The organism is Sinobacterium norvegicum (assembly GCF_923077115.1).
GTDB classification, from domain to species: Bacteria; Pseudomonadota; Gammaproteobacteria; order Pseudomonadales; family Sinobacteriaceae; genus Sinobacterium; species Sinobacterium norvegicum.
Window position 1 is genome coordinate 113,731 of the sequence record NZ_CAKLPX010000003.1, and the last position, 433,241, is coordinate 546,971.

Annotated in this window: 410 protein-coding genes, 15 tRNA genes, 1 pseudogene and 1 riboswitch (1 of these 427 running past the window's edge); of the genes and pseudogenes, 307 read left to right on the plus strand and 119 right to left on the minus strand. The window is 50.4% G+C overall.

Annotated elements, in window-relative coordinates:
• From L9P87_RS12420 to L9P87_RS12455, 8 genes are all read left to right on the plus strand, one after another.
• A protein-coding gene (locus L9P87_RS12420; RefSeq protein ID WP_237445072.1) for an efflux RND transporter periplasmic adaptor subunit crosses the window boundary here: on the plus strand, positions 1-740 show its 3' portion. It extends 553 nt beyond the left edge of the window; 740 of the gene's 1,293 nt are visible here — the last part of the coding sequence; its start codon lies off the left edge, out of view; its stop codon occupies positions 738-740.
• Positions 737-3,895: an efflux RND transporter permease subunit gene (locus L9P87_RS12425; protein ID WP_237445073.1), complete on the plus strand. Its 3,159-nt coding sequence runs from the start codon at positions 737-739 to the stop codon at positions 3,893-3,895. Before L9P87_RS12420 ends, L9P87_RS12425 begins: the two co-directional genes overlap by 4 nt.
• Before the next feature lie 157 nt (positions 3,896-4,052).
• Positions 4,053-6,518: a hybrid sensor histidine kinase/response regulator gene (locus L9P87_RS12430; protein WP_237445074.1), complete on the plus strand. Its 2,466-nt coding sequence runs from the start codon at positions 4,053-4,055 to the stop codon at positions 6,516-6,518.
• 35 nt (positions 6,519-6,553) lie between these two features.
• Positions 6,554-6,841, plus strand: coding sequence for a hypothetical protein (locus L9P87_RS12435; protein ID WP_237445075.1), 288 nt, complete (start codon positions 6,554-6,556; stop codon positions 6,839-6,841).
• Between the two features lie 97 nt (positions 6,842-6,938).
• Positions 6,939-8,009, plus strand: coding sequence for a 23S rRNA (cytidine(2498)-2'-O)-methyltransferase RlmM (rlmM, locus tag L9P87_RS12440; RefSeq protein ID WP_237445076.1), 1,071 nt, complete (start codon positions 6,939-6,941; stop codon positions 8,007-8,009).
• Positions 8,010-8,153: 144 nt separating this feature from the next.
• Positions 8,154-8,573, plus strand: a complete 420-nt coding sequence (locus tag L9P87_RS12445) for an HIT family protein (RefSeq protein ID WP_237445077.1) — start codon at positions 8,154-8,156, stop codon at positions 8,571-8,573.
• Between the two features lie 72 nt (positions 8,574-8,645).
• A complete protein-coding gene (locus L9P87_RS12450) occupies positions 8,646-9,002 on the plus strand; it encodes a nuclear transport factor 2 family protein (RefSeq protein ID WP_237445078.1) in 357 nt (118 codons plus the stop codon).
• Between the two features lie 270 nt (positions 9,003-9,272).
• The gene (locus L9P87_RS12455; protein WP_237445079.1) at positions 9,273-9,485 is read left to right on the plus strand and encodes a hypothetical protein; all 213 of its coding nucleotides are present in this window, start codon (positions 9,273-9,275) and stop codon (positions 9,483-9,485) included.
• A 22-nt stretch (positions 9,486-9,507) separates the two neighbouring features.
• Here the strand turns inward: L9P87_RS12455 and tsaA are convergent, their stop codons facing one another.
• From tsaA to L9P87_RS12480, 5 genes are all read right to left on the minus strand, one after another.
• Positions 9,508-10,233: a tRNA (N6-threonylcarbamoyladenosine(37)-N6)-methyltransferase TrmO gene (tsaA, locus tag L9P87_RS12460; protein ID WP_237445080.1), complete on the minus strand. Its 726-nt coding sequence runs from the start codon at positions 10,231-10,233 to the stop codon at positions 9,508-9,510.
• Positions 10,230-11,717 (minus strand): cobyric acid synthase, encoded by a 1,488-nt coding sequence (locus L9P87_RS12465; RefSeq protein ID WP_237445081.1) that lies wholly within the window; start codon positions 11,715-11,717, stop codon positions 10,230-10,232. Before L9P87_RS12465 ends, tsaA begins: the two co-directional genes overlap by 4 nt.
• A 17-nt stretch (positions 11,718-11,734) precedes the next feature.
• The gene (gene bluB / locus L9P87_RS12470) at positions 11,735-12,394 is read right to left on the minus strand and encodes a 5,6-dimethylbenzimidazole synthase (RefSeq protein WP_237445082.1); all 660 of its coding nucleotides are present in this window, start codon (positions 12,392-12,394) and stop codon (positions 11,735-11,737) included.
• Between the two features lie 112 nt (positions 12,395-12,506).
• Positions 12,507-14,435 (minus strand): TonB-dependent receptor domain-containing protein, encoded by a 1,929-nt coding sequence (locus L9P87_RS12475; RefSeq protein WP_237445083.1) that lies wholly within the window; start codon positions 14,433-14,435, stop codon positions 12,507-12,509.
• Positions 14,436-14,548: 113 nt separating this feature from the next.
• Positions 14,549-14,699, minus strand: a riboswitch (cobalamin riboswitch).
• A gap of 38 nt (positions 14,700-14,737) precedes the next feature.
• A complete protein-coding gene (locus L9P87_RS12480) occupies positions 14,738-15,751 on the minus strand; it encodes a ketopantoate reductase family protein (RefSeq protein WP_237445084.1) in 1,014 nt (337 codons plus the stop codon).
• Positions 15,752-15,890: 139 nt separating this feature from the next.
• Between L9P87_RS12480 and L9P87_RS12485 the strand changes: the two genes are divergently transcribed.
• Genes L9P87_RS12485 through L9P87_RS12495 form a run of 3 tightly spaced genes read left to right on the plus strand, consistent with a single transcriptional unit; the run spans position 15,891 to position 18,732 of the window.
• Positions 15,891-16,373 carry a YajQ family cyclic di-GMP-binding protein gene (locus tag L9P87_RS12485; protein ID WP_237445085.1) on the plus strand — a complete coding sequence of 161 codons (483 nt, stop codon included), beginning with the start codon at positions 15,891-15,893 and terminating at the stop codon, positions 16,371-16,373.
• A 4-nt stretch (positions 16,374-16,377) separates the two neighbouring features.
• Positions 16,378-17,694 carry an AmpG family muropeptide MFS transporter gene (locus L9P87_RS12490; protein WP_354001899.1) on the plus strand — a complete coding sequence of 439 codons (1,317 nt, stop codon included), beginning with the start codon at positions 16,378-16,380 and terminating at the stop codon, positions 17,692-17,694.
• On the plus strand, positions 17,695-18,732 hold the full coding sequence (locus tag L9P87_RS12495) for a DUF481 domain-containing protein (RefSeq protein ID WP_237445086.1): 1,038 nt from the start codon (positions 17,695-17,697) through the stop codon (positions 18,730-18,732).
• Positions 18,733-18,802: 70 nt separating this feature from the next.
• Here L9P87_RS12495 and L9P87_RS12500 read toward each other — a convergent pair whose 3' ends face one another.
• On the minus strand, positions 18,803-19,564 hold the full coding sequence (locus L9P87_RS12500) for an SDR family oxidoreductase (RefSeq protein ID WP_237445087.1): 762 nt from the start codon (positions 19,562-19,564) through the stop codon (positions 18,803-18,805).
• A gap of 286 nt (positions 19,565-19,850) precedes the next feature.
• On the opposite strand from L9P87_RS12500, the gene L9P87_RS12505 reads away from it, so the two are divergent.
• The 3 genes from L9P87_RS12505 (at position 19,851) to groL (ending at position 22,543) form a co-directional block, all read left to right on the plus strand.
• Positions 19,851-20,342, plus strand: a complete 492-nt coding sequence (locus L9P87_RS12505; RefSeq protein WP_237445088.1) for an FxsA family protein — start codon at positions 19,851-19,853, stop codon at positions 20,340-20,342.
• A 185-nt stretch (positions 20,343-20,527) separates the two neighbouring features.
• Positions 20,528-20,818 (plus strand): co-chaperone GroES, encoded by a 291-nt coding sequence (locus tag L9P87_RS12510; RefSeq protein WP_237445089.1) that lies wholly within the window; start codon positions 20,528-20,530, stop codon positions 20,816-20,818.
• Positions 20,819-20,893: 75 nt separating this feature from the next.
• The gene (groL, locus tag L9P87_RS12515; RefSeq protein ID WP_237445474.1) at positions 20,894-22,543 is read left to right on the plus strand and encodes a chaperonin GroEL; all 1,650 of its coding nucleotides are present in this window, start codon (positions 20,894-20,896) and stop codon (positions 22,541-22,543) included.
• 121 nt (positions 22,544-22,664) lie between these two features.
• Here groL and L9P87_RS12520 read toward each other — a convergent pair whose 3' ends face one another.
• Both L9P87_RS12520 and L9P87_RS12525 read right to left on the minus strand, forming a co-directional pair.
• Positions 22,665-23,060 carry a GNAT family N-acetyltransferase gene (locus L9P87_RS12520; protein ID WP_237445090.1) on the minus strand — a complete coding sequence of 132 codons (396 nt, stop codon included), beginning with the start codon at positions 23,058-23,060 and terminating at the stop codon, positions 22,665-22,667.
• A gap of 72 nt (positions 23,061-23,132) precedes the next feature.
• Complete coding sequence (locus tag L9P87_RS12525) at positions 23,133-23,672, minus strand: hypothetical protein (protein WP_237445091.1); 540 nt, start codon at positions 23,670-23,672, stop codon at positions 23,133-23,135.
• A 416-nt stretch (positions 23,673-24,088) separates the two neighbouring features.
• Here L9P87_RS12525 and L9P87_RS12530 point away from each other — a divergent pair, with 416 nt between their 5' ends.
• The 4 genes from L9P87_RS12530 to L9P87_RS12545 all read left to right on the plus strand — a co-directional run bounded on the left by L9P87_RS12530 (position 24,089) and on the right by L9P87_RS12545 (position 27,029).
• On the plus strand, positions 24,089-24,682 hold the full coding sequence (locus tag L9P87_RS12530) for a DUF938 domain-containing protein (protein WP_237445092.1): 594 nt from the start codon (positions 24,089-24,091) through the stop codon (positions 24,680-24,682).
• 61 nt (positions 24,683-24,743) lie between these two features.
• Entirely contained in the window at positions 24,744-25,319 is a 576-nt protein-coding gene (locus L9P87_RS12535; protein ID WP_237445093.1) for a TetR/AcrR family transcriptional regulator, read from the plus strand.
• An 81-nt stretch (positions 25,320-25,400) separates the two neighbouring features.
• Positions 25,401-26,510 (plus strand): NADH:flavin oxidoreductase, encoded by a 1,110-nt coding sequence (locus L9P87_RS12540; RefSeq protein ID WP_237445094.1) that lies wholly within the window; start codon positions 25,401-25,403, stop codon positions 26,508-26,510.
• A 96-nt stretch (positions 26,511-26,606) separates the two neighbouring features.
• Complete coding sequence (locus tag L9P87_RS12545; protein WP_237445095.1) at positions 26,607-27,029, plus strand: MAPEG family protein; 423 nt, start codon at positions 26,607-26,609, stop codon at positions 27,027-27,029.
• A 3-nt stretch (positions 27,030-27,032) separates the two neighbouring features.
• Here the strand turns inward: L9P87_RS12545 and L9P87_RS12550 are convergent, their stop codons facing one another.
• Both L9P87_RS12550 and L9P87_RS12555 read right to left on the minus strand, forming a co-directional pair.
• The gene (locus tag L9P87_RS12550) at positions 27,033-27,734 is read right to left on the minus strand and encodes an MBL fold metallo-hydrolase (protein ID WP_237445096.1); all 702 of its coding nucleotides are present in this window, start codon (positions 27,732-27,734) and stop codon (positions 27,033-27,035) included.
• A gap of 17 nt (positions 27,735-27,751) precedes the next feature.
• Positions 27,752-29,434 carry an aminotransferase class V-fold PLP-dependent enzyme gene (locus tag L9P87_RS12555; protein WP_237445097.1) on the minus strand — a complete coding sequence of 561 codons (1,683 nt, stop codon included), beginning with the start codon at positions 29,432-29,434 and terminating at the stop codon, positions 27,752-27,754.
• Positions 29,435-29,596: 162 nt separating this feature from the next.
• Here L9P87_RS12555 and L9P87_RS12560 point away from each other — a divergent pair, with 162 nt between their 5' ends.
• The gene (locus L9P87_RS12560) at positions 29,597-30,049 is read left to right on the plus strand and encodes an Lrp/AsnC family transcriptional regulator (RefSeq protein ID WP_237445098.1); all 453 of its coding nucleotides are present in this window, start codon (positions 29,597-29,599) and stop codon (positions 30,047-30,049) included.
• Between the two features lie 20 nt (positions 30,050-30,069).
• On the opposite strand, the gene L9P87_RS12565 is transcribed toward L9P87_RS12560, so the two are convergent.
• Positions 30,070-31,569, minus strand: a complete 1,500-nt coding sequence (locus tag L9P87_RS12565) for an NAD(P)H-hydrate dehydratase (RefSeq protein WP_237445099.1) — start codon at positions 31,567-31,569, stop codon at positions 30,070-30,072.
• 99 nt (positions 31,570-31,668) lie between these two features.
• Here L9P87_RS12565 and L9P87_RS12570 point away from each other — a divergent pair, with 99 nt between their 5' ends.
• The 10 genes from L9P87_RS12570 to L9P87_RS12615 all read left to right on the plus strand — a co-directional run bounded on the left by L9P87_RS12570 (position 31,669) and on the right by L9P87_RS12615 (position 40,904).
• Positions 31,669-31,833 (plus strand): YqaE/Pmp3 family membrane protein, encoded by a 165-nt coding sequence (locus L9P87_RS12570; protein WP_237445100.1) that lies wholly within the window; start codon positions 31,669-31,671, stop codon positions 31,831-31,833.
• Positions 31,834-32,018: 185 nt separating this feature from the next.
• Complete coding sequence (locus L9P87_RS12575; RefSeq protein WP_237445101.1) at positions 32,019-33,764, plus strand: hypothetical protein; 1,746 nt, start codon at positions 32,019-32,021, stop codon at positions 33,762-33,764.
• A 1-nt stretch (position 33,765) separates the two neighbouring features.
• Positions 33,766-34,077 (plus strand): hypothetical protein, encoded by a 312-nt coding sequence (locus tag L9P87_RS12580; RefSeq protein WP_237445102.1) that lies wholly within the window; start codon positions 33,766-33,768, stop codon positions 34,075-34,077.
• A gap of 332 nt (positions 34,078-34,409) precedes the next feature.
• Positions 34,410-34,616 carry a hypothetical protein gene (locus tag L9P87_RS12585; protein ID WP_237445103.1) on the plus strand — a complete coding sequence of 69 codons (207 nt, stop codon included), beginning with the start codon at positions 34,410-34,412 and terminating at the stop codon, positions 34,614-34,616.
• 22 nt (positions 34,617-34,638) lie between these two features.
• Positions 34,639-34,929, plus strand: coding sequence for a hypothetical protein (locus L9P87_RS12590; protein ID WP_237445104.1), 291 nt, complete (start codon positions 34,639-34,641; stop codon positions 34,927-34,929).
• 425 nt (positions 34,930-35,354) lie between these two features.
• Positions 35,355-36,722 carry a UDP-N-acetylmuramate:L-alanyl-gamma-D-glutamyl-meso-diaminopimelate ligase gene (gene mpl / locus L9P87_RS12595; RefSeq protein ID WP_237445105.1) on the plus strand — a complete coding sequence of 456 codons (1,368 nt, stop codon included), beginning with the start codon at positions 35,355-35,357 and terminating at the stop codon, positions 36,720-36,722.
• Positions 36,719-37,324 carry a UbiX family flavin prenyltransferase gene (locus L9P87_RS12600; protein WP_237445106.1) on the plus strand — a complete coding sequence of 202 codons (606 nt, stop codon included), beginning with the start codon at positions 36,719-36,721 and terminating at the stop codon, positions 37,322-37,324. The genes mpl and L9P87_RS12600 overlap by 4 nt, the downstream gene beginning before the upstream one ends.
• Positions 37,325-37,447: 123 nt before the next feature.
• Positions 37,448-40,045, plus strand: a complete 2,598-nt coding sequence (locus L9P87_RS12605) for an efflux RND transporter permease subunit (RefSeq protein ID WP_237445107.1) — start codon at positions 37,448-37,450, stop codon at positions 40,043-40,045.
• Positions 40,045-40,317, plus strand: a complete 273-nt coding sequence (locus L9P87_RS12610) for a YkgJ family cysteine cluster protein (protein WP_237445108.1) — start codon at positions 40,045-40,047, stop codon at positions 40,315-40,317. The genes L9P87_RS12605 and L9P87_RS12610 overlap by 1 nt, the downstream gene beginning before the upstream one ends.
• Positions 40,314-40,904 carry an LON peptidase substrate-binding domain-containing protein gene (locus L9P87_RS12615; protein ID WP_237445109.1) on the plus strand — a complete coding sequence of 197 codons (591 nt, stop codon included), beginning with the start codon at positions 40,314-40,316 and terminating at the stop codon, positions 40,902-40,904. Before L9P87_RS12610 ends, L9P87_RS12615 begins: the two co-directional genes overlap by 4 nt.
• Before the next feature lie 11 nt (positions 40,905-40,915).
• Here the strand turns inward: L9P87_RS12615 and L9P87_RS12620 are convergent, their stop codons facing one another.
• The gene (locus L9P87_RS12620; RefSeq protein WP_237445110.1) at positions 40,916-42,550 is read right to left on the minus strand and encodes an MFS transporter; all 1,635 of its coding nucleotides are present in this window, start codon (positions 42,548-42,550) and stop codon (positions 40,916-40,918) included.
• A gap of 799 nt (positions 42,551-43,349) precedes the next feature.
• On the opposite strand from L9P87_RS12620, the gene L9P87_RS12625 reads away from it, so the two are divergent.
• Positions 43,350-43,739 carry a Dabb family protein gene (locus L9P87_RS12625; RefSeq protein WP_237445111.1) on the plus strand — a complete coding sequence of 130 codons (390 nt, stop codon included), beginning with the start codon at positions 43,350-43,352 and terminating at the stop codon, positions 43,737-43,739.
• A gap of 61 nt (positions 43,740-43,800) precedes the next feature.
• Here L9P87_RS12625 and L9P87_RS12630 read toward each other — a convergent pair whose 3' ends face one another.
• Positions 43,801-44,166, minus strand: a complete 366-nt coding sequence (locus tag L9P87_RS12630) for a SpoIIAA family protein (RefSeq protein ID WP_237445112.1) — start codon at positions 44,164-44,166, stop codon at positions 43,801-43,803.
• Between the two features lie 162 nt (positions 44,167-44,328).
• On the opposite strand from L9P87_RS12630, the gene L9P87_RS12635 reads away from it, so the two are divergent.
• Entirely contained in the window at positions 44,329-44,589 is a 261-nt protein-coding gene (locus L9P87_RS12635) for a DUF5062 family protein (protein WP_237445113.1), read from the plus strand.
• Between the two features lie 58 nt (positions 44,590-44,647).
• On the opposite strand, the gene L9P87_RS12640 is transcribed toward L9P87_RS12635, so the two are convergent.
• Together L9P87_RS12640 and L9P87_RS12645 are read right to left on the minus strand one after the other, a co-directional pair.
• Complete coding sequence (locus L9P87_RS12640) at positions 44,648-45,619, minus strand: calcium/sodium antiporter (RefSeq protein WP_237445114.1); 972 nt, start codon at positions 45,617-45,619, stop codon at positions 44,648-44,650.
• Between the two features lie 95 nt (positions 45,620-45,714).
• A complete protein-coding gene (locus tag L9P87_RS12645; RefSeq protein ID WP_237445115.1) occupies positions 45,715-47,313 on the minus strand; it encodes a cation:proton antiporter family protein in 1,599 nt (532 codons plus the stop codon).
• Positions 47,314-47,545: 232 nt separating this feature from the next.
• Between L9P87_RS12645 and L9P87_RS12650 the strand changes: the two genes are divergently transcribed.
• The 15 genes from L9P87_RS12650 (at position 47,546) to L9P87_RS12720 (ending at position 62,615) form a co-directional block, all read left to right on the plus strand.
• Positions 47,546-48,802 carry a glutamate-5-semialdehyde dehydrogenase gene (locus tag L9P87_RS12650; RefSeq protein ID WP_237445116.1) on the plus strand — a complete coding sequence of 419 codons (1,257 nt, stop codon included), beginning with the start codon at positions 47,546-47,548 and terminating at the stop codon, positions 48,800-48,802.
• 14 nt (positions 48,803-48,816) lie between these two features.
• Positions 48,817-49,473, plus strand: a complete 657-nt coding sequence (nadD, locus tag L9P87_RS12655) for a nicotinate-nucleotide adenylyltransferase (RefSeq protein ID WP_237445117.1) — start codon at positions 48,817-48,819, stop codon at positions 49,471-49,473.
• Positions 49,474-49,609: 136 nt separating this feature from the next.
• Positions 49,610-49,948 carry a ribosome silencing factor gene (gene rsfS, locus L9P87_RS12660; protein ID WP_237445118.1) on the plus strand — a complete coding sequence of 113 codons (339 nt, stop codon included), beginning with the start codon at positions 49,610-49,612 and terminating at the stop codon, positions 49,946-49,948.
• Positions 49,949-49,954: 6 nt separating this feature from the next.
• Positions 49,955-50,425 carry a 23S rRNA (pseudouridine(1915)-N(3))-methyltransferase RlmH gene (rlmH, locus tag L9P87_RS12665; RefSeq protein WP_237445119.1) on the plus strand — a complete coding sequence of 157 codons (471 nt, stop codon included), beginning with the start codon at positions 49,955-49,957 and terminating at the stop codon, positions 50,423-50,425.
• A 135-nt stretch (positions 50,426-50,560) separates the two neighbouring features.
• On the plus strand, positions 50,561-52,402 hold the full coding sequence (gene mrdA / locus L9P87_RS12670) for a penicillin-binding protein 2 (protein ID WP_237445120.1): 1,842 nt from the start codon (positions 50,561-50,563) through the stop codon (positions 52,400-52,402).
• Positions 52,403-52,428: 26 nt separating this feature from the next.
• Positions 52,429-53,577, plus strand: a complete 1,149-nt coding sequence (gene rodA, locus L9P87_RS12675; RefSeq protein ID WP_237445121.1) for a rod shape-determining protein RodA — start codon at positions 52,429-52,431, stop codon at positions 53,575-53,577.
• A gap of 65 nt (positions 53,578-53,642) precedes the next feature.
• Positions 53,643-54,617 carry a lytic murein transglycosylase B gene (gene mltB, locus L9P87_RS12680; RefSeq protein ID WP_237445475.1) on the plus strand — a complete coding sequence of 325 codons (975 nt, stop codon included), beginning with the start codon at positions 53,643-53,645 and terminating at the stop codon, positions 54,615-54,617.
• A 116-nt stretch (positions 54,618-54,733) separates the two neighbouring features.
• The gene (locus tag L9P87_RS12685) at positions 54,734-55,603 is read left to right on the plus strand and encodes a septal ring lytic transglycosylase RlpA family protein (RefSeq protein WP_237445122.1); all 870 of its coding nucleotides are present in this window, start codon (positions 54,734-54,736) and stop codon (positions 55,601-55,603) included.
• A 182-nt stretch (positions 55,604-55,785) separates the two neighbouring features.
• Positions 55,786-56,964, plus strand: coding sequence for a D-alanyl-D-alanine carboxypeptidase family protein (locus tag L9P87_RS12690; RefSeq protein WP_237445123.1), 1,179 nt, complete (start codon positions 55,786-55,788; stop codon positions 56,962-56,964).
• 25 nt (positions 56,965-56,989) lie between these two features.
• A complete protein-coding gene (locus L9P87_RS12695) occupies positions 56,990-57,259 on the plus strand; it encodes an HP0495 family protein (protein ID WP_237445124.1) in 270 nt (89 codons plus the stop codon).
• 99 nt (positions 57,260-57,358) lie between these two features.
• Positions 57,359-57,979, plus strand: coding sequence for a lipoyl(octanoyl) transferase LipB (gene lipB / locus L9P87_RS12700; protein ID WP_237445476.1), 621 nt, complete (start codon positions 57,359-57,361; stop codon positions 57,977-57,979).
• Positions 57,979-58,389 carry an SMI1/KNR4 family protein gene (locus L9P87_RS12705; RefSeq protein WP_237445125.1) on the plus strand — a complete coding sequence of 137 codons (411 nt, stop codon included), beginning with the start codon at positions 57,979-57,981 and terminating at the stop codon, positions 58,387-58,389. The genes lipB and L9P87_RS12705 overlap by 1 nt, the downstream gene beginning before the upstream one ends.
• Before the next feature lie 54 nt (positions 58,390-58,443).
• Entirely contained in the window at positions 58,444-60,375 is a 1,932-nt protein-coding gene (locus L9P87_RS12710; RefSeq protein ID WP_237445126.1) for an acyltransferase family protein, read from the plus strand.
• 44 nt (positions 60,376-60,419) lie between these two features.
• Positions 60,420-61,361: a DUF808 domain-containing protein gene (locus L9P87_RS12715; RefSeq protein WP_237445127.1), complete on the plus strand. Its 942-nt coding sequence runs from the start codon at positions 60,420-60,422 to the stop codon at positions 61,359-61,361.
• A 54-nt stretch (positions 61,362-61,415) separates the two neighbouring features.
• Positions 61,416-62,615: a carbohydrate porin gene (locus L9P87_RS12720; RefSeq protein ID WP_237445128.1), complete on the plus strand. Its 1,200-nt coding sequence runs from the start codon at positions 61,416-61,418 to the stop codon at positions 62,613-62,615.
• A gap of 27 nt (positions 62,616-62,642) precedes the next feature.
• Here the strand turns inward: L9P87_RS12720 and greB are convergent, their stop codons facing one another.
• Positions 62,643-63,152: a transcription elongation factor GreB gene (gene greB, locus L9P87_RS12725; protein ID WP_237445129.1), complete on the minus strand. Its 510-nt coding sequence runs from the start codon at positions 63,150-63,152 to the stop codon at positions 62,643-62,645.
• 117 nt (positions 63,153-63,269) lie between these two features.
• Between greB and L9P87_RS12730 the strand changes: the two genes are divergently transcribed.
• From L9P87_RS12730 to L9P87_RS12760, 7 genes are all read left to right on the plus strand, one after another.
• The gene (locus L9P87_RS12730; RefSeq protein ID WP_237445130.1) at positions 63,270-64,121 is read left to right on the plus strand and encodes a M23 family metallopeptidase; all 852 of its coding nucleotides are present in this window, start codon (positions 63,270-63,272) and stop codon (positions 64,119-64,121) included.
• A 68-nt stretch (positions 64,122-64,189) separates the two neighbouring features.
• The gene (locus L9P87_RS12735) at positions 64,190-64,378 is read left to right on the plus strand and encodes a Trm112 family protein (RefSeq protein ID WP_237445131.1); all 189 of its coding nucleotides are present in this window, start codon (positions 64,190-64,192) and stop codon (positions 64,376-64,378) included.
• 178 nt (positions 64,379-64,556) lie between these two features.
• Positions 64,557-67,154 (plus strand): alanine--tRNA ligase, encoded by a 2,598-nt coding sequence (alaS, locus tag L9P87_RS12740; RefSeq protein ID WP_237445132.1) that lies wholly within the window; start codon positions 64,557-64,559, stop codon positions 67,152-67,154.
• Between the two features lie 69 nt (positions 67,155-67,223).
• Entirely contained in the window at positions 67,224-68,444 is a 1,221-nt protein-coding gene (locus tag L9P87_RS12745; protein WP_237445133.1) for an aspartate kinase, read from the plus strand.
• Positions 68,445-68,698: 254 nt separating this feature from the next.
• Positions 68,699-68,881, plus strand: a complete 183-nt coding sequence (gene csrA, locus L9P87_RS12750; protein ID WP_237445134.1) for a carbon storage regulator CsrA — start codon at positions 68,699-68,701, stop codon at positions 68,879-68,881.
• Between the two features lie 77 nt (positions 68,882-68,958).
• Positions 68,959-69,048, plus strand: a tRNA-Ser gene (locus tag L9P87_RS12755).
• Between the two features lie 42 nt (positions 69,049-69,090).
• A tRNA-Arg gene (locus L9P87_RS12760) sits at positions 69,091-69,167 on the plus strand.
• 322 nt (positions 69,168-69,489) lie between these two features.
• Here the strand turns inward: L9P87_RS12760 and L9P87_RS12765 are convergent.
• Genes L9P87_RS12765 through L9P87_RS12775 form a run of 3 tightly spaced genes read right to left on the minus strand, consistent with a single transcriptional unit; the run spans position 69,490 to position 72,485 of the window.
• Positions 69,490-70,524: a phosphotransferase gene (locus L9P87_RS12765; protein ID WP_237445135.1), complete on the minus strand. Its 1,035-nt coding sequence runs from the start codon at positions 70,522-70,524 to the stop codon at positions 69,490-69,492.
• A gap of 23 nt (positions 70,525-70,547) precedes the next feature.
• Positions 70,548-71,771: an acyl-CoA dehydrogenase family protein gene (locus tag L9P87_RS12770; RefSeq protein WP_237445136.1), complete on the minus strand. Its 1,224-nt coding sequence runs from the start codon at positions 71,769-71,771 to the stop codon at positions 70,548-70,550.
• A gap of 42 nt (positions 71,772-71,813) precedes the next feature.
• On the minus strand, positions 71,814-72,485 hold the full coding sequence (locus L9P87_RS12775; protein WP_237445137.1) for a histidine phosphatase family protein: 672 nt from the start codon (positions 72,483-72,485) through the stop codon (positions 71,814-71,816).
• Positions 72,486-72,609: 124 nt separating this feature from the next.
• Between L9P87_RS12775 and L9P87_RS12780 the strand changes: the two genes are divergently transcribed.
• The 5 genes from L9P87_RS12780 (at position 72,610) to L9P87_RS12800 (ending at position 75,532) form a co-directional block, all read left to right on the plus strand.
• Positions 72,610-73,515, plus strand: a complete 906-nt coding sequence (locus tag L9P87_RS12780) for a LysR family transcriptional regulator (RefSeq protein ID WP_237445138.1) — start codon at positions 72,610-72,612, stop codon at positions 73,513-73,515.
• Positions 73,516-73,708: 193 nt separating this feature from the next.
• On the plus strand, positions 73,709-74,731 hold the full coding sequence (locus tag L9P87_RS12785; protein ID WP_237445139.1) for a TIGR03617 family F420-dependent LLM class oxidoreductase: 1,023 nt from the start codon (positions 73,709-73,711) through the stop codon (positions 74,729-74,731).
• A gap of 129 nt (positions 74,732-74,860) precedes the next feature.
• Positions 74,861-74,937, plus strand: a tRNA-Arg gene (locus tag L9P87_RS12790).
• Positions 74,938-75,323: 386 nt separating this feature from the next.
• A tRNA-Ser gene (locus tag L9P87_RS12795) sits at positions 75,324-75,413 on the plus strand.
• Positions 75,414-75,455: 42 nt separating this feature from the next.
• Positions 75,456-75,532, plus strand: a tRNA-Arg gene (locus L9P87_RS12800).
• A gap of 237 nt (positions 75,533-75,769) precedes the next feature.
• On the opposite strand, the gene L9P87_RS12805 is transcribed toward L9P87_RS12800, so the two are convergent.
• The 6 genes from L9P87_RS12805 to L9P87_RS12830 all read right to left on the minus strand — a co-directional run bounded on the left by L9P87_RS12805 (position 75,770) and on the right by L9P87_RS12830 (position 83,006).
• The gene (locus L9P87_RS12805) at positions 75,770-77,194 is read right to left on the minus strand and encodes a DUF1254 domain-containing protein (protein WP_237445140.1); all 1,425 of its coding nucleotides are present in this window, start codon (positions 77,192-77,194) and stop codon (positions 75,770-75,772) included.
• Positions 77,195-77,527: 333 nt separating this feature from the next.
• Positions 77,528-78,448, minus strand: coding sequence for a 3-hydroxyisobutyrate dehydrogenase (mmsB, locus tag L9P87_RS12810; RefSeq protein WP_237445141.1), 921 nt, complete (start codon positions 78,446-78,448; stop codon positions 77,528-77,530).
• A gap of 35 nt (positions 78,449-78,483) precedes the next feature.
• A complete protein-coding gene (locus L9P87_RS12815; RefSeq protein WP_237445142.1) occupies positions 78,484-79,587 on the minus strand; it encodes an enoyl-CoA hydratase/isomerase family protein in 1,104 nt (367 codons plus the stop codon).
• Positions 79,587-80,363 carry an enoyl-CoA hydratase gene (locus tag L9P87_RS12820; protein WP_237445143.1) on the minus strand — a complete coding sequence of 259 codons (777 nt, stop codon included), beginning with the start codon at positions 80,361-80,363 and terminating at the stop codon, positions 79,587-79,589. Before L9P87_RS12820 ends, L9P87_RS12815 begins: the two co-directional genes overlap by 1 nt.
• Before the next feature lie 48 nt (positions 80,364-80,411).
• On the minus strand, positions 80,412-81,578 hold the full coding sequence (locus L9P87_RS12825; RefSeq protein WP_237445144.1) for an acyl-CoA dehydrogenase family protein: 1,167 nt from the start codon (positions 81,576-81,578) through the stop codon (positions 80,412-80,414).
• 15 nt (positions 81,579-81,593) lie between these two features.
• The gene (locus L9P87_RS12830; RefSeq protein ID WP_237445145.1) at positions 81,594-83,006 is read right to left on the minus strand and encodes an aldehyde dehydrogenase family protein; all 1,413 of its coding nucleotides are present in this window, start codon (positions 83,004-83,006) and stop codon (positions 81,594-81,596) included.
• A gap of 185 nt (positions 83,007-83,191) precedes the next feature.
• On the opposite strand from L9P87_RS12830, the gene L9P87_RS12835 reads away from it, so the two are divergent.
• From L9P87_RS12835 to L9P87_RS12855, 5 genes are all read left to right on the plus strand, one after another.
• Positions 83,192-84,064, plus strand: coding sequence for an AraC family transcriptional regulator (locus L9P87_RS12835; protein WP_237445146.1), 873 nt, complete (start codon positions 83,192-83,194; stop codon positions 84,062-84,064).
• A gap of 81 nt (positions 84,065-84,145) precedes the next feature.
• Complete coding sequence (locus tag L9P87_RS12840; protein ID WP_237445147.1) at positions 84,146-85,057, plus strand: LysR family transcriptional regulator; 912 nt, start codon at positions 84,146-84,148, stop codon at positions 85,055-85,057.
• 149 nt (positions 85,058-85,206) lie between these two features.
• A complete protein-coding gene (locus tag L9P87_RS12845) occupies positions 85,207-86,580 on the plus strand; it encodes a YdgA family protein (protein WP_237445148.1) in 1,374 nt (457 codons plus the stop codon).
• A gap of 240 nt (positions 86,581-86,820) precedes the next feature.
• Complete coding sequence (locus tag L9P87_RS12850) at positions 86,821-87,312, plus strand: YcxB family protein (protein ID WP_237445149.1); 492 nt, start codon at positions 86,821-86,823, stop codon at positions 87,310-87,312.
• Positions 87,313-87,320: 8 nt separating this feature from the next.
• A complete protein-coding gene (locus tag L9P87_RS12855) occupies positions 87,321-87,914 on the plus strand; it encodes a pentapeptide repeat-containing protein (protein WP_237445150.1) in 594 nt (197 codons plus the stop codon).
• A gap of 27 nt (positions 87,915-87,941) precedes the next feature.
• On the opposite strand, the gene L9P87_RS12860 is transcribed toward L9P87_RS12855, so the two are convergent.
• Positions 87,942-89,540, minus strand: coding sequence for a DUF1254 domain-containing protein (locus L9P87_RS12860; RefSeq protein WP_237445151.1), 1,599 nt, complete (start codon positions 89,538-89,540; stop codon positions 87,942-87,944).
• A 202-nt stretch (positions 89,541-89,742) separates the two neighbouring features.
• Between L9P87_RS12860 and L9P87_RS12865 the strand changes: the two genes are divergently transcribed.
• The 9 genes from L9P87_RS12865 to L9P87_RS12905 all read left to right on the plus strand — a co-directional run bounded on the left by L9P87_RS12865 (position 89,743) and on the right by L9P87_RS12905 (position 98,923).
• Positions 89,743-91,047, plus strand: coding sequence for an efflux RND transporter periplasmic adaptor subunit (locus tag L9P87_RS12865; RefSeq protein ID WP_237445152.1), 1,305 nt, complete (start codon positions 89,743-89,745; stop codon positions 91,045-91,047).
• On the plus strand, positions 91,044-94,199 hold the full coding sequence (locus L9P87_RS12870) for an efflux RND transporter permease subunit (protein ID WP_237445153.1): 3,156 nt from the start codon (positions 91,044-91,046) through the stop codon (positions 94,197-94,199). The genes L9P87_RS12865 and L9P87_RS12870 overlap by 4 nt, the downstream gene beginning before the upstream one ends.
• An 18-nt stretch (positions 94,200-94,217) precedes the next feature.
• Positions 94,218-94,826 (plus strand): TetR family transcriptional regulator, encoded by a 609-nt coding sequence (locus tag L9P87_RS12875; protein WP_237445154.1) that lies wholly within the window; start codon positions 94,218-94,220, stop codon positions 94,824-94,826.
• Entirely contained in the window at positions 94,802-95,512 is a 711-nt protein-coding gene (locus tag L9P87_RS12880; RefSeq protein ID WP_237445155.1) for a DMP19 family protein, read from the plus strand. Before L9P87_RS12875 ends, L9P87_RS12880 begins: the two co-directional genes overlap by 25 nt.
• A 3-nt stretch (positions 95,513-95,515) precedes the next feature.
• The gene (locus L9P87_RS12885) at positions 95,516-96,145 is read left to right on the plus strand and encodes a LysE family translocator (RefSeq protein WP_237445156.1); all 630 of its coding nucleotides are present in this window, start codon (positions 95,516-95,518) and stop codon (positions 96,143-96,145) included.
• A gap of 246 nt (positions 96,146-96,391) precedes the next feature.
• Complete coding sequence (locus L9P87_RS12890) at positions 96,392-96,601, plus strand: cold-shock protein (RefSeq protein WP_237445157.1); 210 nt, start codon at positions 96,392-96,394, stop codon at positions 96,599-96,601.
• 128 nt (positions 96,602-96,729) lie between these two features.
• Complete coding sequence (locus L9P87_RS12895; protein ID WP_237445158.1) at positions 96,730-96,936, plus strand: cold-shock protein; 207 nt, start codon at positions 96,730-96,732, stop codon at positions 96,934-96,936.
• 312 nt (positions 96,937-97,248) lie between these two features.
• Positions 97,249-98,199, plus strand: coding sequence for a TRM11 family SAM-dependent methyltransferase (locus tag L9P87_RS12900; protein WP_237445159.1), 951 nt, complete (start codon positions 97,249-97,251; stop codon positions 98,197-98,199).
• 106 nt (positions 98,200-98,305) lie between these two features.
• Complete coding sequence (locus tag L9P87_RS12905) at positions 98,306-98,923, plus strand: hypothetical protein (RefSeq protein WP_237445160.1); 618 nt, start codon at positions 98,306-98,308, stop codon at positions 98,921-98,923.
• Positions 98,924-99,084: 161 nt separating this feature from the next.
• Here the strand turns inward: L9P87_RS12905 and L9P87_RS12910 are convergent, their stop codons facing one another.
• Both L9P87_RS12910 and L9P87_RS12915 read right to left on the minus strand, forming a co-directional pair.
• Positions 99,085-99,936, minus strand: a complete 852-nt coding sequence (locus L9P87_RS12910; protein ID WP_237445161.1) for a sterol desaturase family protein — start codon at positions 99,934-99,936, stop codon at positions 99,085-99,087.
• Positions 99,937-99,971: 35 nt separating this feature from the next.
• Positions 99,972-100,646: a nitroreductase gene (locus tag L9P87_RS12915; protein ID WP_237445162.1), complete on the minus strand. Its 675-nt coding sequence runs from the start codon at positions 100,644-100,646 to the stop codon at positions 99,972-99,974.
• Positions 100,647-100,775: 129 nt separating this feature from the next.
• Between L9P87_RS12915 and L9P87_RS12920 the strand changes: the two genes are divergently transcribed.
• Positions 100,776-101,666, plus strand: coding sequence for a LysR family transcriptional regulator (locus tag L9P87_RS12920; RefSeq protein ID WP_237445163.1), 891 nt, complete (start codon positions 100,776-100,778; stop codon positions 101,664-101,666).
• 44 nt (positions 101,667-101,710) lie between these two features.
• On the plus strand, positions 101,711-102,733 hold the full coding sequence (locus tag L9P87_RS12925; RefSeq protein WP_237445164.1) for a helix-turn-helix transcriptional regulator: 1,023 nt from the start codon (positions 101,711-101,713) through the stop codon (positions 102,731-102,733).
• Positions 102,734-102,741: 8 nt separating this feature from the next.
• Here the strand turns inward: L9P87_RS12925 and L9P87_RS12930 are convergent, their stop codons facing one another.
• Complete coding sequence (locus L9P87_RS12930; RefSeq protein WP_237445165.1) at positions 102,742-103,281, minus strand: DUF924 family protein; 540 nt, start codon at positions 103,279-103,281, stop codon at positions 102,742-102,744.
• Positions 103,282-103,454: 173 nt separating this feature from the next.
• On the opposite strand from L9P87_RS12930, the gene L9P87_RS12935 reads away from it, so the two are divergent.
• The 4 genes from L9P87_RS12935 (at position 103,455) to minE (ending at position 106,290) form a co-directional block, all read left to right on the plus strand.
• A complete protein-coding gene (locus L9P87_RS12935; protein ID WP_237445166.1) occupies positions 103,455-104,174 on the plus strand; it encodes a YebC/PmpR family DNA-binding transcriptional regulator in 720 nt (239 codons plus the stop codon).
• 295 nt (positions 104,175-104,469) lie between these two features.
• Complete coding sequence (minC, locus tag L9P87_RS12940; protein WP_237445167.1) at positions 104,470-105,186, plus strand: septum site-determining protein MinC; 717 nt, start codon at positions 104,470-104,472, stop codon at positions 105,184-105,186.
• 34 nt (positions 105,187-105,220) lie between these two features.
• A complete protein-coding gene (gene minD / locus L9P87_RS12945) occupies positions 105,221-106,036 on the plus strand; it encodes a septum site-determining protein MinD (protein WP_237445168.1) in 816 nt (271 codons plus the stop codon).
• The gene (minE, locus tag L9P87_RS12950) at positions 106,033-106,290 is read left to right on the plus strand and encodes a cell division topological specificity factor MinE (RefSeq protein ID WP_237445169.1); all 258 of its coding nucleotides are present in this window, start codon (positions 106,033-106,035) and stop codon (positions 106,288-106,290) included. The genes minD and minE overlap by 4 nt, the downstream gene beginning before the upstream one ends.
• A 4-nt stretch (positions 106,291-106,294) precedes the next feature.
• Here the strand turns inward: minE and L9P87_RS12955 are convergent, their stop codons facing one another.
• A complete protein-coding gene (locus L9P87_RS12955) occupies positions 106,295-107,245 on the minus strand; it encodes a tRNA dihydrouridine synthase (protein WP_237445170.1) in 951 nt (316 codons plus the stop codon).
• Positions 107,246-107,513: 268 nt separating this feature from the next.
• Between L9P87_RS12955 and L9P87_RS12960 the strand changes: the two genes are divergently transcribed.
• The 14 genes from L9P87_RS12960 to L9P87_RS13025 all read left to right on the plus strand — a co-directional run bounded on the left by L9P87_RS12960 (position 107,514) and on the right by L9P87_RS13025 (position 122,029).
• Positions 107,514-107,759: an OadG family protein gene (locus L9P87_RS12960; protein WP_237445171.1), complete on the plus strand. Its 246-nt coding sequence runs from the start codon at positions 107,514-107,516 to the stop codon at positions 107,757-107,759.
• Between the two features lie 50 nt (positions 107,760-107,809).
• On the plus strand, positions 107,810-109,591 hold the full coding sequence (oadA, locus tag L9P87_RS12965; RefSeq protein WP_237445172.1) for a sodium-extruding oxaloacetate decarboxylase subunit alpha: 1,782 nt from the start codon (positions 107,810-107,812) through the stop codon (positions 109,589-109,591).
• Positions 109,592-109,604: 13 nt separating this feature from the next.
• Positions 109,605-110,909, plus strand: a complete 1,305-nt coding sequence (locus tag L9P87_RS12970) for a sodium ion-translocating decarboxylase subunit beta (protein ID WP_237445173.1) — start codon at positions 109,605-109,607, stop codon at positions 110,907-110,909.
• Between the two features lie 376 nt (positions 110,910-111,285).
• Positions 111,286-112,203 (plus strand): type II secretion system protein GspC, encoded by a 918-nt coding sequence (gspC, locus tag L9P87_RS12975; RefSeq protein ID WP_237445174.1) that lies wholly within the window; start codon positions 111,286-111,288, stop codon positions 112,201-112,203.
• A 51-nt stretch (positions 112,204-112,254) separates the two neighbouring features.
• Positions 112,255-114,258: a type II secretion system secretin GspD gene (gene gspD / locus L9P87_RS12980; protein ID WP_237445175.1), complete on the plus strand. Its 2,004-nt coding sequence runs from the start codon at positions 112,255-112,257 to the stop codon at positions 114,256-114,258.
• Positions 114,258-115,796: a type II secretion system ATPase GspE gene (gene gspE, locus L9P87_RS12985; protein ID WP_435531798.1), complete on the plus strand. Its 1,539-nt coding sequence runs from the start codon at positions 114,258-114,260 to the stop codon at positions 115,794-115,796. The genes gspD and gspE overlap by 1 nt, the downstream gene beginning before the upstream one ends.
• Before the next feature lie 2 nt (positions 115,797-115,798).
• Positions 115,799-117,037 carry a type II secretion system inner membrane protein GspF gene (gspF, locus tag L9P87_RS12990; protein ID WP_237445176.1) on the plus strand — a complete coding sequence of 413 codons (1,239 nt, stop codon included), beginning with the start codon at positions 115,799-115,801 and terminating at the stop codon, positions 117,035-117,037.
• Complete coding sequence (locus tag L9P87_RS12995; protein ID WP_237445177.1) at positions 117,037-117,609, plus strand: GspH/FimT family protein; 573 nt, start codon at positions 117,037-117,039, stop codon at positions 117,607-117,609. Before gspF ends, L9P87_RS12995 begins: the two co-directional genes overlap by 1 nt.
• Positions 117,593-118,000: a type II secretion system minor pseudopilin GspI gene (gene gspI, locus L9P87_RS13000; RefSeq protein WP_237445178.1), complete on the plus strand. Its 408-nt coding sequence runs from the start codon at positions 117,593-117,595 to the stop codon at positions 117,998-118,000. Before L9P87_RS12995 ends, gspI begins: the two co-directional genes overlap by 17 nt.
• Positions 117,990-118,586 carry a type II secretion system minor pseudopilin GspJ gene (gene gspJ, locus L9P87_RS13005; protein WP_237445179.1) on the plus strand — a complete coding sequence of 199 codons (597 nt, stop codon included), beginning with the start codon at positions 117,990-117,992 and terminating at the stop codon, positions 118,584-118,586. The genes gspI and gspJ overlap by 11 nt, the downstream gene beginning before the upstream one ends.
• The gene (gene gspK / locus L9P87_RS13010) at positions 118,573-119,595 is read left to right on the plus strand and encodes a type II secretion system minor pseudopilin GspK (RefSeq protein WP_237445180.1); all 1,023 of its coding nucleotides are present in this window, start codon (positions 118,573-118,575) and stop codon (positions 119,593-119,595) included. Before gspJ ends, gspK begins: the two co-directional genes overlap by 14 nt.
• A gap of 19 nt (positions 119,596-119,614) precedes the next feature.
• Positions 119,615-120,793 (plus strand): type II secretion system protein GspL, encoded by a 1,179-nt coding sequence (gene gspL / locus L9P87_RS13015; protein ID WP_237445181.1) that lies wholly within the window; start codon positions 119,615-119,617, stop codon positions 120,791-120,793.
• A complete protein-coding gene (locus L9P87_RS13020; RefSeq protein ID WP_237445182.1) occupies positions 120,793-121,269 on the plus strand; it encodes a type II secretion system protein M in 477 nt (158 codons plus the stop codon). Before gspL ends, L9P87_RS13020 begins: the two co-directional genes overlap by 1 nt.
• Before the next feature lie 133 nt (positions 121,270-121,402).
• A complete protein-coding gene (locus L9P87_RS13025; protein ID WP_237445183.1) occupies positions 121,403-122,029 on the plus strand; it encodes a hypothetical protein in 627 nt (208 codons plus the stop codon).
• Here the strand turns inward: L9P87_RS13025 and queD are convergent.
• Together queD and L9P87_RS13035 are read right to left on the minus strand one after the other, a co-directional pair.
• On the minus strand, positions 122,026-122,382 hold the full coding sequence (queD, locus tag L9P87_RS13030) for a 6-carboxytetrahydropterin synthase QueD (protein WP_237445184.1): 357 nt from the start codon (positions 122,380-122,382) through the stop codon (positions 122,026-122,028). The genes L9P87_RS13025 and queD overlap by 4 nt on opposite strands.
• Positions 122,383-122,561: 179 nt before the next feature.
• Positions 122,562-123,950, minus strand: coding sequence for a two-component system sensor histidine kinase NtrB (locus L9P87_RS13035; RefSeq protein ID WP_237445185.1), 1,389 nt, complete (start codon positions 123,948-123,950; stop codon positions 122,562-122,564).
• Between the two features lie 176 nt (positions 123,951-124,126).
• Between L9P87_RS13035 and L9P87_RS13040 the strand changes: the two genes are divergently transcribed.
• The 15 genes from L9P87_RS13040 to pepN all read left to right on the plus strand — a co-directional run bounded on the left by L9P87_RS13040 (position 124,127) and on the right by pepN (position 135,909).
• Positions 124,127-124,202, plus strand: a tRNA-Val gene (locus tag L9P87_RS13040).
• 53 nt (positions 124,203-124,255) lie between these two features.
• Positions 124,256-124,332 (plus strand) — tRNA-Asp (locus L9P87_RS13045).
• Positions 124,333-124,394: 62 nt separating this feature from the next.
• Positions 124,395-124,470: transfer RNA gene (locus tag L9P87_RS13050), tRNA-Val, on the plus strand.
• 217 nt (positions 124,471-124,687) lie between these two features.
• Positions 124,688-124,763, plus strand: a tRNA-Val gene (locus tag L9P87_RS13055).
• 53 nt (positions 124,764-124,816) lie between these two features.
• Positions 124,817-124,893, plus strand: a tRNA-Asp gene (locus L9P87_RS13060).
• Positions 124,894-124,955: 62 nt separating this feature from the next.
• Positions 124,956-125,031 (plus strand) — tRNA-Val (locus L9P87_RS13065).
• Between the two features lie 285 nt (positions 125,032-125,316).
• Positions 125,317-126,726: a hypothetical protein gene (locus tag L9P87_RS13070; protein ID WP_237445186.1), complete on the plus strand. Its 1,410-nt coding sequence runs from the start codon at positions 125,317-125,319 to the stop codon at positions 126,724-126,726.
• A gap of 36 nt (positions 126,727-126,762) precedes the next feature.
• Entirely contained in the window at positions 126,763-127,716 is a 954-nt protein-coding gene (locus L9P87_RS13075; RefSeq protein ID WP_237445187.1) for a 1-aminocyclopropane-1-carboxylate deaminase/D-cysteine desulfhydrase, read from the plus strand.
• The gene (locus L9P87_RS13080) at positions 127,710-128,786 is read left to right on the plus strand and encodes a cyclic nucleotide-binding domain-containing protein (RefSeq protein ID WP_237445188.1); all 1,077 of its coding nucleotides are present in this window, start codon (positions 127,710-127,712) and stop codon (positions 128,784-128,786) included. The genes L9P87_RS13075 and L9P87_RS13080 overlap by 7 nt, the downstream gene beginning before the upstream one ends.
• 68 nt (positions 128,787-128,854) lie before the next feature.
• A complete protein-coding gene (locus tag L9P87_RS13085) occupies positions 128,855-129,727 on the plus strand; it encodes an NAD(+) kinase (RefSeq protein WP_237445189.1) in 873 nt (290 codons plus the stop codon).
• 1 nt (position 129,728) lies between these two features.
• Positions 129,729-130,715 (plus strand): metallophosphoesterase, encoded by a 987-nt coding sequence (locus L9P87_RS13090; protein ID WP_237445190.1) that lies wholly within the window; start codon positions 129,729-129,731, stop codon positions 130,713-130,715.
• A gap of 54 nt (positions 130,716-130,769) precedes the next feature.
• A complete protein-coding gene (locus L9P87_RS13095; protein WP_237445191.1) occupies positions 130,770-131,642 on the plus strand; it encodes a rhomboid family intramembrane serine protease in 873 nt (290 codons plus the stop codon).
• A gap of 110 nt (positions 131,643-131,752) precedes the next feature.
• Positions 131,753-132,010: a YeaC family protein gene (locus tag L9P87_RS13100; protein ID WP_237445192.1), complete on the plus strand. Its 258-nt coding sequence runs from the start codon at positions 131,753-131,755 to the stop codon at positions 132,008-132,010.
• A 32-nt stretch (positions 132,011-132,042) separates the two neighbouring features.
• The gene (locus L9P87_RS13105) at positions 132,043-133,206 is read left to right on the plus strand and encodes a DUF2797 domain-containing protein (RefSeq protein WP_354001900.1); all 1,164 of its coding nucleotides are present in this window, start codon (positions 132,043-132,045) and stop codon (positions 133,204-133,206) included.
• Between the two features lie 54 nt (positions 133,207-133,260).
• Entirely contained in the window at positions 133,261-135,909 is a 2,649-nt protein-coding gene (pepN, locus tag L9P87_RS13110; RefSeq protein WP_237445193.1) for an aminopeptidase N, read from the plus strand.
• A gap of 76 nt (positions 135,910-135,985) precedes the next feature.
• On the opposite strand, the gene L9P87_RS13115 is transcribed toward pepN, so the two are convergent.
• Positions 135,986-136,930: a DegV family protein gene (locus tag L9P87_RS13115; protein WP_237445194.1), complete on the minus strand. Its 945-nt coding sequence runs from the start codon at positions 136,928-136,930 to the stop codon at positions 135,986-135,988.
• Positions 136,931-137,417: 487 nt separating this feature from the next.
• Here L9P87_RS13115 and L9P87_RS13120 point away from each other — a divergent pair, with 487 nt between their 5' ends.
• The gene (locus tag L9P87_RS13120; RefSeq protein WP_237445195.1) at positions 137,418-138,218 is read left to right on the plus strand and encodes an SH3 domain-containing protein; all 801 of its coding nucleotides are present in this window, start codon (positions 137,418-137,420) and stop codon (positions 138,216-138,218) included.
• Positions 138,188-138,799 (plus strand): outer membrane beta-barrel domain-containing protein, encoded by a 612-nt coding sequence (locus L9P87_RS13125; RefSeq protein WP_237445196.1) that lies wholly within the window; start codon positions 138,188-138,190, stop codon positions 138,797-138,799. Before L9P87_RS13120 ends, L9P87_RS13125 begins: the two co-directional genes overlap by 31 nt.
• A gap of 125 nt (positions 138,800-138,924) precedes the next feature.
• On the opposite strand, the gene L9P87_RS13130 is transcribed toward L9P87_RS13125, so the two are convergent.
• The gene (locus tag L9P87_RS13130; RefSeq protein ID WP_237445197.1) at positions 138,925-139,740 is read right to left on the minus strand and encodes a fibro-slime domain-containing protein; all 816 of its coding nucleotides are present in this window, start codon (positions 139,738-139,740) and stop codon (positions 138,925-138,927) included.
• A 23-nt stretch (positions 139,741-139,763) separates the two neighbouring features.
• Entirely contained in the window at positions 139,764-140,390 is a 627-nt protein-coding gene (locus L9P87_RS13135; protein WP_237445198.1) for an outer membrane beta-barrel domain-containing protein, read from the minus strand.
• Positions 140,391-140,686: 296 nt separating this feature from the next.
• Between L9P87_RS13135 and L9P87_RS13140 the strand changes: the two genes are divergently transcribed.
• From L9P87_RS13140 to L9P87_RS13205, 14 genes are all read left to right on the plus strand, one after another.
• Entirely contained in the window at positions 140,687-141,283 is a 597-nt protein-coding gene (locus L9P87_RS13140; RefSeq protein WP_237445199.1) for an AraC family transcriptional regulator, read from the plus strand.
• Positions 141,264-143,015: a tetratricopeptide repeat protein gene (locus L9P87_RS13145; RefSeq protein ID WP_237445200.1), complete on the plus strand. Its 1,752-nt coding sequence runs from the start codon at positions 141,264-141,266 to the stop codon at positions 143,013-143,015. The genes L9P87_RS13140 and L9P87_RS13145 overlap by 20 nt, the downstream gene beginning before the upstream one ends.
• Positions 143,015-145,897, plus strand: a complete 2,883-nt coding sequence (locus tag L9P87_RS13150; RefSeq protein ID WP_237445201.1) for a tetratricopeptide repeat protein — start codon at positions 143,015-143,017, stop codon at positions 145,895-145,897. Before L9P87_RS13145 ends, L9P87_RS13150 begins: the two co-directional genes overlap by 1 nt.
• Complete coding sequence (locus L9P87_RS13155) at positions 145,881-146,693, plus strand: tetratricopeptide repeat protein (protein WP_237445202.1); 813 nt, start codon at positions 145,881-145,883, stop codon at positions 146,691-146,693. Before L9P87_RS13150 ends, L9P87_RS13155 begins: the two co-directional genes overlap by 17 nt.
• A gap of 1 nt (position 146,694) precedes the next feature.
• Positions 146,695-147,069 (plus strand): hypothetical protein, encoded by a 375-nt coding sequence (locus L9P87_RS13160; protein WP_237445203.1) that lies wholly within the window; start codon positions 146,695-146,697, stop codon positions 147,067-147,069.
• Between the two features lie 32 nt (positions 147,070-147,101).
• Positions 147,102-147,791, plus strand: a complete 690-nt coding sequence (locus L9P87_RS13165; protein WP_237445204.1) for a MotA/TolQ/ExbB proton channel family protein — start codon at positions 147,102-147,104, stop codon at positions 147,789-147,791.
• Positions 147,792-147,794: 3 nt separating this feature from the next.
• Entirely contained in the window at positions 147,795-148,295 is a 501-nt protein-coding gene (locus L9P87_RS13170; protein ID WP_237445205.1) for a biopolymer transporter ExbD, read from the plus strand.
• A 14-nt stretch (positions 148,296-148,309) separates the two neighbouring features.
• Positions 148,310-148,855, plus strand: a complete 546-nt coding sequence (locus tag L9P87_RS13175) for an ExbD/TolR family protein (protein ID WP_237445206.1) — start codon at positions 148,310-148,312, stop codon at positions 148,853-148,855.
• A 1-nt stretch (position 148,856) separates the two neighbouring features.
• Positions 148,857-149,762: an AgmX/PglI C-terminal domain-containing protein gene (locus tag L9P87_RS13180; protein WP_237445207.1), complete on the plus strand. Its 906-nt coding sequence runs from the start codon at positions 148,857-148,859 to the stop codon at positions 149,760-149,762.
• Between the two features lie 238 nt (positions 149,763-150,000).
• Positions 150,001-153,213, plus strand: coding sequence for a hypothetical protein (locus tag L9P87_RS13185; protein ID WP_237445208.1), 3,213 nt, complete (start codon positions 150,001-150,003; stop codon positions 153,211-153,213).
• Between the two features lie 178 nt (positions 153,214-153,391).
• Positions 153,392-155,536, plus strand: a complete 2,145-nt coding sequence (locus L9P87_RS13190; RefSeq protein WP_237445209.1) for a glycoside hydrolase family 2 TIM barrel-domain containing protein — start codon at positions 153,392-153,394, stop codon at positions 155,534-155,536.
• Positions 155,537-155,786: 250 nt separating this feature from the next.
• The gene (locus tag L9P87_RS13195) at positions 155,787-156,065 is read left to right on the plus strand and encodes a helix-turn-helix domain-containing protein (RefSeq protein WP_237445210.1); all 279 of its coding nucleotides are present in this window, start codon (positions 155,787-155,789) and stop codon (positions 156,063-156,065) included.
• Between the two features lie 166 nt (positions 156,066-156,231).
• On the plus strand, positions 156,232-157,113 hold the full coding sequence (locus L9P87_RS13200; RefSeq protein WP_237445211.1) for a hypothetical protein: 882 nt from the start codon (positions 156,232-156,234) through the stop codon (positions 157,111-157,113).
• Positions 157,114-157,459: 346 nt separating this feature from the next.
• Positions 157,460-158,464, plus strand: coding sequence for a HEAT repeat domain-containing protein (locus tag L9P87_RS13205; protein WP_237445212.1), 1,005 nt, complete (start codon positions 157,460-157,462; stop codon positions 158,462-158,464).
• A gap of 186 nt (positions 158,465-158,650) precedes the next feature.
• On the opposite strand, the gene L9P87_RS13210 is transcribed toward L9P87_RS13205, so the two are convergent.
• Both L9P87_RS13210 and L9P87_RS13215 read right to left on the minus strand, forming a co-directional pair.
• On the minus strand, positions 158,651-159,073 hold the full coding sequence (locus L9P87_RS13210) for a BLUF domain-containing protein (protein ID WP_237445213.1): 423 nt from the start codon (positions 159,071-159,073) through the stop codon (positions 158,651-158,653).
• 240 nt (positions 159,074-159,313) lie between these two features.
• Complete coding sequence (locus L9P87_RS13215) at positions 159,314-160,918, minus strand: ABC-F family ATPase (protein ID WP_237445214.1); 1,605 nt, start codon at positions 160,916-160,918, stop codon at positions 159,314-159,316.
• Positions 160,919-161,229: 311 nt separating this feature from the next.
• Between L9P87_RS13215 and L9P87_RS13220 the strand changes: the two genes are divergently transcribed.
• A complete protein-coding gene (locus L9P87_RS13220) occupies positions 161,230-162,699 on the plus strand; it encodes an FAD-dependent oxidoreductase (RefSeq protein WP_290368509.1) in 1,470 nt (489 codons plus the stop codon).
• 20 nt (positions 162,700-162,719) lie between these two features.
• On the opposite strand, the gene L9P87_RS13225 is transcribed toward L9P87_RS13220, so the two are convergent.
• Positions 162,720-163,904, minus strand: coding sequence for an acetyltransferase domain-containing protein (locus tag L9P87_RS13225; protein ID WP_237445215.1), 1,185 nt, complete (start codon positions 163,902-163,904; stop codon positions 162,720-162,722).
• Positions 163,905-164,140: 236 nt separating this feature from the next.
• Between L9P87_RS13225 and L9P87_RS13230 the strand changes: the two genes are divergently transcribed.
• Positions 164,141-164,656, plus strand: coding sequence for a hypothetical protein (locus L9P87_RS13230; RefSeq protein WP_237445216.1), 516 nt, complete (start codon positions 164,141-164,143; stop codon positions 164,654-164,656).
• A 21-nt stretch (positions 164,657-164,677) separates the two neighbouring features.
• Here the strand turns inward: L9P87_RS13230 and L9P87_RS13235 are convergent, their stop codons facing one another.
• Positions 164,678-165,304 (minus strand): TetR/AcrR family transcriptional regulator, encoded by a 627-nt coding sequence (locus L9P87_RS13235; protein WP_237445217.1) that lies wholly within the window; start codon positions 165,302-165,304, stop codon positions 164,678-164,680.
• Positions 165,305-165,439: 135 nt separating this feature from the next.
• Here L9P87_RS13235 and L9P87_RS13240 point away from each other — a divergent pair, with 135 nt between their 5' ends.
• The 4 genes from L9P87_RS13240 (at position 165,440) to L9P87_RS13255 (ending at position 170,578) form a co-directional block, all read left to right on the plus strand.
• Positions 165,440-167,974: a PEP/pyruvate-binding domain-containing protein gene (locus tag L9P87_RS13240; protein WP_237445218.1), complete on the plus strand. Its 2,535-nt coding sequence runs from the start codon at positions 165,440-165,442 to the stop codon at positions 167,972-167,974.
• Positions 167,975-168,098: 124 nt separating this feature from the next.
• The gene (locus L9P87_RS13245) at positions 168,099-169,112 is read left to right on the plus strand and encodes a TIGR03617 family F420-dependent LLM class oxidoreductase (protein WP_237445219.1); all 1,014 of its coding nucleotides are present in this window, start codon (positions 168,099-168,101) and stop codon (positions 169,110-169,112) included.
• A gap of 152 nt (positions 169,113-169,264) precedes the next feature.
• Positions 169,265-169,840: an elongation factor P-like protein EfpL gene (efpL, locus tag L9P87_RS13250; RefSeq protein ID WP_237445220.1), complete on the plus strand. Its 576-nt coding sequence runs from the start codon at positions 169,265-169,267 to the stop codon at positions 169,838-169,840.
• A 114-nt stretch (positions 169,841-169,954) separates the two neighbouring features.
• Positions 169,955-170,578, plus strand: coding sequence for a class I SAM-dependent methyltransferase (locus tag L9P87_RS13255; protein ID WP_237445221.1), 624 nt, complete (start codon positions 169,955-169,957; stop codon positions 170,576-170,578).
• Between the two features lie 91 nt (positions 170,579-170,669).
• Here L9P87_RS13255 and L9P87_RS13260 read toward each other — a convergent pair whose 3' ends face one another.
• The 3 genes from L9P87_RS13260 to L9P87_RS13270 all read right to left on the minus strand — a co-directional run bounded on the left by L9P87_RS13260 (position 170,670) and on the right by L9P87_RS13270 (position 173,024).
• Positions 170,670-171,425, minus strand: coding sequence for a choline/ethanolamine kinase family protein (locus L9P87_RS13260; protein WP_237445222.1), 756 nt, complete (start codon positions 171,423-171,425; stop codon positions 170,670-170,672).
• The gene (pnuC, locus tag L9P87_RS13265) at positions 171,418-172,050 is read right to left on the minus strand and encodes a nicotinamide riboside transporter PnuC (RefSeq protein ID WP_237445223.1); all 633 of its coding nucleotides are present in this window, start codon (positions 172,048-172,050) and stop codon (positions 171,418-171,420) included. Before pnuC ends, L9P87_RS13260 begins: the two co-directional genes overlap by 8 nt.
• A 410-nt stretch (positions 172,051-172,460) precedes the next feature.
• Positions 172,461-173,024 (minus strand): dihydrofolate reductase family protein, encoded by a 564-nt coding sequence (locus L9P87_RS13270; RefSeq protein ID WP_237445224.1) that lies wholly within the window; start codon positions 173,022-173,024, stop codon positions 172,461-172,463.
• A gap of 175 nt (positions 173,025-173,199) precedes the next feature.
• Here L9P87_RS13270 and L9P87_RS13275 point away from each other — a divergent pair, with 175 nt between their 5' ends.
• The 3 genes and pseudogenes from L9P87_RS13275 to L9P87_RS13285 form a co-directional block, all read left to right on the plus strand.
• A complete protein-coding gene (locus L9P87_RS13275; protein WP_237445225.1) occupies positions 173,200-173,916 on the plus strand; it encodes a transposase in 717 nt (238 codons plus the stop codon).
• A gap of 277 nt (positions 173,917-174,193) precedes the next feature.
• Positions 174,194-174,910: a transposase gene (locus tag L9P87_RS13280; protein ID WP_237445226.1), complete on the plus strand. Its 717-nt coding sequence runs from the start codon at positions 174,194-174,196 to the stop codon at positions 174,908-174,910.
• 42 nt (positions 174,911-174,952) lie between these two features.
• Positions 174,953-175,564, plus strand: a pseudogene (locus tag L9P87_RS13285) (transposase); the annotation flags it as partial.
• 170 nt (positions 175,565-175,734) lie between these two features.
• Here the strand turns inward: L9P87_RS13285 and L9P87_RS13290 are convergent.
• The 10 genes from L9P87_RS13290 to L9P87_RS13335 form a co-directional block, all read right to left on the minus strand.
• Positions 175,735-176,181, minus strand: a complete 447-nt coding sequence (locus tag L9P87_RS13290; RefSeq protein WP_237445228.1) for a DUF2846 domain-containing protein — start codon at positions 176,179-176,181, stop codon at positions 175,735-175,737.
• Positions 176,182-177,170: 989 nt separating this feature from the next.
• Positions 177,171-177,515: a fumarate reductase subunit FrdD gene (gene frdD, locus L9P87_RS13295; protein ID WP_237445229.1), complete on the minus strand. Its 345-nt coding sequence runs from the start codon at positions 177,513-177,515 to the stop codon at positions 177,171-177,173.
• A gap of 10 nt (positions 177,516-177,525) precedes the next feature.
• Entirely contained in the window at positions 177,526-177,918 is a 393-nt protein-coding gene (locus tag L9P87_RS13300; protein ID WP_237445230.1) for a fumarate reductase subunit C, read from the minus strand.
• Between the two features lie 2 nt (positions 177,919-177,920).
• Positions 177,921-178,736 carry a succinate dehydrogenase/fumarate reductase iron-sulfur subunit gene (locus tag L9P87_RS13305; protein ID WP_237445231.1) on the minus strand — a complete coding sequence of 272 codons (816 nt, stop codon included), beginning with the start codon at positions 178,734-178,736 and terminating at the stop codon, positions 177,921-177,923.
• Entirely contained in the window at positions 178,736-180,523 is a 1,788-nt protein-coding gene (gene frdA, locus L9P87_RS13310) for a fumarate reductase (quinol) flavoprotein subunit (protein WP_237445232.1), read from the minus strand. The genes L9P87_RS13305 and frdA overlap by 1 nt, the downstream gene beginning before the upstream one ends.
• A 119-nt stretch (positions 180,524-180,642) precedes the next feature.
• Positions 180,643-181,950, minus strand: coding sequence for an anaerobic C4-dicarboxylate transporter (locus tag L9P87_RS13315; RefSeq protein ID WP_237445233.1), 1,308 nt, complete (start codon positions 181,948-181,950; stop codon positions 180,643-180,645).
• A 55-nt stretch (positions 181,951-182,005) separates the two neighbouring features.
• On the minus strand, positions 182,006-183,436 hold the full coding sequence (gene aspA, locus L9P87_RS13320; protein ID WP_237445234.1) for an aspartate ammonia-lyase: 1,431 nt from the start codon (positions 183,434-183,436) through the stop codon (positions 182,006-182,008).
• Between the two features lie 241 nt (positions 183,437-183,677).
• Positions 183,678-184,706 (minus strand): tetratricopeptide repeat protein, encoded by a 1,029-nt coding sequence (locus L9P87_RS13325; RefSeq protein WP_237445235.1) that lies wholly within the window; start codon positions 184,704-184,706, stop codon positions 183,678-183,680.
• Positions 184,706-185,299: a response regulator transcription factor gene (locus L9P87_RS13330; protein ID WP_237445236.1), complete on the minus strand. Its 594-nt coding sequence runs from the start codon at positions 185,297-185,299 to the stop codon at positions 184,706-184,708. Before L9P87_RS13330 ends, L9P87_RS13325 begins: the two co-directional genes overlap by 1 nt.
• Complete coding sequence (locus L9P87_RS13335) at positions 185,296-186,498, minus strand: GAF domain-containing sensor histidine kinase (RefSeq protein WP_237445237.1); 1,203 nt, start codon at positions 186,496-186,498, stop codon at positions 185,296-185,298. The genes L9P87_RS13330 and L9P87_RS13335 overlap by 4 nt, the downstream gene beginning before the upstream one ends.
• Positions 186,499-186,684: 186 nt before the next feature.
• On the opposite strand from L9P87_RS13335, the gene L9P87_RS13340 reads away from it, so the two are divergent.
• The 9 genes from L9P87_RS13340 (at position 186,685) to L9P87_RS13380 (ending at position 196,844) form a co-directional block, all read left to right on the plus strand.
• Complete coding sequence (locus L9P87_RS13340; protein WP_237445238.1) at positions 186,685-188,235, plus strand: arylsulfatase; 1,551 nt, start codon at positions 186,685-186,687, stop codon at positions 188,233-188,235.
• A gap of 97 nt (positions 188,236-188,332) precedes the next feature.
• Positions 188,333-189,136 (plus strand): formylglycine-generating enzyme family protein, encoded by an 804-nt coding sequence (locus tag L9P87_RS13345; protein ID WP_237445239.1) that lies wholly within the window; start codon positions 188,333-188,335, stop codon positions 189,134-189,136.
• Positions 189,137-189,159: 23 nt separating this feature from the next.
• On the plus strand, positions 189,160-190,134 hold the full coding sequence (locus L9P87_RS13350) for an AAA family ATPase (RefSeq protein ID WP_237445240.1): 975 nt from the start codon (positions 189,160-189,162) through the stop codon (positions 190,132-190,134).
• Positions 190,135-190,136: 2 nt separating this feature from the next.
• Positions 190,137-191,069 carry a DUF58 domain-containing protein gene (locus L9P87_RS13355; protein ID WP_237445241.1) on the plus strand — a complete coding sequence of 311 codons (933 nt, stop codon included), beginning with the start codon at positions 190,137-190,139 and terminating at the stop codon, positions 191,067-191,069.
• A gap of 30 nt (positions 191,070-191,099) precedes the next feature.
• Positions 191,100-191,609, plus strand: coding sequence for a DUF4381 domain-containing protein (locus L9P87_RS13360; RefSeq protein WP_237445242.1), 510 nt, complete (start codon positions 191,100-191,102; stop codon positions 191,607-191,609).
• Entirely contained in the window at positions 191,602-192,597 is a 996-nt protein-coding gene (locus L9P87_RS13365; protein WP_237445243.1) for a vWA domain-containing protein, read from the plus strand. Before L9P87_RS13360 ends, L9P87_RS13365 begins: the two co-directional genes overlap by 8 nt.
• On the plus strand, positions 192,590-194,254 hold the full coding sequence (locus L9P87_RS13370) for a vWA domain-containing protein (RefSeq protein ID WP_237445244.1): 1,665 nt from the start codon (positions 192,590-192,592) through the stop codon (positions 194,252-194,254). The genes L9P87_RS13365 and L9P87_RS13370 overlap by 8 nt, the downstream gene beginning before the upstream one ends.
• Positions 194,247-195,491, plus strand: coding sequence for a BatD family protein (locus L9P87_RS13375; RefSeq protein WP_237445245.1), 1,245 nt, complete (start codon positions 194,247-194,249; stop codon positions 195,489-195,491). The genes L9P87_RS13370 and L9P87_RS13375 overlap by 8 nt, the downstream gene beginning before the upstream one ends.
• 72 nt (positions 195,492-195,563) lie before the next feature.
• Positions 195,564-196,844 (plus strand): anaerobic sulfatase maturase, encoded by a 1,281-nt coding sequence (locus L9P87_RS13380; protein WP_237445246.1) that lies wholly within the window; start codon positions 195,564-195,566, stop codon positions 196,842-196,844.
• Here the strand turns inward: L9P87_RS13380 and L9P87_RS13385 are convergent.
• Complete coding sequence (locus L9P87_RS13385; protein WP_237445247.1) at positions 196,841-197,284, minus strand: glutaredoxin domain-containing protein; 444 nt, start codon at positions 197,282-197,284, stop codon at positions 196,841-196,843. The two genes, L9P87_RS13380 and L9P87_RS13385, sit on opposite strands and share 4 nt — an antisense overlap.
• Positions 197,285-197,548: 264 nt before the next feature.
• On the opposite strand from L9P87_RS13385, the gene L9P87_RS13390 reads away from it, so the two are divergent.
• Entirely contained in the window at positions 197,549-198,832 is a 1,284-nt protein-coding gene (locus tag L9P87_RS13390) for a cytochrome P450 (protein ID WP_237445248.1), read from the plus strand.
• 71 nt (positions 198,833-198,903) lie between these two features.
• On the opposite strand, the gene L9P87_RS13395 is transcribed toward L9P87_RS13390, so the two are convergent.
• Positions 198,904-200,901, minus strand: coding sequence for a pyrroloquinoline quinone-dependent dehydrogenase (locus L9P87_RS13395; protein WP_237445249.1), 1,998 nt, complete (start codon positions 200,899-200,901; stop codon positions 198,904-198,906).
• A 266-nt stretch (positions 200,902-201,167) separates the two neighbouring features.
• On the opposite strand from L9P87_RS13395, the gene L9P87_RS13400 reads away from it, so the two are divergent.
• From L9P87_RS13400 to L9P87_RS13425, 6 genes are all read left to right on the plus strand, one after another.
• Positions 201,168-202,031 carry an SDR family NAD(P)-dependent oxidoreductase gene (locus tag L9P87_RS13400; protein ID WP_237445250.1) on the plus strand — a complete coding sequence of 288 codons (864 nt, stop codon included), beginning with the start codon at positions 201,168-201,170 and terminating at the stop codon, positions 202,029-202,031.
• Positions 202,032-202,069: 38 nt separating this feature from the next.
• Complete coding sequence (locus L9P87_RS13405; protein ID WP_237445251.1) at positions 202,070-202,903, plus strand: alpha/beta fold hydrolase; 834 nt, start codon at positions 202,070-202,072, stop codon at positions 202,901-202,903.
• Between the two features lie 28 nt (positions 202,904-202,931).
• Complete coding sequence (locus L9P87_RS13410; protein ID WP_237445252.1) at positions 202,932-203,717, plus strand: fumarylacetoacetate hydrolase family protein; 786 nt, start codon at positions 202,932-202,934, stop codon at positions 203,715-203,717.
• A 77-nt stretch (positions 203,718-203,794) separates the two neighbouring features.
• Entirely contained in the window at positions 203,795-204,709 is a 915-nt protein-coding gene (locus L9P87_RS13415) for an acetaldehyde dehydrogenase (acetylating) (protein ID WP_237445253.1), read from the plus strand.
• A 15-nt stretch (positions 204,710-204,724) separates the two neighbouring features.
• Positions 204,725-205,753 (plus strand): 4-hydroxy-2-oxovalerate aldolase, encoded by a 1,029-nt coding sequence (gene dmpG, locus L9P87_RS13420; RefSeq protein ID WP_237445254.1) that lies wholly within the window; start codon positions 204,725-204,727, stop codon positions 205,751-205,753.
• Between the two features lie 155 nt (positions 205,754-205,908).
• Complete coding sequence (locus L9P87_RS13425) at positions 205,909-207,045, plus strand: helix-turn-helix transcriptional regulator (RefSeq protein WP_237445255.1); 1,137 nt, start codon at positions 205,909-205,911, stop codon at positions 207,043-207,045.
• 61 nt (positions 207,046-207,106) lie between these two features.
• Here L9P87_RS13425 and L9P87_RS13430 read toward each other — a convergent pair whose 3' ends face one another.
• A complete protein-coding gene (locus tag L9P87_RS13430) occupies positions 207,107-208,033 on the minus strand; it encodes a hypothetical protein (RefSeq protein ID WP_237445256.1) in 927 nt (308 codons plus the stop codon).
• 342 nt (positions 208,034-208,375) lie between these two features.
• Between L9P87_RS13430 and L9P87_RS13435 the strand changes: the two genes are divergently transcribed.
• Positions 208,376-208,654, plus strand: a complete 279-nt coding sequence (locus tag L9P87_RS13435) for a DUF1244 domain-containing protein (protein WP_237445480.1) — start codon at positions 208,376-208,378, stop codon at positions 208,652-208,654.
• A 70-nt stretch (positions 208,655-208,724) separates the two neighbouring features.
• Here the strand turns inward: L9P87_RS13435 and L9P87_RS13440 are convergent, their stop codons facing one another.
• Positions 208,725-209,138 carry a hypothetical protein gene (locus tag L9P87_RS13440; RefSeq protein WP_237445257.1) on the minus strand — a complete coding sequence of 138 codons (414 nt, stop codon included), beginning with the start codon at positions 209,136-209,138 and terminating at the stop codon, positions 208,725-208,727.
• Between the two features lie 91 nt (positions 209,139-209,229).
• Between L9P87_RS13440 and dinB the strand changes: the two genes are divergently transcribed.
• Positions 209,230-210,306: a DNA polymerase IV gene (gene dinB, locus L9P87_RS13445; protein WP_237445258.1), complete on the plus strand. Its 1,077-nt coding sequence runs from the start codon at positions 209,230-209,232 to the stop codon at positions 210,304-210,306.
• A 43-nt stretch (positions 210,307-210,349) separates the two neighbouring features.
• Here dinB and L9P87_RS13450 read toward each other — a convergent pair whose 3' ends face one another.
• A complete protein-coding gene (locus L9P87_RS13450; RefSeq protein ID WP_237445259.1) occupies positions 210,350-210,709 on the minus strand; it encodes an HPF/RaiA family ribosome-associated protein in 360 nt (119 codons plus the stop codon).
• A gap of 338 nt (positions 210,710-211,047) precedes the next feature.
• On the opposite strand from L9P87_RS13450, the gene htpX reads away from it, so the two are divergent.
• The 3 genes from htpX to L9P87_RS13465 all read left to right on the plus strand — a co-directional run bounded on the left by htpX (position 211,048) and on the right by L9P87_RS13465 (position 213,824).
• Positions 211,048-211,914 carry a protease HtpX gene (gene htpX / locus L9P87_RS13455; protein WP_237445260.1) on the plus strand — a complete coding sequence of 289 codons (867 nt, stop codon included), beginning with the start codon at positions 211,048-211,050 and terminating at the stop codon, positions 211,912-211,914.
• A 163-nt stretch (positions 211,915-212,077) separates the two neighbouring features.
• Positions 212,078-213,049 (plus strand): HupE/UreJ family protein, encoded by a 972-nt coding sequence (locus tag L9P87_RS13460; RefSeq protein WP_237445261.1) that lies wholly within the window; start codon positions 212,078-212,080, stop codon positions 213,047-213,049.
• A 193-nt stretch (positions 213,050-213,242) separates the two neighbouring features.
• Positions 213,243-213,824 (plus strand): hypothetical protein, encoded by a 582-nt coding sequence (locus tag L9P87_RS13465; RefSeq protein WP_237445262.1) that lies wholly within the window; start codon positions 213,243-213,245, stop codon positions 213,822-213,824.
• Positions 213,825-213,844: 20 nt separating this feature from the next.
• On the opposite strand, the gene L9P87_RS13470 is transcribed toward L9P87_RS13465, so the two are convergent.
• Together L9P87_RS13470 and L9P87_RS13475 are read right to left on the minus strand one after the other, a co-directional pair.
• The gene (locus L9P87_RS13470; protein ID WP_237445263.1) at positions 213,845-214,225 is read right to left on the minus strand and encodes a TlpA family protein disulfide reductase; all 381 of its coding nucleotides are present in this window, start codon (positions 214,223-214,225) and stop codon (positions 213,845-213,847) included.
• A gap of 92 nt (positions 214,226-214,317) precedes the next feature.
• The gene (locus tag L9P87_RS13475) at positions 214,318-215,556 is read right to left on the minus strand and encodes a YihY family inner membrane protein (protein WP_237445264.1); all 1,239 of its coding nucleotides are present in this window, start codon (positions 215,554-215,556) and stop codon (positions 214,318-214,320) included.
• A 103-nt stretch (positions 215,557-215,659) separates the two neighbouring features.
• On the opposite strand from L9P87_RS13475, the gene arsC reads away from it, so the two are divergent.
• The 4 genes from arsC to sppA are packed head-to-tail and all read left to right on the plus strand — an operon-like array spanning position 215,660 to position 218,920.
• Positions 215,660-216,013 carry an arsenate reductase (glutaredoxin) gene (arsC, locus tag L9P87_RS13480; RefSeq protein WP_237445265.1) on the plus strand — a complete coding sequence of 118 codons (354 nt, stop codon included), beginning with the start codon at positions 215,660-215,662 and terminating at the stop codon, positions 216,011-216,013.
• A 25-nt stretch (positions 216,014-216,038) separates the two neighbouring features.
• Positions 216,039-216,644 carry an NAD(P)H:quinone oxidoreductase gene (gene wrbA / locus L9P87_RS13485; protein WP_237445266.1) on the plus strand — a complete coding sequence of 202 codons (606 nt, stop codon included), beginning with the start codon at positions 216,039-216,041 and terminating at the stop codon, positions 216,642-216,644.
• A gap of 8 nt (positions 216,645-216,652) precedes the next feature.
• Positions 216,653-217,030, plus strand: coding sequence for a DUF2069 domain-containing protein (locus L9P87_RS13490; protein ID WP_237445267.1), 378 nt, complete (start codon positions 216,653-216,655; stop codon positions 217,028-217,030).
• A 42-nt stretch (positions 217,031-217,072) separates the two neighbouring features.
• Complete coding sequence (sppA, locus tag L9P87_RS13495) at positions 217,073-218,920, plus strand: signal peptide peptidase SppA (protein ID WP_237445268.1); 1,848 nt, start codon at positions 217,073-217,075, stop codon at positions 218,918-218,920.
• A gap of 59 nt (positions 218,921-218,979) precedes the next feature.
• On the opposite strand, the gene glpE is transcribed toward sppA, so the two are convergent.
• Positions 218,980-219,294: a thiosulfate sulfurtransferase GlpE gene (gene glpE / locus L9P87_RS13500; RefSeq protein WP_237445269.1), complete on the minus strand. Its 315-nt coding sequence runs from the start codon at positions 219,292-219,294 to the stop codon at positions 218,980-218,982.
• Positions 219,295-219,425: 131 nt separating this feature from the next.
• Here glpE and L9P87_RS13505 point away from each other — a divergent pair, with 131 nt between their 5' ends.
• The 4 genes from L9P87_RS13505 to L9P87_RS13520 all read left to right on the plus strand — a co-directional run bounded on the left by L9P87_RS13505 (position 219,426) and on the right by L9P87_RS13520 (position 223,316).
• Entirely contained in the window at positions 219,426-220,517 is a 1,092-nt protein-coding gene (locus L9P87_RS13505; RefSeq protein ID WP_237445270.1) for an aminopeptidase, read from the plus strand.
• A 23-nt stretch (positions 220,518-220,540) separates the two neighbouring features.
• Entirely contained in the window at positions 220,541-220,930 is a 390-nt protein-coding gene (locus L9P87_RS13510) for a diacylglycerol kinase (RefSeq protein ID WP_237445271.1), read from the plus strand.
• A gap of 81 nt (positions 220,931-221,011) precedes the next feature.
• A complete protein-coding gene (locus L9P87_RS13515) occupies positions 221,012-222,136 on the plus strand; it encodes a helix-turn-helix transcriptional regulator (RefSeq protein ID WP_237445272.1) in 1,125 nt (374 codons plus the stop codon).
• A 244-nt stretch (positions 222,137-222,380) separates the two neighbouring features.
• Positions 222,381-223,316 carry a VOC family protein gene (locus tag L9P87_RS13520; protein WP_237445273.1) on the plus strand — a complete coding sequence of 312 codons (936 nt, stop codon included), beginning with the start codon at positions 222,381-222,383 and terminating at the stop codon, positions 223,314-223,316.
• Positions 223,317-223,381: 65 nt separating this feature from the next.
• Here the strand turns inward: L9P87_RS13520 and L9P87_RS13525 are convergent, their stop codons facing one another.
• Together L9P87_RS13525 and L9P87_RS13530 are read right to left on the minus strand one after the other, a co-directional pair.
• Entirely contained in the window at positions 223,382-223,849 is a 468-nt protein-coding gene (locus tag L9P87_RS13525; protein WP_237445274.1) for a MarR family winged helix-turn-helix transcriptional regulator, read from the minus strand.
• The gene (locus L9P87_RS13530) at positions 223,849-224,829 is read right to left on the minus strand and encodes a nucleoid-associated protein (protein ID WP_237445275.1); all 981 of its coding nucleotides are present in this window, start codon (positions 224,827-224,829) and stop codon (positions 223,849-223,851) included. Before L9P87_RS13530 ends, L9P87_RS13525 begins: the two co-directional genes overlap by 1 nt.
• Before the next feature lie 140 nt (positions 224,830-224,969).
• On the opposite strand from L9P87_RS13530, the gene L9P87_RS13535 reads away from it, so the two are divergent.
• Positions 224,970-225,290, plus strand: a complete 321-nt coding sequence (locus L9P87_RS13535; protein WP_237445276.1) for a hypothetical protein — start codon at positions 224,970-224,972, stop codon at positions 225,288-225,290.
• Between the two features lie 55 nt (positions 225,291-225,345).
• Here L9P87_RS13535 and L9P87_RS13540 read toward each other — a convergent pair whose 3' ends face one another.
• The 3 genes from L9P87_RS13540 to L9P87_RS13550 all read right to left on the minus strand — a co-directional run bounded on the left by L9P87_RS13540 (position 225,346) and on the right by L9P87_RS13550 (position 227,909).
• A complete protein-coding gene (locus tag L9P87_RS13540; RefSeq protein WP_237445277.1) occupies positions 225,346-226,500 on the minus strand; it encodes a LuxR C-terminal-related transcriptional regulator in 1,155 nt (384 codons plus the stop codon).
• A gap of 140 nt (positions 226,501-226,640) precedes the next feature.
• A complete protein-coding gene (locus L9P87_RS13545; protein WP_237445278.1) occupies positions 226,641-227,063 on the minus strand; it encodes an acyl-CoA thioesterase in 423 nt (140 codons plus the stop codon).
• Positions 227,064-227,132: 69 nt separating this feature from the next.
• Positions 227,133-227,909, minus strand: a complete 777-nt coding sequence (locus tag L9P87_RS13550; protein ID WP_237445279.1) for an SDR family oxidoreductase — start codon at positions 227,907-227,909, stop codon at positions 227,133-227,135.
• Between the two features lie 290 nt (positions 227,910-228,199).
• On the opposite strand from L9P87_RS13550, the gene npdG reads away from it, so the two are divergent.
• The 8 genes from npdG (at position 228,200) to L9P87_RS13590 (ending at position 237,640) form a co-directional block, all read left to right on the plus strand.
• Entirely contained in the window at positions 228,200-228,877 is a 678-nt protein-coding gene (npdG, locus tag L9P87_RS13555; RefSeq protein ID WP_237445280.1) for an NADPH-dependent F420 reductase, read from the plus strand.
• A gap of 33 nt (positions 228,878-228,910) precedes the next feature.
• Positions 228,911-229,681: a coenzyme F420-0:L-glutamate ligase gene (cofE, locus tag L9P87_RS13560; RefSeq protein ID WP_237445281.1), complete on the plus strand. Its 771-nt coding sequence runs from the start codon at positions 228,911-228,913 to the stop codon at positions 229,679-229,681.
• A gap of 69 nt (positions 229,682-229,750) precedes the next feature.
• Positions 229,751-230,764 (plus strand): 2-phospho-L-lactate transferase, encoded by a 1,014-nt coding sequence (cofD, locus tag L9P87_RS13565; protein WP_237445282.1) that lies wholly within the window; start codon positions 229,751-229,753, stop codon positions 230,762-230,764.
• Positions 230,761-231,456: a 2-phospho-L-lactate guanylyltransferase gene (gene cofC / locus L9P87_RS13570; RefSeq protein ID WP_237445283.1), complete on the plus strand. Its 696-nt coding sequence runs from the start codon at positions 230,761-230,763 to the stop codon at positions 231,454-231,456. The genes cofD and cofC overlap by 4 nt, the downstream gene beginning before the upstream one ends.
• A gap of 30 nt (positions 231,457-231,486) precedes the next feature.
• The gene (cofH, locus tag L9P87_RS13575; protein ID WP_237445284.1) at positions 231,487-233,931 is read left to right on the plus strand and encodes a 5-amino-6-(D-ribitylamino)uracil--L-tyrosine 4-hydroxyphenyl transferase CofH; all 2,445 of its coding nucleotides are present in this window, start codon (positions 231,487-231,489) and stop codon (positions 233,929-233,931) included.
• A 105-nt stretch (positions 233,932-234,036) separates the two neighbouring features.
• The gene (locus tag L9P87_RS13580; RefSeq protein WP_237445285.1) at positions 234,037-235,041 is read left to right on the plus strand and encodes a metal-dependent hydrolase; all 1,005 of its coding nucleotides are present in this window, start codon (positions 234,037-234,039) and stop codon (positions 235,039-235,041) included.
• A gap of 10 nt (positions 235,042-235,051) precedes the next feature.
• The gene (gene radD, locus L9P87_RS13585; protein ID WP_237445286.1) at positions 235,052-236,827 is read left to right on the plus strand and encodes a DNA repair helicase RadD; all 1,776 of its coding nucleotides are present in this window, start codon (positions 235,052-235,054) and stop codon (positions 236,825-236,827) included.
• Between the two features lie 216 nt (positions 236,828-237,043).
• Positions 237,044-237,640, plus strand: a complete 597-nt coding sequence (locus tag L9P87_RS13590; RefSeq protein ID WP_237445287.1) for a VPLPA-CTERM sorting domain-containing protein — start codon at positions 237,044-237,046, stop codon at positions 237,638-237,640.
• Positions 237,641-237,684: 44 nt separating this feature from the next.
• On the opposite strand, the gene L9P87_RS13595 is transcribed toward L9P87_RS13590, so the two are convergent.
• A complete protein-coding gene (locus L9P87_RS13595) occupies positions 237,685-238,305 on the minus strand; it encodes a glutathione S-transferase family protein (RefSeq protein ID WP_237445288.1) in 621 nt (206 codons plus the stop codon).
• A gap of 281 nt (positions 238,306-238,586) precedes the next feature.
• Between L9P87_RS13595 and L9P87_RS13600 the strand changes: the two genes are divergently transcribed.
• The 17 genes from L9P87_RS13600 to L9P87_RS13680 all read left to right on the plus strand — a co-directional run bounded on the left by L9P87_RS13600 (position 238,587) and on the right by L9P87_RS13680 (position 254,189).
• The gene (locus L9P87_RS13600) at positions 238,587-239,558 is read left to right on the plus strand and encodes an SDR family NAD(P)-dependent oxidoreductase (RefSeq protein ID WP_237445289.1); all 972 of its coding nucleotides are present in this window, start codon (positions 238,587-238,589) and stop codon (positions 239,556-239,558) included.
• A 185-nt stretch (positions 239,559-239,743) separates the two neighbouring features.
• Positions 239,744-240,295 carry an LPP20 family lipoprotein gene (locus tag L9P87_RS13605; protein WP_237445290.1) on the plus strand — a complete coding sequence of 184 codons (552 nt, stop codon included), beginning with the start codon at positions 239,744-239,746 and terminating at the stop codon, positions 240,293-240,295.
• Entirely contained in the window at positions 240,295-240,894 is a 600-nt protein-coding gene (locus L9P87_RS13610) for a penicillin-binding protein activator LpoB (RefSeq protein ID WP_237445291.1), read from the plus strand. The genes L9P87_RS13605 and L9P87_RS13610 overlap by 1 nt, the downstream gene beginning before the upstream one ends.
• Before the next feature lie 56 nt (positions 240,895-240,950).
• Positions 240,951-242,270, plus strand: coding sequence for a COG3014 family protein (locus tag L9P87_RS13615; protein WP_237445292.1), 1,320 nt, complete (start codon positions 240,951-240,953; stop codon positions 242,268-242,270).
• Positions 242,267-243,262 carry an LPP20 family lipoprotein gene (locus tag L9P87_RS13620; RefSeq protein ID WP_237445293.1) on the plus strand — a complete coding sequence of 332 codons (996 nt, stop codon included), beginning with the start codon at positions 242,267-242,269 and terminating at the stop codon, positions 243,260-243,262. The genes L9P87_RS13615 and L9P87_RS13620 overlap by 4 nt, the downstream gene beginning before the upstream one ends.
• Before the next feature lie 28 nt (positions 243,263-243,290).
• Positions 243,291-243,581, plus strand: a complete 291-nt coding sequence (locus L9P87_RS13625; RefSeq protein ID WP_237445294.1) for a hypothetical protein — start codon at positions 243,291-243,293, stop codon at positions 243,579-243,581.
• Positions 243,582-243,719: 138 nt separating this feature from the next.
• A complete protein-coding gene (locus L9P87_RS13630) occupies positions 243,720-244,088 on the plus strand; it encodes a hypothetical protein (RefSeq protein ID WP_237445295.1) in 369 nt (122 codons plus the stop codon).
• Positions 244,089-244,267: 179 nt separating this feature from the next.
• A complete protein-coding gene (locus tag L9P87_RS13635) occupies positions 244,268-244,822 on the plus strand; it encodes a YehS family protein (protein ID WP_237445296.1) in 555 nt (184 codons plus the stop codon).
• Between the two features lie 120 nt (positions 244,823-244,942).
• Positions 244,943-245,419, plus strand: coding sequence for a CYTH domain-containing protein (locus L9P87_RS13640; RefSeq protein ID WP_237445297.1), 477 nt, complete (start codon positions 244,943-244,945; stop codon positions 245,417-245,419).
• 44 nt (positions 245,420-245,463) lie between these two features.
• Entirely contained in the window at positions 245,464-247,602 is a 2,139-nt protein-coding gene (locus L9P87_RS13645) for an FUSC family protein (protein WP_237445298.1), read from the plus strand.
• A gap of 6 nt (positions 247,603-247,608) precedes the next feature.
• Positions 247,609-249,264 (plus strand): TolC family protein, encoded by a 1,656-nt coding sequence (locus tag L9P87_RS13650; RefSeq protein WP_237445299.1) that lies wholly within the window; start codon positions 247,609-247,611, stop codon positions 249,262-249,264.
• Positions 249,257-249,469: a DUF1656 domain-containing protein gene (locus L9P87_RS13655; RefSeq protein WP_237445300.1), complete on the plus strand. Its 213-nt coding sequence runs from the start codon at positions 249,257-249,259 to the stop codon at positions 249,467-249,469. Before L9P87_RS13650 ends, L9P87_RS13655 begins: the two co-directional genes overlap by 8 nt.
• A gap of 9 nt (positions 249,470-249,478) precedes the next feature.
• The gene (locus L9P87_RS13660) at positions 249,479-250,363 is read left to right on the plus strand and encodes an HlyD family secretion protein (RefSeq protein ID WP_237445301.1); all 885 of its coding nucleotides are present in this window, start codon (positions 249,479-249,481) and stop codon (positions 250,361-250,363) included.
• A gap of 2 nt (positions 250,364-250,365) precedes the next feature.
• Positions 250,366-251,031 (plus strand): potassium channel family protein, encoded by a 666-nt coding sequence (locus L9P87_RS13665; RefSeq protein ID WP_237445302.1) that lies wholly within the window; start codon positions 250,366-250,368, stop codon positions 251,029-251,031.
• Positions 251,032-251,038: 7 nt separating this feature from the next.
• Positions 251,039-252,112 carry an AI-2E family transporter gene (locus tag L9P87_RS13670; protein ID WP_237445303.1) on the plus strand — a complete coding sequence of 358 codons (1,074 nt, stop codon included), beginning with the start codon at positions 251,039-251,041 and terminating at the stop codon, positions 252,110-252,112.
• 65 nt (positions 252,113-252,177) lie between these two features.
• Positions 252,178-252,831 carry a potassium channel family protein gene (locus L9P87_RS13675; protein WP_237445304.1) on the plus strand — a complete coding sequence of 218 codons (654 nt, stop codon included), beginning with the start codon at positions 252,178-252,180 and terminating at the stop codon, positions 252,829-252,831.
• A complete protein-coding gene (locus L9P87_RS13680) occupies positions 252,831-254,189 on the plus strand; it encodes a TrkH family potassium uptake protein (RefSeq protein ID WP_237445305.1) in 1,359 nt (452 codons plus the stop codon). The genes L9P87_RS13675 and L9P87_RS13680 overlap by 1 nt, the downstream gene beginning before the upstream one ends.
• A 41-nt stretch (positions 254,190-254,230) precedes the next feature.
• Here L9P87_RS13680 and L9P87_RS13685 read toward each other — a convergent pair whose 3' ends face one another.
• From L9P87_RS13685 to xseA, 9 genes are all read right to left on the minus strand, one after another.
• Positions 254,231-255,592: a cytochrome P450 gene (locus tag L9P87_RS13685; protein ID WP_237445306.1), complete on the minus strand. Its 1,362-nt coding sequence runs from the start codon at positions 255,590-255,592 to the stop codon at positions 254,231-254,233.
• 278 nt (positions 255,593-255,870) lie between these two features.
• Positions 255,871-256,332 carry a hypothetical protein gene (locus L9P87_RS13690; RefSeq protein WP_237445307.1) on the minus strand — a complete coding sequence of 154 codons (462 nt, stop codon included), beginning with the start codon at positions 256,330-256,332 and terminating at the stop codon, positions 255,871-255,873.
• 105 nt (positions 256,333-256,437) lie between these two features.
• Complete coding sequence (locus L9P87_RS13695; RefSeq protein ID WP_237445308.1) at positions 256,438-257,775, minus strand: tetratricopeptide repeat protein; 1,338 nt, start codon at positions 257,773-257,775, stop codon at positions 256,438-256,440.
• Positions 257,772-259,211 carry a rhomboid family intramembrane serine protease gene (locus L9P87_RS13700; RefSeq protein WP_237445309.1) on the minus strand — a complete coding sequence of 480 codons (1,440 nt, stop codon included), beginning with the start codon at positions 259,209-259,211 and terminating at the stop codon, positions 257,772-257,774. Before L9P87_RS13700 ends, L9P87_RS13695 begins: the two co-directional genes overlap by 4 nt.
• Positions 259,212-259,329: 118 nt before the next feature.
• Positions 259,330-259,869, minus strand: coding sequence for a response regulator transcription factor (locus tag L9P87_RS13705; RefSeq protein WP_237445310.1), 540 nt, complete (start codon positions 259,867-259,869; stop codon positions 259,330-259,332).
• A 1-nt stretch (position 259,870) separates the two neighbouring features.
• A complete protein-coding gene (locus tag L9P87_RS13710; protein ID WP_494337141.1) occupies positions 259,871-261,184 on the minus strand; it encodes a sensor histidine kinase in 1,314 nt (437 codons plus the stop codon).
• Between the two features lie 20 nt (positions 261,185-261,204).
• Positions 261,205-262,101, minus strand: coding sequence for a recombination-associated protein RdgC (rdgC, locus tag L9P87_RS13715; RefSeq protein WP_237445312.1), 897 nt, complete (start codon positions 262,099-262,101; stop codon positions 261,205-261,207).
• A gap of 47 nt (positions 262,102-262,148) precedes the next feature.
• Positions 262,149-262,532, minus strand: coding sequence for a SirB2 family protein (locus L9P87_RS13720; RefSeq protein ID WP_290368511.1), 384 nt, complete (start codon positions 262,530-262,532; stop codon positions 262,149-262,151).
• A gap of 91 nt (positions 262,533-262,623) precedes the next feature.
• Complete coding sequence (gene xseA / locus L9P87_RS13725; protein WP_237445314.1) at positions 262,624-263,997, minus strand: exodeoxyribonuclease VII large subunit; 1,374 nt, start codon at positions 263,995-263,997, stop codon at positions 262,624-262,626.
• A gap of 85 nt (positions 263,998-264,082) precedes the next feature.
• Here xseA and guaB point away from each other — a divergent pair, with 85 nt between their 5' ends.
• The 6 genes from guaB to secF all read left to right on the plus strand — a co-directional run bounded on the left by guaB (position 264,083) and on the right by secF (position 274,822).
• Positions 264,083-265,561: an IMP dehydrogenase gene (gene guaB, locus L9P87_RS13730; RefSeq protein WP_237445315.1), complete on the plus strand. Its 1,479-nt coding sequence runs from the start codon at positions 264,083-264,085 to the stop codon at positions 265,559-265,561.
• Between the two features lie 104 nt (positions 265,562-265,665).
• Complete coding sequence (guaA, locus tag L9P87_RS13735; RefSeq protein WP_237445316.1) at positions 265,666-267,240, plus strand: glutamine-hydrolyzing GMP synthase; 1,575 nt, start codon at positions 265,666-265,668, stop codon at positions 267,238-267,240.
• 12 nt (positions 267,241-267,252) lie between these two features.
• Positions 267,253-267,762, plus strand: coding sequence for a tRNA adenosine(34) deaminase TadA (gene tadA / locus L9P87_RS13740; protein ID WP_290368512.1), 510 nt, complete (start codon positions 267,253-267,255; stop codon positions 267,760-267,762).
• A gap of 63 nt (positions 267,763-267,825) precedes the next feature.
• The gene (purL, locus tag L9P87_RS13745; RefSeq protein ID WP_237445317.1) at positions 267,826-271,728 is read left to right on the plus strand and encodes a phosphoribosylformylglycinamidine synthase; all 3,903 of its coding nucleotides are present in this window, start codon (positions 267,826-267,828) and stop codon (positions 271,726-271,728) included.
• A gap of 233 nt (positions 271,729-271,961) precedes the next feature.
• Positions 271,962-273,818 carry a protein translocase subunit SecD gene (gene secD, locus L9P87_RS13750; protein WP_237445318.1) on the plus strand — a complete coding sequence of 619 codons (1,857 nt, stop codon included), beginning with the start codon at positions 271,962-271,964 and terminating at the stop codon, positions 273,816-273,818.
• Between the two features lie 80 nt (positions 273,819-273,898).
• Positions 273,899-274,822 (plus strand): protein translocase subunit SecF, encoded by a 924-nt coding sequence (gene secF, locus L9P87_RS13755; RefSeq protein ID WP_237445319.1) that lies wholly within the window; start codon positions 273,899-273,901, stop codon positions 274,820-274,822.
• Positions 274,823-274,870: 48 nt separating this feature from the next.
• On the opposite strand, the gene L9P87_RS13760 is transcribed toward secF, so the two are convergent.
• Positions 274,871-276,184: a cation:proton antiporter gene (locus L9P87_RS13760; protein WP_237445320.1), complete on the minus strand. Its 1,314-nt coding sequence runs from the start codon at positions 276,182-276,184 to the stop codon at positions 274,871-274,873.
• 125 nt (positions 276,185-276,309) lie between these two features.
• Positions 276,310-277,110 (minus strand): inositol monophosphatase family protein, encoded by an 801-nt coding sequence (locus tag L9P87_RS13765; protein WP_237445321.1) that lies wholly within the window; start codon positions 277,108-277,110, stop codon positions 276,310-276,312.
• A 203-nt stretch (positions 277,111-277,313) separates the two neighbouring features.
• Between L9P87_RS13765 and L9P87_RS13770 the strand changes: the two genes are divergently transcribed.
• The 21 genes from L9P87_RS13770 to bfr (L9P87_RS13870) all read left to right on the plus strand — a co-directional run bounded on the left by L9P87_RS13770 (position 277,314) and on the right by bfr (L9P87_RS13870) (position 295,980).
• Positions 277,314-278,066 (plus strand): RNA methyltransferase, encoded by a 753-nt coding sequence (locus L9P87_RS13770; RefSeq protein ID WP_237445322.1) that lies wholly within the window; start codon positions 277,314-277,316, stop codon positions 278,064-278,066.
• A 151-nt stretch (positions 278,067-278,217) separates the two neighbouring features.
• Positions 278,218-278,715 (plus strand): Fe-S cluster assembly transcriptional regulator IscR, encoded by a 498-nt coding sequence (gene iscR / locus L9P87_RS13775; protein ID WP_237445323.1) that lies wholly within the window; start codon positions 278,218-278,220, stop codon positions 278,713-278,715.
• Positions 278,716-278,757: 42 nt separating this feature from the next.
• Positions 278,758-279,972: an IscS subfamily cysteine desulfurase gene (locus tag L9P87_RS13780; RefSeq protein WP_237445324.1), complete on the plus strand. Its 1,215-nt coding sequence runs from the start codon at positions 278,758-278,760 to the stop codon at positions 279,970-279,972.
• A 99-nt stretch (positions 279,973-280,071) separates the two neighbouring features.
• Positions 280,072-280,455 carry a Fe-S cluster assembly scaffold IscU gene (iscU, locus tag L9P87_RS13785; RefSeq protein ID WP_237445325.1) on the plus strand — a complete coding sequence of 128 codons (384 nt, stop codon included), beginning with the start codon at positions 280,072-280,074 and terminating at the stop codon, positions 280,453-280,455.
• A 66-nt stretch (positions 280,456-280,521) separates the two neighbouring features.
• Entirely contained in the window at positions 280,522-280,845 is a 324-nt protein-coding gene (gene iscA, locus L9P87_RS13790; protein ID WP_237445326.1) for an iron-sulfur cluster assembly protein IscA, read from the plus strand.
• Between the two features lie 57 nt (positions 280,846-280,902).
• On the plus strand, positions 280,903-281,445 hold the full coding sequence (gene hscB / locus L9P87_RS13795; protein ID WP_237445327.1) for a Fe-S protein assembly co-chaperone HscB: 543 nt from the start codon (positions 280,903-280,905) through the stop codon (positions 281,443-281,445).
• 47 nt (positions 281,446-281,492) lie between these two features.
• Positions 281,493-283,421 carry a Fe-S protein assembly chaperone HscA gene (hscA, locus tag L9P87_RS13800; RefSeq protein ID WP_237445328.1) on the plus strand — a complete coding sequence of 643 codons (1,929 nt, stop codon included), beginning with the start codon at positions 281,493-281,495 and terminating at the stop codon, positions 283,419-283,421.
• A 65-nt stretch (positions 283,422-283,486) separates the two neighbouring features.
• A complete protein-coding gene (gene fdx / locus L9P87_RS13805) occupies positions 283,487-283,825 on the plus strand; it encodes an ISC system 2Fe-2S type ferredoxin (protein ID WP_237445329.1) in 339 nt (112 codons plus the stop codon).
• 18 nt (positions 283,826-283,843) lie between these two features.
• Positions 283,844-284,038, plus strand: coding sequence for a Fe-S cluster assembly protein IscX (gene iscX / locus L9P87_RS13810; protein ID WP_237445330.1), 195 nt, complete (start codon positions 283,844-283,846; stop codon positions 284,036-284,038).
• A 274-nt stretch (positions 284,039-284,312) separates the two neighbouring features.
• A complete protein-coding gene (gene ndk, locus L9P87_RS13815; protein ID WP_237445331.1) occupies positions 284,313-284,738 on the plus strand; it encodes a nucleoside-diphosphate kinase in 426 nt (141 codons plus the stop codon).
• A 172-nt stretch (positions 284,739-284,910) separates the two neighbouring features.
• Positions 284,911-286,092 (plus strand): dual-specificity RNA methyltransferase RlmN, encoded by a 1,182-nt coding sequence (rlmN, locus tag L9P87_RS13820; RefSeq protein WP_237445332.1) that lies wholly within the window; start codon positions 284,911-284,913, stop codon positions 286,090-286,092.
• Positions 286,093-286,155: 63 nt separating this feature from the next.
• A complete protein-coding gene (gene pilW, locus L9P87_RS13825; protein WP_290368513.1) occupies positions 286,156-286,956 on the plus strand; it encodes a type IV pilus biogenesis/stability protein PilW in 801 nt (266 codons plus the stop codon).
• Entirely contained in the window at positions 286,940-287,788 is an 849-nt protein-coding gene (locus tag L9P87_RS13830; protein ID WP_237445334.1) for a RodZ domain-containing protein, read from the plus strand. The genes pilW and L9P87_RS13830 overlap by 17 nt, the downstream gene beginning before the upstream one ends.
• On the plus strand, positions 287,788-288,900 hold the full coding sequence (gene ispG, locus L9P87_RS13835; RefSeq protein WP_237445335.1) for a flavodoxin-dependent (E)-4-hydroxy-3-methylbut-2-enyl-diphosphate synthase: 1,113 nt from the start codon (positions 287,788-287,790) through the stop codon (positions 288,898-288,900). The genes L9P87_RS13830 and ispG overlap by 1 nt, the downstream gene beginning before the upstream one ends.
• 87 nt (positions 288,901-288,987) lie before the next feature.
• Positions 288,988-290,259 (plus strand): histidine--tRNA ligase, encoded by a 1,272-nt coding sequence (hisS, locus tag L9P87_RS13840; RefSeq protein ID WP_237445336.1) that lies wholly within the window; start codon positions 288,988-288,990, stop codon positions 290,257-290,259.
• Between the two features lie 125 nt (positions 290,260-290,384).
• Positions 290,385-291,050, plus strand: coding sequence for a YfgM family protein (locus tag L9P87_RS13845; protein ID WP_237445337.1), 666 nt, complete (start codon positions 290,385-290,387; stop codon positions 291,048-291,050).
• Positions 291,051-291,054: 4 nt separating this feature from the next.
• Complete coding sequence (gene bamB, locus L9P87_RS13850) at positions 291,055-292,224, plus strand: outer membrane protein assembly factor BamB (RefSeq protein ID WP_237445338.1); 1,170 nt, start codon at positions 291,055-291,057, stop codon at positions 292,222-292,224.
• Positions 292,225-292,340: 116 nt separating this feature from the next.
• Entirely contained in the window at positions 292,341-293,768 is a 1,428-nt protein-coding gene (gene der / locus L9P87_RS13855; protein WP_237445339.1) for a ribosome biogenesis GTPase Der, read from the plus strand.
• A gap of 193 nt (positions 293,769-293,961) precedes the next feature.
• Entirely contained in the window at positions 293,962-294,816 is an 855-nt protein-coding gene (locus L9P87_RS13860; protein WP_237445340.1) for a bile acid:sodium symporter family protein, read from the plus strand.
• Positions 294,817-295,023: 207 nt separating this feature from the next.
• The gene (gene bfr / locus L9P87_RS13865) at positions 295,024-295,494 is read left to right on the plus strand and encodes a bacterioferritin (protein WP_237445341.1); all 471 of its coding nucleotides are present in this window, start codon (positions 295,024-295,026) and stop codon (positions 295,492-295,494) included.
• 3 nt (positions 295,495-295,497) lie between these two features.
• Positions 295,498-295,980 (plus strand): bacterioferritin, encoded by a 483-nt coding sequence (gene bfr / locus L9P87_RS13870; protein ID WP_237445342.1) that lies wholly within the window; start codon positions 295,498-295,500, stop codon positions 295,978-295,980.
• A gap of 145 nt (positions 295,981-296,125) precedes the next feature.
• Here bfr (L9P87_RS13870) and L9P87_RS13875 read toward each other — a convergent pair whose 3' ends face one another.
• The 3 genes from L9P87_RS13875 to L9P87_RS13885 form a co-directional block, all read right to left on the minus strand.
• Entirely contained in the window at positions 296,126-298,012 is a 1,887-nt protein-coding gene (locus L9P87_RS13875) for a propionyl-CoA synthetase (RefSeq protein ID WP_237445343.1), read from the minus strand.
• 424 nt (positions 298,013-298,436) lie between these two features.
• Positions 298,437-299,273, minus strand: a complete 837-nt coding sequence (locus L9P87_RS13880) for a CvfB family protein (RefSeq protein ID WP_237445344.1) — start codon at positions 299,271-299,273, stop codon at positions 298,437-298,439.
• Between the two features lie 162 nt (positions 299,274-299,435).
• The gene (locus tag L9P87_RS13885) at positions 299,436-300,614 is read right to left on the minus strand and encodes a thiolase family protein (protein ID WP_237445345.1); all 1,179 of its coding nucleotides are present in this window, start codon (positions 300,612-300,614) and stop codon (positions 299,436-299,438) included.
• 337 nt (positions 300,615-300,951) lie between these two features.
• On the opposite strand from L9P87_RS13885, the gene L9P87_RS17875 reads away from it, so the two are divergent.
• Positions 300,952-301,077 (plus strand): hypothetical protein, encoded by a 126-nt coding sequence (locus L9P87_RS17875; protein ID WP_290368514.1) that lies wholly within the window; start codon positions 300,952-300,954, stop codon positions 301,075-301,077.
• A 35-nt stretch (positions 301,078-301,112) separates the two neighbouring features.
• On the opposite strand, the gene L9P87_RS13890 is transcribed toward L9P87_RS17875, so the two are convergent.
• Entirely contained in the window at positions 301,113-302,141 is a 1,029-nt protein-coding gene (locus tag L9P87_RS13890) for a GlxA family transcriptional regulator (RefSeq protein ID WP_237445346.1), read from the minus strand.
• A 122-nt stretch (positions 302,142-302,263) separates the two neighbouring features.
• On the opposite strand from L9P87_RS13890, the gene L9P87_RS13895 reads away from it, so the two are divergent.
• The 3 genes from L9P87_RS13895 (at position 302,264) to L9P87_RS13905 (ending at position 305,896) form a co-directional block, all read left to right on the plus strand.
• Positions 302,264-304,105: a beta-ketoacyl synthase gene (locus L9P87_RS13895; protein WP_237445347.1), complete on the plus strand. Its 1,842-nt coding sequence runs from the start codon at positions 302,264-302,266 to the stop codon at positions 304,103-304,105.
• 144 nt (positions 304,106-304,249) lie between these two features.
• Positions 304,250-305,050 (plus strand): FkbM family methyltransferase, encoded by an 801-nt coding sequence (locus L9P87_RS13900; RefSeq protein WP_237445348.1) that lies wholly within the window; start codon positions 304,250-304,252, stop codon positions 305,048-305,050.
• Positions 305,051-305,074: 24 nt separating this feature from the next.
• Positions 305,075-305,896, plus strand: coding sequence for an SMP-30/gluconolactonase/LRE family protein (locus tag L9P87_RS13905; protein WP_237445349.1), 822 nt, complete (start codon positions 305,075-305,077; stop codon positions 305,894-305,896).
• A gap of 69 nt (positions 305,897-305,965) precedes the next feature.
• On the opposite strand, the gene L9P87_RS13910 is transcribed toward L9P87_RS13905, so the two are convergent.
• Positions 305,966-306,175: a cold-shock protein gene (locus L9P87_RS13910; RefSeq protein ID WP_237445350.1), complete on the minus strand. Its 210-nt coding sequence runs from the start codon at positions 306,173-306,175 to the stop codon at positions 305,966-305,968.
• Between the two features lie 292 nt (positions 306,176-306,467).
• Between L9P87_RS13910 and L9P87_RS13915 the strand changes: the two genes are divergently transcribed.
• From L9P87_RS13915 to csgH, 8 genes are all read left to right on the plus strand, one after another.
• Entirely contained in the window at positions 306,468-306,863 is a 396-nt protein-coding gene (locus tag L9P87_RS13915) for a VanZ family protein (protein WP_237445351.1), read from the plus strand.
• A 201-nt stretch (positions 306,864-307,064) separates the two neighbouring features.
• Positions 307,065-307,745 carry a LuxR C-terminal-related transcriptional regulator gene (locus tag L9P87_RS13920; RefSeq protein WP_237445352.1) on the plus strand — a complete coding sequence of 227 codons (681 nt, stop codon included), beginning with the start codon at positions 307,065-307,067 and terminating at the stop codon, positions 307,743-307,745.
• Positions 307,732-308,175 (plus strand): curli production assembly/transport protein CsgE, encoded by a 444-nt coding sequence (locus tag L9P87_RS13925; protein ID WP_237445353.1) that lies wholly within the window; start codon positions 307,732-307,734, stop codon positions 308,173-308,175. The genes L9P87_RS13920 and L9P87_RS13925 overlap by 14 nt, the downstream gene beginning before the upstream one ends.
• Positions 308,176-308,190: 15 nt before the next feature.
• A complete protein-coding gene (locus L9P87_RS13930) occupies positions 308,191-308,577 on the plus strand; it encodes a curli assembly protein CsgF (protein ID WP_237445354.1) in 387 nt (128 codons plus the stop codon).
• Positions 308,578-308,630: 53 nt separating this feature from the next.
• Positions 308,631-309,515 (plus strand): CsgG/HfaB family protein, encoded by an 885-nt coding sequence (locus L9P87_RS13935; RefSeq protein ID WP_237445355.1) that lies wholly within the window; start codon positions 308,631-308,633, stop codon positions 309,513-309,515.
• Positions 309,516-309,659: 144 nt separating this feature from the next.
• Positions 309,660-310,283 carry a hypothetical protein gene (locus L9P87_RS13940; protein WP_237445356.1) on the plus strand — a complete coding sequence of 208 codons (624 nt, stop codon included), beginning with the start codon at positions 309,660-309,662 and terminating at the stop codon, positions 310,281-310,283.
• Between the two features lie 134 nt (positions 310,284-310,417).
• Positions 310,418-311,881, plus strand: a complete 1,464-nt coding sequence (locus L9P87_RS13945) for a beta strand repeat-containing protein (RefSeq protein WP_237445357.1) — start codon at positions 310,418-310,420, stop codon at positions 311,879-311,881.
• 130 nt (positions 311,882-312,011) lie between these two features.
• Entirely contained in the window at positions 312,012-312,326 is a 315-nt protein-coding gene (gene csgH, locus L9P87_RS13950) for a curli-like amyloid fiber formation chaperone CsgH (RefSeq protein ID WP_237445358.1), read from the plus strand.
• A 108-nt stretch (positions 312,327-312,434) separates the two neighbouring features.
• Here csgH and L9P87_RS13955 read toward each other — a convergent pair whose 3' ends face one another.
• Positions 312,435-314,027 (minus strand): ABC-F family ATPase, encoded by a 1,593-nt coding sequence (locus L9P87_RS13955; protein ID WP_237445359.1) that lies wholly within the window; start codon positions 314,025-314,027, stop codon positions 312,435-312,437.
• Between the two features lie 187 nt (positions 314,028-314,214).
• On the opposite strand from L9P87_RS13955, the gene L9P87_RS13960 reads away from it, so the two are divergent.
• The 4 genes from L9P87_RS13960 (at position 314,215) to L9P87_RS13975 (ending at position 316,899) form a co-directional block, all read left to right on the plus strand.
• Complete coding sequence (locus L9P87_RS13960) at positions 314,215-314,691, plus strand: DUF2947 domain-containing protein (RefSeq protein ID WP_237445360.1); 477 nt, start codon at positions 314,215-314,217, stop codon at positions 314,689-314,691.
• Between the two features lie 106 nt (positions 314,692-314,797).
• Positions 314,798-315,358: a nitroreductase family protein gene (locus L9P87_RS13965; RefSeq protein ID WP_237445361.1), complete on the plus strand. Its 561-nt coding sequence runs from the start codon at positions 314,798-314,800 to the stop codon at positions 315,356-315,358.
• A gap of 52 nt (positions 315,359-315,410) precedes the next feature.
• Positions 315,411-316,292: a DMT family transporter gene (locus tag L9P87_RS13970; protein ID WP_237445362.1), complete on the plus strand. Its 882-nt coding sequence runs from the start codon at positions 315,411-315,413 to the stop codon at positions 316,290-316,292.
• A complete protein-coding gene (locus L9P87_RS13975) occupies positions 316,285-316,899 on the plus strand; it encodes a YigZ family protein (protein WP_237445363.1) in 615 nt (204 codons plus the stop codon). The genes L9P87_RS13970 and L9P87_RS13975 overlap by 8 nt, the downstream gene beginning before the upstream one ends.
• A gap of 146 nt (positions 316,900-317,045) precedes the next feature.
• Here L9P87_RS13975 and L9P87_RS13980 read toward each other — a convergent pair whose 3' ends face one another.
• Positions 317,046-318,326, minus strand: a complete 1,281-nt coding sequence (locus L9P87_RS13980) for an NAD(P)/FAD-dependent oxidoreductase (RefSeq protein WP_237445364.1) — start codon at positions 318,324-318,326, stop codon at positions 317,046-317,048.
• Positions 318,327-318,560: 234 nt separating this feature from the next.
• On the opposite strand from L9P87_RS13980, the gene L9P87_RS13985 reads away from it, so the two are divergent.
• Positions 318,561-319,223, plus strand: a complete 663-nt coding sequence (locus tag L9P87_RS13985; RefSeq protein WP_237445365.1) for a cupin domain-containing protein — start codon at positions 318,561-318,563, stop codon at positions 319,221-319,223.
• 55 nt (positions 319,224-319,278) lie between these two features.
• Here the strand turns inward: L9P87_RS13985 and L9P87_RS13990 are convergent, their stop codons facing one another.
• From L9P87_RS13990 to L9P87_RS14005, 4 genes are all read right to left on the minus strand, one after another.
• On the minus strand, positions 319,279-320,412 hold the full coding sequence (locus L9P87_RS13990) for a sulfotransferase family protein (protein WP_237445366.1): 1,134 nt from the start codon (positions 320,410-320,412) through the stop codon (positions 319,279-319,281).
• Complete coding sequence (locus tag L9P87_RS13995) at positions 320,412-321,515, minus strand: DUF1214 domain-containing protein (protein WP_237445367.1); 1,104 nt, start codon at positions 321,513-321,515, stop codon at positions 320,412-320,414. The genes L9P87_RS13990 and L9P87_RS13995 overlap by 1 nt, the downstream gene beginning before the upstream one ends.
• Positions 321,516-321,770: 255 nt before the next feature.
• Positions 321,771-322,712 carry a ribosome biogenesis GTPase YlqF gene (gene ylqF / locus L9P87_RS14000; protein WP_237445368.1) on the minus strand — a complete coding sequence of 314 codons (942 nt, stop codon included), beginning with the start codon at positions 322,710-322,712 and terminating at the stop codon, positions 321,771-321,773.
• 62 nt (positions 322,713-322,774) lie between these two features.
• Positions 322,775-324,241 (minus strand): lipopolysaccharide kinase InaA family protein, encoded by a 1,467-nt coding sequence (locus tag L9P87_RS14005; protein ID WP_237445369.1) that lies wholly within the window; start codon positions 324,239-324,241, stop codon positions 322,775-322,777.
• Positions 324,242-324,469: 228 nt separating this feature from the next.
• On the opposite strand from L9P87_RS14005, the gene L9P87_RS14010 reads away from it, so the two are divergent.
• Both L9P87_RS14010 and L9P87_RS14015 read left to right on the plus strand, forming a co-directional pair.
• Positions 324,470-326,092 carry an acyl-CoA ligase (AMP-forming), exosortase A system-associated gene (locus L9P87_RS14010; protein ID WP_237445370.1) on the plus strand — a complete coding sequence of 541 codons (1,623 nt, stop codon included), beginning with the start codon at positions 324,470-324,472 and terminating at the stop codon, positions 326,090-326,092.
• 1 nt (position 326,093) lies between these two features.
• Positions 326,094-327,323, plus strand: coding sequence for a pyridoxal-dependent decarboxylase, exosortase A system-associated (locus L9P87_RS14015; protein ID WP_237445371.1), 1,230 nt, complete (start codon positions 326,094-326,096; stop codon positions 327,321-327,323).
• Positions 327,324-327,370: 47 nt separating this feature from the next.
• On the opposite strand, the gene L9P87_RS14020 is transcribed toward L9P87_RS14015, so the two are convergent.
• The gene (locus L9P87_RS14020; RefSeq protein WP_237445372.1) at positions 327,371-327,640 is read right to left on the minus strand and encodes an acyl carrier protein; all 270 of its coding nucleotides are present in this window, start codon (positions 327,638-327,640) and stop codon (positions 327,371-327,373) included.
• 211 nt (positions 327,641-327,851) lie between these two features.
• Here L9P87_RS14020 and L9P87_RS14025 point away from each other — a divergent pair, with 211 nt between their 5' ends.
• The 9 genes from L9P87_RS14025 to L9P87_RS14060 all read left to right on the plus strand — a co-directional run bounded on the left by L9P87_RS14025 (position 327,852) and on the right by L9P87_RS14060 (position 336,176).
• Complete coding sequence (locus tag L9P87_RS14025; protein ID WP_237445373.1) at positions 327,852-328,340, plus strand: DUF4124 domain-containing protein; 489 nt, start codon at positions 327,852-327,854, stop codon at positions 328,338-328,340.
• A 16-nt stretch (positions 328,341-328,356) separates the two neighbouring features.
• A complete protein-coding gene (locus L9P87_RS14030) occupies positions 328,357-329,658 on the plus strand; it encodes a C13 family peptidase (RefSeq protein WP_237445374.1) in 1,302 nt (433 codons plus the stop codon).
• Between the two features lie 145 nt (positions 329,659-329,803).
• Entirely contained in the window at positions 329,804-329,875 is a 72-nt protein-coding gene (gene pqqA / locus L9P87_RS17925; RefSeq protein WP_354001903.1) for a pyrroloquinoline quinone precursor peptide PqqA, read from the plus strand.
• Between the two features lie 89 nt (positions 329,876-329,964).
• Positions 329,965-330,879 carry a pyrroloquinoline quinone biosynthesis protein PqqB gene (gene pqqB, locus L9P87_RS14035; RefSeq protein ID WP_237445375.1) on the plus strand — a complete coding sequence of 305 codons (915 nt, stop codon included), beginning with the start codon at positions 329,965-329,967 and terminating at the stop codon, positions 330,877-330,879.
• 20 nt (positions 330,880-330,899) lie between these two features.
• Positions 330,900-331,160: a pyrroloquinoline quinone biosynthesis peptide chaperone PqqD gene (gene pqqD, locus L9P87_RS14040; protein ID WP_237445376.1), complete on the plus strand. Its 261-nt coding sequence runs from the start codon at positions 330,900-330,902 to the stop codon at positions 331,158-331,160.
• Positions 331,157-332,299 (plus strand): pyrroloquinoline quinone biosynthesis protein PqqE, encoded by a 1,143-nt coding sequence (pqqE, locus tag L9P87_RS14045; RefSeq protein ID WP_237445377.1) that lies wholly within the window; start codon positions 331,157-331,159, stop codon positions 332,297-332,299. Before pqqD ends, pqqE begins: the two co-directional genes overlap by 4 nt.
• Before the next feature lies 1 nt (position 332,300).
• On the plus strand, positions 332,301-333,020 hold the full coding sequence (gene pqqC, locus L9P87_RS14050; RefSeq protein ID WP_237445378.1) for a pyrroloquinoline-quinone synthase PqqC: 720 nt from the start codon (positions 332,301-332,303) through the stop codon (positions 333,018-333,020).
• A gap of 51 nt (positions 333,021-333,071) precedes the next feature.
• Positions 333,072-335,294 (plus strand): patatin-like phospholipase family protein, encoded by a 2,223-nt coding sequence (locus L9P87_RS14055; RefSeq protein ID WP_237445379.1) that lies wholly within the window; start codon positions 333,072-333,074, stop codon positions 335,292-335,294.
• A 303-nt stretch (positions 335,295-335,597) separates the two neighbouring features.
• Complete coding sequence (locus L9P87_RS14060) at positions 335,598-336,176, plus strand: zinc ribbon domain-containing protein (protein WP_237445380.1); 579 nt, start codon at positions 335,598-335,600, stop codon at positions 336,174-336,176.
• 304 nt (positions 336,177-336,480) lie between these two features.
• On the opposite strand, the gene L9P87_RS14065 is transcribed toward L9P87_RS14060, so the two are convergent.
• Positions 336,481-338,424 carry a VacB/RNase II family 3'-5' exoribonuclease gene (locus L9P87_RS14065; protein ID WP_237445381.1) on the minus strand — a complete coding sequence of 648 codons (1,944 nt, stop codon included), beginning with the start codon at positions 338,422-338,424 and terminating at the stop codon, positions 336,481-336,483.
• A 93-nt stretch (positions 338,425-338,517) separates the two neighbouring features.
• Positions 338,518-339,198 (minus strand): TetR/AcrR family transcriptional regulator, encoded by a 681-nt coding sequence (locus L9P87_RS14070; protein WP_237445382.1) that lies wholly within the window; start codon positions 339,196-339,198, stop codon positions 338,518-338,520.
• A gap of 159 nt (positions 339,199-339,357) precedes the next feature.
• On the opposite strand from L9P87_RS14070, the gene smrA reads away from it, so the two are divergent.
• Both smrA and L9P87_RS14080 read left to right on the plus strand, forming a co-directional pair.
• The gene (gene smrA / locus L9P87_RS14075; protein WP_237445383.1) at positions 339,358-339,939 is read left to right on the plus strand and encodes a DNA endonuclease SmrA; all 582 of its coding nucleotides are present in this window, start codon (positions 339,358-339,360) and stop codon (positions 339,937-339,939) included.
• 55 nt (positions 339,940-339,994) lie between these two features.
• Positions 339,995-340,864, plus strand: coding sequence for a nuclear transport factor 2 family protein (locus L9P87_RS14080; RefSeq protein ID WP_237445384.1), 870 nt, complete (start codon positions 339,995-339,997; stop codon positions 340,862-340,864).
• Positions 340,865-340,870: 6 nt separating this feature from the next.
• On the opposite strand, the gene L9P87_RS14085 is transcribed toward L9P87_RS14080, so the two are convergent.
• On the minus strand, positions 340,871-341,560 hold the full coding sequence (locus tag L9P87_RS14085; protein WP_237445385.1) for a DnaJ domain-containing protein: 690 nt from the start codon (positions 341,558-341,560) through the stop codon (positions 340,871-340,873).
• A 122-nt stretch (positions 341,561-341,682) separates the two neighbouring features.
• A complete protein-coding gene (locus L9P87_RS14090; protein WP_237445386.1) occupies positions 341,683-342,387 on the minus strand; it encodes a hypothetical protein in 705 nt (234 codons plus the stop codon).
• Positions 342,388-342,601: 214 nt separating this feature from the next.
• Between L9P87_RS14090 and L9P87_RS14095 the strand changes: the two genes are divergently transcribed.
• Positions 342,602-343,189: an elongation factor P hydroxylase gene (locus tag L9P87_RS14095; RefSeq protein WP_237445387.1), complete on the plus strand. Its 588-nt coding sequence runs from the start codon at positions 342,602-342,604 to the stop codon at positions 343,187-343,189.
• A gap of 52 nt (positions 343,190-343,241) precedes the next feature.
• Entirely contained in the window at positions 343,242-344,387 is a 1,146-nt protein-coding gene (locus L9P87_RS14100) for a 4-phosphoerythronate dehydrogenase (RefSeq protein ID WP_237445388.1), read from the plus strand.
• 36 nt (positions 344,388-344,423) lie between these two features.
• On the opposite strand, the gene L9P87_RS14105 is transcribed toward L9P87_RS14100, so the two are convergent.
• A complete protein-coding gene (locus L9P87_RS14105) occupies positions 344,424-344,669 on the minus strand; it encodes a PA1571 family protein (protein ID WP_237445389.1) in 246 nt (81 codons plus the stop codon).
• A gap of 454 nt (positions 344,670-345,123) precedes the next feature.
• Here L9P87_RS14105 and L9P87_RS14110 point away from each other — a divergent pair, with 454 nt between their 5' ends.
• The 3 genes from L9P87_RS14110 to L9P87_RS14120 all read left to right on the plus strand — a co-directional run bounded on the left by L9P87_RS14110 (position 345,124) and on the right by L9P87_RS14120 (position 347,911).
• Positions 345,124-345,759: a TetR family transcriptional regulator C-terminal domain-containing protein gene (locus L9P87_RS14110; protein WP_237445390.1), complete on the plus strand. Its 636-nt coding sequence runs from the start codon at positions 345,124-345,126 to the stop codon at positions 345,757-345,759.
• A 6-nt stretch (positions 345,760-345,765) separates the two neighbouring features.
• A complete protein-coding gene (locus L9P87_RS14115) occupies positions 345,766-346,887 on the plus strand; it encodes an ATP-NAD kinase family protein (RefSeq protein WP_237445391.1) in 1,122 nt (373 codons plus the stop codon).
• 70 nt (positions 346,888-346,957) lie between these two features.
• Positions 346,958-347,911: a class I SAM-dependent methyltransferase gene (locus tag L9P87_RS14120; RefSeq protein ID WP_237445392.1), complete on the plus strand. Its 954-nt coding sequence runs from the start codon at positions 346,958-346,960 to the stop codon at positions 347,909-347,911.
• A gap of 5 nt (positions 347,912-347,916) precedes the next feature.
• On the opposite strand, the gene L9P87_RS14125 is transcribed toward L9P87_RS14120, so the two are convergent.
• Complete coding sequence (locus L9P87_RS14125; protein WP_237445393.1) at positions 347,917-348,357, minus strand: hypothetical protein; 441 nt, start codon at positions 348,355-348,357, stop codon at positions 347,917-347,919.
• Between the two features lie 78 nt (positions 348,358-348,435).
• Complete coding sequence (locus L9P87_RS14130; protein WP_237445394.1) at positions 348,436-349,653, minus strand: pyridoxal phosphate-dependent aminotransferase; 1,218 nt, start codon at positions 349,651-349,653, stop codon at positions 348,436-348,438.
• A gap of 177 nt (positions 349,654-349,830) precedes the next feature.
• Here L9P87_RS14130 and msrB point away from each other — a divergent pair, with 177 nt between their 5' ends.
• The 11 genes from msrB (at position 349,831) to L9P87_RS14185 (ending at position 360,000) form a co-directional block, all read left to right on the plus strand.
• Entirely contained in the window at positions 349,831-350,214 is a 384-nt protein-coding gene (msrB, locus tag L9P87_RS14135) for a peptide-methionine (R)-S-oxide reductase MsrB (protein WP_237445395.1), read from the plus strand.
• Positions 350,215-350,430: 216 nt separating this feature from the next.
• A tRNA-Glu gene (locus L9P87_RS14140) sits at positions 350,431-350,506 on the plus strand.
• A gap of 2 nt (positions 350,507-350,508) precedes the next feature.
• Positions 350,509-350,583, plus strand: a tRNA-Gly gene (locus L9P87_RS14145).
• 164 nt (positions 350,584-350,747) lie between these two features.
• Complete coding sequence (locus L9P87_RS14150; RefSeq protein ID WP_237445396.1) at positions 350,748-351,677, plus strand: ABC transporter ATP-binding protein; 930 nt, start codon at positions 350,748-350,750, stop codon at positions 351,675-351,677.
• Complete coding sequence (locus tag L9P87_RS14155; RefSeq protein WP_237445397.1) at positions 351,677-352,450, plus strand: ABC transporter permease; 774 nt, start codon at positions 351,677-351,679, stop codon at positions 352,448-352,450. The genes L9P87_RS14150 and L9P87_RS14155 overlap by 1 nt, the downstream gene beginning before the upstream one ends.
• A 53-nt stretch (positions 352,451-352,503) precedes the next feature.
• The gene (gene queF / locus L9P87_RS14160) at positions 352,504-353,334 is read left to right on the plus strand and encodes an NADPH-dependent 7-cyano-7-deazaguanine reductase QueF (RefSeq protein WP_237445398.1); all 831 of its coding nucleotides are present in this window, start codon (positions 352,504-352,506) and stop codon (positions 353,332-353,334) included.
• A gap of 93 nt (positions 353,335-353,427) precedes the next feature.
• Positions 353,428-353,515: transfer RNA gene (locus L9P87_RS14165), tRNA-Ser, on the plus strand.
• 105 nt (positions 353,516-353,620) lie between these two features.
• Positions 353,621-354,040, plus strand: coding sequence for a hypothetical protein (locus tag L9P87_RS14170; protein ID WP_237445399.1), 420 nt, complete (start codon positions 353,621-353,623; stop codon positions 354,038-354,040).
• A 157-nt stretch (positions 354,041-354,197) separates the two neighbouring features.
• Positions 354,198-355,559, plus strand: a complete 1,362-nt coding sequence (locus L9P87_RS14175) for a TolC family protein (protein WP_237445400.1) — start codon at positions 354,198-354,200, stop codon at positions 355,557-355,559.
• A 32-nt stretch (positions 355,560-355,591) separates the two neighbouring features.
• Positions 355,592-356,899, plus strand: coding sequence for an efflux RND transporter periplasmic adaptor subunit (locus tag L9P87_RS14180; protein ID WP_237445401.1), 1,308 nt, complete (start codon positions 355,592-355,594; stop codon positions 356,897-356,899).
• Entirely contained in the window at positions 356,896-360,000 is a 3,105-nt protein-coding gene (locus tag L9P87_RS14185; protein WP_237445402.1) for an efflux RND transporter permease subunit, read from the plus strand. The genes L9P87_RS14180 and L9P87_RS14185 overlap by 4 nt, the downstream gene beginning before the upstream one ends.
• A 48-nt stretch (positions 360,001-360,048) precedes the next feature.
• Here L9P87_RS14185 and L9P87_RS14190 read toward each other — a convergent pair whose 3' ends face one another.
• On the minus strand, positions 360,049-360,966 hold the full coding sequence (locus L9P87_RS14190) for a hypothetical protein (RefSeq protein ID WP_237445403.1): 918 nt from the start codon (positions 360,964-360,966) through the stop codon (positions 360,049-360,051).
• 235 nt (positions 360,967-361,201) lie between these two features.
• Positions 361,202-361,396, minus strand: coding sequence for a hypothetical protein (locus L9P87_RS14195; protein ID WP_237445404.1), 195 nt, complete (start codon positions 361,394-361,396; stop codon positions 361,202-361,204).
• Positions 361,397-361,641: 245 nt separating this feature from the next.
• On the opposite strand from L9P87_RS14195, the gene L9P87_RS14200 reads away from it, so the two are divergent.
• Positions 361,642-361,947 carry a hypothetical protein gene (locus L9P87_RS14200; RefSeq protein ID WP_237445405.1) on the plus strand — a complete coding sequence of 102 codons (306 nt, stop codon included), beginning with the start codon at positions 361,642-361,644 and terminating at the stop codon, positions 361,945-361,947.
• A gap of 116 nt (positions 361,948-362,063) precedes the next feature.
• Here the strand turns inward: L9P87_RS14200 and L9P87_RS14205 are convergent, their stop codons facing one another.
• Positions 362,064-364,241 carry a TonB-dependent receptor gene (locus L9P87_RS14205; protein WP_237445406.1) on the minus strand — a complete coding sequence of 726 codons (2,178 nt, stop codon included), beginning with the start codon at positions 364,239-364,241 and terminating at the stop codon, positions 362,064-362,066.
• A gap of 363 nt (positions 364,242-364,604) precedes the next feature.
• On the opposite strand from L9P87_RS14205, the gene L9P87_RS14210 reads away from it, so the two are divergent.
• The gene (locus L9P87_RS14210) at positions 364,605-364,880 is read left to right on the plus strand and encodes a hypothetical protein (RefSeq protein ID WP_237445407.1); all 276 of its coding nucleotides are present in this window, start codon (positions 364,605-364,607) and stop codon (positions 364,878-364,880) included.
• Positions 364,881-364,904: 24 nt separating this feature from the next.
• Here L9P87_RS14210 and hisC read toward each other — a convergent pair whose 3' ends face one another.
• The 7 genes from hisC to L9P87_RS14245 form a co-directional block, all read right to left on the minus strand.
• Positions 364,905-365,963 (minus strand): histidinol-phosphate transaminase, encoded by a 1,059-nt coding sequence (gene hisC / locus L9P87_RS14215; protein WP_237445408.1) that lies wholly within the window; start codon positions 365,961-365,963, stop codon positions 364,905-364,907.
• A gap of 71 nt (positions 365,964-366,034) precedes the next feature.
• Entirely contained in the window at positions 366,035-367,729 is a 1,695-nt protein-coding gene (locus tag L9P87_RS14220) for a BatD family protein (protein WP_237445409.1), read from the minus strand.
• Positions 367,730-367,735: 6 nt separating this feature from the next.
• Entirely contained in the window at positions 367,736-369,640 is a 1,905-nt protein-coding gene (locus L9P87_RS14225) for a VWA domain-containing protein (protein ID WP_237445410.1), read from the minus strand.
• On the minus strand, positions 369,633-370,685 hold the full coding sequence (locus L9P87_RS14230) for a vWA domain-containing protein (RefSeq protein WP_237445411.1): 1,053 nt from the start codon (positions 370,683-370,685) through the stop codon (positions 369,633-369,635). Before L9P87_RS14230 ends, L9P87_RS14225 begins: the two co-directional genes overlap by 8 nt.
• Positions 370,682-371,206 carry a DUF4381 domain-containing protein gene (locus L9P87_RS14235; RefSeq protein ID WP_237445412.1) on the minus strand — a complete coding sequence of 175 codons (525 nt, stop codon included), beginning with the start codon at positions 371,204-371,206 and terminating at the stop codon, positions 370,682-370,684. Before L9P87_RS14235 ends, L9P87_RS14230 begins: the two co-directional genes overlap by 4 nt.
• Positions 371,206-372,159: a DUF58 domain-containing protein gene (locus L9P87_RS14240; RefSeq protein ID WP_237445413.1), complete on the minus strand. Its 954-nt coding sequence runs from the start codon at positions 372,157-372,159 to the stop codon at positions 371,206-371,208. Before L9P87_RS14240 ends, L9P87_RS14235 begins: the two co-directional genes overlap by 1 nt.
• Positions 372,160-372,186: 27 nt before the next feature.
• Positions 372,187-373,146, minus strand: coding sequence for an AAA family ATPase (locus L9P87_RS14245; protein WP_237445414.1), 960 nt, complete (start codon positions 373,144-373,146; stop codon positions 372,187-372,189).
• A gap of 324 nt (positions 373,147-373,470) precedes the next feature.
• On the opposite strand from L9P87_RS14245, the gene L9P87_RS14250 reads away from it, so the two are divergent.
• Complete coding sequence (locus L9P87_RS14250) at positions 373,471-378,327, plus strand: NAD-glutamate dehydrogenase (RefSeq protein WP_237445415.1); 4,857 nt, start codon at positions 373,471-373,473, stop codon at positions 378,325-378,327.
• A gap of 204 nt (positions 378,328-378,531) precedes the next feature.
• On the plus strand, positions 378,532-379,554 hold the full coding sequence (locus L9P87_RS14255; RefSeq protein WP_237445416.1) for a quinone-dependent dihydroorotate dehydrogenase: 1,023 nt from the start codon (positions 378,532-378,534) through the stop codon (positions 379,552-379,554).
• Positions 379,555-379,620: 66 nt separating this feature from the next.
• Here the strand turns inward: L9P87_RS14255 and rmf are convergent, their stop codons facing one another.
• Entirely contained in the window at positions 379,621-379,824 is a 204-nt protein-coding gene (gene rmf, locus L9P87_RS14260; RefSeq protein ID WP_237445417.1) for a ribosome modulation factor, read from the minus strand.
• Positions 379,825-380,227: 403 nt separating this feature from the next.
• Between rmf and rlmKL the strand changes: the two genes are divergently transcribed.
• The 5 genes from rlmKL to L9P87_RS14285 all read left to right on the plus strand — a co-directional run bounded on the left by rlmKL (position 380,228) and on the right by L9P87_RS14285 (position 386,184).
• On the plus strand, positions 380,228-382,432 hold the full coding sequence (gene rlmKL, locus L9P87_RS14265) for a bifunctional 23S rRNA (guanine(2069)-N(7))-methyltransferase RlmK/23S rRNA (guanine(2445)-N(2))-methyltransferase RlmL (RefSeq protein WP_237445418.1): 2,205 nt from the start codon (positions 380,228-380,230) through the stop codon (positions 382,430-382,432).
• A gap of 181 nt (positions 382,433-382,613) precedes the next feature.
• Positions 382,614-383,426, plus strand: a complete 813-nt coding sequence (locus tag L9P87_RS14270; protein WP_237445419.1) for a mechanosensitive ion channel domain-containing protein — start codon at positions 382,614-382,616, stop codon at positions 383,424-383,426.
• A gap of 66 nt (positions 383,427-383,492) precedes the next feature.
• Positions 383,493-384,251, plus strand: coding sequence for a DUF481 domain-containing protein (locus L9P87_RS14275; RefSeq protein WP_237445420.1), 759 nt, complete (start codon positions 383,493-383,495; stop codon positions 384,249-384,251).
• 227 nt (positions 384,252-384,478) lie between these two features.
• Entirely contained in the window at positions 384,479-385,522 is a 1,044-nt protein-coding gene (locus L9P87_RS14280; protein ID WP_237445421.1) for a GMP reductase, read from the plus strand.
• 107 nt (positions 385,523-385,629) lie between these two features.
• Entirely contained in the window at positions 385,630-386,184 is a 555-nt protein-coding gene (locus L9P87_RS14285) for a sugar O-acetyltransferase (RefSeq protein ID WP_237445422.1), read from the plus strand.
• Here the strand turns inward: L9P87_RS14285 and L9P87_RS14290 are convergent.
• Both L9P87_RS14290 and L9P87_RS14295 read right to left on the minus strand, forming a co-directional pair.
• Entirely contained in the window at positions 386,181-386,495 is a 315-nt protein-coding gene (locus tag L9P87_RS14290) for a hypothetical protein (protein WP_237445423.1), read from the minus strand. The genes L9P87_RS14285 and L9P87_RS14290 overlap by 4 nt on opposite strands.
• Complete coding sequence (locus L9P87_RS14295) at positions 386,492-386,905, minus strand: DUF3305 domain-containing protein (RefSeq protein WP_237445424.1); 414 nt, start codon at positions 386,903-386,905, stop codon at positions 386,492-386,494. Before L9P87_RS14295 ends, L9P87_RS14290 begins: the two co-directional genes overlap by 4 nt.
• 344 nt (positions 386,906-387,249) lie before the next feature.
• On the opposite strand from L9P87_RS14295, the gene L9P87_RS14300 reads away from it, so the two are divergent.
• A tRNA-Ala gene (locus L9P87_RS14300) sits at positions 387,250-387,325 on the plus strand.
• Between the two features lie 239 nt (positions 387,326-387,564).
• Here the strand turns inward: L9P87_RS14300 and hemG are convergent.
• Complete coding sequence (hemG, locus tag L9P87_RS14305) at positions 387,565-388,113, minus strand: menaquinone-dependent protoporphyrinogen IX dehydrogenase (protein ID WP_237445425.1); 549 nt, start codon at positions 388,111-388,113, stop codon at positions 387,565-387,567.
• A gap of 268 nt (positions 388,114-388,381) precedes the next feature.
• Here hemG and L9P87_RS14310 point away from each other — a divergent pair, with 268 nt between their 5' ends.
• The 5 genes from L9P87_RS14310 to mobA all read left to right on the plus strand — a co-directional run bounded on the left by L9P87_RS14310 (position 388,382) and on the right by mobA (position 392,683).
• Positions 388,382-389,167, plus strand: coding sequence for a 4'-phosphopantetheinyl transferase family protein (locus tag L9P87_RS14310; RefSeq protein WP_237445426.1), 786 nt, complete (start codon positions 388,382-388,384; stop codon positions 389,165-389,167).
• A 144-nt stretch (positions 389,168-389,311) separates the two neighbouring features.
• Positions 389,312-390,166: an ABC transporter substrate-binding protein gene (locus tag L9P87_RS14315; RefSeq protein ID WP_237445427.1), complete on the plus strand. Its 855-nt coding sequence runs from the start codon at positions 389,312-389,314 to the stop codon at positions 390,164-390,166.
• Positions 390,159-390,878, plus strand: coding sequence for an ABC transporter permease (locus L9P87_RS14320; RefSeq protein WP_237445428.1), 720 nt, complete (start codon positions 390,159-390,161; stop codon positions 390,876-390,878). The genes L9P87_RS14315 and L9P87_RS14320 overlap by 8 nt, the downstream gene beginning before the upstream one ends.
• Positions 390,862-391,524, plus strand: a complete 663-nt coding sequence (locus L9P87_RS14325) for an ABC transporter ATP-binding protein (protein WP_237445429.1) — start codon at positions 390,862-390,864, stop codon at positions 391,522-391,524. Before L9P87_RS14320 ends, L9P87_RS14325 begins: the two co-directional genes overlap by 17 nt.
• A complete protein-coding gene (gene mobA / locus L9P87_RS14330; RefSeq protein ID WP_237445430.1) occupies positions 391,517-392,683 on the plus strand; it encodes a molybdenum cofactor guanylyltransferase MobA in 1,167 nt (388 codons plus the stop codon). The genes L9P87_RS14325 and mobA overlap by 8 nt, the downstream gene beginning before the upstream one ends.
• Here mobA and L9P87_RS14335 read toward each other — a convergent pair.
• Complete coding sequence (locus tag L9P87_RS14335) at positions 392,668-393,510, minus strand: formate dehydrogenase accessory sulfurtransferase FdhD (RefSeq protein WP_237445431.1); 843 nt, start codon at positions 393,508-393,510, stop codon at positions 392,668-392,670. The genes mobA and L9P87_RS14335 overlap by 16 nt on opposite strands.
• A 153-nt stretch (positions 393,511-393,663) precedes the next feature.
• On the opposite strand from L9P87_RS14335, the gene L9P87_RS14340 reads away from it, so the two are divergent.
• From L9P87_RS14340 to L9P87_RS14380, 9 genes are all read left to right on the plus strand, one after another.
• Entirely contained in the window at positions 393,664-394,113 is a 450-nt protein-coding gene (locus tag L9P87_RS14340) for a DUF3305 domain-containing protein (RefSeq protein ID WP_237445432.1), read from the plus strand.
• Positions 394,103-394,642, plus strand: a complete 540-nt coding sequence (locus L9P87_RS14345) for a DUF3306 domain-containing protein (protein WP_237445433.1) — start codon at positions 394,103-394,105, stop codon at positions 394,640-394,642. Before L9P87_RS14340 ends, L9P87_RS14345 begins: the two co-directional genes overlap by 11 nt.
• Positions 394,617-396,260, plus strand: a complete 1,644-nt coding sequence (locus L9P87_RS14350; RefSeq protein ID WP_237445434.1) for a 4Fe-4S binding protein — start codon at positions 394,617-394,619, stop codon at positions 396,258-396,260. The genes L9P87_RS14345 and L9P87_RS14350 overlap by 26 nt, the downstream gene beginning before the upstream one ends.
• 25 nt (positions 396,261-396,285) lie before the next feature.
• Positions 396,286-396,864 carry a TorD/DmsD family molecular chaperone gene (locus tag L9P87_RS14355; protein ID WP_237445482.1) on the plus strand — a complete coding sequence of 193 codons (579 nt, stop codon included), beginning with the start codon at positions 396,286-396,288 and terminating at the stop codon, positions 396,862-396,864.
• A gap of 298 nt (positions 396,865-397,162) precedes the next feature.
• On the plus strand, positions 397,163-400,024 hold the full coding sequence (locus L9P87_RS14360; RefSeq protein WP_237445435.1) for a molybdopterin-dependent oxidoreductase: 2,862 nt from the start codon (positions 397,163-397,165) through the stop codon (positions 400,022-400,024).
• Between the two features lie 11 nt (positions 400,025-400,035).
• Entirely contained in the window at positions 400,036-400,659 is a 624-nt protein-coding gene (gene fdh3B, locus L9P87_RS14365) for a formate dehydrogenase FDH3 subunit beta (protein WP_237445436.1), read from the plus strand.
• Positions 400,660-400,674: 15 nt separating this feature from the next.
• Positions 400,675-401,670, plus strand: coding sequence for a formate dehydrogenase subunit gamma (locus L9P87_RS14370; protein ID WP_237445437.1), 996 nt, complete (start codon positions 400,675-400,677; stop codon positions 401,668-401,670).
• Positions 401,671-401,705: 35 nt separating this feature from the next.
• A complete protein-coding gene (locus L9P87_RS14375) occupies positions 401,706-402,977 on the plus strand; it encodes a molybdopterin molybdotransferase MoeA (protein ID WP_237445438.1) in 1,272 nt (423 codons plus the stop codon).
• A gap of 176 nt (positions 402,978-403,153) precedes the next feature.
• A complete protein-coding gene (locus tag L9P87_RS14380) occupies positions 403,154-403,942 on the plus strand; it encodes a hypothetical protein (RefSeq protein WP_237445439.1) in 789 nt (262 codons plus the stop codon).
• Here L9P87_RS14380 and L9P87_RS14385 read toward each other — a convergent pair.
• A complete protein-coding gene (locus tag L9P87_RS14385; RefSeq protein ID WP_237445440.1) occupies positions 403,936-404,223 on the minus strand; it encodes a hypothetical protein in 288 nt (95 codons plus the stop codon). The two genes, L9P87_RS14380 and L9P87_RS14385, sit on opposite strands and share 7 nt — an antisense overlap.
• 514 nt (positions 404,224-404,737) lie before the next feature.
• Positions 404,738-405,652, minus strand: a complete 915-nt coding sequence (locus L9P87_RS14390) for an MBL fold metallo-hydrolase (protein ID WP_237445441.1) — start codon at positions 405,650-405,652, stop codon at positions 404,738-404,740.
• A gap of 336 nt (positions 405,653-405,988) precedes the next feature.
• Between L9P87_RS14390 and L9P87_RS14395 the strand changes: the two genes are divergently transcribed.
• From L9P87_RS14395 to L9P87_RS14435, 9 genes are all read left to right on the plus strand, one after another.
• Complete coding sequence (locus L9P87_RS14395; RefSeq protein ID WP_237445442.1) at positions 405,989-406,438, plus strand: Zn-ribbon domain-containing OB-fold protein; 450 nt, start codon at positions 405,989-405,991, stop codon at positions 406,436-406,438.
• Between the two features lie 11 nt (positions 406,439-406,449).
• Positions 406,450-406,947: a Zn-ribbon domain-containing OB-fold protein gene (locus L9P87_RS14400; RefSeq protein WP_237445443.1), complete on the plus strand. Its 498-nt coding sequence runs from the start codon at positions 406,450-406,452 to the stop codon at positions 406,945-406,947.
• Positions 406,947-408,008 (plus strand): thiolase family protein, encoded by a 1,062-nt coding sequence (locus L9P87_RS14405; RefSeq protein WP_237445444.1) that lies wholly within the window; start codon positions 406,947-406,949, stop codon positions 408,006-408,008. Before L9P87_RS14400 ends, L9P87_RS14405 begins: the two co-directional genes overlap by 1 nt.
• Entirely contained in the window at positions 408,005-409,186 is a 1,182-nt protein-coding gene (locus tag L9P87_RS14410; protein ID WP_237445445.1) for a thiolase family protein, read from the plus strand. The genes L9P87_RS14405 and L9P87_RS14410 overlap by 4 nt, the downstream gene beginning before the upstream one ends.
• Before the next feature lie 154 nt (positions 409,187-409,340).
• A complete protein-coding gene (locus L9P87_RS14415; RefSeq protein ID WP_237445446.1) occupies positions 409,341-410,987 on the plus strand; it encodes an acyl-CoA synthetase in 1,647 nt (548 codons plus the stop codon).
• Between the two features lie 99 nt (positions 410,988-411,086).
• A complete protein-coding gene (locus tag L9P87_RS14420) occupies positions 411,087-411,902 on the plus strand; it encodes a crotonase/enoyl-CoA hydratase family protein (RefSeq protein WP_237445447.1) in 816 nt (271 codons plus the stop codon).
• A gap of 29 nt (positions 411,903-411,931) precedes the next feature.
• Positions 411,932-413,077 carry a CaiB/BaiF CoA transferase family protein gene (locus L9P87_RS14425; RefSeq protein WP_237445448.1) on the plus strand — a complete coding sequence of 382 codons (1,146 nt, stop codon included), beginning with the start codon at positions 411,932-411,934 and terminating at the stop codon, positions 413,075-413,077.
• Positions 413,077-413,766, plus strand: a complete 690-nt coding sequence (locus L9P87_RS14430; RefSeq protein WP_237445449.1) for a nitroreductase — start codon at positions 413,077-413,079, stop codon at positions 413,764-413,766. The genes L9P87_RS14425 and L9P87_RS14430 overlap by 1 nt, the downstream gene beginning before the upstream one ends.
• A gap of 27 nt (positions 413,767-413,793) precedes the next feature.
• Positions 413,794-414,567: an enoyl-CoA hydratase/isomerase family protein gene (locus L9P87_RS14435; RefSeq protein ID WP_237445450.1), complete on the plus strand. Its 774-nt coding sequence runs from the start codon at positions 413,794-413,796 to the stop codon at positions 414,565-414,567.
• Between the two features lie 46 nt (positions 414,568-414,613).
• Here L9P87_RS14435 and L9P87_RS14440 read toward each other — a convergent pair whose 3' ends face one another.
• Both L9P87_RS14440 and ubiU read right to left on the minus strand, forming a co-directional pair.
• The gene (locus L9P87_RS14440) at positions 414,614-415,492 is read right to left on the minus strand and encodes a U32 family peptidase (RefSeq protein ID WP_237445451.1); all 879 of its coding nucleotides are present in this window, start codon (positions 415,490-415,492) and stop codon (positions 414,614-414,616) included.
• Between the two features lie 10 nt (positions 415,493-415,502).
• A complete protein-coding gene (gene ubiU / locus L9P87_RS14445; protein ID WP_237445452.1) occupies positions 415,503-416,498 on the minus strand; it encodes a ubiquinone anaerobic biosynthesis protein UbiU in 996 nt (331 codons plus the stop codon).
• Positions 416,499-416,676: 178 nt separating this feature from the next.
• On the opposite strand from ubiU, the gene ubiT reads away from it, so the two are divergent.
• The 4 genes from ubiT (at position 416,677) to L9P87_RS14465 (ending at position 419,766) form a co-directional block, all read left to right on the plus strand.
• Positions 416,677-417,162 (plus strand): ubiquinone anaerobic biosynthesis accessory factor UbiT, encoded by a 486-nt coding sequence (gene ubiT / locus L9P87_RS14450; RefSeq protein WP_237445453.1) that lies wholly within the window; start codon positions 416,677-416,679, stop codon positions 417,160-417,162.
• 72 nt (positions 417,163-417,234) lie between these two features.
• Complete coding sequence (locus L9P87_RS14455; RefSeq protein ID WP_237445454.1) at positions 417,235-417,702, plus strand: thioesterase family protein; 468 nt, start codon at positions 417,235-417,237, stop codon at positions 417,700-417,702.
• A gap of 1 nt (position 417,703) precedes the next feature.
• On the plus strand, positions 417,704-419,056 hold the full coding sequence (locus L9P87_RS14460; protein ID WP_237445455.1) for a Na+/H+ antiporter NhaC family protein: 1,353 nt from the start codon (positions 417,704-417,706) through the stop codon (positions 419,054-419,056).
• A 50-nt stretch (positions 419,057-419,106) separates the two neighbouring features.
• The gene (locus L9P87_RS14465) at positions 419,107-419,766 is read left to right on the plus strand and encodes a DsbA family protein (protein WP_237445456.1); all 660 of its coding nucleotides are present in this window, start codon (positions 419,107-419,109) and stop codon (positions 419,764-419,766) included.
• 51 nt (positions 419,767-419,817) lie between these two features.
• On the opposite strand, the gene L9P87_RS14470 is transcribed toward L9P87_RS14465, so the two are convergent.
• On the minus strand, positions 419,818-420,054 hold the full coding sequence (locus L9P87_RS14470) for a DUF2789 domain-containing protein (RefSeq protein WP_237445457.1): 237 nt from the start codon (positions 420,052-420,054) through the stop codon (positions 419,818-419,820).
• Between the two features lie 90 nt (positions 420,055-420,144).
• Positions 420,145-421,320, minus strand: coding sequence for a helix-turn-helix transcriptional regulator (locus L9P87_RS14475; protein WP_237445458.1), 1,176 nt, complete (start codon positions 421,318-421,320; stop codon positions 420,145-420,147).
• 281 nt (positions 421,321-421,601) lie between these two features.
• Here L9P87_RS14475 and L9P87_RS14480 point away from each other — a divergent pair, with 281 nt between their 5' ends.
• Both L9P87_RS14480 and L9P87_RS14485 read left to right on the plus strand, forming a co-directional pair.
• Positions 421,602-422,789 carry an acyl-CoA dehydrogenase family protein gene (locus tag L9P87_RS14480; protein ID WP_237445459.1) on the plus strand — a complete coding sequence of 396 codons (1,188 nt, stop codon included), beginning with the start codon at positions 421,602-421,604 and terminating at the stop codon, positions 422,787-422,789.
• Positions 422,790-422,886: 97 nt separating this feature from the next.
• A complete protein-coding gene (locus L9P87_RS14485; protein ID WP_237445460.1) occupies positions 422,887-423,426 on the plus strand; it encodes a glutathione peroxidase in 540 nt (179 codons plus the stop codon).
• A 3-nt stretch (positions 423,427-423,429) separates the two neighbouring features.
• Here the strand turns inward: L9P87_RS14485 and L9P87_RS14490 are convergent, their stop codons facing one another.
• Positions 423,430-423,741 (minus strand): hypothetical protein, encoded by a 312-nt coding sequence (locus tag L9P87_RS14490; RefSeq protein ID WP_237445461.1) that lies wholly within the window; start codon positions 423,739-423,741, stop codon positions 423,430-423,432.
• Between the two features lie 216 nt (positions 423,742-423,957).
• Between L9P87_RS14490 and djlA the strand changes: the two genes are divergently transcribed.
• The 5 genes from djlA to L9P87_RS14515 all read left to right on the plus strand — a co-directional run bounded on the left by djlA (position 423,958) and on the right by L9P87_RS14515 (position 427,083).
• On the plus strand, positions 423,958-424,776 hold the full coding sequence (gene djlA, locus L9P87_RS14495) for a co-chaperone DjlA (RefSeq protein WP_237445462.1): 819 nt from the start codon (positions 423,958-423,960) through the stop codon (positions 424,774-424,776).
• Between the two features lie 143 nt (positions 424,777-424,919).
• Positions 424,920-425,714 carry a DUF3014 domain-containing protein gene (locus L9P87_RS14500; RefSeq protein ID WP_237445463.1) on the plus strand — a complete coding sequence of 265 codons (795 nt, stop codon included), beginning with the start codon at positions 424,920-424,922 and terminating at the stop codon, positions 425,712-425,714.
• 100 nt (positions 425,715-425,814) lie between these two features.
• Complete coding sequence (gene yfbR, locus L9P87_RS14505) at positions 425,815-426,417, plus strand: 5'-deoxynucleotidase (RefSeq protein WP_237445464.1); 603 nt, start codon at positions 425,815-425,817, stop codon at positions 426,415-426,417.
• Positions 426,418-426,465: 48 nt separating this feature from the next.
• The gene (locus tag L9P87_RS14510) at positions 426,466-426,744 is read left to right on the plus strand and encodes a peptidylprolyl isomerase (protein WP_354001902.1); all 279 of its coding nucleotides are present in this window, start codon (positions 426,466-426,468) and stop codon (positions 426,742-426,744) included.
• An 18-nt stretch (positions 426,745-426,762) separates the two neighbouring features.
• Positions 426,763-427,083 (plus strand): DUF3301 domain-containing protein, encoded by a 321-nt coding sequence (locus L9P87_RS14515; RefSeq protein WP_237445465.1) that lies wholly within the window; start codon positions 426,763-426,765, stop codon positions 427,081-427,083.
• Positions 427,084-427,089: 6 nt separating this feature from the next.
• On the opposite strand, the gene L9P87_RS14520 is transcribed toward L9P87_RS14515, so the two are convergent.
• Positions 427,090-427,443, minus strand: a complete 354-nt coding sequence (locus tag L9P87_RS14520) for a hypothetical protein (RefSeq protein ID WP_237445466.1) — start codon at positions 427,441-427,443, stop codon at positions 427,090-427,092.
• A 222-nt stretch (positions 427,444-427,665) separates the two neighbouring features.
• Here L9P87_RS14520 and L9P87_RS14525 point away from each other — a divergent pair, with 222 nt between their 5' ends.
• The 3 genes from L9P87_RS14525 to L9P87_RS14535 all read left to right on the plus strand — a co-directional run bounded on the left by L9P87_RS14525 (position 427,666) and on the right by L9P87_RS14535 (position 432,986).
• Positions 427,666-428,940 carry a DEAD/DEAH box helicase gene (locus L9P87_RS14525; protein WP_237445467.1) on the plus strand — a complete coding sequence of 425 codons (1,275 nt, stop codon included), beginning with the start codon at positions 427,666-427,668 and terminating at the stop codon, positions 428,938-428,940.
• 108 nt (positions 428,941-429,048) lie between these two features.
• Positions 429,049-431,970: an HD domain-containing phosphohydrolase gene (locus tag L9P87_RS14530; protein ID WP_237445468.1), complete on the plus strand. Its 2,922-nt coding sequence runs from the start codon at positions 429,049-429,051 to the stop codon at positions 431,968-431,970.
• A gap of 608 nt (positions 431,971-432,578) precedes the next feature.
• Positions 432,579-432,986 (plus strand): hypothetical protein, encoded by a 408-nt coding sequence (locus L9P87_RS14535; RefSeq protein WP_237445469.1) that lies wholly within the window; start codon positions 432,579-432,581, stop codon positions 432,984-432,986.
• Positions 432,987-433,241: the final 255 nt, after the last annotated feature.

Here is a 433,241-nt window from a genome sequence, read left to right on the forward strand (position 1 = left end):
AGATACATGCCCCCTATAATGGCCGTGTGCGCAGCGAGCATGTCGATGCCGGTCAGTTTGTCTCCCGCGGTGAGGCTGTGGCGACGGTCTATGACAGCAGCGCTGTTGAGATCCGCCTGCCGATAGCCAACCGTCAGTTTGCCTATTTAGATCTTCCCTCCGATGCCCGCGGCCTGCTACAACCGTCGCAGACGCCGATTGTCGATGTTACCGCCAATTACGCTGGCCTACCATTTGCCTGGCAGGGGCGGCTGGTACGCACCGAGGCAGAGATCGATGAGCGCAGCCGGATGTTTTACGGTGTGGTACGGGTAGAAAATACCAGTGTTAATCCGGTGCAGGTTGCCGATAACAGCCCAGCATTACTCGTTGGATTGTTTGTCGATGCTTATATACACGGCCGTACCGTCGATAATGTCATCGAGCTACCCCGCTCGGCGATTCGCAACAAAAATGAAGTGTTAGTCGTTGATGAGCAAAATCGTGTGAGTTTTCGCCGCGTCGATATTCTCCGTATCCAACAGGACAGCGTCATCATCAGCGGCGGCTTAGAGGCCGGTGAGAAGGTGTGTTTAACCGCCATGCAAATCGTGGTGCAAGGAATGCAAATCAATCCGTTGATGGTCGTCGAGGATAATCACAGTGCACAGCCGCTGATTGTTGATGCGGAGTTACCGCAGACGGCTCCGGCCAAGGCTGAGGCGTTGGTTCCCGCGTTGGTTACCGGTGATACCTTATGAGATCGGTCATTACCTGGTTTATCGATAACACGGTTGCCGCCAACCTATTAATGTTCATTCTTATTATCTCGGGGTTGATGGCTCTGCCGATGATACACCAGGAGGAATTTCCCAATATCGATCCGGATATGATTGCGGTCGGTGTTCGTTATAACGGTGCCTCACCGATTGAGATGGAGCAGACCGTCTGTGTCCGAATTGAGGAGTCGATTGTCGGCATCGACGGTATCGATAAAGTCACCTCTACGGTATCGGAGGGTTATTGTCAGGTAATGGTGCAGTTATTTGCCGACACCGATAAGGTGAAAGCGCTGAACGATATTAAGACCAAGGTTGACGCCATCGATAGTTTTCCTGTCGATGCCGACCGCCCGATCACTCAGCAGGTGACGATTTTAACCCATGTTTTACAGATTGCAGTGTTTGGTCATGCCGATGAGCGGACGCTGAAAGAAGTGGGAGAAAACATCCGCAGCGACTTGCTGGCGTTTAACCAAGTGTCGCAGGTTTTTGTCTCCTATGTCCGCCCCTATGAGATTTCGATAGAGGTCTCGGAGCAAAATTTACGGCGCTACGGTCTTACGCTGGATCAAGTGGCGAAGGCGATAGCCAAGGGCTCACTCGACTTGCCCGGTGGCTCGATTAAGACCGAAGTCGGTGAAATCAGTGTCAGAACCATTGGTCAGGCGAATACTGTCGCCGATTTTGAGAAAATCAGTATTCTCACCTTTGCCGATGGCACCAGCCTGCCGCTGGGGGATATCGCCGAGGTGATTGATGGCTTTGAAGACGGCGATTTACGGGCTTATTACGACGGTAAACCGGCAATTGTTGTCGAGGTGAAGCGTATCGGTAACGAGGATATTCTCGAGATTGCCGATGTTGTCAAACAGTATGTCGATGAGGCTGAGACGCATATTCCTGAAGGCTTGGCGCTGAGTATTTGGAAGGATGAGTCCCAGGACTTAGTCGAACGGTTAGATGTGTTAAGTGATAATGCGATCAGCGGTTTGTTACTGGTGTTCTTGGTGTTGGCGCTATTTTTGCGTTTTAGTTTGGCGATCTGGGTGGCCGCCGGTATTCCTATTGCGCTGCTGGGAACGGTGGCGACTTTTGTGCCGCTGGGCATTTCAATCAGCACCCTGACAGTCATGGCCTTCATCTTGGTTTTGGGGGTGTTGGTTGACGATGCCATTGTCATCGGTGAGCGGGTTTATTATCACCAGGAGCAGGGCTTGTCGCCGCGAGATGCGGCGGTAAAGGGCAGTGGTGAGGTCTCCATACCGGTTATCTTTGGTGTGTTGACCACGATGGCAACGTTTATCCCCATTATGTATTTGCCGGGCACCATGGGGTCTTTCTTCGCCGGTATTGGTGCGACAGCGATTATTGCTCTGGCCTTTAGTCTGATCGAGTCGCAATTAATTCTGCCTGCTCACCTCAGCCATCGGGCGAAGAACGAAAAGCCCGCCGGCCGCTGGCAGCGCTTCCAAGATCGCTTTGCCGCGTGGCTGGGACAATTCAGTCGCGAAGTGTACCGGCCATTTCTGTTGAAGGTGCTGTCCTGGCGTTATGCCGCGGTCGCGGTCGCCTTTGCGGTGGTGATTATCATCGTCTCGTTGGTGGCCAGTAGTCGTATCATTTTTTACTTTTTTCCGCCGGTCGATGGCAACCGTTTGTACGCCACGCTGACGATGCCGGAGGGAACGCCGGTAGAGTTGACAGCAAAGGCCGCCGAGCAGATACAGCAGGGTGCTGTTGCGCTGGGTAAAGAACTAGATAGTCAGCGACTGCCGGGTGAGGACAGCATGGTAAAGCATACCATGGTGTCGATCGGCTCTAAGCTTGCCCGCGGTTCGATCGATGGCGGCGGTAATGCTGGCAGTCAGTTTGCAGAGGTGTCTGTGCAGCTCGATATACCGATGGATTATACCGGCACCACACCCAGTGAGATGGTGTCCCGTTGGCGCGAGTTGACCGGGCCTGTTGCCGATGCGGTTGAGTTGGTATATACCGCTGCGGCATTCTCCGCCGGCAAGGCCATCGATATCCAACTGAGCAGCGACAGCCTTGACGAGTTAAAAGAAGCGGCGGCGATGCTGCGCCAGACCCTGGCGGCTTATCCGGCGGTATACGATATATCCGATACCTTTAGAAGTGGCAAACAGGAGGTAGAACTACGGTTGCTGGATAACGCCCGCAACCTCGACCTCACCGTCGAAGACCTGGCCACGCAGGTGCAGTCAGCCTTCTATGGGCGCGAGGTGCAACGTATTCAGCGTGGCCGTGATGATGTCAAAGTCATGGTGCGCTACCCAGAGGCCGAACGTCGCTCACTGGCGGACTTAGAGATGATGCGTATCCGCACCAAGGACGGCATCGAGGTGCCGTTCAGTTCGGTGGCAGAGATCAAGCTGGGCGATGGTTTCTCGTCAATTCAGCGTGAAGAGGGGTTGCGTATTATTCACGTGCAGGCGGAGATCGATCGCACCGTCAGCAGCCCAGAGCAGGTTTTATCGGCGCTGGAAGACGGTGTCTTTGGTGACATTCAGCATAAATTTCCCGATATGAAGGCTGGCCTTGCTGGGGAGGCAGAGGAGCGAGCCGACACCATGGCCGGCTTGATTCGACTGGTCGCTCTGGCGTTGATTGTTGTCTTTACATTATTGGCCATCCCGCTGAAATCCTATCTGCAGCCACTGTTGATTATGGCAATTATTCCCTTCGGCGCGATGGGGGCGGTGTTGGGGCATTATGTTTTTGGCAAGCCGTTGGTGTTCTTCTCAACGCTGGGAATCGTCGCCTTGTCCGGGGTGGTGGTTAATGCCTGTTTGATCCTGGTCGACTGCATTAATCAGAAACGCCGAGACGGTGTCGATCTGATGACGGCGGTGAGCACCGCAGGGGTCGAGCGATTCCGGCCAATTATCCTCACCTCAACCACCACTTTTGTCGGTTTGATCCCGCTGATTTTAACCGACAGTCTGGCCACCGGTTTGTTTGTGCCGATGGCGATTTCACTGTCGTTTGGCATTCTCTTTGCGACGCCGTTAACCCTGTTGTTACTGCCGTGTTTATACGTGTTATTGGAGGATGCAAAGTCACTTGTCGGTAAGCTCCGAGGCGGGCGTGAAAGTGTTGGCTGGAAACATTAACAGCCAGTAAATAGTGCCGTTTTATTCGGCGCTATGGCTTTTTTGTTGCCCAGATATGTAATAGTCTTAGTTGATTAATAAACAATAATAAGATTTGTTACTCTTGTTTGATAGGCCGATGCCACGGCCTTTCTGCATTGAATTAAGGAAAGATTCAATGATAGATTTTCTTGCTGTCGCCATAAAAAAATATTCACTACGTCTGCTATTGTTGGCGCTTATGTTACTTCCGCTGACAGTCTTTAGCGAGTCGGCGGCGGCCAGTACGCCGCTGACCTCGCAGAATGATAACGCCTTGAGTGGTGGCGCATTGACGGTCGATGTCGATGGCAAACCGTTGTCGATGATGCTGCAGCCGCATCTGGAGTATCTTGCCGATGACAGTGAGCAGCTGACGCTTCAGGTGTTAGAAGACGGCAAAACCCCTCATCAGTTTGCGCCATTACCGACGACTTTTGTGCTGAAGAATAATACCGTCTATTGGCTGCGTTTTAAGCTGAAAAATAGCAGTGGTTACAGCCAGCAGTTGGTGCTGGATTTCAATGAGGTGCTGTTCTGGGAACTCGACGTATACAGCGTCGGCTTTAACAATTCCCAGAACCATTACAGCGTTGGCTTGAGCCGTAGCGAGCTGGCGCCGATCCGTGGTCGTTTTTACGCTTTTCCGCTGGAGCTGACCGCCGAGACCGAGCAGGTTATTTATATTCGTGCTCGGACGCCGTATTTTGTCGAGGTAAAACCTTATTTGTTTGACCCGATCAGCTATTCTGGCGAATCGTTTTTAAAGCGTAATATCTCCAATGTCATCCTTGGCATGTTAATGGGCATATTGTTATTTCTCACTGTGTTTGTCGGCTATGTGCGTGATTCATCCGATGCCATTTACTACCTAGCCTTTGTCTCGCTGTCGGCGCTGATCGTCGCCAGCAGCGGTGGTTATCTGACATCTCTCTGGCCCGACAATGTGTGGATGAATACCCATATGTACAGCATTACTGTGGGTGGCATGTTGGTGACATTTATTGGTTTTAGCCGCAGCTATTTTGAAAGCAAGGAGACCATGCCCTGGGTGGATAAATACCTTGCCGTACTGCTGTTTGCCGGGGCGGTACACCTTGTTTCTATCCCCTTTATCAAGGTTGCCGTATCGGTGGATTACTTGATGATACTGGTCGGTCTGACGATGCTTTCGCTGTTGGTTATAGGCCCCTATGTCTGGTGGCAAACCAAGCGTAAACTGTGGATTTTTGCCCTCGGTAATCTCTGTTTTATATTTTTCTGTTCGTTAACCCATCTCAGCAGCCTTGGGGTTATTTTGCCGCACCCATTGATACGTCACGGCTATGAGTTTGGCATGTTGGTACAGTCTATTTTTTTCGCCATCGGGGTTTCTAAGAAGATCCTAGATGACCGTCGTAGCAAGGATAAGCTGACCATGCAGGCGCTGGTGGCAAAGGCTGAAAACAAAACCAAGTCTGCCTTCTTGGCAAGGATGAGTCACGAGATAAGAACGCCGCTTAATGGTCTTGTCGGCATGGCCGAACTGCTGAAAAATACCAAGATCGATGCCGAGCAGCGGCAGTATCTGACGGTGATGGAAAGCAGCGGTAAAAACCTGGAATCACTGCTGAACGATATCCTGGATCTGTCTAAGATGGATGCGGGCAAGCTTCAATTTGACGAGCAAGATGTTGATTTGCATCAGCTGTTTGAACAGGTCACGTTTCCCTATTTTGGTGTGGCCGAAAACAAAGGTGTTAAATTGTTTGTCGAGTGCCACCCCTCGGTGCCTCAGTATGTTCATCTTGACCCCTTCAGACTGCAGCAAATTATCAATAACCTGCTTTCCAATGCCATTAAGTTTACCGCCCGAGGCAAGGTGAGCATCCACTGCCGCATAATGACCGGCGACCAGCAGAATAATCTGGTATTTGAGGTGATTGATAACGGCATGGGGATAAACGAAAAAGAGACGAGTAAAATATTCGAGGCTTTTGAACAGCAGGATAAGACTATTGCTGGCCGTTTCGGCGGCACCGGTCTTGGGCTGTCAATTTGTCGCCAGTTAGTGAGGATGATGGGCGGTGATATCAGTATAGTGAATAACAGCGGCAGCGGTGCCACGGTCAGCTTTTGGCTACCCTTAACACAGGGTGTTGAGAGTCTGCAGCGCGACGGGGCAGCGTCGGCGGCGTTGACGACAATCTATCCTGGCTGTCGGGTCTTGGTGGCCGAGGATAATGTGGTCAATCAACAGGTGATTATCGGCATGCTGAAGCGTTATAAAATCACCGCCGACGTGGTTGCTAATGGCCAGCAGGCGGTCGATAAAGTGTTGTCGACAGGACCGCATTACGATCTGGTGTTAATGGATTGTGAAATGCCCGTCATGGGAGGGATTGCGGCAACCAAGATCATTAGTAGTCTCGACCTCGGCAAACCATTAAAAATTGTCGCCCTGACTGCCCATGTGTCCGAGGATTACCAGCGCCAGTGCTATGAGGCCGGGATGGTGGCATTCCTGGCTAAGCCGCTGCACAGTGAGCGTTTAGCCGAGGTGCTGGCGCAGCAGTTATCGACGAGTTATAACCAGCAGGGCAACAGGGTCAGAGCCTTGAATTAGGTGTATAATCAGCGCCAACGGCAAAGGGGAGTATTGTGTCAAAACAGCCAGTGGAGCAAGCCTGTCAACGCTTGCAGCGTTATGTTGAGCGCTGTGCGAATGGCGATTATCCGTCGCCGGCGGAGCGTTACCGTTTGGAGGGTTATTTATCGGCGCTGTTAGACAGTGAACTGCTGGCAGAGGCGACGTTAAGACAGTGGTGGCAGCAGGCCGCAACTGTGGTTGACGACGAGCAGGTGCTGATTATTGGCCTGCCTGACGGGGTCAGCCTGCCGATGTTGTATCGTCGTGCGCCAGTTTTCCCCAGCGGTAAATCATCCTAGCATTTGCGCTCGACCGATTAACGGCTGGGTCGCGTTGTGCAGCGGTGGTACAATAGCCGAATATCCCCTTGTTGTGTGCCGTTGGCTGGAGTCACCTGTGTCAAAATCTGTTTTTAATCATGTCGTTTTACTGTGCCGTAGCGGCTTCGAAGGCGAGTGCAGTGCCGAAATTATCGACCGCGCCGCGGCCATCGGTGTCGACGGATACTGCAAGACGGACAAGCGCAGCGGTATTGTTGTGTTTACCCCCAACAAGCCAGGCAGTGCGCTCCGCCTGATCGAAAAAATACCTTTCTCGACCATGATTTTCAGTCGTCAATGGTTTGCCGCCATTGAGCAGGTGACTGATTTACCGCCAAAGGATCGCGTTGGCACATTGGCCCAGGCAGCGGGTCGTTTTCCCCGCTGTAAGGATCTCTGGCTGGAAACCGCCGATACTAATGAGGCTAACAGCCTGAGCAAGCTCTGCAAGAGTCTGCAGAAGCCCTTGCAAATTAAATTGAAAGCCTTTGGTGCTCTGCGTGCCAGCGGTGAATATCGGCTGCACATGTTGTTTACCAGCGGCACCAGTGCCTGGGTAGGGATGAGTCTACCGGGTAACGACGCGCCTTGGTTGGGAGGTATACCCCGGCTGCGGTTACCGAAGGCGGCGCCAAGCCGTTCGACGCTGAAGCTGGAAGAGGCCTGGCATTGGTTCTTAACACCGGATACCTGGGGCGAGGAACTCAAGGCCGGCAGCTGGGGGGTCGACCTTGGTGCCGCACCGGGCGGCTGGACGTGGCAATTGGTCCAACGTGGTTTAAAGGTCATGGCAGTCGACAATGGCCCGATGGCCGACGACTTGATGCTCACCCGTCAGGTGGAGCATCACGAGGCCGATGGCTTTCTGTTTGAACCGCCGCGAGCGGTTGCTTGGATGGTCTGCGATATTGCCGATAAGCCAGCGCGAGTAATGCACTTGATGTCGACGTGGTTTGTTAATCGCTGGTGCCGTAAGAGCGTTTTTAACTTAAAGTTGCCGATGAACAAACGCTATCAAGAGGTCTGCAAGCTGTTGGATCAACTGCAGCAAAATTGCGATCAGCATAATATCAAAATTAGCTGGCAGGCCAAGCAGTTATACCATGACCGCGAAGAAATTACCGTCATGGTGCGACTGCTGGATTAAAGCTGGGCCAGTCTTGGATTAACATTGTTTAACACTGACGATAAAGCGCTGTGGCCGATGGCTTCTGGCGCTCGAACTGTATTAGAATATGCAGTATAACAAGGCTCGAACAACAAGCACGTCGAGATAACAAAGGAGCGGACTATGGCCAGCGTATTTACTCAAATTATTAACGGCAACCTGCCCGGACACTTTGTCTGGCGCGACGATAAGGCGGTGGCAATTATGACGATCCAGCCCATTGCCGCCGGCCATGTCTTGGTGGTGCCGATCGAAGAAGTCGATCATTTCGACGACCTCAGCGAAGAGCTTGCCGCCCACTTAATGATTGTTTCACAGCGCATTGCCAAGGCGCTGAAGGTGGCTTTTCCCGCCGAACGTATCGGTTTAACCATTGCCGGTTTAGAGGTGCCTCATACCCATATCCACCTGTTGCCAATCAACAGTCTTGGCGATTTTAATTTTGCCAATGCCAGCATGGGTGAGCCGCAAGCATTAGCCGCGGCGGCCGATAAAATCCGCGCTGCTCTGCGAGCCAACAATGAGACGGCGGTTGCCGAGTAATCGGCTAACTGCTGTTAGATAAAAGTAAATCACTGTTAATAAAATACTTTTTAAAAGTTTAAGAGAGTAACTATGACTGACAAAGCCCTGGCGCCTGCCGCTTATATGGCGGCGCTTAAAGCCCGCGATCTCGATGCCATTGTGGCATTGTATGCAGATGATGCTGTGGTGGAAGATCCTATCGGTACTCCCCCCCATGTGGGTATTGAGGCGATCCGCGAGTTTTATAAGGGCGCTGTGGGTATGCCGATCGAGCCTGAGCTGCAGGGGCCGGTTCGTATTGCCGGTGACGAGGTGGCTTTCGCCTTTCGTATCGGTATGCCTGATGTTGGCATGACGATTGATATTATTGATACGTTTAAGTTTAATGACGCGGGAAAAATTGTTTTGATGCGGGCTTTCTGGGGGCCGGAAAACATCACCAACTAAAATTATTTAATAGTGGTTTTATATAACCAATTAAAACAAAAAAACCGTGGCAATTGCCGCGGTTTTTTTATACGTTATTGTTATAGAGAATGCCTTGTATTTAACAGTATGCAAGCCTGATTAGATCAGCGTTGACACTGTGAATATTAAATTTTAATGTTTTAGGTATTACTCCTAATAGGCGCATTTAACAGGCCTAGATATGATCAGTTTATTCATTGAATTACGTGTGTTTTCTAAGGTGTTAACGTGTAAAAGAGGTGACCATAAATGGATGATTTTGAACTCGACCAAATCGACAACTCGATGCCACATTTTGAAGGTGAGCACGATGGCGATGGTTTCTATCTAGAAGAGTGTCTCGAGGATCAACTCGATACGATGCAGGGCTTTAATAGCCGTCATCAGCGTCTCGATGAAATCGATGCTGAGCTGCAAAAGGAACTTGATACCCAGTACTCAGAAACCAAGCTCAGTCATTAGCAGCATCATTACAAAAGGCTGTTTAGGCTGACAAATCTTGGGCGGTGATGGCGGTGACGTTAATCAACCACTGCCCATCTGTTAGTTGATATTGCCATTGAATATTCTTGTCGAATAAGCGCATGCCATAGACGCGTTCGGCATCGAAAGTCTGATAGGCAGGTTTTGGATCCTGTGATAATATTTGTCCTAACAGTTCTGTTAGGTCTATGCCCTTCTCTCGGTAAAACTCTTCACACTGCTGGCTGGCTGGCGGACTGATATGCACGGCAATTTTCTGTGGTTCTGCCTCGGCGAAGGCGTGAGTCGCCTCAGCAACGCTGTCGACATAGGGAATGTAGGGTTTGATATCAAGCACCGGCGTACCATCGAGCAAGTCACAGCCGCTGATGATCAGCCGTGGCACCGGTGTCTGTTCAACCCGCAATAATTTCACCACCGACAGGCCGAGCGCATTCGGGCGGTGGGTGGCGCGGGTGGCGAAGACGCCTAAGCGTTTGTTGCCGCCGAGCCGGGGTGGCCTGACTGTCGGCTTCCAGCCCTTGTCGATGGTTTGATGGAAGATAAACTGTAGCCAAATATGGCTGGCCTGTGCCAGCCCACTGAGCGCCTCGGGGCGACTAAACGGCGCCACCAATTCAACGCTTGCCTCGACGTCGGGGGCCAGTTGTGGCTGGCGAGGAATACCAAATTTTTCCTTGTAGGGCGAATGCACAACAGCCACGGGCGTTAAGTTAAAAGCCTTCATGACGGCGTGTCCTCATGGCGAAAGCCAATGGCTGTAATAATCCGCTCCATGTCGAGGTGCTCATCGACGCTGGCGGCGATACGGTCGATGTCATGCTCACGTCTGGCGTCATAATCGATGGTTTCAACCTCATTGATGCCAGCCCATTTAAGCAGCGCCTCACAGGCTTCGGGGTGATCAAATAAACCGTGTAGGTAGCAGCCGAAAATCTGTTGGTCGGCGGAGATAACGCCGTCGTCGGTGCCGTTATCGAGCTTGACGGCAGGCTTGTTCAAATCGCTGCCGGTGGTCATACCGGCATGAATTTCATAACCGCTGATCGCAGCGCCGTTAAACAGTGTGCCGGTGACCTGCTTCAGTTGCTTGTGCTGTTCGAGGGTGGTCTCGATATCGAGCAGTGCCAGGCCGCGGCTGCTGCCTGGGGCGCTCTCGATACCCTCCGGATCGTGAATCGCCTGCCCCAGCATTTGATAGCCGCCGCATATGGCCATGAGTTTGCCACCATAACGTAGGTGTTTATCGATGGCCTCGGCCCAGCCCCATTCTCGCAGCATCGCTAAATCGTTACGGACATTCTTGGTGCCCGGCAGAATGATTAAATCCGCCGCTGGAATGCCTTCACCGGCGCGGACAAACTGCAAATCAACCTGCGGGTGTAGACGCAGGGCATCGAAGTCGGTGTGGTTGCTGATACGCGGCAGTAAGGGCACGATGACTTTGATTTCGGCGTGGTCACTGATTTGGCTCTGCTCGATGGCGTCTTCCGCCTCTAGGTGGAAATCCATTAAATAGGGCAGGACACCGAGTACCGGAATACCGGTGCGCTGTTCCAGCCAGTCGTTGCCGGGCTGCAGCAGTGACACATCGCCGCGAAAGCGATTGATGACCATGCCGACGACACGTTTACGCTCGCTGTCACTGAGTAATTCGAGGGTGCCGACCAGGTGGGCGAAGACGCCACCGCGGTCGATATCGGCAACTAAAATGACCGGGCAGTCGACGGCCTCGGCAAAGCCCATATTAGCGATGTCGTGTTCACGCAGATTGATCTCGGCCGGGCTGCCAGCGCCCTCGACGATGACGGCCTGGTATTGCTCGCCGAGGCGGGCGTGGGATTGCAGCACATACTGCATCGCCTCGAGCTTATACTCGTGGTAGCGGCGGGCATTCATGTCGCCAATGGCCTGGCCGTGGATAATGACCTGAGCGCCGATGTCGGTATTGGGCTTGAGTAGAATCGGGTTCATATCGGTGTGCGGTGCCAGTTTACAGGCCTGTGCCTGAACGGCCTGGGCACGACCAATTTCGCCACCATCGACGGTGACAGCACTGTTTAATGCCATGTTTTGGGGTTTGAACGGGGCAATTTTATAGCCGCGATGATAGAGCGCGCGGCAGATGGCCGTGGTCAGTACGCTCTTGCCGGCATCGCTGGTTGTCCCCTGAATCATTAGCGTGGGAATTTGGGTATTACTGATCGTCATATTGCTGCTCGGTGTTGTTACTGCTCAAACTCGTCGTCCTGCCAGACGTTTTCCATCATCACGCTGTCGACATCGAGGCGCTGGCGCCAATTCTGTTGCGCCAGCATTGGCTCGCTATAAAATTCATCGACGTGGCCAATGCAGAGTATGGCAATCGGCGAGGCCCCCTGAGGTATCGATAGCAAGGCCTTCAGTTTGTCGGGGGCAAAGATAGATACCCAGCCGAGACCAAGGCCCTCGGCTCTGGCGGCCAGCCACATGTTTTGAATGGCACAGCTGGCCGAGGCCAGGTCCATTTCCGGCATGGTACGGCGGCCTAACACATAGTTTTCGCGGCGATCCTGCAGGCTGACGACGATGATTTCACCGGCCTCGCGAATGCCCTCTAGCTTCAGTTGTTGGATCTCGGCGCTGCGGGCCGAGACGGCCTCGGCGGTGGCGGCTTTTTCGTCGCTGACCAGTTGATAGAGATCCTGGCGCAGGGTGGTATCGGTAATACGGATAAATCGCCACGGCTGCATAAAGCCGACGCTGGGAGCGTGGTGGGCGGCCAATAGCAAACGCTGCAATACCTCGGGATCGACCGGGTCTGGTTTGAAGTGACGCATATCGCGGCGCTCAAAAATTGCGCGGTAAACAGCGTCTTTGTCGGCGTCGGGGTAGCTGTGTTTACTCATAATTTCGGGTCTTTTCAACGGCAAAAGCTGCCGGCAATTGCTTGCCGACAGCTTTGACAGTGTAATCGATTGGGCGGCGGACGGCGAATGTTGACCGCCCGCCGGGTCGATATTACCAGCTTGGGGTATAGGCAACGCTTAACATAGTGTTAAAGCCGTCGTTGTTGTAGTTGATGTTGTTGTAATCGGCATTGGTAAAATATTCTTTGTCGAATAAGTTGTTCAATGCGGCGGTTACTTGCCATTCGCTGTTAACGGCATAGCCAAGGCGGAGGTGGGTAAGACCATAGCCTGCCAATTCGTTGGTCGCGTACTGGTCGTTCTTGGAGTATGACGACGAGCGGATCTGCTGCATCAGACTGACGCTCCACTGGCCGAAGTCACGGTGAAGATCGAAATCAGCACTGTGTTCTGGGCGCTGAACAAGATCATACCCAGTGGTCTCGTTAGTGGCCGACAGGTGAGTGTAGTTGGCATCGAGTGTCCACTGAGCAATCTCGGTAGAGACAACGACTTCAACACCTTTGAGCGTGGCTTCGCTGACGTTTTCAGGCTGAGAGTAGTAAGTGTTTGGGTTGTAGACCCATTCGATTAAGTCGTCGACTTCATTGTGGAAGAGGTTGACCTGCACATCGACAAGATCGAAGTGGCCGCGGATCGACAGCTCTTTGTTCTTCGATGACTCAGGCTTAATATCGGGGTTACCGACAGCGGAGCCATCATCGGGGTAGTAAAGGTCGTTAAACGATGGTGCACGGAAGGCGGTGCCATAGCTGGCGACGACGTTGATGTTGTCGCTGAGGTCAACACCGAAGTCGACTTGGCCAGTATTGTTGGTGCCGTAGGCGCTGTTGTCATCGCTGCGGCCTGACAGTGCTAAGTGGGTGCGTTCGAAGTCAATCTCATACTGACCATAGACGGCGACGTTGTCACGCTCATCCTCAGAGAAGTCGGCGGTGGAGTCAACGCTGTCTTTCTGGCCATCGATACCGGCGATCAGGCGCTGGTTGTCGGTGATGGTGAATTCATTTAACCAGTTGGCAAAGTAGCGCTGGGTATTGAATTCCGAGGGGTAGAAAGACAGCAGATTGTTGTTGTCGTCGGCGTAGGCGTCTTTTGACGTGGTTTCGTCCTTACTGGCACCGATAACAGCCTCGGTACGCCATACACTGTTGACCGTCCAATCGGCCTTAAGCGATGTGGCTGTGACCTGATAATCGGTATACGGATTAACGGCAATGCTGGGGTCAGCAGGCGACCAATCGGGGTTGCTCGGCTTGTTATTGTCGAACTCGCTCTTACCGAAAGACTGGTAAGCTGTCGCCTTTAGGCTGAAGTCTTCGCTGAAGTGGTGGCCTACAGCAGCAGAAAGAGTGGTATTGCGGAAAGCTTCATTATCGTCGTTACCGTTGTCTTTCTCTGCGGTGCTGTCAAAGCCCTCGGTCTCGTAGTGAGAGGCTGATGCCTGGTAGAAGGTGTTGTTGCTCTGACCTTGAATGCCGGCGGCGGTATTGAGGGTATTGTGTGATCCGTAACCCTGCTTGATATAGGCTTGGTTATAGTCTTGGTTGCGCAGACCTTCATTGGTGAATAATTGGATAACACCGCCAACGGCATCGGCGCCATAGAGGCTGGAGCGTGAACCGCGGACAATTTCAACACGCTCAATACTGTTGGCGTCTAAATATTGGTAGGCGGTACTGCCAGTGGTGGCTGAGCCAACACGAAGGCCATCGAGTAAAACGACAGACTGGGCTGTCGCCGAGCCGCGAATTAACAGACTGGTTTGAGCGCCGGTACCCCCACTTTGAACCATATTAACGCCGGCAGTACTGTCGAGTAGGGCGCCGAGTGAGGGTGGTTGGATACGCTCGATATCGGCCTTGCTGATCACAGTAACAGGGGCTAACACCTGGCTGACCGGTGTCTCAACGCGTGAGGCAACAATGACGGTTTCTTCGATCTTATCGTTGGTGTTTTCGGTGGCAAATACCGGGGCTGCCGCAAGAATGGCGGCGGGCAGTGCGAGTTTCTTAAACATTTTTATATCCCAATCAAGGTAGGTTCAACATCGTGTTGGATTGGGCGGGGGAAATAGCAGACAGCGTGAGTCAGACTCAGTAGTTCTCTGCGATGAGGCCCTCCGCGTCATCGTTTGCATCGCTGTTAAGGGCAGGTTCCGGGCTTGTGTTTTCACACATACCGTTGCGGGGGCAGCCTAGGAGTTCGACCAATGTCGGTACCTAATTCCCTGAGTCCGTCGCAGTATTCTCTGTCAGACGGCACCTTATACAGTGGGCGGAACTATACCTTGGGGTTGTTGGGGGGTCAACGGTTAGCGCATTAAGCTTGGTCGTTGACTGGCCATTGTCGAACCATGTTTAGCAGCGCATCACACAGGGGGGTGGCAATATTATTCTTTTCTGCCAGCCGACAAAAGTAACCGAGAATATAGTCTATTTCGGTGCGGCGTCCGGCCTGACGGTCCTGCAGCATCGAGGAGCGGTTGTTGGCGGTGGCGGTGGCCACTTCACGGGCCAGCTCCAGCGCCGAACCAACGGCGTGATAGTGGCCAGCTGCCCGTGTTACTTGATCGACTTCGGCGGCTAATTGTTGCAGCTGCAGGTAGACATCGGGCAGTGCTAACAGATCGCCGTTGCGGCATTGATGAACCGCTGTCAGTGGATTGATCAGGGTGTTGATCAACACTTTTTTTAACAACAGCGGTTCAATATGATGGCTGGTCTCAAGGCTTAACTGTTGGTTGGGTAAATCATCGAGCAGAGCCGTGAGCTGGCGGTCATTGGACAGCTGTTCGGGAAAGCGGCCAATCACCGTATTGCCGGCACCGGCATGGATAATATTGAACGGCGAGGCGACATAGGCACCGTCGGTGCTAATACCACAGTAAAGCTGGGTGCTGGGGTATTGTTCCACCACCGCCTGTTGCTGGCCCATGCCGTTTTGCAGTAGCAATATTGTGGCGTCATCGGCGAGGTTGTCGGCAATGCTGGCCAGGGCCTCGAGGGTATGCTGCGCCTTGGTGGCGACAATCAGTCGGCTGATAGGTTGGTCGATCTGTGTTGGTGTGACCAGCTCGGCGGCCAGCATCACGGTTTGCTGGTCGCGATTGAGGCTGAGCCCACCGTTGGTGTTGTATAAGTCAATCGACTTCTCATCTCTGACAACAAGTGTTGCTCGGATATTTTGTTGTTGTAAACTTGCCGCCCACAGGCAGCCGATGGCCCCGGCACCGAGAATATACCATGCCGAAGCGGCGAGATTTTGCTTTGCTGAGCGAGACCTTGGCATAATTGACTGCTTGCTGAATATGTCGGCGGCGGTGTTGGGCTTCATCGGACCGTTATACTGACTTGATTAACTGGTTGTTTTGTCCAGATAGACGTTTGCTAGTTGCCCTTAGGCGGTTATAGTAGCGACTGTGGTGATAATACGCTAGCGTCACGCTATTCACATATTTTTAAAGGGTTTGATCATGCCAAGCTTTGACACTATTTCCGAAGTTGATAAACACCAGCTGACTAACGCCGTCGATCAGGCACGCCGAGTGATTACCACCCGTTTCGATTTTAAAGGGGTCGACGCGCAATTTGACCTCGACGGTATGGTGGTTGGTGTGAGTGCCGGTGCCGAGTTTCAGGTTAGCCAAATGGTCGATATTCTGACCGGCACATTGCACAAGTGCAACATCGATCCCGGGGCAATGGATTTGGCCGATATGGTGACCACGGGGATGACGGTGCGCCAGAGTATCACCTTTAAAAATGGCCTCGACAAGGATGCATGCCGAAAGATTATGAAGGCCATTAAAGAAACCAAATTCAAGGTCAAGGCGACGATTCAAGATGAGCAGGTGCGGGTCGAGGGCAAGAAGCGTGATGACCTGCAGCAGATTATGAACCTGTTGCGCGGTGAAGACTACGGTCAGCCACTGCAATTCAAAAACTTCCGCGATTAAGCTGTTGTCGACTATCGAAAGCGATATCGAGAAGCTCAGCTGGGCACAGGCACTAAAGGTTTATAGCCAGCCCAGTGTGGTGATTATGCTGCTGCTGGGCTTCTCTGCCGGGCTGCCATTTTTGCTGGTGTTTTCAACTCTAACGGCTTGGCTGAGTGATTATCAGGTTAGCAAGGCCTTGATAGGTTTTTTTGGCTGGGTGGGGATTACCTATTCCGTCAAGTTCTTCTGGTCGCCGGTCGTCGACCGTATTCAGCTTCCAATGCTGGGGCGGATACTGGGGCAGCGTCGCAGTTGGATTCTATTTGGCCAGTTGATTGTGGTCACCGCCCTGCTGGCGATGAGCGGCGCAGACCCGTCGAGCCAGCTGACTATGATTGCCGTTTACGCAGTCATGGTTGCCTTTGGCTCATCGACACAAGATATTGCCATCGACGCCTACCGTATCGAGATACTCGAGCAGCGCTACCAAGGAGCCATGGCCGCCGCTTATGTGTTTGGTTATCGTCTGGCCCTACTGGTGGCCGGTGCGGGTTCGTTGTATATCGCCGATTGGTACAGTTGGTCTGTGGCCTATCAGGTGATGGCTGGCTGTATGTTAATTGGTGTTGTGACAGTGATGATAGCCCGTCGACCCAGCGGCGAGAAGACACCAGAGCCATTGATTGACCGTGGGAGTTCGTTGAGTAAAACAGCACAACTGAAAAACTGGCTCGACCAGTTTGTGGTGCAGCCTTTTGCCGATTTTTTCAGGCGCTATGGCCGCTTCGCCGTTACCATATTGCTATTTATTGGTATCTACCGTCTCAGCGATATTGCCATGGGCGTGATGGCCAATCCGTTTTATCTCGACCTGGGTTTTAGCAAGAGTGAGATTGCCAGTGTTGCCAAACTTTTTGGCTTTGTGATGACGATTGCTGGGGCAGGTTTTTGCGGCGTGTTGGTGGCTAAATACGGTGTGCACAAACCGCTGCTACTGGGCGCGGTTTTAGTGGCATCGACCAATTTAATCTTCTGTCTGCTGGCCGAGACGGGGTATAACTTGAATCTACTGATTATCGCTATTAGTGCCGATAATCTCAGTGCCGGCATTGCCTCCACGGCTTTTCTCGCCTATTTGGCGGGTTTGACCAATACCTCTTACACGGCGACGCAATATGCCTTGTTCAGCTCTTTAATGACGCTGCCGGGTAAGTTCTTCAGCGGTTTCTCCGGTGTTTTGGTCGACGCCTATGGCTACACCGAATTCTTTTTAATCGCCGCGGCGCTGGGCTTACCGGCTATTATATTGTCTGCCTATTTATTGAAACGCCAACTGTAAATGAACGTCTTTTATCGCCTTTTGCTTACCGCCTCATTTTTTGCCGCCAGTCTGTCGCAGGCCGACACGCTGTGGTTGAAGAACGGCGATAAGATCAGTGGCGCGATGGTGACGGTCAATGAGGAGTCGTTAATATGGCGTCATGACAGCCTCGGTGAGCTATTGGTTAAACTCGAAGATGTCAAAGGGGTGGACAGCGACACCCGCTTTGATGTGGCGGAGAAAAATTCGCCACGGCTCTATGACTGTCGCTTCTTTGTCCTCAACCATGTGCAATTACTCGACTGCAGCCAGTACAAATTATCGCTGGTTGAATTTGCCGATGTTTCCGGTGCGGTTGCCGCCGCGGCCGATGGTCCGCCAGCACCGGTGGCAACCTCGCATAAAGGGTTTATCAGTGTCTCGGTGGAGAAATCCAGCGGTAATACCACCGAACTCGATATTAATGTTAGCTTCGAGGAGCGGCTGCGCTTCATCGACACGCGGCATACCATCGATGGCGAGTACCGGCTCGAGACGATCGATGAGACTGATCAGCAGCAGCGCCGTTCACTGGGTTATAAATACGATCACTTTCTGACGCCACAGTGGTATTTCACCGCCAACGGTAATGTCTCCGACGATGAATTTAAAGACATTCGTTCTCGCTATGCCGGCGGTGCCGGTTTTGGTTATCAGTTTTTAGAAAATGAGTTTGTCGAGCTGTCGATGGAAGGCGGTTTGAACTATGTCAGTGAGGACTATATTGTGGCCATTGACGAGGACCGGAACCGGCCAGCATTTCGTTGGGCGGCGGACTACCGCTGGTATGTCGAGGGGCGGGGCAATGGCTTAGAGTTTTTTTACAATCATGAATACTTGATCTCCCTGCGTCAGGCATCGGACTGGGAATTCAACGCCAACACCGGTATGAGTTACCCGATTACCGGCAAGATCAGCGCCTCGCTCAGCCTCAGTTATGACTACGATGGCGACCCGCCAGAGACCAAGGAGGCACAGGATGCCGTGTGGTTGCTGGGCTTGGATTACAACTGGTAGGGCGGTACACGAACCACAGACAAAAAAGCCACCGATAATTGCTTATCGGTGGCTTTTTTCGCGCGCTTTATTAGATACGAATACCGCCGTCCATCTCAATAACACGACCGGTAAAGTAGTCGTTCTCAAGAATATAGGCGGCGGTCTTACCAATTTCTTCTGGCTCGCCCAGGCGTCCCATCGGAATCATCGCGGCCATTTTCTCCAGTGCTTCCGGCTTCATTGAGGCAACCATTTCGGTGGCGATAAAGCCCGGCGCAATGGCGGCGGCGCGGATGCCGTAGCGAGACAGCTCTTTGGCCCAGGTAACAGCCATGGCAGCCACACCGGCCTTGGCGGCGGAGTAGTTGGTCTGGCCGAGGTTGCCGGCCTTGGAGACACTGGAGATGTTAATAATACAGCCCTTGGTGCCAAGCTCGATCATCTTGGTCGCCGCCTCGCGACCGCAGAGGAAGACGCCGGTCAGATTGACGTCGATAACTGCCTGCCATTCGGCCAGGCTCATACGCTTGGTGACCTCGCCGTCTTTGGCCTTGACCATTAAGCCGTCGCGAAGTATACCAGCGTTGTTGATCAGGCCGTGGAGGTTGCCCATTTCTTTGACGATGTTATCGAAGGCAGAGATTACCTGATCTTCATCGGCAATATTGGCAATATAGGCGCAGGCATCACCACCGGCATCTTTACACAGTTGAATCGACTCATCTAGGCGCTCTTGGTTGAGGTCGATCAGGGCGATTTTAGCACCCCGGCCAGCAAGGCTGACAGCCATTGAGCGGCCGAGACCTTGTCCGCCGCCGGTAATAGCAATCACTTTATCTTGTAAATCCATGGGGTTACCTGTTGTTAGGTTAGGGGGATAACAATTGTCACTGCGCGATAGCGCTGTTATTTTGGCGTGAATTCTGCCGTATTTGACGAAAAAAGGCAAAACGCGACGGAGATAATGCTCTGCCGTGTTTGGATCGCATTGGTGCTGACGGCGACGATTAGCGACAAGCACGGCGACTCAGATAGGGGTTACTGCTCATAGCGGGGCTTGAAACCCTCTGCTAGTGTCATCATATTATTGTTATCGCCAAATTGATTTGGCCGTATCACCACGTTGAGGCTTTTATATGCGCGCTTTATTTCTGATGTTTATCGTCGTTCCCGTGATTGAGATGTTCTTATTGATTAAGGTCGGCGGTATTATCGGCGCCCTACCAACCATCGGTTTGGTCTTGCTGACGGCCGTCATCGGTTCTTGGCTGCTACGTAAAGAGGGTATCTCGACCCTGGCCAGGGCCAACCATAAAATGCAGAGTGGTCAGCTGCCAGCCAAGGAAATGGCCGAGGGCATCGCCATTGCCGTCGGTGGCGCGCTGTTGCTGACACCGGGTTTTGTCACTGATTTTATTGGTTTTAGCTGTTTAATTCCCGGCATTCGTCGCCCTATTATGGCGATGATGATGAAACGAATGGTCGCCGCTGGCGGTACCGTGTATATGCAAGGGCAGAGCCAGAGCTTCAACCATCAAACCGGGCCATTTGACGCCAACGCATCCCCGCTTGACCGCGACGATCATGATCACGATGTTATCGAGGGTGATTTTCGTCGAGAGAAATAATCGCCCCGGCGATCGTGGTGGCAAAAAACACATTTTTTTTGTCGCCAGCCGTTGAAATTGCGGTTTCCCCCCTCCATATACTTATCCATAAATATTGAGCAGCCCTGTGTGGGGCTGCTAGCCCCTAAAATAGTAACAATGATCAGGCAGTAGCCTTCATCAACATATCTTTGGAGATATAATCAATGAAACTTCGTCCATTACACGACCGTATCGTAGTTCGTCGCAAGGAAGAGGAAGCTTTATCTGCAGGCGGTATCGTGCTTCCGGGTTCAGCGAAAGAAAAGCCAAACCAAGGTGAGGTTGTTGCCGTGGGTAGTGGTGCCTTACTCGACAGCGGTGAAGTCCGCGCTGTAGCCTTGAATGTAGGCGATGTGGTTGTTTTCGGTCCTTACACCGGCAATGCCATCACCATCGAAGGCGAAGAGCTAATCATTATGAGCGAAGCTGATATCTTTGCGGTTATCGAAGCTTAATTTATTGACCCACGCTGGGCCGCAACGATGTTGCCTTTTTGCCGAGCGTTTTAATCTACAGTTTTAAGGAATTTGATCATGGCTAAAGAAGTATTATTCGGTGACGACGCTCGTCAGAAGATGCTAGACGGCGTAAACATCCTGGCTAACGCCGTAAAGACAACCTTGGGGCCAAAGGGCCGTAACGTTGTATTAGACAAAGCCTTCGGCGCCCCTACCGTCACTAAAGACGGTGTCTCTGTGGCCAAGGAAATCGAACTGGCTGATAAGTTCGAAAACATGGGTGCACAGATGGTTAAGTCTGTTGCTTCTCAGGCCTCTGATGTTGCCGGTGACGGTACTACCACAGCGACTGTATTGACTCAGGCGATTGTGAACGAAGGCTTGAAGTCAGTTGCTGCCGGCATGAACCCAATGGATCTTAAACGCGGTATCGACAAAGCCGTTGCCGCTGCTGTTGAACAAATCAAAGCCTCTGCAGAGCCCTGTGCTGATACCGGTGCTATTGCTCAGGTTGGTACTATCTCTGCTAACAGCGATACCCACGTCGGTGAAATCATCGCCGAAGCCATGGGTAAGGTAGGTAAAGAAGGTGTTATCACCGTTGAAGAAGGTAACGGCCTAGAGAACGAACTCGACGTTGTTGAAGGTATGCAGTTCGATCGCGGCTACCTATCACCTTACTTCATCAACAACCAAGAGAGCATGAGCGCCGAGGCTGAAAGCCCGTTCATCCTATTGGTTGACAAGAAAATCTCAAACATCCGTGAGTTGCTACCGATTCTTGAGCAGGTTGCCAAGACTTCACGTCCGCTGGTTATTGTTGCTGAAGATGTTGAAGGCGAAGCGCTGGCAACATTGGTGGTTAACAACATGCGCGGCATCGTAAAAGTTGCAGCTTGTAAGGCACCGGGTTTCGGTGACCGTCGCAAGGCCATGTTGCAAGACATCGCCATCCTAACCGGTGGTACTGTGATCTCTGAAGAGATTGGTCTTGACCTTGAGCAGGCTGGCCTGGAAGTACTGGGTCAAGCTAAGCGTGTGACCATGGACAAAGAAAATACTGTCATTGTTGATGGCGCTGGCGATGCTGCTGCCATTACTGCCCGTGTTAACGAAGTCCGCGTACAAATCGAAGCGACCACTTCTGACTACGACCGCGAAAAGCTGCAAGAGCGTGTTGCCAAGCTGGCCGGTGGTGTTGCTGTGATCAAGGTTGGCGCTGCCACCGAAATCGAAATGAAAGAAAAGAAAGCCCGTGTTGAAGATGCACTACACGCAACCCGCGCTGCTGTTGAAGAGGGTGTTGTTGCCGGTGGTGGTGTTGCACTGGTGCGTGCCGCCGCTGCTATTGCTGGCCTGCAAGGTGATAACGAAGATCAGAACCACGGTATTGCCGCTGCTCTTCGCGCCATGGAAGCGCCACTGCGTCAGATCGTTGCCAACGCCGGTGACGAAGCTGCTGTTGTTCTCGACAAGGTGGCTAACGGCGAAGGTAGCTTCGGTTACAACGCTGGCACCGGTGTCTACGGCAACATGCTAGAAATGGGTATCCTCGATCCAGCCAAGGTAACACGTACTGCATTGCAGGCCGCGGGTTCGGTTGCTGGCCTGATGATTACCACCGAGTGCATGGTGGCTGATGAACCATCTGAAGCTGGTGCTGGCGGTATGCCAGACATGGGCGGCATGGGTGGCATGGGTGGCATGCCAGGCATGATGTAATCCCAGCACTGAATTAAGTGTGAAAAAAACCCGCTTTTTAGCGGGTTTTTTTGTGGCTGGTTTTTGCGCTGACTTCGCTCCGCCCCGCTGCCATGATCGGGCTGCGCGGCTTGTTAGCCGTTTATTTGATTATATACATTCCTTCACTTTCAGGCCGACTTAGTTCAAAACCAAATTTCTCGTATAACGCTGGCACATCAGCCATTAACGTTATATATGCTCCCTTGGGTGCATCACGATCTAGGTAATCCATAATACTCTGCATTATCATTCGACCAAGTCCTTTTCCCTGATAGCTAGGCTCTACAGCAACATCCACAACTTCAAAATTCAGTGCACCATCACCAACGACGCGCCCCATACCTACAGTTTGATTATCAATCGTAATATGAACACCAAAAAGGCTGTTTGGCAAAGCTCGTTTTGCCGCATCATAAGGGCGTGGGGTTAACCCTGAAATATCCCTTAACCGAAGGAAATCATCAACAGAAACTACATTTTCGATTACGTTAAACAAACTCGAACTCCAAAAATTGGTAACGCCCGCCTGACCTGCCTGAGGTCATGTGCAGTCGCTTGTTATATGCCTTCACTTCGAAAGAACACTTTCAGTTAAGTATTTAAGTTGTGCAATAACCATAAGAGTCTTTCCCAAAATGTCGCGGAAGTCAAAATATGATAACTCTTTTGAAATTGTACTTTTATTCCATGCTATAAATTTTTTACGATTTTCTGGATTATTTGTATGCGCAAGATCACCATAAAGAAAACCTTGATAAATATCCCAGTTGGACATTATTTCACCATTGTAAATAAGTGATGAGTCAGAATTCCAATACTTTTTAATCCACGCCTGAATCTCTATTAAGTTTTCCAGCTTAGTTTCGTCCGCCCCAAATTTTTTGAAATGAGAATGTAAATTGTTGACTCGGAAGTTCTCGTTTTTTTGAAAGAATAATCTATGCGTCAAAAGAAATGCATCAAGCTCTTCTTCAGTTGGGCCTATGTAGTCTATTATTTCAGAGCCTATTGTGACCTTATGCTCTTTCTGCATTTTTTTCGACAATGAGCTAGCAATAAGCTTTTCTGCTTTGACAACGAATAACTCAAGAACTTCTTTAGAATGCATAGCTAAACTCTAGCGTTCATATAACGCTTATTCCACTGACTAATCGGTATAACCTGCCATTTGTATATATCCGTTTATGCCCTTATCTCACTGTCATTTCAAGGTATTCCGTCTTCTCGGCGTTATACGGAGAACAGGGCCAATATTACTACTTTTACTGTGTCTATATGCAGTGGTTGCCCCCCGACGCTATCCAAGAGACTAATCGAGTATCCAAAATACTGTGCGCAACCCAGGCCGCGCAGTCGATCATTGCTCTCGACTGTAAAAAGCGCAGCGACAGGAGAGCGGTGTGACTGACGGAGTGGCGTTTGGAGTGACACGCGAAGTGATGATTCGGCATCGCTTGGTTGTGGTATCGGCGGGCGCAGCTGAGGTGATATATTAGGGCTTTATTTACCAGCAAGAGATCCCCCATGGTCAACAAACCCGTCGCCGAAGCCTGCCTGCGTAACCAGCAGCCGATTGCCGAGATTTTGCAGCAGTATCTTGGTGATCAGCGCTGCTTATTAGAAATCGGCAGTGGCACCGGGCAGCATGCGGTTTACTGTGCCGAGCGCCTGCCACAGTTGCAGTGGCAGCCGACGGAGCTGGCCGGCAATATTGCCGGTATCGATCTGTGGCGTCGGGATGCCGGGCTCGATAATATACTGCCACCGCTAATCCTCGATCTCGACCAGCCCTGGCCGCAGGTGGCGGCGGACAATATCTTTACCGCCAACACCGTGCACTTTGTGTCGCAGGCCAGTGTCGATAATTTGTTTGCCCAGGCCGGCCAGCGTTTGCCGGTGAAAGGCCTGCTGATGATTTATGGCCCGTTTAACCAGGGGCATCAATACACCAGCGAGGGAAATCGGGGGTTGGATCAGTGGCTGAAAACCTCGGTTAACCCGCAGGCAGGCATCAAGGATATCGGCGATATTACCACGCTGGCGGCGGTGAATAACCTTACTCTGATCGCCCGTCACACCATGCCGGCGAACAACTTGATGCTGGTGTTTCGTCGTTAATTGCGAGTTGACGGTGATTACTTGTTGCTAACCTACCTGCAGGTAAGTTAGGATTCTCTTCATGCAAACCAGACCTCACAACCGCAAACAGCAGATAGTTGAACTCGGCATCGATCTTCTACAGACCCATGGCTTCGAGAATTTCAGCTATCAAGACCTGTCCCGCCAACTGGGTATTACCAAGGCGAGTATTCATCACCACTTCCCCAAGAAATCTGATTTGGGCGTGGCGCTGTGTGAGGCGATTCAACAGTGGCATGAGCACCAATATCGACAGGTACGCAGTATGCAGGGTGGTGCGCTGGATAAGCTGCGTCATTATCTTGCTCGGTTGCAGCAATATGTCGCCGACGAGGGAAAAATCTGCCCATTGAGTAGTTTGCAAAGTGATATCACGGTATTGCCCGACGAGATGGTAACGGCGATCAAACGCCTCGATCACCATGAGACGGCTTTTATCGCCGAGATCTTACAGCAGGGTCGGGACAATGGTGATTTTGGCTTCCAAGGGTCGGTGATGAGTCAGGCGATGATTGTGGTGTTGTCGTGTAAGGGGGCGCTGCAATACGCCCGTATTCACGGTGATAATATTTTTACCGATACCGTAAAGCAGTTAGAGACCATGCTGCAGCGGTAATTTTTTATTTTCGTAACCATCCTACTAGTAGGTTGGTTTTATTTGACAGCCATTTTTGGCGATAGCTAACGAGTGAAAAATATGAGTCAGCAAAACAGTTTATTTGCCCCCGTGCAGTTGAGTAAGCTCTCTCTGCCCAATCGCGTTGTCATGGCGCCGATGACCCGTTCTTTTTCACCGGGTAATGTGCCGAATGATTTGGTGGTGGAATACTATCGTCGCCGCGCCGCCGGTGGTGTCGGTCTGATTATTACCGAGGGCACCTGTGTTGGCCATAAGGCGGCATCGGGCTACCCCAATGTCCCATTTATTGCCGGCGAAGAAGCCCTGGCCGGCTGGAAAAGAGTGGTCGATGCGGTGCACGCCGAGGGCGGAAAAATTGCACCACAGCTATGGCATGTTGGCGGTATTCGCGCCCCCGGTATTGAACCTGGCGGTGATACCCCAGGCTATAGCCCGTCGGGTATGGCGATGCCTAATATGGTGACGGGGCACGCGATGACCAAGCAGGATATTGACGAGGTGATTGCCGCCTACGCTTTGGCCGCCAAACAGGCCAAGGAGATTGGCTTTGATGCCGTCGAAATTCACGCCGCCCATGGCTATCTGATCGACCAATTTTTCTGGGCCGAAACCAACCATCGTACCGATGAGTACGGCGGTGATTTGGCCGCACGTTCACGTTTTGCGTTAGAAATTGTCCGAGCAGTACGCGCCGAAGTTGGTGAGGACTTCCCGATTATGATGCGCTGGTCGCAGTGGAAGCAGCAGCAGTATGAGGCGCGTTTGGTTGAAACGCCGGAGCAATTGGCCGACTTCTTAACGCCCTTTGTCGACGCTGGCGTCGATATTTTCCACTGCTCCACCCGTCGTTTCTGGGATGCGGAATTTGCAGGCAGCAATCTTAACCTGGCCGGCTGGGTCAAAAAGCTAACCGGCAAGGAAACCATTACGGTGGGCAGTGTCGGCTCGAGCAATGACTTCCTGCCTATCGATGGCAGCCATGACTTCCAAGCAGCGGAGCCGGCCAGTTTGGATAAGCTGATTGAGCGCCTGGATAATCAAGAGTTTGACCTGGTCGCCGTCGGCCGCGCCTTGATTGCCAACCCGGATTGGGCCAATAAAACCCGTGATGGTTTGACCGAGTCGTTAGAGTCTTACAGCAAAGAGCGCTTGCAGACCTTGGTGTAACGTCCGTTATCCACAGCGTTAACAATAGTGCAGGCGCTGGCAGCATAGTCGCGTCTGTACTATCTTTTTGATTTTTGATTTTTATAAGGAAATCCTATGCCACTGTTACAGGATTATCATACGGCGTTATTCGGTTTTTTCGTTATTGTTCTGACTCTGATAGTGCAGACCATGGTGGCTGCCTTTAGCAAGGCGTCGATGCCGGGCGCGGTGCCGGGTAAGATCGATGCCAGCCTCAGCCATGAATCGTTTGTTTTCCGCGCCAACCGCACCGTGGCCAACTCACTGGAAAACGTGCCGGCGATATTAGGCAGTTTTATATTGGCGGTTTTAAGCGGCGCCGATGCACAGTGGACGGCAATTTTTGTTTGGCTTTATGCGCTGGCCAGGTTGCTGCACATGGTGCTGTACTATGTTATTGCCACCGAGAAAAACCCCAGCCCGCGCTCTTATTTTTACCTGCTGGGCGTGATTGCCACCTTGGGCTTATTGATCACCGGCTTGCTTGCCCTGCTATAGTGTTCAGTGCCCCAAAGGTTGTCCGCAGCTCTGATTGGCCGGTATGGCAATATCCATCAGTTTGGGATCTGCCAGTTTAAGGTTGTCGAGAATAGCGGCCAACCCCTGCCAATCCCTGACCTGTAAACGTGGGTTGTGTTTTCTCTCTTCGCCGATGGTGGTCTTGGTCCAGCCCTTATAATCGTGTCCGGGATAGACCGTCACCTCGTCGCCCAAGGGCAGTAGCTTGCTGAATAGACTGTGGTATAAATCTTTGCTGCTGCCGTGTTGGAAATCCGTTCTGCCGGTGCCACGAATAAGCAGTGTATCGCCGGTAAACAGATAGCCATCGTGCTCATCCAAATAAAAACAATATGAATCGTTAGTGTGGCCGGGGGTGTAAATAGCCGTCAGTGCTAAGTTGCCGCAGTTGATGAATTCACCATCGTCGATATGACGGTCGGCACAGTGCATGGTGCTGTGAGTGCCGACTATGGTCTGGCAGCCGGTACGATCCCTCAGCGCCCCTAGGGCGGTTACGTGGTCGGCGTGAACATGGGTATCAATAGCGTATTGCAGCATCAGCCCAAGCTCATCAAGCAGCTGTAGGTAATACTCCAAATGCTCCTTAACCGGGTCGATCAACAGCGCCTTGGCACTGTTTTTGTCGGCGAGTAAGTAGCTGTAGGTGGAGCTTTCTCGGTCAAATAATTGTCTGAAAATCATGCGGGTAACCTATATCGTTAGCTGGCCAGTTCGTTGCTGTTAAATGCTGCTGCCACCTGCTGTGGCAGGGCAAACCAGCGCAAGGCTTCTGCACTGGCCGGCAGCTCAAGGCGGTATTGCTGTGCCCCTGGCTGTGGCGTGGTCAGCAGCTGTTTGGCGGTATCGAGACATTGCTGCAAACAGAAGGTCTCATTGCTCAACTCGTCATCGGTGTGCCGCTGGCTGAAATCGAGTTGCTGCAGACAGCTGGCCATTGTCATGGTCTTGTTTTGATAGAGCCAAGTACCACTGGCCTGATCAAAATTATAGTACGGCAGTAAGCGCCAGCCGTGTTGGGCAATCAGCTCGACGGCCTGCACTAAATACTGAAAAGTTGCCTCGTCGATAAAATAGTTAAAATTGAGTCTTACCCAGCCTGGGCGCAACACCATATGGCCGTTGACCAGTTCTGCCTCCAGCGCCTTGCTGACGGACATCGGCATATTGAGCAGGCTGTGGCCATAGGGGCCGGCGCAGGAGCAGCCGCCACGGGCTTGGATGCCGAACAGGTCGTTGAGCAGGGCAACGACAAAGCCGTAGTGCAGGTCTTCATCGCGGTGCTTGATCTGCAGCGATACAATCGATAGTCGTTCCGCGGTAGTGCCACCGAGAATGTCAATGTTGTCGTGCTGCTGCCATTGCTTGAAGGCGCGCTGGATAAAATCAGTTTCGAGCGCCTCGATGGTGTCGGTGCCGACATCCTGTTGCAACTTAAAGGCCAGGCCGGCGCGGATGGATTCGATGATGGCCGGTGTGCCGCCTTCTTCGCGGCGCTCGAAATTATCGCTGTAGCGATGATCTTCCGGAGTGACATAAGTCACGGTGCCGCCACCGGGTAGGGCCGGCACACTGTTGTTAAGCAGTTGTTTTTTGACCACCAGCACGCCGGGCGTGCCGGGGCCGCCGATGAATTTGTGCGGCGAGATAAACACAGCATCCTTGTAGCTGTGTTTATCTGGGTTCATGTCGATACCGACATAGGGGGCGGCGGCGGCATAATCCCACAGGGATATGGCCTGATGTCGATGCAGCAGGGTGGCGATGGCGTCGACATCGGATTTGATGCCGGTGACATTGGAGGCGGCGGAGAAACTGCCGATTTTCACCTTGCGATCGGCATATTCAACCAACTTTTGCTGCAGTGTAGCGGTGTCGATTTGACCGTTGTTATCGAGAGGGATGGCCACCACATCGGCAATCGACTCGCGCCAGGGTAACTCATTGCTATGGTGCTCGTAGGGGCCGATAAAGACGACAGGGCGGTCATCGGCGGCAATGTTGTCCATTAGCTGATAGCGCTGGCTGAGGTCGGCCGGCAGGCGAATATTAAGAATGTCGATCAGCTTGTTAATCGCTGCGGTGGCACCGGGGCCACAGAAAATGACCTTGTCATCGTCGTTGCCGTTAACCGCCGCGCGAATAATCTCCCGCGCCTGCTCGCGCAGTCTTGTTGACTGGGCACCGGTATAAGAGGTCTCGGTGTGAGTATTGGCGTAATAGGGCATGACCTGCTGACGAATGTAGTCCTCAATAAAACTGAGGGCACGACCAGAGGCGGTGTAATCGGCATAGACCAAAGGCTTGCGGCCAAAGCTGGTGGTAATGGGGTGCTTGTCGCCGATCACGGCTTGGCGAATGGTGCTGATAAGGTCGTGGTTCATAGTTGGTCTTCTGTTCGCTGAATAGGTTGATATTTTAAATCATCAAGCCTGAAAAATTATCCCTTGTTTTGCGCGCATAAATAAAATATAGGAATATTTTGCCGTTATTGGTTTATAATTCGGAATATAATTCCTTTAACTGTTTTCAAGATGGATGGCGCAATGGATAAGCACGACTGGGGCATACTGACGCTGCTACAAAAAGACGCGACGCTGGCGGTGGCTGAATTGGCGGAACGGGTGGGGATTTCGAAGTCGGCCTGTTGGCGACGGGTGCAAAAACTCGAGGCCGATGGGGTGATTCGCGAGCGGGTGGCACTGTTGAATCAGGACAAGGTCAATCTGGCATTGACGGTTTATATCTCCGTGCGCACACGCCATCACAATGACGACTGGCCGAAAACGTTCAGGCAGGTTATTGAAAGCATAGAGGGTGTGTTGGAAGTCTACCGCATGAGTGGCGACTTGGATTATCTGATCAAGGCGGTGGTCGTCGATATGCCGGGATACGATCGGCTCTATCAGCAATTGATCAAGGCCGACTTACAAGATGTTAGCTCCAGCTTTGTGATGGAGACGATGAAACAGACCACAAGGCTGCCGTTGCCGCGGTGATCTGTCGCTGGCAGTCAGCCTCACTTGTGCCTGTTGAGTAAGGCGGTGACAGCGGTAATCACGTCGGTGGCGACCATGCCGTGGCCACCCTGTTGTTGGACATAATAATCGGCGGCGCAGGCATGCAGGCTGACGCCAAGTTTGGTGGCTTGGTGGCTATCGAGACCCTGAGCCACCAGCGACACAATAATGCCGCTTAATACATCGCCCATGCCGCCGGAGGCCATATAGGGGTTGCCATCGGGGCAGAGACTGATTTGCCGGTCATGGGCAACCAGGCTTGAAGCCCCTTTTAACACGGTGACTGCGCCATAGCGCCGGCTGAGTTGCCGAGCTCTGTGGTCGCGGTCAGCCTGTACTTCGGCGGTGGTGAGGTTGAGTAGTCGACCGGCTTCGCCAGGGTGGGGGGTGATTATACGTTGGCCGGTGTGGTGATCGAGTAAGCGTGGGTCGGCGGCAATGATGTTCAAGGCGTCGGCATCAAGCAGTAATGTTTTGTCACTGGCTAAGACTGTTCGAAGACAGGCTTTTGACCAGTCATCCTGTCCCAGACCAGGTCCAATGGCCACGGCTGTCGCCGCTGCGAGTAAGCGGGAGAGCTTCTTGGTATCGTCACAGGCTGAGACCATTAACTCTGGTCGTCGACTGATATAGGGGGCGATATGCTCTGCTTGAGTGGCCACAGAGACCAGCCCAGCGCCGGCTCGCAGCGCGGCTTCTGCGGCCATCAAGGCGGCGCCGCCATAGCCGTGGTTGCCGCCAACGACTAACACATGGCCGTGACTCCCTTTATTGCTGTCGGCAGCGCGTTTGGGCAGAGCTTTTTTCAGCTGTTCGAGGTCGAGCAGCTCGATAGCCTCCCCCGCCTGTGGATACAATGTTGTCGGTATCGATAAGTCATCGAATAGCCGCTGCCCCGTCCACTGTTGGCTGCCCGCTTGATACAAACCACGCTTGGCGCCAATGAATGAAAGGGTGACATCGGCGGTGACCGCAGCGCCGAGGGGCTGGCCGCTGTCGCCGCACAGCCCTGAGGGGACATCGATGGCTAAGACCGGTAGCTCGGATCGGTTAATCAGGGCAATGGCTGCGGCGAACGCGGGGCGCACCGTTCCGCTCAAACCGGTGCCTAATAAGGCGTCGACAATAACACCGTGATCAAATCGGCTGTCATCGGTAAGGGGTTGATAGCCTATGCCTTGTTGCTGCATGGCCTTAAAGGCGAGGGCGGCTTCGTTAGCAATCTTAGCGCTGTCGCCGACGACATACACGACTGGAGTGAGGCCGGCCTGTATGGCAATGCTGGCGATGGCAAAACCGTCGCCGCCATTATTACCGCAGCCGCAGAGTATGTGCAGTGTGGTGGCGTCGGGCCAGCGGTGGCGCAGCAGGTCGAAGGCTGATTGTCCGGCGCGCTTCATCAAGGTGTAGCCAGCTGTGCCTGCGGCTATGGCCAGGCGGTCGAGTTGGCGCGTCTGTTCGCTGGTAAACAGTTGCTGCGGTTGGCATATCATCGTCATTACTCATTTTTTGAAGCATTATGAGTATCTTAGCGGAAATATTGGCAGCTTGTGCCATACTTTTTAGCGGTCAATACTGTCACTAAAAGGATGCGCTATATGGATAATAAAATTGTTCTGATTATACTTTCGATCGTGCTAGCACCGCTGGCTGTGTTTCTGCAGAAAGGTGTCGGCAAGGACTTGCTGATTAATGTCGTTCTGTGTTTTTTCTTTTATCTACCCGCTGTTCTACATTCGTTGTGGTTGGTCACGCAGAAATAGTTTGCCGGCATATATAAGTCTGTTTCAGCAGTCTTATATATGTCGTCGGTCATTTTTAAATGATTGAAAAATAACAATAATCCATCAACTTTAAGGTAGTAAAAACCCTTGCGGGCTGTCAGAATCGGCACATATCAAAATATGTCGAGAGCCGCACCAGGCTGAGATAAGTTGAGTGTTAGCCTATGGACAGGGAATTTAAAGCAATCGTCAGCCGCAATGATGCTGTTCAACAGCAGTGTTATGAGATTAGGACAGCAACAGATGGCTTTGCAGCCTCGCCCCTCGCCAGCCGACGAATCTTTCGCAACCGCTGCGAAGCCCGGCAATTCCTATTGCAGCTCGGCAGTAGTCAACGTCTACCCATTGCCTTATCAGCGCTGCACAGTGGTCAGCGGATCAATGCCATTGCCGATGACTTGTGCGTCGGCAGATTGCGCGTCATCGTCCATCAACTCCCCGTTCAGGCTGTGACCGTCGAGCTCGACGCCACCGATGCGGCTAGGCAGTCGCTGTTAAAGAAAACCCAGGCAACGCTGCAAAAAATCATCGCCGAACAAGACCGGGAAACCCGGGTCATCGCCAAGGCGTATGATGAAAAATCGGTGTTGGGCAAGGCAGGCATGCACGCGGAGGGTATGGCTGAGGGCTTTGTCGAGACCGGCGCCGCGTTTTTAACCTGGGTAGGCGATGTTCACGATGTCGTCGACATGCAGAAACGGATGATGCGGGGCGCCAGCGCCGCAATGCAAAGCTATCGCGGTCCGGATTTCAGCTTCGGTGATTTTCAAGGTCGTATGATACAGGCCGAATATAAAGAAATCGTCGAGGTGTTGGGTTTTGACCCCTACAAGATTGACCCCGAAGCCATCGTGCAGGCATTCGAAACAACAAAGCTAGTGTTGCAGGATGAGCAAATGGTGGCCTTGGCAGAAGCCTTCGCCTACCGCTATGTCGCCGCCCAGCACAGCACCGAATATACCGGCATCATCGGCAACGTCATCTTTGAGATAGTACTTACCGCCGTCTTGATCTTCCTCACCGCCGGAGCCGGCGTGGCCGCCACCGCTGGCAGCAAACTGAAAAACGTCGATGCCCTGAAAGACCTGGGCCGCTGTTTCGATGATTTCGTTAAGCTGATAAAGAAGAAGCAAGCCAAGCAGTTAGACACCGACAGTGGTCAGCAGACAGCTATTGGTAAGGCTGATATAGTAGAGCAGGAAGATGTGGATGTTAGTCCCTCTAATCCTAATGATGCGAAGACAGTAAGAACTGACCAAATTGGAAGTGATGAGGTTGTAGCTCCAGACAAGTCATTATCAGAAAATAATGGCGTATCCAATGATAAAACCCCTAAAGAAATGGTGGATGAGTTAACTCCAGAGGAGCTTGAGCTAGTTAATGATGTATCAACCTTTAAAACTAATGGCGTTAGTAATCAGGATGCAGAAAACTGGTTGATTAATCATCCAGATGGGCAAGAGTATTTCGAAATTTTACGTGCATCTATTCAGGATGATATTCCTGATGAGCAGGTGCTCTCATGGGCTACGGATCATGTGAAGTCAGGGGCTAGTCTGCCGGAAAAAATATCCGTGGATGAGTCTCTTGTAAAAATAATTCCTAAAGGTAATAATATTAGCGGTTCTCAAAATAGTCCTTTTTTGACAACTAGAGAAGAATTGTTAAAAGCACAAAATTCCGATAAAGGAATGTGGGACTCATTTGGGTTGCCTATGAAAAGTGATGCCTTTGAGTATGATGTGTATGAACTCCCACCAAAAGAGGGAGCAACTGGATTTTTATCCAAAATTGCACCAACTGAAGAGCTTGGTGGAAGATTTAAAACCAATGCAGGATCAAATCAGGTGTTACTACCAAGTAAAGATTCGTTTGGAACTTTTGAAAGGGTAGGTAGTGTTGGAGGTTGAGATGAATAAAGAATTATTAAAAAAAAAGGCGATATCACTTGAATTATCTTTGGTGCAATACTCGGGCAGCAAGGATGATATACTTGCAGTGAAAAGTAGTATTGTAAAGCTTATTGATCGCGCTAAAAATGAGCTTATAGATATACCTATGGATATAGGTGATGTCCCTGGAGGGTACCAGTGGAATAATAGTGGTATGAGTTGGCCAGAAAATATTAGAAATTCATATCATGATTTTAGAGTAGAGATATCCGGTGGCTTAAGTGATGCCGCAAAAGAATTTTTGGCTTCGAGGAAAGAAAAAAATATTTAGCTTTATTAAGAAGATTACAATAAAAAAATACAGAGTAAGGTCTTTGATTGTTTTTATCTACTGCCTTGATGTTATGAAAAAATAAAATAATATGAGGAACCATCTATTTCGCCTTCGTATTACAAGGTAAGATGTGTGGTAGAAAGATTGCTTCCATATATCCTTCCAGCGTCTCGCCCCTGTCAGCGTCAGCAATATCATTCCCCCTAAACTAGGTAACTCACAGAATAGTAAAAATTCCACCCAAAACAAGCAGAGGGCATGGCCGAGGGCTTTATCGATGCCGGTGCCCGTTTTGAGCCTGGGTAGGCGATGTTCACGATGTCGTCGACATGCAGAAACGGGTGATGCGGGGCGCCAGCGCCGCAATGCAAAGCTATCGCGGCCCGGATTTTAACTTTGGTGATTTTCAAGGTCGTATGATGCAGGTCGAATATAAAGAAATCGTCGAGGTGTTGGGTTTTGCCCCCTACAAGATTGACTCCGAAGCCATCGTGCAGGCGTTTGAGATCACTAAGTTAGTGTTAGCGGATGAGTAGCTATCCGAGCTGATCACGGCCTTTGCCCAGCGTTACGTCAGCGCCCAGCACCGAATACACCGGCATGATTGGCGACCTGCTCGAGATCGTCTTGACCGCGATATTAATCTTCCTCACCGCCGGAGCCGGCGTGGCCGCCACCGCTGGCAGCAAATTGAAAAACGTCGATGCCCTGAAAGACCTGGGCCGTTGCTTCGATGATTTCGTCAAGCTGCTCAAGAAGAAGCAAGCCAAGCAGTTAGGCACCGACAGTGGTCAGCAGACAGCTATTGGTAAGGCTGACATAGTTGATTATGTATGCTGGCCCTTCTAATCCTAATAATGCTCGCGCGTCAAAAGCTGAACAAGTCGATAACGATGAAATTATTGTTGCCAAAAATCTAGAGACTAATAGCCAAGATATAAGAGAAGAATCGAAGAAGTGGACAGGTGCTAAGGCGGCTCGCTTTTTCCGGTGGTGTCGTTGCAGAGTTATACCTCATTAGAAGCAGTAAACTTGAAGAAGCTTCAGGTGGTGGATTTATCGAGAAAGGGGTGCGAGGAGGCATAGACAGCTTAGATGATGCCTTTTGTTTGAGGCTGCGGTAAGTGTAGGCACTAAAGGAGCGCCCACCCTGAGAAAAAGCTCTGTCGCTAAGGTTAATTCGTAGTTGCTCACAGCCTGCTGCTGCCGGCGTTTAGTTTCTGCTAATCATCCGTTACACTGTTGAGCTGATTTCAGCGGATTATACTTCTATTATGCATGTTCATATTCTAGGCATTTGTGGCACCTTTATGGGCTCCTTGGCGGTGTTGGCCAAGCAGCTTGGCCATACCGTTACCGGCAGCGATGCTAACGTCTATCCCCCGATGAGTACCCAGTTAGAAGAACAGGGTATTAGCTTGATCCAGGGCTATGATCCTTCCCAGCTAGAACCCCGCCCCGATGTGGTGGTGGTGGGCAATGCCATGAGCCGTGGCAACCCCTGCGTTGAGTATGTGTTAGATAACGGCCTAAATTATACCTCGGGGCCGCGCTGGTTATTAGAAAATGTATTGCGTGACAAGTGGGTGCTGGCGGTCAGTGGCACCCACGGCAAGACTACCACCTCGGCGATGCTGACCTGGGTGTTGGAGTCGGCGAAAATGGCGCCGGGCTTTCTGATTGGTGGTGTGCCCAAAGACTTCCCCTGCTCGGCCCGTCTCGGCGATACCCCGTTTTTTGTCATTGAGGCCGACGAATACGACAGTGCCTTCTTCGATAAACGGTCAAAATTTGTCCACTACCAACCCCGGACGCTGATTATTAATAATCTGGAATTCGATCACGCCGATATATTCGATGATATTGCCGCTATTCAGCGTCAGTTTCACCACCTGGTCAGAACAGTGCCAGGCAATGGCTTGATTATCAGCCCCAGTGAAACACCGTTAGTGGATGAGGTGATTACACAGGGCTGCTGGACGCCGGTGCAGTCATTTGGCGAGCAGGGTGATTGGCAGGCTAAATTGTTGTGCGATGACGGCAGTCGTTTCGAGGTCTATTTTGAGGGGCAGGCGGTGGGTGTGGTCGACTGGCAAATGACCGGCAGACACAGTGTTAATAATGCGCTGGCGACACTGGCCGCAGCCCGTCATGTGGGAGTTACCCCGGCCATTGGTGTCGAGGCGTTATCGAGCTTTGCCGGCGTAAAGCGTCGGATGGAAAAGTTGGCCGAGGTCGACGGGGTGACCATTTTCGATGATTTTGCCCACCACCCGACGGCGATAGAGACGACGCTTCAGGGGTTGCGTAAACAGCATCCTAACAGCCCGATTACGGCGATTATTGAACCGCGTTCAAATACCATGAAGCTCGGTGTCCACCAGTCGAAACTGATTGCCAGTGCCGACCTTGCCGACACCGTTGCCTGGTATCAGCCCGACGGCCAGGGCTGGGATCTCTCGGCGCTGATTGGCGCAGGGGATAAGCCAAAGCACAGCGTCTATAATCAAACACAGTTATTAATCGACGCCTTGCTGCCGCGTTTAGCGAACGGCGAGCAGGTGGTGATTATGAGTAACGGTGGTTTTGAAGGTATTCACCAGCGCTTGATTTCAGCCCTAGAACAAAGAGTCTCAGCATGAAAAATATCGCCTTAGCCATTACCGGCGCCTCCGGCGTGCAATATGGTGTCAGATTGTTGCAGTGCCTGCTCAGCGCCGGCGCCCATGTGCAGTTGATGATTTCGGATGCGGCCTTTGAGGTGATGGAGATAGAGACCGACTTCCGTTGGCCTCGTGACCATCAACAGTTGGCCGAATATTTAACCAAGCTGTATAAGGTTGATGGCAGCCAGTTACGTATCTATGGCAAGCAGCAGTGGCTGGCACCGGTGGCATCGGGTTCAAGCCCACTGGATGCGATGGTCATCGTGCCCTGTAGCGGTGGTACCTTGTCGGCGATTAGTTGCGGTGCCAGTAATAACCTCATCGAACGGGCGGCGGATGTGGCGCTGAAAGAGCGGCGTCAGCTAATCATGGTGCCGCGTGAGGCACCCTATTCGCGCATACATCTGGAGAACATGTTGAAGCTGACAGAGATGGGTGCGGTTATTATCCCCGCGTCCCCAGGCTTGTATCAGCGTCCGCAAAGCGTGGAGGATATGATCGATTTTATTGTCGCTAGAATTCTCGATCAATTATCGATTGAGCAAAAACTGCTGCCAATATGGGATGGTGTCGAGTAGCGCAACGTATTATTATAGGTGCACTATAAAACAATAATTCGCCGCCGCTGTACTTTAAAGGGTCTAGCAAGCTACTTTTGCCGCCCCGTCAGCTGATACATTGGTCGATAATCAAGGAATATTATGGGCCCGCAGTTTTTAAATCTTTACGATCGTATTTTTCTTTCCCACACGCGGCTAACCGTTATCGTTTTAAGCGTTTTGCTGGGCATACTCATCTCGGGTATACGTTATTCCGAGTTTGATGCCTCCGCGGAAAGCTTGGTGCTGGAGGGTGACAAGGATTTAGAGTACTCCCGCGAAATCAGTAAGCGCTACCAATCAGAAGATTTCTTATTGGCCACCTACCGACCACATCGGCCGCTGTTTTCTTTGCATACGCGTCAAAGCCTCGCCAGCCTGCGTGATCAATTGCTGAAGGTTGAGGGGGTCGCCTCGATCAACAGTATTTTAGATGTGCCACTGCTATACAGCCCGCCGATCGATTTATCCGATTTATCGGAGGGTTTAAAAACCATTCAAAGTCCGGGCGTTGATCTCGATCTTGCCGCCGAGGAATTTTTACACAGCCCTGTTTATCGCCAATTGTTAACCAACAGCGATAATACCGTTACGGTGTTACAGATTAATTTGTCGCGGGATGAGCGCTATTATCAGCTGTTGTCTCAGCGCGAGGCATTACGTGTTTTAAGGCGGGCAGAAACGGCCAGCAGCGTGCAGTTAGCAGAGCTGGATGACATAGAGCAGCAATTTGATGATTATTTGTTGGTCATTGCCGACAGACAGCAGTACTTAGTGGCAACAGTGCGCCATATTCTGACGGATTATCGCGGTGATGCGACAATCTTTTTAGGTGGCGTGCCGATGATTGCTGTCGATATGGTGAGCTTTGTAAAGGCCGATTTAGCGGTGTTTGGCAGCGCTATTGTCTTGTTTATTGTCATCGTATTGTGGTTGATTTTTCGCAGCGTGCAATGGGTTGTCATACCGTTGTTAGTTTGTAGTGTGAATGCCGCGTCATTGTTGGGCTTGTTAGGCTGGCTTGATTGGCGCTTAACGGTTATTTCTTCAAACTTGGTGGCCATTCTGTTGATCGTCAACCTGGCAATATTAATTCATTTAATCGTACGCTATCGCGAGATGTTAAACCTCAACCCCGATTGGGAACAGCGTTTACTGGTGTTGCAAACCGTTGGCTTTATGTTCAAGCCCTGCCTTTATACCACGCTGACAACGCTGGTTGCCTTTGCCTCTTTAGTGGCAAGCGGCATCAGACCAGTCATCGATTTTGGTTGGATGATGTGTATTGGTGTAGGGCTGGCACTAATTTTATCGTTTATTTTGTTGCCGGTATTGTTGATGTTGGGTGGCAAGCACAAACCGACAACCAGCAGCTTCGATGAGGGTGTTGTGCCGCTTAAATTTGCACGCATGGCGGATAATCATAGTGCTCGAATTACAGTATTTACCCTGGCTATCTTCTTCTTCAGTTTAATCGGTGTGAGTCAGCTCAAGGTAGAAAACCGTTTTATTGATTACTTCCATAAAGACACTGAAATCTACCAGGGCATGATGACCATCGATCAGGAACTCGGAGGCACAATCCCACTGGAAGTGTTGATCGATGCCAGCCATGAACAGCTGGTTATTGCTGGACTGGCAACGGAAACAGTGGTGGATAAGCCCATGGCAGCCGTTGATAATACTGCTGACAGCGAAGAGTTTGATGATGAATTCGCAGAGATGTTTGGCGATGATGAGTTCAGCGATGATTTCGCCAGTGACGCGGATGACGGAGCGAGAAATAATATTTGGTTTACTGTCGCAGGCCTGAAAAAGGTGCAGCAGGTTCACAGCTACTTAGAGGGGCTGCCAGAGACTGGCAAGGTAATGTCGCTGGCGACAGTCTATCAAGTGGTAGAGGATGTGCTAGGCGATAATGTCGACGATATACAGCTCAGTTTGGCCAAGGACAAGCTGCCCGATAGCGTTCAAAATGTGTTGATAGCGCCTTACTTATCGGAGCAATATCATCAGGCGAGAATTTCTCTGCGGGTAAAGGAAACCAGTGAAACACTGCAGCGTGATGAGCTGCTGAAGAAGATTCATAGCGATATTGTAAACCAATTTGAACTGCAGCCTGAGCAAGTCCACTTAACAGGTATGTTAGTGCTGTATAACAATATGCTGCAAAGTCTGTACCGGTCACAGATTTTGACCTTGGCGGTGGTTTTTGTCGCTATTACGGCGATGTTTCTGTTGCTATTTCGCTCTGTTAAATTAGCTCTAATCGGCGTCACCCCTAATATTTTAGTGGCGGTACTTGTGTTGGGCAGTATGGGTTGGGTAGGCATACCGCTGGATATGATGACAATTACGATTGCCGCCATTGGTATCGGCATTGGTGTCGATGACAATATTCACTATATTCACCGCTTCGGTCGAGAGTTTGCTGAGGTGGGTAATTATCGTCAGGCCATGTACCGCAGTCATCAGAGTATTGGTCGAGCGGTGTTTTATACCTCGGCGATTATCGTTATTGGTTTTTCTGTCTTGGTACTGTCGAATTTTACTCCCAGTATTTATTTTGGCTTATTGACCAGCTTTGCTATGTTGGCGGCATTAGTGGGTGCCTTGTTATTACTGCCAAGGTTGCTGATATGGCTCAAGCCCTTCGGCCCAGAAACAGCCGGCTATAATACAACCACGGCGACGGCGTAATGGATTGCCGCCTTGGTTGCGGCGCCTGCTGTATCGCCCCAAGCATTACCTCGGCTCTGCCCGGTATGCCAAACGGTAAGTTGGCCGGTCAGCGCTGTGTCAATCTTGACGATGATAATCTTTGTTTATTATTTGGCCTGCCAACGCGGCCATTAGTCTGCGCTGTATTTACTGCCGATGCAGAGGTTTGTGGGCAGACACAGCAACAGGCGATGACTATCATTGCTTCTTTAGAGCTGTCGACGTTAGCGAATGTGGTGGAGGAAGGATGAGTCTGGATATTTTTCCATTGAATGAGGTTTTGCTGCCTAACGGGCGGATGATGTTGTCGATTTTCGAGCCGCGCTATCTACAGTTAGTTAGTCGTTGTCTAAAGGAAAACAAACCCTTTGTCAGCGTCAAATTGCAGCGTGGCGATGAGGTGGCCAATCGTGCTTACCCCTTTGCTCCGGCGGTTGAGGCTATGGGCTGTCTTTGTTATATCGTTGATTGGCAGCCACTTGAACATGACAAGCTACTGATTGTCATCGAGGGCACCGGTGTTTGTCGGGTCGGCGATCTGTCGATGGATAAGACCTTTGCCCTCAGCGCTGAGGTCAAAGAGTATCCACGGATGAGCGACATCGATGGTGAGGTTGAGATTGCCGAAAGTTTTATGCCGCTGAGAGAAACGCTGAGCCGGCATAAGAGTCATCAGTTATTAAATTACCCCGCGCCGCAGTCCGATGCGCAGCTGTATTTACAACTGGCGCAGATGTTGCCCATCGAGCCTATGCAGCGCTACCAATATTTGCACATGACCACACCGACAGAGGCTGCATCCTTGCTGGAGCAGCACCTCTATGAACTGAGTCATTAGCAGCGCATAATTTATCGCTCCGTGTTGTGAGGCAGCGAAAGCGGCGGCCCGGTTAATCGGAAGGCGATTAACAGGCCGAGAAAGGTGATGACTCCCATCACACGAATTGAGGTGCTAAAGCTCTGCCAACGCGCCTCGGCATTGATATCGAGAACAGTCTCACGCTGCGTGTCATCCAGCTCTGTTGTCTCAAGGTACTGCGTCAGTGAATGGGTATCAATATACGGCAGGCTGACGGTCTCCTGCACAATGGCCTTAAACGACCGGTGAATCTCAGGGTGATCGGCAATCTGTTGTTTGGCGTAGCTCTCCAGGGTGAGCTGACCGCCGCCGGCCATGATACTAATACCGAGTGCAGTACCAATATTTCGAACAGTGGCCTGAATACCACCGGACTGAGCTGCATCTTGCTCACCGGCAGCCTGGGTGATAATAATTGGTGCTTGGGAAGCCAGCATGCCGATACCGATGCCGACGGCAAACATAGCCGGGTAGATAAGGGCGTTGACATGGTGTGGCGAACTCGACAACCAGAGTGACACAGAGGCGAAGAAGAGAATGGTAAAGGCGATGATGGAGAGCTGTTTGGGGCTGAGCTCTCCCGGTAACATGGGGGTTAATATGGAGAAAGTAATCATGCTGATGGCAAACAGCAGAATGATCACTCCCGAGTGGCTGGCCGATAGTTCGACGCCAATTTGTAAGTAGGCAATCAGGGTGAAGCTAAAGCCGCCTAGGAGCATATAGAGAATGGTCAAGATGCCGAGACCGCGCAGCAGCGCCGAATTGCTTAGCCAGCGGGTGGGAAACAGTGCCGAGCCATTAACAGCTTCGAAGCGGCGCTCCCAGCGAATAAAACCATAGAGTACTATGATGCCGGCAATAATCGATAACAGCGCCGGACTGGTCGTCTGTAAAAAACTTGGTAGCAGCGAGGGTTCGCTGGCATATTTGTTGAAAATAAAGCCCCAGCGCGGTGCCTTCAATAGACCGAATAGGGTGAGAATAATACCGGTGGCGCCGAGTAACGACCCAAGGTAGTCGAAGCGCTTGGGAGTCGGTGAATGCAGTGGCGCGATAAAAAAAATAGCGCAGATCAGCGTGGCGGTATAGAGCGTGCCGATCAGAGAGAAACTCCAGTACCAGGAAAAGTTGTCGGCCAGGTAGCCACTGATGGCCGGGATCAGCGCGGCGGCGATACCGGTCGAGGCAGCCATGGCGCCAAAGCCTATTGCCCGCTTCGGCCCCGGGTAGTGGGCAACAACAAGAGCCAGAGCTGCTGGTAAAATACATGCGCCGGCCAGGCCGGCCAGGCTGCGGGCACCATAACTGATCACATTAATATTGTTAGCGGATAGCGTGAGGGCGACGGAGGCGACACCAAAGCCGCAGCCGATGATGAGCAGACGCCGCCAACCGATGAAAAGTCCGAGCATGCCGGCAATTAACATAAAGGCACCGCCAACCAAGGGGTAAATGGTGCCGGCGATTTGCAGTTGGTTGATATCAGTATTGAAGGCCGATACCAGGGCGCTGGTCGAAATCGATAGGTTGGCAATGTCGGCGGAGAGCGAGAACTGAGCCAAACAAAGTACCAGCAATAATAGTTTTTTATTCGCTTTAACGTTGTTGTTAGAGGTGCCCATAAGAACCTTTTGTGAGGATGATTATTCGTCTAGCGTGCGTCTTTTGCCAGCTGCGCTTGACCATTGTTTGGCTCCGATGATAATAACCCTAGTCCATGTTGTATTGATAGTATATCAGCAGCGCCGCGGTATCATTTCGGTTGCGGTATGCGTTACTGTAATCGACAAATCGACGGTTGTACTCGACACGTAGTCCGTGGCAGGGTTAGCCGCTAAATACTGTGTCGTAAGCGAGAGTGAGGTCGGCACGCAAAACCAAAACTCAGAGCGGTAAGCTGAACGACAGCCGCAACAGGCCGTATTTTAACATGCTATTTTCCTCGCTCCGATGACGTTCCTCTAATCAAAGCAGATGATGGCTATGCTGATCAGGGCGACGACCTGGGTGAACAGCGCCGCATACAGAGCGGTTTGTTTTCTAATGCAAAATTTATTGTCAGGCATCTTATCTACCCCTGTTGTTTAATCATTTACCGGAAGCGTCTTAATACAACTCTCCTTCACTTGGCTGGCATTTTAGTGCGGCTGTACAGGCCAGGCTAATGATTAAATCTCAAACTTAGTAGTACTATTTTTTGTGATATATTTCACTTTTTTTTAGCTTTTATATCAGTGGGTTATTGTTTTTTGTGCTGTTTTTAATGCATTTCTCCACGGCCAGTTGCTGTCTATCGCCTCGGTGTAAGAGGTCTATGACGTTGGCTGAGATGGGGCGAGGAGGCTGTCGGCTGTGCCGGCTAAACGGCAGGGTTTTTTAATGGTAAGCTTTTGCCATTTAAACTCTACATCGGGATATCAGATGAGATTAATCAAGCAAGCATTATTCACATTGGGGCTGTTGCTATCGATGGCTTACTCATTGGTGGCACAGGCCGAGCAGGCAATCAATCACACGGTGTATCTGTGGTTAAAACAGCCGGGTAATGTCGAGCATCGTCAGCAGATTATGGCCGCGGCAAAACAGTTGGCGGCGATAGAGGGGGTGGAGAGTTTGACCACAGGTATGGTGGTCAGCAGTGACCGTACCATAGTCGACGACAGCTTCGATGTCGCCATCAGCATGGAGTTTAGCTCTGAGCAGCAGATGAATAGCTACCTGATAAATGAGCAGCATGTGGCAATTGTTGCCGGTCAGATTCAACCGTTATTAGCCAGCATTGTGGTATATGATTTCGCTCTGATCGAGTAAATCATAGTGAAGCAACGCAAGGTTATGAGATAATGGCGGCAGGCTTTGCCGCCATAGGGGCTTACTCGGCCAGCCATGCCTCGGCGGCGTCTGTTTCATCGCTGTTGAACGATTTGATGTCGAGGCCGGGAATCAGCCTACCCTCGAACTCGCCAATTTTTTGTACCCACTGTTTGTCACAGAGTACGGCGCAGCGGTCGAATTTTTTAACCATTCTGAGCAGCTCAGGCAGCCGAGAGAGCTCGACGCCGATGGCACCAAGCGTGGGTAGGTCGAAGTCGTGGATGCGATAGAGCATACGACCCGATTCTATCGATTCGGCGGCGCTGAACATCTGCTCAAGGGCAAGGCGCATACCGTCACTGTCAATTTTTCCGCGGAGTTCTAAATCGAGCCGGTTGCTGCCATTTTTCATCACGTTAAACATAAGTAACTCGCTGTTTTTCTGACGTATAAAATATGTTTTCTGAGCTTATTTTATACCTTTAATAGTCGCGCTCCTTAATCTGGCGCAATTTTTTTAACGGCATCTATCGTTATTTGATGGGGCTTCCCTATACTAGCTGTAACGGTAATAAGGATGGTTATTATGGCGAAAATAGAAAATGAAGTGGCGTTACTGAAAGAGGCATTGAGAGTCGGTGAGGCCTACGCGAAACAACGCGGAGTGGCGGTTTTTGAGGCGACGGATTCGGCCAAGGTGAAAACCGAATACATCTATAAATTACTGGTGCATGATAAGTTGATTCAACCCCTGGCCAAGGGTCAGGCCAGTGAGCCCAATATGCGTCATAAACTGGCGCTGTGGATTTCTCGCACCCTGCCCAAGGACCACGAGCTATTGCGTTAGTGAATAACAGCCATAAAAAAACCGGTAAGCACCGGTTTTTTATGGCCGGCAAACAGCATTAGCTGCTGATGCCGAGATAGACCATATAGGCGGTATAGGCGGCGAGTAACAGAAAACCCTCGAAGCGGTTAATACCGCCGGGCTTGCCGCGTTTGAAGCCGATAGCAAAGACCAATAACGCCACGGTGAGCACTATCATGACCGGGTAGTCGCGGGTCAGTGCCAATGTGTCGAAGCTGGAGGGGTGAATCAGTCCGGGCAAGGCCATGACGCCGAGCAGGTTAAAGGTGTTAGAGCCAATCACATTACCCACGGCGAGGTCGAATTCCTGCTTGCGGGCGGCGGCAAAGGTGGCAGCAAGCTCAGGCAGGCTGGTGCCGATGGCGATAATGGTCAGGCCGATAATCAGCTCGCTGAGACCGAAGTGGACAGCGACTTCGACGGCGCCCCAGACCAATACCTTCGACGAGGCAATCAATATAACAATACCGACTAACAGCCACATCAGCGCGGCATTCTTGCTGATTTCTTCAGGGATCTCGTCTAATAACTCCTGGCTGTAGGCGTCATCCTTGTTGCTGGTGGCCTCCCAAGTTGCATAGGCAATCATCAATACCATACCGCTGAGCAAGAACGCTCCCTCGAAGAACGCGAGGTGACCGTCGGATAGGAACCACCAACTGAGTGCCATAATAATCAATAGCACCGGGATCTCACGCTTGATCAGGCGAGAGTTAACAATCAGTGGGTAGAACAGGGCGGTAAAACCGAGGATAAGACCAATATTGGTAATGTTTGAACCAATGGCATTGCCGATTGATAACCCTGTCTTGCCGTCCATTGCGGCAATGGCTGAGACCAGCATCTCGGGTGCAGAGGTGCCGATACCGACGATGACAACGCCGACAATCAACGGCGGTAGGCCAAAGATGCGGGCGGTATTAGAGGCGCCAAGGACAAATTTATCGGCGCTCCAAACCAGTAGAGCAAAGCCGATAACAATGGCGGCAATGGCGGGGAGTAAGCTCACAGTAAAACCTCAATGTAATAAAAAACTGGCCGAGCATTATAGGCCGGAAAATGTCACTGTCGAGTATTAATCAGCATGCTGTAGAGAATACCCTATTAATAGCTCGGTGTGGGTTTAAACGGCAGCTCGCCAAGCTCAGCGTGTACGTGCTCGGCAAAACCAGTCCCCGCCTCGGCATAGAGGTTAAAGGCGGTAATTCCCATCTCGGTAAGCTCGTTCTGTTCGTCGGTAAAGTGGGCTGTGGCGGCAATAATGCCGTGGTAACCCAGCATGCGGATGGTCTCTGCGGCGCGGATGTTTTCGGCGTGGTTGGTCATCGCCAGCATGATGAGCTTCACTTTTTGACGGTCTAGGCGAACCAGAAAGTCTCTATCGGTGCCGTCGCCCTGATAAACCTGCCGACCAGCATCGGTGTGAACACGTGCGCGCTTGGCGCTTTCATCGAGACCGAGTACCACGTCGCCATAGTGTTCGCGGAGGTAGTCATAGGCGCCGGTGCCCACCCGCCCCATGCCGACGACCAGGATCTGAGCATTATCGGTGTCGACCGGTTTCTGTTCGTTGATGCGTTTGCTGGTTTCTAGGTGGCGGAGCTTCTCGCCATGTTTGTCATAGATTTTATGGGCCACTTTGTTGAGTTGGGCGGCGATGGTGAAACTTAGCACGATGGTAAGGGCAATAATTGCCGGCCACTGGCTGTCGATAATGCCGCTGGAGGCACCAAGGACAGCGACGATGAGGCCGAATTCGCTGTAGTTAGTCAATGCCAGTGAGCTTAATAAAGCAGAGCGTGCTCGCAGTCGCATACGGGTTAACAGCAGCATGTAGCCCAGCGGTTTGAAAAAGACGAAAGCGGTAATAATCAGCGCCAGGATCCAGGCATCGGCATCCGGCAGGCCGGCACTGCCGATGGTCATAAAAAAACCGACCAAAAACAGCTCTTTAAACTTAGGCAGTGTCTTGGCCAGTTCGCGGGTTTTGATATCGCCAGCCAGCACCACGCCCATAAACAGGGCGCCCAAGTCGGGTTTCAGGCCAGCAAATTTAAACAGTGCGGCGGCGCCGATAGCGTAGGCGAAGCCGAGCAGTACCAGTAACTCGTCGTGGCCGCTGTAGGCCATAATTTTTAAGATTAATGGCCTGGCGATGACAATCAACGGGATGGTCAGTGCCCAGATGTTGGGCAGTACGCCGCTGTTGATCGTCAGGTAGGCAACGGCAATCAGGTCTTGCATGATCAGTATGCCGATGGCGATCTTGCCATGCAGTGAGTTACTTTCGCCGCGGTCCTCCAGCACTTTGACCACGAAGACCGTGGAGGAGAACGATAAGGCGAAGGCGATAGTGGCAAGGCTGGCCCAGTCCTGCCCCAGGTAATGGCTGCCGATCGTCATGGCAATACCCTTGAGGATCAGCATCATGGCGCCGACTGAAGCGATCATATGCAGGCCGGTAGCTGCCCATACCTGTGGCATGGCAAGGGCGCGTAACTCGAGTTTGAGGCCAATGGTAAATAGCAGCAGCAAAATACCGACATCGGCCAATGGCTCGAGCCAGGGCGTGTTGAGGTTGAACTCACCGAGAATAAAGCCGCTGACCAAGAAGCCAATCATAGGGGGGAGTCCAAAGCGTTTAAAGACCAGGCCGCTGCCGAGGGCGAGTCCAAGAATGATGGCAAAGCTTAGGATATCCACAGGGGTTTTCTACCTTAATCTATAAAACAGCGGTTCGATGGCGGTGAATAAGCAGTTACCCTTACGACAGAGTGATAGCGTGTTATAATCATCGCCCTTATTATTCCGCCGCTATAAAATAGCATACGCGGCGTTGTATTTGCAGATTAGCAGACGATGATTGAGTAAATATTTCATTCGATATTATCGGCTAAGCAATTGAGTATTATTTATAAATAGTTTGGACGACACGATGAACGTAGAGCAATACATGACCGATGTTGGTCGTCAGGCGCGAGCCGCATCACGGGCCATGGCCAAGGCCACCACCGAGCAAAAGAATGCTGCCTTACAGGCCTGTATTGAGCAGTTAAACGCGGCCAAAGAGCAAGTTCTGGCGGCCAATGCCGTTGATTTACAGGCGGGTCGAGAAAACGGCCTGGACGATGCGCTGTTAGACCGACTTGAATTAACGCCGGCGCGTTTTGATGGCATGTTAGAAGGGCTGCAGCAGGTGGCAACCCTGCCTGACCCGATTGCAGAAATCACCGACATGAAATATATGCCCAGTGGTATTCAAGTCGGCCGTATGCGAGTGCCCCTGGGTGTTATTGGTATCATTTATGAGTCGCGCCCCAATGTTACTGTCGAGGCGGCAAGCCTGTGTCTGAAGTCGGGCAATGCGGCCATTCTTCGTGGTGGCAGCGAGTCTATTCACTCCAACCAAGCCATCGCCCAGTGCGTCGCCGCAGCGCTGGCCAGTGTCGGGCTGCCAAGCGCCGCGGTACAGGTTGTTGAAACCACTGACCGCGCCGCCGTTGGCGCCTTGATTACCATGCCAGAGTTTGTCGACGTCATTGTTCCCCGTGGCGGCAAGGGCTTGATCGAGCGTATTAGTAACGATGCCAAGGTCCCGGTGATCAAACACCTCGATGGTATCTGTCATGTCTATATCGATGACAAGGCCGATGTCGCCAAGGCCGAGGCGATTGCCCTCAATGCCAAGACCCATCGCTACGGCACTTGTAACACCATGGAAACCCTCTTAGTTGCCGAGCCAGTAGCCGCGTCGATATTGCCACGCCTGGCTGAGCTGTATGCCGAAAAGGGTGTTGAGTTGCGAGGCTGTGAAAAAACCTGTGCGATTCTACCGCAGGCGATTGCCGCCACCGAAGCGGACTGGCATACCGAGTATTTAGCACCGGTGCTGTCGATTAAGGTGGTCGATGATATGGATGCCGCAATTGTTCATATCAACCATTACAGCTCGCAACACACCGAGTCGATTATTACCGAAGACTACAGCCGCGCCCGCCGTTTTATTCGCGAGGTGGACTCCAGTTCGGTGATGGTCAATGCCTCGACCCGATTTGCCGATGGCTTCGAATACGGCCTGGGTGCCGAGATCGGTATTTCGACGGATAAGATCCATGCCCGCGGTCCGGTTGGTTTGGAGGGCTTGACCTCGCAGAAGTATGTGGTCTTTGGTGATGGTCATATCCGGCAGTAAGTCGGTGACTTCTGATGTCGCGTAAGTCGATGAAAAAAGCGCTTTGGGGCGGCACCTTCAACCCGGTTCACCGCGGTCATATCGAGACGGCAAGGGCGTTGCAGCAACGATTGCAGCTCGATGAGTTGGCGCTGCTGCCTGCAGCCAGGCCGCCGCATCGTGCGGCACCGGAGGTTGCCGACCAGCACCGCCTAGCCATGTTGGCGCTGGCTGTTGCTGATGACCCGCGGCTGTCGGTGGATGAACGTGAGTTCCGCCGTGACGCGCTCTCCTATACCGTCGATACCCTTGCCGAGTGGCGCCAACAATCTGGCGACGATGCTTGGCTGGCCTTTTGTGTTGGCATGGATTCGCTGGTCAACCTGACCAGTTGGCATTGTTGGCAGCAAATAACAGATCATAATCATTTGATTGTTTGCGCCCGTCCAGGTTGGCAGCGCCCTCTTGATGACGAACAGCCAGCTCTGGCGGCGTGGTTGCAGCCACGTCTGGTGTCGGGCGTCGAGCAGTTGTCTGACTCGCATCGGGGGCGGGTGGCGATAATCGAATTGCCACCGTGGGATATCTCTTCCTCGGATATTCGCCAGCGCATCGCCCAGGGCTTCTCGGTTGCGCCATTGGTCGGAGGCCCTGTTGCCAGCTATATTGAACGGCATCGATTATATCGTTAATGCTTGGCTGCTGATCTGTATAAACGGTATCGCTGGCGGCAAACTATCGGTATAGTGCGGCAAAACTTTCAGTGGTGGAATTTCCATCAGTCGGTTAATCATCGCTGTGACAGCGAAGAAGCAATGAGTAAAAACTATGAATACTGAAGAAATCAAAGAGTTAGCGCTAGAGTTTTTAGATGATTTGAAGGCCAGAGACGTTGTCTCTCTCGATGTGAGTCAATTGACCGACGTTACCGACACGTTGATTATTGCCACCGGCACCTCGGCTCGTCATGTAAAATCATTGGCCGATAATGTCGCCATGGAATTTAAGAAGCGTGATTATGCCCCCCTTGGTGTTGAAGGCGGCAACGTTGGTGACTGGGTATTGGTTGACCTCGACAGCGTGGTCGTACACGTCATGCAGGAAGAGGCGCGTGAGCTCTATGACCTAGAGCGCTTGTGGGCAGGTCCAGGTCCGGACGGCGAGTAGAAAACGGTGCGCATTCGTATCATTGCCGTCGGCTCTAAAATGCCAAAGTGGGTAGACGAGGGGGTCAATGAATACCTCAAGCGTCTGCCGGCAACCTTCAAGGTGGAGTTTGTTGAAATCCCCTTGGGTAAACGCGGTAAGGGCGCGGATGTAAAGCGGGCCATTGCCAGTGAAAGCACTAATATGCTGGCACAGGTGCCGGCGTCTAGCCGCGTTGTCGCACTCGATGTACTGGGCAAAAGCTGGAGCACTGAAAAGTTGGCTGACTATATGGCCGACTGGCAAATGACCAGCCCAGACGTTTGCCTGTTGATTGGTGGTCCCGACGGTTTAAGTTCGGAGTGTTTGCAGCGGGCCGACCAAAAATGGTCGCTGTCAGCACTGACCATGCCGCACCCGCTGGTGCGTGTTTTATTGGCCGAGCAAATTTACCGTGGTTGGACGATCAACCAAAACCACCCCTATCATCGCTCCTAATGTAAGCGATCATCACAACCCCAGTGAATGGTTAGTGTTTATCCACTAACAGCGATAGTCTTTCGGGCTTATTTCTGTAATTATAACTGACAGATCTTTACTTAACCTTTCTGTTTAGGCGCATCAAAATCGGCTATGTCCTCTAGAGACCATATAAAAGACGTGATTGGCGAACGCCGTCTCTACGCCAGCCGTATCATTGTTGCCGTACTCTTTGTCATTGTTGCCTGTGTCATCATCGGCTATCGCTATTACAGCCTCCAAATCACCGAGCATCAAAAATATTCTACCCAGTCAGACCGAAACCGTGTCCATGTACAATCGATCCCGCCAAACCGAGGTTTGATCTACGACCGTCATGGCAAGCTGTTAGCTAAAAACCGCACCATTTATAACCTAGCCATTACCCGCGAGCGAGTGAGTGATCTCGATGCTACCGTCGAGCGTTTGCGGTTGCTGCTCGATTTGACCGATGAGGAGGTCGAGCGTTTTAATCGCCGAGTAAAGCAGACCCGCGCCTTCGATCAGGTGCCGCTGCGTTTTCAGTTAAACGAAGAGGAGATTGCAACGCTAGCGGTCAATCGCTATCAACTAGCCGGAGTCGAGGTGGTCGGCAGCCTCAGCCGTTACTATCCAGAACCAGAGCTTTACGCCCATGCCATCGGCTATGTAGGCCGTATTAATGAGCGAGAGATGGAGCGAATTGATCGGGAAAACTACGCCGGTACAGACTCTATCGGTAAGACCGGTATCGAGCGTTTTTACGAGGACGAGTTACACGGCATCGTCGGTTACCGCAATGTCGAGACCAATGTCCGCGGCCGAGTGCTGCGGGTTATTGACCAGGTTGACCCCGTGCCGGGCGATGATTTGACGTTATTTATCGATGACAAGGTACAGCGAGCGGCCTATGAGGCGCTCGGCGAGGAGCGGGGCTCTATTGTCGCCATCGACCCTGAGACCGGTGGTGTCATTGCCATTGTTAGTACCCCAAGCTATGACATTAATATGTTTGTGAATGGTATCTCCACTAAACACTATAATGCCCTGCGTAGCGATCTCGATTTGCCGCTGTTTAACCGCAGTCTACAGGGGCAGTATCCGCCGGGCTCAACACTGAAGCCGGTGATAGGTTTGGCCGGTTTAGAATACGGCACGGTGACGCCAACAACGACGATTAATGACCCAGGCTGGTTTAGTCTGCCCAACGATGAACACCGTTATCGGGATTGGAAGCGCGGGGGGCATGGCCACAAGGTCGATTTTAAAATGGCCATGGAGCAGTCCTGTGATGTTTATTATTATGACCTTGCCCATCGTTTAGGGATTGATAACATGGCGGTCTTCGCCAAGCAGTTTGGCCTGGGCGACTATACCGGCATCGATTTGCCCAGTGAGCGAAAGGGGCTGGTGCCGAGCCGAGAGTGGAAGCGTAATTATCGTCAGACAGTCTGGTATCCCGGCGAAACTCTGATCGCCGGCATCGGCCAGGGCTATATGTTAACGACACCGCTGCAGCTGGCATTGTCGACGGCGATTATTGCCAATAAGGGGAACCAGTTAGTGCCAAGAGTGGTCGATAGCGGTCGCCGAGATGCCTCTCATCGCGAAGATATAAGCCTCAACAACCCTAATAATTGGGATGTGGTGTTCGACTCGATGAAGGCGGTGGTTTACGGCACTCGCGGCACTGGCCGACGATTGCGTGAGGCACCCTATGTTGTGGCAGGGAAATCAGGTACCGCACAGGTGATTGGTATTGCACAGGACGCCCGTTACGACTCTGAGCAGATCGAAAAACGCAAGCGAGATCATGCCTTGTTTATCGCTTTTGCGCCTATAGAGAATCCAAAAATAGCCGTTGCTGTGGTGGTTGAGAATGGTGAGGGAGGCGGTTCGGTTGCCGGCCCAATGGCCTTGGCGGTAATGAATGCCTATCTGCTCAATGAACAAGGCGAGGTGCGCGGTGACCTTTAGATATCGATCAATATATCGAGTTAATCATGGCCAATAGTGATTTCGTTCGTCAAATCAGCGCCGGCGATGGTATCAATGTCGGCGGCCAGAACAGCCTGTTGGCCAAGCTTCATATCGACCTGCAGTTGTTGGTGTTACTGCTGCTGATCAGCGGCGGCGGGTTGTTTGTGCTTTACAGTGGCAGCGGAGGAGACATTGTCAATGTCAAACGTCAGGCGGTGTTCTTCGCGGTTGCCTATGTTGGTATGTTTATCGTCGCCCAGTTCAGCGTAAATTTCTATCGCCAGGTGGCGCCATTTGCCTATGTCGGCTGTCTTGGTTTGTTGGTTGCGGTGATTTTTGTCGGCGTCGGTGCCAAGGGCGCTCAGCGCTGGTTAGATTTAGGCGTGACGCGATTTCAGCCATCGGAAGTGGTCAAGTTGGTGGTACCGATGACCGTTGCCTGGTACTTATCATCGCGGCCCCTGCCGCCTCGATTCTCCCATGTTATTGTCAGTTTGGTGGTGATTTTTGTGCCGACGTTGCTGATCGCCAAGCAGCCGGATTTGGGCACATCGATTCTTATCGCCTCATCGGGTTTGTTTATCTTGTTCTTTGCCGGTTTGAGTTGGCGATATGTCATTGTCGCGCTCGCTATTGTTGCAGGCAGTGCCTATCCCGCGTGGAACTTTGTGCTACACGGTTATCAAAAACAGCGCATTTTAACGTTGTTTAACCCCGAGGCCGACCGTTTGGGGGCGGGTTGGAATATCATCCAATCGAAGACGGCGATAGGCTCCGGTGGCTGGGGTGGTAAGGGTTGGCTCGACGGTACTCAATCACATTTGTCATTTCTGCCCGAGAGTCATACCGATTTTATTATCGCCGTCTTGGCCGAGGAGTTTGGTCTGCGCGGGGTCCTGGTATTGATGGGCTTGTATCTGTTGATTATCGCCAAGGGTTTACATATTGGTTATATGGCGCAGGACACCTTTGGCCGACTGTTGGCGGGTAGTATCACGCTGACTTTCTTTGTCTATGTATTGGTCAATATGGGCATGGTATCGGGCTTGTTACCGGTGGTCGGTGTACCGTTGCCGCTGGTCAGTCAAGGGGGCACGGCGCTGGTCACATTACTGGCAGGTTTTGGTGTATTAATGGCCATTAGTACCGAGAAAAAACGTCTAACACACTAGTTTGGTTGTATGCGGCAGCATTATCTTATGCGCCACTATTTTCTATGAAGGAGAGAAAATTGACAGTGAAAGCAGGCTGGTTAGCCATATTATTATCGACTGCAAGCCTTGTTGCTCAAGCGGATTACAGCGAGCAACCGGCGGTTCAGCAATTTATCGATGAGATGGTCGAGAAACATCAGTTTCAGCGTCAGCAACTGGAGCCATTATTTAGCAGCGCCGAAAAAAAGCAGTCTATTGTCGATGCCATCTCTCGCCCGGCAGAGAAGGTGAAAGAGTGGAAGGACTACCGTCGAATATTCTTGGTGGGGGACCGGGCCGAGCGCGGAGCAGCGTTTTATCAAACCTATCAAAAAGAACTCGATAGGGCCGAGAGCGTGTATGGTGTTCCCGCCGAAATCATCGTCGCTATTATTGGTATTGAAACTCAGTACGGCACCTATACCGGCCGCTACCGAGTGATTGATTCGCTGTCGACGCTGGCCTTCGACTACCCGCCGAGAGCGCCGTTTTTTCGCTCAGAGCTAGAGCAATACCTGATTCTAACCCGTGAGCAGGGCGTCGACCCGCTGTCACTGAAAGGTTCTTATGCCGGTGCTATGGGTTGGGGGCAGTTTATCTCCAGCAGTTATCGCCACTATGCCGTGGATTTCGACGGCGATGGTAAGACCGATATCTGGCATAACCCCAGTGATGCCATCGGCAGTGTCGCTAATTATTTCAAGGTCCATGGCTGGCAGAGTGGTCAGCCGGTGACAACCCGCGTGGCGGTGAATAAAAACAGCGATCAGAGCAAGGTTAATACTGGCCTCGAGCTTAATTCAACCGTGGGTGAACTGCAGACTGCAGGTTTTCAACCCTCGCAGTCATTACCCTCGGCGATGAAGGCCAATATATGGCAATTGCAGGGCGAGTACGGCAGTGAGTATTGGATCACATTACCGAATTTCTATACCATTACGCGTTACAATCACAGCCATCTTTATGCGATGGCCGTCTACCAATTGAGTCAAGATGTGGCGGCATTGATTAAACCTTGATATACCGCAAATCAGGCGGTAGTGAACTTTGTTCTCATTGCCGCTAACCCACTGTTTTATTAGTATCGATGTTTAATATCGGCCGTTAATCAAACCACCGTTACCAGGAATATTGGATGCAAAATGTTAGTCGATTAGGCCTCAGTATTGTGACGCTGTTCAGCATGATCTTAATTGGCTGTACGTCGACCAGCACCGGCCCGCGCAATGAGCCCATTACCCCGGGTAAGGACAGTGCGCCGACGCATCGGCCATCGGCAGACAGCATTATTGACGCGACACCGAAAGTTGAAGCGGTCACGCGTGCTGGCAATCGCTCACCTTATATGGTGGCCGGTATTCAATACTCGTTGCTGCCCACGGGCGCTGGCTACAAAGAGAGCGGCGGCGCCTCATGGTATGGCGCAAAATTTCATGGCCGTAACACCAGTAATGGCGAGGTTTATAACCAATACGCAATGACGGCGGCGCATAAAACTCTGCCGATCCCTAGTTATGTTCGAGTCACTAATAAGGCAAATGGCAAACAGGTTATTGTCCGGGTTAACGATCGTGGCCCGTTTCACCCCGGTCGAATTATCGATCTATCCTATGCGGCGGCGATAAAGCTCGATTATGTCGACAAGGGCGTGGCTCAGGTCGAGGTTGAGTATATTGATCCGGTGGCCTGGGAACGTCAGCAGCTGGCCTTGGCGCAGCAGCGCAGAGCCGAATCGACACCGCTAAAACCGTCTGTCTCGGCGTCTCCCGAGCAGCCGTTTATTCAGGTGGCTGCGACCTCGAACCGCAATAATGCCAATAACTTAGCTGTTCGTTTGCGAGCCGCAGTCGATGACCCAGTGACGGTTTCCGAGGTGACAACGGCACAGAATCAACAGCTTTACCGGGTGCGTATTGGACCGTTAATTGACGAGGCGCGGGCCAAGGATGTTCAGCAGTTACTGGAGCGGCAGGGGCTGGGTTCTGGCCGCCTGGTTAAGCAATAATTTATCGCTAATGTCGCTGAACTTGTCGCTGAAGGTAGGCTCTAATAGCGGTTGATGACGGCAGCTATTAATAGTCTGGCGGTAATACGCTACAATGGCTGCGATGAATCAGACGTTCGGTCATCAACGCTCTTATTTAATCTTGATTTTTCACCTACAACAGAGGCATTAGCCAGTTAACAATGAAACTTACTAAATTCTTTTCTGCCTGTGCGCTGGTTTGCGCCGGTGCGTTAACGACTGCAGCCGTATCCGCGGCGCCATCTTTAATTCCTGCCGAGCCAAAGCTGGCCGCCAAGTCGTGGGTGCTGATGGATGCCGACAGCGGTAAAATTATCGCTCAGCACAATGCCGATGAGCCGCTGCCCCCCGCCAGCCTGACCAAGATGATGACCAGCTATGTGGTTTCCTATGAGGAGGCTCAGGGCAACGCACATAAAGAAGACATGGTCAAAATCAGCAAAAATGCCTGGGCATCAAACCCAAAATTCCGCGGTTCTTCGCTGATGTGGATCGAAGTCGGCAAGATGGTTAAGCTCGACGACCTGCACAAGGGAATTATTGTCTCCTCAGGCAACGATGCCAGTGTTGCCGTGGCCGAGCATCTAGCCGGCAGTGAAGATGGTTTTGCCCAGGTGATGAATAAACACGCCGAGTTATTGGGCATGCGCAATACGCATTTTATCAATGCCCATGGTCTGCCCGCCGATGGTCACTACAGCACGGCTTATGATATGGCGCTGCTGGCCCAGGCGATTGTTAACGATTTCCCCACCGACTATGAAATGTATGCCAAGCGCGATTTCACCTTTAATGGCATCCGTACCCCCAACCGCAATAAGTTGCTGTGGCGCGACCCCAGTGTTGATGGCTTAAAAACAGGTCACACCAGCGAGGCTGGCTATTGCTTGGTCGCCTCGGCCAAACGCCAGGACATGCGTTTAATTGCCTCTGTTATGGGCACGCGTACAGAGGAATCGCGAGTACAGGAAACACAAAAATTATTGAGCTATGGCTTCCGTTATTTTGAGACTGAAATGCTTTATCAGGCTGCCGAGCCGCTGATCACCAGTAAGGTTTGGAGCGGTGTTGGCGACAGCGTCGAGCTGGGCTTGGTCGATGATTTGATCTTGACACTGGCCCGCGGTCAATCGAACAACCTCGAGGCGGTGATGGAGGTTGATACCGTGATAAAGGCGCCGTTTGAAAGTGGTCAGGAGCTGGGGCGTCTTATCATCAGCCTCGATGGCGAGGAGTTGGCTAACAAGCCTCTTGTTGCCTTGCAGGCGGTAGAGGAAGCTGGTTTTATCTCTCGTCTGTGGGATTCAATCGTATTGTTCTTTGTCGGGCTATTCTCTTAATAGCGAATATGAAAGGTTAGATGTAATGACGAATAATCAAGAGCCACCAAAGATTGAATTTCCCTGCAGTTATTTGATCAAAGTGATTGGCGACTCAGCGCATGATTTTCCTGCTTTGGTCTGCGATATCATGAAAAAGCACGACGCCGATTTTGACGGCAAGCACAGTATTCGCAACAGCGGTAAAGGTCGTTTTGTGTCGATTAATGTCACGATTACCGCTCAGGGCGAGCAGCATCTGGAAAATATTCATAAAGATTTAAAGGCCACCGGCCGAGTCAAAATGGTTATTTAGGTGTTAAAGCAGTCAACCCTGCAGGCGGACTTTAACCAACGCCAGCCTATCGTGCTGCGTCGTCCCGGCCTCGTCGATTACACCGAATCATTTGAGTTAATGAAGCAGTTTACCGAGCAGCGTCGTCAAGACTGTTTGGATGAACTGTGGCTGTTACAGCACCCTGCCGTTTTTACTCAGGGCAGGGCTGGCAAGGCCGAGCACCTGTTATCCGTTGGCGACATCCCGGTGGTACAGGCCGACCGCGGTGGTCAGGTGACCTACCATGGCCCCGGCCAGCTGGTGGTTTATTTGATGATCGACATTAAGCGGCTGGGTATTGGTGTACGTGATTTGGTCGATAAGATTGAGCAGAGTCTGGTCCATACCCTGGCCGCTTTTGGTATCGTATCGGCGCCGAGGCCTGATGCGCCAGGGGTTTATGTCGGTGATAAGAAAATAGCCTCGCTGGGGTTGCGGATTCGCCAGGGCCGCTCCTTTCATGGCCTGGCCTTGAATATCGATAATGATTTATCCCCCTTTAATCGCATTAACCCCTGTGGCTATGCTGGCATGGCAATGACCAGTGTCGAGCAGCAGTTAGCGGGGCAGGACAGCAAAGATTTATATCGTCGTGTAGAGCAGCGTTTGGCGGCTGACTTGGTGGCCAGTTTTGGTTACCAGCAGACGCAGTTGCTGGCATCACTGCCGAGCACTAACACCCTTCGAGAGGATAAGTAATGAACGATGCGATGGATATGCTACGCGAGGTCAATGAACGCGTTGCGGTACCGTTAGAATTACCCGACCACGATGATATTGTCGACGTTGAAGAGCAGATTCTGATTGGTATCCCCGGCGACTTTCGTCTCTATCTACTAGAGTGTAGCGATGTTATTTACGGTTACTACGAACCGGTTACCGTCGCCGATCCTCACTCCCATACCTATCTTCCTGAGGTCTGCTCGGTGGCTTGGTCGCTGGGTGTGCCCCGAGAATTGATCCCTCTGTGTGAGTATCGCGGTGAATACTACTGCGTTAACGAATCCGGTGAGGTTGTACATTGGATCAATGGCGAGATTAACGAGGGTGAGTGGCCGACTATTTGGCACTGGATCAAGTCTGTTTGGTTGGTCGACATCGCCTGGTAAATATCTGGGCGATGAAAAAATACTAATAACTCTTCAATACTGAAGCTAAATATCATGTCAGCACTAAAATATCGTCGCGACATCGACGGCCTTCGCGCCGTCGCCGTCACTCTGGTTGTCTTGTTTCACTATCAATTCCCCTTTATCACCGGCGGTTTTATCGGCGTCGATGTGTTTTTTGTCATCTCGGGTTTTTTGATTACAGGCTTGCTGCTCAAGGCACAGAGCGTCGATGACTTTAGCTTTGCGACTTTTTATTCACGCCGTATTCGCCGCTTATTACCGGCATTCTTACTGGTGTCGCTGGTCACTTTTGTGGTGATTTCTCGCTACTACATGGACGACGATTATTACATCTTTTCGAAGAGCTGGATGGGCTCTGTCATCGGCTTGAGTAATATCTTTTTTCACGGTCAGCTGTCGCAGTATTTCTCCGCCGATGCCAAAATCATCTCCTTGCTGCATACATGGTCACTGGCGGTTGAGGAACAGTTCTATTTTCTCTGGCCACTGCTGCTGTTGTTGCTAAAGCCACTGATCAAACAGCCCAAGTTTGTACTGATTTTTATTGCACTGTGGTTGGCCACATTTGCATTGTCAATTTGGTATGCCTTTACCGATCCTGTTGCGGCTTATTTTTTGCTGCCAGCGAGGATGTTTGAGCTGTTGTTGGGTTGTGGGTTGGCGTTGTTTTCTCATCGGCTGCCAGTGCTTAAACGATGGCAAAGCGAGGTGTTGAGCACGACCGGTTTAGTGGCGATTGTTGTCAGTGCAGTGCTGTTAAGCGGCGACAGCGTCTTCCCCGGTTATAACGCATTGTGGCCGACGGCGGGGGCGGCCTTGATTATCTATGCCGGTATGTCCAACCAGCAGAGCTTGGTGACTCGCCTGCTCAGCACCCAGGTATTTGTCTTCTTGGGTACCTTGTCGTATTCACTTTACCTGTGGCATTGGCCACCGGTGGCGTTGTTAAACTACCAGTTGGTTGAACTAACGCTGCCAATTCAGCTTGGCTTAATTACCTTCGCCTTCTTTGCCGCTTGGTTTACCCATGCTTTTGTTGAAAACTCACTGCGCTACCGCCACTGGACGTTAAAGAAAACCTTTTGCTGGCTGATCCTGTTGCCGTGTTTTTTGATTTGGCTGGTACAGCTGACTATCCGTACCAACGACGATATTAGTTTCCGTATTCCGGCAGAGAAACGTGAACTGTACAAGATCATGCAGCAGCAAAATGCGGGAGACCTGTACAAGGCGTGTTTTGGCGGGCCGGACTATGACTTCGACCAGAGTGAAACCTGCTTGTTTGGTAACAAAACCGCCGATGGTAAACCCAATAGTGTGCTAGTAGGAGATAGTCATGGCACAGCGATGATTGGTTTTGTCGAACAATTGGTTGCTGGCACGCCTTACTATTTTTTGGCCGTCACCAAAGCCTCTGCGCCTTTTATTAGTGAGCCTAATATTGATAAGGCATTCCGCCGCGATAAAGACAAACAGCGCAGCCGCGCGCTACAGCAGTATTTAATCGATAACCCGTCGATGACGGTGTTTATTAATAACTGGTGGTCGTCGTATATGCAAAACCCTCAGTATATTGAGTACATGTCGGCGACGGTGGCATGGCTGATAAAGCAGGGACATGAGGTGGTGATTATCGAAGACGTACCCAGATTGCCAAGCCAGTCTCATGCTTATTGTTTAATACGGGGGGCGACCGACTGTGACATCGATGCAGTGCAGACGCAGAAGAACCTCAAGCAGGCCAACCATTTTAGGGCGGTGTTAGAACAGCGCTTCCCCGAGGTGTTGTGGATAAACCCCCGACGGGCAATCTGCGATGACGAGGTCTGCAAGACGACGCTCGATGGCCTGCCGTTGTACCGCGATGACCATCATTTAAATTATCTCGGTTCAAAAAAACTCGGCGATGAATACCTTCGACGTTTCGAAAACCCGCTGCAACAGTTAGAGATTAAGGAGTAATTCTGTTATATCTAGCATAAATATATTTAACAGGATGTTAATTGATGGCAGGTGTCAGCTTACTAGCCTTAATCGATAAAATTACCGTTGCCCTTGATGACGTTGCGCTGATGACCAAGGTGGCGGCGAAGAAAACCGCCGGCGTGCTTGGCGATGATCTGGCGCTTAATGCGCAGCAGGTCAGCGGTGTCAGGGCTGATAGAGAGCTGCCGGTGGTGTATGCCGTGGCCAAAGGGTCGGCACTGAATAAACTGATTCTTGTTCCTGTGGCGCTGTTAATCAGTGCGGTTGCGCCCTGGTTGATCACACCCTTGCTGATGCTTGGTGGTGCCTATCTCTGCTTCGAAGGTGTCGAGAAAATAGCCCATACTGTCTTACATCACGACAGTGATGATGACTTTGAGCACCGGATTGAGGTGCTGCAAACTGAGTTAACCATCGACGAGGTCGAAAAACAAAAAATCAAAGGCGCTGTGCGTACGGATTTTATTCTATCGGCAGAGATTATTGTGATCGCACTGGGGACGGTGCAGCAGCAGTCGCTGAGCGATCAAATTATGGTGGTTTCGCTGATTGCAGCGGTGATGACAGTCGGGGTTTACGGTTTGGTGGCCGGCATTGTGAAACTTGATGATGCCGGTTTATATTTATTACGCCAACCTGGCGCTGGATTATCAGGCTCGATAAAACACTTTCTTGGCCGAGGCCTGCTTAGTTTTGCCCCTAGGTTGATGGCCTCGCTGTCAGTGATTGGCACGGCGGCAATGTTTTTAGTCGGTGGCAGTATTCTTATTCATGGTGTGCCGATGCTGCACCATATTCAGCAGCCACTTGTTGATGCTGTGGCTAGCTGGCCTATTATTGGCTCAGTTGTGGCCGTTATCATGCCGTTTGTTGTTGAGATGGCTGTTGGCATGGCTGTCGGTGTTGTGGTGTTGATAGTTGTCTCGTTGGTTGGTCGAATGTGGCAACGTGACCAGACGTAAGAATCACACGATTCTAGTTACGACAAAAGCAATATACATAAGATGGATTTTAGGATGACATACAGAAATTGTAAGACGGCAGTCTTTGTTCTCAGCCTGCTTCCTGCTGTGGTGATTGCAGGTCAGAATAGTTCGGCAAACTTTGGCGGCCCCGACGCTGTGGAAAACCAAATAGCAGCGGATAAGAAACAAAAACAACAAACGGTCAAAGATCAGCTGGCTGAGCAGGGAGTGCAGCTGGCGATTGATTACTCGATGCTGGCGGCCGGCATCAATAATACCCTACCAGGCACTGATGATTTCGCCGCCGGTGGTATGCTGCGTTTTTACGGCAGTTGGCAGGTTGCTGGCGATAATACGGGTAACGGCGGTAGTTTGATTTGGAAGGTGGAGCATCGTCATAGCTATACCGATATTGAGCCGCGGTTTTTAGAATTTAATGGCGGTGGTGTCGGTCTGCAGGCACCACCTTTTTCAGATCAGGGTGGTCGGTTGACCAACCTCTATTGGAAGCAAAAATTTAATGGCGGGAAAAGTACATTTGTCGCCGGTTACTTAGATGCCACCGATTATGTCGATGTCTACGCCGTTGCGAGTCCCTGGACAGGCTTTGTTAACTTCGCTTTCAGTACTGGCAACAACACCATGGCACTGCCGGGTGACGCCACCCTCGGCATAGCAGGGGCAACGATGCTGACGGATAATTTTTATGTTATCGGCGGTATTACTGACATGGAGTCAGACCCGACCAAGCCGTTAGATGGTTTCGACACGGCCTTCAGTGATGGCCACTATTTTAAGTCGTTAGAATTCGGCTGGACCTCAAGCCAAGAGGCTATCTACCTCGATAAGATACATCTGACTTTTTGGGACTCTGACAGAAGTGATGCGATGAATCAGGCTGCGGATAAGGGGGTAAATTTCTCTGCCTCTAAGATGTATGGTCAGTGGTTACCGTTTGTCAGAGCGAGTTGGGCGGATGAGGGCAGCTTACTGGGTATCGACAAGTCGCTGAGCGGCGGTTTTTCTTATTATGGTTTGGGCCGGGAAACCGATAATCTTGGAGTTGCGGTTAACGTCTCTAATATCACCTATGCAGATGAAGATCAGGTCACGCTGGAGGCCTTTTATCTGATGAAATTCTTCGACAGCCTGGAGCTCACTCCGGATTTACAGTGGGTGCAAAATCCGGCGGACAACCCGAAAGAGAATAATATTATTGTGGCGGCACTGCGCACTCGAATATTTTGGTAGCCGCGTGTTGGCTCGCTATCGAAATGGCTAATGGCTTAAAAATTCATAATCGATAGCGACTATATCAAACACCTGTTCGCCTGTTGGTGTTGCCACGGTAAACTCGTCATCAATCTGTTTGCCTAGCATTGCCTTGGCCATCGGCGAATCCATACTTAACCTGTGTTGCTTCAAATCGAATTCATCGGGGCCGACGATGGTAAACACCAGCTCGTCACCCTCTATATTTTCAATGGTGACAGTGGCGCCGAAGTAGACCTTGTGTTGATTGCTCGGCGGTTGCCGAACCACCGTCACGGCTTCGAGTCGCTTAGTTAAATAGCGGACTCTACCGTCGATCTCCCGCAACCGTTTCTTACCGTAAATGTAATCGCCATTCTCAGATCGGTCGCCATTGAGGGCGGCCTCATGGACGGTTTGCACGACCGTCGGGCGCTCAACCTTCCACAGCTGGAAAAGCTCATCTTTGAGTACTTTTTCACCGTGTGTTGAGATGTAATTTGAACCCCAGCGCCGAGGGGGACGATATCTGCCCATAATAACCCATGATTGAAGCCGCAATTTGAACAGATTATCGCTTGCTTACTAGGATTTAAAGCCAAATTTACGTACTCTCATGCAGTACTTGGCACTGACTGGTAAAGGTTGAATAGAATGATGACATTAGCACGACGATTGACGCTCTCCTTATTGCTGCCCATGTTGGCGGCCGGTGCAGCGACAGCAGCGAAGCCAGAAAAGCAGCAGGCCGTTGGTGAGGTGATCAGTGGCCAGCTTATTCAGGGCGGTATTATTATTCGGCAATACCCTGTCGACGCCAAGGTAACCGTCAATAATCGGCTGCTGCGCCCCGATGCAAAGGGGGTGGTAATGTATGGCTTTGACCGTGACGCTCCGGCACAGTTGACGCTGGAAGTTGAGACTGCGGATGGCCAGCGTGTTGTAGAGCAACTGGCTATTGAGCAACGTGCTTATCGTGTGCAAAAAATTGAGGGTATAAAGCGGGCAATCATGTCTCCCAGTGCAGAGGATTTGACTCGTATTCGTGCTGAATCGAAGCAGGTTAAGCTGGCCCGTAAAGATGATTTAGATCTTCAGGGGTGGCAGCAAAACTTCCAGTGGCCAATAACGGGGCCAATTACAGGTGTATTTGGCTCTCAGCGTGTCTATAATGGCGTGCCGAGTCGACCACATTATGGCGTCGATGTGGCAGCTCCCGTTGGTGCAGAGGTGTTCGCACCGGCATCGGGCAGAGTGACACTGGCCCATGATAATATGTTTTATTCCGGCGGCACGGTGATTATCGACCACGGCCACGGCTTATCGTCGAGTTTTCTCCACCTCAGTAAGCTTCACGTCACCGTGGGGCAGATGTTGGAGCAGGGCGACTTGGTGGCCGAAGTAGGTGCCACAGGGCGGGTGACAGGCCCTCATTTGGATTGGCGGATGAACTGGTTTGATCAGCGCGTCGACCCCGAATTACTTGTTGGACCTATGTCGAAGTAATAGGTTTAATGACCACACAACAACAGAAAATACGGTGCTGCTGCGGCGGCCGAAGTAGGAATGTAGTAATGATAGATGACAAGTTATTGAGTATTCTGGTCTGCCCTGTGAGCAAGGCACCGGTGGTATTGAGTGAAGATAAGAGTGAACTTATCTGTTACGCCAGTGCCCTGGCATACCCTGTTCGTGATGGCATTCCGGTGATGTTAGAGACCGAGGCGCGTGCCTTAAGCGAAGAAGAAAAGCTCGATCGCTAAGCTTATGTCAGTGGTTAACACTGGCGAAACCACGCTGTAATCAGGGTGCTACCATCGAAACGATGGATTCTGTATAATTTAGCCCCTTTTAAATTTTAGCTTGTTGCCATTGGGCGGCAAGCTGTTTTTGTTTTTGGCCTCGAGGCCAAAGCGCATTGAATATTGACGGATTGTGACCATGAAAAGTGCTGAAATACGTGAAGCTTTTTTACAGTTTTTCGAAGCCAAAGGCCATCAACGGGTAGCCAGTAGTTCGCTGGTACCGGGCAATGACCCGACGTTGTTGTTTACTAACGCTGGCATGGTGCAGTTCAAAGATGTCTTTCTCGGCCAGGATAAGCGCCCTTACAACAAGGCAACGTCGTCACAGCGCTGTGTGCGCGCTGGTGGTAAGCACAATGATTTAGAGAATGTCGGTTATACCGCCAGACATCACACCTTTTTCGAGATGCTGGGTAACTTCAGCTTCGGCGACTACTTCAAACGCGATGCAATCAAGTATGCCTGGGAGTTTCTAACCGAGGTCCTTGGGCTGCCGGAAGAAAAATTGTGGGTGACAGTGCATATCTCCGACCAAGAAGCCGAAGATATCTGGCTGAAAGAGATGGGCGTGAGTGCCGAGCGTTTTTCTCGCTTAGATGAGGATAACTTTTGGCAGATGGGCGATACCGGTCCCTGTGGCCCAAGCTCTGAAATATTTTACGATCACGGTGAAGATGTATTTGGTGGCCCACCGGGCTCTCCCGATGAAGACGGTGACCGTTACATTGAAATTTGGAATCTAGTATTTATGCAGTTTGAGCGCTCAGCCAGCGGTCAGACTGAATTACCCAACCCCTCTATCGATACCGGTATGGGGCTGGAGCGTATTGCGGCGATTATGCAGGGCGTTCATACTAACTATGAAATCGATATTTTCCAGCATCTGCTCGCCGCTGTTGCCAAAGAGACCGGCGCCACGGACATGGAAGATAAGTCGCTGCGTGTTGTTGCCGACCATATTCGCTCCTGCTCGTTTCTGATTGTCGACGGTGTATTGCCGGGCAATGAAGGCCGGGCCTATGTGTTGCGCCGTATTATGCGCCGTGCTATACGACACGGTAATAAGCTGGGTGCCAACGGTGCATTTTTCTACAAGCTAGTGGCTCCGTTGGTTGAAGTGATGGGCGATGCCTATCCTGAACTGGCAAAAATGCAGTCTCAAATTGAAAAAGTGATTTTGGCGGAAGAGCAGCAGTTTGCCAAAACCCTGGTGAACGGCATGGGCATTTTAAATGATGCGATTGCCCAGTTGAGCGATGGCACCATCCCCGGTGATGTTGTTTTCAAACTCTATGATACCTACGGCTTCCCCACCGACTTGACCAACGATATTGCTCGCGAGCGTGATTTGGTGCTCGACATGGACGGCTATGAGGTTGCGATGAACGAGCAGCGTCAGCGTTCAAAGGGGGCGTGCAGCTTTGATCTGGATTATACCCAGTCATTCAAACTGGATGGTGAGACTGAGTTTACCGGTTATACCGATGTGGCATCTGAGGGCAGGGTTGTTGCCCTGTTAAAAGAGGGTGTCAGCGTCGATAGCCTTGCCGATGGTGACACTGGTGTTGTGGTGTTAGATCGCACACCATTTTATGCCGAATCCGGTGGCCAAATCGGCGACACTGGATATTTAGCCGCTGCTGGTGGCCGCTTCGAAACCAAGGAAACCACTAAGGCCAGCGGTCATCACCTGCATCACGGTCAGGTGTTGAATGGCTGCATCCGTGTCGGCGATAGCCTGACAGCGACTATTGATAATACAGTTCGTCAGGCGATCAAATTGAATCACTCGGCGACTCACTTATTGCATGCGGCACTGCGTAAAGTGGTTGGTGAGCAAGTGGCGCAGAAGGGCTCTATGGTGACCTCTGAGCGTTTACGTTTCGATTTCTCTAACTTTGAGGCGGTGACGCCACAACAGCTGCGTCAGGTCGAAGACATGGTCAACGCTCAGGTCCGGGCCAATGTGGCGGTTGAGACAGAGCTGACCGATATGGAATCGGCCAAGCAGAAGGGTGCGATGGCGCTGTTCGGCGAAAAATACGGCGATACTGTGCGGGTACTTAGCATGGGTGAAGACGGTTTCTCTGTCGAGCTTTGTGGCGGTACCCATGTCGAGCGTACCGGCGATATTGGTTTGGTGCGCATTGTTTCAGAAAGCGGTATTTCTGCCGGTGTTCGTCGCCTAGAGGCAGTATCGGGCGAGGCCGCGGCCGCTCTGTTTGAGCACACCGATGCCAGCCTTGTCGCGGTTGCAGGCATTGTTAAAGGCAACAAGGACAACGTCTTCAGCAAGGTAGAGACTTTGGCGGCCAGCAATAAACAGTTGGAAAAGCAGATTCAGCAGCTGCAGGCAAAATTGGCCAGTGCTGCCGGTAGTGATTTGGCCTCCGAGGCGATCGAGGTGGCCGGTGTTAACATTCTTATCGCCAAGCTTGAGGGCGTTGAGGCCAAGGCGTTACGCGATACCATCGACCAATTAAAGAATAAGCTGGGCAAGGCGGCGATCGTCTTAGCCGGTGTTAAGGACGGTAAGGTGTCATTAGCAGCCGGGGTGACCAAGGCAGAGGCCTCGTCGATCAAGGCGGGTGATATGTTGCGTCAACTGGCCACGGCTATTGGTGGTAAGGGTGGCGGCAAGCCAGAGATGGCTCAGGGCGGCGGTGGTGATGCCGACGCCTTGCCCGAGGCAATCGAAGCGCTGAAGGCTTGGGCTACTGAACAGCTAAGCTAACAGTAAGAAGGTGGTTGTAGTCGACGGCTACAGCCTGACCCGACACCAGTGAAACAGAAAAGTGCGCTTATGAGTTTGATAGTTCAAAAGTTTGGCGGTACCTCAGTTGGCTCTATAGAGCGTATTCAAGCCGTGGCCGATAAGGTGGCTAAGTTCCGTGCCGATGGCCACGACATTGTTGTCGTACTCTCAGCAATGAGCGGTGAAACCAATCGTCTACTGGCCTTGGCGGCGGAAATATCGGAACAGCCGACGCCGCGCGAAATGGATGTGTTGGTGTCGACTGGTGAGCAGGTGACGATTGCCTTGCTGTCGATGGCGCTGCATGAGAAGGGGTTGGATGCCAAGTCATACACCGGTTCTCAGGTGCGTATCTTAACCGACAGCTCTCATACCAAGGCACGTATTAAGAGTATCGACGAACAACGTATGCGCGATGATTTGTCCCTCGGCCGTGTTGTCGTGGTTGCGGGTTTCCAAGGCACCGATGAGGATGGCAACATTACCACACTCGGTCGCGGTGGTTCCGACACCTCTGCGGTGGCGTTGGCGGCAGCGCTCAAGGCCGATGAATGTCAAATTTATACCGATGTCGATGGTGTTTATACCACCGACCCTCGCGTGGTTGACGGCGCCCGACGCCTCGATAAGATTACCTTTGAAGAGATGCTTGAAATGGCTTCTCTCGGCTCCAAGATATTACAGATTAGGTCGGTAGAGTTTGCCGGCAAATATAAAGTACCGCTGCGCGTCTTATCCAGCTTTGAAGATGGCCCAGGTACGCTGATTACTATAGAGGATGAAGTCGCCATGGAAGCTCCAGCCATCTCCGGAATTGCATTTACCCGTGACGAAGCAAAATTGACCATTGTTGGCGTACCCGACACCCCGGGCGTTGCCAGTAAGATATTGGGGCCGGTCAGTGCCGCTAATGTTGAGGTCGATGTGATTGTGCAGAACACTACCGAGGACGGCACCACCGACTTCACCTTTACCGTTAACCGTAGCGAGCTCAATAAGGCCGGCGCTATTTTGCGTCAGGTCGCCGGCGACCTGGGCGCTCGGGAAGTGATTACCGACGACAATATCTGTAAGGTTTCGATTGTCGGTGTTGGTATGCGTTCTCATGCCGGTGTCGCCAGTAAAATGTTTGCGGCATTGGCCGATGTTGGCGTCAATATACAACTGATCACCACCTCTGAAATTAAAATTTCGGTGGTGATTGATGAGAAATTTATGGAGCTGGCGGTGCGTTCGTTGCACTCCGCCTTTGAGTTAGAGCAAGCTTAACCGGCTGTTTACTATCTTAGCAGCTGTAATAATTGCTATTACTATAATAAAGCGAGTAACATATAACATCATAGTAATGGCAATTTCCAACATTTGGCGACCGATAATAATTATAAAGAACAAATGTTTATTGTAATCGTAGATTCCGATGCCCACCTCTTTGCAGGGTGGAGTAATACGCTTTGTCGTCTCGCCGCCGATATTAAATAATGAAGCCAACCCCCTTGTGGTTGGATGCAAGCAGGAGATTTGTAATGTTAATTTTGACCCGTCGCGTCGGTGAAACTCTGATGGTTGGAGATGATGTCACCGTGACAGTCCTTGGGGTTAAAGGAAACCAGGTTCGTATTGGTGTGAATGCCCCGAAGGAAGTTTCTGTTCACCGAGAAGAGATTTACCAGCGTATTCAAAAAGAAAAAGAGCAGCCTGAAGGTTAAGACACAAGAAACTGCAAAAAAAGTTGTTGTACCCCCTTTTCAAAGGCAATAAACATGTTAATATTGCCGCCGTTGCTGGATAGGTGGCCGAGTGGCTGAAGGCGCGCCCCTGCTAAGGGTGTAACGGGGAAACCTGTTCGAGGGTTCGAATCCCTCCCTGTCCGCCATTTTCTTTTTAAGAACATGGTGTCTTTTGAAAGTAACATAGTGCGCCCGTAGCTCAGCTGGATAGAGTACTCGGCTACGAACCGAGCGGTCGAAGGTTCGAATCCTTCCGGGCGCACCATATTTAAAAAGGCTTACTGCTAACGTAGTAAGCCTTTTTTCGTTCTGGGAGTCAGTAATACTAAAGCTGCAGGCACCCTGGTCGGATTGCCGGCCCTACGGGCGTTCGCTGTACAAAGCGGTGCTTTGCTTGCTCACCCTTCCGGGCGCACCCTATTTAAAAAGGCTTACTGCTAACGTAGTAAGCCTTTTTTCGTTCTGGGAGTCAGTAATACTAAAGCTGCAGGCGCCCTGTTCGGATTGCCGGCCCTCTGGGCGTGCTCGCTTACCCTTCCGGCCGGACTCCATACTAAAGCCGCTTACGGCGATCGTAAGTGGTTTTTTTATGACTCACAAAACGTCACTGCCATTTCCGCTAACGGCTTAACCAATGCTCCCATTGCCAGTGCTTTCTCGCTGGAGGCGTTGCCATCCAAGGCGCGTTTTTTTACCCCTTGTAAAATAGCCGCAAAGCGGAAGAAGCTAAACGCCATATAAAAAGACCAGTTTGGTATATCTTCTAGCCCCATGCGATGGCAGTACTGCGCTACGTAAGCCTCCTCAGAAGGGATGCCTAATGCGTCACGGTCCAGGTTGCCCAATCCAGGCATGACCCCATCGCGACTCATGCGCAATTGCATGCATTGGTAGGCTAAGTCTGCAAAGGGGTGCCCCAGCGTCGATAGCTCCCAGTCAACCAGCGCCAGGACGCGGTTCTGCTCGGGATGGAACATCATATTGTCCAAGCGAAAATCACCGTGCGCCAAGGCAACACGGTCATCGTCTTCAGGCATGTTGGCGGGCAGCCATGTCATCAAGGTTTCCATTTCTGCGATAGACTCTGTTTCTGACGCCCGATATTGTTTGCTCCAGCGGCCAGTCTGGCGCTCAAAGTAATTACCGGGTCTGCCGTAATCCGAGAGCCCAACCTGGTCGATATCGACCGAGTGTAGCGCCGCCAAAACACGGTTCATTTCGGCATAGATTTCGCCGCGTTCTGTCTTGTTGGCATCCGGTAGGGCTGGGTCCCACATTACGCGGCCGTCGATATATTCCATCACATAAAACATGCTGCCGATAACGCTGTCGTCTTCGCACAGGTGATAGACTTTTGCCACTGGCACCTCGCTGTCTGCCAGTGCTTTTATCACTTTATATTCACGGTCGACAGCGTGGGCGGATTTTAATAACTCACCGGGCGGCTTGCGACGCAGTACATATTTACCCGTCTCAGTGGCAATCAGAAACGTTGGGTTTGATTGGCCACCAGCAAATTTCTCTGCTTTTAACGGGCCTTTGAAGCCGCTAATGTTGTGCTCCAAATAGAGCGCAAGTTTCTCGGTATCGAAATCAAATGTAGAGGCGGTTGATTCAGACATAATAGTTTCCCTTTGTATGTGCTCTATTCAGCTGAATAACGATCAATGATTTTCTTACCCAAAGCCATTTGATGGACCTGATCAGGGCCATCTGCTTGACGGCACCAGCGAGCGTAGTTAAATGCTTCTGCCATAAAGTAGTCTTCGGTCAGGCCACCGGCACCGTGCATTTGCATGCAGCGGTCGATAACATTTTGTACCAGTAGCGGGATGGTAGTCTTGCTGGCGGCAATCATGTCGACAGATGCAGGGACACCCTGGCTGTCAATCTTGTGGCTGGTTTGTAACACTAACAACCTGGCCATTTCAATTTCAGAAAAACTTTTTGATATTTCTTCACGTACAGACTGGTGTTTGCTTATGGGTCTGCCAAAGGTTGAGCGAGAGTTGACGCGTTCGCAGGCCAGCTCTAATGATCGCTGCGCTGCACCGATCAGACGCATGCAGTGGTGCATTCGACCGGGGCCTAAGCGACCCTGGGCAATTTCGAAACCGCGACCCTCGCCCAGCAGAACATTTTCCAGCGGTACGCGAACGTTATCAAACACTATTTCGGCGTGGCCAATAGGGGCGTCATCATAACCCAGTGTGGTCAGCGGGCGAATCAGGGTAATACCGGCAGTATCTTTGGGTACCAGTACCTGAGTTTGTTGTAAGTGGCGATTGGGGTTTTCTGGGTCGGATTTGCCCATCACAATAAAGATTTTTGTGCGTTTGTACATTGCGCCGGTAATAAACCACTTGCGGCCATTGAGTACCCATTCGTCGCCGTCTTTGGTAATTTCCAGTTGGATATTGGTGGCGTCACTGGAGGCAACCTGGGGCTCGGTCATGGCGTAGGAAGAGCGTATTTCGCCTGCTAACAAAGGTTTTAGCCACTGCTGTTGCTGCGCTTTGGTGGCATAGTTCATAAAGACTTCCATGTTGCCGGTATCCGGGGCGTTGCAATTGAACACCTCTGGCGACCAGATAACACGGCCCATAATCTCTGCCAGTGGGGCATAGTCAAAAAAGGAAAGGCCGCCGTGGTCGCAGTATTCAGCGTGATCTTCAGGCACGAATAAATTCCACAGACCTGCCGCTTTGGCTTTTTCTTTCAGTTCGTCCATCAGTGGCAGCGGCGCAAAACGGTCCTCTGCTTGATGCAGTTGTTCGGCATAGGCTACTTCATTAGGGTAGATATGCTCTGCCATAAAGCTATTTAGCTTGGCCTGAAGTTGTTGTGACTTTTCACTGAAGGTATACATGTAAATCTCCGTTACTGCTGTTTTTAGATTGATGAAAAATGGTTAAGAAAAAGTAATGCCGTGTTTTTTATCCGGTGTGAGCAAATGGCTGATGTCATTAAAGCTGTCCAGCGTGAGGTCGACGCGGTTATAGAGCAACTTGCTGGTGCTGCTGTTTTTAATCTGCAATATAAGGTCGCGAGTTTTTGTCTCACCAAGTTGTAAAACCGATTGTAGGATGACGGCGACTGGCCCGCCGGAGCTAACGATTAGGGTGCGTTTCGCATCATCTTGGCAGGCGGCAGCAAAGGCGGCTTGAATACGTGCGCAAAATTCTGGCCAGCTGTCTGTGCCATCGCTGGTAATGGTGCCATCCATCCAGTAAGCCAGTGCCAGTTTCATATTGTGGTAGTAGTCGCGTTTGGCGTGCCCCGTCTCAAGCCACTGCTCGGGGTGCTGGGCTTTCAACGGAGTGAGCAACCCCTGAAAATCATATTCGTTCAAGCCTGCGTGGTAGTGAACAGGGATGGCCTCCCCGAGGCCTGATAAGACCCCCTGAGCTGTTTGGTCATGGCGAACCATGGTGCCAGCCAGCACGCGGTCATAACTTTCATCAAGCCTGCGCAGGTGTTGCCCTAACCAATACGCCTGTTGATGGCCAAGCTCACTAAGCTGGTCGTAGTTGTCTGCGCCAAAGGAGGCCTGACCGTGGCGTAAGAGGGTGATTGCTGCCATAACTGTTCCGGTATATCGAGCGGCTTTATAGGATGAGGATCAGTATAAAGAGTCAGCCGTAATCAGTATAATTTATTTTATTGATGGTATATTATTGATTAAATCAATGTGAGGGTGACTGGCGGTGAGACTCGAAAAAGTAGATTTGAATTTGTTTGTGGTGTTTGATGCCATCTATCGTCAGCGCAGTGTCACCAAGGTGGCGGTATTGTTAAATCTTACCCAACCAGCGGTCAGCAATGCCTTAAGTCGGTTACGCCAAACCTTCGATGACCCTCTCTTTATACGTACACCTAATGGTATGGCTCCGACGCCTGTGGCGGATAGTGTTGTGGGCGATGTCCGAGCCGCTCTGGTTTTGTTGGATAAGAGTGTATCGGTTAATGCCCGTTTTGCCCCGGCACTATCAGAGAAGGTGTTTCACCTGGGAATGAATGATCTGGCGGAGTCCTTGCTGCTGCCTCTGTTACATGCGGCCATCAAAACCACGGCTCCTAAAATTGCTTTGACCAGTTATTATGTCGCCCGCGAAGCGGCGACAGAGGATCTTAAGTCTGGCGGCATAGACTTATTAATTGACACCCCTGGGGTCAATGCCAAAGAACTGTCGCACCAGTCTCTGGGCAGGCTTCCCTATGTTGTCGCCATGCGGCCAGATCATCCTCTGGCAGGACAGAGGTTGACGGTTGAAGATTACCTGGCTGGCGAGCACATCCATGTGTCCAGTCGTCGCAAGGGACGGGGGCAGATGGATGTTGCCCTGCATGCTTTGGGTTATCGACGTGGGGTGGCAATGAGGGTACAAAACTATCTGGTCGCCGCTCGCATTACCGCAGAGACCGATTTACTGTGGACGGTACCCAAGGTATTGGCAGAGCAACTGCCCCTGCATACGGCAGAGTTGCCCTTTGATGTGGAGCCCTTGATGTGGAATCTGTACTGGACAAAAAGTGCTCAAAACGACCCTGCCAGCCAGTGGATGCGTGAAATAATCAGTACTGCTGTGGTAGAGGCTATTGGTTCATCATAGTCCCTATGCCGACAGTAAACCGAGAGCTTTAGCGGTCCATGCCCGAGCTAGATTTTTTGCTTAAAACAGTTGTTATCACCCAAACGTGAGTTGAGCAGTGGCGGCAAAATTTGTTAGTTTTAGCGTTTGCCATCGGGTGATCAGCGGTTGTCGCTAAACGTACGGTATCCTCGCCCTGTACCACGGATAAATTATGTTTCGAGTCTATGCCACCACCCCAGAAGACATGTCGCCCAGTGATATTGGCGCCTTTGCCCAACGTGTGGAGGCGATGGGTTACGATGGGCTCCAGGTCCCTGACGCTATTCACGACGGCTTCCTACTGGCTGCCTTAGCACTTAATGCGACTCGGCGTATAAGAGTGTGTATCGGTGTGTTGGTGATATTTCCGCGCAGCCCAATGAATGTGGCCATCAGTGCCTGGGATTTACAGCGGCTGTCATCCGGGCGGTTTGAGTTGGGTTTGGGGACGCAGGTAAAGGGTAACATTGAGCGCCGTTACAGCACGCCATGGACTCCGCCGGTTAAGCGTATGCGAGAATATATAGAAGCTCTGCGTGCCATTTTTGATGCCTTTCAGCACGGCACTGAACTTCACTATATCGGCGATAACTACCAATTCACTCGGCTGCAGCCATTTTTTAATCCAGGCCCTATTGAGCACCCGCATATTCCCCTGCTGATGGGGGCTGTTGGTCCCCAGATGACCCGGCTAGCAGGTAAGGTCGCCGATGGCATTTTGACCCATCCGACCAACACGCCGCCGCGGTACATAGGCGAGATTGTGCGCCTGCGGCTGCAGCAGGGCGCCGATGACAGCGGCCGAAATATCGAAGACTGTCGCCTGATGTTAGGCTCGTTAATTGCCACCGGGCCAGATGCTGCGGCGGTCAGCAGTGAACGTGAGAAGTGGCGTCAACTTTTGGCCTTTCTATTTTCTACGCCGGCCTATTGGCCCAGTCTTGAGTTGTTTGGTTGGCGAAACCGCGGTGAACAATTGCTCGCCTGCAGCCGTGAAAACCGCTGGGCGGAGATGCCGGGGTTGCTCGATGACGAGATGCTTGACCAGTTTGTCCCCGCCGCCAGCTACGATGATATCGCCGGCGTATTAAAGCAGTGGTTTGGTCGTCTCACCGGTTACCTCACCTTTCCGGTACCCGATGACATCTCTAATGATGCCGCGTGCGCGGCCGCCATCGCATCGCTGAAAGCTTGAGGCGGTGACGCCGACGACACCCTCGCTGCTATGTCGTCAGGGTAAAGCTGACGATAAGTGGATATAGCGCTTGACCTTATGCGTCGACCTTAGTATATTTCGCACCCGTTGGCAGACATGCCACACTGTGCGCCCGTAGCTCAGCTGGATAGAGTACTCGGCTACGAACCGAGCGGTCGAAGGTTCGAATCCTTCCGGGCGCACCATATTTAAAAAGGCTTACTGCTAACGTAGTAAGCCTTTTTTCGTTCTGCAGGGTTGATCTACTAAAGCTGCAGGCGCCCTGGTCGGATTGCCGGCCCTACGGGCGTTCGCTGCACAAAGCGGTGCTTTGCTTGCTCACCCTTCCGGGCGCACCCTATTTAAAAAGGCTTACTGCTAACGTAGTAAGCCTTTTTACGTTATTGGGCGATGAAATATAATCGCTTGCGAAGATTATCTGTTTGGCACTATCAAATTAGCGGCTGTTGATAAAACAACCGATTTTATCCCGCTGATAGCGCGAACAATTGTTTATATTAATAAATTTAAGCAACAGGGGTTTTTGTTCTTTGCAATATCATCAAAAGACGGTATTATTGCCGCCGTTGCTGGATAGGTGGCCGAGTGGCTGAAGGCGCGCCCCTGCTAAGGGTGTAACGGGGAAACCTGTTCGAGGGTTCGAATCCCTCCCTGTCCGCCATTTTCTTTTTAAGAACATGGTGTCTTTTGAAAGTAACATAGTGCGCCCGTAGCTCAGCTGGATAGAGTACTCGGCTACGAACCGAGCGGTCGAAGGTTCGAATCCTTCCGGGCGCACCATATTTAAAAAGGCTTACTGCTAACGTAGTAAGCCTTTTTTCGTTCTGGGAGTCAGTAATACTAAAGCTGCAGGCACCCTGGTCGGATTGCCGGCCCTACGGGCGTTCGCTGCACAAAGCGGTGCTTTGCTTGCTCACCCTTGCGGGCGCACCCTATTTAAAAAGGCTTACTGCTAACGTAGTAAGCCTTTTTTCGTTCTGGGAGTCAGTAATACTAAAGCTGCAGGAGATTGCGGCGCTATTCAATCATCTTGATGCGTGAAAGCTGATATTGCTTGTTGAGAATTGCCTCGCCTGGCTCGTACATTCGCATCACGGTCATAAAGTAGCCTGCCGGTGTTGGCAGCCAATTTTTACTTTTATCCGCGGGTGCTTCGTGTTGTAGCCACAATGTTAGTGAACCGTCGTCGTTATAACGAATTCCCTCAGTGCGGTCGCCAAAGCTATAGCGGTCGATGGCGTTCTGCTCGACCAATTTCTCCGGCAGGGCGTAGGCGGTCAGTGACCAGAAACCGTTGACCGGTGGTAGGCCACCTTTATCAAAGTGTAAGGTGTAGACGTCGTCGCCGGACATCATTTGGTTATTGGTATCGGTGACTGTTGCAGCGTAGGTCGACTCCTCTGGCAGGTTACCGTAACCGTTGGCAACAACAGAGGCGCGCTGAATATAATCAAAACCATAACGGCCAACCTTGCTCGGTGACATCCAGCCATTGTAGCTGGGGATAGTACGAACTTCAGCAGCCTCTACGATGGCGATGCCAGCGGCCAAGCCCTTCTGTAGGCCGCGCTTGCTTGCCTCGTCGAGGTTGGCAATATCGAAGTTGCTGTTTGGGCCGACGCCAATAAGGTCAAATTGAGCCATTAATGCTGCTTCATTAGCCCTTGCCGGTAAATGTTTTAACGCGCGGTTCATATGTTCAAAGAAAGCTAACGATTTCATAGGGTTTATCGGCTCAGATTTTTTTGCTGTCGGCCTGGCCGGTACTTGGCCGGGGACAAACTCGCTGAGCGAGGCTGACCAGATGCCGTCCATGACGGTCACTGCCGCTGCCAAGTCTTTTTCACCATCGACCAGCACTCGACCAAGCAGCCAGCCCTGATTACTCTCCACCTCTATGCGGGTGACGCCGATGGGCAGTTCACCCTGCCAATGCGGTGTTACAAGGGCATAATAAGCCTCATCGGTTCCGTGGGTGCGGCGTCCGATATGGGTCGCCTCCGAGTAGAGGTTGGTCACTGCGATGGTAAAGTAGCGGCCGTTGGTGTCCGGTGTATGGATAATCAGCGGCTCTTTGCTGATGTCGAACCAGCCGCTGAGATAGAGCGTGTCATTATTAGGCAGGCGAATATTCCCGGCATTGTGCGGTCCGACAATCTCGGGAAAGCGGTAAATACGATTGACTGGGGCAAAGACCTGTTGTTGGTCGTTGACGTGGTGAGTTTCATTGTGCATCTGTTTGGCCATGTCAACGAGAGGGTAGCCGTAAACATAGGCTTGAGCCCCAATATGCTCGGCCAGCTGCTCGGCAATGATCTCGTCATTATGGCGCTGTTGAGAGCTGATCAGCGCCGCCGGATTAAAGTTGTTTGCCGCTATGGCTGTGGCGATACACAGCACGATAACCGTTGCCCAGACCGATTTTTTGCTCAAAAAAGTCATGCTAATCCAGTGTTAGTTTGATTGTCGGAAAGAGCGAGTATAGGCGTCTAGGCTGCCGGGGGGCAGCGGCATACAGAAAACACCGTTTTCCCTATGGAAAACAAATAGCGGTTGTTTGCTGAAAAAACACCATAGTCAGCATTTTTCCGCAGAGAATAGCGATAGTGCTGTAGGCGAGGTGTTGCTTGATGCGTGCTTAGCTCACGTCAGGGGATAAGGTAGTTGCAGGGCAGGGTGTGGCCTCTGATGGCGGCTTCCGCCCTCTGACGCAGGCGACAGGAGGAGGAAGGCGAGGCGACAGAGTCTATTATCCGTCGCCATTGTGGCCTCTAGCTAGGCGTCATTTGCTGATTGGCCATAAAACTGTTGTATGCTCGAAAAGTCTTTGCCTCCCTGATCCTCAGTAGAGGCGTTTTTATGCAGATTATAAAGATTTCTGGCAGCGGCACCCATGGGGATGGAAGACTTGCTGTTGAGTGAGGCTTCCATCGCAAGGCCAAGATCTTTGAGCATCAGATCAACCATAAAGCCACCCTGATAATCATTTGAAGCGGGGGCGGTTGGCATGACGCCGGGCATTGGGTTGTACTTTTCTAACGACCAGTTGCAGCCAGAGCTTTTAATCATGATTTCAGAAAGTACCGCGGGGTCTAAGCCATTATCGACACCCAGTTGAAGGGCTTCAGCAGTCCCTGTCATATGGATGGCGAGCAACATGTTGTTACAAATTTTAGCTGTTTGGCCTGCGCCCACGTCACCGGCTCTAAAGATGTTGGCGCCCATTGCCGCTAAAACATCTTTTGCTAATGCAAAATTGCTTTCGAGGCCACCTACCATAAAGGCGAGTGTGCCAGCGGCGGCGGAAGCAACACCACCGGAAACCGGGGCATCAATGAACTTGATGCCTGCCTCGGTGGCCTTGGCACCAACATTTCGAGAATTCTGTGGTGCTATGGTTGAGCAATCAATAACCAGGGCTGTCTTAGGTATGATGCTAAGCAGTCCTTCCTTGCCTTCAGTACCGATGTAAATACTTTCAACAATAGAACCATTAGGTAGCATGCTAACAACGTAATCAGCATCGACAGTGGCGCTGGCGGCTGTATCGGCAATGGTGCAGCCATCTTGCTTGGCGCGATCTTGTGCGGCCGGTGAGAGATCGAATGCACAGACGTCAAATCCGTTTTTAACCAGATTTGCAGCCATGCCGCTGCCCATGTTACCTAAACCTATAAATGCTACTTTCTTAGCCATGGTATTTCCTTTCGATTTTATTATGATTTTTTTATTTACAAATCAATGAGCGGGTTTGTTGGCCAGGGGGCAACAAAAAATGCTGCCACGGAGTCAGCGGGCACATCTGACAACGTTTTAAATTGCCATTGTGGGTTTTGATCTTTATCGATTAATAGTGCACGTACGCCTTCGGGAAACTCACTGTGACGAACGATGTTGGTCGCCAGTAAAATTTCTTGTTGAAACACAGCTTTTAAGCTGAGTCCTTTGCATATTTCCAGTTGTTGGAATATCCATTTGACTGCCAAGGGTGAACCATTTGCCAGCCCGGCTTTGGCACGTTGCATCCATTTGTCGGCAGTTTCTAGCGCTGCTATGTTAGCCGCGATCGCCTCGACATCATCACCGGCACACAAATCATTAATCAGTGATTGATGCGCCGCTAAATTGCCCGCAGGTATATCTTCAGCGGGCAGTTGTTGATCGCTGAACATGTCGTCGAGCTGTGTTTCAATCGCTGGCGAAGACCAATCCAGCGCCAGCAACAGCGACATCACATCGTCTTTTTTGCTATGACTGACAAGGTGGTTGGCGATACCGGCATAGAGGCTGTCTGTGCCATTAATCGACGCGCCAGTTAAGGCTAAAAACCGACCGCATTGGCCAGGCATGGTGTTTAAAAAATAGCTACCACCGACATCGGGGAATAATCCGATGGTGACTTCGGGCATGGCAATACGGGTTTTTTCCGTGGCGATTCGATGTGAGCAGCCGGCAAAAACACCCAGGCCGCCACCCATGACTATACCGTGCCCCCAAGCAATCGTGGGTTTGCCGTAATGATGCAGCAAATAATCCAGTCGGTACTCCTGGTCAAAAAATCTTTCGGCATCGACGCAGGGACCGCCAGGATTATCGGCAGAGGACTTGTGCAGGGCTTGAACATCGCCGCCGGCGCAGAAAGCTTTTTCACCGGCACCTTGAATAAAGACCGCGGCGATTTGGTCATTTTTTTGCCAGCGCTGTAATTGCGCCAGCATGATATCAACCATGACAAGGGTTAATGAATTAAGGGTTTTCTCACTGTTTAAGGTAAGTACACCAATAATTTTACCGTTGTTAGTCGCAATCTCTTCGCATAAAACAGGGGTTGTCATTAGCGGTTCTTCCATTCGGGTTTGCGTTTTTCAACAAAGGCGCCGACCCCTTCTTTTTGGTCTTGGCTGTCCCACAAGCGAACAAACATTTCACGCTCTTTTGTGTAATTAGAATTTATATCACCGTCTCGTGCCGCCATGATTAATTCTTTGCAGTAACGTACGGATGTTGGTGATTGCTTTTCAACCTTGGCGGCAAGTTCCAGGGCGCGGTCTAAAACGGTACCGGTTGCAACGACCTCGGATACGAGGCCGATTTTTTCAGCCTGTGCCGACTTTAGACGTTCGCCTAATAGGATCATGCGTTTTGCCCAGCCTTCACCGACCAGCCATGACAGCTGCTGAGAGCCTAAGCCGCAGGGTAATAAGCCAACGGATGCTTCGGGCAGAGCCATTTGGGCTTGCTCTTCACAGATTCTAACATCGCAGGATAGGGCGACTTCTAGGCCACCGCCCATGGCATAGCCTGTTATGGCTGCTATCGACACACCTTGATAGTTGCTGAGGGCTTCAAAGGCCGAGCCAAAAGCGCGAGAAAAATCAAAAGAGAGGCCTTTGTTATCGTGGTTGAAGCGAGTGAGATCTGCTCCGGCGCTGAAAAATTTCTCGCTTTCACTATAAATAATAAGCGAATAGTTCTCTCTGTCGACATTGAGATCAGCAACTATTTCTTCTAGGTAATGAAGGCTTTCGGGTGTCCATGTATTCGCTGGTGCGTTATTTAAGGTGATGATGGCGACATGACCGCGCTTTTCCAGTTTTAATAAATCACTCATGTGGAATCCTTTGTAGTGTACCGCTGTGTTTGTAGAGCAGCAGATTGATTATCGAATAAGGTCGGTGGCGCCATCTTCTAGGATGCGGCGTGCGGTAATCACGCGCATGATTTCATTGGTGCCTTCTAAAATTTGATGAACCCGTGCATCGCGCATATAGCGTTCGATGGGATATTCTTTCATATAGCCATAGCCACCGTGCAACTGTAGTGCATCATTACAGACTTTGAAGCCCACGTCTGTTGCAAAGCGCTTGGCCATGGCACAGTAAGTGGTTTTGTCGGCGTCATCGGTATCGATCTTATTGGCGGCCAGGCGAATCATTTGCCGTGCAGCGACGAGCTCTGTCACCATGTCGGCCAGTTTAAATTGCAGGGCTTGAAACGCAGCCAACGGCTTGCCAAATTGTTGACGCTCCCGCATATAAGCCTGGGCCAAATTAATGCAGGCTTGTGCAGCACCTACTGAACAGCTGGCTATATTTATGCGGCCACCATCCAAGCCTGTCATGGCGATCTTAAAGCCTTCACCCTCGGCTCCCAGCAAACAGTTGGCATCAACGCGAACATTCTCGAAGCTGATAGCCCGTGTCGGCTGTGAATTCCAACCCATTTTATGTTCGTTTTTACCGTAGCTAATGCCATCTAGGTTGGCTGGTATGGCAAAGGCCGAAACCCCTTTGGCGCCATCGGCCTGTGAACCGGTACGAGCCATGACGACTAACACATCTGTTTCGCCGGCACCGCTGATGAACATCTTGCTGCCGTTTATAACATAGTGGTCGCCGTCTTTTTGAGCGCTGGTGCGAAGTGCCGCTGCATCGCTGCCGGCACCGGGTTCGGTCAGGCAGTATGAAGCCAGTTTCTCACCGACGACCAAATCACTACACCACTGCTCTTTGATTGCCGGCTTACCCCAGCTGGCAATCATCCAGCTGGCCATATTATGGATAGACACAAACGCTGCTGTTGAGGTACAGCCCATCGCTAGCTCTTCGAGAATAATCGTCGTATCCAGGCGGGATAAATTAATCCCGCCCACTTCCTCGGGGCAGTACATGCCCATAAAGCCGAGTTCACCTGCTTTCTTGAACATGGCCTTGGGAAATGTCTTGTCCGCATCCCACTCGGCAGCAAAGGGCTGCATTTCACCCGCCGCGAAGCTGCGCGCCGCATCTTGAAAGGCTATTTGATCGTCGTTAAGTGCAAAGTCCATTATGGCTTCCTAAGGCTAAAATTTATTCATTACAGAGCCGAACAACTGATCGTCACTGGGCAGTTCTTTGGTGGTGTCTAATGGCTTTGAAATCCAGGTGACATTGATCAGATCTTGCCAGGTAATGTTGTTGTTTGTGCCGTTGCCGCCCCATGAGCCGCAGCCCAGTGAAAAAGTTTGGCGCATACCATTCCATAGGTTACCGCTGTTTGAGGCCGCCTGGGGTTGGTTGACCATGACTCTGGATGTCTTGGTTTTTAAGCCAAACTTAATGATGTTGTCATCGTTGTTTGAGTAAATACCGCATGAGTGACCCTGGCCTTGATAGGTTTGGATATCATTGGTCAAGGCTATGGCCTCATCAATGTCGGCTACCTTGTAAAAGGCCATGGTGACGGACATCTTTTCTCCAGAAAAAGGGAAGTCCTTGCCTGCGCCGGTTTCTTTGACAATGAAAAAGGTTTTACCCTCAGGAATTTCAAACCCTGCAATGGCCGCCATGTTGCTGGCCGGCTGGGCAACGATGCGTGCGCTGATATGACCATCTTCCCATATCACCGCCTGTAGCTTGGCTTTTTCTTCAGCGTTGACTAAGTAGCCACCCTCGGCCTGTAGTTTGTCGAGTAATTCATCATAAACTGATGCTAAAGCAACAACCGAGTTATCTGAAGAACATGAGGCCGCCAGGTCTAAGGTTTTAGAAATTCTGATTTTTTCAGCGGCAGTAGCCAGGTCGGCGCTGTCATCAACCGTAATCACCGCATTACCAGCGCCGACACCGAGAGCCGGTGTGCCCGATGAATAGGCGGCAGTGACCATGGCTGGGCCGCCGGTGGCCAAAACGCGGTCACATTGCTTCATCAAGGCGTCGGTTCCTTCCAGGGACGGAGTCTCGATGGCGATGACCAGGTCTTCAGGGGCGCCGCAGGCCTTGACCGCCTCGCGCAATAAGTCGCAAATCATTTTGTTGGTAAGCTTTGACCGGGGATGGGGGGCCAAGATAATGGAGTTGCGGCCCTTGATCGCTGAAATCGCCTTGATAACCGGTGTCGCCTCTGGGTTAGTACAGGGAATCAATGCACCGATGACGCCGACAGGCTTGGCAATTTTAATAATGTTGCGTGTCTTGTCTTCCTCGATGACGCCGACAGACTTGTCGTCAATAATATCCATCAAGGTGGCGCGTGTTTTGCGGGATATCTTTAAGAACTTACCATCGTAGTTACCTAGTTGTGTTTCATCGACAGTAAATTGCGCAATCTTTTCCGCCACGCCAGGGCGGCATACTGCCCACACCATGGCTGTTATTAGCTCATCAACCTGCTCTTGCGTGTAGTCTTCTATTTGGGCTTGGGCGTTTTTAGAGCGTTCAATCAACTGGCTGATGTCTGCTGCTGCTTGTTGCTCGGTGTCTAGGTTGAGTCCCATAATATCTGCCTTGTAAAATCAAAATGATGAATTTTATTGTTTATATAAAGAGTGCTTAATTCATAAGAACACATACGTATAAAGGAGTGAATTGACTATTTTATTATAATGATGGACTATATTGCGGTTTCCTGTAGATTGTTTGTTTTATTGATCTTCCACGCATTTTGAGCGAGAAAATAACATTGAGTAAACCTTCACGGTGGCCGTTGTCATCAGACAGCGTGCGCTTTATTACCCCCCGGGTATTAATCGATCGGCTTCATGCTCACCCTCTTTCAATCGGCTTATATATTACCGCCATGGGATATTATCCGAAGGCGCACGGGCATCGGATGGCGCGAGTCCAACACCATGATCACATTCTCATATACTGCACCGCTGGCGGTGGGACGCTGACGGTAGAAGGGGAGACCACCGCTGTCAGCAGTGGTGATATTATTTATTTGCCCCACGGCTCAACCCACCAGTACCAGGCCAATAGCGTGGATCCATGGAGTTTATACTGGCTTCATTTCGATGGGCATTTAGCAGAGGCTTTTGGTGAGCACATTAATCTGCCCTTGCACCGGTTTGCTATTGGACTTCAGGCACGTGTGGTGCGTGTTTTTGATGGTGTTGTGGCACTGCGGCATAGCAGCCATAATATTGCTGAATTTATTCAGGGAGGGCATCAGGTTCAGGCTTTGCTGAGTTATATTGCCCTACTGGTGCAGCAGCGACAGCCCTATGCGGTGAATTGCTTCGATACAGAACATATACGGGCGATGATGCAAGAGCATATCCACGCAAAGCTTGATCTCGATATGCTGGCGAATGAAGCCAGGTTATCAAAGTTTCATTTCTCAAAAAAATTCAAACAAGCCACCGGTGAGTCGCCGATAAAATTTTTCATCAACATGAAAATGCAGCGAGCCTGTTATTTGCTCGACAGTACAGCACGACCGATTAAACATATTGCTGCCGGCCTTGGTTACCAAGACGCCTATTACTTCTCGCGGCTGTTTAAGAAAACCATTGGGGTGTCGCCAGAGGGTTACCGGCAGGCCAAGCAATAATCCCCCTGCCAGGGGGCAGATTATTGTCTGATAAATGTTGGGCAATGTTTTACCGTACTTTTTCCATAGGGATTGGCTGGAATGACACAGATTGAGCAATACCTGATTTTTGGGCAGGCCGCGCAGGCGGGTAGTTTCAGCCGTGCGGCTGAGCAACTGGGGGTCTCTAACTCCCATGTAAGCAAACACATAGCCAAACTTGAGCAGTCGCTTGGTTACAAGCTGTTTAATCGCAGCCCACGTCTACAGCTGACCGATAGTGGCGCCTCTCTATTACCGGAGGTGACGGCCATGATGGCCGCCTACCAGTCGTTGACAGAGACAGCTCCCACGCTCAAGGGTGAGGCGTCGGGGCTGGTTCGCCTCAGCCTGCCACCGCTGTTGGCGAGGAAGGCAATACTCCCTAGGCTGGCACCCTTTTTGCGGCAAAATCCCAAGTTAAAAGTAGAGATCAATATTCAACAGTCGACGCTGCAGGCATTCTCAGAGAATACCGATTTGGTCGTTACTCTCGGCAGCCTCCCCGATAGTTCGCTGGTTTGCCAGCGCATTGGTGAGTGTGAAACGTTGCTGGTGGCAACCCCAGCCTATTTGCAGCAAAACGGCGTGCCGGCATCGCCAGTCGACCTCCGTCAGCATATCTGTCTGGCGTCACAATACCCCAATTTTGAAAATGCCACTCCCTGGCAGTTGCGAAAAAATAAAGAGCGACATGCTATTGAGGTGAACAGCCCCGTTGCCACCAATGACATTTATGCAGTTAAGCAACTGGTGTTAGACAATCTGGGTATTGGTGTCATGTTGAAATTCTTTGTTGAGCAAGAACTCAGCAACGGCCATCTAGTGCCGGTGTTAGATGAGTATGATTTTGCGATGAAACCACCAATATATATCATCTCTCATGACCGAGAGTTGATGCCCAAAAGTGTGAGCCTGTTCAAGGCATTTTTGATTGAGGCCATTACCGATGGGCTGTCAATGATAGCGTCTTAAACAGTGCTAGCCGCTCGGTTTAATCGGCTGGCTAAGTTATTGTTGTCGATTGCGGATAATCAGTCGATATCTTATGATATCGGCACTCTTTTTTGTTGCTGTTTTGTATGCTGGCGACACATTTATTGGTTTAGTAGAAAGGAATTCTTATGAAATCTCCCGTTTTGATTGGTGCTGTTGTTGCAGGTGGCTTGGCGGTGGCCCCTTATTTTGTCGGTCAGGCAGCAGAGGAGAAAATACATCAACTGGTTTCAGCCTTCGACGGCACGCCGTCGGCGAAAATGACCGTAAAAAACTATCAACGCAACTGGTTCGATAGTCACGCTGAACTAGCGCTTTCAGTAGATTTGGAAGATCAAGGCGGTGTATTAACCTTCGATTATGTATTGGACCTTAACCATGGACCAATTCTTCTGTCCGGCGAATCGACGCTGGGCTGGGTCAGTTGGCAGGGCGCGATTGAAGCGGGTGAAAGGATTGCCTCGGTACTGAGCTGGGATACATCCCGGTCTTTTTATCAGCAAAATGGCGTTGTCGGCCTAGGTGGTGGTCTGGATTTTGATGAATCAGTTGTGGCCTTTACCAGTAAGTTGGATCCCAATGAGATTGTGTTTTCAGGCTACGATGGCCAGGGGCGACAGCAAGACGGTAGCATTGTTTATAGCGGTGGTGCTGACTCGTTGGTGATTAAGAGTGAGAGCGGACCTATGGCAATACGCGGCCTTAAAACCGAGGCTGTTATTGATGCTGACCTGTATAAAATCATTAACAGTGATCTTTACAATAGCGAGATAACCGTGCTGATTGATGAAATCACCGCCGGTAATGACTTGGCTATGAAGCAATTGGTCATAAATGCGCAAACAGCCATGCACGAGGATGGCGAGTTAGTTGATATGAGTGGTGGCTACGCCATCGCGTCGATACAGGTGCAAGAACACAGCGTAACCGATTTGGGTATTGGTTTTGAAATGCGTAATATCAGTGCTGAATTTAATACCATTTATACCGACAAGCTGCAGCAGGCCATTGATAATGGCGAGGATATTTCTGAGGCCACCAACCGTATTTTGATTGAAACCCTACCAACACTGTTAGCCTCAAAGCCGGTGATGGAAATTAAAGACGTCCGCTTTACCCTGCCGCAGGGACGCTTCAATGCCAATATGATGCTGGCGGTTGATGCGGTCGATCAGCTGGCACCCGAACAGATGGCTGATCCGGCTTTCTGGCTGGATAAACTGAGCATCACAGCAGATGCCAAGGTGAAGAAAGAGTTGGCACAAATGTTAGCCACACGGATGCTGGAGTACCAAATGTTACAGGATCCTGAGGTTGAAGTGAGCCCGGAGGAAGTGGCTCAATTTGCTGAAATGCAATCTTCTACCGTTTTGTCTATGTTGCAAGGCCAGGGTTTGATCAGTGATGGCGGTGAAGACTTTGTTGTCGATTTCAGTCTGCAAAAAGGTCAGGCGGTATTGAATGGTAATGCCATCCCGTTAGATGCCATGCTACAGCAGTAAGCATTGGGCCGATCGGTTCAATGGATATTCGCCGATCGTCCACCATCATACTTATCGATATGACTACAGATGGTAGCTGTTCTCCTCGTTGACTGATGGCTGTATGTATCGACGTTCATCACGGTTTACTGATTGGTAAGGATTGGTTACGCATGGGATTTTCGTGACTAAATAGTGCTAGAATTGAGGGCTTGTCGTTTGTTGGTTGTTAGCAGGCGAATGATTAAATGGGCCCACCCTATGCAAGACCCCCCGATGCAGCATCGAACCACGTTCACCTTGAACAAGGCACACTACAGCGAGTGCTTTGAAGAGTCGCGTAAGGTATCGCCGGTGACGAATAGTCAGCGTTACCAGAAAGCGGCAATATTGTTTTTTCTGGCGCTGGTGTTGTCACAAACAACAGTCGATGGCTACGTTACGGGCTTCTTTTTTATGTTGGCTATTATCGATGCTTTGTCAGTGTATTATGCTCGCGGTTGGTGGCTGGCCCGGCAGTTAATCAGCCGTGCCTCCGGCGGCGAGGTGACACTGCTCATTAATGGGCAGGGCATTGAAATTCAGTCAGAATACGTCAATCAGCAACTGCTCTGGCCTGATATTGCTGAGATTAAGCAAACCGACCGGGGCTTGATTGTCTACCCTGTCGCCGGTGGCCAAAGCTATATTAGCAAGCACAGCTTAACCGATGATGTGACCGCCTTTATATTGAGCCACAATAAGAATGAGTGAGAATGGATATGAGTTTTAGTGGAAAGGACTATTATTCGGCGGAATTTAACGGCTTGGATTGTGCCGGCGAGAGCTTCTCGGGTATCGAGTTTGACAGTTGCCAATTCATCGATTGTGATTTCAGTGAGACGGTATTTAAAAGTTGTCAGTTTATCGATTGCGGCTTCTCCTCGAGCAATTTGAGCAATAGCCAGTTGAGTTACAGCAAATTTACCGATGTCGAGTTCGACCAATGTAAGTTGATAGGCATCGACTGGACCAAGGCCAATTGGCCGAATATGTCGTTTAATGCCCCGATTAGCTTCAAAAAATCGTTACTCAATGACAGCTCGTTTTTTGGCTTAAGCCTTGCGCACATGGTTGTCGACGAGTGCAAGGCGCACCACGTTGACTTTCGTGAGGCCAGCCTGTCTGAGGCCAGTTTTGTCTACAGTGATTTGAGCCATAGCCTGTTTGGCCGCACCGATCTCAGCCTGGCTGATTTCAGTGAGGCGACAAATTATGATATCGATTTGTCACAAAACAAGGTGGCAGGGGCGAAATTTACCCGTTATGAGGCGGCTCGTCTACTGCGAAGCTTTGACATCGAATTAGTCGATTAAACACTGGCGGCGGTGCCGAGGCCGGCTTTAAATACTTTCAGCAGGTTCAGCAGGTTCAGCAGGTTCAGCAGGTTCAGCAGGTTCAGCAGGTTCAGCAGGTTCAGCAGGTTCGGCAGGTTGTTGCGGCTCTGTCATTGCCTTGGTTTTCTTGGGCTGATCAGTCACGAGCTTGTTAATGCTGGGTATAGCCATAGACTGATGGTTGTCGGCGCTGTCTTGGCTGGGACCATAACGGCGTATCACCGGCAGAAACAGCCCCGCAGGCGCGGGTAACCAGTTGCCGCGAAGCGAGCGTTTAGGCGGCTTGTTTTGCATGTAAATATCGATAGAGCCATCGGCATTCACCATTAATTCTTTGCTGTTGCTGCCAATGGAGTAGCGCTGCAGTTCATTGCTATAAAACAACTGTTGGGGCAGGGTATAGAGGCTGATCGACCAGAAGTATTGTGTAGTGGGTAGCTGTTCCTTGTCGAAATGCAGAACGTATTGATGGCTGCTGGCATCCAATGGCTGTTGCTCGCCGTCGGCCAACCAGCTGTAACTGTCGCTTTGCTGTTTATTGTTACTCCAGGGGCCGATCATCAAGCCTAGGCTGCGGCTGATGTAGTCTGTTTTTATCGTGTTGCGGTCGCCATAGAGTCGTCGCTCTTGCGGTGTTGCGGCCTCAGCTGTCAGCAGCAGTTTGGCATCATCAATACCTTTTTGGATGGCGAGACGTTGTGAGTCGTTTAGGCGATTAGCGTCGAAATCCCCGTCGCTGCTGATACCAATCTTCGCCAGATGCGCCCAGGCACTATCGTCCTCTTTCTGCTTTTTGATAAAGGGCATCAGGAATTTTAAATAACTAAAAAATGATGGGCGCGAAAGGTTTTTTTGCGCCCAAACCGGCCAGTATGTATCCATCTTCGGCGGTGGTTGAGTACCCAAGTATTGGCTCAAAGGTTTTAATTGATAGCTTTGCTGGATGGCCTGCAAATTATCAGCGTCTTCACCGCCCTCGAAACCGGTACGGGTTAGCGAACCCAGCAGCGAACTCTCGCCACGTATCACCCGTTTAATGCCTGTCGGTACCTTGCCCTGCCAACCTGGGGCAACCAGTAAATAGTTACCACCCTGGTAGCCATCTTTTATCGATCCGGGGTTGTCGATAATAAAGCCCCATAAATCATTCCATTGCGAGGTGTAGTAACGGTCGGGTTCGACCTCTGGCAACGTCAGTACGTAGGGCTCTGCGCGCAGGTCGACCCAGGCCCAGGAGTAGGGGGTGTCGTTGTTAGGCAGTTTGACTTGATTATTCTTTGCTGTCACCGGCTGATAGTGGCCAAAGACACCAAAGCCGCCAATATATTGCTGCGAGCTACGATTGATGGCCTGTTGATAGAGCTGGCCATAGTTGACAATGACTGGGTAGGCAAAGATATAGCTCTCTTTGACGATGGTGGTAATGTCGCTGTCAGTGAGCTGTGCCATGGTGGCGTTGCTGTCATCAGTCCAGCTGTTTGAGCTTGTCAGAAGTAGGAATAATGCGCCGCATATACTCAGTACATTACGTGTCTCACGGCCAGTACGGCCACGGTTATGGCCTGGCGTTATGCGTAACGAGATATGAGGGATTAGCTTGATCATAAAGCGGTTCCGAGGGATGAAAAACTCATTTGATTGTCCTTGCACTGTCGGTAAAGATCAATGACTTAATACATCGACAGGTCAAAACTGCGCGTAGAGACAGAATTTGCTGGCTAATCAACAAAATTTTGATATGACTATAATTACAAACATACGTGTATGTTTGTATAATCGCGCCAATTTTCACCGTTAGGGCTTTGCCATGAAACTTCATCAGATAAAAGACCGACCTTGGTTAGTCGTCGCCGTTGTGGCGGCGCTGTTGGTAGCCTATCGCTTTGCGCAGGTTGCTAATCAGGCCTCATTACCGGTGGTTGAACGGGAGCCGGTGCGAGTAAACACCTTATTCGTACAGCCGCAAAACCTGATTACCTTTGTTTTTTCTGAGGGGACTGTGCAGGCGTCTCGCAAGGCCTTTCTCGATTTTGAGATGGCCGGTAAGGTGGTTGACCTCGGCAGTGACAGTGACGGTGAAGAGTTGCGTGAAGGGGTGCGGGTTTTTGGCCCTAAGGATGGTGCCACCCATGGGCAGATGTTGGCGCGTATCGACAGCCGAGAGAACACGGCGGGGGTGCAGTCGTTGGAGGCGCAGCTTCAGTCAGCCAGAGCTCAGAAAAGTGAGGCCGAGGCTAAAATGCAGCAGGTACGTAACGATTTAGCCCACAGCCAACAGAACTATTTACGGATGAAAGAAGTCTATGAGCGCGGTGTTATTGCTCAGGATGAGTTTAATTTAATTGAAACCAACTACCTTAACGCTCAAACCGCCATCGCCATGGCTAAGAGCAGTTTGCAGGCGACGGAGTCAGAGATTCAAAGCGTGACTGCTGAGTTGAATAAGGCGGCTGTCAGTTTGGAGAAAACGGCATTGTTTGCTCCCTTTGATGGCGTGGTCACCGCGATGAATCTGCGCCGGGATAATCATTATTACCCCCCGGTAAGCGGTACCAGTAATCGTGAACGGGAGGCTAATAGTGCGTTTGTCATCGTCGACGACAGCCAGATGGAGATTCAACTTGAACTCCCCGCCAGTCAGGCTAAGTCGGTAAAAGAGGGGCAGGTGGTCTATTTGGCCGCCGATGACAGAGCACTGTATGCGGCGGAGAAAACAGGACACCTCAATCAGGCGGTGGCACAGGGAACAATCTGGTCTGTCAGCCCGGCGATTAACCTACAGCGACGCTCACAGACAGTCAAAGTGCGTTTTCAGCAGGGTAATTTGCGTCTTAACGAGGGCCAATTTGTGCGTGCATGGATCGTGGTTGAGCAGGTGGAGAATGTGGCCACCCTGCCGCGTCATGCCATGTCGTTTAAGCACGGCAAGCCTTATGTCTATGTTGTCGATAGTAATAACAAAGTCAGTGTTCGTCAGCTGGAGCTGGGTCTCAGCGGTCTGCGCCAAGTCGAAATCATCAGTGGTGTCAGCGTTGGCGATGCGGTGGTCGAACGTGGTCAACATTTGTTGGTTGATGGCGGTGAAGTGATTATCGTAGGGGATACCCAATGACTGGAGTTTTTCGTCGCCGACTCTTTGTTGAAACATTGATTGGTCGTCTGCTACTGGGGATGTTGCTGCTGGCCGGTGTCATGGCCTACAACAATATGGCGCGGGAAAACTTTCCCGATCTAGAAATTCCCCAGGCCTTGGTCAGCACCTATTGGCCCGGTGCTGCACCGGATCAAATCGAGAAGAGCGTGACCAAACACCTGGAAGATGAAATCGTTAGTATCAATGGCTTAAAGTCTTATACCAGTGGTTCTTATAACTCTTACTCAATCATTGCAGTGGAATTTGATGCCGATATGAACCTGTCGGATTCAATGCAGTTATTGCGTGCCGCTGTTGATAAGGCGGCGGCAGAGTTTCCCAGCGGTGCCGGCATCGAAAAGTCCAGTATTGAAGAAATGGCAGTGACTAATATGCCGGTGGTGACGTGGTCGCTCAGCGGCAGTGTCGATGACATGCTGATCTCCGACAGCGCCAAGCGCTTAGAAAAGGCGCTCGAGGCGTTGCCGCTGGTCAAGAAGGTCAATATCAGCGGCCTGCGAGAAAAAAGCCTACATATTCGTTTACACCATGAGCGTTTAAGAGAGCTGGGGATATCACCCATTACTGTTCGTGATCGTATTCAGTCGGCAAATAACGATATGGCTTGGGGAGAGTTTGAAGCAGAAGAGAATACTTATAACCTCTATCTAGCGGGACGATTTGAGACCGTCGAGCAGCTGCGACAACTACCGATAGGGCGATTAGAAAACCAGCGGCCTGTTCGCCTCGAAGAGGTTGCCGAGGTCAATCTTCAGCTCGACAAAGAGAAAAGTCGCTCTTTTTTTAGTATCGAGGGCGGCGATTATCGCCGCGGTGTTACGCTCGATGTGCTCAAGCGCCCAGGCGCCGATAGTCTTGCCGTCATTGCCTCCACACAGGCGTTAATCGATCAGTGGCAACAGCAGCAGGATTGGCCGCGAGGGTTAAAGATTACGCGATTAAGCGATGATGGCGAACTGATCGAGTTGGCGTTTAATGATATTTCATCGTCGATGATGCAGGCGGTAGTCATCGTCTTTTTGGTCTTGATGTTACTGCTCAGTTGGCGCGAGGCATTGATTGCCGGTTTTGCCCTACCAGTAACGATGTTGGCCGTGCTAGCGATCATGGGGCTGTTGGGTTATAGCTTCAACTCGATGATTATGATCGGTATGGTGCTAGCGTTAGGGTTAATGGTCGATGTCTATATCCTTGTGATGGAGGGTATGCATGATAATTATTATGTTCGCAAACAGCCGTATTCCACTGCGGTCTTAAGCACGGTTAAGCAGTTTTTCTTACCGGCAGCCGCGGGGCAGCTGACCACCATTTTGGCGATGTTGCCAATGATGATGATTGGCGGTATCGATGGCAAGTTCATTCGTATTCTGCCGATAACGATTACGGTATCGTTGCTGGTAAGTTTATTGGTGGCCTTTGCCATCTGCCTTCCGTTGTCGCGCTATCTATTAGAAAACACAGAGAGTGAAAAAGAGCTCTATATCGATAAATTGGCTCGCGAATACCGTCAACGCGTGCAGCATTGGTTGATGACCCATGTGGTTGTCAGTCGCCGTCGAGCAGGGTTGTGGGTGAGCGGTGCCATCGGCTTGTTTATTGGCAGTATTTTTATTGCCGGTTTGCTGCCGTCACAGATGTATGCTGAAACGGATGATCGAAAAATTGGCGTGGCCATTGTACTGCCACCAGATGCCACCTTGGAACAGTCCCAGCGGGTGGCAGACAAGGTGTCGGTGTTTTTGCAGCGCCAGCCCTGGATAGAGAAAAGCGTGGCCTATGTGGGGGCTAAAAGCCCGATGACGACGGGCTCGTTGAAAGATGCTCTGCTGCCGAGTGAGGCATGGAATCAGGTTGGTTTTAGTCTGACATTATTGCCCAAGCATGAGCGTCAATTGTTGTCCTTCGAATACCTTGATGGTATCCGTAGTGGCATCCTCGATGCCACCGCAGACGAGCCGGGTTTGCAGCTTCGGCTGGTGCATATAGGAGGTGACCCGGGTGCGGAGGCGCCTATTCAAATCGATTTTATTGGCGATGACTATCAACAGTTGGCCGATATTGCCGCCGAGGCAAAGCGGCGCTTAGCCGGTATTGCGGGCACTGTCGATATCGATGATAACCTCGGGCCAATGTTGAACGAAATTCGCTTTACCCTCGACGCTGAGATGCTCAATTTCCACGGCATTGATGAGCAGGATATGGCACAGCAAATTCGTATTGCGATGGAAGAGGATAAAATCGGCGAGTTCAAGGTTGAGGGTATCGACGATGATCCCAAAATTCGTCTCAGTGTGCACTGGCCAAGCCGCGGCAATGAGCAGGGTGGACCAAAGAATGTTGCCGAATTAGAGTTGCTGCAGATTATCACCCCCGATGGCCAGTCCGTGCCCATGTTAGATTTGGCGGAGTACACTATTGCTAATATTCCTCGGGTGTTAGTGCATAAAGAGGGGCAGCGCTCAGTGACGGTTAACGCGCGAGTTGAGGGGCGGACAGTCGGTGAGATTTTGACTGATTTTGTGCCAGAGCTGGAGGCAATGTCGGCCACTTGGCCGGCGGAATATTACTATCAACTTGCCGGTGAAGTGGAAAAATCCGACAATAGTTTTGGTCAGATGGGGGTGGCGCTAATCGCGGCGCTGGTGTTGATTTTTGTGTTATTGGCGCTGATTTTCAACTCCTTTGCCCAGCCACTGATTATTCTGGCGGTGGTGCCGTTGGCTATGATCGGGACCTTCTTGGGTTTTTTCCTCACCGGCACGATAATGTCGTTTTCCGGCATGATCGGCGTGGTCTCGCTGGCCGGTATCGCGGTGAATAATGGTATCGTGTTGGTCGATACTATTAATCGCAACCGGGCCAAGGGTATGGCTGTCGCACAGGCGGCCAGCCTCGGCGCGGCCGAACGTCTGCGGCCGATACTCAGCACCAGCCTGACGACCATCTTGAGCCTGTTGCCGCTGGCCTTTACCGACCCCTCATGGTACCCGCTGTGCATGGCGATCATATACGGCATGATTGCCTCAACAATGATCGCCATACTCATTGTCCCAGCACTGTATTTATTAATGACTAATGATGACAGTCAGCGACAGGTACAAACATTCTAAGTGCGAGGAAGGGGCGGTATGGCAAGAAAAAGTAAGCATGAGGCGGAAAAAACCCGGCAGGCATTACTCGATTCTGCACTGCAAATGTTTGGCGAATTAGGCCTGGTTAAAACAACACTCAGCCAGATTGCCAAAAATGCAGGGGTTACCCGCGGTGCTATCTATTGGCACTTTGATGATAAGGCTGACCTGATGATGGCGCTGTGGCAGGCAGAGTTTTCGGGCTTTAATATTATTGCCGCTGAGATGGCCAGCTTGACGGGTAAAGAACTGCGACAGGCGCTGTTACAGTCCTGCCAAGAGTTTTGCCAGCAGTGCTTTAGCAACCCGCGACTGCAACAGGTGGTCAAGCTGTCTCTGCAAGTGTATGCCGATGAAGATTGCATGAAAATATTCGCGGATTGTCGGCAGCAGGATATTGATAGTCTGCAGGCTGTGATGGATTTGTTGTTTGCCGAGCAGCAGTTGCTGCCGCATTTAAATGCTGAGTCGGCGACATGGGTGTTGAATGCGATGATTGCAGGTTTTTGCCATCAATGGGTGGTAGTCGATGAGGATAAGCAGATAGCAGGCCAGCTGCCGGCTCTTATGCGCAGTCTCGAATGCAGTCTTTTCAACACGGCTTGATGGGCTTATCCAAAGGCTATTTTTTCGATGTATTATCAATTATGTACGCCTTAATCGCTGGCCGCAGCCACTCGCCGGGTTACCGCGAAAGCAATTGCAACAACAACTGGCTTCCTCGTCAGAGTTGGGCAGTACTTAACAGGCGGCGGCAAGAGGTAACCGTCGTCGCCAGTCACAGGATGAAATACCGTGAGTCTGACGCGGATAGATGGCACAATTGCGGCGTTTTTATCGATTACTCAATAGGTCTCAGCATGGATATTACCGCCAAACTACAACAACACTGCCAGCACAACCGTGATACGGGGCTTACCGCGGCGGTTATTGAAGACATTGATAATGCCGAGAACCAATATGCTTTGCTATCGATCTTTTCCAGCGACGTTAATGCGGGGGGCTTTGCTCAGTTCGTATATAATGCCAACGGTATTTACATCGGCGAGGTTTTTGAGATTTTAGAAAAAATCGAGGCGACCGAGACCGCGATATTTTTAGATCGGGCGATTAATCTTTGTCTCGATGAGGAAAAGTTGTATCAGAAATTCCTCGCCGCAGATTTTGCCGATTCCTATTTTAAAAAGAAGCTCGATAAGATCAGCGAGGACTACCGCAAGGCTGAACAGAGCTTTGAACAAGAGGCCGAGGAATACCTATCCGCGTTAATCACGGGCTGTGAGGCGGAGTAACAAGTGCTGTTGCCTGTTGAGGTGTTATTGACATTCTTCTTGGTGTCGACCTTGTTATCGTTGTCACCGGGGCCTGACAATATTTTTGTATTGACTCAGTCCATCGTCAACGGGGCGCGCGCTGGGATTGTTATTACACTAGGGTTGTGCACCGGTTTGATTTTTCACAGTGTTGCCGTGGCGTTTGGCTTGGCGACAGTGTTTCAAACCAGCCCGGCAGCCTTTACCGCGTTGACAATGATGGGTGCCGGTTATTTATTGTATTTGGCTTGGATGAGTCTTCGTGCCAACGACACGTATCTAATCGCCGATAAATCCGCGGCAGCAGACATTGCTTTCATGCGGCTATACCGGCGCGGCATTATTATGAATATAACCAACCCCAAGGTGGCGATTTTCTTTCTCGCTTTTCTGCCGCAGTTTACGATCGCCGACCAGGGTAATATGGCTATTCAACTGCTGACCCTCGGTGCGGTGTTTATTCTTGCAGCACTGCTTGTCTTTTGTGCGATTGCGTCGGCTTCAGGCCAGCTGCGTCAGCTGTTTGTTTCGTCGAAAACAGTGCAAAAAAGGTTGAATGTAACCGCAGCAGTGGTATTTGCACTGTTAGCGTTGCGCTTGCTGTTGGTTTAAGTCAAGGCGCGGCGGGGGTTCCAGGCCGATTGAAGAAAAATCAATAAGCTTTTTATTGAAGTGTAGACATCTCTGATTATTCTCTGTAACATTTGGTTCAGCTAGAAAGAAAGTCTCATGTTTATAGTCTCCAATTCGTTGTTTTATTCGTAATTCCTTCGACCTGTAGCTTCATAAGTCTAAGTCTATTTTCCCGCTATTAACGCCTTATAAGGGCACTTTTCAATTAAATATCAGGATATTATTATGTCTAATACAACTACTGGCACTGTAAAATGGTTCAACGAAACTAAAGGTTTCGGTTTCATCGAGCAAGAGTCTGGCCCAGATGTTTTCGCTCACTTCAGCGCTATCACTGGCGACGGTTTCAAAACCCTTGCTGAAGGCCAAAAAGTTGAGTTCACCGTAACTCAAGGTCAAAAAGGCCCACAGGCTGAGAACATCGTAGCTCTATAATCTGCTACCATGTCATCAAAAAAGGTAAGCTTCTTTAAGCTTACCTTTTTTTTTGGCTTAAATTTCACAAAATCAGCCGAGCGTGCGTATAATCAGCTAGGTAACTATCGATTAACTAGGAGAAAAAAATGAGCAAAGGTACAGTTAAGTGGTTTAATGCCGATAAAGGTTTTGGCTTTATTACTCCAGAAGATGGCGGCAAAGACCTCTTTGTTCATCATTCTGAGATCCAAAGCGGCGGCGGTTATGCCACACTCAATGACGGTCAGGCGGTAGAGTTTGAAGTTGGCCAGGGTCAGAAGGGTCCGTGCGCAAATAAGGTCGTACCACTGTAATTTAGTGGTGTCGAAAAAGCAGGGCTGCCGGACGGCGGTTGTGTGAGCTAAGTGATTAGTTAATAGACCAGCAAGGCAAATAGCTCTGTTGGTTTTTTTTTGCCTTATGGATGGAACCTGGCAAATGGCTAAGGTTTTAGTGGCGCTGACGCTGATTGGTGACATGGTTCTGATTGCTAATGCTCTCAACATGGTGCTGGGCTAATAGGCTATCTAGCGCCGGATGGTCAGTGGTATAATCGCGCGATTATCGATCCCTGTTGCCAGCCCGTGATGACAGGTTTCCCCTTTGTTCTGTAAAAGGCTAATACATTGAAGAACCTACTGCTGTTGATTTCTCCTCAGGCCAAGTCAGCTTATTTTAATGATTATATCGATGTTGCCAAGGCAGAGCTGTGTTGGCTGATCGGTGGTCAAGAGGTTGAGCATCGACGCATGGGCGAGATGGATTTTTTAGCCGTGGCCAGCTGCGATGTCTCGCTGCAGCAATTAGCTCGGCTGTCATTCATTTACGGCATCTTCGAGCAGGATGGCGATAAGTTGCTGCCCCTTAGCGCAGAAAGTGAGTTTTCGCTGCATGAGAACTTTGTTTTCGGTTCAAAATTCAAGGGCAAGACCAACGAATTATTGACTCAAATGCTGATCAATGTCGGGCTCAAGAGTATTGATTACCGCAATGTTTCCGAGCTTAAGCTACTCGATCCTATGTGCGGCAGGGCGACCACGCTGCTTTGGGCAATGCGTTATGGTATCAAGGCCAAGGGCATAGAGCAGGACGTCAAGGCGATAGCCGATGTACGGATGAATATCAAAAAATGGTGCAAGGTTCAGCGCCAAAAGCACAGTTTTAAAGAGGGTTTTATCGGCAAGGCCAATAAGCACGACAAGGGAAAATTTATTGATTTTGACGCTGCAGACAGTTCAATGCGAATGATTAATGGCGACAGCACCGAGGCAAATACGCTGTTGAAAAATGAGAAATTTGATTTATTGGTCAGTGATCTTCCCTATGGTGTTCAACACTTTACCACCGACAAAACCCGCGACCCGATTTCAGTGCTAAAGGATTGTGTTGAGGCCTGGAGCAAGAGTTTAAAAATCAATGGCGTGATTGTATTGTCGTTTAATCGCTATCTCCCCAGACGGGAAAAACTCATTGGCGTGTTTGAGAGTGAAGGTTTTTCCGCCTTAGATTTCAGTGCCGAACACCGTATGAGCGAGTCTATCGTGCGTGATGTGGTGATTTTAAGAAAACTGTACTGATAAGCACTAGACGCCGCAGTAGTTGCTGCGGTTTTTATATGTTGTGAAAAATTAAAAATTCCGCTGTACCATTCTGCCTGTCTCAATATATTGATGGAGCAGCATAATGAGTATTAATGTCAGAACCGTTCAGCAAATTTTGACCAGCGGCGGTGTTGTAAAATTTAACAATAATAACTTGAATCCTGTCTTTTGTAGCGCTGTGCCTAAGATGCCCAGCCCCCTCGGAGTTTTTGATCAATACCGAATGGCGCGGGCGACTTTTGATAATAATGCAATTACCATGACGGGTGTCGAAGAGAGTGACCTTCAGGCCAATGCTATTAATATTGTCTATGAAGACAATTATGCTACCACCGGCAGTGTTGGTGCCTCGCGTTTAGTGTATTCCGATAGCTTTTCTGGGTGTGTGTTTTATCTTTACCGTGGCCCCATGGGTTATATTCATGCGGTACACGCCTCCCGCGCCAGTGGAAATCTGGCCGATCCCAGCTCGTATTTTGCCAAGCGTGGGGGGACGGAAATACACAAGTGGGATAGCCAGGGTGCTCTCTCCGATGAGATGTTATTAAAGGGTTGGTTTGGCGCGGTGATCGCAGTAGTCAATCACGATCAAATTGACGTGTTTTCCGTGGCGCTGAAAGGCGATTCCAAGCTTCGAGCCAATAGGGTAATGAGCGTCTTAGATCACACTGTGATTGCTTCGGGGGCAACAGAAGCATAAGGGTTGGGCATGACAAAGATCTCAGGTACTCAGGAAAAAACAGCCGTACGACACTGGCTGCTAGGAATAATTCTGTCAACAATACTTGAGTCTGCCGTCCACACTAGCGGAGGAGAGATTAGCACTGCAGCATGGTTGCAGACAAAGCGCGATAGGCAACCTTAGCCTTCGGTTGGGTTTGCCTTGGCCGGCTTGGGCAGCAGTGGTTTCTTTACCAGCGGCCAAAATAATTCCTCGGCCCAGTGTAGTCTCGGTGAGATCGGTAAGCCGAATTGCTGTTGACGTCGGTTAGGTATTTTGGCGGTACCAAACCAGCGGTCAAAGACAAATAGAGTGACTGCATAATTACCGTTAGGGTGAGCGCCCTTGCCATAGGCGTGATGAGCATGGTGAGTGTCTGGCAGTGTGATGTAGCGCTCTAATACCTGCCAGGCCGGTTCTGTAAACGGCAGTTTGGCGCGTAAATATAAGTCCCAGCGGTACGATGTATGGGTTAATACATTGGTCAGGTAGGAGGCTAATACCGCCAGCGCATAGCCCTCATACAGGCCGGTATACATACTGAAGGCGCCGAGCCAAGGCTGGGGTAGCAAGAACATCCAAAAGAAGTTGTAGCGATACATGAGTCCGACGCTCATATCCTGGCCACTGTGATGGGTGCGGTGTAGCTTCCACAGCCAGCGCCATTCGTGGGCGGCGCGGTGGATCCAATAATGCAAAAATTCCTTGGTGACAAACAGGCAGAGAAAGGCCAGCCACACAGGGGTGTCGGCCAGGCTCATGCTTTTGCTGGGCAGCAGTGTGGCAAAGCCGTAGCCAATCACTCCGCCTAGAATACTGCCCGAGACAATGGGCTGGCCGATCAAGCCGGCGACGGAGAATAAGGCGTCGCGACCGGGGCGTTTGAATGTTTTAATCCTGCCGCCAAAAAACTCCAGCGCATAGATAATAAAAAACACACTGAACACTACAGTGCCAAGTTGTGCCTGTACATCTGCAACATTGTTTTCCATCAATTTAACCTCAGAATTGAAAATTTATATTTTTGTTAAAAGCCGCGCAACGAGGCAATCTTCTCAATGGCATCGCGCGATTGCTGTAATTGGTTAACGGGGTGCTCGGTGGCGTAGCCCAGGGCGATGCCAGCCATCAGTTTTTCATCGCGGTTGATGTCCAGTGCCCTGCGCACCATATTTGGCCAGGCGGTCCAGCTCACCTGTGGGCAGGTGCTGAGGCCGCGCTCTTCGGCCAGCAGCATCAGGCTCTGCATCAGTATGCCGATGTCCAGACACTGGGCGTCGCCCATGCAGCGATCCATGGTAATAAAAACACCGACGGGGGCACCGAAGAAATTAAAATTCTTCATCACCTGCTCGATGCGCTTGCCCTTGTCCTCGCGGCTGATATCCAGTGCCTGATACATTTTATTGGCACACTGGTTGCGATTGTCCAAGTAGTCGGCTTCCAGCTTGGCGGGGTAGGGGGGGAATTCTGCGGTATCGCCACCGCCAGACATGATTTGCTCGCCAACAGAGGCCAGCGCCTGCTCAAGTGCGTCACCGGTTAATACATAGAGATGCCACGGCTGAATATTACTGCCCGATGCTGACAGCCCGGCTAATTCGATAATCTCTTTGATCACCGATTTATCGACTGGTCGCTGTTGAAAGTCGCGAGCTGATTGGCGGTGTTGAAGGGCTTGGCTGACGGTAATGGCTGACATTTATCTCTCTCGAAATTTGCGGGGTGTAGGCAGTATAATAATTGTTTCTGTATTAATTTAAATATCTTAAAATTAACAACTGAGTTTCCCATTGGGAAACAATAAAGAAGGTGAATTGAGGAGGTGAAGATGAATAAGCTCAATGAATTAATGATTTTTGCCAAGGTGGTCGAGGCTGGCAGCTTCTCTGCAGCGGCCCAATTATTGGGTGTAACTAAATCATCGGTGAGCAAAAAAATCAGCGCCCTGGAGCAGCATCTGGGTGTGAAGCTGTTGCAACGGACAACCCGTAAAATCGGCATTACCGAGGCTGGCCAGGGTATTTATCAGCGCTGTTTAGCCATCCAGCATGAGTTGGACGCTGTCGAGCACGAGGTGGCTGCGGTACAACAGGCGCCGACAGGGGTGCTGAAAATTGGTGCCTCACCGATGTTTGGCAATGCCACCTTGGCGGCAATGATGCCGGAATTTTTACTGCGCTACCCCGACGTGACGGTAAATCTTCACCTCACTGAACTGCAGAGTGACTTGATTGGAGAGGGTTTCGATATGTCGCTGCGCATGGGTGAGATGGCTGATTCGACAATGATTGCCCAGCACCTGTGTACGGTAAAAGTATTGATCTGTGCCTCGCCAAGTTATCTCAATCGCTTTGGGCGGCCGCTGGCACCTGCTGATTTAGAGAGTCATCAATACCTGCGCTGGCAACAGGAGGACACTGCGCCCTTTGAACAGGTCGTGTTGCAAAAAAACGGCAGTTATTATGAGAGCAAGATTAACAGCAAGATCAGCAGTAATAATGCCATCGCGCTGCGTGAGGCGGCAATCAATGGTGGTGGTATCACCATGTTACCGGATTTTGCAGTCGAGCAGCAGTTGGCCAAGGGGGAGCTGGAGGTGGTGTTACCGGGCTACCATATTAATAGCTATCCTATTTCGATGGTCTACCCCGACCGTCGTCAGATGCCGGCGAAGCTGTCGGTGTTTATTGAATATTTAAAGACTAAATTCAACCGTTAATAGCGCCTTTGGCCGGATTGAAAAGACGGGGCCGATGGCGTTAAATGCAATCTCTGTATAAATTTTGGGTCAGCATCATGCCGCGACAGGTTCAGGTTGCCTACACTGGGTTAATCTCGATAGTAGTCAATCATTTACAGGCTTTGGGCATCGATGTCTACTCGTTGGCAGAGCGTTGCGAGTTTCCGCTGGAGGCGATTGATAATCATCGGGTAATCACAGAGGAGTCGTGGCACCAGTTGATTAATGCACTGGTGGAAGATCAGGGCAGTCAAATTCTATTCCGCATATCCCAGGATTTCCTGGCACAAACGTTTTGTCCGACCGTTGTCGACCAGCTGCCGGGAAGCTTCTCCGAGTCGCTCAATGTGTTGATGGGGTTTGCGCGCTCGATGTCATATTCCGACAGGGTGGCGCTTGCGCAGACCGAGCATCACTACCAATTGGTACAAAAGAAGGTCTATCTCGATAGTAAAAGTACGCTCTTCCCCGAGCAGTTGGCCCTGTCGTTCATGATCGAAATGATCAGAATGCTAACGGGGACTGACTGGCAGCCGACAGAGGTGTTTATGCAGTCGGATGCCGTCAGTGATGATTTTAAGGCGTTGCTGGGGCGGCGTTGCAAAATTTATTGCCAGCACTCGCAGACAAAGATTGTTATTGCCAAGGATTTAACTGTTCAAAACTTGGTGTTTCTCAATCATCAAACGGGTTTTAGCGATGACAGTGCGTTACAGGGAGAGGATTTATCGACGGCGAATATAGCCGTACTATTAAAGCCTTATATTGATTACGGGCGAATGCCGATTAATAAGGCGGCGGTGTTGTTGGGGGTCAGTAGCAGAACTCTGCAGCGTCGGTTGTTGGCGCAAGGCACTAGTTATAACGCCTTTGTCGATGGTCTGCTGAAGCAGAGGATGGCGTCGCTGGTGCTGAGCAGTGGCGACAGCTTTACTGATATAGCACAGTTGTTAGGCTATTCAACGCCAGGGCACTTTTCTCGGGCGTTTAAAAAACTGACAGGCATGAGCCCACGAGAGTATCGTCAACATGGCGCTCAAAGCTGATTTTCGAATTAGAAGCTGGAGCCCGGCTGGCTTAGAAATTCGAGTTCTTGTTCGTTGGATTGCCGCCCTAGAATCATGTTGCGATGAGGGTAGCGGCCGAATTGGTCGATGATTTCTTTATGCCTCAACTCGAAGCGGTAGTTATCCTCGTTGCCATTGGCCTTGAATAGTTTCTCGGCTATCTGGTGTATGGCTTTCGATTCGCTGTGCATAAAAGGCATGTATAAGAAGGTGCGCTCTACGGGTGAAAGCTTTTTGTCGGCGCCGATGGCAATGGCCTCCTGCGCCAGGACAAGGGCAAGATTGTCGCTGGCAAAGGATTGCGGGGTGTCACGAAACATATTGCGTGAGAACTGATCGAGCACAATCACCTCGGCCAATCGCCCCTTGGCTGATTGTCGCCAGTCGAATAGCTCACATTGATGCGCCTGGCTGTGTAGGTCGCCAAAGCGGTTGCAGATAAGGCTGTCCATGTCTTCATCCTTCAGCCACCACTGCTTGGGAGTGAGCTGCTCGAACCAAAACTGTAATACCTGCTGATAATGCATACTCTGCCTCTGCTGTTTGACCACTTTGCCTCTAAATTAGCACAATTGGGCAATATTCGGCGGTTAATTGATTGCTAGAGGGAGAAAGCAGGGCTTGTCTTGGGTGAAAAGGTTCACTCCGCCGTAGAATGGCGTTAAAATCATTGTTTTGATCATATTGATAGGAATGGATAATGGGCAGAGCGTATCAGAACCGTAAAGAATCGATGGCCAAAACCTCAGACGCCAAGGCGCGGGTTTACAGTAAATATGGTCGAGAGATATACGTCTGCGCCAAGGCTGGCGGCGTCGAGCCCGAAGGTAATCTGACGCTCCGCAGTTTGATTGATCGCGCCAAGAAGGATCAGGTTCCCAGCCATGTTATCGACAAGGCGATAGACAAGGCCAAAGGTGGCGGTGGCGAAGACTTCGCGACGGCTCGCTATGAGGGCTTTGGCCCCGGTGGCTGCATGGTGATTGTCGATTGCTTAACCGACAACCCTAACCGTACCTTTGGTGATGTTCGACAGTGTTTTACCAAGTGTAAGAGCAAACTGGGCGGTCAGGGCAGTGTCAGCCATATGTTCGATCACAGCGCTATTTTGGCATTCAGCGGTGATGATGAAGAGGCGGCACTCGAGGCGTTGATGATGGCTGATGTTGATGTCAACGATATCGAAAATGAAGACGGTAAAATTACGGTTTTCGCACCTAATACAGACTATTTTAAGGCCAAACAGGCACTGCTTGATGCCTTTGGTGAGATCGAATTCGATGTCGATGAAATTCAATTTGTGCCGCAGAATACCGCCCCTGTGACAGGTGAAGATGTTGCTATATTCGACCGCTTCGTTGACATGCTGGAAGATTTGGAGGACGTGCAAAACGTTTTCCACAACGCCGAATTTGAATAAGTATCACCAATTAGAAGGTTAGAAAGGCCGGCATATGCCGGCCTTTTTTTTTGCTTGAATTTCTTGTTAAGGTACTTTGATTCATCCCCTTACATCATAGAAGCTAACTAGTTTTGTTAGTTATATTTGTAAAATATTTAAGCCGTTTATAACGAGTTTATTTCATTTTTGTGATGCTTTTCGTGAAACTATAAAGGCGTATAAATGGTAACTTGCCGAGGTTGATTTAAGTCGTTATAAAGTGTTCGTGGATTCCTTTGCGATGTTAATTTGCCGTTATAAAAGTAGGGTTTTTATGATCTCGACCAGTATTAACAGTAAAAGTAGTCGTCGTTGTTTTCGTTTAAAAAGTGGTCAGCAAGCGATTACTCATCTGGAGTTAACATTTTTTGAGGCCGTTGCCTTTGAAAAAACGTTGATAGAGACTGTGGCGAAGGCCCCAGGTTTTTTTCAGCAGACGCCGATCATCATTGATGCACGGCCCGATTGCCCCAATTTTCCTCTCGATACGGCGCTGATGCTGTGTCGGCAGTATGGTTTGTTACCAATAGCTGTCCGTAGTAACAATATTGAGTTGCAGCAGCAGGCGCAGAATCTTCGTGTGGCTATTTTGTCGCCGAGACGTTCGACAAAAAGTGCGCTGCCCAGCCTGCCCGAAGCTCACAAAAATAATAGCACCCCATCACGCAAGGACACGGTTATCGAACAGCCTGTTCGCTCTGGTCAGCAGGTGTATGCCCAGGGTGGAGATTTAATTGTTGTGGGTTCCGTCTCTGCCGGCGCCGAGGTCTTGGCCGATGGCAATATTCATATTTATGGTGCTTTGCGTGGCCGTGCCTTGGCTGGGGTGAAGGGGGCTAAAAGCGCCAGGGTATTCTGCCAAAGTCTGGAGGCTGAGCTGGTGTCGATTGCCGGTACTTTCATTCTCTATGATGAGTTGAGTAAGGAATACTGGCAGCATGCAGTTCATATTCAGCAACAACAGCAGGCGCTGACGATACAACCGATGTAATACGGTTAGATATTAATTTTTTAAGGGTTTCGGTATGGCTAAGATTATTGTAGTAACCTCGGGTAAAGGCGGTGTCGGTAAGACGACAACCAGCGCTGCAATCAGTAGCGGCCTGGCACTTAGTGGCAAAAAAACGGTGGTGATTGATTTTGATATCGGCCTGCGTAATCTCGATTTGGTGATGAATTGTGAGCGTCGTGTGGTGTATGATTTTGTCAATGTAATCAATCAAGAGTCGACGTTGCATCAGGCGCTGATTAAGGATAAGCGCTGCGAAAATTTATTTATTCTGCCAGCCTCGCAAACCCGCGACAAGGATGCCTTGACGAAAGAGGGGGTGGAGCGGATCTTAGCCGAGCTGGTCGATGACGGCTTTGAATATATTATTTGTGACTCCCCGGCTGGTATTGAGCACGGCGCCTTTATGGCGCTATATTTTGCCGATATAGCTATTGTTGTTGCCAACCCCGAGGTTTCTTCGGTGCGTGATTCTGATCGTATCCTCGGTATTTTGCAGAGTAAATCACGCCGGGCCGAGCAGGGTAAGCGGGTCGATGAACTGCTGTTGATTACCCGCTATAATCCAGAGCGCGTTGCCAGAGGTGATATGCTGGCAATCGATGATGTGGAGGGCATACTGGCCACTAACCTGCTGGGTGTGATTCCCGAATCGGAATCCGTTTTGAAAGCCAGCAATCAGGGAGTGCCAGTTATTCATGATCAAGATAGTCGTGCTGGCTTGGCCTACCAAGACGCTGTTGGACGCTTATTGGGTGAGGAAGTGGCTCATCGCTTTATCACGGTCGAGAAAAAAGGAATTTTAAACCGTTTGTTAGGGAGAACAGCGTGAGCCTCATCGACTACTTTGTCAGTCACAAGAAAGACAGTGCCACTATTGCCAAGGAGCGGTTACAGATCATTGTTGCCCATGAGCGCAGTCGTCGGCATCAGCCGAGTTACCTGCCGCAGTTGCAGCAGGAGTTGCTGGCTGTGATACGGAAATATGCCGAGGTTGACCAGCAGGACATCGACGTTAAAGTCGATCAAAGTGATGGTTGTTCGGTGTTGGAACTGAATGTGACACTGCCTGGGCGTGCCGACTAGTCCGTTAATTCAGCTGTTGTTGTAGCAGGCGGAGAATCTCTGCAGAATCATTCATCCGCTTGACCGCCTCGAAGGTTGCTGCCGCCTCACTGTATTGCTCCTGCATATACATCAACCACTGTTTGGTGCGGTTGCCGGCATGCTTGCTGGGGTAGGCTTCAATATTGATTTGCTGGAGCCTGATTAGCAGCGGTAATATCTGTTGCCATTGCATCGGTTGGTAGTCGAGCCCGAGTCGTTGGGCTTTGATCATCATCGGCAGGTCGGGGCAGGCAATGACGCCCCTGCCTAGCATGATATCGCGGCTGCCGGTTTGTTTACGGCACTGCAGGTAATCTTGGTAGTTCCAGACCTCGCCATTGGCGATAATATTAATCGGCCAGTCGCCGGCGTTGATCATATGCCAGTGTGCCGGGGGCTGGTAGGCCTGCTTGCGGGTGCGAGCATGGATACAGAGTTCATTGGCGCCGCCGTTGATAATGGCCTGAATATTGTCGTTGAAATTATCACTGTCATTAAAGCCTAGGCGAATTTTAACCGTCACAGGGACTGCGTCATCCACCGCTTGGCGGGTACGGGCAACAATTTGCTCAACCAGTGCCGGTTCTTCTAATAAGATGGAGCCGCCGCGGTGGTTGCACACTGATTTAGCCGGGCAGCCAAAGTTGATATCGATACCAGCGGCGCCTCTGTCGGCGGCGAGAGCGGCGCTTTGGGCCATTAATTGCGGGTCGCTACCGAGTAACTGTAAATAGACGGGGATACCGCCGGCCGTATGGCCGCCACGATGAATTTCAGGGTAGATGGTGTTGAGCCGCTTGTTGTTCAGCGGGGTCTGGGTGACACGGGCAAATTCGGTCACGCAGCGATCGATGCCACCCAGGCTTGATAGCAGGTCTCGCATGGTGTGATCGAGTACGCCGTCCATCGGCGCCAACATAATTTGACTGTTCATGAGTACTGCTAATGCCTGCAATGGTTGGCCGATAGATCGATATCGGCTATAAGCGCGGCATTATAGCCTAAATATTGACAGTGGGCGGTAAAATGCGTCATTATAATGACAGCGCTGTCAAAACTACATTACTGCGGGTTTTAGTAGTTTTTTTACAAGCTTTTTTACCGTTTGATTACAACAATAATAGCCTGTACAGTGACGCAATAATCCACTTGGAATAACTGTTATCGCCAGTCATGGTGCATAGCGGCAGGAAAGAGAGTCAATGCAACAGACAGTATTACAGCAGGGCGTCGACCTGATGCTTTTCGGCATGGGGTCAGTTTTTGTCTTCTTGACCATTCTGGTCATTGTTACCAAGATTATGTCGGCGATTGTGCAGCGTGTAGCGCCAGAGAAAACCCTGGTGACGACTGCGTCAGCTAGACCGACTGCGGCCCCTGCCGTTGACCCTAAACTCACGGCGGCAATCACAACGGCTATTCATCAATACCGTAAAAAACACAAATAGATTGCCCTGTTCGTCAGAATTGAAAATTACTCGTTAGAAGGTTGAATACCATGAATGATAAGAAGCCGTTAGGCATTACCGATGTTGTATTACGTGATGCTCATCAGTCCTTATTTGCCACGCGTCTACGTATTGACGACATGCTACCTATTGCCGAGAAGCTCGATAAGATCGGCTTCTGGTCTTTGGAGACATGGGGTGGTGCAACCTTCGACTCCTGTATTCGCTACCTAGGTGAAGATCCATGGGAGCGCCTGCGTCTTTTGAAAGAGGCGATGCCTAATACGCCACAGCAGATGTTGTTCCGCGGCCAGAACATTTTGGGCTACCGTCATTACGCCGACGATGTTGTTGAAAAGTTCGTCGAGCGCGCCGCTGTTAACGGTATGGATGTCTTCCGCGTCTTCGATGCGATGAATGATACCCGTAACCTAGAAACAGCCATCAAGGCGGTGAAAAAACAAGGCAAGCATGCTCAGGGCACGCTGTCATACACGGTCAGCCCGGTTCACAATATTGATATGTGGGTTGATTTGGCCAAGCGCCAGGAAGATATGGGCGTCGACTCTGTTGTCATTAAGGATATGGCTGGTCTGCTAACGCCTTACAATGCTTTTGAATTGGTTAGCCGCTTGAAATCTGAGACCGATTTGATGGTTCAGTTGCATGCCCATGCGACCACTGGTCTATCAACTGCCACTATTCTCAAGGCTGTTGAAGCGGGTATCGATAACGTTGATACCGCCATCTCATCAATGTCGATGACCTATGGCCACTCGCCGACAGAATCTGTTGTGTCGATGCTGCAAGGCACCGACCGCGACACCGGCTTGGATATCGAAGCGCTGGAAGATATCGCCGCTTACTTCCGTGAGGTAAGAAAGAAATACGCCAAGTTTGAAGGTTCTTTACGTGGCGTCGATTCACGTATTCTCGTTGCTCAGGTGCCTGGTGGCATGTTGACGAATATGGAAGGTCAGCTGAAAGAGCAGGGTGCTGGCGATAAGCTGGATGATGTGCTGGCTGAAATCCCCCGTGTTCGCGAAGACCTGGGGTTCTTGCCGCTGGTAACGCCGACCTCGCAAATTGTCGGTACCCAGGCAGTGTTAAATGTCTTGACCGGTGAACGCTACAAGTCGATTACCAAGGAAACCGCCGGTGTGCTGAAGGGTGAATACGGCGCGGCGCCTGCTGCCGTTAACGCTGAGCTTCAGGCTCGGGTGCTTGACGGTGCTGAAGCCATCACCTGTCGCCCCGCTGATTTAATCGATGCAGAGGTCGACAAACTAACCGCTGAGCTCAAGCAGTTAGCTGGTGAGAAATCGATTACTTTGGCTGACGCTGAGATCGACGATGTATTGACCTATGCACTGTTTCCGCAGATTGGTTTGAAGTTTCTTGAAAACCGTAATAACCCTGACGCCTTTGAACCGGTCCCGACCATTGCCGATGCGGCGCCTGTTGCTGCGGCACCTGTCGCTGCAGGTGGTGAAGAAGTCTATACCGTCACGGTCAGTGGCCAACAGTATGTTGTTCAGGTAGCTGAAGGTGGCGATGTGTCGAATATTGCACCGGTTGCTGCTGCCGCTCCTGTCGCCGCTGCAGCACCCGCCGGTGGCGGTACTGAGCCTGTTTGTGCGCCTCTTGCCGGTAACATTTTCAAGGTTAACGTCAGTGCTGGCGAGCACGTGCAGGAAGGTGACGTGATTATCATTCTTGAAGCCATGAAGATGGAAACTGAGGTGCGTGCACCACGGGCGGGCTTGGTTGGGGCTGTATCAGTGAAAGAAGGTGATGCTGTCGCCGTTGGCGATACCTTAATCACACTATAATAACGGTAGTATCATGGATAACTTAACAAACCTGTGGTTAAGCACAGGTATTTATCAGTTCACTGTGGGCCAGTTCTTTATGATACTGGTCTGTCTGCTGCTGCTGTTTTTAGCGATAAAAAAAGGCTTTGAGCCTTTATTGCTCGTGCCTATTGGCTTTGGCGGCATTTTGGCCAACATCCCTGGTGCTGGGCTTGCCTACTCGGCGGTAGAAAACGCCATTAATATGGGTGGTCCTGAGGTCATTCAGCAATTAGCCGCGACGCTGGGTGTTGCCGATTGGGGGGATAGTCATGCGATTCTGACTGCCTATCACAACGCCTCAGCGGCAGTGCACACTACAGCAGTTCAGGTGGCTAACGACGCCACATTTGGCAACGGCATGCTGTACAACTTCTACTCGGTGGCCATTGCCAGTGGAGTGGCTCCGTTATTGATCTTTATGGGCGTGGGTGCAATGACGGACTTTGGTCCGCTACTGGCCAACCCAAAGACGCTGTTCCTTGGTGCTGCTGCACAGTTTGGTATCTTCGCCACCGTACTGGGTGCGGTGACGATGTCGCACTTTGGTATTATGGATTTCACCATTTCTGATGCCGCTGCAATTGGTATTATTGGTGGTGCCGATGGCCCTACAGCGATCTATGTCTCTAGTATTTTGGCGCCTCATCTACTGGGTGCTATTGCGGTTGCTGCCTATTCATATATGGCGCTGGTACCAATGATTCAGCCGCCGATTATGCGGGCGCTGACCACCGAGGCCGAGCGCAAAATTGAGATGGTTCAGCTGCGCCATATCAGTCGTGCCGAGAAGATTTGCTTCCCTATTGCTCTGCTCATACTGGTTGCTTTATTCTTGCCTAGTGCCGCGCCACTGCTGGGTATGTTCTGCTTCGGTAATTTGATGAAAGAATGTGGTGTAGTCGACCGTTTAAGCGATACCGCGCAAAACGCCTTGATCAACATTGTGACCATTTTCTTGGGGCTGTCTGTCGGTTCAAAATTAAGCGCCGATAAGTTTCTCGACCTCAGCACGCTCGGTATTCTCATGCTGGGTATGGTGGCCTTTGCCATTGGTACTGCGGCCGGTGTGTTGATGGCTAAACTAATGAACAAAATTACAACGCAGCAGATCAATCCATTGATTGGTTCAGCGGGTGTGTCGGCAGTACCGATGGCAGCGCGAGTGTCAAACAAGGTCGGTTTGGAGTCGAACCCACACAACTTCCTGTTGATGCACGCAATGGGCCCTAATGTGGCTGGTGTTATCGGTTCGGCCGTGGCGGCAGGTGTGATGATTTCGTTGATTGGTGGCTAGTTACTAACAGCGCAGAGGAAGGCGGGATGGTGATTGACCTCCCGCCTTTTTTTTGTGGAAAAATCCGTATTTTCAGACTGTTATAACCGTTGTTTAATCGCGACGAAACAAACTTGGGCTACAATAGCGGCTAAGTTACCGTTGAGTGACGGTTTTATTGTTGTCATGCTGTTCGCCGGTTTGGCTTTTGTCGGCGAATAGTAATAGTATAAAAGCGTATAGCAGACCGATGATGGTGGCTTTTTCTTCATCGTGTCGCAGTATCGAGCGGGAATGTTTAAAAGCCTTATTTTTAAGTGCCAAAAACATGACACAATAGAATATAACGATAAAAAATGATGTTGGCAGGGCCGAATTAGGCTCTAGAGGAGTTAGTTTGTTAAGCCGTGTTAAGGCTCTGGCAGGTGCCGAGAATAGTGACCAAATTGAGTCGTGGCTAAGGCTAACTATTATTGTTGTCGCGGTTTTTATGCTGTTGGTGGCGTTGGTTAATCTAACGTGGTCACTGGTGGCTGCAGACAATAATGCCATCGCCCCACCCGTGGCGGTAATGAATAATAGTCGCGGTGCTGTCAGTGAAAGCAATGTTGATATTAATCACCTGCAGGGCTTGGACTTTTTTGGCGAGAATGTTGCTGTTAATGAGCCGGTTATTAAAAAGGTTGAAACCAAAACAGCAGCGGTAACAAAACTGAATCTGGAGTTGAATGGGGTGATTTTGTCATCTGCCCCCGAGCTCTCAGTCGCTATTATTAGTTACCAGAAAAAGCAGAAGAACTATCAGTCAGGTGACAGCCTTCCTGGAGGAGGCCGAGTAAAACTGTTAGAGATATTCGCCGATAAGGTGTTGATTGAAAATGGCGGCAGAACTGAATCGTTATTGCTGTTTGATAAGACGAGTAAGGTGGCGACGATTACTTCGGCACCGAGAGTTGGCGCAGGTAAGACTGACGATCGCCGTAAGAATCAAGATACTCAACGGGTGCTGACGGATATGCGACAGCGGCTGCAGAAAAACCCAAGCTCATTGATGAAAATTATCAATGCCAGGCCCTACAGTGAAGATGGTCAGTTAGTGGGTTATCGGGTTGCCCCAGGGCGAGAGGTTGAAGCGTTTCAGCAACTCGGCTTTGAAAACGGTGATGTTATTACGGCGGTGAATGGCGAGGCGATTAGCGATCCGAGTAAGCTGATGAAACTGTATAAATTGGCCGGTGAGGCTCAGCAGGTCAACCTGTCAGTCATGCGTCAGGGGCAGAGCATCGATCTGCTCGTCGGCTTCGACACAGAATAGCGAGATAATAATGTATAACAACGAAGTAATGAATAATCAGGGTGTAAGCAAGTGAAGTTGATTTCCTATCAAAGCGTAGCGAGAACACTGTTGATAACGGCGGCATTATTACAACCGGTGTCGTCTCTAACCGCCGCACCTGCCGATATGGCACCGCAAACCTGGACGCTGAATTTCAATAACACCGACATTCAGGAGCTGATTCATTTTGTAGCCGATGCCACGGGTAAGACGATTATTGTCGACCCGAAAGTAACAGGCAAGGTCAAGGTTGTCTCTGTCGACCCAGTCGGTGAGGATGAGCTTTATCACCTGTTCCTGTCTGTGTTGGATGTGCACGGCTATGTCGCCGTCGAGTCCGGTGGCGCTATTCGCATCGTGCCGGCTAAATCAGGCCGTACGGAGGCGTTGCCAGTGGTTGAGACTCCGGGTGCCAACAGTGAGTACATCACCCATGTTATTCAGTTAGAGAATATTTCTGCGGCGAAACTGGTGCCTGTTTTGCGCCCGTTGGTGGCTCAGCAGTCCCATCTGGCTGCCTATGCGCCAAGTAATGCAATTATTATTGCCGACACCGCCGCAAATATTCAGCGTATTCGCCAGATTATCGATAGCATCGATCAGGCTGCTGTGGATAAAACCGACGTTGTCCAGCTCAAACATGCCTCTGCGGAAGATACCGTGAGGATGATCGAGTTACTCGATAAGGAAGATGCTGCCAGCAAGGGCGGCTCACAAAGCTCTCGGGTTAAGTTGGTGGCCGACGCTCGCACAAACAGCGTATTGATTAACGGCGATGAAATTCAGCGCAACCGTATCAAAGCCTTGGTCAAGCACTTGGATACGCCGCTGCCTACCAGTGGTAATGCCAGGGTTATCTATCTCGAATATGCCAATGCCATCGATGTGGCGGAGGTGCTGTCAAAGGTGACGGCCAATATGTCAAAGGCATCGGCTAATAACGCCAAGGGCAAGACTGTGACACCGACAGCATCGACGGCGGTGATTGAAGCAGACGAGGCGACTAACGCATTAATCGTCACCGCCAACGCCGGCGACTTGGCAATGATTGAAGGTATTATTGAAAAGCTGGACATACGTCGCGCCCAAGTATTGGTTGAGGCCATTATTGTTGAGCTCAGCGATGAGGATGGCAAGGATCTTGGTGTCGAATGGATGGGACAGAGCGGCGTCGGTTTTGGCAGTAACGTTTCCTCTGGCTTATTAGGCAGCATCGCCAGTGGTGTTGAGGCTGCAGACCCAACCGCTGGCCTGGCGACAGCGTTGGCGGGGACCAGAGGCGGTACCTTTGGTATTGCCGATGACGATTACGTGGCGATTATCCGCGCCCTGGAAGAGAAAACCAACAGCAATATATTGTCGACACCCAGCCTGTTAACTCTCGATAACAGTGAGGCACAGATCGTGGTTGGTAAGGAAGTCCCGTTTACCACTGGCAGCTATACCAATGACTCGGGTGACAGTTCCAACCCCTTTACCACCATCGAGCGTAAGGATGTGGGTATTACTTTAAAAGTGACGCCGCAGATCAACGAGGGTGGCACGGTGGTATTGCAAATCTATCAGGAGATCTCCTCGTTGACCGGTGATGCGTCGAAGGTCGATGCCTCCGATATTATTACCAACAAACGTATTATTGAGACCAGTGTATTGGTCGATAATGGTGAGACGGTGGTGCTTGGTGGTTTAATTGATGAACGTCTGGATCAGGTTAACTCACAGATTCCTTTACTCGGTGATATTCCCTGGTTGGGCCGCCTGTTCCGCAGCGATGCCAATAAGGTGGTTAAGAGTAATTTGATGATTTTCCTGAAGCCCACCATTATTCGTGATGTTAACTCGATGAATATCGCCAGCAGTAAAAAATACCGCGATATGCGTGAGATGCAGTTGGGCGACAAAGAAGAGGGTGTCGATCTGTTCGATGACGATGTGATGCCATTATTGCCTACTTGGGAAAAGCAGATTCAACGCCTCGATGAAATCCGCGCTGAAGAGTTAGAGCAAGACCCAGAGCAGCAGGAAGAGCAGTAATGAGTGAACAGCCGCTAATTGATGATGAAGAGATGATGCAACAGGATGGGGCCGACAGCGGCTTAGAAAGTCTGCCGCCACTAACATTACCTTTTAGCTTTGCCAGTCAACATCAAGTCTTGTTACATGATGAGGACGGTTTGGTGCTGTCGTATCAGCAGTCGCCGAGCTTAATCGTATTGCGCGAAATACGTCGATTTTGCGGCCAGCCTTTTCGTCTCCAGGGGTTGCCACCGGAAAAATTTGCCCCTCTGCTGACTCAGCTTTATCAAAAATCAGATGGTGAGGCGCAGCAGGTAGCGGATGACTTGGGCGACGACATTGACCTGTCACAGTTAGCCGATGAAATACCCCAGTCTGCCGACCTGATGGATGCGGAGGATGATGCGCCGGTTATTCGTTTGATCAACGCGATTTTATCCCAGGCGGCGCAGCAAAAAGCCTCAGATATACACATAGAAACCTTCGAGGATAACCTTGTTGTACGTCTGCGTATCGATGGTGTACTGCGGGAAATACTGGCACCTAAGCGCCAGCTAGCGCCGTTGTTAGTTTCACGCTTGAAGGTAATGGCCAATCTCGATATTGCCGAGAAGCGTATCCCGCAGGATGGCCGTATCTCGGTCAGGATTGCTGGACATGGCATCGATATTCGGATGTCGACCATCCCTTCTGCACACGGTGAACGTGTGGTACTGCGTCTGCTGGATAAACAGGCCGGTCAGCTCAGTCTTGAACAGATGCAAATGGGTACGCAGGTCGAGCAGGATTTAACCGATTGTCTAAAAACGCCGCACGGTATTGTTTTGGTTACCGGGCCAACTGGTTCAGGTAAAACGACCACTCTCTATGCCGGCCTCAGCCACATCAATAATAGTAGTCGCAATATTTTAACCATTGAAGACCCGGTCGAATATGTGCTCAAAGGCATCGGCCAAACGCAGGTCAATGCCAAGGTCGACATGACGTTTTCGCGGGGGCTTAGGGCCATACTCCGTCAGGATCCTGATGTCGTAATGGTCGGTGAAATTCGTGATGTCGAAACCGCCGATATAGCCGTGCAGGCAAGTTTAACCGGTCACCTCGTATTGTCGACACTGCACACCAATACCGCCATCGGTGCGGTAACGCGATTATTGGATATGGGGGTGGAATCCTTTCTGCTGTCCTCTAGTTTATTGGCCGTGATCGCTCAGCGCTTAGTGCGGGTGTTATGTGATGAGTGTAAAGAGCCCTACAGTGCCAGCGCCAGTGAAAAAGAGCTGCTGGGCATCAGTGCTGGTGAGCAGTGCACGCTTTATAAAGCCACTGGTTGTAGTCAGTGTAATCACGGCGGTTATCAGGGGCGTATTGGTATTTACGAATTGGTGCGTATCGATGAAACCATGCGTCAGTTAATCCACGACAAGGTGGGTGAAATGGCGATGGAGAAGGCGGCAAGAGAGCGCTACGGCTCTATTTTTGAGGATGGCCGTCGTCGTATACTCAGTGGCCAAACAACCATTGAAGAAGTGCTCCGTGTGACGCGGTCAGGTTAATTATGGCAGCTTATAATTATCAAGCCCTTGATACCGGGGGCAAAAAAGTCAAAGGTATTCTCGAGGCTGATTCCGAGCGACAGGTTCGCCTGTTGCTGCGTGAAAAAAGCTTGAAGCCTATCGCTGTTGCCGAGAGTTCAGGTAATAAATCTGCCGCTAAAAATGTCAGTAAGAATAGACCTTCTCAGCTGCGTCATGGCAGCTTGAAAATAGGCAGTTCTGAATTGGCATTGATAACACGTCAGTTATCGACGTTGGTGCAGGCAGGGTTGCCGCTGGCTGAAACGTTACAGGCGGCTTCCCAGCAATCGCAAAAGCCGGCGGTGAAAGGCATGTTGCTCGATGTCCGTGGTCGGGTATTGGAAGGACATACCCTGGCCTTTGGCATGGCCGAATACCCGAAGGTTTTTAATGGCTTATATCGTGCAATGGTCAAGGCAGGAGAGAGCGCAGGTTTTCTTGGAACAGTGTTGGAGCAATTGGCTGACTATACCGAAGAGAGTCACCATACCAAGCAAAAAATGACACAGGCAATGATGTACCCCTCTGTGCTAGTCGTCTTTGCTTTAACCGTGGTGGCTGGCTTAATGACTTTTGTGGTACCGGATTTAATCGCCATCTTCGAAAATACCGATGCCGAGTTACCCGTTCTGACTCGAGGGTTGATTGCCACCAGTGATTTTTTTGCCGCCTGGGGCTTGGTCAGCGTGGTGGTGATAGCCGGCTTATTCATCGCTTTTAAACTGCTCTTAAGAAACCCTAAGAACCTGCTTCAATGGCATAAAATAAAGCTCAAAATGCCGCTTATTGGTGGAGTTATTCGCGTCAGTGACACCACTCGATTCGCCTCTACGCTGAGTATTTTGATGGCCAGTGGTGTGCCACTGTTGCAGTCGATAAAGATCGCCTCCGAGGTACTGACCAATCTCTGCCTGCGCAACGCCTGTGGTGCAGTGGCGGTCAAGGTGCAGGAGGGCGGTAGTCTGTCGCGCGCACTGGAGCAGTCCGAGCAGTTCCCACCGATGATGGTTCATATGATTGCCAGTGGTGAGGCCAGTGGCGAGTTAGAAACCATGCTGTCCCGTTGTGCTGCTAACCAGACCCGTGAATTAGAATCGAAGCTGAGCACGTTGATGTCTGCCTTTGAGCCGCTTATTGTCGTGTTGATGGGGGGGGCGGTGTTGATGATTGTGATCGCTGTTCTGCTACCTATCTTTGAAATGAATAATCTGGTCGGTTAATGAATAGCCGTGGCCAACAAGCAGGTTTTACCCTCCTCGAGTTATTGTTGGTGGTGGTAGTAGTGGCTATTGCCAGCGGTTTGGTGATGTCGACCATCCCAACGGGCATCACGCCGCAACAGCACATGAGTCAGACTCGCGAGCTGGCATCTTATCTGCGTTTTCAGCGGGAGGAAGCGGTGATGACTTCTCGTACACTGGGCTTGCAACTATACCGCCAAGAAGTGGAGGATGAGGGTGAGCGCTATATTGGCCGCTGGTTAATCTACGATGCCGATGCCACCGAGAGCGATGCCGCTTGGCTGCCCTCAGATCGGATTGATGAACTGACCATTGAACCTGGCTATCGCCTTGAATTATTGCTCGATGAACAGCCTATAGCACTGAGTGAAGAAGATAGTCAGCAACCAGTAGCACCAGAACCGCAGTTATATTTTCTCAGCAGTGGTGAGCTAAATGATTTTCAGATGCGCCTATGTCGACAGCCAAATCAGCCTATCTGTCACACCATAACAGGTAATTTTCTCGGTAAAATTACCTTGGTCGAGGAGGGCGATGATGCGCTTGAGTAACCGCCGTCAAGGTGGCTTTACGCTTATTGAGGTGTTGGTCGCACTGGTTATCATCGCCGTGGCACTGCCGGCATTATCTGTTGCCGTGCAGGCTCAGCTGCGAGATACCTTTCATCTTGAACAACGCACTTACGCTACCTGGGTTGCCAGTAATGTCATCGAAGAGATGCGCTATCAGCTCAGCCAAAGTAACAAGCCGCAGGATGGTCAAAGCGATACAGTGACATTGGCTAACCGGGAGTGGCGCTGGCAGGCTGAGGTTGAGGAAACAGAGCAAAAAGGCTTTTTTAAGGTTTCGATAGGGGTTGCTTTAAATGATGATGGTGGCAACGATATAGTCACCCTCAGTTACTACTTCGGTACAAAAGGGGGCACTGGCGGTGGCCCTTAGAAAAGTACAGCATGGTTTCACCCTGATTGAGGTGTTGGTGGCAATGGCGATATCTGCGGTTATCGGTCTGTTGTCGTATTCGGCCATGAGCGGCAATATAAACTCTATTGAGATCTCGCGGCAGCATCAGCAGCGCATGAGTGATATGCAGCTTTTCTTCAGCGTATTATCGCGGGATGTCCGTCAGCTGGCCAATCGAGAGGTGCGCAGCGGAGATTTTGGTCCGGTATTGCCACCGCTGAAAACCGGTGTTGCACAAGTGAACTGGTTAGAGCTAACGAAGTTTGGCTGGCACAACCCGATGCTGAGTAATCGTGGCGAACTTCAGCGAGTAGCCTACCGCTGGGAGGGCGACATTCTTTATCGCGGGCAGTGGCTGGTACTTGATGGTTTAACTGATATTGGATATCGCGAGGTTGAGCTGATCAACGGGGTGGATAATATCGAGGTTAACGTGCTGTCAGAGCAAGGTTTGTGGCAGTCAGAGTGGCCATTGCAGGGAGTGATAACACCAGGAAAAATGCTGGAAGTGATCATTACCTTTAATGATATTGATGAGGTCAGGAGGGTCTATGCATTACAGTAAACTCTCCGATCAACGTGGTGTTGCGATGATTATGGCAATCCTGGTGGTGGCGCTGATCTCGGCATTGGTGACAGCAGCGGCGCGTGAATTTGTGCTGGGGATGAAGCAATATGCGAATCAATTTAATCATGAGCAGGGTTATTACTATTTACTAACTGCCGAAACACTGGCTAAAGAACTGTTGCAGGAAGAGAACAAAACTTATCCCGATTATGATCAACAGGATATTTTTGTTGAGCAAGTTTACCCGTTAGAAGATGTTGAAGGCTGGGTCAGCGGTAAGGTGATTGATGCGCAAGGTATGATAAACCTTAACTTTCTAACCAGTGAGGGTGGGGGTAACAGCGGCGGCAATGGCTCGGAAAACAGTGACGATGGTGAGCAGAGCGAGGATGCAGGCGGTGCTGGTAGTGGCATCAATAATGGTCATACCGCAGAGCAAAAGTTATTGTCGCTGGTATTACAGCAACTGGCCTTAGACCCTGTCAGTGCTGACAGCCTTGTCGATGCAATCAGTGATTGGGTGGATAGTGATAATATTCAGCGTAATTTCAGTGGCGGCGAAGACGACACCTATTTAGCCAAAGATCCGGCCTATTTAGCGGCTAACCAGCCAATACAGTCTGTGTCTGAGCTTCTGTGGATCGAGGGTATGAATAAAGATATTTATCGCGCTCTATTGCCTTATGTCAGTGTCTGGGGCGAAGATAAGCGTATCAATATTAATTCAGCACCGGCACTGGTGATGAAATACATCGCCGAGCCAGAGCTCAGCGACAGTGAGGTGGATAACTTAATCGCCGCCCGGCCTTACAGTGAGGTAGAGATGTTTACCTCGATGCCGGAGCTCAGCGATAAAAAACTTGGTGTCGAGGTGTCGGTAATGAGTAATCGGTTTGTGTTGGCAGCCGAAGTAGAGGTGTTTGGCAGCCGTCAAACGCTCAGTAGTGCCTTGGAACGCCATAACGATAAAGTGGTGGTGCTGGCCAGAAGTTCGGGCAGGCTATAACAATAATGTGGGTATTAAAGTGAGTCATTCGATTTATATAAAACCGCTGGTTGATGGTCAATATCAATGGTGGGGACATAATGACAAAGCCAGTGCAGAGGGGGAGTTAACAACCTTTTCTCAGCAGGTGGGTAATCGCCCGGTGACGTTTTTGCTCAGCGGTTACCAGGTTAATATTGAGCGGGTAGCATTTTCTGAGGCCGAGCGAAAGCATGTGCTGAAAACGACAGATTACCTGCTGGAGGAGCAGCTCTGCGAGGACATCGATGAGTTGCATATCTGCCATGCAGAGTTTGGCAGTCACTCGATTGTCTTGGCGGTTATGCGGCAGCAGTTATTGTCCGATTTACTCGCGCCACTCTTGGCGGCCAAAATCAATGTGGAGCAGGTACTCTCTGAGCCTTTATCGCTGCCATACCGTGACGGCGGTTGCACGGTATTGGTTGATGGCAGTGGCGAGTGCCAGCTGCGTTATGGTATCAACGAGGGCTGTAGTGTAGACAGTGCGTTGCTCGGTTTTTATTTTGATCAGCTGCAACAACAAAAAAACATTGAACACATTATTTGTTATGCCGAGTCCGATAACCCAGAGGTACTGGCGCTGCTTGAGCAGTATGGTGACCGTATCGAGCTGCGTCCGCTGGATCAGCTACGCCAGGCTGAACCGTTGGCCAGTGCTGTCAATTTATTACAAGGCGAATTCTCGCCCAGCATTGATTGGAGCAGTATTTGGCAGCGCTGGAAGCTGGTAACAGCGGTGGTCGCCTGTGCCTTTATTGCCAATCTCGCGGTCATCGGCGCACAAATCAGTGCTGTGAATAACAAAATCAGCGGCGTTGAACAGCAGCAACAGCAAATTTTTAAAACCGTATTTCCCAGTGGCCGCTACAGTGCCAACCCACGTCGAAGGTTCGAGTCTGAGCTGCAAAAATTTGGTGGCGGTTCGAGTTCAAATTTCCTCTCACTGCTGTCTCTGGTGGCTGAACCGGCTTCTAATGACAAGCAGTTACAAGTAAAAAGCTTGAATTATGATGCGGGCAATCAGGAGATGAATATATCCGTTGTCGCCGATAAATTCTCGCAGTTGGAGAAATTAACACAGGCGGTGGAAGAGCGAGGAGTGTCCGCTGAGCTACTGAGCAGTAACAACCGTGACAACAAGGTTGTCGCTCGGATGAAGTTTAAGGAGTCTCTGTAATGGGTGATGCAATAAAAGAGCACTGGCAGCAACTGCAGAGTCGTGAGCAATGGATGGTTGTTGGCTGTACTGTGTTTGTGGTGATCTCGCTGTTAATCTTTGCGGTTATCAAGCCCATGTATGGCCAGCTCGACCTGCTGGAGAAACGCTATCAGAGTGATGTGCGTACGCTGCAGTGGTTGGGAACAGCGGCTGAGCAAATTCAACAGCAGCGACGCAGTGGCAACAATGGCCAAGGCGAGAGTCTCAGCACGCTGGTTGATGCCAGCCTACCGCAATTTCAGTTAACCATGCAGCGCTTTCAGCCCAGCGGCAAGGACAAGGCGCAGCTTTGGTTTGAGAATATCCCCTACAAGCAGCTGGTGGCTTGGTTGCATTACGTCGAGTCTGAAAAAGGCGTCAACATCGATGCGGTCTCAATGAATAATGAAGATGCCTCGGGCAGGGTCAGCGCCAGGGTCCGCTTGCAGCGCTAGCGTTAGTTGATAAAAGAACTAACGCTTTTTTTTTATAATTGTATTGCCTAGGCTCTAGGCCACCGTCCAGCCTGCTATTGGCTATAGTTAGTTGCATCAGCAACGAATATAGCCATTAGCAGGAATCCCGCCTTTGAACAAAGTAACGACGCTTTCCGGCAGTACTTTAGTCTTACTCATCACGTTGATTGCCGGCTGTAGCCTGTCTGCGCCGCCACAGTCGTTGCCCGCGGATAGGCTTGCCGGGGCGAATAGCCAACGTTATATCTACCCCCGGCTTAGTTATCCTGAGCAGTGGGGTGGTTATGAACTACGGGATATTAAGGAGTACGACGACCCGCGACTGGGGTTGGTATTACGCTATGTCGAGAAAGACAATGACCAATCCTATTTCGATCTGTTTCTCTACCCCATACCCCAGGAATGGTTTGGTTATAGCTCGAATGAATTAGTGCGTGCACACTACGATCATGTCCGTGCAGATATCTACGAGGCCTACGATACAGGCTATTATCAGCAGTTGTCAGTGGTGTCAGAAAAAGTCTATCGTCAGAGTAATTTGCCGTCGGCAATGGTGCAGGGGGTGTTCAAATTGCAGTCGAGCAATCTGATGAATTACTCGGTGTTATACCTGACCATCCGTCAGGGCTATTTCTATAAGCTGCGCGGTACTTATCCACAGAATCCGTTCTATACCGGTGGTGATCACCTGCAGCAAATGGCTAAGCAGATTGTTAGCCAGGTCGATATAGAGCTTTAGTCGCCGCGATAGATACAGCCACTGGTGCAGGTCTCTTTGATTTCGATCTTATCCAGCTCCTTGAGTCGAGGCTTAAGCTGTTGCCAAATCCATTTTGCCAAAACTTCGCTGGTGGGGTTTTCCAAGCCTTCGATGTCATTTAAATAGTAGTGATCCAGGCGGTCGTAAATGGGCTTGAAGATGGCCTTAATATCGCCAAAATCCATAATCCAGCCGGTCTTTTCGTCGACTTCACCTTTGATGTACAGGCGCACATGAAAAGAGTGGCCGTGGAGACGGCCGCATTGATGCCCCTCGGCAACATTCGGCAGTTTATGGGCTGCTTCGAAAACAAAGTCTTTGTAAATTTCCATTGTCAGTACCTGAATAGAGCCGCAGTTAAAAACGGTTGGATGGGTAAAAAGTGGATAATGCGATTACCTATACGGCAAACGGGCTGCAGGGTAGCATAAACCATCGGTGTTGGCATGCCGGCATTTACCCTTCGCCAGCGCTGACCAGTATTTTGCGCTGGTGTTGCTGGTGGCGCTGTCTACAGAGGCAAAATAATTTCAAAACTGCAGCCTTTGCCCGGCTCGGATTGAACGTGAAAGTGGCCGTTATGGCGCTGCGTAATGATGAAATAGGAGACCGACAAGCCAAGGCCTGTGCCGCGGCCGACTGACTTGGTGGTAAAGAATGGGTCGAAAATATGGCGGATGGCTGCAGCCTCAATGCCGGGGCCATTGTCGGTTACTGTCATCACCATCTGCTGTTGGCGCTGTTCGATTGTCAGGCTGATCGTCGGTGTTTTATTTGGCAGATTTTCATCATCGGCAAAGGCCTGGCTGCAGTTACTGAACAGGTTCAGCAGTACCTGTTGAATGCCGCTGGCACTGCAGTTGACGTAAATTGCCTGCTTGGGGTAATGCCTGTGAATAACAATATCGCTAAAGGCTAGTTCGCCATCTTGTTTAATGGTCAGCGACGCCATCGCCAGGGTGGCATCGACCAAATCGATAAAGTTTTCGCTTTGGCTTTGCAGTTCATTGCTGCGGGAGAACTCCAGCATATTGCTGATGATTTGACTGGCACGATTACCCGCCTCGCGTATATGGTTAAGTAGCAGCGGAATGTCCCTGTTGGCCATATAATGGTTGAGATCGCCAAGGGAAATGCCGACCTGATCGGCGCATTGCTGGTTGGCTGTCAGTCCTGTTTGCAGTCGTCGCTCGACGGTTTGCAGGTTTTGTAAAATTGCTCCCAGGGGGTTGTTCAGTTCGTGGGCTAGGCCAGCAGCCAGCTCCCCCAGCGATTTCATTTTTTCGTGCTGCATCATCATATTTTCTAGATTGACCCGAACGGTAACATCGTCGATTCTGATCACAGCACCATTAACCTGATGCTCACCCTGCAGCGGGTAGATGACGATGTCTTGGTAGGCCGCCAGCGAGCCCTTGCCATGCTGTATCGACTCGAAGCTTTTGCTGTCGCCATTGGCAATGATCTCCCTCAGCCGAGCAGGGGAGAGCGGCAATTCTGGGTAGGTTTGGTGAATATCTTTGCCCAGGGCGCTGCTGCTGCAGACGCCGGTTGATTGTTCGGCCTGATTATTCCAATGAGTTATTGCGCCCTCGTCGGTAATACCGATCAGCATCGAAGGCATTGAATTGAGAATACTGTGCAGATAGTCCTGTGCCTCACTGACTAATTCCTGGCTGATCTCATGGCGAGCGATGGCCTCAAAGAGTCGACCATTGACGTTTTCCACCTGTTGTTTACGCTTGAATAGTCGATGCTTTAAACGTTTTACGCGACGCAGCAAGGCAGCGCTGACAATGGTGAGTAAAACGCTGACGGCCATCAGCGCAAACAGCAGGTAATGTACTGAAAGTTCGGAGGATAGGTGGGGTAACAGTATGATGCTGGTTGGTTCGGGCACTAAACTCACCGTCAAATTATTATCTACTCACAGCATAGCCAAAGTCTTTCGGCCTGGGTAGTGAATAGCGCTAGACCAACGCAGGCGTGTCTTGACGTGATCAGCTTAAAAACTTTCACAATAGTGATTGACAATAGACGCTATAACTGTAGAATTCGCTCCCGTTGCTAAGGCATGGGTGATTAGCTCAGCTGGGAGAGCGCCACCCTTACAAGGTGGATGTCGGCGGTTCGATCCCGTCATCACCCACCAATTCTTTTGACGCATTCAATGGAGTTGGAACCCAGTCTTACAGCATGCGATTCGGGCCGGTAGTTCAGCTGGTTAGAATGCCGGCCTGTCACGCCGGAGGTCGCGGGTTCGAGTCCCGTCCGGCCCGCCACTTATTCCATCGAGAATATGTGGAATATCGCCACCATTACATAACCTTTGTGGTTGTGCAGTGGGTGATTAGCTCAGCTGGGAGAGCGCCACCCTTACAAGGTGGATGTCGGCGGTTCGATCCCGTCATCACCCACCACTATTTTATTTCTTGTGTCACCGCTTCAGTGCTCATATATTTTACTCTGCTTTTTGATTTTCCGTGCCCGTTTTTTGGCTTGATGCGGCCTATTTTGATCATTAATTATACGTTTTTTATCCCTGCTAATAATTTCACTAAATTCTATTCGAAATCCCTGGCTAAACCATTGACAGTATTCGTTAGAGCTGTAGAATGCGCTCCGTTGCTAAGGCATGGGTGATTAGCTCAGCTGGGAGAGCGCCACCCTTACAAGGTGGATGTCGGCGGTTCGATCCCGTCATCACCCACCAATTCTTTTGACGCATTCAATGGAATTGGAACCCAGTCTTACAGCATGCGATTCGGGCCGGTAGTTCAGCTGGTTAGAATGCCGGCCTGTCACGCCGGAGGTCGCGGGTTCGAGTCCCGTCCGGCCCGCCACTTATTCAATCGAGAGTATGTGGAATATCGCCACCATTACATAACCTTTGTGGTTGTGCAGTGGGTGATTAGCTCAGCTGGGAGAGCGCCACCCTTACAAGGTGGATGTCGGCGGTTCGATCCCGTCATCACCCACCACTATTCCTTTATTATCCTCCTTCATGTCTGGCTGTTAAGCCTCTCTTGGGTATTCGTTTATCTGAATTTACTCTATGCCTGCTCTGTCGGTTATATGTTGCCTCTGTCACGTTTTTAATGGCGAATATAGCGCAAAATAGTCGGCGAGGATTTTGTTGGCCGATGATGCTCCCGGGCGGGAAATAGCTGTATGTTATCTGTCGCTCAGCATAAAATAGAGTTTTCAGTCCTTAGATTAGGGCAGTGATGTCTGAGTGTTTGCCCTCGGTAGGGAAGAGGTTATATATGTTTCAGTCCAGTCAGCAAGAAGATACCGGTGCCGTGTTGTTTTTTAAGGGGCCCCGTGTTGTCAAAGAAATGCTTTACCCGGAATTTGAAGCGGTGCTCGACAATGTCGTAGGCCTCTCGGACTATAGCAGTCAGCGGGTTAAGGCTGTCTACCTTCGTATCAATGGCCAGCTTAATATCACCGGTGCCGTCTTCTTTTGTATCGAATTCAACGCCGAGGGTGAGGCCGATAAGCAGTGGAATATTCCCTTTATCCACCTGCTTGAAACCGCTTCTACTGGCCCTGATATGGGGGCTGGGCCGATCAAACTGGCCTGTTTTAGTCAGTGCCCGGTCAATTGGATGTCTGCTCAGATGTGGGACCCTGACCTCGGTCAGCAGCACAACTCATTTGCTATTTTACGCGATGTGGTCAGCAGCAACCGTTTGGGCTTGGTTCGCCAGCTTGACGCCGCGCCTGCGTGGTCACAGCCAACGCCCGGCAAGCCATTATTTACTCGCAGCGACCAGAGCGACACTGTCGAGCCGCCAGTGCTCGATGCCAGCAGCCAGGTATTAGCCCCCGGCGAGCAGCAGCTGGCCAGCGGCGCGGCCCACCAAGAGCAACTATCGACCCTGTTTAAGGCCAATCAACTGCAGTTGTCGACATTGAAGGCCGAGCAAAACCAGCAGTTAGTGGATATACATCACCATTACAAAGAGCAGCTGGCGGAACTACAGCAACAACTGCAGGCTGAAACAGACAGCCTATTATTGCATCAGGAGAAAAATGAGCGTCTCGAACAGCTGCAGCAGCAACAGTTACGGGAATTCACCGCCGCCAGAGAAACGTCTCAGCGGCAGATGTTGCGTGCTCGCAAGGGTGATAGCGAGAAGATCTCCCAATTAAAGCAGCAATTTGCTGCCGAAACCAAGGCTGCTGTGAGTGCCGCCTTGGCACCGCTGACCGAGCAATTGGAGCAGGCCAAGGTTGAAGAACTTTATCGACGTGAGAGTAATACAGCCTTGTTAGAGCAGATCGAACAGCTGCAGGCTGATAAGCAGCGATTGTTTGTTGAGGGCGGTGATCAGCTGCTGGCTAAGTTGGTTCGCAGTGGTATCCACTTTGTGGCCTTTCAGCCCGGTGCCGGTGAAATGAGTATCGACATCGAGCAGCTGTCAGATTATCTCGAGGCCCCCGATGTGTTTGCCGCCCAGCATTGTGACTGCGATCTCGACCGCTACCGCGATTGGCTCAGTCACTTCCAGGCCCCGATCTGTAATGAGGTTGCCGGTGGCAATCGTTGCGGCAAACCGGTGGCACGGGTAGATATGCCCAGCTATTTCATTGGCGGCGAAACGGATCGTTGCAGTTCCCACACGCTGTCGGCTAAAACCGTCAGCAAGATCATGTTCGGTGGTCGCTAGGGCTTATCGTCAAAAAATCGCAGAGGTAGCGCGTCCATGCACGAGGAGCTATTAGAGTTTGCTCAAACCCCGGTACAGGCGCTGCACTCGCCGCTGTTAACGCGTCAGCAGCTGCGCCTGTCGGTCAAGCGTTTAGACCTGCTCGATCATCATATCAGCGGCAATAAGTGGTATAAGCTCAAGCATAATTTGGCTGCAGCCAAGGCGCAAAATCTGACGACGGTCATCAGTTTCGGCGGGGCCTATTCTAATCATATTCATGCCCTGGCCTGTGCCGGCAGCAAGCTGGGGTTGCGCACTGTCGGGGTGATTAGAGGCGAGCGTATAGAGCCGCTCAACCCTACCCTCGCCGATGCAGAGCGTTGGGGTATGGAGTTGGTTTTTATCAGTCGTGAGCAGTACCGACACAAACGACAGCCCGAGTGCTTACATTGGTTGCAGCAGCGTTTTGGCAAAAGCTATATTATTCCCGAGGGTGGTGCTAATGCATTGGCCATCGAGGGCTGTGGTGATATTACTCGTGAGCTCGCCTGTCAGCTCCCCGATTATGATATTGCCGTGGTTGCCTGCGGTACTGCCGGCACCTTGGCGGGGATGGTGGCAGGGGCTGAGTCGGGGCGACAACTGCTCGGCATTGCCGTGCTCAAGGCGCATCAGTCGTTGCTTGAGGATATTAATCGCTGGCTGCAAGGGCGTCAGAATCTGCCTGAGTGGCAGCTGTTAGACGGTTTTCACTGTGGTGGTTACGCCAAGGTCGATGGCGAATTGGTCGTCTTTTGTGATCAATTTGAGCGGCAGTTTGGCATCACCTTAGAGCCAATCTACAGCGGCAAAATGTTCAAGGCCTTGTTTGCTCTGATCGAACAGGGCTATTTCCCCCCCGGCAGTCATATTGTTGCGGTGCATACCGGTGGCCTACAGGGGCTGCGTGGCATGAAGCCGCGTCTCGATAAATTGCGTTATTTGGCGCAGCAGGCGGATCAATGTTAAATCTTAATGAGCAGGAAATAATCGACACCTTGGCTCAGTTCTCACCGCTTAATGCTATGACTCGAGAGCATTTGAAAGGGGTGTTGCGATACTGTGAGTGGCTGCCCTATTGCCGCGATCAGCTCATCTTTCAGCCCGCCGACACTGACGGCCGCCAGCTCTACGTGGTGCAGGGGAGTGTGCTGGTCGACGATGGTGATGAGACTGAACTGATCAGGGCCGGCAGTGAGCAAAGCCTGTGGCCCCTCCCTGGCGGTTATCCGCGCAGTCATCGGGCCAGCGCCGTCGAGGACACCGTGCTGCTATCCATGCCGGCGCAGATGGTGGATTCACTGCTGTGTTGGAGTCATTGTGCGAGCTATTTATTGTTGGCCCTGCAGCGGGATAGTGGAGACCAGGGCGACCTTAATTGGATGACGACGCTGCTTAACTCAAACCTTTTTCACCGAGTTTCACCGCTTAACATGGCAGAAATAGTCGATCAGTTTTACCCACTGGAGGTATCTGATCAGCAGGTGATTGTCCGTCAAGGAGAGGTGGGGGAATGCTGTTATGTGATTAAGTCGGGTGCTGGCGAGGTTGTCGTTACCGATGCCGATGGTCATGAGCGATTATTGGCAACATTGGTGGCCGGTCAGTGCTTTGGCGAGGAGGCGATGCTGAATGATTTACCCCGTAATGCGACGGTGAGAATGACCACCGATGGGGTCTTGATGCGGCTGGATAAACCGGCATTTTATCAACTGTTGCAGCACCAGCATGCGACTCAAATTGGCTTTACTGAGGCGGGTAACAATATCGCCAGTGGTAGTATTTGGCTGGATGTAAGAACGCAGCAAGAGTATGAGCGTGGCCACTGCTATCGTTCGATAAATATGCCGCTCGATATTCTGCAGCTCAAATCGGCAATGCTGCTGGCGCATAAAAATTACATTGTCTACTGTAACAGCGGTCGTCGCAGCACGGCAGCGGCACAGCTGTTGGCTCGCTCTGGCATCCAGGTAAAAGTGTTGCGCAATGGTATTGATGACCTCGCCGCCAATCAGCAGTTATTATTTCAAGCCAGTTAGTGACCAGGCTGTTCTCAAGTAAAAAAAACCAGTTATAATCTAAGCACTATTTTTCTTGAGCAAATGCTATGAAGCCTTTTGAAACGGTTGGAATCATTGGTCGCTTAGGCAGTGAGTTAGTGCTGCATTCAGTGAGCGTGTTGCAACAACTGTTATTGTCGCGGCAGTTAAAAGTGTTGGTTGACGATGAGATTTCTCAGCACCTGGACCACAGCGCGATGCAGGTGGCCAGCCGGAAGCAAATCGGTGAGCAGTGCGATTTGGTGGTTGTTATCGGTGGTGACGGCAGTTTGCTGGGGGTGGCGAGAGCGATGGCTCGTCACGACATCCCTATTCTGGGTATTAATCGCGGCAAACTGGGTTTTTTGACCGATATCCACCCCGACGAAATCGAAGAAAAAGTGGGCGAGGTGCTGGATGGCCACTATCAGGTTGAGCAGCGTTTTTTGCTGGCGGTCAATGTCTACCGCGGCGGGGATTTGATCGCCTCCGGCAGTGCCTTAAACGATGTGGTTATCAACTCGGGTCGCTCCGCAAGAATGATTAATTTCGATCTCTATATGGGGGATGCCTACGTTTACAGCCAGGACTCGGATGGCTTGATTGTATCGACGCCAACCGGCTCCACTGCCTATGCGCTGTCTGGCGGCGGCCCGATCATGCATCCGGGCTTGGACGCTATCGCCATTGTGCCAATGTTTCCCCACACTCTCAGTGCCAGGCCAACCGTGGTCAATGGCAATACCGAGATCAAGGTCGTTATCGGCGACTGCCATCCCTATATCAGTTGTGACGGCCAGGTTCATCTTAACACCGCCCCCGGTGACGAGGTAAAAATCAGCAAAAAGTCAGAGCAATTGACCTTGCTGCACCCCCAGGATCACGATTTTTACGCTGCCTGCCGAGACAAGCTTGGCTGGAGCGAGCGGTTGTCGGATTAGCATGGCTGAGTTTCAGTCTGCCAGCGCCGAACAGTTCACCGGCTTCGACTTGGTGGGTGATGTTCATGGCTGCTATAAAACCCTGTTAGAGCTGCTTGAGACACTGGGCTATGTTCGGGTCAGAGGCACTTATCAATACCGTGATCAACAGCGTCCACGGCAGCTGATTTTTCTCGGTGATCTGGTCGATCGAGGGCCGGCAATCAGGCCGCTGCTGCATTTGGTCCGCGATATGGTTGAGCGTGGTTCGGCGGTGGTACTGATGGGTAATCATGAGTATCACACAGCGCTGTACTTAACTCCCAGTGAACAGGGCGGTTATCTGCGTCGTCATACCGACCACAGTAATAATATTATTGCCCAAACTCTCAAGCAATTCGCCAACTATGGTCAGGAGTTGCAAGAGTTTAAACAGTGGATGTCTGAGTTGCCGCTGTTCTATCAGCACCGTCATTTTCGTGCTGTCCATGCGTTCTGGGACGAAGACTTGATTGACCGTTTTGTCGGCGAGCATCATCGCGATAACCTCAGTCATCAACAGTTTGTGCAATCGGCATTGGAGCCAAAAGGTGATTGCGGCCGACTGGTCAAACGATTAACCACTGGCCTGACACTGGCGCTGCCTGATGAGCATGTTATTGTCGGCCGAGAGGGGCAGCATCGACGGCGTTTTCGGGTGCGGTTCTGGGGTGGTTTTGACAACCTGGGCGATACTGCCTTTCAGCCCGACCCGCTGCCCGACAGCCTCTCTCAGCAACAGTTGTCGGCGTCAACCCGCCAGTGGTTGAGTGAGCACCGCTACGGCCCCGAGCGCAGGCCATTGTTTATTGGCCACTACTGGCTGCACAATCAACCGCAGCAACAGTGTGAAAACATTGCCTGTCTCGATTACAGTGCGGTTTTAGGAGGGCAGTTAGTTGCCTACCGAATGGACGACGAAACCCGTCTTCACCGTGACAAATTTGTGACGGTCGATTATCGTGATTAGAGCGCCGGCGCCGTGTCGGTCGAGCTATCCAGACGTTATTATTAGGAAGCAGTTATGTCAGCTTATCGTGCGCTGAGCCTCTCTATCGATGAAAATATCGGAGAGTTAAGCCGTACCCTTTGGGCAATGAAAATCGAGCACCAGATCAGCGAGGAAGCTGGTCAACAGGTTGTTGACGTTTTTAAACAGGGTGATATCGAACAGGTTCAAGGACTTTATCAGCAGTTTCAGCAGGGCCTGCTAAAGCCACAGCAACCGGTAGCGACGCAACCCCGGCGGCGAATCAATTGGCGGCTGGTATTGACCGTGGTGCCAGTGACGCTGATGACGATTTTATTATCGATTGCCGGCACAGTCATCGTCTCCCTCGACGCCAGCCAGGGATGGATGCACTGGTTTACCTTTCAGGATTATTTTTTTCAGGGTCCAGAGCTGTATTTCATGCCGGCCCAAGACAGTTGGCAGACGCTGGAATTTTGGCGGTTATTGACCCCGACATTTTTGCATTTTGGGTTGTTACACATTGTCTTTAATATTGTTTGGATGTGGTTTTTTGGTCACCGGATAGAATTGATTCAAGGTCGCTATCAGCTGCTGGCGGTGGTGTTAATCACCGCCTTGGCCGCCAATGTTGCCCAGTTTATGATGTCGCCAAATACTATTTTTGGCGGTTTGTCCGGCGTTGATTCCGGTCTGGTTGGCTACGTCTGGGTATGGAGCCTGTTGCGCAGGGGTGAAGATTTTGCCGTGCCCAAATCGCTGATCTATATGATGCTGGTGTATTTAGTGGTGGCGGCCAGCGGTATTGTCACCTTCTTCAGCGGTACCTCGGTGGCCAATGCGGCGCACTTTGGCGGTCTGTTTGCCGGTATGGCGGTCGCCGCTGTCAGCGTTGCTATTGGCCGTCGTTACCGTTTACAGCCATGATATAATGGCGACAAATTACCGCTGTTTGATGATAGCCCAGCGGCCCCAGTTGAGGGCCTGTTGACGGGGATGTCGAGCAGCTTGAACGTATTGATAGAGGAGTAAAACCCGTGGATCTCGAAAAGATATTAGCCACCATCACGCCGGAAGTGTACGCCAATTTGCAGCGTGCGATTGAATTGGGCAAGTGGGCCGACGGCAAGGTATTGACCGTCGAACAGAAAGAATTGTGTATGCAGGCAATTATTGCCTACGGTGAGAAAAATTTAATTGAGGAAGATCGCACCGGCTTCGTCAATATGAGTGAGAAGAAAAAACAACAACGTGACAGCAAACTCAGCGATACACAAACCCTCGATTTTAAATAGCACGCTGTAGAGCAGATTTGTTGGAGAATTACTTGCCATTACTTGCCAGTGGTCAACTGACCAAAATGAACACCGAGCTGCAGCCTGAGGGCGTGCGTTATCAACTCCCTGTGGGTGATCAGTTAATCGATATGAACGCCTTGATTGGCCAGTCGCTACGGTTTGTGTTTCGCGGTGCCATCAACTGTAATGCCTGCGGTAAGAAAACCCGCAAGAGTTACAGTCAAGGTTATTGTTACCGCTGTGCGCAGACGCTGCCCCAGTGTGATAGTTGCATAATGAGCCCAGAAAAGTGCCATTACCATGCCGGTAGCTGTCGCGACAGTGGCTGGGGTGAGAAATATTGTTTTCAGGATCACTATGTCTACTTGGCTAATTCATCGGGCATTAAGATTGGTATTACCCGTGGCAGCCAAATACCGACGCGGTGGATGGACCAGGGTGCAATCCAGGCAAAGCCGGTGGCCCGGGTGAAAAACCGCTTGATGTCGGGCAAGGTGGAAGATGCTTTCAAGGCTATTTTACCCGACAAGACCAACTGGCGTAATTTACTCAAAGGCGACGCCGAGCCCCTCGATCTGAATCAGCTGTGGGCTGAGGCAAAGGATGAGTTGAGCGTGAAAATCGCCGGTTTAATTGCCGAGGTTGAGGCTGAAGTGCAGCATAAACTCGATAATAATGGCGACTTTAACGCCATCGAATTTCACGCCGATATCGAGTGGTTGGATGACAGTGACATTGTTGATATTCAATACCCAGTAACCCAGTACCCCGAGAAGGTCACCTCTCGGTCGTTGGATAGCGAATTAGAAAACAGCTATCGAGCGCTGTATGAACCGCTGTTTTTTCAACAGTTGCAGCAGACAGTCAGCGCCGTTGGTATTAATGCAAAGACTGAGAAAGCAGCGCAAAAGCTGTTTACCTCGACCATAAAGAAAGGTCTTAAAAAGGCATTTACTGTCAAGCCTGCGCTGGAAGCGGTGACGGCAGTGATCAAGAAGTTCCCGGAGCTTGCAGCGCTGGACAAAGCCGAGATCGAACAGCAATTCACCGCCGCGTTATCAGGCAGTGGTGAGATGTTAGGTGTTGTTGAGGGCAAACTCAACGGCATTAAGGGGCAGTATTTAATCTTGGATAGCGGCGTTATTAACATGCGTAAGTTCACCGCTTATCACTTAGATTTCTACGCCGAATAATAGCGCTCCGGCCACGAGCTGGGGCAATACTTGTTTTAGTTAGGATGTTTAGCCATGGAAAACGCACAGCCGGGTACAATTTACCTGAAGGATTATCAACAGCCCAATTATTGGATCAGCGAGACGCATCTGCGTTTTGAGCTGGCCGATAGCGACACGGTTGTGCGCAGTCGATTGAGTATGCAGCGTCGTGACGGTGTGGCCGAGGGCGCCGAGCTGGTGCTGCATGGCGTCGAGTTAACGCTGTTGTCGCTATTGGTGAATGGCGTCGATGTCGATCAAAGCCAATACAGTGTCGATGAACAAACGCTGACTATTCGTGGTTTGCCGGCTCAGTTTGAGCTGGAGTGTGTCACTCAAATCCAGCCCCAGGATAATACCTCGCTGGAGGGCCTGTATCAGTCGCGTACCATGTTTTGTACCCAGTGCGAGGCCGAGGGCTTCCGCAAGATTACCTACTATCTCGACCGCCCCGATGTGATGAGTGTGTTTACCACCACCGTCGTCGCCGACAAGGCTAAATACCCACTGTTGTTATCTAACGGTAATCCTGTGGATCGTGGTGATTTAGCTGATGGCCAGCACTTTGTCACCTGGCAGGACCCCTTTAAGAAACCGGCCTATTTATTTGCCGTGGTCGCCGCCGATCTGGCGTTGGTGGAAGACAGCTTTACCACCATGAGTGGCCGTGAAGTATCACTGCAGTTGTTTGTCGAGCCCAAGGATCTCGATAAATGTGACCATGCCATGCTATCGCTGAAAAATGCCATGCGTTGGGATGAGACCACCTACGGGCGCGAATACGATCTCGGTATTTATATGATCGTCGCCGTCGATGATTTCAATATGGGGGCAATGGAAAACAAAGGCCTCAATATCTTTAACACCTCCTGTGTATTGGCCGAGCAGAAAACGACTACCGATGCGGCATTTCAGCGGGTAGAGGGGGTTGTCGCCCACGAATATTTTCACAACTGGTCGGGCAACCGTGTCACCTGTCGAGATTGGTTTCAACTCAGTCTGAAGGAAGGCTTTACCGTTTATCGTGATGCAGAATTCTCCGCCGATATGAACTCGCCGACGGTGAAGCGGGTGGAGGAAGTGCAATTATTGCGCTCGGCGCAGTTTGCCGAAGATGCCGGCCCGATGGCACACCCGATTCGTCCCGCCTCGTTTATTGAAATTTCAAACTTCTATACCTTGACCATCTATGAGAAGGGTGCCGAGGTGGTGCGTATGATTGCCAATCTACTCGGTGAGGACTTGTTTCGCCAGGGCACCGATTTGTACTTCGACCGCTTCGACGGTCAGGCGGTGACCACCGATGATTTCGTCGCCTGTATGGCCGAGGTCAGTGGCCAGGATTTCAGCCAATTTCAGCACTGGTACGATCAGGCCGGGACACCTCAGCTGGATGTCAGCGGTGAGTATAATGCCGCCGACAAGACCTATACCCTCAGTGTCAGCCAATCCTGTCCGGCGACACCGGGCCAGGCCGATAAACCGGTATTCTTGATTCCCATGGCAACGGCTCTGGTCGGTCGTGACGGTTTGTTGCCGCTGACGCTTAACGGTGTCGACTGCGGTGAAGAAACCGTGCTGGCCGTCGATCAACAAAGCCAGCAGTTTGTCTTTGAAAACGTCACCGAGGCGCCGGTGCCATCGCTGCTGAGAAATTTCTCGGCTCCGGTGAAACTACGCTTCGATTACAGCCGCGAACAGCTGCTGATGCTGGCGGCGCGTGATAACGACGGCTTCTGTCGTTGGGATGCGATGCAGCAGTTGGCCGTGCAGATTATCAATGAGCAGGCTGTGGCCTGGCGCCAGGGTGAGGCGATCAGCGTCGACAGCTCCCTGCTAACCGCCATTAGAGCACTGTTAGGCGATGCTGAGGCGAATGATAAGGCGATGGTGGCCATGATGATGTCGCTGCCCAGCCTGGCGTATTTAATTGAGTTGTCTCAGCAGGCCGATATCGAAGCCTTACAGGCGGCGAGAGAGAAAGTACGCCTGGCTATCGCGGTAGAGCTGCAAAGCCTGTTGCTGGATTGCTATCACTCGAACGTGTCGACGGATGAATACCGCCCGGATGCGACGCAGATTGCGCAACGCAGCCTGAAGAATGCCTGTCTGAGCTACCTCAGTTTATTACCGGATCAGAGTGCCATCGAGTTGCTGCAGCAGCAGTACCAGCAGGCCGATAATATGACCGATACCATGGCAGCATTAAGCGCCATGGTGAATAGTGATGGCCCGAATGCGGCCAGTGCCAAGCAGGATATGCTCGATGATTTCTATCACCGCTGGCAGCAAGAGGCATTAGTGGTTAACCAGTGGCTGCAGGTACAGGCGGGTTGTGGTCTGGCCGGTGGCCTCGACCGTGTGAAGGCGTTAATGCAGCACCCTGCGTTCGATATTAAGAACCCCAACAAGGTGCGTTCCGTGGTGGCGGTGTTCTGTGCTCAGAATGCGATTAACTTCCACCACAGTGATGGCAGCGGCTATCAGTTCCTTGCCGAACAGGTGATCAGGCTGAACGAACTCAACCCACAGATAGCGGCTCGTATTATCACGCCGCTGACCAAGTGGCGCAGGTTTGCCCCGGCTCAGGCCGATAATATGCAGGCGGCATTAAAGCAGATTATGGCGGCGCCAAACCTGTCCAGCGATGTCTATGAGGTGGTGAGTAAAAGCCTGACGTAGGGCGTTAGGAAAAAACAAAAAAGCCGCCTTTATCGGCGGCTTTTTTGTCGCAGTCGTTGGTGAAAACCAAGGGGGTTTAGAATATCGCTTCGTGCGGAGGGGTGTCGCAGGAGACAGCAATACTAATGGTACCAGGGCCCAGGTTAACCGCACCGGTCAGCCCCATCATACAGGTAATCAGTTCGACACTCTTCTCCTCACACAGTGCTTGCAACGAGGCGAAGCCTTCAAATTCATTCAGTTTCTCGACATCGTCAGCAATACTGAGCACCACGGTATTGTGGCTCAGGCCTTTCTCTATCTGCTTGCAGGCAACACTGAACATTAAGTTGATGGCCTTGGTATGGCCACGAACCTTGGCGACAGGGAAGGTATCATCGTCTTTGGCGCATAGTATGGGGGTGATCTCTAATGCCTTGCCAAAGGTGGCGGCGGCCCAGCTGATGCTTTTATCACCGCGTTGCTTGATGCGGCTGCGCAAATAGGCGACATCCGGGGGTACGGCATAGGCATAGACCGTGTCTTTGAACTTCTCAACTGACTTTCGCAGCTCGGACTTGGTGACACCGTCTTGGATCAGTTCACTGGATTTAACCGCCAGCAGACCCTGGCCAGCAAATACGGTGCCGGTGTTAATGACGCGCATACCGAAGGTGGTATTGGGGTTGGCCTTGTACTTCTTATACTCACCAAGCACCTTAAAAGAGGCGTCTCTGGCGTTGCTAAATAAGGGGCTGCGACTCTGGGCAACAGTTTCAACCAGTGCAAAATCATGGCCGGGTACGAGTTTTTCCAGTACAAACTGGCTCATCTCGTCACTTTCCCAGGCGACGCTGTAGCCTTTTCTGTCATTGGCTGTCAGCTTCTGAGAGAAAAAGTCGCGCAGCACTTCAGGGTCTTTATTATCTACAAACTCTTTGCCATCGATGAGAATAGTAATAGGCAGGATTTCAATATTATTTTTATCGAGGTAGCTTTTCGGCAGGTCACAACCCGCGTCGACAACAAGAACAGCGCTCATAAAGTAACTCCAATAGCAGTGCAGTAAAGCCAGTACTCGGCGACTGAAGACCGGGATGGTCTCTACGGCGTCGTTGGTACTTTTGTTATGGTTTCGATTTTGCAAGAAAATATGTGGCGTGTCAAAAAACAACGACTGCATCACACAGTCAATATATTCAATCTGTTAATAGGTGCCAATGTACTAGGTGATAACTTGTTGTTTTAGAATGATATCGCGAAAACAAACAAGACAAAATTAATTTTAACCGTGACATGGCTATTTTGTAATATTGGTCAATCAGGCGGGGACGTGAGGAATCTGTCGACTGGCTCTCGAAAATGACTGTTAATCTATTTTATTGCTGAATGTTGCGCTACATCTCAGCCGTTAGGAGTGCTGGTACACAGCTTGGTAATAGAGTTAAGAAGATGATTTATAGGCACTATATACTGGAAAAAAAGTAATAAGCCCTGTTTGATAATCGCTTAAGGGCAAGGATGTGGTGTTGAAGAAGAAAATACTGTGGCTGTTGGCGACGGCAATGCCGGCGCTTTCGCTGGCCGCTGAAGAGGTTCAACCAGAACCCGTCAGTACCGTTGATGAGCAACAGCATGAGGTCTCTTATCATGTGTTGATGCTTGAGGTTATCGACCCCTATGCCGATGTTCATTCCGGGCCGGCCATGGGTTATCCGGTGCTGAATGTGATCGAGCAGGGAGAGACCGTCGAGGTGTTAACTCGCCGGCCGGATTGGTATGAGGTGCGAGATCAGCGTGGACGTCGCGGCTGGATCAGTGCCAAACAATTATCCCGTACCCTGCAGTCGACGGGTGAGCCTGTCGATCTGCCGTCTGTTGGCTATGGCGATTACTTAAAGAATAGCTGGCAGCTTGGTTTTTCTGCCGGGCAGTTTAGTGGTGGCGAGCTCAAGGGGGCAGACCTCTTTACCGTGGCGGCGGGTTATCGATTATTTTCATGGTTGTCTGCAGAGGCAGAGTGGGGGCAGCTGTACAGCGCTGACATTAAAGGCTCTATGTACGGAGCCAATATATTATTAGAGCCAATGTCACATTGGCGTTTGTCACCGGTATTGGTCTTGGGTGGCGGTAATATGGATTTACAAGAACAACCAAAATTGACGCCGTTGTTGGCAGATCAGTCCACTTTTTTCAATGTTGGGTTGGGTGCTAATTATTATATGGGGCGTAATTTTGTCATACGTGGTGAATACCGCTGGTATTCGATGAGTGAAGATAAGGCACTGGATATTGAATCATGGAAAATAGGCTTCAACGCGTTCTTTTAGCGACAAAATCAATACTGTTAGCTTCAGCTATCGTGGGCAGCAGTGCTGTTGCTGCCGACGGAGAGATAACCGCTTCGTCGATTGATAGCGAGGTGTTTGATGCTGGTGTGTATCTGGGTGTGGTCAATATCGATAATTTCTCCAGCGAGGCGGTGGTTGGGGCGGCGCTGACTTTTCAGGCGTCGGAGTCTTTTTTCTTACAATTTACCGGTGCTATGACGGCAGAAACAGCGCCCTCCTCTTATGAGAAAAGTCAGGGTGAGCTGTTTACTGGCAGTGATCGATCCTATCGCAGCTATGATTTTTTGTTAGGCTATAAATTGCTCAAGGGTGAGGTGTTTCTTACCGAGGGTAACCCCAGTCTTGGTTCGCTCTATCTTATCGGTGGCGTGGGTAACAGTGATTACGGTGGTGAATCCAATTTCACCTATACCGTCGGTGTAGGGTATCAAATAGAGTTTATGCGTCGCTACGTTTGGCGTCTGGATTACCGTGACCGTATCTACAGCTCGGATTTATTATCCAAGGATAAGACAGTGCATAATACTCAGTTAACGACGGGCTTGAGTTACTTGTTCTAGCGTTAACGGTTAACAAAAAAAAGAGCCTAGGCTCTTTTTTTTGTGCTCAACATTAAGCGAAATTAGAAGCGGCAAAAAAGGCCGAGGCCTTTTCCACCGCTATGGGAGAGGGTGCTTATTGCAGATTATAAACACTGAAGATTGATGCTGGTTTGAAATTTAAAATTTGACTCGGTGGTGTGTCGCTCAGCGAAGAAAAGGTCGAAGCTGTAGCGGTTGCCCACGTCGATACCGAGGTCGTCGGCAATATCGTCGAGGCTGATGGTACGTTCGATGACGCCGTGAACGCCACCAATATCGATGGCTAAGATGCCGTTAATGTAGACAAATAAATCATCGTCGCCGCGGAAGGTAAAAACCTCACCACCGTTATAGTCGAACTTCAAATGGGTTTCGAGGGTGAAGTGATAATTGTGACCATTGATCTTGTCCTCGGGTTTTGGCTTCCAGCCGCCCCAGCCACCTTCCGGTTGAAACCAACCGTTGAGGCTGGTGATTTCATCGCTTCTTAATATGGGGTCATCCCAGCCCATATTATCAATGGGGAAAAAGCTACTATTGCTGTATTCCCACACATTGGGTGCGATTTCTGTCAATTGAAGAGACAGTGGGATGGCAATGTTTACCTGCTCAACATTGCGGTACCACTGATCGAAATTATATTTTCCTGTGGTTGTTTCGGTGTCGCTGTCACTGGCGTAAACGGGGCGACCATCACTGCCCAGTTCGCGCTCAACAATACCGTAGTCCTCACCAATAAAGGCTTCAAAGTCAGGGTGAGAGGCCTTGAAGTCTCGTATGACAATGGGGATTACCCGCTTGCCGATATCGCCTATCTTGCATTCGCAGGCATCGCCGTAATCACCGTCGGCGGCCCAGCCGGAGCTTAGGGCAAGGGTTGATACCGCAGTTGTAAGCAAACTCTTTGTGGCAAATCGCATAGGGCTGGTCCTTGATGTCGACATTAGAAGCGATAATTCAGTGTCACACTGGCTTCGAGGTTGTTGGTGATTTTTTGATCATTGAGAAAATCGCGCTGAAAAATAATATCCTTGAAGTCGATACTGCCGGCTAGGCTGGGGCTAAGCAGCAGTCGATAGCTGGCGCCAACAATGGCGCCAACGTTGCTGTCACCGGCAAAATTAATGTTGCTGGCGCCGGCTAATAAGAAGATACCTGAGGTAAATTTATGGCCGCCCATATAGCTTCTGCCGGGCAGGATGTTGTAACCGGCGAGCAAGTTGGTCTGGCTAAACGTTCGTTCGCCGCTCTTGATAAAAGAGCTGCCGCTATTTTTTTCGAATTCAGCTTTTTCAATATTGCCGGTAGTGTAAGCGAGCTGTGCAAACAGTCTGTCGGAGATAAAATAATTAAGCTGTAGGCCGTAGTTGTAGCTGCTACCAAAATCTTCAACCGACAGGGCGCCAGCATTGATGCCAATTTCTATGTCGTGACGCTTATAGCCAATTCTCTGGGTTTTAGTGTGTTGAGACTTTGGCTCTATGATTGTGACGCTGTCGTTACTGATAGCCTGGCTGTCTGCGGTGGCGGTAAATGACAGAAGGCAGCTGGTCAGCATTAAAGATGACATGGGTAATAAAAAGCGTGGCAACATCGGTGTCTCATTAATAATTTATTTTTTTACATTCTACCTGATGAATGTAAAACCTACCGAGAACCAGTACGATGCCAAGTGTTAACGAAATCACTATATGGCTTGTTTTTAAGTGGTTATGATGAAAAATGAGTGCTTGTCGTCGTTTTTGCTGCAACTATCTTCGAAAGATGTGAGCAAACCGATAAAAATTAAAATTGAATAATATTTCTAATAGCATTTTTTGCATAATTCTCTGACAACAATATAATTTGTTTTGCTTGGATGTAAATATGTCGCTTGATCTCATCTATAGGCTCGCCTTGTCGATGCTGTTTGTTCTGACTGTCGCGCTTTATTCGATATTGGCCTATGCCGAGGGTGATAGTAATGTGGATTTTTCTGTACAGAAAATATCTGAGGCTGAAGCCAGTGCTCGCGCAGAAGTACTGCGCCTGTCGAATGAGATTCAATCACTGAAGAAAGACGTGATTGCCATCAATCAGACCGTGAGGGTGATGGAAGAGAAGATATTGTTCCCAACCACGACCAAATATGCGGTGTTCTTATCGGTTAAAGGGGGGGAGTTTTTCAGCTTGGAGAGCGTTAAATTAAAGCTAGATGGCAAGCTGGTTGCCTCCCATCTTTACTCGGAGAAGCAGCGAAACTCTCTCAAGCGAGGCGGTGTACAGCAACTTTATATCACCAATATTAACCAGGGTAAGCATTCGGCGACGGCCTTCTTTACTGGTTTTGGTAGTGATGGTCGTCCCTATAAGCGTGCTCAGAGCCTCGACTTTGTAAAGTCGGGTTCCGGCCAGTATTTAGAGCTATCGATAGTGGATGATTTTTCTAAGCAGGAACCCTCATTTGAAATTACCCAGTGGTAACCCGATGAAGCCTCTGATGTTGTTGTTAATTTCCGTATTTTTTCTCAGCGTCAATGCAGTGGCAAACCCTGTTTTAGTTGCTTATTCTGAGGCTGAAATCGAACAGCAACGCCAGCAGCTTGCCTACGGTGAAGTGCTGTTTCATTATTATTCTCAGGATTATTTTTCGGCTTTAATCGGTCAGAGCTATCTACGTCACCAGAGTAATCGTCTGGCACTGTCTGCGGATGGTCGGGTGTTAGAGGGGGGGATGCTGCTTTCCTACGGTGTAGCCGATGAGGCCTATACCATTTTTGATCAGTTGCTGGCGACCAATCAGCCGGAGTTAACCGCCAACCGGGCCTGGTATTATCTGGCCAAGTTGCAGTACCACAAGTCGAATAATACCGCTGCGCTACAGTCGCTGAGTAATGTCTCTGGTAATATCCCCGCCGACTTACACCCCCAATATCACTACCTGGCCAGTCTGCTCAATATCTCTGGTTTACACCTAACGGCGGCAGAGGGTTTTTTGCAGGGGGCGCTAAAGGACACGCCTTACTATCCTTATTTAGTGTTTAATATCGCCATTGCCAAATTACGTCAGGGCGATACCGCTGCGGCTGCGAGGGGGCTGCATGAGGTGGCTGCTATCGCCGGTATCAGTGTAGAGACAGCGGTGTTGGCCGACAGAGCTCGGCACGGTCTGGCGCAGATTGCGATTGGTAATAAAAATTACGCCGAGGCCTGGTTTCAACTGCAGGATATTCGCACCACTGGCCTGTATTCCAATCGTGGCTTACTCAGTTATGCCTGGGCTGCTATAAAGCTCAAAGACTTTAATCAAGCCGTTGCTGCTTTGATGGCCTTGGATAATCGCTCGATTGCCATCGCCGAGGTGCAGGAGGCCAAGGTGTTATTAGGCCATTTGTATGAGCAACAAAAAGCACCGAGAATGGCGCTTAAGCACTATTTGTTAGCCGAAAAAGAATTTAAACATGGCGTCAACTTGGTAAATCAGGCGAAGGCGATTATTGCCAAGCAAGATGTACCGCGTGAGTTTGTCACCAATCTCGAAGCCATTATGGATGAGTCAGACTGGTATGGCTCTCAACCAACGGTGGATTACAGTAAGCTGACACCGTTTCTGATCGATTTAATGGCCAGCAACGCTTTTCAAGAGACGCTACGTGAACTGGCAGATCTCTATGCGATACAAAAAAATCTTAATTATTGGCATGGTCAAAAGCAGCAACACCTGCTGGTTGTCAATAATCGCGACTCCATCAAAGCCTATAACCGTGTTAGGGAAGTGCGTGATAGCAGTCGCAATGTTTCTGAGCAATTGGCCGAACAGTTTGCAGAATTCAACCTCTATACGCTGGTGCTTGAACCCGAGCAAAAAAAGCGTTTCACCGCGCTGCAGCAGAGCACGGGTAAACAATTGGTGCTGCTGAATAGCCGCATTAACCAGTTAGAACAGCTAAAAAAACCCTATGTTCAGCTACCCGAGAACAAAGTATTGGTAACCGATACCCATCGTCGTATCAGTCAGTTACAGCAGCGAACCGACGGTTATATTCGTCGCTTGGAGCCGGTAATGCGCCAGCTGGTTGATGCCGAATTAGACAAACATTTAGATCGTATGAGCTATTACTGGGCGCAGGCAAGATTAGCCAAGGCACGCTTATATGACACCACGCTGATGACGTTAGATCAGGCAAAACAAGGGCAACAGGCGGTAGATAGCTGATGAATATTGATAGTAAGCAAGTAATGATGCGCTCTAGGGTTGCCGTTGGCGGTGTGCCGTTAAGGCGGTTTATCGGTGCTGTTGCGGTATTGCTGTTGTCGGCCTGTGCAGGGCAGAGCCAAAAGATAGGCAGCCTCAATTATCAGGTGAAAGAGGAGCAACCTATTGCCTTCGATCAGCTCGATCATCAGCAGGTCCGGGAAGAGTATCAAGAACTGCTCGACCTGTTTAAAGACGATGAACTCAAAGAGCAAATTGAGCGCCGTATTGCCGATGTTTATATGCTGGAAGGTCAGCACCAGCAGGTGGCCACCCCAGTAAGCAGTAAAAGTTATTATAAAGAGGCGATTCTATCCTACCGGGAAGTGCTGAAAAAATACCCTAACTCGCCGGATAATGCCGATGTTCTCTACCAGCTAGCCAAGGCTTATGACATGGATGGCGAGGCCTACAAGGCACGTGATACCTTGTTAGAATTAACCACTAAGCACCCGCAGTACAGTTACAATACCGAGGCCTATTTTCGTCTTGGCGATATTTATTTCAACGATAAAAAATACCGTGATGCCGAACGCTTTTATCAGCGCTCACTGGCGGCGGATACCACCGCATTAGGTGCTAATGCCTATTACATGTTGGCGTGGTCACAGTACAAGCAGGGTGCTTATCAAGAGAGTTTAACCTCGTTTTATGCGGTCATATCGGCGCTGCTCGATAATGGTATTACCGTTGATCAACTGCCAGCGGCGGATAAGCCGTTACTCGATGACACCATCCACTCGATGAGCTTGGCGCTGGCACAGCAGGGCGGAACGGACTCAATCAATGACATACAAGACTTGGCGAAACAGCCCTATGTGTGGATGATTTACCAAGACTTGGCCAACTATTACCTTGAAAAAGAACGCTACGAGGATTCCGCGGCAACCCTGCGAAACTATGTCGGGCGTTATCGTGATAATGACAAGTCTCCAGAGCTGCATCGTCAATTAATTGCCAGCTATGTCGCCGGTGGCTTTCCGCAACAGGCGCGGCAAGAAAAGGCCTCTTATATTGATTATTACTACGACAACCAAACCATTGGTAATCGTGTCGATATAGAAAAAAATATTCAGCAGTATATTCAGCAGCTGGCCAGCTTCTATCACGGCAGTGGTCAGCATTTGATGGTCGAGGCTACGAATTTAGAGCCGAGCAATAAAAAGTATAAAAAGATTCACAGCCAGGCACTGGCAGATTTTTCTACCGCCGCCTCTTATTACCAGCGTTACATCGATTACTACCCACAGGGTAAGCGTGTTGCGGAATACACCTTTTTAACCGCTGAGACATACTTCTCTGCCCAGCAATATGCCCAGGCCATTGCCGCCTATGAGCAGGTTGCCTATGTCATGGGTAATACCGGCAACTATGCCGCGGATGCGGGTTATGCTGCCATTGTGGCTTATCAGCAGCAGATTGATGGCTTGAACGAGGGCAGCCGCAAGGCTAAAAACACCCAGGCCAAGGCCGCAGACAGCATGCTCAAATTTGCCGCCAGCTTCCCCTTGGATAAGCGCTCTGGTGCAGTATTGACCAATGCGGCGGAATACTTGTTTGGTATTGAGCAATACCAGCAGGCGATCAATGTTACCGCAGGGTTGATTAACAAGGGTGACGCCATCGATGGCGAATTGCGCAAGACCGCCTACGGCATTACCGCCCACTCCTATTTTAAATTGAATAACTTCGCCTTGGCCAGCAACTACTACCTAGAGCAGCGCTCGATGGTGGCGGTCAACAGTGAAGAGTATGAGCGTATTTCTGAACGGGTGGCCACGGCGGTTTATCAACAGGCTCAGCAGCTAAAGGTTGAGCAGCAAAAACCTGAGAGCACGGTTGCCAACGATCAAATCATTGCCCTGTTATTGAGTATCAAAGAGTTGGCTCCGGCAACAGCGGTTCGCGCCGTGGCGCAGTACGATGCCGCCACCTTATTGCTGGCTGAACAGCAGTGGCAGCAGTCGATTGATCTGCTAACCGATCTCAGTATGAATTTTTCGCAGCATAAGCTGGCGAAAGAATTTCCCCGTAAGCTGGCCTTTGCCTATGAGAAAAGCGGTGACCCCAGTCAGGCGGCCAATATGTATCTCAGCCTCAGTAAGAAGGATGGCGATGCCGAGGTCAGGCGCGAGGCGCTGTTTATCGCCGCCAAACTCTACAAAGAATTAAAAGACTACGACACCTCGATCATCTTATTTAAGCGCTACGCCCACGCCTATGAGAAACCGTTTGATACGCGGATGGAGGCTCGCTATCAACTGGCGCAAAACTATCAGTTGCAGGGCGATAAAATTCGCCACCTGTACTGGTTGCGTCGGGTCATTGATGGTGATGCCAAGGGGGGGAGTGCTCGCACCGCGCGCAGTCAATGGCTGGCGGCTTGGGCCTGTGTTGAATACGGCGATTATTTTGCCTGGGAGTTTTCTCAGCGTCGCTTATATCAGCCGTTAGAAAAAAGCCTGCCACGTAAAAACGAGTCATTACAGGCGGCAACCAGCCGCTATCAACAGGCGGCGGAATACGGCATTTTAGAGTTCACCACCCAGTCGAGCTATAAACTGGCAACACTGTATGCCACCTTTGCCAGCGACCTCAGAAAGGCACCGGCGCCGAAGGGCTTGTCCAGTGGTGACCGTCAAATGTTTGCGGCGATCATCGAGCAACAGGCCGCTCCTTTCGCCGGCTTGGCCGATGAGTTGTTGCTCAGTAATATCGTCCGCGGTTGGCAGGGTGAGTTCAATCCCTGGATAAAACAAAGTTTTGATGACATGGCGTTACGTCATCCTATTCGTTTCGGAAAACAAGAGATGGAGGTCGCATACGGTGATCAGATTCGTTAATAGTCAAAGTCTGGCGGTGGCGTTTTGTAGTCTGCTGTTAACCGCCTGTGGTCAGGTGCAGCAGGCCGAGCCTGAGCCGTTGGTTAATCAAAACCGCTCGGTGCTGGAGACGCAGGTGTCGATTGCCGAGAGTGAGGCGGTGCCGGTGGCGGCACCGAAGGCCGCCAAAAGTTTAATCGACAGCCTCGACTTCCTGCCACAGCCGCAGTCGCAGACTGCCGGCAGCGTGGGTTATCAGGCGCTGGCCAACCCCTATGAAGCGCAGGAGGGGGCGATAGCAAAAGAGTCGATCGGCCAGTTTATTGCCATCCGTCGGGCGCTGAAAAGCGAGCAGCATGAACAGGCTCGCAGCCTGCTGTTGGCGCTGACAGAGTCCGATGCGACGCTGTCTGGCCCCTGGGTTTTGTTGGCCGACGGTTATCGTAGAGAGGGTAAGCAGCAGCAGGCAATCGAGGCGTATCAGCAGGGTCTGGCGATCAATTCGCTCAATGTTAACGGCTATATTGGCCTGGCTATCAGCCAGCGAGTTGAGGGAGATTTTATCGCCGCGCAGCATACTTACGTCAAGGCACTTACCGTGTGGCCCGATTTCCCCGAGGCGCATTTGAATATCGCTATTTTGTATGATCAATATCTTAACAAACCGTTAAAGGCCCAGCGCCATTTTGAGGCTTACCTGTATTTGGCAGCTGAGCAAGATGAGCAGGCAGTGCAGTGGCTGGCCGAGTTGCAACAACGTACCGGCCAGGCGTTGGTGTTGCAGCGTCAGGCGGTGACCGTGGTGGCAGAAAATTAAGATGAATAAAGCAATGACTATTTTATCGAATGGTGCGGTTGCCAGCCATCATTACCAGGGCAACAGGCTGAGAAATATCAGCCTGATTTACTGTGTGATGATTATCGTCAGTCTGAGCATAGCGACAGTGACGGCCAATGCCAGCGACGAACCGATTATGCTCGAATCGAGTTTTATTGGTGACAAAGAACAACCGACAGTCAGCTATTTTATTCCCTGGCAGGGCCTGGGCACGCCGGATAAATTGCATTGGAATATGGAGGCTAAACACGATGAAAGCCTGTCGCCAGTGGATCGAGATGTGATGTTGCGATCGATGCGGATTTACGACGAAATGAATTTAGAAACCCAAAACTTTGTCCCGACGGTTGATTAATTCAACCCGTTTTAAACAATAGGAATATTCCCATGGCAGATGTCTACAGCACAATTGTTCGCTTTTTTCAGGATGGCGGCTTCTTTATTTATCCCATAGGTCTGGTGCTGGTCATCGGTCTGGTGATCAGTATCGAGCGCTGGATGTATTTATCGCGTGAAAAAAACCGCAATATTAAGGCCTTCGATAATTTTCTACCGCTGCTACGCACCAATGATCTCGATAAGATGCAGCTATTTACCCGCGATATTAACGTGCCGGTCACACGTATTATTGGTTGTGGCCTCGATATGATGCGGGTGTCTAAGCAGCGTGGTGACATCGAGAACGCCATGAGCGAGGGCATTCTGGAAGCGCTACCAAAACTGGAAAAACGCACCGGCTATCTGTCGGTGCTGGCTAATATTGCCACCTTGCTCGGTCTGCTCGGTACTATTGTCGGTTTGATCGCCGCCTTTACCGCCGTCGCCAGTGCCGACCCGTCGGAAAAATCGGCGTTGTTATCGCTGTCTATCTCGGTGGCGATGAACACCACCGCCTTCGGTTTGATTGCGGCCATCCCTCTACTGGCCCTGCATGCGGTATTGCAAAACAGAACTGCCTCGATTGTTAGCAGCATTGAAATGTCGGCGGTCAAGTTTCTTAATGTGATGACATTGAACAGGAATATTGAGGCGGGTTTGGCCCGCTCCGGTGATGATGAGCTGGTTTCTGGGAGCTAGGCCATGGCATTGAAACTCAGTAAAACATCGGTCGATGAGGCAGAGCTCGACATCACCTCTTTCATGAACTTGATGATTGTTCTGGTGCCGGTATTGTTGCTCAGTCTGACCTTTACCAATGTCACGGTACATCAGTTAAAACTGCCAGATTTAACCGGTGGTATGAGCCAGACTGAACAGGCCATGGCGGAATTTGAAATCGCCATCGATGAGCAGGGGCTGAGTGTTTACTACCCCGCCGACACCTTGGTTCAGCATATTCCCAAACGTCAGGTTGACGGTATGACAGACCATGATTTTGTCACCCTGGCATCGGTGGTACAGGGTATCAAACAGCAGCTACCTGAGCGTAAAGACGTGGTACTCAAGTCGGCAGCCAATGTCAGTTATCAGACGCTGGTCTCGGCGATGGATACGGTGAAATCCTATAAGACTGTGGTGGCTGCCAGTTTGGTAGAGGTAGAGTTATTCCCACAGGTTTCGCTGGTGAATCTAGCGCAATAACGGAGAGTGTGACGATGGCCTTGGTCAATGCACGCAAGAAAAAAAGTTTTTTTGATACCAAGCTAAATCTGGTGTCACTGATGGATATTTTTACCATCTTGGTTTTTTTCTTACTGCTTAACAGCGGTGAGAGTGAGGAGTTGGAACAGGCGAAATTTATTACCCTGCCGGATTCTTCGGCCAAGGGCGATGTGAAGGCCGATATTATGATTGTGGTCAGTGGTGATCAAATTTTATTCGACGGCAAGCCATTACTGTATTTGGCTGACTTAGATGTGAGTAAAAATAATACTATCGAGTTATTACAGCAGGCGCTGGTCGAACACCGCAGTGTGCTGCAGGCAGAGGCGGAGCTTGAACTCGACCCTGAACTGCTGGCAGAGAAACAACAGGCAGGCTTTAATGCGACGATTTTAGGCGATCAAACCGTGCCATATCATCTGTTGAAAACCATTATGACGACCTGTAATGCCGCCGAGTTCCGCAATATATCGCTGGCGGTTAACCAGGTGACCGGACCGATCTTGGCCAGTGGTCAAGTGGCGAGCATAGGGGAGTAGTATGACGACTGCATTTAATATTATGGCGCCAGTCAGCCTGGATTTAACCCTGCCCTGGAAGGATGATCTACAGCAGGAGGAGCGTTTTAAGAAACTGCTGATCAGAGGCATTATTCCCTTTCTATTACTTTTTCTCTTGGTGCCCTGGCTACCGGTTTTTGAAACCGAAGCCGAATTTGAGGAGAGGGTGGTCATGGAGGTGATACTCGAGCCGCTGGAGCAGGTCGAGCCACCACCGGCGAAGAAGCCCAAACCCAAGCCTCAGCCAGTTAAACCGAAGGTGAAATCAAGCTCGCCGCCGGCGGCATCGAAGGATAACGGCAGCCAATCATTATCGGCACTAACAAGTCAGCTTAGTTCGCTCAGCAGTGGTTTGAATATGCAGAAGATGCAGAACAAGAACCTGGCGCAAAACACCGGCGGTAATGTCGAATATGCTGAGCGCTCCACCCTGGGCAGCGATAATGCCACCCAGCAGAGCGGCGGTATCGAGGTGGATGTTAATGCCATGTCAGATAGCTCCGGTAGCTTGGCAGCTTACAATCCCAAGGCGGTGGCTGGCGCCAGCGGCGGTAATGCCAGCGGCCCGCGAAAGGGTTATTCGTCCTATCAGAACGGCAAGCGGGATATGGAGAGCATACGCCGCACCTTTGAGCACAAGAAGTCCAGTGTTTATGCGCTTTATACCCAGGCGCTTAGGCAGTTTCCCGACCTCAGCGGCAAGTTTACTTTCCAACTGGTCATCGAGCCCGATGGCAGTATTTCACAGCTAAAGTTGGTCAACAGTGAGTTACAGAAAAACGATTTAGAGCGTCAGATTCTCGCCAAAATCAAGAGTATCCACTTTGGTGCTGCCGATGTTAGCTCGACAACGGTGCAGTATAAATTTGTCTTCCTGCCAAGTTAACTCTGTGTTTTGGCTGTTTTAGCCACCGGTTCGGCGGCTTTAATATGTCACTCCATGGCACGGCTTCACACTTTTTGTATGCACCAGTTAGAATTTATTTTCTAACTGGCTCACATATTTTGATGTCGTTTATAAATGACTGTTTTAACAGTTTAAAACTGTGATCGCCTAGCTATATTGCAGGCCTTATTAAACGCATTATTGCTATTAATACAAATAAAAAATCTTGGACTTATTTATGTCAGTAATGCGCAAGGCTGTTACGAGTTTAGTGTTGATCTCTGGTGCGATTACCGGTTGTTCCGATGGTGGCGGTAGCAGCGATGATGGTGCTGATGTCATTGCCGAGTCCATCCCCTTCGCCTATGTGCAGCGATCGTTAGCCAAAAGCGGTGATACTGAGGTGGTTGGCCTGCAGACACTGTCGGTTAATCATAACAACAGCCCGCTCGACCCCGCCTCACCCTACAGTGTCAATCTTGGCGCCAAGCTTAATATTCGATCCGGTCTGGCAGCGGATGATCAGTCGGCCCATGTATTGGCCAGCTACTTTGCCGGCGGCGAGTATGATGTCAAAGACTTAAGTCTGTCTAACGATGGCACTAAGCTGCTGTTTGCTGCCCACGGCGGCAGTGCCAACGCCGAGGATTACAGCTGGAATATTTACGAGTATTCCTTTGCCGATAACAGCGTCCGCCGTATTATCGCCGATACGGTTTTAGCCAATATCGCCCACGATACCCACCCCGCCTATGGTGTCGATGGCCGTATATTATTTTCATCAAACCGCGCCGCCGGTAACCCTAATCTGGTCAATCCTGCGGTCTCTGAGCCGGTCGATGATGACTGCTATAAAATTGGCGCCAGTGAGGCGCCGTCTCTGATACATTCGATGAGTGAGTCGGGCGGCAATATTTTACAGCTTACCTTTGGTAAAAATCACGACACTCAGTTGACCAGCTTGGATGGCGACAACACAGCCTTTTTGCGCTGGTCACGTAGCTACGAATTATTGCCAATGTGCGATAATGTCAGCGCCGGAGAAACGACCAAAAACAGCGCAAAAGGGCTGGAAAAACCCCAGTTATGGGATGATTTCGCCAAGTGCCAATACACTCAGCCGACGCCTTATGGTCAGGCCTTGGCAACTAACCATTACACGCTGTTGCAAATTAATAGCGACGGTACCTCACTGCAACAGCTGTATAATACTGTGTCATTAGAGGCATCGGATACGGCATTTATTGCCATTGATGACCTGGTGCAGACCGAGAGTGGCCGCCTGTTGGCGTCGGTTGTTCACCGCGACAACCCCTTCGGTGGCGGCGATTTGGTCGAGTTATTTTCGCCCCAGCAACCGTCATCAACCATACTGTCCAACCTGGCTCCCCAATCGGTGTTAGCCAAGCCAATGGCGTTGTACCCTGATCAGGCATCGGTTGCCGGTTGGTATAGTGCGGCGGCACCCTATTGGGATGGCTCTGGCAGAATGTTGGTGTCCTGGTCGCAGTGTACTGACGATAGCTCGGGTGTGACTGAATACTGTGACGATAATACTGCGGTCGATAATGCCCGCAGCCAGTTCGGTGTGTGGGTTTATAACCCGGATGATAATAGTCAGCTGCCGATTTTAAAGGCCAAGAGTGATACGGTGTATTCACAGCTGCGTTTTGCCAACAGCAAGCCGGCCAAGGCCTTCCCTTATGATGTGGTCGATCCTGAATACAAAAACATCGGCGACAAGGGCAGTATTATCTGTAATGATCCCGGCATAGTTATTCCGCCGACTGATCCAACCGATCCAACCGATCCAACCGATCCAACCGATCCAACCGATCCAACCGATCCAACCGATCCAACCGATCCAACCGATCCAACCGATCCAACCGATCCAACCGATCCAACCGATCCAACCGATCCAACGGATCCAACGGATCCAACGGATCCAACGGATCCAACGGATCCGACCGATCCAACGGATCCAACCGATCCGACCGATCCGACCGATCCAACCGATCCGACTGATCCAACCGATCCAACGGATCCAACGGATCCAACCGATCCAACCGATCCAACCGATCCAACCGATCCAACCGATCCAACCGATCCAACCGATCCAACGGATCCAACCGATCCGACCGATCCCACCGATCCGACCGATCCCACCGATCCCACCGATCCCACCGATCCCACCGATCCCACCGATCCGACCGATCCGACCGATCCGACCGATCCCACCGATCCCACCGATCCGACCGATCCAACGGATCCGACCGATCCAACGGATCCGGTAGACCCTAATCTGGCCAGTTTTGTCCATATCCGCAGTATTTATGACATGGACGGCATGGACATGGCGGTGCAATCCGGTGGCATTGCGGCGTTGGCAGCCCAGCCGAATATGGATGGTCGTCCGCACCGTTTTGTGCGCGTGATCAGCCCTGGTGATAACAGTATTATTTATGGCTATGCCCCTATTCACCCCGATGGCTCGGCGTTGTTTGCCGTCCCTGTCGATACGCCGTTCAGCTTCCAGTTTGTCACCCCGCAGATGAAAGAGGCCAAGGCCAAACCCGGTGATGAAATTGATTATTTAAAACAGCACCCTGTATCAATAACGCTGGCTAAAGATCAGCGCGCCGAGTGTCACGGTTGTCATATTGAGGGCAGCGGCGTCGCCCACGCCTCGGCGGATGCTCCGCCATCGGTAAATATCGGTGCCATTGCCGATGGGGCGATATTCCCCAATACCGTGGCTGAACTCGCGGCGTTAAAACAGGGTGATACCATGGCCCAGGCCTACAGTGATCATCGCGGTGGCACGGCCTTGGTTGATATCGATATTCACTACACCGACCAGTGGAGCGAGGTGAACACCGGTGAGGCGATTGACTACCAATATCAGGATCTCAACACCTTGCAGCCAATCACCGCCAGCTGTATTCAAAGCTGGGAGCCGGGTTGTAACAGCCAGATCAATTACATCGATCATATCCAGCCAATTTGGCAGCAGCCTGGCCGCACCGAGGAAAATTATAGCTGCGTCAGCTGTCACGATAACAGTGGTGCCACCGACCTCGATCTATCGACCAACGTCAGCGGCGCTATGACCGGCGGCTATGACGCGTTGTTTGAGATGCGCAGTCGATTCCGTTTTTTGGCTAACGAATTTGAACAAGTGGGTGGTAGCAGTTGTGAACGTATCGTCGATGCCCCCTTTGTGACGCCACCGAGCAATGATTGTTTTAGTTGCTATGAATATTTCTTGATGAGTAAAGAGGGTGCCATCGAGTCGGTCAATTTTTTCGACTTATTCGACAGCGACCCCTTCGATGATGCCTGGTATTTTAATCCCTTTAATATTCCCAGTCGCGTCGATCATCAGCAGATGCTCAGCCCCATCGAGCGTCGCCTGATTGCCGAATGGCTGGACACCGGCTCGGTAAAATAACCGCGCCAGCCATCGCCACAGAGCAGTACCCCAGCCACAGCGTCTGCCGCCCTCGACAGATGCCGTGGCTGGTTTCTTTTACAGCCGTAAAGCTTTCTTACTTATTGTTAAATAGAATTGCTGACCGTAGTCGTTAACATAGGTCTTAATACTTCTATAATAAAAATAAGAGGATGTTATGGCTACTATGCCTGCTGTTGCCAGCCGCACTCGACTGCGCCGCGCCACCCCGACACTGTTTATCACCTCGTTATTACTGATGGCCACCGGCTGTGGTGATCGTAACGAAAGCCATCAGGGCGCTGCCAAGAATGCAGCGCCTGCCGTCGTTAACCGTTTCGATTTAACCGCCGACACCGTCGCCGCCTGCACCCAGGCAGCCAGTCACGATGTGGCTGATAATGACGAAAATCCACTGTTTAAACCCAACGATTTTAAACCGGTTAAGCCTAACGAACCACTGCTGGCGAATGTGCGAGCCAGAAACACGCAAACGCTGAACGGCGAGTGGAACTACATTGTCGACCAGCTCGGTGTTGGCGATGCCAGCCCATTACTGCGGGGTGGCGTCGGTGAAAATGCCAGCTACGGGGCCAGCGAATTATTAGAATATAAATTTACCGATGCTTATCAATTACAGGTGCCGGGAGACTGGAATACGCAACAGGATGCATTGTTTTGGTACAGGGGCATCGTCTGGTATCAACGCGATTTTAATTATCAGCCGGTGACCGGTGAACGCAGCCATATCTATTTCGGCGGCGCCAACTTTGCCAAGGATGTTTATGTTAACGGCACCCTGGTGATTCGTCACGAGGGTGGTTTTACCCCGTTTAATACCGACGTTACTGACTATCTTAAGCCCGGTAATAACAGCGTCGTGGTTAAGGTTAACTCGATGAGTGGCCCGGCGCAGATTCCCACTGAATACAACGATTGGATGAACTATGGCGGCATCACCCGCGATGTGATGTTGGTGCAAACCCCGGCCACGGTTTTGCGCAATTATAAGGTTCAGCTAAAGAACGACAGCGACAATATTGTCGAGGGCTGGGTACAACTCGACGGCCAACAGCCACAGCAACAGTTGGTGCTCACTATCCCCGAGGCCGGTATCCAGCAGACCATCGAAACCGACACTAACGGTTACGCTACATTCTCTTTCGCTGCCGACTTATCCCTGTGGTCGCCGCAGTCGCCCAAGCTGTATGAGGTTGAGTTGAGCTATGGCAGCCACAGCATCAGTGATCAGATTGGTTTCAGAGACATTACAACCGAAGGTGAGGATATTTTACTCAACGGTGAATCGATCTTCCTGCGCGGGATTTCCAACCATGAGGAGTCGCTGATTCATCCTGGCCGTGCCCACAGTCAGGCCGACGCTGAGGCGGTGATCAGCCGCCTAAAAGAATTGAATGCAAACTTTATTCGCCTTGCCCACTACCCGCACAATGAATATATCGTTAGGGCTGCCGATAAGGCCGGTATTCTAGTCTGGTCTGAGCTGCCGGTGTATCACAATATCGATTTTAAAAACCCCTGTACCTTGGCCAGCGCCAAGCGTCAGTACAGCGAGATGATCGACCGCGATCAAAACCGCGCCGCCGTGGTGTTGTGGAGCCTGGGTAATGAGACGCCAGAGAGCGATGCCCGCGATGCCTTTTTTAAGTCGATGGCTGAACACGTCATCGAGCAGGATGACACCCGTCTGCTAACCGCCGCACTCTTAGGTTTCGGTGGCATGGAAGATGTGGGCAAGTATATCGGCAAGCTGCTCTACGCCGAAGATAACGCCGTCGCCGGTATGTTTATCAACCCAGATCCCGTGGTGATCGAGATCACCGACCCCCTCGGTGAGTTTGTCGATGTGTTGGGTTACAACGAGTATTTGGGCTGGTACTTATCCGGCATGTTAGTCGACGGCATGCGCGCCCAGGGCATGGAGGTGACCGAGGCGCAGGTGCGTGAGTTAATGCTGTCAGAGATGATTAAATTTAAAATTGTCTCCTCGTTTAACAAGCCGCTGGTCATCAGCGAGTTTGGTGCCGGCGCCAAGAAGGGCCGTCGCGGTGGCAAGCTGGATGTCTGGACCGAGGATTACCAGGTACAGGTGTATAAGCAGCAGCTCACCATGCTGGCAAACAGCCCGGCACTGCGCGGTGTATCACCCTGGGTGCTGAAAGACTTCCGCGCCCCGTATCGCCTCAACACCGATACCCAAGAGTACTGGAACCGCAAAGGTCTGGTGTCTGAGCAGAACGAGCCCAAGTTGGTGTTTGAGTTCTTGAGTGATTATTATCAGAAGAAAGCTGCCTCTATGTAGGGTGGCGGTTGCGTGGAATGAAAATAAGGCCGGGCAGTGATGCCGGGCCTTTTTTCATTATATTTAGGGTCAGAGTAAAAACTTATGGAAAGAAAATCCACTGCCGCTTGCATTACTGACGGGAACGTTGAGTTAACAATACGGTATATTTTTGACCTCTGTATAACGCTTATCCTTTCAGGTTTTCATTGACGCAAAATGCTACACTGATGATTAAACGCCTGCGGTTAAACACCCAATGAAGAAACATATGACGCACAGCAAAACCAAAACCAGCTTTTATCGACGCCTGTATGTCGCCCATTTAATCAATACTGGCTGCCATAGCGTGCCGGCCATTACCGCTGAAACCGGTATGCCCCGACGCACAGCCCAAGACACCATCAAAGCCTTGGATGAACTCGATATCCATTGTGCGTTTATCGGCGCCACCAAAGATGGCGCTTATAAAATCCTAGATTGGGGTCCTATCGACCAAGACTGGGTGGTGAACAACGTCACAAAGATTAAACGCGTTTTAGCCCTGTAGACAAGGCAATAATCTTCAGCCTTATGAGTGTCGTTTCTCGCGCCGCCCAACCCAGGCTGGGAAACTATCAACCCCAGTGGTACTCTCTGGCTATATTCTTGCTCTACAATCGATTCCCCTGATTATGTTACGCTCAATAAATCACTGAGCCCACGAGACTTTGCCCATGCACTACCTTCTATCGCCTGCCAAAATAGCCTCTTGGATACTGACGTTTTTTCTGGTGGTGCTGTTAGCAGCCTGCGGCGATAGCTCCTCTTCAAGCTCGAGTGCCGTCAACGCAACCACAAAGCCTGCTGACAATGAGGGTAAAGCCGGCTACAACGCGCTGTTTGCCGGCCACAGTTTTTTTAGGCCGGTGGCAGAGGGCATACCCGAGCACGTGGATAATGTTGGTATTGAAGGGCATAGCCAGCAGGTTATTATGTCGGGAGGCGCCTCTGGCGCCCCCCAGGGGCTTTGGTTAAACACCATCAAACGAGAAGAGATACAGGCCATTCTCGATGCCGGAGATATCACGCTCTTTGGCATGACTTATCACCCAGATTACCCCACGCTTGAAGGCTATAGGAACTGGGTAGACTATGCGCTGGCGCAAAACCCAGACACTAAATTTTTTATTGCTTTGCCCTGGCCAATCCAGCGAGGGTCAACGGATTTCGATAGCTATGAATCTATTATGGTTAACGGTCATCCTCACTTCCACAGCACGATTATTAATGGCCTGAGAACAGCCTATCCCGACAATCAGTTTTATTGTATTCCCTACGGCGAAAGCGCTGTCGAACTCTATCGGTTGTATGAACAGGGCAACTTACCGGAAGCCGAGAGATTGATCACATCCGGTGATGAAGCGGGGATATTCAAAGATCAGCTGGGTCACCCCGAAACGATGTTAGTCAAATTGAGCCAGCTGGTCTGGCTGCAGGCGATATACGCTGTCGATCTAAGTCACTATGACTACGACAGCGGCTACGTGACAGATATTAAAACCATAGCCGCCGACATCATGGCCCGGCATGACAACGCCTATGATGATCAGCAGTGAATTGAACAGTGTGTAATATGTATTGTTATGGTATCGGCTTTTTATAGCAATGAAATCAAGTCATCAAAATTCTGATTGATAAATAAAACCCTATAAAGAATTGTGATTGATAGCATGTTGACGCTTTATGCCCCGAGTCTGCTGTTATGATTTTTCAGACTCTATATTAGTAATATTCTAGTCGATATACAGCTAAGCATAATTGTTAGGCAGTCTTGATCTGTCACGCGTCACATTGTAAGATTGCCCTAAGTTACTGAAAAATAAATGGCTATTAACGGAGTTATAGCCAGTTGGTTGCTGTTTTTCAGGCTTTCACTTCATAAAAATAACTGGATGTAGCGATATGATTAAGTTTTCTCAATTCGAGAATACAATTAAATCTCTCGGCATTGTTGCCGCGGTAGGATTAATGCAAGGCTGTAGCAGCACCTTCACCTTCAACGCAGAGATTGATGACCCCGAGCCCTCTAAAGAGCAGTATGTTTCTTCCGATCAAGATACGCCGGCAACGCTAAAGTTTAGCCATCATATCCCAGAGGGGCATGTGCAGGCTCAGGGTGAAATCCTCAATTACGTCTATCAGCAAGATAAAAAAACAATCGACACCGCGGATTTTTTCTTGCAGGCGATGGATAAAGAGCTTCAAGCGAGAAATTTGCCCGTCGCTTTTGATGAGGCCGGCACTGATAATCTAGATCTGCTTGCCTATGATACTATCGCCCATCGTAGAAATGGCTTTTCGCCATTGGTGATGATTTCTATGGCCAAGGTTGATCTGACAGCCTCGGGTGAAACGCATCGCATCGTTGGGTTGATCAAGCGCGCCAAGGTACCTATTTGGCACTTATCCGAAGAGTCGCTGGTTGAATCAACCATAAATCAACCGCAAGAGTTATTGATCAAAGAGGTTGCCGCAAAGATCAATGTCATCATGTTTGATGATCAGTTGTCAGACGCGAGTGTGGAGACAGTGGTTGAGCAGGTAAACGCCAATATCGATGCTGATGCGGATGCTGCTTACCAGAAGGTCTATGAATTAGGTTACTCAAATAATGCGACAGCCTTGCCAGCGCTCCGTGGTTATAGTCAGCATGAGGCTGAGTATATCCGTTTAGCTGCGATTTCTGGTATGGGTATGATTGGTGGTGAGGCTGTGCTCTCCGAGCTACAGCAGTTATATACCTCAGGCAAGCAATGGCAAGATCGTGCGGTGGCCTTGAAGGCGATAGGTGATATTCAGTCTGAAGAGTCAGTTGCTTTTATGAAAGAAGAGCAAGAAAAATGGCAGGCAGAGACAGGCTTAGAAGCGACTTGGAATCAAAAGATACTGTCATTGTATCTCGATTAAATACATCAATGATGTTGCTCTAATAATAAAGACGCTCTAGGGCGTCTTTTTTTGTTGTCATAATAATTAAGCAAGCCCCATGGAATGTCAGCCTTATGTGATTCATGGCGTAAGACATCGAGGGTTGGAAACGCTGTCATTTTACACATTTCAAATTGTCAGAAAAACAGGGCTGAAGCTATTGAATCAAGACTCTGTAATGCCCAGACTGGCTAATGCTTTTAGCAGTAAGTAGCACGACTCACCACTCATGCTATAGGGGTCAAAATCGGCCTTCCCCGAAAATTTGCTGATCAACTGTCCCGACACCAAGGCGGGGGGGATATACCCCATCGACCAGTCATCAAATTCACGTTGATCAATCTCGCTGTATTGTAATATCGCCGATTGACTATGGCGGCCATCGGCCAAAATATGATGATACAGGGCATTAACATCCAGGCGCGAGCCTTCTAAACACTGCAAAAAGAATCGATTGCTATAACACAGCGCCCCGGTAATATTCTTTTCCAAATTGTTTTGCTTACTGGCATTTAGAATAGCGTTTATATCAGCTTCTTCTAAGTCGTATTCTACTTTGCTGGCATAAACAAGTCTTATCAGGTGCATCGTTTTATCCTCTAAATATCATCAGTATAGTCATAGCTGATAAAAAGAACATGCAGCTTACAAAAGCTATACCGAGGGAGGGGAGAAATGATGAGCGCGAGTCGATGTTTACTTTAGTATGGCGGCTGAAATAGCGCCTACACAGAGGTGTTAGCGGTGCTTTTTGCGGGAGTGTACGATTTCTTTGAGCGACAAAAAAGACGCCCGTAGGCGTCTTTTGACGTTTCTCGTCACCGGCGATTAGGCGACGTCTTGCACATCCTGCTGGCTGAGCAAGTACTCGTCGTAGGTGCCCTGGAAATCGACTACTTGCTGATCTTTAATCTCGATGACTCGGGTCGCTAACGATGACACAAACTCGCGGTCGTGGCTGACGAAGATCAGCGTGCCGTCGTAGGCTTTTAAGGCGATGTTTAACGCATCGATGGCTTCGAGGTCCAGGTGGTTGGTGGGCTCATCCATGACCAATACGTTGGTATTCATCATCATCAACTTGCCGAATAACAGGCGGTTCTTTTCACCACCCGAGCACACCCGTGCCTGTTTGTTGGCGTCGTCATCGGTGAACAGTAGACGGCCCAGCATGCCACGTACGGCGAGGTCATCGTGCTTGGGGGTACGCCATTGGCTCATCCAATCAAACAGGTTTAAATCGCAGTCGAAATCGGCGGTGCTGTCCTGTGGGCAGTAGCCCACCTGGGCGTTCTCGGCCCACTTGATGTCGCCGCTGTTGGGCTGTAACTCGTTCATCAAACAGCGTAGGAAGGTACTCTTGCCGGCACCGTTTTCACCGATAACCGCCAGCTTGGCGCCGGCTTCCAGAATAATATTACCCTTGCTGAACAGGGTTTCACCGTCAAAACCGTGGCCGAGGTCTTCCAGTATCAGCGCCTGGCGGTGCAGTTTCTTATCCTGCTTCATGCTGATCGACGGGGTCATACGGCTGGATGATTTCACATCATCGAGCTTAATCTTATCCATCTTCTTGGCACGCGAGCTGGCCTGTTTGGCCTTGGAAGCATTGGCGCCAAAGCGGTTAACAAAGGCTTGCAGCTCCGCTATTTCTTCGCTCTTCTTGGCGTTCTCGAGCAGCAGCTGTGAACGGATCAATTCAGAGGCCTCGACAAAGGCCTCGTAGTTGCCGGGGTAGATACGCAGCTCGCCGTAATCGATGTCGGCCATGTGGGTACAGACACTGTTTAAGAAGTGGCGGTCGTGGGAGATGATAATCATCGTCGCCTTGCGCTGATTCAATACCTCGGCCAGCCAGTTAATGGTGTGGATGTCCAAGTTGTTGGTCGGTTCATCGAGCAGCAGAATATCCGGGTTGGCAAACAATGCCTGGGCCAATAGAACACGCACCTTGTAGCCGGGGGCGACCTGGCTCATCAGGCCGAAGTGAAATTCCTCATCGATACCGGCTTCCAGCAGAATATCACCGGCGCGGCTCTCGGCGCTGTAGCCGTCCATCTCGGCGAACTCAACTTCCAGCTCGGCGACTTTCATGCCGTCTTCTTCGCTCATCTCTGGCAGGGCGTAGATACGCTCGCGTTCGACCTTGACCTTCCACAGCTCAACATCACCCATGATGACGGCGTCGACAACGCTGTATTCTTCGAAGGCGAACTGGTCCTGGCTTAGGGTGCCGACCTTATTGCCCGGGGTGATGGAGAAGTTACCCGAGGTGGGCGCCAGCTCACCGCTGAGGATTTTCATAAAAGTCGATTTACCACAGCCGTTGGCGCCAATCAGGCCATAGCGGTTGCCGCCGCCAAATTGAGCGGAGATGTTTTCGAACAGCGGCTCGGCGCCGAACTGCATGGTGATGTTTGCGGTGGTAATCAAAAGACGTAATCCTAAGGCAAAAAAATAAGCCGCTATTCAGTAGCGGCTTATTGGGAATAAGGTAGACCAAAGACGGTGTACATAAGGCCGCGCACTATAGACGGTTAGGGGGAGAATGTCGAGGTGAATTGGTCATAAAACAATCAGCTGGGTAAAAGAATGGGCTGGTTGGCAAACACCGGCAGGGGCAATAAAAGCGAAGTTATTGCGCAATAAAATGCTTATTAGCGGTTAGGAAAGTTATAATCGTTGTTTGATTGTCTGCCTCAGCCGCAGGCCGGTGGCAGTCCAATGACAAGACAGGTGCAAAGGTGAAATCAGAGCAGCATGACTGGGCGATGTGCCCACAATGCCAGGGGCGCGGCAAGAAAAGTAAGCGGTTGCGTAAGAAGGTGCGGCTCAGTTACCAGCGTGCGTTGGCAGATTTTGAAAAATCCAACGGTGATGGTGAACCGCCGGTTCGCCCCAAGGGCCATCTCGACACCTGCCCACACTGTCAGGGTTGCGGGCTGCAGCCCGCCAGCAGCCCGACCGTGGCACAGACAGCCCACTACCCACACCTTGCCATTATCGGTGGCGGTATCGGTGGTGTGGCGCTTGCCGTTGCCTGCTTACACCGTGGCATTCCCTTTACCCTGTATGAGCGTGACCGCAGCTTCGATGCCCGCTCGCAGGGTTATGGCCTAACACTGCAGCAGGCCAGTAAGGCGATGGCTGAGCTGGGGGTGGTATCGTTGGCTGAGGGGGTGGTGTCAACCCGACATGTGGTGCATACCACCGAGGGCAAGGAAATCGGTGAGTGGGGCATCCGAAAATGGGCGCCGTCAGCGCTGAAGGCGACACCCAAGCGTACCAATATCCATATTGCCAGACAGTCATTGCGTGCAGCATTGCTGGCGCAGTTAGGTGGGCACGACGCGGTGCAGTGGGGGCATGAGTTGGTCGATGTTCAGCCATCTGCCAGCGACGGTGTGACTCTCAGTTTTCACCTCGACGGTCAAGCGACTCAACACGCCCATGCCGATCTGGTGGTGGGTGCTGATGGTATTCGCAGTGCGGTTCGCAGGCTGTTGATCGGCGAACAGGCGTCGCCACTGAATTACCTGGGCTGCCTGGTGGTGCTGGGTATTTGCCCACTTACCGCCATCGATGTCGACGACCGGTCGCTGTTGGATTCGGCCACGGTATTCCAAACCGCCAATGGCAATGAGCGGATTTATATTATGCCCTTCGATGCCGATTCGGTGATGTGGCAGCTGAGTTTTCCGATGCCAGAGCATGAGGCCAAGGCCTTGAGTGCACAGGGCGCAGAAGCGCTGAAGCAGGATGCCTGCCGCCGCTGTCAGTGGCACAATCCTATTCCGCAGATTTTGGCAGCGACTCAGGCAGCTCAGGTGTCGGGTTACCCGGTCTATGACCGCGCACTGCTCGTACCAGAATTATTGCAACCGGGTGGGCCGGTGACGCTGATTGGCGATGCCGCGCATCCGATGAGTCCCTTCAAAGGGCAGGGGGCCAACCAGGCATTGCTGGATGCGCTGTCGCTGGCCCGAGGCATTATCAAGGGCTGCGGCCCATTAACACCATGGCGAGAAGCCGGCGTCAGGGCCAGTGTGCTGGCGGAGTTTGAGGCCGAAATGCTACAGCGCAGTGCCACCAAGGTGCAGGATTCCGCCGAGGCCGCCGAGTTTTTACACTCCGATGTGGTACTGCACGAGGGTGACGAACCGAGGGGGCGGGTGTTGAAGCGGGCGGAGAGTGATGGCAACAATAAAACATGACTCTCACGCCACACAGCGGTTTAGAAGTACTTCACCCAGGCCTGCTGGCTGCTGTGTTTAAAGCGGGCAAAGGCCTTGGTGGGATAGTACAGCAGCCAGGATAAGATAACCGCCACCAGCCACACCTGCCAGACATAATCGACACCGAATAAGTCGCCCTGATTACCACCAAAAATGGCCATTAAGATGGCATATAATACCAGCAGCGCATAGAGGTGCAGCAGATAGAAAAACATCGGCGCAGAGCCAAAGGTTTTCAGCACCTCGGTGGTCTTGTTATCCCTGTCTTCAAACAGCACCAGCAAAAACATCGAGCTGCCTATGGTCAATAACATAAAGTCCAGCGACGGGCCGTATTTGGTAAAATTGAGGAATGCCATCATAGAGCCTACCAGTGTGTCGGCCATGGCCCATGGCAGTATTTCGCCATAGATGTTAAAGCCGCGCAGCACCAGCAGTAGGCTGAGACAGCTGACGCCAATCACAATCAACTGGCGCTTGCGTTGTGCCGGTGTCATGGTTGCGCCATACAGCGGGCCGGCAAAGTAACCCAGCATCATCAAGCCAATCCAAGGCAGTACCGGGTAGCTGACGCGGATCGGCAGTGGGCCATCGGCAATCAGCATGCCGCGCTCATGGAGCATTGTCCACAGCGCATAACCGGCTTCACCAGGGCTGAAGCTGATGGGGACCAAGGCGTTGTGGCCAAAGACAATCAGCGCACCAATCAGGCCGACAAGCTTGAACGGTAATTTTATCGCCGCCGCCAGCACAATCATGCTGATACCAATCGCCCACATCACCTGCAAATACAGAATGTTGTAGCTACCGAACCAGGAGAAATTGACCAGGGTGACTTCCAGCAGTAACAGGAAGAGGCCGCGTTTGAATAAAAATCCACTGGCAGAGCGGGGCTGTTTATTGGCCGGGTGGGCGTATAACCAGGCCGATAAACCGGTCAGAAAGACAAACACCGGCGCGCACCAATGGGCGAGCAGGCGGGTGAAAAACAAATCCGGGTTGACCGCATCCAAGTCCATCGGGTCGGCGACTTGCTGGTGGTAGTAAATCCGCTCGCGGACATGATCGACCAGCATAATCAGCATTACCAGGCCACGCATGATGTCGATGGAGGTGATGCGTCGCTTAATCGTGTCGGTGGATACACCCAGCGGGTTGGATGGGGTGGGGCGTGTCGTTGTCATTGTGTCGGAAGGCTGCCTAAAGTGTGAGTGTTATAATATAACACATGAAAGATTCGCCTGAGGATGAAAAAATATTACCGCAATGTCATTGTTTGGCAAATCCGCCTTAGCCGGTGGCATTATACAAGTCGCTAATGCCGGGCCTTCTACGCCGGTTGTCATTATCTTAGTCATTGATAAATATCATGGTATGGCGAGGTTTATGGGGCTATGCTGAAATGGATAAACATTGACTAATGGCTACAAGGAGTGCGGAGAAGATGGATAGCTTCAAAGATATACTGGAAAAATCACAGCGTCGTTTAAGCGATATTGCCGATAAGCTCGACGATCAGCGGGAAGAATTGTCTGAGGACGCGGCCGAGCTATGGCAGCAGGCCAAACCGAAACTGGGCAGCTTGAAAGAATCACTGACGACAGCGGCGCTGTCGCTGCAAAGCCAAGGTGAGCAGGCGCGATTACAGGCCCACCTCGCCGCCATGGATGCACAGGACCAATGGTCTTATCTCAGCAAGACGATGACGGAATTAACACGTAATGCGCAACAAAAAGGCAGGACGGAGTTAGAGTCAGCCGAGCTACAGGCGCATCTGGCCAAGATGGATGCCCGGGATTTTGTCAATCAACAGGGTGAGGCGCTCAGCAAAGACTACCAACAGGCGCGGGAAAAAATTGAGCAGGCCAGCCACACCGCGATGAAGGAACTTGAGCGTAGCTTGGAAATCATCGGCAAGAGTTGGTCTAACTTTTAAGCACCGGGCTTTGGCCCGGTCTTAGTCGTTACCCGTACCGTTAAGAATAGCCATCAGTGTGCCGATATGACGGTTGATATATCGCTCGCTGCTGGGGCTGACACCCATTACTCGCTCTGTGATTGGTGCCACGTTAACCAGGTAGATCAGCGCCCCCGACAGGATATGCAGTAAATCCATCGCATCCACCTGTGGCAGCTGGTGGCGGCTTTGTGCCAACTCGATCATCGCCTTGCCCTTGGCGAAATCCTCCTTGAAGAACGTCTCAATCATCCAGTCTAGGCGAGGCCCGGGAATGGCCGCTTGCTGCATCATAATGTTAACCCACTGGGGGTGATCGAAGGTGAACTTGAGTAATTTCTTACACAGTTCGCTGACCGTTTGACGCTGATCGAGTTCGCTGAACTCAGCTAACATGAGCTGATCCAGATATTGCGGCAGGGCATTGTTACGCTTGCTCCAAATATGGTGTACAGCCGCCTGCCACAGAATCTCTTTGCTGGCAAAGTGATATTGAATCAGTGATTTTTTCACCCCGGCCAACTCGGCAACCGCGCCCATGGAGGTGCCATCAAAGCCCAGCTGGGCAAACAGGTCGGCGGCGGCGGCCAGAATGCGGGTTCGGCGATGCTGTTTATGGTCGCTCACGGCAGTGATCTACTCCTGAGAAAAAGCGTATTTAGGCATTTTTTTCTGCCGCTGTAAAATGACTCGACTGGTTGACTTTAGCTTAAAGCTATACGATCGTATAGTTTTGTTATCGCAACATACGACGAGCGGGTTATGACAACAATAACAGCAGCCAGCGAGATTCTGTGGATTAAAGACATCACCAACCAGCCGGTTGGCGGCAAGGCTCATGGGCTGCAGCAGTTAATGCAGTGGGGGCTTAATGTGCCCAATGGCTTTGTTATCATCAATGCCGGGGCCGATCAGTCACCGCCCGATTTGGCGGCGATGTATCGGCAATTGACCGCCGGGTCGAGCGATGCCAAGGTCGCTGTGCGCTCCTCGGCGTTAGGCGAGGATGGCGATGCCGCCTCGTTTGCCGGCCAGTATGATACGGTGCTCAATGTGCAAGGGTTTGAGGCGCTGGCGACGGCGATTGCCAGCTGTGTGCAGTCGTTACACAGCCAACATGCCAGCGCCTATATTGCCGATAATGCCGTCGATGATGGTACTCAAAGCCCTGGGGATAATGTGTCGCCGACGCCGTCAATGAATGTGGTGGTTCAATTGATGGTAGATGCCAGCCGTGCCGGCGTGCTCTTTACCGCCGATCCCGTCAGCGGCCGACATGACCGCTTGATTGTCGATGCCGTTGAGGGCTTGGGTGAGGCGTTGGTCAGCGGTGACCAAACGCCGGATCACTATGAGTTTGATGGCGCTAATCAGCTGGCGTATCGTGAGCTGATTGGCCAGCAGCCAGTGTTGACCGATGATCAGTGTGGGCTATTGATGGCGCAGGCGCGCGAGGCTGTGCAGCGGGCGGGGCAGCCGCTGGATATGGAGTGGGCCTTTGATCAACGTGGCGAGCTCAAGTGGCTGCAGGCGCGGCCGATTACCACCCTGGGCAGCGATCTCAATGAATTGGATACACCGGTCAAACCGGGTGATGTGCTTACCCGCTGCAATGTCGGTGAGATGATGCCCAATGCCAGCTGTCCGCTGACCTTCTCAACCACCGGCAAAGCCATCGAATACGGCATGCAACATATGCATGTCAGCTATGCTGGCCGGGCGGCGATTAACGAGGATTGGACCCAGCTGGCGATGAGTCACGGCTTTTTATTTTTAAATCTCAGTGGCTCGGCAGTTGCCGCCTCGACGGTGCTGGGGGTGGATGTTAAATCGTTGGGAGCCAGTGTTTGCGGCCGGATTGTCGAGGGGTTGGAGGAACCAAAAAAACGCCCGCTATGGGTGCGCATTGGCGGCATGATCCGATTATTACGTTATCTGCAGAGCGCGGACAAGGTCATCGCTGATTTTCGTTGCGATGTCGAGCAATTCAGTCTGCCAACCGACGGCAGCAGTGCCGATATCGCTGAGGCGCTCGATCGGGCTCAGTCGTTTCTTTATCAGGCTTATTGTGTGCATTTACAATCCTCGACCACCTCGGGTTTTGCCAGCAATGTGATGCAGGGGATTATCTCCGGTGGCCAGCAAAGCAGCCCCGAGGAGGAGGCCGAGGCGGCCAAGTTGATGGCCGGCGCCAGCGGTGTTGAAAGCGCTGTATTGGTCGAGCAACTCGATGCGGTCGTCGACCAGATTGCCACCCTGATCAAGGGGCAGCCCAACCTGCAAACAGCCTTTACCGATGCCTTGCCAGAGCAGGCTTTGGCCTGGCTGAACACGGCAGCCGCAGAGCCGGCTCGAGCTGGCTTTGGCAAGTTTCTTGATCGCCATGGCCACCGCTCCTATCGCGAGTTGTGTGTACGCGAAATATCATGGGCGGATGACCCGCGGGGCTTGATTGCCAGCATGCAGGCCTCGGTCAGGGCAAAGATAATGACCGACAACAAGGCCGCCAGGCCGCAGGCGGTTGATCCGAAGACGCTGAGCCGGGGCCTGCGTTGGATTTTACCCAAGGCTCACAATGCTGTGCGCCGCCGGGAATCAACCAAGTCATTACTGGTCGAGATTACCAACCGGTTCAAGCGCAGCTACCGAGCCTTAGGTGAACAGTTAGCCGATGAGGGGCGGCTTGAGGATGCGGATCAGGTGTTCTTCTTTACTCACGATGAATTGCTCGCCTTTGTGCGGGACGGGAAAGCGGATGCTGATTGGCGCGATAAAACCTGCCAACGCCGCCGTGCCTTGGCGTTTCAAAACCGGCTGGAATTTACTGAGATCAGTATCGGCCAACCGCAGCCGATAGACTTACGGTCGCTGTTAACCGAGCAGCCAGACAGTGGGGTTATTGTCGGCCGACCAGTGTCGAGGGGGCTGGTCGAGGGCACTGCCCGTGTCGCTTTTAGTGTGGCGGAGGCGGCGAGACTCAAGCCCGGTGAGATTCTGGTGGCGCCGATTACCGATGTTGGCTGGACGCCGTATTTTAATATGATTGCAGGCTTGATCACCGATGTTGGCAGCGCTGTCTCTCATGGCGCCGTCATCGCTCGTGAGTACGGTTTGCCGGCCATTGTAAACACGCGTACCGGCACCAAGCAGATTACCAGCGGTGACACGATTCGACTGGATGCCCACACCGGGCAGATAACCATCCTGGCATCCGCCAGCGCCAGCGACACAAAAACAGGGCCGGGCGGTGAGCAGGCGGCGGAAGATGAAAAAAATCATCGCACAGCCTCATACTAAACGGCGGGGCAGCGGGCTAATTCAGGCCTGGCTGAGCGTATAGACATAGTCGCGACAGCATGGGCTGGTTAGACTGCGACGGTGCTGTTGAATATTTTTAAAATGCATTTGCAAAGGGAATATTATGAAGATTGATGGCCCGTTCTACGCCATGATGGATAACGCCGCCGAGGAGGCCAAGCGCTTATCGGCCATCGGCTACGATGGTGTATATACCTTAGAGGGTAGCTGGGATCCGTTTTTTCCGTTGGCCATTGCCAGTGAGCACGCACCAGAATTAGATATCGCCACCGGTATTGCCGTGGCGTTTCCCCGTAACCCCTCACATATTGCCTACCAGGCCTGGGATTTACAGACGTTCTCCAAGGGCAAATTTAGCCTGGGCATAGGCTCGCAAATCAAACCGCATATTGAGAAGCGCTTCGGCGTCGAATTCAGCTCGCCCGCCGCGCGTATGCGTGAATATATTCTCGCCGTCAAAGCCTTTTTCGACTGCTGGCAACATGGCAGCAAGCTCGATTTTCAGGGTAAATACTACCGTCACACGCTGATGACGCCGATGTTTAATCCCGGCCCCAATGCCTACGGCGTGCCCCCGATTATGCTCGGTGCCCTGGGCCCTAAAATGACCGAGGTGGCCGGCGAGGTGGCCGACGGACTGATTGTTCACCCATTTAACAGCATGCCGTTTTTGCTCGACAAGGCGCTGCCAGCGGTGGAGCGGGGGTTGGCCAAGGCCGGTCGCAGGCGGGAGGATTTCATTCTGCAGATTAATGCCATTGTGATTACCGGCGAAACCGACGAGGCCTATCAGGCTGCCGAGGAGAGCGTCAAAGGCTTGCTCGGCTTTTACTCATCCACCCCGGCATATCGGCCGCCGATGGACGCCGTCGGTTTAGGCGATTTGCAGCCGACGCTGAACGCGTTATCTAAGGAGGGCAAGTGGGACGAGCTGGGCAGCTATATCGACGATGACTTTCTCGATGCATTCTGCACCCGGGGCAAGCCCGATGAGATTGCCGCCAAGCTGAAGGCCAAGTATGGCGAACACGCCGACCGGCTGGCTATTTACGCCCCCTATGGCGCGCCGGATGGGATGTGGAAAAAAATTATAGCCGAGCTTAAACAGGGTGACTGATATTGCTGGGGCTATGCTATGGCGTCGGCACAATAGCGATAGAGTTCTTGCCTTTTGACGCATAAATATTAGTATGGATAGCCTATTTGCAGCGGCGGCTTAACATTTGCCGCCAGCCCCCATTATTCACCCTTACCAGCAGGATTTCAGCAATGCCAAAGGCCAGCGATATTAAGAAAAACTCCGCCATCGATTATAACGGTAAAACCTACATAGTCCGCGATATCGAACGCTCTGTGCCCCAGGGTCGTGCCGGTGGCAGCCTCTACCGTATGCGGATGTACGATGTGGTCTCCGGTGGCAAGATCGACGAGACCTTCAAGGATTCGGATATGCTTAACTTGGCCGATCTGATTCGCAAAGATGCCACCTTCTCCTATGTCGATGGTGACGAGTATGTGTTTATGGACAGCGGCGATTACACGCCGTATAACCTCAATAAAGAGTCGATTGCCGATGATATTTTGTTCATCAGCGAGGACACACAGGGCATACAGGTCATCGTTGTCGATGATGTTCCCGTCGCCCTGGATATGCCGACCAGTGTCGAGCTGGAAGTGACCGAGACTGACCCCTCAATCAAAGGCGGTTCTGCCACCTCTCGTACCAAGCCGGCGCTGCTATCCACCGGTGTTACCGTCTCTGTGCCAGAGCATATTTCGACCGGTGACCGCATCAAGGTTAACGTCGAAGAGCGCAAGTTCATGGGCCGTGCCGACAGCAAGTAATGCTGAATCCCTTGGTCAGTGAGATCGGAGTATCTCACTGACTGTTGCCATCATGGTAGCGACTCGCTAAGCAATCACTCGGCGTCCCTAACGTTTATAATAAGGATAACAACCATGTCATTCATGATGGCGCTGTTCTACGATAAAATAATGCAACCGGCTGAACAGGCCTGTCTGATCGAGTGGCGCCGCGGCTTACTGGAGTCGGTAGAGGGCAGAGTATTAGAACTCGGTGCTGGCACCGGCGCCAGTATTGGCCTCTATCCCCGTGATGGCACACTGGAGCTGTTTCTGGCCGAGCCCGAGCCCAATATGCGTCAGCAGTTACACGAGAAGGTGGCGCAGCAGTCGCGGCAGCAGATCAAGGTCTTGGATTGCCCCGGCGAGCGTATCGACAGTGAGGACGATTTTTACGATGTGGTCTTTGTCTCGTTAGTCTGTTGTTCGGTCAATGATGTGGCGGCGACGCTGGCCGAAATAAAGCGGGTGTTAAAGCCCGAGGGTCGATTTTTATTTCTCGAGCACGTGGCGGCTCCAGCTGATAGCGGCAGACGGAAATGGCAGAACCGATTAAACTGTATCTGGCGAAAAATGGCGGGTAATTGTCACCTCAACCGCGAGACTGAACAGTCAATCAAGAAGGCCGGCTTTGTTATCGAGCAGATTGATTACGACAGTATGCGTAAATCCATGCCGCTGGTGCGGCCGATTATTCGCGGTGTGGCCAGGCCAGCTTAACCAGCGATAACAGCCTCGAGCCTTGTATCCGAGGTGATGCATGGCATTGACCGCGTTGGTGATATCAGTCCCCGTCAGGGGCTGTGACGAGCTACTCGCTTTCCCCGCCCTGTAACAGTCTCCACAGTGCACAGATATAGCCATACAGCTCAACCGCGAGTTCACCATCACTGCTTAACATATCTTCGCTGATTCCCCACTCAGCAACTAACACCGCCTCATCAAACGCCTTCCAGCCTACTGCTGCATATTCCCAATCCAGCAATGCCAAACCATCAGTGCCCGCCACTACATTGGCAGGCACCAAATCGTGATGACATAACACCGGCTCAAAATTGCCTTGCAACCCGTCCAACCGCGCCAACAACAACGCTCGGGTCTCACGCAGCTCTGCTGGCACCACCAATGCTGCTGCCTCAATCTGCCGCCAATAAGTCTCGATATAGTCTCGATAGTTGCGTGTTGGCAGATCGATATTCAATGCATGCACCTGCGCCACAAGATCCAGCAATTGCTCACGTTTACCGGCCTCTTTGACACTGGCAGCCGGCCAATGTTCGCCGTCAATAAACGCTGTGATCAACACCCCTTCATCAGGGGCGCAGTAGTGTACGGTTGGCGCAATGCCGGCCTCACTGACCACGGATAGAATTTTCTGCTCGCGCCAGCGATCGATGCCCAATGCCTCGGCATTAGGGGCATTGCGACGCAGGACAAAACGCTGGCCACAGGCTTCAAACAGAATGCTTCGATTGGTCAGACCGCCACTTAACTCGCGCAATATTTTCGGTGGTTCTGTCAGCCCCAGCGGCCAATGCTGCCAGCCCTGCAGTAATGACTCACCCATTGTGCGCAACCGTGCTGTGGTCATCGTTGCCGCGGTTACGGCTACTGCGGAGATGACGACGCCAGGCCAAAAAGCCAAAGACAGCAATCACGACATAGGCCACATACAACAGCGCTGTTAGGTTCATTGAGCGATCGAGATAGAGGAAAATCGACACGGCATCGATGACAACCCAGTACAGCCAATTCTCCAACACTTTTTTAGCCACCAGATACGTCGTGATGACACTGGCCCAGGTAGTTAGCGAGTCGATATAAGGCCAGGCGGCATCGGTGTTACGGCTCATGATAAAGCCACTGACCATGGTTAACATGGCGATCAGTGCCAGCACCACAAGATGCTGCGGCAGACGCCAACGCGTTATCGCCAATGCACCGCCCTCATGACCTCGCCGCCACTGCTGCCAGCCGTACACCGCCATTCCCATGTAATAAATATTGAGCGCCGACTCCATCAATAAACTCACATGCCAAAACAGCACGGTATAAATAGCGGTACTGACAAAGGCGCACAGCCAGCACCAGTTATTTTCAGCCAATGCCAGCAACAGGTAGGCAATTGCCAAGGCGACTGCCAACATCTCCCAGGGGGACTGTGCTAAAAAGGCATCGATTATTGAATTCATATTGTCACCGAGTTGTTGAACACTATTATAGGCGTAATCTGTGTGTGGTTTGCTCGAAAAATATTAACTGTGCAGGGGGTTGTTGTTCTCGATTTAGTCGTGCCCGGATACATTGTTTAATATTAGCCAATTGCTGAAAAAGAAACAAAAGCAAACTGGTAACGTATAGGGCGAAGAAACCATGCACGGCAATACGACTTGGATTCCTCTTATCGATAAAAGTCTGAATCTTCTGATTCTCTCTATAAAGGCAGTTACAAAACAACAACTATGCCAGCAGTCCTTTCACCGGTTAACCAGAGCTTGACTCTTGATACTGTCACAGCGACGGCATGTTAAAAAAGGTTATGCCAATACTGTAAAAATACACACACTCCATATTGATAACCTGCAACTAATGCTCGCGCTTGTTATAAGTAATTTACTCGGTACTCAACTTGAATAAAGTCGTTTGCAAAGGCAGTGGCCTTAGAATTTATTAGTTTAATTGGACTGTCTAGCTCACCGAAAAGCGGGATACCACCTCCCAGCAACACGGGAGCTCTAGTGATTGTCATTTCATCAATAAGCTTAAGATTAAGGAATGAGGTGATGGTAGAACCGCCATCAATATAGGCGTGTTTTAACCCTTTTTTTTCTAGTTTTTTTACCAAGTCAGTAATTTCACCAGAGAACATTTCTACCTTACCTTTCAAGTTTACGGGTGGCGTTTTTATCGTATGACTTAAAACCACGATATGCGTATCACCGTAAGGCCATTGTTCGGGAGTCAAATTCATGCTTGAAATCATTTCCATGCACTTGCGCCCCATGATCATACAATCAACTGAGGCCATATAAGCGCTAAAGCCCATATCGGGATTATCCCCCATATCTGCTTCTGAATTGCCTGCTGAATGAAGCCAGTCAACACCGCCATCAATAGTAGCTATATACCCATCTGCACTTGTTGCTATACATACTGAACATTTCATATTGGCTTTCCTGTGCTTGTACTGACTAAAAGCTTACACCTTAAACTTAGACCACTGATTATAACCAATTTCAGGGTTGTTTGACGAAGATCAATAGGGTCAGAGTCGTTGATCCTGTTTTCTTTGTGCGTTAGCCTCGCAGGGTACTTTCATTTATCGGGAAAAGGATTTTCTGATGGCTCGACTACCTCGGTTGTACGTGGAGGGCTGTGCGCAGCATATTATTCAGCGGGGTAATAACCGCGAGGCTTGTTTTTATGATGAGTCAGATTACAAAGCTTACCTCTCTTTTTTATACGATGCCGCTGCGCAGTACCAAGTGTCCATTCATGCTTTTGTACTGATGACCAATCATGTTCACTTATTGGTAACACCCGTGGATGCAAAAGGGGTTGGTCGCATGATGCAATCACTGGGGCGAAGGTATGTGCAATATTTTAATTTTACCTATGGACGAACGGGTACCCTGTGGGAGGGGCGCTATAAGTCCACGCTGGTGGATTCTGAACGTTATGTGCTGACGGTCTACCAGTACATTGAGTTAAACCCGGTGCGGGCGGGCATGGTTCAGCATGCTGCGGAATATGCTTGGTCTAGCTATCGACACAATGGTGTCGGTAAACGCATCGGGTTAGTGACCCCGCATGAAGAGTATCTGCGCTTGGGCAAAACGGATGGCGAGCGTCAGCAGCACTACCGGCTTTTAATCCAAGGGAAAATGAAGGATCGTGACATTATTGCTGTTCGGCAAGCGACAAATAAAGCCTGGGTGCTTGGGAGCGATCACTTTAAGGCTCAGATTGAGGAGAAAACGGGGCGGCCTGCCGAGCCTGCGAGCAGAGGTGGCGATAGAAGGTCGGCCCAGTTTTTGGTGAATAGAGTAGATCAATGACTCTGACCCTATTGATCCCTGCTGAATGAAGCCAGTCAACACCGCCATCAATAGTAGCTATATACCCATCTGCACTTGTTGCTATACATACTGAACATTTCATATTGGCTTTCCTGTGCTTGTACTGACTAAAAGCTTACACCTTAAACTTAGACCACTGATTATAACCAATTTCAGGGTTGTTTGACGAAGATCAATAGGGTCAGAGTCGTTGATCCTGTTTTCTTTGTGCGTTAGCCTCGTAGTTACTTACATTTATCAGGAAAAGGATTTTCTGATGGCTCGACTACCTCGGTTGTACGTGGAGGGCTGCGCGCAGCATATTATTCAGCGGGGTAATTACCGCGAGGCTTGTTTTTATGATGAGTCAGACTACAAAGCTTACCTCTCTTTTTTATACGATGCCGCTGCGCAGTACCAAGTGTCCATTCATGCTTTTGTACTGATGACCAATCATGTTCACTTATTGGTAACACCCGTGGATGCAAAAGGGGTTGGTCGCATGATGCAATCACTGGGGCGAAGGTATGTGCAATATTTTAATTTTACCTATGGACGAACGGGTACCCTGTGGGAGGGGCGCTATAAGTCCACGCTGGTGGATTCTGAACGTTATGTGCTGACGGTCTACCAGTACATTGAGTTAAACCCGGTGCGGGCGGGCATGGTTCAGCATGCTGCGGAATATGCTTGGTCTAGCTATCGACACAATGGTGTCGGTAAACGCATCGGGTTAGTGGTCCCGCATGAAGAGTATCTGCGCTTGGGCAAAACGGATGGCGAGCGTCAGCAGCACTACCGGCTTTTAATCCAAGGGAAAATGGAGGATCGTGACATTATTGCTGTTCGGCAAGCGACAAATAAAGCCTGGGTGCTTGGGAGCGATCACTTTAAGGCTCAGATTGAGGAGAAAACGGGGCGGCCTGCCGAGCCTGCGAGCAGAGGTGGCGATAGAAGGTCGGTCCAGTTTTTGGTGAATAGAGTAGATCAATGACTCTGACCCTATTGATCTTATGATGAGTCAGATTACAAAGCTTACCTCTCTTTTTTATACGATGCCGCTGCGCAGTACCAAGTGTCCATTCATGCTTTTGTACTGATGACCAATCATGTTCACTTATTGGTAACACCCGTGGATGCAAAAGGGGTTGGTCGCATGATGCAATCACTGGGGCGAAGGTATGTGCAATATTTTAATTTTACCTATGGACGAACGGGTACCCTGTGGGAGGGGCGCTATAAGTCCACGCTGGTGGATTCTGAACGTTATGTGCTGACGGTCTACCAGTACATTGAGTTAAACCCGGTGCGGGCGGGCATGGTTCAGCATGCTGCGGAATATACTTGGTCTAGCTATCGACACAATGGTGTCGGTAAACGCATCGGGTTAGTGGTCCCGCATGAAGAGTATCTGCGCTTGGGCAAAACGGATGGCGAGCGTCAGCAGCACTACCGGCTTTTAATCCAAGGGAAAATGGAGGATCGTGACATTATTGCTGTTCGGCAAGCGACAAATAAAGCCTGGGTGCTTGGGAGCGATCACTTTAAGGCTCAGATTGAGGAGAAAACGGGGCGGCCTGCCGAGCCTGCGAGCAGAGGTGGCGATAGAAGGTCGGCCCAGTTTTTGGTGAATAGAGTAGATCAATGACTCTGACCCTATTGATCCAGAAGCTCAATGACCTCCTTGGATGTTTGCATGATCTTCCTAATATTCCCTAGGGCTAACGCCTCAAACACCGGATTGTGGATGTTGGCGGTTTTTTTGTGTGTTTTTTCAAAAAAAGTGACGGCATTTACAATTCCGGGTGCTTTGACTTGTTAGGGTTTTACGGACTCTTTCAGTTCGCTCATGTCAGAGATGGTCGAGGAGTCTGTAGTAGGCACTAAATCCCAAGCTCCGGTCATAACATAGTTGCTGAATTCTGTGATGAAATAATAGGTTTCACCTGCTTTAGGCTGTAGAGCGTACTGTCTATCAATTCCTGCGGTATCAGTGTGGAGGGTTGTGTCTTTTATTGGAATATCAAATGCTAGAAACCCAACTGGCAATAGCTCACCTTTACTTTCTCCGTTAGCGAATATAAGCATAGTGTCACCACTGCCTGTCACTCTGTCTGGCCTAAAAACAATTACATTAGCAGTGCTGCCAGTGCTTTGAATAGTGGATTGATAGTCTTGAAACTTGGCTCCGCTTGCTACTGAACCGCAGCCAGAAAGAGCAGATAAAACAAGAGTGATTAATATTAAGTATGTAACTTTTGTCATTGTAAAATAATCTCGATAGTGATTTTTTGTAGAGCCTAACGCTTAGGTAATGGGCAGCTTTGCTGCGAAGCAGCGCTTAAAGCTGTCCAGCCGCAGGCGTTCATTGACCGTTTTGTTATGTGTCTTTTAGCCAATTTTCTTCACCATGCCTGGTAGGTATTTGCCCATTTTATTGGGTCCTAGTATTCCATAAACAAAAAACAATAAGCCAGTCATTATTCCGCATAATTGAGACAGCAACCCGTCCTGCCCGATAAAAATCATTACACCAAATACAATGATGAAGCACAGCCCTGTAATTACGCTAAAAACCCTAATTATCATGCTCACCTTTCAGGAACCTATCTAGACACATAACGCTTATTCTACTGACTAGTCGGTAATAACGAAAAACCTAGGAAGAGTCGGTATAACACCCCAAATCCCCCATAAAGCGGAACGTTCCGCCTATCACCCTTTTAGTATTGCCGAATTAAGCCAGTAAGTAGTTAATATTTATTGTTTATTAAGGCAGCAACTTATTCGACAAAAAATGAGCGGAATCGTACTGTTTTTAATGCTTGCCGCTGCAGTCGGTATAACCTGCCATATGTATCCCTTAATTTATGCATATATCTTGCTGAAACTACAAGGTATTCTGAAATAACTTACATTATTCTCGGCGTTATGCGGAAAAGAGGGGCAATATTACTATTTTTACTGTATTTACATACAGTGCTTCTGTCGATCGAAGCGCCTCACTTCCCAGTGACTGCCGATGTCGCCACAGTGCCATCGCAGCAGGGAGGCTGGCGCCGAGTTTACAGGGACGTACTTGTGGCGTGCAAAGTGAGGCCTGATCTTTGTTGTTGTGCCAAAAGCGCAGCCCGATCATGGCAGCGGGCGGTGACTGATGGCGCGTCGTTCGTTGGCTCAGGTTCTGGCAGAGGTGAGAGGAATTAGGTTAAAAAAATGGCCTCGAACATTGCATTCGAGGCCGTGTCTACGGCTTACAGCATAAAATAAAACGCCACCGACAAACCCGTGGCCATGGCGGCGAGGCCGTAACTGGCCATTTTGGTTGCCGGGCCGGCGTGGATGCCGACATCGTGTAAACCGTGGAAGATACGGTGCATGGCATGCCACAGCGACAGCGAGATCACCGCCGCGATGATAATACCGCCCAACCAATGGTCGGCAAAGGCGTGCATCGATTGATAGTCGAGGCTGACCCAGCCCATGGGAACGGCGATGGCGATGACGGCGATAATAGCCGGTAGCACGAAGGAGGATACGACGCCGCCCGCTCCGAACATGGCCCAAAAGAAAGGCTCGTTATGTTTCCATTTCATCATTCAATTCCTCTTAGGCGATGAGAGCGCCGCCAATGACGGCGATGCTGGCGATGACAAAGGTAAGCCAGTGGACAATGCCAATGGCGCTCAGTGGCAATCTTTTATCACCGATAAACACCGGTGGTGCCACTCTGGGGGCAATCGAAAACCAGGTAATGGTGTGGTAACTGCACAGCAGTAAGCTGGCAATATTGAGCAGCCACAGTACCGGGTTTGACTGTGCCGCCAGCCAGTTATTCCATGCCATCTCGCCGCTGACCAGGCTGGAAAACCCGGCTAACAGGTTAAGGCAGAAGTAGGCCATCAGAATCGACGAACCCTCACGTACCATGTATTTGGTAAAGAAGGGGTTGTCTAAATACCAGGTTTTAGACAATTTTGGCGTATACGGTTTACGACTCATGATCAAGACCCTCCGGGTAGTTTAGACAGCGCCCAGTCGGTCAGGCCGCTGATTTTTTGTTGCTGAATAGCCGAGGCCGGGTCGACCGATTTGGGGCAAACCTCAGAGCAGTAGCCGACAAAGGTACAGCTCCATACACCGTCTTTACTGTTCAGCGTTTCCAGTCGTTGATCGCTGCCGTAGTCGCGGCTGTCGACGTTGTAACGGTGAGCTAACGCTATTGCCGAGGGGCCGACGAAGTCGGGATTGAGGCCAAACTGCGGACAGGCCGAGTAGCACAGCAGACAGTTGATGCAGTCGCTGTACTGGCTGAACATCGCCACCTGCTTGGGCAGCTGTTTGTATTCACCGTTGGCAGCAATCTGCTGTTGCTTCTTTGGTTTGGGCGGCTTGGTAGCCGCCGCCGCATCGATAATATAGGGCTTAACCGCCTCAAGCTTGGCCAAAAAATCCTCTTGATCGACGACGAGGTCACGCTCGATGGTAAAGTTGTTGAGTGGCTGCAACCGCATCTTGCCGGGATAGTAGTCGCGGATAAACGTCTCGCAAGCTAACTTCTCTTTGCCGTTGATGACCATGCCGCAGGAGCCACAGACAGCCATGCGACAGGACCAGCGATAGGACAGCGTTGGGTCGACATCCTCTTTAATGTGTTGCAGTGCGTCGAGCAGCGACCAGTTTTCGTCGTAGGGTATGTCGAAGTGCTCGTACCGGGGTTCGTCATCGCTGTCGGGCAGATAGCGCTGTATTTCAATACGCAGGGTTTTGATATCCGTGGCGTCGATGGTGGCACCGTTATTGTCGCTAACCTTGTCCATTATGCACCTCCTTGGGGTTGCGCTTTAGCGGCGTCAGCGGCTGCGCCGTAGAGTCGGGCCGCTGGTTTTGAACGGGTAATATTAACGTCTTGATAGTCCAGCTTTGGCGCTTGTTCACCGTCATAGTGAGTGATCGAATGTTTCAAGAAGTTCTCATCGTCACGCTGCTCGAAGCCATCGAGGCGCTGATGGGCACCGCGAGATTCCTTGCGGTTGAGCGCGCTGACGGCCATGGCATGGGCGACTTCGAGGCAGGATTTAAGCTCGTAGGCCAGTAAAATTTCGGTGTTAAAGGCCAGGCTGTCATCTTTTAGACCGATCTGATTAAACCGTCGGCGCAGATCGGCAACGGCATCGACACCGGCCTGCATCTCATCGCCGAGGCGATAAATACCAAAGTAATCCTCCATGGCCTTGACCAGGCTTTGGCGCAGTTCGCCGACGCTCTCATTGCCTTTGCTGGCTCTTAAACCGGCAATGGCATCGACCAGCTGTTGACCGCTGGTGGTAATGTCTTCGATGGATCTGTCGGGGTGAGTGGCGGCGAATTCGGTGGCCTGCTCACCGGCGACGCGGCCGAAGACGATGATTTCGGCCAGCGAGTTGGAGCCGAGGCGGTTGGCACCGTGCATGCCGACACTGGAGCACTCACCGGCGGCATAGAGGCCGGGGATGTCGGCCTCGCAGTGGACGTTGGTGCGTATGCCGCCCATGGTGTAGTGTACGGCCGGGCGCACGGGAATCGGATCGGTGACCGGGTCGACGCCAAGGTATTCTCGCGCCAGGTGGCAGATCAGCGGCAGGCGCAGCTCGATTTTTTCCTTGCCGAGGTGGCGCAGGTCGAGCATGACCACATCACCTAACGGATGTTCTATGGTGTTGCCCTTGCGATGCTCATGCCAAAAGGCCTGGGATAATCTGTCACGGGGGCCAAGTTCCATGGTTTTGTTTTCCGGCTTGCCCAGCGGTGTTTCAGGCCCCAATTCATAATCTTTTAAATAGCGCTCGCCGTGTTTGTTGAGCAGAACGCCGCCCTCACCGCGACAGCCCTCGGTCATTAACAGACCAGACCCGGGCATACCGGTGGGGTGGTATTGGACAAATTCCATATCACGTAAACCGGCACCGGCTCGGAAGGCCGCGGCCATACCATCGCCGGTGACGATGCCGCCGTTGGTATTAAAGCGGAAGATGCGTCCGGCGCCGCCGGTGGCGAGTATCACGGCCTTGGCGGCAAAGATGACGGCCTCGCCAGTTTTGACTTCAATCGCCACACAGCCCTGACAGCGATCATCGACGACGATTAAATCGGTGAGGAAATACTCGTCGAAGCGTTCGATGCTGGGGTATTTCATCGAGGTTTGGAACAGGGTGTGGAGCATGTGGAAGCCGGTTTTATCGGCGGCAAACCAGGTGCGCTCGACCTTCATGCCGCCGAAGGCACGAACATTGACCGAACCATCTTCTTTGCGCGTCCAGGGGCAGCCCCAGTGTTCCATCTGTACGTGTTCACGCTTGGAGTTGGCGACAAAGTAGTCGACCACATCCTGGTCACACAACCAATCGCCACCGGCGACGGTATCGTTAAAATGGTTTTCCAGTGAGTCGTGGTCCTGTACCACGGCGGCGGAACCGCCCTCCGCCGCCACGGTGTGCGACCGCATTGGGTAGACCTTAGAAATTAAGCTGATTTTCTGTTGGCTGTCTTTTTCTGCCGCGGCAATGGCTGCTCGGAGGCCGGCGCCACCGGCGCCTACAATGACAATATCGGTTTCAACAACGCGCATTATTAATCACCTTTTTAGTGTGTAGAAAATTGTTTTTAGTCGTCCTGTCAGCAGGAAAATCGATGACAATCTGCGCTTTTTCAGTGGCGAAGATTGCATCGATATCAACATTTATACGGTCAGCCTAGGACGATACCGCCCATGCCATAGCCGAAGATAACAGCGGTTACCAGTATCGCGGTACCGGGTAAAATAAAGGGGTGGTCAAAGACATAATTACCTACCTTGGTACAGCCGGTGGTATCAAACTGACAGGAGGCAATCAGTGTTGGGTAGGTGGGTAATACAAACAGCGCCGAGACACAGGGGAAGGCGGCAATCGCAGCCAGCGGCGAAACGCCAATGGCCAGCGCCGCAGGCATCAGCACCTTGGTGGTCGAGGCCTGTGAGTATAGCAACATGGAGGCACCAAACAGCGCCACGGCTAATAACCACGAGTGAGATTGCAGCAGTGCACCAGAAGACTCTTTGATGGTGTCGATATGGGCGGCAATAAAGGTCGAGCCCAGCCATGCCACACCAATGATACAAATAATCGCTGTCATGCCAGATTTGAAGGTCGAGGCGCTGATCACTTTCTCAGGCTCTACCTTGCTCAGCATCATAATAATACCGGCTGCCGTCAGCATAATCGCCATAATGGCCTCATCGCGGCTCAGTGGTGGATTGGTAATCAAGCCGATCTTGTCGCTGATGGCCGAGGCGTAGGTAATAATGGTGGCGACGGCAAGCATAAAGATACCGACAGCGCGTCCGGCACCGTCGGCGACGGTGATTTTCTCGGCCTTGTAGTCTTCGACCAGGCCATCTTTTACTCGCTGTTGATAGCCTTCATCCTGCGATAACGGTTTGCTGGGCAGCATGTTCACAATCACCGAAATCAAAATAACAGCACCCAGTGATGAGGGGATAACAATGGCCAGCAGTTCTAAATAGCTGACACCTAATGGCTCGAGTATGCCGGAGAAAAACACCACGGCGGCGGAGATAGGGGAAGCGGTAATCGCCACCTGGCTGGCAACGGCGGACAAGGCCAGTGCCGAGGTCGGTTTGATATCCTGGCTCTTGGCGACATCGGCAATCACCGGCAGTACCGAGAAAGCCGTCATGCCCGTGCCGGCACCGAGGGTGAGCAAGTAGGTGATTACCGGGCCGATGATATTAATGTGCTTGGGGTTGTTACGCAGTAATCGTTCTGCGCGGACAATCAGCCAATCGAGGCCACCGGCAATTTGCAACACGCCAATACAGGTAATGACAGTGGCGATGATAAGAATCACATCGACGGGGATGCTACCGGCGGGTAAGCCCATGCCCCAGGTTAATACCAAGACACCGGCGGCACCCATCAGGCCAATACCGATGCCGCCTAACCGGGCTCCAGCCCAGATAAAAAATAACACAATACATAATTGTAAAAAAAACATAACCACCTCTGATCAAAAAATAAAATTCTTGTAGAGCCAAGTCAGCGCTTTTTATTTATTCGTTGGTATGCAACTTAGCACTATAAATAGGGTTTTTTAAATTTTCTACCGACAATATTTCATCGAGCTGTTGCTCGTTTAACAGGCCGAGTTCCAATACCACCTCTCTCACGTTCTTACCGGTTTCGGCGCAGATTTTACCGACCTTATCACCGGCGTGGTGGCCGATTAATGGGTTGAGGTAGGTGACGATGCCAATAGAGTTCAGCACCGAGTTAAAGCACACCTCCTCGTTGGCGGTAATACCCTTAATACATTTGTCTGCCAGCGTACGGCAGGCATTTTTTAGTAGTTCGATTGACTCAAAAAGGCTTTGGGCAATCACCGGTTCCATCACATTAAGCTGTAACTGACCGGCATCGGCGGCCATGGTAATGGTGACGTCGTTGCCGATGACCTTAAAGGCCACCTGGTTGACCACTTCGGGAATGACCGGGTTAACCTTGGCCGGCATGATTGATGAACCCGCTTGCATTTCTGGCAGGTTGATCTCGTTCAAGCCGGTGCGGGGTCCGCTGCTGAGCAGGCGTAAATCGTTACAGATTTTGCCCAGCTTGACCGCTGCTCGCTTGAGTGCACTCGATAAGCTGACGTAGGCGCCGCAGTCGGAGGTGGCTTCAACCAAGTCTTCCGCTGCCACGAAGGGGTAGCCGGTGACCTCGGCCAAATGCTTAATGGCAATGGTCGAGTATGCCGCCGGGGTGTTCAGCCCGGTGCCGATGGCGGTGGCACCGAGGTTGACCTCAAGCAATAAGCTCTGGGTGAGTTTAATGACTTTCAGCTCTTCATAGAGGGTGACGGCAAAGGCGTGAAACTCTTGCCCCAGTGTCATCGGTACCGCATCCTGTAACTGGGTGCGTCCCATTTTCAACACGTCGCTGAATTCCTCGGCCTTGTCTTTTAAGGCCTGTGACAGGTATTCAACAGCGGCCAGTAAATCCTCACACTCTTTGACGACAGAGACACGAAAGCCGGTGGGGTAGGCGTCGTTAGTCGACTGGCACTTATTGACATGATCGTTGGGGTTGATGATGTCGTACTGGCCTTTCTCGTGGCCCAGCATTTCCAGGGCGATATTAGCCAATACCTCGTTGGTGTTCATATTAACCGAGGTGCCGGCGCCGCCTTGGAATAAATCGATATTAAATTGATCGAAGCCTTTTTCGGTTTCGAGCATCAGGTCGCAGGCGTTAACAATGGCGTCGGCAATGGCAGGGTCGATGGTGCCGAGATCACCGTTGGCCAGGGCCGCGGCTTTTTTCGTTTGTACCATGCCGCGAATAAACTGCGGTGCATCGTTAATGGTACGGCCGCTGATTTGGAAGTTATCGATGGCACGTTGTGCATGAATGCCATAGTAGGCCTGGGCTGGAATCTCGCGCTCGCCGAGTAGATCTTGTTCGACACGTTTTTTTTGCTTAGACATAAATAATCCTTCATGAATGTGTAAAAACAGTGGAAATTAATAATGGCAATATATTAACTATTGTCCACCTCTAATATCTTGATCTACATCCTATTAGACAATAATCCATAAAGTAAAATAGCATAAAAAACGGGTTTTATAATCTCACTTCGTGCATGTGTGAGCAGTTTTACTCATACGGCTGCAGCAAGTACTTATTACCGGCGATGAACGGGCTGGGTCAACCAATATTGCAGCAAAGTTACAGCTGACGGCGTTTCTCATCGAGTAGGCTGACGGCCTCCGGTGGCGCTATCAGTGCCAAGCGGTCGATGCATTGTTCGGCTTGCGAGCTGTGGTTTCTCACCTGCATATCACAGAGGGCGAAGAGTATTTGAGGCTGTTTGGATAGCAGTACTGACTGTTCCAATACCTGATAGGCGTGTGACAGATCATGGCGCTCCAAGGCAAGGCCGTAGACATACCAATACTGGGCGTTTTCAGGCTCGAGCTGAGAGGCCTTGGCCAGTGCGGTGAGTGCCGGTTGTGTCGCTTGTTGTCGCAGCAATGCCAGCCCTAGGTTGTAGTGCAATACCGCGTTGTCGGGCAGCTGTACCAGGCCGCGCTGCAATACCTCGATGGCGGTGTTGTTGTCGTTTTGCTGATGGTAGCTATCGGCAAGTTGACTGTACAGGCTGGCGTTGTCGGGCTGCAGTACCAGCGCAGACAGATAGTGCTGTTGACTCAGCGGCCAGCGTTGCTGCAGATGATAGATAGAGGCCAGCTCGATCAGTGCTGGTGCCTGCGGTGTTTGGCTGTTGAGTTGCATCGTGTAGCGTTCAACCGCTGGGGCTAACTGCTGCTGTTGCACCGGCGTCAGCGTTGCCCAGCTGCGCAGTAAGTCGATGGCGGCGGCATTGCTGAGGCTGACGTTTTCGGCTGTTAATAGTTCGCTCAGCAAGCGCCAGCGCTGTGATGTGTTATAGGGGGCGGCGGCATCTATGGCGGCCAACTGCAGGGGAATATTGTCCTGTTGCAGGGCGCGAACAATAGCAACGAGGGCATTGTTGCCGGGGAATCGCACCAGTTGCTGCAGTGCCTTGATCCGGTCGTCATCGGATTGAGAGATATCCTGTGCTATATAGGAAAGCTGTTGTTGTGCCTCGGGGTTATTCTGCTCGGCAGCGGCAAAGGCCTGGGCCGGCGTATATGTACTCGGCTGGGCCGCAGCGGTTAAGCTGACTGAAAAGATGGCAGCCATCAATAATAAATAAGCGATACGATGTTTCATTAAGTGACCAGCCCGTGTTCGATGGCGTATTGGATCAACTTGGCATTGGTTTTGACCCCCAGTAATTTCATCGCCGCGTATTTATGAAATTCGACGGTGCGACGGGATATGCACAGTTTGTCGGCCACTTGTTTGGCGGCTAAACCCTGGGCAAGCAGCTGAATAACATCGATTTGCCGAGGTGATAATTGGGCCGATTGTGGCTTTAGTGTCACCGCTGGCGTAATGTATTTTTGATTGTGCAAGACGGCTTCGATGGCATTTTTTAATTCTTCGCCGGCCTGGTGCTTAAGCACGTATCCGTCGGCACCGGCAGCGATGGCACCCTCTACATACTCGACCTCATCGTGCATGCTGAGGCAGATGACTTTAATGCCGGGGCTGTATTTTTTGATCAGCCGACAGGCGCTGATGCCGGTCATATCGCCCATACTGACATCGGTGATGATAACCTCGGGTTGCAGCTCTTTGGCCAGCGCGACCAGTTCTTCGCCGCTCTGTGCGATGGCTAAAATCTGGTGTTCGGTTTGCAGAAAGCTGGCGACACCCTGAGCCACGATTTGATGATCATCGGCCAGTAATAATTTGCTCATTGAACCGACTCCACATAAGGGATGGTGACGACAACTTCGAAACCGCCGTCATCGGGGCTAAGAAACTCTGCTGCGCCGCCACACTGGATGGCACGCTCGGCAATGCTGACCAAGCCAAGGCTGCCGAGTTTTTCACTGAGCTCACCGTCGATGCCCTGGCCATCGTCGGCGACGGAGAACAGCAGTTGCTGGTTGGTATAGGCCAGGGTGACCAAGATACTGGTTGCCGCGGGGGCATGTTTGAGCACGTTGTTCAGCGATTCCTGCAGAATGCGGTAAATATTGAGGCTGATATCGAGATTGAGCGAGGGTATTTCATCGATAAAGCAGTGGATGGTCAGCGGTTTTAATCGTTCCACTCGACGGCATTCGGCCACCAAACCGGCCTCTAAGCCAAGGTCTTCCAAAATAGCGGGGTGCAGTGAGCGAGACAGGGCCTGCATATCCTTGGCCAGCTGTTGCACGCTGTGGTAGACCTCCTGCGCCGGTGCCAGGCTGGCCTCGCCGTGTTCGATGGCATCGACTATAGCGCCGGTGTTGAGGCTGAGCAGGGCCATCCGTTGGGAGAAATTATCGTGTAGTTCGCGGGCCAGCAAGCGTCGTTCATCCTCCTGGCTTTGCATCAGATGGCGAGATAACAGCGCCAGTTTTTGTTGTTGCTCCTGCGTTGTTATCCACAATTTGTAACGGTCATAGACTGAGGCGAGAAATTGACCGATTGATTTCACCCGTTGAATCAACGCATCATCCCAGCCAGGGTGCTCGCCGAATCGGGCGGCGGCGATGGCGCCCCAGATCTCGCCACGGACCTCCAAGGGAACAACCAAATGACCGGTGAGCCCGCCCATACGCATGGCGTCAAACTCTTCCTTGGAGGTGATCTCCACCGGCTCGTGATCGAGAGCGATGACCTTGCCGGCCAAAATATGCTGCAGGTAAACACTGTTGGCATCGGCTTTAATCGTTTGCGGCTTGTCGATGCCTTGACGGGCGACCATAAAGGCCGCCTCAAGTTTCTTATCCACGGTGAGCCGGATCATGTTTAAGCGATCGGCATGACTAAACAGCATCAGCTCATTCAGTGCCTGCTCAATATTGGGAATGATTTGTTCAAACTCCGCCTCAAGAAAGTTTTGCGTTAACCGCGCAAACAGTTGTTCGATGTTGGTTAATTGTGGATAAACCTGCGGTGCTGTCATCGTTGATCCTGTTTGCCGGTAGATTGCTGTTTCTAATATCTATAGTGCAGTATTCGCCGCGTTGATAAAACCCGTAATTTTACCAGTCGTTAACGCCGCTGGTGATACCTATACTGGCGCCACTGAAACAGTCAGTTTAGCCGAGCTTCGGTTGAATGGTTTAGTTATCACTAGGGGAAAACTGTAATGACATTCGCTTTTCAAAAAACCGCATTAGGTATTGGTCTGCTGGCAATAGCCAGCCAGACCATTGCAGCGCCAAAACCCAACGTATTGGCCATCTGGGGTGACGATATTGGTTATTTCAATATCAGTGCCTATAACCACGGCATGATGGGTTACGAGACGCCAAATATCGACCGTATTGCCGATGAGGGTGCCATCTTCACCGACCACTATGCGCAGCAGAGTTGCACCGCTGGTCGCGCTTCATTTATCCTCGGTCAGCACCCGTTTCGCACCGGTATGATGACCATCGGTATGCCGGGTTCAGATCACGGCATTCCTGAGTGGACGCCAACCATTGCGACGGTACTGAAGGAACAGGGCTATACCACGGCTCAGTTTGGTAAAAACCACCTCGGTGACCAGGATCAGCACCTGCCGACCAATAATGGTTTCGATGAGTTCTTCGGCAACCTCTACCACCTCAATGCCGAGGAAGAGCCTGAGACTTATTACTACCCGAAAGACCCTAAATTCCGTAAAGCCTTCGGCCCACGCGGTGTGCTCAAGGCCAGTGCCGATGGCAAGGTTGAAGATACAGGGCCGTTAACACGCAAGCGTATGGAGACCGTCGATGAGGAATTCCTCGGTGCTGCCGTCGACTTTATCGAAAAATCTGCCAAGTCGAAAACTCCGTTTTTTGTCTGGTTTAACGCCTCGCGTATGCACGTACACACTCGCCTTCAGCCTAAATACGATGGTATTACCGGCATTGGTGTCTACCCCGATGGCATGGTTGAACACGACGATCACGTCGGTGTTTTGCTCGACACCCTCGATCGCTTGAAGATTGCCGACAACACTGTGGTTATCTATTCCACCGATAACGGCGCTGAGAAATTCACCTGGCCCGACGGCGGCACTTCGCCCTTCCACGGTGAAAAAGGCACCACCCACGAAGGCGGTATGCGTGTACCTCAGTTGGTGCGCTGGCCTGGCGTGATTGATCCGGGTAGTAAGTTCAATGCCATTATGTCGCAGGAAGATTGGATGCCAACATTGGCCGCTGCTGCCGGTGACCCCAACATGGTTGAGAAGCTGAAAAAAGGCGCAACCTATAACGGTAAGAAATATCGCATCCACGCCGATGGCTTCAACTTTATGCCTTATTTCCAGGGTAAAGAAGAGCAGGGCCCTCGTTCTACCATTATGTATTTCTCAGCCAACGGTGAGCTAAACGCTATCCGCTGGAACGACTGGAAGGCAACCTTTGCATCGATGGACGGCGATATGCAGTCGGCTGTTCGCAACGTTTCAGCCTGGCCAGAACTGACCAACCTGCGTGCAGATCCCTTCCAGATCGCCGCCCACGAATCGGGCATGTATGTACGCTGGATGATCGACAATATGTGGTTGTTCGTACCGATTGCCGGTGCCGCCCAGGACTTCTTCCCGACACTGGATCAATATCCAATGCAGGAGAGTATTAACTTCAGCCCCGCGCAAATTAACTACAACACGCTGAAGCTACAAAAAGCAATGCAGTCGCTGCAGCAAATGCAAAAGCAGTAGCGTTATCTAAACAGTCGTCGGCTGCCACTGCGGCGACTGTTTTTACAGATCCAAAATGTAGTCGTTCCCTGTCGCAATTATCATTCCACGGTGACTTATGAAACCTTTAATCTTATCAGCACTGGCCCTCACACTGACCGGTTGTAGCCTCATCACCGGTGACAACGCCACGGTGCAAAACCCAGCGTTAAAGCAGCAAATATTGGCTGATATGGTGTTTGTTGAAGGTGGCACATTCAGCCGTGGTGATGTTGATTGCGACAGCGAATTAAAACAGCCCAGCAATGCCTGCCCATCGAAACCGATCTCAGTCGATGATTTTTCCATCGGTCGTTACGAGGTGACTCAGCAGTTATTTGAGCAGGTAATGGGCACCAGCAGTAGTTATTTTCCCGGTGACAACTACCCGGTGAATAATGTCAGCTGGCAGCAGGCTCAGTTTTTTATTACTCAATTACGACAGCAGACTGGCCTCGCGGTGAGACTGCCCACCGAGGCTGAGTGGGAGTATGCCGCCAATGGAGGATTAAAGAGTCAGGGCTACCAATACAGTGGCTCTGACAACATTGACGATGTGGCCTGGCATGCGGGTAACGCCGGTAATAAGGCGCATCCTATTGGCCAAAAAATGCCGAATGAACTGGGCTTATATGATATGACTGGTAATGTTGGCGAGATGGTTATCGATGCCTATTTAGTCGATTATTATTACGATGCCGCCAGTGATAACCCGGTGAATGCCCGTGATGACAGCCACCACTTATCGTTTAAGGTTGTTCGCGGTGGCAGTTTTGCCTACGATGAGACAGAATCTAAAAACTACACCCGTGACAGTGCCAGTCAGAGCGCGTTGATGTCTGATATCGGGCTGCGCTTAGTGATCAGCGATTTGCATCAATAAGAATCTTTTAGTGAGACATTATCATGCCCAATACTCAACAGTCATTGCAGTTGTTAATCGAGCAGGTTAACCGCTCCGTCATTGGCCAGCAACATGTTGTGCAGGCACTGGTCATCGGTCTGCTGACCAAGGGCCATATCCTGCTTGAAGGCCTGCCGGGAACGGCCAAGACCCGCTCGGTCAAGGCCCTGGCTCAGGCAATGAAGTCCTCTTTTGGTCGGGTACAATTCACCCCAGATTTGCTGCCCTCCGATGTCACTGGCACCACGGTTTATCGTGAGGTCGACGGCAAGCCCAGTCTGAGCTTTGAGCCGGGACCAATCTTTAACGATATCGTGCTGGCTGATGAAATTAACCGAGCCCCAGCCAAGGTGCAATCGGCCCTGCTGGAGGCGATGGCCGAGGGCACGCTGACGGTGGCGAATCAAACCCACCAGCTGCCCGAGTTATTCATGGTATTGGCGACGCAAAACCCGATCGAGCAGGAGGGTACCTATCCTCTGCCAGAGGCGCAGATGGATCGCTTTATGATGAAGGTCACGGTTGATTATCCCGATCGCCAGGCGGAGCTCGATATCGTCAAGCTGGTCCGAGGTGAGGAGTCTCCGCAGTCTACGGCGCCGCAGATACAGATTTCCCCTGCCGAGGTGTTGACCGCAAGAGCACAGCTGCAAACCATTTACGTCTCCGATTTAATGCTTAATTATATGGTTGGCTTGGTGATGGCCAGCCGTCATCCAGAGCAGTATAGCGACACCAAACTCGCCGAGTGGTTGGCCATTGGTGCCAGCCCGCGGGCCAGTATTGCCCTTGATAAATGCGCCCGCGCCCACGCCTGGCTGGCGGGCCGGGATCATGTCGATGCCGATGATGTTCGCGCCGTTGCCCACGCAGTACTGGGGCACCGCATGATGCTGAGTTTTGACGCCATCGCCGACGGTGTCGACCAGCGACAGGTGGTGGATGAGCTATTGAACTGCGTCGTGATTGGTCAATAGCCATGGCCACTGCCGTGTTGGATAATAGAATTTACAGCGATTACAAGACGCTGTTGCGGTTAAAGTCGGAGGCCTTTGGTTTTTCACTGTCTGGCCGTCACCGCGTCGACAGTGTCTTGGCCGGCAGGCATCAGTCACGATTTCGCGGTAGAGGGCTCAATTTTGAAGAGCTTCGCCACTATCAAATCGGCGATGATATGCGCAGCTTCGATTGGCCAGTCACGCTGCGCACCGGTAAGCCTCATGTGCGCAGTTACAGCGAGGAAAAGGATAACCAGGTTATCTTGGTGGTCGATCAGCGGCCGCCGATGTTTTTCTCCTCTGTCGATACCATGAAGTCGGTGGTTGCCGCCGAGGTTGCCAGCATGATGGCCTGGCAGGTGTTGGCCGATGGCGACCGTGTGGGGGCTATTGTCTTTAATCATCAGACGACTCAGTGGTTTCGGCCCCAGCGTAGCCAGCATCAAGTGCTACGGGTGTTGGCCGAGATTGCCCGTCAGAATAATTTACTCAGCAGTGATCAACAGATCAGCGCCGATGATAACAGCCTGACGCAGGTGCTTAAAAAACTTTATAGACAGCGTTTGAATGCCGCCACGATTATTTTTGTCGGTGATTGGCACCAGTGCGATCAGACCAGTTTAACGTTGCTGAAAAAATTGCAGCAGCACAATAATATATTGACCACGGTAATCTCCGACCCGATGGAGTATCAGTTGCCCGATGCGCCCAACTTAGTGGTCAGCGATGGTGTGCTGCAGTTGCAGATCGATCAGCTCAACAACAATTTAGGCCAGCGCTACAGCGATGATTATCAGCAACAACTAAGGCGTTTGGCCGATGTGTTTAAACGGCAGAACATACCGTTGATACATCTCGATACCGGCGGCGATCATCGCCAACAGCTGCGCCAATACTTGGGGGGCAGGGGATGATGTCATACGCCGATGTCATAGGAGGCGTATATGCCCTCTTATTATGAGTCCCATGCAGGCAGCTACATGCTGCGCAATCTCGAAAAAAACCCGCTGCCAGAGGCGGTGAGTTGGTGGCCGCAAACCTGGGGCTGGGGGATTGTGGCAATATGCTTGGTGGCGGTGTCAGCCTATGGTTTATTCCGTTTTGGCCAGTATTACTGGCGCAGTCGTTATCGGCGCGAAGCAATGGCGGCGTTGCAACATATCGATTGTAGCCAGCCTATCGAGGCTGCTTATCAACTCAACAGAGTGATCAAATTAACGGCGGCCTACGCCTACCCTCATCAGCCGGTAGCCGGCATGCTCGGCGAACCATTGCTGGCCTTCTTAACCTCCTCATCTACGCAGTCCTTTAACGGAGAGATGGAGCAGCGCTGGCAACAGCAATTACTACTGCCACCGGCGCATCAGACCGTGACGGAGGCAGAGTTGTTAAGGCTGAAAAAACAGCTGCAATTATGGGTAAAACAGCACCGACCGGGAGGCATTAATGATTGAGTTTGCGCACCCCTGGTGGTTATTAATATTACCCTTGCCGTATGTGATTTCTCGTTTTTCGCCGGCCTACAAAACACGGCGCAGCGGTGTCCGCGTGTCATTTTTTTATCGGCTGGCAACACTGTTGGGTGAAAAACCTGAGCAGGGGGCTGTGCAGCTACAGCCTTCCTGGTGGCAGCGTTTTGCACTGATTTTTAGCTGGTTGATGTTGGTTACTGCCATGACCAAGCCAATAGTACTGGGTGAGGTGCAGCAGCGGGAGCTCAGCGGGCGCGACATTATGGTGGTAGTCGATTTATCCGGCTCGATGGCGGCGGAGGATTTCAGTCAGCAACAACAGCAACCGTTATCGCGATTGGCGGCGGTAAAAACAGTGTTGGCAGAATTCAGCGATAATCGACCGGGGGATCGTCTCGGTCTGATCTTATTCGGCGATGCACCCTATTTACAGGCGCCTTTCACTGCGGATCATCAAGCCTGGCTGGATTTGCTCAACGAGACTGAGGTGGCGATGGCCGGTCCCAGCACCCATCTTGGCGATGCCATTGGTCTGACTATTCAATCATTCAGCGATAGCAAGGTGAAGGAGAAGGTGGCGATTGTACTCACCGATGGCAACGACACCGACAGCTTAGTTCCTCCGTTAGAAGCGGCAAAGGTGGCGGCCAGTTATGATGTGCGTATCCATATGGTGGCCATGGGTAACCCTGAAACCGTCGGCGAGAACGCGCTCGATATGACGGTCATCGAGCAGGTTGCTGAGATTACCGGCGGCCAGTCTTATCTGGCCTTGTCGCAACAGCAACTGACCCAAGTGTATCAGGCGATAGCCGCACTGGAACCGGAGATTTATCAGAGCACCAGCTACCGGCCGAAAACCAGTGTGCATTATCTACCGCTGGCCTTTGCCTTTGTCATTTACCTTTTTGCCTTTGTCGCCTCGACGGTGATACGGCTGAAAAAGACCGCCGGAGAACAACATGTTTGAGAGTGTGATCTGGCAATCGTTGCATTTGCTGCGACCGATGTGGTTATTGGCGCTGTTGCCGCTGGTTGCAGTGGTGTATTGGCGCTGGCGCGGTGAGCAGCAGAAAAACAATTGGTTGCAGCTGTTGCCGCCACACCTTTACCAGGCATTGACAGTGGGTAAAAACAGCTGGCAACAGCAGCTGCCGTTAAAGGCTCTGCTGGTGCTCTGTATCATCGTCATTATTATTCTGGCTGGCCCCAGCTGGCAGCGTCAACCCTCACCTTTCAGCGAGGATAAGGCGCCGGTGCTGATTGTGTTAGATGTCTCCTCCTCGATGGATGAGGCGGATTTGATGCCCAGTAGGCTGCAGCGGGCAAAACTGAAAATTGAAGACTTATTAGTGCAGCGTGATGGCGGTAATACCGGGCTGATTGTCTATGCTGGCAGTGCTCATTTAGCGATGCCGCTGACCGAGGATGTGCAGGTATTTAAGCCTCTGCTGCATGCCATTGGTACCGAGATTATGCCCCGTGATGGCAAGGCTGCAGAGCAGGCCTTAGCCATTGTCGACAAGCAATTCAGCAGTGCCCCAGTGCCCGGCAGCGTGGTGTTATTAACCGATGGTATCGGCGGTAACAGCGAGCAAGCCTTTGTCGATTACTTCCATGACAGCCCTCATCAGTTGCTGATTTTGGCCACCGCAAACCCCGATGCCTATAGTCAAATACCGATGGATTTGGCGTCCATAAAACGCTTGGCTGATGCGACCGGTGGTCGCTATAAAACGCTGACTGTTGACGATGGCGATATTCGCTGGCTGGATAATCAAATTGCCCGCCATATGCAAATAAGCCTCGATCAAGCGCTGCCTTGGAAGGACAGTGGTTATCCGCTGGTGTTTGTTGCGGCATTAATTTTTATCCTTTGGTTCCGACGTGGCTGGCTGGTGCAGTGGTGTTTCGTGGCGGTGGTGACCTCATCAATGCTATTGCCCGAGCAGGCGATGGCGGCAGCCGAGCAGCCCGAGCAAATTGCGGAGGTGACGGAATCGGTGCCATCGAATAGTGGCTGGCGATTTGCTGATATCTGGCTGACTCCGGATCAGCAGGGGCAGTGGTATTTTCAGCGACAACAATACGATACTGCGGCGGCGCGTTTTGACGACGCGATGTGGAAGGGCACGGCTTATTATTATGCTGAGAATTACCCGGCGGCCTATAGTTATTTCCTTCGAGACGGCAGCGATCAGGGCATGTTTAATGCCGCTAATGCTCTGGCTAATATGCGTGAGTATGTCGCCGCTAAAAACTTATTAGATGGGCTGTTAAAGCGCCAGCCCAATTTTCCCTCGGCACAGAATAATCGCGATGAGTTACAGAAAATTATCGATGACATTAACCGGATGAGTGAGTCTCAGTCATCCGCCGACAGTATCGATGAGTTTGAGGCCTCGACCGAACTCGGTGATAAACCACAGACGGCAGATGGCACCGACGAAGAAACATTTTCACCATTTCTCAAAGAGCAAAAGCTTACTGCCGACGATATTCTCGCCGATGAGTCGATGAACAAAAAATGGATGAACAGAGTGCAGACCGACCCGGCGGTCTTCCTGAGGAATAAGTTTGGCATACAGTTGCAACGTCAAGATGAGGGAGGAGTGGTCGATGAATAAATGGCTGGCTTGCATTCTGTTATTACTGTCATCACAGGTGTTGGCTGATGAGCCCGCCCAGGTCAATATCGAGGCCTGGATAGAGCCGAATCAAGCCATTGTGGTAGGACAACAGGTACGTTTAATTATCGAATTGAAAACCGATAAATGGTTTAACGGTGGCACCGAGATTGAGCTGCCGACCATGGCCAGAGCCTTTGTGCTGCAACGGGGGAGCATGGCGGTTAATGGCAGCGAGAAAATTGATGGCAACAACTGGGCAACCCAGCGTTGGGAGTTGGTTGTTTACCCACAGGCCACGGGTGGCTTTACCGTGCCGCGGATTAACGTCTCGGTACAGGTGGCCAGCACCGCTCGTCAGGGCCAGCGCATAGTGCTGAATACTCAGCCGATGACCTTTGTCGTCGGGCTGCCCGAGAATATTGAGCAGGACGTGGCTTGGATGCCCGCCTCGGCGGCAACGCTCAAACAACAGTTCAATATTGAGAGTGGACAGGCGCTGAAGGTGGGCGATGCTATTGTGCGCGAGGTGCTGGTAGAGGCCACCGACACGACGGCGATGTTATTGCCGGCGTTAGTGGCCGATTCAATCCCCGGCAGCCGACTCTATACTGCACCGAGCAGGGTTGAGGACCGGCAGAGCCGGGGCCAGTATGCCGCCATGCGTGGCGAGCAATGGACTTATATTATTGAGCAGGCCGGTGAGCTGAAACTGCCGGCAATTAATATCGACTGGTGGGATACTGACAGCCAGCAGATGGTCCGGCTGAGTTTAGAGCAGCAGCGGTGGCAGGTAAATCACACCCCAGCCTCCTTTATTGCCTATTGGTGGCTGCCGTTGACCGCCGGCCTATTTGCCATCGTGTTGTTGGCTGCGGCACTCTTCTTTATCCGTCGTCATTATCAGCACCACCCACTGCCTGATGCGGTGCTGTTTCATCGTATGCTGCGTCAGCAGCGCTGGCCACAGGCGATGTTATTGCTCTATCGTAGGCTGTTCAAACGCCAGCAGCAGTTACAACTCAAAGCTGTCGCCGCCACACATCCGGCGACAGAGGCACTGTACCAGCAATACTATGGGCGCCAGCGACAACAGCCACCCTCTAAGGCGCAGCTTCGCAGGCTGTGGCGCGCTATTCATCCACTGGCGAGAAAACGCTGGTGGCAGTTGCCCAAGGCAATACCGGCATTGACGCCGCAGGGGCAAAAAACCCGGCCTGTTCACCCCAAAAACTAGCAATTTTCCCAGTAGTCGCCTGCTGCTGTATGGCAGACAATATGGCCATATTCCAAAGGCCGGAGACTACCGATGATTACAAAAGCACCCCAGTACAATGGCAAGGCCAGTAAGCGTTTGCACGTGATGGCCAAGCCCATCGGTGCCCACTGTAATATCGACTGCCAGTATTGCTACTACCTCAGCAAGAAAGACCTGCTCGATTATAAGTCAGGCTGTTCGAAGAAGATGGATGATCAGGACTTAGAGCACTATATCCGTCAGTATATTGAACAGCAAAACACCCCGGAGATTGTTTTTTCTTGGCAGGGGGGTGAGCCCACCTTGCTGGGATTGAGCTATTTTGAAAAAGTGGTTCGCTATCAGAAGAAGTATCAACCCAGAGGCGTTGTCATTGCCAACGACTTACAGACTAATGGTACCTTGCTGGACGATGACTGGTGTCTGTTTTTGCAGAAAAACAATTTTTTAGTTGGCCTCAGCATCGATGGGCCTGAGCTGCTGCATAATACCTACCGTGTCGACAAAAATGGCCACGGCACTTTTCGGCAGGTGATGGCGGCGGTTGAGTTATTACATAAGCACAAGGTGAATTTTTCCACGCTTACCTGTGTCAATAATCTCACCAGTAAAGAGCCGCAGGCGGTCTACCGGTTTCTGCGTGATGTGGTGCGTTCACCGCAGATGCAGTTCATCCCTATTGTCGAGCAAAAAACCTTCCGCGACACCGCGCCGCAACAATGGCAGCAGCAGGATCAGTTAGTACAGGGCGACCCGCGGTTAGAGCCCAGCCATCCAGAGTCGGTGATGGAATCCTGGTGTGTGTCGGCCAAGGGTTGGGGGGATTTTCTCTGCGGTGTTTTTGATGAGTGGGTCAAGGCCGATGTCGGCCGCGTCTTTGTGCAGTATTTTGAGGCCTCGGTAGAGAGCTGGATGGGGCGTCAAAACCCGCTGTGCACCCTCAACAGTCTCTGCGGCAAGGGTTTGGCGATGGAGCCCAACGGTGATGTATTCAGCTGTGACCACTATGTCTATCCCGAGTACAAGCTGGGTAATATTTACAGTGAGCGGATGGACGCCATGGCGCTGTCTCAGCGCCAGCAGAAATTCGGTTTCGCTAAGAGCAAGACGTTGACCAGTCAGTGCCAAGGCTGTGACTACCTGTTTGCCTGCCACGGTGAGTGCCCTAAGAATCGGTTTATGCGCAGCCATAAAGGTGACCCCGGACAAAATTATTTATGCGCCGGTTGGAAGCGCTTCTTTGCCCATATCGATCAGTCATTAGCCTATATATTAAGGGCTAATAGATTGCCGGTGACGCATGGACATTACCGCGATAAGGGGGTTGTTTAGCGGTAAATGGATTCGAAGCCGGATTGGCTGAAACCGCTCATTTTCTTATCGCCGACGACAATCAGCGGCACGCCCTTGCCGCCGAGGCGTTTGAATGTCTTAGCCGCACTGGCGTTTTTTTCAATATCGTATTCTTTGAAGTTGATATTATTGCTGCGAAAATAGCGGCGGGCTTTTTTGCAATAACCGCACCAGCTGGTGGAATACATGATGACGGTTTGATGATCGGCGCTGGTGTCGCCGCTATGGCTGTAGCGTTGATCGATCTCGACACCTTGGAAGGTATTGATGTTAAATTCCAGCGTTTGCGTCTTGGCGGCATCAGGTGGCTGATCACCAAAATGCGTATTGCCCTCGGCATCGACCCACTTGAAAATCTCGGCGTTGGCCATCGGCCACAGCAGTAATAAAATCACTGCGAGTAGGGGGGGTATTCGCATACGGCATCCATGGTGTCGTTGTCGTTCCTCGATGAATTGACTTTACGTTGAACGCTGTTGCGAGTCCACCCTGAATAACCCGAAGATATTGATAGCGAAGTGGTTTCGGGTGGCTCAATTGATCTAGATCATGTCTTTTATAAAAAAAACAGTCAGGAATGTCTTTTTTTGGATCGACCTGCTAGCATTAACCTCAATATCACCGACAGCTCGTCATCGACAACGTCAATTAACAACCATAATAACAAGACATAGGAAAGCATCATGAGCGACAACACAGCCGCAAAGCGTCCCGCCGGAAAATGCCCGATGGACTTTAATTTCTTTGACGAAGAAACCCTAAACTGCCCCTATGATTTTTATAAGACTCTGCAGGAGCAAGCGCCGGTCTACAACCTGCCTGATACCAATATTTATATGGTGACCCGCCATGCCGACGTTAAGCAGTTATTAAAAGACACCGAGACGTACTCGAATAACTTTACCGAGTTGCTAAAGGGCCCGGTACCCGACGAGGCAGTGACAGCCATCTACGCCAAGGCGTGGCAGCCGGTCGACACTATGATTACGGCGGATCCACCGCGCCATCGCGCCTATCGTACCCTGGTCAATAAAGTCTTTAGCGCTAAGCGTGTCAATGAAATGGAAGACTACATGACGGCCATTGTGCATGAGCTGATCGATAACATCATCGACAAAGGCGAGTGTGATTTTGTGCGAGAATTCACCACCCCACTGCCTGTCTATGTGATTGCCGACCAACTTGGCGTACCGCGTAAAGACCTCGAAGCCTTTAAGCGCTGGTCAGATTCATTTGCCCGTCGCCTTAGTCAACTCGCCACACCGGAGGAGGAGATAGAAGACGCCGAAAATATTGTTGAGTTTCAGTTCTATTTTGCCGACATGATTGCAAAGCGTCGGGAAGAGCCAAAGGACGACATGATCAGCGATTTGGTTTCAACCACGATTAGCGACCCCGACAGCGGTGAAACACGTCCGCTTAACATGGAAGAGTTGCAGAGTATTCTTCAGCAGTTTTTGGTGGCCGGTAACGAAACCACGACCTCGGCAATCACCGGCGGCATGGTGAGTTTGATTCAAAACCCAGAGCAGCTAAAGGCGCTGCAGGATGACCCTAGCAAAATCGCCAACGCGGTAGAGGAGATTCTACGTATGGAGTCCCCCAGTGCAGGTATTTGGCGCGTGGTGAAAAAAGACAGCGAGATCCACGGTGTGAAAGTCCCCAAGGATTCACTGCTAATGCTACGTTACCATGCCGCCAACCGTGACCAAGAGTTGTTTGATACGCCCGATTCCATCGATATTGATCGCGACAATGCCGGTGACCATATCGCCTTTGGTCAGGGTATTCACTTTTGTCCCGGCGCCATGCTGGCCCGCAAGGAAATGAACGTAGCGTTTGAGGCCTTGTTGTCACGCCTGACTAACTTCGCGATCAACGAAGATAAGTCCGAGCTGGAATACTGGCCAAACATTGTACTGCGTGGCCTCAAGGGCTTGCACCTAACCTTTGACAAGCGTGACTAGGGTTAATGCCGATACAACGTCTTGACTGAGGCAGTCGCCAGCGGGGTTAAGCTGGCGATATATTGCAGGCTTTATTCATCCAGTGCGTAAGCGACAAGCTCGAAAGGAATCTCTTTGTCGACGTTACCTGTGATTGCAAAGACCACATACTGCTTGCCATTCTGGCTTAAACGGTAGGTCATCGGCACTGACATCGCGGCGCCGTTAGTTCGGCGCTGCCAAATCTCTTCACCAGTATTCACATCGAAGGCGCGAACAAAATGATCGGTCGCTCCGGTTGCAAAGGCGACGCCGCCAGCGGTGCTAATGACGCCACCTAGATTGGGTGTGCCGACATCCAACCACAGTGGCCATGGCGCCAGGTCGCGGGTTGTTCCCAGCGGTTTTTGCCATAAAACATCGCCGGATACTAAATCGACAGCGGTAATCGTACCCCAGGGCGTTTTGTTACAGGGGCCTCCTAACGATGATAGTAATGGGTGTCGCAGGGCGCCATAGGGCGTGCCCTTCATTTCAAACAATTGATTGGGAAAGCCATATTCTGAAATGTCATACTGAGCCATTTCGGCGCGGGGAATCAGCTTGATTACCCAAGGCATAAAGGTTTGATTGACGATTAAAATACCGTTATTGCTATCGATGGCGGCTCCGCCCCAGTTGATGCCGCCTGAGGCGCCGGGGAAGTTAATCGTGCCCTCGAGACTGGGTGGAGTGAATGGTCCCTGCCACTGATATTGAGCCAGCTTTTTTGCGCAGTCCTTTTCATCAAAGGGGGTAAAACCCCAGGCTTCGGGTTTTTCCGGATGCAGCGGCTTGGGGTGGGTGGCGAAGGGTTGGGTGGCTGAAAGGATCTCGCCGGCAACACCGTTTTGCGGTACTGGTCGCTGCTCTATCGGGTAAAACGGCTCGCCGGTTTGGCGGTCGAGTAAGAATACATTACCGGTCTTGGTCGATACGGCGACCCCTTTTCTGCCGCTACCGATATTAGCGTGTTGAAACAGTGCTGGGGCTGCGCCGACATCGTAATCCCAGACATCATGATAGACGGTTTGGAAGTGCCAGGCGACGCTGCCGTCGGCTAGGTTAAGGGCGACGACGGAGGAGCCGTAGTAATCACTGCCATTGCGCTGACCGCCATAGAGGTCTGGGCTGGGGTTGCCGGTGGGGATAAAGACCAGTCCCAATTCTTCGTCGGCTGACATCGGCCCCCAGCTGTTGACCGTGCCGGACTGATAGTCGGCGCGGTCTCGGCGTGGGGTGTTTGATTGACTGGGCGGGACGGCGGTCCACGCCCAGGCCAGACTGCCATCACCGGCATGGAAGGCACGTACGACACCACTGGGGGCATCAATGGTAATGTTGTCATCGATGGTCGACCCGACAATGATCAAGTCGTTAGCAATGACGCCAATCGATTTAACCTGATAGCTGGCTTGATCTCTGCCACTGATACCCTGGTTGAGGTCAACCTGACCGGCCTCACCAAAACTGGCGCAGCGAACCCCTGTTCTGGCATCGACGGCGGTTAGTTGACTGCTGGGGGTGGTAAAGATAATGCGGTGATCACAGGTCTGTAGTGGTTGTGTCGGCTGCCTGTTCGGTTGCTGCCAATAGGCCAGGCTGCGACAACGCAGGGGCTGCTTTTCTACAGCCTCTTGATTGACATCGTATCGCCATTGCTCCTTGCCTGAAAGGGGGTTGAGGGCAATGATATAACCGGTGATGGCGCAGCTGTACAGCGTGTCGTCTACGACGATAGGCTGGGCTTGAAAACGGGTATCATTTTGTTCGGTGGTCTTTCCCTCGGTATCCAGTACAGGCATCGCCGGCAGCTGATAGCGCCAGGCCTGTTCGAGCTGGTGAATATTTTGATGATTAATTTGATCGAGAGTGCTGTGTTGGTCGCTGCTCAGCGAGCCGCCATAATGTTGCCAGTCGTCGGTGTTTTGATCATAGGCCAGGGCTTGATTGGGGCGGTCGCAGCCTGAGATAGCAAGGGCTGTGACAAGTGCCGTCGTGGTAAGAATTACCCGTAATAGGCGTGGTTGATGCTTGGGGAGAGAGATCATAGTGAATCGACACATTATTGTTTTTATTGATACCGCCAGCGTACCAACGAGTCAGTGGGAGATAAAGCGACAGCAAGGTTACCATATAGTTACATGGCGGTGCGCGCAGGTTCGGCGGAGCAACGGCTGGCAATCAGGGCTTGAAGGGATATGACAGGGGTTCGGTGGCGCTATTTATTACTTTTTTCTAATCCATTTGAGTCTATTCAAATACTGGACAAATGATTACGATTACCGGTCAAAAATACGCATAGAGAACAGATTCGATGGGTTTACAGCATAATCGCGTAGTTGTAGTCACCGGAGCCAGTCGGGGTGTCGGCAAGGGCATTGCTCTTGCATTGGCGGCAACAGGGGCGACGGTATATGTCACTGGTCGCAGCAAAAAAGAGGGTGATGCTGCGCTGCCAGGCACCGTATTTGCCACCGCTGAAGCGTGTACCGCCCGTGGCGGCAAGGGTATTGCTGTCGTTTGTGATCACAGCGATGACGCTCAGGTAAAGGCCTTGTTCGAACAGGTAAAGAGTGAACAGGGGCGGCTGGACATACTGGTGAACAACGCCTTGTTTGTGCCGGATGACCTGGTTAAGCCGGGACCGTTTTGGCAAAAAGACCTCAACTTGATCGATATCACCGATGTCGGTATGCGATCGAGTTATGTTGCCTCTTACTATGCTGCCCCCTTACTGGTGGCCAATGGTCAGGGCTTGGTCGTCAACACTTCATCCTTTGGTGCCACATGCTATATGCACGGCCCAGCATACGGTGCTGGTAAGGCGGCGGTCGATAAAATGGCCCACGATATGGCTGTTGATTTCAAGGCCTACAATGTTGCCTGTCTCTCGATCTGGATGGGCTTGATAGCAACAGAGCGAACCGTGGCGGTGATGGCGGCAGAGCCAGAGTTATACAACGGTATGCTCGACGGTGCAGAATCACCAGAATTTACTGGTCGAGTCATCGATGCGATTGCCAATGACCCCGATTATATGGTGCTGACGGGCAGGGTACATGTCGGTGCCGAGTTAGCGCTAAACTATAAAGTACAAGATTTACAGGGCAGGCAACCGATGTCTAATGCGGCGATATTTGGTGAGCCAACAGAGTTTAACGATGCCATCGTCGAATAACTTCGGCGCTGCAGATAAAAAAATATAAGGCAGAAAACATGAGTGCAAAAGACTATCTACCCGAGGGTAGCTACTGTGATTTAGCCAACGGCCAGCGTATTCATTATCAGGATATCGGCAGTGGTCCGGTGGTTGTTTTCCTGCATGGCTCCGGTTCTGGCGCCAGTGGCCACAGCAACTTCAAGATGAACTACAACTGGTTGGCCGAGCAGGGATATCGCGTCATTGTGCCGGATCTAATCGGTTACGGTTTCTCGGATAAACCAGAAGACGTTGATTACCACATCGACTTCTTTGTCCAATGCGTGCGTCAAAACCTCGAAGCCATTGGTGTTGACCAATGTTCTTTGGTCGGTAACTCCCTCGGTGGTGCGATCGCCTTAAAATTCGCCTTGGATTATCCAGCGTCGGTGGTGAAAATGCTGTTGATGGCCCCTGGCGGTATCGAAGAACAGCCTGACTATTTCACCATGCCTGGTATGCAGGTGATGCGTGAGACTTTTATGTCTCCAGACCCAATTACCCCAGCGGTGATGAAGAACTTCATTAGCAAGGCTTTGGTGTATCAGCAATCAGTGGTCACCGATGACTTGGTACAAGAGCGCTGGGAGGTGATGCAGACCCAGAACCAGCAAGTGATCAAGACCATGGTAGTCCCCAATATGGAAGACCGTCTTGGTGAGATTCGCTGTCCAGTACTGGGTCTTTGGGGTGCCAATGAAATGATGATGCCTGAGCGCGGATTCATGACGCTGGCCAAGGGTATAAAGAATATTAAAATGACCATGGTCTCCGAGTGTGGTCACTGGGTTATGGTTGAGCACGCGGAATACTTTAACCGTGCCCTGCTCGACTTTTTACAAAACGATTAATCGTCTCTGTTGATAGGTAATAAGAAAGATGGAAAAGCAGTTAATTGAGCAGCTCGGTGACGAGCTCTATGAGGCCTTGAGTAACCAGCAGACGCTGACGCCTTTTACCGACCGTCACGATGATATTACCATCGATGATGCGTACCATATTTCGTTGCGTATGGTGGCTCGCCGCGTTGAAGCTGGCGAGAAAATCATCGGCAAGAAAATCGGTGTCACCAGTAAAGTGGTGCAGGATATGCTGGGTGTCGATCAACCGGACTTCGGTGTTTTGACCGATAAAATGCATTACCCCAACGGCGCTGAAATACCGGTTGCAGGCAATTTAATCGCCCCGAGGGCAGAGGGTGAGATAGCCTTTAAGTTGAAGAAGGCCTTGATCGGCCCTGGCATTACTGAGGCCGATGTTCTCGATGCGACAGAATGTGTGATGCCGTGTTTTGAAATCGTCGATTCGCGCATTCAAGATTGGAATATAAAAATACAAGATACCGTTGCCGACAATGCATCCTGTGGTGTGTTTACCATCGGTGAAAACGCCGTCGATCCTCGCACCTTAGATCTGCCAAATTTGCACATGAAAGTATACAAAAATGGCAGTTTACTGAGTGAAGGCAAGGGCAGTGCCGTGCAGGGCAACCCGTTGACAGCTGTTGCCTGGCTGGCCAATACCCTCGGTGAATTTGGTATTACCTTTGATGCCGGCGACCTTATTCTATCCGGTTCTTTAGTACCGTTAGAGGATGTTGGTCCTGGCGACACAATGAAATTGGAATTGGAAAACGTAGGTAGCTGCGAAGTTTCCTTTGTTTAAAAACAGCAGCCGTCTTGGCGGCTGATTGATGCGCTATTGTCATAGCAACAAGCATACTGGATAAAAAGAGAGTGAGTATGAGCAATAAAATTAAGGCGGCCATTATCGGCCCAGGTAACATCGGTACCGACTTGCTGATTAAGGCATTGCGTTCGGAATACATCGAACCAGTATGGATGATTGGTGTGGATCCAGATTCCCCTGGTCTTGCCCGTGCCCGTGAGTTAGGTCTTAAGACAACGGCTGAGGGTGTCGATGGTATGTTGGCCGAAATGAAGGCCGATGGCGTGCAGATCTGTTTCGATGCCACCAGTGCCTATGTCCATGCTGAAAACTCTCGCAAGGTGAATGAGCTTGGCGCGTTGATGATCGACTTGACGCCAGCAGCGATTGGTCCTTTCTGTATTCCACCGGTCAACCTGAAAGAGGCGGTTGAGGCCAAGGCGATGAATGTCAATATGGTTACCTGTGGCGGCCAGGCAACGATTCCAATGGTGGCGGCAGTCAGCCAGGTACAGGAAGTTGAGTACGGTGAAATCGTAGCGACAGTTTCATCGAAGTCTGCTGGCCCCGGTACCCGTAAAAATATCGATGAATTCACCCGTACGACTGCAGGTGCGATTGAAAAAGTGGGTGGTGCAAAAGAAGGCAAGGCGATTATTATCATCAACCCAGCTGAGCCACCGCTGATGATGCGTGACACCATCCATTGTTTGACCAAGGATGTGCCGGATGAAGCGGCGATTACTGAGTCGGTCCACGCGATGATTAAAGAAGTGCAAAAATACGTACCGGGTTACACCCTGAAGAATGGTCCCGTTTTTGACGGCAAGCGTGTTTCTATTTACATGGAAGTCGAAGGCCTTGGTGACTTTCTGCCGAAGTATGCCGGTAACCTCGACATTATGACCGCGGCGGGCTTACGCACCGCCGAGATGTATGCCGAAGAAATTTTAGCGGGCCGTATGGTTCTAGAAGCTACTCAAGCTTAAGTAGGAGATAACAGAATGAATATTGCAGGTAAAAATGTCACCATCCACGATATGTGTTTGCGCGATGGGATGCACGCTAAACAGCATCAAATTTCGGTAGAAGAAATGGTACGAGTCGCCACCGCATTGGATGATGCCGGTGTTCCAATGATCGAAGTGACCCACGGTGACGGCCTTGGCGGTCGCTCTGTTAACTACGGTTTCCCTGCGGCAAGCGATGAGGAATACCTACGTGCTGTCGTTGGCGCAGTGAAGAATACCAAGGTGTCTGCGCTGTTGTTGCCGGGTATTGGAACCGTTGATCACCTTAAAATGGCAGCCGATTGTGGTATTAGTACTATTCGTGTTGCCACGCACTGCACCGAGGCTGATGTGACTGAGCAGCATATCGGCATGGGGCGTGAGATGGGCTTGGATACCGTTGGTTTCCTGATGATGACTCATATGATTGAACCTGATGCGCTTGTTGAGCAGCTTAAGCTGCTTGAGAGCTATGGCGCTAATTGTGTATATATCACCGATTCTGCCGGCTATATGATGCCTGACGATGTGACTGCTCGCATTGCCGCGGCTCGGGCAGCACTGGACCCCGCAACCGAGCTTGGCTTCCATGGTCACCATAACCTCTCATTAGGTGTGATGAACTCGTTGGCAGCGATCGAGGCTGGTGCTAATCGTATCGATGGTTCTGTCGCTGGCCTGGGTGCCGGTGCTGGTAATACGCCGCTGGAGGTGTTGATCGCCACCACTGAGCGCCTCAAGGTTAATACCGGTATCGATCTATACAAGATTATGGATGTGGCTGAGGACATCGTGGTACCCATGATGGATCAGCCGATTCGTTTGGATCGCGATGCGCTAACACTCGGTTATGCCGGCGTTTACTCATCGTTCCTATTGTTCGCCAAGCGCGCCAGTGCCAAGTATGGCATTCCGGCCCGAGATATATTGGTTGAGTTAGGTCGACGTGGTACTGTCGGTGGTCAGGAAGATATGATCGAAGATTTGGCCCTCGATATGGCCAGAGCACAGGGTAAGCTATAAGGCACAACCTGTTGTTTTAAAAAAGGCGCGCTTAGCGCCTTTTTTTATGCCTGTTAACAACATGCTGGCCGACGAGGTTACATAGTATTAAAGAATGAGTGTGTCGCTCAATAAGTATGTAATACTGACGCGTATCAATCGTGATTGGCCGAGTAATGAAGATGCAGTTGTTTGATCGAGAGGAATCAGCCTCGCAGGGGCTGATCGCCTCTATTTATAGTGGTATTACCCATGAGGCGAGATGGCAGCAATTTTTGGAAATCCTGCGCCAGCAACTAGGGGCAAGTTTTGCCACCTTGATTTTATCGCCGCCGAGTGAGTTTGACACCGGTGTTGTGCTCAATGCGCTGGTGATTGAGGAGCAGGACTTCACGGCTTACAATGAAAAGTATTATGCGTTAGATCCGTTTACCAACCTACCACCGGCAACTGTTTTAACCGTGGAAGAGTGGGTGAATAAGTCCGAATTTAAGGCCAGTGAATACTATCGCGATTATATGATGCCGATGGGGGTCGAACAGATTATGGGCTTCGATCTATCGCTTGGCGACGGTGTCGATGTGCGCCTGCGAGTCACCCGTAATACCGGTGACAACTTGTTCAATGAGCATGATAAACAATTATTGTCGACAACTGTTCAGCCGTTACAGCAGGCGGTAGAAATTTTTATGGAGTTGCAGTCCGCGCAACTTGAGCGCGAGCTCTATTTAGCGGCTATGGGCGAGATGGCCATGGGGGTGATTGTGCTGGATGAAAAAGCACGAGTCATTCGCAAAAATGAGGCAGCAGACCGTCTCGTCAGCGCAGATAACGGCCTGTTATTACGCGGTGATAAGGTCGTCATCGATGACCGGGAAGAAAATAAACAACTGGTCGGTTATATTGAGGAGATATTGGCGCTTCGGCAATGTGGTGAGGCGGTCGCACCGAGGGTCTGTAAAACGGAGTTTGCTCCTGGTGTTTTGAAACTGGCTATTCTATTACGTGCGATACCTGTAAATCAGAGTCCGAAATCGAATCAGCCCTGTATAGCGCTGTTTATCAGTGATCCTCAGCATCGACGAGAGGCGCCGACATCAGCGCTAACAGCATTGTTTGGCTTTACACCGGCAGAGTCAGCCTTGGCGATGCGTTTAGCAAATGGCTTGACGCTGGATGAGGCTTCAGCTGAGTTGGGGGTCTCTCGAAATACAGCAAAGTCGCACTTAAGTGCCGTCTTTTCGAAAACCGGAGTCACTCGGCAAACCAAACTGGTGCAGCTGATTTTAAAGAGTGTCGGCCCTATCACTTAAAAAAGATAAAAAAAGCCCTGCTGTATTGCTACAGCAGGGCTTTTTTTATGCCGTGAGAAAATTACTTCTTTTCAGTAGGCTTTGCTACGTCGACCTTAGGTGCTTCAGCTTTTGCTACTGGAGCAGCAGGTTTGGCGGCTGGTTTAGCAGCGGCTTTCTTAGCGGCAGGCTTGGCAGCTTTTTTGGCGGCTGGTTTAGCAGCGGCTTTCTTAGCGGCAGGCTTGGCAGCTTTTTTGGCGGCTGGTTTAGCAGCGGCTTTCTTAGCGGCAGGCTTGGCAGCTTTTTTGGCGACTGGTTTAGCAGCGGCTTTCTTAGCGACAGGCTTGGCAGCTTTTTTGGCGGCTGGTTTAGCAGCGGCTTTCTTAGCGACAGGCTTGGCAGCTTTTTTGGCGGCTGGTTTAGCAGCGGCTTTCTTAGCGGCGGGCTTGGCAGCTTTTTTGGCGGCTGGTTTAGCAGCGGCTTTCTTAGCGGCAGGCTTGGCAGCTTTTTTGGCGGCGGCAGCGGCTTCTTTCTTTGCCTTGGTCTGGGCTTTCTTTTCAGCGGCGGCTTCTTTCTTTGCAAGGGCTTTAGCAGCCTTGGCATCAGCCTTGGCTTGAGCTGCACTGAATAAGGCAATGGCCTTGTTGACAGCAGCTTGACGCTTGGTGTCAGACTTAAGCTGAGTGAATTGAGCCTCAAGGCCTTTTAAGCCAACCTTGATTTCTTTCACTTTCAGCTTGCCTGCATCAACCTTGGCGCGAGCAGCGAGGTAGGCTTTTTTGGTGGCAGCTGTTTTCTTAGCGCGGTTCTTGTCACGAGTAGAGGCTACATTGGCAGCTAACTTCTTTTCATTAACAATGGCTTTCTTAGCTTCGGCTTTGGTCTTGGTGATTGCCTTGGCTGTATCACTTAGCTTCTTAGCACGTGCTTTCTCTAATTTGTCCTGCAGCTTAGAAATGTCAATTTCTAAGGCCGCTACCGCATCTATAGTTTTCTTGGCTGCTGCCATAATTTATGCCCCTCAGCAATTATTTAAAATAAAACGACGCGATTATACGCATGTTTATATAAAATAGCAGTAAATCGGTGATTTATTTCAATAAATAGTAAAAAATAACAATAATTCGAAGAGGTAAGAGGCTGGTAAAGGAAAAAAAACACTCTTTTTGTCTTGTTTAAAAACATTGATGCTTTCTTATCTGTTTGATTTTAAATATATAAATTGTTTTTTATTCTTTGCTGTAATTGTTTTTGATGTTGTGGCTGTTGTTTTTATTGGCCAACCCTTGGTTTATACTTTGGTTGGATTTTTGAATGAAAATGGGGAAAAATTTTGGATAAACAAAAAGAAATGGAAATTGAGGCCGCCGCCTTTCGTCGATTATTGGCACATTTTGACCAGCGTAGCGATGTGCAAAATATTGATTTGATGAATTTAGCAGGCTTTTGTCGTAACTGTTTGTCTAAGTGGTATCGAGCAGAGGCTGAGGAAAGAGGCGTTGAAATTGATTATGACCAGGCAAGAGAAAGGGTGTATGGGATGCCTTATGATGATTGGAAAAAAATAAATCAAACCCCGGCCAGTGCAGAGCAATTAGCCAGTTATGAAAAAAATAAGCCGAAAGAATAATGCTGGAAATTCTTAAAGGGCATAAAAAGGGCTGCATTAGCAGCCCTTTTTTATGCCTGTGGCTAAAGTGTTAGAACAAAAGAGGGCCGTTGGGTATGAATTGATTACGGCTATTGTTTTTAATCCATTGCAGTTGGTCTTTATTCAGCGGCGCCTTACGTTTTTTGAGTAGTTTGTTGATGGCAATAACCGGTGATTTTTCCGCACAATCCCAGCTGTCGATGGTGTATTCTGCGGCTGTCCAAAAGCGAATAATGTACCACAGCTCGGTGTTACTGAGGCTGGCGGCGGCTTGCTGCCAATCATGGACGGATAGCTCGCAAAGACCGATGAGGGTTTGGCGTTGGTGTTCGTTCAATGATGCGGCAATATCTTCAACATTATCGTTGCAACCGTTGGCGACAAAAAGCTCGATATGCTGGTTTTCAATCGCTATATTCTTACGTTGCTCGTCCGCTTTGGGATCCCAGCTGCCTAAAGACATTGTTTGACTCCGGTAAAAAAAAGGGTATTTTAACGCTAATTATGATCGGAGTCAGTGACTTTATTGCTGTACCGAACACTGCGGCGTGTTTATGTGGCTTTCTAAGGGGGAGGTTAAGAGATTGCAGCGAAAGATTATTCACTGTGACTGCGATAGCTTCTACGCCTCGGTTGAAATGCGTGATAATCCTGAGTTGCGTGACAAACCACTGGCTGTCGGCGGAACAAATGGCCGTGGTGTTGTGGCAACGTGCAATTATTTAGCAAGGGAGTATGGCGTTCACTCGGCAATGCCCATGGCCCAGGCCAATAAGCTTTGTCCAGATTTGGTTGCGGTGCGCCCCGATATCGATAAATACAAGCAGGTGAGTCGTCAGATCCAGGCAATTTTTTCTGACTATACCGACTTGATCGAGCCGTTATCACTCGATGAGGCATTTCTGGATGTCAGTGATGTCGACATTTTGCAGGGCAGTGCCACACTAATCGCTCAGCAGATTAGGGCCAGGGTAGAGGCGGAGGTGGGTATTACTATCTCGGCGGGTGTGGCCAACTCTAAATTCCTCGCCAAGGTCGCCAGTGATTGGCATAAGCCAAATGGCTTGACCGTGGTGGCTCCGGATCAGGTGGCGTCATTTGTCGCCGAACTGGACGTGGCAAAGATTTTTGGTGTCGGAAAAGTAACGCAGCAGCGCTTATATGAAATGGGTGTTGTGAGCTGCCAACAGTTACAGGATTTTACCGTTTATCAATTAACCGAGCGATTTGGGAAGTTTGGTCGTCGATTATATGAGTTGTGCCGAGGTATCGATGAACGACCAGTAAAAACGCAGCGACAGCGGAAGTCGATCAGTATCGAGCATACCTACGATAACAATTTGGTCGGTGTTGAGCAGTGCTTGGCTGAGCTGCCAAGTTTGCTCGAGTCATTACAGCAGCGAATTGATCGAAACAAAAGCCGGCATCTGATTGTTAAGCAGTTTGTGAAATTCAAATTTGAAGATTTTAGCCGTACCACAGCAGAGTCTGTTGCGACAGAGCTCGATATTCATCAGTTACAGCAGCTATTTAGAAAGGCGGCACAGCGCAGTGCCAAATCGGTAAGATTACTGGGTATTGGCGTCAGACTGCGTGAGAGAAATTTGTATCAGTATGATTTATTTGAATAAAAATAAGGCGGCGAAGGCCGCCTAAAAATTGAAGAGGCTGCTGTTAAGCCGCGGCCTCGTCATCGTTGTCATCTTCTGCTACGACCGGTTGCGGTTGTGCATCGTGACGGCTGGCGCGTTGTTTGCCGGCATAATCCTGCAATACGCGATTGGATTTTTTAAAGGCTTGGCGGAGTGCGCTGTAGGCATCGGCGTCGCTGGCGGCAGTTTCAAATGCTTTATGCATCGACTGCAACTCAATGGTTACGCTGAATAAGTTGTTAGGTTCGCTGGTAAAGACTATGTGGCAGCTGGTAATGTCTGAATTCATCGATTCAAGCTTTTCAAGCTGTGCTGCTGCGACCTCTTTGAGTCCGTCTGATGGTTCTAAGTGATTAAAGACAAGTTGTAATTGTTTTTGCATAGATTTACTCCTGACGTTCATCGTACTCGGCGTCGGCAAATAGTCTAGGGAGTGCTGTCATATTTGTGAATAGACTCCAGACATAAGTTGCTGATTTAGCCATTCTTTTTTTCTGGGATTTAAGCGTTTAAGCTAATCCTGTAAGCCCACTCTAGCGCTGTCTTTAGCACTGTGAAATAAGGGCTAGTACCTACATTACAATGATATCTATGGTGGAGTAAAGCGGTCTCAATATTTGATTGTAAAAAATAGTTTAATACAGTCTCGGGGCTTGAAAATGATAGTATTGCCCTCACATTTTAAGTCTGAATTATCATTGCCATTTACTCAGGAGAAATATGAAACGTATCGTGCTTTTTTTGGCGACTAACCTCGCGATAATGTTGGTATTGAGCATTTTCTTATCGATATTGGGTGTCGATAGCCGCAGTACCTCAGGGCTGTTAATTATTGCCGCCATCTTTGGCATGGGGGGATCGTTTATCTCGCTATTGCTGTCGAAGAAGATGGCGTTGCGTTCAACCAATGCCGAGGTGATCAAGCAGCCGCGTAATGAAATAGAGGCTTGGTTGCTCGACACTGTTGCGCGGCAGGCGCAAATGGCCGGCATTGGCATGCCAGAGGTGGCTATCTATCATTCGCCGGAGATTAACGCCTTTGCCACAGGGGCAAAGAAGAATGAAGCGCTGGTCGCGGTCAGCGCTGGTTTGCTGCAAAACATGAAGCGCGATGAGGTCGAGGCGGTTTTAGGTCATGAGGTGAGTCACATTGCCAACGGCGATATGGTGACCTTAACGCTGATTCAGGGTGTGGTGAACACCTTTGTTATTTTTCTCGCTCGAATGGTCGCAGGCGTGATCAGTAATGTCGTGGCCAGTAACAGTGATGACGGTAAAGGTTTGGGTATGATTGCCTATATGGGCGTAGTCTTTGTGTTGGAGATGTGTCTGGGCATTGTGGCCAGTATTATTGTTGCCTGGTTCTCCCGTCAACGTGAATACCGTGCCGATGTTGGTGGGGCGGTGTTGGCCGGCCGTGGTAAGATGGTTGCTGCCTTGCAAGCCTTGAAGCATGGCCCGCCGGCTAATTTACCCGGTGAATTGAATGCCTTTGGTATTAATGGCGGCAAGTCGATGGCCGACCTTATGATGAGCCATCCGCCGTTAGAAAAACGTATAGCGGCACTTCAGGCTGCCCAGGTTTAAAGTGTTTAACGCGTTAATATAAGAGCCGAAAGGCTCTTTTTTTTGTTTCAAAAATAACGAATCTACTCAGTGTTGATGATAGCTTACGGTATACTGTTGTGATTAAAATAAATTGATGGATTGTTCCGATACGATGCTTGGTTGGCTCAAAGTAATACGATTAGTGGCCGTTATATTGGTCTCTACCCTGGCTTCAGCGGTGGTGTTGTCACACCCCTTGGCGCCGAGTTTGTTGGCATTAAACCAGCTAGAGGCTGGCCAGTTTTCGGTGCGGTGGAAAACACCGCTCAAACAAGCGCCGGGCAGCGAATTAAGCCCTGTTTTGCCTGCCCACTGTTTAGCTGTGAGTGATCAGCAGCAACGTATCAGTGGTTCAGCGCTGGAAACCTCTTGGTCGATCGATTGTGGTGATGCCGGGGTGGTCGGGGCTCAGGTCGGGGCCCGCCATATTGGCGATAGTGGCGCAGACGTTATCTTAAGAGTATCGCTGTCCGATGGTCGAGTCTATCAGCAGGTATTAAGCCCAGCGCAGTCTGTCTTTACTATACCTGAGCGAGTATCAGTGCCGGCTGTCTTTGGCGGTTATCTCTGGCTCGGTATGGAACATTTATGGGGAGGCTTGGATCATTTGTTGTTTGTCATCGCGCTTGTCGTCCTCATTGGTGTGAATAAAAAATTAGTGTGGACAATTACCAGTTTTACCGTTGGGCATAGCGTCACGTTGTCTCTGGCTGCTCTGGGATTGTTGCGGTTTCCGCAATCGGTGGCCGAGCTCTTTATTGCGGTCAGTTTAATTGCCGTGGCGGTCGAGCTGATAAGAAATGATGGTCAGGGTTGGTTTCATCGCTACCCATGGCTCTGTGCCGGTGGATTTGGCCTGTTACATGGGCTGGGGTTTGCCGGTGTCTTGGCTGATATCGGTTTGCCACAGGAGGCGTTGGTGACGGCACTGCTGGCTTTTAATTTGGGTATCGAGCTGGCGCAGTTATTGGTCATCGCTCTATTGGCACTGGTGTTGTGGTTTCTGGTCAAGTCGAACTGGCGACTGCCAGCAATATCTCGAGGGCTGGTTGTCTACGGGTTGGGTGGGTTATCTTCTTTTTGGTTTTGGGAACGGTTGACTCTGCTGTCGTGATGAAAGACATGATCATTGGTTAACATTAGGTCTTACTGCCTACACCTCGTATCAAATCTCTGTGGAAATCACGTATAAATCCTGCGAAATAATCTAGGGTTCTACGTTAACAACGTATTCTGGCGGTTGTTAATCTTCTTTATAGTATTGGACATACCAATGTATAGCCAATGACTGGCGATAGAGAGGCATTATGAGTAATAAGAATCCTTTGTTTTTAATTTCGGCGCTTTCTTTGCCGGCATTTGCCAACAATCAATTGTTTCTGCGTAAGATGCAATTATTTCAACAGACTGTATTGAATGAGTCCGAGCTGACGCAGAAAATTTACCAGGATTTTTGGCGGGGTTATGATGAATTATCCGTCGAGCAAAAAACCGAGGTGGCGAAAATTCTCAACTGGGCGCAAGACGGCGTTGAGGTGGGGGAGCGTTACCATCAGGCTCTATGGCAGGCGGCCAAGCACAGTTTAGAGCAGGGTAAATACTGCGATGAATCTGAGTTGCAGCAGCTAACGGATGAGGTTGATCATGTTGTCGCCGATGGCGAGGCACTGATTGATCAAAATTATCGCGACATGTATCACTACGAAACGGCCCTGGGTAAGGAAAACGCTGACCGCTTAATGTTTGCGGCCAGTAACCGCCAGACTATGATTACCGCCCGCGGTGACGTTATCGAGCTGACCATGGATAATATTGATGACATGTTGGAACAGCTGAGTCACTCGTATAATCAGGCTCGACGCTTATTGTGTCCCACCTGGGTTGCCTAGCGAAGCACCGGGCATAGGCCTCAATAACTTTGTTCTATGGCCTGCTTTAAACTTTCCAGGGTTTGCGGGCCGATGAGGCTGTCTACCCTCTCCCCCAGCGGGTTAATGATGTGTGTCACCGGTAACACCTGGCTCGGTGTTAATTCAAACCAACTGGCCGGATCCTCGGCGAGTGAAATAAACTCAATACCCATTTGATCGCTTTGTTTACGCAGTTTATCGCCGTTGATGCCATCAAAATTGACACCAAAAACCAGCACTTTATTATCGAATTCCGTGGCGAAATGGTTGAGCTCGGGGATCTCGTCGCGGCAGGGTCCGCACCATATCGCCCAGTAGTTTATGATCAGCCATTTGCCCTGCATCTGTTCGGCCGTCCATGCGTTGTTGTCGATATCCAAAAGGCTGGGGACGGCCTCTTTGTCAGCACTGCAGGCTGTTGTTTGCAGAGTAATAGTTAGCAGGCAGAATAAAAGTGTTTGTTTGATCATCATTATTTTTCGCTAATCAGAGCTGAAAGTGAGCTGTCAAGTTGTTGCTGGTTGTGCTGGTTGATATTGACGATGGCCTGCTTAAGTTTTGCCAACCATGGGCAGCTATCTTTTTCAATCGCGGTAATACTGCTTAGTTCTTCTAGGTCCAAGCCGCCAGGCAGGCGTTTGGCCAGTGACCAAATATCAATCAGGTGAATATTAATGCCTAAGACATAGGCGTCATCGTTGGTTTGATAGATAATCTTTTGCTCGAGCAAGGTGGTTCGTAGGGCCTGCCAGTGGTGAGCCGAGATGCTGTCGTTATCAAACAGCCAGGGTTGGGAGGTGATGTCCTCATCATGGAAAGGGGGCTGATTATTATTTTGTTGTTTGGCCATCGCGTCAATCAATCCGATGGTCAGAATTAAATTGGGGTAATCACTGGATTTGAGGGCATGGAAACTGGAGAGGGCCCGAACAAATTCTGCGCCCATTAAAACGATTAACCATGAGAAGTAGACCCACACTAAAAACAGCGGAATGGCAGCAAAGGTGCCATAGATAACTTGATAGCTGGTATTGGCGACCAGAGTGGTGAATAGTTGTTTGGATAATTCTAAGCAGATGGCGGTAATAGCGCCGCCGATTAACGCGTGTTTAAAGGGTACATGGCAGTTGGGCACGGCGGCGAAAAGCAGGGTAAATGTGGCTGTGACCAGTAACAGTGGTAAAAATTGCAGAAACAGCGGCGTAATCAGCGCCACATCCTCGGTCTCAAATATTGATAGGGATAATAAATAGGTGGTAACCAGTAGGCCAATACCGATAAAAATCGGCCCCAGACTCAATACTGCCCAATAGAGTAAAAAATTGGATAGGCCTTTGCGGTTTTGCTGTGTGCGCCAAATTTTGTTAAACGTGGTCTCGATGCTCTTCAGCATTAAATAGGCAGTGACCGCAAGAAAGGCTGCACCAACCGTGCTGAGTTTTTGCGCCTGCTGAGAGAACTGCACTAAATACTGTTGAATCTCTGCCCCTGTCGAGGGAATGAAGTGGCTGAAAATCATACTTTGAATATCGTTGCCAACACTTTGAAACTCAGGCACTGCCGACAGTACAGCATAGCTTACCGTCATCAGCGGCACGACGGCAAAAAGGCTGGTGTAGGTCAGTGCTGCAGCGCTTTCTCGGCAGCCGTCTTCGATATAGCGGCGTATTAAATGACGTAGGAAAGCAATGAGGTGATGCATAATATTCATCTTGTTGTTACTTATCGATTATGTGATCAAACTGACTTCATCAATAATGCTGTATATAATCGGCGTATTGATTGAGTTATTCACGATTTTAAAGGAAAAAACCATGCCCGCAACCACTATCTACCACAACCCACGTTGTTCTAAGTCTCGTCAAACACTGGCGATTTTACAAGACAATGGCGTGGAGCCAGAGGTTGTGCTGTATCTTGAACAGCCCCCATCGGAGTCCGAGTTAACAACGATTATCCGGCAGCTAGGTATTACTCCGCGACAGCTGCTGCGCAAGGGCGAGGAAGCCTTCAAAGAGAATAACCTGAAGGATGACAGCCTTACGGATCAGCAGTTAATTGCCGCGATGGTGCAATTCCCCAAATTAATCGAGCGCCCTATTGTGATTGTCGGTGAGCAAGCGGTACTCGGGCGCCCGCCTGAAAACGTACTGACATTGATCGGTTAATTTGAAGCGAATGACGGGGGACGATATGTCTAATCCATATGTGCTGGTATTGTATTATAGTCGCCATGGCGCCACAGCGGCGATGGCTGAGCAGGTTGCCCGAGGCGTTTCGCTACAGGCGGGTGTTGAGGCGAGAGTGAGAACCGTCTCTGCCATTTCCGCTGAGTGTGAGGCGGTTGCCGATGATATTCCCGATGAGGGGCCATTATATTGCAGTCTGGAAGATTTAGCCGGCTGCTGTGGTTTGGTGATGGGCAGCCCGACTCGCTTTGGTAATATGGCCGCCCCGCTGAAATATTTTATCGATTCGACTTCAAACCTGTGGTTAACCGGTGCGATGGCCGGTAAACCGGCGGCATTATTTACTTCCAGTTCTAGTTTGCATGGCGGTCAAGAGTCGACACTGCTGTCGATGATGTTACCGTTGCTGCACCACGGTATGCTTTATATGGGGCTGCCATACAGTGAGGCAGGGTTATTATCCACCACAGCTGGTGGCACGCCCTACGGCGCCTCGCATGTTGGCGGTAAAGATAACACTCGCCGCCTCGATGATACCGAGGCACAGCTTTGCCGTGCTCTCGGGCAAAGGGTTGCCGCCGTGGCCTATCAACTCACCTCCTCGACATAGAGAACGCAATGACAATTGCTAAGAAGCTAACCATTACCCGTTGGGTAAGTATCACCTCCTACGTCGCGCTGATCATATTGCTGGCGTTAAAGAGTTTTTATTTTGCCCCCGAGGAAGCCGCTTTGGCGACTCGTTTTGCCGTGTTTATGTTCAGCACGGTGCCGTTACTGATTTTCATCCCCGGTATGATACAAGATACGCACCGCAGCTATACATGGATATGCTTCGTGGTATTAGGGTATTTTATCTATGCTGTCACGGCGCTGGCGGTGCCCGCAGAAGCAGCCTTGATTGACTGGTTTTACTGCTTTTTAACGGTGACTTTATTTACCTTTGCTATGATGTTTGTGCGTTATAAAAAGTACCATGAAGCGGGCTACGAATAGCGATACGATAAATCTGATAATGATAAAAGGTTTTGTAAGGATATGACTTTAAAGAAAAAACCAGGGATTATTCGCCGAGTTTTCGGCGGTGTATGGGGCTTGGTAACCTGGTTGCGACGCGCCGTGCTTAATATTATTTTTATTGTCATCATCGCTGCGGTATTTTTCGCGCTCAAGGACAGTGAGCAACCCAGCGTTCCCGATGGGGCCGTTGTGGCGATTTCGCCGACCGGTGTATTGGTCGAGCAACGCAGTTATAACGACACTCTTTTTGCGCTGTTCAATCAAGATGAAACCAATGCCGAGGTTGTGCTGAGCGACATTATCGATGCGGTTAACCTCGCTGAAGAAGATGATAATGTGTCGATGATAGTTATGCAGCTCGATAATCTCCGAGGTATGGGCATGACCCATGCCTTTGAGATTTCGCAGGCCATCAGTGACTTCCAGCAGAGCGGCAAGAAGGTACTTTTCCGATCTAACAACTTCTCTCAGTCGACATATTTATTAGCCAGTTTTGCCGACGAGGTGTATCTGCACCCAATGGGTGGTGTCGAATTAAAAGGTTTGGCAGTGTATCGCAGCTACTTTAAGGCGCTGCTGGATAAGCTCTATATTGATTTTCATGTTTTCAGGGTCGGCACTTATAAATCAGCCTTAGAGCCGATGATGCGTAATGATATGAGCGAGGCAGATCGGGCGTCAAACAGTGTTTGGCTGTCCAGTTTATGGCAGCAATACACCACAACCATTGAGGCAAACCGGGCACTAAAACCGGGGCAATTGAATGAATATATTAATAACAGTCATATTTTAATGCAGCAGTTTAACGGTGACAGCGCCAAGCTGGCCCAGCAAATGCATTTAATTGATGATATTAAGAGTCGTGCAGAATATACCGATTATATTTCTACACTGATTGAGGGGGATATCGAAGACCACCTTATCGATTTTCGCGACTACATCGCCCTGTCAGAGGCGCTGAATATGGCTGCGCCGGTCGCCGACAAAATAGCGCTGATCAATGCTGAGGGTAATATTGTTAACGGCCATGAACCCTATGGCGCCATCGGCGGTGATAGCTTGTCGGAGCTTATTGAGCAGGCGGCACAGGATGATTCGGTTAAGGCCTTGGTGCTGCGAATCAACAGCGGCGGCGGCAGTGCCTTTGCCTCAGAGGTAATTCGAGAGCAGATACTGCGTTTTAAGGCGACGGATAAAAAACTAGTGATTTCTATGGGGCCTGTTACCGCCTCCGGTGGTTACTGGATTTCAGCCGATGCCGATGAGATTTGGGCGATGCCGACAACGCTGACAGGCTCGATCGGTATTTTTGCTGCGCTACCCAACATCGAGCGTGGCCTGCGACATATTGGTATCAGTAATGATGGGGTGGCAACGACCGATATTGCGGCGGGGTATCGACCTGACCGAGCCTTGGATGACAAGACCCAGGCGATGATTCAAAGCCAGATTGAAAACGGTTATGAGCGTTTTTTAACCATTGTCGCAGAGGGGCGAGGCATGTCGGTCGAGCAGGTTGAGGTGGTGGCCGAGGGCAGGGTTTGGAGTGGTCAGGATGCCTATGAGAGAGGCCTGGTTGATCAGCTAGGTTCGACCCAGGATGCCATTGCATCGGCGGCTAAATTGGCGGGTGTTGAGGCCTATGAGGTGGAACTGATCAGCCCAATACTCTCAGCCAAGCAGCAATTTATGTTGGAGCTCAGCGGCGCCTCGGCGGCGATCATGCCGATGAGTTTACAGGCCCAGACAATTTCATTATTGCAGATGCTGGGTTTGGAACCTTTGCAAGGACAATCGGCACTGTGGTTTAACAGTCGAGACCCGAAAGGCTTTTACGCACAGTGCACCGAGTGCATGGCGCCATAAGCGAGTCAAAAAGCATAAAAAACGCGGCAACAGGCCGCGTTTTTTATCGTTGATAGGCTTTAGTCATTGACGACGGGGTACTCTTGGCGCCATTGCTCAAAGCCGCCGTCCATGCTGTACACTGGGTTGAATCCCTGTTGTGATAAATATTGGGCAGCACCTTGGCTGCTGTGACCATGGTAGCAATAGACGATCAGCGGCAGTGCTTTATCGGTGTCTTCAACAAATAACTCGAGTGTCGAGTTATTGAGGCTGTGGGCGTTGGCGATATGGCTTTGACGGAAAGAGGCTTCATCGCGAACATCGGCAATGGTGACATTTCCCTCGGCGATAATTTGCTGGGCTTCTTCAATGGAAATACACTCAAAACTCATTTTAATGACCTGGCTTGCGTTTACGTGGGGCCGGATTACAGCGGCTGTGATTATAATTATACCGTCAGAGTTGTTATAGTCACGGGATAAAACACAACATAGTATCCTCACAATAGGCCGATGCCCCTGTCATGCTAAGACGATTACTTGCTTTTAAAACGGTATTGATCGTTCTCTTTGGGTTGCTATTAGCCGGTTGTGAGGGGCTGGGTTATTACTGGCAGGCCGGTGCTGGGCAGCTTGATTTAATGCAGCGCCAAACCCCTATTGATACGGTTGTCGAGGATGGCAATATTGATTCCGCAGTAGCGAGCAAGCTGACTCTGGTTTTGGCTGCCCGGGACTATGCCGAGCAAATGTTATTGTTGCCAGTAGGCGATAGCTACAGCGAATTTGTTCAGTTAGAGGGTGACTATGCCGTATGGAATGTCTATGCCGCCGAGCCCTATTCTGTTGTCAGCTACCGTTGGTGTTATGCCCTTGTTGGCTGTATGGGCTACCGCGGTTATTTTGACCGGCAAGAGGCTGAACAGTATGCGGCCAAGATGGCAGCAGAGGGTTATGAGGTCTTTGTCGGTGGCGTAGCGGCCTACTCGACGCTGGGTTGGTTTGATGACCCAGTAATGTCGAGTTTTACTCGCCGAAGTGATCTGGCGCTGGTCAGTTTATTGTTTCATGAGTTGGCTCATCGCAAGCTGTATATCAAGGGTGATACTGCGTTCAACGAGAGTTATGCCAGTGCGGTGGCCATCATCGGTTTGCAGCAATGGCAGCAGCAGGCGATGTTGTCAGCCCAACAGATCGCTCAGTGGCAGCAGCATCAGCAGCGCAGTAGCGCTTTTCATGCGTTATTGCTCAATTACCGCCAACAATTATCGGTGTTATATCAGCGAGAGGATCTCGATCAATTATTGATGGCGCAGCACAAGGCAACAATTTATGAGCAGTTGACGCGAGATTATCAGCAGTTTCGTCATCAATGGCAGGGTTATTCTGGATATGATCACTGGATGGCCAGCGTCAATAACGCCAAACTGGCCACGGTCGCTGACTATTATATTTGGGTCGATAGTTTTCTTGCGCTCTATCGTCAGTCGGGTAATGACATTGCCGAATTCTATCGTCGAGTCAATGTTCTCAGCCAACGGCCTAAAGAGGATAGAGCGCTACAACTCAGTGAGTTAAAGCAACAGTATCGGCGAGGTGATAGAGTAGGTGGATAGCCGAGTCGTTTGAAGGAATCGTGATGACTATAAAAAAAACACCATCAGTATTTTCCCCGTCTCAGCGGTGGCGTTCGATCGGCTTCGCCGTCGCGGGTCTCATAACGTTGTGGCGCAGTCAGGCAAATGCCCGTTTTCATCTGGCCGTGGCGCTGCTGGTTGTGGTGGCAGGCTTGCTGGCATCGTTGACCGTCGGCGAATGGATGATGATTACCTTCTCTATCGGCTTTGTGATGACGCTGGAGGCTGTGAATACCGCCATCGAATTTTTGGCTGATCGGGTGACGAAAGAACACGATGAGCAGATAAAAAAAGTGAAGGATGTGGCCGCGGCGGCGGTATTACTGGCCAGTATTACCGCCGTCATCCAGGGCGCACTGATCTTTACGCCACATCTTTGGGGGCTGTTATAGTCTTATTATTTCCCCTCAGACCTTTGAGCTATCAGTCGGGCTGTGGGAAAATTGAAACCAAATAAGCACTAGGGTAAAGCAGTGAAAATTGATCAAGAATTTAGCGAACTCATCGAGCTAATTTATCAAGGCGCCTTTGAGGAGTACCCGTGGTCGAGTTTCCTGGCGAGAATGCGCCAATTACTCACTGCAGATTTGGCCGCTATATTTTTGCAACCACCAAAAGAAGGCAGCCGGGTGGTGATGTTGATTGATGGCGGTGTCGATGAGGGTATTAGCTCTTATGAACAAGGCCTCTATAACATCGACCCCTTTATTAATTTACCCAAGGGCGAAGTGAAAACCGTCCACGAGTTAATGACGGTCGAGCAGCTCGAGAACAGCGAATTTTATCATCGCTGTATGCAGCCGAATGATTTGGCGGATTTTATGGGGGCCGACCTGTCGTGTGACCAGTTTGAGGGGCGTTTTCGTCTGGGGCGCTATAGTGATAAGGCATTTTTTAACCGGCGTGAGAAGGAAATTTGTCGGTCGGTATTACCTCATCTTCAGCATGCTATCGCTATTCATGCGGACTTTAATCGACTGGAGTCTGAGCGCCAACTCTATGCCAAGGCGGTTCAGCAAATGTCGGTGGGCAGCATCATCCTCAACGAAGAAGGTCGCGTGCTAGACCATAACAAAACGGCGGAGAATATCTTGGCGATGCACGATGGTTTGACGGTTGTGGAGGGCAAACTTCACCTGGGTTCGGCCAGCCGAAACAGCCAGCTGCAGGGAATCGTTGCCAGGTTATTGAGTGATCAGCGCCTTGGCGAACAGAGTGCGGTGGAGGCAATGCGAGTCATTCGCCCCTCCGGCGGCACAGACTTTGGCTTAATTGTGCGGGCTGTCCCTGTTAACCAATGGTCGGAGGGGAGATCGGTTCCCTCGGTGGCGATTTTTATCTCTGACCCCGAAAGTGAGTCGCCAGCCAGTGTCGATATTATTACCCAGCTATTTGGCTTTACCCCGACCGAGGCCAAACTGGCTCTGTTGATTGCCAATGGTCTGTCGCTCGATGAGGCCTCGGACAGCTTGGGTGTCAGCCGCAATACTGTTCGCACTCACCTGCGTTCAGTTTTTAGCAAGACCGGCGTCACTCGTCAATCGCTGCTGATGCGTTTGATTCTGAAAAGTGTTGCACCCTTGGCCGCGCTGGACTAACACTCCGTTAGCTAACCAAATCGTCATCGACGCTTTGGCTGATCCATGTCAGTCTAGGTGTCTATTTTGTACGCGTATTGTTGCCGCTATCGCTCTGCTATTCATCTAAATAGATGAAAAACATGGCCGCTATCTGTGGCAGACTGATCGCCAAAGTTTTACCACAACCGCAGTTACAATGGCGTCAGTGGGTACAATAACTAATAAATGACAGCACCAATTTTGCAGATTGACGGAGAGAGAAATGAAGGTAAAAAGCCTAGGTTATGTGGTTGTATCATCGACTGATTTAGAAAAATGGTCAGATTACGGTACGCAGGTTGTCGGCATGCAGCAATCGACCTCAATGGCCGATAACGGCTCTGTTTACTTGAAGATGGATCAGCGGCCATTCCGTTATCAAATTGTCCCCGGTGAATACGATGGGCTGTTATTTGCCGGTTGGGATATGGGTAGCGAAGCAGACTTTGTCGCCTGTGTGAACGGCCTTGAAGCGCGTGGTATCGCCTTTGAAAAAATTGATGATGCCGAACAGCTGTCTGCCCGTGCTGTCACTGCACTGGTACGTTTGGCTGACCCCTCTGGCAATCAGTTAGAGCTATATTGGTCGGCAACAGACCTGGCCAGCGATGGTGACTTTACTTCACCGCTTGATCTACAGGGTTTTGTAACCGTTGCAGATGATGGCGTCGACATGGGCTTGGGTCACGTGGTATTACATGCGCCAACTGACTTCGAAGGTGTTCATGACTTCTATCAGGCGCTGGGCTTTACCGATGCCGATATTACCGATATGTCAGCCACAGGCATGGGTAAAATTTATTTTATGCATTGTAATCCTCGTCACCACAGCTTGGCTTTATGGAGTTGGGGCGCACCGTCGCCTGAGACTGATTTTGCACCAAGCCCTGAATCAAAGGCGCCGGGTTGTGTACACCTGATGGCAGAGGTTAAGTCGCTGGGAGAGGTGGGTAGCTGCCTGGATCGTGTTAATGAACGTGAAATTCCTGTGCTATCCAGCCTTGGCGAGCACATTAATGATGAAATGGTGTCGTTCTATATGCTGACGCCGGGTAATTTTGCCCTAGAGTTTGGTCACGATGGTATCCAGTTAGATGACAATTGGCAGACCACGCACAACACCGAGGCTTCAAAATGGGGCCATAAGTGGCAGGGCTAATTCTATTGCTCTCGGCATGAAAAAGGCAGCTTAGGCTGCCTTTTTTGATCTCGATAAGAGCGTACTTATTTGCTGAGGGCCGTTTTGAGTTGCTGTCGAATAGTGCTGAGCTGCTCCAATAATAATTGCCGTTCTTTGTTCGAAAACCCCGCCAGTGCTGTCTGGGCAGAAAATTCGGCCACCTTCGACAGGGTGTCGCTGTGCTGCCATATTTTATCGGTCAGGTAGACTCGCTTGGAGCGCTTGTCTTTGCTGTCAGCTCGGCGGGTAATCCAGCCATTGTTTTCCATATTGGTCATCAGGCTGGCCAGAGCTGATTTTTCGATACTCAGTTGTTCGAGCACTTCTGTTTGTGTCAAACCGTCACGGGGGGCTAACAGCGCTAACACCTGCGCTTGAGCGCGGCTTAAGGTGATTTCACCGTGGAGCCGCAGCTGCTGATTAAACAATTTCTCCTGCAGAATAGAGATATCGCTGATCAGCAGGTTGAGGTTGTTCTCGACCGCCGAGGCGGCTTTGCTGTGGTCTTTCATCAGCCTGTTTGTCGTTTCATTTGAGCTTTGAGTGCATTGGGTAGGCCGTGAATGGTCAGCGTGTCGTTATCCTCATCCCAAATGATGCGCTCACCAAGGGTATTGGAATTGAACGACAGGGTGAACTCTTTATCGCGGCCGGCCATTTTAACCAGAGCCTTGAGTTGCTTGGCGTCGGCGATGACCTCAGGCTTGGGCTTCTCCTCGACTTTCTCGGCGACAAACTGCTGAAACTGCTGTGGCTCATCCTGGTTGATCTGACGAGACAGCTCATCGAGCGCGATGGGCTCGCCGGCCTTGTGTTGGCTCTCGCAGTATTCGAAGGCTTGGCTGCGGACGTCGTGGGCTTTTTCTTCCGGCAGTTGGTGGGCGTAGTTTTGAATGCTATTAATCAATGCCTTGGTGTCAGCATTGGCATTGACGGTACTGGTAAAGCCGATAATGTCTTGCAGGGCCTTAACCAGCTCTTTTTCGAGGCGATAGCTATACATGGTGAGGAATTTATCCTCGTTGGCCTGCCACTGACTGATATTCAAGCGCAGTGCAAAACCGATTTCGCTGAGATTGAGAAATTGGGTGTCATTAATCTCCAGTTGCTCGGAGATTTGCAGGGCCTCTGTCAGTTGAATGCAAAACAGGTAGAGAAACTCTTCCTCGGCAACTTTCTCGCGGCCAAAGACAAAATAGGCGGAGAGTGATTGCTGGGCCTCTTTCAGGCCGTTAAATACTTGCTCGGCGAGCCGTCCTGAGAGAGTTGCTAGGTCACTGTCAGCGCATAGATCGCTGACACTGGCGGCAAATTGCGCCTCCCCCTCGGTGTCGAAGCAGCCGTACTTCTTACCAACGCGGGTGATAAAGTTATGTTTTAACTGGCTGAAGAGTGTCTCGGTCTGGTCGTTAACAGGCAGACATTGGTCGTGGTTGTCGTGGCTGTCAGCCTCGCTGGAGATGTGTTGAATAATACAGGCGTTAAGAGTCATAACCGAAAAATATCCTGGGTCAAAAATGAAAACAGAACCTAGGATTGTCGCATATTTATTCCCAGGGCGTTAGTGGCTATAATCGCAGATTTGACGTTGCCGGCTGGCAACAGGTATGGAGCATTAAGAGGGAGAAAATTATGCAGTGCCCCCAATGTGATGACGGTGACATTCGCTTACTTCGCTACCAAAATGGCTTGGATATTTGGGGTTGTCGCCAGTGTGATTATCAATCGGCGCTGTTGGACTGCCCCAGCTGTGAGCGCCGACTAGTGCGTCGAATAGGTGTTAACAGTTTGGTGGCTGAGGTTTGGGCTTGTTACCACTGTTGTGAGCCTAAGCTGAAGTGTCAGGGTTGTGGTCGCGGCTGGTTGGTGGCTGATGCTGGTGGGTGTGGCTGTGATCAATGCGGCCAGCGCTGGCCGAACATCGACAAGGCCGGTGGTGTGGCGTCGGTGTAACGTGAAGCATAAAAAAGGCGGGCAATAGCCCGCCTTGTCTTTTTTGTCGGATGGATTAGCCGAGGGAGGCGACACTCTTGCTCAACAGGCGCACAAGACGGGTCTGTTTGCTCACGCCGGTCTTGGCGTAGAGTGATTTGAGATGTGTTTTGACGGTATTTTTACTGACGCCCTGGTGGTCGGCAGCCTCTTCAACGCTCATGCCTTCCAAAATTAGCAGTGCCAGATTGGCCTCGGCGTTAGTCAGGCCATAGAGCTGACGTAAAATATCGGCGCCGGTTGCGGTTTGCTGCTCAGGGTCGCTGATAAATATGGCGATAGAGGGGCAGCCCTGAATAAAGTTATTATCGGTGCCACTGACAGAGGCGTTGACGGATTTGATCAAAATACCGAGATCAGAGCGGCCTGAGGGGCGCTGAACACGCAGCGCTTCAACTAGCTGGTTATCTTTGAAGGCTAGCAACGCACGGCAGCGCTCGATGGCTTGATGAAGAATTGCATCGTTGTCGCGATTAGAGAACATCAGTTTGTTTTCTTCGGCACTGATGCCGTCGCGGTCGTTGAGGATGTTGCTGGCAATGCGGTTGCTTTTAATCAGCTTGCCATCTTCATCGAGAATAATAGTACCGAGGCCGAGCTGATCCATTGACGCCTCATAGAGTGCGCGCTCAGACTCAACTTTGACATATTCCTTGTGGAACATCAGTGCGCGCTGAAGATGAGGCAGTAACAGTTCGCATAATTTCTTTTCCTGCTCGGTAAAGTTCAGCGTTCCGTCGGATTTGGCGGCGCATAGTCTGGCTTGTAGTTTTCTACCGCTGCCGTCGTTTTCAAAGGTGTCCGCGCACAGCAGGTGAGCAATCTGTGAGGGGGCCAGACACTTTTGAAAGAACTCGCTGTTAATCATTGTTTCTTTGTTGGCCAGCTCATCGAGGGTGTAAACAGGGCTGTTGGGTGTTTTGCTAACGTGGGGTTCTACAGCATAAAGGCGGTTGCGATAATCGGCGGCAGCAACCTCATCACCGCCGGTGGTGTAGAGCAGACCGCGGTCGCTTTGAGTGGGGAAGCGGCGGACTAATGCGACCACTTTGGCATCGAGTAATAGTTTGAATTGGTTTAAAAAACTCTGCCATGGCGTGCGCTCAAGAGGACCGCGGTAGATGGCGTCGATTAATTCACTGTAATCCGATGTTACTAATTCGTTTGACATTGATGCAGCTTCCTCAAAATTCTGCCATCGAGTATACACCAGCAAATCATTAAACCGATTGCTATTTCGCCTTTGGAGATTAAAAAAACTGCAAGCTCTGTCAATGACTTGTTAGCTGGTGGTGGCAAAAATCGGCTGCGCTATTGGAAAAACGCTTCAAACCCATCGGGTGCAGGGGTTAAGGCGTTGTTGTCATAGTCAAAGGTGAGCATGGCTGTTTTGGCCAGAGCGACTAACCGGCCGCTGCTTTTCTCGCTGATGCGATAGACAAAATCACAGCCGTACTTCTGAAATTCGTTGGCTTGGATCTCGATCTCTAATTGTTCACCATAGCGTGCTTCGCTCTTGTAGGCGACGGCGAGATCGGCATTGATTAGCTGGCTGCCGAGGATGCGCATATTATCGACGCCCTTGTCGGCGAGGTAGCGACATCGGGCTTCGTTTAATAGGCTGATCAGTGCATCGTTGCCTAGGTGGTCGCCACGATTTATGTGGCTGATATGGATGTCTAAGGTGGTGCTGAAATCGAAATAATCGGGTAGCTGTATGTCAATTCTGGCCATAATTCTGTTCTATCGCGGGGTGGGGGGAGAAAATGCAGCCTAGGTCAGACTGCATATTTTGGCGGCTGTTTAGTTGCCGCTGTTGCCGGCATCCAGGAAGGCTGGCTTTTCGCCGCCACCATGGACAGTGACGCTGGAACCCGTGACGTAACTGGACAGGTCGCTGGCAAAATATAGGCAGGTATCGCCGATATCTTCTGGGTTGGCCATGCGGCCAAGAGGGACGGTGGCAGAGACGGCGGCGATGCCGGCGTCATCACCGTAGTGCATGTGGGCTAGCTCGGTCTTAATCAGGCCGGCCACGATGGCGTTTAAGCGAACCTTTGGTGCCCACTCTACCGCCAGTGAGGTGGTGAGATTGAGTAGTCCGGCTTTAGCGGCGCCATAGGCTGCAGTACCTGGTGACGGACGAACGGCGCTGACACTGCAGATGTTCACGATCGAGCCGCCCTCGGGCTGTTGCTGCATAACGGCGTTGGCTATTTGACAGAAGTTCAGTGGCGCTAACAAGTTGAGACGAACAATAGACTCAGAAAAACGCGGTGAAACGGTCGCTGCATCGGCGTTTGGTGCGCCGCCGGCGTTATTGATTAGCACATCAAGGCGGCCAAATTTGGCGACGGTGAAGTCGACGAAAGCTTGGATTTGCTCGACATCACGGACATCGACTGGTTGAAAAACAGCGGTTTTACCGTTGGCACTGGGCAGAGAGTCGGGTTCGCTGCGGCCACAAATGACAACCTCGGCACCGGCTTCAAGAAAACGGGTGGTTATGCCTCGACCAACACCTTTGGTGCCACCGGTGACGATAACAACTTTGCCAGCCATATTTAATGGATTATTCATCAACATACCTAATAATGGTTTTGTTTCTTGTTAAAGCGCTGTTTGAATGGCCTTGAGGGCTATTTTTACAGGCATTAGTGATGACGGCTATGATACCAAATGTTGATCAAAGGCGCATTGGTAGGCGTTCACCCGCGGGGGTGACTTGAGATGGTCTGAGCATCTGCTAACATAGGGGCTTGTCGGTATACATTACACTGTGTATGCCGATCTCGACAGCAGTGCCTGCTAGCTTAATCAAATTTAAGTGATGACAACATTGCAAGATGATAATGATAGAGAGAACTTTGATGACGGATGTAATAAAAACAATTGCTATTTTAGGTGGTACTGGGGATCTAGGCACGGGCTTGGCTCGCCGCTGGGTCCAGGCTGGATATAATGTCGTTATTGGCTCTCGCACCCAAGAAAAGGCCGAACAGGCTGCCACTGAGCTACAAGCATTGATGCAGGAGCGCGGCGTAACTGAAGCCTCGGTGCAGCCAATGGATAATCTCGCGGCTGCCGAAGCCGGTGATATTGTCGTGCTTACTGTCCCCTTCTCGCATCAGATCAGCACCTTGGAATCAGTTAAGTCGTCGTTGGAAAACAAAATTCTTATTGATGTCACCGTGCCATTAGTGCCACCTAAAGTTGGCCGAGTCCAGTTGCCAGAAGGTGGCAGTGCAGGTCAAATCGCTCAGAATTTCTTGGGTGAGCAAACCCAGGTGGTTTCTGCCTTTCAAAACGTTGCTGCCCATCATTTACAGGAAGGTCATGCTCTCGATTGTGATGTGTTAGTATGTGGTGATAAGAAAGTGGCTCGTGAAGCGGTGATCAACTTGGTTGAGGCGGCGGGTATGCGCGGTTTCCACGCAGGACCGATTGCTAACGCCGCGGCAGTAGAAGCCATGACATCGGTTTTGATTACGATCAACCGCCAATACAAGTGCCACGCAGGCATCCGTATCAGCGGTATTGAGCAGTAATCCTTCGATAAGAATAATAGGTAAGGTTGTATCGTGTCTAAGCAGTTTTCAGCCCGTGTGCTGCCGGGGGTGCCTCATGTGCAGCCCGGTGATGATTTATTCACCGTTTGTGTCGATGCCATTACTGCTGCCGGCGTTGTGCCAAGCAGTGGTGATGTGTTGGTGTTGGCTCAGAAAATTGTCTCTAAGTCTGAGGGGCGTTATGCCATTCTCGACGAGGTGATCCCCTCTGCTGAGGCCTTGGCCTGGGCTGAAAAAGTTGACAAAGATCCACGTTTGGTTGAATTGATTTTATCGGAATCGGTCGAGGTGGTGCGGCACCGCCCCGGGGTGATGATTGTGCAACACCGGCTCGGTTATGTGCACGCCAATGCTGGTATTGATCGTTCGAATATTACTGCCGCCGAAGACGGCCGTGAACAGGTCTTGCTTCTACCGGTTAACTCGGACGCCTCGGCAGCGACACTGCGTCAGCGTTTACAGCAGCATTATGACTGCGATATTAAAATTGTTATCGCTGACAGCGCAGGCCGTGCTTGGCGAAATGGTATTACCGGGATGACTATTGGCAGTGCGGGTTTTGCTCCCGTGCAGGATCAAATTGGCGCCGAGGACCTCTACGGTCGTCCGCTTGAAGTCACTACTATTGCGGTGGCTGATGAAATCAGCTGCGCCGCTTCTTTATTAATGGGCCAGGGAAACCAAAGCGCGCCATTGGTGCTGATCAGTGGTCTTGAATTGACGACGGCTGACTGTGGCAGTGAGACGTTGATCCGCGATAAACAAGCGGATTTATTCCGCTAATCAGTGGGTACTTTGTTGTATCGAGGTTATCTTGCGTTGTGATAGTTGCGAAAAGTATCAGGAGATCCCATGAATATTGCTCATGACAAACAAGTGCTGGCTGTTTCTGGCGGTGTTGGCGGTGCAAAGCTGGCCCTTGGCTTGGCGCAGGTATTATCGGCCGAGCAATTAACCATTGTCTCCAATACTGCAGATGATTTTGAGCACCTTGGTTTTTCCATCTCTCCCGATCTAGACACTGTGATGTACACGCTCGCTGGTTTGAATAATAAGGAACTGGGTTGGGGCTTGGCAGGAGAAACGTGGTCTTGTATGGAGTCACTGGCCCATTTCAGCGACCAAACGTGGTTCCGTCTTGGCGATAAAGATCTGGCGACACATATATATCGCAGTGCTGAATTACAAAAGGGTGTGAGTCTTAGCCGCGTGACTGAACAACTGTGTCAATCACTGGCTATTTCACACCGATTATTACCGATGACTGATGATCGGGTACGTACTATGGTGCAAACGGATCAAGGAGCGTTGGCTTTCCAGCATTACTTTGTCCGCGAGCAATGTCGTCCAGTGGTCAGCGGTTTTTACTTTGATGGTATTGAGCAAGCAGCACCGCAGAGCGATGTCGTTGCGTTGTTAGAATCGAGTTCGCTGGCCAGTATTATAATTTGTCCGTCCAACCCCTTTGTCAGCGTCGATCCGCTGCTAAAGTTGGCTGGTGTTGCGGCTAAGATGGCCGCCAATAAGGCGCCTGTCATCGCCATCTCTCCAATTGTTGGTGGCAGTGCGATAAAAGGGCCTGCTGCGAAGATGTTTGCAGAACTTGGTCTTGCGTGCACCTGCGAAGGGGTGGCAGATTTTTATGGCGAGTTATTAGATGGTATGGTGATTGACACCGTCGATGCAGCCTTTCAACCTGCGATAGAGGCAAAGGGAATCCCCTGCCTGGTGACTAACACTGTGATGAAGTCATTACAGGACCGTGCTGAATTAGCGGAGCAGACACTGGCGTTCGCTGAAAAATTATCACAAGGTGCAACATCATCCCGTGCAAAAATTGCAGTGGATGAAGAGGTAGGGTCATGAGTTTAGCCGTTTTAATTCCGACAAAAGCCTTGAACGATGTCAAACAGCGCTTGGCACCGCTGTTAAATGCAGAGCAGCGCCGACGTTTATTTGAGGCCATGCTGCGTGATTTGCTGCAGCAGATAGGTCGGGTCGATAGCGTCAACTCGGTATTATTGATTGGTGGTGATGAGGAAATTGCCAGCATTGCCACTGACAACGGTGCTTACTGGTTGGCCGAGCGCGGTAATGATTTGAATGCTGCTGTCACCCAGGGGGTGGCGGCACTGAAGGCTTCTGGTCGAGGCCAGGTACTGATTTTACATGGTGATTTACCGCTGGCAGGCGCCGATGAGATCAGCCAGTTGATCAGCAGTCATTACCAACAGAACAAACAGATCAGCCTAGTGGCTGATAATGCTGGGCAGGGTACCAATGCACTGTTGGTCAACACCGATTGCGCGGTGGAATTTAGTTATGGCGAGGGCAGCTTGCAGCGCCATGAGGAACAATTTAAAGATCAGGGTATTGACTACCAAACCCTGGGCTTACCGGGTCTTGGCTTTGATATTGATACGCCGAATGACGTCAATCAGCTGGCGCTGATTTTAACGGATTCACCCAGACAGGCGCCGTTAACGTGGATGGTTATTCGCCACTATATTGCCCCGTTACTGATTGATAGCAGCTGTGAACAACGAGAAAGCGCTTAAAAAAGGTGCTGAAATAGGATTACCTGATTAATGAAGATGTTGCAAAAAGAGCTGGCAGACAGCGAAATAATAAGTGAAGCGACAGCCTTAAGTTTGGCCGATATTGATGATACAGCTGCTCTGATGTGTGTGGCGCGTGAGCTTCGCGATCAACATTATGGTCAGCAGATTAGCTATTCCAAAAAAGTGTTTATACCGCTGACCCACCTCTGTCGTGATGTCTGCCATTACTGTACGTTTGCGCAAACGCCGAAGAATTTAGATTCGCCGTTCATGTCGGTGGAAAAAGTATTAGAGCTGACCCGTCAAGGGGCGGCTATGGGTTGTAAGGAAGCGCTGTTTACCCTCGGAGAGCGTCCAGAGCTTCGTTACAACGCCGCGCGTAAAGCGCTGGCTGAGATGGGCTTTGACACCACGTTGCAGTACCTGGCGCACGTTGCCGAAGTGGTGCATCGCGAAACCGGGATGATGCCGCATATCAACGCTGGCTGCATGAGTGATGAAGAAATGCTGGCGTTGCGTAAGACCTCTTTTTCAATGGGAATTATGCTGGAGTCTGCCTCTAGTCGACTGTGTGAAAAGGGGATGCCGCACTACGGTTCACCTGATAAAGACCCTGTCGTGAGAATGCAGACCATCGATCGTGCCGGCCGCCATAAAGTGCCCTTCACGTCGGGTATTCTCATCGGCATCGGTGAAACGCGTTTAGAGCGAATTGAGTCATTGCTGACACTGCGTCGTAGCCACTTACAATACGGCCAGCTGCAGGAAGTGATTATTCAAAACTTCCGCGCCAAAGAAGGCACCTTGATGTCGCAGGCACCGGAGCCTGATCTCAATGAGTTGCTGTGGACGATTGCCGTTGCCAAGATTATTTTTGGTGCCGAGATGAGTGTACAGGCGCCGCCAAATTTGAGCCCGGGTGTGTTAGAAAACCTGGTGAATGCTGGGATTAATGATTGGGGCGGCGTATCGCCGCTGACCCCTGATTTTGTCAACCCAGAAGCGCCTTGGCCGCAATTAGAAAAACTAAAACGTGAGAGTGCCGCCGCCGGTAAAATCTTGGTGGAGCGTTTAACGATATACCCCCAGTATGCTGCTGATAAGCCGCAGTGGTTGGACCCGAGTTTACATCGCAGCCTTTTTGAGGTGACCGATAGCTTCTCTCAACCCCGTACCGATAATTGGGCTACTGGCTCAGATAACACTCCGCCAAAAGAGGTTTTAGCGTTATTAGCAACGCCGGCAAACCCCTCTTTAGTCGGTGATGATCTTGTCACTATTATTGAACGTGCTAAACAACAGCAGACATTGACAGAGAAAGAGATTGTCCGCTTGTTCAGTGCCCGTGGTGACGAGGCCGGATATGTCTGTCAGCAAGCCGATCAACTACGCCAACAGGTCAATGGCGATACGGTGACTTATGCAGTAAACCGTAATATAAATTATACCAATATTTGTTATTTTAAATGTAAGTTTTGCGCCTTCTCAAAGGGTAAGACCCACGAGGATCTACGCGGTAAACCCTATGATATATCGCTAGAGGAACTGCAGCGCCGTACAACGGAAGCTTGGCAGCGCGGTGCCACAGAGGTTTGTCTACAGGGTGGCATACACCCTGACTATACTGGTGATACATATTTAAGTATTTGTCGAGCGGTAAAGGCGGCAGTGCCAGAGATGCATATTCATGCCTTCTCACCCCTGGAGGTTTCTCAGGGTGCGCAAACTCTGGGGCTCTCTCTGAAAGATTTTTTACTGCAATTAAAAGATGCCGGGCTTTCAACACTGCCGGGTACTGCTGCGGAAATTCTCGATGACGAGGTTCGGGCCACACTGTGCAGTGACAAGCTGACCAGTGATGAGTGGTTGGAGGTGATTGAGACAGCTCATAGTGTCGGACTTAAAACCACAGCGACGATTATGTATGGTCATATCGAACAACCCAAACACTGGGCGCGTCACCTGCTTAAGATCCGTGCGTTGCAGCAACGCACCGGTATGATGACCGAGTTTGTACCGCTGCCCTTCGTCGGAAAAGAGGCGCCGATGTATTTGCGCGGTCATTCACGCCCGGGGCCGACTTTTATCGAATCAGTCATGATGCATGCGGTGGCCAGAATCGTTTTTCATGGCTTGATTGATAATATCCAAACCTCCTGGGTGAAAATGGGGCGCAAGGGGGTTGAGGCCTGTCTCAATGCCGGTGCCAATGACCTCGGTGGTTCACTGATGAACGAGTCAATTACCCGCGCTGCCGGTGCTGATGTTGGCCAAGAGTGGTCACCTGATATCATGCAGTCGGTGATTGCAGAGGTGGCGAGAAGCCCCCGTCAACGCAATACCATTTACGGTGATGTCAGCACCGAACGCATAGTTGCGGCCGCGCAGGCAGCAATATTAACAGAGACAATTAACGATATGTCGTCGAAGTCTGATACCTTCGATTCAGCTTTGATTGTGAAGGCGGGCTAAAAACACCTAACATACTGTTGCACGGGGTGCTGCCCACATACTGTGGTTGCCGACCATTATCAAGCCTGTCGATATTGGCTTTGTTATTAACTTGAAGGTGGTGCATTGGACTCAATCACTCAGGCAGTATTAGGTGCGGCAGTGGCAGGCGCTGTTGCAGGCAGGCAGTGCAATGGCAAGGTGTTAGCTGCCGGGGCAATGCTGGGCACGCTGCCCGATCTCGATGTCTTTATCGATTACGGCACTGATCTGGCCAACACAGTGAATCACCGCGGCTTTAGTCATTCACTTTTTGTGCTGCTACCCTTTTCTTTATTGTTGTCGTGGCTGTTGCGATGCAATGCCAAACTGGCTGAGTACTGGCCTTTTAAAAAACTGTTCACCCTTGTTGCTCTGGCGCTGATTACCCACCCTTTACTCGATAGTTTTACCACTTATGGCACCCATTTATTCTGGCCGCTAGACCGTCCCAGTGTGATGATTTCGAGTATATTTATTATCGATTTATTTTATACCGTACCGCTTATTATTGCGGTTATCTGGGCGAAGTTTAGCCAGCACAAAGCGGTTGCTTGCCGCTGGGGTTTAGCCGTTTCGTCGGCTTACTTAGTCTGGACTGTGGTGGCACAGCAATTAATAATTATTCGTGTTGAGCATCAATTGGCTGATACCGAGCTGGCCGGTCGGCCGCTTTTGGTCACCCCAACGCCGTTTAATTCGCTGCTTTGGCGGGCCTTGGTGCTGGGCGATAACACGTATTGGGAGGGAACCAGCTCGTTTCTTGACCAGGACGGTTATATTCGCTTTGTTCAGTATGATCGTGGCTTGCCACCGGCTCAGGCCCGTTTTCCAACGCTGGCTGTATTCGACCGCTTCGCCCACGGCTTTGTCAGCTATCAGCTGGAGGGTGAGTATTTTAAGGCGACCGACCTTCGGCTGGGGATGGCAGAGTCCAATCCATTTGCTTTTTATTTGGCGGAATACAGCCAGGGTCAATGGCGTGAAATTACGCCGGTCACGGTACCCCGTCATGTCGCTGTTACTGAGGTCTTACCCCGCTTATGGCAACGCATGCTGGGTGATCAGACTATTCCGCCATCTCTGAACTGACGAAGATATTATGGTTTATCAGCTAAGGCCTTATCAACAGGATGCCGTGGATGCCACTCTCAAACACTTTAGGCAAACCGATGACCCCGCGGTGATTGTGCTGCCCACAGGTGCAGGCAAAAGCCTCGTGATTGCAGAGTTGGCTAAAATAGCGCGGGGAAAGCTATTAATTCTGGCTCACGTGAAAGAGCTGGTTGAGCAAAACCATGAGAAATACCAGAGTTATGGCCTGACGGCTGGGATTTATTCCGCAGGGCTGCAACAGAAGAATAGGCAGCATCAAATTACCTTTGCCAGTATTCAGTCAGTGGCGCGCAACCTCGATGACTTTAATGATGAATATTCACTGGTCATAGTCGATGAGTGCCACCGAGTCAGCCACAGTCATCACAACGTTGACAGCGATGATCCATCAACCAGTCAATATTACCTGTTGCTGAAACAGCTGCGCACGGTAAACCCTCGATTAAAGCTGTTAGGTTTAACAGCAACACCATATCGCATGGGCTTGGGCTGGGTTTATCGTCATCACTATCATGGTTTTTTAAGAGCGCAGCAGCCGAGGCCATTTGAGCGTTGTATCTATGAATTACCGCTGCGATATATGATTAAAAACGGTTTTTTGACCGAACCAAAAATCATTGATGCGGCGATTAGTCAGTATGATTTTTCACAGTTAAAGACTTCTGCTTCCGGCGCCTATTCATCGACTGAGATGAATAGCTTGCTGGCAAAACATCCGCGTGTAACAGAGTCGATTGTTGAGCAGGTTGTGATGTTAGCTCAACAGCATCGCCGTCAGGGTGTGATGATTTTTGCCGCCACGGTTGAACATGCTAAGGAGATCTGCGGCTATTTAGCCGCCTTCAACCCCGCCTTGATTACCGGTCAAACAGCCAGCGATGAGCGTGAACGACTAATTACTGCTTTCAAGTGTCGAGAGATAGTGTATTTGGTTAATGTCTCTGTTTTAACCACCGGTTTCGATGCTCCCCATGTTGATATGATTGCGCTGTTACGACCAACGGCTTCGGTTAGCCTGTTTCAGCAGATTGTTGGTCGTGGGCTGCGTTTGAGTGAGGGTAAAAATGATTGCCTGGTCATTGATTATGCGGCCAATGGGTTTGATTTATTCTACCCTGAGGTAGGCGAGAAAAAGCCCAGCAGCGACAGTGTTCCTGTCATGGTAAGTTGTCCTTGCTGTGATTTTGCCAATACATTTTGGGGCAAGCAGGATGACGAGGGGCATATCATCGAGCACTATGGCAGGCGCTGCTGGGGCATGGAGGAAGACGAGAAGGGGGAGGTAACAGCTTGTGATTACCGTTTTCGCTTTAAGCAATGTAACAGTTGTGGCGCCGAAAACGATATTGCAGCCAGGTCTTGCCGTCAGTGTGGGGAGGCGATTGTAGACCCTGATAACAAGCTCAAAGATGCCTTGAGACTGAGAGACTACCGAGTTATTCGTTGCGCCGGTGCGACGTTTAGCGAGCAAGATGGACGGCTAAAAATTGTCTATTACGATGAGGACGGAACAGAGCTGAGTGAGAGTTTTGATTTTTCCAATCGAGGACAAAGAGCAGTCTTCAATCAGCTGTTTGGCCGGCGTTTCAATCAGGGAGTGGAACCGTTGATATTTGCCACCCATCAACAGGTAGTTGAACGTTCGGTTTTCTTTACAGCGCCAGATTTTGTCATCGCGAAAAAGAAGGGTAATTTTTGGCGAATTCAGGAGAAAATTTTTGACTATCATGGCGCATATCGACAAGCCAATCAGCTTCAGTAATTCTTTATTTCAAATCGCGATAGATAAGTCATTTAATAGTTTAAAGTTCACGCCAATAAACGACGAGATAGTTTACAGTGAACATATTGGTTGTGGATTGTGATAACCATTTAAGCTCATGAATAAATTGTATTTTTCAATTTTGGCTTGCAGCTTGCTATTCCTTTTATACCTATAACGGAAGTTAGGTTTGTTAATTTTATAAGGGAATAAGTAATGAAATATTTTGTTTTTCAAGCGTCTTCAGCGCTGTTGTTATCGGCACTATCCACAGCTTCTGCAACGGCAGATTATGTCGATTTCACCGGTCTGGGCAGTATCAATAATACCACGTCAAGTTATAGCCAATTATCCAATGGCGGTGTATCTGTGACCGCCGATGCTGGACATTACAATATTGGTAGTTACAGCCTGGATGGTTTTGGTGTTCATAAGGGCGGGATCAATTTGCCTGGCTTACAAAATGGTGAAACCTTGGGTTTTAGTTTCAATCAGTCGGTTAATATTACGGGGATTAAATTTCGCCAATGGGAGGGGCCGGATAAGGCAATATTATCAGGAGTTTTTGGTTCGTTGACGCTGGACAGTGATAGTTGTGCTTTTTGTAGCTCGCAAAGCTTTGGCCTAAATATCCAAGGTATTTCCTCCTTCGATGTCAGTGGTGCCAGCAGCTTATCTGTCTTCTTGGTCGAAGGCATTAGTTTTGATGCGGTGGCGGCTGTGCCAGTCCCTGCCAGCGCGTGGTTGTTTGGCAGTTCGTTGTTGGGCTTGGCCAGTCTTATTCGTAGAAAGAGGCGGGTGCTCTTGTCGTAGCGCGTATTGATGGGCCTTGGCGAATTGCTAAGGCCCTGCCTGTTTTATGCTGCGGTTTCTTTGGCGAGGGCTCGCTGGTAAGCGGGGCGTGCTTGGCCGCGGGCTAGATAGTCCTGTAGGTTCTGCTGGTTGAGCGCTTGACCGAAGGCGGCACCCCATTGCAGAGTTTGCAGTAGTAAAATATCGGCGGCGGAGAACTGATCACCGAGGATATATTGTTGTTGGCCAAGGCCATCACTGAGCAACGCCAGTGCTTGTTGATACTCCCAAGCCGCTGTTGGCATGATTTCCTTGACCCGGTGCTCCTTGGGTAAGACAAATTTATGTTTGCCAATATTCCATAGCGGTTGCTCGAGTTCACAGAGTGCAAAATAGCACCAGCGGTCATACAGTGCTCTTTCGGCCGTGGCAAAGGGGGGGGTTAGCTTGCCGGGGGCGTATTTATCGGCCAAATAGTTGGCGATTGCGCCAGATTCAGTCAGTGTGAAGCCATTGTCTGCGATCGCGGGTATTTTACCTCCGGGATGGATGCGTCTATGGGCTTCTCCCTTATGCTCTCCCTCAGCTAAATTGACCTGTTGAAATTGATAGTCAAGCCCCAGCTCTTCAGCAAGCCAGGTTGTGCGCAGCGAGCGAGTATTGGTGTGACCGTAGATGGTTAGCATAAAAGCCTCGATGAATATTTTTGTTTTTGAGTCAGGGCTCTAAGCGTAACAAAAAACCTCGATATTGACGACCGGGTCTCATAGTCAAGGCTCGTTGTCGTTATTGTCGTTCTGCCGCATTGTCGTCGCTGTTCACTAATTCATTAATCCCCTGCCATGAATACATCCAAAGGTGTTAACTAGAAAGGGTGAAATGTTCGGCAAGCGGTGTTGACAGTACTTGCTGATGTGGGACATTACTGCTGAGATAGTCTCAACTTTAATTAACGCAGGGTATGACCATGGGTTTTAATGCGCAATCGACCACCGATGATGTGTTGGAGGGAATAGATTTAACCGGCAAGACCGCGGTAGTCACCGGGGCTTCTGGTGGTTTGGGGGCGGAGGCAGCACGCGCTTTGGCGAGTAAAAATGCCACGGTTGTCTTGGCTTCTCGCAACGCTGCTAAGACGACTGAAAAAGCGCAACAGCTAAAGCAGCTAACCGGCAATCAAAACATAGTGGCCGTGGCCTTGGACCTGGCTGACATTGACAGCGCCAGAGCTGCCAGCGCCGCCATTGCGGGCGATTACCCTGTGATTGATATATTGATTAATAATGCTGGTTTGATGGCCTGCCCCTATGAGCAGACCGCACAGGGTTTAGAGAGTCAGTTTGGCGTCAACCATGTGGGGCATTTTGTGTTCACCATGGGTTTGCTTGAGGCGTTGAAGCGCGCGGCCAGCGCCAGGGTGGTTGCTCTAAGCTCAGGTGGCCATAAATACAGTGGTGTCGACCTTGCCGACCCGAACTTTGCCGAAACGGAGTACAATAAATGGCAGGCTTATGGTGCTGCCAAGACGGCTAATGCCTTATTCGCTGTCGAATTTAACCGGCGGTATAGCGACTTCGGTGTAACGGCCAATGCAGTTCACCCCGGTATGATTATCACTGACTTGGGGCGTCATCTTACCCCTGAAGATATTACCTTTATTATGGCTGGCGGTAAGCAGTCAGGGGCTGAAAAGAAGGGGGGAGAGGAACGCGCCCCCGCTGCGATGCGAAAATCAATCCCTGCCGGTGCTGCAACCTCGGTATGGGCGGCAACGTCGCCAAGCCTTGAAAATATCGGGGGTTTGTATCTGGAGGACTGCCAGATAGCTGAGCAGGTAGAGCCTGGTGTGCAATCGCATGGTTATTACCCCCATGCCGTAGACCGCCAAGCGGCGCGATCGTTGTGGCAATACACCGAAACGCTCGTCGCCAAGCTTTAGCCTAGCTTATACTCGCAGCAGGCCTCGATACGGTTGAGGCTTGATGTTTCATTCTATTCCTCTAAATATATCTACCTAAGTTTCTGCTTGAATTAAGAAAATTCAAAGAAAAACCCTTTTTATATTTCAAACATAGCGCATAACAGGCTATATTTAATCGATAAATTGGTAATGGAATCATAGCAATGAAGACACGTCTAATGCATAGCCTTCTGGCTGCCATCATGGTTTTTGGTCTAGCCGCCTGTTCTGGCGGTTCAAATGTTAAAAGTGATTTGTCGATTAAGGGGGCCCCCGACTGGGTGAATGAGGGGACTCAGGCGATCAGTAATGAGGATGGTCGGCTGATCTATGGTGTGGGGATGTCTTCAGTTGTTGGCGACACATCGCTGCAAAAAAATGTTGCTGATAATCGCGCGCGAGCAGAATTGGCCAGTATTTTATCGACAACTGTCGACAGCAGTTCTGGTGATTACACCACCGCCACCGGTGGCGTGGCGAATAATAGCGTCGAACAGCAGATAAAGACCCAGACACAGTTGGCGTTAAAGGGGGCGAAAATCATTGGTCGCTGGCGCAATGAAGAGAACGGAGACATTTACTCAATTGTCGAGCTAGACCTCGATAACCTAGAAGATGCTATCGAGAGAGCCAAGGGTTTGACGGATGAGGTTAAGCAGCAGGTGATAGAAAAAACCAATATGAATTTTGATCGTTTTGTGAAGGAGAATCCCTAGTGAATACCCTGTTTAAGTCTATTGTCACCATTGCCACAGTTGCGGTATTAGCGGCCTGTGGCACCTCTGTCAAACGTATGGATGCCGATGAAACTGTCGACTTGAGTGGTGCTTGGAATGACACTGACTCGCGCTTAGTGGCGGAGGAGATGATCAGCGATGTATTGTCCCGCCCCTGGATTTCAACCTATACCCAGCAAAATGGTAAGACACCGGCGGTGATTGTTGGCAGTATTAAGAATCTCAGTCACGAACATATTAATACCAACACATTTATTAACGACATGGAGCGCGAATTAATTAACTCCGGCCAGGTAGATTTTGTCGCCTCAAGTAATCAACGCGGTGAGATCCGAGACGAACGTGTTGATCAAGATTTAAATGCCACCGATGACAGCCGCAATGCTGCCGGTCAAGAGCGCGGTGCAGACTTTATGTTACAGGGGCAAATCAACACCATTATCGATGCCAATAGCAGCGACCAGGTAAGGTTCTACCAGGTTGACTTAACGTTGATTAGCATGGCTGATAACCGCAAGGTTTGGATTGGTCAGAAGAAACTTAAAAAATATGTATCAAATAGCAAGCTACGCTATTAATCACTGCTAATAAGGCTGACATGATGCGCAAATTAAGGCCCCGTATTGGGGCTTTTTTGTCTGTTTTTTTATTTTTTCAACTGGCGGGATGTTCATTCAAGCAACATGCGTTTAACAGTCTTGCTGAAGACTTGTCGCGGGGGCATGTTGAGCAGGTTCTGGTTGAGGTAGAAAAGAGCAGTTACCCCGACCGAGACTACGTACAGTACCAGTTAAATATCGGTTTGCTTCGGGCCTATAGCGGTGATTTCCCTGGGGCCATTGAAGAGTTGCAAAAAGCCAAACAGGTAATTGCAGCGCTACAGGCCAAGAGTGTCAGTGAGAATGTCGGTGCAGTCGCCGTCAATGAGACCCTTAGAAGCTATAGCAGTACACCGTCAGAGCGGATGATGTTGCAGCAGTTATTGATTATTGCCTATCTGTTAGAAGGTGATATTGGCGGCGCCCGGGTAGAGGTTTTGCAGGGGCAGGTGATTGAGCAAAGCCTGCCAATGAATAGCGGCCTGTCGGGCATGGTAGCCAGTAGCCATTATCTCGCCGGCCTGGTCTACCAGATCAATGGCGAACCTGACAATGCCATGATTAGTTACCGTCGCGCATTGCAGGTGATGAATAAGAGCGGAATTAAGCCGCCCAAGGCTTTATCTGACGGGCTGCTGCGTGCCAGCCTTCGCCTGGGGCTGGATGACGAACATCGCCAGTTAGTTGAGCAATTCGATTATCAATTAGCGCCGATCAGTCGAGAATCCGCTGAGTTAGTCGTGCTTTATTGGCAGGGGGTGGTCAGTCATAAGTCACAACACTTCATCACTGTTTACGTGCCCAGCTTGGAGCATAACGTATCCCTGGCGCTGCCGTATTATCCATCGCCACCGGCCAGCTCAAGACGATTGGCTTATAACCTTGATGGAAAACAATATAAGACCGAGATACTCGATAATATCGAGACCTTGGCAAGAGACGATTTAGCAGCCGATTCGGCGGCAATCTACGCTGCAGCCTTGGCGCGTATGGTGACCAAGCATCAGGCAATAAAAGAGGCGCAAAAGAATGATAGCAGTGGTTTTGCCGCTGCAATTTTGAACATCGCCTCGGTTGTTTCCGAGGTTGCTGACGTCAGAAGCTGGAACATGCTGCCTTCAGCGGTACAGGTGCAGCGGTTAGATATCGATGCCGGCGAGTATACGCTGGCTCAACCTAAGGAGGCTGGCGGTTTGCAGATTAATAAGGTTGAGCTCGCCGACCCCGATGATGTGCAGCACCCGACTATTGTCGAAACCCAAGAAGACACTATTCTAGTGGATAAGGGTCAAACCTTATTTATTTTCTATCCATCCCCAGCCGACCAAGTCTTTTCTATTGTGGAGCCCTTATGATGAGCATATATCGATTTTCGTTTCCTGTTTTACTGTCAGTTCTTATTGTCGCTTGTAGCAGTACTCCGGAGCAGCCTGAATGGCTGATGGGGAGCGATAGCAGTTACCCAGATAGTCGTTATTTAATCGCCTCAGGGGAAGGAAGTAGCCAATCGGTTGCGGACAACCGCGCCCTGGCAAACTTGTCGAAGATCTTCCAGGTATCGGTGTCTGATAGCAGCATGGATTTTTCTCAGTCGACGGTTAGTAGTCAGGTGGGAAATGGTGCTTCGCAGAGACAGGTTCAGAATGATCAGAAGGTATCACGCTTTGTCAATACTCAGGCGCAGCAGATGCTGCAGGGAGCCAAAATTGCAGAGCGTTGGCAGTCAGCGCAAGGTGGTCCGCTGTATAGCCTGGCAGTGCTAGAGAAGGGCCCCGCTATTCAGCGTTTTACCCAGTCAATCAACAGTGCTGATCGCGACACCTTGTCGGCGGTTAATTACGCTCAAAACGAAGCACCCTCAGCGGTTGCTGCCTTGGCAGCGTTAGAGCAGGCAAGACAAAAGCAAGTACAGCGGATGAATGATAATAATAACTTGCGGGTACTGACTGGCAGTGGTATTTCGACGGATTATGATGCCGATGAATTGACCGCTATTATTCGCCAGAGTTTGGCCAAAATGACGATGAGGAGCTCGGCGCAAGATGATGTGAATCTGGTCATGCTGCAATCAGCGATGGCTGATGTGGGTGTTAATCAGGCTGTCGATGGCAATTACAATATCGATATGCAGCTAGAGCAGGGTGCCTCGGAGAACCGTCAGGGTTGGTTGTGGCAGCGAGGTAATTTGGTGCTGAGTCTCAGCGATGGAAACACCAACGTTGCGACAAAGCGCTGGCCGTATAAAATCTCAGCACAGACAGAGGCGATGTTGGTACAGCGTCTTAATGAAAAACTGACCAATGATTTACCCGGCAATATATATCAGCTACTAACCCCGGTTAAATAACACCTTAACGAGCAAGGATGACTCAATCATGGGCCAATTTAGAGTGCTTTTATCGGTTTCACTAATCCTAGTATGGGTGGGTGTCTGTGGTTGCAGTGTCATTGGTGCTCGCGCCGACCACGAGATAAATAAGGATAAGCCCGGTGATAATGATTATACGTTGTCATCGCTGGGGGCTGAGGTCGATGCGGCTATAATCAGTTATCTGATAACGCCCAAGGGGGAGAAGAAAGTCATCGACAATGCTGCCTGTACAGCGCCTGGTAGTGAGCAGATTTGCACGGCTACAGAGGGCTGCTGGTGTCAACAAAGTGAATAATGATCGGCTAAATTGACATCGATAAACTATTTATGCGACTCTGAAATAGCTGCCTAAATGCAGCTACCCTTTATTGGTAGGTCTCAATAAAGACTATAATTATAACAGCTATTGATGTTTTGATAGCGAGGAGGCGTTATGAGTGTGAGTCGACACGATAATATCTTCAACCTTGAGCAAGCCTTTGATATGTTGTCCTTTAGGGTTGTTAATTGGGCCGCAGTGGCCACGGAAAAACAGTTCTTAATCACCTTGGGTAGCTATACCCCCCGCGGTACAACGACCGTTAATATTCACCGATTTTTTAACCGCCAAGGGTTGGAAGTCGCCTGTTTTAACCCGGCACAAACCAGTCTAATTGTCTATTTAACCCCTCGAAAAATTAGTCGCGCAGCCCGTGCGGCGATGGAAACCACCCATTTATACAGTAATCGTCAGCAGCTCCATTCGATTGAACACCTCGGTGACAACGTTGTGCGTATACATGGTTTCGGCTGTCGCACTTAAGCCATCAGCGACCTCTCTTCCTTAGAGGTCGCCTCATTCCCCGCTCTTTTTAGCTAAATTTTTTATTAAACTAAGCTTTACTGGTAATATGGCGGCCTGATTCCTTGGTCAGTCACTTTCTTTGGCTGACTTTGTTTTGTAAGCTTTTGTTTTAAATGTAATTACCAGCGAGTCTTATCATGACTAATAACGATGTTCTACGCCGCCTTCGCTACTGTTTTAACCTCGGTGACGATAAGATGATTGCGATTTTTGCACAGGCGGAGCTCGTTGTCAGTCGTGCGGAAGTTAGCCGATGGCTGAAAAAAGAAGAAGATGAAGATTATCAGAACTGCAGCGATGTAAAGCTGGCGACCTTTTTGAATGGCTTTATCAATCTCAAGCGAGGCAAGCGTGATGGCGACCAACCCCAGCCTGAAAGCCGCTTGAATAATAACATTATTCTTCGCAAGCTAAAGATTGCGCTTAACTTTACCGATGAAGATATTTTGGCGGCGCTGCAGTTGGCCGGTTTAAGCATGAGCAAACATGAACTCAGTGCTTTTTTCCGTAAACCGGGCCACAAGCATTACCGAGAGTGTAAGGATCAGGTGTTAAGGAACTTTATCAAGGGATTACAGCTGAAATACCGCCCTGAAGATCCGTCTAAAAAGCGCGTGCCAGCGGTCGAACCTGTCGGTCAGCCTGCGCCGGCGAAGAAATTTAACCCCTGGGATACGGCAAAAAAGGACTAACGGTTACTCCAGCGCTGGGTGTTTATTGGCAGGCGAGCTTTATCTGAATAAAAACACTGAGTTATCGACAGCTGACAACTTATGTCCGATAATCAAGTAGTGTGTTTTTAAGGGGTGGAGATGTTAGAGATTGAGCGTAAATACCGGGTCCATAACAGCGATTATAAGGCGTTGGCCACGGTCACCTATCGTATCGTACAAGGCTATTTAAACTCGCACCCTGAGCGCACGGTTAGGGTTAGAATAAAAGCCGACCGGGCCTTTATCACGGTCAAGGGGAAAAGCTCGGAATCGGGGCTATCTCGCTTTGAGTGGGAGCGTGAGATAGCACTGGCAGAAGCGGAGCAATTGCTGCCCCTTTGCGAACCCGGTAGTATTGAAAAAATACGCTATATAGTGCCTTTCCTCGATCAGGAGTTTGAGGTTGATGAGTTTCTTGCGGATAACAAGGGATTGGTGGTTGCAGAACTGGAATTAAAAAGCGAGCAGCAGCAGGTTGAACTGCCAGCCTGGGTGGCCAAGGAAGTGACAGGGGATGTTCGATATTATAATTCGAGTTTGATGAAACAGCCCTACAAGCAATGGTTGGACCAATAAAAAGAGTAATACATGACACTGTTTAATCTGCCTGTTGCTTTATCATGACTGCGGCGCAATGGCGGGAGGGAATCAATAGTTTATTTGGTGGCTACCTTTCAGCCAAGGCCAAGTTTGCTATCAAGGTCTCGCTCAGTTTGACTCTCGCCTATATTATCCCCATGGCCTTCGGCTGGAGTCAGCCATCGACGGCGGCAATTACAGTGATGCTTATCGTCGCCACCGGCGGTATGCGCGAGTCGCTGATGAAGGGCACCTACCGGGTCATCGGCACCATCATCGGTATGATTGTCGGTGTTGGTCTCATTGTTTTACTGTCCTCCCATACTGGAATTTATTTTTTCTCTGTGTCTGTGGTTATTGCCACGATTTTTTATATTTACCGATGTTGCCAGGGAGATAACACTGTTTTTATGCTGACCGGTGTGATGGTGATGATGAGTTACAACGGTGGTGATTTCGACGGCTCGTTGCTTTACGGTATCGAACGGGCATTTATGACAATTTTTGGAATTGTCATCTACACCTTAGTTGGGAGTTTTATCTGGCCGGCAAAGGCGACGGTAGATATACGTCAAACAGTCACCGAATTGAGTGCCGACTATTGCCAATTGTTTTCCACGCTTCGCCAGCCAGCGTTAGCAGAGCAAGCGAAGCAGGAGCTGGCTGCTGTCGTGATCAAGACGGAGTCACTGCAACAACAGTATATCGTCATGCAAAGCGATGCCGGTGAAAGTGGCGCCTATCGCAAGCACTGGCAGATGATTGTGCAGCACTATCACGACCTTTCGGCTCGCTTGACCAACGCTATGCAGTTAAGTCATCAGCAACAAACAAACATCGACGAGTATGTCGGTGGGTATCAAGGCCTGCTTGATATGATGGCGTCTCAGCTGTCGGCTATCAATGCGAGTTGGCAGGGTGGTGAGCAACATATTACAGCAGCTATTACTCTACAGGGCGATGAACAGCGGTTACAGTCGTTAGGTCATTTAGACGCTGCGCAGCTTATTGGTCGTGGTGATTGGATGCAGAGTTTTAGTCAGCTGTTACTCTCGCTGAATCAAGTCGTGGTAGCGCTCAATACTGACAGTGATGACTTTGAATATCGGCCAAACTCAAAGCCCGCATCCTTTATATGGCTGGATAGAGAGAGCTTCAAGCTGGGGGCAATGGCTTTTATCACCTTTTGGTTCGCCCATGCATTATGGTTTTTCTATAATCCGCCGGGCGGCTATAGCTTTGTCACCTTTGCGACTATGTTTGTCCCATTAGTAGGTTTTACACCGGTTAAACCCAAACTCTTGTACATATTATTTACCTTCGCTTTTCTCTTTGCCGGCTTTGCCTATGTGTTTATCCTGCCCAATCTCAGTCATTGGATTGAGTTGTTTATCTTTATTTTTATCTATGCCTTTGCCGGTTTTTATTTGTTGCAGGGTCCGGTGGCTATCTTCTTCCTACTGGGTTTATTTGTGTTGGGTATTGATAATCAGATGCAGTACAACTTTGCGGTGATATTGACGGTAATGCTAATGTTCTATTTGGCAATTACCGTTCTGCTGATTACTGTTTATTTTCCCTTTAACAGTAAGCCCGAGTATTTATACCGTAATATGCGGCGCCGATTTTTTAGCGCCGTCACTACCGTTCTTGCTTATCAAGGGCAATCGCTTAGCTTTGTTCAGCGACAGCACCTGGGCTATGCCGCGTTTGCCTGTGTTCGTTTATGCGGCCAAATGAAAAGCTGGGGAGGGCTGATTGATTATGGTTATTTCAGCGGCATAGATAAGGCGGGTATCGATCAACTAAATGAAAGTGTTTCAGTGTTGTCGGGACGTATTCAGCTACTGATGGAACGACGTCAAAGCTTTAATAAGAATCCGTTGATCGAGCTTGTTCGCCAGGCTCAAAAAGAAGGTTTTTTAGTGGACTTTAGTACTCAACTGATGACGTCGGAAGGCTCTGCTATCGTTGCAGACAGCAATCAAATTTGGCAAAACTACGAACAAAAAATAACGTTATTATTGGCATCGATTGACATGTCGCAGTACAGTAAGCAACAGATAGCAGAGTTTTATCTGGGTATTAATCTGTATAAAAACATAATGGGCTCGCTCATTCAGTGTGATCAGCGAATGGCTGATATTGATTGGTCAGCATTAAAACAGAGTAGGTTTTAGGTCATAATGAAGGTCAAGCCATTTCACCCTTATATTTCTCGTACTGCCATCGTGCTTTTGCTGGCGACAGTTTCAGGCTGCACATTGTTAGGGCCTGATTTTATCGAACAACAACCAGCACAGTTGCCGAGTAGCTGGCAACAGGCTGATAGCGAACAGAGTTATCAGCAGACTCGCTTATGGTGGACCCAATTTAATGACCCGATGCTCAATCAGTTGGTTGATTTGGCTCATCAGCAAAATTTAAGCCTGGAATCGGCAGGGCTAAAAATTGTACAAGCTCGAGCGGCACTGGGGTTCTCTGATGGCTTGCAGTACCCTCAGAGCCAATCAGTATCAGGTGCCGGCGTGCTGGGCTATCAAAATGAAGCAGACTATACCAGTGTCAATCTAGGCTTCGATATGGGCTGGGAAATGGATATTTGGGGCAAGTATGCCCGTGGTATTGAGTCATCTGAGGCAAACCTCTATGCCAGTATGGCCTCCTATGACCAAGTGATGATTTCAATAACAGCTGAGGTTGTGCGCAATTACATCAATTACCGAACCTTCCAGGAACGCGTTTTTTTATCTCAGCAGAACATTAAAATCCAGCAGCGGGTCACTGAAATTACTCAGATACAATTCGAGTCTGGGGATGTATCTGAACTCGATGTGCAGCAATCAAAAACCCAGTTATATGCCACCTTGTCGGTGTTGCCAAGTTTAGAAATATCGCAAATTAAAGCAAGAAACGCCCTGGCGGCTTTATTAGGTATGTTGCCTGAGCAAGTGGAAGAATTGCTGCAAAACAGTGAGCAAAAACTCACACTCGATCAGCACGAAAAACGGATAGCGGCGACTACCGAGTCGAATATACGCGCTGTGGATAATTATGATTCGTTCTCAATTATCCCCTCTATCCCAATCATGAGCACAGAGATAAATGCTGGTTTATTAGCGCGTCGCCCCGATATACAAATTGCTCAGATGCAGGCCAAGGCGCAGAGCGCCAGAATTGGTGTTGCAGAAGCAGCGCTTTACCCTAGTTTTACTCTGTTTGGCAGCATTGGTGTTGGTCAAACGGTTGCCGATGGTGGCAGTTATAGTCTATCAGACTCGGTGTATGCCAATGTAGGTCCCGCCTTTAGCTGGAATATATTTCAATATGGTCGGCTTAAAAACCAGGTTCGAGTTGAGGATGCTTTATTTCAAGCCAGCCTGACAAATTATAATCAAACGGTCATCGATGCGATTGTGGAAGTAGATAATGCGGTGGAGGCATATCAGCGTTTTAACCAGCAATCAGAGTACAGTAAGGCATCGGTAGAGGCCTCGGTACGGGCGTTTAATATCTCGATGCGTCAATATGAAAATGGCTTGGTTACCTATCAGCGGTTGTTGAGTACGGTTGAGAAAATGACCCGTAACGAAGATAACTATGCTCAGATCAAAGGGAATATTGCCGGCCAAGTAGTACAAATCTATAAGGCATTGGGCGGTGGTTGGGCGCTAGACAGCGGTCAGAGCTTATTGAATGACCAGATCATAGAGCAAATGACTGAGCGTACCGACTGGGGGGATATGCTATCGGAGCCGATTGTTAGAGAATCTTATGATAAAGAACTCAAACAGCGAGAGTCTGATCGTGAGGGTGATACGCAGAGTGTAAGCGATGAATAATATCCCCCACGAACTGGCTATTAGTGATGTGTATTTTTCGCCGTTTATTGCCGTGGCGCTACTGGCGTTATTGTTGACTTGGTTGGTAACCATTATTTTTAATAAAACGGGTTTTAGCCTTTATATCAGCTACCCATCGATGACTTTTGTCAGTATCTTTGCGAGCTTTGTCTTGATACTCGACGCATTTGTTATTCATATTTAAGGATGAGACGTGGATAAATCGAAAAAAATGGCATTGATAGCCGCCAACTTAGCTTTTGTTGTTGTTGTTGGCTTCTTTGTTTATCAGAAATTTGAAGTTTATATCAACAATCCTTGGACCCGAGATGGCCAAGTGAGAGCGCAGGTTATACAAGTGACTCCTCGTGTATCGGGTACCGTACTCGATATTGCGGTGGTCGATAACCAGCATGTCAGGGCTGGTGATCTTTTGTTTAGTATTGATACCTCTACCTACGAGGTCAGTGTCGAGCAGGCCATAGCTAACCTAGAGCGTGAGAAGGTCAGCTCTAAGGGCGCCAAGGTTGAATATGATCGGCTAAAGGATATTGCAGCCAAGGACTCAGGGGCGGTGTCGGATAAGGATTTAATTCGCCGAGAAGTGAACTACCAGCAGTCGCTCAGTCGGATCACCGTGGCCGAGCAAAATTTGGTTGCTGCCAAGCTGCAAGTGGAATATACCAATGTCTATGCTTCTGTCGATGGCTATGTATCGAATATCAACTTTCAAATCGGCTCCCAGGCGGTGGCAAACCAACCTATCTTAGCGCTGGTTGATGAGAACAGCTTTTGGGTGTTTGGCTATTTTCAAGAGAGTCAGCTAGAGGCGATAGCTATCGATAATAAGGCTGTTGTCACATTGATGGGTTACCCTGACAGCCCCATTGAGGGGCGTGTTGAGTCGATGGGCTGGGGTATTGCCCCCTCGGATGGTACGGTTGGCTATAATTTATTGCCCAGTATTAAGCCTGTTTTTCAATGGATAAGATTAGCTCAGCGCATGCCAGTGAGAATAGAGTTGGACAGCGTACCAGCAAGCGTTGATTTACGCTTTGGCATGAGTGCCTCGGTGTTAATCTTGGCGAAAGAGGAATAACCGTGGGGCTCCCTGACAAAAAGCACAACTTTACTTACCTGACTATTGCGTTGGTTCTGACGCTGCTGGTGTCAGCAATGTTTCCCTATGTCGAGAATGATGTAACGCTGGGGGCGTATGGGCTGAAATTAATGTTGCTGGCGACCTTTGGGGTGACCTTGGTAAGCCTGCGTTTTGGGCAGTATTGGCGGCCGTTTATTGCCGTCTTAATTGTGGTCTATATTATTTTGGCCATATTACAGTTTGTTTTTCTTATTGAGGAAAACGACTACCTTTTCTTGATTCTATTGCTTGTTTTCTTTGTTGGTACAGCCTATGGCATTGCTAAAAAGGTGTTGTTTAGTGGCCATGTTGACCTTAATGAGGTGATAGGTTCTATTGCCATTTTTCTGTTGATAGGTTTGATTTGGGCTGTCTTGTATTTAATGATTATCGAACTCTCGCCAACGGCCTTCAATGGCTTAGAACAAAGCAATTGGGTGGGGAACTTTTCAGAGGCGGCATATTTTAGCTTTGTGACACTGACCACGCTTGGCTATGGTGATATTAGTCCAGACCACGCCTTTGCCAGAGTAGTGGTCTACTTGGAGTCAATAGTCGGTGTCTTTTATATGGCGGTAGTGGTGGCGAGTTTAATTAATGCGAATCAAAAAGAAATAAAGGATTAATAACATTATGAATAATGAATTGCGTCCGACAGACCCCGATAAGCAGTTTGTCAGTAATATGGTGGAATCTGCGTTAAAAGTAGGCGGCATCTTCCTATTGTTATCGTGGTCTTATAGCTTGGTCCAACCCTTTGTTGTGCCGATTGTTTGGGGGGCGATTATCGCTGTTGCAGCAATGCCTTTAGTTCGCTGGTTGGAAAAATATACCAAGAGGCGTGGATTGGCAGCAACGCTGTTTGTTTTGGTGGCCATCACAGCCATTGTAATGCCTGTGGGTTCATTATTACTGTCATTAACCGATCCGTTTAAGGCGGCCATGGACACCGTACAGTCGGGTAATTTCACGATACCAGGGCCGTCGGAAAGAATTGCTGAAATTCCTCTTGTAGGGGAGCCAATCAGTCAATTCTGGACGCTGGCGTCGACTAATTTGGAGGCGGCAATGTTGAAGATTAAACCGCAAATTATTGCGGCGGCAACCACCTTTGTCAGCTTGGTAACCGGCGGCCTTGGCAGTGTTGCATTATCTATTTTCTCGCTGGCTGTAGCTGGCGGCTTTATGGCTCATGGAGAGTCGATGGATAGAGGTTGCAAAAGCGTCCTGACCCGTCTGCTCGGTGAGAGCGGTGAAGAAATGGTTGAGCTAGGAGCGGCGACTATCCGCAGTGTGTTGTTAGGCGTTGTCGGGGTCGCACTGATTCAGACTATTCTTATCGGCATTGGCTTGTTTGTGGCTTCCATCCCGTTAGCCGGTTTGTGGTGCATTGTTATCCTGGTGTTTGGTATTGCTCAGCTGCCAGCTACCCTGGTCACGTTGCCGATTATCATTTATGCCTTTTCTGCAATGGAGAGCACTCCAGCGATGATCTTCTCTATTTGGACAGTGATAGCTGGGTTGAGTGATAACGCGTTAAAACCATTATTAATGGGTCGAGGGCTGGAAATACCTATGCTGGTTATACTCATTGGTGCCATTGGCGGCATGTTGGCGATAGGCTTGGTTGGTTTGTTTATCGGTGCTGTCGTTCTGGCGGTATGGTACAAGCTATTCCAGGCGTGGATGGCTCAGGATGTCGCTTAAGGGTTAACATATCCCTGGCGGTTGCGTTGATGTAACCGCCTGGGTCGAGACTGAGGTTATCGTGAATGATGAAGCAATTTGCCGTGATAGGTATGGGGCGATTTGGTATTGCGCTGTGTGAGGAGTTGACAGCAAATGGAGCCGATGTATTGGCTATCGATGTCGATGAAGACCGGCTAAAACCTGTGATAAACCTGGCTTCAGACGTTGTGTTATCAGACTGCGCCGATGAAAATACGGTGAAGGAGCTGGAGCTGGAGCGCTACGATGTTGTTTTCGTCGCCATCGGTGATGATATCAACGCCAGTATTTTGACGACGTTAGTGCTAAAAGAAGCCGGCGTTAAAGTTGTTTGGGTAAAGGCAAAAAACCGCTTTCATCGACGTATATTAGAGAAAATTGGCGCCGACAAAATCATCAGCCCTGAAAGAGATATGGGGGTTAGAACGGCTCGTCAGATGATGGATAGTCGAGTGAACGAGTTTTTAGAACTTGATGCCGGTATGGCGCTAGCGGAGTTCTACGTAGGTGACATTAACCACGGTAAAACCATTGCAGACCTCAATTTAATGACGAATAAAGGCGTGCAGCTACTGGCTCATAAACGAGGAGAGTTAGTTGAGGCCTCTCCAACCGATGACACCGTGATGGCCACGGGTGACGAATTAATCATGATTGCGACTAAGGCTGTGCTCAATGAGCAGTTGAAGGCGCTGTAGTGATCAAGCGTATAGGCGGTAGAAGAACCTATGCATTGCAGCGTAAGAATAAGGCTCGTTTATCCGAGCCAATGATTATTATGCTGAGTTTTTTAGCTATTCTATTCCCGGCGGCTTTGGTGTTGATGCTGCCGGTGGGGTCTGTGACCGGATTATCGTTTGCTGACGCTTTGTTCACTGCTACTTCGGCGATTAGTGTGACGGGTCTCGGCGTTGTCGATACTGGCTCTCATTTCACGCTTTTTGGCCATATTATTTTATTGTTGCTGATTCAGATCGGCGGTCTCGGTCAGATGACGCTGTCTATTTTACTGCTTTATATGCTTAAGCTGAGGGTTAGCTTAAAACAACAGCGCTGCGTCAAGGACGAACTGGGACAGACAGAACCGATACATTTACGGCAATTGGTCAAAAAGATTGTTTTATTTGCTCTGGCCGCTGAGCTGATTGGCACCGCTTTATTTGCCATTCGCTGGGTGCCTGAATATGGTTGGTCACATGGGATTTTTGTCAGTTTTTTCCATGCAGTGTCAGCATTTAATAATGCAGGATTTTCCCTTTTCTCAACCAGTCTGACACAGTATGTCAGTGATGGACTGGTAGTTTTCACCACCTCCGCACTGTTTATTATTGGTGGCCTTGGCTTTGTTGTCATCATCGATATTGCGCGTGCACGTCGTTTTAGTAAGCTAAAATTACACTCTAAAATTATGCTTATCGGTACGGTTTTATTGCTCTTTTTTGGCACGGCCATGTTCTTTTTCTTAGAGCGTTCGAACCCCGATACAATGATGATGTTAAGTCATGGCGATCAGCTGATGGCTTCATTTTTTCAGTCTGCCAGCGCTCGTACAGCGGGTTTTAATACGATTGATATCGCGTCTCTGACCAATGGCTCGTTATTAATTATGATGATGTTAATGTTTATTGGCGCCGGAACGACGTCAACAGGTGGCGGTATAAAAGTGACGACTTTTATCGTGGTTCTGCTTGCGACCAAGGCGTTTCTTTTACGTCGTCGGCGAGTGGTCATCTTTAATAGAACAATACCGCAACAAGTTTTATGGCGGTCTATGGCGATATTGACGGTCAGTACGATGTTTTTATTCGCCGCCATCTTTTTACTGGAAGTCAGTGAGGACGCACCGTTTATTGTGGTGATGTTCGAGGTGGTTTCGGCATTTGCCACCACAGGTGTCAGTGCTGGCCTCAGTGCCGATCTGACAGATTTCGGCAAGTTTATCTTGGTTGTGGTAATGATTGTTGGGCGTTTAGGGCCTTTAACATTGGTCTTTTTGATGACCTCACCGCGGGAGACGAACTTGCGTTACCCCGAAGAAGAGGTGAATACCGGTTAAAAGCCTACTCATATGAGTAAGCTGTATTAACGGCAATGTTATCAAAGCTTTTCGATGGTAAAGGGGACGCCGTCGGCGGGCTTTGGCAGTGGAACCCAGTTCATCTTTGGGGCATAGCCCTCCGGTACGGTAAATTTATACTGCAGTAAAAACTTGTGTAAAAACGTCTTTGCCAGCATCGAGGCGAAATGTAGCCCTATGCACTTGTGTGCACCGCCACCAAAGGGGTGATAACAAAAACTATGATTCTTGTGCTCAAGTCTGTCGCTATCGAAGCGGCTGGGGTCAAATGCCTCTGGATTACTCCAGTGAACCGCTTCCCTGTGGTTAAAGGAACCGGGTAAAAACAGCATTGTCTCCGCTGGTATTCTATGACCATCGAGCTCAATTTCATTAATGGTTCTGCGTGTCATCAGGGGTACTGAGGGGTGCAGACGGAGGCATTCGTTAATGCATTGATCCATGAGCTTCAATTTTTCTAGGTCATCGTATTCCAAGTCATCCTTGCCAATACTGGCTGCCTCGGCCCTCAACTTATCCTGCCACTCTGGGTTAAGGCCGAGGTACATCATCATATGGGATAACACACTGGTCGTGGTGTCGTGAGCGGCAAACAACAAGAATGCAGCGTGCTCAATCAAATCCGAGTCTGTGTAATAACTGTCGTCATCGGTTTTCTCTTGGCACATGAAGCTCAGCATATCCTGGCCGTCACCCTCTCGTCGCTGGGGGATGATGTCGGCGAAGAATTGATGCAGGGCGTCTTTGCCCTTCATACCCTTATAAAATTTAGTGCCAGGTAGCTTTAAATGTACGATAGCACTCAGGCCCTCGTTGACATTGAGAAAGGCGTCGCTTAGTACATCGGCCTCTTCTTTGTAGTCTTCAACGCCGATAAAAATCTTGGCGCCTATCTCGAGTAATAATTCTTTAATCAACGGGAAAAAGACCAGTTGCTTACCTGTTGGCCAGTTTTTCAGCTGGTTGTCGAAGATGGGATTCATCATCGCGACATAGTTTTTCATCGCCGGCGTTTTGAAGGCGGTTTGCATCACTCGACGCTGAAATTTATGGTCATCAAAGTCTCGTAGCAATAAACCGCCACGATAAAACTTGCCGAGTTGCTGAACATAGCCCATTTCAGCTGAAAAGTTCTTGTCGCGGTCGAGGAAAATCTTTTGGAAATTATCGGCACCCAAGACCATCAAGCCTTTCTGAGGCCCTAATCGTAATCTTGATATGTTGCCGTACTCGGCCTTATGTTTGCGCGAGAGGCTTAATAAGTCGTCGATCAGAGCCAGAGCGCTACCGACAATAGGGTAGCCCCATGTGCCGGGGATATGATCGAGTTGATGGTTGTCTGGGCGGTCGCGATAATCTTCTGCTGGTTGGGCTGCGGCCATGATAAAGCTCTCCAAGTGTTATTATTTTTGTAGTAAGGAGTATGCTTACGACAATTTCTGTTAGCTAAGCGGCAATATAGCGGACTAATGAAATGACACCAAGCGGTAACATTGTAAAGAGTTTCGGCAGCAAAAAACGAGTTTTTAACCGTTTAATTGCCTAAATAACATACTATTAGGTTAAAAATTCGCAGGCTATTGGTGTGGCAGGCGGCAACGACGGGCGGGCGCGTCTTCAAGGTGACGCCGGGTTGAGTGTTGTGTATATCGACAACGGCTTAAAAACCGGCCTGGTGATTAGCCATCAGGGTGGCTTGCATACTATTCGTTGTACCCGTGGGATGTTGAGCGATGCTAATACTGGGGCTTTGGATAACTTTTGCGGCAATTGGACCTGCGTTATTTGAGCAGTAGGTTTTTTGCCCCCGCATACTCTCTTTTATAACGGTGACGCAATATTGAATAGTGCCGCCGACATATTGGTCTTTAAGGCGCAGTGTTTGAGTGAATCGGTTGGCCATCTTACGGCCGTTGAGCCGCCACTGTGAACCAATGATGCTGACAGCTTGATTGCTATCGGCACGGCCTACTATGGTATTACCGCTTCTGGTTTTTCCCTCAATATAGACTTTGATATTAAGGGGGTCCGCTGCTGCAGAGGTTGCGGTAAACGTGATGGTAGCAATGGCCAAAAAAAGAGTACAAAGCAGTGGGCACACAGTGTTGTTAATCGAAAGCATAGGCAACCTTTAATCGAACCAGACATATACTCAAAGGTTAGTCGGTTTACCGGCGACATCTATGCAAAATTGCTTTTAAAACAACAGTTATAAGAAACTATTACTCTATGTTGAGTTGACGATATATTTATTGGCAAACTGGATGTATTTTGACGCCTGCGACTTCATCGATGGTATTTGTAAGAGGTTTTTTGCCATCAAGGTATAGGCTTGGGCAATCAAGGGGCTGTTTTTATACTCTTGGTGAAAGCCATTGAGTTGAAAGACTGCGTCTTTAAAGGCGCCTTTATCGTAGAGTAATTGTGCGATTTCAATTCTAAGCTGGGGCTTATTTGGGCGGTATTCGGGAATGATTGCTTGAATTTGTGCCAGAGCACTGCCGACCTGATATTGTCTGCCGTGGTCGAGCAACAACTGGATATAGCTATCGCTAAACTGGCCGAGACGCTGTTTTTCTTCCAGGGCAATCAGTAGCCTGAAATACCCCTCTACCAACTCATAGTGTTGGGGGTTACTGCTGGTTGCCTTTTGAAAGCGGGTCAGGGCTTGTTGATATAACCCTTGTTTAACCAATACTTCTATTTCAGCAAGGGTGATGTTGGCAGGAAGACGTTTGGCGGTTTGTTTGAGCGGTTGTTCGGTGTAAAAGCCCAGCGCCTCTTGGTATTGAAAGACAACCAGTCCAAAGAGATGAAAAATAACAATAAGGTAATAGTTTGAAACCATGCTTTGCAGCAGCAGATTAATGACGGAGAAATCATTGCCAATCATATAATTGATTAGCTCCACGGAGCTGGACATGATCATGATGATTAATAACAGTAGGCCGTAGGGCAGGCCGATACTGGCAATGACTTGCAGCAGTTTTAGCGGGTTAATAGCCTCGCTGAGATCGTCATCGATTGCCAATACCATGGCGCAGGCTGGCAGTGCTAATAGTGCGAAAATGCCGACGGCCAGGGCCAGGCCAAAGCCGAGATAAATAGCGCTGTAATAGACCGCAAAAATAGCTACCAAAATGACGGCCAACAGTTTTATAAATAGAATATTGCCGCCATAAGCCCGGTTAATGTCAGGGGCCTGTTGCTTACCATGTGCGGTGGCTTCCAGGCATTCGAAACTGTATTTGGTAATAATAATCAGCGAGAAAATAGCCAATAAAGGCATAAAGTAGAGGCTGAGAGATAGCAGTGATGACAGTACAATTACAGCAATACTGTGTTGGTTCAGCGGGTAGCGAAAAGCGTTATTTAGCTGACGCCAAAAAGGTGGCATCTCTTCGCTGCCTAGCAATGAGTGCAGTGGTTGCTTGCAGATGAAGCAGCAGACGCTGTCGCTGCCAAGCTCGCTGCTTTCATGGCTACATTGTTGGCAGCTATCGATGTCACAGTGCGGGCAGGTAAACTGTGCTTTTGTCAGGGGGTGATATTTACAGTGGCTCATAGGCTTATATAGGAATCCGCAATGCTGTCGAAACGCTGTTGTTTATTGGGTTGCTGATTATTTTTATAATGGCGTGCAATATTGCGAGCCAGCTTACTCATCATCAGGTCTTTGCAACCGTTGCGCATTAATTCGGCGAGAATTTTTTCGGCGCTGTCGACGTGATGAATATCGCAAATCCGAATAGCAAAGGTGATTTTCTGATGGTCGTTAAGCGTGGGCTCTATGCGTGCCTGTTGTTCCAGCCATACCTGATATTGCTGCTTAGTTAAGCCGTTGTCGAAGGTTTTATAACAGACTATTTCACTGGCAATAGCGGTTAACATGTCACTGTTGTTTTCAATCTTTAATAGATTGTATTGCATTAACAGTAAGTCGATGGGGCGGTTGTATATCTCGAGCATTGGTGCCAGCAATCCACTGGCCTTTGAAAACTGAAAGTCTGCAATTTTTTGATAAACCGCATCGAGTTCAATCAGGTAGGGGTCGTTCTCAGTACTGTCATCGTGCGCTAGATAGTCATCATCTATTGCCTTGGGCTGATGCAGTAGCGTGTAGGCAATCAGTGCTCCCCCTGTGATAAAACCTCCGATATGAGCAGTAAAGGCGACGTTACTATTGTCGTTACTGAGGATGCCGTAGAGTTCGTTGGCAACATAGAATGGAAGAATCAATAGGGCTGGGGCACGAAAGTAGCCGACGAATATAAATGCCCAGTAAAAAAACTCAATTTTCTTTAGTCGGTACATGGCAACATAAATAGCCATGACGCCGGAAATGGCCCCAGAGGCACCAATCAGACTGGTATTGGAACTGGACGTTAAGCGTTCGACCAGAGCAAATAGTAAGCCGCCACCTATACCGCTGAGTAGGTAATAGGCAAGAAAACGGCCATGGCCTAAGGCTGCTTCAACAGCAAAACCACAAATGAGTAGAATCACCATGTTGCCAAGCAGGTGCATAAAATCGGCGTGAAGAAACTGCGAGCTTAATAATCTAACAATACTGATGTTCTGTGGTTTGAGACCAAATCGTTGGCTGCTCATGCTGTCGATACTGGCGACAATCAACGGTCGATTATATTGCCAGTCAGCAAGCTTCTCTGCGGCGAAGATAGTGTCCGCCTGGGGGGCAATGAACTGATAAAAACGACGATCATACACCATATCAACGATCAGCCGTTCATCGGCAACCTGTTGGTAGGGTTGCAATACCTTAAAATAGTCAGCGCGATGAAGTCGTAAATATTGTTCATAGGCATCTTTTTCTAAACTGTAGAAATCGTGTTCAATATAAAGGTCGATTGCCGTCGAGAATTTTTCACTATCGTTTTGTTGGTAGCCAAAGAATATGATGACATTTAGGATAAGAATGGTGATCAAAGCGACAGGCGGTCGTTGCCAGTCCAGCCTTTTTTCAGCGGGTAATATAAGCATCTCGGGATCCTCTCTGGTATTCAATACGCAGGCTGTACTACCAGAGTATAATTATTATATTTTTTGATTGTGCGTTGGCGCCAATGATAAATCAAGGCCTTTGTTGAGATGTTATAAGCTATTGTTTGCTTGGGCTTTTAGCCAATTTTCGCTGCAGTGTCCGGCGGTGCATACCCAGTACTCGGGCGGTGGCAGAGACATTGCCATCATTATCGGTTAGTACTCGTTGTATATGTTCCCACTCCATCCGTTTAACGGACGGGGTGGTGTTGAGAGTTTCGGACTCAATATTGGGGCTGTCATCTGTACACTGCCCAAAGGCGGCGATAATGTCATTGCTGCGAGCAGGCTTACATAAATAGTTATGCGCGCCGAGCTTGATTGCTTTAACAGCCGTGGCGATGGAGGAATAGCCGGTAAGTATCACTATTTGAGTATTTGGCGCCTTTGCTATGATGGCTTCAATCAGCTGCAAACCGGAGTCATCACCGAGTTTCATGTCGAGTAATAAGTGGTGATATTGCTTTTTATCCAGTTGCTGCAGACAGGACTGTGCACTGTGACAACAGTCGGCCTCAAAACCCTTGCGCTGAAGTGCACGTTGCATGGCAGTGGTAAATACCTGATCGTCGTCAACTAAAAGATAGTGCGTTGTCATCTTATTCTTCAGCCAGTGTAATAATTGTTCGGGTGCCGCCTTCAGGGCGGCTCCGCAACTGCACCTTACCGCCATATCGATTCAGTGTCGAATGGGAAAGATAGAGGCCGAGGCCGAGGCCGCTGTCACCTTTGCTGGTGATAAAAGCCTGCCCGGCTTGGGCGGCAATTTTTTGATCAATGCCGTCGCCATGATCGTCGATAGTAATGGTGACCGTTTTCTCAGCCGCCAGACAGTGCAGGCTGATATCGATTTTTTCAGGGCAGGCATCGGCCGCATTATTGAGCAAATTGATTATCGCTTGTTCCATGGTTGCCCCTATTTTTAAGGTGGCAATATAGTCGCTGGTTATCGTGAGTTTGAAGCTGGCCTCGGGGCGAATAATAATCCAATGGTTAAGTAGTTCGCGTAAATATTCGTCGATGCGTTTGCGCTTAAACTCTTCTTGGCGGTAGTGTTCGGCCTGATGTGTAAGCTTTTTTAATATTTGCTGACAGCGCTGAAGTTGGCCATCGATGGTGTGTAGGTCTTGTCGGCATTCTGTTGGCAAGTCAGGGTTGTCATGGACCTCGTCAATTAACAGCATCATGGTATTGAGTGGTGTACCCAGCTCGTGGGCAGTACCGGCGGCGAGGCTGGCAACAGCCATCACTTGCTGTTGTTGTAAATCTTCCTCGCGCAGTCGGTTTAGGTCATGTTCGCGTCGTCTGATTGCTGCAGCCATTTGGATGATAAAGGTGTTGATCAATAACGCACTCAACACAAAGGTCAGCCACATGCCGATAAGATGAAGGTTGATCAGGCTGTCATTGGTATTGCCGTGGTGACCGCTGTGCTGCTCGGGGGCGAGTATTTCCAGTGGCTGATAAAAGTTAAGCAGTAATGTATAGAGAGAGATTGAACTGGCAGTAATCACCCATGATTGCTTCTTATTCATCGTGGCGGCGGCAATAGAGATGGGGATCAAATAGTAGCTGACCAGTGGGTTGGTGGCGCCGCCACTGAGATAGAGTAGGGCGGAGAGGCTGGCTATATCGACAATAATATGACCAAAGTACTCTGCCTCACCAATAGGCCAGGATTGCTGTAGACGCCAGAATGTTGCTGCAGTGACGGCCATCATCGCCATGAGCAACCATTGAATGCCATAGTAGTTAATCGGCCACTGCTGACTATAGGCAATGGTGGTGATGATTAATAACAGGCTGATTAACAACGCCCTGATCATGCACAATCGTCGCAGGTTGATATGGAGAGGTTGTGTACTTCGGTTATTAGGCATATCTATTGGCTGCTGCGGGCTGACCGGCGGCATACCCGCCGGGTGTGTGGGGCTTACTCAGCAATACCGCCTAGTGCTGTTGTTAGCTCTTTGATTAGTTGGCGTAATTCTAGCGTCATCACGGCAAAATCACTGTCGAATTGCTCGTCTTCACCGGCGGTATCTGAGGCTTTTTCCTGCACGACTTCAGAGAACTTAATCTTCTGAATAGCCACCTCTTCTGTAACGGTGAAGTTAATGGCGTCATTCCAGATCATGGCAAGTTTACTGGCTCGTTTGCCGACTTCGATGTGCTTGGCAATTTCCTCGCTGTAAAGGTCTTGATCCTTGGCGCGCACAATATTACTGGGGTTTTGTGGGTCACGAAGCTCGCACTCATTACCCAGCAAGAAGTGTTCAGGCAAGGCCTCCGCCTTTAACCATAGCGTCAGCACATCGGCCGGAAGGCTGGCAACCATCAGTGGTACCAGAGGCAGCGAGCCGATCGATTCACGTAGCAGGTTAAGTAGCTCTTCTGCCCTGTTGGCGCTGGTGGTATTAACAATTAATAACCCTTCGGCTTCATCGATATAGGCAAACAGCTTGCTAGACTTTGTGAAGGCGCGTGGCAGCAACTCCATAATCACCTCGTCCTTCATCTCAACCCGTTCCTTGCGGTAGACCTTACGGGCTTGCTGTTCCTCTAAATCGGCAATCTTGTCCTCAACTGCCTCATTGATAACCGAGCTTGGTAGTACTCGCTCTTGTCGCTGGGCGCAGACCATATGGAAACCGTTAGCAGTATGGCTGAGTAGTTTGCCGTGACGGCCCATTGGTGAAACCCAGCCAATAGCTTGAGTGTCTTGGCTGCCGCAGCCTTGAAAGGCTTTGCTTTCTAATAATTCTTCCAGTTTGTCGAGGCCATCGAGCTTTGATGTTAGGCGATAAACTAAGATATTTTTGAACCACATAGTACTGCATCCTTATCAGGTCGATGAACACGACCTGTCATTAGTAATTAAAGCCCTAGAGACGGCGATTTAGTGATGGCAACAGCCAGCATATAACCAAATGCTACGACGGCTAGCAGAAAGGCAATAACGCGGACGCTGTTGGGGCGGCCAGCTTTTAATGCAATCACACCGAGGGCGATATAGCAGATCAGGGCCAATACTTTGGCGGTCAACCATGAGACTTCTCCAAAGGGATAAATGCTCAGTGTCGTCATCAGTACAACGGCGGCCAACAGCAAAAAGGTATCAACAATGTGCGGGGTTATTTTCAGCCACTTGCGATTGAGGGCCTCCTGTCCTTTGATAGCAACAAGCATACCCCGGCCGATAAAAAAGAGTATCGATACTATGGCAAGAGTCATGTGGAGGTGTTTGGCAATGGCATACATAAAGAATAAGTCTCAGTAGATAGTGCAAAGGTTAAATAAACATAGGCTGATAGCTCGTCGAAAAGTCAGGCTAACAAGTTGGCTAAGCATACTATGGTTTTTTGATGGATGTCACGGTGCTGGTGAGTTCGCCGTGAAGTAATCGAGTGGTTATCGAGTCACCACAATTGACATCGTTGGCGTTGCTGACAATGTTGTTTTTGTCCTTCTGCGTGATGCTATAGCCGCGACCAAGTACCGCCAAAGGGCTCAAGCTGTGGAGCAATTCGCCTTGTTTGCTTAGTTGTTGATGTTTTTGCTGAATTGTCAGCTGGATGTTCTTGGGTAGTTGTTCGCCTAACTGATGAAGGCGTTGACGGTATTGATGCAGCAGAATACTGGGGTTGAATTGTAGTAGGCGGCTATGCCCCAGCGTCGACAGATTGCGACTATGGCTGATCTTGGCTCTCATAGCCTTGATCAACTGACCTTCGATATCGTCGATGCGCTGGGCGTAATTTTGTAGTTGTTTTCTAGGGTCGCGCAGCCGCTTCTGTAAGTAGTTGAGCTGTTGTTGCCGTGATTGTACGCCTAACCTGATTGTCTTGCGCAGGTGTTGTTGATAACCGGTCAGTTGTAGTAGCTGTTCTGATTGGTCGGTACTGATCAATTCGGCGGCGGCCGATGGGGTTGGTGCACGCTGGTCGGCGACAAAATCGCTGATGGTAAAGTCGATTTCGTGCCCGACGGCGGAGATGATGGGCAGTGCGCTCTCCACAATGGCCCGTGCGACCGCCTCTTCATTAAAACACCACAAGTCTTCTAATGAACCACCGCCGCGTCCAATGATCAGCGCTTGTAGCGGGGTTTGAAAACGGCCGGCAATGCGATTGGCAAAACGGATGGCTTGGACAATTTCCGCTGTTGCTTTCTCTCCTTGAACACTGACCGGATAGAGGGTGATTCGCATATTGGGTTGTCGGCGCTTGAGTACTGCCAGAATATCTTTGATTGCCGCACCGGTGGGTGAGGTAACAATGCCGATATGCGCGGGGTTCATCGGTAGGTTTTTTTTGGCTTCTGGGGAAAACAAGCCTTCGTTTTGCAGTTTCTCTTTTAACGCCTCGAAGGCTTTTTGTAGCTCGCCAATGCCGGCTTGTTCGAGGTGTTCGATAATGAGTTGATAATCGCCTCTAGCCTCGTACAAACTTAACTGGGCTCGGGCGACAACCTTGACTCCTTGGTCAGCTTTAAACTTGACCGTTTGGTTGTTTTTTTTGAACATCGCGCAGCGAATTTGGGCGCCATTATCTTTTAGTGTGAAATACCAGTGACCGCTGTTTGGGCTTGAAAAATTAGATATTTCTCCCTCTACCCAGACAGTGGAGAAATGTTTTTCGAGCATTTTTTTCGCGCGATTATTGAGCTGGCTGACGGAAAAGATTTCCCGCTCTGCAAGCCGGTCGAGCAGTGAGTTTTTATTCATAAATTTAAATACAATTCTGCTTTACGCTTATTTGGTAAATCGGCTATAATTACTTGCTTCATTTCATCGGGTCGGGCTGTTTCACATGCTACGTATTAAAGAAGAAGCGCTGACGTTTGACGACGTCTTATTAGTTCCAGATTACTCTGAAGTTGTGGCCAAAGATGTCTCTTTGCAAACGCAATTGTCACGGAATATCACACTTAATATCCCTCTTATCTCTGCCGCTATGGACACGGTGACCGAAGCTCGTCTCGCAATTACCATGGCGCAGGAAGGTGGTATAGGCATTATCCACAAAAGCATGAGTGTTGAACAGCAGGCGAAAGAAGTTCGTGCTGTTAAGAAACACGAGAGTGGTGTGGTGAAAGATCCTGTTACCATTTCAGCGCAAGCGACCCTGCGCGAATTGCTCGCTGTTAAAGAACAATACAATATCTCCGGCGTCCCGGTTCTTGATAACGGTGCATTGGTCGGCATTGTGACCAATCGCGATGTGCGTTATTTGGATAAACTTGACACACTGGTCAAGGATATCATGACGCAAAAACAGGACTTAGTCACAGTCAAAGAGGGCTCCGATCCTGAGGAAGTGAAGGCGCTGCTGCATAATCATAAAATCGAAAAGGTTTTAGTGGTTAATGATGACTTCGACCTCTGCGGCATGATTACGGTCAAAGATATCCACAAGGCTCAAACCTACCCCAGTGCTGCCAAAGATAGTCAGGGCCAGTTATTGGTGGGTGCCTCCGTCGGTGTCGGTGCGGATACCGATGCCCGGGTGACTGCCTTGATAGAGGCCGGTGTCGATGTGTTGGTGGTGGATACCGCCCACGGCCACTCTAAAAATGTTTTAGATCGTGTTAGCTGGATCAAGAAAAACTTCCCGCAGGTTGACGTTATCGGTGGCAATATTGCTACCGGTGATGCGGCTAAGGCATTGGTTGCTGCCGGTGCAGATGGGGTGAAAGTTGGTATTGGTCCAGGTTCTATTTGTACAACCCGTATCGTTACGGGGATTGGTGTGCCGCAGATCAGTGCGGTGGCTGATGTCGCCCAGGCGCTTGAAGGTACGGGTGTGCCGCTGATTGCCGATGGTGGTATTCGTTTCTCAGGTGATCTCTCTAAGGCTGTTGTTGCCGGCGCCTCCTGTATCATGATGGGATCAATGTTCGCTGGCACCGAAGAGTCGCCCGGCGAGGTCGAACTTTATCAAGGCCGTACCTATAAGGCTTATCGCGGCATGGGTAGCTTGGGTGCCATGGCGAGAACACAGGGCTCCAGCGACCGTTATTTCCAGGATGCCTCCGAAGGCGCTGAGAAATTAGTGCCCGAGGGTATTGAAGGCCGTGTCCCCTATAAAGGTACGCTTGGCGCGGTTATCCATCAGTTGATGGGTGGTTTACGCTCGGCAATGGGGTATACCGGTTCTAAGACCATGGACGAGATGCGGACCAAGCCGCAGTTTGTTCGTGTTTCCGCCGCGGGTATGAGCGAAAGCCATGTCCATGATGTCAGTATTACCAAAGAAGCACCGAACTATCCAACCACTTCGCGCGGTTAAATAATAAACGGGGCTGATGCCCCGTTTTTTTATCGGTGTGTTCATCATAGTTTTTTAATCGATCTTGTTGATATTCAATAAGATCTAGCCAGTAGGGTTTTGTAGTGTCTCAAGATATTCACGCTCAGCGGATTTTAATCCTCGATTTCGGTTCTCAATACACTCAGCTGATTGCACGACGTGTTCGTGAGATTGGTGTTTTCTCTGAAATCTATCCATGGGATATGAGTGACGAAGATATTCGTGCTTTTAACCCGAAGGGTATTATCCTTGCCGGTGGTCCCGAGTCGGTTACCGAGGTCAATTCACCACGGGCGCCCGAGCTGGTGTTTAATCTCGGTATCCCTGTTTTTGGCATTTGCTACGGCATGCAGACCATGGCTGAGCAGTTGGGCGGTAAAGTTGCCGGCTCTCATGTTCGCGAGTTTGGTTATGCCAAGGTTGAGGTTGAGGGCAGCAGCGCGCTGCTGAAAGATATTGCCGATCATATGGAAGGCGGTAAAAAGCTGTTAGATGTGTGGATGAGCCACGGCGATAAGGTGGTTGAAATGCCGGCTGGCTTCGAGTTGATGAACTCGACCGAATCCTGTGCCATCGCAGGCATGTACAATGAAGATAAGCGTTTTTACGGCGTACAATTTCATCCCGAGGTTACCCACACGCTTCAGGGTGAGCGGATTTTTGAACACTTTATTGCTGAAATTTGCGGCTGTGAAAAGCTCTGGACTCCAGCCAATATAATTGAGGATGCGGTAGCCCGTGTACGTCAGCAAGTTGGCAATAAAAAAGTGTTACTCGGCCTCTCGGGTGGTGTTGATTCGTCCGTGGTGGCGGCAATGCTGCACAAGGCTATTGGCGATCAGTTGACCTGTGTTTTTGTGGATAACGGTTTGTTACGCAAGAACGAAGGTGAGCAGGTGATGGAGATGTTTGCTAACAACATGGGTGTGCGGGTTATTCGTGCCGATGCTGAGCAGGCCTTTCTCGAACCGTTATTGGGTGTCTCCGACCCAGAGGCGAAGCGCAAGGTAATCGGTAATAAATTTATCGAGATCTTCGACCAGGAAGCGACCAAGATCACCGACGTCGACTTCCTCGCGCAGGGGACTATCTACCCCGATGTGATCGAATCGGCCGCCGCTAAAACCGGCAAGGCTCATGTCATCAAATCGCATCACAATGTTGGCGGCCTGCCCGACGACATGGCCTTCGAATTAGTTGAGCCACTGCGCGAATTGTTTAAGGATGAGGTGCGCAAAATCGGCCTCGAGCTAGGTCTGCCTTATGACATGGTCTATCGTCACCCATTCCCTGGTCCCGGCCTCGGTGTTCGCATATTGGGTGAGGTGAAGAAAGAGTACGCCGACATTCTGCGTGAGGCCGATGCCATTTTTATGGAAGAGTTACACGCCTCCGGTTGGTACCACAAGACCAGCCAGGCCTTTGCTGTCTTCCTGCCGGTTAAGTCGGTTGGCGTGGTCGGTGATCAGCGCCGCTATGAGTATGTTATTGCTCTGCGCGCGGTAGAGACTATTGACTTTATGACGGCCCGTTGGGCACATCTGCCCTATGAGTTACTCGAGACCGTATCCGGCCGTATTATCAATGAAATCACTCAGGTTTCACGCGTCACCTACGATGTGTCGAGCAAGCCTCCCGCGACTATTGAGTGGGAATAAGCGGTCGATACGGTGATTGCTGATCAACAGTGGATGCAGCGAGCCTTGGAGCTGGCTGCGCAGGCAGCCGAACGAGGCGAGGTGCCCGTCGGGGCTGTAGTGGTGCTCGACGATGTCATCATCGGCGAGGGCAGTAATAGCCCAATCGGTGGCTGCGACCCAACCGCCCATGCTGAAATTATGGCCTTAAGGGCGGCGGCAAAAACCGTTGGTAATTATCGTATTGCCGGCGCCACACTGTATGTCACCATCGAACCGTGCACCATGTGTGCCGGTGCGATTATTCACTCCCGCGTTGGCCGGTTGGTCTTCGGTGCCACCGAACCTAAGGCGGGGGTGGTGGTCAGTCAGGCCAGGTTGCTGGAGAGTGATTATGCCAATCACCGTATTATTGTGGAATCGGGCGTGATGGCTGAGCCGTGTTCGGCTATAGTAAGCCGTTTTTTTCAGCATCGTCGTGAGGCCAAGAAAGCACTGAAGCAAAAGTTGCGGTCAGCGGACCGTGATGACACCACGAATTAAGAAGGCATAGATCATTTTCTATGCTCAATATAGCGACAATCCTAACAGGGGTTTTTGAATAACATGTTAATACTGCCAGGCACTTCTGCCCTATCCGAGTTCCGTATCCAAAAGTTACTAGCTCGAATACAACAGCAGGTTGAATCTGTTTCTAGTCTGTATGCTGAATTTGTTCATTTCGCCGACGTCGAAGGCGAGCTGTCTAGTGAGCATTACCAAACCTTAGAGCAGCTGTTAACTTACGGCCCAAAAGATGAGCACGGTGAGGCGGAGGGTGAGTTGTTTCTTGCTGTACCCCGCCCGGGCACAATTTCCCCTTGGTCGAGTAAGTCGACCGATATTGCGCGTAACTGTGAGCTGACGCAGGTCAAGCGTCTAGAGCGTGGTATCGCTTATTTTGTTACCGCCGAGACTGAGTTGAATGCCGAGCAAAAGGCGGCAATCACCGCCCTTGTTCACGATCGCATGGTTGAGGTGGTATTGGCCGAGTTTGAACAGGCGCAGCAGTTGTTCGTTGCCGATGTCCCGGCCCCCCTCGAAAATGTCGATGTTCTAGCAGGCGGTAAGGCGGCCTTGGCAGAGGCTAATACCCGCCTTGGCTTGGCACTGGCTGATGATGAAATTGATTATCTGGTCGACAGCTTTGTTGGCCTGGGTCGTAACCCCAGCGACGTTGAATTGATGATGTTTGCGCAGGCAAACTCTGAGCATTGTCGCCACAAGATTTTTAACGCAGATTGGACTATCGATGGTGAGCAGCAGTCGCATTCATTGTTTAAGATGATTAAAAACACTAACGAGGTTGGTGGTGAGGGCGTGCTGAGTGCCTACTCTGATAACGCTGCTGTCGTTGCCGGTCATGAGGGGGGGCGTTTCTATGCCGACCCTGAAACCCATGCCTACAGTTATAGTCATGAGCCGATTCATCTATTGATGAAGGTTGAGACGCATAACCACCCCACGGCTATTTCGCCTTTCTCCGGTGCCGGTACCGGCAGTGGCGGGGAGATCCGTGATGAGGGTGCGGTTGGCCGCGGCTCAAAGCCAAAGGTGGGTCTGACCGGTTATACCGTATCCAACCTTAAAATACCCGGCTTCGAGCAGCCCTGGGAAGTGGACTACGGCAAGCCTGATCGTATCGTCACCGCCCTGGATATTATGACCGAGGGGCCTCTCGGTGGTGCGGCCTTTAACAATGAATTCGGTCGCCCGAACATCTGTGGCTATTTCCGTACCTTCGAAGAGCAGGCCAACGGTGCCAACGGCTTCGAAGTTCGCGGCTACCACAAGCCAATTATGCTGGCCGGTGGCTACGGTAATATCCGTGCCGATCATGTCGATAAGCCAGAATTTGATGCCGGTTGTAAGCTGATTGTACTCGGTGGTCCGGCGATGCAGATTGGTCTTGGTGGTGGTGCCGCCTCATCAATGACCTCGGGTGCCTCAAGCGCCGATCTGGATTTTGCCTCCGTGCAGCGTCAAAACCCTGAGATCGAGCGTCGCTGCCAAGAGGTTATCGACCGCTGCTGGGGTTACGGTGACGCCAACCCCATTGCCTTTATTCACGATGTTGGCGCCGGCGGCTTATCGAATGCCTTCCCAGAATTGGTCAAAGATGGCGGTCGTGGTGGTCACTTCGAACTGCGTAATATTCCCAATGACGAGCCAGGCATGTCGCCATTAGCGATCTGGTGTAACGAGTCGCAGGAGCGTTATGTACTGGCTGTTAAGCCTGAGGATTTGGCTCGTTTTGAAGCCCTGTGCCAACGCGAGCGTTGCCCATACGCCGTGGTAGGTGAGGCAACAGAGGAACACCACCTGACGCTTGGCGATAGCCACTTTGATAATAAGCCGGTCGATCTACCGATGTCGGTGCTGTTTGGCAAGGCGCCAAAGATGCACCGCGAAGTGACTCGTCAAAGCTATGACATGCCCGAGCTCGATTTCACCGGCGTCAGTGTCAGCGAGGCAGTTGATCGTGTCTTGTCGCTGCCAACTGTTGCTTCTAAAAGTTTCTTAATCACCATTGGTGACCGCAGTATTACCGGTATGGTGCACCGCGATCAAATGGTTGGCCCCTGGCAGGTGCCCGTCGCAGACTGCGCGGTGACCACGGTCAGTTATGATTCCTATGCCGGCGAAGCGATGTCGATGGGTGAGCGCACGCCGATGGCGTTGATCGACAGCCCTGCATCGGGTCGTATGGCTATCGCCGAGGCACTGACCAATATTGCCTCGACCCGTATTGCCGACATCAAGGATATTAAGCTGTCGGCTAACTGGATGTGTGCCGCTGGTCACCCCGGTGAAGATGAGAAACTTTACGATACGGTGAAGGCGGTAGGCATGGAATTGTGCCCAGAACTGGGTATTACCATTCCCGTCGGTAAAGACTCGATGTCGATGCGCACGGCTTGGCAGCAAGACGGCGAAGACCGCTCTGTCACCGCGCCCATGTCGCTGGTAATTACTGCATTCAGCCCGGTTGCCGATGTGCGCAAGACGGTAACCCCGCAGTTGCGTACCGACCTTGGCGAGACAACATTATTGTTAGTGGATTTGGGTGCCGGCAAGAATCGTCTTGGCGCCTCCTGTTTGGCTCAGGTTTATCAGCAGGTGGGTAATACTGCTGCCGATATCGACAATGCGGCACAGCTCAAGGGGTTCTTTGAGTCGGTGCAACAGCTGCTCGAGCAGGAGCAGTTGATCGCCTATCACGACCGCTCCGATGGCGGTCTGTTAACCACCTTGGTTGAAATGGCCTTTGCCGGCCGCTGCGGTCTTGATATCACCCTGCCTGCGACAGCCAATGCTGATTGCAGCACTGTGTTACCGGTGCTGTTTAATGAGGAGGCCGGTGCGGTATTGCAGGTGGCTAACGCCGATCTCGATGCGGTTATGGCGGTCTTTGAGGCGTCGGGTATCGCCAATCTTGTCCATGCGATCGGTACGGTTAACGATCATGAGGCGATTGAGATCAAGGCTGCTGATAAGAGTGTCTACAAATCAACCCGAGCGGCATTGCAGCAAACTTGGGCGCAGACCAGTTATCGCGTGCAGTCTCGTCGCGACAACCCAGAGTGTGCCGAGCAAGAGTTTGCCACGCTGAGCGACGGCAACCCCGGTTTATCCAGCAGCCTGAGCTTCGACATCAACGACGATGTTGCTGCGTCATTGATCGGCAGTGGTGAAAAGCCTGCGATTGCGGTGCTACGAGAGCAGGGTGTCAACGGTCAGATTGAAATGGCGGCGGCCTTTGATAGGGCGGGCTTTGTCGCCACCGATGTTCATATGAGTGATTTATTAGCCGGCAAGGTTGATCTGGCGGACTTCCAAGGCTTGGTGGCCTGTGGTGGTTTCTCCTATGGTGATGTCCTTGGTGCCGGTGAAGGCTGGGCTAAGAGCATACTGTTCAACCCCCAGGTGCGGGACAACTTCAAGCGTTTCTTCCACCGTGAAGACACCTTTGCTCTCGGTGTTTGTAACGGTTGTCAGATGATGTCTAACTTGAAAGAGTTGATTCCGGGTGCTGAAGACTGGCCGCGATTTGTACGCAATAACAGTGAGCAGTTCGAGGCTCGTTTCTCGCTGCTGCAGGTGCAGGATTCGCCCGCTCAGTTGTTGTCAGGTATGTCGAGTTCTCATATGCCTGTTGCCATTGCGCACGGCGAAGGTCGTGCCGAGTTTGCCAACCAAGAGGCCTTCGATAAACTCAATAACAGCGGCCAGGTAGCACTGCGTTACATCGATAATAACTTGGATGTGACGGAGTCCTACCCAGCTAACCCTAATGGTTCTCCCGCAGGTATCGCTGGCGTGACCAGTAAGGATGGTCGTGTGATGATTATGATGCCGCATCCGGAGCGGGTTTTCCGTACGGTGCAAAATTCATGGGCACCAGAGAGTTGGCAGGAGGATGCGCCGTGGATGCGTCTATTCCGCAACGCCAGAGTGTTCAGCGGCTAGAATGGTTGTTTAAACATTAAAAAAACGGGGCTATTTAGCCCCGTTTTTTGTTGCTGGCCAGTGACTGCCGCTATAAATAAGTGTTATTGGCTAAATCTGCTGCCGGTATGGTGATTGTGGCGTTGTTGCTGGCGTCGATTTGTACCATAATGGTTGCCGCTTATTCGTTAGCGCCGTCGAACCGCAGTCATAAGAAAGCTGTGTCGGCCAGATTGCTCATTATTGGAATTAACATGTTAAACAAGTATCCACTGTGGAAATACCTCTTAATCTTGATGGTGGTGGCGATAGGCCTGATCTATTCCGCCCCTAACTTATACCGCCCCGACCCTGCTGTGCAGATGTCTCATGAGAGCGGCAACGATATCGAACAGGCGACGCTAACTCGGGTGACTCAAGCCTTGAGCGAGGCAGGTGTCGAGTATTTCGGTGACCAGATCAACGGTAAGAACGCTATTATCCGCGTGAATTCAGGCGAGGCGCAACTACGGGCCAAATCGATTGCTCAGCGTATTCTCGGCGATGAATATATTGTCGCTATCAACCTCGCTGAGACCACGCCAGAGTGGTTGCGCAGCTGGGGAGCCGAGCCGATGAAGCTCGGTCTCGACCTGAGTGGTGGTGTTCACTTCCTGCTTGAGGTCGATACCCATTCGGCGGTCTTGAAGCGACAGGAAACAAATCTGACCGAGATAAAACGCCTGATGCGTACTGAGCGTATCCGCGGTTTGGCCAATCTTAATGGTGGCGAAATCCGCCTGCGTTTTTCTGACGAAGAGACGCGCAGCGAGGCATCGACTGCGATTCGTAAAGAGTATCCAAACCTAGAGCGTCGCTTAGAAGAGCGTGGTGAATATTTCTGGTTGCTGGTTAATATCAGTGCCTCTGAGATTCAGCAAATTGAAGATCATGCCGTGAATCAAAACTTAACCACCCTGCGTAATCGCGTTAATGAGCTGGGTGTTTCTGAGCCGCTGGTGGCTAAACAGGGCCGCAATCGTATTGTGGTTGAGCTACCGGGTGTGCAGGATACTGCCCAGGCTAAGAACATTCTCGGCAAGACAGCAACACTTGAATTTAGGCTGGAAGCCAAGCCCGATGCACTGGCATCGACGAAAGAGCAGTTTGATTTCCGCAACCCAGAGGGGGGGCGCCCCAGTGCTTATTTGAATCGTCAAATGGTGATCAGCGGTGAAAATGTGCAAGATGCCCGCTCTGCCTTTGATGAGAATGGTCGCCCGCAGGTGAGTATTACCCTCGATGGTAACGGTGGTACGCTGATGAATCACGCGACACGCAAGGCCATTGGCGAGCGTTTAGGTGTGTTATTCGTCGAGCGTAAGTCACGCACTATCGGCTATGAGCTCGACGAGAATGGACTCGAGCAGCCGATTAAACAGAACTATGACAATAAAGAAATTATCAGTCTGGCAACAGTCCAGTCGGCCCTCGGTGTGCAGTTTAGAATCACCGGTTTAAGCAGCTCTAAAGAAGCCTCAGATCTCGCCTTGTTATTGCGCGCTGGTGCCTTGGCAGCGCCGCTCGACTTTGTTGAAGAGCGAACAGTGGGGCCATCGCTGGGTGCTGAAAATATTTCAATGGGTGTTCTGTCTGTGCAGGTCGGTCTTGGCTTGGTCGTCATTTTTATGCTGCTTTATTACAAGGTCTTTGGTCTGTTGGCCAATATTGCGCTGGCGACAAACCTGGTGCTGCTGATTTCACTGATGTCGATTCTGGGTGCCACGCTGACGCTGCCGGGTATTGCCGGTATTGTCTTGACCGTGGGTATGGCGGTGGATGCCAATGTACTCATTTTCTCGCGCATTAAGGAAGAGTTGGCCGCAGGGGCCAGGCCGGCAGTGGCGATAAACTCTGGTTTTGAGCGTGCTGTGGTCACCATTTTTGATGCCAACATCACCACCTTGTTAGTTGCTGTCATTCTTTATGCTGTTGGCACCGGGCCGATCAAAGGCTTTGCCGTTACCTTGGCGCTGGGTATTATGACGTCAATGTTTACTGCCATTGTTGGTACGCGGGCATTGATCAATCTTACCCACGGCAGAAGCCAGTTGAAGAAACTGTGGATTTAATCGTCAGCGATTAGAACGCATTCGGGGCCGCTTCGGCGGCACACACTAGATATTACAATAAAGGTCAGATCAGCAACGATATGTCCAAAGCAATAAAGATTATTCCATTCATGTCCTACCGCATGGTGGCGACAATATTCTCAGCGCTGTTAGTGTTGGGATCGATTACATCGCTGGCGGTTCAGGGTCTGAACTTCGGCTTAGATTTTACCGGTGGCACCCAGATAGAGGTGTATTACGATAAGCCCGTGCCGCTGGAGCAGGTGCGAGAAACCCTCGATAGCAATGGCTATGGCGGCGCTGTTGTGGTCAATTTCGGTTCCGATCGTGATGTCTTGGTGCGTTTGGCTCAGGGCTTTGACGACAAGGCCGGTGCCGATATGGTTGCGCTGTTAGAGCAGAGTGCCGGTGTTCATGTCGAGTTAAAGCGTATCGAGTTTGTCGGCCCGCAGGTCGGTGAAGAGTTGCGAGAGCAGGGTGGTTTAGCGCTGCTATTGGCATTGGCGATGGTGATGATTTATGTCGGTATTCGCTTCCAGTTTAAATTTGCTGTTGGTGCCGTGGCGGCACTAGGGCATGACGTTATTATTGCGCTGGGTGTTTTTTCGGTGTTGCAGCTGAATTTTGACTTGACCGTATTAGCCGCTTTGTTGGCGCTGATTGGTTACTCGCTCAATGATACTATTGTGGTGTCGGATAGAATCCGGGAGAACTTCCGTAAGATTCGCAAGGGCGATGCAGAGCATGTTATTAATGTGTCGCTGTCAGAGGTGCTGGGCCGAACTTTGGTTACCTCGGCGACGACTTTGCTGGTCTTGATTGCCTTGTTTTACTGGGGCGGAGAAATGATTCATGGTTTTGCCACATCGTTGTTGATTGGTGTGACGGTGGGTACTTACTCTTCGATTTATGTGGCGGCGAATATATTGATTCGGATGAATATCACCCGGGAAGATTTGATGCCACCAGAAAAAACTGAGGCCGATGTCGACGACAGACCGTAAACGCTATCGTTGTTGAAAAAGCCCAATCGCGACAGCGGTTGGGCTTTTTTATTGTTGACCTTTTGCTCGGGTGGTACCGGAGTTAGCGGATGTGCCTTCGAGTTGTTTGGCTTTTTCGATCATCGGGGTAATGGTCAGCCCTTGAATTAGAATAGAAAAAACCACGACGGAAAATGTCATCACCAAGATGATCTCGCTTACGTCGATGTTGTGCTCAGGCACTATCATTATGCCCTTGGGTACTGACATCGCCAGGGCTAAGGCGAGGCCGCCGCGTAAACCGCCCCAGGTGAGAATTTTTTCTGACAACGGGTTGTAGTGGCGAAGCCGTCTGAAGCCGATGTAGGGAATGGCTACGCTGCAATAGCGGCTGAACAAAACCAAAGGCACTGCGATCAGCATTAACAGTAAATCCTCCCGGTGGAAGCTTAAGGTGAGCATCACCAAGCCAATCAGTAGGAATAATAAACTGTTTAAAAATTCATCGATCAGCGACCAGAATTTATCGAGACTATTTCCCCCCTCCTCGCTGAATCCGTCTTTGCGCGTCCAATTGCCGATCATAATCCCAGAGACGACCATTGCTAATGGCCCAGACACCTCGAGCATAAAAGAGAGGGCGTAACCGCTGGTGGGTATGATCATGGTAAGAAGAAGCTGCATGTGAGTGCCGGCAGCGGCACGGATCAGCAGGTGAAAAATCAGCCCCAGCACCAACCCATATACGATACCGCCAATTGCCTCTTGGAGAAATAACTGGCTGACGCTGGCAATAGTGGGGGTGCTTTGGCTGAAGGCAATGCCAGAAATAGTGACAAAAATTACCAAGCCAATACCGTCGTTAAACAGGGACTCGCCTTCAACCTGTGTGGCAATGCGCCGTGGTGCATTGAGTTGCTTCACTATCGCCATGACGGCAATCGGGTCTGTCGGCGAAATCAGAGCGCCAAATAATAGGCAGTAAATAAAATTTAAGGGCAGGTTAATGTATTGGCAGAGATAGAAGAGGGCGAAGCCAATAATAAACGTAGAAATCAGCGTGCCACCGAGGGCGAGCACGGCGATTTCCCATTTTTGATCCTGTAAGTGACTTAGCTTAATGCCAAGGCCGCCAGCGAAGAGTAGAAAGCTTAACACGCCCTTAAGCAAAAAAGTCTCAAAGTGCAGGTTGTTGATAGTGTGGATGGCGACATCGTTTAAATAAAACCAATCCAGTTGCCCGGCAATAATAATCACTAATGCGAGTGCGAGGGAGCCTGCGGTGATGGCAATAGTGGCCTGCATCTTAATCAGCTTGCTGTTAATAAAGGCAATGAGAATGGCTGCAGCTGCAAGAAAACAGAAGGTGTTGTATACCGACATGGGTCGACCTTGTTGTTATTGTCTATGCAGAGTGTAGTGCGGTGTTGCGAGAGGTGTTAAAAAAGAGTGGGGGAGGTGTGAAAAAGCTTATCGGCGACAGGGTCGCCGATAAGTAAATACAAGACTTATAGGCTGCCCAGGTGGGGGCTAATAGTTTGTAGCATGGCCTTGAAGACCTTTTGCGGGCCGCAAACAACGTTGCCGCTCTCAAGGTATTTGTGACCACCTTGGAAGTCGCTGATGAAGCCACCGGCTTCGGTCAGAATCAAGGCGCCGGCAGCGATATCCCACTGCTGTAGGCCGATTTCCCAGAAGCCGTCGAGTCGGCCGGCGGCAACATAGGCGAGGTCCAGCGAGGCGGCGCCGCCACGACGAATACCGGCGCTCTTGCCGGCAATAGCCTGAAGGCTATCGGTATAGGCAGCCATGTGAGTGTCGCAGTGGCCGGCAAAAGGAATACCAGTGCCGATAACAGCGCCTTCGAGGGTGGTGACCTTGCTGACGCGGATACGGCGGCCGTTTAGTTGGGCGCCATTACCGCGGCTGGCGGTGAATTCTTCGCGACGGATTGGGTCGTAGACGACGGCGTGTTCTAGCTTGCCCTTGTACTGGCAGGCAATAGAAACGGCGTAGTGTGGTATATCACGAACAAAGTTGGTGGTGCCATCGATTGGGTCGATAATCCACAGATAGTCTTTGTCGCTGCCTTCGATAAGGCCAGACTCTTCGCCCTGGAAACAGTGGTCAGGGTAGGCCTTCTGTAAATGATAGAGGATTTCTCTCTCAGCCGATTTGTCTACTTCAGTAACAAAGTCGTTCTCGCCTTTGGATTCGACATCGATATAAGCCAGGTTATCTCTGGCGCGTTCAATAATCTCACCGGCTTTGCGAGCTGCGCGTAGAGCGATTTTGGTCATCGGTTGCATGGAGTTTTTTGCCTCTGAAGCGGGTCTTAAAAATAAGGGGCGGGATTATACCTTGAATATTGCCAAGATATTACTAGATTAGCGTAAAAAAACTTATATCAATGATGTGGTCGATAGAATCTGCTAGAATCCATCGCCGTTATTTGGCCGAATTGGCAATTATTCACAGATTATACGCGTGTTTAGCGTGATTAGGGCAGCTTATGTTACAGCTTTTAGATCAAGTAAGAATCATTCTTATCAATACCACTCACCCCGGTAATATCGGTGGCGCTGCCCGCGCAATGAAAAATATGGGGCTCAGCGAGTTGGTGTTGGTTGAGCCCAGGTGCTTTCCGTCTGAGGAGGCTGACAGGCGTGCGGTCAGCGCCAAGGATATTCTCGATAAGGCGGTGGTTGTCGATACCGTAGAGGAGGCGCTCGAAGGTTGTGGCTTGGTACTGGGTACCAGTGCCCGTGAACGCCGTATTCCGTGGCCGTTGTTCGATCCCCGCGACAGCGCCGAGCAGGCCAAACAGTCTTTGCAAAAAGGTAATAAGGTAGCGATTATGTTTGGCCGCGAAGACCGGGGCTTGACCAACGAAGAGCTGCAGAAATGCCACTTTCATGTTCATATCCCCACCAATGAAGACTACAGCTCGCTCAATTTGGCGGCGGCGGTTCAGGTGCTGAGCTACGAGTTGCGCATGTCGCTGCTGGGCGAGCACCCGCTTGAGCAGAAGAATGCTGAAGACTGGGATTACGAGTTGGCCGATGCGGGCGAGGTTGAGAAGATGATGGTGCACTTAGAGCAGGTGCTGACTGAGATCGAATTTCTTGACCCGGAAAACCCCAGGCAGGTAATGGCCCGTTTGCGTCGATTATACAATCGTCAGCGCCTCGATACGATGGAGGTTAATATCCTGCGCGGAATATTGGCTAGTACCCAAAAAACCATCGCTAAGTCGCAGAAATAACCAGCGATTTACCCCGGAGCAATAGAGGCATATAATTGCCGCGAAATAGCCATATTAATCCCGACTAAATTGCTGGGTTTTATAGTTGACTGTTACGCTGGGTTATTACATAATTCTCCTATGTGAAATGATGGCAGTGAGAATACAAAGTATGCGCTTGACGACAAAAGGCCGCTACGCGGTGACAGCGATGCTGGATTTAGCTATCCATGCGGGGGAGGGGCCTGTGAGTCTTGCCGATATATCGAGCCGACAGGAGATTTCCCTCTCTTACTTGGAGCAATTATTCTCTAAGCTGAGGCGCCAAAAATTAGTCGTCAGTGTTCGAGGCCCCGGTGGAGGCTATCAGTTGAGTCGCGCCACGGAGAGTATATCGGTGGCAGAGGTTGTCGACGCAGTCGATGAGTCGGTTAATGTGACTAATTGTGGCGGCGAAGGTAATTGTACCGAACAGGGTTTTTGCTTAACCCACCATTTGTGGACTGATTTAAGTCAACAAATACACAGCTTTTTACACGGTATCAGCCTAGATAGCTTGATGCAGAGACAAGAGGTGCAGCATATTTCAGCACGCCAGCACCGCAAAGAATTAGATGGCGCAAATAACCCCGACACGATTGAGACGATCACGTTGTCAGGTTTGGGCTAGGCGACTCGTCGCCAACACAGATATCACTTGGAGTATTAACACATGCAATTACCGGTTTATTTCGATTATTCAGCAACCACCCCAGTCGATCCTCGCGTTGCCGAGGCGATGATGAAGTGTTTAACGCTGGACGGTAACTTTGGTAACCCGGCGTCGCGCTCGCACATCTATGGCTGGAAGTCAGAGGAAGCGGTGGAAAACGCCCGCCGTGACGTTGCTGATTTAATTAATGCTGACCCGCGGGAAATCGTTTGGACCAGTGGTGCTACCGAGTCCAATAACCTTGCGATTAAGGGGGCAGCAAAATTCTACGCCAAAAACGGCAAGCATATTGTAACCTCTAAGGTTGAGCACAAAGCGGTGCTGGATACCTGTCGTCAGCTGGAGCGTGAGGGTTATGAGGTCACTTACCTCGAGCCAAACACGAACGGTATTATCACGCCAGAATCTGTCGAGGCGGTGTTGCGTGACGACACGATTATTGTCTCCATTATGCATGCGAATAACGAAATTGGCACGATTAACGACATCGCCGCGATTGGTGAATTGACCCGTCCACGCAAGATTTTATTCCATGTCGATGCGGCCCAAAGCGCCGGTAAGATTGAGATTGATATGGCGGCGATGAAAGTCGATATGTTATCGATCTCAGCGCACAAAATGTATGGTCCCAAGGGTATTGGTGCGCTGTATGTTAGTCGCAAGCCGCGTGTTCGCTTAGAGGCGCAGATTCACGGTGGTGGTCATGAGCGTGGCATGCGTTCAGGCACGTTACCAACGCATCAAATTGTTGGTATGGGTGAGGCTGCTCGTGTGGCCAAGCAAGATATGGCCAAAGATGCCGAGCATGCACTGACGCTTCGCAACCGTCTTTGGAATGGTGTAAATGGTATGGAAGAGGTGTTCCTCAACGGCGATGCCGAACAGCGTCTGCCAGGTAATGCCAATATCAGCTTTAACTTTGTTGAGGGTGAATCGCTGATTATGTCGTTGAAGGACTTGGCTGTGTCGAGTGGCTCTGCTTGTACCTCGGCCAGTTTAGAGCCCTCCTACGTGCTGCGTGCACTGGGTATGAACGACGAATTGGCGCACAGCTCGCTGCGCTTTAGTATCGGCCGTTTTACCACTGAAGAAGAAGTTGATTTTGCTATTGAATGCTTAAAACAGGCAGTCAACAAGTTGCGTGAGTTATCACCGCTTTGGGATATGTACCAGGACGGTGTCGACCTCGACAGTATCGAGTGGTCTGCACATTAAATTTATCAGCCTCGTCACTGGCGGGGCTATAGCGTTGACAAAAACAGCCTGAGCAAGGCGGCAATTGTTGAGTACTAAGAGTACATTGAGGAGATAATCATGGCTTATAGCGAACAGGTATTGGATCACTACGAAAATCCACGTAACGTCGGTAAGCTTGATGAAAAAGACGGCAACGTCGGCACCGGTATGGTGGGAGCACCTGCCTGCGGCGATGTGATGCGTCTACAGATTCAGGTGAGCGATGATGGTGTCATCGAAGATGCACGTTTTAAAACCTATGGCTGCGGCAGCGCCATTGCCTCAAGCTCGCTGTTAACCGAGTGGGTTAAAGGTAAGACTTTGGATGAGGCCGGTGCAATTAAGAACACTGAGCTGGCTGAAGAGTTGGCTCTGCCGCCGGTTAAGATCCATTGTTCAGTATTGGCTGAAGATGCGATAAAAGCGGCAATTGCCGATGTTAAGCTTAAGCGCGGCGAGTAGTCGCACTTCGTTGTTTTTGTCTGTTAAGCGGGCGTTACCGGCATTGGCTGGGCCTGTGGAGATAGTATGGCTGTAAGTATCACCGAATCCGCCGCCAACCATATTGGCGCCCAATTGGCTAACCGCGGCAGCGGTTTAGGTATTCGCGTCGGCGTTCGCACCTCCGGCTGCTCTGGTATGGCTTATGTTCTGGAGTTTGTCGATACCACCGAGGAGCACGACAGTGTGTTTGAGGGGCATGGCGTCAAGGTTATTATTGACCCCAAGAGCTTGGTTTATCTCGATGGCACCGAGCTGGATTTTGTTAAAGAGGGGCTCAACGAAGGGTTGAAGTTTAATAATCCGAATGCCTCCAGCGAATGCGGTTGCGGCGAGAGTTTTCACGTCTAAGCTATTCTGTGCCCTGCGTGCAGGGTGCTCCTCTCACATCAGTAGTCAGTATTCTCTATGAGCATTTTAAGCCTCGATAAAAATTATTTTGAGCTGTTTGGCTTGGAGGCGGGTTATGCCGTTGAACTCTCGGCTTTGGCTGCTGTATATCGCAAGCTGCAGCAACAGTTTCACCCCGACCGATTCAGTGCCGCTGGCGACCGCGAGCAGCGCATGGCAGTGCAGATGAGTGCGCGTATCAATGAGGCTTATAATGCCTTGTCATCACCCTTAAAAAGGGCGCAATACCTGCTTAAATTACAAGATATCGACGCCAGTGGTGAGAATACCACGACCAATGATCCGCAATTTTTGATGCAGCAAATCATGTTGCGTGAGCAGTTATCGGAAGTGCGAGAGCAGGCCGACCCCGAGTCGGCCATCGAATCAATGAAGGCCGAAGTGGAGGCGATGATTACCGCTGCCAGCGACGAGTTTTCCCAGGCCTACCAACAAAATAATACTGCCGTGGCGACTGCGGTGGTCGCTCGAATGCAATTTTTGTACAAATTGCTGGTTGAAGTCGAGCGGGTAGAAGAAAGCATTTTTGACGACGAATAACCTCGGCTTTTGGCGGGTTTAGTTTTTAACGATTTTAGGTGGCGTAAATGGCCCTGTTACAAATTTCTGAGCCTGGACAGGCTCCTGCTCCGCACCAGCGCAAACTGGCTGTTGGTATCGATTTAGGGACGACTAATTCGCTGGTGGCCAGTGTCCGTTCAGGCTCTGCGGCAACCCTGCCCAATCTGGCCGGTGAACACCTGCTGCCATCGGTGGTGCACTATGGCGATAGCGCTGTCTGTGTCGGTGCCGAGGCTGAAAAATTTGCCGGTTCTGACCCTTATAATACTATCGCCTCTGCCAAGCGTTTAATCGGTCGCGGTGTCGAGGACGTAAAGACCTTGGCGGGTGAGCTGCCTTATCGGTTCAGCCCCAGCGACGGAGGCATGCCGACAATCAATACTGCTGCCGGTGATGTCAGTCCGGTTCAAGTCAGCGCCGAAATTTTAAAGCAGCTGCGTCAGCGCGGCGAAGACACCCTCGGTGGCGAGTTGAATGGCGCCGTTATTACCGTGCCAGCTTATTTTGATGACGCCCAGCGTCAGGCAACCAAAGACGCGGCAAAGATTGCTGGTTTGAACGTATTGCGCCTACTAAATGAGCCAACTGCTGCGGCGGTGGCCTACGGCCTCGACAGCGGTGATGAGGGTGTGATTGCTGTCTACGACCTGGGTGGCGGCACTTTTGATGTGTCTATTTTACGTCTGAGTCGCGGTGTGTTCGAGGTGTTGGCCACCGGTGGGGACTCAGCCCTCGGTGGTGATGACTTTGATCGCCTGTTAGCCGATTGGTTTATTGCGCAATCCGGTCAGTCGGTTACCGATGCGGCGGCACTGCGTCGTGTGCTGATGGCGGCAAAGCGGGCAAAAGAGCAGTTGTCAGAGCAGACAGAGGTTGCGGTAGATTTAGCGGATGAGCTGTCTTGGCAGGGTAAGATTTCGGCTCAGCAGTTTGCCGAATTGGCAAAGCCATTGATTGATCAAACACTGAAGGCCTGCAAGCGCGCGATGCGAGATGCCAAGGTTAAGGCGGCTGATATTGATAACGTGGTGATGGTCGGTGGCTCGACCCGTGCCTTGGCTGTGCGCCAGGGGGCTGCTGAGTTGTTTGGCAAGCCGCCGTTGGTCAATATTGATCCCGACCGCGTTGTGGCCATTGGTGCAGCTATTCAAGCCAATGTGCTGGTGGGTAATGCCAGCAGCGATGATTTGCTATTGCTCGACGTGATACCACTGTCGTTGGGTATCGAGACCATGGGTGGTCTAATGGAGAAGGTGATTCATCGTAATACCACGATTCCTGTGTCAATGGCGCAGGAGTTTACCACCTATAAAGACGGTCAGACCGCGATGGCAATACATGTCTTGCAGGGTGAGCGAGAGATGGTCAGCGATGCGCGTTCGCTGGCACGTTTTGAGTTGAAGGGTATTCCGCCGATGGCGGCGGGGGCGGCGCATATCCGCGTGAGCTTCCAGATAGATGCCGATGGCTTGTTGAGTGTCAGTGCGCTGGAAAAAAACAGTGGTGCCAGTGCCGGTGTTCAGGTCAAGCCCTCCTACGGCTTGAGTGACAATGCAATAAGCGGCATGATTACCGACTCCTTTAGCAATGCTAAGCAGGATCAGCAGGCTCGCGAGCTACGCGAACAGCAGGTTGAGGCCGATCGTATTATTGAGAGCCTGATGTCGGCGATGCTTACCGACGGCAACGCCTTGTTGAGTGAATCGGAGCGCAATGATTTAACCGCGGCGATGGAGACCTTGGTAGTGCTGCGCAATGGCGATAGTGCTCGCGCGATTGCCGATGGCATAGAGAGCTTGGCCAAGGCCAGTGACTTCTTCGCCGAACGCAGAATGGACAGCAGTATCAAGCAGGCCTTAGCCGGTCACAGCGTCGATGAATTTGAAGCGGCCGAAGACAGTACCCTGGGCTGTGAAGAAAAAGCGGCAAAGGCGGCAGAGCAGCCCAAGTCTTAAGCCAGTAAGAGTTAATTAAGTCGGTGCTCAATGCCGACGCCGGATTCCTAACAAGAGAGTGAATTATGCCTCAAATAGTAGTATTACCTCATCACGAGCTTTGTCCTGAGGGCGCCGTTATCGAGGCTGATGAGGGCAAAACAGTCTGTAAGACGCTGCTTGAAAACGATATTGAAATCGAGCACGCCTGTGAGATGTCCTGTGCCTGTACCACCTGCCATGTGGTTATTCGTGAGGGTTTCGACTCGATGGATGAGGCCGATGAGCTAGAAGAGGACTTTCTCGATAAGGCGTGGGGGCTGGAGCCGGATTCGCGCCTGAGTTGTCAGGCTGTTGTAGGCGAAGAAAATTTGGTGGTTGAGATTCCGAAATACACGATCAACCAAGTCTCTGAAAATCATTAATGAATAAGGTATAAAGTAATGCAGTGGACTGATGTGCTGGATATTGCGATTGAGTTGTATGAGGCTCACCCGGATGTAGACCCCAAGGGGGTCCGATTTACCGATTTGCGTCAGTGGGTTATGGATTTGCCAGAGTTTGAAGGCGATGCAGATCGCTGTGGTGAAAAGGTATTAGAGGCCATTCAACAGGCGTGGATCGACGAAGCAGAGTAGGCTTAGTGTATACAAGCTGAGGCATACTAAAGCACCGCGACAAAACCGCGGTGTTTTGCTGTCTGGCCCGTGAGATTCGGTGTTAAGTATGCTAAATATCCTGTGATAGTGATTATTTGTCATTAACTGTGTCTTTTGCGGTCTCTACAGATACTAATTTGCCAGCAGTGCCGGTATAATCGCCGCCTCAAATCGGCCGCTTGCTGGCTTGATATAAAAATTTAACGACTCGAGTCACCTCGGGTTAAATAATCTAAAATTGGGAGAAGTCTACGTGGCTATCGAACGCACTCTATCTATTGTAAAACCTGACGCCGTTGCTAAAAATGTTGTTGGTGAAATCTACAGCCGTTTCGAAAAGAACGGTCTGCAAATTGTTGCCGCTAAAATGGTTCAGTTAAGCCAGGAAAAAGCAGAAGGTTTTTACGCTGAACACAAAGAGCGTCCTTTCTTCCCAGCCTTGGTTGAGTTCATGACCTCTGGCCCTGTTTGTGTTCAGGTGCTTGAAGGTGAAGGCGCAGTATTGAAAAACCGCGACCTAATGGGTGCGACTAACCCCGCTGAAGCCGATGCCGGTACTATCCGCGCAGACTTCGCCAGCTCTATCGATGCCAATGCTGTTCACGGTTCAGATGCTGTTGAATCTGCTGCTCGTGAAATTGCATACTTCTTCGCAGAAGATGAAATCTGTCCACGCTAAGCTCTTGTGAGTTTGCAAAATAGCGGTGCTTAGGTGCCGCTAAGTGGATAAAAGCCCTATACTTTATATAGGCAATTCGGAGGCTTGGCCTCCGTTGTTATTTCTACCTCGGGTAATTTTTCCCGATGGCTAGTAAATATCATAGAATTTTGATGATCGAATTAGGTGTTTTATGAGCGAATCCAGCAACCCCGATTTTACCAATGCCGCCGAGGCTGTGGCGGAGCCAAAAATCAACCTACTCGGTCTGTCGCAGCAGAAGCTGCGCAGTTTCCTCAAGGCCGTTGATGAGAAGCCTTTTCGTGCTGAGCAGTTGTCGAAATGGATCCACCATCACGGTGTGACCGACTTCGATGAAATGACTAATCTCAGTAAGTCGTTGCGGGCTAAGTTAAATGCCGTGGCTGAAATACGTGCGCCGGAAGTTGTCAGTGAGGAAACCTCGAAGGATGGCACGCGTAAGTGGGTGTTGCGCACGGATGAGAACGGTTTGATTGAAACGGTGTTTATCCCGGAAGATGGACGCGGTACGCTTTGCGTCTCCTCCCAGGTCGGCTGCTCTCTCGATTGCAGCTTCTGCTCAACGGGTAAACAGGGGTTTCAGCGTGATTTAACCGCTGCGGAGATTATTGGTCAGGTGTGGTTGGCACTGCGCTCTTTCGACGGTTTTAAATCGGGTAACGGTCGTGTTGTCACCAATGTGGTGATGATGGGCATGGGCGAGCCATTACTAAACTTCGATAATGTCATGCAATCGATGGATCTGATGATGGACGACCTCGGTTACGGTATATCGAAGCGTCGTGTAACATTGTCGACCTCCGGCGTGGTGCCGGCGCTGGAGAAGATGATCGGCCTGACAGATGTATCGCTGGCGATTTCATTGCATGCACCGGTCAACGAGTTGCGCAGCGAATTAGTTCCGATCAACAAAAAGTATCCGATAGAAATGCTGCTGGATACCGTGCAGCGTTATATGGATTCACTGCCGGATAAAAAACGTGTGGTCACCATAGAATACACCTTGATCAACGGGGTTAATGACCGTGCCGAACACGCCCATCAACTGTCCCAGTTGCTTAAGCAAACGCCTTGTAAAATCAACTTAATTCCGTTTAATCCATTCTCCATGAGTGATTATAAGCGAGTTTCAAATACAGCACTTGATCGTTTCCGCAAGATTTTGCAACATGACGGTTATGTTGTCACCGTACGCACGACCCGAGGCGATGATATCGATGCAGCCTGCGGCCAATTAGTGGGTGATGTCAAAGATCGTACCAAGCGTGCGGCCAGACACCGTGCCGCTCGTGGTATCGAAGACCAGCAAGACATTATTAAGATTGTTGAATAAGTTACACGGCGACTATGCTTCTGCTGCCTATGGCGACAAAATTACAATAATTCGGAGCGTTATATGAACAGCTTAAAGCCCTCGAGGCTGGTTAAATTTTTCGCAACACTGGTCACTGCATCGGTGTTGCTATCGGCTGGAGGGTGCATGAGTGTTGAGCAAACCTCTGTCGATGGTCGTGAAGTCAATGCTGAGAAAGCTGTCAACGATCATGTGAAGGCGGCGATGACCTACTTGTCCGATGGTCAGGTTGGTGCAGCCCAGCGCCACCTCAACCGAGCGCTGGAGTTGGACCCGAAATCAATTCCTGCTCATAATGCCTTGGCTCTCAGCTATAGCATGACGGGAGAGCTGGAGTTGGCTGAAAAGTCCTATCTGGATTTGCTGAATATCGATCCGGGTTACAGCACGGCAAGAAACAACTATGCCGGCATGTTATTCAAACTCGGCCGCACCGATGAGGCCTGTGATCAATGGCAGACTGTGGTGGCAGATGGCACCTACGATCGCCGCGCTGGTGCCTATTATAACCTGGGCCAATGTCGCTTGGTGCAACAACGCTTCGCACCCGCCGAACAGGCTTTTGAGCGCTCCATCGCATTGGATCGTAACAACCCGGCAAGCTATATCGAACTGGCCAAGCTGTACTATGGCAACGGCCAATATGATAAATCGCAGGTGCTTTACAGCGAGTATCGTAATAAAAAGGGCCAGCCCAGCCCGTCCAGTTTGTTGCTGGGGATTAAATTAGCCGTTGAAAACGGTGACCAGAACGCCCAGGCCAGCCAAGCCCTGGCGCTGAAGAGTTTATTCCCAGACAGCCCTGAATATTTGGAGTATCAGCGCCGTGCCAGAAATCAATAATGCCGATCAGCCCATCGCTGAAAACGTGCATGTGGGGCAGTTGTTATCTGATGCCCGTAGAGCAAAGGGCCTGAGCATTGAAGATGTTGCGCTGCACCTGTGTATTACACAGAAGAATGTCGCCGCCATTGAGATTGAGAATTATCAGGCCATCGGTAGCAGTGTCTTTGTCCTAGGTTATTTGAAAAACTATGCCTTGTTATTGGGTTTGGATGTCGATGAGGTGCAGCGGCGCTATCGCGAGCAACTTCCTAAGAAACAAGAGAAACGCTCGATTACCAAACCGCAGCTATCAATACATAAGCGCCATAGTGGCTCACCTCTTTGGCTGTTAGTTGTGTTAAGTGTTTGTATTGGTGGTGCCTTTTGGTTGTTCTCCGGTGAGCCTGTCAGCCGTGAGGTAACCACTACCAACGAGGTGAAAGTGTTGACGGCCAGCGGAGACACAGTAGTTGAGTCATTGTCTCAGCCCGTTGTTGTCGAGTCTGAGCCAGCCCTAGTAACAGAGGTTGAGCCACTGGTATTAGACGAGCAGCCACTGCTGACTGACGACAGTGGCAGTGAGGTTGTCGAACAGGTCTTACCTGACCAGCGTCTATCGATGTATTTCGATGATGAGTGCTGGGTAGAGGTGCGCGATGGCAGTGGCAAGAGACTGTTGTCTGGTATTAAAAAGCAGGGCGATCAGGTTGAATTTGACGGCATTGCCCCCTATCAATTGGTAATTGGTAAGGTCGGCGCAGTCAGATTAACGTACAATGGTGAAAATGTTGAGGTGGTTGCCCGGAGCGGCAAGAAAACTGCCAAATTAACCGTCGGAAAGGCCAGTTAATGAATTTCGAGTCCCCAATTAAGCGTAGAGTGTCACGCCAGATTATGGTCGGCGATGTTGCCGTCGGCGGCGATGCACCGATTTCAGTACAGAGCATGACCAACACTGAGACCTGCGATATCAGTGCCACGGTGGCTCAGATTCAAGCGATTACTGAGGCCGGTGCCGATATCGTACGAGTTTCTGTGCCCACCATGGATGCCGCCGAGGCCTTTGGCAAGATTCGCCAACAGGTCAACGTGCCGCTGGTGGCCGATATTCACTTCGATCACAAAATTGCGCTGCGGGTTGCCGAGTTGGGTGTCGATTGTCTGCGTATCAACCCCGGTAATATTGGCCGTGATGACAAGGTTCGTGAAGTTGTTGCCTGCGCCCGTGATAAGAATATTCCTATCCGTATTGGTGTGAATGCCGGCTCCCTTGAACGTGAATTATTGCGTAAGTACAAGGAGCCTACGGCTGAGGCGATGGTCGAATCAGCCATGCACCACATTGATATACTCGACAAACTCGATTTTCAGCAGTTTAAATTGAGCATGAAGGCCTCGGACGTTTTTATGGCGGTCGATGCCTATCGTCGTATTGCCACACAAATTGATCAGCCGCTGCACTTGGGGATTACTGAGGCCGGCGGCCTGCGCTCCGGTACGGTTAAGTCCTCTGTCGGTTTAGGTATGCTGTTGATGGACGGGATCGGCGATACCATGCGTATTTCCTTGGCTGCTGACCCGGTGCATGAGGTCAAAGTTGGCTTCGATATTTTGAGAAGCCTGAAGCTGCGCACCAAGGGTATCAACTTTATTGCCTGCCCGAGTTGTTCGCGCCAAAATTTCGATGTTGTCGGCACCATGAATGAGTTAGAGGGTCGAGTCGAAGATATCATGACGCCGCTCGATGTTGCGGTAATCGGTTGTATTGTCAATGGTCCCGGAGAGGCCAAGGTTGCCGATATCGGTTTGACCGGCGGCACGCCCAGCAATATGATTTTTATCGACGGTAAAACCGACCACAAAATCGGTCAGGAAAACCTGGTCGACACACTAGAGGAGCTGATTCGGGAGAAGGCGGCTAAGCGACAATCTGAGCTCGACGACATCATTGTAAAAAGCTAGCTGATTACGCTCGCTGGCAGGATTAGAACAGGTGCTCAGTCACCTGTTTATTTGTTTTTAAAGAACTGATTTTTGGAAGATAAAAACGTGGCAAAAATACAATCTATTCGCGGTATGAACGACAATGTCCCAGCCTCTACACCGGTATGGCAGTATTTAGAAAAAACCGTTGCCGATTTGTTAAAAAGTTATTCCTATCAGGAAATCCGTTTTCCCATTCTCGAGCAAACCGCGTTATTCAAACGCTCCATCGGCGAGGTGACGGATATTGTTGAGAAGGAAATGTACACCTTCGAAGACCGCAACGGCGACAGCTTGACACTGCGCCCCGAAGGTACCGCCAGTTGTGTTCGCGCTGGAGAGCAAAACGGTTTGCTTTATAACCAGGTGCAGCGTCTGTGGTACTGCGGCCCGATGTTTCGCCATGAGCGCCCACAAAAAGGTCGACTGCGTCAATTTCACCAGTTCGGCGTTGAGACCTTCGGCATGGCGACAGCCGATGTGGATGCCGAACTGTTGGTGCTGACTGCCAGATTATGGCAGCAACTGGGCATTGACCAGTATGTGACGCTGGAACTCAATACCATAGGCTCTGCCGAGTCGCGTGCCAAATTTAAGGCGGCTTTGGTTGATTATTTGAGCGACCGTAAAGAGCAACTCGATGAAGATAGCCAGCGCCGCTTAGGTACTAACCCGCTGCGTATCCTCGACAGTAAGTCGGCGGAGACTCAGGCGATTCTTGACGGCGCCCCGGTGCTGAGCGATTTCCTTGATGAGGAATCAGTGGCCCACTTCGATCGTCTCAAAACACTGCTCGATGCCGCCGGTGTTCGTTATACCATCAACCCGCGCCTGGTCCGAGGTCTCGATTACTACTGTAAGACGGTTTTCGAGTGGGTGACCACGCACCTCGGTGCTCAGGGTACCGTCTGTGCCGGTGGCCGCTACGATGGCTTGGTTGAGCAGCTTGGCGGCAAGGCCACCCCGGCGGTCGGCTTTGCCATGGGTGTTGAGCGTCTGGTGTTGTTATTAGAAGAGCTCAACGTGGTGCCTGCACATGTCAATAATGATATCGATGCCTATGTTGTGGTGCAGGGCGACAGCGCTTACCCGCAGGCCTTGGCCATGGTTGAGCAGTTGCGCGGTTTGGCGCCCAAGCAAAAGATTCAATTGCACTGTGGTGGTGGCAAGTTTAAGAAGCAGATGAAGAAGGCTAATGACAGTGGTGCGCAATACGCATTACTTGTTGGCGATGACGAGGTCGCCGAGTCGAAACTGGCGGTGAAGCCATTGCGAGACGCCAATGCCGAGCAGCAGCAGCTTTCGGTGACCGAGGTCGCGGCCTTGCTCAATGGCTAAGCGGTTTGCGTGACTGGATTTTTTGGCCGTCTGTTGTGTATGATAAGCGGCACTATTTTATTGACATATATTTGATCATTTTACAGTTTGCCGGCCTGTTACCGGCCATGAGGAGATAAGGCGTAGTGGATACCTATCGTACAGAAGAAGAACAGGTCGAAGCCATTAAACACTGGTGGAAAGAGAACGGTACATCGACTCTTTTAACTATTGCGGTCGCCGTGGGCGGATTTTTTGGTTACCAGTACTATACCGATACTAATCAAGCGAATGCCGAGCAGGCCTCAGCGGTTTATCAGCAGTTGCTGGAACTGAACAGTCAATTGTCGCAGCAGTCTGATGAGGCTCAACTGGCGACGGCCCACCATTTAGCCGGTGAGCTGAAAGATAACTTTTCTAGCTCAACCTATGCGCAGTTTGCGGCGTTGATTAATGCGCGTCTGTATGTCAAAAGTGATGACCTGGTTAAGGCTGAAGCAGAATTGCGTTGGGTCTTGGCTCAGCAGCCCGATCAAGAGTTGGTCAGCGTTACAGAATTACGCCTCGCTCGGGTGCTCGATGCCAATGGTGACAGCGACAAGGCAATGGCGTTGATCGAGCAGGGCCGCGACGGTGGCTTCCAGGTGGGCTTTAACGAGTTGAAAGGCGATATTCTTAAAGCGCAAGGTGATTTGGCTGCGGCCCGTGTGGCTTACCAGCAGGCCGCCGATGGCGCCGCTGAATTTGGTATTCAGGCATCGCCATTGTTAGCGCTGAAATTACAAAACCTACCGGCTGCGGCCGAGGAATAAGCTGATGTTGTCGAAGACTGTATTCGGTCGTCTGACCAGTGCCTGTTTTGTCGCCTCGCTATTGACCATCAGTGCCTGTAGCAGCACGCCGGAAGATGAATCACTGTTACCGGCGGAGCTCATCGACTTTGAAGCCACCGCCAAATTAACGAAGCAGTGGAGCACCCGTGTCGGTGATGGCCAGGGCGGTAAGTATAATCGTCTACAGCCAGTGATTGTCGAAGATGTTATATATGCCGCCAGCGCTGAGGGTGAGATTGTTGCCCTCAACAAAGGTGACGGTAAGCGCCTTTGGAAAACTGATTTAGACGAGGGTCTCAGCGGTGGCGTTGGCGCTACCAGTCGTCAGCTATTTGTCGGCTCGGTTAATGGTGAGGTTATCGCGGTCGATGCGCTCACCGGCGAAGAGCAGTGGCGAGCCGATGTGAAGAGTGAAATCTTGGCGGCCCCAGCCTCCCGTGGCAATGTGGTGGCGGTGCAGGCCTTCGATGGCAATATTTACGGTTTAAGCACCGAAGACGGCAGTCGCCTATGGCGTTATGACAGTTCTCGCCCTGTGCTGACACTGCGTGCCAGTGCGGCACCGGTGATCAGAGATAATACGGTTTACGCCGGTCTCGCCAACGGCCGTGTGGTGGCGCTCGATTTAAATTCTGGTCAGGTTCGCTGGGAGGCACGGGTTGCCATTCCGCAGGGTGATTCGGAGATCGAGCGTATTGTCGATGTTAACGGCAGCCCGTTGGTGATGAGCAATGAGATTTACGCCATCAGTTATCAGGGGCGTTTGTTGCGTATTGACCGCAGCTCGGGTCGCCCGCAGTGGGAGTTTAAAGCATCCAGTGACGGTGGCTTGAGCGAGGGCTTCGGCAATGTATATTTTAGCGGTCAAGATGGCAGCATTTTTGCGGTTAACCGTGACACAGGCTCGTTGACATGGGAGCAGACACTGCTAGCAAATCGCCAGCTGAGTACGCCGAAGGCCTATAGTAACTATGTTATTGTCGGCGACTTTGAAGGCTATCTGCATGTGTTGTCGCAGGTTGACGGTCAGATGGTAGCTCGTACTAAACTGGGTAGCGATGGCATCCGTGCTGACATTTTAAGCGACGGAAAATTGATTTATGTGTTTGGCAACAAGGGACACTTAACCGCTTATCGAATTAAGCGTAAGTAGTTATCCGGTTAGTTAAACAACGGCTTGTCGCATAGCGGCAAGCCGTTTTGTTATTTTTATGAAACAGTAAATTGTATGTGTTTTGCTGTTCAATTCGAGAGTGAAGAGGTATATCGATGTTACCAGTTATCGCCATAGTTGGGCGCCCCAATGTTGGTAAATCAACACTGTTTAACCGACTGACTAAGAGCCGTGACGCTCTGGTGGCCAACTATGAAGGGCTGACCCGTGACCGCAAATACGGCGAGGCAACCTATGATGACCACCGCTTCTTGCTGATTGATACCGGTGGTATTACCGGCGAAGAAGTGGGTATCGACGAAGAGATGGCCAAGCAATCGCTGGCCGCTGTCGAAGAGGCCGATGTGGTCTTCTTCCTGGTGGATGCCCGTGCCGGTTTAACCGGCACCGATGAGGTACTAGCCCGTCATCTTCGCACCAGTAACAAAAAGACGTATTTGTTGGTCAACAAGGTCGACGGCGTCGATGTCGATATTGCCCTCGCCGACTTCTATGGTTTGGGTCTGGAGCGGGTATGTCCGATTACCGCCAGCCAAGGGCGTGGTCTACGCTCGTTGATGGAGGAGGTGCTGGCCGGCCTGCCTGAGGCAAAAATCAACGACGATGAAGAAGACGCCAAGCGCGGTGTTAAAATCGGTATTATCGGCCGCCCTAATGTCGGTAAATCGACCTTGGTCAACCGCATGTTGGGCGAAGACAGAGTCATTGTGTTTGATATGCCCGGCACCACCCGTGACTCTATTTATATCGATTATGAGCGCGATGGTAAGGATTACACCATTATCGATACCGCGGGTGTTCGCCGCCGCAAAAACGTCAAAGAGACGGTAGAGAAATTCTCTATTGTGAAGACGCTACAGGCGATCGACGACGCCAATGTGGTGATTGTGATCATGGATGCCCACGAGGGTATCGTCGATCAAGATCTCCATATTATGGGCTACGCGCTCAACAGCGGTCGTGCCCTGGTCATCGGTATTAACAAGTGGGATGGGATGGATGCGGATGCCCGTGACCATATCCGCAGCGAACTCGATCGCAAGCTGAATTTCATCGATTATGCCGAGATTCATTTTATCTCTGCGCTACACGGTACCGGCGTAGGCCACCTCTACGAGTCGGTAGAGAAAGCGTATACCAGTGCGACCAAGCGTTTGGTCACCAATGAGTTAACTCAGATATTAGAGGGGGCGGTATTCGATCACCAGCCACCGATGATTAACGGCCGCCGCATTAAATTGCGTTATGCCCATGCCGGTGGCCACAATCCGCCGTTGATTGTGGTGCACGGTAATCAGACAGGTAAAATCCCTGCCTCTTATAAGCGCTATCTCGAGAAGGTATTCCGCCGTGAGCTGGGCTTGGTGGGCACGCCGATTCGGATGGAATTTAAGAGCAGTGAAAACCCGTTCTCTGGCAAGGAGAGTGTTGGCATCGACCGCGAGAAAGAAAAGCGCCGTAACAACATTCGTCAAAACAAGAAAGACAAGGTTAAGGATCGTCGTAAAAAGAAAAACAAATAACGTCTCTCTTTTTCAAAAAACCAGAAGCTTGCTTCTGGTTTTTTTTGCCGAATAAATATGAAAACCATGCGGTTTCTGCGCTCTCCAGCCGCGGCTTTCTCTAACAGTTAGTTGATGTTTTATGATGGAAGGCGCTTAAATAGCGCCTTTTTTGTTGTACAGTTAAAAACACTAATAGTGTGAGTTTATAAATATGTTTGAGTTATCCCAGTTATTGTCCCTGGCGCTGATATTGATGATGTTTGCCATGGGACTAGGTCTTGCGGTGGGTGATTTTTTAGGGTTGTTTAAAGCGCCAAAGTTAGTGTTGACTACGGTTTTTGGTCAGTTGATTCTATTGCCGATTATCGCCGTCGCCATAGGTATGATTGCCGGTTTGACACCGGCCTTGATCGTTGGTCTATTGCTGGTGGCTCTTTGCCCCAGCGGCAGTACCTCAAACTTTTTAACCAAGCTGGGTAAGGGTAATGCTGCACTGTCGGTCACCCTGACGGCAGTCATTAGCTTGGTGACGGTATTCAGTTTACCGTTGATACTGCTGGCGGCGGCACCGCTGCTGGGCTACCGCCAGGGCAGTATGAGCCTGTCATTTGTCGCCACCGTGCAAGATATGGCCTTGCATACACTGTTGCCGGTAGCGGCAGGGATGCTATTTCGAGCGTTATTTACCGCCACCGCTCGTCGAATAGAACCTGTGGTCGTGTTGCTTTCGACGATGGTGTTTGTTGTGGTTATTGCGCTGTTATGGCAGCAAAATTGGTCATCGATTACCGCCTCCTTTGGCAGGGTCGGTATAGCAGCCTTGGCAATGCTGTTCTGCAGCCTATTGCTTGGCCTCGGTCTCGGCGTGATGATTAAGACGACTAGCCGCAACAGCTTTACCATGATGTTGGAGGTGGGTATTCAAAACGGCGCCCTGGCTTTTTTTATTGCAGTCAACCTGCTCAAGGATATGCAGCTGGTGGCACCGGCGACGGTGTATACCGTGGCGATGGTGTTGGTGGCGCTGCCGATTGTCCTGTTACGGCGAGCGAGTCTGAGGGCATAGCTCGCTTCAGCGTCCACGCTGAATCTGAATCGGCTAGGATAGTGTCTACCTCCTAATGATGCCTAGCAATTGAGGTGATACGAATACAAATCATACTCGTTATTATTATATCATGTTGTTTTTTAGGTATTTTTTTGGCCTGTAAAATATTGTTTGTTGGCGGATTGGGGACTAAACTTTAATGCAAATTTAAGGGAGGAAAGCGCAATGAAAGGCCAGCAGTCAATCGTCCAAATACTGAACGATATCCTAGCGATAGAGTTAGTTTCGATTAACCAATACTTCTTACACGCCCGCATGTATCGCAACTGGGGCCTGGAGGAGATGAACGAAAAGTCCTACAAAAAATCGATCAAAGATATGAAGCAGGCCGACGATTTAATCGAGCGCATCCTGTTCTTGGAAGGCCTACCCAACCTGCAGCATCTGGGCAAGCTGCGTATTGGTGAGAATACTGAGGAGATGCTCAAGTGTGATTTATCACTTGAGATCGAGCAGGTGGCAGCGCTGAAAAATGCCATTGCCGAATGTGAGAAAGCCAGTGATTATGTCAGCCGTGAAATCCTAGAGTCGATTCTTGAGTATGAAGAAGACTATGTCGATTGGATTGAAACCCAACAGCATTTGGTGGGCTTAACCGGTATTCAAAATTACCTACAATCGACTATGGAGGACTAAGTTATGCAAGGTTCTACAAAAATTATCGATCTACTCAATCGTCAGTTAACCATGGAACTGTCATCCATGGATCAGTACCTGGCGCACTCGAAACTCTATGAAGACTGGGGTATTAGCCGCCTCTACCACCTGCTCGAGCATGAATACGATGAGGAGTTGGGACACGCTCGAAAAATCATCGAACGCATTATCTTTTTAGAGGGCAAGGCCGACACTGCCTCCCGCGATCCTATCCAGGTCGGCGGCGATGTGAAGCAAATGCTCACCTTCGATTTAGCTGCCGAGAACGCCGTGGCCGAAAGCCTGCGCGAGATCATCGGGGTCTGTGAGGAAGAGCAGGACTATGTCACCCGTGACATGTTGATGGAGCTACTCGATGATACGGAGACTGATCATATCTTCTGGCTCGAACAGGCGCTGGGCTTGATCGATCTGGTTGGCATCCAAAACTATATCCAATCGCAGATGAAGGCTTCAGAGGGGTAATCCGATCAGCGCTTGTTAAGTCTTCTTGCGAGCGCAGAGTTTTATGCAAGGGTGAATCAAAAAGCCTGCGCCTGAACCCTTGGATGAAACTCGGAGTGAGCGTGGCACGGCGGTTAAGCTAACGACTTACCGCTGGGTTGCTAACTCAGCTGATCACGTCCTGGTCAATATACACCCGTTTAATCTCTTCCAAAATAGTCGGGTCATCGATGGTCGAGGGGATATTAAATTGCTCGCCATCGGCAATTTGTCGCAGCGTCTTACGCAGAATTTTACCGGAGCGGGTCTTGGGCAGGCGCTGTACTAACAACACCTGCCGCAGGCTGGCGACGGCGCCGACATTATTCCGCACCAGGGTAACAATACTGTCACTGACGGCGCTGTCAGCCTCAATGCCGTCCTTAATAACGACCAAGGCGAGAGGGATCTGGCCCTTTAAATCACAGTGAATACCCACTACGGCGGCTTCGGCGACGGCATCGTGCCCGGCAATTAACTCCTCGAGTTCACCGGTCGAGAAACGGTGACCGGCGACGTTAATCACATCGTCGGTACGGCCCATGATAAAGACATAGCCGTCCTCGTCGATATAGCCGCCGTCGCCGGTGAGATAGAATCCGGGGTAGGGGGCCATATAGGTTTGATGGTAGCGCTCGGCATTGTTCCACACCGTGGGGAAACACCCCGGCGGCAGCGGCTGCTTGACCACGATTTCACCAACGGTATTGGCTTCAACACTGCTGCCGTTAACGTCGAGCACCTGCACATTAAAGCCTGTCACCGGCTTGGTCGATGAGCCGGCTTTGGTCTCCAGTACTTCCAGACCAATCATATTGGCGACAATGGCCCAGCCTGTCTCAGTCTGCCACCAGTGATCGATGACCGGTTTTTGTAATAACTCCTTCAGCCAGTAATAGGTCGAGCTATCAGTGCGCTCTCCGGCTAAATACAACGCCTTTAAGCTGGAGGTGTCGTATTGCTGGTAGAAGGTCGCCTCAGGGTCCTGCTTGCGCACAGCGCGGAACGCCGTCGGCGCGGTAAACATAATCTTTACTTTGTGCTGCTCGATCACCCGCCAAAAGGCACCAGCATCAGGCGTACCAACTGGCTTGCCCTCATAGAGCACCGTGGTACAACCAGCAAACAACGGGGCGTAGACAATATAGCTGTGGCCGACCACCCAGCCGACATCCGACGCCGCCCAGTAAACATCACCGGGGTGGACATCGTAGATGGCCTGCATCGAGTATTTCATCGCCACCGCATGGCCGCCGTTATCGCGCACCACCCCCTTGGGCTTGCCGGTGGTGCCGGAGGTATACAGTATATAGAGCGGGTCGGTGGCCATCACGGTGATGCAGTCGACAGGGCTGGCGGCGTCGGTAAAGGCCTGCCAGTCGATATCGCGCCCCTCGATCAATGTACAGGGCTGTTGTGGCCGCTGTAATACCACCACCTGAGTAATCTTATGTTCCGCCTGCTCAATGGCCTGATCGATAATCGACTTGTAATCGATGATGCGGCCAACCTCGATGCCGCAGGAGGCGGTAAGAATCATGCTGGGGGTGGCATCATCAATCCGTGAGGCCACTTCCTTGGCGGCAAAGCCACCGAAGACCACCGAATGAATAGCGCCAATACGAGCACAGGCCAGCATGGCGATCGCCGCCTCAGCCACCATCGGCAGATAGATCAACACCCGGTCGCCCTTGCTAATGCCCTGTTGCTGCATCGCCCCCGCTAATAAGGCGACTTTGTCGCGTAGCTGTAGATAAGTGTAAGTCTGTTGTGTCTGAGTAACGGGGGAGTCATAGATCAGCGCCGCCTGCTCGCCGCGCCCCTGTTCTATGTGGTAGTCGAGGGCCAGATAGCAACTGTTCATCTCGCCATCGGCAAACCAGCGGGGCACGTGGTTATCATCGTTGCTTAAAATGGTTTGCGGCTTCTTAAACCAGGCAATATGCTCCGCCTGCTCCGCCCAAAACTGCTCCGGCTGCTCAATCGAGCGTTGATAAGCCTGCTGGTATCCCATCGGTCCATCCCTCTACACGTTGTTATGGGGTTAGAGTAAAGGCGGCGCCGGTTAAATTCAATCGTAAAACTACGTCCATTAGTCTAATACCGGTGGTGAAATACGAAGGGGTTATTTCGCTGGGAGGTGACTTTAAGGCTTTGATTAAGCGAGTATAGTGGTAGAGGGGAAATAGAGATGTGAGGCTGTGGTGGGGTTAGGTATGGCTATCGCCGTGATAGTTATTTTGATCGGTTTAATGGATGGTTTTCGCCAGGAGGTTGGTCCTTCCTTTCCTGCCTATATGACATTCACCTGCGAACGCAGAGTTTTATTCAAGGGTGAATCAAAAAGCCTGCGTCTGAACCCTTGGGTGAAACTCGGAGTGAGCATGGCAGAGCGGTTGGCTTCAATGCCCAACCAACCCAGCCGAAAAGGTTTAAGCTTATTTCTCCAGCAGACGAATACCATCGCTGTCGATGCTGATCAAACGCTGCTTATAGAGACCGCCGATGGCCTTCTTAAACGCTGCCTTACTCATGCCAAACAGTTTTTTAATTTCATCCGGTGACGACTTATCGTGTACCGAAAGATGACCGCTGTTTTTTTCCAGCGCCGATAAAATCATACGGCTGTATTTATCGCGGGTTTCCTGGCCGCCGGCAAAGGTCAGGTTGATGCGGCCATCGGGACGCACATCTTTGATAAAGGCGACCTTCTTATCGCCAAAGCTTAAGCGTTCGAACACATCGGCATTGTGGAACAAGCCCAAGATGTGATTGTTAATAATGGCGCGATAACCGAGGTCGGTGGTGTTGGCAATAATCACGTTGACCTTTTGCTTGGCCTTATAACGATGTTTTTGGTCATCGAGGATAAATTTATCGATCTTCGATGACGCGGTAATGCGGCCGTGAATACGATCGAGGTAAAGGTAGACGAGGTAGGACTTACCGACTTCCATCGGGCGATGCTGCTCGCCGAAGGGGACTAATACATCCTTATCGAGACCCCAATCCAAAAAAGCGCCAACATCGTTACAGTCAACCACGTTTAAATAGGCAAACTCACCCAGTTGAGCGCGGGGCTTCTGGGTGGTGGCGATGTAACGGTCCTTAGAGTCGAGGTAGATAAACACATCGAGCTTGTCACCGGCGACAGTCTTCTCACGCAGGTAGCGGTTGGGTACCAGTACTTCGCCCAGCTCTTTAGCATCAACATAAACACCGAATTCGACGACTTTAACGACGTCTAGGGTGTAGGAACGACCGACTCTGATCATGGATAACCTCAAAATATTGTGCGCGAAGGAGATGGCAAGGGTTGCAGCGCGGCATTATACACGCAGAGTATAGCTTGGCGAAATAATGATGGTATCGCCCTCTGTCGCCAGAAACAAAAAAGCCGACGCATGGGGGCGCCGGCTTTTGTTAACGCGTAAGGTTTAGCAAATTTCTAATGTCACGGCCAAACCTTCACCGCCACCGATGCACAGTGAGGCAACACCCTTACTCTTGCCGGCTTTCTTCAAGGCGTGGATCAGGGTTAGGATGATGCGTGAACCGGTAGAGCCAACAGGGTGACCCTGGGCGCAGGCGCCGCCGTTGACGTTAACGGTTGCTGGGTCGAGGCCGAGTTCCTTGGTTGCCAACATGGTCACCATGGCAAAGGCTTCGTTGATTTCCCACAGGTCGACATCGGCAGTTGACCAGCCGGCCTTGGCCAGGGCTTTCTCAATCGCACCGATGGGGGCTGTGGTAAATAACGCCGGCTCGTGTGAATTACGGGCGTGGGAGAGAATACGAGCCAGTGGCTTCAGACCGCGGGCCTGGGCCTCAGACTCAGACATCATCAACAGCGCAGAGGCGCCGTCGGAAATAGACGAGGCATTGGCGGCGGTAATGGTACCGTCTTTGGCAAAGGCAGGGCGCAGTTGCGGGATTTTATCCAGCTTGGCCTTGGGTGGCTGCTCATCTTGGCTGATGGTGGTCTCGCCACGGCGGCTCTTGAGTACGACAGGTACAATTTCATCGTTCAACGCGCCGCTTTCGATGGCGGCGGTGGCACGCTGAAGTGATTGAATGGCAAAGGCATCCATCTCTTCGCGGCTGAGGTTGTTATCGTCGGCGGTTTGCTGAGCAAAGCTACCCATTAGGCGGCCAGTAAAGGCGTCCTGAAGACCATCGAAGAACATGTGGTCTTCCAAAGACCTGGCACCGGTGCCAACACCGCCACGGGCGCCATTGACTATGTGAGGAGCATTGGACATGGATTCCATACCGCCGGCGATGGCAACTTTACAGGTGCCGGCCTTGATTGAATCGTGGGCGAAAATAGTGGCCTGCATGCCTGAACCACACAGTTTGTTGATGGTGACTGCACCAGCAGTATCGGGAATGCCAGCGGTGATCGCGGCCTGACGTGCAGGTGCCTGCTTGAGACCGGCGGGTAATACACAGCCCATATAGACTTCTTCGATGTCGGCCGCTGCAATGTTACCGCGCTCGATAGTGGCTTTGATTGCAGTGGTGCCCAGGTCGACAGCGTTGGTGCTGCTTAATTCGCCGAGTAATCCACCCATTGGGGTGCGGGCGCCAGAGACGATAACTACTGAGTCAGACATAAGGAGATTCCTATACAAGGTTGGCTGCGTCAGCAGCTTATTAGTCGCTAGCCGAAGACGGCTTATTTTGAGCCACATTTAGCCACAGTCAATACCGCGATACAAGGGCGATAAGGCGTTGCCGATCAGATCTGCGATTTAGTTTTTGAATGGCCAATATTGTTGTTTGTGATATTGCCTGCAGCGCCCATAATCGCTAGCGATGACAAAAGTTGACGGTGAGTACTTTTTCGTAGGTATTACTGTAATGCTTTGGTGGTAAACCCCTATTTTCTTACCGCTGTTGTTTGTTTATAATCGCCGCAAATTGAATATCAGCGACCAAAGAGACGTCACTATGAGCCGTTTTACCAACCGAATGAATGCCATGCTAGAGCAGCAAACTCACCGTATTGCGAGCTTTAAAGATGATAAAACAGGCCTGGTTGTTTTGGCAGTGATTGCAGGTTTCACCTTACTATAGTGCTGACCGTGCTGTCTTTTGGTTGTTTATACCCCCTAGTCAGCGAGGCTAAACAGCTTCCCTCGGACGGCGTCCCTGTACTGCTTCGGCGTCTGCCCAAGTAATTTCTTCACCAGTCGCGAAAAGTGGCTGGCATCTTGATAGCCTACTTGGTAGGCAATCTCTGCAACGGCGAGATTACTGTCTCTCAGTAAATCCTTGGCCACCCTCAGGCGTTGTTGCGCTAAATATTCCCCCGGTGTTAATTGCGTTGCAGCCTTGAAGCGGCGGTTGAAACTGCGCACGGTTAATTCGCAGATATCGGCTAATTTTTGACTGTTTAGCGGCTGGCGATAATTGTCCTGCAGCCATTGCTGGGCCTGAATAATGGCCTCATCGCCATGGCTGCTGACTTTGCCGGCGATAAAACTCTGTTCCTCGTAGCCTCGTCTGATCTCTGGCGAGAAGTGACTCTCAACCTCGCGGGCAATATCGGCGCTATAAAACTGCTCGATAAAATAAATCATCAAATCTGCCACCGAGTTGACGCTGCCGACGCAGTACAGGTTGTCTGAGCGCGTAATCAGGTGTTGCCGCTGTAACTTCACCGCGGGGTAGTGTTCGGCAAAGGCATCCATAAAATACCAGTGGGTGGTAGCCGGCTTATTATCGAGCAGGCCGGCGGCGGCGAGAAAACAACTGCTGGTGCCCACCGACAAAATTTGAGTATTACTGGCGTTGGCTTTTTTTAGCAGCTGGGTGATTTCGCTGTGACGTCGCACCACCGGAATAGGGTTGCGCCATAGCGCAGGCAAAATCATTAAATCGATATCATCAAGTTGTTGATAAGTACAGCTGGGTTGGATGGCCACCCCGCCGCTGTGATTGACTGCGCCGCCAGCACCGGCAAACCGAAGGGTCAGCTGAGTGGCCGGGCCTTTTCGGCTACGATTAAAGTTATCGGCAGCCGATAGCATTTCCGCCGGTAGACTGAGGCTGCTGGCCAGTGCGTGTTCATACAGCAAAATTGCGATATTGAGTGTTTTCATAGGCTTAGTATAAAACGATTTGGCCAAATTGGCCATAATGATGTCCAAATGCGCATAAGTCTATCGTCGACACCGGCGTACACTAGCGGCAATCATTTATGGGGTTGGCCGTTTTTTTGGCTGCGCTCCGGCTCGCACGCAGTTTACAAGGATTTATTATGTTATCGCTCCCTATTATTGTTGGCTTTGGTGGTATTAATTCGTCGGGCCGCAGCTCAGGTCACCACGGTTATGCGCGCACTGTTTTTGATGCGCTGCCGGCGGATCAACAGCAGCTGACAGTCGACAGCCTAAAGCAACTAATGGGTCAGGAGTTGAGTCGTGATGAGGTGCTGGCCAATACCTTGATTCGTCGTATTGAGGCGGCGTACTTCGACGCCGATGCGGTGTCGTGGAATAAAAAATTACCGCTGACACCCAGTGAGACAATTCGCTTTACCGTCACCGCTCGCAATATGCCGTCGGTGGTGCCTGAGGGCTGGACTGTCAACCCGATTGATGGCAAGAATGTTGAGGTTGTTATCAATGATCCTGTCGATATGTTAGTGCGTGATTATATGGAGGCCAAGGTTAAGGCCGCAGGACAGTTGCCGAGTGGTTTTGAGCCAGGCAAGTTGTACCAATCGCGCAATCACCCCCGCGGTTTGCAGATGACTATTTTTGCCGCCAGCGATGCGCTGGGTAATATGGGCTTGGATTGGCAGCAATTACAGCAGCAGATTCCCGCTGACCAAATCAGTGTTTATGCCGGCAGCGCCATGGGCCAGCTCGACTCAACCGGTCATGGCGGTATGCTGAATTCCCGCGCTCTTGGCAAGCGGGTGACCTCCAAGCAGTGTGCCCTGGGCTTTGCCGAGATGCCGGCGGACTTTGTCAACGCTTATGTGCTTGGCAGTATGGGCTCTACCGGCACGTCTATGGGAGCGTGTGCATCGTTTCTCTATAACCTTCGCCATGGTATCGATGATATTCGCAACGGCCATACTCGCATTGCAATCATCGGTAACAGTGAGGCTCCGATCAATGCTGAAATCATGGAGGGTTATGCCGCCATGGGGGCGTTGGCCAGCGATGAGGAATTACTGGCCCTTGATGCCGCTAAGGCACTGGCAGACCCCGATTACCGCCGCGCCTGTCGCCCGTTTGCTGAAAACTGTGGCTTTACCATTGCCGAGTCGGCGCAGTTTATTATTTTGATGGACGATAAGCTGGTTATGGAGACCGGAGCCTCAATTCATGCCGCTGTCGGCGACGTTTTCGTCAATGCCGATGGCCACAAAAAATCGATCTCAGCCCCCGGTGTCGGCAACTATATCACCGTCGCTAAGGCCGTGGGTTCGGCCAAGGGTATTGTCGGTGCCGAGTCCATTGCTCAGCGCAGTTATGTTCACGCCCATGGTACCGGCACCCCCAAGAATCGAGAAACCGAATCGCATATTTTGAATGAGACTGCCAAGGCCTTCGACATTGCCCAGTGGCCAGTGGCGGCGGTGAAATGTTATTTAGGTCACAGCATCGGTGTCGCTTCTGGCGACCAGATTGTCAGCGCCCTGGGCGTATGGCAGCACGGTATTATTCCCGGCATCGCCACCATCGATAGGGTGGCCGACGATGTTCATCACAGCCACCTCGATATCAGCCCAGAGCATAAGAGTGTCGGTGTCGAGGCAATGGATGTGACCTTTATCAATGCCAAGGGCTTTGGCGGTAATAATGCCACCGGCTATCTGTTGGCCCCCCATGTGGCTAAGCGTATGCTGGCCAAGCGTTACACCGCCGATGAGATGGCGAGTTACCAGCAGAAGAACCTTGCCGTCGTCGCTGCGGCGGCAGCGTTTGACCGTAAAAACAGTGCAGGGGAACACGCGCCACAATACTTTTTTGATCACCAGGTGCGCGATGATCAGCATATTCAGCTGACCGCAAATGAGATTACCGTGGCGGGCTATCACCAGCCCATCAGTCTCGATATCGCCAACCCCTATGCCGATATGTCGTAGAGTCGGCAGCAAAATAGTTGCGTAGGTTTCACCCTTAGTAGCTGAATTGTGATGAGCATTCACGCTATAGTAGAGCCGTTAGCCCAAAACTGGGTTAGCGGCTTTATTGTTTTAGGGTAAGTTTTCAGGGTAAGAATAAAACGCATGTCAAAGACCTTTTCACTCAACATCGACGGCCTACCAGCACCGGCGGCGATGTATGTTCACCAGCAACATACCGATACTCAAGTCTCTCGTCGTATTATGGCCGAGGGCGTATGGGAACCCTATGAAACGGCGTTGATTGTCGAGCGCTTAAAACAGGGTGATACCTTTGTCGATGTCGGTGCCAATATTGGTTACTACTCGGTGATTGCGTCACAGTTGGTTGGCCCTCAAGGGCGAGTATTTAGTTTCGAACCCGAGCCGGATAACTTCGCTCTGCTGCAGGCCAATGCGGCGCTGTGTACCGAGCCGAATATTACCCCGGTCAATGCGGCATTGGCGGCTCAGCCGGGTCAGGGTTTTTTGTATTTGAACACTGAAAACCGTGGCGATCACCAGATTTATGACGATGGTGGCGGACGTCAGAAGACGGCGATTGAATTAGTCCACGGTGATAGTTTTTTTCAGGATGTATCGGCAGAAACCACTATCGATATTCTTAAGGTGGATACCCAGGGTGCTGAAATAGCGGTATTAACAGGGCTGGATCAAACGGTTAGAAACAGTCTGGATAAGATTACGCTGATTATCGAATTTTGGCCTCGGGGGCTGCGTAACTCAGGCGGCAATGCCGATGACTTATTAGACTGGATGGTCTCGCTCAATCTACCGCTCTACAATATTGACCACATTCATCATCAGTTGGTGCCGATAACCGAGGCTGAACTGCGTTCATGGATCAACTTACTCAACGATTACCCCGATGATGATGGTTTTTTTAATTTATTACTCGGCAGTTAAATAACAATTATTGCAGCAGTGACGATGACCAAAACAACCTCAGTAGACACAGAAATTATCGCCGACGGGCTGACCTTCCCCGAGGCCCCGCGCTGGCATAATAACAGCCTGTATTTTTCAGATTTTCACAGCAATACCGTCTATCGCTGGCAGCAGGGCAAACTCTCTGAGTTTTTGCAGGTTGACGGCAAGCCGGCCGGCCTATCGTGGCTGGCTGATGGTAAATTGTTAGTAATATCGATGGAGCACAAACAGCTGCTCAGCTTCGATGGCGATAAAACCACGGTTGTGGCGGATTTGTCGGCACTGGCAGCGGGCATTTGTAATGATATGGTGACCACGCAGTCAGGCTACAGTTACATCGGTAACTTTGGCTTTCAGGTTGGCGAAGAACCGGTCGCGACGCAGCTTATTGGCGTCAACAGTGATGGCGAATGCTGCCACGTTGCCGATCAGATGATGTTCCCAAACGGTAGTGTGATTCTCAATCAGGGACGGACACTGATTGTGGCGGAGACCTTGGCCTGCTGTTTAACGGCCTTTGATATCGGCCCCGATGGCAGCTTAAGCAATCGTCGCGTATGGGCCGACTTAAACGGCGTCATGCCCGATGGTATTTGTATCGATCACCAGCAGGGTGTATGGGTGGCGACGGTCGATGCTTTTGTGCTGCGTGTGGTTGAGGGGGGAGAGGTTACCGACCGTATCAATTTGAGTCAGGCAAGCTTTGCCTGTGTGCTGGATGACGACGAGGATTATCTCTATATTTGTACCAGTGCCGATATTGATGAGGCGGCCTGCCAGCAGAATCGTAGCGGTAGAATAGAGCGCATCCGAGTGGGATAGCGGGATAATCGCGGACGAAAAAAAGGCTGTAGAGCTCAGCTCGACCGCCTTTTTTTCGTGACTAGGCAATTACTGCGGCGTCACTTCGTCGGCCTGAAGACCCTTGGGGCCTTCGGTTACGATGAAACTGACGGTTTGGCCTTCCGTCAATGTGCGACGGCCATCGCCGTTGATTGAACGGTAGTGAACAAAAATATCTGGGCCGCTTTGCTGCTCAATAAAGCCAAAGCCTTTCTCATCGTTAAACCACTTTACAGTACCGGTGACGGTGTTAGACATATCCAAAAATCCTATAACATTATTCGTTGTGGCCAAGCGGCCTAGTAATTGAAAACTAAGTAACACTGAATGACCGACATAACGAATGACAACAGGCGTTTCGTATTGTTTGAGCTATCTATGCAAACTTATATTTCCAGTAATTACTATATACAGCTGATTACTCTTGTCCAACCGTTTTTAATGAATTTTTAGTGACAGAGCAATGTTTTGTAACGCTTTTTTGTTCTGTTACTCGATATCAGTGTTAACATTAAAGCCGTGAATACTCTTTTTAAGCCAGGGCTGGTCTATGCAACGCCACATACTGCTTCTCTATCGTCTGCTGTTTATTGCCGTTATTGTTTTGGTGATACAACAGTCATTGACACCGCTGCCGGCAAAGGTGTTTATCGATAGCTGGGATAAAGCTCTCCATATAGCGGCTTGGTTTGTCGTCAGTCTCACAGGGTATTTGGCCTATGGCTATTTATCTCGGCGGCGCTTGCTGTTGTTGTGGGTGTTTGTCTTCTCTGTGGTAGTAGAGTTGGGGCAGCTCTGTGTTGCCGGTCGTTTCTTTTCACTGTTTGATCTTGTTGCTAACGCTATTGGTTGTTTGTCGGCATGGGCTGTTATTTCCATGCTAGAGCGGTTTGTTCCCTTGCTCTGGCAGTATCGCCTGACCGGGCTACGACAAGAAAAAACCTAATTCTATTTCCCTTCTGTAATCAATACTTATCAAATACAGAATATAAAATCTGTATGTAATAGCTAAATGACAGCCTAAACAGCCCTCTTAAGGGGGTGGTTTATTGAATAAAGTGGTCTATTATTTTTTCTCACAAGCGGTATAAAAAAGAGCATTTCTAGGAAGAGATGCATAGCTGTATTTTAGGGAAGGGAAGCGATAATGACTTTAACTATGAGTCATTCTGCTGTAACTGCAGTTTTACTTGCCAAGCCAAGTATTTATGCAGATTCGGTGCTGTCGAACATCGAGTTTGGTCATAATATTAGCAGCCAGCGGAAGAATATAGACGACTGCCACCGGTTTCGTTTTGCCACGGAATCCACGCTGTATGTGATTAATATTGGCGATTATGATTACGATGCCATCGAATCCTGCCTGTGGACACTTCAGGCTACGGACGACAGCCTGTTGGTGGCTTTGACCAATGCTCCCAGCGACAATAGTTTTTTCTACCTGTTGAATTGCCCTATTGTTAAAGGTTTTTTTCATTGTGCGGACAGCCAAGATATTATCGACCGTGGATTAGCTAAAATCCTTGCCGGTGAGTTGTGGTTTTCGCGTCGTTATCTCGATTGGCGCCTCAACTTATTACGCTCTAAAACAGTTCAGGCAACGAAGAAAGAGAGCGTGCTGACCTGCCGTGAACGTCAAATCTTGGCGCTGTTAGCTCAGGGTAAAAGCAATAACGATATCGCCGAAGACCTTTACCTCAGTAGTCATACTGTGCGAACCCATCTGTATAATTTATATAAGAAAATTTCCGTTAAAAACCGCGGCCAGGCGATACATTGGTTTGCTCGGCAAAATAACTGTGGCGGTGATGAGTATGCTCGACACTAACCGGTGGTTGTTTTTTTCGGTCATGTTGATGGCCGCCGCTACGGTGACCGCTGTCGAGCCCGATGAGAAAGAGGCGCTGAAAGGTAATGATGCCATTATCGATGACTTCGGCGGCATTATTATTAACCGCACCATTACCACCGCCGGTCATCGATTCTACCGACAGTTAACAGACTACCGCCGTCTAAATTACCCGGAGGATCCGCATAATTTCACAGTATTTGAACGTCCGTCGGCTCGCTGGGGCAGCTTGGTGTGGATAGAATATAACGGCAAAACACTGTTTAGAACCTTTATGAACCCCGGCAAAAGCCAGCCTGAGGAAGTGGCTATGCAGGCTGCTCAGCAGATAACTCGGGAGTTTCAGAAGATACAGTTGAATGAAAAATTCTCCGATCATTTTGATTTAGATTACGATGAATTTAAATAGAGGAGCTAACAGGGAATGTTTATAAAATTATTTATTTTAATCTTTGTGCTGTTGTTTACAGGGCGTGTTTTCTCGGGGCAACTGATTTATCAGCCGGTGAACCCTAGTTTTGGCGGCAGCCCAATTAATTCGAGTTACCTTCTCGATACTGCCAATGCACAAAATAAGCATAAAGACCCCGATGCCAGAGAGTATGAGGAACCTTCTAAATTAGAACGTTTTACCACCTCGCTGGAACAACGATTACTGAATGATTTGTTGAATAACGGTGAGGGGGGGACGTTGCAAACCGATGATTTTTTTATTGAGGTAGACGACAGTGATGGCGTATTAGAAGTGGATATTAGAGACCGTCTCACCGGTGAAACGTCGGAGATTATTGTCGATAGTCTGACTGAATGAGTATGCATTTTGTTGTATAAAGCCGTGTAATCTTTTGGCTAAGGAGTGGCCACATGAAGACAGCATTAATAATCATTTTTGTGGTTGTCTTATCGGCATGTAATACCGTCGAGACTTACTACGTCAGTGGGCCTGATCGTGCGGAGTTAGCGACGGCGACGGCAACCTACAAAGAGCTTGTATCCCTGCCTGAACCCCGGGGGCGCATTGTTGCCTCAGTTTATAGTTTTCGAGATCAAACAGGGCAATACCGCTCCTATCCCTCAAGTTCATTCTCCACCGCAGTCACTCAAGGCGGGGCAGCGATGCTGGCCAAGGCATTGCATGACTCCAATTGGTTTATTACCTTGGAGCGAGAAGGCTTACAGAATCTATTAACAGAGCGAAAAATCATACGCGCCGCGCAGCGTAAGCCCAATGCACCGTCTAATAATAGCGATTATTTACCCTCATTAGTCGCCGCCAATGTGTTGATGGAGGGGGGGATTATCGCCTATGAAAGCAATGTACAAACCGGTGGTGTAGGGGCTCGCTATCTCGGTATCGGTGGCGATCAAAAATACCAGGTTGATCAGGTCACGATCAATTTGCGATTGATCGATATACGCAGCGGCCAGGTGCTCAATAATGTCTCTACTTCTAAGACTATTCTTTCGACAGAGCTGCAGGCCGGTGTGTTCAAGTTTATCGAATATCAGGAACTGCTGGAGGCGGAGATCGGTGTGACGGTCAACGAGCCTGCCCAGCTGTGCGTGCAGGCCGCCATCGAGGCCGCGGTTATCCATATCATTGCCCAGGGCGTACAGCGCAACCAGTGGCAGCTTAAAAACCCTAATGATTGGCCGGAGAGTACGCTGGCAACCTATCTAATGCAGCAGTATGAACATCGACAGCCTGTGGTCGACGACCATGAGCCTCACATTTATAAAAGAAAATAAGGTGGTGAGTGAGCCCGCAAAAAATTGCGCTGATAGCAGAAAATAATCACGCTTTTGGTGCAAGATTAATATTTTCGTCGTATATAAAAAATACCGATTTCGACAATACTTAATGTACACACAATCATTAGTATCGGTGATACGATGAAACCTATTATTCATGGAAGATTAATACGGGCGGTTTTTTTAATCCTATCCTTTGGGGTTATTTCCAGCTCGGCTCTGGCGCAGGATATTGACTGGTTCGATGAACTCGAGCCGCTGTTGACGCCTCCCCCCGTCGTACAAAACAGCCCCTCGATTGCCACCTCTTCAGCATCCACAATCAAGCAAGTTGGTGACGGCAATAATGCGCAAACACGCCAGGTTGGCGATAACTTGGCCGAGACTGAGCAGACGGGTAACGGTAACGACTCATTTCTCGCCCAGTTCGGCATCAACAATACGGCCTCGGTGAATCAGACCGGCAGTGCCAATGCTGCGGCGGGTTTTCAGCTCGGTGTGGGCAACTCGCTGGAGGTCAATCAACAGGGATATTACCTCTATGGAGCCGGCATTCAGCTGGGGTACAACAATGAACTTGAAATCAATCAGCAGGGAGCCGCCAGTGGCGTCTTAGCAGTGCAGGTGGGCAATAATAATGAAACTGTTGTCAACCAAAATGGTGTTGGCAACCTGACCATTGTGGAAACCTATGCCTCTGACAGAAAGGTTGAGGTGAATACCAATACAAATTTTAAAGTGTTAGTCGTCCGTCATTACAATTAAGCAAGGAGGTGTCAAGGCAGCAATGAGTGTTGTTTGTTTGAAGACTAAAACATAACGCTTTGGCGTTAAAGGGAATGCATATAAAAATGCACATAAAGAGTCGTTAAAATCTTGGAAATCAAAAGGAATTTATTATGTTTAAGTTAACTCCAATCGCAGTCTCGTTACTGCTAGTTTCAACTGCATCGTTCGCCGGTGGCAGAACAGCAACTATCACTCAACTAGGCGATGCCAACACGGGTGGCGTGACACAAACAGGTTCTGACGTCGGGCTAAACTTTGCCACCGGTACGATATTTCAGCTGGGTGATGGCAACAGTATGCAGATTACTCAGGATACTGGTACAGACCTTCCAACCTTACTCAATGCGAATTCAACGCAAGTGGGTACCGGTAATGGCGGCTCTATTACGCAAACGAATACCCTCGGTATTGATAATGCGTTAGTGGTTGTCGAGGGTGATAACAATACCAGTACCATTGTACAGTCAGGTGCAGTAATCGGTAATGGTGCGGGGATATTTACCGTGGGCGGCAGCCAGAACTCCACCGCCACGATTAATCAAAGCGGTGTGCTTGCGCTCAATGCTGCAGTCATTACGCAAGTGGGTACCGATGGCTCAAATAGTAGTATTACGCAGACGGGTATAGCTGCAATCAACGTGGCCGCTATTGCTGAAGTCGGTGGTAATGGGACGAGCAGCGCCGATATTATGCAGTCAGGCACAGTGGTTGCCAATGCTGCAGCGATTGCGCAAAATAATGCGATAAACTCCAGTGCCTCGGTGACCCAAGGTGGTAGTGAGACGGCTAATGCGGGTATTATTTTCCAGCTAAACTCTGATGGCGATTCGGCCAGCATTAATCAGGGCGGCTTCCGTGGTGCCAAGGCTGGGTGGGTTTTGCAGTCCAATACCCAAAACGGCTCGGGTAATATCAATCAGAACACCTCTGGCCCTGGCCAGTTGCAAGTCGCGACGATTAATCAAAACAACGGTCAGTTCATGTTAGCTGATGTCTCTCAAACCGGAGCCGGCGCGGGTTTATTAAATGCATCGGTAAATCAAAGCAATTCCTACGGCGTCTATGCCGGCGTACAGCAAACAGGTGCGAACTTGAATGCCAATGTCGAGCAGCATTATAGTGCCTTTGATGCCTCGTTCATCAACCAGAATGGTGAGAACATGAATGCCTATACCACCCAGGTGGGTACGGCCTTGGCTATTGCTGCCATTGATCAGACTGGTGAGAATAACAATGCGGCGATATTGCAGGCATTAGGCGTGGCTGATATAGCCGCTATTGATCAATCAGGTTCAGGCCATAATGCCTTTATAGGCCAGGTTCTAGCCGGCGGTAACTCTGCTGTTATTGATCAAGATGGTACCAACCAGACCGCTGCGGTTGTACAGGCGGGCTTGTTAAATGCCTCGACTGTGACTCAGAATGGTGACGGGTCTCTTGGCCTAGTGGCTCAGTTTGGTAATGGTAATGGTGTGAATACCGCCAATATAACCCAGTGGGGTAGCAATAACTTTGCTGCAGAATTGCAGGTGGGTGGTGGCAACACCGCAAATATCATGCAAGGTAATCCATAGCGGGTTACGTAGAGTCTGGCCCTATGTTTGGGGTTAGGCTCTCTTTCTTTCACTTTTGATATTCTTCATGAATGCGATAAAGACTCTTTCCTTAACGGTGTTCCTAGCAATAGGCGCGCCGCTTTTTGCTATGGATAAAGTAAAATCGTCTATTAAAATAGACTATCAAGGCCGCCATGCGATGACACTTCGTGGTCAAGTCTTTTCTAACGCTGATGCAAAGCTGCGGTACCGCTTGGCCGTGGAACGGCGCAATAATGGCAACCGTGCCAGCATGCAGCAGAGCGGGCAGTTAATCATTAAATCGGGTGAAACCCTTGCGACATCGACGATGAGCACTAACTTCGAAAAGGGTGATCAATGGAATATCATCTTGACCGTCTATGATGAGGCCAATAATCAGCTCGATCAGGTGATTTGTAAAAGTCTCGATAAGTGTCGATAAATGTCGCTGGCACAAACGAGCGCTAACAGTGATTTGACTTTGTAATAGTGTTACGGGAGGCAATCGGGTGGGTGACGGGGTCGGCCGACTGCCGACCCCGAACAGGGGTTAGATACCCTGCGACTTCAGATAATCTTCGTAGTTGCCGTGGAAATCGACAATCTCGTTGTCTTTTATCTCGATTATACGGGTGGCCAGTGACGAGACGAACTCGCGGTCGTGGCTGACGAACAACAAGGTGCCGGGGTAGTTCTCTAACGCTAAGTTTAGCGATTCGATACATTCCATATCCATGTGGTTGGTCGGCTCATCCATCAGTAGGACGTTGTTGTCCTCCATCATCATCTTTCCGAACAACAGGCGACCCTGTTCACCACCGGAGCAAACCTGAACGTCCTTTTTCTGGGTTTCGGCGTTAAAAAGCAGGCGGCCTAGGGTGGCGCGAACGATCTGGTCGTCGTGGTGCTCTTGGCGCCAGTAGCTCATCCAATCGAACAGCGATTCCGGCTTGGGGAAGTCGCGGGCGTGATCCTGCGCGTAGTAGCCGACCTGGGCGTTCTCGGCCCATTTGTAGCCACCCTCGCTGGGTGTTAACTCGTTCATCAAACATTTTAACAGTGTCGTCTTACCGACACCGTTGGCGCCGATGATGGCGATGCGCTCGCCGGCTTCAACCATCAGGTCGGAGTTTTTGAACAGCAGCTCGCCATCATCGAAACCGTGGCCCAGGCCCTTTACTTCCAGTGCCAGACGGTGCAGTTTCTTCTCTTGGTTGAAGATAATGTACGGGTTTACTCGTGTCGATGGCTTGATGTCGTCGAGTTCAATCTTCTCTAAGCGCTTGGCCCGTGAGGTCGCCTGCTTGGCCTTGGAGGCATTGGCGCTGAAGCGGCTAACAAATTGCTTCAGCTCGGCCATCTCGGCCTTCTTCTTGTTGTTCTCGTTCTGCATGCGCTCACGGGCCTGGGTCGAGGCAAACATGAAGTCGTCATAGTTACCCGGGTACAGCTTGATGGTGCCGTAATCGATATCGGCCATGTGGGTACAGATAGCGTTCAAGAAATGGCGATCGTGCGAGATGATAATCATGGTGCACTTGTAGCTGTCTAAGACACCTTCCAACCAGCGGATAGTATTGATATCTAAGTTGTTGGTGGGTTCGTCAAGTAGCAGAATGTCTGGATCAGAAAACAGTGCCTGGGCTAATAAGACACGGACTTTCAAGCCGGGAGCAACCTCGCTCATTGGTCCCCAGTGTAAATCGGTATCGATACCGGCACCGATGAGCAGTTCACCGGCGCGACTCTCGGCGGTATAACCGTCCATCTCAGCAAATTGAGATTCGAGCTCGCCCACCTTCATGCCGTCTTCTTCGCTCATCTCTGGCAGTGAGTAGATGCGGTCGCGTTCAACCTTGATGTCCCACAGCTCTTTATTACCCATCATCACGGTGTCGAGAACGGAGAACTCTTCGAAGGCGAATTGATCCTGATGCAGCCTGCCGACACGCTCGTTAGGCGTGATACTGACGTTGCCGGCGGTGGGCTCAAGCGAGCCGTCGAGAATCTTCATAAACGTCGACTTACCGCAGCCATTGGCGCCAATTAAGCCATAACGGTTGCCCTCGCCGAATTTAACAGAGATGTTTTCAAACAGCGGCTTGGTGCCGAATTGCATCGTGATGTTGGCTGTAGAGATCAAGGCGAGCATCCTAGGTTGTCGATGAGTAAAAATGGTTGGGTCAAAAATAGGGGCGCACTATACGTTTTTTTGCCGGTTTAAGCAAAAATAAAGTTGCCCTTCAGCCTGCCGCAGTGATGGTTATAGCCTCATTACGCGGCGCTGATGATCTGTTACAATTGGCCGATATTTTACTGTGAGCCGCCAGATGAACTACATACCGTTTGATGAATACAAGAAAGCCTGGGTTTTTCGCCATCGAGATCTGCCGGTCAGTGCCGAGGACTTGGCCGCTATTAAGCCGATGACACCGCAGCGTAGCAGCGAAGTGTGGGGGCTCAATATCAGTGAACTGAGTACTGAACCGGATCATTTTACCAACGGTGACTGGGCAGCGGCAAAAAAGACCTGGAAGGTCAATGATCGATGGCAGGAGGCTTGGGATAGCGAGGAGTCGACGTTGCCCGAGGCAGTGCTGGAAAACATCGACTGGGATGACAATACCGTGGTCTATTTTTGTTATGACTCTGATAATGTGATTGAGACCACCTGGGCGGTGTTTCAACGCTGTTGGAAGAATTTTTTGTTTTTCGACGACGGCCCGCTGCTGATCGGCCGCAAGCGTTTGCAGGTGGCTCAGTTTTTTCAGAATGGCAATGTACAAGTAGGCGAGCGAAAAGCCTAGGCGGTGATGCTGTCAGTGTGTTGGTTGGTGCGTGACGGCTTGATTTTGATAATCACTCTCAATAATATGCCCATGACTTATTGATTTATTTTATTCAGGTAGTGTTATGTCGGTCTTAAATGCCTTACTCCAGCGCAACTCAGCCCCTCGATTACAGGAGCCTGGCCCCAGCCCTGAACACTGTCAGCAGATGTTTCAAGCGGCACTGCGGGCGCCGGATCACGGTCGATTGCGCCCCTGGCGTTATCTCGTCATCGGCGGTGACGACAGAGCCAAGCTGGGCGAGATCTACGCCCAGGCCGAGCTCGCCCGTGACCCCAATGCCCCGACGGAGAAGCTCGAGCGGTTGCGCGGTCAGCCGTTGCGTGCGCCAATGGTGATTGTGGCCATTGTTAACCCCACAGAGAAAGACGGTGTGCCGCTGCAAGAGCAGGTCATCAGTGCCGGCTGTGGTGTCCACGGCCTGATGTTGGCGGCGGAGTCCTTCGGCTATGCCGGCGTCTGGCGTACCGGCCCAATGGCTACCAATGACACCGTCAACCAAGCGCTGGGCCTTGCCAGCCATGAGAGTATTGTTGGCTTTATCTATCTCGGTACCCGCATGGGTGAAGCGAAAAAATTACCCGACCTCAATACCGAGGATTTCGTCAGCCACTGGCAGGGCTGAGAGCTTTGAGGTAGCCTAGCCGCTTCCTGTTGTTTTGCGGTTAGGTGAGTCAGTGCAAGAGAAATCGTTAGTCGTTAAGGCCGCTCTTTGGATGTTGCTGGCGTTGAGCCAGTTTATGTTAATGGCTGTTGCCGGCCGAGAGCTGACCGCCAATCTTCCCATCAGCCAAATTCTGTTTGTTCGTAGCCTCATCGGGCTGCTGATTATTGCGTCTATTTTGACCTATGCTCGTGCCTGGCCACAGTTACATCGAGGCCAATTAGGCTGGCATATTCTGCGCAATAGCAGCCACTTCGCCGCTCAATATGGCTGGTTTTTTGGTCTTTCTATGATTCCTCTGGCCGAGGTGTTTGCCATCGAGTTTACCGTGCCGATCTGGACGGCTATTTTGGCGGTGCTGTTGCTCGGCGAAAAAATGACGCCGCCGCGACTGGTCGCCGTCGGCTTGGGTTTTATCGGTATGTTGGTGATACTGCGCCCGGGCATCGAGATTATCAGCCCTGCCGCGTTTGCGGTATTAATCAGTGCCGTCTTCTTTGGCCTCACCCATACCATTACCCGTAAATTAACCGCCGATAATAGCGCCCTGGCCATCTTGTTTTTCATGGTATTAGTGCAGGGCACGCTGTCATCGATACCGGCAATGATGCAGTGGCAGTCGGTTGAAAGCCTGGATGGGTTCTGGCTATTAGTCGTTGCCTGCACGGCTTTGTTGGCGCATTTTTCGATGACCAAGGCGCTGGTCTATGCCGATGTCACCGTGGTGGTGCCGATGGATTTTCTGCGTCTGCCGCTGATTGCCATCATCGGCTATATTTTTTATCAGGAGTCGATCGATATCTACTTGTTAGTCGGCGGCTTAATCATGCTCAGTGGCAACTTTTACAGTATGCGAGCGGAGAGTAAAAAAATGAAACGTGCCGGCAATGAATAAGCAACCTTATGCTATTCCTGCAGAGGCTGTTGAGCTTTGCTATGAAATTAAGAAAAGTAAATTCATTGCACGCGTAGCCTATGCCGGTAATCGCCAGCAGGCGATGGCGGTGCTTGAACAGGCCAGAATCGATTACCCCGACGCCCGCCACCACTGCTGGGCCTATTTATTGGGTGACCCGAAGCAGCCGACCTCACAGGCGTTTAGCGACGACGGCGAGCCCTCGGGCACGGCGGGCAAGCCGATTCTTAACGTGCTTAATCATCGCGGTATCGGCGATATTATCGTGGTGGTAATCCGCTATTTTGGCGGCATCAAACTGGGTGCTGGCGGTCTGGTCAGGGCGTATTCGACCTCGACCCAACAGGCGGTGGAAACCCTGCAGACCAAGACTCTGGTGCCGATGATTGAGCACCGTTTGCTCTGCGACTACGCCGGTGAGGCCGAGATTCGGCGTTGGCTGGAGGGGGCAGAAGGGCAGCTGGTGGATGTCGATTACGGTGGCGAGCTGCAGATGACCATCGCGTTGCCGCTGTCGATGGAGCACGCGCTGATAGACTTTGTGGCTGCCAGGGTGGCGGTGACGTTGTTGACGTCAGCAGATTAAACAACGTTTTGGTATTTCACCCCGTGGAACTTCGCACTCGCTCCGTGATTCCACTGCCTGCTCAGTAAAAGATATTCGCGATCAGTGAAGTCACTGCGCTGTAGTCTTTGACTCAACGCGCAGTGAGATCCTGTTGTCGCGGGTACTTATATCCCCAATCGATCCCGCAGGCTGTAATAGGTGGCCGCTGCTGCCGTCAGCGGTGTGCGTAATAGACGGCCGCCGGGGAACGGATAGTGGGGCAGATTGGCAAAGGCATCGAAGCGCTTGGCATCGCCGCTCAGCGCCTCGGCAATCAGTTTGCCGGCGAGGTGGGTGGTGGTGACGCCGTGGCCGCTGTAGCCCTGGCAGTAATAAATGTTGTTATTCAGCCGGCCTAACTGGGGCAGACGTGACAGGGTTAATAGGAAGTCGCCGCCCCAGCTGTAATCAATTTTAATATCACCGAGTTGCGGGAAGGTTTTCTTCAACTTAGGCAAAATCTTGCGCTGAATATCAGACGGGTCGCCACCGCCATAGTTAACCCCGCCGCCGTAAATTAACCGGTTATCGGCGCTGAGACGAAAGTAATCGAGTAGGTAATCGCCATCTTCGACACAATAATCGCTGGGGATTAAGGCCTTGGCCTGTTCATCCGTGAGCGGTTCGGTGGCGACGATTTGGGTGCCACAGGGCATGGTTTTGCTGGCGAGTTCGGGGATCAAACCGCCGAGATAAGCGTTGCCGGCGACCACGGCATATTTACTGTTTACCTCGCCATGGGCAGTTTTAATTTGCAGTGGTGAGCGCACCACGTCGATGACCTCACTCTGCTCGAAGATTTGACCGCCAAGGGCGACGAAGGCTTCAGCTTCACCGAGGGCAAGGTTGAGGGGGTGGATATGGCCACCGCTCATATCGAGTAGACCGCCGCAGTATCGGTCGGTGTTGACAATATTACCAACTTCTTCGGCGCTGACCATCGACAGTTGCTGATGGCCGATGCCTTCCCACAGCGCTTTAGTCTGCTCAAAGCCCTGTAGTTGTTTGGTGGTATTGGCGGCAAAGAAGCTGCCGTCTTTGAGGTCACAATCTATAGTATATTGCTTGATACGTTGGCGAATAATGGCATTGCCTTCGAAGGCCATACTGCCCAGCATATCCCCGGCCTCGCTGCCGAAGCGGCTACGGATATGGTCGATATCACGGCTGTAGCTGTTGATCAGCTGACCGCCGTTGCGACCACTGGCCCCCCAGCCAATTCGACCGGCCTCCAGTAACACCACATTAAACCCTTGCTCCTGTAAATGCAGGGCAGAGGAAAGTCCACTGTAGCCACCACCGATGACGCAGACGTCGGCATCAATACTGCCATCCAGTTGAGGATAAGGCGTTTTATTATTGGCCGAGTCAGCGTAGTAAGAACCGGTGTGTTGAATTGTTGACATAAGAAGTAATCCCCAGTGAGTCTAGGGATTAATTTAAGCCGATAGCGGCTGCGGGACAATAACCCTGCGGTGGTAGCTTCTTTGATATTTGTTACACTCCAGCTTGCCTGAATATATTGGCCACCGATGTAGGTTTCTGGATAAAGCTGTAGGCACTGCGGGTAGACGCTATAGCCCCCGTGTTGGCAGCTCATCGATTGTGGTGGGTAAACAGAGAAAATAATGGAGAGTACAGTGGAAAATTTTAATATGGATTTCACATCCAAGGTGGTGATTAACAGTGCCGAGCAACCCTGGCTTGAAAGCCCGATGGCCGGTGTTGAACGCAAGCCACTGGCGCGAGAAAACCGTGAGAGCGGCCACGCCACCAGTATTGTTCGTTATCAGACCGGGGCTAATTTTAGCGCCCACCAGCATCCCCTGGGCGAGGAGATTTTCGTCTTAGAGGGCGTGTTTTCTGATGAGCACGGCGACTATCCCGCCGGCAGCTACATTCGCAATCCACCGGGTAGCAGTCACAGCCCTTTCAGCAAAGAAGGCTGCGTATTATTTGTAAAACTCAATCAATTTGACCGCCGTGACGGCGAAGAGGTTCGGGTCAATACTCTTGAGGCCGCTTGGCGGCCGGGGATCGGCGGCCTGCAGGTGATGCCGCTGCATGATTTTGAAGGTCAGCATACCGCCCTGGTGAAGTGGCCGGCCAACGAGGTATTTCAGCCCCATCAACACTTTGGTGGTGAGGAGATTCTGGTGCTATCGGGGCAGTTTGAGGACCAATACGGACAATATCCTGTCGGCAGCTGGATACGGAGCCCGCACCAGAGCAGTCACCACCCCTTTGTCGTCGAAGAAACAGTCATATTGGTGAAAGTCGGTCATTTAATGCCGGCACCGTAGCGGTGGGGAAGTGGGCCCGGTGACCGAGGCCATACTGTGCGGTGATTTTTGGTGTTTACAGGGCGATATTATAGGCCTTGGTATAGCGCTCAAAGCGATCGAGCACGGTGGCTTCATCGAGGCCAAACTGGGCCAGATGATAATCGTGGCTGCCGTGCTTGCCCTGGGGGTGGTCGGCGATGTACTGCTTGATCGGCTGCTGTACATCCTTGCCGTAAGGCAGCTCGAAGTGATGATAAATACTGTCGATGACCGATTGGTTATCGTTAACAAAATCACGGTATTGAATATCGAGAATACGCTTGTCACTGATGTTTTTGCGTTGCTCGATGCTGCCGTTGACCTGATCGACCAGATAATCCAACACCCCTTTACCCAGGGCGTTAAGATCGGCATTTTCACTGTCGGGCATTAAATAGGCCATCATACTGCAATAGGAGCCAACCACTTCACGGGGGTCGCGATGGGTAATAATAATCGAGCAATCGGGGTGTTGCTTGACCATCAAATCCAGTGACCACAGATGATACGGTGATTTTAATAACCAACGATCAGTCTGCTGTCGTGACTGCAGCATGCGCAATAACTCGCCGTGGTATTGGTATTGTTTGGTCCGATCGACGGTTTTGAAAAAACTGGCATAGGGCTCTAAAAAGGCCTCGATGCCGAATTGCACATCTTCAAAAGTATGATTGAATAAATGAATACACTCCTCGGGGGTATCCGCCGAGGTGTGGTGTATTTTACTGAGGTCGCTGGCTTTTTCAAAAGCCGCTTTGACAATGGAGTAACGCGGATCGGTTTCGCCCTCAGCCAAGTTAGGGTAGGGCGACGGGTTGTAACCCTCCCAGAGCTTAAGCGGTCTGGCAGCGGGGTCGCTGGCTAAAATATTGAGCAGAGCCGAGGTGCCGGTGCGGGGCATCCCAGTTAGAAACATCGGTTTTGAAATCTTTAAATCCCGGATCTCAGGCTGTTTTTTAAAACTGTCTTCGATGCGCAAGCGCTCGGCTAACAGGTTAACGATTCTACCGCGGCTGGCTAACCTTCCTGCATCGCTGAGGCCGTTTTGGTCGTAGGTCTGCATTAAAACGGTGAGGCCTGTTAAGAAACCTTGGTCGCCAAAATCATTCAACCCGGTCTTGTCTTTGGCTTCTTCTAACACGCTGTTGACGGATAAATCCACTGACATTATGTTAACTCCGCAAGCTTAACGAGTTGAGCCTTTGGTGTCGGGTGCTGTTCGGCACCGACCCAGCGTACACACATGGTGCCCTGATTATGGCCACAGGTATTGAGCCAGTTTTTGCAGCCAGGGTCTGTTGGTGAGATGACCACGGTAACCGTACCATCATCGTTATAGCTGGCGGTATGATGATTAAAGTGGACGGGGTAAAAGCGGTAGTCGAGGCTCTCTAGCCAGTAGTTGGCCAGTTGAATATTCCAGTAATCACACTCGGGTGGCGTCAGCGTGATCACCAAGGCCTCGTCGTCGGCTATATCAAAATAGCTGTGATAATAGGCTATTTTGGGGTCGCCACCGGCGGCCAGGGCGACAGCGGGATCGAAGCGAGGCAATTCGTTAGTATGCGATTTGAATTTTTCAGACCAACTGGCAAAGAGTGCCGAGGTGCCGTGGGCAAAAAAGGCGGCGCTTTGCAGTGCGTTGTCAACGCGGAGAGGGTCGAAGGGGCGAGGTTCAGCCGGGCCGTCGATACGCTCGATGGTGACGGTGGCCGGTATTTCAGTTGTTCGGTCGGCATGGGATTGGCGCAACTGAATCATATTGGTGTCGGCCGTCATTGGCAGCCAGTTGCCTTTGTGCGGTGTGGCCGATGCAATCACCTCGAAACCGCCATCTTCATCGAGTTCAATATTGGAAATATCGAGGGATCCGGTGGTCTCTAAGGTGCCGGTTTTACCGTAACCGCCGGCCTGCGAACCAAAGCCACAGAAGTGAACGGTGCCACGTTTGCCGGTAATTTTATAGCTGTATTCACCACTGATAGAGGTGGACAAATAGACGTTGTCGGGATTGTCCATGCCCATTTTAATGGTGTGTCCTACCGGTTGTCTAAACTCTGGCGTAGTGGGGCCGGTGGCTTCTAAAAAGGAGGCAAGACCAGCCCGTGTCAGGCGCGCCATATAGCGCCAGCCTTCTGCACGAGCCAGTAAATCATCGGGGGCAGTATCGGCCATAACGACGTCGCGACCTGCTTTTTTGAGTGCATCACAAAAATCATCCCAGCTTTGACCGGATAAAATACGTTGTTCGCTGGATGCTTTGTCAGACATGTTGATTACTCTCATCATTATAATTATTGAGTAAACTATTACACGCAGCTGGGCACCACACAATAGTTCGATTGGGTGAGGTGGTGACAGGGGGCAGGGTTACCAATAGCCTTGCGGCCATCGATAACTCAGTCCCAATTAGAAGTATTAGAGTTGATAGCTTGATTGAGGAAAACACGTTGGTTGACGCGCTGACCTAGGCCTCGGGCTGTGGCAGTCAGCGGCAGAAATTATTCTGCTTTGGTCTGTTAAGTGTTATGTCTTCTTGGGGCTGCGTTTACCGCGGTTGGCTTTTTCTAAGCGGGCGGCCTTAACATCGGCCTTGCGTTGTATTTCGGCCTCGACGGCGACAATTTCACCGGCGATCTGCTCTGGCCTCTCTACCGTGATTCTACCCAGTGTGGCGCTGCGCAGTTCGTGCAGTACAACCTCTGATGCCTTGTGCAGATTAATTCGGCCACCGGCTTGTTTGGCGCCGCGTTTGGCACCTATCGCCTCTAACAGTTCAATGTCGCTGCGCGGGGTATCGTCGAGTTTGTACCGCTCGACCATTTCCTCGGGGTAGTTTTTTAATAAATATTCACAGGCGTAGAGGGCCACGTCTTCATATTCGATGGCGGTGTCTTTGATGGCGCCGGTCATCGCTAGGCGGTAGCCGCTGTTGGGGTTTTCAATTTTTGGCCACAGTATGCCGGGGGTGTCATACAGCACCACGCCGTCACGTAAATTAATACGTTGCTGGGCCTTGGTAACCGCAGGTTCGTTGCCTGTTTTGGCAATGGTGCGCTCGGCAAGAATATTGATCAACGTCGATTTACCGACATTGGGGATGCCGGCAATCATGGTGTTGATGGGCTTGGTGGCGGTATGCCCCTTATTGGGAATCATCTCACGGACAATCTTGGGGATCTCTTTGCAGGCGGCGATGTCCTTGGTGGTTATTGCCAGGGTGCGTATGCCCTGTTGTTGCTCGAGGTAGTGACGCCATTTCTCGGTCACCTCGGGGTCGGCTAAATCAGCCTTATTTAAGACTTTAATCACCGGTTTGTCGCCGCGGATCTCGGCGATCAACGGGTTTTCGCTGCTGTAGGGTAGGCGGGCATCGAGTACCTCGATAATAATATCGACCATCGGCATGATCTCGCGGATCTGCTTTTGTGCCTTGTGCATGTGGCCGGGAAACCAGTGAATAGCCATAATTTTCTCAACAGTGAAATAGTGGGGGTATTTTAGCGGCTAAACAGCGGCGCGGCCACTGTTTAGCCCGCGATAGATGACTCGTCGAGTTTGCCAGAAAAGTCAGAGAGGAGCAGCTCGAAGTGCTGTTGTTGCACGGGCTCGAAATTACGAATAAAGCGGGCGAGATCTTTTTTCAGGGCTTTTTTCAAACTTTTGTCATCATTGTGCAGCGTCATGGCATCGAGGTCGATCACATTAAGGCCTTCGGCAGTGACGATTAAATTGGTGCCCTTGAAGTCGCCGTGACTAACTCGGCTGCTGAGCATGGCCTCGAATAACGCGATAACTTGCTGGTCGAGTACTGTTTTATCGACTGGACATGCTTCGCCATCATTGTAGACCTGCCACAAATCCTTGCCGTCGACGGCGCGACAAATTAGATAGGCTTGCCGGCGAATAACACCGATGCGTTGTTCTTTTATGGCGACTGGCAGTGGCGTTGTTAAGCCTTCAAAGATCAATTTATAGCCGCTGCGCCAAGAGGACCAGGCTCGGGTCACCCGCAGTGCACGCTTAATGCCATGAACAAAGCCCTTAATGTTATAGCGTTTGATGACATAGGCTTGGTTGTCGATGCTGATCAAGCTAACGGTGGCGCTGTTGCCCTGTTTGAGATAATGACCATCGGCAATGGCTAAGTCGGGGTTGTCGAGTAAGGCCATCATCGCCGGTGAGTGGCAGTCCCGTCTGATCACGGTGCGCTCACTGAAAGACTGAAGGGCGATAAACTCACTGCAATCACGGGCTATTTTCTTTTCAAAATGCAGCCAACGTTTTTCTCTCAGCGAGCTCACTTGTGCGGTTAGGTCGGGGATGTTGATAGCCTTGGCGTAATCTTGATCGCTGGCGTTCAGTATGTATTGATTCACGATTTGAGGGTAAAAGCGGGCGTAATAACTCGGCAGTTGAGCCAGTAAAAAGGCAAGATTGTGTTGGGCCAGTGCTGGTTTTAACGGCTTGTCACCCTGCTTGATGCTGGCGTAGTCAATTAAAATAAGCTGATTCTGATGGAGTAAGAAATTGTCCAGATGAATATCAGCCTGTATCAGGCCAGCTCGGTGCATCTGCGCCAGGGTAGGCAGTGCCCGAAGTAATAAATCGATCTGTTGCTGTTTGCCACCCTGTTGCTGCCAGTGGTGGGCCAAAGATTGACCGTCAATACACTGAAATAAAATATACTGTAGGTCATCCTGAGCATGGTGGGCAATAATATCGGCAGTGGGCAGCTCAGCCTGCTGCAGCAGCTGCCAGCCGTCAATTTCGCGCTGATAATCTTTGGCGCGAAAAAACAATTTCAAAATAGCCTGCTCATCCCCGTTTTGTAATTTCAACACCAGCCGTTTTTGTGGCAGTAGCCGCAGAATTTGTTGGCACTGCCAAGCGTTCAAAGCCGGTGCAATATCGAGGGTAAAAGGGGCCGTTAGTTGACGACCAGCCTCAGTAAGATCACAGGCGGTGTAGCAGGGCAGAGATGTGGTGGCAGGCATAGGTTTTGATTTTTACAGTGATAAAGCTCAATTGTAGCCTGAGGCTGGGTTGAGTAACACCAAAGTACGGACTCATTTGTTAAGAAAATCATAAAATTTGTTGAGTAAATAATGAATGTTGTTGAATTATATTGACGCTGGCCGAAAACCTGACCTAATTGCGCAAATGCCCTCGCACCAGCAAGTGAAATCGTTACAATAACCGCTTTTCACAGCTGTTACTTAATTATGCCACAGTGCCTACATCAGCTCATTCGCCAGCACCTCGAACCGGTCACTGACGCGGTTTCATTAACCCTTCGGGCGGCGGACAGGCCGGCGCTGTTGATCAAGGATCGGGTGATCACATACCGGCAATTGAACCGGCAGTTATTGTCTGTCGCCGCTGCTTGGCAACATCAGGGTATAGAGGTTGGTGAGCGGGTGGGTATCTATTTGCCCAAGGTGGCCGAGGCGGTGATCAGCTGTTTCGCCGCCAGCGCGGCGGGCTTGAGCTTTGTCCCCGTCAACCCTATTTTAAAGCCGCCCCAGGTCGAGCACATTATCAACGATTGCACCATGTCGGTCTTGGTGACTCAGCGAGCGAGACTGAAAACCCTGTTACCTCGATTAGGGGGGTGCCCCTCGCTGCGCACGATTGTACTGATTGATGGCTGGACAGAAGAAGATCGTCAGGCAGTGCCCTCGTCGGTCAATCTTTTTGCCTTTAGCGAATTAATCGACAGTCAGCAACAGCCAGAGCATTGTGGTAACGACCAACAGGTGGCGGCCATATTGTATACCTCCGGCAGCACCGGCAGCCCCAAAGGCGTGGTGCTGAGCCAGCGCAATATGATGATAGGTGCCGCCTCGGTGGCGCAGTATCTGGCCAACGATAGCAATGACTGCTTGCTGGCGCTGTTGCCGCTGAGTTTTGATTATGGATTCAGCCAGTTAACCACGGCTTTTGCCGTCGGTGCCAGCGTGGTCTTGCTGGAATATTTGATGCCCCGGGATGTGATTAAGGCGACGGCAAAATACCCGGTGACAGGCATTGCAGCAGTGCCGCCACTGTGGCGGCAACTGGCGGAGTTAGACTGGCCCGAACAGCATCGTCTGCGCTATTGGACTAATTCCGGTGGTCATCTGCCGCCGACGGTATTGAGTAAATTGCAGCAGCGGTTACCAACGGTGCAGCCGGTGTTGATGTATGGCTTGACCGAGGCCTTTCGCTCAACCTATTTACCGTCAGCGATGTTGGCGCAGAAGCCCTCATCGATGGGTATTGCCATTCCCCACAGTGAGCTCTTGATTATTAATGGTCAGGGGCAGCCATGCCCCCCCGGTGTTACCGGTGAGTTGGTACACCGAGGTCCGCTGGTTGCACAAGGTTATTGGCAAGATTGTGCACGTACGGCACAGCGTTTTAAACCGCTGCCGAGTTGGGTCGATAATTATTGCCCGGATGAACTCGCAGTGTGGTCGGGGGATCAGGCTTATTGTGATGATGATGGCTGCTTTTATTTTGTCGGCCGCAACGATGAGATGATTAAAACCTCCGGATACCGAGTCAGCCCAGGAGAGATCGAGCACGTGTTGCAGGCCTGCCCTTTGATTGAGGAGGTGATCGCCTTCGGCGTCAGCGATGAACAGTTGGGGCAGAAAATTATTATCGTGGCCAGCCACAGCGCTGAGAGTGACAACGTTGCGCGTCAGGCGATAGCCTTATTTTGCCGTCAGAAGATGCCGGCTTATATGCTGCCTGCGGATATTGTATTGAGCGCCGCGTTGGCGCGAAACCCCAATGGTAAGATCGATCGAAGTGGTATTGCCAAAGGTTATTCAGCGGCGCAGGCCGAGTTAGGTAAGTAGAATGAAAGCGAAAAAACACAGCCGTTTAGAGCGGCTCAATACGACCAATAATCAATTGATAATAGCCGGTTATCGTGCTGATCAGATTATCGCCATTGCCGGCTCCAGTCCCTGTTATATCTACGCCCGGGATGAGATTGTCGAGCGTGTAACGACGCTGCGCCAACAATTACCTCCTGCTATCAAACTGCATTATGCCATTAAAGCCAACCCGATGCCGGCGGTGGTGCAGTGCTTGGCTGGGCTGGTCGATGGCTTAGATGTGGCCTCCCACGGTGAGTTAACATTGGCGCTGGCAACCTCGGTAAGACCGGATAACATCAGTTTTGCTGGACCGGGTAAAAAGTCTGCGGAGTTAATGGCCGCAGTGGTCAGCGGCGTGGTTATCAATGTCGAGTCGCCGCTGGAACTTGCCCGTATTAACGACATCGCCAGCGGGCTTAATCAGCGGGCCAAGGTGGCGCTGCGGGTCAACCCTGACTTTGAATTAAAAACTGCCGGCATGAAAATGGGCGGCGGTCCGAAGCAGTTCGGTATCGATGCGGAGCAGATTCCGGCAATCTTTGCCGACTGGCCTGGCGCTGTCGATTTTGTCGGCCTGCATATTTTTTCCGGCTCGCAAAATCTTAAGCCAGAGGCGTTAATCGAGGCCCATGATAAGACCTTCGAATTGGCCGCGCGGTTGTCTGCAGCGGCGCCGACGCCGCCGCTGCATATCAATATTGGTGGCGGTTTGGGTATTCCCTATTTCCCCGGTGAGCCAACACTTGAAACAACACAGATTATGGCGAATTTACAGCGCTTACTTGACGAGTTACCGCCGGCAATAGCGGACAGCGAATGTGTTATGGAGCTGGGGCGGTATTTGGTCGGTGAGGCGGGGTATTATCTCTGTACAGTGACAGATATTAAGCAGTCGCGCGGGCAGACCTATGTTGTGACTGACGGTGGTTTGCACCATCATTTGTCCAACTCAGGTAATTTTGGTCAGGTGCTACGCAAAAACTATCCAGTGGTTGCCTGCGGCTGCGTCGAATCATCTGCGGCGACGGAGCCGGTTGAACTTGTCGGGCCGTTGTGTACACCGCTGGATATTGTCGGCGCCAAGATGACGTTGGGGCCATTGGAGGTTGGCGACCATGTCGCTGTGCTGCAGTCCGGTGCCTATGGCGCCTCGGCCAGCCCTCAGGGTTTTTTAGGTCACCCCAGTGTTGTCGAGCTGCTGCTGTAATCTTAATGCAGGGCTTATCGCTTGCCGAAGCCCTGCAGTGATTGTTTTTAGGCGGCTAGTTGGTTGATCAGATCCAATAAGCTGGCAAAGCTCACAAAAGCCTCGGTATCCAGTTCATCATCGGCAATAGAGATGTTAAGTTGTTGTTCCAGTGCGGTAATGAGCGAAACAACAGCCATTGAGTCAAACTCGGCAATGGCGCCGAGTAGCTCGGTATCGCTGTCAAAATCGACGGTATCAATCTGTAAGACGTCGGCCAGTAAGTGTTTTAATTGTTCGGCGGTATACATAACATCCTCAGCGGCGAATGATTTCATAGCAGTGTTTAATTATTGGCTTACAAAACGATGAGTTACGGTTGAGGTTCGCTTTCCAAGCCGACGCAAGGGTACGGATTTCGCCTGTTAGGCGCAAGTCCTCGCGGGGTGAAGTTTGATTTATCCCGCAGTCAGGGCATAAGCTATTGGTATGCAGGGACAATTAGGGTAAGCCCAGGCAGGGGCATGGTGACAACACAAAGGTGGAAAAATGTTTAAAAAAATAACAGTAACAGTGATGTTCTTGGCGCTATCCGCGCCCTTAATGGCGGAGCAAATCTACAAGACAGTCAATCCCGACGGCAGTATCGGTTACAGCGATACCAAGCCAACAACAGGTGAGACCGAGACTATTCCAATGCCCAAGCCTGCCAATATTCAGCCGATGGATGAGAAGGCAAAGGAGCAGATGTTGAGTTATCAGTCTGATCGTGAAGCCAGCGAGAAGCAGCGAGATGAGCTGCAAAAGAATGTTAAAGAGGCTGAAAAAGAGCTGAAAAATGCACGTCAAGCCTTACTGGAGGGCTCGCAGGTGGGGGTGGGTGATCGGCAAAACACTAAAAGTGGCAGCAAGCTTAGTCAGGGATATTTTGACCGTGTGAGTAAACTTGAAAGCGACGTGAAAAAAGCACAAAAGAATGTTTCCGAGGCGAAGAAAACACTGGCCAACCCGCCGAAACCCAAGTCGGTCGGGGAGTAAGCATCGGTAGCCGGTGATGAATACACGTCGCACTGGCCTGCTCCGGTTGGCGGTATTACTGCTGACCCTGGTAGCGGGCTTTATCGCCGGGCTTGGTTTTCAGCACCAGCCGATGGACGCTGTGAGCGGTGGGCACTATAGCGGTGATCGAGCTGGAGGCCTGTACCACGGCCGGGGCGTCTATGTCAGCGACGATGGTCAGAGCTATACCGGCGAGTTTAGTGAGGGCTATTTTCATGGCAGCGGTGAGCTGCGCCGTGGGGACGGCTATCACTACAGTGGCGGTTTTCACTATGGTATGGCCGAGGGTGAGGGCAGGGAGCAACTGGCCAACGGCGATGTGTATATCGGCGAGTTTGCCAACGATCAACGTGATGGTATCGGGCAGGTGATATTGGCCAAGGCCGTCGATGGGGTTAAGCAATACAATGGTCGTTGGCAAAGAGGACGTTTGATTGAGAGCGATCAGCCGCAGTTTCAAGATCAGCAGCCGATAAAAACCGAGTATGCCCTGTATCACCAGGCCGATGTGTTGCAGCGGCAACTCGCCGCGATAAAGGCGGGTGAAAACGACAGGATTGAACTGTACTTCATCGGTTTTGCCGGTGTCGGCGCTGAGCGAGTATTCGGCCGTGAAACCGCTTATGCACAGGCGTTGTTCGAACGACAATTCGACACCCAAAACCGTTCTATTGCCTTGATTAATAGTAAGGCAAACGGCGACGATGTGATTCTGGCCAGCTCAACGAGTTTGCAGCGCAGCCTCGATGCGGTCGCCAGGGCAATGAACAGCGAGGACATTCTGTTTTTAATGATCACCTCGCACGGCTCCAAGTCTCACCACCTCTCTGTGCAACAGCCCGGGATAGACTTGGTCGATATCAGTGATCAACAGTTGGCCTCGATGATCGAGCAATCATCGATAAAATATAAGGTGATTATGGTGTCGGCCTGCTATTCCGGCGGGTTTATTGAGGCTTTGCAGTCACCCAATACCTTGGTAATGACCTCGTCGAACAGCCATCGAAGCTCATTTGGCTGTACCGATGATGCCGATTTTACCTATTTTGGTCGGGCTTATTTTCAAAAAGCTATGACTGAATTCGGCGAGCACAGTTTTGAATCTGCATTTTATCTCGCTAAACAGTGGGTTGGACAATGGGAGAGGGAGCAAGATTATCAGCCCTCACAGCCGCAGATTGCCGTCGGCACGGCGGTGGCTGCGCAGTTGCAGCGGTGGCGCAGTCAGAGGGGGTTGGTAGATCGGCAGCAATCTGAGCATGCTGTTATTACAGAGCGGGTTAGTGACGATTATTAAATGAAGAATTGCTCACCTGTTTAACGCAGAGTTTTGCCCCAACTATGTTAGTATCGAGATATCGCTTATCAAGATAAGCATTGATAATAACAGTATGCCGCTAGTAGCTACCGGCCATCATCAGACAATACCTTAGGAGCCCGCTATGTGGAGCAAACCAGAATTTAAAGAAATCCGTCTCGGTTTCGAAATTACACTTTACCGTTATACTCGTTAATTCGCGTTCGACAGAGTAAATGATCATTAGCCGGTATTGATTCGTCATATCGGCTTTTTGCTGTTCAGTGGTAACAAAGTAGTGAATCTATGTTTATTCGAGTTTTAGGCGCTGCCGCCGGTGGTGGCTTCCCCCAGTGGAACTGTAACTGTGCCAACTGTAAGGGGTTGCGAGACGGCACTATCAATGCCGTTAAACGCACACAGTCATCGATCGCGGTCAGTTCAGATGGCGAACACTGGGTGTTGTTTAATACCTCCCCCGATATCCTCAGCCAGCTAGCGGGCTTCGATAAGCTACAACCCGCTCGCCGTATCCGCGATACGGGCATCACGGCCATTGTCTTGATGGACAGCCAAATCGACCATACCACCGGTCTATTGATGCTTCGCGAGGGCTGCCCGCTACCTGTTTACTGCAGCGATATGGTGTTTGAAGACCTCTCTACGGGTTTTCCTGTGTTTGAAATGCTCAAGCATTGGAATGGTGGTAACCATCGCAAAAGCCTGCCGATTGATGGCAGCGAATTCGACATCGATGGTATAGAACATCTGCGCTTTAGCACGATTGCCGTCGATGGTAAGGCGCCGCCTTATTCGCCGCACCGTCACGACCCTCACCCCGGTGATAATGTCGGTATGATGATTACTGACACCCGAACCAATAAATCGGTTTTTTATGCCCCAGGTTTGGCGGAGATGAGCAAACCGGTAGTGGCGGCCTTTGAACGTGCCGACTGTCTACTTGTTGATGGTACTTTTTGGCGCGGTGATGAGATGAGTTTTGCTGGTGTCGGCAGCAAGCATGCGCTGGATATGGGCCATATGCCGCAGTCGGGTGATGGTGGCATGATAGAGGTGTTGCGGGATTACCCCGAGGCGCAGAAAATACTCATACATATCAACAATACCAATCCGATACTGATCGAAGACTCACCCGAGCGGGCTATTCTCGATAGTGAGGGTATCTCTGTCGCCTTCGACGGCATGGATATCGTGGTTTAAGTTATTCAGTGGAGCTTACCGTGTCTGTTTTAGTACTCAATCCACAATACCGCTTACAGTTTGAAGTTGCCCAGGACACTCACGTGTTGCTGTTTCCCGAGGGCATGGTGCAATTGAACGAGGCGGCATCGACTATTTTACTCGCCCTCGGGGAGGGTAAAACTGAGGAGCAACTGATTGCCGAGTTGCAACAGCGTTTCCCTGAGGCGGAAAGCTTGGCGGCCGATGTCACCGAATTTGTTCAGGTGGCAATCGACAAGGCCTGGGTTGTGGCGTCATGAAACCGTCGACGCCAATCCCTCTGTGGTTACTGGCCGAGGTAACCTATGCCTGCCCATTGCAGTGTGCGTATTGCTCCAACCCCGTCGATTATCCACGCTACAGCAAAAACGAACTCAGCACCGCCGAGTGGGTCGATGTGTTTACCCAGGGCAGGGCGCTGGGTGCGTTACAGCTGGGGTTGTCCGGTGGCGAGCCGTTGGTGCGTCCGGATCTAGAGGAGCTTATTGCAGAGGCTCGGGGCATGGGGTATTACACCAATTTGATTACCTCGACGGTCGGCATGGATGAGTCTCGGCTGAAACGTTTACGCGCTGCCGGAATCGACCATATCCAGGTCAGTTTTCAGGGGGCCAATGCTGTTGCCAACGATCGTTTTGCCGGCACCGAAAGCTTCGAGCACAAAATAGCCATGGCGAGGGCGATCAAAGAGTCCGGTCTGCCGATGGTGTTAAACTTTGTACTTCATCGGGAAAATATCGACCAGCTGCCGGCGATGTTATCCCTCGCCAACGAGCTAGAGGCCGACTTCGTTGAGCTGGCAAATTGCCAGTATTACGGTTGGGCATGGCAGAACCGCTCGGCGCTGATGCCGACGCAGCAGCAGTTAACGTGGGCGGAGAATTACACCAACGACTTCCGTGATCGGTTACAACGCAAAATGGACGTATTCTTTGTCGTCCCCGACTATTTTAACAACACGCCCAAGCCCTGCAGTAATGGTTGGGGCACGACGTTTATCAGTGTTACTCCCGATGGCACCGTGCTGCCGTGTCATGGGGCCGTGGTGCTGCCTGAGGCGGAGTTCCCGTCAATTAGGCGTAATGATTTAAAGGATATTTGGCACCAGTCTTCGTTGTTTAATCGCTACCGTGGCGACGACTGGATGAAGCAGCCCTGTGCCGGATGTGACAGCAAGGGCGAAGACTATGGCGGCTGCCGCTGTCAGGCCTACCTATTTACCGGTGATGCTGCCAACACCGACCCGGTCTGCTATCAATCCCCCCAGCGGGGCATGGTCGATGCAGCTATTGCCGAGGGCGGCGATAATACCGCCTGGCAGTATCGCAACCCGAAAAATAGCCGCGGCCTGATTCAGCCGATTATCGCCAGCACAACAAACAGTGAAAAAGGTATCTGAGATGGCCGAGCAACAAGCCTGGACACGAGAGCAATTCGCCGAGCAACTACTGGCGAAAGAGCAGTATTATCATATACATCACCCGTTCCATGTGCGGATGAACAGCGGCCAGTGCAGCAAGGAAGAAATACGCGGCTGGGTGGCCAATCGCTATTATTATCAGATTAAAATACCAATTAAAGATGCCAATATTTTGGCCAATACTCCGGATAAATCGGTGCGTCAGTTATGGCTGCAGCGGCTGCTCGATCACGATGGCTGCCCCGGTGATGAGGGTGGCATCGAGGCATGGATTCGCCTCGGTGAATCGGTCGGCTTAAGTCGCGCCGAAATAGTATCCGAGCAACATGTCTTGCCCGGTGTGCGTTTTGCCGTCGATGCCTATGTTAATTTTGCCCGTCGTGCCAGTTGGCAGGACGCGGTGTGCTCCTCGTTGACGGAATTGTTTGCGCCAACCATTCACCAGAAAAGGCTGAACAGTTGGCCGCAACATTATCCGTGGATCGATAGTGAGGGTTATGGCTATTTCCAGAAACGGCTGTCAGAGGCCCGGCGTGATGTTGAGCATGGTCTAGAGGTAACGCTTGATCATTTTACCGGTTACCAGCAACAGCAGGATGCACTGTCTATTTTGCAATTTAAACTCGATATTCTGTGGACTATGCTTGATGCGATGACGATGGCCTACGAGTATCAGCGTCCGCCCTACCACTGCTGTTAACTCGATGCTAAGCTAGCGCAATATAACAAAATAGTTATTTTGGAGTAATTGATGCGCTGGCTTATCAGCGGCTTTTTGATGGTGGCAAGCGTTGTTGCATTTGCCGCCGACGAAAATTCGCACACATCGAACAAATCGTTAGATAAAGAAACGATCAAGAAACCCACTGTTGGCTTGGTATTGAGTGGCGGTGGTGCCCGCGGTATTGCCCATGTCGGTGTCTTTAAAGCGCTGGAAGAGATGAATATTCAAGTCAGCGCTGTCGCCGGTACCAGTGCCGGTTCAATTATGGGGGCGCTTTATGCCTCCGGCCTCAGTGCCGATGAAATTGCCGAAGAAGTCAAACATATCGATTGGAAGGGGGGGTTCAGTGATGATGCTAACCGTCCCGACCTGCCGATGCGTCGCAAACAGGACGATTTCAAAAACCTGATTAAATACCGTGTCAGCATCAAGGATGGCGAAGTGCGTCTGCCCAAGGGGGTTGTTCAGGGCCAGCAGCTCAATTTAATTTTGAAAGACTTGTTCAAAGATGTTGAAGACGTCCGCAACTTCGATGACTTACCGATACCTTACCGTGCCGTCGCCGCCGATATTCTGACCGGCGAACCCTATGTCTTTAAAGGCGGCAGCTTGGCCACAGCAACCCGTGCCAGCATGTCAATCCCCGGCGTCTATTCACCGGTGGAGTACGATGGCCACCTTTTGGTCGATGGCGGCATTGCGGCTAACTTGCCGGTGGAAATTGTGCAGGCGATGGGGGTGGATCAGGTCATTGTGGTCGACATATCGACGCCGTTAAAGACAGATGATGAGCTCGATAGCTTTCTCGCTATGTCGGGTCAGGTACTCACCATACTGACGCAGCGAAATACCGCCGAGCAAATCGGTAAAATGAAAAAGGGTGATATTCTTATTCGCCCTGACTTAGACGAAATCACCACCTTCTCGTTCGACAAGACCGAGCTGGCCATTCAGCGAGGCTACGAGGCGACGATGGCCTTGCAGCAACAGCTGGCCGTGTTTGTCGATAATAGTACTGAGGCAATAGCCATCAGTCATTCACCCAACCCGATTATAAATTTTATCGAGGTGGAAAATAACTCCGGCATCAGCGACGAACTCGTGCTGGCGAGAGTCGAACAACAGCTGGGCAAGCCATTCGATCGCAAAATGGTTGTAGCCAATATTGCCGATATTTACAGCCTCGACTACTTCGAAATTGTCGATTACGATCTGATTACTCGCGATGGCAAGACCGGGTTGTTATTGACCACCAAGGAGCGCTCTTGGGGCTCGGATTACCTTCGAGTTGGTCTTATTTTTTCCGATGATTTCAATGGGCGAAGCAGCTTTAATATCGCCACCAGTTACCGCCAAAAAGGGGTAAATAAATTGGGGGCGGAGTGGTATGTCTTCGGTCAGCTAGGGGATACTACAATTATCAGCACCGATCTTTACCAGCCAATAGATTACAACACCAGCTACTATGTTCAGCCGTATTTCTCCTACCAAGGGCAGCATGTCTATGAACAGTTGATCGGCACATCGGGTAAGCTTGAACGGGACTGGTGGGTTGCCCGCACGACGGTGGGTTTCGATTTAGGCAAGAGCATGCTAAACGACATCGATATCCGTCTGGGGCTTTTCTACAGCGATGGCATCTATGAGCTAAAAGATGCTACTGAAGACCGCAGTGAATCATCGTTTGTCGATACCGGTTATAGAATGCTGGTCACCTATGACAGCATCGACAACGTCCACTTTCCCACACGCGGGTATTATATGAATCTCTCTGCTGCACAAACTGATGAGAATATGGGGGCCAGCTACGATCTCACGCATTATATTGCTCACTTTGCGGGGGTCTGGAGCCTGGGTAACCATACGTTGCTGACATCGGTGTCTGGTGAGGGTTTTCATAATGCACCGGCAGAGCCGCAGTATCGGGCCAGTCTGGGAGGGTTTCGCCGGTTATCAGGTTATTCTACCGGGGCATTATCGGGACAGTACTCGATGCTGGCGAAGTTGCAATACAGTTACCGGCTGACGGATAAAACCTTGCTGCCCTTTGATTTCCCCGCCTATTTAGGTGCTAGCTTAGAAGCGGGCAATGTCTGGGATGACGAGAGTGATATTGATCCTTCCGAGCTGATTAATGCGGGAAGTATTTACCTCGGTTTCGACAGTCCTATTGGCCCAATGTATCTGGGTTTCGGTCTTTCCGATGATAGGCAGCAGGCGGTGTATGTCAGTATCGGCGATACCTTTTAAACCCCCGTGTGATGCGCGTCACAAATTGGCTGATCGATGATTTTCCGATAGTATTTGAGCCTAATTTCGCTAGAATATAAGAGTCCAGTCACCATCAGGTACGGCTGGATTTAGTCGGTTTGAGTTAGTTTATGGTGAATAATAATCACTCATGGAAATAGAGACTATTGGTGACCTGCGTTCTCAATCGCTTTCGTGTAGCATAAATAACAAAACTCACACTGCATTGAGCAGTGTTCTGATATTTGATACAGCCAGTTAACTTCGCTGTAATAATAAAGATAATAATTGATAGGTAGATTCATGGCTGAACGTCGTTTTAACTTACTATTCAGTGGCCAAATATTGAGTGACTTTGATGTTGCCACGGTCAAACAGAACCTCGTGTCACAGCTCAAACTCACCGATGAGCGAGTAGAGAAGCTATTTTCCGGCCGCTTATTAACCATCAAGAAGAATATGGCCGAGGCTGATGCCCTGCGTTTTCAGGCACTATTTGCCAATGCCGGTGCTAAGGCGTTGTTGAAGGAGGTCGCTGCTGAGGCTGCAGAGGTACCCGTGGCGACGGAACAAGAGACAGCAGAGCCCGCCGCGGTCGAACCTGTCGCAGTTGAAGCGCCGGTTGTAAAAGCAGAGGTGACATCAGCGCCTGAGACTGTTGTTGATGCTGAAGAGAGCGAAGAGCCAGCCGTTGTAAATAACGCCCAACCTGAGACGACCTCGGCGGATACACAACCGGTGGCCGGCAGTGTTGACTGCCCCCGGTGTGGTCATAACCAAAGCGCCGGCGAGAACAACTGCAATCATTGTAAGATGGATATGAGGGCCCACTTATTGCGGCTTAAAAAGCGTCAGCGTATCAAGCAGAAACTATCTGCGTAAACTTCCAGCCCTGACTATGTTGCGTTTTATCGCCGACTAGGCGAGGTGGCGGGTGAACCCCTACTCGCCGTTTTGATAGCAAAATTCATCGTGATATCGCCCGGCAATAATTGCTTGCAACGTCAGGCTTCAGTGGCTTGGAATACAGTAAAATATGCACTGCTAGTTGCGATCACCCCCGCTTGATTGAAGGCAAGCATTGGGCTGCTAATAACGTGATGGCTCCTCGGGGGTTGATCCTGATAGAGCCGCACGAATTTTTGATAAATCGTCCTAATAGCTTCTTTACCCTGTCCGTGAGGCCTTAGCTGGCTGTATTAACCACCTCGAAACTCACCATACGCTTGGGCACATCGACATCGGTGACAATCACGCTGACAGGCTGTTCGAGTTGATAGCTCACTTCTTTATTGCTCAGCGTCCAACGGCTTTGGTCGAGGCTCATCCGCTTGGCTTTTTCCTTGCTGCGAGTGCTGACAAAGCCGACCATGCCGTTATCGTCAAGCTTAACATTGAAGCCTACGCTGGTGGTATGACTGACGGTGCCAGAGAAGATTTTCCCCTTGAATTGCTCCATGTACTGACAGCTCAGCCAGCGTTCAAAATCATTGCTGGCCTGACGGCTTTTGGACAGCCCCTGCTTGATGGCTTCAATTAATTCCGGAGTGGGGGTGTCCGCAGTCTTACCGTTCAAGAACGCCTTGATAGCGCGATGGTTAACCAAGTCTGTGTACTTGCGGATAGGGGAGGTAAACGTGGTATAACTATCGAATCCAAGACCAAAGTGCGGTGCCGCGCTGGTGGTGATCTCAGAGCGCTGTAGGCTGCGGTTAAAAATGGATTTTAACGCCAGGCTGGTATCAGCTGTCGGCAGCGAACGTATAAAGGGCTTGTAGTTTTCTAGCTGCGCTAAGTCGGCGGGCTGCTGGCCTAGTTCTTCTTCAACTAATTTGTTGATGTCTTCAATCTTCTCGGGCTTAAAGCCGAGGTGGTTAATGAACAGGGCAGGGATGTCATTGCTGCTGAGGAAGCGAGCCGTTGCCTGGTTGGTTGCCAGCATGCACTCTTCAACGATGCGATGGGCGGCGGTACGCTCGGCTAAATAGACAGAATCAATCTTGCCGTTGTCGGCAAGGTTAAAACGGAACTCATCGCGCTCGTCCATAATTAAGTGCTGGCTTTTACGGTGTTTATTTAACCGTTGGGCAACCTGTTGAAGGCGGTCTATCGCAGGCTTCAGCTCGGGCTCGACCGTGTCTGTCTGTTGATCAATATAGCCGCCAACATCCTTATAGCTTAACTTAGCGCTGCTTTGAATAACGGCTTCTTCGAAGTGCTGATCGATAATTTGGCCGTCGTTGTCGATGGTCAGGCTGGCGACCAGGGCAAGCCTGTCTTGCAGCGGTCGTAACGAGCAAAAATTATTGGTTAATGCCGGCGGCAGCATCGGAGCCAAGGCACCGGGTAAATAACTGGACACCATGGTTTGTTGAGCCAGCTTGTCGAGGGCGGAGCCCTTGGCAATCAGGGCCGCGGGGTCTGCAATAGCGACTCTTAGGCGCCAGTTATCACCGTCTTGTTCGGCGTAGAGGGCGTCGTCCATGTCCTCGGTGCTGGCGGCATCGATGGTGACGAAATCGAGCTGACGCAGGTCGGTACGGGTGGCGGCCAGAGTATCGATCAGTGATTGATCGATGGCAGCTACCTCGGCGCTGGCGGCGTCGGACAAGGGCTGATTAAACTGGTTCTTGGCCAGGGTGTATTTGGCCTCGATGCCATCGTCATCCTGATGGCCGACTACTGCGATAATACAGGCCTGAGCCTTGCCTGTCTTGATCGGGTGGCGGTCGACCTTGGCTAATACAAAACAGCCGTCTTTGATCTTTTTGTGCTCGGCAGGTGGCAGGTAAATTAATCGTGACATGCGGTCAACATCAGGGCTGACAAACAGTGTCTTACCGCGGCTGGTGACTCTGGCATAGAATTGAGACAACGTGGATTCGATCAGTTTCTCAACCTCGGCATACTCTTTGCCCTGCTTGTCTTGGCAAATAGAGATTTCAATGCGGTCGCCAGGAAATACCTTGTCCATTTCTTCGGGGGGCAGGAATTGTTCACTGCCATCGTCGAGTACGGCAAAGCCAAAACGTTGCTGTGTCCCTTTGACGGTGGCGGTGAGAACTTCTTTATTGGCTTTGAGTGAGGCTTTTAGCTGGCCTAACTGGGATAAAGCGTTGTTATCAAACATGTAAGTACCGAGGATCAAGACGGGGGGGCTAAATTTGGGGGCTATTCTAAGCCCCTTTGGCCCTAAAGAGAATAGTTTAGCAGCGATTGCTCGCTATTTGTTTGCCCGTTGTTCGAGCACCACCAACGCGTCGATAATACGTTCGACATTGAAGTTAAACAGGCTGTCATCGCGGTTGTCACTGACATGGGGGAGAATACGCTGGTAAACGGCAATATCTTCAGGGTCCATATGATCCAATGCCTGACTGAGGCCAGCGTTTTCCTGGTCGCTCGACATCTGCATACCGTTCTCTAATAATGCCAGAGCGACGGTTTCGCGGGCCAGCCATCGCCCGACATCGGTAAAGGTTTTATCGTCAAGCTTGAGGCCATCGAGAATACAGTAAAGCTTCGCTTGTATGCCAAGCCAGCGTATCGGTATGGCGCCATTTTGCCCCAGTAACTTCACCACTTGAGGATAGTTGTAGAGATGATTGTGCACCGAGCTAATCCAGCCGCGTAACTGTTGTTGCCAGTGGTCGTTGGGGTCGATCTCCAGTACCAGTTTTTCCAGCACCATATTGCTGAGACTCTCTAGCAGATCATCACGGTTCTCAATGTGTGTATAGAGACTCATTGGAGCAACTTTCATCGTCTTAGCCAGACCGGTAATAGTAATGTCGGTCGAGGGTTCGCGCTGAAGCAAATCGAAGGCAGCGTCGAGAATTTGCAGACGGGAAAGCTTTGCAGGGCGGCCGCGTTTTTTTGCGGTGGCGGGGGGCTTTTGTGACAAGACGTGAACTCTCGAGTAGGCGGACAAGTACCTATAATAGCATTTGGGCCAATGTTTGGTCATCGCTGTTTGGGTGAGATTATTTGATCAATGTTTACCTAAAGGCAATTGTCTTTATAATTGACGCATATTTTTTGGTTTTTGAGCGAGGAGAGGCCGATGAGTTCAGATGAGGACTTGTTTGCTCAGCAGATGGCTGATGTAACCCCGGTTGAGGTTAAGCCGCGGGTAGATTTGAAAACCGGTGTCGGTAAATCGACACCTGGCGAAAAACGTCGGCGCCAAGCGGCGGTATCGAGTGAGGAAAAGCCGACGGATAATTATTTGACGGCTAATCATATTCCACCGGTTGAGCCATTGGCCGTGCTGGCGTTCCAGCGTGAAGGTGTTCAGCACGGTGTTTACCGCAAGCTTAAGCGGGGCAACTATGAACTGGAGGCAACTATTGACTTGCATAATATGACTGTCGAGCAAGCTCGGGTTGAGCTGTTTGATTTTATTCACCAGTGCCTGGAGTACGATGTGCGCACGGCACTGGTGACTCACGGCAAGGGAGATAGAAACCTCGATAACCCTGGGATCTTAAAAAGCTGTACCGCGCTTTGGCTAAAGGAAGTTACTGAGGTTATTGCCTTTCACAGTGCCCAGCCCCGTCACGGTGGTGTGGGATCTGTCTATGTTATGCTGAAAAAAAGTAAGGCGGCCAAAGAGCAAAATAGTAAAAACTACCGTCCCGACTAAGTGACACGCATTGGTTGTTGTACAATCGAGAAAATTATAATCAGAGGTATTTGACGTGGCAGTGTATACGGCCGAACAAAAGCTAAGTGTTATTAACGGATCACCTGCTGCTGTTGCAGCGCATAATAAGCGCGCTTGGTTGGCGCTGTTTGCCGAATACAATGTCGTCGAAGACCCTGTGGGTTCATGTCCTCATGTGAGTGGCATTTTTGATCATCGCAGTGGTCGACGAGGTAATAATGCATTGTCGCGCTTTTATGATTCTTTTATTGCCCCCAATATTATTACCTTCGATGTACAGCATGACATCGTTAACGGCAACACTGTGGTGCGTGACCTTAATATTGAGATTGCCATGTCAAAGCGGGTGGTGGTCACCGTACCAATGCACCTGCGCTACCGTCTCAGTGAGGAGCAGGGGGCACTGAAAATTAGTCATTTGGCTGCCTACTGGGAATTACTACCCATGGTTAAGCAGGCCTTTGGCTTTGGTGTCGACAGCCTGTTAACCCTCAGTAACATGGGGCTTCGGTTACTGCGTAATATGGGGTTGTCTGGATTGTGGGGATTTGTTGGCGGGCTGCGCGGTGTCGGTCACAATGGCAAGGTGTTAGTGCAAGAGATGTTTTCGGCGCTGAATAACCATGATGCTAACCATTTGCAGTTGTTGATCGACCGTGATGTTGGCAGGCCTTGCTTGGCTGGACCGGACGGTGTTGCGATTAGTAGCAGCCATTTTGTATTGCAGCACCCAGGGACATTCAGTGTCGGCAAGGTAATTAGTTCAGGCTACAGTTGCAGCGCCAGCTTCAATTATCAGGATGGGGACCGCAGCGTTGCCGGGGTAATGATTGCGGACTGTGCCCGCGGTAGTGGCAAAATAACCGCCGCCCACTTCTTTGTGCAAGCTGATCAGGCGGTCTAAGATCGGTTAGCTAATCAGCGTGTCCTTGGCTTGATTAATTTGTGCGGCAAGGAAATCACTGCCGCCTCGATCGGGGTGCATTTTCTGAATCAGCCGTTTGTGTGCCTTAATAATCTCTTCTTTCTCCGCGCCGGGCTGCAGGCCTAAGATGGCCAAGGCCTCGGCTTCAGCCATCGATGTGTTGGCTGGAGGGGTGGATTGTTGTTGCTGCTGTTTGCCTCGATGGCGAATAAGATAGGCGGCCAATAAACGGCGGGATTTTGCATCTTCCTGGCAGTCTTTTTCAAGCTGTTTTATTTCTCTATCATTAAGGTCGCTCAGCTGTCGGCCTTCGAACCTGCCCTGCACAACTATGCCATCGATATTGCCATTGGCTGAATCTATGGACAGTTGAATAAAGCTGCTGCTGATTTTTGCACGGCCTAAGCCGCTGCGGCTGAGCAGCCCTTGAGCAAACGGTAAGTAGCGAATAATCAACGGTAAGAACCGGCGTCCAAAGGCGAAAGTAGTTGCGGCAATTGCTCCTAACCATGACGCCTTGCCGGTTAGTGCTGCGATAACAGTCATGATGACAACGGCACCGATGCCATATTGCCATAGCATTTTTTTGCGTTTTTGCGGAGACGCTTGGCGGTATAATAGGTAAAGAATGTAGAGGCCGCCGATAAGGGCGAGCAGAAGTATAAGACGGGACACGCGTATTCCTACTAAAAAGAGCTTAAAGCTACTTTAACAGTAAATATTATCAAAACGATAGCATGCCATAGATTTGTTGAGTTTAGGTGTCAAAATCGTGCCGATGAGATGACAGCCGTAGCTCAGTGTTTTTTACCATTGAGTAACACGGAGATAGCCGACAGCGTATCGGGGTCCTGCGATTTGATTTGATTGGCAATATGATGCTGGAAAAAATACTTGAATGCAGGATTGTCACCGGCAGGATAAAGGGCTGGGTCGCCGGGTAAGACAGGGGTATCGGTGATTTTATTTTCGTCGATCAGCATGGCCTGAACAGAGCCGTTGGCCAGCAGTCGCCAACTGAGTACTTCCGTCAGCGTGATAGAATTTGTTTTGCGTTCGCAAAGTAGTGCATGGGTGCCAATGGTATCGGCAAACTGCTGCAGTACATCGTCGGGTTCGGCAGACTCGGTACCGAAGTATTCTGCCGAATGAATAAGGCTGCTAATTTTGTGCTCGGGTGGCTCGTCAAACACCGTTTCGCTGCAGGTTTCATAGTAACCTTCCCACTGCCCGTCGACCGGGCTGTTGAGTTCGCTGCAGGGGTAGATGTTGTCGAGCCAGGGAACCAGGGCGTCGACCTGGCCGTTTTCTCGTAGCGCCCAGCACAGGATGCTCATGCGGTAGAGCTTGGCGTTGTTGGTATTGTTGGTATACAACATGCTGATGCCGTCGCACTCAGGGGACAGGCGAACGATTCTACTATCATTTTCCTTGCAAACTGGCCTGCCGCTGAAAATATTAACAACGTTGGCCTTATTATCGCTGCCTTTAACCGTGTGCATAATTACAGCCTTTGGTTGATCCATAGACGGAGTAAACCGCTATTTAACCTAGCTCTGATATACAGTATAGGACATCTGTTTTGTCGTTTAGTTATGCGCTATACCTGATCAAGTTATAGTACAATCCGCTGCTAATGTGAAAAATCAACGTTTTATCGCCACTGAATCGGTATTACGCCCCCGTTAAATCCCTATTGTTCGTAGGAGATGTGTTTTGCTTGCCCAAAGCCAGCCACCTCAAGCTGTACCCGCCGACCTCGATGGACGCCATAATTACCCGGTGTTAATCAGCCTGTTCAATCAGTTATTTGCCGCACGCCTCAATACTCGGCTGGTACTCGGCGATCATGAACCGCTTTACTTGCCGGCTGATGATGACTGTGGCTATCACCGTATTATTTTTGCTCATGGCTTCTTTGCCAGTGCGTTGCATGAGTTGGCTCACTGGTGTGTGGCGGGTGAGGCGAGAAGACAGCAACTCGATTATGGCTATTGGTATATTCCCGACGGCAGGACAGCGGCGCAACAACAAGCTTTTGAACAGGTAGAGGGGCGAGCGCAGGCGGTTGAGTGGCTGCTGGCCAGGGCCTGTGATTTCCGCTTTCAGGTGTCAGTTGACAACCTCACCGGTGAGGCTGGCGATAGCTCGGCCTTTAAGCAGATAGTATTTAGCTCATTGCAGCAGCTTTTAGCCACAGGTGTGAACGAGAGGGTCGGAGCACTGGTGGCGACATTTGGCCAGCATTTTGGCGCCGAGAATATGCTCGATGTGACGACTTATTGTGTCGAGCAGTTAGATTAACCGTGAGTGGCCTGTGTGCAATGGCTGCCAGTATCGTGAGTGGTGATAGACCGTGTTAAAAATTGTTGCCGATGAGAATATCCCGCTGGCCAAAGAGACCTTTGCTGCGCTGGGTGAGGTTGTGCTGCTGCCTGGACGCAACATGCAGGCGGCGGATGTTGTGGATGCAGATTTGCTTGTGGTCCGCTCGGTCACGCCGGTAAATCAGGCCTTGTTAGCGGGTAGTCAGGTGAAATTTGTTGGCACCTGTACCATTGGTACCGATCATGTTGATCTCGAATATTTGGACGAACAGGGTATTGGCTTTAGCAATGCACCGGGTTGCAATGCAGTGTCGGTGGTGGAGTATGTCATTGCCGCGCTGTCGCATTTGTGGCGCAACCAGCAGTTTGAATTTCTATCTAAAACTGTCGGCATTATTGGCCTTGGCATGGTGGGCGGCAGGCTGTTTAACGCGCTGCAGGCAATGTCGGTCGAGGTCATGGGTTATGATCCGTTGATCGATAGCGGCTGCTATACGCCGATGGTGGAACTCGAGCAGGTGTTGGCCTGTGATATTGTCTGTATCCATGCGCCGTTGACCAAGACCGGCCCATACCCCAGTGAGCATATGCTGGCTATTGAGCAGCTGGCTCTGCTAAAAACCGGTGCGGTGTTAATCAATGCGGGCCGCGGCGGTGTCATCGACAATCGGGCGCTGTTGCAATTGTTACCTCAGCGGCAGGACTTAACCGTGATTTTAGATGTCTTTGAGGGTGAGCCAGCCATCGACTTATCACTGTTGCCTTTGTTAACAATAGCGACGCCGCATATCGCTGGCTATAGCTTTGATGGCAAGGTGGCAGGCACGTCGATGGTGTATCAAGCGGTGTGTCAGCACTTTGACCTAGGGGTGGCCGACGGTGGCGTCAGTTTAGCCGCCGTTTCATGGCCTGAAGAGCAAGCAGAGTGTTTGCAAAAAGCAGCTCTGTATGAGGCTATCAGTCTGATTACTCGATGTTTCTATGATATTGCAAATGATGATAAGACGACACGGCAGTCGCTGACGGCGGCGGATAAACTCGGTCGGGCGGATGAGGCCTTCGATCAACTGCGCAAACAATACCCGGTCAGGCGTCAATGGCAGGGCTTAACATTGGAATTAGATGCGTTGGACGAGGGTGAACAGCGCATTTTGAATGCCATGCTCAGTATCTAGCCACCAGATTATGGCTAACTGAGGTTGTTCGCACTGTTAAGCGCGACTAAACCGGTGAAAGAAGCGGCGTGAGAAATTGAAAAGCCGCTCGGCGGTTATTGCAGGTTTGGCCTTGGCTTCATCAATTTTTAGTTGTTTCAGTACCATGGTCTCGCAGGCGTGATCAATCATCGTCGGGGTGATCTCAACCTCTGTGCCGTATTGGTCTATCACTGCGGCACGATGTAAGACACTGTCTTCCAAGCGTGTGTAGTCAGTTTGAGGGCTATTATTGCTGTCCATATTAACCTCTGTTTCGCTCGCTGTAGATGGCGGGTAAGACTCGCCAATCACTCTTTTATTGTCGTTATAGTAGGGGTTGGATATGTCAGTTTAGTGTCGGTAAATAAAATATCATCTGTTTTGTTTTACTGACAATTTCTCTCGCGGCAGGTTGTTCACGGTATGGCTATGTACATGTCGTGATCAGAGGCTCTGTCAGGTGAGTCATTACTAACACCGGCCAGTTATAATAAGTTGTTCTTAAAATCCAGGGGTGTAATAGCTGAGTGTTATTTGCAGGCAGGCGCTTGCTTTCAGCTTGATGCATGACATAGGTGGCCATCGACTCAGCCTCGATTGAGCGGCGTTAGCTTTACTGGAGTGATAAGGGGTAATTTAAGCCACTAAGCGATATAATAGCCGCCAGCAAGATTGTAGATTCTGAAGTATTGATAAGTGATAGGTAGATTTAACCGTGGCAAAAAAACAAGAACCGGGGCGTATCCGGGAAGAGAACAGCCAGCTTATACTGTCGGTGGCCGAGCAGGCATTCGTTAAACATGGCTATAAGGGCACCAGTATGCAGGCCATTGCCGACGCGGCAAAACTGCCGAAGGCTAATCTACATTATTATTTCGGCTCTAAGTCGGCACTTTACAGTGCTGTCTTAGCCGGTATTGTACAGCGCTGGGATGCGGTGGTAGACGATGTCGACAGGGATGCAGACCCCGCCGAGGTCTTGGAGCGCTATATCTGTGCCAAGGTTGATCTCACTATTGAGTCACCTGCGGCCTCTAAAATCTTTGCCATGGAAATTATCCAAGGTGCGCCCTATGTGATGGATCATATGAAGACCTCGTTACGGGAATGGTTCAGAGAAAAAACGGATATCTTTCAGAGCTGGATTGATCAGGGCAAAATGGCTGACGTCGATCCCGAGCATTTAATGTTTATGATTTGGTCAACAACGCAACACTATGCCGACTTCGATACCCAGATTCTGACCCTGACCAATAAACAGGAATATGAGCCGCAGGACGTCGAGAAGATAAAAACGTTTCTCTGTCGAATGATACTTGCCGGTTGCGGCCTAACATCTAGCAGGTCTTAACCGACTATGTTTACCATCGGATTAGTCATCAATCCTTATGCAGGGCTCGGTGGCAGTGTCGCGCTCAAGGGCAGTGATGGCAGCGCTGCCCGTCAGCAGGCCTATGCACTGGGTGCCGAATCCAAAATCGCCAGTCGCCTGGCCATCGTGCTTAATCAATTGAATGATTATCGGCAGCAAATTCAGTTTATTAGCTTTGATGGTTTGCTGGGGGCAGACTACTTGTCTGCAGCTGGCTGGGATTGTCAGATTATCGGCGATAGCAAGCATGCCGAAACAACGGCAGAGGATACCGAGGTGGCGGCAGCGGCACTGGAGTGTGCCGGTGTCGATTTACTGCTGTTTGCCGGCGGTGACGGCACCGCCCGCAACATTGTTAATGCGGTCAGTGATCAACAGCCCGTGCTGGGGCTTCCCTGTGGTGTTAAGATGCATTCCGGTGTGTTTGCTATATCGCCACTGGCGGCGGCCACGGTAATTACTCAGTTACTCGATGGCAGCCTGGTCAGTGTGGCCATGCAAGAAGTGCGAGACATCAATGAGGATGATCTACGGGCGGGCAGAATCCAATCGAAATACTACGGTGAGCTGCTGGTACCCGATGAGGTGCGCTATATACAGTCAACCAAGGTATCGGGGCGAGAGGTTGAAGAGTTGGTCGTGGCCGATATTGCCGCTGAGGTGGTCGAATCGATGGATGATGACATCCTCTATATTATCGGCCCCGGCACCACCCCTGCCGAAATCATGCACCAGCTGTCGCTGGATAATACCCTGCTTGGCTTCGATGTGGTTTTTCAACATAATAGTGTGGTGTCCGACGCAACTGAGCAGCAATTACTCACTGCAATAGAGCAGCATCATGGCGAGGTCAAGGTGGTGATTACCGCCACCGGTGGTCAGGGACATTTGATTGGCCGCGGCAATCAGCAGCTGAGTGCGGCGGTATTACAACAATTGGATAGGGCGTCGTTAATCATCGTGGCTACCAAGACCAAGCTGGAAGAACTCGAGGGACGACCGCTGAGGGTTGATAGCAGCGATGTCGACTTGGACAGTGCGCTTGCCGGTTACTATCAGGTGGTGACGGGTTATCGCGACTATGTCATGTATCAGGTGGCGGGTTAAGGCTATCTATTGCTTGTCGATAATGTGTCGATGGCTATAATACTCTCCCTCTATTTTGACTGGCCCTGTTATGCTTGCTGCAGCTCTTGAATCCACCCCAATACGACTGGCGACTATCCTAGCCGACACCGAACTTAGTCGGCATCAGAGTCAGCGTTTATTTCACGGTCGGGGCCATTGCTTCGACGGCTTCGAGGCCTTGTCAGTCGACTACCACCCCGGTGTGGTATTGGTCACCCTGTTTGCTGAATTGGCCGATAATCAATTAGCTGCGTTAACGGCAAGCCTTCGGCAAGTCATCGATAAATCTGCGTTTGCTCAACTGACAGTCATCATTCAGCGCCGTTATCTGCCGTCAGCTCCGTCCGAACAACTCTGTGGTGATTTACCGAAGCACCCGGTGGCGAGAATAGGTCGCTTGGAGTTCGCGTTAACGTATATGAGCAAGCAGAATATCGGATTTTTTCTCGATATGGCGCCGGGACGAAGTTGGCTGGCTAAGCGTTCAAAGCAACGCCGGGTATTGAATTTATTCTCCTATACCTGTGCCTTGTCGGTGGTGGCATCGGCGGCGGAGGCGGCCTCGGTGATCAATATGGACATGAGCAAGGCGGCGCTGTCGGTGGGGCGGCAGAATCATCTGTTAAACCGGCTCCCAGCCAAACAGCACGGGGTGCAGTTTCTTGCCCATGACATTATGAAATCCTTTGGCAAGATTGATAAACTTGGCCCCTTCGACACGATTATTGTCGATCCGCCGTCGTTTCAAAAAGGCAGTTTTATCGCCGACAAGCATTACGGCAAAATATTGCAGCGATTGAAGCCTAATCTGGCTCCGGGTGGTGACATTTTGTTGTGCTTAAATGCACCGGAGATAGCGCCGCAGTTTATCGAAGATTTGGTGGACGAGCACTGGTCTGAGCTGAACTTTGTCGGGCGGTTGGCGGCGCATGCTGATTTCCCCGAGGTTGATCGTGCCCGCGGTTTAAAGTTGATGCATTACACCTGTGCGCGGTCGCAATAAAGCGGTTACAAAATCAGCTGCCGGGTGATTTGGCCGATGGCAAAGGAGTCACGTTGCTCCAAGGCTGCACGAAGATGGTGGATGCGACTGCGGCGATAATTAACCACTGAGGTCGGGGTTTGCTCGTCGCAGGACTCGCCATCGGCTTGCTTCTCTACAGGTATGGCCTGGGTCAGCCGAGACAGTGCTTTTTGGCTCAGCCGGGCGCCATCGATAGATTCTTGCTTCTCGACCTGTTGATAGCGAATAAACCCCTCTTCTTCCAGCCACAACATGGCACCTAAACAGCTCTGATGGCGTTCACTGTGGAGGCCGTACTGGTCGATGCTGTCGGGGCCGGAAATATCTTCAACATAGAGAGTGAAAGGACGGGGGAAATGTTGGTAAAGGGCCAGCAGAATCAGTCCGCAGTCCTTATAGAAGTCGTTGATATGGATGTCAGTCATATTGAAATCATTGTTATTCTTGATGACCGGCGCCGTTAAACGGCGCCATGAGCGTGAATTGTTGCACTATAGCCCAAGTTATTTGTTGCGGTAGCGCTCAAGAAAGGCGGCGAAGCGGTCGATGGCGTCGCCGAGAATCTCTTTGTGTGGCAAAAATACAATACGGACGTGGTGCGTGTCGTCCAGGTTAAATGCGCTGCCGTGGACTAAGAGGATTTTCTCTTGCTGCAGTAAATCAAGGACAAACTGTTCGTCATCGGCAATGGGGTATATCTCTGGGTCGAGGTGGGGAAACATATAAATCGCCCCCTCGGGTTTGACGCAGCTGACCCCGGGTATCTGATCGAGTTTCTGCCAGGCCAGGTCACGCTGTTCTTTCAGACGGCCGCCATCAATCACCAAATCGTTGATGCTTTGATAGCCGCCGAGTGCTGTCTGTACGGCATATTGAGCCGGCACGTTGGCGCACAGTCGCATCGAGGCCAGCATGTCGATTCCCTCAATATAATTACTGGCCTTCTCCTTGGCGCCGGAGAGTATCATCCAGCCAGAGCGGAAACCGGCCAGACGATACGACTTCGAGAGGCCGTTAAAGGTGATGATAAAGACATCGTCCGCCAGTGAGGCGGTGGGAATGTGTTGGGCTTCATCGTAAAGAATCTTGTCGTAAATCTCATCGGAAAACAGCATCAGGTTGTGTTTACGCGCCAGCGCAATGACCTGCTCAATCAACTCTTTCGAATAGACGGCGCCGGTGGGGTTGTTTGGGTTGATCAACAAAATGGCCCGGGTGCGCGGGGTGATCTTGGCTTCTATATCGTCAATGTCAGGGAACCAGCCCTTTTGTTCATCGCACTTGTAATGAATGGCATTGCCGCCGGCGAGGTTGACCGCCGCCGTCCACAGCGGATAATCAGGTGCTGGGATTAACAACTCGTCGCCATTGTTCAGCAGTGCCTGCATAGTCATTACAATCAACTCACTGACGCCGTTGCCCATGTAAATATCGTTGATGGCAACATTTTTGATATTGAGTTTTTGACAGTGCTGCATGACAGCTTTGCGAGCGCTGAACAAGCCCTTGGACTCACAGTAACCCTCCGCCTTGGCTAGGTTGTAAATGACGTCTTGTAATATTTCATCGGGGGCGTCGAAGCCAAACGGGGCCGGGTTACCGATATTGAGTTTGAGAATACGTTGACCCTCTTCCTCCATGCGGTTTGCTTCTTCGAGTACTGGCCCGCGGATGTCATAGCAGACGGCGTTTAGCTTGTGAGATTTTGAGATACTAGTCATGGCAGTCTATGGTTAAGCGCAAATGCGCTCATCATTATTTGAGTGAGTTGTTTCGGACGTATTATCACTAAAGTGTACCATGACTATCGACTGAGTGGTTGTGCTAAACGCTCGGTCTTGTTAGTTTTTGTCAATAACACTGACGGGGTATAACCCGGTAAAAAGGCAGAGGGAAAAATGAAGAAGACAGCAGAGCAATGGCGTCAGCAACTCGATGAAGAAAGTTATCGCGTCTGTCGCGAAAAAGGCACGGAGAGACCTTTTACCGGCAAGTATAATGATCATCGCGAGCGGGGCGAATATGTTTGTATCTGTTGCGGTGAGAAACTGTTCGAATCGGCGACAAAGTTCGATGCTGGCTGTGGTTGGCCGAGTTTTTATCAACAGGCCAGTGAGAGCGTCGGCAGCCGTGAGGATAGCACCCTGGGTATGTCAAGGACGGAGATTATCTGTACCAACTGTGACAGTCACCTGGGCCATGTCTTTACTGACGGGCCGGATCCAACCGGGCTGCGCTATTGTGTTAACTCTGTATCCTTGGATTTTAAGCCAGCGGAATAAAGGCTTGCGATAATGGTTAAAAAACCACCGAAGCTGTTGTTAAATAGTTGCTTTTTTAATCAATAGAATAATTTTTGAGTTTTATTGTAAACAGGGCTTGACGAAATATGGGTGGGTACATACAATGCGCCCCGTCTTGAGGAGTTGGCCTCCTCGAAGCAAAATCAATAGCAACAACACGTCAGTCGCGTTGTTAACGATTAAGCAAGGCATCGCGTCCCGTTCGTCTAGAGGCCTAGGACACTGCCCTTTCACGGCAGTAACAGGGGTTCGAGTCCCCTACGGGATGCCATTGCGGGAATAGCTCAGTGGTAGAGCATCACGTTGCCAACGTGAGGGTCGCGAGTTCGAATCTCGTTTCCCGCTCCAAATTTAAAAAGCCGGCTTTTTAGCCGGCTTTTTTTCGTCTGTTATTTTTGGCCTGTGGCCAAGCTCAGAGATGACTATTATATTGTGGTGACTTGAATTTTATTTATTTAACACCATTTAATGGACACCTCGTTCGACGACATCAAGCGGCATTAGTAATCACTATGACAAACGCATTATCGATCAAAAATCTAAGCAAGCAATACGGCAACGGCTTCGAAGCCCTGAAAGGTGTCAATTTAACGGTGGAGGCGGGAGACTTTTTTGCCTTGCTCGGCCCTAATGGCGCCGGTAAATCGACGACCATCGGGATTATTTGTTCGCTGGTCAACAAGACCGGCGGCAGTGTTGAAATCTTCGGTGTTGATATCGACCAGGATTTTGCCGAAGCCAAAAAATACATTGGTGTGGTGCCGCAGGAATTTAATTTTAATGTGTTTGAGCGGGTCATCGATATTGTGGTCAATCAGGCGGGTTATTACGGTATCCCCCGCAGTGAGGCGTTGCCTCGTGCCGAGAAATACCTGCGTAAACTCAGCCTGTGGGATAAGCGTTTTAACCCGGCGAGAGAGTTGTCCGGCGGCATGAAACGTCGATTGATGATTGCCAGGGCGCTTATTCATGAGCCTCAACTGCTGATTCTCGATGAGCCAACTGCCGGTGTTGATATCGAGATTAGACGCTCGATGTGGGAGTTTCTGCAGGAGATTAATCAACAAGGTACGACGATTATTTTGACCACACACTACTTGGAAGAAGCTGAACAGCTCTGCCGGAACATCGCCATTATTGATAGCGGTAATATTGTCAAAAACACCAGTGTAAAATCGTTATTGCAAACCCTGGATAAGGAAACATTGGTGCTCGACAGCGTTGAGCTATTACCCGCAGCGGTTGTACTGGCTGGATTCGATAGCCGCCGTGTGGATGATCATGCAATCGAGGTGGACATTCATAAGGGGCAGTCGCTCAATGATTTGTTTCTTGCGCTACAGGCCTGCGATATCAGCGTTGCCAGTTTAAGAAATAAAACCAACCGGTTAGAAGAGTTGTTTGTGTCGATGACTGGCGCTAATGCAGGGGAGGATAAATAGTGGATTTTCAGGGAAACCTAGTCGCCTTTAAGACTATTTTAGGTAAAGAGATTCGACGTTTTATGCGCATTTGGGTGCAGACCCTCGTGCCGCCGGCGATTACCATTATGCTGTATTTTGTTATTTTTGGTAATTTGATAGGCTCGCGTATCGGTGAGATGGGCGGCTATAGCTATATGCAGTTTGTGGTACCGGGTTTGATTATGATGGGGGTGATTACCAACTCCTATTCCAACGTGGTGTCATCATTTTTTAGTGCTAAATTTCATCACAGCGTAGAAGAGTTGTTAGTATCGCCGGTGTCGAATTCGGTCATCCTTGGTGGCTATGTGCTCGGCGGTGTGGTGCGCGGCTTGTTAGTGGGTTTGATCGTCACAGTGTTGTCGTTATTTTTTGCCGAGGTAGCGATTTATAATATTTATATCACCGTCTCCATCGTCTTTCTTACCTCGTTATTATTCTCTTTGATGGGGTTTGTGAATGCGGTCTATGCCAATAGCTTTGACGATATTTCAATTATCCCAACCTTTGTATTAACGCCGTTGATTTATCTGGGCGGGGTATTTTACTCGATTGATTTATTACCTGATTTTTGGTCGGGTTTGTCGCAGCTAAACCCTATACTTTATATGGTCAATGCCTTCCGCTACGGCATTCTTGGCCATAGCGATATCGATGTGACTTATGCCTTTGCCATCGTCGGTTTCTTTACCGTGACGCTGTGGCTGTTGTGCTTACATTTACTGTCGACCGGCAAACGTCTGCGTCAGTAAGTATGTTTATAGTGTTAGAAAACATTTGTTTTAGAAGATTAAGGTAAACCGTTATGTCTAATGATTATCTTGCCGAGCATACGACGCTGGGCCAGGCGACAGAAAATATCTATACCTATACGCCGTCGTTACTGTGCCCGATTCCTCGTACCGTGGCACGGCAAGAGCTGGGCTTGGACGGTCTGTCACTACCCTTTAATGGCACCGATATTTGGACTGCCTACGAGGTTTCTTGGCTGGGGCAAAGCGGAAAACCAGAAATTGCCATTGCCGAGTTTAAGTTGCCGGCCACCTCGGCCAATATTATCGAATCCAAGTCGTTCAAAATGTATCTTAACTCGTTTAATCTGACCCGCTTCGATAGCTGGGCTGAAGTCAGCGAGGTGATGACCAAGGATTTATCCGCCGCAGCAGGCGCCCCTGTGTGGGTCACCCTGTTAACGCCTGCGCAAATGCAGCGGGCTGGGGTGACAACGCCAAAGGGTGTCTGTCTCGATGATCTCGACATTAATGCCGAGGTCTATATGCCTGAGCCCAGTCTGTTATCGACCTTGGATGAGGTCGTGGCCGAGGAGGTCTATAGCGATCTGTTTCGCTCATGCTGCCCGGTCACTGGCCAGCCCGATTGGGCCACGGTGTCGGTGATCTACAAGGGTAGCAAGATTGATCATCAGTCGTTGTTGAGCTACTTAGTCTCGTTCAGGGACAAGGCTGAATTCCACGAGCAGTGTGCCGAGCGTATTTTTACCGATATTAATCAGCACTGCCAGCCACAGGAACTAACTGTTTTTGCCCGCTTCCTGCGCCGTGGTGGTCTCGACATCAACCCCTGGCGTAGCAATGTTCGCGAGGCGCCGCTGTTTCAGCGACTCAGCCGCCAATAACAGGGTATAGATATGGTCGCTGCCGACATAACACTTGCCATTAGTCAGGTGATTAGTTAAAGTAGCGGCCGTTTTGAGGGAGACCTCATTTGTGGACAGGTGGCCGAGTGGCTGAAGGCGCACGCCTGGAAAGCGTGTAACGGGAAACCGTTCGAGGGTTCGAATCCCTCCCTGTCCGCCATTCTTTATGCCTTTTCTGGCAGCTCTTTTTTCATTCTTTTTGAACTCTTTTTGTTTGCCCCTGTCCATATGCTAGACTGATGACTTCCTATATTCAGGGTTTATTGTGCTTTCTACCACTCGCCATAAGCTACAGCGCAATCGCTTTTACTGGGTTAACACCTTGGTAATAATGCTTGTTGCCGCCTGGATTTTAGGCCTGTGTTTGATGACCGGGCCATTGTCCTCCACGGACATGGCTTCACATCATTCGATGTCATCTGCACCAGCCAAGTTAATGGTTATGGAGCCGATGATGGCGATGGATGAGCACGAATGTTGCGAGCCTAGCATCGCAACATCCTGTGAAACAGGCACCGAGCTCAATCTGCAGCAATGGTCAGAATGGCTCAATGTTGCCATCTACCTTGCTGTTGCCCTGTTAGTCTGTTGGTCGCTACTCAGTCAGTTTCGTGCTGAGGTGCAGCGATACTTCGTGACTAAATCCCCGCCGATATATCTCTTAACCTGCGTTTTCCGTCACTAGCCACCGCCTCTGCGTGCTGCTTTGTTGAGTTCTGCTAACACCTCGGTGTTATCACATGGCTTAACCGTGCTGTGCACGCGCTATTCAGCGGTGGGTAATTATCTGTTGTTACCCGCCTGAATCCTCCAATTGTTTAGGAATACCCGGGGGGGGTGTGGTGACTATTTATAAAACAACGACGCTGTTGGTGCCGGTACTGTGTGGCTTATTGTCGGTGAACAGCAGCTTGGCGGATACGCTGGGTGGTTTGTCGGTTGAGGCTGATTCTGTTGACGCAGAGAGTTATCAAGCGAGCTCAACGCAACCTTTAAGTCTGCAGCAGGCAGTGGTACTCGCCCTTGCCAATGAGCATGGCATCCGCGCGTTACTCAACAGTGGGCAGGCCATGCGACAGCGGGCAAAGTCCGGTGATAGCTGGCAAGACCCGACAATTAAGTTCGGTGTATCCAACCTGCCAACCGACAGCTTCGACCTCGACCAGGAAGGCATGACACAGTTAAAGCTGGGGATTACTCAACCGCTGCCGAGAGGGGACAGCAATAATATTGAGGCTGCGGTGTTTGATTATCAGGCGGCCTCTCAGTACGCGCTGGCTGGCGAGAGGGGGTTGCAGGTGAGGCAAACCGTCGCCATCAGCTGGCTTGAACTCTGGTATGCCGAACAGGCGACGACCATCTACCGCAACGATCGACAGCTGTTTGCCGATTTGCTGGCGGTGACCGAGTCGCTCTATCGTGTCGGTAAGCGTAATCAGAATGATGTGTTGCAGGCTCAGTTAGAAATCGATCGGCAAAGAGACTGGCATCATCGCTCAATAGCCGATGTGAATAGTCGCAGAGCGGCGTTAACCCAATGGTTAAATGTCAGTGACAGTCAGCGTTCACTGGCGACAGGGCTGCAGCCGACAATAGTAAATGTGGATGGCGATGATTATCAAAAATTATTAATCCACCCTGCGATAGTCTCGATAGAGAGCCAAATGTCTGCCCAGCGTCAGCAGTTGGCGCTGGCCAAGGAAGCCTATAAGCCAGCCTGGGCCGTCACCGTGGAATACGGTAAGCGTTATGCCGAAGACGGTATCGGTGATCAGTTGCCCGACATGCTAACGGCGATGGTCAGTGTGGATGTGCCGCTGTTTACTGGTAACCGACAAGATCCGATGTATCAGGCCAGCCAGCATGAGTTGTCATCGGTGACCGAACAGCGTCAGCAGGCTTTGCGCTTAATGCGTTCAAGGCTGGATTCGCTAATCGCAGAGCAGCAGCAGTTGATACAGCGGCTAAGCCTTTATCAGACACGACTGGTGCCCACATCAGAACAAAGTGCGGCGGTAAGTTTAAGCGCCTACCAGAGTGGTCGCGGCAGCTTTAAAGAAGTTGTCGACAGCCGGTTGGCGGTTCAGCAATCGAAGATCAGCCTGTTACGTTTGACCGCTGATTTAGAAATATTAAATACCAAACTGCAGTATTTCTTACAGCCCTTACCCGATGAATTGCTGACTAATTACGCGATTAATTAACCGATTTGCTTATGTTCAGCGAGGAAAAAATAATGAAAAACTCAGTGTTAGTATCGATTGTCGCCGTCAGTGTTGTTGCCGGTATTTTGTTAGAGAAACAGTGGCCAATGACTGTTATGCCAATGGTCGATGGCGCCATAGAACAAGACCAGCCGCTGTACTGGGTGGCGCCAATGGATGATCAGTATCGTCGTAATCAGCCGGGTAAATCGCCTATGGGAATGGATTTAGTGCCCGTCTATTCGGAGGCTGAAAATCCATCGCTGGTCACCATATCGCCGACGGTTGAGCAAAATCTGGGGTTGCGAGTGGCCGAGGTTGTCGATCAGCCGATGAATCGCTCGATAGAGACGGTCGGCTTTGTGCAACTCGACGAGGAAGAACTCAGTCATATTCATGTCCGTGTTGATGGGTGGATAGAGCAGCTGGAGGCGACTGCTGTAGGAGATAAAATCGAGGCAGGACAGCGGCTTTTTAAGTTTTATTCGCCGGCACTGATCAGTGCTCAGGAAGAATATATTGTGGCGTTAAACAGTGCCAACAGGCCCTTGGTCGAGGCCTCCAGAATACGTTTACTATCGCTGGGAATGAACCCGCGAGACCTGCAGCAATTGAATAGCACTAAGAAGGCGCTGCAGCTGGTCAATTTTTATGCTCATCGTGATGGCTTTATCACCGATTTATCGGTGCGCGAGGGCATGTATATCAAGCCCGATAGTGAGGTGATTGCCATTGCCGATTTAAGTTCGGTCTGGGTCATTGCCGAGGTGTTTGAGCGTCAGGCAGCCTGGCTTGCACAGGGGCAGTCGGTGTTGATGACGACGGTGAGCGGAGCGGGGCGTCAGTGGCGGGGCGAGGTTGAGGCGATATATCCAGTCCTGCAACAGCAGACTCGGACGGTACAGGTGCGTATTCGTTTCGACAATGCAGATTTTTCGTTGAAACCGAATATGTTTGCCAACTTAACCATCAAGGCCGATGAAGATGGCCATCGCCTGCAGGTGCCCAGTGAGGCGGTGATACAGGGGGGGCGTTTCGACCGTGTGGTTAAGAGGTTGGGTGATGGCCGGTATCGCAGTGTCATCATTAAAAAAGGCATCGAGTTTGGCGGTATGATTGAAATTCTCGAAGGGCTCAGCAGTGGCGATGAGGTGGTCGTTTCGGCACAGTTTTTGATCGATTCTGAATCGAATATTGAGGCGGAAATCGCTCGGCTCGATGGTATGCGTGAGTCGGCTGTGGAGGACGAAACGGCGATAAAAAAACAGCCAGCACGCGGAGCGATGCGCTGTGGTGCCGACATGGATATGTCTGAAACCGGTAAGGGGCAGCAACCATGATAACGTCGATAATTTACTGGTCTATCCACAACCGTTTCTTGGTGTTGCTGGCAACGGCCTGCATCATAGTGGCCGGCGCTTACAGTATCAAAAATACCCCCATCGATGCCCTGCCGGATTTGTCGGACGTACAAGTCATCGTAAAAACCAGTTACCCGGGACAGGCGCCGCAAGTCGTGCAGGATCAGGTGACCTACCCGTTGACGACGGCGATGCTGTCGGTGCCCAAGGCAAAAACAGTCAGAGGCTTTTCGTTTTATGGGGACTCCTATGTCTATGTGATCTTCGAAGAGGGCACCGACCTGTATTGGGCGCGATCTCGGGTATTGGAGTATCTGAGCCAAATCAGTGCCAAGCTGCCAGCACAGGCCAAGGCCGAGCTTGGCCCCGATGCCACCGGTGTTGGCTGGATTTATCAGTATGCCCTGATCGATCGCAATGGCGGCCATGATTTGGCGCAGTTACGGGCTATTCAGGATTGGTTTTTAAAATTTGAGTTGCAGGCGGTGGCTGGGGTTTCTGAGGTCAGTACTGTCGGCGGTATGGTGAAGCAATATCAGGTGATTGTAGAGCCCGATAAACTGCGCGCCTATAATATACCGTTATCGATGATTTCGACGGCCATTAAACAGGCTAATCAGGAATCGGGTGCCTCGGTGATCGAAATGGCCGAGGCCGAATACATGGTCAGAACCACCGGGTATTTACAGTCAATTGAAGACATAAAACAAATTCCCTTAGGGGCGGTTAGCTCTGGCACGCCAGTGTTGCTGCACCATATCGCCAACATCGTCGAGGGGCCGCAAATGCGCCGCGGCATTGCCGAGCTCAATGGTGAGGGTGAGGCTGTCGGCGGCATTGTGGTAATGCGATCCGGAGAAAATGCCCAGCAGACAATAGCGCGGGTAACGGCTCGACTCGAGACACTGAAACAGGGTTTGCCCGAGGGTGTCGAGGTGGTCGAGGTCTACAACCGAGCCAAGCTAGTCGACTCGGCACTGGCTAATTTGCAACAGAAATTGATTGAAGAATTTATTGTTGTGGCACTGGTTTGTGCGTTATTTTTATTCCATTTTCGCTCGGCCATAGTCGTAGTGATTAGTCTGCCGGTGGGCATACTGGCGGCGATTATCATCATGTATTGGCAGGGCATTAACGCGAATATTATGTCCTTAGGGGGAATTGCCATTGCGATTGGTGCGATGGTTGATGGCGCTATTGTAATGATTGAAAACCTTCATAAACGTATTGAGGGGCGGCAGCTGACCAGCGAACAGCGTTGGCGAGTGGTGGCGCAGTCATCGGCTGAGGTTGGGCCGCCGTTGTTTTATTCACTTGTTATTATTACCGTCAGCTTTTTACCGGTGTTCGCTTTGGAGGCGCAGGAGGGCAAAATGTTTGCCCCATTGGCTTACACCAAAACCTTTGCCATGGCGGCGGCGGCTGGTTTGGCGATTACTTTGGTGCCAGTATTAATGGGGTATTTAGTGCGGGGTAGAATTCGCAGCGAAAACGAAAACCCGATTAACAAGGCCTTAATCTCGGCGTATCGTCCGTTGCTTTCGATACTGTTGTGTCACCCAAAGAAGGCGATAGTTGCTGCTATGGCCTTTACGGTGGTGGGCTTGATGCCGCTCAGTCAACTGGGCTCAGAGTTTATGCCGGAACTGGATGAAGGGGATTTGATGTATATGCCGACGACGTATACGGCGATCTCTGTCGGTAAGGCGAGGGAGGTTTTGCAGCAGACCGACAAATTGATTAAGACGCTGCCCGAAGTGAAAACCGTATTCGGAAAAATTGGTCGTGCTGAAACGGCGACGGACCCAGCCCCATTAACAATGATTGAGACAGTGGTTCAGTTCCATCCGCAGTCCATGTGGCGGCCCGGTATGACCCGAGATAAAATACAGCAGGAGTTGAGCCGGTTAGTCGATTTGCCGGGGCTGAGTAACGCCTGGGTTATGCCGATTAAGACCCGAATCGACATGTTGGCAACGGGGATAAAAACCCCTGTGGGTATTAAAATCGCAGGAGATAACCTCAGCCAAATTGAGGATATAGCGAAACAGTTAGAGATGCTGTTGCCGACGATTGCCGGCACAACCTCGGTGTATGCAGAGCGTGTTGTTGGTGGCCGCTATATCACCGTCGATATCGATCGCACTAAGGCGGCCCGTTATGGCCTGAGTATTGCGAGTGTTCAACAGGTTGTCAGTACCGCGGTCGGTGGCATTAATGTCAGTGAGACGACGGAGGGCCTGGAGCGATTTCCGATTAACATTCGCTACCCTCAGCGTTATCGCGACTCTGTCGAGGCATTGAAATGGCTGCCGATAGTGACGCCCAGTGGTGGCACTATTCCACTCAGCGATGTGACGAACATCAGTGTCGAGGAGGGGCCTGCGGCGATAAAAAGTGAAAACGCTCGCTTAAACGGCTGGGTGCTAATCGATATACAGGGGCGAGACCTTGGCAGTTATGTGCACGAGGCCATGCAACTGGTTGCCGACGCGGTGGTGTTGCCGCCAGGGTATTCGCTGAACTGGTCGGGGCAGTATGAATACATGGAGCGGGCCAAGCAAAAACTCACCATTGTTGTACCGATTACCGTGCTGATTATTGTGCTGCTGCTATACCTCAACTTTCGCCGGCCACAGGAGGTGTTGCTGATTATGCTGACACTGCCGTTTGCCATGGTAGGCGGTATTCTCTATCTATCGCTGGCCGGTTATCAGTTGTCCGTCGCTGTCGGTGTCGGCTTTATCGCCCTTGCCGGTGTCAGCGTAGAGGTGGGCGTGCTGATGTTGGTGTATTTAAATCAGGCGCTGGAAGAGGCAGGTGAGGTGTCAGATTTAACCACTGCCCAGTTATGTGAATTGGTCTTGACGACTGCGGCGCGACGGGTGAGGCCGATAGTGATGACGGCGATCACGGTTATTATTGGCTTGGTGCCGGTGATGATCAGTGATGGTACCGGCAGTGAGGTGATGCAGCGGATCGCCGCGCCGATGGTTGGCGGCATGCTGACGTCGTTGATACTGACGTTGTTGGTGTTGCCCTGTGTGTATTTCTTGTGGCGACGGAAGGGGCTGGGCTAGCGTAGGGGGGCGCTGTCGGCCTGCTCAGGCCGGCAGCGTTATCAACGGCTAAGGATTTAGGTTGATAGTGAGGGTTAAATCGATGGTGTCAGAATTATTGTCGCCAGTAATAGAGCCGGTAAAGCTACTATTTTCAGCGCTGAATGAGGGGCTGCCTGTCAGCTCATCGTTGAGAAAATGGGCAACAGTTTTACCGTCCAAGTCTGAAATCTCGAAGGTTAAACCGTATTGTTCGTCATCGTCAGCACCATCGGGTGTGGTGTAAACTTGCGTTGAGAAATCAAAGCTCATTGTCGAAGCTTCGCCAGCACTAACAAGGGCGATGACTGCAGTCTCACTCTTATTGTTGTCCTCATCGGTTTGCACTAAATAGCTGTAGTTGTAACAACTGGCCATAATATCTGTGGCGCTGAGAGTCAGCTCATCACTGCTGAAGCTATTGACGGTCAGCTGTACCAAATCACTCCAGTTTTGCTCATCATTGGTAATTTTGATGGCGTCAAACTCGGCGGTAAAAGGGTTGTCCTCATCGCCTGCATAGCTGGCAGACAGCCTATTTTTCTCGTCGTTAATAGCAAAAGAAAACTGCTCATCATCACTGCTAAGCATGTTGTCGGAGGTGGAAAAATCAACCCCCTCCTGATCACCGCAGCGATAGAGTTTAGCAGCTTGGTCGTCGACGTAAACAACTTCGCGAGTTAGCCGTTGGCCGCTGTTGTCATAGGGGGTGCGCTTTTCGGTAAAAATCCACATCCCCTTTAGTGGGAAAGCACCGCTGGTCTGCACAGGTGCTAAGTCATCAGTGCCTAATACTACAGCCTCGCTAAGAATAATATTGGTTGGTGCCGGCGCAGGGTTAGGTTCTACTGTTGGCGGTGTGCGATCAATGGTTGGTGCGCTACTGCCACCATCGCAGGCGGTAACAAGTGCTAATAGGCAAAGTGGGAATACGGTTTTCATCAACATAAGTGGCAACCTGGTTTTATTTTTATTGTTTAATATCGCAACACTGACAGTAAAAGACTCAGTATTTGCGTTAGCATGAACAAATGATAAAAGCAGAAAACTAAAAAGGGAATTAACGACGTAATTCTTTACACTTTTTATAGTTGCTAGCGGTGTGATGAGAAGCTGATAGGGTTAATTTTGTCGGAAAAATAAAAAACAGTTGCGACGTCGAAAAACCTTACGATTCTGTCGCTTAACGACAATAGGTGACGCTTTGAATATGATCGATGTCCTGCTGCTTCCAATAGCTCCAGCGATGAAAGCGTTCAGGTTTTGGCAGTACACCTTCTGCAGCCCAGCGCTCGACATTATCGCAGGTGGTGCTGAGTGCTCGGGCTACTTCGCTGGTGTTGAGCCAGCCAATCAGAAATTCAGGTTTCTTTAACATGTTTATCTCTCTCAATTGTTTATGTTTTTAAGTGAACTCAGGATAACAGCGGTTTATGACATAAATGCGACAAGCACGGGGTTTGTAAAAATATTTGATTTCTCTCTGCTCATTATTAGGGCTGATTATCGCTTGGCTATGTGAAACTACTAATAGGGTTAAACCGTAAGGGCTTAGGCAGAATTGCGAATTATACTCAGCAGCGGTATTGCGTAATCTAGTATGCATCAGCAAGGAGATAAGCTATGTATACCGAAATCCAAGATTTTCTCAATCAAGAAGGCCTCAGTCTCACCGTTGAAGACGATAGAATTGTCGGTAAGGATGACGAGGTTCGCGTGGTATTTTCGTTCAAGGATGTTTGTAATGTGTATTATTTTTATGAACACACCGCCGTATCCTCCAGCTCAATATCTGAGACCGGAGAGATCAACGATTGGAAGGGGCTTTATTTAGCCGCCAAGGCGAAGGCCTGTAACGATCAGTATGTCGATTTCATGCGGATGGAGCAGCTTCAGTGGGAGGCCAACCAGCAAGTCGGTTTGCATTAACACTGAGGGGATAAAACAAGGGCCGCTACCCGAGGGGGTCGGCCAAACTGATATCACATCGGGCGATGCTAGCAACTAGGCAGAAGATAGCATCGAGGGGTTAAATATTTGCTGCCTTAGTATTCATAAATCACGTCAACACCAAAGCTTCTTGGGTCGCCAAATACTGCTCCTGGCGGGAAACCGGCCTGAAAGTGCGCGACGTAGTACTCGGTGTCTTGTAAATTCTTACCCCAGATTGCCGTGCGCAGTTCACCGCTTGGCACCGGAATGTCGGCCAGGCTGATTCTTGCATTCAATAGACCATAGGCATCAATCACATAGGCATCATTCTCGGCCTTGGTGTATTTCTCGTCTTGATAGCTATAGCTAAGATTGGCGCTGAGACTGCCCCAGTTGTAGGTGGGGAAGGCGTAGTCGAGGGCGGCGTTATAACTATTGTTCGGGCTGTTGATAAAGACGAACTGGTCGGTTAAATCATTGCCGTTACTGTCGATAACCTCATCGTATTGGGCATCTAAATAGCCGTAGCTGACAACAGCGGTCAAGCCTGTGGTAATTAATGCGGTGGCATCCAGTTCTAAGCCTCTAATCGTTGCCTTACCGGCATTGCTGACATCGTTATAGCGCCCCTGAGTTTGAATGGCTACCTGGATGTCTTCATAGTCAGCCCAGAAAGCGGCGGCGTTTAGGCGTAGACGGTTATCAAATAACTGAGACTTCAAGCCAAGTTCATAAGAAATCAGAGTTTCAGGGGCAAAGCCTTCAGAGAATACTTCCGGTGTCGACGAACGGACACTGAAGCCACCCGCCTTATAACCAGTGCCAACCTTACCGTAAACGTTAACATCGTCGGTTAAATCGTAGGCTGCAATCAAGCTGGGGCTGAAGTCATTAAAGGTGTTATCACCCTTGCTCGCCCAACCACCAAAATCCGTATTGCCGTTATCTGCCGTGGTATTAAACGCGGTATCGGCCTCACGTTGATCTTCGCTCCAGCGCAGACCAGCGGTAATGTGCAAACGCTCTTCTAGAATGTTCGGGGTATAAGTACCCTGGGCAAAAACAGCGTAGGCGGTGTTGGTGATATTGGTGTTACGTAACTGTTCGACATCGGTAATGCCTGCCTGGGCAACAGGGATATTCAATTGGTCGCGACCGGTGGCTGTCTCCTTAAAGAAGTAACCGCCCACGATATATTCTAAACGGCTGTCAAAGGCTTCACCGAGTAATTGGATCTCCTGGCTGAACTGATCCTGCTGAGTGTTTGTTGCTGTGGTTTGTAGTGGTTCAGTTGGCGCCAGAGGGTTGATGCCTGTCATGAAGTCCTGATAGGTGTAACTATCGAGTTCACGATACGCGGTAATCGATTTTAGCTGCACACTGTCGTTTATATACCAGTCGACAGTGAGGTTGTTCCCGTCGATACTGACGTCGTTGTTTTGTAAGCCGCTGACAAAGGGGCTGCCTTGCGTCGGACGGTCAACATTGTTTCCCGGTGTGCCGGTAGGGACGATATAGACTGGGGAGTCAGCGATGTTCGAATTATCGTAGCCGTAGCGAATAGAGAGATCTTCGGTAGGCTGCCACAGCACGTCGAGACGCAGTGCGTCGCGATCTTGGTCGCCAAAGTGATCGGCACCGGTGCCGAGGTTCTCAACAAAGCCGTCTTTTTGTGTGTTGACGTAGGTGATCTTGGCGGCAAGGTTGTCGCTCAGCGGCGCGTTGATGGCCGTCTTTGAATAGAGCAGGTTATCGCTGCCGGCTGTCAGCTGTTGTTTAAAGCCAAACTGTTCAAGGTCAGGTGCTGCAGTAATAAAGTTGATGGCACCACCGGTGGCGTTACGGCCATAGAGCGAGCCCTGTGGGCCGCGCAGTACTTCTACGCGCTCAATATCACCGGTTTCCATCGACAGGCCCTGGCTGCGTGCCATATAGACGCCATCAATATAGACAGCAACACTGGGGTCGATGGTGATTTGATCATCGTTATTACCGACGCCACGCATAAAGGCGCGGGTGGTGGTGGCGCTGTTGGGGTGCGGTGTTAATTGCAGGTTGGGTACATTGCTTTGCAGGTCAGTAACATTGGTAATACCTCTGTCTTCAATGCTTTGTTCGTCGAAGGCGGCGATTGAAATCGGCGTGTCTTGAATAGACTCGGCCCGTTTTTGCGCCGTTACCACAACTTCTTCCAGCATCAGGCTGGTTTCTTGCGAGAAAGCCTGAAGTGATAGTCCGGAGAGTGAGGCTATTGCTACTGATTGAGCAATGATTTTCTTATTAAACTGCATCTTAACGCCCTATTTTTCTATATTGCTACTGGATTTGATATCGCTAATTGCCATGAGCCGATAGGAAATATATGGGGTATTCGTATCGAACAACGACAATTAGGGTCATTATATCCGTATATGTTCCTAAAAGTGAACATTAAAGTACTTTAATGATTATTGTGGTCTTAATTTCGCGTGTTTTTGGATTTTATATTGGCTTAGTGTTTTCTGTAAAAGTTCACTCTTGACGAGCGCAAAAGGGCAATGTGTATCACAAACTTAATCTATGACAAGAAGCGCGTTGTTAACGATGGCGGCTGCGAGATAACTGATTTAGTATTATTTTGAATACAAAGTGTTCAGTTTCGTCGGAGGTATAGAATGAGCTGGGATATTTCTGAAGCTTTTCCGATAGACGGTTTAGCGAAATACAGTCCGCTGCAATCAAAGTTTATTGCGCAATATGTTAAAAGAGCGCAATGGGAGCTGCAGCGAGAGCAGGGTGTTGAGGTTCCTGAGTGGGAAGACAGTTTCACCGATCCAGTGTTTGCCGTGATGCAGGATGCCAACTTCAACAAAAACCCTGTCGACCGGGCCAAGCGTTTACTGCTACTCGCGGATAAGAGAAAGGCAAAAAATAGTGATTTTATTGCATAAAAAAAGAGGCTTATGCCTCTTTTTTTATTTTAGAATTTTCTTTAGCTGTGTAACCAGTAACCGACATTGCTCTGTTGTGCCAATGGTTATTCGCAGCATATTATCGATTCTGGGCTGATTAAAATAACGGACGATTATCGATTCGTTGCGCAGCTTTTGGGCGATCTCTTCGGCTTTCATTGTCTTGTGTGACACAAAGACAAAGTTAGCGGTAGAGGGAATAATGTCAAAGCCCAACGTTGTTAGTTCTTTAGTCAGGGTTTCTCTGTCGGTAATAATTTTTTGACAGCTCTGCTCAAAATACTCGCGGTCTTCGATGGCGGCGGTAGCCGCGGCTTCTGCCAGCTTATCGAGGGGGTAGGAGTTGAAGGAGTTTTTCACTCGCTCGAGGGCATCGATCAGATGCGGCTGAGCAATGGCAAAACCGACACGCAAACCCGCGAGCGCGCGGGATTTTGACAGTGTTTGTATGACCACCACATTGTCGTAATCAGCGACCAGGCTGACAGCACTATCACCGCCAAAATCAATATAAGCCTCATCGACCACGACCACGCTATCGGGGTTACTGTCGAGTATTTTCTGTACCGCTTCCAGTGCCAGCAGGCGCCCAGTTGGGGCGTTGGGGTTGGGAAAAATAATGCCGCCGTTGGCCACCTTATAATCGTCGGGATCAATGGCGAAATCGGTGTCCAGTGCTACTTTTTGATAGTCTATTTGATAGAGACTGCAGTAGGTGGGGTAAAAACTGTAGCTGATATCCGGGAATAAGATCGGCTGCTGGTGATTGAGCAGCGCCTGAAAGGTGTGAGCCAATACTTCATCGGAGCCATTGCCGATAAAAACACAGTCATTATCGACCTGATAATAATCGGCGATGGCCTGGCTGAGTCGGTCTGAATTGGGGTCGGGATAGAGCTGAAGATGCTGCTGACTACTCTGTTGAATGGCGGCAATGGCTTTTGGAGAAGGCGGATAGGGGTTCTCATTAGTATTGAGTTTTACCAAGTTGGTCATCTTTGGCTGTTCACCGGCAACGTACGGCGTTAGCTTCTCAACAATAGGGCTCCAAAAACGGCTCATTACTTTCACTCTCACAAAAACTCCATTGTAAGCTAAATCACAATGGAGTTTAAGAGAGACTGCTGTTTTACTTAGGCCGGGTAGAGCGGATCTAAATCGCTGCGACGATTACCGGACATTGGCTGGCAGAGCTTAAGAGCAGCGATTAGCTTGTCGCCACGCCAGGGTGTTTGACTGGTACTGTATAGCGATACTTGTAACTCCTCGATAGCCGGTTGCAACTCAGGTGAAAAATCTGCCAATTGATTGAGGCTGTTTAATCTGGCTGTTGGCCAATAGGCTTTGGCCCAGGTTAATAGCGCCGTCTCGACCGATGTCGCATCGTGTTTCACGCAGCTGGCAATAAGCTGACGCATCAGTAGTTTGGTCTCCTCGGCTGCGGGTTTGACAGAGCTCTCGACGGCAGAGTGTCGTCCCCGCTGGCGATACAGGGCGAAACATAAGCTGGCGGTGATAAGCCAAAGCACTGCCAGAGCAGCGCTGATCACCTGCCATAGTCTGCTATTGCTAGCATCAGCGGTGTTGTTCAAGCCCTTGGGTGTTGTGATTTTTTTCTGCGGGCTCTCGAGAGGTTTAGGGCTTGCTGTGGTTGCGTCGGCGGCAGTATCACCACTGACCGTGATTGTGGTCGCCGCCAGTACCGCTGTCTCGAGCTGGTTAGTCAGGGTGTTCCACCAGTGAATGGTAACTTCGGGCAGGGTGATTATACCGACTTGTGTGGCAATAATGGCATAGCTCTCGATACGTTCTCCGATAATATCATCGGCGGTTTTGTGACTGTTGATTACCGGCTTGTCGGCATACACTGAGGCACCTGTTAGCTCAGGTAAAAACAGCGGTGGCAATTGAGCGGCGGTCAGGCCTTGGGCCTGAATCTTAATAGTGCGAGTGATCGAATCGCCAACGCTAATATGCTGTGGGTCTTCACTCCACTGCTGGCTCAGTACTAATTTTTTAGCCGGCAACCAATCACTGGCGGGGTAGCTATCAGGCTTGCCAATAACATTGACTGTGGCCATATCGCTGCGCCGTGTGACGTTTTTAGATTGGTTGTAGCCAAAGGCCGAGCGGCGGCCTACGGCAACCTTGGCTCGGAGAATCGTCGGTGATATTTCAAGTTCACCTTCTGTTTGCGGGTAAACCAAGTAACGCCGTTCGATAATATTGTAGTTGATACCGTTGATGATTTTTTCGTATCGTCGGTCTTCTAACTGTTCAGAAAAGGCGCTGCCGAAGTCTGGTGCTGTCAATTCAGAGCCGCCGGCCAGGGGCAGTGCGGTGGCGACCAGGACGGTATAGGTGAAAGGGGACTGTACGTAAACAGTATTTAAGTCGGCGCTGGCCTGAATAAAAATTTCACGTTGACCCTGCCCATTGGCTTGAGCAGAGGGTTTAATGACTGTGATCTTTATTGGTGCAGTCTGTTCATCATTGATGGTAATACTGGGTAAGGTAAAGTCACCGGTTGTCTTAGCATTGAGCGTAAGTTGCCAGGTTTTTACCTTGGTTGAGTTGCCGTTAACAAAGCTGATCTGTTGATTCTGAGACTGAGACAAGATAGTAAAGTCTTGGCTGATAGCGCTTAAGTCGGGGTCATCGTTAAAGTAACCGCCATTATCACTTTGTAAGGTGAGGACAAAGCTGTCGTCGATAATGACAGGGTTTCTGTCGATGGTTGCTGTTGCCTTTGCCCAGCTACTGTTCGCCGCCAAGAGTAAGCATAGTGTGGTGATGGCGGTGACTAACGTTTGTCTCGTGCTTGTCATAAAATTTTACCAGCGTAACTCATCATCGGCAGGTTGTTGCCTGCGATTTTGTTGATATTGATATTCAAATTTTCGTCGTAACAGGCCGCTAGGCTCATCGGGTATTTGGCGCAACCATTGTTGAGTGGCAGCATCCTGTGGCGGCAGCTGTTGATTGTTCGCGTCACTGGCCTGCTCTGACGGGGCATCGGTGGAGGCCTTATCGTCGACTGCTTCGCTTACAGACTGAGATTGTTGCTCACCGTCGGCATTCTCGCCAGGCTGTGGATCTGTTGCAGCACTCTGTTGGCTCGGTTGTTCATTCTGCTCAGACTGTTGCTGTTGCTGTAGATGACTGTCATCATCGTCGAGACTTTGCCTGTTGTTACCGGGCTGACTGTCCTCCCCCGGCTGCTGACTATTTTCTGACGGGGAATTTGGCGATGGGTTATTGCTGTCGTCGCCGCCCCGTGAGTCACTGGCGCCTTGGTTTTGCTGATCGCCATCTTGCTGTTGCTCGGATGGCTGCTGCTCACTGTTTTCGCCTTTTTCGCCCTCACCTTGTTGCTGCTCCTGCTTTGCCTGCTCGATAATGGCCTGGGCCTGGGCGGCGAGTTGGTTGTCAGGGTTCAGTGTTAATGCCTGCTTATAGGCTTCACCGGCCTGATCCAGTTTTTGTTGTTGCGCCAGCGCATTACCATAGTTGTAATAATCATTACTGTTCTTGGGCTGGCTGAAAGACTCTTCTGCCGCCGCGTAGTCACCGTTTTGATAGTGCGCCACCCCCTTCCACTGCGGGTCTTCAAACAGTGTGGCGGCCTTTTCAGCGTCGCCGTTTTGCAGGGCTTGTTGGCCTTGTTGATCAGCGGTTTGCCAAAGACTATCCCAACTGTTAGCCATCACAGGTTGTGGCTGGCTGATTAACAATAGTCCGACTAACGGCAGGAATAGTTGTAGTAACCAGCCGCGACGAAAGGTGAGCAGCGCAATAGGGATGATGATAAAAATCAGCCAGTATCCGTTGTCTTGGTATTGATCAAACTGGCGCAATGATTGTTGGCTATTTTCTTGCGGCTTGTTGTCGCTGGCCAACAGCTTAACGATATCCTGTCCGTCATAGCCGCGCTTTTGAAAGCTGCCGCCGCCGAGGGAGGCAAGCTCTTTTAAACGTTGTTGATCAACCTTGGCAATCGCTACCGCCCCCTTGTTGTCTCGTAAAAAACCACCATCAGGTAATGGGATGGGGGCCCCTTGAGTGCCGATCGACAGCACTGATAGGGTGAGGTGTCGCTGAGCCAGCCAATTGTTTATGGACTTGAGGTCGCCTGAGTAGACACCATCGGTGAGCAGTATGATATGCCCCGATGTATAGCCTGCCCCCTGAAGCAATTGTTCACTGAGTTTCAACGCCGACAGTGGCTGGTTGCCGTAGGCCGGCATGATGACCGGCGACAGAGCGGGTACCATGGCGGCGATGGTGGCTGTGTCATCGGTCAATGGCGATACGGTATGGGCATCAGCCGAGTAGGCGACCAAGGCTGTTAACCCCTCTTTTCGCTGTTTTAAAATATCCCTGACGGCGTATTGCGCCTGGGTTAATCGATTGGGTTTCACGTCTTCAGCGTACATCGACAGAGTTAAGTCGAGGGCGATAATCAGGGCGTCTTGTTTGCGCTCAACCGGCTGCGGAAGCTTTTGCCAACTAGGGCCGGCAATGGCGATAGTCGCTGCAACGGCGGCAATGGCAATCAACAGTGCCCAGGGCGGCTGCTTTGAGGTGGCTTGTTTCTCCAGCATGGCCTTGAGCAGCAAGGGATCGATTACGGTACGCCAATCTCCCAGTTGTTGCCGCTGTTTGAAAAACCAGCAGGCCCAGAGAATCAAGGGGATCAACAGCAGCCATAGTGGTCGTAGAAAATGAAAATCAGCCATCGGACGTCTCCGTTACCCGTGGTGTTGAGCGGGATAAATATTGTCTTATCAAACTGATCATCATGGCCAATAAAGTGAGTATCAATGCCACGGCCAAAGGCCAATAGAACAAGACCTGTTGCGGGCGGTAGCTAATGCCTTGTTGCTCAATCGGTTCCAGGGTATCTAACAGCTGATAGATGGCGGTTAAATCGTTGCGACTTTTTGCGCGAAAATAGCGACCACCGGTTAATTCAGCAATTTTTTTCAGGCTATTTTCGGCGCGATCTAAATCGGCGGAGGGGTTGATTCTTCTGTTGCCAAACAAACCGCCAAAGGCACCCTGCTGAACCATTTCACCTGCTCCGATGCCGACGGTGTAGATAGTCAGACCATTGGTGGCAGCTTTATTAGCGGCCTGTATGGGGTCGACTGCGCCGGCATTGTTCTCGCCATCGGTGAGTAGGATAACCACTCTGCTTTCAGCGGGACGGTTTTTCAGCCGTTTAATGGATAGGCCAATGGCGTCACCGATGGCGGTCTGTTTGCCAGCAAAACCAAGCTGTGCCTCATCCAGTAACGTGGCTACGGTACTGCGGTCGAAGGTCAGAGGCGCCTGCAAGTATGCCTGACTACCAAACAGAATCAGCCCTATCTTGTCACCCTGACGACGCTCGATAAAATCGGTTAAGACATTCTTGACGATATCAAGGCGGGTGGCTTCTCGGCCATTAAGTGGGATGTCGGTCTGCGCCATCGAACCGGAAAGGTCGACGGCGATCATCAACTCGCGCCCTTCACTGGGTAGTTCAACGGGCTCGCCCAGCCATAGTGGCCTGGCGCTGGCCAATACGATTAATGCCCAAATGAGGCTCAGTAGAGCATGATTTCGCCAGGATGTTGTCGCTGAGGCCGACAGCGAGTGAGTGCTATCATACTGCGACCAGCGCTGAAAATGGGGTATACGCAAAGCAGCGGTTTGTGGCTTGGCCGCTGGCCATAACCAGTAGATGAGCAGAGGCAGAGGCAACAGCGCCAGCATGAAAGGCCATTGCAGCGACATCATCGTACCACCGCCTGAGCTGCGTCCTGTTGGATACTGTTTTTTTCAGCATCTGCTGGCACGCGATGGTGGTCGATAAATTGTTGGCAGGCGGAGAAAAGCGCCGCTGGCTCCAGCGTGATTTTTGGCTGATATTGTTGCCCCATCAGTTGCTCGATGGCGGTTTTATTCGCCGGCTCAAAATCGGTGTGATGGCAGATAAAGTGTAACCACTTGTCGCCGGACAGGCTGGCGACATTGTCACCGTAGCCGGCGATGGCTGTGCGTTTTAGCAGGGCATTAGCCTGCTGGCAAAGCTGCTCTAACGAGAGTGATTGTTGCTGAGATTGCAGCTGCTGCAGCGCTGTTTTGGCGGCACGACGATAGCGGTTACGCCGATGGCGTCGGACGAGCAAGACGCCGATGGTGAGCACGATGGCCACCGCCGTGATGATCAGCAGCCACCAACCGGGTGCCAGCGGCCACCATGGGGAGATTGCTGCAGGGCTGGCTAATTCGGGCAGGGGCAGCGGTTGTTGTGCCATTATAGTCGACCTCGTTTTACTTTAACGCCGAGGGATTTGATCGCAAAGTAATACTGTAAAACTGCCAATGGCTCTTGATTGGTGAATATTTCAATCAGCGGCGTGTGGATGCTGGCCAGTTGTTGTTTGAGTTGTTCTTGCTGGTGGTCATAATCCGCCGAGTAACGCTGCTGTAAATGTTTGTCGGCGGCCAGCGTGGCATGATTTTGGCCATCGGTAATACGAAAACGCCCCTGGTTTGGCAGTTGTTTTTCCATTGGGTCCAGGGTTTGTATAGCGTGTAACTCGCAGTGTTTACTGATGCGATGCAGCTGTTGGAAGGCCGCTGAGTCGAGGTCATGGAAATCGCTGATGATATAGATGCTGCTGCCGGGTTTGCTGATTTGGTTGAGCTCGGCAAAGCAATGGGCAAGAGACTGTGGCGCTGATGTCGCATCACTCAGCAAATCTTGATTACATTGGGCCATCCACTGCAGACCGCGAAGCAGGCCTTTTTGACCGCGCTTGGGTTTGTAACTGTGGATAGTATTGCCGGCAATCATACCGCCAATTTTGTCGTTGCCGGCCAGTGCTGACCAGCTGATTAATGAGGCCACCGCGGCAGCCATGACCGACTTAAAGCATTGGCTGGAGCCGAAGGCCATATTGCTGCGCTGATCGCAAAAGACAATCACGTTGCGGTCCCGCTCTTCGGTAAATATTTTGGTGTGCGGCTGGTTACTGCGGGCGGTGACTCGCCAATCAATATGACGAACATCATCTCCGGGCTGGTAGCTACGCACCTCTGCGAAGTCGATGCCACGGCCGCGCAGGCGGGTGCGGTAGGCACCGGTGAGCTGGCTTAGGTGCCTGTGATTGGGGGTCAGCTCGAGTTGTCGCGCGACAAAACGTAACTCAGCAAGCTGTTGCCACTGCAGGCTAACACCCTGGGGTTGGTAGACGGGTTGCTTCATCGCTTGATCACTCGCGGTAAATAACGCTTATCCAATGGCGACGCCGGCGAGTAATAAATCGATTACCTTATCGGTGTCGATACCGTTGGCCTCGGCATCGAAACTCAATACTAGGCGGTGACGCAAGACATCGTGGGCAATGCTTTTAACATCGTCGGGGCTGACAAAGTCGCGGCCATGCAGCCAGGAATATGCACGGGCACAGCGATCGAGGGCGATAGTGGCACGCGGGCTGGCGCCGTAATCGAGGTAATCATCTATGCCACAGGCGTAGTCTTCGGGGCGGCGGGAGGCATCAACCAGTGCAACAATATAATCCTCAACTGCCTCGCTCATATGCAGTGCTAATACTGACTGGCGGGCGTCGAATAACGCCTGCTGGCTGATGCGGGGCAGCGGCTGTTTTTGTTCGCCGCTGGCCTCGTCGCGGACCAGACGTAAAATCGCCTTCTCATCGGCTCGGTTGGGGTAGCCGACGGTCACATGCATCAGAAAGCGATCAAGCTGGGCCTCGGGCAGGGGATAGGTTCCCTCCTGCTCGATCGGGTTCTGGGTCGCCATGACCAAAAAAAGCTCGGGCAGGGGATAGGTTTTGCTGCCGACGCTGACCTGACGCTCAGCCATTGCCTCCAGTAGTGCCGACTGCACCTTGGCGGGGGCGCGGTTAATTTCATCGGCCAAGACTAAGTTGTGAAATATCGGGCCCTGCTGGAAGTTAAAACTGCCATCCTGCGGTCGAAAAATATCGGTGCCGGTGATGTCGCCAGGCAGTAAGTCGGGGGTGAATTGAACGCGTTGAAAACTGCCTTCAATGGCATCGGATAAGGTTTTAATTGCCCGGGTTTTTGCCAGCCCTGGAGCGCCTTCCACCAGTAAGTGACCGTCGGCCAGGAGGGCGATCATCAGTCGCTGAACCAGCTCGGGTTGGCCGATGATTTCTTGGCTGAGCTGTTGGCTGAGTTGTTGTATCAATGTTGCTGGAATCATAGCGGGAAATACCAATTTATCAGTAGGTCTGATCAAATATGTAAGGGCATGAAAATAAATAACAATACAGTGCTGATAATTATTTTTCTGTGCATCTGTCGCAGACAACTTAAGTCATCTGGGTTGTTGATGCAAATCATGGTATTCAGCACCTAGTCGGCGGATAGTCCCGCCTTATTAATGATCAGACTACGGCAACTTTTATAAGTTCCTAATCTATATCGACTACACTGTAATTGTACGTATTTACAGCAGGCTCGAGTCGTTTCAATCTAACTATCGCTTTATTAATCATCGAATATATTAAACAGAGGGTGAACTGTAATGGTTCTTTCGGATAAAAATCGCAATTTTGTTACTGTTTTAGAATCAGAGGTCAACCGCAGAGTCGGCGCGGAAGAACGGGAACAAGTGATTCAATTCGCCAAACAGTTTCTGCATAATTTCCCTCTCGTCGAATTAGAGAGTCGCAATCTCAGCGATAGCTACGGCATGATTTATTCGCTGTGGCGCCAGCTGCAGCGCTTTGATAAGTCCGCGCCGAAAATCACCATTTTTAACCCCGAACACGAGAAAGACGGCTGGCAGTCGAAGCGAACGATTGTGGCTGTTTTGAGCCGGGATATGCCCTTCTTAATGGACTCTGTTCGTATCGAGTTCAACCGTCGCAACCTGGTCATCCATACGATACACAGCTCAGTGCTCGGCACAGACCGCGACGGCAGCCATAATATAATCTCTATGGTCGACAGTGAAGAGGCCGAGAAGAACCAGAAAGAAGCCTTGCTCTACCTCGAAATCGGTAAGAACACCGATGCCATCGAAGTCGCCAACTTAAGCGAGACAATTAAAGAAATCCTCGCGGAAGTGGAATGTGTCGTTGATGATTGGCCGGCTATGATGAGCTTGGTCGAAACGGCGAACAAAGAAATTGAGGAGCCTATTCACGGCTCTAATGAAAGCGATCAAAAAGAGGTGCAGTTATTTTTATCTTGGTTGGCAACGAATAACTTTACCTTTTTGGGCTATGAGAAACTGCAGGTTAATTACGATGGCGTCAAGCCAATGGTTGAACAGCAGTCGGGTTCCGCCCTGGGTTTAACCAAACTGCGAGGCACCATGGGGTGTTCCGAGTTACAGGACGAGTTGAGTCACAATGTCCAGCTGGCCTCAAACCTAGATGGCATTATTACTTTTTCAAAATCCTCTGTCCGCTCCCGAGTACACCGCCTAGCTTATCCTGATTATGTTTCGCTGAAGTCTTTCGATCAGGATGGCCGAGTCATTGCTGAACACCGTTTCCTCGGCTTGTACACTTCAAATGTCTATACCATCAGCCCGCGCCAAATCCCTGTTATTCGCCGTAAGGCCTCAGCTATTCTGGCTCGCTCCGGTCTCGATATTAAGAGCCATGATGGCCGTGAATTATTGCGAGTCTTAGAGACCTATCCCCGTGATGAATTGTTTCAAAGCACCACCGAAGAATTGTTTAAGACAGCAGTAGAAATTAACCACATTCAAGAGCGACGTATTGTTCGTCTGTTTATGCGTCGAGATGGCTTTGGTAAGTTTGTCACCGCCACAGTCTATACCCCACGAGATATTTACAATACCGATTCGCGTCAGGTTATACAGGAGATACTGTCGGCAGCGATAAACGCCGAAGAGGCAGAATTTACCACCTATTTCTCCGAGTCTATTTTGGCCCGTACTCACTTCGTCTTCCGCGTCGATAATAATCAGCAAGTTGACTTTGATGTCGCCAAGCTTGAGTCCGAATTGGTTAAGGCGACCAAGGAGTGGGGAGAGCAGTTACGTGAAGTATTGACAGATGACTTCGGCGAAGAGAAGGGGACTGTTATTGCGGCTGAATACGCCAACGCCTTCCCGCCGGGTTATAAGGATGACTTCGAACCACGCACCGCCGTCGCCGATATTCGCAAGGCTCAGGCCCTGGCGAAATCAGGCACGATAGAAATGAGTTTCTATCGTGTGATGGAAGAGCGTGACAATATGCTGCGTTTCCGCCTGGTTAATTTCGATGAGCCCTTGGCGCTATCCGATATATTACCCATTATGGAAAACTTGGGACTGCGGGTGGTTTCCGAGCGCCCCTATGGCATTACGCGTCGTGATGGACGCAAGGTGTGGATCCATGATTTCAGTTTGATCTACAGCCTGTCGAATACCATCGACGTGGACTCGGTGAAGGATAAGTTCCAGCAGGCATTCTTGAGCATCTGGCAGGGTAATGCCGAGAGTGATTCGTTCAACAAATTGCTACTCGGCACCTCGCTGGGATGGCGCGATATTGCCCTGTTGCGGGCCTATGCACGTTACATGAAGCAGGTTGCCTTCCCCTTCGGTGAAAACTATATCGCCGACACCCTGTGTAGCCACCTTGACATTACTAAGGAAATCGTTCGCCTTTTTAAGATCTCCTTCGATCCGAACCTGAGTCTGAATGATGATCAGCGCCGAGCCAAGGAGGATATTCTCAACCGCCGTATTATTGCCGCTCTCGATAACGTGAGCAGCCTGAGTGAAGACCGGGTTATTCGTCACTACTTGGATTTGATTCAGGCGACGCTACGCACCAACTTCTTCCAGTTGGCCGCCGACGGTGAGCCGAAACCGTATTTCTCTTTCAAATTAAATACGCAGGCGGTGCCTGAGATTCCGGCACCACGACCAGAGTTTGAGATATTTGTGTACTCTCCCCGAGTCGAGGGTGTCCACCTGCGTGGTGGTAAAGTTGCCCGTGGCGGCTTGCGCTGGTCCGATCGCTATGAGGACTTCCGCACTGAGGTGCTGGGTCTGGTGAAGGCACAGCAGGTGAAGAATGCTGTCATTGTGCCAGTGGGAGCCAAGGGCGGCTTTGTCGCTAAGAATCTCCCCATTAACGGTAGTCGCGAAGATATTCAAGCAGAGGGTATTGCCTGCTATCGTTTGTTTATTCAAGGCCTGCTCGACATTACCGATAATATTGTCGCGGGTGATGTGGTGCCGCCAGAAAAGACCATTCGTAAGGATGAAGACGATATATATCTGGTTGTTGCCGCCGATAAGGGCACGGCGACATTCTCTGATATCGCTAACGAAATTGCCCACAGTTATAATTTTTGGCTGGGTGATGCCTTTGCCTCGGGTGGCAGCATCGGCTATGACCACAAGAAAATGGGTATTACTGCCCGCGGTGCCTGGGTATCGGTTCAGCGCCACTTCCGAGAGATGGGCATCGATGTTCAAAACACTGAGTTCAGCGTTGTTGGTATTGGCGACATGTCCGGCGATGTCTTTGGTAATGGCATGCTGTTGTCGGAGAAAATTCAGTTGCAAGCGGCCTTTAACCACCTTCATATTTTTGTCGATCCAACGCCTAATGCGGCGGCTAGTTTTGCCGAGCGTCAGCGTTTATTCGATCTGCCACGTTCGAGCTGGAGCGATTATGATGACTCGTTGATCTCTGAAGGTGGCGGTATCTTCTCGCGTCAGGCTAAGTTTGTGCCAATCAGCGAACAGATGAAAGCAGCCTTTGGTATCAGCCAGGATCGACTGACACCTAACGAGTTGTTAACCGTGTTGCTCAAAGCCGAGGTCGACCTGGTATGGAATGGCGGTATTGGCACCTACGCTAAGGCGAGCACAGAGACCCATGCGCAGGTGGGTGATAAGGCTAACGATGTGATCCGGGTTGACGGCAGAGACCTGCGCTGCAAGGTGATAGGAGAGGGCGGCAACCTTGGTTTTACCCAGCTAGCCCGCGTTGAATTCGCCCTGCAGGGGGGGCGTGCCAATACCGACTTTATCGATAATGCCGGTGGCGTCGATTGTTCAGACCATGAGGTTAATATTAAGATCCTACTCAATTCGGTCGTGACCAACGGCGATATGACGGAGAAGCAGCGCGTTAATCTGTTAGAGGAGATGACCGACTCAATCAGTGACTTGGTGCTGAAAAATAACTATCGTCAGGTGCAGGCATTGAGTCTGGCCGAGCGTCAAGCGGTGCAGCGTTCAGCCGAGTACGCCCGCTACATCAATCAACTGGAGGCCGCCGGTCAACTCGATCGTGAGCTTGAATTCCTGCCCGATGACGAGACTCAAATGGAGCGTTTGGTGCAGCTTAAAGGCTTGACCAGACCAGAACTCTCGGTATTGATTTCATACAGTAAGTCGATACTTAAGGCTGATTTAGCAACCTCTGACATACCGGATAACCCGTATTTGGCGCAGCGTATTGAAACTGCCTTTCCCGCCCGGTTGCAGGAGCAGTTTAAGGACAATATGTATAATCACAGCCTGCGTCGCGAAATCATCGCCACCGAGGTTGCCAACGATATTGTTAATACCATGGGCATTACCTATTACCATAAGTTGGTGAATGCGACGGCGGCCGATGCCTGTGATGTGGCCCGTGCCTATATCACCGCCAAGGATATCTTCCGTGTTGACGAGGTGCGTCAGCAAATCGAAGCCTTGGATCACCAGGTTGATGCTGAAGTACAGATGCGCATGTTGGATATGATTATGGCGATGATTCGCCGCGCCAGCCGCTGGTTTATCCGTAATCGTCGCAGCACTATCGAACCCGAGGTCGAGGTGGCCAACTTTGCTGACAAGGTCAAGTTGCTGTCTGTCGATATCAATAAATACCTCAAGGGCAACCTCGAGGATGTCTGGGGGATTTCGACCCAATACTTTATCGATCAGGGGGTACCGGAGCCATTGGCAAACTATGTGGCTGCGACTCCCATGTTGTTCTCTTGCCTCGGCATAATAGAGGCTTCGCAGCATACTGATATGTCGTTGGAAGCTGTCGCCAAGACTTATTTCGCCGCCGGCGAGCAGTTGGATCTCCCCTGGTTTACTCAGCGTTTATTGGCGTTGAGCACAGAGAATCATTGGCAGGCCTTGGCCAGGGAAGCGTTGCTGGATGATGTTGAGTGGCAGATGCGGGCGATAACTGTCGGCATTATGAACCAGTGCGGTGAACAATGTGCCGATGCGGATGCCGCGGTGGCAGATTGGATTGAAACACAGCGCTGTCAAGTGGATCGCTGGCAGTCGACAATGACGGAGTTGCACGCGACGGTCAATCAAGAATTTGCCATGTACTCGGTCGCCATTCGTGAGTTGTTAGACTTGGCGCAATCTGCCAGTCATCAGCCCGAGGCCTGATAAACCGCTGGTGAAAAAAGCAAACGCCTGTTGCCATCGGTAATAGGCGTTTTTTTATGCCTGCTGGCCCCGGCTGGTGCCGGTAGCAGAAGGTTGATAATTGCCATCGCTGCTCAACAGATAATCGCGTATAATGCGCCGGAAAATCGGCTATTGCCGTTGAGAATGGTCAAAAATCACCTGAAATCGCCAGTAGGAAGCCCTATGTATTCTTTGTTCCGCAGTATTCTTTTCCAGATGCAGCCTGAAACATCGCATAATGTATCGATGAAACTAATGACGTTGGCGAATAAAGTGGGTGCTCTTCGCCTAGTAGCAACGCCAATCAAGCCGCAACCATTGACCGTGATGGGGGTGGAGTTTCCTAATCCGGTAGGTCTAGCGGCAGGCCTGGATAAGAACGGTGACTATATCGAGGCCATGGGCGCGCTGGGTTTTGGCTTTGTCGAACTCGGTACCGTCACGCCGCTGGCACAGCCGGGCAACCCGCAGCCGCGCTTATTCCGCCTGCCAGAGCATCAGGCCATTATTAACCGCATGGGTTTTAATAATAAGGGTGTCGATCACCTTGTTGAACAGGTGAAAAACACGGCGTTCAAGGGTGTTATCGGTATTAATATCGGTAAGAACAAAGACACACCGAATGACAATGCTCTCGATGATTACCTGATTTGTATGCGTAAGGTGTATCAGCATGCAGATTATATCGTGGTCAATCTATCGTCGCCGAACACCCCGGGCTTACGAGACTTACAGTTTGGTGAGCCGCTGGAACAGCTGTTGGCGGGCTTGAAAACCGAGCAAAAATCACTGGCGGAACAGCACGGAAAATATGTTCCTGTGGCGGTTAAAATCGCCCCGGACATGAGTGAAGACGATATTGTTCAAGTGGCTGGGGCGATCAAGGCCTCGGGTATTGACGGCATTGTGGCGACTAACACCACTATTGATAAAACGGCGGTCGCCAGTAGTCCGCTGCATACTGAAGCCGGTGGCTTGAGCGGTGCACCGGTGACGGATAAGTCGACGGCGGTGATTGCCAAGGTGCGTGAGGTCGTCGGTGATGAGATGCCAATTATCGGTGTCGGCGGCATCTTAAATAGTCAGCACGCGGTGGATAAGATTCACGCCGGAGCCAACCTTGTGCAGGTTTACAGCGGCTTTATCTATAAAGGCCCCGATTTGATCCGTGACAGCGTTGCGGCTATCCGCGTTCTGGGGTCTTAAAAAAAACCCTGTTAGCTAACAGGGTTTTTGTCGATAGGGAAAAATGAATGTAAGCGAGAGGCTTGATTAATGTCGTGTTGCCGATTGGATGCCAGAGACGCCGGTCATGCCGTCCCAGTTATCACAACGGCCTTCTCGCCATCCATTGAGCCAATTTTGGCGTAGGTTAATATCCTCGTGGGGGCAGCCATCCTTGGGTTTTCCGGCCACGCCGGCTAAGTATCCTCGGTGTTGAGCGCGGTCGTTCATGTCGCGTTTTTGTCTTCTCATTACTAACCTCAGTCTTATTACTAGGGTAAATTCCCGGGAGTGCGAGGCACAGAAACATACGCAGGTTGTGCCTGCGGGACCAGCTTTCGAGGGGATTAACATCACATCGTAACAACAGCGTGTCGCGCGAATCGTATGGGCAGTGCTAAAATCGCAGTAAGATAAGTACACCATAGCTTTATGGGCGCTGCGACAAACAAATTATTATAGATTTTATTGCCGATATAGCTTGTGGTAATAAAGTTTAACGGCGTGTGTTGTTTCAATGGCTTAGTCTCGTTATTGCGGGGTTGTATAAGCTCGGGCAATATACAAAAACAATTTTAGATCTTTTTTTTATAGGCATGCCTGCGTCACCTAGTGGCGGTAAACAGCGCACTGGCCATTATCATTTGAGAGTTCAATGAGCGAATCAATCGAGTATTTTATTAGCTGTCCACGCGGTCTAGAAGAGTTACTGCGTGATGAAGTATTGGCCCTTGGCGCCGACAAGGCAGCGACCAGTGGGGCCGGTGTTAAGGCAGAGGGTGATTTAGCTCAGCTTTATCGGGTGTGGATGTGGTCACGTTTAGCCAGTCGTATCCAGTTGCCGCTGGCGCGCGTAGAGCTTACCGAGGTTGAGGCGCTGTACAACTGCGCCCGCAATATCGCGTGGGGTCAGCATTTCAATGCTAACCAAAGCTTTGCGGTGGATTTTTCCGGCACCAACCGAATGATCAATAACTCACAATTCGGTGCCTTGAAGATTAAAGATGCGATCGTCGATTATTTTCGTGATAGTTACGGTGTACGCCCGGATGTCGATAAGCGTGACCCAGAGATTCGTATTCAGGCCAGAATGGCAAAAGGCTATGTCAGTATTGCTCTTGATATCTCCGGTGGTCCACTGCACCGTCGTGGTTATCGTCTGCAGACGGGTATTGCGCCGATGCGTGAAAACTTGGCGGCGGCAGTTCTGATGCGCGGGGGCTGGCCTGAAATTGCCAAGCAGGGCGGCGCGTTAATCGATCCGATGTGTGGTTCCGGCACGCTGTTAATCGAGGGCGCGATGATGGCGGCGGACATCGCTCCAGGCCTGAACAGAGAGAGTTGTGGTCTCGATAAATGGCGTGGTCACGATGCCGACGTCTGGCAGCAGGTGGTTGATGATGCTCAGCTGCGAGCGGCCAAGGGTGTGGCAGAGGGTTTGCCGGAAATCCGCGGCTACGACGCCGCCATCAACATGGTACAGCGCGCCGAGCAAAATATTGTCAGCGCCGGGCTGGCCAAGCATGTCAGAGTCTCGGCCAAGTCGGTCGAGCGCCTGAGTCAGCCGACACACATGGAAATAACCAGTGGCCTGGTTGCCTGTAACCCACCCTACGGTGAGCGTATTGGCGAGGTCACCGACCTTATTCCGCTGTATCGTCAGCTGGGCAGCCGGTTGAAATCTGAGTTTGAGGGCTGGAAATCGGTGGTGATTACTTCCAACCCTGAACTCGGCAAGAGGATGGGGCTTAAGGCTCGTAAGAAATACAAGGTTTTCAACGGTCCATTGGAAGCGCAGATACTCTGCTTCGATATTATCGAGAGTAACTTTGTCGGCGACCGGAACGCCGAGCCCGCCGCGGGCAAGGCGAAACATGATACTGAGGCCGATAGCACTGTGGTGTTATCGGCTAATGCGTTGATGTTTGCTAATCGACTGAAGAAAAACCAGAAAAAATTAGCCAATTGGATCAAGCGTGAGAACATCGAATGTTATCGTTTATACGATGCCGATATGCCAGAGTATGCTGTCGCTGTCGATATTTATGGCGACAAGGTGCAGATCAGCGAGTATAAGCCACCGGCTTCGATCGATGAGAACAGTGCCCAGCGCCGCCTGCTCGATACTATTGATGCGACGGCACAGGTATTGAAGATCAACCAAAGCCAAATCAATGTGAAGCAGCGTCAGCGCCAAAAGGGTAAACAGCAGTACGAGCGCAAAGAGGGCAGTGGTGAATACTTCACGGTGAAAGAGGGACAGGTTGAGCTAGAGATTAACCTCACCGATTACCTCGATACCGGTTTGTTCTTGGATCACCGTCCGGTACGTCAATTTATTGCCAGTCAGGCCAAGAATAAACACTTCTTGAACCTGTTTTGTTATACCGGCACAGCCTCGGTTCATGCGGCAAAAGGTGGCGCGCTATCGACTACCAGTGTCGATATGTCGGCGACCTACCTCGATTGGGCCAAGCGCAACTTTAAATATAATAACTTCACCACCGGCACCGGTGTACGAGACAATCATCACCTGATTCAGCAGGACTGCATCAGCTGGATTAAACACAGCCACGAGAGTTATGATTTGATTCTGTTGGACCCGCCGACGTTTTCAAACTCTAAGCGGATGGATGGCACCTTAGACATTCAGCGTGATCAGGTGTCGCTGGTAGAAGATACCATGGCACTGCTAAAACCCGGTGGTCTGCTGATATTTTCGAATAATTATCGCGGCTTTAAAATCGATCCCATACTGGTGGAAAAATACAGTGTCGAGGATGTCAGTCATAAGACCCTCGACCCAGATTTTGTGCGCAACAAAAAAATACACCAGTGTTTTTATCTGCGGGCGAAATAATGCGCCCCGCAATATTTTAATTCACACTCTCGCAGAGACTAAGCCGCTACCACAGCGGCTTTTTTTATGGCTGACGATTCGCTGCAAGTAAATTTTGTCTTGGCTAATCAAGGGATTGCCATATTGACTACGGAGGACTATGTTAGCAGTAGTTTATTTAAAAATAACAGGGAGTAGTGCTATGGAAAATTTCGACATGTCAGGTTATGAGGACCAGGCCATTAATATTGCTATACAGCTTGGCTCGGCCATTCTTATTTATCTTGTCGGTATGATGGTTGCCCGCATGGTCACCGGATTTGTTAACCGGGCGATGGAGAAAAAAGGTATTGAGAAAACGGTCAGCGCCTTTGTCGGTAATATTATTCATGGCCTGGTGGTTGGTTTGGTCTTGGTTATCGTGCTCAGCCAGCTCGGTGTGCAGACCGCTTCGCTGGTGGCCGTACTTGGTGCCGCTGGTTTGGCCGTGGGTTTGGCGCTGCAGGGCTCGCTATCGAACTTCGCCTCCGGTGTATTGTTGGTGATGTTTAGGCCTTTGAAGGTTGGCGATTTTGTCGATGCTGGCGGTGCAGCGGGTACCGTTGAAAGCGTGACTATGTTTTCAACGGTCATCGTTACACCGGATAACAAACAGGTGACGGTGCCTAATACATCGGTGTTATCGGGCCCGATTGTCAATTACTCGGCCAAGCCTATTCGCCGTGTGGACTTGCTTGTTGGCGTTGCTTACGATGCCGACTTAGCACAAGTAAAGAAAATACTGGCGGATATAGTCGCCTCTGATGACAACGTACTAGAGGGCGAAGAGGTCACGATTGCGGTGAAAGAGCTGGCCGATTCCTCGGTCAATTTTGTGATGCGCTCCTGGGTTAAAAAGGAAAACTACTGGCCATCCTACTTCGATCAAACTGAAAAAGTTAAACTGGCGCTGGATGCTGCAGGCATTTCTATTCCCTTTCCTCAGGTCGATGTTCACTTTGAGAAAAGTGCTTAGATACTCTGATGTTAGACGCCAAACCATATCGGTTTGGCGTCGTAGAATTATGACGGGGAGTCAGTGATGAGATTAACAGTCTGTGTGGCGGCGTTATTTACAGCATCGGCCTGGGCTCAGGGCGAGGCCACTGAGGAGATAGATCAGTGGCAGGGCAGTGCCGAGCTTGGCTATATCAATACCTCTGGTAATACGGTGAGTTCGACGCTCAACGCCAAGGTGACTCTGGATGGTGACTTAGAGCACTGGCGTCACGCCTTTGAGGCCAGTGCTTACAACAATTCTGACGATGATGTTCGCAGTGCCGAGCAATACAATACTTTTTGGCAGAGTAATTACAAATTCAATGAGCGACAGTCGATTTTTGCTCGCTTCGAATACGATGATGATCGTTTCAGCGGTTGGGAGTATCAAGCGACGGTGACGGCAGGTTATAGTCAGCGTATTAATTTCAGTGAAAAGATGACACTCGATCTCGATGCCGGTCCTGGTTATCGCTACTCTGCTTACGATAAAGATTTTAAAGATGATGATGGTAATCACGCCTGGCAGCCTGAGTTGGGCAATGATGTCAGCGAGGCGATGGTCAGACTGGCCGCTGATTATAATTGGGCTTTGTCTGATACCGCGAGTTTTCAGCAACAGCTGAGCACAGAGGCTGGTGAGGAAAACGTGATCAACCGTTCGATTACCTCATTAACCATGGATTTGACCACCGTGCTGGCATTGAAGTTGAGTTATGACGTCAAGTTCACCCGTGATGTATTACCCTCTGTCAATCAATACGATAGAAAAACCATCATTTCCATCCTCTATAATTTTTGACTAGAGCGGTTGTTCGCTTATTTTAGGTTGTTGTTTTTAAACGCTTTGGCAGGAAGGAATGTATTTTTCTGACGATTTGGACAGTTTTTCTTGAGAATTCAGTGGTGAAGCCTCATAATTCGCCCGTATGGGCCCACTGCGTCAGCCATATCTGTTCTGACTTAGACCAAAGATGCTTGTACCGTCTATAGTAATTTAATTCGCACAGTAAATTAGAGATTGGTTCTATGCACGTCGAAACAGAGATCAAATTGGGCTTTAAAGATGTTCTTATTCGCCCCAAGCGTTCAAAGCTAAAAAGTCGTTCACAAGTCAGTGTTGAACGTACCTTTACCATGGTTAACAGCGGCCAAGAGTGGACAGGCGTCCCAATTATTGCTGCCAATATGGATACCGTGGGCACCTTCGAAATGGCTGCCGCTCTGGCTAAGCACAAAATTTTAACCGCTGTTCACAAACACTACACTGTTGATGAGTGGAGTGACTTCATCAAGTCACAGGATGAAGATATTGTTGAGCGGGTCATGGTGTCTACCGGTACCGGCGAGGCAGACTTCAGTAAGGCAGAAGAGATTTTTGCCCGTCACCCAGAGCTGAAGTTTATCTGTATCGATGTAGCCAACGGCTATTCGGAGCATTTTGTCGGTTTCCTGCGTAAGATGCGCGCCAAATATCCTACCAAGACTATTGTCGCCGGTAATGTGGTGACAGGTGAAATGACTGAAGAATTGATTCTATCCGGTGCCGACATTGTAAAGGTGGGTATTGGCCCCGGCTCTGTCTGTACCACTCGGGTTAAGACAGGCGTCGGTTACCCCCAGTTATCGGCCATTATTGAGTGTGCCGATGCCGCCCACGGTGTCGGTGGCTTAGTTGTCGGTGACGGTGGCTGTTCAATGGCTGGTGATGTCTCAAAGGCGTTTGGCGGCGGTGCAGATTTTGTTATGCTCGGCGGTATGTTGGCCGGCCATGACGAGTCTGGCGGCCAGGTTGTAGAGCGTGACGGTAAACAGTACAAGCAGTTTTACGGCATGTCTTCCACCACGGCAATGGATAAGCACTCCGGTGGTGTTGCCGGCTATCGTGCCTCAGAGGGTAAGACGGTTGAAGTCGCCTACCGCGGCCCGGTGAATAATACTGTCAGCGACATTCTCGGCGGTGTCCGTTCTACCTGCACCTATGTTGGTGCCTCCCGTTTGAAAGAGCTGTCTAAACGGACGACGTTTATTCGTGTGCTGGAGCAAGAAAACCGGGTCTTTGGCATGGAATAAGTGATTTACTCAACGTAAATTGTTTATGATCAAAGCGAGGCTAGTGATAGTCTCGCTTTTTTTATGGGTGGCTGTCAGGGCCTAATCGAGACACAGGAGAGGACATCATGGCCACTGAGAAACAGAAAATGCTATCCGGTGAGTGGTATAACCCGAATGATAAAAAGCTGCAAAAACTGCGTTTACAGGCCAAGCACCAGTGCCATCGCTTTGGTCAGTTATCCCCGGAGGCTAACAGTGAGCGCAAGGCGATAATCCAACAGTTGCTGCAGGTGGAATCCCGAGCCGATATAGAGCCGCCATTTCACTGCGACTACGGCTTTAATATACACCTCGGCAAGCACTTCTTCGCCAACCACCATTGCACTATTCTCGACGCCGCCAAGGTGGTTGTCGGTCAGCACTGCATGTTCGGCCCCAATGTGGTTATTACCACGGTTAATCATCCGTTATCGGCCGAGCAGCGTCGAAGTGGTATTGAGCAGGCAAAGGCGATTACTATTGGCGATGATGTATGGCTGGCGGCCAATGTCACTGTCACTGCAGGCGTGACTATTGGCAGCGGCGTGGTCGTGGGGGCAGGGAGCGTGGTGCTCGGCGATTTGCCAGCCAATACCCTCTGCGTAGGGGCACCCGCACGGGTGGTGAAAAGTCTTGTTTAGTGACTGTTGCGCTGCAGCTGCTTGATGAGATCGCTGACGATACGCTCGCTGCGCTGCATTAATTCAGTATCGCTGAATTGGTGGTTGGGGATGCATTCGAGGTCGGCTTGCAATTTGCCTGAATTCAGCCGGGCTTCCCCGTCTGCGCTTTGTTCAACAGTGGCGCGAAAAATAATCTTGTTGTGTCGATTACTGGTGTCATTGTCGGTGCAGAGGGGTTGCTCATTCTGTAACGAAGGTGGGCAATGTTTTGTGTTGGCGCCGAAGCGCATAGCTGATAATCGGGCGATAATCCTAGCGAAGAACCTCATTGGCTAAAACCCTCGTTGCCATTAGCCATAATTGTCTGCGGACACTCCTGCAGAAAGCAGCCTATCCAGTGCTGAATACTGACGGGCATTGGGTGGCTGAGTAGCGTGTGTTTGCCGTCCATAAATTGCGCTGCTGTTGCCTTGTCGGCGGTGATCAGCTGGGCACGGCAGTCATTGCGCTGTCGGTGGCAGAGCACGAATAACTGAGGTGTTTGACTCAATAAATTTTGGCTGTAAGACTCCCTCTCGCTGTTGTAGAGCGATAGCGCCAAGGTGTGTTCACGTTTATCGGTACTGTTGTGCTTGCTGATATGGCTTATTTGCCAGTCGGCATTGGGTTGGTTTGAGAGGTTGATGCACTGCTCGAATTCGATCTCGAAATCGCGGCAACTGTCTTGGAGTTTAAGCATAGTAATAGCCTACCAGCGTATTTTTTACGACGATTTAAGAGAGTAAATCGTTCTTTGTGTAACAAGAATAGAAGCATACTTAGCGGGCTGTTATACAAATTAACGATAAGCATCACGGAACAGAATGGAGGCCAGTTATTTGTTGCCAGCATCGGCTTTTCACGGTGAGTACCTGCTACCGCCAGACTCGCTGTTTTGTGTTATTTGATACTTGTCGGGTGAGTGTTTTTTGACCAAAAGACAATTGTTTAGCTTCTTTTTCAACAACTACTAAAAAAGTGGTTGACTCTGGCTGCCAAATCCCTAAAATGCCGCACCAAGCAAAGGGAAACATTCTTGCTTATGGGGCCTTAGCTCAGCTGGGAGAGCGCAACACTGGCAGTGTTGAGGTCAGCGGTTCGATCCCGCTAGGCTCCACCAATACTTCAAGCCACGGCTTACAATGCTTGTAGCTTGATGAAGAAACCGCCTTAGGGCGGTTTTTTTATGCCTGAAATTTGTATTTGGGGGACATTTCGGTGGCGATTGGCGATAAGTTGTCATTGAACACGGGTTTTACAGTCGTCGGGCAGGCTCAAGGCCAGCCGAACAAAGCCCTGGGTTAGCTGTGCTGACGAACCACCTTGCCGTTGAGAGAGCTCATTGGTCCGGATTTGATGTCAGCGTGTGTTTTCTTGTGTTACGAGCTCTATGACATCTCGGGCGAAATTATCGACAGCCTGCCAGTCAGTGAAGTCGGTAGTGCTATTTGGGTCAGTGGGGCCACCGGTTAACTTCATGATTAGGCGAATGAAGTGACGGTCAAAAAAACCACAGTCGGGATAATTGAGTTTGCCGGCAAAGACATTGGCAAGTAGTGGTTGCCAGCCGCTTTGTTGTAGTAACTTTCTCGCGTAAGGGTTGCTTTCAATGGTATTTTTGTTGGCTTTTCTGGCGACCAGATTGACAGAAAAAAACACGGATTTGGTCTTGTTTAACAGATTTAAATTTCGCCGAACAAATTGCTCGACGGCCTTGCCATGGGTGCCATAGCGAATGCTGGCGCCGAGTATAATACAGTTAAAATCAGTGAGGTTTATGTCGTCTATTGCTGTCAGGCTGACACACTGGCAGGACGTATCTTGCTGAGAAAAAATTCGCTCAACGAATGCGGCTATGGCTTTGGTATGTCCATCACAGGATGCGTATATAAGCAGAGTGTTTGTCATTATATTCACAGCGAAAAATAGTGTGTCGATATTACCTGTCAGGCCGGCGATTTCAATATCTATGCGCTTTTATCCAGGGTATACGCCGAGTAAATCAAACCGATAAACAATCTTTTACCCGTGGCCTGGCAATAGAGGTCTTTGTAATGTGGTGGTCCGTTGATATAGTCTGTTATTCGTGAGGGTGGCGTGCTAACGGATTACTCTTGCGATGAGGCGGTAGTGAAATTAAGAGTGCCATATTTGGACGATTATAGGACGCGAAACATTGCTCAGTTTGACAGCAAACGATATTCATTTGTGGTGGGTAAAGCCAGAGTCGATAATCAGTCAAGCATTATTGCAGCGCTATTGGACTATTGTCAGTGCCGATGAAGAGCAGCGCATTAAGGGGTATCACAACCAGCGACAACAGCACGATGGCCTGATTACACGGGTTTTAGTCCGCTACGTGTTAAGTCAATATGAGCAAACCCCTGAGGAAGGCTGGTGTTTTTCCAGTACAGCAGAGGGCAAGCCCCATATCGATTACCCTGCTTATTACCTAGGGCGTCGGCTATCTTTTAATGTTAGCCATACCGCCGGCATGATTGTCTGTGCGGTGACGGTGGGGCAAGCCGTTGGTTGTGATGTCGAGTGGTTGGCACGTAAAAATAGCCTGCAGGCCATCGCCGAGAAATATTTTTCTCCACAAGAGCAGGCGGCATTGTTCCGTTTGCCGGAACCGCTTCAACGTCGTCGTTTTTTTGATTTATGGACATTAAAAGAATCCTATGTCAAAGCCTGTGGACAGGGCTTGTCGATGGGACTGGATAGTATTTCATTCACCATAGCGGAGTCAGAAAACCAGCACGTTAATTGTAATGTTGACATGGCGGCTGTTACGGCTCAGAAACCCGAGCATCAATGGCAGCAGAGCTGGTTGATATTTCCCAGCGAGGCATTCACCGCCGCGATCACAGTCATCGGCCCCTCATCAAATGATTATCAGCCCAGACTGCTGCGGTGTTTCGATGCTGTACCGCTTGAATCTTATCAAGAGGTGGTACTTTGACGGCGACGGCAAAGGTGTTGCGCTGAGACGGGATTTGGTTACAAGGTATTGTTTCAACAATCTATTTTTTCATTATCGGTTTGCCTATCAGGGTATGATTAACTACGCTGTTATAACTAAAAATAATCGATTATTGGACACGTTATGTACAGGCGCCTGCGGCTGCTGATTACCGCCTTTTTAATGTTCACAGGCCTGTTGGCCCAAGTGAGTGTTGCGTTGGAAACGGCAACACAAGGCACAGTATTGCGCCTGGCAACCACAACCAGTGTGGAGTCATCAGAGCTACTCAGTCATTTATTACCGGATTTTCAGCGTCAGACAGGTATTCAAGTTGAGGTACTGGCTGTTGGCACGGGACAGGCGTTGGCCATCGGTCGCCGGGGTGATGCAGACCTATTGATTACCCACTCGCCCTCGGCTGAACAAAAATTGATTGATGATGGTGTGGTTATTACAGCTTATCCGTTAATGCATAATCGCTTCTTGCTCGTTGGGCCTATTGGTGACCAGGCTAATATTATGGCGATAACATCGATCGATAAAGCCCTCAGCCAAATAGCCAACAGCAAGCAAATGTTTATCTCTCGTGGCGATAACTCTGGTACGCATATGAAAGAGGTGTCGTTATGGCGAAAGATAATGATAACGCCAGATTGGTCGGGGTATTTATCCGCTGGCCAAGGGATGTCGGCCTCGCTTCGTATGGCGAATGAGTTATCGGCATATACCTTGACCGACAGAGGTAGTTGGCTGGCCCATCGTCACCAACTAGATAATTTACAAGCTTTTTCCGCCGCGGGAACATCGCTGTATAATCCGTATAGGATTTTAATGCTTAATCCAGAGGGATATTCTCACCTCAATTTTGAGGCGGCCGAGACCTTCTCGCAATGGCTGCTATCTGACACGGTGCAAAAAAAGATTGGGCAATTCTCTGCCGATGGATTGTGGCTATTCTGCCCAGCGAATAAACAGCAACGGATGCATTGTGAGTAATGATTACGACCAGTTACTGGTCTCTGCATTGGGGTTACTATTGCAAGCCGATAGTGAACTATGGGGAATAGTCGCGGTTTCATTAAAGGTATCGTTAACCGCCTTGCTGATTGCCTTAGTCCCCGCTATTTTTCTGGCTTACACCATGGTGTGGGCGAGGGGCTTTCCCCGCAAAACAATGCTGTTAGTGATGCGGACGCTACAGTCTTTTCCGACAGTGGTTATAGGGTTGATATTGTACTTGGCATTGTCGCGTCAGGGCTTCTTTGGGCATTTAGAGTTACTGTTTACCACCAAGGCGATGATTATAGCTCAGGTGTTGTTGGCATTTCCGATTCTGGTGACGCTGGCATTTAGTGGCTTTTTTAGTTTGCAAAACAAGGCAATGGAGACCGCTATCACACTAGGTATGGGGCGCTGGAGCCGGTTGTTGTTAATGGCTTGGGAGTGCCGACTAAGTTTAGTAACGGCCTTGGTGACCGCATTGGCTAGAATTATTACGGAGGTCGGGTGCTCAATGATGGTCGGAGGGAATATTCTCTATGTTACACGCAATATTCCCACGGCCATCGCATTGGAAACAGCCAAAGGAAACTTCGCCCAAGGTGTCGCGTTAGGTATCGTCATGCTGACCATGGCCCTATGCTTGAATTTCGTGATGTCATCATTAGATGGTCAGAGACCTGGAGGGCATTATGAAGGCAGAGCTTAAGTTAGATGGCATTCAATTTGGCTATGACAGCAAGCAACTGATCAATGTCAACCATTGCGTTTTTAGCAGTGGTGAGATTGTATGGCTTAAGGGGGAGAACGGTAGCGGAAAAACAACGCTGATGCGTCTGTTGGCGGGTTTATTAAGCCCATCCTCTGGCCGACTAAATTTGAAAGATCAGCAGGGCAATGTATTGAGCGCTAAACAACGACAAGAGCGGATAGTATATCTTCACCCAACCCCCTACTTGTTTGATATGTCCGTTATAAAAAATCTGAAGCTGTTTAGCAGAAGTAGTCACCCGGTAGCATTAAAACAAGCTCTGTCATTATTTTCTTTGGATGATATACAGCACTGGCATGTAAAAAAACTCTCGGCAGGCCAGCAACAACGGTTAGCCTTAGCGAGGGCCTGGTTGAAGAAACCGCTGTTTTTGTTGCTTGATGAAACACTGGTGCATCTTGATCAGCAAAAGCTAGGAATGATCAATGGCTTGCTGCAGCAGATGGTTGATGATGGCTGCTGTATTATTAGTTGTTCCCATCAAGCGGATGCGGTGACGTTTGGCAACAGTCGAGAAATTACCATTAAGAATGGCAGCCTTTACGAATTACCTACCAGTGTTGAGGCGCAGACCTATGGGTGATATTGCGGTGGCTATTCTGGCGGGGGGCGAGTCCAGTCGGTTGGGCGGCAATGATAAGGGCTTGCTGACGTTGGCTGGCAAGCCATTGGTAGAATATCTGCTGGCAGAGTTGGCGGTGGACTATTCGTCTCTGTATTTTATCGCCAATAGGAATCAGCAAGCATATAGCCGCTTTGGTTTTCCGGTTTATTCAGATCTAAAGCAAGGTTTTCATGGCCCATTAATGGGTATTGCCACTGCTTTACACTACTCAGAGAAACCGTGGACGTTGATTGTTCCCTGTGATGCCCCGAGGATTAATCGGCAGTGTATAAAGCAGTTGATCAATGAACGGGATAATAGTGAAAGTGATATTATTTTCGCTCGCGATAGTCAGTTCAAATTTCCAGTATTGGCGTTGATAAAAACTACGTTACTCGATAGTTTGTTACAGGCATTAGAGGATGGCGATAGAAAGATTGTAAAATGGTATTTTCAACATAAAAACTCATCGGTTGAGATAGATAAGTATTTCACGGCGAATATCAACACGGCAGAAAATTTACAGGAATTTGAGGCTGCGTTGGTGGCGAAAAAAGCAAAAGCGTTGAATTATCAGTTATTGCGGGGCCGGGTGCCGGTTGATGCTGCGGTGTGTCGTACGGCAATTTTGGGTGTTGCTGCCTTTAGTGGTACTGGCAAGACGACCCTATTAACTAAATTGTTACCGTTGTTGCGTCAGGGTGGCTTAAATGTAGCGGTGATAAAGCACGCCCACCATCTCTTTGATGTTGATAAGCCAGGAAAAGACAGTTACAACATTCGCCAAGCTGGCGCCCAGCAGGTATTGCTTTCCTCGGCACGGCGGGTGGCACTGATGGTCGAGAATCTAGAGGAAAAAGATCGAGAGCTTGCCGAGCTCTTGACGTTTATTGATTGCGCTAACATTGACTTAATAATGGTTGAAGGGTTTAAAAAAGAGCCTTTTGCAAAATTAGAGTTGCATCGAGAAAGCTGTGAAAAGCCATTGATTTGCAGCGGCGACAGCGCGGTATTAGCATTGGCTGCCGATAGCAATTGTGATGAAAAACCAGCGACGGTAATGGCGCTGGACTTGAATGATACAGAGGCTATCGCAGCATTTATAATCTACTATGTAGCCGCTTATGCAGAGGTATGATTGATGCTGGCATCTTGATCGATTAAATCCAGTACGACTCGTTCTTTGCCGTTAAAGATGAGAAAGTGTCGCCCTTTTGCTCTCGCAATCAGAGTGATATTAAGTTTTTGTGCCAGTGATAAACCCATTTCTGTGACGCCAGAGCGTGACAGCAAAATGGGGATGCCGATTTGAGCGACCTTCATCACCATCTCAGAAGTCAGCCTGCCAGTGGTATAGAAAATCTTTTCATCACAGCTGATATCGTCTATCCACATTAAACCGGCCAGGGTGTCGACGGCGTTGTGGCGGCCGACATCTTCGTTAAAGGCAATGATCTCGTTGCGTGAGCATATGGCGCAGCCGTGAACCGCACCGGCTGAGCGATAGGTGGTATTTACCCGGCTTAAAAGCTGACTGAGTTGGTATATCTCCGATTGACTAATTGTCATCTCGGGGAATTGAACGCCTTCGATTTGCTCGAGTAAATTACCGTAAATAGTGCCTTGTCCACAACCAGAAGTAACGGTTCGGCTATTCAGCTTTTCTGCAATGTTATCGGCTTCATTGCGAGTGTTAACAACGGCGGCGTTCACTTCCCAGTCAATTTGAAGGCTGATGACATCGCTGTATTGGCGGATAAATTGCTGATTACGTAAGTAGCCAAGAACCAAGGGGATGGCTTGGCTTCCCAGCGTCATAATCGTGACTATTTCTCGTTTATTGAGATAAATCGTCAGCGGGTTTTCGCCGGCAACGGACAGCTGTCGTAGCTCCCCTCTTTCATCAATAACCGTCGTTTCCTTTAGTAGGCAGCGATATTTTTGATTGATTTCCAGGGTCTTCATAGCGGGTATCTTTCAGTGTTTCATCGTTGGTTGGCTGCCGGCGTGGTTAATTCGCTGGCAAATGCAGTAACTCTCTAATATTAGTCTATATTTATTATCATGACTGAAAAATCGAAGCGTATAAACAGCGGCATTAATTACCCGAGCAAAACGATGAGTTGTTGGCCCCTGGAAATTGACTTGGTCTTTCGCTGGGTCGATATCAAGCAGTGGCGCCAAAAGCAGTGGTATGTAGAAGAGTTGCGGCTGTTAGAGCGGGGGACAGAAAACTCGTTGGCAGTGTATTTAATGATTACCGAACGTCTAGACTACCGATTCAACTTAAGGTCGGAACAACCTCGCTTATTTTTGTTATGCCAGCAACGTAGTAATGAATTAATGCAGGTTGTTGGCGCCAGTGTGACGCAAACATTTGCGGCGGATTACCTTGATGTTGAAGATCATTTAATGCTGGATATTCCCATGCCTGCGCCGATGATTGCCTGGCTGGAAGATTATCTCGAGATTGAAGGCGAGGGTGAAATGCCGAAGAAGAAAAAAAGTCGTTTTAATCGCGAGCGTGGAAAAAACAGCAACAAAGAGCGCATGATGAATGACAAGTAGACTTAGCCGTTGGTCCAAAAAAAAGTTAGCGTCACACCAGGATGATGCATTTGTTGACGAGGGGGTTGTTGAACCCTCTGCAGCAGAGGGTGAGGCGGTTGCTGCGGAGTTTGTTGAGCCTGTTGAACCTGTTGATGAGACAGTTTCGACAGAGCAGCATTTACAGCGTATTGCTGACAGTGAGTCCGAGCAGCAATTATCCAGCTACTTGAAAACGGACTGTGATAATGAGCTGAAACAGGCCGCGATGAAAAAACTGTTTCGGGCTTCCTGTTTTCAGCAGCGTGATAGACTTGACGATTATGATGATGACTTCTCTGTTATGCCGAAAATTTCGCCAGAATTTGTCGCTCAGATGAAAAGCTGGGTCAACAAAAAGAGCGAGGAGTTTCTCAGCGAGATTGAAGATGACGAAAAGAAAAACGGTGGAGAGCAAGCTATCGCAGACGTAGATCACGTCGCCCAAACGAAGAAAAAAAATAATAATGACAGGGAGTTTACCGATGGAGAGTCATCAGATCATAGTTGAGTTACAGCCCCCGCTGAACCTTGTGGCACCGCAGGTTGACTATCATTCGGCCGGCAGTGTCTTAGTCATCGGTGCAGAGGATAGCTGTGCCTATATTGCCGACGCTCTGATCAGGCCTCCAACTATCTTGGTGACTGACAAAATTAGTTGCGATGATGAAGAGTATATAGAGGGTGCAGATAAAATCCTGCAGCAACACAAAGTCTTTCGTCTTGAGTTAACCCGTTTGACGGGTTATCTCGGTGAATTTGTCGCCGAGGTAAATACCCCAGAAGGTATGATGAACTTTGCTCAGATCTCTGTATCAGCGGCTGCAACGAGTTTTGACATCGTGGTTGATACTGGCCGAAACTCAGTTTTTGAAGGCGTTGAGTTGTTGCCTCCGGGCTATCATTACTTGCCTGCCAATGAGCAGGGGAAAATTGCCGATGAGGCAATTACTGCGTTATCTGAGACTGTTGCTGAACAGGAAGGTGTTTTTTCTAAACCACTGTATTTCCGCGTCAACGAAGAGCTTTGTGGTTACCAAAAAGCGGGCAGTATAGGCTGCACACGCTGCTTAGACGCTTGTGCTGCCGATGCGATAGGGGTTGTTGACCAGCAAGTCGTTACCGACCCGTATCTGTGCCACGGTCAGGGAGCCTGTACGTCCCAGTGTCCGACGGGGGCTATCAGCTTCGGATACCCCAGTGGTCATATGTTGCGGGGTCAGTGGGGGCAAAGTCTTGAAGGCTGTTGTGATGAGGATGGCACTGTTGTCGAGCCCCCAGTTTTGGTAATCACCTCCTGTTCTTCATCAGAGCAGCCCGATTTGGCAGCATTTGCCCCCTCGCAACCCGTTGTTATTCAATATATTGAAGAGGTTGTTAGTATTGGCCTCGATAGTTGGCTGGCGGCACTTGCCAGCGGTTATCGGCAGATTGTTATTGTTGATGAAGAGCTTCCTCAGGCCAGCCGGGGCGTGTTGACAGAGCAGCTAAACACCTGTCAAACACTGCTTTCGGCGATAGGTCAGCCTAGGGAACGTGTCTCCCTGGTTCAAGATGCGCAGCTCTTAGTTGTCCCCCATACGATCTATCAGCCGCTGTTAATGCAAGACTTGGCCAAACGACACTTGATTAATACATCATTAAAACAACTTGAAGTCGAGGTCGGCGAGATAGTGTCATTTAGTCAGGGTCAGCCCTTTGGCCAGGTACTTTGTGATGGGGATAACTGCACGCTATGCCATGCCTGCGTGACGGTCTGCCCAACAGGGGCAATGGCGGCAAATCCACAGGCTCCTCAACTACTGTTTACAGAGGCGGATTGCATCCAGTGTGGTTTATGCGAGAAAAATTGCCCAGAGCATGTGTTAACTCTTGATCCTCGATTTCAGCCCGCATCCGCCCTGCGTCAGCAGACTATTGTACTGAAACAAGAGGCCCCAATTCACTGTATTCGCTGTGACAAACCCTTTGCCACAGAATCTGTGATATCAAAAATGGAAAAGGCATTGGCCAATAATAGTTTTTTTACCGGCGACGCGTTGCAGCGGCTCAGAATGTGCGGCGACTGTAAAGTGAGGGATATCTATCCTGAGTTGATTGAAAACCCCCTGGACCAATTAAAATTATAACTAATGATGAAGGAGGTGTTTGGCAATGGTTGCGGATGAGCAGTTAGCGCGTGCTGATATTTATGCCATATTGGCCGCCGGATTAAGGACGCCAATGACCCGGCAGCAATTTGACTGGTTGGCAGCGTTGGCGACAGATGTCAGTGAGTCCCCACTGAAGAATAGTTGGGAACAGCTGGCAAAGGCGGCAAAAATGGCTGATGTAGAGTCAGAATCAGAGGAGTTTCACCGTTTGTTTGTGGGTATGTCCGGTGGTGTTTTAACGCCCTATGCTTCTTGGTATGTAAACGGCACGATGTTTTCCCAGGCACTGGTCGGCTTGCGAACAGCATTATTATCTATCGGTGTTGCTACACCGGAGCAAGAAAGTGAGCCAGAAGATCATTTGGGCTATTTGTTAAACGTGATGCAGTACTTGATCTCCGTACAGGATAATGAATCGGCAAAAATGATTATGGATGGTTATATACACTCATGGGTGCAACGCTTTTGCAGCGATTTATCCCGCAACAGCCAGTCATTATTTTATCGTGCGTTTGCCAATTTATTAGTAAAGTTCTTAGAAGTCGAGTCGATATACTATTTTGGATTAAAAAATAAGTAGGTAAAGCACCATAGAGTGTCTAAATTATTATCAGTATTAAAAAAATATTAATGAGTATCGCTGAAAATCCTTTGATAAAGGTGACAATATGTCGAAAGAGCAAACGCTTAAAAAAAGCCGAAGAGGTTTCTTAAAGTCGTCGTTACTGATAGGTGGCGCCGCAGCTGCAGCTGGTGCCGCAGCAGAGCTACCAGCAAATTCGGCTGCAGCGAGGCAAGAGCCGAAAAAGTTATCTCAGTCAGATGATACTGAGCATGTAAAAAACTATTACCAGACACTCAAGCGCTGAGAAAATATTATGCAGCTCAAAAAAATAGGTGATCAATCTGCGGTTAAAAAGTCTGTATTAGGGCTTAATCGTCGGCATTTCATTAAAGGGGCAGGGATGACTGCGGGTGGTATATCTGCTGCAAGTATTTTCTCTGGTCTAGCAATCGGCAAGGTCAAGGCGGAAGAAACAGCCGTCGATATTAGTGCGCCGAAAACAGTTAAACGCACAATATGTTCACACTGCTCTCATGGCTGTGGTGTTTATGCCGAAGTACAGCAAGGGGTGTGGACGAAACAAGAGCCTGCTTTCGATCACCCATTCAACGCTGGTGGACACTGCGCAAAAGGCGCGGCACTGCGCGATCATGGCAGCGGTGATAAACGCGTCAAATACCCGATGAAATTAGTTGCTGGTAAATGGCAGCGAATGAGCTGGGATGAGGCGCTGAATGATATCGGCGATAAGATGTTAAAGGTGAGAGAGGAGCAGGGTCCCGATGGCATTATGTGGATTGGCTCCGCTAAATTTAGCAATGAACAAGCTTATTTTTATCGAAAGTTAGCCTCGTTATGGGGGACTAACAATACCGACCATTCAGCGAGGATATGCCACTCAACAACAGTAGCCGGTGTGGCGAACACATGGGGCTACGGTGCGATGACTAATAGCTTTAACGATATGCATAATGCTAAATCGGTGTTGTTTATTGGTTCCAACCCTGCCGAAGCGCACCCCGTCGGTATGCAACACATACTCATTGGTAAGGAGCGCGGATCGAAATTAATCGTATTTGATCCTCGTTATACGCGAACGGCTGCACATGCTCATATCTTTGGCCAGATGCGCCCAGGCACCGATATTGCCGTTATCTGGGGTTTACTGTGGCATATTTTCGAAAACGGCTGGGAGGACAAGGAGTATATCAAGCAGCGAGTATACGCCATGGACCAGGTCATGGAGGTGGTCAAGCAATACACGCCAGAAGAAGTTGAGAAAATCAGCGGCATTGATAAAGAGACGATGTATAAAGCGGCGCATACCTTGGCGCACAATAAGCCGGGCATGGTTTGCTGGGCGATGGGAGGAACCCAGCATACGGTCGGCAATGGTAATACCCGAGCATATTGTATTCTAGAGTTAGCCTTGGGGAACATTGGGCAGCCCGGCGGTGGCGCCAATATATTCCGTGGTCACGATAATGTTCAAGGGGCTACCGACATGGGATGCTTGTCCAATACGCTGCCGGCCTATTATGGCTTGAGCGAAGGAGCTTGGAAACATTGGTCGGGTGTTTGGGGTGTCGATTTAGACTGGATAAAAGGGCGTTTCGACCAGACAAAATATGGTCAGGGGTACCCTATGAATACTACTGGCATTCCCTGTTCACGCTGGCCTGACGCGGTGCTTGAAGAGCCTGCAAAGCTGAGCCAAAAAGGTAATGTGCGTGGCGTCCTGTACTGGGGACAGTCAGTGAACACTATTACCCGTGGCGAGCATACGAAGAAAGCGCTCGACGCTTTGGATTTTATGGTGATCGTTGATCCTCACCCATCATCCACGTCTATTTTAGGTGATCGCAAGGACGGTATCTATCTATTGCCCGCGGCGACACAATTTGAAACCTATGGCTCGGTTACGGCCTCTAATCGGTCGATACAGTGGCGGGAAAAAGTTATAGAACCACTGTTTGAATCAAAGCCCGACCATACCATTATGTATTTACTGGCTAAGAAACTAGGTATTGGTGAGCAGTTAACCAAGCATATACAGGTTAATGGCGAGGAGCCGTTGGTCGAGGACATCACCCGTGAGATCAATAAAGGCTGCTGGACCATTGGCTATACAGGTTCAAGCCCGGAGCGCTTAAAGAAACATCAGAAAAATTGGCATACCTTCAATTTTGATACGCTTAAGGCTGAGGGTGGGCCTATTGATGGCGATTATTATGGCCTGCCTTGGCCTTGCTGGGGAACACCGGAGATGAATCATCCGGGCACGCCTATTTTGTATAATACCAGCATCCCCGTCTCGGAAGGCGGCCTATGTTTTAGAGCGCGCTTTGGTATTGAGCATGAAGGCACTAATTTATTAGCAGAGGGTTCTTATCCCAAGGGCTCCGATATACAAGATGGCTACCCGGAATTCTCGGCGGCGATGTTACAGCAATTGGGTTGGTGGGATGACCTGACGGTGAAAGAGAAAACAGCGGCTGAAAATAAAAATTGGAAGACTGATTTGTCCGGTGGCATACAGCGTGTGGCGATAAAGCATGGCTGTGCGCCCTTTGGTAATGCAAAGGCCCGTTGTAATGTTTGGACCTTCCCCGACCACATCCCGATTCATCGTGAACCGCTATATACCGTTCGTCGTGATTTGCTACCCAAGTACGAAACACACGATGACTTTGAGTATATTTTTCGTTTACCGACACTCTATAAGTCGATTCAACAGCAGGATCACAGTGCCGAATTTCCCTTGATTATTACCAGTTTCCGTTTGGTTGAATACGAGGGTGGTGGTGAGGAAACACGATCAATATCTTGGCTTGCTGAATTACAGCAAGAGATGTTTGTCGAGGTTAACCCCGCGGATTGTAATGACTATGGTGTTCAACACGATGATATGGTTTGGTTGGAATCCCCTGAAGGTAATAAGATACAGGCCAAGGTGATGTCGACGCCAAGAATTGTTCGCGGTGTTATCGGTATCCCTTATCACTTTGCGGGTCACTATGAAGGTAAAGATATTACTGACCGCTATCCAGAGGGAACCAAGCCTTACGTTTCAGGTGGTGCAGCAGACCAACTTTGGACCTATGGTTATGACCCTGTGACAAATATTCAAGAAACCAAAGTGTCGATTTGTAAAATGACGAAAGTGACCGCCTAAGGAAGAAAGCAATGGCCGAATCTGATTATAAGTTTCTATGTGATGGCGAGCGATGTATTGAATGTAATGGCTGTGTTGTCGCCTGTAAAAATGCCAATGATGTTCCGTGGGGGATGCAACGCAGAAGAGTGGTGACGCTCGATGATGGAGTTGTTGATAAGGAGGTTTCAATTTCTGTTGCCTGTATGCATTGCGGCGATGCACCTTGTGTAGAAGTATGTCCGACACAAACCTTGTTTAAGCGTGAAGACGGCATCGTTCACCATAATAAAGATAATTGTATTGGTTGTGGTTACTGCTTTTATGCCTGTCCTTTTGGTGCGCCTCAGTACCCTCAAGATGGTTTTTGGGGACAGCGAGGTGAGATGGATAAGTGTACCTACTGTGCCGGTGGACCAGAGGAAGATTTATCGGCTGCTGAGTTTGAAAAATATGGTGCCAACCGAATTGCAGAGGGGAAATTACCCCTGTGTGCTGAAATGTGTTCAACCAAAGCTCTGATGGCCGGTGATGCGACAACGGTTGCCAATATATTTCGCGAGCGAGTCGTCAACCGAGGGCATGCTAATGCTGGTTGGAGTCTGAACGATGCTCAATTTTCTAATGCTATGACAGGTAGTGAACAGCAGAAATAATGGACGGATAGGGCTATGTGTAAACGAGTTGCACTGTTTTTAATGCTGATCTTTATGACTGCTTTGCCTATTGCAGAAGAGGTGAAGTCGTATGAAGATCTTGTTACCAAACCTGTTGCCGAGAGGCAGGTAATGCCAGCAGCGCAATGGGGACTGGTGGGGGACGGATTAGAAGGGGTAACGAATTCTAACTCACCTCATGCTGGTGTTTTGGTCAATACGGGTACTATTGAGCCGCTCGAATTTCGCCAAAATGTAATTATTCCCATCGACGAGTGGGGCTACCTATTTGTCATTTTTCTTGTGGTTATCTTCTTTGTTATCAATGGTGCCGTTAAGATTGAGGCGGGCTTCTCAGGGGTTAAAATCCTCCGTTGGCCTGTTTCATCACGCATTATTCATTGGGGTTTGGCTGCTAGTTTTTTGATTCTCGCGTTGACAGGGCTGAGCATTATGATTGGCCGTTATGTAATCCGTCCCTACCTCTCACCCGAAACATGGGGTAGTTATATGCAGTTCTGTGATCTTAGTCATAATTTCACAGCGCCGTTTTTTGTCATTTTCTGGTCTTTGGCCATTGTTAAGTGGATGCATCATCAGTTCCCCAAAAAGCACGATTGGGAGTGGATAAAATCGGCGGGAGGCTTTATAAACTTCAAGGGCCGGAAGGCTGTCCATCCTCCAGCAGGATTCTCTAACGCAGGGGAAAAAATACTATATTGGTTTATTCTTGTTGCCGGAGTTGGAATTATCACTTCTGGAGTTATTTTGCTCTTTCAAAACCTTGACCCGACACGAGACTTTACCGTTATTGCACTGATAGTGCATGGCTTATTCGCGTTGACTCTAATGATTTTGATTATTGGTCATGTCAGTATGGCTGTATTCTTGGTTGAGGGTGGGTTCGAAACTATGCAAACTGGATATTGCGATGAGAACTGGGCCAAGCAGCATCATAATCTTTGGTATGATGAATTGGTTGAAAAAGATGAAATAAAATACAAGTCGTAAGACGGTGATGACTTCGGGAAAATAGAATAATAAAAATGACATCGATGATTGAAGCTACCCACTGCAAACAGGAGGGGGAGGTTCTTTATACCCCCAATGAAATTGTTGATTTGATGCTTGAGCGGATTGCTTCACAGGGCCCTGAGGTTGCAGTGGAGCAGCTTGAGCTGAAAAACTTAAGCGGTCGTATTTTAGCTGAAGATATAATTTCCCCTGTTGATATTCCACAATTTAACCATTCGGCGATGGATGGCTATGCTATCGCCTCAGCAGTTGAGCAGGTAACTTATCGGGTGATCGATAAAACCCTGGCTGGAGAGTCACCGACTGTTAAGCTTCTACCCGGCCAAGCCGTTGTTATTATGACTGGTGCACCTCTACCAGAGGGGGCTGACACGGTTGTGGTACAAGAGCTGGCAACGTTTAATGCCGCAGAGAGCACTGTAACTTGTAGTAGTGGCTTTAGGCGGGGGCAAAATATTCGATGGCAAGGTGAGGAAATAGTCACAGGCAAACAAGTATTGCACAAGGGGGTTGTATTGAACGCCCCAGCAATAGGGCAGCTTGCGACACTTGGGCTTACCTCGGTTTTAGTATTTAAACCTATAAAAATCAGTGTTTTATCAACAGGGTTTGAGCTGAAAGAACCAGGGGATATTCTTACGCAGGGGCAAATATATGACAGCAACCGTTATGCCCTAATGTCATTACTGCAGGCTGTTCCATGTGATATTGTTGATTTCGGCATTGTCCCAGATGACGCAGAGCATTTAAGGGATGCCTTAGCGTCAGCGGCGAAGCATGCTGATATAGTGATTAGCTCGGCAGGTATTTCTACTGGCGAGGCTGATTATGTTAAGTCGGCAATGAATAAGCTTGGGGAGTTGAGTTTCTATCGGATGAAAATTCGCCCTGGAAGACCTTTGAGTATGGGTTTTTTGCAGCCAACCAACGATAGTTCGGCGCTATTTATCGGATTTCCCGGTAACCCGGCAGCGGTACAGGTTACATTTAAAGTCTGTGTGGAGCCGTTGTTGCGAGCCATAGCCGGTTATCAGCCGCAACAGGTAAAGACCGAGAAGATCGAGGCCAAGCTATTGTCACCGCTGTCTTGCAAAAAGGGGCGGGTCGACTACTTCAGAGGCCGCTACCGGCAAGATCGAGCTTGTATAGTAGTTGATAAAACTGGTTTTCAAGGTGCGGCACAGCTAAGTTCTTTGATTGAAGCCAACTGTCTTATCGAGGTCGGTGAGGATGTTTCCTCTCTTGACCGCGGAGAGTGGGTTGATTTAATTCCGCTTTCTTAAGGTTGTTTTCAGATATAACCGGACGCAGTAATCAAATATAACTTATCCCCTTAACATCTACCCCATACGCTTGCCGATGATTACCCATAGGCGTAGTCTCCAGTAATTATTTTATGATCGGCATCATAAACAGGGAAGATTGATTATCTAATTATTGTAGGTATCAGGGAGGGGTTATGGATACGGCAATGGTCATTGTCGAGCCACATCTTGAGCGCCAGCCGGCGCTGGCTCGCGCCATCGATTGTGCGAAACTACATCAGCAGTCACTCCATATACACAGCTTTTTGCCGCAGACGAAAAACCCATCGGAGTTCTCTGAACAGTACCAAGAAGCGGAGGACTCTCTGCGTTATTATGTTAACTTGGCGAGAAATAAAAATATTAATAGTGATTTTACGATCAGTACTGAGCGCTTTGAAAGTGCGCTGGTCAACTCCATGAGCAATCACAATAATTATTGCGTGTTGTTTCAAGATTTTGTCTCCAACCCTTGGTCGCTCCAGCTGTTTAAGAAGCACCCGGTGGTACGCTGGATGTTGGACAGCCCCTGTTCGATTAATATTATTAAGGGGGTTCATAGTTGGCGAGATATGCGCTTGTTAGTTAATGTTGAAAACAGTAACGATGGCCATTTTCATAAATACCTTTTCAGTCATGAAATGGAGGCAGGGGCTGTCGCCAAGCGTCTTGGTGCCGAAGTCTTTTACTTGGTGAATTATCATGATTCACTGCATTATCCCAATCGTCGCTGGATACTTGATCATTATAATATTGATAATAGTAAAGTGATTTTTAAGAGCGGTGATCTAGGTGGTGCCTTGGTTGATGTGGCTAGAACAATCGGCAGTACTGCTATCTTGACAGGGGTGCCCAGCAGCCGTGATCATGATCACAATGCCTATGAGCACGCTTTACAGACTGTGCTAGAGAAAAGTGATAATGATGTCATGATTCTTCATTGATGTAGAGTGGTAGGTGCGATGACACCGTTTTTCATCAGGGCATGATAAATCTTTCTTGCGGTCTTTCCCAGCTTGCTGATCTGGCCAAGGTTTGGGGGGTTGTGATTATCGATTTCTTGTTCCCAGTGGCTGAGTTCACTGTCGATATATTCGAGCAGCTTAATACTGCAGCCCTTGCATTGACCGTGACACAAGGAGGAGGCAGGGGAGTCAATAGGTAGTGTTGCGCGAATTTCATCAATCAGCAATAGCATTGCTTGATCAGCTCTTGGTTTGCTCATGAGGCCTCCCTTTCTTACTGTTTTTAGCATATGCCTAGCCGAAGGTCGGGACAATAAGGACTTCTGCTTAGTAAGCCCCTGTTACTTAAGGCGAGCGCTGAGAAGGTCGATTTTACTGATGAAAAAGAATGAGAAATAGGTATTGATGTCCTCACGACCAACTACTTGCTTGGTGGTTGTGTCGACTGTACTCGCTAGTATTTTTGCTGTTCCAGAGGTGCCACTATGATTCTCGAGTTAGTGAGTCAGTAATGCTTTTTTACCGACGGTTCTTCAAGACACTTTTTAACGCTTGCCATTCATTGGCGGGCTCAGTAACGGAAATAGACTCGCCGAGACGGTAGATAATATAGCTGGTGTTAATTACCTGGGCGCTTGTTTGCCAACTCGAATGCCTTCGATAGCAGGGTGATCCAATTTATGGTTTAACAGCATCGTGTGCTCCAGATGATAAAGACTAGGCCAAATTATCAGTCGATTAACCAATATTGAATCCACCCTGAGGAGGGAGTCGTTACGGTTTTGATTGTTCAGCAAGGCTGGTGTTCACAATACTGATCCAAACAGGCTGCTTGATAAAGCCATGCCCCCAGTTCTGCCACTGCTGGCTAAGGCCTTGAGCCTGCATTTGTGTTAGTGACATACCCGCAGCGCGCATTGTTGCTACTTCGGCAGTGGTGCCACGTAACATGTCTCGGTAGCCAGCTAAGTCCTGTTTGCTGGCTAGGGGGCCATGGCCAGGAATAACGGCTGTGCTGTCATCAATCAGGGTTAACACGCTGTCGATATTATCGGCCATCGATACCACATTACCGCCAGTGGCAGTATCAATAAAGGGAAACATGCCGGCAAAATAGTGATCGCCGAGATGGACGGTGTTTGCCCGCTTAAATATCACAATTGAGTCGCCATCTGTGTGGCCATTAGAGAGGTGGAGTAGGGTGATATCCTCGTCATTAATGTGTAAGTTAAGTTGCTGTCGAAAGGTGACAGAGGGTAGGGCGTCATCGGGGTAGGGTGCCGACTTCATATTAAATAACTTAATTTCTTGGCTGGTTGATAGTCGCTTACGAACATTTTCATGGGCGATGATGACGGCATTTTGACCAAACTCGAGGTTGCCTTCGGTATGGTCGCCATGCCAATGGGTATTGATAATATATTGGAGGTTATCTCTGCCACCGTGTGATTCGAGGGCTGTGGCCAAGGCGCTAGAGAGGTCCTTGTAGTCGTCGTCGATTAAAACGATGCCGTCATCACCCTTGAGCAGGCCAATATTGCCACCCCTGCCCTGCAATAAATAAAGCTGCTCAGTAATCTTTTGTTGCTTGAATGCCGTAGAGTCAGCGTGATGATCACTGTCGGCCAAGGCTGAGCCGAAAACCAACAGTGATAGCGCGGTGGTCAGGGTGAGTAATAGCTGTGTCATTTCGATGTCCATTTCGTAATTATTGTCACCGATAACCCTATCATGACTGGCTGTAAGTGCCTATAGACGCCCTCTCTAATGGGGGGGGATTGGCTGATCAATTTTGACAGCGATATTGAGTTGAAATGCCATTGTCTTGCATTCGACGCTAATGAATACTCATACCCTACAAAAAGGCTGGTAGCTCGTCTTATGACACTGTTTTAGTGGCTTGATGATAGAAAAGTCGATCGTAGTGACAAATTCTATTCACTGACAAAAACGATTATCAGCTTAATAATCGCGCAATAGATTTATTGCGCAGGTGGTGAACAATAACAATTAGGAGAACGACACATGTCTAGTGCTGAGTCCGAGGTATTAAGCCAGCCGTTTGAACTGGGTTTTACCTATACCCGCTCTACAGGTCCAGTCGTCGGCCGCTTTTTTACGGAATTACGTGATCGCAAGATCTTCGGCAACAAAGGCTCAGACGGTACCGTATACGTACCGCCAGTCGAATTTGACCCCAAGACTGCAGAGCCTGTCACTGAATTTGTTGAATTAGGTGACACTGCAATAGTAACGACCTGGAATTGGGTTTCCGAGCCAGGCACTAAACACTTGTTACAAAAGCCTTTTGCCTTCGCTTTGCTGAAATTTGATGGCGCTGACGTACCGATGCTGCATATGGTTGATGCCGGCAGTGTTGAGGCAATGGAGACGGGGATGAAAGTAAGAGTTCGCTGGGCAGAAAGTACCCGTGGCCATATTACCGACATTGCCTGTTTTGAACCGGCTGAATAGAGGGCTGAGTTATGAGTGAAGAAAGAGAAATGATTACCGGTATGGATGCCCCGGTCTACCTGGATTACAACTTTACTGCAGGTACAGCAACCACACGCTTCTTAAACCATCTGCGCAACGGTAAGCTAGTGGGTCAAGAGTGCCCCAAGTGTGGCGCGGTTTATATTCCGCCCCGTGGCTCGTGTGCCGCCTGTGGTATCGCGACAGAAAAAGAGATCGAGCTCGGTGACAAGGCAACAGTTCAGTCATTTACTATTGTCTACATCCCAATCCCCAACAATCCGATCAAACCTCCCTATGTTATTGCTAACTTAATGGCCGATGGCGCTCATCAGTCATTCCTACACTTGATCAGTGATTGCAATAACGATGATGTCCGCATTGGCATGCGAGTACAGGCTGTTTGGAAGCCAGAAGAAGAGTGGGTGCACGCGATGGAAAATATCCGTTTCTTTAGCCCTATTGATGAGCCTGATATGCCGATTGCAGACATTGGGAGATTAAAATAATGCGTGATATAGCCGTAGTTGCTTATGCTCAGTCGCCGATTCTTGGCGATGCTGGTGCAAAAAACGAAGTTGAATTAATTATGCCGGTGGTCAACAAGGTGTTGAACGACATAGGTCTTGAAAATGTTCAGGGTGTTGATTTTACCTGTTCTGGTAGCTGTGATTATCTTCAGGGTGCAGCCTTTGCCTTTGTTGCCGGTGTCGATGCGCTGGGTGCCGTGCCGCCGATCAAAGAGTCTCATGTTGAGATGGATGCGGCTTGGGCGCTGTATGAGGGTTACTTGAAAATCAAGGCGGGCCAGGCCGATTCGGCGCTGATATATGGTTTTGCCAAGTCGAGCCCCGGTGAATTGCCGTTTGTCTTGTCGCAGCAGTTAGATCCTTATTACTATGCGCCATTGTGGTCGGATAGCGTGAGTCTGGCAGCGATGCAAGCACGTGTTGGCCTAGAGAGCGGCGAGTATACCGTCGAGCAGATGGCGGCGGTGGTGAGCCAGTCTCGCGCCAATGCTAAATCTAACGAAAATGCTCAGTTGAAGGGTGATTACAGTGTTGAACAGCTATTGGCGGAGCCTGAATACAGCGCGCCACTGCGTAAACACGATTGCCCACCTGTTTCCGATGGCGCCTCAGCACTGATCATGTGTACCGTCGAGAAAGCGAAGGAGTGGGGCATGCCCTATGCGATTATTCGCGGCATTGATCACCGTATCGAAAGCCATAATATCGGTGCCCGCAACCTCGCGGTTTCTGAGTCGGTCCGTATTGCGGCAGAGAAAGTCGGTGTGGCTAATGGCCCGGTCGATATTGCTGAAATTCACGCCCCCTTTAGCCATCAACAGCTAATTATTCAAAAAGCCCTCGGCCTGGATGACAGCACGGCGGTGAACCTGTCCGGCGGTCCATTGGCGGGCAATTTAATGATGGCAGCAGGTCTTGATCGTATTGGTGAAGTCGCCATGCGCATCATCAAGGGCGAGGCTAAGCGTGGTGTTGCACATGCCACCAGTGGTCCTTGTTTACAGCACAATATGGTTACTGTTTTGGAGGCAAGCGAATGAGTACTAATGAACAAGTTGGCACACTCGCGGCAGTTGTCGGTGTTGGTCAAACAAAATATCAAACTAAGCGTGGCGATGTCTCTATTGCTGGGTTGGTACACGAGGCTGCGGCCAACGCGCTGGCGGATGCTGAATTAACCTGGGACGATATTGATGCTGTTGTCATCGGTAAGGCGCCGGATATGTTTGAAGGCATTGTCATGCCCGAACTCTATCTGGCCGATGCTTTAGGGTGTAACGGCAAGCCTATGCTAAGAGTACACACCGCCGGTTCAGTCGGTGGTTCAACCGCCATTGTTGCCGCTTCACACGTACAATCGGGCATGTTCGATCGTGTCTTAACCGTGGCGTTCGAGAAACAGTCGGAATCCAATGCGATGTGGGCGCTGTCGACTCCGCAGCCATTTTCAGCACACTTGAACGCCGGTGCCGGTGGTTATTTTGCACCGATCATTCGCGAATATATGCGTCGCTCTGAGGCCCCGTTAGATGTGGGTATTCGCGTCGCCACCAAGGATCGTATTCACGGCTCTAAAAACCCGTTAGCCCATCTGCAGTTGCCCAATATCACCGAAGAAGAGGTGGCTGCATCGCCGATGTTGTGGGATCCGCTGCGTTTCTTGGAGGCTTGCCCCTCATCGGATGGTGCCTGCGCGATGATTATCGCCTGTGAAGAATTGGCCGATAAGGCGACTAAGAAGCCTGCCTGGATTCGTGGCACGGCGATGCGCTCAGAGCCAACGATGTATGCTGGCCGTGAAGAAGTGAATCCGCAGGCTGGACGCGACTGCGCCGCCGATGTTTATCAGCAGGCTGGCATTACCAACCCGCGTGAGCAGATTGACTGCGCAGAGGTTTACGTACCTTTCTCATGGTATGAGCCAATGTGGCTGGAAAATTTAGGCTTTGCCGAAGAAGGAGAGGGTTGGAAACTCACAATGGAGGGGGTTACCTCGCTGCATGAGGGTGGTGATACACCGTGGAACCCTTCCGGCGGAGTACTTTCTTCAAACCCAATCGGAGCTTCTGGAATGATCCGTTTTGCCGAGGCTGCTCAGCAGGTTCGCGGTGAATGCGGTGGCCACCAGGTGCCGAATGCAAAAACAGCGCTGGGACATGCCTATGGCGGCGGCGCACAATTCTTTGCTATGTGGGTTGTAAGTTCAGAAAAACCATAACACCTTCGATATTAATCGAATGTAATCCTTAAGGGCTTTAACTGGCCCTTAAACAGGTTATGGTAGTCCTGCGGTTGAGATAATTCAGCCGTAAGATTTTGAATGATAAAATCAATACATAGTTTTTAAAATATTGAAAAGGTGGATACATACAATGGCTGACAAGCATTTTAATATCGGTGATATGTTCGAGATGGTGGCTGATGCTATGCCTGAACGTGAAGCGCTGGTCTGTGGTAACTCACGGGCAACGTTTCAACAACTGGAACAGCGCGCCAACCGTTTAGCTCACTATATGAGTGCTCAAGGCGTTAAAGCAGGTGACCATGTCGGCCTGTATATGTATAACTGTAACGAATACATTGAGGCGATGTTGGCCTGTTTTAAAATTCGTGCGGTACCGATCAATGTTAACTATCGCTATGTGAATGAAGAACTACTATATATCTTTGATAATGCCAATATGGTTGCCTGTATTCACCACCGTGAATTTGTGCCGGCCATTGCTGAAGTTCGCGATGCAGCGAAAGATCTAAAAACTTTTATCTCGGTAGAAGACGCTACGGAGCATGATTTATCGAAGATCGGTGCGACTGAGTTTGAGGCAGCCATGAGCAGCCAGTCTGATCAGCGTGACTTTGATGAGCGTGCCGATGATGACCTGTTCATTCTTTATACCGGTGGTACTACCGGTATGCCGAAGGGCGTTATGTGGCCGCATAAAAATGTTTTCTTTGCCGCGATGGGCGGCGGTGGTTTCTTCAGTCCTCTGGGCCCACTGGAACAACCGGAAGATATTGTCAGCCGCATCAGTGAAAACCAGATGATTGGCATGCCGCTGGCGCCGTTAATGCACGGAGCTTCTTGGTGGTATGCCTGTATTCTTATTTTATCGGGTAACAAGCTGGTACTTAACCCATTGCGCTCGTTCGATGGTGAGGGGATTTGGCAGGTTGCAGCCGATGAGAAAGTGAATTCTATCCAAATTGTTGGCGATGCCATGGCGATTCCACTATTGGAATCTCTGAAGGGCAACGAAGATCGCTGGGATCTTTCTGCCGTCTTTAACATTGGCTCTGGCGGTGCGGTATTCTCGCCGGCCAAACAAGAAGAGTTCAAGGTTCAATTCCCTAACTGCTTTATCACTAATGCCTTTGGATCATCAGAATCGGGCAACATGGGCATGGATAACGGCAACAAGAAAGAGGGGGATTCAAGCCTGGGTAATGTTGCTCGTTCTGAGTTTATGGATGTTATTGTCGAGGGCGACAGCCCCGCCGAGGCGCGTCACGCCAAGCCAGGCGAACAAGGTATATTCTCTCGTTCAGGTTATATTCCTGCCGGTTATTATGGCGATGAAGCCAAGACCGCTAAAACTTTTATTGATGTCGAGGGCAAGGGTAAAATTTGGTTGCTGACTGGCGATGCGGCAACGCTAGAAGAGGATGGTACGATTACTATCTTTGGCCGTGGTTCTAACTGTATTAACTCCGGTGGCGAAAAGATTTTTCCAGAGGAAGTTGAACAGGCTCTGAAAGCTCATCCTGCCATCTATGATGCGTTGGTTGTCGACACCCCTGATGACCGTTTTGGTGCCAAGGTAACAGCTGTTGTGTCTGTACGTGAGGGCTTCGACGTCTCTCTGAAGGCTGTTCAAGAAGAAGCGCGAAAGCTGATTGCAGGTTATAAACTGCCCCGTGAATTGCATGTTGTTGCCGAGGTGCCCCGCGGACCAAATGGCAAGCCTACCTATGCTGAGGCGAAGAAGATCGCTTTGAGCCAAGAGTTCTTAGTTAGCTAAAGAGTCTTGGTGTTATCCTCAGTCGATTCAATATGCTGAATCGGCTGACTGGCTTGATTTAACCGTTTATATAATTGAAACCCGTCGCGGAGAATAATAATGACAGAGCTTGCGATCAGTACTAAAAATTGCATTGTTGAGCAGAAGGGCAATGTCTTGGTGGTCACACTTAACCGCCCAGAAAAAAAGAATGCTTTCAGCCCAGCCATGTTGGTAGGCCTGTATAAGGCGTGGCGTACGCTTGAAGAAAACGATGAACTACGGTGCGCCGTATTGACTGCTAATGGCGATACATTTTGTGCCGGTATGGACTTGGCTGCAGGCCCTGAAGGTGGAGAAGATACCGACGAAATCCAGCGTTTAATGCAGTCTGTACCAAATTTACATTGGCAGGCTCTGTTGCGTGAAGATGTCCCTAATAAACCTATTCTTATTGCCGTCGAAGGTTATGCCTTAGCCGGGGGTACAGAGATTTTACAGGGAACCGACATCCGTGTTGCCGCCGAGGATGCCATTTTTGGTGTCACCGAAGTTGCTCGTGGCCTGTACCCTATGTCGGCCTCAACAATTCGACTGCGTCGTCAAATTCCCTATGCCCTAGCCGCCGAAGTCTTGTTAACCGGTGAGCATGTCTCCGCTCAGCAATGTGCTGATTGGGGTTTGATTAACCACGTCGTACCCAAGGGGCAGGCGCTGGCTAAGGCGATGGAAATTGCCGAGAAAATCTGCGCCAATGGACCGCTGGCGGTCAAGGCTGTGATGCAATCATTGCGTCAGCACGATGAATCTATGCCAATGGCAGAAGCCTTGGTAAAGTCCGATGAGATTGCCTGGCCTGTGTTTGCCACAGAAGATGCCAAAGAGGGCATGAGGGCTTTTAAAGAAAAACGTCCTGCTGTTTTTCAGGGTAAATAACTTTTTAAATTTTTAAGGTGGTAGAAAATATGGGTCCTTTATCAGGTTTCCGAATTATAGAAATGGCCGGTATTGGTCCTGGCCCGTTTGCCGGCATGTTGCTGGCTGATATGGGTGCAGAAGTTATCCGCATCGACAGAGCCAGTGCCAATATGATGTCGATGGGGGCCAACCCCGCTGATATTACCGGTCGCGGTCGCAAGTCTATTGCCGTTAACCTAAAAGCCCCCGAAGGTGTCGAAACTGTACTTAAATTGTTAGAGACAGCCGATGCTATCTTTGAAGGCTTTCGCCCTGGTGTAATGGAAAAACTGGGCCTAGGTCCTGATGTTTGCTTAGGCCGTAATGAGAAACTGGTCTATGGTCGAATGACCGGCTGGGGGCAGGAAGGCCCGCTGTCACAGGCCGCCGGTCACGATATTAACTATATTGCGATTACCGGCGCACTCGATGCCATTGGTCGCAGTGATTCAGGCCCGGTGCCGCCGCTCAACCTTGTCGGCGATTACGGCGGTGGTTCAATGTATCTGGTCACCGGGTTGCTGGCGGCATTACTGGAGGCTGGCCGCAGTGGTAAGGGGCAGGTTGTCGATGCTGCGATTACCGATGGCACCATCTCACTGATGTCTGCCACCGCTGGTTTTAAAGCTATGGGTATTTGGGATAATGAGCGCCAAAGTAATATGTTAGATGGCGGTGCTCACTACTATGATAGCTACCAATGTCGCGATGAAAAGTGGGTGACGGTCGGTTCAATCGAGCCGCAGTTTTACGCACTTTTATCTGAAAAACTTGGCGTCGATATCGGTGAGCCTGGTTTTGAAACCCAGTTTGATAAGGCCAATTGGCCTAAATATAAAACCGCCATGGCGGCCAAGTTCAAGACAAAAACCCAGGCCGAGTGGTGTGAGATCATGGAGGGGACTGATATTTGTTTTGCTCCCGTTCTCAACCAAGATGAGGCTGCCGAGCATCCGCATAATGTCGCCCGTCAAAGTTATATTGATATTGACGGTGTCACGCAGACGGCACCAGCACCGCGGTTTAGCCGAACCGTTAGCGAGGTTCAAGGGCCTGCTGTTGGCTCGGGTGATCAAACCGATGAGATCCTGACCGATATCGGCTTTACCGCTGAGCAGATTGCCGCAGCGCGTGACAGTGGTGCGATCAGCTAATGGCGGTCATCGAGCCACTGGCTGCGCCCAAACTGCTTGATGAGGTCATTCGCCAGCGCCGCTCGACCCGACATTTTTCAAACCGTCGTGTCGATCAAGGCCTAGTAGAAAAAATCTTTCAAACCGCTCAGTGGTCGCCTTCAGTCGGTAACATGCAACCCTGGCGTAGCTTTGTCGTCAGCGGTGCCAGCTGTGACCGAGTGCGGCAGGCGCTGTTGACGGCGGCGAATAATACCGGCCAGTTTCCACCGTCGAAGCCGGCGCTGCAAAAGCCCGGTTCGCAGTATGTTGAGCGTGATCGTGCATTAAAAAAACAACTTTTTAGCACGGTGGCAGCAGGCAAAACCAGTCAGCAAAGCCAAGATATCTTAATGGACCATAATTTTCAGCTCTATGGGGCACCGCACTGTGCCTTTGTTTTTTTAGAGCAGGGTTTTAACGAACGTACCTCAATAGACCTTGGTATGTACGCTCAAAATCTGATGTTACAGATGGAGGCTTCAGGTATTGCCAGTTGTGTACAGGCCGAGGTCTGTGTCTATGCCGATTTAATTAAGCAGCAATTAAATATCAACGAACCGTTAACTCTGATGTTTGCCATTTCTTTTGGCTATCAACAATCATCGGATATTAATCAGCTTAAGCGCAGTCGTGCGCCATTGTTTGAGACCACTACTTTTTATAATTAGAAGCGCAGACCGCGCCTAGGAAACGTCATGAGTGATACTGTATTAAAAGAATATCAAGATGGTGTATTAATCTTAACACTCAACCGTCCGAAGAAGAAAAACGCCTTCAGCCGCGAGCAGTGGCAGGCCTTTGCCGACGCCATTGCTGAGGCCAACACAGATAGCAAGGTGGCTGCCGTCCTCGTTACCGGTGCCGGTGCAGATTTTTCGTCAGGCACTGATTTGAATGATTTTACCGCCGATGATGCCGGTGAGGGTGTGCACCCCTTTGATGCCTGTGCCGAGGCGATTGTTAATTTTGATAAACCGTTAATCTGTGCTGCCAAGGGTATCTGTATTGGTGGGGGTGCGACGCTGATGCTGCATGCAGATATTGTTTACATTGGCGACAGTCTGCGTATGCGTTTTCCTTTTACCAACCTGGGTTTGGTGCCTGAGTTTGGCAGCAGCTATCTGTTGGCGCAGGTCGTTGGCACACGGAAGGCGGCTGAAATTATGCTGTTAGCAGAATGGATGAATGCTGATCGCGCCATCGAGTTAGACCTTGCCACGGCGCGCTTCAGCGATGAAAAACTGCTGGATGCGGCGTTGAACAAGGCGAAGGAGATTGCCAAGTGGCCGGTTCGCTCGTTGATAGCGACCAAGCGTTTACTCAAGGCCGATCATCAGACGCCACTCAAGACCGCCCTGGCAGCCGAGACCAAGGAGATGCATCGTCTGGGCGGCTCGGCCGAGAACATCGAAGCGGTGATGGCGATACTTGAAAAACGCGAGCCTGATTTCAGTCAGTTTAGAAAATAGTTAACCGATGATTAAAAAAGCCGAGCTGAGCTCGGCTTTTTTGTGGCTACATTATATTGGCCATGCCGATGTTTTGCTGCCAATAACCATTGCACTGCTGCTGGCTGGCGAGCAAGGGTTGCTGATCTGGTTGCCGATGCTTGAAGGCAGAGACTGTTGCCAGACTGCCGATGTCCAGCGGGCTGATGCGAGCAACATCGACGAGATTGTCCATAGAGGCAAGGTCATTCAATAGGTTGTAGCAATAGCCCGACTGAGTTTGAATACCATTAAGGGTGAATATACGCTGTTGCGCCTGGGACTTTACCGCCAAGCCCTGGGGGTACTGAATACAACATTGCTGACAGTCCGACTTTTCACGGTTTTCATTGCGGCTGGTAAAGCAGCGTGCAGAATAGGCGAGGGGGAGATAGCCGTGGCTGAATACCTCGGTCTCAAAATCCATGTCAACACCAATGTCGTTGGCCTCTTGCAGCAGCTTACTCAACCACTGACGGGACAGCTCAACCGGCATTACCCAGCGCTGCATGCCAAGATTGCGTAGCTGTTTCAATGTGCGAGCGTTATAGCAGTTAATAGCATGACCGCTGACAAAGGGTAGTTTGTTATCGCTGAGTAGGCCGATGGCGCCCATGTCATTGGCTTCAATTAATACCGGGCTGTTATCGCAATAGCGTTTTAACAGTGCCATATCGGCCGGCGTTTCTAATAACGTTTGTGTCGACAGTACAATTTGCTTGTCGGTGTTATTGCTCAGCTCTTCGGTCAGCTCAATCCATTCGTTAGGGTGTAGTTCGGTGCGCTTGCTGCAGACTGTCTCGCCGAGATAAATAATATCGGCATCGCTGCTACTGGCGGCCTGATAGAATTCAACAATTTGTTGCCTACTCCAGTGGTATTGAATCGGCCCGAGAGAAACTTTCATACTACTGTCCTTATTTCCAGCTGCGATGGTAGGCTCCCAGAGTGGTCTGGCTGCCCTCCGATAATTTGGCCAGGGTGTCGCGCCACTGCGGCTCACTGGCATAGTGCTCGGGTGAGGTAAGGGCCTTGTCGATGGCTTGGCGCCATACCGAGGTTATCTGTTCGACATACGCCGGGCTGCGTTGGCGTCCCTCGATTTTTACCGACACCACGCCGGCATCGATTAACTTATCGATCAGATCCAGGGTGCTGAGACTGGTCGGTTCTTCCAGCGCATGATAGGTATCGCCGTTGACCTCAAAGCGACCCTTGCAGAGTGTTGGGTAACCGGCTTTTTCACCGTGTTCGAAGCGATCGATCATCACCTTGTTTAAATAGGTCTCTCGTTGCGGGCCATGTTCCTTCCACTCAACAAATTTTGCCGGTGAGCAGGCGCCAGTGGTATTGGGTGATTCGCCGGTGACGTAGGAGGATAGAAAGCAGCGCCCCTCGGCCATGATACAGAGGCTGCCAAAGGCGAAGACCTCCAGCGGTACAGGGCTTATCTGTGCCAGTTTTTCCACATGCTGCAGCGATAACACCCGCGGTAAGACCACGCGGCTGAGGCGGTAGAGGCGGTGATACAATGCGATGGCGGCGACATTGGTCACCGACGCCTGTACCGAGAGGTGACGTTCGATATTAGGGTAGTGTGTAAAGGCATATTCAAGCACGGCCATGTCGGCAATGATTAGCGCATCGGCACCGATTTCGGCTGCCTTGTCGACGGCGCGCTGCCACCACGGCATATTGCCGGGGTGGGCAAAGGTATTGATGGCAATATGCAACTTCTTACCGCGCTGATGACAGTAGTCGGCGGCTTTGACCAAGGCCTTGTCGGAGAAGTTTAGCCCGGCAAAATTTCTGGCGTTGGTCTGATCTTTAAAACCAATATAAACAGCATCGGCACCATTATTGATGGCCGTTTTTAATGCCGGTAAGTTCCCGGCGGGGCACAACAGCTCCATGATTTCTTGTCCTAGATTATCGTGCGGGGAAGTGTAATGGCTGCCGCCTAATAGTGGGCTTGATGCAGCGCAGATGAGGGCACTCTAACGCTATTGATTAATGGTGGTTTGATATAGCGCAGCGTTATTTACCCCGGCTGCTATAAATTGCCCGCCAATATCTTAAATAGGCTGCAATATGAAAAACCGTATACTCACTGCTGTCATTCAATCTGCGCCAACGCTGGCCGCCGGTGTGTTAACTGTAATCCCCAAGGGCTTGCAATATCGGCCACTGGCCGCCGTGTTAAACACTGTCTTTTCGTCGCTGGTTGAGGCGGGGGAATTTGATTTTTTACAGTACCGTTGGCTTTGTCTTACTGTTAGCGATATCGGCCAGCGTTGGGATATTGGCTTCGATGGCGAGCAATTTATCGTCAGATCAGCCACGAGTTCAGCTGATGTCAGCTTCTCAGGGCGGGCCAATGATTTGGTCTTGATGGCAAGTCGTAAAGAGGACCCCGACACGCTTTTTTTCAATCGCCGGTTGATCATTGAAGGGGATACGGAGCTGGGGCTGGCATTAAAGAACTTAATTGACAGTGTCGATATTGAAGAGTTTGGACCACTGGTTAACCAACTGGTTGATCGCACAGGAAGACTGGCTCAGCAGTACGGTCGCTAATCAGGGATTAAAGATGACGTTTTAAAATGTTGGCGGTAAAATAGCCGCTTCTTAATTTTTACTGGGTGTGATGTGGACAGTTTAACCGAGGTGTATCAGTGTGAGATTAAACCGGAATGGGTTGACTATAACAGCCATTTAAACGATGCCTATTATGCACTGGTATTCAGCCTTGCAGGCGAAGCCTTGTACGATGCTCTAGGGCTAGGTGAACAGTGGCGACAGCAGCAGAACCGCACTATCTTTACCCTAGATGCCAGAACACGGTATTTACGTGAGGTTCACCTCGGAGCTAAGTTAACTATCAAGGCACAACTGTTGGCGTCAGATTCACGCAGAATGCATTTTCTCCTTTATATGTACGCTGACGATGGCAAGGTGCTTCGCGCTACTTCTGAACAGGTAGTCGTGTGTATTGATCCAACGGTGACACGTGCAGCAGCCTTCGATACCGATGCTCAACAACGCATTTCAGATTTACTACAACAACACCTACACGCGGCAAAACCTGCCACGGTTGGTCGGCCACTGGGGCTTTAATATGGAACCATCGAGGGCTGCGGCGCAGCCAATACCGGCGCGGGGAATGGCACTGTTACCCCTGGTGCTGTTTGTTTCTCTTTTTGTCGGTGCAGGACTGTATTTTAGTGCTCAGGGCGTCGATTTTGCTTTTTATCAGCTGCCGGCGCCGATTGCTGTCTTACCGGCGATTCTGCTGGCGGTCATGCTCAGTAAAGACGCGTTAAACAAGACCATCGAGTCGTTTATTGCCGGTGTCGGCAACAGCAATATTATTGCCATGTGCCTGATTTATTTGCTGGCCGGTGCTTTTTCATCGGTGGCGAAGGCGACTGGCGGTGTGGACGCGACGGTGTCGCTGGGGCTGTCGTTAATCCCCAGCTGGTTTATTCTGCCAGGGATATTTATTATCAGCGGTTTTATCGCCACGGCCATGGGTACTTCGATGGGGACTATTGGTGCCGTTGCGCCGATTGCCCTAGGCATCTCGGACAGTACCGATATATCCCCGGCCTTGATGGCTGGCGCTGTTATCTCCGGTGCCATCTTTGGTGACAACCTATCGATTATTTCCGATACCACCATAGCGGCAACCCGCACTCAGGGCTGTGAGATGAAGGATAAATTCCGCGAGAACATTGCAATGGCGCTGCCGGCAGCAGCTCTGGCAATGTTGTATTTATTTGTCGTCGGCGCCAGCTCGACGGTGCCAGAGGTTGCCGAGATTGACTGGCTTAAGGTATTGCCCTATCTATCGATATTGGCGTTGGCTATTTATGGCGTCAATGTCTTTGTCGTGCTTACCCTGGGGATTATTTTTGCCGCCGCGGTAGGGATGGTCACGTTACCGGAGTATCATTTACTGACCGCTGGGCAGGATGTTTACGCGGGTTTTAGCAGTATGCAGGAAATATTTTTATTGTCGCTGTTGGTTGGTGGCTTGGGTAAACTCATGGAGCAGCAAGGTGGTTTGGCCTATATTGAGTCGACTATGATGGGTTTGATAGCGAAACTGACCGGTGGCAATCAGGCTCAGCATCGCCAGCGCACCGCCGAGCTGGGCATCGCTAGTACGGTTGCGCTGACCAACGTCTGTACTGCAAATAATACGGTGGCCATTATTGTCAGTGGCGACGTGGCGCGGCGAATGGCAGTCAAAAATCAGGTATCACCTAAGCGCTCAGCCAGTTTGTTAGATATCTTTAGTTGTACAGTACAGGGCTTGATTCCATGGGGCGCACAGGCATTGTTAGTCGGCTCTATCTTTCAACTCTCGCCGGTCAGTGTGGTGGCCAATAGTTTTTATCCAATGATACTGGCTGTGGTGGCAGTATTGTTGATTTTTTTAAAACCAAGAAACACAACAGTGAACTAAAAAGCCATTCTAATTACTAATGACATAATAATTTTATTGAGATGCTATTTATGAAGAAGCAAGGTTTGATTCTATCGTCTATTTTGGCGTTGTTACTGGTTGTTATTATGGTTGTGTTTGTTTTCGAGCAACAGGCGAAAAATCGCACCGTTGCCGGTCCAAACGAAACCTCGGAATTTTTAAGTCGCGATTATGTGCAGGCAAAAGGACAACAGCGCGCCAAGGTGACCATAGTGGAGTTTCTCGACCCTGCCTGTGAGGCTTGTCGAGCGTTTTACCCCTTTGTTAATGATCTACTCAAACAATACAAGGGCAAGGTTAAGCTAGAGACGCGTTTTGTGCCTTTTCACCGAGGCGCCGATGAGGTGGTAGAGGTGCTTAACGCCACTGTGCCACAGCAAAAATTCTGGCAATCCCTGCATGTGACGTTGCAGTATCAAGAGGACTGGACAGCCAATCACGTCGCCTCGGTCGATAAACTATTGCCTCACCTAGAGGCTGTCGGTGTCGATTTGCAGCAGTTGGCTGAAGACCAAAAAAGTGGTCTTTATAAGGAACGGATGGCCCAGGATCTGAGCGATGCCAAGGCTCTGGGTGTGGCAAAGACTCCCACTTTCTTCGTCAACGGTCGTGCCATGACGCAGTTTGGTTATCAGCAATTGGAAGATTTGGTCGCCGAGGAAGTGGCAAGGCAGTATCCGGGTCAGTAACTCTATTGATGCCGAACCTGGCGGGATATTGCAGTGCTATTCCTTCCTCTGCTAGTCACCGCGCCTTAAGCGCACATCAAGCTGGTTGACGATGCCAACCCAGTCGGCATCGTCTTCGACTGCGCTGCGCAGAAACTCAGCCTGAGCGATACTCCAAAACGGTGCCTCCGCTAGATTGCGGCTGGAATCGATCACATGGCGGGCAATAAAATGCTCGATATCGCTTTCGTCACCGCTTAAGCCAAGTTGGATAAACAAGTTGTTCATGGTGTGGGTAGATGTGTCCATTGATTTCAGTCTCTGTGACAATGTGATGAGACTAGTTTAGACGCGGTGGGGGCTTTAGCGAGGATACTCATCCTTGAGCATCTTGCGAGCTTAGGCTAGGGTGGCCACCGACTTGAAAACCAGCCGAATCAACTCTGCCTGACGGCTGACGCCACTCTTCGAGAAGACAGATTTTAGCTGAGCCCTGGAGGTGTGTTGGCTGACACCTAATATAACAGAGGCCTCGGCCAGGGTTAGCCCGTGCGCCAATTGCAGAGTCAGTGATGCTTCGGCCTTGGTAAAGCCAAATAATTGCATAATAGTATCGCGAGAGGTACTGGCTTCTGTCTGTGGGTCGCTGATAAAGACGGCGACAGTGGGGCCGCCCTGGCCATCAGTCCACTGCGGTTTGGGTACCGGACGCACCACGATGCCGAGGTCGGCACTGCCGCTGGGGCGCTGTACCCGGCTGGCTTCGACAATCTGCATAGAGTGATGGGTGGCGGCATTAATGACTTTATTGAGGCGTTTCTTAAAGGCGATGTCATCCTCTTTGTCATCGAGTACCAGTTGTTTCTGTACCACGCGGATGCCGTCCTGCTGGTCGAGTAGCTTCTTGGCGACGGCGTTGGATTTGAGCATTTCACCGTGTTCGTTGAGCAGAATAGTCCCCATCGACATCTGCGATACCGCCCCGGCGTATAAGTCACGCTCGGATTTGGTCTGCTGCAACCGACTGTGAATCTCAACTGCACGCGAGAGATGGGGCATGATGCGCTCGAGCAGGTCGCGTTCTGGCTGATCGAAGTCTGGGTGGTTTTGGCTGCGCATGGCGCGAAAACGGGCCCAGAAGCCGCTGGGGTCTCGGGTGTCAGCGCCGAGAATGTGGAAGACGCCGGCGGGCTCGAGATATTTCTTGCAAAATTCGTTCTTGCTAATCTCATCGGCGGGTAACAAATCACTGAGCGTGACCACCTTACCCGGCGTGATATTGGTGAATGGATCCAGCGAAAAATAATGCTGTTGATACGCGGTAACTGGCCAGTCTTTCGGGTCGGCAACATTGTCTTTACTGCTCTGGCTGTTGCGGAAATTAAGAATAAGGCCATCATCGTCATCCGCCGGAGGCCGGATGATCAGCGAGATCACATCGGCTTTCAGTTGTTGGCAGATAATATTCAAAAATTGCTGCCAGGGCGTGGCATCTAAGGCGCCCTGATATACCGAGTCGACCAATTTGTCGTAACTGGTCAGGGGTTCGAATGTTTTGTGGCTGTCTACACTCATTTGGGTCATTTTACGCTAGCAGAGAAAGAGTCAGCATTGTACATCGAAACGGCTTAAAGACGAATATTTACGCTTATCTATCGCCGCGGGCAGGGTTTTATTCGTTAAATGACAGCCCCGTCATTAACCGGGGCTTACCTTGATAATTTGTAACTCATTTAAGTGATGTACCTTGCCTTGGTATCGGTACAATGATTTTCATTAAATAAAGAAACTGCCGGGTGCAGTTAATCCGATATCAACGAACTCATGACACCCGTGAGATCATTAGGAGCTAAAAAATGACGGATAAAGCACAGTTACACGCGCAATTAGTTGCCGCTGCTAGAGAACTCATTCCAGTACTAAAGTCACGCGCTGCTGAAGCCGCCAAATTGGGTCGTCTGCCCGATGAGACGATTGCCGACTTTCAGAAAGCCGGGTTTTTCAAAATAGTACAGCCGGCTAAGTGGGGTGGTTACGAGCTCGATCCACAGGCTTTTTTCGATGTTCAAATGGCGGTTGCTGAAGGTTGTATGTCAAGTGCATGGGTATTGGGTGTCATCGCTATCCATAATTGGCAGCTGGCCCTGTTTGACGATAGGGCAGCGCAGGATGTTTGGGGTGAGGATGCAACAACGCTGATCTCTTCTTCTTACATGCCTGTGGCTAAGATTGAAGTCGTCGACGGTGGCTTTAATTTCAGCGGACGCTGGGGCTTCTCCTCCGGCTCTAAGCACTGTGATTGGGTCTTCCTCGGTGGCATGATTCCACCGGCTGGCCCAGGCCAGGCACCGGATATGCGCACCTTCTTACTGCCAAAATCAGATTACAAGATCGTCGAAAACTGGGATGTGATGGGCCTTCAGGGCACAGGCAGCCATGATATCGTGGTCGAGAACGCCTTTGTTCCGGACTACCGTACTCATAAGGGTGTCGACGCCTTTGGTCTTAGCAGCCCGGGTAATGCAGTTAACGATGGCGCCTTGTATAAGATTCCATTCGGCCAGATATTCCCACGGGCGGTTTCGGCTTCATCGATTGGTGCTCTTCGCGGCGCGCTGAAAGATTATGTTGATGCCACTGCTGTTCGTGTCGGTGTTAACGATGGCAAGAAGACCAAAGAAAACCCAACGGCGCAGTATGTTATCGCCGAGGTGACTCAAATTGTCGATGAGTTGGAGTTGGTACTCAAACGTGATTTCGAGCGTTCGATGGCCGCCGCCCGCGGCGAAGAAGAGCCATTGAGCATCGATGAACGGGTGAAGATGCGTTGGAACTCCTCATTGGTTTCAGAGCGCTGCGTTGCCGGTATTGGCAAGTTGATGGGTTGTGCCGGTGGCAGTGCCGTCTTTGCCAGCCATGTGTTAAACCGTCCATTCTTGGATATCAATGCTGGTCGTGGCCATGTTGCCAATAACCCGAGTAATTACGGCCGCAACCTAGGTGCTGTTGAGCTGGGCGGAGCAAATACCGACTTCTTTATCTAAGCGGTTGTTTGTTTGCTAATAAAGCCCGCCATTGTGCGGGCTTTTTTGTTATGGTTAGGCAATAACAAAAGTGTCATTTTTTAGAGGGAGCTGTGATATGAAGATGTTACCAATGATGTCGCTGGTTTTGGCCGGCTTATGGACGACAAATACCTTTGCCAGCTGTAATAATTTACTTGATTACAGCCACCAAAAATTGCGTAGCGAAGAGCAAGTCAATCTCTGTGATAGCTATGAAGGGGAGGTGTTGTTAGTGGTCAATACCGCCAGTAAGTGTGGGTTTACCCCCCAGTTTGAGCAACTTGAAGCGTTGTATCAAAAGTATAAAGACCAGGGCTTGGTTGTGCTGGGCTTTCCCTCGGATAATTTCTTTCAAGAGCATAACGACAGTGGCGAGACCGCCAAGGTCTGTTATGTCAATTACGGTGTGACCTTTCCGATGTTTGAGACCAGCAGTGTCAGAGGCGGCGATGCCAACGCCCTGTTTGCCGAGCTGCAAAATCAGAGCGATCTGTCGGTGAAGTGGAATTTCTATAAATACTTAGTTGGCCGAGATGGTCAGGTCATCGAGGGGTATAATTCAAAGCAGGAGCCGATGGGCGGTGATATAGAGGCTGCAATAGTCGAGGCCTTGTAGCCTTTACTCTACCCAAACCCAGCGTAGCGGCTCGCCGAAGTCGTCGTAGAGCATTTTTCGCGTTGGTTTCTTGTTGCTGGTTTTGGTTGTTGGTTTGGTAGGCTGTCTTCTGGCCTCCAACTCTGATACCACATCGGGCAGAGGTGTCCGCTGATCCTTAGGTTTCTCAAAGCCAATACTGCTCTGATTCAACGGCTTGCTATTATCGATGCGGCCGCTGAGTCCTCGCTCAATCTGATGCACTGCGCCACCGCTGTGCATAAACTGGGAGATTTGTTGCTCCAGTTCATCACGTATATCGGCTTTGGTTGGCATTTTTTTCACGGTCAAGACTCGGTCAGAGGAATTCAGCGGGCTATTGTAGCATTGATCAACTTGCCGAATGCTAACAATAGTATTAAATCTGAAGATAGGGGCAAACCCCTATTGATATTACAGGTCATCAACCTTATCTATGTAGGTTTATAGACAAATTTTTTGTTGTTAAGCGCTGTTTGTGTCGGTGTTAGCAGCGTGACTAAGGGTTACTCCATGTTTGGACGCTTGATCGGTATTGTTTTAGGCTTTGTGATTTTAAATTTCCCTGGCGCCTTAATTGGTTACTTCATCGGTCGCTATTTCGATCGCTCGTTAATGGGGTTGGGGCGGGGTGGCATGAGCCCCGAAGAGCAGGCGGCGGCGCAACAGGTGTTTTTCGAAACCGTGTTCTCGCTGATGGGTATTCTGGCCAAGGCCGATGGCCGAGTCAGTGAGGCAGAAATCGCTCAGGCGACGGCGGTAATGGATCAGCAGGGTTTAAGCCCGGAGCACCGTCAGCAGGCTATTGCGCTGTTTAAATCCGGTGCCGCCGGTGAGTTTACCGTCGACGAGATCATGGCCAAGTTCAATCAGACCTGTGCCCGTTACGCCAACCTAAAGCGGATGTTACTGGCCTACCTGATTGGCGCGGCCATGGCCGATGGTGAGATCGATCAACAAGAGCAGCAAATCCTCGCCGATGTCTCTCGGGCGATGGGTATATCGGATTTCGCCTTCAAGCAATTGCTGGCGATGATACAGGCGCAGTCAAGCTTTAAGGCTGGTGGCCAGCAGGGCTACCAACAGAATAGCTACAACCGGCCGCCAACCACGCAGCAGGAATTGGCTGTGGCCTACCAGGCGCTGGGTGTCAGTGAGAGTGATGATGATAAAACCCTCAAACGTGCCTATCGCAAGCTGATGAGTGAAAACCATCCTGACAAGCTCCGTGGTCAGGGCGTTCCCGATGATATGCTGCGCATGGCCACTGAGCGTTCGCAAGAGATAACAACTGCTTATGAGCTGATAAAGAAGCACCGCGGCGGTAAATAAGTTAACGCATTATTTGATCTATTAGAGGTTTTGTTACTGCACGAGTGTCTATAGTTTAGTGACAATGAATTGATTGTTGCTCGAGTAAACACGGATAAAACACCATACTGGTTATAACGTGTTATTCAATAATGATGAGGCTAATGATGAACTGGAAAATCGTTGCACCGATAGCGATTATTGCCGCTGGTGGTATTTGGCTGGTCAGCCAACAACCAGAGCCGGCTTCGCCTATCGAACAACCGGTGACCCTGCCGGCTGAAATAGACCCCAAGCCTCCTGAGGTTGTCGTTGAGGCAGAGCCAGAAGTGGTTGAGGTTGAGGCACCTGTGACCAAGGCTCCAGCGCTGCCACCGATTACGCCGCCCCCGGTGGCGCTCGATAACAGCGATGTGACGGTATTAGAGGCGGTGGCCGACTTATCGCCATCGCTGGGTAAATGGCTGATTCCGCAAGAGCAGCTGCGTAAATGGGTGCTGGCCATCGATAATATTGCCAACGATAGCCTGCCAGGCAAGTACAGCCCGGTCAGTTATCATATGGATGGCTTTGCGGTCAGTGGCGATGCCGATACCGGCTTTCAGATGTCTGAGGCCAACTTTAATCGTGCCGACAAGTTGATCAATGCCGTCACGGCAATGGATCCACAAACCGTGGCTCGCTATTATCAATCGTGGCTGCCAATGTTGGAGGAGGCCTACCGAGAACTGGGCAAACCCGGTACCTTTGCCGACAGTTTTGACCGCGCCAGCGAACGCTTAATGGCGGTTCAGGGCCTGCAGCAACCGGCGGAACTCGACCGCCCAGTGGTGTTTTACACCTACGATGACAAGACGCTGGAAGACAGCGGCGACATCGATAAGTTGATGTGGCGTCTGGGTGATTATAACCGCGAAAAAGTGCAGGCCTTTCTCATCGAGTTTAATAAGTACAAGTAAGCGCAATCACGTCGAAAAAACCGCAGCCTGGCTGCGGTTTTTTTTTGATAGTGTTAGGTTAATAAGTATCACGGCAAATATCAGTTATCACAGGATTACTATGACCAGTCATTTTTTCGCCTACATCAGTAAGATTCGTTGGATTCAGCGCTGGGGCTTGAAGCGCAATACGGTGAAAGAAAACGTCATGGAGCACAGCTGGGAGGTGGCGACCATCAGCCACTGCTTAGCACTGCTGCGCAACCGCTTGTACGGCGGTAATATCGACGCCAATGCGGTGGCGACCGCGGCGTTGTATCACGATTGCACCGAGGTGATTACCGGCGATATGCCGACACCGATTAAATACCATAGCAAGGCGATCAAAGAGGCCTATAAGGCCATCGAGCGCAGTGCCGAGCAAGAGCTATTGCAGCTGCTGCCAGAGCCGCTGCAGGCCGATTACAGTACCATGCTCATCGAAGAGAATATTGACCCGGAGATCAAGTCGCTGATCAAGGCGGCGGATACTATTTCGGCCTATATCAAGTGCCAGGCCGAGATAATCAGTGGCAATATCGAGTTTAATCAGGCAGCCAAGGATATTGCGCTGCGGTTGTCTCAGTTGTCGGTGCCAGAAGTCGACTACTTTCTCGCCACCTTTGTGCCCAGTTATCAGCTCACCCTCGATGAGCTGCTAAAACCACTCAGTTTGGATGATTAGCCACCGGCCTTGCTTTATAATGGCGCTATTGTGCTAGAGGAATTCATCATGGCGACAGCCTGTGCTCGACATATTTTGGTAAAAACAGCGGCCGAGGCCGAGAAACTGAAGCAGCAATTAAAGCAGGGCGCCGATTTTGCCCACCTGGCCAAGCGCCACTCGAGCTGTAAGAGCAAGAAGCGCGGTGGCGATCTCGGTGAGTTTCGCCGAGGCCAAATGGCCAAGCCCTTCGATGATGTGGTGTTTAAAAAACCGCTGTTAACCGTGCATGGCCCGGTCAAGACACGGTTTGGTTACCATTTGATAGAAACGATTTACCGCGATTAAAATAATAAGGAAACGCCGTTGTATATTGAAGTGGGAGATTTATTCTGGGTGATGGCTGCGGCCTTGGCCTATTGGTATTGGGCGGGCAGTCGACGCATGAGAGAGTGGGCTTTTCGTCAGGCCAAACAGTACTGTGATAACGAGGATGTGCAGTTGCTCGATGACTGCGTGGCATTAAATCGGTTGTGGTTGAAACGTGATAAGGCGGGGCGGATTCGTGTCTGGCGGGCCTATCAGTTTGAGTTCAGCTCCACCGGTGATGAGCGCTACCTGGGGCGGGTCATCACCCTGGGCAAAGAGATAGAAACGATAGAGCTGCAGCCCTACCGTATTCATTAACCTCTGTTAGCGGGGGTTGCAGTCTTTGACGATGACGCGGCCCTGCAGCAAATCACCGCGGGAATACTCGGCAAAGCGACACTGGTTTTTCTCCGGGTTATAGGTTTCTAACCACAGGTTATCCTCCTTCCAAGTCATGCCCATGTATTGATGCCCCTCGGGCACCGAGATGGTCATTACCCCGCCCCAGCGTTTGACAAAAATCTGCTGCAGATAAAAGTGATAGGTGCTCCAGCTGACGAACAGCAGGGTGCCGGCAATAATAGTGGCCCATTTTGTCGAGTGTCCGGCCCGGAACATCACCGTGAAAATAGTGATGACGACAAAGAGCGTACAGCCCCAGTAGAGATAGGTAATCATACAACTTCCTTATTTTTGACATGGGATAACAGCTTGAAAGTGAATCAATAATAGGTGTTTTTGGACTGAAAATACAAGTTCCCTGTCGTTATTTTCACGTGCTTTTGTTGGTCTGATTGGCTGACCGTGGATAATTCGTGTCAGCGGCCCGTGCGGCGCAGTAAAGCCAACAAAAAACAGCTATAATGTCGCCATCGATGAAGTTTTCAGGAGTTACCCCCATTGTTTAGTGAATTTTCACTGCACCATTTTTTGTTAAAAGCCCTCGCAGCCACCAAAATTACCCAGCCCACCCCGGTTCAGTCACAGGCTATTCCCGAGATCATGGCGGGTAAAGATCTATTGATCAGCGCCGAGACCGGCAGTGGTAAGACCGCAGCATTTTTGTTGCCGATGCTGCACCGTTTTGTCGAAAATCCCAAGCCCCGTGCCGGCGTCAGAGGCTTGATTTTGGTACCGACCAGAGAGCTGGCCAACCAGGTGTTTAAAAGCGCCCAGAGCCTGTCGCGTTATACCAAGGTGACGGCGGGCTTGGTCACCGGCGGTGAAAACTACCGGGTGCAGGCCTCTGAACTGCGCAAAAACCCTGAGATTATTATCGCCACCCCCGGCCGTTTAATCGAGCACTTACACAAGGGCGGCATCAAACTAGTCGATATTGAATCGCTGGTACTCGATGAGGCCGATCGCATGCTCGACATGGGCTTTACCGACGATGTGATGGAGATTGTGAAGTTCTGTAATGATCAACGCCAGACCTTGCTGCTGTCGGCGACGCTGAACCACCGTGGCATTATGACTGTTGCCGGCTCCATTCTGAACGAGCCCAGCCAGATCGAAGTCAACTCGGCCAAGGACAACCATGCCAACATCGAGCAGCAGATTATTCTCGCCGATGAGCCGAAGCAAAAGGCCAAGATGGTGGCCAGTCTGATTGAGGAGGAGAACCCCACCAAGGCGGTGGTGTTTACCAATACCAAGTTGCAGGCCGACCAACTCGGTGCGTTATTACGCTATCACAAACTCGATGTGCTGACGCTGCATGGCGATATGGACCAGCCGGTGCGCAAAGAGGTGACTCACCGTTTCCGTCACGGTAAGGCGCAGGTCTTAGTCGCCACCGATGTGGCGGCGCGCGGCCTGGATATCAAAGATGTGAATCTGGTCATTAACTTCGATTTCCCCCGCAATGCTGATGACTATGTCCACCGCATTGGTCGTACCGGCCGTGCCGGCAACAAGGGGGTTGCCATCTCGTTTGTGTGCAGCAATGAGTGGAATTTAAAAGTCAGTGTCGAGCGCTATCTCGATCAGCCGCTGAAGCGTCGCCGGGTCGAGGGTATTGCTGTCGAGTATAAGGGGCCTAAAAAGGTTAAGTCCTCGGGTAAGATCGCCGGCAGCAAAAAGAAAAAGACCGCCAAGGCGAAGGCAAAAGCAAAAGAGCCGGTGAAAAAGAAACGCCGTCGCCACAGCCACGCACCGGCACCAGGCAAATAGCACAGCGTCTATTTCGCCCCGGCTGGCATGGATGTCATCAGCGGGGCGAATGACAGGCAATAACCCCTAAAATAACAAAAACCAGCGTTAACAATCACTGGAATGACTATGGATAGAGAAGCCCAACCCCCCGTCCAGTCGGTATCCGACTACCCGCTGCAGCGTCATATTGCCCTGTTGTTACTCACTGTCGTCATCGTGGTGACCACGGTATTGGGCGGCTACAGCTATTATCGGGGTAGTCAGCTAATCCTCAGCGCCAGTCAGTCGATGTTTGAGCAAATTGCCTCCGAATCGGCCGCTACCTTTAAGAATGAATACCAGCCGATATCGATCGGTATCGAGTTATTGGCCAATACCGACATTGGTCTGGCGGCCACATCGGCCGAGCGGCTCGAATACCTGCCTTTGCTCACCACGGCACTGGGTCAAAACCCATCGCTGTCGTCGGTACTTGTCGGCTATCACAGCGGTGATTTTTTCATTGTTCGTGACCTCTCTAAGATTCAATTGGACGATAGTTTTACCGCCCCTGATAACAGCCGTTATATGGTGGACAGTATTATTGCTGCCGGTCAGGCGCGGCAGCTTCACCGTCATTACTTTGACGCCAGCCTGGTATTGCTTGAGCAGGAGTCGGCTCAGCCAAGCGAGTACGATGTGTTACAGCGTGATTGGTTTAAGCAATCGGCCGGCAACGATACCCTGATGTTGTCTGAGCCCTATAAATTCTTTCTGATGGATCAAATCGGTATCACCTTAAGCCGTGCCAGTGCCACGGGTTCGGCGGTGGTGGCCGGTGATATTACGTTGGCGTCGCTGTCGCAATGGTTGGCGCAGCAGAACCAACTGGATGCCAGTGAATTGTTAATCTTTGATCAACAGGGGCGAGTGGTCGCGACGCCCAATTTAGGTCATCTATCCGATGCGGGCAGCGAGTTGGTGATGATCGATACCATGGCAAGCTCGCTGTGGCGTGCCATCGGTTCGCCGCTGATGCAGAGTGATCAGCAGCTGCAGTTTGAATATCAGGGTGAAACCTGGCTGGGCACGGTGCAGTCACTGTATCAAGATCAGAATTTTAAATTATTATTTGCCGGTGTAGCACCGAGAAAACAGCTGTTAAGCGTACTGTATGACACGCGCCAGCAGGCGATTTTTATCGTCATTAGTTTAATTATAATAATGCTGCCAATCAGTTTTTTATTGGCGCATAGAGTCTCCCGTCCGCTGCAGGGGTTGATCGCCGAGGCCGAGCGCATCAGTGTTTTCGATTTTACCGAGCCTGCGCCGTTTAAATCGTCTATTCGCGAAATCAACACGCTGTCATCGACCATGACGATGATGCGACAGACCATTAATCAATTTTTAATCATGGTCGACTCGCTGGCCAACGAGCAGAACTTTGATGCCCTGTTAGAGAAAGTATCGACGGCGACGATGGAGGCCACTGAAGGCGTGTTATCGGCCATCTACCTGCTGGACGAGGGCGAGGATAATCTGCAGTTGAGCTGCCTGATGGATGCCAACAGTGAGGCGGTCTCGGCACCGGTTCGCAGCCACCCTGATCTGCACACGCTGCCGCTGGCCAACAGCGAGCATGCGGTGGTGGAGTGTTTTAACAGCGGCGAGGTGAAGGTCTATTCACTGGAACACGCCGGCGCCGAGCGGCCAATGATTAACCAGCTAAAAGCCGCTGGGCTGATCGAGCAGGGCGAGTTAATCACTATTCCGTTGAACAACCGCTTTGGCACGGCTATCGGCGTGTTATTTGTCGTGGTGCCGACGGCGATGGCGAGTTCGAAGGCCAGTTTTCTACAGTTGTTGTCGGGCTTTGCCGCGGTGTCTATCGAGTCGAAACAACTGCTACAAATGCAGAAGCTGTTGCTGGAATCGTTTATCCAGTTGATTGCCGGTGCCATCGATGCCAAATCCCCCTATACCGGCGGCCACTGCCAGCGCGTGCCAGAGCTGACCAAGATGATTGTGCAGGCGGCCTGTGACACCACCGAGGGTGAGTATGCCGACTATCAGCGTACCGAAGAGCAGTGGGAGGCGATCCATATTGGCGCCTGGCTGCATGACTGCGGCAAGGTGACCACGCCGGAGTACGTGGTCGATAAATCGACCAAGCTGGAAACCATTTACGACCGCCTACACGAGGTACGTATGCGTTTCGAGGTGCTCAAACGCGATGCCGAAATCCGTTATTTGAAGCAATCGGGCGGGGCGGTTGAGGGCGAACAATGGGCAGCGTTAGAGCAGGAGAGGCAAACAATCGACCAGCAGTTTGCCTTTATCGCCAGCTGTAACCTCGGCGCCGAATCGATGGATCAAGCCCATATTGACACCTTGCATGAGATTGGCGAGCAAACTTGGCTGCGCACCCTGCCGGATAACATCGGCCTGTCATGGGAGGAGCTCAACCGGGCAACAGCTGAGCCGCAACAGCTGCCGGTGCATGAGCAACTGCTCAGCGACAAACCGCGTCATATTATAGCCCGCGGTGTGGCCGATCAGGCGGCGCCAAACCTGCATGGTTTTACCCTGGTGAAGCCGCCGCTGAAATATAACCGCGGCGAGCGCTACAACCTGCAGGTGGCCCGCGGCACCTTAACCGCCGAGGAGCGCTATGTGATTAACGAGCACATGGTGCAAACCATTAGCATGTTAAAAAAACTGCCCTTTCCCAAGTATTTGTCAGAGGTCACCGAGATTGCCGGTGGCCACCACGAGACCATGGACGGCAAGGGTTACCCGCGCAGCCTGACCAAACAGCAGATGCCGGCCAGTGCGCGAATGATGGCCATCGCCGACATATTTGAGGCCTTAACCGCCTCGGATCGCCCCTATAAAACCGCCAAGCCGGTCAGCCAGTCACTCGACATCATGTCGGGTATGGCGCGCCGTCATCATATCGACGAAGAGTTGTTCGAGCTGTTTCTGCGAGAGAAGGTCTACGTCGCCTATGCCAAGCGGTATTTGCAGCCGGAGCAGTTGGATACGGACGATTATCGTTATACGTTATAACGACTATTGTTAGCGGTAGCGCGGCTGCAGGCCGGGCTATGCTTAACTTTTCCCGCTCGATTTTGTACACTAAGTCATATAGTTAGAATAATAATGCTGGGGAAAAGGCAAGACCTGATACTCCCCTGGTATTTCGGACACTCCAATTAGTGGATAATACCGCTAGAAGGAGAGAGCATGAAAAAACGTGCTACTTAAATATTTACAATATTTAGCAAAATATTTAGGGTCAGAGTAAAAACTATTGCCTTTTCTTGAGGTGATCGTCTCTTCAGTGTGGATGTTCAAGGTTAGTTTTTACTCTGACCCCAAATAGATTAAAGAGATTGAGAGACTTAAGGATGAAGATCAACGATACTATGAATATTGTTTCAAGAAATATGATGACCCTTGTGAAGTGGAAAAGTGTAGAAAAGGTAAAGTTTTAACGTCTGAGAAGATTAAAGAAGTAACTGAAAAGTGGGAAAGCTTTGAAGATGATACATTGTGGGATGAGCTTTTGACGGCATGTGATGTCGTTGGCGCTAGAGGGAAGGGGTGGAAGCCTGATACACCTAAGCCGGAAAATAGAAACCCTTCATATAAGCCATATATTGAGAATTGACAGAATGACCTTTAATAATAGTTTTATAATGATGTCTTTTTTATTTGTCTTATCGTGCTCTTCGGATGAGCCGGGTGGGAAAGAAAATAATGCGTCAGATAATTCAAGGGTCTGTATATATAATAGTAATATTGATAGAGGGGCTGTTATATCTGCGTTGAAAGGTATATATCAAATAAATAGTACTATTTATATGGTGGATCGCTTGGTTGATTTTAGTGAAGAGCTGGAAGGATATATTAAGTATTCTCAGGATTGTTTGTCGTATATACATGGTCATAATTTAAATAACGATATGGATTTAAATAAAGATGATCTATATTCTAATATGTCTGATTTTATATCAATCTTGTCATTTTTAAATGTTTCAATTGATAGTTTTGATGAATCTTCTGGCAGTGAAAAAAAATAATTCTTTCTAAAGTCAAAGGGATAGCTGAGATAAAATACAAAGAGCTCGCGGAAAGTCAATAGGGTCGCACGATATTAAACTCAAATATTTAGGGTCAGAGTAAAAACTATTGTCTTTTCTTGAGGTGGTCGTCTCTTCAGTGTGGATGTTCAAGGTTAGTTTTTACTCTGCCCCTAAATAGAAGCTAAACTAAAGAATACTCAATCGTTCAAGGATGAACGTAATGGCAAGGCTTAAGCGATATACCCCAAAGGG

Bases quoted from the DNA above. Each gene is read 5' to 3' on its own strand.
- L9P87_RS12425 (WP_237445073.1), top strand. From the start codon at position 737: ATGAGATCGGTCATTACCTGGTTTATCGATAACACGGTTGCCGCCAAC.
- L9P87_RS12430 (WP_237445074.1), top strand. From the start codon at position 4,053: ATGATAGATTTTCTTGCTGTCGCCATAAAAAAATATTCACTACGTCTG.
- L9P87_RS12445 (WP_237445077.1), top strand. From the start codon at position 8,154: ATGGCCAGCGTATTTACTCAAATTATTAACGGCAACCTGCCCGGACAC.
- L9P87_RS12450 (WP_237445078.1), top strand. From the start codon at position 8,646: ATGACTGACAAAGCCCTGGCGCCTGCCGCTTATATGGCGGCGCTTAAA.
- L9P87_RS12455 (WP_237445079.1), top strand. From the start codon at position 9,273: ATGGATGATTTTGAACTCGACCAAATCGACAACTCGATGCCACATTTT.
- tsaA (WP_237445080.1), bottom strand. From the start codon at position 10,233: ATGAAGGCTTTTAACTTAACGCCCGTGGCTGTTGTGCATTCGCCCTAC.
- L9P87_RS12465 (WP_237445081.1), bottom strand. From the start codon at position 11,717: ATGACGATCAGTAATACCCAAATTCCCACGCTAATGATTCAGGGGACA.
- bluB (WP_237445082.1), bottom strand. From the start codon at position 12,394: ATGAGTAAACACAGCTACCCCGACGCCGACAAAGACGCTGTTTACCGC.
- L9P87_RS12475 (WP_237445083.1), bottom strand. From the start codon at position 14,435: ATGTTTAAGAAACTCGCACTGCCCGCCGCCATTCTTGCGGCAGCCCCG.
- L9P87_RS12480 (WP_237445084.1), bottom strand. From the start codon at position 15,751: ATGAAGCCCAACACCGCCGCCGACATATTCAGCAAGCAGTCAATTATG.
- L9P87_RS12485 (WP_237445085.1), top strand. From the start codon at position 15,891: ATGCCAAGCTTTGACACTATTTCCGAAGTTGATAAACACCAGCTGACT.
- L9P87_RS12495 (WP_237445086.1), top strand. From the start codon at position 17,695: ATGAACGTCTTTTATCGCCTTTTGCTTACCGCCTCATTTTTTGCCGCC.
- L9P87_RS12500 (WP_237445087.1), bottom strand. From the start codon at position 19,564: ATGGATTTACAAGATAAAGTGATTGCTATTACCGGCGGCGGACAAGGT.
- L9P87_RS12505 (WP_237445088.1), top strand. From the start codon at position 19,851: ATGCGCGCTTTATTTCTGATGTTTATCGTCGTTCCCGTGATTGAGATG.
- L9P87_RS12510 (WP_237445089.1), top strand. From the start codon at position 20,528: ATGAAACTTCGTCCATTACACGACCGTATCGTAGTTCGTCGCAAGGAA.
- L9P87_RS12525 (WP_237445091.1), bottom strand. From the start codon at position 23,672: ATGCATTCTAAAGAAGTTCTTGAGTTATTCGTTGTCAAAGCAGAAAAG.
- L9P87_RS12530 (WP_237445092.1), top strand. From the start codon at position 24,089: ATGGTCAACAAACCCGTCGCCGAAGCCTGCCTGCGTAACCAGCAGCCG.
- L9P87_RS12535 (WP_237445093.1), top strand. From the start codon at position 24,744: ATGCAAACCAGACCTCACAACCGCAAACAGCAGATAGTTGAACTCGGC.
- L9P87_RS12540 (WP_237445094.1), top strand. From the start codon at position 25,401: ATGAGTCAGCAAAACAGTTTATTTGCCCCCGTGCAGTTGAGTAAGCTC.
- L9P87_RS12545 (WP_237445095.1), top strand. From the start codon at position 26,607: ATGCCACTGTTACAGGATTATCATACGGCGTTATTCGGTTTTTTCGTT.
- L9P87_RS12550 (WP_237445096.1), bottom strand. From the start codon at position 27,734: ATGATTTTCAGACAATTATTTGACCGAGAAAGCTCCACCTACAGCTAC.
- L9P87_RS12555 (WP_237445097.1), bottom strand. From the start codon at position 29,434: ATGAACCACGACCTTATCAGCACCATTCGCCAAGCCGTGATCGGCGAC.
- L9P87_RS12560 (WP_237445098.1), top strand. From the start codon at position 29,597: ATGGATAAGCACGACTGGGGCATACTGACGCTGCTACAAAAAGACGCG.
- L9P87_RS12565 (WP_237445099.1), bottom strand. From the start codon at position 31,569: ATGACGATGATATGCCAACCGCAGCAACTGTTTACCAGCGAACAGACG.
- L9P87_RS12570 (WP_237445100.1), top strand. From the start codon at position 31,669: ATGGATAATAAAATTGTTCTGATTATACTTTCGATCGTGCTAGCACCG.
- L9P87_RS12575 (WP_237445101.1), top strand. From the start codon at position 32,019: ATGGACAGGGAATTTAAAGCAATCGTCAGCCGCAATGATGCTGTTCAA.
- L9P87_RS12580 (WP_237445102.1), top strand. From the start codon at position 33,766: ATGAATAAAGAATTATTAAAAAAAAAGGCGATATCACTTGAATTATCT.
- L9P87_RS12585 (WP_237445103.1), top strand. From the start codon at position 34,410: ATGCAGAAACGGGTGATGCGGGGCGCCAGCGCCGCAATGCAAAGCTAT.
- mpl (WP_237445105.1), top strand. From the start codon at position 35,355: ATGCATGTTCATATTCTAGGCATTTGTGGCACCTTTATGGGCTCCTTG.
- L9P87_RS12600 (WP_237445106.1), top strand. From the start codon at position 36,719: ATGAAAAATATCGCCTTAGCCATTACCGGCGCCTCCGGCGTGCAATAT.
- L9P87_RS12605 (WP_237445107.1), top strand. From the start codon at position 37,448: ATGGGCCCGCAGTTTTTAAATCTTTACGATCGTATTTTTCTTTCCCAC.
- L9P87_RS12610 (WP_237445108.1), top strand. From the start codon at position 40,045: ATGGATTGCCGCCTTGGTTGCGGCGCCTGCTGTATCGCCCCAAGCATT.
- L9P87_RS12615 (WP_237445109.1), top strand. From the start codon at position 40,314: ATGAGTCTGGATATTTTTCCATTGAATGAGGTTTTGCTGCCTAACGGG.
- L9P87_RS12620 (WP_237445110.1), bottom strand. From the start codon at position 42,550: ATGGGCACCTCTAACAACAACGTTAAAGCGAATAAAAAACTATTATTG.
- L9P87_RS12625 (WP_237445111.1), top strand. From the start codon at position 43,350: ATGAGATTAATCAAGCAAGCATTATTCACATTGGGGCTGTTGCTATCG.
- L9P87_RS12630 (WP_237445112.1), bottom strand. From the start codon at position 44,166: ATGTTTAACGTGATGAAAAATGGCAGCAACCGGCTCGATTTAGAACTC.
- L9P87_RS12635 (WP_237445113.1), top strand. From the start codon at position 44,329: ATGGCGAAAATAGAAAATGAAGTGGCGTTACTGAAAGAGGCATTGAGA.
- L9P87_RS12650 (WP_237445116.1), top strand. From the start codon at position 47,546: ATGAACGTAGAGCAATACATGACCGATGTTGGTCGTCAGGCGCGAGCC.
- nadD (WP_237445117.1), top strand. From the start codon at position 48,817: ATGTCGCGTAAGTCGATGAAAAAAGCGCTTTGGGGCGGCACCTTCAAC.
- rsfS (WP_237445118.1), top strand. From the start codon at position 49,610: ATGAATACTGAAGAAATCAAAGAGTTAGCGCTAGAGTTTTTAGATGAT.
- mrdA (WP_237445120.1), top strand. From the start codon at position 50,561: ATGTCCTCTAGAGACCATATAAAAGACGTGATTGGCGAACGCCGTCTC.
- rodA (WP_237445121.1), top strand. From the start codon at position 52,429: ATGGCCAATAGTGATTTCGTTCGTCAAATCAGCGCCGGCGATGGTATC.
- L9P87_RS12685 (WP_237445122.1), top strand. From the start codon at position 54,734: ATGCAAAATGTTAGTCGATTAGGCCTCAGTATTGTGACGCTGTTCAGC.
- L9P87_RS12690 (WP_237445123.1), top strand. From the start codon at position 55,786: ATGAAACTTACTAAATTCTTTTCTGCCTGTGCGCTGGTTTGCGCCGGT.
- L9P87_RS12695 (WP_237445124.1), top strand. From the start codon at position 56,990: ATGACGAATAATCAAGAGCCACCAAAGATTGAATTTCCCTGCAGTTAT.
- lipB (WP_237445476.1), top strand. From the start codon at position 57,359: ATGAAGCAGTTTACCGAGCAGCGTCGTCAAGACTGTTTGGATGAACTG.
- L9P87_RS12705 (WP_237445125.1), top strand. From the start codon at position 57,979: ATGAACGATGCGATGGATATGCTACGCGAGGTCAATGAACGCGTTGCG.
- L9P87_RS12710 (WP_237445126.1), top strand. From the start codon at position 58,444: ATGTCAGCACTAAAATATCGTCGCGACATCGACGGCCTTCGCGCCGTC.
- L9P87_RS12715 (WP_237445127.1), top strand. From the start codon at position 60,420: ATGGCAGGTGTCAGCTTACTAGCCTTAATCGATAAAATTACCGTTGCC.
- L9P87_RS12720 (WP_237445128.1), top strand. From the start codon at position 61,416: ATGACATACAGAAATTGTAAGACGGCAGTCTTTGTTCTCAGCCTGCTT.
- greB (WP_237445129.1), bottom strand. From the start codon at position 63,152: ATGGGCAGATATCGTCCCCCTCGGCGCTGGGGTTCAAATTACATCTCA.
- L9P87_RS12730 (WP_237445130.1), top strand. From the start codon at position 63,270: ATGATGACATTAGCACGACGATTGACGCTCTCCTTATTGCTGCCCATG.
- L9P87_RS12735 (WP_237445131.1), top strand. From the start codon at position 64,190: ATGATAGATGACAAGTTATTGAGTATTCTGGTCTGCCCTGTGAGCAAG.
- alaS (WP_237445132.1), top strand. From the start codon at position 64,557: ATGAAAAGTGCTGAAATACGTGAAGCTTTTTTACAGTTTTTCGAAGCC.
- L9P87_RS12745 (WP_237445133.1), top strand. From the start codon at position 67,224: ATGAGTTTGATAGTTCAAAAGTTTGGCGGTACCTCAGTTGGCTCTATA.
- csrA (WP_237445134.1), top strand. From the start codon at position 68,699: ATGTTAATTTTGACCCGTCGCGTCGGTGAAACTCTGATGGTTGGAGAT.
- L9P87_RS12765 (WP_237445135.1), bottom strand. From the start codon at position 70,524: ATGTCTGAATCAACCGCCTCTACATTTGATTTCGATACCGAGAAACTT.
- L9P87_RS12770 (WP_237445136.1), bottom strand. From the start codon at position 71,771: ATGTATACCTTCAGTGAAAAGTCACAACAACTTCAGGCCAAGCTAAAT.
- L9P87_RS12775 (WP_237445137.1), bottom strand. From the start codon at position 72,485: ATGGCAGCAATCACCCTCTTACGCCACGGTCAGGCCTCCTTTGGCGCA.
- L9P87_RS12785 (WP_237445139.1), top strand. From the start codon at position 73,709: ATGTTTCGAGTCTATGCCACCACCCCAGAAGACATGTCGCCCAGTGAT.
- L9P87_RS12805 (WP_237445140.1), bottom strand. From the start codon at position 77,194: ATGACTTTTTTGAGCAAAAAATCGGTCTGGGCAACGGTTATCGTGCTG.
- mmsB (WP_237445141.1), bottom strand. From the start codon at position 78,448: ATGGCTAAGAAAGTAGCATTTATAGGTTTAGGTAACATGGGCAGCGGC.
- L9P87_RS12815 (WP_237445142.1), bottom strand. From the start codon at position 79,587: ATGACAACCCCTGTTTTATGCGAAGAGATTGCGACTAACAACGGTAAA.
- L9P87_RS12820 (WP_237445143.1), bottom strand. From the start codon at position 80,363: ATGAGTGATTTATTAAAACTGGAAAAGCGCGGTCATGTCGCCATCATC.
- L9P87_RS12825 (WP_237445144.1), bottom strand. From the start codon at position 81,578: ATGGACTTTGCACTTAACGACGATCAAATAGCCTTTCAAGATGCGGCG.
- L9P87_RS12830 (WP_237445145.1), bottom strand. From the start codon at position 83,006: ATGGGACTCAACCTAGACACCGAGCAACAAGCAGCAGCAGACATCAGC.
- L9P87_RS12840 (WP_237445147.1), top strand. From the start codon at position 84,146: ATGACACAGATTGAGCAATACCTGATTTTTGGGCAGGCCGCGCAGGCG.
- L9P87_RS12845 (WP_237445148.1), top strand. From the start codon at position 85,207: ATGAAATCTCCCGTTTTGATTGGTGCTGTTGTTGCAGGTGGCTTGGCG.
- L9P87_RS12850 (WP_237445149.1), top strand. From the start codon at position 86,821: ATGCAAGACCCCCCGATGCAGCATCGAACCACGTTCACCTTGAACAAG.
- L9P87_RS12855 (WP_237445150.1), top strand. From the start codon at position 87,321: ATGAGTTTTAGTGGAAAGGACTATTATTCGGCGGAATTTAACGGCTTG.
- L9P87_RS12860 (WP_237445151.1), bottom strand. From the start codon at position 89,540: ATGATCAAGCTAATCCCTCATATCTCGTTACGCATAACGCCAGGCCAT.
- L9P87_RS12865 (WP_237445152.1), top strand. From the start codon at position 89,743: ATGAAACTTCATCAGATAAAAGACCGACCTTGGTTAGTCGTCGCCGTT.
- L9P87_RS12870 (WP_237445153.1), top strand. From the start codon at position 91,044: ATGACTGGAGTTTTTCGTCGCCGACTCTTTGTTGAAACATTGATTGGT.
- L9P87_RS12875 (WP_237445154.1), top strand. From the start codon at position 94,218: ATGGCAAGAAAAAGTAAGCATGAGGCGGAAAAAACCCGGCAGGCATTA.
- L9P87_RS12880 (WP_237445155.1), top strand. From the start codon at position 94,802: ATGCAGTCTTTTCAACACGGCTTGATGGGCTTATCCAAAGGCTATTTT.
- L9P87_RS12890 (WP_237445157.1), top strand. From the start codon at position 96,392: ATGTCTAATACAACTACTGGCACTGTAAAATGGTTCAACGAAACTAAA.
- L9P87_RS12895 (WP_237445158.1), top strand. From the start codon at position 96,730: ATGAGCAAAGGTACAGTTAAGTGGTTTAATGCCGATAAAGGTTTTGGC.
- L9P87_RS12905 (WP_237445160.1), top strand. From the start codon at position 98,306: ATGAGTATTAATGTCAGAACCGTTCAGCAAATTTTGACCAGCGGCGGT.
- L9P87_RS12910 (WP_237445161.1), bottom strand. From the start codon at position 99,936: ATGGAAAACAATGTTGCAGATGTACAGGCACAACTTGGCACTGTAGTG.
- L9P87_RS12915 (WP_237445162.1), bottom strand. From the start codon at position 100,646: ATGTCAGCCATTACCGTCAGCCAAGCCCTTCAACACCGCCAATCAGCT.
- L9P87_RS12920 (WP_237445163.1), top strand. From the start codon at position 100,776: ATGAATAAGCTCAATGAATTAATGATTTTTGCCAAGGTGGTCGAGGCT.
- L9P87_RS12925 (WP_237445164.1), top strand. From the start codon at position 101,711: ATGCAATCTCTGTATAAATTTTGGGTCAGCATCATGCCGCGACAGGTT.
- L9P87_RS12930 (WP_237445165.1), bottom strand. From the start codon at position 103,281: ATGCATTATCAGCAGGTATTACAGTTTTGGTTCGAGCAGCTCACTCCC.
- L9P87_RS12935 (WP_237445166.1), top strand. From the start codon at position 103,455: ATGGGCAGAGCGTATCAGAACCGTAAAGAATCGATGGCCAAAACCTCA.
- minC (WP_237445167.1), top strand. From the start codon at position 104,470: ATGATCTCGACCAGTATTAACAGTAAAAGTAGTCGTCGTTGTTTTCGT.
- minD (WP_237445168.1), top strand. From the start codon at position 105,221: ATGGCTAAGATTATTGTAGTAACCTCGGGTAAAGGCGGTGTCGGTAAG.
- L9P87_RS12955 (WP_237445170.1), bottom strand. From the start codon at position 107,245: ATGAACAGTCAAATTATGTTGGCGCCGATGGACGGCGTACTCGATCAC.
- L9P87_RS12960 (WP_237445171.1), top strand. From the start codon at position 107,514: ATGCAACAGACAGTATTACAGCAGGGCGTCGACCTGATGCTTTTCGGC.
- oadA (WP_237445172.1), top strand. From the start codon at position 107,810: ATGAATGATAAGAAGCCGTTAGGCATTACCGATGTTGTATTACGTGAT.
- L9P87_RS12970 (WP_237445173.1), top strand. From the start codon at position 109,605: ATGGATAACTTAACAAACCTGTGGTTAAGCACAGGTATTTATCAGTTC.
- gspE (WP_435531798.1), top strand. From the start codon at position 114,258: ATGAGTGAACAGCCGCTAATTGATGATGAAGAGATGATGCAACAGGAT.
- gspF (WP_237445176.1), top strand. From the start codon at position 115,799: ATGGCAGCTTATAATTATCAAGCCCTTGATACCGGGGGCAAAAAAGTC.
- L9P87_RS12995 (WP_237445177.1), top strand. From the start codon at position 117,037: ATGAATAGCCGTGGCCAACAAGCAGGTTTTACCCTCCTCGAGTTATTG.
- gspI (WP_237445178.1), top strand. From the start codon at position 117,593: ATGATGCGCTTGAGTAACCGCCGTCAAGGTGGCTTTACGCTTATTGAG.
- gspK (WP_237445180.1), top strand. From the start codon at position 118,573: ATGCATTACAGTAAACTCTCCGATCAACGTGGTGTTGCGATGATTATG.
- L9P87_RS13020 (WP_237445182.1), top strand. From the start codon at position 120,793: ATGGGTGATGCAATAAAAGAGCACTGGCAGCAACTGCAGAGTCGTGAG.
- queD (WP_237445184.1), bottom strand. From the start codon at position 122,382: ATGGAAATTTACAAAGACTTTGTTTTCGAAGCAGCCCATAAACTGCCG.
- L9P87_RS13070 (WP_237445186.1), top strand. From the start codon at position 125,317: ATGTTTCAGTCCAGTCAGCAAGAAGATACCGGTGCCGTGTTGTTTTTT.
- L9P87_RS13075 (WP_237445187.1), top strand. From the start codon at position 126,763: ATGCACGAGGAGCTATTAGAGTTTGCTCAAACCCCGGTACAGGCGCTG.
- L9P87_RS13080 (WP_237445188.1), top strand. From the start codon at position 127,710: ATGTTAAATCTTAATGAGCAGGAAATAATCGACACCTTGGCTCAGTTC.
- L9P87_RS13085 (WP_237445189.1), top strand. From the start codon at position 128,855: ATGAAGCCTTTTGAAACGGTTGGAATCATTGGTCGCTTAGGCAGTGAG.
- L9P87_RS13090 (WP_237445190.1), top strand. From the start codon at position 129,729: ATGGCTGAGTTTCAGTCTGCCAGCGCCGAACAGTTCACCGGCTTCGAC.
- L9P87_RS13095 (WP_237445191.1), top strand. From the start codon at position 130,770: ATGTCAGCTTATCGTGCGCTGAGCCTCTCTATCGATGAAAATATCGGA.
- pepN (WP_237445193.1), top strand. From the start codon at position 133,261: ATGGAAAACGCACAGCCGGGTACAATTTACCTGAAGGATTATCAACAG.
- L9P87_RS13115 (WP_237445194.1), bottom strand. From the start codon at position 136,930: ATGAGCGCTGTTCTTGTTGTCGACGCGGGTTGTGACCTGCCGAAAAGC.
- L9P87_RS13125 (WP_237445196.1), top strand. From the start codon at position 138,188: ATGGAAAATAGGCTTCAACGCGTTCTTTTAGCGACAAAATCAATACTG.
- L9P87_RS13130 (WP_237445197.1), bottom strand. From the start codon at position 139,740: ATGCGATTTGCCACAAAGAGTTTGCTTACAACTGCGGTATCAACCCTT.
- L9P87_RS13135 (WP_237445198.1), bottom strand. From the start codon at position 140,390: ATGTCATCTTTAATGCTGACCAGCTGCCTTCTGTCATTTACCGCCACC.
- L9P87_RS13140 (WP_237445199.1), top strand. From the start codon at position 140,687: ATGTCGCTTGATCTCATCTATAGGCTCGCCTTGTCGATGCTGTTTGTT.
- L9P87_RS13150 (WP_237445201.1), top strand. From the start codon at position 143,015: ATGAATATTGATAGTAAGCAAGTAATGATGCGCTCTAGGGTTGCCGTT.
- L9P87_RS13160 (WP_237445203.1), top strand. From the start codon at position 146,695: ATGAATAAAGCAATGACTATTTTATCGAATGGTGCGGTTGCCAGCCAT.
- L9P87_RS13165 (WP_237445204.1), top strand. From the start codon at position 147,102: ATGGCAGATGTCTACAGCACAATTGTTCGCTTTTTTCAGGATGGCGGC.
- L9P87_RS13170 (WP_237445205.1), top strand. From the start codon at position 147,795: ATGGCATTGAAACTCAGTAAAACATCGGTCGATGAGGCAGAGCTCGAC.
- L9P87_RS13175 (WP_237445206.1), top strand. From the start codon at position 148,310: ATGGCCTTGGTCAATGCACGCAAGAAAAAAAGTTTTTTTGATACCAAG.
- L9P87_RS13180 (WP_237445207.1), top strand. From the start codon at position 148,857: ATGACGACTGCATTTAATATTATGGCGCCAGTCAGCCTGGATTTAACC.
- L9P87_RS13185 (WP_237445208.1), top strand. From the start codon at position 150,001: ATGTCAGTAATGCGCAAGGCTGTTACGAGTTTAGTGTTGATCTCTGGT.
- L9P87_RS13190 (WP_237445209.1), top strand. From the start codon at position 153,392: ATGGCTACTATGCCTGCTGTTGCCAGCCGCACTCGACTGCGCCGCGCC.
- L9P87_RS13195 (WP_237445210.1), top strand. From the start codon at position 155,787: ATGACGCACAGCAAAACCAAAACCAGCTTTTATCGACGCCTGTATGTC.
- L9P87_RS13200 (WP_237445211.1), top strand. From the start codon at position 156,232: ATGCACTACCTTCTATCGCCTGCCAAAATAGCCTCTTGGATACTGACG.
- L9P87_RS13205 (WP_237445212.1), top strand. From the start codon at position 157,460: ATGATTAAGTTTTCTCAATTCGAGAATACAATTAAATCTCTCGGCATT.
- L9P87_RS13210 (WP_237445213.1), bottom strand. From the start codon at position 159,073: ATGCACCTGATAAGACTTGTTTATGCCAGCAAAGTAGAATACGACTTA.
- L9P87_RS13225 (WP_237445215.1), bottom strand. From the start codon at position 163,904: ATGACAACGACACGCCCCACCCCATCCAACCCGCTGGGTGTATCCACC.
- L9P87_RS13230 (WP_237445216.1), top strand. From the start codon at position 164,141: ATGGCTACAAGGAGTGCGGAGAAGATGGATAGCTTCAAAGATATACTG.
- L9P87_RS13240 (WP_237445218.1), top strand. From the start codon at position 165,440: ATGACAACAATAACAGCAGCCAGCGAGATTCTGTGGATTAAAGACATC.
- L9P87_RS13245 (WP_237445219.1), top strand. From the start codon at position 168,099: ATGAAGATTGATGGCCCGTTCTACGCCATGATGGATAACGCCGCCGAG.
- efpL (WP_237445220.1), top strand. From the start codon at position 169,265: ATGCCAAAGGCCAGCGATATTAAGAAAAACTCCGCCATCGATTATAAC.
- L9P87_RS13255 (WP_237445221.1), top strand. From the start codon at position 169,955: ATGTCATTCATGATGGCGCTGTTCTACGATAAAATAATGCAACCGGCT.
- L9P87_RS13260 (WP_237445222.1), bottom strand. From the start codon at position 171,425: ATGGGTGAGTCATTACTGCAGGGCTGGCAGCATTGGCCGCTGGGGCTG.
- pnuC (WP_237445223.1), bottom strand. From the start codon at position 172,050: ATGAATTCAATAATCGATGCCTTTTTAGCACAGTCCCCCTGGGAGATG.
- L9P87_RS13270 (WP_237445224.1), bottom strand. From the start codon at position 173,024: ATGAAATGTTCAGTATGTATAGCAACAAGTGCAGATGGGTATATAGCT.
- L9P87_RS13275 (WP_237445225.1), top strand. From the start codon at position 173,200: ATGGCTCGACTACCTCGGTTGTACGTGGAGGGCTGTGCGCAGCATATT.
- L9P87_RS13280 (WP_237445226.1), top strand. From the start codon at position 174,194: ATGGCTCGACTACCTCGGTTGTACGTGGAGGGCTGCGCGCAGCATATT.
- L9P87_RS13290 (WP_237445228.1), bottom strand. From the start codon at position 176,181: ATGACAAAAGTTACATACTTAATATTAATCACTCTTGTTTTATCTGCT.
- frdD (WP_237445229.1), bottom strand. From the start codon at position 177,515: ATGATGAAATGGAAACATAACGAGCCTTTCTTTTGGGCCATGTTCGGA.
- L9P87_RS13300 (WP_237445230.1), bottom strand. From the start codon at position 177,918: ATGAGTCGTAAACCGTATACGCCAAAATTGTCTAAAACCTGGTATTTA.
- L9P87_RS13305 (WP_237445231.1), bottom strand. From the start codon at position 178,736: ATGGACAAGGTTAGCGACAATAACGGTGCCACCATCGACGCCACGGAT.
- frdA (WP_237445232.1), bottom strand. From the start codon at position 180,523: ATGCGCGTTGTTGAAACCGATATTGTCATTGTAGGCGCCGGTGGCGCC.
- L9P87_RS13315 (WP_237445233.1), bottom strand. From the start codon at position 181,950: ATGTTTTTTTTACAATTATGTATTGTGTTATTTTTTATCTGGGCTGGA.
- aspA (WP_237445234.1), bottom strand. From the start codon at position 183,436: ATGTCTAAGCAAAAAAAACGTGTCGAACAAGATCTACTCGGCGAGCGC.
- L9P87_RS13325 (WP_237445235.1), bottom strand. From the start codon at position 184,706: ATGAAACATCGTATCGCTTATTTATTATTGATGGCTGCCATCTTTTCA.
- L9P87_RS13330 (WP_237445236.1), bottom strand. From the start codon at position 185,299: ATGAGCAAATTATTACTGGCCGATGATCATCAAATCGTGGCTCAGGGT.
- L9P87_RS13335 (WP_237445237.1), bottom strand. From the start codon at position 186,498: ATGACAGCACCGCAGGTTTATCCACAATTAACCAACATCGAACAACTG.
- L9P87_RS13340 (WP_237445238.1), top strand. From the start codon at position 186,685: ATGACATTCGCTTTTCAAAAAACCGCATTAGGTATTGGTCTGCTGGCA.
- L9P87_RS13345 (WP_237445239.1), top strand. From the start codon at position 188,333: ATGAAACCTTTAATCTTATCAGCACTGGCCCTCACACTGACCGGTTGT.
- L9P87_RS13350 (WP_237445240.1), top strand. From the start codon at position 189,160: ATGCCCAATACTCAACAGTCATTGCAGTTGTTAATCGAGCAGGTTAAC.
- L9P87_RS13355 (WP_237445241.1), top strand. From the start codon at position 190,137: ATGGCCACTGCCGTGTTGGATAATAGAATTTACAGCGATTACAAGACG.
- L9P87_RS13360 (WP_237445242.1), top strand. From the start codon at position 191,100: ATGCCCTCTTATTATGAGTCCCATGCAGGCAGCTACATGCTGCGCAAT.
- L9P87_RS13365 (WP_237445243.1), top strand. From the start codon at position 191,602: ATGATTGAGTTTGCGCACCCCTGGTGGTTATTAATATTACCCTTGCCG.
- L9P87_RS13370 (WP_237445244.1), top strand. From the start codon at position 192,590: ATGTTTGAGAGTGTGATCTGGCAATCGTTGCATTTGCTGCGACCGATG.
- L9P87_RS13375 (WP_237445245.1), top strand. From the start codon at position 194,247: ATGAATAAATGGCTGGCTTGCATTCTGTTATTACTGTCATCACAGGTG.
- L9P87_RS13380 (WP_237445246.1), top strand. From the start codon at position 195,564: ATGATTACAAAAGCACCCCAGTACAATGGCAAGGCCAGTAAGCGTTTG.
- L9P87_RS13385 (WP_237445247.1), bottom strand. From the start codon at position 197,284: ATGCGAATACCCCCCCTACTCGCAGTGATTTTATTACTGCTGTGGCCG.
- L9P87_RS13390 (WP_237445248.1), top strand. From the start codon at position 197,549: ATGAGCGACAACACAGCCGCAAAGCGTCCCGCCGGAAAATGCCCGATG.
- L9P87_RS13395 (WP_237445249.1), bottom strand. From the start codon at position 200,901: ATGATCTCTCTCCCCAAGCATCAACCACGCCTATTACGGGTAATTCTT.
- L9P87_RS13400 (WP_237445250.1), top strand. From the start codon at position 201,168: ATGGGTTTACAGCATAATCGCGTAGTTGTAGTCACCGGAGCCAGTCGG.
- L9P87_RS13405 (WP_237445251.1), top strand. From the start codon at position 202,070: ATGAGTGCAAAAGACTATCTACCCGAGGGTAGCTACTGTGATTTAGCC.
- L9P87_RS13410 (WP_237445252.1), top strand. From the start codon at position 202,932: ATGGAAAAGCAGTTAATTGAGCAGCTCGGTGACGAGCTCTATGAGGCC.
- L9P87_RS13415 (WP_237445253.1), top strand. From the start codon at position 203,795: ATGAGCAATAAAATTAAGGCGGCCATTATCGGCCCAGGTAACATCGGT.
- dmpG (WP_237445254.1), top strand. From the start codon at position 204,725: ATGAATATTGCAGGTAAAAATGTCACCATCCACGATATGTGTTTGCGC.
- L9P87_RS13425 (WP_237445255.1), top strand. From the start codon at position 205,909: ATGAAGATGCAGTTGTTTGATCGAGAGGAATCAGCCTCGCAGGGGCTG.
- L9P87_RS13430 (WP_237445256.1), bottom strand. From the start codon at position 208,033: ATGGCAGCAGCCAAGAAAACTATAGATGCGGTAGCGGCCTTAGAAATT.
- L9P87_RS13435 (WP_237445480.1), top strand. From the start codon at position 208,376: ATGGAAATTGAGGCCGCCGCCTTTCGTCGATTATTGGCACATTTTGAC.
- L9P87_RS13440 (WP_237445257.1), bottom strand. From the start codon at position 209,138: ATGTCTTTAGGCAGCTGGGATCCCAAAGCGGACGAGCAACGTAAGAAT.
- dinB (WP_237445258.1), top strand. From the start codon at position 209,230: ATGTGGCTTTCTAAGGGGGAGGTTAAGAGATTGCAGCGAAAGATTATT.
- L9P87_RS13450 (WP_237445259.1), bottom strand. From the start codon at position 210,709: ATGCAAAAACAATTACAACTTGTCTTTAATCACTTAGAACCATCAGAC.
- htpX (WP_237445260.1), top strand. From the start codon at position 211,048: ATGAAACGTATCGTGCTTTTTTTGGCGACTAACCTCGCGATAATGTTG.
- L9P87_RS13465 (WP_237445262.1), top strand. From the start codon at position 213,243: ATGAGTAATAAGAATCCTTTGTTTTTAATTTCGGCGCTTTCTTTGCCG.
- L9P87_RS13475 (WP_237445264.1), bottom strand. From the start codon at position 215,556: ATGAATATTATGCATCACCTCATTGCTTTCCTACGTCATTTAATACGC.
- arsC (WP_237445265.1), top strand. From the start codon at position 215,660: ATGCCCGCAACCACTATCTACCACAACCCACGTTGTTCTAAGTCTCGT.
- wrbA (WP_237445266.1), top strand. From the start codon at position 216,039: ATGTCTAATCCATATGTGCTGGTATTGTATTATAGTCGCCATGGCGCC.
- L9P87_RS13490 (WP_237445267.1), top strand. From the start codon at position 216,653: ATGACAATTGCTAAGAAGCTAACCATTACCCGTTGGGTAAGTATCACC.
- sppA (WP_237445268.1), top strand. From the start codon at position 217,073: ATGACTTTAAAGAAAAAACCAGGGATTATTCGCCGAGTTTTCGGCGGT.
- glpE (WP_237445269.1), bottom strand. From the start codon at position 219,294: ATGAGTTTTGAGTGTATTTCCATTGAAGAAGCCCAGCAAATTATCGCC.
- L9P87_RS13505 (WP_237445270.1), top strand. From the start codon at position 219,426: ATGCTAAGACGATTACTTGCTTTTAAAACGGTATTGATCGTTCTCTTT.
- L9P87_RS13510 (WP_237445271.1), top strand. From the start codon at position 220,541: ATGACTATAAAAAAAACACCATCAGTATTTTCCCCGTCTCAGCGGTGG.
- L9P87_RS13520 (WP_237445273.1), top strand. From the start codon at position 222,381: ATGAAGGTAAAAAGCCTAGGTTATGTGGTTGTATCATCGACTGATTTA.
- L9P87_RS13525 (WP_237445274.1), bottom strand. From the start codon at position 223,849: ATGAAAGACCACAGCAAAGCCGCCTCGGCGGTCGAGAACAACCTCAAC.
- L9P87_RS13530 (WP_237445275.1), bottom strand. From the start codon at position 224,829: ATGACTCTTAACGCCTGTATTATTCAACACATCTCCAGCGAGGCTGAC.
- L9P87_RS13535 (WP_237445276.1), top strand. From the start codon at position 224,970: ATGCAGTGCCCCCAATGTGATGACGGTGACATTCGCTTACTTCGCTAC.
- L9P87_RS13540 (WP_237445277.1), bottom strand. From the start codon at position 226,500: ATGTCAAACGAATTAGTAACATCGGATTACAGTGAATTAATCGACGCC.
- L9P87_RS13545 (WP_237445278.1), bottom strand. From the start codon at position 227,063: ATGGCCAGAATTGACATACAGCTACCCGATTATTTCGATTTCAGCACC.
- L9P87_RS13550 (WP_237445279.1), bottom strand. From the start codon at position 227,909: ATGAATAATCCATTAAATATGGCTGGCAAAGTTGTTATCGTCACCGGT.
- npdG (WP_237445280.1), top strand. From the start codon at position 228,200: ATGACGGATGTAATAAAAACAATTGCTATTTTAGGTGGTACTGGGGAT.
- cofD (WP_237445282.1), top strand. From the start codon at position 229,751: ATGAATATTGCTCATGACAAACAAGTGCTGGCTGTTTCTGGCGGTGTT.
- cofC (WP_237445283.1), top strand. From the start codon at position 230,761: ATGAGTTTAGCCGTTTTAATTCCGACAAAAGCCTTGAACGATGTCAAA.
- cofH (WP_237445284.1), top strand. From the start codon at position 231,487: ATGAAGATGTTGCAAAAAGAGCTGGCAGACAGCGAAATAATAAGTGAA.
- radD (WP_237445286.1), top strand. From the start codon at position 235,052: ATGGTTTATCAGCTAAGGCCTTATCAACAGGATGCCGTGGATGCCACT.
- L9P87_RS13590 (WP_237445287.1), top strand. From the start codon at position 237,044: ATGAAATATTTTGTTTTTCAAGCGTCTTCAGCGCTGTTGTTATCGGCA.
- L9P87_RS13595 (WP_237445288.1), bottom strand. From the start codon at position 238,305: ATGCTAACCATCTACGGTCACACCAATACTCGCTCGCTGCGCACAACC.
- L9P87_RS13600 (WP_237445289.1), top strand. From the start codon at position 238,587: ATGGGTTTTAATGCGCAATCGACCACCGATGATGTGTTGGAGGGAATA.
- L9P87_RS13605 (WP_237445290.1), top strand. From the start codon at position 239,744: ATGAAGACACGTCTAATGCATAGCCTTCTGGCTGCCATCATGGTTTTT.
- L9P87_RS13620 (WP_237445293.1), top strand. From the start codon at position 242,267: ATGATGAGCATATATCGATTTTCGTTTCCTGTTTTACTGTCAGTTCTT.
- L9P87_RS13625 (WP_237445294.1), top strand. From the start codon at position 243,291: ATGGGCCAATTTAGAGTGCTTTTATCGGTTTCACTAATCCTAGTATGG.
- L9P87_RS13630 (WP_237445295.1), top strand. From the start codon at position 243,720: ATGAGTGTGAGTCGACACGATAATATCTTCAACCTTGAGCAAGCCTTT.
- L9P87_RS13635 (WP_237445296.1), top strand. From the start codon at position 244,268: ATGACTAATAACGATGTTCTACGCCGCCTTCGCTACTGTTTTAACCTC.
- L9P87_RS13640 (WP_237445297.1), top strand. From the start codon at position 244,943: ATGTTAGAGATTGAGCGTAAATACCGGGTCCATAACAGCGATTATAAG.
- L9P87_RS13645 (WP_237445298.1), top strand. From the start codon at position 245,464: ATGACTGCGGCGCAATGGCGGGAGGGAATCAATAGTTTATTTGGTGGC.
- L9P87_RS13650 (WP_237445299.1), top strand. From the start codon at position 247,609: ATGAAGGTCAAGCCATTTCACCCTTATATTTCTCGTACTGCCATCGTG.
- L9P87_RS13655 (WP_237445300.1), top strand. From the start codon at position 249,257: ATGAATAATATCCCCCACGAACTGGCTATTAGTGATGTGTATTTTTCG.
- L9P87_RS13670 (WP_237445303.1), top strand. From the start codon at position 251,039: ATGAATAATGAATTGCGTCCGACAGACCCCGATAAGCAGTTTGTCAGT.
- L9P87_RS13675 (WP_237445304.1), top strand. From the start codon at position 252,178: ATGATGAAGCAATTTGCCGTGATAGGTATGGGGCGATTTGGTATTGCG.
- L9P87_RS13685 (WP_237445306.1), bottom strand. From the start codon at position 255,592: ATGGCCGCAGCCCAACCAGCAGAAGATTATCGCGACCGCCCAGACAAC.
- L9P87_RS13690 (WP_237445307.1), bottom strand. From the start codon at position 256,332: ATGCTTTCGATTAACAACACTGTGTGCCCACTGCTTTGTACTCTTTTT.
- L9P87_RS13695 (WP_237445308.1), bottom strand. From the start codon at position 257,775: ATGAGCCACTGTAAATATCACCCCCTGACAAAAGCACAGTTTACCTGC.
- L9P87_RS13700 (WP_237445309.1), bottom strand. From the start codon at position 259,211: ATGCTTATATTACCCGCTGAAAAAAGGCTGGACTGGCAACGACCGCCT.
- L9P87_RS13705 (WP_237445310.1), bottom strand. From the start codon at position 259,869: ATGACAACGCACTATCTTTTAGTTGACGACGATCAGGTATTTACCACT.
- L9P87_RS13710 (WP_494337141.1), bottom strand. From the start codon at position 261,184: ATGCCGCCGGTCAGCCCGCAGCAGCCAATAGATATGCCTAATAACCGA.
- rdgC (WP_237445312.1), bottom strand. From the start codon at position 262,101: ATGTGGTTCAAAAATATCTTAGTTTATCGCCTAACATCAAAGCTCGAT.
- L9P87_RS13720 (WP_290368511.1), bottom strand. From the start codon at position 262,532: ATGTATGCCATTGCCAAACACCTCCACATGACTCTTGCCATAGTATCG.
- xseA (WP_237445314.1), bottom strand. From the start codon at position 263,997: ATGAATAAAAACTCACTGCTCGACCGGCTTGCAGAGCGGGAAATCTTT.
- guaB (WP_237445315.1), top strand. From the start codon at position 264,083: ATGCTACGTATTAAAGAAGAAGCGCTGACGTTTGACGACGTCTTATTA.
- purL (WP_237445317.1), top strand. From the start codon at position 267,826: ATGTTAATACTGCCAGGCACTTCTGCCCTATCCGAGTTCCGTATCCAA.
- secD (WP_237445318.1), top strand. From the start codon at position 271,962: ATGTTAAACAAGTATCCACTGTGGAAATACCTCTTAATCTTGATGGTG.
- secF (WP_237445319.1), top strand. From the start codon at position 273,899: ATGTCCAAAGCAATAAAGATTATTCCATTCATGTCCTACCGCATGGTG.
- L9P87_RS13760 (WP_237445320.1), bottom strand. From the start codon at position 276,184: ATGTCGGTATACAACACCTTCTGTTTTCTTGCAGCTGCAGCCATTCTC.
- L9P87_RS13765 (WP_237445321.1), bottom strand. From the start codon at position 277,110: ATGCAACCGATGACCAAAATCGCTCTACGCGCAGCTCGCAAAGCCGGT.
- L9P87_RS13770 (WP_237445322.1), top strand. From the start codon at position 277,314: ATGTTACAGCTTTTAGATCAAGTAAGAATCATTCTTATCAATACCACT.
- iscR (WP_237445323.1), top strand. From the start codon at position 278,218: ATGCGCTTGACGACAAAAGGCCGCTACGCGGTGACAGCGATGCTGGAT.
- L9P87_RS13780 (WP_237445324.1), top strand. From the start codon at position 278,758: ATGCAATTACCGGTTTATTTCGATTATTCAGCAACCACCCCAGTCGAT.
- iscU (WP_237445325.1), top strand. From the start codon at position 280,072: ATGGCTTATAGCGAACAGGTATTGGATCACTACGAAAATCCACGTAAC.
- iscA (WP_237445326.1), top strand. From the start codon at position 280,522: ATGGCTGTAAGTATCACCGAATCCGCCGCCAACCATATTGGCGCCCAA.
- hscB (WP_237445327.1), top strand. From the start codon at position 280,903: ATGAGCATTTTAAGCCTCGATAAAAATTATTTTGAGCTGTTTGGCTTG.
- hscA (WP_237445328.1), top strand. From the start codon at position 281,493: ATGGCCCTGTTACAAATTTCTGAGCCTGGACAGGCTCCTGCTCCGCAC.
- fdx (WP_237445329.1), top strand. From the start codon at position 283,487: ATGCCTCAAATAGTAGTATTACCTCATCACGAGCTTTGTCCTGAGGGC.
- iscX (WP_237445330.1), top strand. From the start codon at position 283,844: ATGCAGTGGACTGATGTGCTGGATATTGCGATTGAGTTGTATGAGGCT.
- rlmN (WP_237445332.1), top strand. From the start codon at position 284,911: ATGAGCGAATCCAGCAACCCCGATTTTACCAATGCCGCCGAGGCTGTG.
- pilW (WP_290368513.1), top strand. From the start codon at position 286,156: ATGAACAGCTTAAAGCCCTCGAGGCTGGTTAAATTTTTCGCAACACTG.
- ispG (WP_237445335.1), top strand. From the start codon at position 287,788: ATGAATTTCGAGTCCCCAATTAAGCGTAGAGTGTCACGCCAGATTATG.
- bamB (WP_237445338.1), top strand. From the start codon at position 291,055: ATGTTGTCGAAGACTGTATTCGGTCGTCTGACCAGTGCCTGTTTTGTC.
- der (WP_237445339.1), top strand. From the start codon at position 292,341: ATGTTACCAGTTATCGCCATAGTTGGGCGCCCCAATGTTGGTAAATCA.
- L9P87_RS13860 (WP_237445340.1), top strand. From the start codon at position 293,962: ATGTTTGAGTTATCCCAGTTATTGTCCCTGGCGCTGATATTGATGATG.
- bfr (WP_237445341.1), top strand. From the start codon at position 295,024: ATGAAAGGCCAGCAGTCAATCGTCCAAATACTGAACGATATCCTAGCG.
- bfr (WP_237445342.1), top strand. From the start codon at position 295,498: ATGCAAGGTTCTACAAAAATTATCGATCTACTCAATCGTCAGTTAACC.
- L9P87_RS13875 (WP_237445343.1), bottom strand. From the start codon at position 298,012: ATGGGATACCAGCAGGCTTATCAACGCTCGATTGAGCAGCCGGAGCAG.
- L9P87_RS13880 (WP_237445344.1), bottom strand. From the start codon at position 299,273: ATGATCAGAGTCGGTCGTTCCTACACCCTAGACGTCGTTAAAGTCGTC.
- L9P87_RS13885 (WP_237445345.1), bottom strand. From the start codon at position 300,614: ATGTCTGACTCAGTAGTTATCGTCTCTGGCGCCCGCACCCCAATGGGT.
- L9P87_RS17875 (WP_290368514.1), top strand. From the start codon at position 300,952: ATGAGCCGTTTTACCAACCGAATGAATGCCATGCTAGAGCAGCAAACT.
- L9P87_RS13890 (WP_237445346.1), bottom strand. From the start codon at position 302,141: ATGGCCAATTTGGCCAAATCGTTTTATACTAAGCCTATGAAAACACTC.
- L9P87_RS13895 (WP_237445347.1), top strand. From the start codon at position 302,264: ATGTTATCGCTCCCTATTATTGTTGGCTTTGGTGGTATTAATTCGTCG.
- L9P87_RS13900 (WP_237445348.1), top strand. From the start codon at position 304,250: ATGTCAAAGACCTTTTCACTCAACATCGACGGCCTACCAGCACCGGCG.
- L9P87_RS13905 (WP_237445349.1), top strand. From the start codon at position 305,075: ATGACCAAAACAACCTCAGTAGACACAGAAATTATCGCCGACGGGCTG.
- L9P87_RS13910 (WP_237445350.1), bottom strand. From the start codon at position 306,175: ATGTCTAACACCGTCACCGGTACTGTAAAGTGGTTTAACGATGAGAAA.
- L9P87_RS13915 (WP_237445351.1), top strand. From the start codon at position 306,468: ATGCAACGCCACATACTGCTTCTCTATCGTCTGCTGTTTATTGCCGTT.
- L9P87_RS13920 (WP_237445352.1), top strand. From the start codon at position 307,065: ATGACTTTAACTATGAGTCATTCTGCTGTAACTGCAGTTTTACTTGCC.
- L9P87_RS13925 (WP_237445353.1), top strand. From the start codon at position 307,732: ATGCTCGACACTAACCGGTGGTTGTTTTTTTCGGTCATGTTGATGGCC.
- L9P87_RS13930 (WP_237445354.1), top strand. From the start codon at position 308,191: ATGTTTATAAAATTATTTATTTTAATCTTTGTGCTGTTGTTTACAGGG.
- L9P87_RS13935 (WP_237445355.1), top strand. From the start codon at position 308,631: ATGAAGACAGCATTAATAATCATTTTTGTGGTTGTCTTATCGGCATGT.
- L9P87_RS13940 (WP_237445356.1), top strand. From the start codon at position 309,660: ATGAAACCTATTATTCATGGAAGATTAATACGGGCGGTTTTTTTAATC.
- L9P87_RS13945 (WP_237445357.1), top strand. From the start codon at position 310,418: ATGTTTAAGTTAACTCCAATCGCAGTCTCGTTACTGCTAGTTTCAACT.
- csgH (WP_237445358.1), top strand. From the start codon at position 312,012: ATGGATAAAGTAAAATCGTCTATTAAAATAGACTATCAAGGCCGCCAT.
- L9P87_RS13960 (WP_237445360.1), top strand. From the start codon at position 314,215: ATGAACTACATACCGTTTGATGAATACAAGAAAGCCTGGGTTTTTCGC.
- L9P87_RS13965 (WP_237445361.1), top strand. From the start codon at position 314,798: ATGTCGGTCTTAAATGCCTTACTCCAGCGCAACTCAGCCCCTCGATTA.
- L9P87_RS13975 (WP_237445363.1), top strand. From the start codon at position 316,285: ATGAATAAGCAACCTTATGCTATTCCTGCAGAGGCTGTTGAGCTTTGC.
- L9P87_RS13980 (WP_237445364.1), bottom strand. From the start codon at position 318,326: ATGTCAACAATTCAACACACCGGTTCTTACTACGCTGACTCGGCCAAT.
- L9P87_RS13990 (WP_237445366.1), bottom strand. From the start codon at position 320,412: ATGTCAGTGGATTTATCCGTCAACAGCGTGTTAGAAGAAGCCAAAGAC.
- L9P87_RS13995 (WP_237445367.1), bottom strand. From the start codon at position 321,515: ATGTCTGACAAAGCATCCAGCGAACAACGTATTTTATCCGGTCAAAGC.
- ylqF (WP_237445368.1), bottom strand. From the start codon at position 322,712: ATGGCTATTCACTGGTTTCCCGGCCACATGCACAAGGCACAAAAGCAG.
- L9P87_RS14005 (WP_237445369.1), bottom strand. From the start codon at position 324,241: ATGCCTGCCACCACATCTCTGCCCTGCTACACCGCCTGTGATCTTACT.
- L9P87_RS14010 (WP_237445370.1), top strand. From the start codon at position 324,470: ATGCCACAGTGCCTACATCAGCTCATTCGCCAGCACCTCGAACCGGTC.
- L9P87_RS14015 (WP_237445371.1), top strand. From the start codon at position 326,094: ATGAAAGCGAAAAAACACAGCCGTTTAGAGCGGCTCAATACGACCAAT.
- L9P87_RS14020 (WP_237445372.1), bottom strand. From the start codon at position 327,640: ATGAAATCATTCGCCGCTGAGGATGTTATGTATACCGCCGAACAATTA.
- L9P87_RS14025 (WP_237445373.1), top strand. From the start codon at position 327,852: ATGTTTAAAAAAATAACAGTAACAGTGATGTTCTTGGCGCTATCCGCG.
- L9P87_RS14030 (WP_237445374.1), top strand. From the start codon at position 328,357: ATGAATACACGTCGCACTGGCCTGCTCCGGTTGGCGGTATTACTGCTG.
- pqqB (WP_237445375.1), top strand. From the start codon at position 329,965: ATGTTTATTCGAGTTTTAGGCGCTGCCGCCGGTGGTGGCTTCCCCCAG.
- pqqE (WP_237445377.1), top strand. From the start codon at position 331,157: ATGAAACCGTCGACGCCAATCCCTCTGTGGTTACTGGCCGAGGTAACC.
- pqqC (WP_237445378.1), top strand. From the start codon at position 332,301: ATGGCCGAGCAACAAGCCTGGACACGAGAGCAATTCGCCGAGCAACTA.
- L9P87_RS14055 (WP_237445379.1), top strand. From the start codon at position 333,072: ATGCGCTGGCTTATCAGCGGCTTTTTGATGGTGGCAAGCGTTGTTGCA.
- L9P87_RS14060 (WP_237445380.1), top strand. From the start codon at position 335,598: ATGGCTGAACGTCGTTTTAACTTACTATTCAGTGGCCAAATATTGAGT.
- L9P87_RS14065 (WP_237445381.1), bottom strand. From the start codon at position 338,424: ATGTTTGATAACAACGCTTTATCCCAGTTAGGCCAGCTAAAAGCCTCA.
- smrA (WP_237445383.1), top strand. From the start codon at position 339,358: ATGAGTTCAGATGAGGACTTGTTTGCTCAGCAGATGGCTGATGTAACC.
- L9P87_RS14090 (WP_237445386.1), bottom strand. From the start codon at position 342,387: ATGCACACGGTTAAAGGCAGCGATAATAAGGCCAACGTTGTTAATATT.
- L9P87_RS14105 (WP_237445389.1), bottom strand. From the start codon at position 344,669: ATGGACAGCAATAATAGCCCTCAAACTGACTACACACGCTTGGAAGAC.
- L9P87_RS14115 (WP_237445391.1), top strand. From the start codon at position 345,766: ATGTTTACCATCGGATTAGTCATCAATCCTTATGCAGGGCTCGGTGGC.
- L9P87_RS14120 (WP_237445392.1), top strand. From the start codon at position 346,958: ATGCTTGCTGCAGCTCTTGAATCCACCCCAATACGACTGGCGACTATC.
- L9P87_RS14125 (WP_237445393.1), bottom strand. From the start codon at position 348,357: ATGACTGACATCCATATCAACGACTTCTATAAGGACTGCGGACTGATT.
- L9P87_RS14130 (WP_237445394.1), bottom strand. From the start codon at position 349,653: ATGACTAGTATCTCAAAATCTCACAAGCTAAACGCCGTCTGCTATGAC.
- msrB (WP_237445395.1), top strand. From the start codon at position 349,831: ATGAAGAAGACAGCAGAGCAATGGCGTCAGCAACTCGATGAAGAAAGT.
- L9P87_RS14150 (WP_237445396.1), top strand. From the start codon at position 350,748: ATGACAAACGCATTATCGATCAAAAATCTAAGCAAGCAATACGGCAAC.
- queF (WP_237445398.1), top strand. From the start codon at position 352,504: ATGTCTAATGATTATCTTGCCGAGCATACGACGCTGGGCCAGGCGACA.
- L9P87_RS14180 (WP_237445401.1), top strand. From the start codon at position 355,592: ATGAAAAACTCAGTGTTAGTATCGATTGTCGCCGTCAGTGTTGTTGCC.
- L9P87_RS14185 (WP_237445402.1), top strand. From the start codon at position 356,896: ATGATAACGTCGATAATTTACTGGTCTATCCACAACCGTTTCTTGGTG.
- L9P87_RS14190 (WP_237445403.1), bottom strand. From the start codon at position 360,966: ATGTTGATGAAAACCGTATTCCCACTTTGCCTATTAGCACTTGTTACC.
- L9P87_RS14195 (WP_237445404.1), bottom strand. From the start codon at position 361,396: ATGTTAAAGAAACCTGAATTTCTGATTGGCTGGCTCAACACCAGCGAA.
- L9P87_RS14200 (WP_237445405.1), top strand. From the start codon at position 361,642: ATGTATACCGAAATCCAAGATTTTCTCAATCAAGAAGGCCTCAGTCTC.
- L9P87_RS14205 (WP_237445406.1), bottom strand. From the start codon at position 364,241: ATGCAGTTTAATAAGAAAATCATTGCTCAATCAGTAGCAATAGCCTCA.
- L9P87_RS14210 (WP_237445407.1), top strand. From the start codon at position 364,605: ATGAGCTGGGATATTTCTGAAGCTTTTCCGATAGACGGTTTAGCGAAA.
- hisC (WP_237445408.1), bottom strand. From the start codon at position 365,963: ATGAGCCGTTTTTGGAGCCCTATTGTTGAGAAGCTAACGCCGTACGTT.
- L9P87_RS14220 (WP_237445409.1), bottom strand. From the start codon at position 367,729: ATGACAAGCACGAGACAAACGTTAGTCACCGCCATCACCACACTATGC.
- L9P87_RS14225 (WP_237445410.1), bottom strand. From the start codon at position 369,640: ATGGCTGATTTTCATTTTCTACGACCACTATGGCTGCTGTTGATCCCC.
- L9P87_RS14230 (WP_237445411.1), bottom strand. From the start codon at position 370,685: ATGATGTCGCTGCAATGGCCTTTCATGCTGGCGCTGTTGCCTCTGCCT.
- L9P87_RS14235 (WP_237445412.1), bottom strand. From the start codon at position 371,206: ATGGCACAACAACCGCTGCCCCTGCCCGAATTAGCCAGCCCTGCAGCA.
- L9P87_RS14240 (WP_237445413.1), bottom strand. From the start codon at position 372,159: ATGAAGCAACCCGTCTACCAACCCCAGGGTGTTAGCCTGCAGTGGCAA.
- L9P87_RS14245 (WP_237445414.1), bottom strand. From the start codon at position 373,146: ATGATTCCAGCAACATTGATACAACAACTCAGCCAACAGCTCAGCCAA.
- L9P87_RS14250 (WP_237445415.1), top strand. From the start codon at position 373,471: ATGGTTCTTTCGGATAAAAATCGCAATTTTGTTACTGTTTTAGAATCA.
- L9P87_RS14255 (WP_237445416.1), top strand. From the start codon at position 378,532: ATGTATTCTTTGTTCCGCAGTATTCTTTTCCAGATGCAGCCTGAAACA.
- rmf (WP_237445417.1), bottom strand. From the start codon at position 379,824: ATGAGAAGACAAAAACGCGACATGAACGACCGCGCTCAACACCGAGGA.
- rlmKL (WP_237445418.1), top strand. From the start codon at position 380,228: ATGAGCGAATCAATCGAGTATTTTATTAGCTGTCCACGCGGTCTAGAA.
- L9P87_RS14270 (WP_237445419.1), top strand. From the start codon at position 382,614: ATGGAAAATTTCGACATGTCAGGTTATGAGGACCAGGCCATTAATATT.
- L9P87_RS14275 (WP_237445420.1), top strand. From the start codon at position 383,493: ATGAGATTAACAGTCTGTGTGGCGGCGTTATTTACAGCATCGGCCTGG.
- L9P87_RS14280 (WP_237445421.1), top strand. From the start codon at position 384,479: ATGCACGTCGAAACAGAGATCAAATTGGGCTTTAAAGATGTTCTTATT.
- L9P87_RS14285 (WP_237445422.1), top strand. From the start codon at position 385,630: ATGGCCACTGAGAAACAGAAAATGCTATCCGGTGAGTGGTATAACCCG.
- L9P87_RS14290 (WP_237445423.1), bottom strand. From the start codon at position 386,495: ATGAGGTTCTTCGCTAGGATTATCGCCCGATTATCAGCTATGCGCTTC.
- L9P87_RS14295 (WP_237445424.1), bottom strand. From the start codon at position 386,905: ATGCTTAAACTCCAAGACAGTTGCCGCGATTTCGAGATCGAATTCGAG.
- hemG (WP_237445425.1), bottom strand. From the start codon at position 388,113: ATGACAAACACTCTGCTTATATACGCATCCTGTGATGGACATACCAAA.
- L9P87_RS14315 (WP_237445427.1), top strand. From the start codon at position 389,312: ATGTACAGGCGCCTGCGGCTGCTGATTACCGCCTTTTTAATGTTCACA.
- L9P87_RS14325 (WP_237445429.1), top strand. From the start codon at position 390,862: ATGAAGGCAGAGCTTAAGTTAGATGGCATTCAATTTGGCTATGACAGC.
- mobA (WP_237445430.1), top strand. From the start codon at position 391,517: ATGGGTGATATTGCGGTGGCTATTCTGGCGGGGGGCGAGTCCAGTCGG.
- L9P87_RS14335 (WP_237445431.1), bottom strand. From the start codon at position 393,510: ATGAAGACCCTGGAAATCAATCAAAAATATCGCTGCCTACTAAAGGAA.
- L9P87_RS14340 (WP_237445432.1), top strand. From the start codon at position 393,664: ATGAGTTGTTGGCCCCTGGAAATTGACTTGGTCTTTCGCTGGGTCGAT.
- L9P87_RS14345 (WP_237445433.1), top strand. From the start codon at position 394,103: ATGACAAGTAGACTTAGCCGTTGGTCCAAAAAAAAGTTAGCGTCACAC.
- L9P87_RS14350 (WP_237445434.1), top strand. From the start codon at position 394,617: ATGGAGAGTCATCAGATCATAGTTGAGTTACAGCCCCCGCTGAACCTT.
- L9P87_RS14355 (WP_237445482.1), top strand. From the start codon at position 396,286: ATGGTTGCGGATGAGCAGTTAGCGCGTGCTGATATTTATGCCATATTG.
- L9P87_RS14360 (WP_237445435.1), top strand. From the start codon at position 397,163: ATGCAGCTCAAAAAAATAGGTGATCAATCTGCGGTTAAAAAGTCTGTA.
- fdh3B (WP_237445436.1), top strand. From the start codon at position 400,036: ATGGCCGAATCTGATTATAAGTTTCTATGTGATGGCGAGCGATGTATT.
- L9P87_RS14370 (WP_237445437.1), top strand. From the start codon at position 400,675: ATGTGTAAACGAGTTGCACTGTTTTTAATGCTGATCTTTATGACTGCT.
- L9P87_RS14375 (WP_237445438.1), top strand. From the start codon at position 401,706: ATGACATCGATGATTGAAGCTACCCACTGCAAACAGGAGGGGGAGGTT.
- L9P87_RS14380 (WP_237445439.1), top strand. From the start codon at position 403,154: ATGGATACGGCAATGGTCATTGTCGAGCCACATCTTGAGCGCCAGCCG.
- L9P87_RS14385 (WP_237445440.1), bottom strand. From the start codon at position 404,223: ATGAGCAAACCAAGAGCTGATCAAGCAATGCTATTGCTGATTGATGAA.
- L9P87_RS14390 (WP_237445441.1), bottom strand. From the start codon at position 405,652: ATGACACAGCTATTACTCACCCTGACCACCGCGCTATCACTGTTGGTT.
- L9P87_RS14395 (WP_237445442.1), top strand. From the start codon at position 405,989: ATGTCTAGTGCTGAGTCCGAGGTATTAAGCCAGCCGTTTGAACTGGGT.
- L9P87_RS14400 (WP_237445443.1), top strand. From the start codon at position 406,450: ATGAGTGAAGAAAGAGAAATGATTACCGGTATGGATGCCCCGGTCTAC.
- L9P87_RS14405 (WP_237445444.1), top strand. From the start codon at position 406,947: ATGCGTGATATAGCCGTAGTTGCTTATGCTCAGTCGCCGATTCTTGGC.
- L9P87_RS14410 (WP_237445445.1), top strand. From the start codon at position 408,005: ATGAGTACTAATGAACAAGTTGGCACACTCGCGGCAGTTGTCGGTGTT.
- L9P87_RS14415 (WP_237445446.1), top strand. From the start codon at position 409,341: ATGGCTGACAAGCATTTTAATATCGGTGATATGTTCGAGATGGTGGCT.
- L9P87_RS14420 (WP_237445447.1), top strand. From the start codon at position 411,087: ATGACAGAGCTTGCGATCAGTACTAAAAATTGCATTGTTGAGCAGAAG.
- L9P87_RS14425 (WP_237445448.1), top strand. From the start codon at position 411,932: ATGGGTCCTTTATCAGGTTTCCGAATTATAGAAATGGCCGGTATTGGT.
- L9P87_RS14430 (WP_237445449.1), top strand. From the start codon at position 413,077: ATGGCGGTCATCGAGCCACTGGCTGCGCCCAAACTGCTTGATGAGGTC.
- L9P87_RS14435 (WP_237445450.1), top strand. From the start codon at position 413,794: ATGAGTGATACTGTATTAAAAGAATATCAAGATGGTGTATTAATCTTA.
- L9P87_RS14440 (WP_237445451.1), bottom strand. From the start codon at position 415,492: ATGAAAGTTTCTCTCGGGCCGATTCAATACCACTGGAGTAGGCAACAA.
- ubiU (WP_237445452.1), bottom strand. From the start codon at position 416,498: ATGGAGCTGTTGTGCCCCGCCGGGAACTTACCGGCATTAAAAACGGCC.
- ubiT (WP_237445453.1), top strand. From the start codon at position 416,677: ATGAAAAACCGTATACTCACTGCTGTCATTCAATCTGCGCCAACGCTG.
- L9P87_RS14460 (WP_237445455.1), top strand. From the start codon at position 417,704: ATGGAACCATCGAGGGCTGCGGCGCAGCCAATACCGGCGCGGGGAATG.
- L9P87_RS14465 (WP_237445456.1), top strand. From the start codon at position 419,107: ATGAAGAAGCAAGGTTTGATTCTATCGTCTATTTTGGCGTTGTTACTG.
- L9P87_RS14470 (WP_237445457.1), bottom strand. From the start codon at position 420,054: ATGGACACATCTACCCACACCATGAACAACTTGTTTATCCAACTTGGC.
- L9P87_RS14475 (WP_237445458.1), bottom strand. From the start codon at position 421,320: ATGAGTGTAGACAGCCACAAAACATTCGAACCCCTGACCAGTTACGAC.
- L9P87_RS14480 (WP_237445459.1), top strand. From the start codon at position 421,602: ATGACGGATAAAGCACAGTTACACGCGCAATTAGTTGCCGCTGCTAGA.
- L9P87_RS14485 (WP_237445460.1), top strand. From the start codon at position 422,887: ATGAAGATGTTACCAATGATGTCGCTGGTTTTGGCCGGCTTATGGACG.
- L9P87_RS14490 (WP_237445461.1), bottom strand. From the start codon at position 423,741: ATGCCAACCAAAGCCGATATACGTGATGAACTGGAGCAACAAATCTCC.
- djlA (WP_237445462.1), top strand. From the start codon at position 423,958: ATGTTTGGACGCTTGATCGGTATTGTTTTAGGCTTTGTGATTTTAAAT.
- L9P87_RS14500 (WP_237445463.1), top strand. From the start codon at position 424,920: ATGATGAACTGGAAAATCGTTGCACCGATAGCGATTATTGCCGCTGGT.
- yfbR (WP_237445464.1), top strand. From the start codon at position 425,815: ATGACCAGTCATTTTTTCGCCTACATCAGTAAGATTCGTTGGATTCAG.
- L9P87_RS14510 (WP_354001902.1), top strand. From the start codon at position 426,466: ATGGCGACAGCCTGTGCTCGACATATTTTGGTAAAAACAGCGGCCGAG.
- L9P87_RS14520 (WP_237445466.1), bottom strand. From the start codon at position 427,443: ATGATTACCTATCTCTACTGGGGCTGTACGCTCTTTGTCGTCATCACT.
- L9P87_RS14530 (WP_237445468.1), top strand. From the start codon at position 429,049: ATGGATAGAGAAGCCCAACCCCCCGTCCAGTCGGTATCCGACTACCCG.
- L9P87_RS14535 (WP_237445469.1), top strand. From the start codon at position 432,579: ATGACCTTTAATAATAGTTTTATAATGATGTCTTTTTTATTTGTCTTA.